The sequence below is a fragment of the Sporosarcina pasteurii genome (genome assembly GCF_041295575.1).
In the GTDB taxonomy this organism is placed as follows: Bacteria; Bacillota; Bacilli; order Bacillales_A; family Planococcaceae; genus Sporosarcina; species Sporosarcina pasteurii.
This window is the reverse complement of record NZ_CP160452.1, coordinates 2,941,247-3,298,318: the sequence shown is the minus strand read 5'-3', so window position 1 is coordinate 3,298,318 and position 357,072 is coordinate 2,941,247. Positions and strand designations below refer to the sequence as shown.

Annotated in this window: 362 protein-coding genes, 12 tRNA genes, 3 rRNA genes, 1 pseudogene, 3 riboswitches and 4 other annotated features (1 of these 385 running past the window's edge); of the genes and pseudogenes, 303 read left to right on the top strand and 75 right to left on the bottom strand. The window is 39.9% G+C overall.

What is annotated here, in order from left to right:
* Positions 1-601: 601 nt before the first annotated feature.
* The 11 genes from rpmH (at position 602) to AB1H92_RS16025 (ending at position 10,987) form a co-directional block, all read left to right on the top strand.
* Positions 602-739 (top strand): 50S ribosomal protein L34, encoded by a 138-nt coding sequence (rpmH, locus tag AB1H92_RS16075; protein WP_115363954.1) that lies wholly within the window; start codon positions 602-604, stop codon positions 737-739.
* Positions 740-998: 259 nt separating this feature from the next.
* Positions 999-1,349 (top strand): ribonuclease P protein component, encoded by a 351-nt coding sequence (rnpA, locus tag AB1H92_RS16070; RefSeq protein ID WP_115363952.1) that lies wholly within the window; start codon positions 999-1,001, stop codon positions 1,347-1,349.
* Positions 1,350-1,429: 80 nt separating this feature from the next.
* The gene (yidC, locus tag AB1H92_RS16065) at positions 1,430-2,209 is read left to right on the top strand and encodes a membrane protein insertase YidC (RefSeq protein ID WP_115363950.1); all 780 of its coding nucleotides are present in this window, start codon (positions 1,430-1,432) and stop codon (positions 2,207-2,209) included.
* The gene (gene jag / locus AB1H92_RS16060; protein ID WP_115363948.1) at positions 2,206-2,934 is read left to right on the top strand and encodes an RNA-binding cell elongation regulator Jag/EloR; all 729 of its coding nucleotides are present in this window, start codon (positions 2,206-2,208) and stop codon (positions 2,932-2,934) included. The genes yidC (AB1H92_RS16065) and jag overlap by 4 nt, the downstream gene beginning before the upstream one ends.
* Before the next feature lie 293 nt (positions 2,935-3,227).
* A complete protein-coding gene (mnmE, locus tag AB1H92_RS16055) occupies positions 3,228-4,613 on the top strand; it encodes a tRNA uridine-5-carboxymethylaminomethyl(34) synthesis GTPase MnmE (protein WP_115363946.1) in 1,386 nt (461 codons plus the stop codon).
* 24 nt (positions 4,614-4,637) lie between these two features.
* Complete coding sequence (gene mnmG, locus AB1H92_RS16050) at positions 4,638-6,530, top strand: tRNA uridine-5-carboxymethylaminomethyl(34) synthesis enzyme MnmG (RefSeq protein WP_115363943.1); 1,893 nt, start codon at positions 4,638-4,640, stop codon at positions 6,528-6,530.
* Positions 6,531-6,686: 156 nt separating this feature from the next.
* On the top strand, positions 6,687-7,403 hold the full coding sequence (gene rsmG / locus AB1H92_RS16045; RefSeq protein WP_115363941.1) for a 16S rRNA (guanine(527)-N(7))-methyltransferase RsmG: 717 nt from the start codon (positions 6,687-6,689) through the stop codon (positions 7,401-7,403).
* A gap of 216 nt (positions 7,404-7,619) precedes the next feature.
* Positions 7,620-8,477, top strand: coding sequence for a nucleoid occlusion protein (gene noc, locus AB1H92_RS16040; protein WP_115363939.1), 858 nt, complete (start codon positions 7,620-7,622; stop codon positions 8,475-8,477).
* 150 nt (positions 8,478-8,627) lie between these two features.
* Positions 8,628-9,389 carry a ParA family protein gene (locus AB1H92_RS16035; RefSeq protein ID WP_115364201.1) on the top strand — a complete coding sequence of 254 codons (762 nt, stop codon included), beginning with the start codon at positions 8,628-8,630 and terminating at the stop codon, positions 9,387-9,389.
* Positions 9,382-10,221, top strand: a complete 840-nt coding sequence (locus tag AB1H92_RS16030; RefSeq protein WP_115363937.1) for a ParB/RepB/Spo0J family partition protein — start codon at positions 9,382-9,384, stop codon at positions 10,219-10,221. The genes AB1H92_RS16035 and AB1H92_RS16030 overlap by 8 nt, the downstream gene beginning before the upstream one ends.
* Before the next feature lie 61 nt (positions 10,222-10,282).
* Entirely contained in the window at positions 10,283-10,987 is a 705-nt protein-coding gene (locus tag AB1H92_RS16025; protein ID WP_115363935.1) for a DUF554 domain-containing protein, read from the top strand.
* Here AB1H92_RS16025 and yyaC read toward each other — a convergent pair.
* Positions 10,931-11,542 carry a spore protease YyaC gene (gene yyaC / locus AB1H92_RS16020; RefSeq protein ID WP_115363933.1) on the bottom strand — a complete coding sequence of 204 codons (612 nt, stop codon included), beginning with the start codon at positions 11,540-11,542 and terminating at the stop codon, positions 10,931-10,933. The genes AB1H92_RS16025 and yyaC overlap by 57 nt on opposite strands.
* 72 nt (positions 11,543-11,614) lie before the next feature.
* Here yyaC and AB1H92_RS16015 point away from each other — a divergent pair, with 72 nt between their 5' ends.
* The 3 genes from AB1H92_RS16015 (at position 11,615) to ychF (ending at position 13,882) form a co-directional block, all read left to right on the top strand.
* Positions 11,615-12,481 carry a mechanosensitive ion channel family protein gene (locus tag AB1H92_RS16015; RefSeq protein ID WP_115363932.1) on the top strand — a complete coding sequence of 289 codons (867 nt, stop codon included), beginning with the start codon at positions 11,615-11,617 and terminating at the stop codon, positions 12,479-12,481.
* 1 nt (position 12,482) lies between these two features.
* Complete coding sequence (locus AB1H92_RS16010; RefSeq protein ID WP_115363930.1) at positions 12,483-12,680, top strand: DUF951 domain-containing protein; 198 nt, start codon at positions 12,483-12,485, stop codon at positions 12,678-12,680.
* Between the two features lie 101 nt (positions 12,681-12,781).
* Entirely contained in the window at positions 12,782-13,882 is a 1,101-nt protein-coding gene (gene ychF, locus AB1H92_RS16005; RefSeq protein WP_115363928.1) for a redox-regulated ATPase YchF, read from the top strand.
* A gap of 41 nt (positions 13,883-13,923) precedes the next feature.
* Here ychF and AB1H92_RS16000 read toward each other — a convergent pair whose 3' ends face one another.
* The gene (locus AB1H92_RS16000; RefSeq protein ID WP_115363926.1) at positions 13,924-14,520 is read right to left on the bottom strand and encodes a DUF3267 domain-containing protein; all 597 of its coding nucleotides are present in this window, start codon (positions 14,518-14,520) and stop codon (positions 13,924-13,926) included.
* Positions 14,521-14,711: 191 nt separating this feature from the next.
* Here AB1H92_RS16000 and rpsF point away from each other — a divergent pair, with 191 nt between their 5' ends.
* From rpsF to rlmH, 16 genes are all read left to right on the top strand, one after another.
* Entirely contained in the window at positions 14,712-14,999 is a 288-nt protein-coding gene (gene rpsF, locus AB1H92_RS15995; RefSeq protein ID WP_075526469.1) for a 30S ribosomal protein S6, read from the top strand.
* 48 nt (positions 15,000-15,047) lie between these two features.
* Positions 15,048-15,581, top strand: coding sequence for a single-stranded DNA-binding protein (gene ssb / locus AB1H92_RS15990; protein WP_115363924.1), 534 nt, complete (start codon positions 15,048-15,050; stop codon positions 15,579-15,581).
* A gap of 33 nt (positions 15,582-15,614) precedes the next feature.
* Positions 15,615-15,854 (top strand): 30S ribosomal protein S18, encoded by a 240-nt coding sequence (gene rpsR / locus AB1H92_RS15985; RefSeq protein WP_172481085.1) that lies wholly within the window; start codon positions 15,615-15,617, stop codon positions 15,852-15,854.
* Positions 15,855-16,225: 371 nt separating this feature from the next.
* On the top strand, positions 16,226-17,164 hold the full coding sequence (locus AB1H92_RS15980; RefSeq protein ID WP_166739565.1) for a YybS family protein: 939 nt from the start codon (positions 16,226-16,228) through the stop codon (positions 17,162-17,164).
* A gap of 13 nt (positions 17,165-17,177) precedes the next feature.
* Positions 17,178-19,148: a DHH family phosphoesterase gene (locus tag AB1H92_RS15975; RefSeq protein ID WP_166739566.1), complete on the top strand. Its 1,971-nt coding sequence runs from the start codon at positions 17,178-17,180 to the stop codon at positions 19,146-19,148.
* Between the two features lie 2 nt (positions 19,149-19,150).
* Positions 19,151-19,597, top strand: a complete 447-nt coding sequence (gene rplI, locus AB1H92_RS15970) for a 50S ribosomal protein L9 (protein WP_115363917.1) — start codon at positions 19,151-19,153, stop codon at positions 19,595-19,597.
* A 15-nt stretch (positions 19,598-19,612) separates the two neighbouring features.
* Positions 19,613-20,965: a replicative DNA helicase gene (gene dnaB / locus AB1H92_RS15965; RefSeq protein WP_115363915.1), complete on the top strand. Its 1,353-nt coding sequence runs from the start codon at positions 19,613-19,615 to the stop codon at positions 20,963-20,965.
* Between the two features lie 413 nt (positions 20,966-21,378).
* Positions 21,379-22,848, top strand: a complete 1,470-nt coding sequence (locus tag AB1H92_RS15960; protein ID WP_115363913.1) for a peptidoglycan DD-metalloendopeptidase family protein — start codon at positions 21,379-21,381, stop codon at positions 22,846-22,848.
* A gap of 294 nt (positions 22,849-23,142) precedes the next feature.
* Positions 23,143-23,853, top strand: coding sequence for a response regulator YycF (yycF, locus tag AB1H92_RS15955; RefSeq protein ID WP_115363911.1), 711 nt, complete (start codon positions 23,143-23,145; stop codon positions 23,851-23,853).
* 5 nt (positions 23,854-23,858) lie between these two features.
* Positions 23,859-25,688, top strand: coding sequence for a cell wall metabolism sensor histidine kinase WalK (walK, locus tag AB1H92_RS15950; RefSeq protein ID WP_115363909.1), 1,830 nt, complete (start codon positions 23,859-23,861; stop codon positions 25,686-25,688).
* Positions 25,685-27,022 carry a YycH family regulatory protein gene (locus AB1H92_RS15945; protein WP_166739567.1) on the top strand — a complete coding sequence of 446 codons (1,338 nt, stop codon included), beginning with the start codon at positions 25,685-25,687 and terminating at the stop codon, positions 27,020-27,022. Before walK ends, AB1H92_RS15945 begins: the two co-directional genes overlap by 4 nt.
* The gene (locus tag AB1H92_RS15940; RefSeq protein WP_115363904.1) at positions 27,009-27,821 is read left to right on the top strand and encodes a two-component system regulatory protein YycI; all 813 of its coding nucleotides are present in this window, start codon (positions 27,009-27,011) and stop codon (positions 27,819-27,821) included. The genes AB1H92_RS15945 and AB1H92_RS15940 overlap by 14 nt, the downstream gene beginning before the upstream one ends.
* A gap of 12 nt (positions 27,822-27,833) precedes the next feature.
* A complete protein-coding gene (locus AB1H92_RS15935; protein ID WP_115363902.1) occupies positions 27,834-28,622 on the top strand; it encodes an MBL fold metallo-hydrolase in 789 nt (262 codons plus the stop codon).
* 202 nt (positions 28,623-28,824) lie between these two features.
* Positions 28,825-30,006, top strand: coding sequence for a S1C family serine protease (locus AB1H92_RS15930; protein ID WP_243835630.1), 1,182 nt, complete (start codon positions 28,825-28,827; stop codon positions 30,004-30,006).
* A gap of 156 nt (positions 30,007-30,162) precedes the next feature.
* Positions 30,163-30,327 (top strand): CxxH/CxxC protein, encoded by a 165-nt coding sequence (locus AB1H92_RS15925; protein ID WP_115363898.1) that lies wholly within the window; start codon positions 30,163-30,165, stop codon positions 30,325-30,327.
* 79 nt (positions 30,328-30,406) lie between these two features.
* On the top strand, positions 30,407-30,886 hold the full coding sequence (rlmH, locus tag AB1H92_RS15920) for a 23S rRNA (pseudouridine(1915)-N(3))-methyltransferase RlmH (RefSeq protein WP_075526483.1): 480 nt from the start codon (positions 30,407-30,409) through the stop codon (positions 30,884-30,886).
* 137 nt (positions 30,887-31,023) lie between these two features.
* On the opposite strand, the gene AB1H92_RS15915 is transcribed toward rlmH, so the two are convergent.
* From AB1H92_RS15915 to AB1H92_RS15905, 3 genes are all read right to left on the bottom strand, one after another.
* Positions 31,024-32,205 (bottom strand): peptidase, encoded by a 1,182-nt coding sequence (locus AB1H92_RS15915; RefSeq protein WP_115363895.1) that lies wholly within the window; start codon positions 32,203-32,205, stop codon positions 31,024-31,026.
* Positions 32,206-32,363: 158 nt separating this feature from the next.
* Complete coding sequence (locus AB1H92_RS15910; protein WP_115363893.1) at positions 32,364-33,518, bottom strand: HD-GYP domain-containing protein; 1,155 nt, start codon at positions 33,516-33,518, stop codon at positions 32,364-32,366.
* A 73-nt stretch (positions 33,519-33,591) separates the two neighbouring features.
* Positions 33,592-34,245: a GGDEF domain-containing protein gene (locus tag AB1H92_RS15905; protein ID WP_115363891.1), complete on the bottom strand. Its 654-nt coding sequence runs from the start codon at positions 34,243-34,245 to the stop codon at positions 33,592-33,594.
* A gap of 293 nt (positions 34,246-34,538) precedes the next feature.
* Between AB1H92_RS15905 and splB the strand changes: the two genes are divergently transcribed.
* From splB to AB1H92_RS15890, 3 genes are all read left to right on the top strand, one after another.
* On the top strand, positions 34,539-35,567 hold the full coding sequence (splB, locus tag AB1H92_RS15900; RefSeq protein ID WP_115363889.1) for a spore photoproduct lyase: 1,029 nt from the start codon (positions 34,539-34,541) through the stop codon (positions 35,565-35,567).
* Positions 35,568-35,670: 103 nt separating this feature from the next.
* Positions 35,671-35,991, top strand: a complete 321-nt coding sequence (locus AB1H92_RS15895) for a DUF378 domain-containing protein (RefSeq protein WP_115363887.1) — start codon at positions 35,671-35,673, stop codon at positions 35,989-35,991.
* Positions 35,992-36,251: 260 nt separating this feature from the next.
* On the top strand, positions 36,252-38,081 hold the full coding sequence (locus AB1H92_RS15890; RefSeq protein WP_115363885.1) for a M6 family metalloprotease domain-containing protein: 1,830 nt from the start codon (positions 36,252-36,254) through the stop codon (positions 38,079-38,081).
* A gap of 167 nt (positions 38,082-38,248) precedes the next feature.
* On the opposite strand, the gene AB1H92_RS15885 is transcribed toward AB1H92_RS15890, so the two are convergent.
* Complete coding sequence (locus tag AB1H92_RS15885) at positions 38,249-38,800, bottom strand: DUF6143 family protein (protein ID WP_243835631.1); 552 nt, start codon at positions 38,798-38,800, stop codon at positions 38,249-38,251.
* 244 nt (positions 38,801-39,044) lie between these two features.
* Between AB1H92_RS15885 and AB1H92_RS15880 the strand changes: the two genes are divergently transcribed.
* A complete protein-coding gene (locus tag AB1H92_RS15880; protein ID WP_243835632.1) occupies positions 39,045-40,811 on the top strand; it encodes a DUF4153 domain-containing protein in 1,767 nt (588 codons plus the stop codon).
* A 537-nt stretch (positions 40,812-41,348) separates the two neighbouring features.
* Positions 41,349-42,593, top strand: coding sequence for an OFA family MFS transporter (locus AB1H92_RS15875; protein WP_115363881.1), 1,245 nt, complete (start codon positions 41,349-41,351; stop codon positions 42,591-42,593).
* A 140-nt stretch (positions 42,594-42,733) separates the two neighbouring features.
* On the opposite strand, the gene AB1H92_RS15870 is transcribed toward AB1H92_RS15875, so the two are convergent.
* Positions 42,734-43,009: an amphi-Trp domain-containing protein gene (locus AB1H92_RS15870; protein WP_208407975.1), complete on the bottom strand. Its 276-nt coding sequence runs from the start codon at positions 43,007-43,009 to the stop codon at positions 42,734-42,736.
* A 180-nt stretch (positions 43,010-43,189) separates the two neighbouring features.
* Here AB1H92_RS15870 and AB1H92_RS15865 point away from each other — a divergent pair, with 180 nt between their 5' ends.
* The 3 genes from AB1H92_RS15865 to AB1H92_RS15855 all read left to right on the top strand — a co-directional run bounded on the left by AB1H92_RS15865 (position 43,190) and on the right by AB1H92_RS15855 (position 45,992).
* Positions 43,190-43,807, top strand: a complete 618-nt coding sequence (locus tag AB1H92_RS15865; protein WP_115363879.1) for a CoA pyrophosphatase — start codon at positions 43,190-43,192, stop codon at positions 43,805-43,807.
* A 395-nt stretch (positions 43,808-44,202) separates the two neighbouring features.
* Positions 44,203-45,171, top strand: coding sequence for an acetyl esterase (aes, locus tag AB1H92_RS15860; protein ID WP_243835633.1), 969 nt, complete (start codon positions 44,203-44,205; stop codon positions 45,169-45,171).
* A 41-nt stretch (positions 45,172-45,212) separates the two neighbouring features.
* Complete coding sequence (locus AB1H92_RS15855) at positions 45,213-45,992, top strand: nucleotidyltransferase domain-containing protein (protein WP_115363875.1); 780 nt, start codon at positions 45,213-45,215, stop codon at positions 45,990-45,992.
* A 76-nt stretch (positions 45,993-46,068) separates the two neighbouring features.
* Here the strand turns inward: AB1H92_RS15855 and AB1H92_RS15850 are convergent, their stop codons facing one another.
* The 3 genes from AB1H92_RS15850 to AB1H92_RS15840 all read right to left on the bottom strand — a co-directional run bounded on the left by AB1H92_RS15850 (position 46,069) and on the right by AB1H92_RS15840 (position 48,710).
* Positions 46,069-46,503, bottom strand: coding sequence for a GNAT family N-acetyltransferase (locus AB1H92_RS15850; protein ID WP_115363873.1), 435 nt, complete (start codon positions 46,501-46,503; stop codon positions 46,069-46,071).
* Positions 46,504-46,559: 56 nt separating this feature from the next.
* Positions 46,560-47,330, bottom strand: a complete 771-nt coding sequence (pgeF, locus tag AB1H92_RS15845; protein WP_115363871.1) for a peptidoglycan editing factor PgeF — start codon at positions 47,328-47,330, stop codon at positions 46,560-46,562.
* Between the two features lie 189 nt (positions 47,331-47,519).
* Positions 47,520-48,710 carry a coenzyme F420-0:L-glutamate ligase gene (locus tag AB1H92_RS15840; RefSeq protein ID WP_115363869.1) on the bottom strand — a complete coding sequence of 397 codons (1,191 nt, stop codon included), beginning with the start codon at positions 48,708-48,710 and terminating at the stop codon, positions 47,520-47,522.
* Positions 48,711-48,832: 122 nt separating this feature from the next.
* Here AB1H92_RS15840 and AB1H92_RS15835 point away from each other — a divergent pair, with 122 nt between their 5' ends.
* The 6 genes from AB1H92_RS15835 (at position 48,833) to AB1H92_RS15810 (ending at position 54,608) form a co-directional block, all read left to right on the top strand.
* Complete coding sequence (locus AB1H92_RS15835; RefSeq protein ID WP_115363867.1) at positions 48,833-49,723, top strand: LysR family transcriptional regulator; 891 nt, start codon at positions 48,833-48,835, stop codon at positions 49,721-49,723.
* 107 nt (positions 49,724-49,830) lie between these two features.
* Positions 49,831-50,100, top strand: a complete 270-nt coding sequence (locus AB1H92_RS15830) for a phospholipase (RefSeq protein WP_115363865.1) — start codon at positions 49,831-49,833, stop codon at positions 50,098-50,100.
* 487 nt (positions 50,101-50,587) lie between these two features.
* Positions 50,588-51,766 (top strand): ParM/StbA family protein, encoded by a 1,179-nt coding sequence (locus AB1H92_RS15825; RefSeq protein WP_115363863.1) that lies wholly within the window; start codon positions 50,588-50,590, stop codon positions 51,764-51,766.
* 11 nt (positions 51,767-51,777) lie between these two features.
* On the top strand, positions 51,778-52,350 hold the full coding sequence (locus tag AB1H92_RS15820) for a hypothetical protein (RefSeq protein WP_115363861.1): 573 nt from the start codon (positions 51,778-51,780) through the stop codon (positions 52,348-52,350).
* A gap of 218 nt (positions 52,351-52,568) precedes the next feature.
* Positions 52,569-53,168 carry a class I SAM-dependent methyltransferase gene (locus AB1H92_RS15815; protein ID WP_115363859.1) on the top strand — a complete coding sequence of 200 codons (600 nt, stop codon included), beginning with the start codon at positions 52,569-52,571 and terminating at the stop codon, positions 53,166-53,168.
* A gap of 216 nt (positions 53,169-53,384) precedes the next feature.
* Positions 53,385-54,608 (top strand): MFS transporter, encoded by a 1,224-nt coding sequence (locus AB1H92_RS15810; RefSeq protein ID WP_115364197.1) that lies wholly within the window; start codon positions 53,385-53,387, stop codon positions 54,606-54,608.
* 103 nt (positions 54,609-54,711) lie between these two features.
* Here AB1H92_RS15810 and AB1H92_RS15805 read toward each other — a convergent pair whose 3' ends face one another.
* Positions 54,712-55,233: a CueP family metal-binding protein gene (locus AB1H92_RS15805; protein ID WP_115363857.1), complete on the bottom strand. Its 522-nt coding sequence runs from the start codon at positions 55,231-55,233 to the stop codon at positions 54,712-54,714.
* Between the two features lie 165 nt (positions 55,234-55,398).
* Between AB1H92_RS15805 and AB1H92_RS15800 the strand changes: the two genes are divergently transcribed.
* Positions 55,399-56,043: a LytTR family DNA-binding domain-containing protein gene (locus tag AB1H92_RS15800; RefSeq protein ID WP_115363855.1), complete on the top strand. Its 645-nt coding sequence runs from the start codon at positions 55,399-55,401 to the stop codon at positions 56,041-56,043.
* 127 nt (positions 56,044-56,170) lie between these two features.
* Positions 56,171-57,685 carry an acetyl-CoA hydrolase/transferase family protein gene (locus tag AB1H92_RS15795; RefSeq protein ID WP_115363853.1) on the top strand — a complete coding sequence of 505 codons (1,515 nt, stop codon included), beginning with the start codon at positions 56,171-56,173 and terminating at the stop codon, positions 57,683-57,685.
* 51 nt (positions 57,686-57,736) lie between these two features.
* Here the strand turns inward: AB1H92_RS15795 and AB1H92_RS15790 are convergent, their stop codons facing one another.
* On the bottom strand, positions 57,737-58,063 hold the full coding sequence (locus AB1H92_RS15790; RefSeq protein ID WP_115363851.1) for a DUF3889 domain-containing protein: 327 nt from the start codon (positions 58,061-58,063) through the stop codon (positions 57,737-57,739).
* Between the two features lie 154 nt (positions 58,064-58,217).
* Positions 58,218-59,603 (bottom strand): magnesium transporter, encoded by a 1,386-nt coding sequence (mgtE, locus tag AB1H92_RS15785; RefSeq protein WP_115363848.1) that lies wholly within the window; start codon positions 59,601-59,603, stop codon positions 58,218-58,220.
* Between the two features lie 45 nt (positions 59,604-59,648).
* Here mgtE and dacB point away from each other — a divergent pair, with 45 nt between their 5' ends.
* Positions 59,649-61,208, top strand: a complete 1,560-nt coding sequence (gene dacB, locus AB1H92_RS15780; RefSeq protein ID WP_115363846.1) for a D-alanyl-D-alanine carboxypeptidase/D-alanyl-D-alanine-endopeptidase — start codon at positions 59,649-59,651, stop codon at positions 61,206-61,208.
* Positions 61,209-61,253: 45 nt separating this feature from the next.
* On the opposite strand, the gene rluF is transcribed toward dacB, so the two are convergent.
* Positions 61,254-61,958 carry a 23S rRNA pseudouridine(2604) synthase RluF gene (gene rluF / locus AB1H92_RS15775; protein ID WP_115363844.1) on the bottom strand — a complete coding sequence of 235 codons (705 nt, stop codon included), beginning with the start codon at positions 61,956-61,958 and terminating at the stop codon, positions 61,254-61,256.
* A gap of 681 nt (positions 61,959-62,639) precedes the next feature.
* Positions 62,640-62,878 (top strand) — a binding site (T-box leader).
* A 69-nt stretch (positions 62,879-62,947) separates the two neighbouring features.
* Between rluF and AB1H92_RS15770 the strand changes: the two genes are divergently transcribed.
* The 19 genes from AB1H92_RS15770 (at position 62,948) to AB1H92_RS15680 (ending at position 84,763) form a co-directional block, all read left to right on the top strand.
* Positions 62,948-64,321: an anthranilate synthase component I family protein gene (locus AB1H92_RS15770; protein WP_115363840.1), complete on the top strand. Its 1,374-nt coding sequence runs from the start codon at positions 62,948-62,950 to the stop codon at positions 64,319-64,321.
* 30 nt (positions 64,322-64,351) lie between these two features.
* Positions 64,352-65,383: an anthranilate phosphoribosyltransferase gene (gene trpD, locus AB1H92_RS15765; RefSeq protein WP_115363838.1), complete on the top strand. Its 1,032-nt coding sequence runs from the start codon at positions 64,352-64,354 to the stop codon at positions 65,381-65,383.
* Entirely contained in the window at positions 65,380-66,168 is a 789-nt protein-coding gene (trpC, locus tag AB1H92_RS15760; RefSeq protein WP_115363837.1) for an indole-3-glycerol phosphate synthase TrpC, read from the top strand. Before trpD ends, trpC begins: the two co-directional genes overlap by 4 nt.
* On the top strand, positions 66,165-66,779 hold the full coding sequence (locus AB1H92_RS15755; RefSeq protein WP_115363835.1) for a phosphoribosylanthranilate isomerase: 615 nt from the start codon (positions 66,165-66,167) through the stop codon (positions 66,777-66,779). Before trpC ends, AB1H92_RS15755 begins: the two co-directional genes overlap by 4 nt.
* Before the next feature lie 3 nt (positions 66,780-66,782).
* Positions 66,783-67,988 carry a tryptophan synthase subunit beta gene (gene trpB, locus AB1H92_RS15750; RefSeq protein ID WP_115363833.1) on the top strand — a complete coding sequence of 402 codons (1,206 nt, stop codon included), beginning with the start codon at positions 66,783-66,785 and terminating at the stop codon, positions 67,986-67,988.
* Positions 67,985-68,776, top strand: coding sequence for a tryptophan synthase subunit alpha (trpA, locus tag AB1H92_RS15745; protein WP_115363831.1), 792 nt, complete (start codon positions 67,985-67,987; stop codon positions 68,774-68,776). Before trpB ends, trpA begins: the two co-directional genes overlap by 4 nt.
* Before the next feature lie 149 nt (positions 68,777-68,925).
* On the top strand, positions 68,926-69,900 hold the full coding sequence (locus tag AB1H92_RS15740; RefSeq protein WP_166739568.1) for a DUF4003 family protein: 975 nt from the start codon (positions 68,926-68,928) through the stop codon (positions 69,898-69,900).
* A 1,098-nt stretch (positions 69,901-70,998) separates the two neighbouring features.
* A complete protein-coding gene (locus tag AB1H92_RS15735; protein ID WP_115363827.1) occupies positions 70,999-72,012 on the top strand; it encodes an ABC transporter ATP-binding protein in 1,014 nt (337 codons plus the stop codon).
* Positions 71,999-72,934, top strand: a complete 936-nt coding sequence (locus AB1H92_RS15730) for an ABC transporter ATP-binding protein (protein ID WP_115363825.1) — start codon at positions 71,999-72,001, stop codon at positions 72,932-72,934. Before AB1H92_RS15735 ends, AB1H92_RS15730 begins: the two co-directional genes overlap by 14 nt.
* Positions 72,935-72,936: 2 nt before the next feature.
* Entirely contained in the window at positions 72,937-73,899 is a 963-nt protein-coding gene (opp4B, locus tag AB1H92_RS15725; RefSeq protein ID WP_115363823.1) for an oligopeptide ABC transporter permease, read from the top strand.
* A 27-nt stretch (positions 73,900-73,926) separates the two neighbouring features.
* Positions 73,927-74,838, top strand: coding sequence for an ABC transporter permease (locus AB1H92_RS15720; protein WP_115363820.1), 912 nt, complete (start codon positions 73,927-73,929; stop codon positions 74,836-74,838).
* 133 nt (positions 74,839-74,971) lie between these two features.
* Complete coding sequence (gene opp4A, locus AB1H92_RS15715; protein ID WP_115363819.1) at positions 74,972-76,801, top strand: oligopeptide ABC transporter substrate-binding protein; 1,830 nt, start codon at positions 74,972-74,974, stop codon at positions 76,799-76,801.
* A gap of 405 nt (positions 76,802-77,206) precedes the next feature.
* Positions 77,207-78,142, top strand: coding sequence for an ABC transporter permease (locus AB1H92_RS15710; protein ID WP_115363817.1), 936 nt, complete (start codon positions 77,207-77,209; stop codon positions 78,140-78,142).
* Entirely contained in the window at positions 78,142-79,092 is a 951-nt protein-coding gene (locus tag AB1H92_RS15705) for an ABC transporter permease (RefSeq protein ID WP_115363815.1), read from the top strand. The genes AB1H92_RS15710 and AB1H92_RS15705 overlap by 1 nt, the downstream gene beginning before the upstream one ends.
* Before the next feature lie 26 nt (positions 79,093-79,118).
* Positions 79,119-80,120 (top strand): ABC transporter ATP-binding protein, encoded by a 1,002-nt coding sequence (locus AB1H92_RS15700; protein WP_115364196.1) that lies wholly within the window; start codon positions 79,119-79,121, stop codon positions 80,118-80,120.
* A 50-nt stretch (positions 80,121-80,170) separates the two neighbouring features.
* The gene (locus AB1H92_RS15695) at positions 80,171-81,823 is read left to right on the top strand and encodes a peptide ABC transporter substrate-binding protein (RefSeq protein ID WP_370475172.1); all 1,653 of its coding nucleotides are present in this window, start codon (positions 80,171-80,173) and stop codon (positions 81,821-81,823) included.
* A 157-nt stretch (positions 81,824-81,980) separates the two neighbouring features.
* Positions 81,981-82,901, top strand: a complete 921-nt coding sequence (locus tag AB1H92_RS15690; RefSeq protein ID WP_115364194.1) for an LD-carboxypeptidase — start codon at positions 81,981-81,983, stop codon at positions 82,899-82,901.
* A 110-nt stretch (positions 82,902-83,011) separates the two neighbouring features.
* Positions 83,012-84,028, top strand: a complete 1,017-nt coding sequence (locus AB1H92_RS15685) for an ABC transporter ATP-binding protein (RefSeq protein WP_115363813.1) — start codon at positions 83,012-83,014, stop codon at positions 84,026-84,028.
* A 255-nt stretch (positions 84,029-84,283) separates the two neighbouring features.
* Positions 84,284-84,763: an acyl-CoA thioesterase gene (locus AB1H92_RS15680; RefSeq protein WP_115363811.1), complete on the top strand. Its 480-nt coding sequence runs from the start codon at positions 84,284-84,286 to the stop codon at positions 84,761-84,763.
* A gap of 306 nt (positions 84,764-85,069) precedes the next feature.
* On the opposite strand, the gene AB1H92_RS15675 is transcribed toward AB1H92_RS15680, so the two are convergent.
* The gene (locus AB1H92_RS15675) at positions 85,070-85,438 is read right to left on the bottom strand and encodes a VOC family protein (RefSeq protein ID WP_115363809.1); all 369 of its coding nucleotides are present in this window, start codon (positions 85,436-85,438) and stop codon (positions 85,070-85,072) included.
* A gap of 161 nt (positions 85,439-85,599) precedes the next feature.
* Here AB1H92_RS15675 and AB1H92_RS15670 point away from each other — a divergent pair, with 161 nt between their 5' ends.
* The 6 genes from AB1H92_RS15670 (at position 85,600) to AB1H92_RS15645 (ending at position 93,152) form a co-directional block, all read left to right on the top strand.
* Positions 85,600-85,728, top strand: coding sequence for a hypothetical protein (locus tag AB1H92_RS15670; RefSeq protein ID WP_256594316.1), 129 nt, complete (start codon positions 85,600-85,602; stop codon positions 85,726-85,728).
* A gap of 1 nt (position 85,729) precedes the next feature.
* Entirely contained in the window at positions 85,730-86,653 is a 924-nt protein-coding gene (locus AB1H92_RS15665; protein WP_115363807.1) for an ABC transporter ATP-binding protein, read from the top strand.
* Entirely contained in the window at positions 86,631-87,566 is a 936-nt protein-coding gene (locus AB1H92_RS15660) for an ABC transporter permease (protein ID WP_115363805.1), read from the top strand. The genes AB1H92_RS15665 and AB1H92_RS15660 overlap by 23 nt, the downstream gene beginning before the upstream one ends.
* A 146-nt stretch (positions 87,567-87,712) precedes the next feature.
* Positions 87,713-89,773: a S9 family peptidase gene (locus AB1H92_RS15655; RefSeq protein WP_115363803.1), complete on the top strand. Its 2,061-nt coding sequence runs from the start codon at positions 87,713-87,715 to the stop codon at positions 89,771-89,773.
* A gap of 640 nt (positions 89,774-90,413) precedes the next feature.
* Entirely contained in the window at positions 90,414-91,802 is a 1,389-nt protein-coding gene (locus AB1H92_RS15650; RefSeq protein ID WP_115363801.1) for a TldD/PmbA family protein, read from the top strand.
* Positions 91,803-93,152: a TldD/PmbA family protein gene (locus tag AB1H92_RS15645; RefSeq protein ID WP_115363799.1), complete on the top strand. Its 1,350-nt coding sequence runs from the start codon at positions 91,803-91,805 to the stop codon at positions 93,150-93,152.
* Between the two features lie 41 nt (positions 93,153-93,193).
* Here AB1H92_RS15645 and mscL read toward each other — a convergent pair whose 3' ends face one another.
* Positions 93,194-93,583 carry a large conductance mechanosensitive channel protein MscL gene (mscL, locus tag AB1H92_RS15640; RefSeq protein WP_115363797.1) on the bottom strand — a complete coding sequence of 130 codons (390 nt, stop codon included), beginning with the start codon at positions 93,581-93,583 and terminating at the stop codon, positions 93,194-93,196.
* Between the two features lie 116 nt (positions 93,584-93,699).
* Entirely contained in the window at positions 93,700-93,999 is a 300-nt protein-coding gene (locus AB1H92_RS15635; RefSeq protein ID WP_115363795.1) for an MGMT family protein, read from the bottom strand.
* 99 nt (positions 94,000-94,098) lie between these two features.
* Between AB1H92_RS15635 and AB1H92_RS15630 the strand changes: the two genes are divergently transcribed.
* Complete coding sequence (locus AB1H92_RS15630) at positions 94,099-94,488, top strand: VOC family protein (protein ID WP_115363793.1); 390 nt, start codon at positions 94,099-94,101, stop codon at positions 94,486-94,488.
* 24 nt (positions 94,489-94,512) lie between these two features.
* Here the strand turns inward: AB1H92_RS15630 and AB1H92_RS15625 are convergent, their stop codons facing one another.
* Positions 94,513-95,175 (bottom strand): phosphatase PAP2 family protein, encoded by a 663-nt coding sequence (locus AB1H92_RS15625; protein ID WP_166739569.1) that lies wholly within the window; start codon positions 95,173-95,175, stop codon positions 94,513-94,515.
* Positions 95,176-95,315: 140 nt separating this feature from the next.
* Here AB1H92_RS15625 and ytxJ point away from each other — a divergent pair, with 140 nt between their 5' ends.
* Complete coding sequence (gene ytxJ, locus AB1H92_RS15620; protein ID WP_115363789.1) at positions 95,316-95,648, top strand: bacillithiol system redox-active protein YtxJ; 333 nt, start codon at positions 95,316-95,318, stop codon at positions 95,646-95,648.
* 36 nt (positions 95,649-95,684) lie between these two features.
* Here the strand turns inward: ytxJ and AB1H92_RS15615 are convergent, their stop codons facing one another.
* Positions 95,685-96,821, bottom strand: a complete 1,137-nt coding sequence (locus AB1H92_RS15615) for an amidohydrolase (protein WP_115363787.1) — start codon at positions 96,819-96,821, stop codon at positions 95,685-95,687.
* A 189-nt stretch (positions 96,822-97,010) separates the two neighbouring features.
* On the opposite strand from AB1H92_RS15615, the gene AB1H92_RS15610 reads away from it, so the two are divergent.
* From AB1H92_RS15610 to AB1H92_RS15565, 10 genes are all read left to right on the top strand, one after another.
* The gene (locus AB1H92_RS15610; RefSeq protein ID WP_115363785.1) at positions 97,011-98,063 is read left to right on the top strand and encodes a fatty acid desaturase; all 1,053 of its coding nucleotides are present in this window, start codon (positions 97,011-97,013) and stop codon (positions 98,061-98,063) included.
* A 234-nt stretch (positions 98,064-98,297) separates the two neighbouring features.
* Complete coding sequence (locus AB1H92_RS15605) at positions 98,298-99,428, top strand: sensor histidine kinase (RefSeq protein WP_115363783.1); 1,131 nt, start codon at positions 98,298-98,300, stop codon at positions 99,426-99,428.
* Between the two features lies 1 nt (position 99,429).
* The gene (locus AB1H92_RS15600) at positions 99,430-100,035 is read left to right on the top strand and encodes a response regulator transcription factor (protein ID WP_115363781.1); all 606 of its coding nucleotides are present in this window, start codon (positions 99,430-99,432) and stop codon (positions 100,033-100,035) included.
* A 48-nt stretch (positions 100,036-100,083) separates the two neighbouring features.
* Complete coding sequence (kynU, locus tag AB1H92_RS15595) at positions 100,084-101,355, top strand: kynureninase (RefSeq protein ID WP_115363779.1); 1,272 nt, start codon at positions 100,084-100,086, stop codon at positions 101,353-101,355.
* Positions 101,352-101,990, top strand: coding sequence for an arylformamidase (kynB, locus tag AB1H92_RS15590; RefSeq protein ID WP_134268514.1), 639 nt, complete (start codon positions 101,352-101,354; stop codon positions 101,988-101,990). The genes kynU and kynB overlap by 4 nt, the downstream gene beginning before the upstream one ends.
* Positions 101,991-102,809, top strand: coding sequence for a tryptophan 2,3-dioxygenase (gene kynA / locus AB1H92_RS15585; protein WP_134268515.1), 819 nt, complete (start codon positions 101,991-101,993; stop codon positions 102,807-102,809). It abuts the gene before it with no gap.
* Between the two features lie 670 nt (positions 102,810-103,479).
* A complete protein-coding gene (locus AB1H92_RS15580) occupies positions 103,480-104,793 on the top strand; it encodes a D-serine ammonia-lyase (RefSeq protein WP_115363777.1) in 1,314 nt (437 codons plus the stop codon).
* Between the two features lie 210 nt (positions 104,794-105,003).
* Complete coding sequence (locus AB1H92_RS15575; RefSeq protein ID WP_115363775.1) at positions 105,004-105,981, top strand: ring-cleaving dioxygenase; 978 nt, start codon at positions 105,004-105,006, stop codon at positions 105,979-105,981.
* Between the two features lie 439 nt (positions 105,982-106,420).
* A complete protein-coding gene (locus AB1H92_RS15570) occupies positions 106,421-108,544 on the top strand; it encodes an ATP-dependent Clp protease ATP-binding subunit (protein WP_115363773.1) in 2,124 nt (707 codons plus the stop codon).
* Between the two features lie 170 nt (positions 108,545-108,714).
* On the top strand, positions 108,715-109,602 hold the full coding sequence (locus AB1H92_RS15565; protein ID WP_166739570.1) for a D-alanyl-D-alanine carboxypeptidase family protein: 888 nt from the start codon (positions 108,715-108,717) through the stop codon (positions 109,600-109,602).
* An 84-nt stretch (positions 109,603-109,686) separates the two neighbouring features.
* On the opposite strand, the gene AB1H92_RS15560 is transcribed toward AB1H92_RS15565, so the two are convergent.
* Positions 109,687-110,676 (bottom strand): DMT family transporter, encoded by a 990-nt coding sequence (locus AB1H92_RS15560; protein WP_115363769.1) that lies wholly within the window; start codon positions 110,674-110,676, stop codon positions 109,687-109,689.
* A gap of 134 nt (positions 110,677-110,810) precedes the next feature.
* Here AB1H92_RS15560 and AB1H92_RS15555 point away from each other — a divergent pair, with 134 nt between their 5' ends.
* Positions 110,811-111,677 (top strand): LysR family transcriptional regulator, encoded by an 867-nt coding sequence (locus AB1H92_RS15555; RefSeq protein ID WP_115363767.1) that lies wholly within the window; start codon positions 110,811-110,813, stop codon positions 111,675-111,677.
* A 64-nt stretch (positions 111,678-111,741) separates the two neighbouring features.
* Here AB1H92_RS15555 and AB1H92_RS15550 read toward each other — a convergent pair whose 3' ends face one another.
* Entirely contained in the window at positions 111,742-112,434 is a 693-nt protein-coding gene (locus AB1H92_RS15550; protein ID WP_115364193.1) for a YqcI/YcgG family protein, read from the bottom strand.
* 205 nt (positions 112,435-112,639) lie between these two features.
* Here AB1H92_RS15550 and AB1H92_RS15545 point away from each other — a divergent pair, with 205 nt between their 5' ends.
* Positions 112,640-113,500: a dimethylarginine dimethylaminohydrolase family protein gene (locus AB1H92_RS15545; RefSeq protein WP_115363765.1), complete on the top strand. Its 861-nt coding sequence runs from the start codon at positions 112,640-112,642 to the stop codon at positions 113,498-113,500.
* A gap of 487 nt (positions 113,501-113,987) precedes the next feature.
* Here the strand turns inward: AB1H92_RS15545 and AB1H92_RS15540 are convergent, their stop codons facing one another.
* The 6 genes from AB1H92_RS15540 to AB1H92_RS15515 form a co-directional block, all read right to left on the bottom strand.
* On the bottom strand, positions 113,988-114,974 hold the full coding sequence (locus tag AB1H92_RS15540) for an asparaginase (RefSeq protein WP_115363763.1): 987 nt from the start codon (positions 114,972-114,974) through the stop codon (positions 113,988-113,990).
* A 66-nt stretch (positions 114,975-115,040) separates the two neighbouring features.
* On the bottom strand, positions 115,041-115,814 hold the full coding sequence (locus AB1H92_RS15535) for a hypothetical protein (protein ID WP_115363761.1): 774 nt from the start codon (positions 115,812-115,814) through the stop codon (positions 115,041-115,043).
* Between the two features lie 11 nt (positions 115,815-115,825).
* The gene (locus tag AB1H92_RS15530; protein WP_115363759.1) at positions 115,826-117,235 is read right to left on the bottom strand and encodes a Sau3AI family type II restriction endonuclease; all 1,410 of its coding nucleotides are present in this window, start codon (positions 117,233-117,235) and stop codon (positions 115,826-115,828) included.
* Between the two features lie 70 nt (positions 117,236-117,305).
* A complete protein-coding gene (gene dcm, locus AB1H92_RS15525; RefSeq protein ID WP_115363757.1) occupies positions 117,306-118,565 on the bottom strand; it encodes a DNA (cytosine-5-)-methyltransferase in 1,260 nt (419 codons plus the stop codon).
* Between the two features lie 322 nt (positions 118,566-118,887).
* Complete coding sequence (locus tag AB1H92_RS15520) at positions 118,888-119,421, bottom strand: ECF transporter S component (RefSeq protein ID WP_115363755.1); 534 nt, start codon at positions 119,419-119,421, stop codon at positions 118,888-118,890.
* Positions 119,422-119,576: 155 nt separating this feature from the next.
* Positions 119,577-120,359 (bottom strand): conserved phage C-terminal domain-containing protein, encoded by a 783-nt coding sequence (locus AB1H92_RS15515; RefSeq protein WP_115363753.1) that lies wholly within the window; start codon positions 120,357-120,359, stop codon positions 119,577-119,579.
* Between the two features lie 181 nt (positions 120,360-120,540).
* Here AB1H92_RS15515 and AB1H92_RS15510 point away from each other — a divergent pair, with 181 nt between their 5' ends.
* The 4 genes from AB1H92_RS15510 to arr all read left to right on the top strand — a co-directional run bounded on the left by AB1H92_RS15510 (position 120,541) and on the right by arr (position 123,065).
* A complete protein-coding gene (locus tag AB1H92_RS15510; protein WP_115363752.1) occupies positions 120,541-121,497 on the top strand; it encodes a macro domain-containing protein in 957 nt (318 codons plus the stop codon).
* Positions 121,498-121,575: 78 nt separating this feature from the next.
* A complete protein-coding gene (locus AB1H92_RS15505) occupies positions 121,576-122,196 on the top strand; it encodes a vWA domain-containing protein (protein WP_115363750.1) in 621 nt (206 codons plus the stop codon).
* A 13-nt stretch (positions 122,197-122,209) separates the two neighbouring features.
* Complete coding sequence (locus AB1H92_RS15500) at positions 122,210-122,407, top strand: DNA-binding protein (protein ID WP_115363748.1); 198 nt, start codon at positions 122,210-122,212, stop codon at positions 122,405-122,407.
* 241 nt (positions 122,408-122,648) lie between these two features.
* Positions 122,649-123,065 (top strand): NAD(+)--rifampin ADP-ribosyltransferase, encoded by a 417-nt coding sequence (gene arr / locus AB1H92_RS15495; protein WP_115363746.1) that lies wholly within the window; start codon positions 122,649-122,651, stop codon positions 123,063-123,065.
* A 280-nt stretch (positions 123,066-123,345) separates the two neighbouring features.
* Here the strand turns inward: arr and AB1H92_RS15490 are convergent, their stop codons facing one another.
* The 3 genes from AB1H92_RS15490 to AB1H92_RS15480 all read right to left on the bottom strand — a co-directional run bounded on the left by AB1H92_RS15490 (position 123,346) and on the right by AB1H92_RS15480 (position 125,588).
* A complete protein-coding gene (locus AB1H92_RS15490; RefSeq protein ID WP_115363744.1) occupies positions 123,346-124,044 on the bottom strand; it encodes a YjjG family noncanonical pyrimidine nucleotidase in 699 nt (232 codons plus the stop codon).
* A gap of 103 nt (positions 124,045-124,147) precedes the next feature.
* Positions 124,148-124,588, bottom strand: a complete 441-nt coding sequence (locus AB1H92_RS15485) for an NUDIX hydrolase (RefSeq protein WP_115363742.1) — start codon at positions 124,586-124,588, stop codon at positions 124,148-124,150.
* Between the two features lie 190 nt (positions 124,589-124,778).
* Positions 124,779-125,588, bottom strand: coding sequence for a YitT family protein (locus AB1H92_RS15480; RefSeq protein ID WP_115363740.1), 810 nt, complete (start codon positions 125,586-125,588; stop codon positions 124,779-124,781).
* Positions 125,589-125,682: 94 nt separating this feature from the next.
* Positions 125,683-125,925: a binding site (T-box leader), on the bottom strand.
* A gap of 239 nt (positions 125,926-126,164) precedes the next feature.
* Here AB1H92_RS15480 and AB1H92_RS15475 point away from each other — a divergent pair.
* Positions 126,165-126,719: a histidine phosphatase family protein gene (locus AB1H92_RS15475; protein ID WP_115363738.1), complete on the top strand. Its 555-nt coding sequence runs from the start codon at positions 126,165-126,167 to the stop codon at positions 126,717-126,719.
* A gap of 53 nt (positions 126,720-126,772) precedes the next feature.
* Here AB1H92_RS15475 and thiW read toward each other — a convergent pair whose 3' ends face one another.
* The gene (gene thiW / locus AB1H92_RS15470) at positions 126,773-127,249 is read right to left on the bottom strand and encodes an energy coupling factor transporter S component ThiW (RefSeq protein ID WP_370475605.1); all 477 of its coding nucleotides are present in this window, start codon (positions 127,247-127,249) and stop codon (positions 126,773-126,775) included.
* A gap of 11 nt (positions 127,250-127,260) precedes the next feature.
* Complete coding sequence (gene thiM / locus AB1H92_RS15465; RefSeq protein ID WP_115363733.1) at positions 127,261-128,028, bottom strand: hydroxyethylthiazole kinase; 768 nt, start codon at positions 128,026-128,028, stop codon at positions 127,261-127,263.
* Positions 128,029-128,111: 83 nt separating this feature from the next.
* A riboswitch (TPP riboswitch) is annotated at positions 128,112-128,219 on the bottom strand.
* A gap of 346 nt (positions 128,220-128,565) precedes the next feature.
* Positions 128,566-128,672: riboswitch (TPP riboswitch) on the top strand.
* A 72-nt stretch (positions 128,673-128,744) separates the two neighbouring features.
* Here thiM and thiD point away from each other — a divergent pair.
* From thiD to wrbA (AB1H92_RS15440), 5 genes are all read left to right on the top strand, one after another.
* Entirely contained in the window at positions 128,745-129,581 is an 837-nt protein-coding gene (gene thiD / locus AB1H92_RS15460; protein ID WP_115363731.1) for a bifunctional hydroxymethylpyrimidine kinase/phosphomethylpyrimidine kinase, read from the top strand.
* Complete coding sequence (gene thiE / locus AB1H92_RS15455) at positions 129,574-130,233, top strand: thiamine phosphate synthase (RefSeq protein WP_115363729.1); 660 nt, start codon at positions 129,574-129,576, stop codon at positions 130,231-130,233. Before thiD ends, thiE begins: the two co-directional genes overlap by 8 nt.
* 61 nt (positions 130,234-130,294) lie before the next feature.
* Entirely contained in the window at positions 130,295-131,500 is a 1,206-nt protein-coding gene (locus AB1H92_RS15450; protein ID WP_115363727.1) for a DUF3238 domain-containing protein, read from the top strand.
* Positions 131,501-131,635: 135 nt separating this feature from the next.
* Positions 131,636-132,247, top strand: coding sequence for an alpha/beta hydrolase (locus AB1H92_RS15445; RefSeq protein ID WP_115363725.1), 612 nt, complete (start codon positions 131,636-131,638; stop codon positions 132,245-132,247).
* 26 nt (positions 132,248-132,273) lie between these two features.
* Positions 132,274-132,939: an NAD(P)H:quinone oxidoreductase gene (gene wrbA / locus AB1H92_RS15440; protein WP_115363723.1), complete on the top strand. Its 666-nt coding sequence runs from the start codon at positions 132,274-132,276 to the stop codon at positions 132,937-132,939.
* A gap of 56 nt (positions 132,940-132,995) precedes the next feature.
* On the opposite strand, the gene AB1H92_RS15435 is transcribed toward wrbA (AB1H92_RS15440), so the two are convergent.
* Complete coding sequence (locus AB1H92_RS15435; protein ID WP_115363721.1) at positions 132,996-133,868, bottom strand: peptidylprolyl isomerase; 873 nt, start codon at positions 133,866-133,868, stop codon at positions 132,996-132,998.
* A gap of 456 nt (positions 133,869-134,324) precedes the next feature.
* On the opposite strand from AB1H92_RS15435, the gene AB1H92_RS15430 reads away from it, so the two are divergent.
* The 5 genes from AB1H92_RS15430 (at position 134,325) to AB1H92_RS15410 (ending at position 140,270) form a co-directional block, all read left to right on the top strand.
* A complete protein-coding gene (locus tag AB1H92_RS15430; protein ID WP_115363719.1) occupies positions 134,325-135,515 on the top strand; it encodes a hypothetical protein in 1,191 nt (396 codons plus the stop codon).
* Between the two features lie 18 nt (positions 135,516-135,533).
* Positions 135,534-136,769 carry a Zn-dependent hydrolase gene (locus tag AB1H92_RS15425; protein WP_115363717.1) on the top strand — a complete coding sequence of 412 codons (1,236 nt, stop codon included), beginning with the start codon at positions 135,534-135,536 and terminating at the stop codon, positions 136,767-136,769.
* Positions 136,769-137,941: an amidohydrolase gene (locus AB1H92_RS15420; RefSeq protein ID WP_243835837.1), complete on the top strand. Its 1,173-nt coding sequence runs from the start codon at positions 136,769-136,771 to the stop codon at positions 137,939-137,941. Before AB1H92_RS15425 ends, AB1H92_RS15420 begins: the two co-directional genes overlap by 1 nt.
* 409 nt (positions 137,942-138,350) lie before the next feature.
* A complete protein-coding gene (gene adh / locus AB1H92_RS15415) occupies positions 138,351-139,892 on the top strand; it encodes an aldehyde dehydrogenase (protein WP_115363713.1) in 1,542 nt (513 codons plus the stop codon).
* A 6-nt stretch (positions 139,893-139,898) separates the two neighbouring features.
* Positions 139,899-140,270 carry a DUF779 domain-containing protein gene (locus AB1H92_RS15410; RefSeq protein ID WP_115363711.1) on the top strand — a complete coding sequence of 124 codons (372 nt, stop codon included), beginning with the start codon at positions 139,899-139,901 and terminating at the stop codon, positions 140,268-140,270.
* 74 nt (positions 140,271-140,344) lie between these two features.
* Here AB1H92_RS15410 and AB1H92_RS15405 read toward each other — a convergent pair whose 3' ends face one another.
* On the bottom strand, positions 140,345-140,737 hold the full coding sequence (locus AB1H92_RS15405; RefSeq protein WP_115363709.1) for a thiol-disulfide oxidoreductase DCC family protein: 393 nt from the start codon (positions 140,735-140,737) through the stop codon (positions 140,345-140,347).
* A 251-nt stretch (positions 140,738-140,988) separates the two neighbouring features.
* Here AB1H92_RS15405 and AB1H92_RS15400 point away from each other — a divergent pair, with 251 nt between their 5' ends.
* The 77 genes from AB1H92_RS15400 (at position 140,989) to AB1H92_RS15020 (ending at position 204,146) form a co-directional block, all read left to right on the top strand.
* On the top strand, positions 140,989-141,171 hold the full coding sequence (locus AB1H92_RS15400; RefSeq protein ID WP_115363707.1) for a hypothetical protein: 183 nt from the start codon (positions 140,989-140,991) through the stop codon (positions 141,169-141,171).
* Positions 141,172-141,300: 129 nt separating this feature from the next.
* A complete protein-coding gene (locus AB1H92_RS15395) occupies positions 141,301-141,924 on the top strand; it encodes a YIP1 family protein (protein ID WP_115363705.1) in 624 nt (207 codons plus the stop codon).
* A 128-nt stretch (positions 141,925-142,052) separates the two neighbouring features.
* Positions 142,053-142,451 (top strand): hypothetical protein, encoded by a 399-nt coding sequence (locus tag AB1H92_RS15390; RefSeq protein ID WP_174904614.1) that lies wholly within the window; start codon positions 142,053-142,055, stop codon positions 142,449-142,451.
* Positions 142,452-142,502: 51 nt separating this feature from the next.
* Positions 142,503-142,685 carry a hypothetical protein gene (locus AB1H92_RS15385; protein WP_075526592.1) on the top strand — a complete coding sequence of 61 codons (183 nt, stop codon included), beginning with the start codon at positions 142,503-142,505 and terminating at the stop codon, positions 142,683-142,685.
* 236 nt (positions 142,686-142,921) lie between these two features.
* Entirely contained in the window at positions 142,922-143,509 is a 588-nt protein-coding gene (locus tag AB1H92_RS15380) for a biotin transporter BioY (RefSeq protein WP_115363701.1), read from the top strand.
* 1 nt (position 143,510) lies between these two features.
* Complete coding sequence (bioB, locus tag AB1H92_RS15375; RefSeq protein WP_115363699.1) at positions 143,511-144,515, top strand: biotin synthase BioB; 1,005 nt, start codon at positions 143,511-143,513, stop codon at positions 144,513-144,515.
* Between the two features lie 163 nt (positions 144,516-144,678).
* Complete coding sequence (locus AB1H92_RS15370; RefSeq protein WP_115363697.1) at positions 144,679-146,367, top strand: hypothetical protein; 1,689 nt, start codon at positions 144,679-144,681, stop codon at positions 146,365-146,367.
* A 208-nt stretch (positions 146,368-146,575) separates the two neighbouring features.
* Positions 146,576-147,043, top strand: a complete 468-nt coding sequence (locus AB1H92_RS15365) for a CtsR family transcriptional regulator (protein ID WP_115363695.1) — start codon at positions 146,576-146,578, stop codon at positions 147,041-147,043.
* Positions 147,044-147,080: 37 nt separating this feature from the next.
* A complete protein-coding gene (locus AB1H92_RS15360; RefSeq protein ID WP_115363693.1) occupies positions 147,081-147,635 on the top strand; it encodes a UvrB/UvrC motif-containing protein in 555 nt (184 codons plus the stop codon).
* Positions 147,625-148,716, top strand: a complete 1,092-nt coding sequence (locus AB1H92_RS15355) for a protein arginine kinase (RefSeq protein ID WP_115363691.1) — start codon at positions 147,625-147,627, stop codon at positions 148,714-148,716. The genes AB1H92_RS15360 and AB1H92_RS15355 overlap by 11 nt, the downstream gene beginning before the upstream one ends.
* 123 nt (positions 148,717-148,839) lie before the next feature.
* Positions 148,840-151,281 carry an ATP-dependent Clp protease ATP-binding subunit gene (locus AB1H92_RS15350; RefSeq protein WP_115363690.1) on the top strand — a complete coding sequence of 814 codons (2,442 nt, stop codon included), beginning with the start codon at positions 148,840-148,842 and terminating at the stop codon, positions 151,279-151,281.
* 77 nt (positions 151,282-151,358) lie between these two features.
* Complete coding sequence (radA, locus tag AB1H92_RS15345) at positions 151,359-152,732, top strand: DNA repair protein RadA (protein WP_115363687.1); 1,374 nt, start codon at positions 151,359-151,361, stop codon at positions 152,730-152,732.
* A gap of 133 nt (positions 152,733-152,865) precedes the next feature.
* Positions 152,866-153,972, top strand: coding sequence for a PIN/TRAM domain-containing protein (locus AB1H92_RS15340; protein WP_115363685.1), 1,107 nt, complete (start codon positions 152,866-152,868; stop codon positions 153,970-153,972).
* Positions 153,973-154,005: 33 nt separating this feature from the next.
* Positions 154,006-154,701, top strand: coding sequence for a 2-C-methyl-D-erythritol 4-phosphate cytidylyltransferase (ispD, locus tag AB1H92_RS15335; RefSeq protein WP_115363683.1), 696 nt, complete (start codon positions 154,006-154,008; stop codon positions 154,699-154,701).
* On the top strand, positions 154,698-155,174 hold the full coding sequence (gene ispF, locus AB1H92_RS15330) for a 2-C-methyl-D-erythritol 2,4-cyclodiphosphate synthase (protein ID WP_115363681.1): 477 nt from the start codon (positions 154,698-154,700) through the stop codon (positions 155,172-155,174). The genes ispD and ispF overlap by 4 nt, the downstream gene beginning before the upstream one ends.
* A 547-nt stretch (positions 155,175-155,721) precedes the next feature.
* A complete protein-coding gene (gene gltX / locus AB1H92_RS15325) occupies positions 155,722-157,182 on the top strand; it encodes a glutamate--tRNA ligase (protein WP_115363679.1) in 1,461 nt (486 codons plus the stop codon).
* Between the two features lie 84 nt (positions 157,183-157,266).
* Positions 157,267-157,499 (top strand) — a binding site (T-box leader).
* A gap of 110 nt (positions 157,500-157,609) precedes the next feature.
* Complete coding sequence (cysE, locus tag AB1H92_RS15320; protein WP_115363677.1) at positions 157,610-158,272, top strand: serine O-acetyltransferase; 663 nt, start codon at positions 157,610-157,612, stop codon at positions 158,270-158,272.
* Positions 158,269-159,669, top strand: a complete 1,401-nt coding sequence (gene cysS, locus AB1H92_RS15315) for a cysteine--tRNA ligase (protein WP_115363675.1) — start codon at positions 158,269-158,271, stop codon at positions 159,667-159,669. The genes cysE and cysS overlap by 4 nt, the downstream gene beginning before the upstream one ends.
* Before the next feature lie 4 nt (positions 159,670-159,673).
* A complete protein-coding gene (locus AB1H92_RS15310; protein WP_115363673.1) occupies positions 159,674-160,093 on the top strand; it encodes a Mini-ribonuclease 3 in 420 nt (139 codons plus the stop codon).
* Entirely contained in the window at positions 160,093-160,851 is a 759-nt protein-coding gene (rlmB, locus tag AB1H92_RS15305) for a 23S rRNA (guanosine(2251)-2'-O)-methyltransferase RlmB (protein ID WP_115363671.1), read from the top strand. Before AB1H92_RS15310 ends, rlmB begins: the two co-directional genes overlap by 1 nt.
* Entirely contained in the window at positions 160,848-161,366 is a 519-nt protein-coding gene (locus AB1H92_RS15300) for an NYN domain-containing protein (protein WP_115363669.1), read from the top strand. The genes rlmB and AB1H92_RS15300 overlap by 4 nt, the downstream gene beginning before the upstream one ends.
* A gap of 89 nt (positions 161,367-161,455) precedes the next feature.
* Entirely contained in the window at positions 161,456-162,088 is a 633-nt protein-coding gene (gene sigH / locus AB1H92_RS15295; RefSeq protein ID WP_115364192.1) for an RNA polymerase sporulation sigma factor SigH, read from the top strand.
* A gap of 150 nt (positions 162,089-162,238) precedes the next feature.
* Entirely contained in the window at positions 162,239-162,388 is a 150-nt protein-coding gene (gene rpmG / locus AB1H92_RS15290) for a 50S ribosomal protein L33 (protein WP_115364191.1), read from the top strand.
* Between the two features lie 148 nt (positions 162,389-162,536).
* Positions 162,537-162,722, top strand: coding sequence for a preprotein translocase subunit SecE (gene secE, locus AB1H92_RS15285; protein WP_115363667.1), 186 nt, complete (start codon positions 162,537-162,539; stop codon positions 162,720-162,722).
* A 230-nt stretch (positions 162,723-162,952) separates the two neighbouring features.
* Positions 162,953-163,486 (top strand): transcription termination/antitermination protein NusG, encoded by a 534-nt coding sequence (nusG, locus tag AB1H92_RS15280; protein WP_115364190.1) that lies wholly within the window; start codon positions 162,953-162,955, stop codon positions 163,484-163,486.
* A 172-nt stretch (positions 163,487-163,658) separates the two neighbouring features.
* Entirely contained in the window at positions 163,659-164,084 is a 426-nt protein-coding gene (gene rplK, locus AB1H92_RS15275; protein ID WP_147287787.1) for a 50S ribosomal protein L11, read from the top strand.
* Positions 164,085-164,198: 114 nt separating this feature from the next.
* A complete protein-coding gene (rplA, locus tag AB1H92_RS15270; RefSeq protein WP_115363662.1) occupies positions 164,199-164,897 on the top strand; it encodes a 50S ribosomal protein L1 in 699 nt (232 codons plus the stop codon).
* A 48-nt stretch (positions 164,898-164,945) separates the two neighbouring features.
* Positions 164,946-165,093, top strand: a sequence feature (ribosomal protein L10 leader region).
* A 33-nt stretch (positions 165,094-165,126) separates the two neighbouring features.
* The gene (gene rplJ, locus AB1H92_RS15265; protein WP_115363661.1) at positions 165,127-165,630 is read left to right on the top strand and encodes a 50S ribosomal protein L10; all 504 of its coding nucleotides are present in this window, start codon (positions 165,127-165,129) and stop codon (positions 165,628-165,630) included.
* A gap of 149 nt (positions 165,631-165,779) precedes the next feature.
* The gene (gene rplL, locus AB1H92_RS15260) at positions 165,780-166,145 is read left to right on the top strand and encodes a 50S ribosomal protein L7/L12 (RefSeq protein WP_115363659.1); all 366 of its coding nucleotides are present in this window, start codon (positions 165,780-165,782) and stop codon (positions 166,143-166,145) included.
* Between the two features lie 194 nt (positions 166,146-166,339).
* Positions 166,340-166,942 carry a class I SAM-dependent methyltransferase gene (locus AB1H92_RS15255; protein WP_115363657.1) on the top strand — a complete coding sequence of 201 codons (603 nt, stop codon included), beginning with the start codon at positions 166,340-166,342 and terminating at the stop codon, positions 166,940-166,942.
* Positions 166,943-167,159: 217 nt separating this feature from the next.
* On the top strand, positions 167,160-170,708 hold the full coding sequence (gene rpoB, locus AB1H92_RS15250) for a DNA-directed RNA polymerase subunit beta (RefSeq protein ID WP_370475152.1): 3,549 nt from the start codon (positions 167,160-167,162) through the stop codon (positions 170,706-170,708).
* Positions 170,709-170,816: 108 nt separating this feature from the next.
* Positions 170,817-174,419 carry a DNA-directed RNA polymerase subunit beta' gene (gene rpoC / locus AB1H92_RS15245; RefSeq protein WP_115363653.1) on the top strand — a complete coding sequence of 1,201 codons (3,603 nt, stop codon included), beginning with the start codon at positions 170,817-170,819 and terminating at the stop codon, positions 174,417-174,419.
* A gap of 131 nt (positions 174,420-174,550) precedes the next feature.
* Positions 174,551-174,799 (top strand): ribosomal L7Ae/L30e/S12e/Gadd45 family protein, encoded by a 249-nt coding sequence (locus tag AB1H92_RS15240; RefSeq protein WP_115363651.1) that lies wholly within the window; start codon positions 174,551-174,553, stop codon positions 174,797-174,799.
* A 101-nt stretch (positions 174,800-174,900) separates the two neighbouring features.
* Positions 174,901-175,320 carry a 30S ribosomal protein S12 gene (gene rpsL, locus AB1H92_RS15235; protein ID WP_075526619.1) on the top strand — a complete coding sequence of 140 codons (420 nt, stop codon included), beginning with the start codon at positions 174,901-174,903 and terminating at the stop codon, positions 175,318-175,320.
* A 106-nt stretch (positions 175,321-175,426) separates the two neighbouring features.
* Positions 175,427-175,897, top strand: coding sequence for a 30S ribosomal protein S7 (gene rpsG / locus AB1H92_RS15230; RefSeq protein WP_075526620.1), 471 nt, complete (start codon positions 175,427-175,429; stop codon positions 175,895-175,897).
* A gap of 48 nt (positions 175,898-175,945) precedes the next feature.
* Positions 175,946-178,024, top strand: coding sequence for an elongation factor G (gene fusA / locus AB1H92_RS15225; RefSeq protein ID WP_115363649.1), 2,079 nt, complete (start codon positions 175,946-175,948; stop codon positions 178,022-178,024).
* Positions 178,025-178,140: 116 nt separating this feature from the next.
* Positions 178,141-179,328 (top strand): elongation factor Tu, encoded by a 1,188-nt coding sequence (gene tuf, locus AB1H92_RS15220; RefSeq protein ID WP_115363647.1) that lies wholly within the window; start codon positions 178,141-178,143, stop codon positions 179,326-179,328.
* A gap of 250 nt (positions 179,329-179,578) precedes the next feature.
* Positions 179,579-180,898: a Na+/H+ antiporter family protein gene (locus AB1H92_RS15215; RefSeq protein ID WP_115363645.1), complete on the top strand. Its 1,320-nt coding sequence runs from the start codon at positions 179,579-179,581 to the stop codon at positions 180,896-180,898.
* Positions 180,899-181,152: 254 nt separating this feature from the next.
* Positions 181,153-181,461 carry a 30S ribosomal protein S10 gene (rpsJ, locus tag AB1H92_RS15210; protein ID WP_075526624.1) on the top strand — a complete coding sequence of 103 codons (309 nt, stop codon included), beginning with the start codon at positions 181,153-181,155 and terminating at the stop codon, positions 181,459-181,461.
* Positions 181,462-181,500: 39 nt separating this feature from the next.
* Positions 181,501-182,133, top strand: coding sequence for a 50S ribosomal protein L3 (gene rplC, locus AB1H92_RS15205; RefSeq protein WP_115363643.1), 633 nt, complete (start codon positions 181,501-181,503; stop codon positions 182,131-182,133).
* Between the two features lie 22 nt (positions 182,134-182,155).
* Complete coding sequence (rplD, locus tag AB1H92_RS15200; RefSeq protein WP_115363641.1) at positions 182,156-182,779, top strand: 50S ribosomal protein L4; 624 nt, start codon at positions 182,156-182,158, stop codon at positions 182,777-182,779.
* Entirely contained in the window at positions 182,779-183,063 is a 285-nt protein-coding gene (rplW, locus tag AB1H92_RS15195; protein ID WP_115363639.1) for a 50S ribosomal protein L23, read from the top strand. The genes rplD and rplW overlap by 1 nt, the downstream gene beginning before the upstream one ends.
* A gap of 46 nt (positions 183,064-183,109) precedes the next feature.
* A complete protein-coding gene (gene rplB / locus AB1H92_RS15190; RefSeq protein WP_115363637.1) occupies positions 183,110-183,940 on the top strand; it encodes a 50S ribosomal protein L2 in 831 nt (276 codons plus the stop codon).
* A gap of 60 nt (positions 183,941-184,000) precedes the next feature.
* Positions 184,001-184,279 (top strand): 30S ribosomal protein S19, encoded by a 279-nt coding sequence (gene rpsS / locus AB1H92_RS15185; RefSeq protein WP_075526629.1) that lies wholly within the window; start codon positions 184,001-184,003, stop codon positions 184,277-184,279.
* A gap of 19 nt (positions 184,280-184,298) precedes the next feature.
* Positions 184,299-184,643, top strand: a complete 345-nt coding sequence (gene rplV / locus AB1H92_RS15180; protein ID WP_075526630.1) for a 50S ribosomal protein L22 — start codon at positions 184,299-184,301, stop codon at positions 184,641-184,643.
* A gap of 3 nt (positions 184,644-184,646) precedes the next feature.
* Positions 184,647-185,303 (top strand): 30S ribosomal protein S3, encoded by a 657-nt coding sequence (gene rpsC, locus AB1H92_RS15175; RefSeq protein ID WP_115363635.1) that lies wholly within the window; start codon positions 184,647-184,649, stop codon positions 185,301-185,303.
* A 1-nt stretch (position 185,304) separates the two neighbouring features.
* Entirely contained in the window at positions 185,305-185,739 is a 435-nt protein-coding gene (rplP, locus tag AB1H92_RS15170) for a 50S ribosomal protein L16 (RefSeq protein ID WP_075526632.1), read from the top strand.
* Positions 185,729-185,929 carry a 50S ribosomal protein L29 gene (rpmC, locus tag AB1H92_RS15165; protein WP_115363633.1) on the top strand — a complete coding sequence of 67 codons (201 nt, stop codon included), beginning with the start codon at positions 185,729-185,731 and terminating at the stop codon, positions 185,927-185,929. The genes rplP and rpmC overlap by 11 nt, the downstream gene beginning before the upstream one ends.
* A gap of 17 nt (positions 185,930-185,946) precedes the next feature.
* Positions 185,947-186,210: a 30S ribosomal protein S17 gene (gene rpsQ / locus AB1H92_RS15160; RefSeq protein ID WP_075526634.1), complete on the top strand. Its 264-nt coding sequence runs from the start codon at positions 185,947-185,949 to the stop codon at positions 186,208-186,210.
* Positions 186,211-186,249: 39 nt separating this feature from the next.
* Positions 186,250-186,618 carry a 50S ribosomal protein L14 gene (gene rplN, locus AB1H92_RS15155; RefSeq protein WP_075526635.1) on the top strand — a complete coding sequence of 123 codons (369 nt, stop codon included), beginning with the start codon at positions 186,250-186,252 and terminating at the stop codon, positions 186,616-186,618.
* 32 nt (positions 186,619-186,650) lie between these two features.
* Positions 186,651-187,031 carry a 50S ribosomal protein L24 gene (rplX, locus tag AB1H92_RS15150; RefSeq protein WP_115363631.1) on the top strand — a complete coding sequence of 127 codons (381 nt, stop codon included), beginning with the start codon at positions 186,651-186,653 and terminating at the stop codon, positions 187,029-187,031.
* Entirely contained in the window at positions 187,028-187,567 is a 540-nt protein-coding gene (gene rplE / locus AB1H92_RS15145) for a 50S ribosomal protein L5 (RefSeq protein ID WP_115363629.1), read from the top strand. Before rplX ends, rplE begins: the two co-directional genes overlap by 4 nt.
* A gap of 19 nt (positions 187,568-187,586) precedes the next feature.
* Entirely contained in the window at positions 187,587-187,772 is a 186-nt protein-coding gene (locus AB1H92_RS15140) for a type Z 30S ribosomal protein S14 (RefSeq protein WP_075526638.1), read from the top strand.
* A gap of 30 nt (positions 187,773-187,802) precedes the next feature.
* Entirely contained in the window at positions 187,803-188,201 is a 399-nt protein-coding gene (gene rpsH, locus AB1H92_RS15135; RefSeq protein ID WP_075526639.1) for a 30S ribosomal protein S8, read from the top strand.
* Between the two features lie 29 nt (positions 188,202-188,230).
* Complete coding sequence (gene rplF / locus AB1H92_RS15130) at positions 188,231-188,770, top strand: 50S ribosomal protein L6 (protein WP_115363627.1); 540 nt, start codon at positions 188,231-188,233, stop codon at positions 188,768-188,770.
* Positions 188,771-188,804: 34 nt separating this feature from the next.
* Positions 188,805-189,167 (top strand): 50S ribosomal protein L18, encoded by a 363-nt coding sequence (rplR, locus tag AB1H92_RS15125; protein ID WP_115363625.1) that lies wholly within the window; start codon positions 188,805-188,807, stop codon positions 189,165-189,167.
* Positions 189,168-189,189: 22 nt separating this feature from the next.
* Complete coding sequence (rpsE, locus tag AB1H92_RS15120; protein WP_115363623.1) at positions 189,190-189,690, top strand: 30S ribosomal protein S5; 501 nt, start codon at positions 189,190-189,192, stop codon at positions 189,688-189,690.
* A gap of 13 nt (positions 189,691-189,703) precedes the next feature.
* Positions 189,704-189,886: a 50S ribosomal protein L30 gene (rpmD, locus tag AB1H92_RS15115; protein WP_115363621.1), complete on the top strand. Its 183-nt coding sequence runs from the start codon at positions 189,704-189,706 to the stop codon at positions 189,884-189,886.
* A gap of 33 nt (positions 189,887-189,919) precedes the next feature.
* Positions 189,920-190,360: a 50S ribosomal protein L15 gene (rplO, locus tag AB1H92_RS15110; protein ID WP_115363619.1), complete on the top strand. Its 441-nt coding sequence runs from the start codon at positions 189,920-189,922 to the stop codon at positions 190,358-190,360.
* Positions 190,360-191,652, top strand: a complete 1,293-nt coding sequence (gene secY / locus AB1H92_RS15105) for a preprotein translocase subunit SecY (protein WP_115363616.1) — start codon at positions 190,360-190,362, stop codon at positions 191,650-191,652. Before rplO ends, secY begins: the two co-directional genes overlap by 1 nt.
* A gap of 37 nt (positions 191,653-191,689) precedes the next feature.
* A complete protein-coding gene (locus tag AB1H92_RS15100; protein ID WP_115363614.1) occupies positions 191,690-192,343 on the top strand; it encodes an adenylate kinase in 654 nt (217 codons plus the stop codon).
* A gap of 421 nt (positions 192,344-192,764) precedes the next feature.
* Positions 192,765-192,983 (top strand): translation initiation factor IF-1, encoded by a 219-nt coding sequence (infA, locus tag AB1H92_RS15095; RefSeq protein ID WP_060203457.1) that lies wholly within the window; start codon positions 192,765-192,767, stop codon positions 192,981-192,983.
* A 37-nt stretch (positions 192,984-193,020) separates the two neighbouring features.
* Positions 193,021-193,134 carry a 50S ribosomal protein L36 gene (gene rpmJ, locus AB1H92_RS15090; RefSeq protein ID WP_075526647.1) on the top strand — a complete coding sequence of 38 codons (114 nt, stop codon included), beginning with the start codon at positions 193,021-193,023 and terminating at the stop codon, positions 193,132-193,134.
* A gap of 24 nt (positions 193,135-193,158) precedes the next feature.
* Entirely contained in the window at positions 193,159-193,515 is a 357-nt protein-coding gene (rpsM, locus tag AB1H92_RS15085; RefSeq protein ID WP_115363612.1) for a 30S ribosomal protein S13, read from the top strand.
* Between the two features lie 29 nt (positions 193,516-193,544).
* A complete protein-coding gene (gene rpsK / locus AB1H92_RS15080) occupies positions 193,545-193,934 on the top strand; it encodes a 30S ribosomal protein S11 (RefSeq protein ID WP_075526649.1) in 390 nt (129 codons plus the stop codon).
* Positions 193,935-194,071: 137 nt separating this feature from the next.
* On the top strand, positions 194,072-195,016 hold the full coding sequence (locus AB1H92_RS15075; protein WP_115363610.1) for a DNA-directed RNA polymerase subunit alpha: 945 nt from the start codon (positions 194,072-194,074) through the stop codon (positions 195,014-195,016).
* Between the two features lie 32 nt (positions 195,017-195,048).
* Positions 195,049-195,429: a 50S ribosomal protein L17 gene (rplQ, locus tag AB1H92_RS15070; protein WP_115363608.1), complete on the top strand. Its 381-nt coding sequence runs from the start codon at positions 195,049-195,051 to the stop codon at positions 195,427-195,429.
* Positions 195,430-195,695: 266 nt separating this feature from the next.
* Positions 195,696-196,544 (top strand): energy-coupling factor ABC transporter ATP-binding protein, encoded by an 849-nt coding sequence (locus tag AB1H92_RS15065; protein ID WP_115363606.1) that lies wholly within the window; start codon positions 195,696-195,698, stop codon positions 196,542-196,544.
* Entirely contained in the window at positions 196,520-197,392 is an 873-nt protein-coding gene (locus AB1H92_RS15060; protein WP_115363604.1) for an energy-coupling factor ABC transporter ATP-binding protein, read from the top strand. The genes AB1H92_RS15065 and AB1H92_RS15060 overlap by 25 nt, the downstream gene beginning before the upstream one ends.
* Positions 197,386-198,183: an energy-coupling factor transporter transmembrane protein EcfT gene (locus AB1H92_RS15055; protein ID WP_115363602.1), complete on the top strand. Its 798-nt coding sequence runs from the start codon at positions 197,386-197,388 to the stop codon at positions 198,181-198,183. Before AB1H92_RS15060 ends, AB1H92_RS15055 begins: the two co-directional genes overlap by 7 nt.
* A gap of 12 nt (positions 198,184-198,195) precedes the next feature.
* The gene (truA, locus tag AB1H92_RS15050) at positions 198,196-198,957 is read left to right on the top strand and encodes a tRNA pseudouridine(38-40) synthase TruA (protein WP_115363599.1); all 762 of its coding nucleotides are present in this window, start codon (positions 198,196-198,198) and stop codon (positions 198,955-198,957) included.
* Between the two features lie 221 nt (positions 198,958-199,178).
* Positions 199,179-199,616, top strand: a complete 438-nt coding sequence (rplM, locus tag AB1H92_RS15045) for a 50S ribosomal protein L13 (protein WP_075526656.1) — start codon at positions 199,179-199,181, stop codon at positions 199,614-199,616.
* An 18-nt stretch (positions 199,617-199,634) separates the two neighbouring features.
* Complete coding sequence (gene rpsI, locus AB1H92_RS15040; RefSeq protein ID WP_115363597.1) at positions 199,635-200,027, top strand: 30S ribosomal protein S9; 393 nt, start codon at positions 199,635-199,637, stop codon at positions 200,025-200,027.
* Between the two features lie 191 nt (positions 200,028-200,218).
* Positions 200,219-201,172 carry a UV DNA damage repair endonuclease UvsE gene (gene uvsE / locus AB1H92_RS15035; protein WP_115363595.1) on the top strand — a complete coding sequence of 318 codons (954 nt, stop codon included), beginning with the start codon at positions 200,219-200,221 and terminating at the stop codon, positions 201,170-201,172.
* Positions 201,173-201,214: 42 nt separating this feature from the next.
* Positions 201,215-202,189, top strand: a complete 975-nt coding sequence (uvsE, locus tag AB1H92_RS15030) for a UV DNA damage repair endonuclease UvsE (RefSeq protein ID WP_115363593.1) — start codon at positions 201,215-201,217, stop codon at positions 202,187-202,189.
* 106 nt (positions 202,190-202,295) lie between these two features.
* Positions 202,296-203,009, top strand: a complete 714-nt coding sequence (locus AB1H92_RS15025; RefSeq protein ID WP_115363592.1) for an N-acetylmuramoyl-L-alanine amidase — start codon at positions 202,296-202,298, stop codon at positions 203,007-203,009.
* Positions 203,010-203,087: 78 nt separating this feature from the next.
* Complete coding sequence (locus AB1H92_RS15020; protein ID WP_115363589.1) at positions 203,088-204,146, top strand: Mrp/NBP35 family ATP-binding protein; 1,059 nt, start codon at positions 203,088-203,090, stop codon at positions 204,144-204,146.
* A gap of 16 nt (positions 204,147-204,162) precedes the next feature.
* Here the strand turns inward: AB1H92_RS15020 and gerD are convergent, their stop codons facing one another.
* Positions 204,163-204,753 carry a spore germination lipoprotein GerD gene (gene gerD / locus AB1H92_RS15015; protein WP_115363587.1) on the bottom strand — a complete coding sequence of 197 codons (591 nt, stop codon included), beginning with the start codon at positions 204,751-204,753 and terminating at the stop codon, positions 204,163-204,165.
* Between the two features lie 146 nt (positions 204,754-204,899).
* Here gerD and AB1H92_RS15010 point away from each other — a divergent pair, with 146 nt between their 5' ends.
* Complete coding sequence (locus AB1H92_RS15010) at positions 204,900-205,580, top strand: KinB-signaling pathway activation protein (protein ID WP_115363585.1); 681 nt, start codon at positions 204,900-204,902, stop codon at positions 205,578-205,580.
* A gap of 98 nt (positions 205,581-205,678) precedes the next feature.
* Here the strand turns inward: AB1H92_RS15010 and AB1H92_RS15005 are convergent, their stop codons facing one another.
* A complete protein-coding gene (locus AB1H92_RS15005; protein ID WP_115363583.1) occupies positions 205,679-206,341 on the bottom strand; it encodes a hypothetical protein in 663 nt (220 codons plus the stop codon).
* Positions 206,342-206,518: 177 nt separating this feature from the next.
* Between AB1H92_RS15005 and AB1H92_RS15000 the strand changes: the two genes are divergently transcribed.
* The 12 genes from AB1H92_RS15000 (at position 206,519) to glmM (ending at position 215,444) form a co-directional block, all read left to right on the top strand.
* Positions 206,519-206,593: transfer RNA gene (locus tag AB1H92_RS15000), tRNA-Asn, on the top strand.
* 3 nt (positions 206,594-206,596) lie between these two features.
* Positions 206,597-206,672: transfer RNA gene (locus AB1H92_RS14995), tRNA-Thr, on the top strand.
* 88 nt (positions 206,673-206,760) lie between these two features.
* Positions 206,761-206,845: transfer RNA gene (locus tag AB1H92_RS14990), tRNA-Tyr, on the top strand.
* 198 nt (positions 206,846-207,043) lie between these two features.
* Positions 207,044-207,115 (top strand) — tRNA-Glu (locus tag AB1H92_RS14985).
* Between the two features lie 118 nt (positions 207,116-207,233).
* Positions 207,234-207,305 (top strand) — tRNA-Gln (locus AB1H92_RS14980).
* A gap of 335 nt (positions 207,306-207,640) precedes the next feature.
* Positions 207,641-209,371 carry a GGDEF domain-containing phosphodiesterase gene (locus AB1H92_RS14975; RefSeq protein WP_115363581.1) on the top strand — a complete coding sequence of 577 codons (1,731 nt, stop codon included), beginning with the start codon at positions 207,641-207,643 and terminating at the stop codon, positions 209,369-209,371.
* 76 nt (positions 209,372-209,447) lie between these two features.
* On the top strand, positions 209,448-210,353 hold the full coding sequence (gene rocF / locus AB1H92_RS14970; RefSeq protein WP_115363579.1) for an arginase: 906 nt from the start codon (positions 209,448-209,450) through the stop codon (positions 210,351-210,353).
* Between the two features lie 240 nt (positions 210,354-210,593).
* The gene (gene sigW, locus AB1H92_RS14965; RefSeq protein ID WP_115363577.1) at positions 210,594-211,157 is read left to right on the top strand and encodes an RNA polymerase sigma factor SigW; all 564 of its coding nucleotides are present in this window, start codon (positions 210,594-210,596) and stop codon (positions 211,155-211,157) included.
* Positions 211,158-211,170: 13 nt separating this feature from the next.
* Entirely contained in the window at positions 211,171-211,791 is a 621-nt protein-coding gene (locus tag AB1H92_RS14960) for an anti-sigma factor (RefSeq protein WP_115363575.1), read from the top strand.
* A gap of 136 nt (positions 211,792-211,927) precedes the next feature.
* Positions 211,928-212,764 (top strand): diadenylate cyclase CdaA, encoded by an 837-nt coding sequence (gene cdaA, locus AB1H92_RS14955; RefSeq protein ID WP_115363573.1) that lies wholly within the window; start codon positions 211,928-211,930, stop codon positions 212,762-212,764.
* The gene (locus AB1H92_RS14950; RefSeq protein WP_115363571.1) at positions 212,757-214,046 is read left to right on the top strand and encodes a YbbR-like domain-containing protein; all 1,290 of its coding nucleotides are present in this window, start codon (positions 212,757-212,759) and stop codon (positions 214,044-214,046) included. The genes cdaA and AB1H92_RS14950 overlap by 8 nt, the downstream gene beginning before the upstream one ends.
* 45 nt (positions 214,047-214,091) lie before the next feature.
* Positions 214,092-215,444, top strand: coding sequence for a phosphoglucosamine mutase (gene glmM / locus AB1H92_RS14945; RefSeq protein ID WP_115363569.1), 1,353 nt, complete (start codon positions 214,092-214,094; stop codon positions 215,442-215,444).
* A 67-nt stretch (positions 215,445-215,511) separates the two neighbouring features.
* Here glmM and AB1H92_RS14940 read toward each other — a convergent pair whose 3' ends face one another.
* Positions 215,512-215,952 (bottom strand): YtoQ family protein, encoded by a 441-nt coding sequence (locus AB1H92_RS14940; protein WP_115363567.1) that lies wholly within the window; start codon positions 215,950-215,952, stop codon positions 215,512-215,514.
* 115 nt (positions 215,953-216,067) lie between these two features.
* Here AB1H92_RS14940 and AB1H92_RS14935 point away from each other — a divergent pair, with 115 nt between their 5' ends.
* The 7 genes from AB1H92_RS14935 (at position 216,068) to AB1H92_RS14900 (ending at position 222,529) form a co-directional block, all read left to right on the top strand.
* Positions 216,068-217,636: an amidohydrolase gene (locus AB1H92_RS14935; protein WP_115363565.1), complete on the top strand. Its 1,569-nt coding sequence runs from the start codon at positions 216,068-216,070 to the stop codon at positions 217,634-217,636.
* 57 nt (positions 217,637-217,693) lie between these two features.
* Positions 217,694-218,299, top strand: a complete 606-nt coding sequence (locus AB1H92_RS14930; protein WP_115363563.1) for a cyclopropane-fatty-acyl-phospholipid synthase family protein — start codon at positions 217,694-217,696, stop codon at positions 218,297-218,299.
* A gap of 2 nt (positions 218,300-218,301) precedes the next feature.
* On the top strand, positions 218,302-218,496 hold the full coding sequence (locus AB1H92_RS14925; RefSeq protein ID WP_115363561.1) for a YwbE family protein: 195 nt from the start codon (positions 218,302-218,304) through the stop codon (positions 218,494-218,496).
* A gap of 37 nt (positions 218,497-218,533) precedes the next feature.
* Positions 218,534-219,535: a nitronate monooxygenase family protein gene (locus AB1H92_RS14920; RefSeq protein ID WP_115363560.1), complete on the top strand. Its 1,002-nt coding sequence runs from the start codon at positions 218,534-218,536 to the stop codon at positions 219,533-219,535.
* Between the two features lie 12 nt (positions 219,536-219,547).
* Positions 219,548-220,423 carry a DMT family transporter gene (locus AB1H92_RS14915; protein ID WP_115363559.1) on the top strand — a complete coding sequence of 292 codons (876 nt, stop codon included), beginning with the start codon at positions 219,548-219,550 and terminating at the stop codon, positions 220,421-220,423.
* An 87-nt stretch (positions 220,424-220,510) separates the two neighbouring features.
* Entirely contained in the window at positions 220,511-221,239 is a 729-nt protein-coding gene (locus tag AB1H92_RS14910) for a MerR family transcriptional regulator (protein WP_115363558.1), read from the top strand.
* A gap of 897 nt (positions 221,240-222,136) precedes the next feature.
* Positions 222,137-222,529 carry a pentapeptide repeat-containing protein gene (locus AB1H92_RS14900; protein WP_115363557.1) on the top strand — a complete coding sequence of 131 codons (393 nt, stop codon included), beginning with the start codon at positions 222,137-222,139 and terminating at the stop codon, positions 222,527-222,529.
* A gap of 733 nt (positions 222,530-223,262) precedes the next feature.
* Here the strand turns inward: AB1H92_RS14900 and AB1H92_RS14895 are convergent.
* Positions 223,263-223,808, bottom strand: a complete 546-nt coding sequence (locus AB1H92_RS14895) for an S-Ena type endospore appendage (protein WP_115363556.1) — start codon at positions 223,806-223,808, stop codon at positions 223,263-223,265.
* Between the two features lie 88 nt (positions 223,809-223,896).
* On the bottom strand, positions 223,897-225,117 hold the full coding sequence (locus AB1H92_RS14890; RefSeq protein WP_115363555.1) for a hypothetical protein: 1,221 nt from the start codon (positions 225,115-225,117) through the stop codon (positions 223,897-223,899).
* Between the two features lie 295 nt (positions 225,118-225,412).
* Here AB1H92_RS14890 and AB1H92_RS14885 point away from each other — a divergent pair, with 295 nt between their 5' ends.
* A complete protein-coding gene (locus AB1H92_RS14885) occupies positions 225,413-226,609 on the top strand; it encodes a class I SAM-dependent rRNA methyltransferase (protein ID WP_115364189.1) in 1,197 nt (398 codons plus the stop codon).
* A 107-nt stretch (positions 226,610-226,716) separates the two neighbouring features.
* Positions 226,717-227,337 (top strand): LysE/ArgO family amino acid transporter, encoded by a 621-nt coding sequence (locus AB1H92_RS14880; protein ID WP_115363553.1) that lies wholly within the window; start codon positions 226,717-226,719, stop codon positions 227,335-227,337.
* 4 nt (positions 227,338-227,341) lie between these two features.
* Here AB1H92_RS14880 and AB1H92_RS14875 read toward each other — a convergent pair whose 3' ends face one another.
* Positions 227,342-227,758: a DUF3021 domain-containing protein gene (locus AB1H92_RS14875; protein WP_115363552.1), complete on the bottom strand. Its 417-nt coding sequence runs from the start codon at positions 227,756-227,758 to the stop codon at positions 227,342-227,344.
* Between the two features lie 5 nt (positions 227,759-227,763).
* A complete protein-coding gene (locus AB1H92_RS14870; RefSeq protein WP_115363550.1) occupies positions 227,764-228,213 on the bottom strand; it encodes a LytTR family DNA-binding domain-containing protein in 450 nt (149 codons plus the stop codon).
* Positions 228,214-228,568: 355 nt separating this feature from the next.
* Here AB1H92_RS14870 and AB1H92_RS14865 point away from each other — a divergent pair, with 355 nt between their 5' ends.
* The 3 genes and pseudogenes from AB1H92_RS14865 (at position 228,569) to AB1H92_RS14855 (ending at position 229,798) form a co-directional block, all read left to right on the top strand.
* Positions 228,569-229,063, top strand: a complete 495-nt coding sequence (locus AB1H92_RS14865) for a GNAT family N-acetyltransferase (protein WP_115363546.1) — start codon at positions 228,569-228,571, stop codon at positions 229,061-229,063.
* A 24-nt stretch (positions 229,064-229,087) separates the two neighbouring features.
* The gene (locus tag AB1H92_RS14860; protein WP_166739573.1) at positions 229,088-229,264 is read left to right on the top strand and encodes a hypothetical protein; all 177 of its coding nucleotides are present in this window, start codon (positions 229,088-229,090) and stop codon (positions 229,262-229,264) included.
* Positions 229,265-229,277: 13 nt separating this feature from the next.
* Positions 229,278-229,798, top strand: a pseudogene (locus AB1H92_RS14855) (GrpB family protein).
* Positions 229,799-229,970: 172 nt separating this feature from the next.
* Here AB1H92_RS14855 and AB1H92_RS14850 read toward each other — a convergent pair.
* Positions 229,971-230,828 (bottom strand): YitT family protein, encoded by an 858-nt coding sequence (locus AB1H92_RS14850; protein ID WP_115363541.1) that lies wholly within the window; start codon positions 230,826-230,828, stop codon positions 229,971-229,973.
* A gap of 357 nt (positions 230,829-231,185) precedes the next feature.
* On the opposite strand from AB1H92_RS14850, the gene AB1H92_RS14845 reads away from it, so the two are divergent.
* Entirely contained in the window at positions 231,186-231,320 is a 135-nt protein-coding gene (locus AB1H92_RS14845) for a DUF1648 domain-containing protein (protein WP_166739575.1), read from the top strand.
* Positions 231,321-231,622: 302 nt separating this feature from the next.
* Here AB1H92_RS14845 and AB1H92_RS14840 read toward each other — a convergent pair whose 3' ends face one another.
* A complete protein-coding gene (locus tag AB1H92_RS14840) occupies positions 231,623-232,738 on the bottom strand; it encodes an RNA-guided endonuclease TnpB family protein (protein ID WP_115363537.1) in 1,116 nt (371 codons plus the stop codon).
* Positions 232,739-233,156: 418 nt separating this feature from the next.
* On the opposite strand from AB1H92_RS14840, the gene AB1H92_RS14835 reads away from it, so the two are divergent.
* Complete coding sequence (locus AB1H92_RS14835; RefSeq protein ID WP_166739576.1) at positions 233,157-233,333, top strand: hypothetical protein; 177 nt, start codon at positions 233,157-233,159, stop codon at positions 233,331-233,333.
* A 47-nt stretch (positions 233,334-233,380) separates the two neighbouring features.
* On the opposite strand, the gene AB1H92_RS14830 is transcribed toward AB1H92_RS14835, so the two are convergent.
* From AB1H92_RS14830 to AB1H92_RS14800, 7 genes are all read right to left on the bottom strand, one after another.
* Positions 233,381-234,397 (bottom strand): ThiF family adenylyltransferase, encoded by a 1,017-nt coding sequence (locus AB1H92_RS14830; protein WP_115363535.1) that lies wholly within the window; start codon positions 234,395-234,397, stop codon positions 233,381-233,383.
* A complete protein-coding gene (locus AB1H92_RS14825; protein ID WP_115363533.1) occupies positions 234,394-235,161 on the bottom strand; it encodes a thiazole synthase in 768 nt (255 codons plus the stop codon). Before AB1H92_RS14825 ends, AB1H92_RS14830 begins: the two co-directional genes overlap by 4 nt.
* A gap of 2 nt (positions 235,162-235,163) precedes the next feature.
* The gene (gene thiS / locus AB1H92_RS14820) at positions 235,164-235,370 is read right to left on the bottom strand and encodes a sulfur carrier protein ThiS (protein WP_115363531.1); all 207 of its coding nucleotides are present in this window, start codon (positions 235,368-235,370) and stop codon (positions 235,164-235,166) included.
* Positions 235,371-235,383: 13 nt separating this feature from the next.
* The gene (locus AB1H92_RS14815; protein WP_115363529.1) at positions 235,384-235,980 is read right to left on the bottom strand and encodes a thiamine phosphate synthase; all 597 of its coding nucleotides are present in this window, start codon (positions 235,978-235,980) and stop codon (positions 235,384-235,386) included.
* 71 nt (positions 235,981-236,051) lie between these two features.
* A riboswitch (TPP riboswitch) is annotated at positions 236,052-236,160 on the bottom strand.
* 147 nt (positions 236,161-236,307) lie between these two features.
* Positions 236,308-237,006: a Crp/Fnr family transcriptional regulator gene (locus tag AB1H92_RS14810; RefSeq protein ID WP_243835636.1), complete on the bottom strand. Its 699-nt coding sequence runs from the start codon at positions 237,004-237,006 to the stop codon at positions 236,308-236,310.
* An 11-nt stretch (positions 237,007-237,017) separates the two neighbouring features.
* A complete protein-coding gene (locus AB1H92_RS14805; RefSeq protein WP_115363525.1) occupies positions 237,018-238,904 on the bottom strand; it encodes a cation-translocating P-type ATPase in 1,887 nt (628 codons plus the stop codon).
* A 91-nt stretch (positions 238,905-238,995) separates the two neighbouring features.
* Entirely contained in the window at positions 238,996-239,217 is a 222-nt protein-coding gene (locus AB1H92_RS14800) for a heavy-metal-associated domain-containing protein (RefSeq protein WP_115363523.1), read from the bottom strand.
* A gap of 356 nt (positions 239,218-239,573) precedes the next feature.
* On the opposite strand from AB1H92_RS14800, the gene AB1H92_RS14795 reads away from it, so the two are divergent.
* From AB1H92_RS14795 to AB1H92_RS14780, 4 genes are all read left to right on the top strand, one after another.
* Positions 239,574-240,614: a GGDEF domain-containing protein gene (locus AB1H92_RS14795; RefSeq protein ID WP_115363521.1), complete on the top strand. Its 1,041-nt coding sequence runs from the start codon at positions 239,574-239,576 to the stop codon at positions 240,612-240,614.
* A gap of 70 nt (positions 240,615-240,684) precedes the next feature.
* A complete protein-coding gene (locus tag AB1H92_RS14790) occupies positions 240,685-241,365 on the top strand; it encodes a phosphoribosylaminoimidazolesuccinocarboxamide synthase (protein WP_115363519.1) in 681 nt (226 codons plus the stop codon).
* Positions 241,366-241,847: 482 nt separating this feature from the next.
* Entirely contained in the window at positions 241,848-242,459 is a 612-nt protein-coding gene (gene wrbA / locus AB1H92_RS14785) for an NAD(P)H:quinone oxidoreductase (RefSeq protein WP_115364188.1), read from the top strand.
* 102 nt (positions 242,460-242,561) lie between these two features.
* Positions 242,562-243,110: a superoxide dismutase family protein gene (locus AB1H92_RS14780; protein WP_243835637.1), complete on the top strand. Its 549-nt coding sequence runs from the start codon at positions 242,562-242,564 to the stop codon at positions 243,108-243,110.
* A 45-nt stretch (positions 243,111-243,155) separates the two neighbouring features.
* Here AB1H92_RS14780 and AB1H92_RS14775 read toward each other — a convergent pair whose 3' ends face one another.
* Complete coding sequence (locus AB1H92_RS14775) at positions 243,156-244,283, bottom strand: CAP-associated domain-containing protein (protein WP_243835638.1); 1,128 nt, start codon at positions 244,281-244,283, stop codon at positions 243,156-243,158.
* Positions 244,284-244,424: 141 nt separating this feature from the next.
* On the opposite strand from AB1H92_RS14775, the gene AB1H92_RS14770 reads away from it, so the two are divergent.
* From AB1H92_RS14770 to AB1H92_RS14755, 4 genes are all read left to right on the top strand, one after another.
* Positions 244,425-245,288, top strand: coding sequence for a putative RNA methyltransferase (locus tag AB1H92_RS14770; RefSeq protein WP_166739577.1), 864 nt, complete (start codon positions 244,425-244,427; stop codon positions 245,286-245,288).
* A gap of 143 nt (positions 245,289-245,431) precedes the next feature.
* Positions 245,432-246,082, top strand: a complete 651-nt coding sequence (locus AB1H92_RS14765; protein WP_166739578.1) for a pentapeptide repeat-containing protein — start codon at positions 245,432-245,434, stop codon at positions 246,080-246,082.
* Between the two features lie 13 nt (positions 246,083-246,095).
* Positions 246,096-246,551 carry a hypothetical protein gene (locus AB1H92_RS14760; protein WP_115364185.1) on the top strand — a complete coding sequence of 152 codons (456 nt, stop codon included), beginning with the start codon at positions 246,096-246,098 and terminating at the stop codon, positions 246,549-246,551.
* A 7-nt stretch (positions 246,552-246,558) separates the two neighbouring features.
* Complete coding sequence (locus tag AB1H92_RS14755) at positions 246,559-246,732, top strand: hypothetical protein (RefSeq protein ID WP_166739579.1); 174 nt, start codon at positions 246,559-246,561, stop codon at positions 246,730-246,732.
* A gap of 102 nt (positions 246,733-246,834) precedes the next feature.
* Here AB1H92_RS14755 and AB1H92_RS14750 read toward each other — a convergent pair whose 3' ends face one another.
* A complete protein-coding gene (locus AB1H92_RS14750; protein WP_115363513.1) occupies positions 246,835-248,982 on the bottom strand; it encodes an MMPL family transporter in 2,148 nt (715 codons plus the stop codon).
* 273 nt (positions 248,983-249,255) lie between these two features.
* Positions 249,256-249,456: a cold-shock protein gene (locus tag AB1H92_RS14745; protein WP_115363511.1), complete on the bottom strand. Its 201-nt coding sequence runs from the start codon at positions 249,454-249,456 to the stop codon at positions 249,256-249,258.
* Between the two features lie 292 nt (positions 249,457-249,748).
* Between AB1H92_RS14745 and AB1H92_RS14740 the strand changes: the two genes are divergently transcribed.
* From AB1H92_RS14740 to AB1H92_RS14715, 6 genes are all read left to right on the top strand, one after another.
* Positions 249,749-250,291: a hypothetical protein gene (locus AB1H92_RS14740; RefSeq protein ID WP_115363509.1), complete on the top strand. Its 543-nt coding sequence runs from the start codon at positions 249,749-249,751 to the stop codon at positions 250,289-250,291.
* A 17-nt stretch (positions 250,292-250,308) separates the two neighbouring features.
* Positions 250,309-251,853, top strand: coding sequence for a flotillin family protein (locus AB1H92_RS14735; RefSeq protein WP_115363507.1), 1,545 nt, complete (start codon positions 250,309-250,311; stop codon positions 251,851-251,853).
* 323 nt (positions 251,854-252,176) lie between these two features.
* Positions 252,177-252,875 carry an ABC transporter ATP-binding protein gene (locus AB1H92_RS14730; protein WP_115363505.1) on the top strand — a complete coding sequence of 233 codons (699 nt, stop codon included), beginning with the start codon at positions 252,177-252,179 and terminating at the stop codon, positions 252,873-252,875.
* Positions 252,865-254,145, top strand: a complete 1,281-nt coding sequence (locus AB1H92_RS14725) for an ABC transporter permease (protein ID WP_115363503.1) — start codon at positions 252,865-252,867, stop codon at positions 254,143-254,145. The genes AB1H92_RS14730 and AB1H92_RS14725 overlap by 11 nt, the downstream gene beginning before the upstream one ends.
* A 199-nt stretch (positions 254,146-254,344) precedes the next feature.
* Positions 254,345-255,730 (top strand): class II fumarate hydratase, encoded by a 1,386-nt coding sequence (gene fumC / locus AB1H92_RS14720; RefSeq protein WP_115363501.1) that lies wholly within the window; start codon positions 254,345-254,347, stop codon positions 255,728-255,730.
* A 70-nt stretch (positions 255,731-255,800) separates the two neighbouring features.
* A complete protein-coding gene (locus AB1H92_RS14715) occupies positions 255,801-256,466 on the top strand; it encodes a diphthine--ammonia ligase (protein WP_172481061.1) in 666 nt (221 codons plus the stop codon).
* Here the strand turns inward: AB1H92_RS14715 and AB1H92_RS14710 are convergent.
* Positions 256,463-256,639 carry a hypothetical protein gene (locus tag AB1H92_RS14710; protein ID WP_166739580.1) on the bottom strand — a complete coding sequence of 59 codons (177 nt, stop codon included), beginning with the start codon at positions 256,637-256,639 and terminating at the stop codon, positions 256,463-256,465. The two genes, AB1H92_RS14715 and AB1H92_RS14710, sit on opposite strands and share 4 nt — an antisense overlap.
* A gap of 106 nt (positions 256,640-256,745) precedes the next feature.
* Here AB1H92_RS14710 and AB1H92_RS14705 point away from each other — a divergent pair, with 106 nt between their 5' ends.
* On the top strand, positions 256,746-258,686 hold the full coding sequence (locus AB1H92_RS14705) for a translation factor GTPase family protein (protein ID WP_115363499.1): 1,941 nt from the start codon (positions 256,746-256,748) through the stop codon (positions 258,684-258,686).
* 78 nt (positions 258,687-258,764) lie between these two features.
* Positions 258,765-259,010, top strand: a complete 246-nt coding sequence (locus tag AB1H92_RS14700) for a response regulator transcription factor (protein ID WP_243835639.1) — start codon at positions 258,765-258,767, stop codon at positions 259,008-259,010.
* Positions 259,011-259,454: 444 nt separating this feature from the next.
* On the opposite strand, the gene sda is transcribed toward AB1H92_RS14700, so the two are convergent.
* From sda to AB1H92_RS14680, 4 genes are all read right to left on the bottom strand, one after another.
* Complete coding sequence (gene sda / locus AB1H92_RS14695; RefSeq protein ID WP_115363497.1) at positions 259,455-259,571, bottom strand: sporulation histidine kinase inhibitor Sda; 117 nt, start codon at positions 259,569-259,571, stop codon at positions 259,455-259,457.
* Between the two features lie 233 nt (positions 259,572-259,804).
* Complete coding sequence (gene aspA / locus AB1H92_RS14690; protein ID WP_115363495.1) at positions 259,805-261,223, bottom strand: aspartate ammonia-lyase; 1,419 nt, start codon at positions 261,221-261,223, stop codon at positions 259,805-259,807.
* Between the two features lie 70 nt (positions 261,224-261,293).
* A complete protein-coding gene (locus AB1H92_RS14685) occupies positions 261,294-262,514 on the bottom strand; it encodes a sodium/glutamate symporter (RefSeq protein WP_115363493.1) in 1,221 nt (406 codons plus the stop codon).
* Between the two features lie 189 nt (positions 262,515-262,703).
* On the bottom strand, positions 262,704-263,585 hold the full coding sequence (locus AB1H92_RS14680; protein WP_115363491.1) for a LysR family transcriptional regulator: 882 nt from the start codon (positions 263,583-263,585) through the stop codon (positions 262,704-262,706).
* Positions 263,586-263,846: 261 nt separating this feature from the next.
* On the opposite strand from AB1H92_RS14680, the gene AB1H92_RS14675 reads away from it, so the two are divergent.
* Positions 263,847-264,788: an agmatinase gene (locus tag AB1H92_RS14675; protein WP_115363489.1), complete on the top strand. Its 942-nt coding sequence runs from the start codon at positions 263,847-263,849 to the stop codon at positions 264,786-264,788.
* Between the two features lie 494 nt (positions 264,789-265,282).
* Here the strand turns inward: AB1H92_RS14675 and AB1H92_RS14670 are convergent, their stop codons facing one another.
* Together AB1H92_RS14670 and nfsA are read right to left on the bottom strand one after the other, a co-directional pair.
* Positions 265,283-266,449: an SAM-dependent methyltransferase gene (locus AB1H92_RS14670; protein WP_115363487.1), complete on the bottom strand. Its 1,167-nt coding sequence runs from the start codon at positions 266,447-266,449 to the stop codon at positions 265,283-265,285.
* Positions 266,450-266,462: 13 nt separating this feature from the next.
* The gene (nfsA, locus tag AB1H92_RS14665) at positions 266,463-267,194 is read right to left on the bottom strand and encodes an oxygen-insensitive NADPH nitroreductase (protein ID WP_115363485.1); all 732 of its coding nucleotides are present in this window, start codon (positions 267,192-267,194) and stop codon (positions 266,463-266,465) included.
* Between the two features lie 215 nt (positions 267,195-267,409).
* Here nfsA and AB1H92_RS14660 point away from each other — a divergent pair, with 215 nt between their 5' ends.
* Positions 267,410-269,044: an AMP-binding protein gene (locus AB1H92_RS14660; protein ID WP_115363483.1), complete on the top strand. Its 1,635-nt coding sequence runs from the start codon at positions 267,410-267,412 to the stop codon at positions 269,042-269,044.
* Between the two features lie 53 nt (positions 269,045-269,097).
* Here AB1H92_RS14660 and AB1H92_RS14655 read toward each other — a convergent pair whose 3' ends face one another.
* Positions 269,098-269,565 carry a nucleoside deaminase gene (locus AB1H92_RS14655; RefSeq protein WP_115363481.1) on the bottom strand — a complete coding sequence of 156 codons (468 nt, stop codon included), beginning with the start codon at positions 269,563-269,565 and terminating at the stop codon, positions 269,098-269,100.
* 172 nt (positions 269,566-269,737) lie between these two features.
* Between AB1H92_RS14655 and putP the strand changes: the two genes are divergently transcribed.
* The 3 genes from putP (at position 269,738) to hflX (ending at position 273,345) form a co-directional block, all read left to right on the top strand.
* Entirely contained in the window at positions 269,738-271,219 is a 1,482-nt protein-coding gene (gene putP, locus AB1H92_RS14650; RefSeq protein ID WP_115364183.1) for a sodium/proline symporter PutP, read from the top strand.
* 64 nt (positions 271,220-271,283) lie between these two features.
* On the top strand, positions 271,284-271,982 hold the full coding sequence (locus tag AB1H92_RS14645; protein WP_115363479.1) for a VOC family protein: 699 nt from the start codon (positions 271,284-271,286) through the stop codon (positions 271,980-271,982).
* A gap of 91 nt (positions 271,983-272,073) precedes the next feature.
* Complete coding sequence (gene hflX, locus AB1H92_RS14640) at positions 272,074-273,345, top strand: GTPase HflX (RefSeq protein WP_115363477.1); 1,272 nt, start codon at positions 272,074-272,076, stop codon at positions 273,343-273,345.
* 128 nt (positions 273,346-273,473) lie between these two features.
* Here the strand turns inward: hflX and AB1H92_RS14635 are convergent, their stop codons facing one another.
* Positions 273,474-275,192 carry an ABC transporter ATP-binding protein gene (locus AB1H92_RS14635; RefSeq protein ID WP_115363475.1) on the bottom strand — a complete coding sequence of 573 codons (1,719 nt, stop codon included), beginning with the start codon at positions 275,190-275,192 and terminating at the stop codon, positions 273,474-273,476.
* Positions 275,193-275,417: 225 nt separating this feature from the next.
* Here AB1H92_RS14635 and AB1H92_RS14630 point away from each other — a divergent pair, with 225 nt between their 5' ends.
* The 10 genes from AB1H92_RS14630 (at position 275,418) to AB1H92_RS14585 (ending at position 285,364) form a co-directional block, all read left to right on the top strand.
* Complete coding sequence (locus tag AB1H92_RS14630) at positions 275,418-276,269, top strand: DUF6612 family protein (RefSeq protein WP_115363473.1); 852 nt, start codon at positions 275,418-275,420, stop codon at positions 276,267-276,269.
* A gap of 226 nt (positions 276,270-276,495) precedes the next feature.
* Positions 276,496-277,446: an ABC transporter permease gene (locus AB1H92_RS14625; RefSeq protein ID WP_115363471.1), complete on the top strand. Its 951-nt coding sequence runs from the start codon at positions 276,496-276,498 to the stop codon at positions 277,444-277,446.
* Positions 277,439-278,389, top strand: coding sequence for an iron chelate uptake ABC transporter family permease subunit (locus tag AB1H92_RS14620; protein ID WP_115363469.1), 951 nt, complete (start codon positions 277,439-277,441; stop codon positions 278,387-278,389). Before AB1H92_RS14625 ends, AB1H92_RS14620 begins: the two co-directional genes overlap by 8 nt.
* On the top strand, positions 278,386-279,147 hold the full coding sequence (locus tag AB1H92_RS14615; protein WP_115363467.1) for an ABC transporter ATP-binding protein: 762 nt from the start codon (positions 278,386-278,388) through the stop codon (positions 279,145-279,147). The genes AB1H92_RS14620 and AB1H92_RS14615 overlap by 4 nt, the downstream gene beginning before the upstream one ends.
* A 25-nt stretch (positions 279,148-279,172) precedes the next feature.
* Entirely contained in the window at positions 279,173-280,129 is a 957-nt protein-coding gene (locus tag AB1H92_RS14610; protein ID WP_115364182.1) for a siderophore ABC transporter substrate-binding protein, read from the top strand.
* Positions 280,130-280,685: 556 nt separating this feature from the next.
* The gene (locus AB1H92_RS14605) at positions 280,686-281,828 is read left to right on the top strand and encodes an MFS transporter (protein WP_115364181.1); all 1,143 of its coding nucleotides are present in this window, start codon (positions 280,686-280,688) and stop codon (positions 281,826-281,828) included.
* 218 nt (positions 281,829-282,046) lie between these two features.
* Positions 282,047-282,694 carry a uracil-DNA glycosylase gene (locus AB1H92_RS14600; protein ID WP_115363465.1) on the top strand — a complete coding sequence of 216 codons (648 nt, stop codon included), beginning with the start codon at positions 282,047-282,049 and terminating at the stop codon, positions 282,692-282,694.
* A gap of 155 nt (positions 282,695-282,849) precedes the next feature.
* Entirely contained in the window at positions 282,850-283,821 is a 972-nt protein-coding gene (locus tag AB1H92_RS14595; RefSeq protein WP_115363463.1) for an ABC transporter ATP-binding protein, read from the top strand.
* Positions 283,818-284,456 (top strand): ABC transporter permease, encoded by a 639-nt coding sequence (locus AB1H92_RS14590; RefSeq protein WP_115363461.1) that lies wholly within the window; start codon positions 283,818-283,820, stop codon positions 284,454-284,456. Before AB1H92_RS14595 ends, AB1H92_RS14590 begins: the two co-directional genes overlap by 4 nt.
* A gap of 29 nt (positions 284,457-284,485) precedes the next feature.
* The gene (locus AB1H92_RS14585; RefSeq protein ID WP_243835839.1) at positions 284,486-285,364 is read left to right on the top strand and encodes a glycine betaine ABC transporter substrate-binding protein; all 879 of its coding nucleotides are present in this window, start codon (positions 284,486-284,488) and stop codon (positions 285,362-285,364) included.
* Positions 285,365-285,421: 57 nt separating this feature from the next.
* Here AB1H92_RS14585 and AB1H92_RS14580 read toward each other — a convergent pair whose 3' ends face one another.
* A complete protein-coding gene (locus AB1H92_RS14580) occupies positions 285,422-285,715 on the bottom strand; it encodes a nucleotide pyrophosphohydrolase (protein ID WP_115363456.1) in 294 nt (97 codons plus the stop codon).
* A 95-nt stretch (positions 285,716-285,810) separates the two neighbouring features.
* Between AB1H92_RS14580 and AB1H92_RS14575 the strand changes: the two genes are divergently transcribed.
* The 6 genes from AB1H92_RS14575 (at position 285,811) to AB1H92_RS14550 (ending at position 292,953) form a co-directional block, all read left to right on the top strand.
* Positions 285,811-286,404 (top strand): DNA-3-methyladenine glycosylase, encoded by a 594-nt coding sequence (locus tag AB1H92_RS14575; RefSeq protein ID WP_115363453.1) that lies wholly within the window; start codon positions 285,811-285,813, stop codon positions 286,402-286,404.
* Between the two features lie 154 nt (positions 286,405-286,558).
* The gene (locus tag AB1H92_RS14570; protein WP_115363451.1) at positions 286,559-288,349 is read left to right on the top strand and encodes a sigma-54-dependent Fis family transcriptional regulator; all 1,791 of its coding nucleotides are present in this window, start codon (positions 286,559-286,561) and stop codon (positions 288,347-288,349) included.
* A 263-nt stretch (positions 288,350-288,612) separates the two neighbouring features.
* Positions 288,613-289,812: an iron-containing alcohol dehydrogenase gene (locus AB1H92_RS14565; RefSeq protein WP_115363449.1), complete on the top strand. Its 1,200-nt coding sequence runs from the start codon at positions 288,613-288,615 to the stop codon at positions 289,810-289,812.
* A gap of 46 nt (positions 289,813-289,858) precedes the next feature.
* Entirely contained in the window at positions 289,859-291,304 is a 1,446-nt protein-coding gene (locus AB1H92_RS14560; protein ID WP_115363447.1) for a CoA-acylating methylmalonate-semialdehyde dehydrogenase, read from the top strand.
* Positions 291,305-291,441: 137 nt separating this feature from the next.
* A complete protein-coding gene (locus AB1H92_RS14555; protein WP_115363445.1) occupies positions 291,442-291,954 on the top strand; it encodes a type 1 glutamine amidotransferase domain-containing protein in 513 nt (170 codons plus the stop codon).
* 198 nt (positions 291,955-292,152) lie between these two features.
* Complete coding sequence (locus AB1H92_RS14550) at positions 292,153-292,953, top strand: alpha/beta fold hydrolase (protein WP_115363443.1); 801 nt, start codon at positions 292,153-292,155, stop codon at positions 292,951-292,953.
* Between the two features lie 15 nt (positions 292,954-292,968).
* On the opposite strand, the gene hmpA is transcribed toward AB1H92_RS14550, so the two are convergent.
* Positions 292,969-294,159 (bottom strand): NO-inducible flavohemoprotein, encoded by a 1,191-nt coding sequence (gene hmpA / locus AB1H92_RS14545; protein WP_115363441.1) that lies wholly within the window; start codon positions 294,157-294,159, stop codon positions 292,969-292,971.
* Positions 294,160-294,322: 163 nt separating this feature from the next.
* Between hmpA and AB1H92_RS14540 the strand changes: the two genes are divergently transcribed.
* Together AB1H92_RS14540 and AB1H92_RS14535 are read left to right on the top strand one after the other, a co-directional pair.
* Positions 294,323-294,766: an Rrf2 family transcriptional regulator gene (locus AB1H92_RS14540; protein ID WP_115363439.1), complete on the top strand. Its 444-nt coding sequence runs from the start codon at positions 294,323-294,325 to the stop codon at positions 294,764-294,766.
* A 41-nt stretch (positions 294,767-294,807) separates the two neighbouring features.
* Positions 294,808-295,737, top strand: coding sequence for a manganese-dependent inorganic pyrophosphatase (locus tag AB1H92_RS14535; protein ID WP_115363437.1), 930 nt, complete (start codon positions 294,808-294,810; stop codon positions 295,735-295,737).
* Between the two features lie 151 nt (positions 295,738-295,888).
* Here the strand turns inward: AB1H92_RS14535 and AB1H92_RS14530 are convergent, their stop codons facing one another.
* Entirely contained in the window at positions 295,889-297,265 is a 1,377-nt protein-coding gene (locus AB1H92_RS14530) for an FAD-dependent oxidoreductase (protein WP_115363435.1), read from the bottom strand.
* Between the two features lie 99 nt (positions 297,266-297,364).
* On the opposite strand from AB1H92_RS14530, the gene AB1H92_RS14525 reads away from it, so the two are divergent.
* Positions 297,365-298,000: a DsbA family protein gene (locus AB1H92_RS14525; RefSeq protein WP_115363433.1), complete on the top strand. Its 636-nt coding sequence runs from the start codon at positions 297,365-297,367 to the stop codon at positions 297,998-298,000.
* A 311-nt stretch (positions 298,001-298,311) separates the two neighbouring features.
* On the opposite strand, the gene AB1H92_RS14520 is transcribed toward AB1H92_RS14525, so the two are convergent.
* Positions 298,312-298,860 (bottom strand): YceI family protein, encoded by a 549-nt coding sequence (locus AB1H92_RS14520; RefSeq protein WP_115363431.1) that lies wholly within the window; start codon positions 298,858-298,860, stop codon positions 298,312-298,314.
* 248 nt (positions 298,861-299,108) lie between these two features.
* On the opposite strand from AB1H92_RS14520, the gene murB reads away from it, so the two are divergent.
* Positions 299,109-300,020, top strand: a complete 912-nt coding sequence (gene murB, locus AB1H92_RS14515; protein ID WP_115363428.1) for a UDP-N-acetylmuramate dehydrogenase — start codon at positions 299,109-299,111, stop codon at positions 300,018-300,020.
* Positions 300,021-300,076: 56 nt separating this feature from the next.
* On the opposite strand, the gene AB1H92_RS14510 is transcribed toward murB, so the two are convergent.
* The gene (locus AB1H92_RS14510) at positions 300,077-300,766 is read right to left on the bottom strand and encodes a universal stress protein (RefSeq protein ID WP_115363426.1); all 690 of its coding nucleotides are present in this window, start codon (positions 300,764-300,766) and stop codon (positions 300,077-300,079) included.
* Positions 300,767-301,180: 414 nt separating this feature from the next.
* Between AB1H92_RS14510 and AB1H92_RS14505 the strand changes: the two genes are divergently transcribed.
* From AB1H92_RS14505 to AB1H92_RS14475, 7 genes are read left to right on the top strand one after another with little or no spacing between them, the layout of a single operon-like run.
* Positions 301,181-303,586: a Na+/H+ antiporter subunit A gene (locus AB1H92_RS14505; protein ID WP_172481059.1), complete on the top strand. Its 2,406-nt coding sequence runs from the start codon at positions 301,181-301,183 to the stop codon at positions 303,584-303,586.
* Positions 303,576-303,998: a Na(+)/H(+) antiporter subunit B gene (locus tag AB1H92_RS14500; RefSeq protein WP_115363424.1), complete on the top strand. Its 423-nt coding sequence runs from the start codon at positions 303,576-303,578 to the stop codon at positions 303,996-303,998. Before AB1H92_RS14505 ends, AB1H92_RS14500 begins: the two co-directional genes overlap by 11 nt.
* Before the next feature lie 2 nt (positions 303,999-304,000).
* On the top strand, positions 304,001-304,339 hold the full coding sequence (locus AB1H92_RS14495; RefSeq protein WP_115363422.1) for a Na(+)/H(+) antiporter subunit C: 339 nt from the start codon (positions 304,001-304,003) through the stop codon (positions 304,337-304,339).
* A complete protein-coding gene (locus AB1H92_RS14490; RefSeq protein WP_115363420.1) occupies positions 304,332-305,813 on the top strand; it encodes a Na+/H+ antiporter subunit D in 1,482 nt (493 codons plus the stop codon). Before AB1H92_RS14495 ends, AB1H92_RS14490 begins: the two co-directional genes overlap by 8 nt.
* A gap of 45 nt (positions 305,814-305,858) precedes the next feature.
* Complete coding sequence (locus AB1H92_RS14485) at positions 305,859-306,341, top strand: Na+/H+ antiporter subunit E (RefSeq protein ID WP_115363419.1); 483 nt, start codon at positions 305,859-305,861, stop codon at positions 306,339-306,341.
* Positions 306,341-306,625 (top strand): Na(+)/H(+) antiporter subunit F1, encoded by a 285-nt coding sequence (locus tag AB1H92_RS14480; RefSeq protein WP_115363417.1) that lies wholly within the window; start codon positions 306,341-306,343, stop codon positions 306,623-306,625. The genes AB1H92_RS14485 and AB1H92_RS14480 overlap by 1 nt, the downstream gene beginning before the upstream one ends.
* The gene (locus AB1H92_RS14475) at positions 306,603-306,968 is read left to right on the top strand and encodes a Na+/H+ antiporter subunit G (protein ID WP_115363415.1); all 366 of its coding nucleotides are present in this window, start codon (positions 306,603-306,605) and stop codon (positions 306,966-306,968) included. The genes AB1H92_RS14480 and AB1H92_RS14475 overlap by 23 nt, the downstream gene beginning before the upstream one ends.
* Before the next feature lie 126 nt (positions 306,969-307,094).
* Here AB1H92_RS14475 and AB1H92_RS14470 read toward each other — a convergent pair whose 3' ends face one another.
* Positions 307,095-308,126, bottom strand: coding sequence for a P1 family peptidase (locus AB1H92_RS14470; protein ID WP_115363413.1), 1,032 nt, complete (start codon positions 308,124-308,126; stop codon positions 307,095-307,097).
* Positions 308,127-308,373: 247 nt separating this feature from the next.
* On the opposite strand from AB1H92_RS14470, the gene AB1H92_RS14465 reads away from it, so the two are divergent.
* From AB1H92_RS14465 to AB1H92_RS14455, 3 genes are read left to right on the top strand one after another with little or no spacing between them, the layout of a single operon-like run.
* Positions 308,374-308,748: a metalloregulator ArsR/SmtB family transcription factor gene (locus AB1H92_RS14465; protein ID WP_243835650.1), complete on the top strand. Its 375-nt coding sequence runs from the start codon at positions 308,374-308,376 to the stop codon at positions 308,746-308,748.
* Positions 308,732-310,840: a heavy metal translocating P-type ATPase gene (locus tag AB1H92_RS14460; RefSeq protein WP_115363409.1), complete on the top strand. Its 2,109-nt coding sequence runs from the start codon at positions 308,732-308,734 to the stop codon at positions 310,838-310,840. The genes AB1H92_RS14465 and AB1H92_RS14460 overlap by 17 nt, the downstream gene beginning before the upstream one ends.
* Positions 310,841-310,851: 11 nt before the next feature.
* Positions 310,852-311,955, top strand: coding sequence for a GNAT family N-acetyltransferase (locus AB1H92_RS14455; RefSeq protein ID WP_115363407.1), 1,104 nt, complete (start codon positions 310,852-310,854; stop codon positions 311,953-311,955).
* Between the two features lie 56 nt (positions 311,956-312,011).
* Here the strand turns inward: AB1H92_RS14455 and AB1H92_RS14450 are convergent, their stop codons facing one another.
* Complete coding sequence (locus tag AB1H92_RS14450; RefSeq protein WP_115363405.1) at positions 312,012-312,167, bottom strand: lmo0937 family membrane protein; 156 nt, start codon at positions 312,165-312,167, stop codon at positions 312,012-312,014.
* 111 nt (positions 312,168-312,278) lie between these two features.
* Between AB1H92_RS14450 and mntR the strand changes: the two genes are divergently transcribed.
* The 6 genes from mntR to AB1H92_RS14420 all read left to right on the top strand — a co-directional run bounded on the left by mntR (position 312,279) and on the right by AB1H92_RS14420 (position 316,956).
* Complete coding sequence (gene mntR, locus AB1H92_RS14445) at positions 312,279-312,689, top strand: transcriptional regulator MntR (protein ID WP_115363404.1); 411 nt, start codon at positions 312,279-312,281, stop codon at positions 312,687-312,689.
* Between the two features lie 14 nt (positions 312,690-312,703).
* Positions 312,704-313,567, top strand: coding sequence for a S1 RNA-binding domain-containing protein (locus AB1H92_RS14440; protein WP_115363402.1), 864 nt, complete (start codon positions 312,704-312,706; stop codon positions 313,565-313,567).
* Between the two features lie 57 nt (positions 313,568-313,624).
* Positions 313,625-314,509: a DUF1002 domain-containing protein gene (locus AB1H92_RS14435; RefSeq protein WP_115363400.1), complete on the top strand. Its 885-nt coding sequence runs from the start codon at positions 313,625-313,627 to the stop codon at positions 314,507-314,509.
* A gap of 534 nt (positions 314,510-315,043) precedes the next feature.
* Positions 315,044-316,009 (top strand): ring-cleaving dioxygenase, encoded by a 966-nt coding sequence (locus AB1H92_RS14430; protein ID WP_115364179.1) that lies wholly within the window; start codon positions 315,044-315,046, stop codon positions 316,007-316,009.
* A 24-nt stretch (positions 316,010-316,033) separates the two neighbouring features.
* A complete protein-coding gene (locus tag AB1H92_RS14425; protein WP_115363398.1) occupies positions 316,034-316,315 on the top strand; it encodes a GNAT family N-acetyltransferase in 282 nt (93 codons plus the stop codon).
* Positions 316,316-316,485: 170 nt separating this feature from the next.
* A complete protein-coding gene (locus AB1H92_RS14420; RefSeq protein WP_172481058.1) occupies positions 316,486-316,956 on the top strand; it encodes a DUF4064 domain-containing protein in 471 nt (156 codons plus the stop codon).
* 57 nt (positions 316,957-317,013) lie between these two features.
* Here AB1H92_RS14420 and AB1H92_RS14415 read toward each other — a convergent pair whose 3' ends face one another.
* Positions 317,014-317,505 (bottom strand): GNAT family N-acetyltransferase, encoded by a 492-nt coding sequence (locus AB1H92_RS14415; RefSeq protein WP_115363393.1) that lies wholly within the window; start codon positions 317,503-317,505, stop codon positions 317,014-317,016.
* Between the two features lie 251 nt (positions 317,506-317,756).
* Between AB1H92_RS14415 and AB1H92_RS14410 the strand changes: the two genes are divergently transcribed.
* The 4 genes from AB1H92_RS14410 (at position 317,757) to AB1H92_RS14395 (ending at position 320,309) form a co-directional block, all read left to right on the top strand.
* Entirely contained in the window at positions 317,757-318,098 is a 342-nt protein-coding gene (locus tag AB1H92_RS14410) for a hypothetical protein (RefSeq protein ID WP_115363391.1), read from the top strand.
* A 104-nt stretch (positions 318,099-318,202) separates the two neighbouring features.
* The gene (locus AB1H92_RS14405; RefSeq protein WP_166739581.1) at positions 318,203-318,997 is read left to right on the top strand and encodes an AraC family transcriptional regulator; all 795 of its coding nucleotides are present in this window, start codon (positions 318,203-318,205) and stop codon (positions 318,995-318,997) included.
* Positions 318,998-319,060: 63 nt separating this feature from the next.
* The gene (gene yidC / locus AB1H92_RS14400; protein WP_115363387.1) at positions 319,061-319,888 is read left to right on the top strand and encodes a membrane protein insertase YidC; all 828 of its coding nucleotides are present in this window, start codon (positions 319,061-319,063) and stop codon (positions 319,886-319,888) included.
* Between the two features lie 172 nt (positions 319,889-320,060).
* Positions 320,061-320,309 carry a hypothetical protein gene (locus tag AB1H92_RS14395; protein ID WP_115363384.1) on the top strand — a complete coding sequence of 83 codons (249 nt, stop codon included), beginning with the start codon at positions 320,061-320,063 and terminating at the stop codon, positions 320,307-320,309.
* 66 nt (positions 320,310-320,375) lie between these two features.
* On the opposite strand, the gene AB1H92_RS14390 is transcribed toward AB1H92_RS14395, so the two are convergent.
* Entirely contained in the window at positions 320,376-321,530 is a 1,155-nt protein-coding gene (locus tag AB1H92_RS14390; RefSeq protein ID WP_115363383.1) for an MFS transporter, read from the bottom strand.
* Between the two features lie 109 nt (positions 321,531-321,639).
* On the opposite strand from AB1H92_RS14390, the gene AB1H92_RS14385 reads away from it, so the two are divergent.
* Positions 321,640-322,518: a D-alanyl-D-alanine carboxypeptidase family protein gene (locus AB1H92_RS14385; protein WP_115363381.1), complete on the top strand. Its 879-nt coding sequence runs from the start codon at positions 321,640-321,642 to the stop codon at positions 322,516-322,518.
* Positions 322,519-322,550: 32 nt separating this feature from the next.
* On the opposite strand, the gene cls is transcribed toward AB1H92_RS14385, so the two are convergent.
* Positions 322,551-324,002 (bottom strand): cardiolipin synthase, encoded by a 1,452-nt coding sequence (cls, locus tag AB1H92_RS14380; protein ID WP_115363379.1) that lies wholly within the window; start codon positions 324,000-324,002, stop codon positions 322,551-322,553.
* A gap of 165 nt (positions 324,003-324,167) precedes the next feature.
* Here cls and AB1H92_RS14375 point away from each other — a divergent pair, with 165 nt between their 5' ends.
* Together AB1H92_RS14375 and AB1H92_RS14370 are read left to right on the top strand one after the other, a co-directional pair.
* The gene (locus tag AB1H92_RS14375; RefSeq protein WP_115363377.1) at positions 324,168-325,556 is read left to right on the top strand and encodes an L-cystine transporter; all 1,389 of its coding nucleotides are present in this window, start codon (positions 324,168-324,170) and stop codon (positions 325,554-325,556) included.
* A 135-nt stretch (positions 325,557-325,691) separates the two neighbouring features.
* Complete coding sequence (locus tag AB1H92_RS14370) at positions 325,692-326,996, top strand: MFS transporter (RefSeq protein WP_115363375.1); 1,305 nt, start codon at positions 325,692-325,694, stop codon at positions 326,994-326,996.
* 59 nt (positions 326,997-327,055) lie between these two features.
* Here AB1H92_RS14370 and AB1H92_RS14365 read toward each other — a convergent pair whose 3' ends face one another.
* Entirely contained in the window at positions 327,056-328,234 is a 1,179-nt protein-coding gene (locus AB1H92_RS14365) for an MFS transporter (RefSeq protein WP_115363373.1), read from the bottom strand.
* 341 nt (positions 328,235-328,575) lie between these two features.
* On the opposite strand from AB1H92_RS14365, the gene AB1H92_RS14360 reads away from it, so the two are divergent.
* Together AB1H92_RS14360 and AB1H92_RS14355 are read left to right on the top strand one after the other, a co-directional pair.
* Positions 328,576-328,716 carry an Lmo0850 family protein gene (locus AB1H92_RS14360; protein ID WP_166739582.1) on the top strand — a complete coding sequence of 47 codons (141 nt, stop codon included), beginning with the start codon at positions 328,576-328,578 and terminating at the stop codon, positions 328,714-328,716.
* Positions 328,717-328,902: 186 nt separating this feature from the next.
* Positions 328,903-329,154, top strand: coding sequence for a hypothetical protein (locus AB1H92_RS14355; protein ID WP_115363371.1), 252 nt, complete (start codon positions 328,903-328,905; stop codon positions 329,152-329,154).
* Between the two features lie 451 nt (positions 329,155-329,605).
* Here AB1H92_RS14355 and AB1H92_RS14350 read toward each other — a convergent pair whose 3' ends face one another.
* Positions 329,606-330,775: an FtsW/RodA/SpoVE family cell cycle protein gene (locus AB1H92_RS14350; protein ID WP_115363370.1), complete on the bottom strand. Its 1,170-nt coding sequence runs from the start codon at positions 330,773-330,775 to the stop codon at positions 329,606-329,608.
* Between the two features lie 312 nt (positions 330,776-331,087).
* Between AB1H92_RS14350 and AB1H92_RS14345 the strand changes: the two genes are divergently transcribed.
* The 6 genes from AB1H92_RS14345 (at position 331,088) to AB1H92_RS14320 (ending at position 338,383) form a co-directional block, all read left to right on the top strand.
* The gene (locus tag AB1H92_RS14345; protein WP_115363368.1) at positions 331,088-332,155 is read left to right on the top strand and encodes a D-alanine--D-alanine ligase; all 1,068 of its coding nucleotides are present in this window, start codon (positions 331,088-331,090) and stop codon (positions 332,153-332,155) included.
* Positions 332,156-332,166: 11 nt separating this feature from the next.
* A complete protein-coding gene (murF, locus tag AB1H92_RS14340) occupies positions 332,167-333,549 on the top strand; it encodes a UDP-N-acetylmuramoyl-tripeptide--D-alanyl-D-alanine ligase (protein ID WP_115363366.1) in 1,383 nt (460 codons plus the stop codon).
* Positions 333,546-334,241: a carboxylesterase gene (locus AB1H92_RS14335; RefSeq protein ID WP_115363364.1), complete on the top strand. Its 696-nt coding sequence runs from the start codon at positions 333,546-333,548 to the stop codon at positions 334,239-334,241. Before murF ends, AB1H92_RS14335 begins: the two co-directional genes overlap by 4 nt.
* 483 nt (positions 334,242-334,724) lie before the next feature.
* Positions 334,725-336,227, top strand: coding sequence for a DEAD/DEAH box helicase (locus AB1H92_RS14330; protein WP_115363362.1), 1,503 nt, complete (start codon positions 334,725-334,727; stop codon positions 336,225-336,227).
* A gap of 172 nt (positions 336,228-336,399) precedes the next feature.
* The gene (locus tag AB1H92_RS14325; protein ID WP_115363360.1) at positions 336,400-336,879 is read left to right on the top strand and encodes a PH domain-containing protein; all 480 of its coding nucleotides are present in this window, start codon (positions 336,400-336,402) and stop codon (positions 336,877-336,879) included.
* Complete coding sequence (locus AB1H92_RS14320) at positions 336,869-338,383, top strand: PH domain-containing protein (protein ID WP_115363358.1); 1,515 nt, start codon at positions 336,869-336,871, stop codon at positions 338,381-338,383. The genes AB1H92_RS14325 and AB1H92_RS14320 overlap by 11 nt, the downstream gene beginning before the upstream one ends.
* 55 nt (positions 338,384-338,438) lie before the next feature.
* On the opposite strand, the gene AB1H92_RS14315 is transcribed toward AB1H92_RS14320, so the two are convergent.
* Positions 338,439-339,050 (bottom strand): rhomboid family intramembrane serine protease, encoded by a 612-nt coding sequence (locus tag AB1H92_RS14315; protein WP_115363356.1) that lies wholly within the window; start codon positions 339,048-339,050, stop codon positions 338,439-338,441.
* Positions 339,051-339,116: 66 nt separating this feature from the next.
* On the opposite strand from AB1H92_RS14315, the gene acpS reads away from it, so the two are divergent.
* The 26 genes from acpS to tsaE form a co-directional block, all read left to right on the top strand.
* A complete protein-coding gene (gene acpS / locus AB1H92_RS14310) occupies positions 339,117-339,470 on the top strand; it encodes a holo-ACP synthase (RefSeq protein WP_115363354.1) in 354 nt (117 codons plus the stop codon).
* A 58-nt stretch (positions 339,471-339,528) separates the two neighbouring features.
* On the top strand, positions 339,529-340,626 hold the full coding sequence (locus AB1H92_RS14305) for an outer membrane lipoprotein carrier protein LolA (protein WP_115363352.1): 1,098 nt from the start codon (positions 339,529-339,531) through the stop codon (positions 340,624-340,626).
* 90 nt (positions 340,627-340,716) lie between these two features.
* Complete coding sequence (alr, locus tag AB1H92_RS14300) at positions 340,717-341,844, top strand: alanine racemase (protein ID WP_115363350.1); 1,128 nt, start codon at positions 340,717-340,719, stop codon at positions 341,842-341,844.
* A gap of 135 nt (positions 341,845-341,979) precedes the next feature.
* Positions 341,980-342,270 carry a transcriptional regulator gene (locus AB1H92_RS14295; protein WP_311157240.1) on the top strand — a complete coding sequence of 97 codons (291 nt, stop codon included), beginning with the start codon at positions 341,980-341,982 and terminating at the stop codon, positions 342,268-342,270.
* 4 nt (positions 342,271-342,274) lie between these two features.
* A complete protein-coding gene (locus AB1H92_RS14290; RefSeq protein ID WP_075526783.1) occupies positions 342,275-342,625 on the top strand; it encodes a type II toxin-antitoxin system PemK/MazF family toxin in 351 nt (116 codons plus the stop codon).
* Positions 342,626-342,773: 148 nt separating this feature from the next.
* Positions 342,774-343,604: an STAS domain-containing protein gene (locus tag AB1H92_RS14285; protein WP_115363348.1), complete on the top strand. Its 831-nt coding sequence runs from the start codon at positions 342,774-342,776 to the stop codon at positions 343,602-343,604.
* Positions 343,601-343,963 carry an STAS domain-containing protein gene (locus AB1H92_RS14280; RefSeq protein WP_115363346.1) on the top strand — a complete coding sequence of 121 codons (363 nt, stop codon included), beginning with the start codon at positions 343,601-343,603 and terminating at the stop codon, positions 343,961-343,963. Before AB1H92_RS14285 ends, AB1H92_RS14280 begins: the two co-directional genes overlap by 4 nt.
* 2 nt (positions 343,964-343,965) lie before the next feature.
* A complete protein-coding gene (locus tag AB1H92_RS14275; RefSeq protein WP_115363344.1) occupies positions 343,966-344,367 on the top strand; it encodes an anti-sigma regulatory factor in 402 nt (133 codons plus the stop codon).
* Between the two features lie 15 nt (positions 344,368-344,382).
* Positions 344,383-345,390 carry a PP2C family protein-serine/threonine phosphatase gene (locus AB1H92_RS14270; RefSeq protein WP_115363342.1) on the top strand — a complete coding sequence of 336 codons (1,008 nt, stop codon included), beginning with the start codon at positions 344,383-344,385 and terminating at the stop codon, positions 345,388-345,390.
* A 160-nt stretch (positions 345,391-345,550) separates the two neighbouring features.
* The gene (locus tag AB1H92_RS14265; RefSeq protein WP_115364177.1) at positions 345,551-345,892 is read left to right on the top strand and encodes an STAS domain-containing protein; all 342 of its coding nucleotides are present in this window, start codon (positions 345,551-345,553) and stop codon (positions 345,890-345,892) included.
* Entirely contained in the window at positions 345,879-346,346 is a 468-nt protein-coding gene (gene rsbW / locus AB1H92_RS14260) for an anti-sigma B factor RsbW (RefSeq protein WP_115363340.1), read from the top strand. The genes AB1H92_RS14265 and rsbW overlap by 14 nt, the downstream gene beginning before the upstream one ends.
* Positions 346,324-347,112, top strand: a complete 789-nt coding sequence (sigB, locus tag AB1H92_RS14255) for an RNA polymerase sigma factor SigB (RefSeq protein ID WP_115363337.1) — start codon at positions 346,324-346,326, stop codon at positions 347,110-347,112. Before rsbW ends, sigB begins: the two co-directional genes overlap by 23 nt.
* On the top strand, positions 347,109-347,705 hold the full coding sequence (locus AB1H92_RS14250; RefSeq protein WP_115363336.1) for a PP2C family serine/threonine-protein phosphatase: 597 nt from the start codon (positions 347,109-347,111) through the stop codon (positions 347,703-347,705). The genes sigB and AB1H92_RS14250 overlap by 4 nt, the downstream gene beginning before the upstream one ends.
* Before the next feature lie 55 nt (positions 347,706-347,760).
* Entirely contained in the window at positions 347,761-349,923 is a 2,163-nt protein-coding gene (locus AB1H92_RS14245; protein ID WP_115363334.1) for a Tex family protein, read from the top strand.
* Between the two features lie 12 nt (positions 349,924-349,935).
* A complete protein-coding gene (locus AB1H92_RS14240; protein WP_115364176.1) occupies positions 349,936-350,400 on the top strand; it encodes a SprT family protein in 465 nt (154 codons plus the stop codon).
* A 375-nt stretch (positions 350,401-350,775) separates the two neighbouring features.
* Positions 350,776-350,847, top strand: a tRNA-Glu gene (locus tag AB1H92_RS14235).
* 148 nt (positions 350,848-350,995) lie between these two features.
* Positions 350,996-351,070, top strand: a tRNA-Gln gene (locus tag AB1H92_RS14230).
* A 71-nt stretch (positions 351,071-351,141) separates the two neighbouring features.
* Positions 351,142-351,217: transfer RNA gene (locus AB1H92_RS14225), tRNA-Lys, on the top strand.
* 79 nt (positions 351,218-351,296) lie between these two features.
* Positions 351,297-351,383, top strand: a tRNA-Leu gene (locus AB1H92_RS14220).
* A 50-nt stretch (positions 351,384-351,433) separates the two neighbouring features.
* Positions 351,434-351,510, top strand: a tRNA-Arg gene (locus AB1H92_RS14215).
* 27 nt (positions 351,511-351,537) lie between these two features.
* Positions 351,538-351,611, top strand: a tRNA-Gly gene (locus tag AB1H92_RS14210).
* 160 nt (positions 351,612-351,771) lie between these two features.
* A 16S ribosomal RNA gene (locus AB1H92_RS14205) occupies positions 351,772-353,325 on the top strand.
* A 190-nt stretch (positions 353,326-353,515) separates the two neighbouring features.
* Positions 353,516-356,467, top strand: a 23S ribosomal RNA gene (locus AB1H92_RS14200).
* A 66-nt stretch (positions 356,468-356,533) separates the two neighbouring features.
* Positions 356,534-356,648, top strand: a 5S ribosomal RNA gene (rrf, locus tag AB1H92_RS14195).
* The 16S, 23S and 5S rRNA genes sit together here with 7 tRNA genes alongside, the layout of an rRNA operon.
* Before the next feature lie 40 nt (positions 356,649-356,688).
* Positions 356,689-356,764 (top strand) — tRNA-Asp (locus AB1H92_RS14190).
* Between the two features lie 145 nt (positions 356,765-356,909).
* Positions 356,910-357,072 carry the beginning of a tRNA (adenosine(37)-N6)-threonylcarbamoyltransferase complex ATPase subunit type 1 TsaE gene (gene tsaE, locus AB1H92_RS14185; protein ID WP_115363332.1) on the top strand. It continues 290 nt past the right edge of the window, so 163 of the gene's 453 nt are visible here — the first part of the coding sequence; its start codon is at positions 356,910-356,912; its stop codon lies beyond the right edge, outside the window.

The window sequence follows — 357,072 nt, the reverse complement described above, 5'->3', positions numbered from 1 at the left end:
TAAGGTGCCTCCTTTACATAAACTTTTTACGTGAAGATATGTATTATACACATAAATTCACTGTGTGGATAACAATTATGCAAAAGTGTGGAAAAAATTATCCACAACATATCAACAATTGTGGATAAGAAATAACGTTATTTTTTTGTGCACAATTAAATCTTTTTTATTGTAACAGGGAATAGTTGTAATTACAAGGCTTTATGTATCTTATCCACAAGACGTTCCACTACTCACAAATCCTTTATCCACAAGTATTTGTATGTGCACTTTTTGTCGATATTTGTTGTGCATAATTTTTTTAAGAAAAATAATGCGCACACATTCATGCCAAGAATATAAAATGTTTTGTGGATAACTAATGTATTAAACAAATGGACGATGGACAAGCATAAATATAGAAGTTGGTTACTCAAAATAATGCACACAAATGGAATTAAACGAACATGTAAATTAGTTATGTATTAGGAGAGGATTTTTGTGATGGAGTAAGCGATCGATTAAAGAAATAATAAATGGATTGACTTTCAGGTGAAAAAAAACTATAATTGTTAGGACTGTCAAGAGTAATGTGACATTCAATGTAGGAGGTGTCTTATAAATGACTAAACGTACATTCCAACCAAATACACGTAAACGTAGTAAAGTTCACGGCTTCCGTGCGAGAATGAGCACGAAAAGCGGGCGCAGAATCATTGCAGCACGTCGACGCAAAGGAAGAAAAGTGCTTTCAGCATAAGGCCACTGACTCTCAGTGGTCTTTTTTTTATCATATTTATAGGGAAACATAAATATAAAGCTTAAAATATATCTAAATATGAATTGTAGAGATTATTCCAAGGATTGATGATCGAGGAAAAGTCTAGTAAGTCACAAGTATGGGTAAAATAATTGCGTTGACACCTTAAAAAAGGGTTGAATGTTTTATCCCAGTGCATTTAAAGAGGTTCAATGAATGCTAAATGCAAAATTATTGATGGAACAGGTGAGTTTGTTAAATGAATAAACGCCAACGAATCAAAAAGAATAGTGAATTCCAGAAAGTATTTAAAGACGGAAAATCGTTTGCGAACCGTCAGTTTATTGTATACCGCTATCATAAAGAAGGTCAGTCTGAATTTAGATTAGGCCTATCTGTTAGTAAGAAAGTTGGAAATGCGGTCACAAGAAATCGAATTAAACGTTACATTAGACAATCTTTTCTTGAACTAAAAGATGAATTAAAAAACGATATAGATTATGTAATTATCGCTAGAAACCAAGCAGCAACAATGGATTTTCATGAAACTAAAAAAAGTTTACAACATGTTCTGCGCATTGCACGTGTATTAAAGAAAAGACAGCAGTAGCGAAGCACATTTTTAAATGATAAACTTTATACAATTAATCGTTATTTTAATTTAAATAGAAAAGATTTGGGGGAGCGAATTTGAAAAAGAGGTTAGGATTAATCCTTATGTTATCAACCTTCGCTTTATTACTGGCAGGTTGTACAGAATTTAACGAACCAATATATGAAGATAGCGAAGGATTCTGGAATAAGTATATCGTTTGGCCATTAGTATCACTCATTACTTTATTTAAAGAGTTACTTGGTACATATGGATATGGAATTGTTGCGGTAACAATTATCATTCGACTGATTTTATTGCCGCTAATGATTAAACAAACAAAAAGCTCAAAAGAAATGCAAGAAATCCAGCCAGAGTTAAACGCATTAAAAGAAAAATACAAATCTAAAGATGCAGTGACACAAGAGAAGTATCGTACTGAAATGCAGAAACTCATGACAGAAAGAAAAATTAATCCAGCGGCAGGTTGTTTACCGGTACTTATTCAAATGCCGATTTTAATCGGTTTTTATCATGCAATTAGCCGAATGAATAGTACACCTGAAATCGAACTAGGAACTTTCCTTTGGTTCCAGTTAGCTGATCGAAGCATTACGCTTGCTTTGATAGCAGGAATTATGCAATTCATTGTTCTCCGTACTGGACCAGCAATGGGGAATCCACAGATGAGAATGATGATGTATATTATGCCGGTTTTCATTATCGTAATCGGTACAATTTTACCAGCCGCATTGTCTCTTTACTGGGTAATCGGTAATATCATTTCTATTATTCAAAACTTTTTCATTTACAAGCCATTCAAAAAAGAAGAAGAGCCTGTAAAACAACCTGCAAAAGTAGGAGGGAAAAGAAAATGACAACGGTGACACAAAATGGTTCCACTGTTGAAGAAGCGATTGAAAAGGCATTGCAACAACTGAACGTTTCACGAGATGAAGTAGAAATTGAAGTATTGTCAGAAGGTAGAAAAGGATTTTTAGGATTTGGCGTTAGACAGGCCGAGGTAAAAATTACGGTGAAAGAGCAACCAGTTCCTGTAGAAGAAGTCGAATTAAGTCAAAAAGACGAAATAGAAACATTTACGGATGTGAAAGAAAATGACGTAGATGTAGAAACTGTAGTTGAGGTGCAAGTAGATCCAATCATGAACACAGAGCAATATCTTACAAATATTGCTAAAAAAATGGGAATTGACGACTTAAAAATTGTTCATGAACTCGATGGGAAGTATGTACATTTTCAGTTAGAAAGTGATAAAGCTGCATTATTAATTGGAAAAAGAGGTCAAACTTTAAATGCCTTACAACAATTAGCGCAACTTATTACGAATCAACATACCGACCAATTTAAAGTTGTGCGGTTAAATGTAGGCGATTATCGTGAACGTCGCGAACAATCATTAGCAAATCTTGCCGATAGAATGGCGGATAGAGCAGTACAAACTGGCAGAAAAGTACAACTAGAACCGATGCCAGCTTATGAAAGAAAAGTGATTCATCATACTTTATCAAACCGACTGGATATTGAAACCTATTCAGAAGGATCTGATCCGCATCGATATCTTGTTATTGAACCAATGTAATAACAACAAATAAACAAAACTTCTATAGCCCTGCAATTGCAACGGGTATAGAAGTTTTTTTATTATCAATTTGTATGTCGTATGTAGGTAAATTCCGCCGTTTAACTATTTCTTTAATTTGTTAAATCTCCTCGCAATCCTTCATAATTTGATAACATCTAATATTTATCCACAGATTTTTTAGTTGTAGGGCTATGACGTTCGTTATATTTGTGTTAATATACTATGTTAGAAAGTCGTGTCCGAAAATACGTTGTCCACATGTGAATAACTACTCCAGGAAGGTGAAAACCATGAATTTTGATACTATAGCTGCCATTTCAACACCAATGGGTGAAGGTGCGATTGCGATTGTTAGACTAAGTGGAGATGAAGCAGTCCAAATCGCAGATCGTGTTTTCCGTTCACCGAGCGGAAAGCGATTAGCAGAAGAACAATCTCATACAATCCATTATGGTCATTTAATTGATCCCGCGAAGAATGAGACAATTGAAGAAGTGATGGTTTCCTTAATGAAAGCGCCAAAAACTTTCACTAGGGAAGATGTCGTCGAAGTAAATTGTCATGGTGGACTCGTGGCAGTGAATCGAGTGCTCGCACTTTTATTAAAAGAGGGAGCGCGTCTAGCAGAACCTGGAGAGTTCACGAAGCGTGCTTTTCTAAATGGGCGTATCGACTTGTCGCAGTCTGAAGCAGTCATGGACCTTATTCGAGCGAAAACAGATCGTGCGATGAACGTTGCACTAGGTCAAATGGAAGGGAAGCTATCCAAGCTTGTAGGAGAACTGAGACAAGCTTTGATAGAGACACTTGCCCAGGTAGAAGTAAACATTGATTATCCAGAGTATGATGACGTAGAGGAAATGACTGTTCCTCTGATGATCAAAAAATGTACATGGGTAAGAGATGAAATTGATAAATTGCTAAAAACTTCTGCGCAAGGAAAAATTCTTAGAGAAGGTTTATCAACAGTGATTATTGGTAGACCGAACGTTGGAAAGTCTTCGCTTCTAAATAGTCTCGTACAGGAAAACAAAGCAATTGTTACCGATATAGCAGGAACAACGCGTGATATAATTGAAGAATACGTCAATGTTCGCGGTGTTCCGTTACGTCTCGTAGACACGGCAGGAATTCGAGAAACGGAAGATATCGTTGAAAGAATTGGCGTTGAACGTTCAAGACAAGTTCTAAAAGAAGCGGATTTAATTCTTCTTGTGTTAAATAACGCAGAAGTACTTTCTGAAGAAGATAAGCGTCTTTTTGAAGCTGTCGAAGGTATGGATACAATTGTTGTCGTGAACAAAACCGATTTACCGGCTAAAATAGATTTATCCGAAGTTACTGAGTTAGCAGGGGATAGTGATATTGTGACGACTTCCTTATTGGAAGAAGAAGGCGTTACTGAACTTGAAGAAGCGATTGCTAACCTTTTCTTTACAGGAACAATTGAATCAGAGGATATGACTTATGTCTCCAATGCAAGGCATATCGCGCTGTTACACAAAGCAAGAAATATTATAGAGGATGCACTTGCGGCAGCAGAAGCAGGTGTTCCAGTAGATATGATTCAAATAGATGTCACTCGGTCATGGGAAGTGCTCGGCGAAATCGTCGGGGACACAGTCCAAGAAGGATTAATTAATCAGTTGTTTTCACAGTTTTGTCTCGGAAAATAATAAATTAGAGAGTAGGAACAGAACATGCCCAACAAATTTGAAGCCGGCACGTTCGATTGTATAGTCATCGGTGCCGGTCATGCTGGCGTAGAAGCTGCACTAGCTTCAGCGCGAATGGGTGCATCGACACTCGTTTTAACTTTAAATATAGATATGATTGCTTTTATGCCATGTAATCCATCTATCGGCGGTCCTGCAAAAGGAATTGTCGTAAGAGAGATTGATGCATTAGGCGGTGCAATGGGGAAAGTAATCGATAAAACGCATATTCAAATGCGTATGTTAAATACACGCAAAGGACCTGCAGTTCGAGCGCTTCGTGCACAATTGGATAAAGTGCTGTATCAGCAAGAAATGAAACGTATTCTGGAAGAAACAGAAAATTTAACATTGCAACAAGCATCGGTTGACGAACTCATTGTAGAAGACGGGGAAGTAAAAGGTGTGATTACACAAGTTGGCGCGGTATATCGTGCTAAAACAGTAATCGTGACAACCGGTACATTTTTACGCGGAGAAATTCTTATTGGAGACTTACGTTATTCAAGCGGTCCGAATAATCAAATGCCATCCATTAAATTGGCAGACAACTTAAGAGAACTTGGCTTTGAAATGGTTCGTTTTAAAACAGGTACACCACCTCGTATTAACAGTCGAACGATTGATTATAGTCAAACAGAAATTCAACCGGGTGATGAAGAACCGCGCGCGTTTAGTTATGAAACGACAGAATTTATTATGGATCAATTGCCATGTTGGCTCACATACACTTCACCGTTAACACATGAAATTATCAATGAAAATCTTCGTCTATCGCCAATGTATTCAGGCGAAGAAGTTGGACCAGGTCCTCGTTACTGTCCATCAATTGAAGATAAGATTGTTCGTTTTAATGATAAATCTCGCCATCAAATTTTCCTTGAGCCAGAAGGTCGTAATACAGAAGAAGTATATGTACAAGGTTTATCGACAAGTTTACCAGAGCATATTCAACACCGCCTCATCGCAAGTGTACCAGGGCTAGAAAAAGCGAAAATGATGCGTGCAGGCTATGCGATTGAGTATGATGCGATTATTCCAACACAACTAAAACCGACGCTCGAAACGAAGAAAATTCGAGGGCTTTACACAGCGGGGCAATTAAATGGTACGTCTGGATATGAAGAAGCTGCTGGACAAGGTCTGTTGGCCGGAGCGAACGCAGCTGCAAGAGCATTAGGAAAAGAAGAGTTTATTTTAGCACGTTCTGATGGTTATATGGGCGTTTTAATTGACGATCTTGTAACGAAAGGTACGAGCGAACCGTATCGTCTACTTACATCACGAGCGGAATATCGTTTACTTCTTCGTCATGATAATGCAGATTTAAGACTCACTGAACTTGGTTATGAAGTAGGGCTTGTAAGTGAAGAGCGTTACCAAAAATATGTTGAGAAAAAACAACAAATTGACGACGAACTGAAACGTTTACGTGATTTAACAGTTAAACCTTCAGAGTTTGTCAATGAAGTTTTAGCTGAAACTGAATCTACGGCATTAAAAGAGCCAATGAAAGCAGCACATATTTTGAAACGTCCTGAAGTTACGTACGATCAAGTTGCAAGAATGATTCAATCCGACGTAGAACTTTCTCCGGAAGTAATTGAACAAGTTGAGATTTTCACGAAATACGAAGGATACATTGAAAAATCAATGCAACAAGTGGAACGTATGAAGAAGATGGAAGACAAGAAAATACCACATGACATCGATTACGATGCGATTACAGGTATTGCAAATGAAGCAAAAGCAGAACTAAACAAGGTTAGACCTTTATCAATTGCACAAGCATCAAGAATGCCAGGAGTAAATCCAGCGGACGTTTCAATTTTGCTTGTTTATATTGAACAAGGAAAGATCGCAAAAGTTTCAAGTTAAATTAACGTATGGTAATTTTTCACCATATACAAAATCAACTTAAACTTTTTTGACTGTATAACTTTCATTCTGTAAACTTAACTGGTATGGATGTATATGCCATACCAGTTTTTTTAAAAGTAATGATTACTTTAAAAAGAAGGGGGATTGGCATATATGAATGAAGAACAATTTGTACAAGCATTAAAAGAACATAATATTGACTTGACGGAAAAGCAAATTGCTCAATTTAGAACTTATTTTGAAGAACTTGTTGAGTGGAATGAAAAAATGAACTTGACTGCAATTACGGACCAGCCTTCGGTTTACTTAAAACATTTTTTCGATTCAATTACTGCAGCATTTTATGTAGACTTAACTGGGGAGAAAACACTTTGTGATGTAGGAGCAGGTGCAGGATTTCCAAGTATTCCATTAAAAATATGCTTTCCTGAATTACAAGTAACGATTGTTGACTCTTTAAATAAAAGAATCGGATTTCTGAATCATTTAGTAGAAAAGCTACAATTAGAAAACATGGAATTTGTTCATGCAAGAGCAGAAGATTTTGGCCAGAACAAAGCCTTTCGTGAAAAGTTTGACATCGTAACTGCACGTGCAGTTGCCAGATTGTCTGTTTTGTCAGAGCTATGTGTACCTCTTGTTAAAAAGGGAGGCCTTTTTGTAGCGATGAAAGGTGCAGCTGCCAAAGAAGAATTAGCGGATGCTAAAAGACCTTTAACAGTACTTGGCGCTAAAATAAAGAAAGACTACTCATTTCTATTACCAGTAGAAGAAAGTGAACGAAATGTTTTTGTTTTTTCAAAAGTGAAAAATACGCCAAATAAATATCCAAGAAAACCTGGAGTTCCAAATAAATCACCGATTAAATAATCTTGTTACACGTGAAACATTACTTTTGGGGAATTTGATGACAAAAATAAATCATTGAATCAATTTCATAAGAGCTTGTTTTAATATATAGGGTATATGTTAAGGGCTGATGATAGCAGTCTGTTGATATAAAAATATTTAAGTTGAAAAGTGATAGAACAAATAGTATCGAACTAATTGGAGCTAGGGAGTAGTTTTGAAAAGGTGGTGCCGGAAATGAAAAGTCCTTTTTCACGTTTTTTTGGGGGTAGTGTGAAAGAAGAGCCTGAAACTAGTGAGGGTAATCATCATGAACATGTCGAGCAAGTTGCTATCGATTTGATAGTGCCCAATAAATATCAACCTCGTACAATATTTTCTGAAGAGAAGATCGAGGAACTTGCTAGAACAATTCATACCCATGGTGTCATTCAGCCTATAGTTATTAGAACGATCGCAGAAAATAAATATGAAATCATTGCTGGTGAACGTAGATATCGAGCGATGAAGTATTTAGGGTGGGAAGAAGTTCCCGCCATTATTCGTGAGCTTGATGACAAAGAAACAGCTTCAATCGCGTTGATAGAAAATCTACAACGTGAAGAATTAACGCCTATTGAAGAAGCGTACGCATACGAACAGTTATTAGATCTCCATGAATTAACACAAGAAGCGTTAGCACAAAGATTGGGAAAAGGGCAGTCAACAATCGCAAACAAGATACGCTTGTTGAAGCTTCCAGAGGAAATTCAAAATGCCATTATGGATAAAAAAATTTCCGAAAGACATGCTCGTGCGTTAATCTCTTTAAAAGATAGTAACTTACAAATCGAGATGTGTAATGTTGTTGTCGAAGAAGGTTTAAATGTAAAGCAACTCGAAACACGTATCGGAGAACTGTTAAACCCGCCAGAAAAAGAAAAGAAAGAAAACCGTCCAAAAAGAAAGTCCGTGAGTCGAGATGTTCGTATTGCATTAAATACGATTAAACAATCATTATCTTTAGTGACGAAAAGCGGCATCGATTTACAAACTGAAGAAGAGGACTCGGAAGACTTTTATAAAATCACCGTAAAAATTCCGAAAAAGAAGTAAAACTCTTGCTCGGTAGCAGCAAGAGTTTTTTCTTTATATATTTGCATGATATTATCTATTTTTATAGTAAGTTTGGTATGATAGATTAGAAGAGTTGATAATTTTAAATATATAATGAAATCAGGAAAAAGTAGGAAAGCAGGTGCAAGCTTGAGCAGGATTATAGCGATTGCTAACCAAAAGGGAGGCGTCGGAAAAACAACAACATCAGTAAATTTAAGCGCTTGCCTTGCCCATATAGGCAAAAAAGTTTTACTCATTGATACGGATCCTCAAGGAAACGCTACGAGTGGGGTAGGTATTAATAAAGGTGACGTTCACAAGTGTATTTATGACATATTAATTGATGATGTTGAGATTAACGACGTAATTTTATCAACGAAAGTTGAAAACTTAGATATTATCCCAGCGACCATTTCATTAGCAGGTGCAGAAATCGAACTTGTTTCAACTATTTCAAGAGAAGTAAGAATGAAACATGCGATTCAAGAAGCAAAAAATGAATACGATTATATTATAATTGATTGCCCACCTTCACTAGGGTTATTAACAATCAACGCATTAACTGCATCTGATGCGCTCATTATCCCTGTACAATGTGAATATTATGCATTGGAAGGGTTAAGCCAGCTATTAAGTACAATCCGGTTGGTACAAAAGCATTTAAATGAAGAATTAATGATAGATGGTGTGTTATTAACAATGTTTGATGCTAGAACTAATTTAGGTATTCAAGTAATTGAAGAAGTGAAGAAGTATTTTCAAGACAAAGTGTACAAAACAATTATTCCGAGAAACGTAAGACTTAGTGAAGCACCGAGCCACGGAGAACCGATTATTGTTTACGATTCCAGATCACGCGGTGCAGAAGTGTATTTAGAGCTTGCAAAGGAAGTGGTGCACAATGGCTAAAGGTCTGGGAAAAGGTATCAATGCTTTATTTCCAGGTGAATCATTAACAACAAACGAAACAGTTGAACAAATACATGTGAAGAGCATTAAACCGAATCCATATCAACCAAGAAAGGTCTTTGATGAAGAGGCAATTGAAGAATTAAGTGATTCTATCAGAGAACATGGAATCCTTCAACCAATCATCGTAAGAAAAATAGGAACCTTTTATGAGATTGTTGCCGGAGAAAGAAGATTCCGTGCAGCTAAACTTGTTGGGTTAGATGAAATCCCGGCGATTGTTCGGAATTTAACTGATGAAGAAACAATGGAACTAGCAATTTTAGAAAATCTTCAGCGGGAAGATCTAACGCCTATAGAAGAAGCTGAAGCATATAATAAATTAATGGATAATTTAAAAATTACGCAAGAACAGCTAGCATTTAGATTAGGGAAAAGTAGGTCACATATTGCGAATCATATCAGACTCTTGTCTCTGCCTGAAAAAGTAAGACAGTTAATTACAGACGGAAAACTTTCGATGGGGCATGGTCGAACACTACTAGGCTTACGTAAAAAAGAACAAATACCTCTTGTCGCCGAACGTGTTTTAAAAGAAGGTTTGAATGTAAGACAGTTAGAAAGGCTTGTTCAACATTTAAATGAAGATGTTCCACGTGAAACGAAAAAGAAAGAGAAAAAAGATTTGTTTCTCCAAGAACACGAATCAAGTTTACGAGATTATTTCGGAACAAACGTCAATATCAAGAAATCTAAAAATAAAGGTAAAATCGAGATCGAGTTTTTCTCTGAAGAAGACTTAGAAAGAATCCTTGAATTACTGAATGATTAACCAAATACCTATTTTGCATTTTGCAAAATAGGTATTATTTTTAGTGAGCGGAAGTGTTTATATGGTGTTATTCGGGACGATTGTAAATGCGCTCTTAATTATTGTAGGAGCAATCCTAGGCAGATTCTTGCATAATATACCTGAACGTATGAAAGAAACGATTATGTACGGTATTGGTTTGGCAGTTGCGGTTATAGGAATCCAAATGACTTTTGAAAGTACCCAAATTCTCATCGTCATCATTAGTATTGTTGTAGGTGCTGTGTTAGGTGAGTGGATGGATTTGGATGAAAAGGTCACTAAACTGGGTCAATGGTTAGAAAAAAAGTTGCCGAGAAAAGATGAAGGAACAAATATTTCTGAAGGATTTGTAACAGCAACACTGATTTTTGTAGTAGGTTCGATGGCGATTATTGGGGCAATTGATAGTGGGCTTAGAAATGATCATAATGTTCTTGTTATGAAAGGAATTATTGATGGGTTCACTTCCATAATATTGAGTTCGACTCTTGGAATTGGCGTAGCTTTTGCAGCGCTTCCCGTCTTTATTTATCAAGGGATCCTTACAGTTTTGTCAAGTCAAATTAGTCAGTATATCCCCCAAGCATTGCTCGATTTTTTCATTTCAGAGATGACTGCAACCGGGGGACTTATGATATTGGCTATCGGGTTAAATTTAATCGGTTTAACAAAGATTAGAGTTGCAAACTTAGTTCCCGGTATCTTGGTAGTAGGTATGATTGTTACCATTGTATATTTTCTTTGATTGGTAACGGCTATACGCAAGCTGTAGGGCACGAGAGAGAATACGACTCATTTCATAAGGTAAATGGAGTCGGGTACTTTGTAATACGCTATGTTCCATGAAGCCAGCTACATTGACAACGCCTTTAATGGATACATCGCCAACAAGAGGAAGCGTTTTACCTACTGCTTGTCCAGGTTTCAGTGGTTCATGCTGAAATAGGAATTGTCCAATGGAAGTACCTTTCCCTAAACATGCATCGATCGCAACAATAAATGCTTCTGGATTGTTATTTTGAAGTTCTTCTATTTGTTGTTCTAAGTTAAGCGCATGTAACGGTGTTTCTAGTGTTCCGATAACGGGAAATGGGAAAGTCTTTAGTTCGGATAAATGTGAACCAGTGAGTGGTCCGAGTGCATCTCCAGTAGAGCGATCTGTTCCAATACAAAGAAAGACTATGTTTTCATATTGGAAAGGGATAGATTGGAGGAATACATTACTTAATTTCCAAACGACACCTGTCTCTTTATAGTGGATACGAAAGTTGGTAGTTGTATTATGAATGATAGCTCGCATATGAAAACTCCATTTCATTTTTATAGTTAGTATATGTAAGTTTTCAGATAGTTATACGCTAGGAGGGGGAGAATGGATTATTCAAAAGCAGCGAATAAGATTGAGGAGATTATATTAAATCAAGACAATTGGATATTGCTTGGGACGCGTATATTGAAAATCATCTTTATTATTTTAATAGCGGTCATCGTCATTAGAGTAGGAAAAGCAATTATTCGAAAGATGTTTACGTTTCAAATAAAGACTAAAATACGTCCATCTGAAAGACGAGAACAAACCTTATTGAAGCTACTTGAAAATTCGTTGACCTACGTTGTTTACTTCTCGGCCATTCTATCAGTTTTGACGGAGTTCAATGTTAACGTAAGTGGTATTCTTGCAAGCGCTGGGGTTCTTGGTTTAGCGGTAGGATTCGGGGCACAAAGTTTAGTGAAAGATATAATATCGGGTTTTTTTATTATTTTCGAAGATCAATTTTCGGTAGGCGACTATGTGCAAATCGGGCAAGCTTTAGGAACGGTAAAAGAAATCGGCCTTCGCACGACCAAAATAGCGGCTTACGGGGGAGAAGTCTATATTATCCCCAATGGTAGTATTACGGAAGTTGTCAACTACTCAATTAATAATGGATTAGCCATTATGGATATTAGGATTGCTTATGAAACGGATATCCAAAAGGCGGAAATGCTAATCCGAGAATTTATAGCGAATTTGTCCGATGAATATGAGGAATTGGTTTCTGAACCTACGCTAATAGGTGTGCAAGATTTGACGGCGTCGGAAATTGTATTCCGGGTAACTGCAGAAACCGTTCCTGTGATGCAATGGGCATTTAGTCGAAAATTTAGGAAGGACTTAAAACTGTTTTTAGATAAAAATGGTATTGAAATTCCTTATCCGAAAATGGTTCACATTAGTGAACAGAAAGGAGCTAATTAAAATGGCAAAAGAGTTTGGTTTAAACGATATCGTTGAAATGAAGAAACCACATCCTTGCGGAACGAACTCTTGGAAAATTATCCGAATGGGGGCAGATATCCGAATAAAATGTGAAGGATGCGCGCATAGTGTGATGCTTCCTCGGAATGAATTTGCAAAAAAGATGAAAAAAGTGACGGTAAAAGCAGATACTGAATAGGGAAATAGACATTTTATCTTGTTATCCTTATAATAGAAGAGTTGAAAGTACTTGAACTTTTATGAAATAGCGATTGATATAGATGAAAGGTAGTGGAATATATGTCCTTAACAGCAGGGATTGTTGGACTTCCGAACGTTGGAAAGTCAACGTTATTTAATGCAATTACAAAGGCGGGCGCGGAGGCGGCGAACTATCCGTTTTGTACGATTGATCCAAACGTAGGTATTGTAGAGGTACCAGACGCAAGACTAGAGAAATTAACTGAACTTGTTACACCGAAAAAAACGGTACCAACTGCTTTTGAATTCACTGATATTGCAGGAATTGTTGAAGGTGCAAGTAAAGGGGAAGGACTTGGGAATAAATTTCTCTCGCATATTCGTGAAGTAGATGCAATTTGTCAAGTCGTTCGTTGTTTTGCCGATGAAAACATTACGCACGTTTCAGGAAACGTAAATCCAATTCATGACATTGAAGTGATTAACTTAGAATTGATTCTTGCAGATATGGAAAGTGTCGATCGTCGTTTAGAGCGTGTCTCTAAAATGGCGAAACAAAAAGATAAAGAGGCAATGGTTGAAGAACCTGTTTTACTAAAACTAAAAGAAGCATTTGAAAATGAACAACCTGCACGTTCTGTAGAGTTGTCTGAAGATGAATATGCACTGATTAAAGGCATGAACTTGCTAACGATTAAACCGATGTTATACGTAGCAAACGTAGATGAAGATAGTATTACAAATACTGATGATAATGAGTACGTGAATGCCGTTCGTGAGTTTGCGAAAACGGATAATGCCGAGGTAATCGTTGTTTGTGCGAAGATTGAAGAAGAAATGGCTGAGTTGGATGACGAGGATAAAGCAATGTTCCTTGAAGAACTTGGGATTCAAGAAGCTGGATTAGATTTACTTATTCGTGCTACTTACTCATTACTCGGCTATGCAACTTACTTTACGGCAGGTGTGCAAGAAGTTCGTGCATGGACATTTAAAAAAGGAATGAAGGCACCGCAATGTGCTGGAATTATTCATACGGATTTTGAGAGAGGATTTATTCGCGCTGAAACAGTTTCATATGATGATTTAGTGGAAGCGGGATCCATGACTGTTGCAAAAGAAGCAGGGAAAGTCCGTCAAGAAGGTAAAGAATACGTTGTTCAAGATGGGGACGTAATCTTATTCCGTTTTAACGTTTAAAATAAAAGGCTATTCAGTAGTTTAACTGGATAGCCTTTTTCTTATTGGTTTGTTTGTAGTTGTTCTATTTTAGGAAGTTCCGCAGGATTGAAGAGGTAAAGTTTCGGCTCTGTTGGATGGTCTTTGATGAGCCAATCATCCGGCAACTTTTTCAACTGTTTATACATACTAAAATCACCAGCCGCACCTCCGATTAATAAAGCAGCTAAAGCGATTAACATAGTACTATCTGTAATGAGTCCGATGACTGCTGGTAAAACGCCCGTCATCCAAAAGGGCAGTAATAGAGATTTTCGAATTTCTTGGTTTGTCATTAACTGGGGTGTTGTGGCATAGGCAATCCCTAACTTTAAGTTAACCCCGACTTTCATATTTCGCCAAGGTACATTTGAAAAGATACGAAATCCGAGCAAATGAAAAAACTCATGTAAGATAATTAAAACAAGATAACTAGCAGAGAATATTATGATATCTAAACTAACAGTAAGCAATGTAAAAGTATAAGAGAACGCCTGATAAATGGCGATTTGTAACACAAACAATATTAAAAAAGAGAATCCGGTTAAATAAAACATTTGCTTAACGATTCTGGACAGGTCTAACTCAACGATATGATTCGGTTTAGGGGATTGTTCCATGGACTCACCTTTCCTTTCTCTTCCTTATTCTACAAGAATGTAGAAAGATTTGCTAAAGGTGAAAATAAGCAAAGTGAATAGGTTGTATCTTAAGGTGTTTTGTGTTAATATAAATTGATGTGAGTAATAGTATTACTTGCTCCTTGCCCGCTGTTATCAGCTGGCCCAAGTCCATAAGGAGGTGACGAAAGATGAGAAAATACGAAATTATGTATGTCGTACAACCAACAATTGAAGAAGAAGCTAGAAAAGCGCTTATCGAGCGTTTTGATGGAATTCTTACAGAAAATGGTGCTGAAATCATCGAATCGAAAGAGTGGGGCAAACGCCGTCTTGCTTACGAAATCAATGACTTCCGCGAAGGTTACTACCAATTAGTAACATTAAACGCTGGAGACCAAGCACTTAATGAATTTAACCGTCTTGCAAATATTAACGAAGACATTATTCGCCACATGGCTATCCGTCTAGACGCGTAAGCCAATAGATAAAACTTTAAAACTAATTGATGAGGGGGTTGAATTCTGATGATTAATCGTGTCGTTTTAGTTGGACGTTTAACTAAGGATCCTGAGCTTAAGTATACACAAGGTGGAATAGCGGTAACACGCTTTACACTTGCTGTTAATAGAACGTTTACGAACCAACAAGGTCAACGTGAAGCAGATTTTGTTAACTGTGTAACTTGGAGAAAACAAGCTGAAAATACAGCGAACTTTTTAAGAAAAGGGAGTCTTGCCGGCATCGAAGGTCGTATTCAGACGAGTAACTTCGAAGGCAAAGACGGTAACCGTGTCTTTATGACGGAAGTTGTAGCAGACAGTGTACAATTCCTTGAACCACGTAACGCAAACGCTGAAAGAGGCGGCGGTGGGTTTGGGGGTTATCAAAACCAAGGTGCCCCATCTCAAGGAGCTCCATCTCAGGGCCCTTACCAACAACAACCTAGTTACCAATCGAATCAACAACCGAATCAGCAAAACTATACAAATATGAACGACGATCCATTTTCAACTAGCGGTGGTCCGATAGAAGTTTCGGATGACGACTTACCGTTTTAAGATGGATAACCATTTAAGTGAAGGGGGTAAAGAATTATGGGACAACGCCGTGGAGGCCGCAGACGCCGTAAAGTTTGTTATTTCAACTCTAACAACATTACACATATCGATTATAAAGATACAGACCTACTTAGAAAGTTCGTTTCTGAGCGTGGAAAAATCTTACCTCGTCGTGTAACTGGTACAAGTGCAAAATATCAGCGTAAGCTAACAGTTGCGATTAAACGTGCACGTATGATGGCACTTCTTCCGTTTAGTTCAGAAGAAAGATAATCAAACACTACAGACGACTTTGATACTGCGAATAGCAGTGATCAGAGTCGTCTTTTTTATATTTAATTTCAATGAGGCAATTAGGGAGTATATTCTCTAATCTAGTCTATACCTGGCATGAAGAAGGATAGTACTCCGTTTTTTGCCATTACCCAAACTTAAAGAATACATGTCCGCCTTTGGTTTCTAAGTAATAATCATGATATAATGAAAGATACAACTTAACTTTATTCAAAGACTGTTTTTCTTATTTAAGCAGCGAACATGTGGAGGTCAAGTACTTATTGTAATTAGTAAGTGCCATGACGAAAACTTCTTTGGTTAATAAGAATATAAATACGTGAATGGAGCGAACTATTGGAGGAAATTTAATGATGCAAGACAATGCAAGGAAAATTACCTATGGAGCAATGATGATAGCCATATTTATTATTATGGTCGCTATCGCAGCTTACGTACCGCTCCTCGGAACAATTATCATGCTTTTTATCCCACTACCAATCATTCTTTATAGATTACGTTACGACCGAGCTGCTTCAATATTTGTAACGATTGCAGGTATCATTCTGTCTCTAATCGGCGGATTATTTTTACTCCCTATCGCTTTCGTGTTTGGTGCGTTGGGGTTCGTGATTGGAGAAACAATTCGCAGCCAAAAGTCAAAACTCTATATATTTATGGCGGCCGGCCTTACATTTTTAATCGCAACGATTATTTTGTATTTAGTATCAGTCATTTTATTTGGCATTAACATGATTGATGAATTAGGTAAAGCTATACAGGAATCTCAAGATCAAGCAATTACCTTTTTACAAGGGATTGGAGATGTACCAGAAGAAATAGTTAAGCAAATGAATGAAACCATTCAATATACATTGATGGCGATTCCTTCAGCTTTCATACTTTCTTCATTTGCTTTTGCACTGATCGTTATTTTGATTAATTTACCAATCGTCAAACGCCTCGGGCATGAGGTACCTAAGTTCCCGCCATTTCGATTAATGAAATTACCCGTTCTAACGGTATGGGTCTATATGATAGTGGTGCTCTTACCAATTTTTATGACAATCGAACAAGGGTCAACATCAGAAATGACTTTTGTAAATGCATCATTTATCTTAAGATTTTTATTTTTAATCCAGGGGATTTCTTTTATTCATCATTTGATGAACGAAAGGAAGTTATCAAAATGGGTGACTGTCCTGTCAACTATTATTGCAATCTTATTTAGTCCACTAACAGTTATTCTCGGAATTCTTGATACCGGAATAAATATACGGGCATGGGTTGGAAAAAACAAATCGAGATAAGGAGATGTCGACCGTGAATACTTTTTTTAGAAAAAGAGCGATTCGTTATCCATTAATAGGATTGTCACTACTCGGCATCATTGCAGCCGTGCTTTTATTCTTAAATAATTTTTGGTTAGGACTTATTTTCTCGACGTTGTTTTTAATAATTGTTGGCGTTACGTGGAAGATCGAAGACGACACATACCATTCCACCGAAAAGCATATAGAAACACTTTCTCACAGGGTTAAAAAAGTTGGTGAAGAAGCGTTACTGGAACTACCTATAGGGATTATTTTGATTAATGACAATCAAGTTGTCGAATGGGCAAATCCTTTTTCAACAAGGACATTCTCGCTAGACTCTCTTATCGGTCAGCACCTGTTTGATATCTCAGAAGAACTACAGACGATTGTTCATAGTGAAAATAGTGAACCGACAATTATAAAGGTCGAAGAAGCGTCTTATGAAGTTTTTTATAATAAAGAAGAAAAATTGATTTACTTGTATAATGTCACTGAAAGAGTGGCAATTGAAAATTTGTATGAAGCAGATAAAACTGTACTAGGAATCATTCTTGTCGATAATTACGATGAATTATCTCAAGCGATGGATGACCAAAAGAGAAGTCAATTGAACTCTCTAGTAACGTCTCTCGTTAGTAAATGGGGAAAAGAAAACGGTATTTATGTAAAAAGAATTGATTCGGATCGATTTTTAGCCGTCTTTAATGAAGTTGCCTTAGCAAGGATAGAAAGTGCAAGGTTTTCAATCCTTGACGATATTCGGGAAGCGACGGCTGAACATAGTACAGGTTTAACATTGAGTATTGGTGTAGGTGCTGGTTCACCTTCTATAATCGACTTAGGCGAGCTGGCACAGTCGAGTCTGGACTTAGTTTTAGGACGCGGTGGAGATCAGGTTGCGATAAAACAACTTGATGGAAAAGTGAAGTTTTACGGTGGGAAAACGAATCCAGCGGAAAAAAGAACGCGCGTCCGTGCACGTGTCATTTCTCATGCGTTACGAGATTTGATAAGGGATAGCGATAAGGTATTTGTCATGGGCCATAAAATGCCTGATATGGATGCGATAGGCGCTTCTATCGGCGTGCGGAAAATGGCACGAATGAATGATATCGATGGGTATGTAATCGTTAATTATAATGAACTTGACGGCAGTGTAACGAAACTAATGGAAGAAATACGAGAAGACGATGAATTGTATGAACAGTTTATTGAACCGGAAGTAGCATTGGGAATGATGACTGAACAATCCTTAGTCATTGTCGTAGATACACATAAACCAAGCTTAGTCATAGATGAAAGAATTGTCGATAAGGCAGAAAAGATTGTTGTCATTGACCATCATCGCCGCGGAGAAGAGTTTATAGATAATACAATGCTTGTTTATATGGAGCCATATGCTTCATCAACGGCAGAACTTGTAACAGAGTTATTAGAATACCAACCTAAAACTGAGAAACTAACAATGCTTGAATCTACAGCATTGCTAGCAGGAATTATTGTTGATACAAAAAGCTTTACACTTAGAACAGGTTCAAGAACTTTTGAAGCAGCGTCTTTTCTGAGGACCAATCGAGCGGATACAGTACTTGTCCAACGTCTCTTAAAAGAAGATATTCATACGTATATTGAACGTGCAAAACTAATTGAAACAGTAGAAGTAATGGAAAATGGCTTTGCGATTGCAAAAGGTAATAATAATATTGCTTATGGTTCAGTTCTAATTGCACAAACGGCTGATATCTTATTGACAATGGAAGGTGTGACAGCCTCTTTTGTTGTGGCACCTCGCGCAGATGGTAAAATAGGAATTAGCGCACGCTCTTTAGGAGAGTTAAATGTACAAGTCATTATGGAAGAACTGGGTGGCGGTGGTCATTTGACGAATGCCGCTTGTCAGTTAGAGATTGACTCTGTAGAGGAAGCTGTTGAACGTTTAAAAGAAGTAGTAAATGAAAACAAAGAAAGGGGAATGTAACAATGAAAGTAATTTTCTTAAAAGATGTAAAAGGCCAAGGTGCAAAAGGAGACGTTAAAACAGTACCAGTAGGCTATGCACAAAACTATTTATTAAAAAATAAATTAGCAATTGAAGCAACACCGGGGAATTTAAGCAAATTAAAAGGTCAACAAAAGAGAGCAGAGAAAGATGCAGCTGCTGAACTGGCAGAAGCAAAAGCATTAAAAGAGAAAGTAGAAAAAATTACTGTAGAAATGAAAGCTAAGTCCGGTGAAGGTGGAAGACTATTTGGTTCTATTACTACAAAACAAATTGCCGACACACTTTCTAAAAATGAAGGAATTAAGGTAGACCGTCGCCGTATGGAATTGCCAGAACCAATTCGTTCACTAGGTTATACAAATATTCCTATAAAACTTCACCCTGACGTGACAGCAACTTTAAAAGTACATGTGATTGAAGAGTAATGGGGAGCGAGTACAATGAATGAGATGATCGATCGCGTCCCACCGCATAATAATGAAGCAGAACAATCGGTCATCGGAGCAGTATTCCTTGAACCACAAGCCTTAATTACTGCTGCAGAAGTTCTAATTCCAGAAGATTTCTATCGCATCGCACACCAGAAAATTTTTGGTACGATGCTTTCTTTAAGTGATAAAGGACAACCGATTGACGTCGTAACGGTGACAGAAGAACTCACGGCCAAAAAGGAATTGGAAGATGTAGGTGGAATTTCTTACTTAACTGAAATTGCAAATTCTGTTCCAACAGCAGCAAATATTATGCACTACGCGAAGATTGTCGAAGAGAAATCTTTGTTACGTCGATTAATACGCGTAGCAACACAAATTGTTGAAGATGGATTTACGAGAGAAGATGAGGTTGAGGCCCTTCTTTCCGAAGCTGAAAAAAATATGATGGAAGTGTCCAACAGAAAAAATGCTGGGGACTTTAAACATATTAAAGACGTTCTCGTCCAAACGTATGACAATATTGAGCAATTGCATAATCAACAAGGTGAGGTAACCGGGATTCCTACTGGCTTTACCGATTTAGATAAGATTACTGCTGGTTTCCAACGAAATGACTTAATCATTGTTGCGGCACGTCCATCAGTAGGTAAGACTGCTTTCGCATTGAACGTTGCACAAAACGTTGCGACAAAAACACCGGAAAATGTTGCGATCTTCAGTTTGGAGATGGGCGCAGACCAATTGGTAAGTCGTATGCTTTGTGCAGAAGGAAATATTGACGCTCAAGTATTACGGACAGGTGCATTACAAGCCGAAGATTGGCGTAAATTGACGATGGCCATGGGGAGTTTATCAAATGCAGGGATTTTCATTGATGATTCTTCTGGCATAAGAGTGAACGAAATTCGTTCAAAATGTCGTCGTCTTCAACAAGAGCATGGCCTTGGCATGGTAATAATAGACTATTTGCAGCTTATCCAGGGAAGCGGTAGAACAGGAGAAAACCGCCAACAGGAAGTTTCTGAAATATCGCGTTCACTGAAGGGATTGGCAAGAGAATTAAAAATTCCTGTAATCGCGCTTTCACAGCTATCTCGTGGCGTTGAGCAACGTCAAGATAAGCGGCCGATGATGTCTGACTTGCGTGAGTCAGGAAGTATTGAGCAAGATGCCGACATCGTTTCGTTTTTATACCGTGAAGACTATTACGACAAGGAAACAGAAAATGAAAATATGATAGAAATTATTATCGCAAAGCAACGTAACGGTCCAACAGGAACAGTCACATTGGCGTTTGCGAAAGAATATAACAAGTTCGTCAACGTAGATTGGAGTCAACATGTAGCTCCTGAATTTTAGTAAAGTGATGAACAGGACATTGTAATCGTTATTGATTAATAGAAAACAACGAGAGAATCCAGAAAAAGTATGTTCAACGATAATCATTTGAACTTACTATTTGATTTGGATCATCTCGTTGTTTTTTTGTTGTTCATGCTAGTAATTAATAATAGTAAAGAAGCTTAACACGTCACATCGCAATAAAAATGGTTTTTTATGTAAATATATTTAAATAATTGGATGTTATTATACAAATTCATTACAAAGGGCCATAATTCTACAATTTTTGTAGAAGATATGTTAACTTGTAGGAGGTGTAAAAATTTGCTTATATAGAGAAATAGAAAATAAGTTATAAAGCTTTCATTGTTTAATTTACTAAAGACTGCTAGTTGCAGGGGATAGTGAAAGAGATAGAAGGGGAATATTAAATGTTGTTAAATAAAAATAAACGAGTAGGAAAAGTTAATCGCTCGTTTAAAATAAAGAGATTTACCCAACTACAAAAGATATTTTTTATCAGTATATTATTGTTCAGTCTTCAATTCGAATCTGTTCTTGTAAAAGCGAAAGAACAAGATGACTTTCAAACCATTTACCATATCTATTCAAATGACGAGTACATTGGTCTATTATCCGATAAGAATAAATTAGAACAATTAAAAGAGAACATCATTGAAGAACGCAATTTGCAATTTGAAGACTTTACACTGATGATAGGAAATAATTTATCTATCATTCCAGAAAGAGTATTTAGTGCGAATATAAATGATGAAAGTATTTTAGAAACATTGGAAAATACGCTAACGGTTGAAACAGAAGCAGTGGGCATACAAGTTGATGATCAGGTAGCGTTCTACGTCAAAGATGAAGCGAGTTATGAGTCGGTTATACGAAAACTTAAATTACAAACTGTCAATGAACAAGAACTAGACGAATACGAGACTTCCAACGAGTCTAATTCATCTTTACCCCCATTAAAAGAAAATGAAACACGTATTGTGGATATTATTTTAAGTAGTGAGTTACAGCCGGTTTCAGAAACAGTCGCGCCGGATGAAGTATTGACAGTCAAAGAGGCTCTTAAACTTTTGAATAAAGGTACTTTAGAAGAAAAGAAGTACACCGTGCAATCTGGTGATGTATTAGGAAAAATTGCGAGTAAGCATGACATGTCAGTACAAAAGCTACTAGAAATAAACGAAGATTTAAGGGAAGACTCCGTCATTCGGGTTGGTGATGAACTTAACGTCACTTATACAGAACCCTACGTGGAAGTTGAAGTACATTATGAAGCGAAAAATAAATTGAAAATACCTTATGATAAAGTAACGAAGAAAGATGACTCCCTTTACAAAGGAGACAATAAAGTAACTCAACAAGGTAAGGATGGAGAAAAAGTCGTTACCGAACTGATTCGTAAGAAAAATGGACAAGTAATTGGGAAGTCAGTAACAGAAGAAGAAATCATCTCAGAACCTGTAGAAGAAGTTATAGTTCGTGGAACAAAAGTAATTCCTTCAAGAGGAACTGGGACTTTCAAATGGCCAGCAGTTGGCGGTTATGTTTCTAGTAAAATGGGTATGCGTTGGGGACGTATGCATAACGGCATCGACATTGCACGACCATCTAATCGATCGATTTTAGCGGCTGACAATGGAGTGGTTGTTTCAACTGGTTTTGACGGTTCGTACGGAAACAAAGTCGTCATCGACCATAAAAATGGTTATCGTACATTATACGCACATCTAGCATCAATCGATGTAAAACCTGGACAAACCGTTACAGCAGGATCTAAGATTGGTGTAATGGGTACAACTGGACGGTCAACAGGTATTCACTTACATTTTGAAGTAACTAAAAATGGAACACGAATTGATCCATTAACTGTATTGAGATAATTATAGAGAAACGAAAGACGGCATCTATCTTGCCGTCTTTTTATTATATAAGCAGTTTAATAGTTGGAACAAATATATTGTGCAGTATTAACAGACCTACATGATTTGGATCAAGTTTATAAAGCAAAATCCATATGTCGAACGTTGTCAGTGTATAGCGCTCGGGAAATATTCCCCAGGAAATATTACAAGTGCTAGCAAAAACTAGAACGTGCCAAACCTCAAAAATAATGATAGAGTAAAAAGAACAGATAGAGTGTTGCCAGTCAGGCAAGAAAGGAACGATAAATAGACATGCAAGACAAAACAATACTTGTTGTAGATGATGAAAAACCAATTGCTGATATATTAGAATTTAATTTAAAAAAAGAAGGATTTACCGTTCACACTGCATATGACGGAGAGGAAGCACTAAAAAAAGTAGAGGAAGTCACACCGGACTTAATGCTTTTAGATATTATGTTACCTAAACGTGATGGGATGGAAGTGTGTCGGGAAGTAAGGAAAAAATATGATTTCCCCATCATCATGTTAACGGCAAAAGACTCTGAAATTGACAAAGTGTTAGGCCTAGAATTAGGTGCCGATGACTACGTCACGAAACCATTTGGTACACGCGAGCTCATTGCACGGGTGAAAGCAAATTTACGAAGACATATGAAAGTTTCAGCGGAAGAAGAAAAAGAAGAATCTAATCATTTACAAGTCGGACAATTGATTATTCAACCCGATGCATACATTGTGCAAAAGCGTGGAGAAACGATTGAACTGACGCATCGTGAATTTGAGTTGATTCATTATCTTGCGAAACATATCGGGCAAGTGATGACGAGAGAGCATTTGCTTCAAACAGTTTGGGGATATGACTATTTTGGAGATGTCCGAACAGTAGACGTAACCATTCGGAGACTTAGAGAAAAGATTGAAGATACGCCAAGTCATCCAACATGGATTGTAACGAGACGTGGTGTAGGCTACTATTTACGTGACCCAGAGCAGGAGTAACTCATATGCAAAAGGTTGGAATCTATCGCTCGATACACGTTAAATTTGTACTGATCTATGTGTTACTAATCTTAATTGCGATGCAAATTATTGGCCTTTATTTCGTCAGGGAACTTGAAAGCACATTAAAAACGAATTTTACAACTTCAGTTGCAGATAGAATGAGCCTCGTTGAATTTAGTGTTCGTGAAGAAATGTTAAAAGAACGGTCCGAGGATGATCCGACTTTGGAAGAAAGCTTACGGAACGTTCTTTCAAGCTTTGATTCACAAGATATTAATGAAATCCGAGTGATTAATTCACATTCGCGTATACTTGCTACAAATGTATTGGATAATAAGTCGATGATTGGTCAACGTTCGTTAGATGATGTCGTAAAACGAACCATTACTTCAGGAATGCCGAGTGAAAATAATATCTACTTCGATAAGAGTACAGGCCACCGAATCATGGTTCGAGTTACACCGATAAAAAACGGTGATGAAGTGATTGGCGCAATTTTTCTCGATGCAAATATTGAGAAAATGTTTAAACAAATGGATGAAATTAATCAAATTCTTGCAGGCGGGACGGCAGTATCCTTAACGATTACTGTTATATTAGGGATTTTTATCGCACAAACAATGACGAGACCAATTTCTGATATGAGACGACAAGCACAGGAAATGGCAAAAGGGAATTTTTCAAGAAAAGTTCGAGTCTATGGTGATGATGAAATTGGTCAACTTGCGGTTGCCTTTAACCATTTAACAGGACGGCTACAGGAATCACAAGAATCTACAGAAGGCGAACGAAGGAAACTTACGTCAGTACTTGAAAATATGACGGATGGCGTAATTTCTACAGATCGAAAAGGGCGTGTTGTGCTTATTAACGAACCCGCTCTCCATATGCTCGGGATTTACAGTGAATCACACGTATTAAATCGTCCAATTTCTTCTGTACTTGGGTTAGAGGAAGAGTATACGTTTGAAGATCTAGCGCAGCAAAAAGAATCATTAGCGTTAGATTTTAGTACACGTGAAAAACCGTATATTTTACGGGCAAGCTTTTCGATTACACAAAGAGAAACTGGCTTTGTGAATGGCCTGATTGTTGTACTACACGATAATACTGAACAAGAAAAGATTGATATGGAACGACGAGAGTTCGTTTCTAACGTTTCGCATGAATTACGAACCCCTTTAACGACAATGCGCAGTTATTTAGAAGCACTTGCGGATGGAGCGTGGAAAAATGAAGAAATTGCACCATCATTTTTGCATGTGACACAAACTGAAACTGAACGCATGATTCGTCTCGTTGAAGATCTATTAAAACTATCGAGAATGGATAGCCAAGATTATGATTTGAATAAAGAGTGGGTTGAGTTTAACCAATTCTTTAATTTTATTATTGATCGTTTTGAATTATCAAAGTCCCAAAACGTAAATTTTAGACGTCTATTACCGCAAACTGATCTTTTTGTTGAAATAGATACAGATAAGATGACACAAGTAATCGATAATATTATTTCGAATGCGTTAAAATACTCTCCTGACGGTGGAGATATTTACTTTGAAATCTCAGTTCTTGAAAAGTATTTTAAAGTGATGATTACAGATGAAGGTATGGGGATATCGCCTAAAAATGTTAAACGTATTTTCGATAGGTTTTACCGCGCGGATCGTGCTCGTTCACGGGCAATGGGCGGGACGGGGTTGGGACTAGCCATATCAAGAGAAATGATTGCAGCACACGGTGGAGAGATATGGGCTGAAAGTGAAGAAGGAAAAGGCACGACAATTTACTTTACTTTACCATTTGAATTACAAGAAGGCGGTGAGTGGGAGTGAGATATATTGAAGCAATTAAAACATTTACACTCATCTTGCTAATCGGTTTAAGTATCGTGTTAACTTTACTAATTTGGAATTCCTCTCCATATGAAACGGTCGTTAAACGAGCAACTGTAGACATCTCGATTGCAGAAGAGCCAGAGAAAAAAGATGTCAGCTCCATTATTAAACCTTATCAAATTGTATTTAATTTTGAAGAGGGACTTAAAGGAACGATAGATTCTGAAGAAATCGATCATATTGTAAATACTTTTAAAAAGTGGCGCATCTCCAATCCACTATTAGAAGATAAAAACTTTGAAGAAGAGAAATTAAGTGATTTCATGAGAGGGAAAAATCGTTTTACGCTATATTTCCCAGATGATGTTCCATTACCTGTATATGACAGTTTGTTAAATGTGGAAAATCCAAACGTACCTGAAATTGGATTCGATCTAATCGTTGTAGAATGGGATTCTACTAATACAACAATTGATATGAATTTTATTAGTAGAAAAAATAAATTACGGTACAAATCGACTGCGAAAGTATTTGAACTGCAAGTATTTCAACGGGAAGTACTAAATTTCGGACGATCATTTGATGAGTATGCCGATGTAAATCCAGAAGGAAAAAAGTTTATCGCTGTACCTGCTAAGCCCGTACAACTTCTTGAAAATACGTATTTTCAAAATGAAAAAGACGAGATTAGCCCAACCCGTTTTAGAAGTGCATTATTTAGTGATCCAAATGCAGTGAGAAGAAAAGAAGTGAGTGCACACCGAGAAGACTTTCAAGACAACCATGCGTTAATGAGTGTCGACACAGAAAAAAAACAATTACAATATGTTCATCCGGTTGTGGAGAGTAGACAACTTGCAATCCCATCTGAACTATTAGAAGACACAATCGACTTTATTAATGAACATGGCGGATGGACCGATGATTACCGGTTTAGCAGTATGAACTTTAGAACACGTTACGTGAAATTTAAACTTTATGTGCGTGGTTTGCCAGTTCTTGGAGGAAACACATTAACAGAAATTGAGCAAGTATGGGGAGACGAAACAATTTATCAATATAAACGTCCCTATTATACACTCGGTGAAACATTGCCTTCAGAAATGGAAACAGTTACTTTACCGTCGGGCATTGACATTGCAGAGCAATTAAGAAGTGCTGAAGATATTAATTTTAATATGATAGACGAAATTGTACCTGCGTATTATATGCATCAAGACGTTGATTTGGATATTTTTGTACTCACACCATCATGGTACTATCTAAGAAATGGCAAATGGATTCGCTTTTCATCTGAACGGCCAGGGGGTGAAAAGATTGGATTGGAATAAAACAAAGACGATGTTTATCGTTGTTTTTGCGATATTAAATGTATTCCTATATTCTCTTTATCTAAATCAGTACAATGAAGCACAAAACGTACGAGTTTTGGGTGAAACGTCTATTGAAGAATCGTTGAATCACGACAATATTTCTTACGGACCATTACCAGAATATCCTGAGGAAATGTCTTATGTTTCGGCAGACACCGCCCCCTTTTCTAAAAGTGAATTAAGTAAATATAAAAATCAAGAATTCGTTATTTCAGAAGAAACAATTTTATATGCAACATTGGAAGAGCCTTATATGATTAAAAATGCACGAGGAGACTACCAATTTACGGATTTTCTAACGAATTATGTTCCATACGGGGAAGAATATCTTTTATGGGAAGTTGTCGAGGAAAATCAATTCGCTCTCTTTTTTCAAAAGGTCGAAGAGTATCCAATCTACTTCAACTATAATGCAATGCTTATTGTTTACTGGGATGAAAAAGGAAATATTACACATTATGAGCAACAACGGTTTGGAGAATTTGATAGTTTTAATAAGAAAAAAGATATTCTTTCACCGCGGGATGTCATTAATACACTATATTCAAGAGACTATTTAAAAAAGGACTCATCCGTAACGAGTATATCTTTAGGGTATTCCACTTTAATTACATTGACGCAAACGCAAGTGTTTGCGCCAACGTGGCGGGTTCGTGTAGAATTAAAGGATGGGGAATTTGAAGATCATTTCGTCAATGCAATTGAAGGAAAGATGGTTGAATTTCAACAAGAACGTAATGAAAACGTAGTAGAATAAGGAGTTTGAGGTATGCGCTTTAGTGTACTCGCAAGTGGCAGTAGCGGAAATGCTATTTTTATAGAAAATGATGAACATCAATTTCTTGTTGACGCTGGTTTAAGTGGTAAGAAATTAGAAAGTCTTTTTTCAAAAATCGATCGTTCCATGGACAACTTAGACGGGATTTTGGTTACACATGAACATAGCGACCATATTAAAGGATTAGGTGTTGTGGCAAGAAGATATAATGTCCCAATATACGCTAATGAAAAGACGTGGAAAGCGATGGACGGTTTAATCGGTAACGTTCCACTTGACCAACGTTTCCAGTTCGATATGGAAACAGTGAAATCATTTGGCGGTTTAGATATTGAATCATTTGCTGTTTCACATGACGCTGCAGATCCGATGTTTTATACATTCCACCAAAATGACCGAAAACTCGCCATTATTACAGATACTGGCTATGTGAGTGATCGGATGAAAGGGATCATTCGTGGTGCCGACGCTTTTGTTTTTGAAAGTAATCATGACGTGGGCATGTTACAAATGGGGCGTTACCCTTGGTCAATCAAACGTAGAATTTTAAGTGATGTTGGACACGTATCCAATGAAGATGCAGCTGTCGCAATGAGTGAGGTTGTTTTTGAAAAAGAGACGAGAATTTATTTATCTCATTTAAGTAAAGATAATAATATGAAAGATCTTGCAAGAATGAGTGTAACGCAAACGTTAGAGACGTGCGGCATTATTGCAGGAGAATATGTCCATTTATATGATACAGATGCGGAGGAACCGACAGAACTTGTTACGGTTTAAAGGTCATAGATTAAGTCGCATTACGTCGATAAGCACACATGAATCGGACAATTGATAGGCAACCGATGCCATAAGAACGTGTGTGTCGAATAAAAAACCTTACTTCGCAAAGCTGTGCCATAGCTAATTCGCAAGTAAGGTTTTTTATTACGTTAATTTAACATAGAACAGGGTAAAATAGAGGGAAGAAAGGATGAAGCAAATGGATGAATTAAAACCAATGCCTCGAAAGCGAAAACCAAATCATACAGGTGCTTTTTTAACCGGAATCATCGGAGTCATAATCGGTGCATTATTGGTCTGGATTTTAACGCCTACAGATAAACTACCGCAAAACAATTCTGTATTAAATAGCGATAAGCAGCCTTCGCAACAAGAACAAGTCAACTTTGATATTCATACGGATATAACAGACATTGTTGACCAGGTTGCGAATACAGTCGTTGGCGTGACGAACTTACAAACTGTAAGAGATATATGGTCATCTGACGAAATGACGAGAGAAACGGGGACTGGTTCAGGCGTCATTTACAAAAAAGAAAATGGAAAAGCTTATATTGTATCCAATCATCACGTCGTAGAGGATGCGGAAATGCTTGAAATTACGTTCGATGACGGAACAAAAACGGAAGGGCGTCTCGTCGGAAGTGATATGTGGACAGATTTAGCTGTAATTGAAATTGATGATGAGTCGGTTGAAAATGTCGCTGCTTTTGGCGATTCGGATTTATTGAAACGTGGTGAAACGGTCATTGCAATTGGAAATCCACTTGGACTTGGATTTTCAGGGTCCGTTACAGTAGGTGTGGTATCTGGGAAAGACCGTTCTATTCCGATTGACTTTAATCATGATGGGCGAGTAGATTGGCACGCGGATGTTCTTCAAACAGATGCCGCTATTAATCCAGGTAACTCGGGAGGTGCATTGATTAATCTTGCGGGCGAATTAATCGGAATAAACTCAATGAAAATCTCTCAAGAAACAGTTGAAGGAATTGGACTTGCGATTCCAATTAACTTAGCCGCACCGATTATTGATAAACTGGAAAGATACGGAGAAGTATTACGGCCAACAATGGGTGTAACGCTTATCGATTTATCCAGCATTCCAGCACAACAACAGATTGTTTTAAACTTACCAAATGACGTAAAAGAAGGCGTAGTTGTCAATGAAATTATGCCAAACTCGCCAGCGGATGTCGCAGGAGTTAAACGTTATGATGTTGTCGTTGAAATGGATGGAGAAAAAATTACGGATATGATAACGTTAAGAAAGCATTTATATAATGAAAAAGAAGTCGGCGATACGATGACAATGAAAGTTTACCGTGAAGGAAAATTAGTCGAAATCAACATGACTTTGGAAGACGGCACAACGTTCTAAAAGTCGACAAAGAAAAACTTATCAACAGATGGGCGGAATAGCAAAAGCTGTAGCTATTCTGCCTATTTTATTGTTTGTTTATTGTGGATTGTGGACAATTATTAGAAAATGTGAATAACTCTGTGTAGCGTAAAATTTATAAAGGAGGATAAAAAAGTGAAATTATATAGCTGTGAAACCCATATAGATCAAGTGCTAGAGGAGATTATCCAAAAAGAGGAAAGGTTTCCTATGATGAAGTATTTAGAAGATGGAGAAAAGTTATCCACAACTTGTTCACAGTGTAAAAAGCAGGCTTTGTATCTTGTGGCGAACGAATAATCGGGCACAACATGTAGATAAGTATTGTGGATATGTGTATAAAATTTGTTTATAATGACGAAAAAAGGGTGGATAAGTTGTGAACATTACAATTGTAACGGTTGGAAAAATTAAAGATAAGTATTTAAAAATGGGACTTGCTGAATTTGAAAAACGCTTGAAACCATATGCAAAAATGAATGTAGTTGAAGTGGCAGATGAAAAAGCACCGGAATCATTAAGTCAAGCTGATATGGAAATCGTGAAAGAAAAAGAAGCTCAGCGTATTTTGGCGAAAATCGGGGCGGATGCACATGTCATCGCACTTGCGATTGAAGGGAAGATGAAAACATCAGAACAACTTGCTGCAGACATAGAATCGTTGATGACGTATGGAAAAAGTAAAATATGTTTTGTCATTGGCGGCTCTCTAGGGTTACATGAATCCGTTTATAAACGGGCCAATGAGCTTTTGTCATTTTCCAAAATGACATTTCCGCATCAGTTGATGAAATTAATATTGATGGAGCAAGTGTATCGCGCTTTTAAAATAATGAAGAATGAACCGTACCATAAATAGAGGTAAATAAAATTAATTTTGATTTCCAAAACATGACGAAAGTGCTCTATAAAGAGGAAGTTCGAAAGGAAAAAAGCTAACAAAAAGTTAAAGAGCATTTTCTTTACTTTTTGTTAGCTTCGTGGCTAAGGGGCGTCTTATTTCACTTTCCGTGTCTTTATTTTAGCGTATAAGAGTAAAATTAGTAAAAGGATTGTTTGTCCAAGAAAAGCTATCGCATCCCAAAAAGCAGATGGGGTTGTAGACCGGAATAAGTTAGAAAAGACTTGTGAATAAGCATAATAAGTCTGTGGGAGAAAGTAAAAAATAATTAAGCTAAACGTTAACAGAATCCCAACGATATAAAATACGCTATACAAACGAACAATCTTTTGCTCTCCATCAAATACTTCAGTGTCACTAGAATCACTTCTTAAAAATGGCAACCATCTGCTTAAATACTGCTTGCCGCTTTCCATTAAGTTATAACAACCTGTTATATTTTCCACGAAATAATAGACATCTGTTTTCATATAAAAACAGCATTGGTACAAGGTTTTTATGAAAATATCTAAAACGATGATTCCCAAGATACCGATTAATATAGTAGTCGCTTCTGGATAGAGAAGTTGTATCGATAATGCGATTAAGACAAAAATTTGTTCAAAAGACATGCCGGCAAAATATAGGATATTTCTTTGTCTTGGTGCCAGCTTCCAAGCTGCAGTTAAGTCGGTTTCAAAAACGACAAAGATTAGCCTGTTTCCAATACCCAATTTAGCAGGTAAATCATAGGATCGGATCGCCAAAATATGACCGAATTCATGAATGATGATCATTACGAGGGAAATAAGCATGTAGGTGATGATATTGAGCATCATCGAATCAAATAAAAATATATCTTGATAATGAGGGAATAGTCCTGGGTTCCATACGATAAGTGAAACACTGATCAAAAATAAAATGAGATAAACCTTATTTGTCATCCCATTGAAAAAGAAACGTCCAACAGAAGAGGGAATCCATGTAAATCCATCTAAAGCTTGCGTTTCTCTTTTTTGAGTCATTTTTTCTCCGTCTACCTCTTTAACAAGACCTAATTCGATGAGCTGTTCCCCAAATTCAATCATGTCTACTGTTTCATCCGGATATTTTTCCTGCAACTCTCTTTCGATGTCACCTAATGTATGTCCTTCATTGATGCTATCTATCGCATCAATACAAATCTTTGGCATTTCAAAAAAATCACCGGAAACTGGTTCTTCTACGATATAATTCTTCTGATCTTTTCGAATGGATAAAGGGTATAAGGTGAATTTTGATTGTAACGTTAAATCCAAATCTAGCACCACCGCTCTTTAAAAATGAAAATAGGATGCTATAATTATAGCATCCTACTTGTAGTGTTACTTAGCCTTTTGGAAATAAGATACACCACCAGCATGTTACTTTAACTTTCTTAAGTTTACGGATATTCATGTTTACTTCCCTCCTTTGCTTAATGATCCTTATAATAATGTTTAGAGATTGTCATCCAATCTGGATACACTTGTTTAAAAGTTTCCACCAATGCAGGGTCGAACTGGGATCCGCTTCCATCGATGATTCGTTTATAAGCTTCTTCAAAAGGAAGCGCTGGTCGATAAGACCTTGTGGAAGTCATCGCATCGAAAGCATCTGCAATTGCTGTAATTCTAGCAACAAGAGGGATTTCTTCTCCTGCAAGCCCATCTGGATAACCCTTGCCATCCCATCTTTCATGGTGATGATAAACGACAGCAATATTATCAGCAATCCCCTCGACATCTTCAATGGCCTTAGCGCCTACAACCGGGTGCATTTTAACAATTTCATATTCTTCATCTACTAGTTTACCAGACTTTGTTAAAATAGTGTCAGGAATATTCACTTTACCGATGTCATGTAATAAACATGCATAATAAAAATGATTTAATTCGGATTCTTTTACTTTACCTGTCGCTTTTGCAAGACTCATTGCATATTCGGCGACTCGTTCACTGTGGCCGCGCGTATAAGGGTCTTTTAATTCTAATGTCGCAATAACCCCTTTTACAATTCCCTCCAATTGCTCATCATATGAGTTTTTTAGCGCCTTCACATAAATTAAGATGCGTTGGAGAAGGATATAGGCGAGTATAGCCAATACGATGTTAAGAATAACAGGAAATAATATGACAGGATCTTGTATGAATAGCCCTACCAATATGTATTTTAAGATTAATCCCCATGTAACGAGATGAAAAAATCGTTTATTAATAAAAATGGGAGAAAACAGTATAAGAACTATCTCCACTAGGTTACCGCTAGTATAGGAATCTGTACTGCCAAAATAATAATAAATATCGGTTACTAGGTTAGTAACTAAAAAAGTAATGACGATAATATATTTTACTTTCTCAGGGTTTCCCTTTTTAAAGAAATAGATTGTAACAGGGATAAGACAGGTGATAATAAAATGTTTAATGAAACTTAGAATATACCATACCGCATCGGGTTCAGTATCTGCTAGCCATGGTACTAAAGGAAACAGATTATAATAAACAATCTCATATAAAAAAAATACAATATAAAATAACCACATGAATAAAATGGTAGCTCTTTTTTCTTCTTGTAATAAAGATGTATTCATCATTTTTCAACCCCACTAAGCGTAAATGGCTTGTCTGGAAGCATCTCAGCTATAAGATGGTGTAGTTGTAACTGTCTCATAATAAACTAACTTCCTTCGTAATAGATTTTACTTTATACATTCTTTTATCGGAGATTGATAATAAATCTGAAATGTTTTGCCCATCATCTGGGTAGATGGAATGGCCGATAGATACTGTGACCTCATGTTTTTTAGATTCTCCGTAATTATTTAAATCAGTTTTAATTGTATCATTAATTTGATAGGTTAGATTTTCAAGAGAAGTATCATCTTTATCAATGACGAATAAAAGAAACTCATCTCCACCCCACCTAACTAGGATGTCCTCTTTCCGAGTGTTTTCTACAATTATCCTGCATAATCCCTTTAAAATAAAATCACCATAACTATGGCCGTATGTATCGTTGATTAATTTAAAATTATCGATATCGATATTTAAAATGCCTATTCTTTCATGTCGGCGGTTAGCTATTTTAAAATACCTCTCCAAATGCATATATGCATATCTGCGATTATACACGCCGGTTAAGGGGTCATGATAGGATAGGTACCTATACTTGTCATACCACCCACCGATAAACCATGAAAAGCTGAATTCAATTAATGTGAAAATAGTAAATGGGATGATTTGTACATTCCCAATCACTAAATATACACACGCACTCACTAATGATATAAATAATAAAATAAATCTTCCCCGATACTTCATAAATTCTCCTTTGCGCGATCAAATCGTTCATATCATATGACATAAACTGGACCGCGTTCCTGATATAGTATACTTTTTTTCGGTCATTTAGGCAATGTGAGGCACGAGATGCGGTGTGGTGAATCTGCTCATAATTCAGCAAATGAACTCTTGCTGTTCTCCAAATTAATAAGTCTCGTCTTAGAGGACCCTAAATTTAGTCTGTTCTCATAATTTCTCACGTCTGAGACAAGCTATATAAAAAGAGAAAGGTGATTGAATGGATAATCATTATAAGTTAGGTAGTTCACGTTATGAATAAACCCTTCATGCCACGTCTAGTTTATTTTGAGCCAAATGCACTTGAATATCCGCTTGGTAAAGAACTGAAGGAAAAGTTCGATAAGTTGGGGATTGAAACGCGATTTACGACTTCACATAATCAAGTTAGAAATTTACCGGGTGATACAGACGCTCAGAAGTATCGAATTGCCAAAACCACCTTAGTCGTAGGTATTCGCAAAACATTAAAATTCGATACGTCCAAGCCTTCAGCCGAATATGCAATTCCTCTTGCAACAGGGTGTATGGGGCATTGTCATTATTGTTATTTACAAACAACGATGGGCAGTAAACCATATGTAAGAACTTACGTAAACGTGGATGAAATTTTAAATGCAGCAGATCAATATATCGAAGAACGTGCACCTGAGATTACCCGTTTTGAAGCTGCTTGTACATCTGATATTGTCGGAATTGACCATTTGACACATTCATTAAAAAGAACAATTGAACATATCGGCCAAACAGAATTAGGTAGGCTGCGATTTGTGACGAAATTCCATTTTGTCGACCATTTACTGGACGCCAAGCATAATGGCAATACCCGTTTCAGATTTAGTGTAAATGCTGATTACGTCATTAAAAATTTTGAACCCGGTACTTCTCCTTTGAATAAAAGAATCGAGGCTGCGGGAAAAGTTGCAAGAGCCGGTTACCCACTAGGCTTTATCGTTGCCCCCATTTATCTTCATGAAGGCTGGGAAGAAGGATACCGACACTTGTTTGAACGTCTTGACGAAGAGTTACCCCAAGATGCAAGAGATGATATTACATTTGAATTCATACAGCATCGATTTACAAAGCCTGCGAAAAGAGTAATTGAAAAGAACTATCCGAAGACAAAATTAGAGTTAGATGAAGAAAAAAGACGCTATAAATGGGGAAAGTACGGAATTGGTAAATATATTTACCAAAAGGACGAAGAGGATGAAATAAAGTCTCATCTATACGGTTATATGGAAAAATATTTTCCAAATGCGAAGTTGGAGTATTTCACTTGATTAAAAATGTATTAAAAAGCAGTTTTGGTAAAAGATATGTAAGAACCAATACAATTTTAAAATATTGATTCGATTACTGACTAACGAAGGAGGAGTGAATGTTATGAGTGGACTTTCACGGTTTGCGCTAGCACTAGTTATCATAGGTGCGCTTAACTGGGGTTTGATTGGCTTTTTCCAGTTTGATTTAGTTGCATCGTTATTTGGCGGTCAAGATGCATTTTTGTCAAGGGTGGTTTATGGACTTGTCGGATTAAGTGCCCTAGTATGTCTAGGATTATTATTTAAACGAGATGAAGAAACTGATACGGTTTCCGAGCGACGACGTGTCGGTAATCCTAATTTAGGTACGGAATTCGGACAGGAGCCGGATTTTGAGAAAAAGCGAGATGCTGAATCAAAAAAGAAAAACCGTCGCATGTAGATTAATTGCAAGCAAAAAAACAGCTGCCTGATTCAGGCGGCTGTTTTTTTGCTTGATGACCACTATGGAGTCTGGCCCTTCGTCTCATGGATCGAAAAACAACATTGGTACAAAATTTTAAAAACGACTTTACAACATTCGATTTTGGAAATTGTAGTTGTATCGCAGCGCGCTTGAAAAATATGTCGAACGAATCACCTTCCTATTAACTTACTATTTCGATATGATAGATTTTAAAGTGTTGAAAAGGAGTGGTGAGGATGTTAAAAGCTCTTTCAAGAACGAGTTTGACGATTGCGCTTGCCGCGGGCGTTGCGTTGGCTGGAATTCAACATACTGAAGCACCTGTAAAGGAAAGTAGTGAACGTCATTTAAGTTTAGCAAGTTATGTAGGAGCTTCACCGGAATTAGTAGAAAAGGCAAAAGAATCAGGGGTAGATGTTGCAAAAGTAGATCCAGCTGAGAAAATTGCCAAGCATGGTGCAAAGTTCCAACAAGCTGGTAATCATCATGTTGCATACAAAGAGGCTTCAGGAGATGTACCGATTCTCGTATTATTGGCGAAGTATAAGGATGGTGATGAGCCTCTAGGAGACATGGAAGGACAAGTACCAGCTAAATATTATGAGGATTTAATTTTTGGGACAGAATATAACCCTTATGAACTGGAACAATTTAAACAATATGACGGACCAGACGTACCGAAAGACCGTACGATGCAAAATGTTTATAAGGAATCTAGTAACGGTAAAATTAATCTTGTTCGTAAAGAAGACACAGAATTCGTATGGGTCGAGATGCCAAAAGGGGCTTCGTATTATTTAGACCAAAAAGGGACCTATGCAGAAAATGGTAACTATGTTTTTGGGAATGTGAACGGAGATGCGCATACGGGTGAATTCGTCCGAGATCTTTTACAAGCTGCAGATGAGCAAATTGATTTCTCGGAGTACGCTGAAAACGGGGAGGTTCCAAACATTTTCATTATCCATGAAGGAACTGGCGCAGAATTTAGTCGGGATCCGGCACAATTTTGGTCTCATAAATGGAATATCTTGAGTGCTTTGTATTACGGTAAATACTATGAAACTGGTATCACTGCAGATGCATATGAGAGATTGACTCAATCGGAATGGGTTAATAAAACTATTGTAGAAGATATGACATATGATGGGGTCATCGTGAATAACTATACGATTCAGCCGGGTATTGGTGGAAACGTTGCGGGATATGACCTTGTAACTGACGGGTATGATGAGTCGTTAAAAGAAGGACCGTTTCCAACTCAAACAGGCGTGTATGCGCATGAGTTTGGACATGCTTTAGGTTTGCCAGACTTCTATGACACTGATTATACATCTGAAGGTACAGGAAACTATTCGATTATGTCAGGTGGTTCTTGGATGCGTTATCCGGATGCTCCAGCATATTCAGGAAACTCACCAACACACTTTGATCCATTTTCTAAAATGTTTTTAGGGTGGGTTGAACCAATCGAGGTGACGCCAGAAGATGGAGTACAGGAGATTACATTACCTTCTATTGATCAAGCAGATGCTGACAACGGTATCGTTAAGATGGAAGTGCCTGGTGCAAACGGCACGGAATACTTCTTATTTGAAAACGTACAACAAAGCGGGTTTAACAAAGGGCTTATCCGTCAAGGCGAGGATGCAAACGGATTAGTAGCGTGGCATGTTGATGAAAATATTATTGAACTATATCAATCTGCAGGCTTCCGCCCTAATAATGTTGAGAACTCGAAAAACAAGCGATTCCAACATGATCAAGCAGTAACAGCAAATGACGGTACTGTTGTAACGCACTATGGGCTATCTGTTCTTCAAGCAGATGGAAAATATGAACTTGAAAAAGGTGTTAACCGTGGAGATGCTGGAGATTTCTTTAAGACAGGCGATGAGCTAACACCTGTTTCAAAGAATGTTCACACTGGTTCATACTATTTCTGGAAAGGCCACGGCTCAACGCCGGCGGATTCAGGCATTCATGTAACAGATATCGTTGAAAATGAAGATGGGTCCATCACAGCTAAGTTTTATTACAGTACGAATCAAGGAAAAAATAAGTGAGAATAGTGACAAACCCTGAGAATCGCTGTTAGAGGCTCAGGGACTTTGTCATTGCTAATAAAACAGCCTGTGATAGTAAACTTTATTGCAGTCCTAGGTTAAATCCTATTCGAAGCCAAAGACCATTTCTATTATTACACCACCGGACGAACGAATGTCTATCCTAATTAAAAATAAACGCGATTACCATGCATTTTTTCAAACCAACCGAATGCAACTTCTGATTTAATAACCTCATTACTAGTTGAAGTTAAAAAAACTACAAATGCCCCACATGACGGGAAAATGAATTTTCCATCTTCATCACTCGCTAAAGTACTTTGTGGCGGAACAATTCTTTTAAATGAATTGACCCCTTTTACAGGAAAACCGTTAATAAGTTCTGCAAATGCAAGATTTACTTTTGGTTTTGGAAGTGGACAAAGGGCTGTGTTTGCAGGTGTCACTTTGTCTGAAAACATTCTTTTTCCTAGTGGGGAAGGATTAAACCAAATTTCAGCTACGATAGGTTGATTAGAATGATTTGTAATGGTAAACGCATTTACAAATAAATCTACATTTGAATGAGAAGGATTAATTAAACCTCCCCAAGCATTTTTGCCATTTCCTAAACGAATCGTTTCTGTTTGTCCCACAAAATATTGTCCTTGTAAAGATTGATACAAAGGGTTAGGTATGTTCACGGATTTATTAATTCGGTCATGATTAAACATTGACATACAATAATCTCACTCCTTTCTAGAGTTTATGTAGATAGGAAGAGTACGTTTAGACAATTATAACTAAATTTCAGTTAAGTAATGATATTAAATCAACCGAGTAATCATATAAGTTAAGTATAACTGCATTCCAAAAAAAGTTCACAGCGATTGAAAATTGATTGTCAATACAGTCTAAAGTAAAATAAATATATAGGAGAATGTAAAAGAAAGCAGGGTGATGGTAATGAAGGGGTTTCAGCGTTTGCGTCATAAGTTAGAAGGACTACTTAAGGCTGTTGATAGGTATCCGGCGACAACTATTTTTCTTTTCGCGACAGTAGTAGCGAATATGTTTTGGATTAATCGTCCATCAGAAGATTATTCAACATTTATGTTTACGTTTATTGTTGGTGCGCTTTTAAGCGCGGTAGGCCAGCAACTTTATGAACGCTTTTTTACAAAAAAGAGCGAGCGGATGCTATTTATGCTTGGCGCAGTCCTATTAGCAGGCTGTTACTACTTCGTCATGCACTCGGCTTCAATATTTAGTATGGAGAATGGCATCAAAACAGCTGTAACGATATTTGCCTTATTCATGGCATTTATATGGGTACCGACGATTAAAAGTAAAATTACTTTTAACGAAAGCTTTTTGTCCGTATTTAAGGCGTTTTTTATAACTGTTCTCTTCACGGTAGTCATTGCTAGTGGTATAAGTGCCATTATTTTTACAATTGATCACCTACTTGTCAAAGTAAGCTATAATGTCGTACCTCATGCTTTAAATTTAGTTTTCACATTGTTTTCTCCAATCTTTTTTCTATCCTTCACGCCGCCTTTTCCAGGTAAAAAGGACGTAAATCTGACAGCAGATGAAAGAGCATCCCAAGAAGAAGCCATAAAGAAGGCGACCAGTTACCCAAAGAATTTAAGTATTTTAATTTCGTATATTATCATACCGTTGACAGCGGTTTACACAATCATTTTGCTATTTTATGTGTTAAGCAATATTAGTGGTGAATTTTGGACCCAAAACCTGTTGGAACCGCTACTAGTTTCCTATGCAATTACAGTCATTTTTGTCTATATACTTGCAAGTATGCTAGAAAATAAATTTACGGTCATGTTTAGAAGGATTTTTCCGAAAGTCTTAGTGCCGATTGTGCTATTTCAAGTGGTGTCCTCAGTGTTAAAAATACAAGAAGTAGGAATTACGCATGGTCGTTATTATGTCATCTTATTTGGTCTATTTGCAGTCATTACAGGGCTAGTTTTTAGCTTTCTTTCGATTAAAAAGAACGGCATAATTGCCGCCGTACTAATTATTTTATCTATCATCTCTATTACACCACCTATTGATGCCTTTACAGTAAGCCGTGTAAATCAAACGAATCTGCTTGAAAAAGTACTTTTAGAAAATAATATGCTTGAAGGAAATTCAATTGTCCCGAATGCAACGGTTTCTAATGAGGATAAGAGAATAATCACACGGACGGTTAATTATTTAAACAGCATTAATGATATAGATAAAGTAGCGTGGCTTCCGGCTAACGTAGTACATTTCGATAACTTTCAAAAGACGTTTGGTTTTGAACAAATGTATGAGCAATCACATGTAGGTGTTTATCAATACGCCCACTTAGATTGGGATCAGAATCCAGTTGTAAATATTGCAGATATGGATCTGATGATTCATCTTTCCACGTACAACGGGAGCCAGTTGATTCCATTAGCAATAGGAGATAGAAATTTTCAACTTAAATTGCAGCAAGATGCAAAACTCTCTACGATTACAATTGTGGATGAAACTGATAGGGAAGTCATTCAATTCAATACAAAGGAACTTGTAGAGCATATATTGGCGGATTACGAGGAAATTGCCGGAAATAAAGGACCGTCTTTAACAGTGGAGCAAGCTACATTTAACATCGAAAATGACGAAGTGTTAGTAAGTGTTTTAGCCAATTCAGTTGATTATTATGACACCCAATATCAGGCCGACTTCTATCTATTCTTGAAAATTAAATAAAGAAAAATCATCCAAGACCGGCTTTTAGCTGGTCTTTTTTTAATTGAGGAAAATGTATGGGGACTCCAGGTCAAAGTGGCTTCTACTAATTGGTGTCCAAGTATATTTGCAATGTTTACGCCTACATTTTGAGCCTCTGAAAAATGATTGACACGATTTACTATTGGCCGTATAGTATTAGGGAAATCATTCACAAGAAACTTATATCTAAAACAAATCTATAAAGTGTAGTCGTTAAGCTATTCGCAACCTAGTAAGTAAAATGCCAAAGTTATTCTTAACACATGTATTTTATATAAATACTATTTTGAAAAAACTCACAATAGTGCTTGCGAAATTAAATTGATACAATAAGTACAGTTTCTTGGAACTCCATGTGAAATACCTCACAAACCAAGGAACGAATGAAGTATCAAATTTAATTAGTGCTGCAAAGGCGGCAGAGTTAGAGCCGGCGATACAGTTCGAGCAAGTAGGTTTGAATGTCTCTTGAAAGACTTGTTTGGCTGGTAGCTACAAGAAGGAAGGATGTATCACATGAATATTAAATTGAATCGCTGGAGAGTTTTAATTGCCTCAACAATTATCAATCTCTGTGTTGGTGCAGTATATGCATTTAGTATATTTGCACTCCCATTAACAGAAGTACTGGATGCTTCTATAAGTGAAATTATGATAGCATTTACAATTAACGCAGCACTGTTTCCAATCCCAATGATTCTTGGTGGAAAATTAGTCGACAAAGGCAAAGCGAAGATTGCCATTATGCTTGGCGGTTCCTTATTTGGGGTTGGTTTTGTTTTATCTGGTTTAGTGACAGCTACGTGGATGCTCTATATTACTTACGGTGTCATAGGCGGTTTAGGCCAGGGGATGGTTTACTCTGCAACCATTGGTAACTCAGTAAAACTATTTCCAGACAAAAAAGGTTTGGCCACAGGTATTGTAACAGCCGGGTATGGTGGTGGTGCAATTTTGATTGCGCCAATTGCCAACGCATTAATTTCAAGTAAGGGTGTTCAACCGACACTAATTGCACTTGGCATTACATTCTTAGTTGTCATTCTAAGTTTTGGTTTATTAGTGAAAGCCTGCCCAGTTGGTTACTTACCACAGGGATGGACGCCGCCGGAAGTCAATAAGGGTGGTAGTATCGACATTCCATGGAAACAAATGGTGAGAAAACCCATCTTTTACGTGATTATTAGTATGTTCTGTATTGGTGCCTTATCCGGAATGATGATTACTTCTAATGCATCTGTCATTGGACAGACGATGTTTGGGTTATCAGCGGCAACAGCAGCATTATATGTCAGCTTGTATTCTCTCAGTAATTGTCTTGGACGTGTTTTTTGGGGAGCAGTATCCGATAAAATTGGACGTACCAAATGCTTAATGGTTATCTATGTCGTCATTGCTGCGATGATGTTGACGATTGCTATGTCGACTTCAGTAGCTGGATTTGTAGTGGCGATCATTGGAATTGGATTATGTTTTGGCGGAACAATGGGCATATTTCCATCTATCGTTAGTGAGAAATTTGGGATGAAGTATTATGGTGTTAATTACGGGATTACCTTTATCGGTTATTCAGGCGCCGCATTTTTCGGACCAAGGATTGCTAATAGCGTTGCAGCACAAAATGACGGCATGTTCACGAATGCTTTCTATATCGCATTGGTCATTTCTTTAGTTGGTTTGCTTTTAACATTTGTTTTTAAAGCATTGGAAAATAAAAAACAAACAGTAAGTTTAAGTGCGACGGAAAGTGTTGTAAATTAGTGCGAACAAGTAAATAACGTCTAAGTGGGTATTGAAAAGTTTTATATTTTCAATACCTATTTTTTAGCTAGCATCGAATGATTCACTTTATACGCATACTGAAAAAGGAAAAACACATCGAAAATGATGTGTTTTCTTTTTCAATCAATTTTCAAAGTCGTATCTTCCGTGCCTTCAGTCCACTCAAGTTCAATTTCAAATTTTTGTTTATCCTGCATTTTTACTACTTTAATTTCCAATTCAACGGTAGAGGATGGCTTAACTTCAATTGTTTGTCCATTATGCGTAAGTGTGAATGAACCTTCTTCACTTAACTTATTCGCAATCGTTTCGAAATACGTGGCAGCATTCGCTAAGGACATTTTTTCTTCAAAATCCACAAGTACTTCTTTTCTTCGATTTTCACCATTTGTCAAAGAACGCACCCCCAGTTTATAATCTACCCTTATTGTAAGTGATATCTTTTGAAAAATCATAATAAATGAACTAGTATCTTCATACTTTTGAAGAATGAGCAATTAGGATTCTCTTATTCTTTAAAGAATAGTTTGGAAGTGATACGATAAAATTACTAATACTGAAGTGAGGAGAAGTCTGTGTTCTTAGACAAACTGAAGGACAGGTTAAATGAAAAGCAATCTCTATTTATAGGAGAGGAGACAGCTTTTCGTTCGGCCGTTTTAATTCCATTAGTTCAGGTGAACGGGGAATGGCAAATTCTTTTTGAAGTACGTGCTTTTACAATGCGTAAACAACCAGGAGATATTAGTTTCCCGGGCGGTAAAATTGATTTGTCTGACCCTACACCTCTAGCGGCGGCTTTACGAGAAACGCATGAGGAGTTAGGGGTCAATCCGGAAACTGTTACAGTTATAGAAGAATTAAGCCCATATATCGCTTCACCTACATTTGTCATTTATCCGTTTGTGGCCGTGATTGATTACAGTGAAATTATTCCTTCTTACAACAAAGAAGAAGTTGATGAAGTATTTACAATCCCGTTAAAATGGTTGTTGAATTACGAGCCTTATATGCATATAGTTTCTGTACAACCAACCCCTGCATCTGATTTTCCTTTTGAAAAAATCATGAATGGTGTGGATTATGAATGGGGGACTCGTGTAATTGAAGAGTGGTTTTATGATTATAAAGACTATACAATTTGGGGTATAACAGCTAGGATATTGAAGCATTTTATTGAGCGTATAAAGTGAGCGATTTATTATCTAAAAAAATGTGCCGGATCACACTTTGATGCAAAATCAGGTGATCGGCACGCTTAGTTGCATCGGAATTATTTTTTTTCCTCTACAGACGAGAGAATTACAACTTCATCGCCGTATTTTTCTCTAATGACTTTTCTAGCGCTAACAGGAGTTCTTGCTCTAACACGCTTATTTTTCTTTTCTCCATTTAGTGCTATTTTTACTAGAAAACATTTTGATCCGCACATCATATTCAATGCCCCATTTCGTTTTAAAGCCTTATCTTCATTGTAGATTACCGTTACTTCCTTGAGAAATTTTCTGCATATCTATACATATAACCTTAAAAGGATATGCTAACTATATAATCTAATTACCGATCATTGTAAGAATGGAGAATTAAGATGAATAAATTGAACGTTTATGAAATGATGACGCCTGAAATGCTTGAAACATTAAAGATACAAAATAAACTTGTTGGTGATGCTTTTTCGACAGATGTTACTTACGAAAAAATGCGTGAGAATTATATGAATGAAAGAAAGTATTGGAACGAGGGCGGCCCCGAACCAAAGCAGACAGTTAATTTACAAATAGAGGGACCGCACGGGGAAATTCCAATTCGCATGCATTATCCGAAAAAACGGATTGGCAAAGGTGCAATCATATACATCCACGGGGGCGGTTTTACTGTAGGGAATCTTGACACGCACAGTAAGATTATGCGCTTACTTATGGCGGAGACTGGGGCAGTTGTCGTTGGAATCGACTATCGATTAGCGCCGGAGTATAAATACCCTACCCAAGTCGAAGAATGCGTCTTCTTAGTTAAATGGTTACGGAGTCACGCGGAGAAGTATGGTATCGATCATGATGATATTGCCCTTGCCGGCGATTCGGCAGGCGCTAATTTATGTTTAGCAACGGCTTTATATATAAGAGATCAACAGGCAGGTACCTCTTTCATACGTTCGTTACTACTTTATTATGGAGCTTATGGGCTGACAGATTCGATGTCAATGCGTTTACTAGGCGGGGACTACGATGGATTAAGTAGAGAAGATTTAAATGCCTATATAAAAATGTATATCGGAGAAGAAAAACAAGAAGTACGTTATTTTGATTGCTTTTCAAATGATTTAACGGAAGGAGTTCCGCCTTGCTATATTGCTTACGGAGATTTAGATCCGCTTCAAGACGATAGTAAATTATTGTATGATATTTTAAATACTCATGGACAAAAAGTAGTTTTGGAAGAATTTAAAGGGGTCATTCACTCATTTTTACATCATTCTAGTATCGTCCCAGAAGCAAAAGAAGCGATACAAAGTGGGGCGAGTTTTTATAAATCTCTAGGAATTACAAATGAATAATTTTTGTTTAGCGCGCACGCTCAAGAAAAAGGTGTTGTGGAATGAATGAATTAATTCTCAAGAAATTAATAGAAATAGAAGAAAGGTTTCAAGTGAAAGTCTTGTATGCGGTCGAATCGGGCAGTCGAGCATGGGGGATTCATTCAAAAGATAGCGACTACGATGTGCGGTTCATATACATTCATCAGCCTAATTGGTATCTTTCCATTGATCCGCAAGGGGTAGGTGCGAAGAGAGATGTGATTGAATTGCCCATTAACGATGTATTGGACATAAGCGGTTGGGAAATCACGAAAGCATTGCGTCTTTTTAGGAAAGGTAATCCAACTTTACTCGAATGGTTGAGAAGCGATAACATCTATTGTCAAAAGCCTTCACTTGTTACTCGATTACGTTCACTGGCGCCGGAAATTTTTAACCCAACTGCGAGTTTACACCACTATTTAAATATGGCAAAAAACAATTATCAACTATATCTTCAAAAATCGGAAATCAAAAACTGCCTTTACGCAATCCGCTCGATATTAGCTTGTAAATGGATTAAGGAGAATAAAACACCACCGCCAATACGGTTTAATGATTTAGTTGGAGCTTTCGTTTCTGAAGGACAATTGAGAAAGAAGATAGAACATTTAGTAGTACGGAAAATGGCAGGATATGAATCGGAAAAGGAAGTAAGCATTTCAATCATGAATGAGTGCTTAGAAAGTGAAATCTCGCGTATTGAAGCTTATGTACAAACTCTGTCTGTCAAAGTTGAAGATTCAACGAAAAAGTTAGACGACTTATTTCGTAATGTATTAAAGGAAATGTATAAGTAAGACTGCTTATAAATTAATGTTTATAAAAATCGGAAGTCAACACAACGTCGACTTCCAATTTTTTATTAGCGAATGCTCATGCAAATACTTTCATCATTAACACATGGGGAATCCCGTCTTCCATAAACACCGGCGATCCAGTTTCATAACCGAGTTTCTGGTAAAAGCCTTCTGCATGGGTTTGTCCGTGTAATTTAACTCGTTTGATTCCGTTCTCTTTTGCAATTTCTTCTAAAGCGCAAATAATCGCTTTCCCAAGTCCCAATGAACGATAGTTTTCCAAGATAGATATTCTCTCTAATTTACCAAATTCATCGACCCACCGAATACGCCCAGTGCCTACGGGCGTATCATTGTGATAAACGAGGACATGTTCACACGGTGCACTTAGTTTATCAAATTCATCGTATTCATCGGCATGTGGAACGCCTTGTTCTTCAACGAAGACAGCTTTACGAATGTTAAAGGCGGTTGTTAACTCATTTTCTGATGTAATTTTATCGATTCTCATTTTCTCATCCCATTTCTTGATTATGATTTAATCATGTAAGATTCAGTTCTGGTGATTCATTTATCCTCATCATAAAACTTAATAAAACTTAAATGTCTACCACATTTTTTATCTTGTCGATATGAAAATCCTTCTTCATTGACGAATGTACATGTACGATCCACGGAGATTTGGTCAGTCGGAATGCCTGCCAATTCACATTGTTTCTTAACAACGAGCTGATTATCAATATGATATTTATTTGTCACGGGTTTAAAGTACATAAATTCATCTGCATAACCAAGGTCTTTAAATTTTGTATAGACATCATCGTCTACTTCAAACTTTTCCTGACTCAAAGCCATCCCAATTTGGACATGAACCTTATCTAGCTGACATTTTTCTTCAGTTTTCAAGTGTTGGAAAAGCTTCAATGTAATTTCTTTTATAGTTCCTTGCCATCCGGAATGAATGACGCCAATTAATCCATTCGTTTCATGGTAAAACATCACCGGTACACAGTCTGCTGTGAAACTACACAGGAGTATATTTGGTTCATATGAGTACAAAGCATCTGTATCCTGAATAGCAGTATCTAAATCTTGAGTGCCGCGCCCTGTATCTTCGTTTGTGACACGATAGAAATTTGCACTATGGGTTTGATTTGCACATACAAAATTCGAGAGGGGCACGTCTAAAACATGTGCTAGTTGCCGACGGTTTTCCAGCACTACATCAGCTTGCTGACAAGTATGGAGCGCCATATTGTTCATTTCTGGTTGATTTTTATCCTTTAACGTAGTCCCAGCAAGCACGTTTGAGTTCATAGAGTATTTTTTGATTTTCAATGTCATCACCTACTTGTAATATACAACAAGAAAATGTGAAATGATACGATTTTTTTGGGAGGACTTACGTAGTTAGTAGCGAAGTATTGAATGATGCAACGTAATGCTCGATCGCAGAACCCCAAAAATAAAAACCCCTAGAATGCTCAAAATGCGCATTCTAGGGGTTAGCAAATATTCTAGATGAGTTTATTTTGTAAAGTTATCAAAATATCCTTGGATAAAGACGATTGGTGTACCTTTGTCGCCGCTTCCAGATGTTAAATCAGCTAATGAACCAATTAAATCTGTTAATTTTCTTGGCGTTGTTCCTTGCGCTTCAAGTGAATCTGCTAGGGAATCTTCATTTGAATCGATGAACTCTGAAATCGCTTGTTTCAATTCATCTCCTCTTAAATCAGAGAAGTTATTATCAGCAAGGTATTTTAGTTTAATTTCATTAGGCGTTCCGTCGAGGCCAGGTGTATACGCTGGTGAAACAACAGGGTCAGCGAGTTCCCAAATTTTCCCGACAGGATCCTTGAATGCACCGTCTCCATATACCATTACTTCAACTGTTTTGCCCGTTTTCTCTTTTAACATTTTTTGAATGTTGTCGACGACAGGTTGGCAGTCGCGTGGGAATAGCTTCATGCCGTCATCTGTTGCAGTATTAGAGCCTAATAGACCGTATTTTTCATTATAACCGCTTCCGTCAATAGACTCCGTTAAAATGTCGTCTAAGCTATATACTTTTTGGCCGCCATGCCTTTTTAAAATTCTTTTCGTTCTTTCTCTTGAATGTACATCACATGCAAGAATGCTTGTTGTATGTTCTAAAATCGTTTCTGGTTTATTCGAGAAAATAATTTCACATTCTGTGTCGAATTCAGCAGCTAACGTTTTGTAGTAGTCAATATAATCAATCCCAGTGAAAGCGTGTTTATTAATACCGAAAAGTTCACGGAACTCTTTTTCAGTAAGCACATCTGTCCATGGATTGATGCCTTTTTCATCGAGCTTATCGAGATCAACTAAGTGATTGCCGACTTCATCGGATGGGTAACTAAGCATGATAACAAGTTTCTTAGCACCTTTCGCAATCCCGCGGAGGCAGTTTCCGAAGCGGTTACGGCTTAAGATAGGGAAAATCACACCTATTGTATCATCGCTAAACTTCGCTTCAATGTCTTTCGCAATATGATCGATTGTCGCATAGTTTCCTTGTGCACGTGCAACGATAGATTCTGTAATTGCGACAATGTCTTTATCATTTACTTGTAAACCTTCTACTTCAGAAGCTTTTAGTACACTATCCACAACGATCTCTTCAATAAAGTCCCCTTCATTAATAATCGGGCAACGAAGACCTCTTGCAACTGTTCCAACTACTCGTTCCACTCTATTCGCTCCTTATACGTACCGAATTTACTTAAAGTATATATCATCTACTTGTAATATACACGATAAAAGTGATATAAGTAAAATTAATAGTTAGTATAACAGGTATAAGGAGGGGTTATGTGGTTAGCAAATTAGACCTTTATAAAATATTTTGCCAAGTTGGCGTAAGTAAAAGTTTTTCACAAGCCGCGAAAGCTTTATATATGACGCAACCAGCTGTAAGCCAAGCCATTATGCAATTGGAAAGAGAGCTGGATATTCGTCTCTTTCATCGCACACCGAAAGGCGCGTTTTTGACACAAGAAGGTGAGTTTTTATTTGAATATGCAAGTTCCGCACTGAACCTTTTACAGGTCGGACAAGATAAAATGAATGAATTTAAAAACTTAACTGCAGGCGAATTAAAAATTGGTGTTGGTGACACCATTTCCAGATACTTTTTGCTGCCTTACTTAGAGTTATTTCATAACCGTTACCCGAATGTGAAAGTTAAAATTGAAAACGGCACTACGTCTGAACTATGCGCTATTTTAAAAGCGGGAGAGGTAGACATCGCTGTTTGTAATTTTCCTCTAGAAGATCCTTCATTGACATTGAAACCTTTTATCGATGTCCACGACATTTTTGTCTGCGGTGATAAGTATCAACATATTTTATCAAATCCAATCAGCTACGAAGAATTAATGAAGTACCCGCTCATTTTTCTTGAACCTAAGTCAAACTCTCGTCAATACGTGGAAAAGTATATTTTATCGAAAGGCCTACAAATAGAGCCGGAATTTGAATTAGGATCACATGATTTACTATTAGAGTTTGCAAAAATCAACTTGGGAATCGCATGTGTTACAAAAGAGTTCTCTCAGGATTACTTGAGTAAAGGACTTGTCTCTGAAGTGAAAATAACCGATGCGATACCGAAAAGGGAAGTTGGCGTTTGTTATTTAAAAAGCGTTCCCTTATCATTAGCCGCAACCCGGTTTGTTGAGATGGTTGAAAACGATAATAGTTGAGCTCTTCTCCCTCCATTTAAAGCCTTCTGAATAGGTAAGTGCATATAAAACCTCTCTATCAGGTGAATAAACTATAAAAGGCCGGCTAAACAGGAGGAGGGAAGGGGATGCGTCACAGAGCACGATTTTGTGTCTTACCAGGCTATAATTGGTGTGGTCCAGGATGTAATGGACCGGGTGAACCAATTAATGAAATCGATGTTGCGTGTAAAGCCCATGATAAATGCTATGCACTCTATGGCGATAAATGTCAGTGTGATGAAGATTTTCTGAATAGATTATATCCCTATATACATGAACGTTCGCAAAGAGGACGACATGCAAGATTGCTTTATCATTACATGCGAATGCAATCTTTCTTTACTTGTCGTTATTAGTCCAACGAGCGTAAAGTTTGAGGATTTGTTAGGAGAGAATAAACGAGGTACATGTTGAATTATGATGAAAATCTGAAGAATAGTTCTAGTTCTGCTTAATCAATAAAGCAAAACTGGAACTTTTTTATTTGTATCAGTTCGCATCCTACTTCTTAAAACCTAAAATTCACTACGGTCACTATTGGGGAAAATGAAAGAAAAAGAAGACTCCACTATAGAATGAAACTTCTGATTTATCTGATTCAACCAATGTATACAACTATAGCATAGTTGTATACATTGAAAGCATGTTTGTAAACATATAAGTAAACATGTTTACGAAGGTGTTTACATTCGGTCGTTACAATGTTTGTCTAGGTATCCTCATGTTTACAAATATGTATACATTATTACAATTATGTAATAGATGGTGATATAGAATTGACCTACCACTGAAAGTCCGTTACTCTTTTAGTAGTAAGAGATGTTAATAGAGAGGATGATTCTTATGACAGAAAGTCGCATTGCAGCAATTGATGTAGGAAATGATTCACTAAAGGCAATATTTGGGAAGTTGGAAGCAGAACTCAATATACCGAATGTAATTGCTCAGGATATTGAGGATCGTCCAATTATTGGAATTGAGGAATTAGATAAGCAAGACCCAACGGATGGCATTCACATTCGTTTACATTCACCTACACTAAGTGATAACAACTCTATTTACCGTGTCGGAAATTTAGCTACGAAAGGTAACAATCCAACGGAGCTAGACCCAGGAAGCAATAAATCGGAGGAAGATCAAACACTTGTTATGTTGTTTGCGGCGTTAGCATTAGATGCAGCGAGTGATGAAAATAAAAAGAATTTCAAGCGTTCTAATAACGTAATCGAAGCTACCTATACACTTGGAACAGGACTTCCTTTAAGAGAAGTTAAAGAAGGAAGAGACGTTGGTTATCGTACTCAATTACTTGGCTCTGTTCACCAAGTAGAGTTTTTGGTTACGCCTAAATATCAAGGATTAAAAGTAAACATTAAGTTTGAAGAAGTGAAAGTTTATCCAGAAGGTTTCGCTGCATTTATTAACCTTGTGATGGATGATGATTTAAAAGTCATCAATAAAGAATTAATTGATAAGAGGATTTTGATTCAAGACATCGGTGGATTATCGACTGACGTCGCAGTGATTAAGGATAGAAAAGTCGACGATGATAAGGCACAAGGATTCAATTTAGGTGTATCAGAGTCGCTAGATGCGATCCGTGAAGAAATCTTTTCCCAGTATGGGGTCGAGTTGGACAGCCGACTAGACGTGGTAGAGATAATTACGAAGAAAAACGACCGAAATCATATTATGGTAAGAGGAAGTCGGACAAGCGTTCATGATATCGTTGATCGTGAACTTTTAGAATTAGCGAAAAAGCAATACCGTCATTTACGAAATGTATGGCAAAGAAACTCGCAGTCGGAAATTTGTTATTTCATTGGTGGAGGATCCCTAATTCTAAAAGACTATCTTAAAACTTTAAATAATAACCTAGATGGGTTTAATATTGATTTCTTTGAAGATGAGAAGGAAAGTGTCTGGATGATGGCAAATGCGTATTACAAGTTAATTTCAGACTTCGCATCCAAAAATCAAAAAGTTAAACAGAGAGATGAAAAGTTGGTCAAAACGAAATAGGGTGATAGTTTGTGAAAGAAACAGGATTGAAGAGGGGGCAGCCCATTACGTTTCGTATCCCGTCAGATACATCTGATCGCATCCTTAAACAGTTGCAACATTTAAAAGACGTGGAGAGAAGAAATTTCTCAAGTAAAATAGCTGAATTCGTTATAGATGGTGTCACTGATTCTTTAGTGAAACATCGAGAAGCAATCACAGTACCGCTTCCGAAAGGTTTGACGAAAGCGCAAAGAGATTGGTTGAAGCATGAACATTCTGAGGCGCTTTTAGGGAGTATCGTTTATCAGTTAATGTCAGATCCAATACGAACCTCTGCCCTTTTCGCATCGTTGAATAGTAATTCGTTAGAAGCAGAGGATACGCTTTATCTTCAAGATGAAACGTCTATTGAAGACTTTGAAACGAAGCAGCAAATAGAAAGCAAAACAGAACAAGTCAATTCTTCCGCGATGACACGCAATATAGATGATGATTTGGATAACTTTGATTGGGAAAGTTTTAAAACATCCAGTGAACCTGCTGAAATAGAGGAAGAAGAATCGAATCCGCTTGGGGACTTCCTTGCACAAATGAATAAGTAATTGCATTTACTGGTGAATTAGATGTAATCGATACAGGCTACCTACTCCTTAATTGGAGAAAGGTAGCCTAATTTTGTTTTGTTGAGAGTAAAGAGTTTAGAAATGCAAATATAGTAGAGTACTTGCGGTTAAAAATTGCTAGAAAAGTAGTCAAGTTGAAGAAAATATGGAAAGGTAGTAAAGTAGTATCGGATTATACTAAAAGTGAGGAATAACAATTGGCGGAAAGAAAGTACGAAGACATGCTTAATATTCGAACGACGGGTTTGAGGGAATGGCGCAACGAGAGTCATTACCATCGTTACGAGGCGACTCCTTATAGGGCATTGGAAGAACTTTTTAAAGTCTATAAATTAGAGAGAGATGACGAAGTTGTTGATTTTGGATGTGGACGAGGACGTGTGTCGTTTTATATCCATAACCGATTCAAAGTACCGGTCACTGGCGTAGAAGTAAATGATTTAACTTTCGATGAAGCGCTTGATAACAAAAGAAGTTACCGGTATAAAGCAAGCCATATCGAAGCACCTATTCGGTTCAATTATGCGCTAGCAGAACAATTTGATGTAGATGAGACAGACACAGTTTTTTACTTTTTTAATCCCTTTTCGGTTGATATATTTAAAAAAGTAGTCCAAAATATTTTAAAATCAGTTCAGGTAAATCATCGTCCGATCGATTTAATTTTATATTATCCAACTGGAAGTTATAAAAATTTTATTGCTAAAAATACACCTTTTAGGCTAATGAATAAGGTTAGAGTGCCAGGTGCTCAAGATAAAAAAGAAAAGTTTTTAGTTTATCGTTTAGCTAACTGAAATGAAAGCTTTCCCTTGTAAAATGGGGAGAGCTTTTTTGTGTTAATGTTACCAAGTGGACAAGTTCAACAAGTTGGAATGCGCTTAAAGTATGGAAAATTATTGCGTTAAAAGTTTTGAATATTCGATATATTATTCGCCGACTTGTTGTACACTAGACTAACAAGGAAGGGGGGGCAATGGGTGAAGAAGTTTACAAAGGTTGAGACGAGTTGGATGATGTATGACTGGGCCAATTCAGCTTACTCTGTCATCATTACAACAGCTGTTTTTCCGATTTTTTATAAGTCAGTTGCTTCAGGTGCTGGGGTCAGTAATGCGGATTCTACTGCTTATTTAGGGTATGCGGTTGCGATTGCAACGTTTATTCTGGCGATGATCGGTCCTATATTAGGATCAATTGCAGATTATGAAGGTCTGAAGAAAAAATTCTTCTTTTTCTTTTTTATTGTCGGATCATTATCAACGTTATCGTTAGCGTTTGTACCAGATGGAAACTGGATATTATTATTAATGGTTTATACAATTACTGCAGTCGGTTTTCATGGGGCCAATATTTTCTACGATGCATTTCTAGTAGATGTCACGTCTGCACACCGAATGGATAATATTTCTGCAAGAGGTTTTGGTTTAGGGTATATCGGTAGTGCCATTCCTTTTATTATCAGTATCGCGATTATTTTACTAGCAGATAGTGGCACTCTTCCGATATCCATGACGTTTGCAACGAAGCTAGCATTTGTCATTACTGCGATTTGGTGGATTACATTTACCCTTCCAATGTTGAAAAATGTCATTCAAATTCATAGTGTTCCACGTGAATCATCGATTATTGTCGGAAGTTTTAAAAGACTTGGTTCGACATTTAAAGATATTCGAAAGTATCGCCATGTGTTTTTATTTTTAATTGCTTATTTCTTTTATATTGACGGGGTTGGGACGATTATTTCGATGTCCACTGCTTATGGGACAGATTTGGGGATTAGTGCGACGACGCTCCTAATTGTTTTACTCATGACACAAATTGTCGCTGCACCATTTGCTGTTATTTACGGACGATTATCGGATAAATTTACAGGGAAGAAAATGTTATATGTTGGGATAGTTGTGTATATCATTGTTTGTATTTATGCATTCTTTATGAAAAATGAACTCGACTTCTGGATTCTTGCCATGCTCGTTGCAACATCGCAGGGCGGCATTCAATCTTTAAGTCGTTCATATTTCGCAAAACTTGTTCCAAAAGAAAAATCCAATGAGTTTTTCGGGTTTTATAATATTTTCGGTAAGTTTGCCTCAGTAATGGGTCCGTTATTGCTCGGTGTGACGACACAACTTACTGGAAGTTCATCCTATGGCGTCTTTAGTTTAGTACTTTTATTTATTGTTGGTGGCGTTATTTTGAAATTTGTACCTGAACAAGATGTGAAAGTGGTTTAAGATTGATCGCTGAAAAGGTAAGTGGAGATATTCTTCACTTACCTTTTTTATACAAAAAAAGAACCGTGAGTATTTCACGATTCTAAGTATCTGTATCTATTTATTACGTAAGTTGCATTGTTGTAATGCAAGTGTTGTCGCCTTCAAATGTAGAAATAGTAGATTCTACCGTTTTATCTTCATGTGTTATTTTTACTTGGTAATGTTTGTCACGTGGTAGCCATAAATCGATAAATCCATTTTCTAGAGATGTGATCGTTTCATCAACGACTACTTTGCCGTCTTCGTCTTTGATCAATACATCAAAGTCTTTTTCAACGAGTTCACCTTGACAACCCGTTAAACTATGAATCGCACAAGGGTGTGTAGTTTCTACAAAGGGTGCAATAGAAACGAAGAATTCATCGCTTGGTAAAGTAAATGAAATTTCTTTCCCTTTCTCATTAACAATTAGTTCATGAGATGTTATAGAAGCTGTCACATCATCTTCGAAGCTTCCGACACTATATTCATGTACCTTTTCTTTTATATCTTTTACTTCACTCTTACCTGATGAATCATTGCTGCAAGCGACTAACGTGATGCTTAGTAATAAAATGAATGTCACTAGTAATCTCTTTTTCATCAGAAATTTCACTCCGATTCTTGATACATATTTTGTTGGTAATGAATTAAATTCAAGTTCATTCTATCATATAACTTGAAGCGTGTCGCAAGCCAGACCAATTTTGGTAGTTTGCCTTTAAGAAAAGAAGTTGCAAATGGTAGAATGGTTTTAGGAGGGTTTTCTATGAATCAATTATCAATGGGATCGTTATTAGATGTAATGGGTGAGTTGTTTTCTGATGAAATCTCTATTGCGGTTTCAAATACGAAGGAATATATATATTATCGACCGAGCAAGCGGGTAGATTTGAAAATAAGAGAAGGCGATTTGGTGAAAGAAGGGACGATTGCCTTCAAGGCGATTGCTCAAAATCAAAAAGTATCTGAGTTTATTAACAGGAGTGTATTCGGGGTTCCTTATCACGGGATGGCAGTTCCTTATTATCATGACGGTCAATTGGCAGGTTGTGTCCTTGCCATCTATCCGGCATTTACAGATGGGAAATCTGTTGTGACAGTGAAAACACAAGATGGATGGTGTCCGATTTCATTTAAAGACGTGACATATGTTGAAGTGAAAAATCGGAAAACGTTTGTTGTGGGGAATGGATTGATCGGCACTCATAAAAATACATTGCAAGAATTTGAATATATTTTGCCGAAGGATTCTTTTGTACGTTGTCACCGCTCCTTTATCGTAAACGTTCATCATATACAAGAAATTTTTCCTGATACACATTCCACATTTTTGTTGGCAATGAAAGATGGTACAAAAATTCCCGTGAGCCAATCGTATTCAAGTTATTTCAGAAAACTATTGGGTTTTTAGCTGATTCTGCTTTAAGTGCGTTATTTCTTGCTTTAGTGACATATTCTCTTGTTCCGTTCGTAAAATCACTTTCATGTATCTCCTTACGGTAGAATTAACTAAAAGTTATGAAAAGGAGAATAAGTTAATGAAAAATCATATGGAACGAATTAGACATGTCCAATTGAAAGATGCAATTGTCTCGGCGGAAGAAGCTGCTTCATGGATTGAAGACGGCATGACACTTGGAATAAGTGGTTTTACGCGTGCGGGAGATGCGAAAGCCGTTCCATTGGCATTGGTGAAGCGTGCGGAAAACGAAAAGTTTAAAGTGAATGTCTTTACAGGTGCTTCATTAGGTTCGGATATTGATCGTTTACTCGCAGAGTCTGGCATTGTCAATAAACGTTTGCCATTCCAAGCAGACCCAGTGATGAGGAATAAAATAAATGCTGGAGAACATTTATTTGTCGACCATCATTTATCACATACTGCTGAACTAATTCGAGCAGAAGTCATCGAGCCAATCGACTACGCAATTGTGGAAGCGGTTTCAATTACGGAGGATGGAATGCTCATTCCTTCAACTTCTGTAGGAAATTCACTTGCATTTGCAAAGCATGCAAAGTCAATCATTATTGAAATTAATACAGCACAAACTCCAGCGTTAGAAGGGGTTCATGATTTGTATGACTTGGAAAAACAAGGCGAAAGAGATCCAATTCAATTAACGAAAGCAGATGACCGAATTGGTACCGTTGGAATTCCAATTGATGTCGATAAAGTAAAAGGCATTGTGTTAACTCATCAATTGGACTCACCTTCTACAATCGTAGATCCTGATGAGGAAACAGAAATCATGGCCGGTCATTTATTGACATTTTTACGCTCAGAAATTGCTGCGGGTAGACTGACTGAAAAACTAGCACCGTTACAATCAGGTATCGGTTCAGTTGCAAATGCGGTCCTTCACGGCATGATTCAATCTGAATTTGAAGACTTAGAGGTTTACTCGGAAGTACTTCAAGATGCAGTATTTGATTTAATTGATGCGGGCAAAGTTCGTTTTGCTTCATGTGCTTCCATTACATTGTCTGAAGAGAAAATGGACCAAGTCTTTAATAATTTCGAAGAATATCGTGATAAGCTAGTAATGCGTCCACAAGAAATGTCCAACCACCCAGAAATCATTCGTCGTCTCGGATTAATTTCAATTAACACAGCATTAGAGTTGGATATTTACGGAAACGTCAACTCAACGCATGTGTCAGGGACTAAAATGATGAACGGAATTGGCGGTTCTGGAGACTTTGCTCGTAATGCTAGACTGGCAATATTCGTAACGAAGTCGATTGCAAAGGGCGGCGACATCTCAAGTATCGTTCCTTTTGTCTCTCACGTTGACCATACTGAACATGATGTTGACGTCATCGTTACAGAACAAGGATATGCAGATTTACGTGGTTTAGCACCAAGAGAACGTGTGGAACTCATCATTGAAAACTGTGCGCACCCAATGTACCGCGAACAGCTTCGTGAGTATTATGAAGAAGCACTTGAAAGAGGCGGTCACACACCTCATGTGTTAGAAAAAGCTTTTTCGTGGCATACTAACTTTGCGAAAAACGGTACGATGCTAGAACATGTAAAGGAATACGCTTAAAAGTTGAGAGGTTGTCTATATAGACAGCCTCTTTTTTTATTAAATCATGTGTTATTGAGTTGTTTCTTGAAATTCAATGTGAACGACTTCCTCTGATTCCGTAGTAAATTCAATTCTCACCAATACACCGAACTCTTTGTCCTCTTCTTTCAACCATAATTTAAATTTTGCAATCGTTGTCTGCTCTTTAAATTCGCTTCCTTCATATAAGTAATCAATGATTTTAGCATTCGGATATTTAAAATGTGTCTCTTTCATCGCAAGCGCTCCCCATTTCGCATAGGCCGGAACTTCAAATTGCGCATACGTATTCATTGGGGTTTGTGTGAATGTTGAACTCATGATCATAAAGACGCTAACAATCAATAGTTTTAGCATAAATGGCCTCATCTCCTTGACTATAGGATGAGTCATTTGGATACGATTATGCCATGATAATGGCGCGCTAAATGAGTAGGATTACAACACATTATTGTGTTTGTGATTTTTATATTTTCAGGAATGATTCTTCTTTCTTTAACGTACACTTTATTTACATGAGATTTGAAATAAACATCGTCGCAATGCCAAAGTAAATTAGTAACGATAAAATATCGTTTATTGTCGTAATGAGTGGACCGGATGCAACGGCTGGGTCTGCTTTTAATTTGTATAGGATTAGCGGAATCACTGTGCCAGCGAGTGTTCCGATGATTAGGGTAGCGAGAAGAGACGCTCCAACTACCAAGCCGAGTGCTAAACTACCACGCCATACATAGGCAATCATTGCGATGAAAATAGCACATGTAATTCCTATAATTATGCCGACTAACAATTCTCGAAATAAAAGCTGACTCGCCTTTTTGAAGTTTAAGTCTTCAGAGACAAGCCCACGGACAACAACAGCAAGTGATTGCGTACCTGTATTCCCTGTCATTCCGGCAATCATGGGCATGAAAAATGCAAGTGCAACGACGGTTTCTAATGTATTTTCAAAACGTTCAATAATTCCGCCTGAGACGAGCCCGATAAATAATAATAAAATTAACCAAGGCATTCTCCTACGAGCGGCAACAAATGGGTTCGTTTGAAAGGTAATTTCCTTACCTGTGGCGAGTAGTTTTTCAATATCTTCATTGGCTTCTTGAACAACGATATCTAAAATGTCATCCACGGTAATGATTCCAACAAGAATATTGTTCTCATCTGTTACGGGTAAAGAAACAAAATCATATCGGCCAATAATTTTTGCAGCTTCTTCCTGTTTTGTTAGACCGTCAATTTTCACAACATTCTTCTCCATAAACATCTCAATGCATTTATTCAAATCAGCGAGTAGCAGGTCGCGGTAAGAAACAACGCCAATTAACTTTTTATCATCGTCAATCACATATAAATAGTTAATATACGCCGCGATATTTCTAAAACTTTTAAGTTTATGAATTGCCTGTTCAACGGTATATGAGTGATGAACCCATATATACCTTGTCGTCATAACTCTCCCTGCTGTTTTCTTAGGATAGCGCATAATACGGCGAAGGATTTCCATCTCTTCTAATTGCATTTTCACAATGAGGTTGTCAATCTCCTTAAGAGAAAGGTCGTCTAACAGGAAAGCCAGGTCATCAACTTCCATTAAATCTAAAATGTCTGTCGCCCGTTTCGGGTCTAATGTTTTCAATACGAGAAGCTGCTCGTCTTTAGATAAATGTCTTAAAAGTCCTGTTACTTCTAATAATGTAAGTAATTCAAGAAACAATGGTTTATGCTTGGTTGGTATATTTTGATAGAGCATTGCTTGATCATATGGTTTTAATTCTTCTATTAATTCACGAAAGATATCCTTTTTACCATCTTTTAATAGTTGTATCGTTCCTCGGGTTAACCCTTCTTTATCATCCTTTTTATTCAATGTATCCACCTCGCTTCTTTTATTCATCCCCCAGTTTAAACGTTTAAAAACATTGATGGAGGAGGTTCTAAATTGAAAAAGAGACGCTTATGGAAATGGATAAGTTTTGTCACTGTACTCGTATTAATTTTAACGATGTATTTTTGGAAGTCGCGTGGAGATGAACATGAAATTGAACCGAGTCCCTCAAAAGAAGCGGTATTTCTTGAATCAACTACACCTGCCGAACAGATAGAACTACATGATGAAGAGCAATTCGATGGGATCAATAAAGTATTACAAGATTCAAGATTGCAAGGTGCAACCACTACAATCAGTATACGTCGCGCATCGGATGGTAAGTTGTTATATGAAAATAACGGTGGTGTTCGGGTTCGACCTGCGTCTGTCATGAAATTATTTACAGCGGCGACCGCATTAGAAAGACTCGGAAGTGATCACGCCTTTAAAACGGCAGTCTATACAGATGGAAAGATTAAAGATGGAATTTTACAAGGAGACATTTATTTAGTTGGACAAGGTGATCCAACTTTAGTGCAAGAAGATTTAACGGCATTCGCAAAAACAGTTAAGGAAAAAGGGATTCATACAATTCATGGGAATTTTTACGGGGATGATACGTGGTATGACACTATTCGTCTGTCTCAAGACTTAAATTGGTCTGATGAACCTTACTACACCGGTGCTCAAATATCTGCGTTAACTTTGTCACCTAATGATGACTATGATGCGGGAACTGTCATTGTTGAAGTATATCCGGGGGCAAAAGCTGGAGAAGAAGCAATGATTGGCTTGTCCCCTAACAATGATTATGTCCATATTAAGAATGAAACGAAAACCGTACAGAAAAAAAGGGACAAGTCTCTTACGGCAGAACGGGTACATGGAACAAATACGATTGTTGTCAAAGGAACGATTCCAGTCGGGGCACAAAAGACAAGAATTTGGGCATCTGTTTGGGAACCCACAACCTATACAGTTCACTTATTTAAAGATACGCTCGAAAAACAAGGCATTCAACTGCCAAAGGTTTACAAAGTGGAGCACAGAGAAAAACCAAAAGGGGCTGTTCAGTTAACTGAAAATAGTTCAATGCCTTTAGAAGAACTGCTCATACCTTTTATGAAACTGAGCAACAACGGGCACGGCGAAGTGTTGGTGAAAGAAATGGGGAAAGTTGTCGGCGGAGAAGGCAGTTGGGACAAGGGACATGTTGTCATGAATGATACCCTCAACAAAATGGGGCTTGAAACAAATACGATGTTATTTCGTGATGGTTCAGGCATGTCACATAAAACACTTGTTACGACAAATGAGGTGACGAAGTTATTGTATGTTGCGCAAGAAAAAAGTTGGTATCCAGCTTTTTTAGAATCCTTGCCGATTGCTGGATATGATGAAAGATTTCAAGGGGGCACACTTCGCTATCGAATGTCAAATACAGTCGCGACTGGAAAAGTACGGGCCAAAACTGGGACGTTAAACGGTGTTACATCATTGGCAGGTTATGTCGAAAAGTCAGATGGAGATGACCTGATTTTCTCTGTTATTATTAATAACCATTTAGACGACTCCACCTATGATGTTATCGATCAAATCGTCGTGATGTTGGCAGGCGATGAGGTCAACTAAAACAATTCCCACCAAATGTGACGATTGGTGGGAATTGTTGATTGTTTATTTATTTGGCTTATAGTTCAGCATGGTAAACATTTCATCAAGTTCTTTTTTCGTCAGGTCACGCCATTGGCCAATTGGTAAATTCCCAAGATGGATGTTGAGAATCCGCGTTCGTTGTAACGTGCGAACTGTATAGCCAAGCGCTGAACACATGCGACGAATTTGTCGGTTTAAGCCCTGCGTCAAGGTAATGTTGAATTTACGAGGGCCTAGTTGGCGAACTTTACAACGTTTTGTCGTTGTGCCAAGAATTTCAACGCCCGACTCCATTTTACGAATAAATTCTTTTGTGATGGGTTTATCGACGGTGACGATGTATTCTTTTTCATGGCCATGTTCTTCACGTAAAATTTCATTGACAATATCTCCGTCATTCGTTAAAAGTAAAAGGCCATTTGAGTCTTTGTCGAGTCTTCCGATATGGAAAATGCGCAGCGGATGATTAACGAAGTCAACGACATTGCCTTCAATATGGCGTTCAGTTGTACTTGTAATGCCAACGGGTTTATTCAATGCGATGTAAACAAGTTCTGTTTCAAGTTGAACTGGTTTTCCGTCTACGCGGACTTCATCGCCTTCATTGACGCGGCTTCCTAACTCGGCGGGTTGCCCGTTAATCGTAATTCGCCCATCTTCAATCCACTTATCAGCCCCGCGTCTTGAAACAATCCCGGCCGAGCTTAAAAATTTATTAATTCGCATCAGTGTCATCCTATCTATTTCCGATATTTTAACATGTGTATAATTTCCTTATTGTTTACATAAGTTTATCTAACCAATTGGTGAAATTCAATTATGGGGTCCTTAACAAACAATGTTGATTTCCGTTCCGGGCGGGTGCTTTTCCAACTTCAGGAGGCAGATGCTCGAGTCATAAGCAAATTAACTGCGTAGCAAAAAACGCTACTCCGTTAATTCGTCTTATGCTTGTCGCATCTAACCGCCTCCTTCAGCTTTCACTATTTCCGTGGGGCCGCGGTAAGCCAATCGCAAAGCGCAGATTGCGATTTGCCGTGTTTCTGCGGTTTTTGCAGAAATTAAGGCATCCTCTAGGATATACCTGCTCCCAAACGCTTCGCTTTTCGGTCGCAAAAGCCGTTCTTCGTTACGGCTTTCGCTAATCCCACCGGAGTCGCCACCCTCCACTCCAGTCAACGAAGATACCATGATACAAGATTATTTAAACATGCTTTTCCCCTAACATTTTTATCACGATTCGAAAGTAATTCAAGTTAGAAAAAAACATTTGTTTTATTTGAATTAACAGAAAGTGTTGACAATTCATTTTTCCTCATTTATGATAAGATCATGAAGTTTTATGAGAGGCAGAAGGTACCGATAGCGGTATCGCCTACGGATAGTTTAGTTGAGATGAGAATAGCTGAGAAATTATTGAATAAGAAGAGTAGCTTAGGGATGCGTTTATAGAGAATCAGTGGGTGGTGAGAACTGATACGCGACCTTTGTGAATGGACTTATGAGAGTCTTTTTGAGTGTATTCAAAAAGAACGTCAATCCTGCGTTAAGGGATGTGTCTTTCGTGTAACTAGTTGTAAAGACACGCAAAGTGGAAGTAGCAATACTTCAACGAGAGGTGGCAACGCGGTCATTCCGTCCTCTGCAATTGGACTAATCTGTCCTTTTGCAGAGGGCTTTTTTTATTTAAAAAAGATGAGATGAGGCGAGTAGAGATGAGTGTAGAGCAGAAGAGTTTACGTACGACAATGAAAAAAATTAATGGGGACTCTTTAACACCCATTTTAATATTTAGAAGGTTGCAAGGTAAGCAGAAGTTTTTATTGGAAAGTAGTGTAAAACATGAGGATTCCGGACGTTATTCATTTATCGGCATGGATCCAATTAAATCTTATTCAGGTAGCGGACGTAAAATAAAAGAGTTCATCTATGCATCAAAAAAGACGTATGTACATGAAGGCGATATTTTTACGCTTTTAAAACGACTCATGCCAAGGATTTCCGATAGTGTTGAGTTTCCTTTTGCTGGTGGAGCTGTCGGGTATGTCAGTTATGGGGCGGGGCGGGATTTAGGAAAAACATTGCACAACGAGTTTGAGGTGCCAGAAGTGTATCTCAATATATTTGAAACGTTGATTGTGTTTGATCATATTTTGAATGAAGTGACGATTGTACGGACGGAAACGGATATTGTGAAAAAGCATGAAAATCTTGAGGAACTTGCAGAGCAAATCCTCTACGGGAAAGAAGTGAAAGATACAGCATTTACGCTAGGTGAGTTTAGTTGTCCACTGTCTCAAAGACAGTTTGAAGACCTCGTGAAAAGAGGGCAACAGTTTATTCGCGCAGGAGAAGTGGAACAAATTGTATTGTCTAGACGATTGGAAGCAGATTTCGAAGGGAATCCTTTTCTGCTGTATCGAAAGTTGCGCAAGCAAAACCCTTCGCCTTATATGTATTACATGGAAATAGGGGATTCCGTGATTGTTGGGGCATCTCCTGAGAGTCTTGTTCGTGTGACAGAAGGAACGATGATGACGAATCCGATTGCCGGGACGAGAAAGCGGACGAAGGATGAGGCCGAAAATCGAAAACTAGAGCGAGAATTAAAGAATGATCCGAAAGAGTTGATGGAACACGATATGCTCGTAGCACTTGGGCGCGAAGAAGCAAAAAAAGTTTGTGAACCGGGAACTGTACAAGTGACGAAGCATAAAGAAGTTGTTCATTATGAGCATGTAATGCATCTCGTATCAGAAGTGGAAGGCCAGTTAGCGCTAGGCTTACATCCGCTCGATGCGTTGACGACTTGTTTGCCGGCGGGCACTGTAACGGGTTCTCCGAAAGAAAGAGCAATGGAATTGATAGATGAGTTAGAAGAAGTGCATCGAGGAATTTACGGTGGTGCAATTGGCTATATCGGTTTTAATGGAAATATAGACTTCGCCCTAACGATTCGAACGATGTTTATTCACCAAGGAAAAGCGTATGTGCAAGCCGGAGCAGGAGTTGTTGAGAAGTCCGAGCCGGCAGCAGAGTTTATGGAAACTGTGAATAAAGCTAAATCCTTATTAGAAGTAGTTGAGTGAAAAGTAGAGTAGAGCAGAGGAGAGATTGAGTTGAGAAAGTTTATTGAAAAGGTTGCTGAAGGGTTCCATTTGTCTTTTGAAGAAATGCAAGAGGCGGCACATGTTTTATTCAATGAACAGACACCAGCAAGCGACATTCGGGATTTTCTAGTTGCTTTGTCCATTAAAGGGGAGACGGCTCAGGAAATCGCAGGACTTGCAACAGTAATGAGGTCTTTTGCAATTCCACTTGGAAGGGCTAAAGGTTCTTTTATGGATAATTGCGGAACAGGTGGAGATGGCGCAAATACGTTTAATATTAGTACAACAGCTTCATTTGTGTTGGCGGGAGCGGGGGCGAAGTTGGCAAAGCATGGGAATCGTAAAGTATCAAGTTCATCTGGAAGTTCAGACGTGCTTGAAGCACTTGGTGTTCGATTGGATTTTACTACGACTGAGTTAAGACATTTATTGGAGACAGAAGGGTTGGCCTTTATTTTTGCCCCTCAAGTGCATCCGAAAATGAAGCGCATCGGCTTAATTCGCGAAGAGATTGGTCAGCGGACAATTTTTAATTTAGTTGGACCCTTAACGAATCCAATGCCACTTGCTTCCCAGTTTACTGGTATAAGTAGGGCCGATTTTGCAATGGAATATGCTTCAGTTCTTGCTATGTTAGGCAGAGAACGGGCCATTGTTGTTTCGGGGGCTGACGGCATGGATGAGGCGTCACTTTCAGGTCAAAACTCTTTTGTTTTATTGGATAAAGGTGACTTGATTCCATTTACAATGACCGCGGATGACGTTGGGTTAAAAGCAGCGCCACTTTCGGCAATTCGCGGTGGGAATGCAAAGGAGAATGCCGAGATTATTCGTTCTGTGCTTAGCGGAGTGCGAGGCCCTCATTTTGATACGGTCGTTTTTAATGCTGGGATCGGATTATTTGCTGACGGTCGTGCTGGAACGATTCAAGAAGGCGTGAAAAAGGCAATCGATAGCATAGTATCTGGTCGGGCATTGAAGAAATTAGAGGCCGTTGTGTCGTTTAGCAGGGAGACGAGAAGAGAGGGCGTGTTGGCATGACAATTTTAGAAAAAATATTGAAGGAAAAGGATAAAGAAGTGGCGCAGTTGCTGGTTGATGTACCGAAAGTAGCGCCAGTGACTGTGAAGCGACCTTCGCTTTTTGAGAAATTGTTAGAAACGGATCGTTTACAAGTGATTGCAGAAATGAAACGTGCTTCTCCTTCAAAAGGAATGATAAAAGAGGGAGCAGACCCGGTCGCGCAAGCTAAGGCGTACGAAAAGTCTGGTGCGGCTTGTATTTCGGTGTTGACTGATACGACCTTTTTTAAAGGTTCCTTTCAAGATTTATCGGATGTTGCGCATGCAGTTGAAACGCCTTTATTGTGCAAAGACTTTGTTGTCCATCCAGTGCAAATTGATCGAGCGAAAGCAGCGGGGGCGTCGGTGGTTTTACTCATTGTCGCTGCCTTAGATGATGAACAATTAGCAGAACTTCATACGTATGCGTTGTCGTTAGGATTGGAAGTGCTCGTCGAAGTGCATGACGTTCATGAATTAACACGTGCATTACAAATCGATGCGACGTTAATCGGCGTGAATAATCGGGACTTAAAAACTTTCGAGGTGGATTTAAAGCGGTCGGAAGAGGTTGCAGCAGCATTTCCATTTCATGATAAACGTGTACTCATTAGTGAGAGTGGGTTGGCAGGAGGTAAAGACGCAGAGCGAGTTGCTGAAGTAGGGGCAAGCGCCGTGTTAGTTGGCGAATCACTTATGCGAAGTGGTTCAGTTGAGGAAGCCATCCAAGCGATGCAAGTTCGATTGCCGGGGAAAGTTAGATGACAAAAGTAAAGATTTGTGGATTAACTGAACAACAGCATATAGAAGCGGCCGTTGAAGCAGGTGTGGATGCAATCGGATTTGTGTTTGCACCAAGTAGTAGACAAATTTCTGTGAATGAAGCGAAGCAACTTAGTGCATTGATTCCAAAAGGCGTTTTAAAAATTGGTGTCTTTGTTAATGCAACGGCAGAAGAACTTCACCACATTTATCAAGAAGTCGGACTGGATTTTATTCAATTACACGGTGAGGAAACGCCAGAATTTATTCGAGAGGTTGGTCTTCCAACGATCAAATCCTTTGCGGTTCGAAAAGCAGAAGATGTGTTGGCAGCAAAGGCGTACGACGTCGATTATTATTTGTTCGATGCACCTGGAACGGTTTATAAAGGCGGAAGCGGCGTTACTTTTGATTGGGCACTTTTGCGAGGTAGTGGTGTTTCTACTGAGAAGCTAATCCTTGCAGGAGGCTTGCGTGCAGAGAATGTACAAGAGGCCATTGAACGTGTGCGGCCGTTTATGGTCGATGTATCAAGCGGAGTAGAGAAAAATAAGAGAAAAGATGGGCTGTTAATGCAAACGTTTATTGAAACAGTTCGAGATGAGGAGAGATGAGCAATGGTAAAAGAAAGAGAAACGATTGAAAAAGCAGGGAGATACGGTAAGTTTGGTGGGCAATACGTACCTGAGACGTTAATGACGGCGTTGAATGAATTGGAAGCGGCATATGATGAGGCGATGGAAGATGCAGCGTTTTTAGCTGAAGTAGATTATTATTTAACGGATTTTGTCGGGAGAGAAACGCCGCTTTATTTCGCGGAGCGTCTTACGAAAGAAGCAGGTGGGGCGAAGATTTATTTGAAACGTGAAGATTTAAATCATACGGGTGCCCATAAAATTAACAATACAATCGGTCAAGCATTGCTTGCGGTACGTATGGGGAAAAAGAAAATTGTCGCTGAGACAGGCGCAGGTCAACACGGAGTTGCGACGGCCACGGTTTGTGCATTATTTGACTTAGAATGTACGATTTTCATGGGGAAGGAAGACATTCGCAGACAAGCACTCAATGTATTTCGGATGGAATTACTTGGCGCCAAAGTTGTATCGGTTGACCAAGGTGCTGGAACGTTAAAAGATGCGGTCAATGAAGCACTTCGTTACTGGGTCACAAATGTGGAAGATACCCATTATATTTTAGGATCTGCACTCGGACCACACCCGTTTCCAAAGATTGTTCGTGATTTCCAACGAGTAATTGGCGTGGAGACGAGACGCCAAATTGTAGAGAAGGAAAATCGGTTGCCTGATGCAGTTGTTGCATGTGTAGGCGGCGGAAGTAATGCAATTGGTATGTTCCATCCTTTTGTGGAAGATGAAGAAGTTGCGTTATACGGCGTAGAAGCGGCAGGCAGCGGGATTTCTACAGGGTTACATTCTGCAGCCATTGCAGATGAAAAAGAAGGTGTCCTGCACGGTGCCTATATGTATGTGTTGCAAGACGAAGACGGATTAATTCAAGAAGCACATTCGATTTCAGCGGGACTCGATTACCCGGCAATTGGGCCAGAACATAGTTATTTACATGATATTGGGAGAGTCAAGTATACTTCCGTAACAGATGAAGGGTCACTTGAGGCGGTTCAATTATTGTCGAAAAAAGAAGGGATTTTGCCGGCACTTGAGAGCGCACATGCGGTTCGCTTTGCAGTACAGCTTGCAGGTGAAATGAAGAAAGATGAAATTGTCGTGATTTGTCTTTCAGGACGTGGGGATAAAGACGTTCAAACAATTAAGGATGCACTTGGAGGGGAAGAGCAATGACAAAACAGTTGTTAACAGATGCGATTGTTCGAAGTGTAGAACTTGGGGGAAAGGCTTTTGTCCCTTATATAATGGCAGGAGATGGAGGGTTAGATAAGCTGAAAAGAGATATTTTATTCCTCCAGGAAAGTGGCGTTACAGCGATTGAGTTAGGCATCCCGTTTTCTGATCCTGTGGCGGACGGTCCTGTGATTCAAGCCGCTGGTGAACGTGCGTTGACACACGGAGTGACGCTACGAAAAGTCCTACAAACCATTCATTCTATTAAAGAAGAAGTGACAGTTCCGCTTGTGTTAATGACGTATTTAAATCCAATCATCCGTTACGGTATTGACCAGTTTGTAGCGGATTGTGTAAGGTCAGGGGTAAGTGGGATTATCGTTCCAGATTTACCGTTGGAGGAAAGTGAATTGTTAAAGCCTGCACTTCAAAAAGGTGAAATTGCGCTGATTCCACTCGTTTCTCTAACTAGCCCGGCTGATAGAATTAAAAAAATCGTTGCTGAAAGTGAAGGTTTTATTTATGCAGTCACCGTAAATGGCATTACAGGTGTAAGAGATGGATTTGGTGATGCACTAGAAACGCATTTGACAAAATTAAAAGACATCAGCCCAGTTCCAGTGCTTGCTGGATTTGGAATATCCACTGTTAAACAAGTGCAAAATATCGGCGCATCCGTTGATGGAGTGATCGTTGGAAGTGCCATTGTTCAAGCGTTATATGAGGAAGAGTATGAGAAAGTAAAATCATTGGTAAATGCCTCTAAACCGATACCTATCGGAAAATAAAAAGTGTTATCAAATAAAGAAGAAGGAAGATCGAGTTTCTTCTATTGAATAGATAAGCTTTCCCCCGCTAGAGAATGTTAGTATGATATTCATGACGAAGTGAAACCTTATCATTTGTCATGCGTACATATATAAAAGGAGTGGGTGGCGTGAATACGGAAATGTTTCGAAAAGAAGTAGAAATGACATATGAAAAAGTGAAATCATTAGCTGGATGGACGGTTGATAAAGATGTTGTATTGACCATTACTTCCTATTACGTCACTTCTGAGCGAGAGTTTAATGCGGAAAGTTTAAATCGGGCAATGGATGCGATTAAAGAAAAAACTGGCTGGTTTTCTCCTTTACGCGGTAACTTACTTCCGATGATTGCTGCATTTATCGATAGACCCGACGTAGTGATTGAAGAAGAGGTGAACCAGTTATTTGATAAACAACGTATGTTACGTTCTGTGGGCTTTCGAAATACGATCCATTCGTATTTAGCGGCACTGCTCATGACGGATGACGAAGACCTGTATGACAATGAAGCGAGACAAGCAAAAGCGTTATTTGTTGAAATGAAAAAACGACATTATTTTTTAACATCTGATGATGATTATGCTTATGCAGTTTTACTTGGCAATAGAGGGTTTAATCCTGTCGAACATGCAAAAGCAATGCGGTTATACTATGATACGCTTCGTAAACAAGGATTTCGCGGTGGCAATGAATTGCAATGGATGTCTCAAGTGTTGACATACATTGAAGCATCTTTTCAAGAGGCAAACGTTTTAAGGGCGCATGAAATTACAAACTTTTTAAAAGAGAAAGCGAAAGTTCGACAAGTTCATTACCCGATGATTGGATTTCTAACAGTATTCGGTATACAAAATACAGAGCTAAAGAAAATTTTAGATTTAACCCAGTCGCTGGAGGAAACCAAAATCCTGAAATGGAAGAGAGATATGGCCCTCTCGATTGCAATCGGCTATGTTTTAAATGAAATCATTGAAAATCAGACAACCCTAAGTGTAAGTCTTGCAACTTCTACGGAGCTGATTATTCAAGCTCAGCAAGCGATTATGGCTGCAACGATTGCCGCAATGGCTTCGTCTGCGGCAACGAACTCCTCAAACTCATAAAAAATAACACCCACAAACGAACAGGTCTCTTAGAAAAGAACTAAGTAGATATGTTATGTGGCAGACATTAGTCCCGTTATCGTATAGATAACGGTTTTTTTTCGTTAATTTACCTATGAACGACAAAAAAGATATAGGAGAAAAATGATTTATTAATTCGAGGTAAATCTTATACCATCAACGTTTGCCGTATTATTAGTAATTTACAAATGATTTAAATAAATATAATTACTATAAAATGGAGTTGTCAATTTCAAATTTCTGTAGTATAGTGCAAGTAGTTTGATATTCTGAAAATTTATTATAGGCAAAACTATATGCTATTTAAGTGATTTTTACCTTAGGAGGAATTTTTCTTAGGAGACATGGTTTAGGAAATCGAGAATCTCCGCACATCGTTTAGCATCACAATAGAATAATAAGTAACAAAGGATGCTGTTTCCTTGGAAATCACACTAGAAAAAGTACTTGTAATCATTGAAGAGTTAGTACTTTAGGATTATGTTGCTGTGCAGGAAATGAAGATAGGTTACAACCATCCAGAAAAACCGATGATGGAATTGTCTATTTCAATGTGACGATTAGTCGCATTTAAATGCACTTTCATAAAACTGATAATTTAAAAACTTCTAGTTTTTATAAGTTTATGGTGCTATATTAATTCAGAACAAGAGAATCGGATTTGGGTTAATAATCATAAAGAATTATTAGTATAGTTCGAAGTATCTTGACGATTTGCGGGGATACTGATTAAATGCAGAAAGTAATGGGTCTATATTCATATCAAGATTAATAATCAGGTTATTCCATCGATTGGATTTCATTTGATGGTTTTATTTTATAAAGAAGATAAATGTATCTACCAGTGTCGTTACGAAAAACAGAAAAATACTTATATAAATAAAATTCTTTTAAAGCAGTTTATTCATAATGAAATCCTCTAAAGCCAAACTGAAACAATTGTTCAGAGGTGATTTTATATGAAGACAGTGATGAAGATTAATATTTTACGATAGTGGTTGATTTAATTGACAATCGTATCGTAACTGACATACATGATTGAATTTGGACTTAATTTTAGTTTGGACGGTGGTTAAAGTGTCGAATCGTATTCTTGAGATTAAAAATTTGACAACATCATTTCGGATTGGCGATGAGTACTATCCGGCGGTCGATGATGTTTCACTTACAGTAAATAAAAATGAAGTATTAGCCATCGTTGGAGAATCGGGATGCGGAAAGAGTGCTTTGGCGTTCTCTATTATGGGGCTCCATCGTCATGCAAAAATCGATGGTGAAATTATGTATAATGGTCAAAATTTAAATGGCATGTCTCCAGAGCAATTAAATAAATTAAGAGGTAGTTCAATGGGAATGATTTTCCAGGATCCTTTAACTGCCTTAAATCCATTAATGATTATTGGCCAACAAATCGATGAAGTTCTTTATTTACATAATCGATCCATGTCACCTGCTAAGCGAAAAGAACAGGTATTGTCTCTGCTGGATAAGGTAGGGATTCTTTATCCCGAAAGAACATATGAACAATTTCCACATGAATTATCGGGTGGTATGAGACAAAGAATTATTATAGCGATTGCAATCGCGAATAATCCAGGCCTTTTAATAGCAGATGAACCGACAACGGCGTTAGACGCAACAATACAATCACAAATTTTAGATTTAATTAATCAATTAAAAGAAAATATGCAAGCTGGGATTGTGTTAATTACACATGACTTAGGTGTCGTAGCTGAAATTGCTGACAGGGTCGCGGTTATGTATGCGGGGCAAATTGTTGAAATTGCAGATGTGCATACTTTGTTTGAAAATCCGTTACATCCTTACACGAAATCATTATTAAACTCAATTCCATCATCAGTTGCACCGAAGTCAGAGTTGCATGTCATTCAAGGAATTGTACCGTCTTTGCAAAACTTGCCTAGAAAGGGTTGCCGTTTTAGTGCAAGAATCCCATGGATAGACGAATCGAAACATGCAGAAGACCCTACTTTAAATGAAGTAGAGCCAGGGCACTTTGTTCGTTGTACATGCTATAAAGATTTTTATTTACCAAGTGAAAGGGAGGATGGACATCATGGCATATCTTGAGGTAAATGATTTAAAGGTCCATTTTCCAATTAAGGGCGGTATTCTAGGAAGAACAGTTGACCATGTTAAAGCGGTAGATGGTGTTTCACTACGTATTGAAAAAGGAATGACCTATGGATTAGTCGGAGAGTCAGGGTCAGGCAAGTCGACGACAGGTCGTGCGATTATGGGCTTAAACCAAATCACAGAAGGTAATATTATTTTAAATGGTAAAGATGTAACAAAGGAAAGAGGAACGAGAGAAGCATTCCGAAAAGAAGTACAAATGATTTTTCAGGATCCTTACTCGTCTTTGAATCCTCGTAAACGCGTTTATGACATATTGGCAGAGCCGCTACGTAATTTTCAGAAATTATCGAAAGAGGAAGAGAATAAAAGAATCCATGAATTATTAAAAACAGTTGGGCTCAGTCCAGAAAGTATACATAAATATCCGCACCAATTTTCTGGTGGGCAAAGACAAAGGATTGGGATTGCACGTGCAGTGGCATTACAACCCAAACTAATCATTGCCGATGAACCAGTCTCTGCACTAGATGTATCTGTACAAGCACAGGTTCTTAACTTTATGCAAGAGATTCAAAAACAGTACGGATTAACCTATATTTTTATCGGACATGATTTAGGTGTCATTAGACATGTTTGTGACCGAATTGGGATTATGTACAAAGGTAGATTTGTGGAAGAAGGAAATACCGATGAAATTTTTAATAATCCGCAACATATATACACAAAGCGATTGGTATCAGCGATTCCTGATATTAATCCTAGAAATCGTCAAAGACAAATTGACCTTCGTGCACAAGTTAAAAAAGAGTATGAAGAATCGTATGATAAATACTTTGATGAAGATGGATCTGTTTATCCATTACAACGAATTTCAGAAACGCATTTAGTCGCGTTACCAAGGCGGGGTGAGTAATTATGTGGAAGTTTATTGTACGGCGTGTACTCATCATGATTCCGCAATTAATTTTATTGAGTATTTTAATCTTTTTTCTAGCAAGTATGATGCCGGGAGATGCGTTATCAGGGCAAATCGACCCTAGTTTAGACTATCAAACAATCGAAAAGAAACGTGAAGAACTCGGATTTAACGACCCGTGGTATCAACAATATGGCCGATGGGTGTCTGGTGTCGTTCAAGGCGATTTTGGCATGTCATTTAGACATAAGGTGGAAGTAACGGAACTACTATCTGAACGGATGACGAATACATTATGGCTATCGCTACTTTCGTTAATTATTACCTATCTCATTGCAATTCCACTTGGGATTATTAGTGGCCGTTATAATGATCGCTTAGCGGATCAATTCATTACTGGCTATACATATATTGGATTTGCAACGCCGTTATTTATTTTTGCATTATTAATGGTTTGGTTTTTTGGTTTCCATTTGGATTGGTTTCCGACAGGCGGAAGTGTAAAACCTGGAACAGAACCAGGATCATTTGCTTACATTATCAGTAAACTACACCATATGTTACTGCCTGCTCTATCGATGGCATTAATTGCAACAGTAGGAACTGTTCAATATTTACGAAGTGAAATTATAGATACGAAACAAAAAGATTTCATTCTCACTGCAAGAGCAAAGGGAGCGTCCGAGTCTAGGATATATAATCGTCATATTTTCAGAAATGCATTACTACCAATTGCAGCCTTTTTCGGTTATGAAATGGCAGGGTTAATTGGCGGTTCGATTTTCGTTGAGACGATTTTTAGTTACCCAGGAATGGGACAACTATTTTTAGACTCTATTAATCTACGAGATTATTCTGTAGTTACAGCGACGGTATTACTCTTCGGCTTAGCTGCAATTCTTGGGTCATTAATTTCAGATATTGTATTAAGTCTGGTAGACCCACGAATTCGGATTAAATAATACATGCTCAAAAAGAGGTGAAATGAAATGAAAACAAATCAATCAAGTGTAAATATAGAGACTGAAGAGCAACTCGAAGAAAGTCCAAGTGGTTTAAGAGTCATCTGGCGTGAATTATTGAAAGATAAATTGGCGTTAACATCGTTAGTGCTTTTAATTTTAATCGCGGCATTTGTTTATGGGATTTCACTCTTTTTAAACCAAGATGAAATTGTAAAGGTAGACTTGTTTGCAATTAATGAAGCACCTTCAAGTGAATATTGGCTTGGAACAGATTACGGTGGACGTGATGTATTTGGACAATTAATTATCGGTACGAAAAACTCATTGTCCATTGGGATTTTAGTCACGTTAATGAGTGGTTTTATCGGTATTGTTGTCGGAATTATTTCAGGTTATTTCGGTGGCACGGTCGATAATATTATGATGCGCGTTGTCGACTTTTTTATGGTATTACCATTTTTAATGATTGTTATCGTTTTTGTTGCGATTGTTCCAAAGTATAGCATAATGTCATTTTCATTAATTATGACGTTGTTTTTATGGATGGGAATCACCCGGCTTATTCGTTCTAGAGCCTTACAAGAAGCGGAGTTAGATTATATTCAAGCGTCTAAAACATTGGGCTCATCACATATTAAGATTATGTTTACGCAACTATTGCCAAACTTAAGTTCTTTAATTATTGTGACGATGACTTTGAATTTAGCAGCGAATATTGGGATTGAATCCGGCCTATCGTTTTTAGGTTTTGGATTTCCTGAATCTACGCCGAGTTTAGGGACATTATTAAGTTATGCGCGAAATCCACAAGTATTGGAACATAGATGGTGGATTTGGTTACCGGCAGCGCTGCTCATTTTGGTTTTAATGTTAGCAGTGCGAAATGTTGGAGAAGCGATGAAACGAGCAACAGATGCTAGACAAAGAAGAGGTTAATCGTGGCATTCAACAAAGGGTCAAAATCACATCACAAATCACTTTGAGGAGGTGGTGCACTAGAGCTTCAACATAGCTGTAGAGCATTGGTAAACGAATCAAGGTAAAAATTATAAGAAGGGGGAGTTCATAAATGAAGAATTTCAGTAAAGCGTTGTTAGCACTCATGTTAGTGTTAGTATTGGCGTTAGCTGCATGTAGTGGCGGCGATGATCAAAAAGACGCGGGCAAAGAGAAGGAAGAAGGTAAAACAGAACAAAAAGAAGGCGCAGGAGAAGATGCTGGCGAAGACGCAGTAGCTGATTCACCAATTTCCGCTTTCGACACGCGTTCGGAAACTGGAGAAGTTGAAGAAGGTGGAACGTTAAACTTTGGTCTAGTATCTGATACACCATTTGAAGGTACGCTTAACTTTAACTTCTATGCTGGTGCACCAGATGCGGAAGTAATCGAGTGGTTTGATGAAAGTTTACTTAGTATTGATGAGGACTTCCAGTATACACAAGACGGAGCAGCAACTTTTGAGCATTCGGACGATTACAAAGTATTTACGTTCAAAATTGGTGATAATGTAAACTGGCATGACGGGGAGCCTGTTAAAGCAGAAGACTGGGCATTTTCATATGAAGTCATTGGACATGCTGACTATGATGGTCCACGTTATGGTTCTGATTTCACAGTGATTGAAGGTATGGAAGCATACAACGCTGGTGAAGCTGAAGAGATTTCGGGTATTAAGGTTGTAGATGAAAAAACACTAGAAATCACGTATACAAATCCAACACCATCATTACTTGCGGGTGGAATCTGGACATATGCAATGCCAAAACATATTTTTAAAGATATCGCAGTAGCAGATATGTCTTCTTCTGATGCAGTTCGTAAAAATCCAATCGGAATGGGACCATTTAAAGTTGAAAGCATTGTACCAGGTGAGTCGGTCGTTTATTCTAAAAACGAAGATTACTGGCAAGGTGCACCAAAGCTAGATGAAGTTGTGTTAAAAGTAGTCGATCCATCAGTCGTTGCAAACGAACTTTCTTCTGGAAAAATCGATGTTGTCGATGCATTCCCAGCAGATCAGTATGAAACGAACAAAGACATGGAAGGTGTAAAATTCCTTGGCGATGTCGATAACGCATATACTTATATCGGATTTAAATTTGGTACATGGGATAAAGAAAATGCCCAAGTTGTTTATAAACCTGAAGAGTCAAAAGTAAGTGATGTAGCGTTACGTAAAGCAATGTGGTATGCGGTAGATAATGATGCAGTAGGAGAAAATTTCTATCAAGGATTGCGTTGGGCGGGTACTACACTGATTGCACCATCTCATGCGAACTTCCACGATGCAACAATTGAAGCACCGAAGTACGATAAAGAAAAAGCAATTGAAATCTTAACTGATGCAGGATATGTCGATACAGACGGAGATGGATTCGTAGAAGATCCAGACGGCAATGAACTGAAATTGAATTTCGCTTCGATGTCGGGTGGAGAAGTTGCGGAGCCAATCGCAAACTACTATATCCAATCATGGAGAGATATCGGACTTGACATTGAGTTATTAGACGGACGTTTACAAGAATTCAACACATTCTATGACCGCGTTGGTAATGGCGGTAATGATGATCCTGAAGTAGACGTGTATATGGGCGCTTGGTCAGTAGGATCAGACGTTGACCCAACAGGATTATACGGACCAAAAGCAATGTTTAACTTCCCACGTTATGTGAACGAGAAAAACACTGAACTACTAGAAAAAGGTGTTTCTGATGAAGCATTTGACGTAGAATTCCGTCAAAACGTGTATAAAGAGTGGCAACAATTAATGGTGGAAGAAATTCCAGTGTTCCCTACATTATACCGTGCTGTACTAGTACCAGTGAACGAAAACCTATTAAATTACACAATCGATCGTGATGACAATTTCTATAGACATGAAATTGGTTTTAAAAAGTAAGTAGTAATTGGTTAAGTCGTAATATGCGAGTTGGCTACATGCTGACTTGTGTGTTACGGCTTTTTTTAGTTACTTGTAATTTTAAAATTCGGCATGCGGGAGAATTACTCTCTCGACCATTTGAATTCCGCCCCGGCCGTTCTGAATCCCTCTCCTGGTCATTTGAACTCCGCTCTTGGTTTTGAATTCCTCTCTCGTCCACATAAATTCCGCCCTCGCCATTCTGAATTCCCCACTCGTTCGTTCAAACTCCCTCTACCAACCAATCTATGCTACTAAATTGCATAAAACTAACTACGTTCACATAGACTATGTCCTATGAGAGATCGATAGGTTGTTCGAGGTTGGCTGTAAGCGTTTGTTATCTAATAGATGCAAAATGCATGAATGAGGAGGGGTCGCTGAATGGTATTATACATACTAAAACGTTTTTTTATGATGATTATTACAATCCTTATCGTTGCCACATTGACATTTTTTTTAATGCATAAGATTCCAGGTTCACCGTTTGATGAGGAGCGAACTTCGAATCCAGCTATCCAGGAAAACTTAGAACGATTTTATAAACTAGATCAGCCAGTCTCTGTGCAATATGTAAATTACTTAAAATCGATTGCAACGTTTGACTTTGGGCCTTCTATTAAAAAACCAAATGAGACGGTGAATAGTTTGCTTGCGCGGGGATTTCCAATTTCATTGGAGCTTGGCCTCGTGACCATTCTCGTTGCAATTATTTCCGGGGTAATACTAGGGACATTTGCTGCACTGCGGCATAATGGCATCATTGATTATTCAGCAATGACCTTTGCTGTCATTGGTATTTCCGTCCCGAACTTTGTACTTGCAACATTGTTAATTCAAAAGGTTGCGGTCGATTGGCAATTGCTTCCCCCAGCTACTTGGAGCAGTCCGTTGCATATGATTTTACCGACTTTTGCACTTGCGACAGGACCGACAGCCATTATCGCACGTTTAACGAGGTCTAGTATGTTGGAAGTGTTAACCCAAGATTATATTAAAATGGCACGTGCAAAAGGGCTTTCACCGTTTCGAATCGTAACTAGACATGCCTTACGAAATGCGTTAATGCCTGTCGTGACAATTATGGGAACGATGCTTGCAGGGATTTTAACAGGAACTTTTGTGATAGAGAAAATCCTTGCAATTCCGGGGATGGGAAAGTATTTCGTAGACAGTATTAATAATCGAGATTATCCAGTGATTATGGGGACAACTGTTTTTTATAGTGCTTTTCTTGTTTTTATGCTATTCCTTGTTGACATTGTCTACGGTTTTCTTGATCCGCGGATTAAATTGCATAAGAAGGAGGGGGATGTGTGATGACTAAAAGTGGACAAGAGTTTGGAACCCGTAAAAGTGTTCAGGACGAATGGTTTAAACCACTTAAAAGGGAGAGGCATCAAGCCGAGTCGGTAGTTCGTCCCTCTATCTCTTATTGGCGCGATGCATGGCAACGACTACGGAAAAATAAACTTGCGATGACGGGATTATTTTTTCTATCCCTTTTGACACTTTTTGCAGTGTTTGGTCCGATTTTATCGCCTCACTCCGTTACAGAAATGAATTTACCGAACCAAAACTTACCTCCATCAGCAACCCATTGGTTTGGGACCGATGAAATGGGCAGAGACGTTTTCACACGAACATGGTACGGAGCTAGGATTTCGTTGTTTGTAGGTGTGATGGCAGCGCTAATCGACTTTTTTATTGGCATTATTTACGGCGGCATTAGCGGATATAAGGGTGGATTGACCGATACGATTATGATGCGGATTATTGAAGTTTTATATGGTCTTCCGCATTTGCTTGTTGTCATATTATTGTTAGTCGTGATGGGGCCAAGCCTAACGACAATTATAATTGCCTTAACGATTACTGGTTGGGTTGGCATGGCACGTATTGTAAGAGGGCAAGTTTTGCAAATTAAAAATTATGAGTTTATCACCGCTACAAAGTCATACGGGGCGTCAACGCCGAGAATTATTCGAAAGCATTTACTCCCTAATACAATGGGGCCAATTATCGTTCAAATGACATTAACTGTCCCGAGTGCTATTTTTGCGGAAGCATTTTTAAGTTTTCTTGGACTAGGGATACAAGCCCCTTTTGCCAGTTGGGGAGTAATGGCCAATGATGCTTTGCCTGTTATTTTATCAGGACATTGGTGGCGTTTATTTTTCCCGGCATTTTTCATCTCAATGACGATGTTTGCGTTTAATGTGCTCGGCGATGGCATGCAAGATGCACTGGATCCGAAATTAAGGAGGTGAGCATGTTGGCTAAACGAATAAATCACATGGATAAGGAAAGTGAGAAGATGCTTTCCGTTCAGAATTTGCACGTTGCATTTACAACATTTGGTGGAGAAGTTCAGGCGGTTCGTGGTGTTACATTTGATTTAGATAAAGGAGAAACCCTTGCAATCGTTGGGGAGTCAGGGTGTGGAAAAAGTGTAACGGCGAACGCAATTATGGGGTTAATTCCTGAACCGGCCGGGAAAATTAAAGCGGGCCAAGTCATTTTTCAAGAACACGATATGACAAAGTTAAATAAAACCCAATTAAGGAAGATTCAAGGGGTAGACATCTCGATGATTTTTCAGGACCCGATGACTGCACTAAATCCGACTTTGAAAATAGGAGAGCAGTTAATCGAAGGGGTGCGCACCCATTATAAACTATCCAAATTGGACGCGAAGAAAAAAGCGATAGATATGTTGGAACTTGTAGGCATTCCAAGTGCTGAAGAAAGGTTAAATCAGTATCCGCATCAGTTTTCAGGGGGGATGCGTCAAAGGATTGTCATAGCCATTGCGTTAATTTGTGAGCCAAAACTGCTCATTGCAGATGAACCGACAACGGCGCTCGATGTGACAATCCAGGCACAAATCTTGGAGCTATTTGAAGAGATTCAAGAAAAGACGGGCGTTTCAATTATATTAATCACGCATGATCTTGGTGTCGTTGCAAAAATTGCTGACCGAATTGCGGTGATGTATGCGGGGAGAATCATTGAGATTGGATTAAAGCGAGAAATTTTTTATCATCCGCAACACCCTTATACAAAGGGCCTATTAAACTCTGTTCCTCGCTTAGATTTAAAAGATGAAGAGCTAGAACCAATAGAAGGGACACCGCCGGATTTATTTTCACCGCCAAGTGGTTGTTCATTCACAGCTAGATGTCCGTTTGCAATGGAAGTGTGTGACTTAGTGTATCCAACAGACACGCATTTGACGAACGACCACATAGTAAACTGTTGGCTACAAGATGAACGAGCCATTCAGATGCAAGGATAATTAGGTATGTCGCATGAAAGTGCTGTTTATAAATAAAGGGGGAGTTTGTGTTGAAAAAATGGTGGATGTTACTCATTGTTGCTTTGATGGCAATTGCACTCATCGCTTGTACGGCGAATGAAGAAGCTGGAAAGGAGCCGCAAAAGGAAGGCGAGGAAACAGAAGAGACGGAAGAGGCAACCGATGAAAAGACGGATAAGAAGGTTCTCTATTTGAATAACGGAGATGAACCGACTTCGTTTGATCCGTCAGTTGGTTTTAATGCCGTTTCGTGGAGTCCATTAAACAATTTAATGGAAGGATTGACGCGCCTTTCAGAGGACCATATAGCAGAAGAAGCAACGGCAGAGAAAATTGATATTTCCGATGACGGATTAACGTATACATTTACGATCCGTGAAGATGCGAAGTGGTCAAATGGCGACCCGGTCGTTGCAGGTGATTTTGTCTACGGTTGGCTTCATATGTTAAATCCTGAAACGGCTTCTCCAGCCGCATTTTTAGCGTATTTTATTGAAGGGGCAGAAGCCTACAATAATGGGGAAGGTGCCGAAGAAGATGTTGCGGTGAAAGCAGTCGATGAACGTACTTTTGAAGTTGTTTTGACAGCACCAACGGAGTCATTTTTAAATATTATTACGAACCCAAGTTTTTTCCCGGTGAATGAAAAAGTGGCAACTGAGAATCCAAAGTGGCATACAGAGGCAGAAACATTTGTCGGAAACGGCCCTTTCAAACTTGTCGAATGGGACCATGATGTGAGTTTTGCTTTTGAGAAAAATGAACATTACTGGGATGCCGACGTTGTGAATCTAGACCGTATTGAATGGGCAATGGTGATTGATTCAACGACGGAATATCAAATGTATGAAGCAGGAGAATTAGACGTATCGGGCGTACCTGCTGAGTTATCTGAACAACTGGCAGATAGCGATGAGCTTCGTATCGATGATCAAGCGGGACTTTATTTCTTCCGATTTAATACATCGATGGAGCCGTTTACGAATAAAAAAATCAGAAGAGCATTTGGGCTTGCGGTTAATCAAGAAGAAATTGTTGAGTACATTACGAAAAATAATGAAAAGCCGGCACATGGTTTTGTGTCCTATGGATTTATCGGGCCAGATGGAAAAGAATTTAGGGATACAGCAGGAAAGCTTGTAGAGTTCTCACCAGACGAAGCGAAAAAATTATTAGCGGAGGGAATGGAAGAAGAGGGGTATGATGAACTTCCAACCGTTACGTTAACATATTCAACAAGTGAATCTCACCAAAATATTGCGGTGGCACTACAAGCGAAGTTTAAAGAAGTGCTAGGTGTCGAAATAGAGCTTCAAAATGTGGAAGGGTCTGTATTTTTAGCAGAACAGAAAGAACATAAATATCAGTTTTCTCGTTCTTCATTTTTACAAGACTATGCGGATCCAGTCAATGCGCTTGAAAGTTTCATCACCGATTCGCCAATGAATCGGACGACTTGGTCAAATGCGGAGTATGATGAATTAATTCATAAAGCGAAAAATGAAGTGGACGAAGAAAAGAGATGGGATTTACTTGTGCAAGCTGATCGATTATTAATGGAAGAAATGCCAGTCTTCCCGCTGTACTACTACAATGCGGTAACGCTTGAAAAGCCAGGTGTTGAAAATATTTTGCGCCACCCAGTTGGGTATATTGATTTGAAGAAGGCAGATAAAAAGTAAGACGGGGATCGTAAACGGGGGCGGCGAATAGCGGCCTCCTTTAAAGCATATCTTTTTACGTTCATTTTCTCTTCATTAAAGAATCATCGCGCCAGATGTCGTAATGATATGGTAGATTGAATGTAGAACAAAAGTTAGGAAGGAAAGTGAATAGTTGATGAGAGTTCGTCCGAAACGTTTACAAAAAGGAGATACAATTGGCATCGTGTCGCCTTCGAGTCCACCAGGAAGAGAAGAACTAGTGAAGTCATTGCTGTTTCTTGAAGAGTTGGGGCTAAAGTGGAAGTTTGGAAAGCATGCTAAAAACATTAATGGTTATTTGGCGGGAACTGACGAAGAGCGTCTTGAAGATTTAGAGACGTTGTTTCAAGATCCTGAAGTGAATGGCATTATTTGTTCAAGTGGCGGGTACGGGGCGGGTCGAATTGTGGATCAAATTGACTTGCAAATTATGAAAGAACACCCAAAAGTGTTTTGGGGATTTAGCGATATTACATTTCTCCATACAGCGATGGGCTTGTATTCAAACTTAGTGACATTCCACGGGCCAATGCTTGGGCCAAATATCGGGAAAGATACATTTGAAGACCTATCGAAAAAAATGTTCCAACAATTATTTGAACCGATGGAATTGCATTATACAGAGGATATTTCTCCGTTAGAAACGATCACTTCAGGCGTTGCGCGTGGAGAGTTAATCGGCGGAAACTTATCTTTACTTGTTCGTACGATTGGGACGAAATTTGAAGTGGATACGGCTGGGAAACTCTTGTTGATCGAAGATATTGGGGAAGAACCTGCACGTGTTGATGGCTTATTGAATCATTTACGTATGGCAGGCAAGTTGAAGGAAGTTGCGGGTGTTGTCGTAGGTGATTTTGCAAGGACTGAAACGGAGAAAAAGTGGACACTGACGTTAGATGAAGTGCTTGACCATTATTTAAAGCCGCTTCAAGTACCTGTGGTAAAAGGTTTCAAAATAGGTCATTGTGAACCACATTTTGCCGTTCCGCTTGGCGTAGAAGCGAAGTTAGATGCGAATGAAAAAACATTGACGATATTACCTGGGGTTGAATAAATAGAAATGTCTTCATGAAAATATCGTATATTGAAGTTTTAGTTCCACTGCTTGAACATCACCAGATTCAACCTTAAGCAATTGAAGCGTTGAAATAAAGGAGACAGAGTATGGAACAATCGGTGTTGCTTTCTGTGCAAAATTTAAAACGTTACTTTGATGTCGGCCGAGGTGTTCAATTAAAAGCGGTTGACGGGATTTCTTTCGATATTTATAAAGGGGAGACATTCGGTCTTGTGGGTGAATCAGGATGTGGAAAATCGACGGCAGGAAGAACCATCTTAGGCTTATATGAAAAAACAGACGGCAACGTTTTATATGAAGATAAAAACATCCATGAGTTGAATGAAAAAGACCGTCAAACGTTTTTACGAAAGATGCAGATGATTTTTCAAGATCCATATGCGTCGTTAAATCCCCGCCTAACAGTTCTGGAGATTATTTCGGAACCTATGATTGTTCATAAGGTGCTGAATTCTAAAAAAGAAATAGAAGAGCGCGTTATTGAGTTGTTGGAAGATGTCGGATTGAACCGAGACCATGCGAATCGCTATCCACATGAGTTTTCGGGCGGCCAGCGCCAACGAATTGGCATTGCCCGTGCGCTGGCGCTAGACCCGGATTTTATTATTGCAGATGAACCGATTTCAGCATTAGATGTATCCGTTCAAGCACAAGTGGTGAAGTTATTGCAACGTTTGCAGCGGGAAAAAGGATTAACCTATCTATTTATCGCGCATGATTTGTCGATGGTCAAGTATATTTCAGATCGTATTGCTGTTATGTATCTCGGGCATATTGTCGAATTAACGACGAGTGAAGCGTTGTATGAGCAACCTTTACATCCTTATACGGAAGCTTTACTCTCCGCAATTCCCATTCCAGACCCTGACGTTGAAGAAACGCGTGAGCGAATTTTGTTAGAAGGCGAATTGCCGAGTCCAACCAATCCGCCGTCTGGTTGTGTATTTAGAACGAGATGTGCTTATGCAATGCCTGTTTGTGCGATGGTAAAACCTAGATGGATTGAAAAAACGAAAGGTCACTCGGTCGCTTGTCATTTATATGATGAGGAAACGATGCAAAAAGAAAATAGAGCACCGGTTAAAAAGCAGTTATTCTTGTAGAATAACTGCTTTTTATGTTGGGAATAATTTATTTATGGAGGGTATGAGTAATTCAGTGTTGCGAGGTTTTGTGAGAGTGTTTCATTGTTTCGTGGAAGCGTTGCATTGTTTGTCTAAAACGTTGCGAAGGTTGGTGAGTGTTGCTAAGATTTCAAGAAGCGTTGCAAACTTTCATGCGTACATTGAAAAAACTTCAGCAGCCAATCAAAATAAGTGTATACTTGTAAATACCGTTAAATTAAAGGAGTAAAATATATGTTGAAAACACGAAAAATGAGCGAATCACGTACAGTTCAAACGAAACTAGTATTGCCGCCGGATACAAATCATTTAGAGATGATTTTTGGTGGAAATGTACTCGCATACATCGATGAAATTGCGGCAATTACAGCAATGAAACATTCTAATCGTGCAGTTGTAACGGCTTCGATTGATAAAGTGGATTTTGTTTCGTCTGCAAAAGTAGGCGATGTTTTGGAATTAGAGGCAGTCATTAGTTCAACTGGACGAACTTCGATGGAAGTATACGTGACCGTTCATTCGATTAATCCGCTTAAAGAAAGCGTTAGAAAATTAACGACGGAATCTTTTTTAACGATGGTGGCGATGGATGAAGATAATCAACCAGTTCCTGTTCCAGCAGTTCAACCTGAAACTAAAGAAGAAAAAGCTTTATTTGAAATGGGTCCAGCACGTTTGGCGCATCGAAAAGAACGTCTTAAAACGAAGCATTGATCAACATAAAAAGTCTGCCACGGCAGACTCTTTTAAATTAAAGTCATCAACAACCAAAAGAATGATATCAAGACTAAATGTGGATAAACCCATTTCGACTAATTTTTCATTTAGATATACACATGTGGATAACCTCGTTTTCTGTCGAATGAACATTTATACACATACTCTTGATCTTCTAGTTATGGACATAATAACCCCTGCTTTATTGCGGAAAATTGAACGATTCGCGTTTATTTTCGTATATAAGCAAAGAGGGGCACTCGGATGAAAAAGATGTTTGTAGAAAATCTTTTTATTGGTTGTTTATTCAAACTCTAAAAACTCAATCCGATTGCCGAATGGGTCGTTTGTGAAAAAGCGAGAACGTCCATCAATTGGGGCTTCTTCATGAATTGCATAGCCTGCTTCTGCCAATCGTAGTTTTAGTTCCTCAAGCGCATGAACGGTAAAGCCGGGATGCGCTTTTTTGGCTGCGACGAAATCTTTTTGAATGCCGATGTGTACTTCTTGAGAACCGCAAATGAACCAACAACCTCCGCGGCCTTGCAAATTTGGGGGCTTTGAGATTTCTTCCATGCTGAGTAATTCTCCGTAAAACTTTCTAGCTGTATCCTCGGAATCTGGTGGGCTAGCGATTTGAATATGGTCGATACCTGTAAGAAATGTGCTCATTTTCAATCACTCCTTATACTTACTATCTTTAGTATAATCATCTACTAATTAATTCACTATTCGTATATTCTAATCTGGTGCGATAAGAAAAAGTTATTGATTTATTAATTTAACATCTATTTCGCTAATAGGAATGGCTTTTCCTAAAAGAAATGGAACCTTTGCTTGATGAAGTCGTAGTACTAAGTGGGGCGCAATTAGTTGCCCGTGAAACGGTAGATGACATTCGAGAGTTGCACGGCGTTGATATGACGACTTGGATGGCGTCTTTATTTAAGGGGGAGAAGTAATATGGTAGAAAAACCAGTAGTAGAACTACGCGGTTTATCGAAAACAATTGGGAAGAAGAAAATTATTGATAACTTAAATTTGTCTTTGTATCCTGGACAAATTACGGGGTTTTTAGGGCCGAATGGGGCGGGGAAAACGACGACGATTCGAATGATGGTTGGGTTAATGAAGCCGACACATGGAGATGTGTACATAGACGGCGTTGCACTTAGCGAAAATTTTGAAGAAGGCCTTTCAAAAGTAGGGGTTATCGTTGAAAATCCTGAGATGTATAAGTATATGTCAGGGTATAAAAATTTGGTGCACTTTGCGAGAATGCATCCGAATGTGACGAAAGCGCGTATTGACGAAGTTGTTCAACAAGTCGGCTTGCAAAACCGGATTCATGAAAAAGTGGCTTCTTATTCGCTTGGGATGCGGCAAAGACTTGGCCTTGCACAAGCGCTGCTTCATCGACCAAAGTTTTTGATATTAGATGAACCGACAAATGGTCTGGATCCGGCAGGAATTCGTGAATTTCGGATGTACTTAAGAAGTATTGCGGAAAAAGAAGGCGTTTCAGTATTTGTATCGAGCCATATGCTTTCAGAAATTGAATTAATGTGTGACCGGATTGCGGTCATTCAAAACGGTAAACTGTTAAACGTTGAGGAGATGTCTGATGCAAGAGAATCACATTATTATATAGAAGCGTCTCCGTTAGAAAAAGTTGAGCAGATTTTGATGGCAGAAGGAAGATTAATGGAGTCATTTAAAGATGGACTGCTTCTTCAAATTGAAAAAGAAGAGGTTCCTATTCTTGTAGGTCAGTTGGCAGCTGAAAATATTCAACTCTATGCGGTCCAACCACATGTGAAAACGCTAGAAGATCAGTTCTTAGAATTGACAGGAGGTGGCCAAATTGCTGAAGCTCATACAAAATGAATGGATGAAATTATGGCAGAAAAAAGGAACTTGGGTAATGATGATTTTGCTGGCGGCAATTATTATTGGATTTACAGGGCTGGCGAAATTATCTGAGCGAATGTACGATAACACGGAGTGGATTGAGTCCATGGAGATGGAATTGGCTGATGTTGAAAAAGAGTTGGCCGCTCCAGAGTTAGATGAAGAAGATAAAGTTCATCTATTGCAGCGCCAGGAAGAACTTCAGGCTAACATCGCGATGAACGTGGAAAGTACGAAGCCGCAAACGCGTGAATCGGTTATTTTGGACACGTTTGGACTCATGTCGATTGTAACGTTAGTTTCAATCATTGTCTCTTCAAGTTTAGTATCAGTTGAGTTTTCACAAGGGACGATTAAAATGTTATTGTCACGGCCAGTGAATCGGTGGAAAATCCTAACGTCTAAATATGTGACGGTCATTTTGTTTAGTTTATTGGCCATGGTCGTGATGTTTGTAGTGAGCGTGATTGGGGCGTTTATTTTCTTCCCTGGAACGACAGAAAGCACGCTATCGTTTTACGAAACAGAGATTGCTACGTCCGCTGTTTGGGGAAAGTCCTTGTATTTAATGTTTTTAGCGTTGATTAATACAATTGTCATGTCAACATTGGCATTTATGATTGGCACGGTTTTCCGCTCTACGTCGCTTGCGATTGGGGTCTCTATTTTCCTTTATTTCACAGGCAATATGATTGTGTTCTTTATGGAAAAATATAAGTTCGCGAAGTTTATTTTATTCGCGAATTCGAATCTCACACAGTATGAAATTGGATATCCGATGTTGAGCAATACAACAATGGCTTTTTCGGCAGTTGTCATTGCTGTTTATGTTGTGATTTTCCTAGTTTTGAGTTTCCTTTCATTTACAAAACGTGATGTAACTGCTTAAAAAGTTGTCTGAGCGATAGGCGTCGGCGAGGCTGGTTCTTCGTCGACTTTTTAATAGCTACAAATAAAATCTATTTTCAAAATTAAAAGAGGATTTAAACAATGGTTTGACGAAGAAAATACCTATATCGAGAGGAGAATAAATTTATGAAATCACCAGTGGCAAAACGAATTCCACATCTCCATAAATTACATGGCGATGTGCGCGAAGATGACTATTATTGGCTGAAGGATAAAGACAATCCGGAGGTTATTCAGTATTTAGAGGAAGAAAATCGATACTATGACGAAATCATGCGCCCACTTGAAGAACGAACTGAACAGATTTATCAAAGCATGATTGACCGCGTTCCTGAATCGGAAGAGGACGTACCGGTGCAATATGGTCCTTATTTCTATTATTCTCGTATGGATAAAAGTAAGCAATATGCGATTTATGCACGAAAGCGAGCGGAAAGTAGGGGTGATTTATCTGAAGCGCAGGAAGAAGTAGTGCTAGATCTAAATGAATTGGCTAAAGAAGATGCGTATTTGAGTGTGACCGAGCAGCGAATTAACACGGATCAAACTCGTCTCGCTTATTTAGAGAACCGGGATGGAACGGATCGGTATACGATTTTTATTAAAGACTTGGAAACAGGAGAACTATTGGCGGACCAGATTCCAGATGTCTTTTTATTTGGGAGTATGGAATGGAGTCGTTGTGGCGAATACATTTTTTACATTACTGTGGATGAACATCAACGCCCGTCCCAGTTATGGCGACATCGTTTAGGAACTGATACGGATCAGGATGAAATGATTTATGAAGAAAAAGATTCGACGTTTACAGTATTTATCGCTAAATCACAAAGTGGAAAATTTATTTTTGTCGAATCATTTTCAAAAACGACGAGTGAGGTTAGTTTACTAGATGCAGATTCTCCGCTGGCCCCCTTACAGCTAATTGATGAGAGACGGGATGGAATCGAATATTCCGTAGAGCATTGGGGCGATGATTTGCTGATTTTAACAAATGAAGGCGCGCAGAATTTCCAGTTGCTTCGCTGTCCACTTGATGACCTGAACTCGAGGGAAAACGTTGTTGCGTACAAGGAGGCCCAATATCTTTTAGCGGTACATCCTTTTCATGATGCGTTGCTTGTCGCAGGCCGGGAAAATGGCTTGACGCAAATTTGGATGGTCCAAGATGGTGCGTTGGAGCGGGTTGATTGGGCGGATCCACTTTATACGGTGTCAGTGCTGTCTAATCAAAGTTACGAGGCGAAAGAAGTGTTAGTTGAGTATGAAACGTTCCTTACGCCAACTACAACGTATGCGCTGAATTTGCAAACGGGTGAACGACAGTGTTTACAAGTTGCGCCTGTTAGCGGGGAATACAACCCTTCGAATTATCGTCAAGAGCATTTGTGGGCGGTTGCCAAAGACGGTGTCAAAATACCGATGACGATGGTTTATCAGAAAAATGCGTTTAATCAAGGCCCTGCACCGTTGATTTTACATGGGTATGGATCGTACGGAGCGAATAGCGATCCACATTTCAGTCCTTACCGTCTTCCGGGATTGGACAAAGGGATTGTGTTTGTTACCGCCCAAGTACGCGGGGGTTCTGAAATGGGTCGGAGTTGGTACGAAGATGGAAAAATGCAGCATAAGCGAAACACGTTTACTGATTTTATTGCCGCAGCAAAACATCTGATTGCACATAAGTACACAACGCCAAGTCAAATGGCCGCTCGCGGAGGAAGTGCGGGTGGGTTGCTTGTTGGGGGCGTCGCGAACATGAGTGGTGAACTGTTCCAAGTAATTGTTCCGGAAGTTCCGTTTGTCGATCTTGTAACGACAATGCTCGACACGACGATTCCGCTTACTACTTTAGAATGGGATGAGTGGGGCGATCCTCGAGAACGGGAAGATTATTTCTATATGAAGTCGTATAGCCCCTATGATAATGTTGAGGCGAAAGACTATCCGCATATGTATATCACAACCGGCCTAAACGATCCGCGAGTCGGCTATTGGGAACCGGCCAAATGGGTCGCGCGGTTAAGGGCTTTAAAAACGGATGACAATACGCTCGTTCTTAAAACGAATATGGGGGCCGGCCATTTCGGTAAATCAGGTCGTTTTAATCACTTAAGAGAAGCAGCGGAATGCTATGCGTTTATTCTGGATAAAATCGGTGTTACGCAGGAATTAAAAATTTAATGACAATGAAAAAACAGGTGGAGAAATGATTCTCCGCCTGTTTTACTTTAGCGTTTTTTTAAATTACTTGTGAATTAATTACTGGTTGCCGTCGCTGCTGAACGTACGAACTAAACCAGCGATTGTACCGATACCAACGAATGCAAATAGCGTAAACATAATGTATAAGAACCACATGAAGCCTTCACTCCCTTTTATCGATCACTCACTTTGCATCTATTATATCACTTTAAGAAATTTCGGGCAATGTCATAACGCGGAAGATTGTGGCAATACAGAGAATGTTATTGTTGAAGAGTTGTTATATATAATTTTGTCGAATTTGGATACCGCTCAGCCTACTCTGAACCCTTAACCGAATTCCTCGCAATAGCTATTGAAGTTCCCGCAATCAACTTTGAACTCCACTCAATTTATTGAATTCCGCGCATTTGCATTTGAAGTCCCCGCAAAGTGCTTCGGATTCCGCTCAATCAATTTTGAACTCCGCCCAATGAATTCATAATCGATCTAAATCAAGGCATATACCAAACAACAAGATGAATAGACTAATTATTGTTTGAAAATATAAAACAGTCTAAGAAGATTCTTTCGTAAACCGAATAGATTGCTATAATAAGTAGAGGGGGAGGTTGTGAAGATGATTAAACAGTCAATCATTGAAAATGTACTTGAAGCCGCGCTTTCAACGGGCGGGGATTTTTCTGAAGTGTTTATTGAAGATCGTTATGCGAATTCAATTGGACTTCAGGATGGAAAGATTGAGCAAAGTATTTCAGGCCGGGATTTTGGGATAGGGATTCGTATCTTCTCGGGACTTCAAAATGTGTATACGTATACGACAGATTTCTCTGAGGAAGGTTTGGTAAAGGCGGCGAAACGAGCAGCGCTTGCTATAAAAAGTGGCGGAAATGGGTCGATTCATCCGCTTCAAAAAGAGATTATCCAGCCGATTCATCATATTGAAAAATGGCCTAGGACCGTTGCACATACGCAAAGAGTGGCGGTTATGAAGCAAGCAAATACCATTGCGAGAAATTATGATGAACGCATTCATCAAGTCGGTATTCGTTATATCGATGAAGAGCAAAATGTACTCATTGCAAACTCGGAAGGTAAGTTTGTCGAAGATACGCGCGTACGAAGTAGATTGGCAATGCAGACGACAGCTTCAGATGGTGCGGAATTGCAAACCGGATTTTACGGGCCGGGTGCTTATGCGGGATTTGAGTTTATTGAGAACTTAAATTTACATCATTATGCAGGAGAAGCGGCGCGAATCGCGGTGACGATGCTGGAGGCAGATGAATGTCCAAGTGGGAAGTTTCCGGTCATCATTGATAATGAATTTGGCGGCGTAATTTTCCATGAAGCTTGTGGACATGGGCTTGAGGCGACATCTGTTGCGAAGAATAACTCAGTTTTTGCGAATCGAATTGGCGAACGAGTGGCCCCGGAGATTGTTACGTATATTGATGACGGTACGATTCCGAATGAGTGGGGTTCCCTGAATATAGACGATGAAGGGGAAAAGACGCGTAAAAATGTATTAATTGAAAATGGAATTTTAAAAGGGTACTTAATTGATAAATTTAACGCACGTCGGATGAATGCTGAGGCAACCGGTTCTTCCCGTCGACAATCGTATCGATACAACCCGACATCTCGGATGACCAATACGTATATTGCACCTGGTCAATCGACGCCGGATGAAATTATTGCAGCTACAGAAAACGGCATTTATGCAAAATATATGGGCGGCGGTTCTGTAAATCCAGCAACCGGTGACTACAACTTTGCGGTTTCGGAAGCGTATCTTGTAAAAGATGGAAAAATTGATAGACCTGTACGTGGTGCAACGCTTATTGGAAACGGTGCCAAAACATTACAAAAAGTGGATATGGTCGGGAATAATTTAGGCCATGGCGCGGGAATGTGTGGATCACTGAGCGGTAGTTTGCCAGTGAATGTCGGTCAGCCGATGATTCGCGTAAGTGAAATAACAGTCGGCGGAACGAAGGGGGAATAAATGTTGAAAAACAATGAATTTCAATCCAAATTATTAGCTGAAGCGAAGAACGCAGGTTTTTCGGAAGCTGAAATCTATTATGAAAAATCTTCTTCTTTTCACTGTACAATTTTTGAAGGCGCGATAGACAGTTATGAAACTGCCGAAGAGGGCGGAATCGGATTTCGTGGTTTGTATAACGGAAAAATGGGTTACGCCTACACTGAAAAAGTTGATGACGATTCCATTGCCTTTTTAATTCATCAAGCAAAAGAAAATGCATCCATTCTTGACGAGGATGACGGAACGACAATTTTCGAAGGAAGCGAGCAGTACAATACGCATTCTTTTTATAATGAAGCCTTAGCGAATGTACCAAACGAAGAAAAGATTGCGCTCATTCAGTCGATTGAAAAGAAAGTGCTGGCGTATGATCCAAGGATTGTCACGCTGAATTACTGTGTGATTCAAGATTTTTCTACAGAACGTGCGATTGCAAATGATAAAGGGTTATCGATAGATGAAAAGAGAAATGGGCTTGTCGTTTTTGTTTCGGCTGTTGCGAAAGATGGAGAAGAGATGAAAACGGGCAGTGCTGTTAAAATGACGCGCGATTTCAATTCGATCGATGCGGATGTATTTACAAAAGAGGTAGCTGAAGAGGCATTGTCACACCTCGGCGAGCAATCGATTCCGACGAAAAAGTATCCGGTCGTTATGCGCCATGATGCTTCAGCGTCCTTACTTTCAACATTTTCACCTATTTATTCAGCAGAAAATACGCAAAAAGACCAATCTTTATTAAAAGGAAAAGTTGGCCAGACGATTGCATCTTCCGCGTATACACTAGTGGACGACCCAAGTCACCCAGATTCCTTACGGGGAACAAACTTTGATGGTGAAGGGGTCGCTACGAAAAAGCAGACGATTGTATCAGAAGGAAAGTTGGAAACACTTTTCCATAATCGTAAAACCGCACAAAAAGACGGCGTTGAAACGACGGGGCATGCCCGTAAATCATCCTATAAAGGAACACTTTCAGTTGCGCCAATTAACTTGTACATTGCACCAGGCTTGAAAAGTAAAGAGGATTTAATTGCCTCGATTCAAGATGGTGTGCTCATTACAGGTTTAGCAGGTTTACATTCGGGCGCCAATACTATTTCTGGGGACTTTTCAGTGGCGGCAACAGGATTCCATATTCAAGACGGCCAAATTACTGCTCCTGTCAAACAGATGACGATTGCAGGGAACTATTTTGATTACTTAAAACAGATAGAAGAGGTTGGGGCAGATTTGGAGTTCTCCCCAGGTGGCTATGGTTCACCTTCTTTATTGGTCAAGGAACTTTCCGTCACAGTTGATCATTAAAAAGAAAACAGGGCATGTTAGATGCCCTGTCTCTTTAAACCTTACTTATTTGCGTTTTGTTCTTTTAATAAATCACGGATTTCTGTCAGTAAAGCTTCTTGTGCATCAATCGTTTCTTCTTCTTCTTCCTCAACGACTTCTTCTTTACGTTTAAACTTCGCGAGTAAACGAATGAATAAAAAGATGACGAATGCAACGATTAAGAAATCGAGGACAGATTGTAAAAATACACCGTATGTAATATCCACGCCTCTTATTTTTTGATTGAGGCCGGTTAAGTCAATACCGCCTGTTAGAGCGCCAACAATCGGCATAATAATATTTTCGACGAGAGAGGAAACAATTTTTCCAAACGCTGCGCCAATCACAACGGCGACCGCTAAGTCCAACACATTTCCTTTAAAAGCAAATTCTTTAAAGTCTTTCCACATATAATTCCACTCCACTTAACTATTTTACTGCTCAAGACATACTTGTTTTTCATACCCGATATTGATAGGAATGAAACCTTTATTATTCTAAAAAACTTTTCACCTTTTGTAAACCATTAGTTTGCGCATCGCCATTGGTATTTACTTAAATCGATTTTTCCGTGGATTGAAAATTCGACGCCTTCCATCTCAAGCATTACCCGTTGTTCACTTGCAGTAAGGGAAATTTCTCCTTTTGAATTAATCACCCGATGCCACGGTAATTGATATTTTTCGCTCGCTGAATGAAGAATCCAGGAGACTTGCCTTGCAGCACGTGCACTTCCTGCTGCTTTCGCAATTTGTCCGTACGTTGCGACTTGACCATATGGAATCGATTGAATCAGTGCAATAACTTTTTTTGTGAATGGTTTCATAGTCGTTCTCCCTATTCTGAAGTATCGTATTGAAAATTGATATCGTTAGTATACTGAACTGTAAAGTGACAGACAACTGTACAGAAGGAGGGATTAGGCGTGTCCAATCAAAAAATTACCCCATTATTAATGTTCAATGGCGAAGCGGAAGAAGCGATGGCACTTTATACATCTGTTTTTGAGGATGCTAAAATCGAGAGTATATTACATCAAGAAAACGGGGAAGTGCAGCATGGAACGTTTTCTATTAACGGACAAGTTTTCATGACGGTGGACAACAGCCATGGCGAATTAGTCGATTTTACGCCTGCAATGTCTCTATTTGTGACTTGTAAGAGGGAAAGCGAAATTGATTACACATTTCAAAAGTTGTCTGAAGACGGAACGATTGTCATTGACTTAGCGGAAACCCCGTTTGCTGTAAAATTTGCTTGGATCATTGACAGGTTTGGCGTTTCCTGGCAATTGCAGCTTGAGAAGAGTGAGTAAGCAGTTCATGAGACAGAACCTTGGCTACGTGGATTCTGTCTCGTTGTTTTTGCGTGGATGTTGACAAGCGCTGTAAATGATTGCGCTAATGGTCACACATATTGTGCTCGCTGCGATTCCACCAACAACATCACTTGGATAATGAACACCGAGGTAAATACGGCTAGTGGCAATCATAAAGGCCATAAACGAAGCAAATGAAAGGAGAGCAACGCGGCCTCCTACCGTTTTAATATTGCGCCATAAAATATAGGTAATCATTCCGTATAAACTAAAGGCCATCATTGTATGACCACTCGGAAAACTATACCCACCGGCATCCATAATTCGATATATTTCAGGGCGTGCTCTTTTAAAATGACCTTTCAGCAATTCATTTAAAGCAATCGTTCCAACAATTGAAAAGGCGAATACAAATGCCTGCTGACGATGTTTATAAACGAAAAATAAAAGAAAGCAAACAATTATTGTGATTGGAACGACGGCTTTGGCTGAACCAATCCAAGTGAATGTTTTAAAAAGGACCGTTAGCCAAGGTGCCTCTAGTCCTTGGACTAATCGAATAATTGGTAAATCAAAGCTTTCAATTTTTCCGCTACCAACGAGGTTGGCCATGGTTATAAATAAACTCCCACTCACAACAATAATTACAAGTACAATTAAAATGTTTTTTGATAATCCTTTCATCGCTAACCTCCATTTTCTACGATTGTATACCATTTTTAGAAAAAGTGTTAAAGATATCCGATGAGCACTACAACTCGTAATTGGAAGTATCTTTGATATAATAAACATAGAAATCAAAAGATAAAAGGGAGCTGATCATCATGAAAGAATTAGTAACTGTTGAAGAGTGGAAAGAAGTGTTAGAAAAATCTAAAGACGAGCCAATCCTACTATTAAAACATAGTACGACGTGCCCGATTAGTACGCATGCTTTTAACCGTTTTGAAGCGTATGAAACGGACATACCGAAATACTGGTTAAAAGTAAGAGAAAGTCGCCCAGTTTCAAATGAAATTGAAAGTGATTTAGGCGTTACTCACCAATCACCACAAGCATTTATTTTAAATAAAGGTGAACAAGTTTGGAATGCATCTCATACAGTCATTATGGAAAGTGAGATTAATAGAGGGCTAGAAGCAGCCGATTTAAAATAATTTTAAAGGCACTCCAACAAAATGGAGTGCCTCTTGTTATTTCTGATAAACTTTATTCCCATCAATATAAGTTGCCTCTACGGTTGAACGAAGATCAAATGGGTCTCCGTTCCAAACGACAAAGTCCGCATCTTTCCCGACTTCAATCGAGCCGACTCGGTCTTCTACGCCGATATGTTTTGCGGCATTCAAAGTAATTGCTTCAAGCGCTTGTTCTTCCGTCAATCCATTTTTAACCGCAAGAATTGCACTCGTCATTAAATGTTCGATTCCAACGACTGGATGGTCCGTTGTAATTGAAACGGGAATCCCTTCATTCGCTAGGGCAACAATTGTATGCCACCCTTTATCCGCTAATTCTATTTTAGAACGCGTCGACATCGTTGGTCCAACCGAAACACGTACATCGTGCTTGGCGATGAAATCCGCAATTTGATGTCCTTCCGTACAATGTTCGATAGTTAGGCGGATATTAAATTCTCTTTGAATGCGCAGAACAGTCGCAATGTCATCCGCTCGATGTGCATGGACGCGTAACGGAATTTCTTTATTGAGTACCTTCGCGATATGCTCTAGTCCAAGATCACGATCACATTCATTCTTTTGACGTTTATTCATGTAATTTTGTGCTTCTATTAATTTCTCGCGAAGCCTTGCTGCCAATCCCATACGTGTCGTCGGCATTTTTCCTTTACTTCCGTAAAACCGTTTCGGATTCTCACCAGTTGCTGCTTTTAAGCCAGACGGATTTTTGACAATCATCTCATCTACAACGTTCCCGACTGTTTTCACCACAAGCATTTCTCCGCCAATTACATTAGCGCTGCCTGGCATAACTTGAACAGTCGTCACCCCGAAACTTCGCGCATCTTCAAATCCCTTTTCTTGCGGATTAATGCCGTCAATTGCACGCACTTGAGGCGTAGATTCTGAGCTTGTTTCATTAAAATCATGTCCTTCTTGTCCAATACCTTCTTCATACACGCCAAGATGTGTATGTACGTCAATGAGTCCCGGTGTAATAATTTTCCCACTAACATCAATACATTGGGCACCTTCTGGAATTATGACGGATGAACCAATTGCCTCGAACTTTCCATCTTTTACAGTAAAATTCCCTTCAACTACATCGCCAGTCCCAGTTAAAATCTTTGCGTTTTTTATGTACAACATCCTTATCCCTCCCTACCTCTCAGTATACTGAAAGTTCTTCGGTATGCGAAATATATAAAACTTTATGACATATATGACACTTGTCATATAAAACTCATGACAAACGTGTCTTCAATGAAATTGATATTCCATTTATCATAAAGATAAGAAATGAATGAATTTACAAAAACTTCGAATAGGGAGGATAACATGAGTAAAGAAAAGACGAGAAGGTTGCATAAAGACGTGGCGCCTTTTGCAAAGTCAGACACAAAGAAAAGTGTGATTCAACTAGTAAATACAATTCCCCCATTTTTTCTACTATGGTACTTAGCCTATGAAAGCTTAAAAATCTCCGTTTGGTTAATGATTCCTTTTGCAATGTTGGCAGCAGGATTTGTTGTCCGGATGTTTATTATTTTCCATGATTGTACACATGGATCGTTTTTGAGAAGCAGAAAAGCAAACGATGTGATTGGTACGATAACAGGTGTCCTCACATTATTTGCCTATGAAAAGTGGAAGCGTGAACATGCAATTCACCATGCATCCAGCTCAAACCTTGATAAGCGAGGCGTTGGTGATATTTGGGTAATGACAATTGACGAGTACCTAGAAGCGTCAAAATGGGAGCGCTTCTGCTATCGACTTTATCGCAACCCTTTAGTCATGTTCGTGCTCGGACCACTATACTTAGTCCTAATCTCAAGTCGTTTTAACCGGAAAGATGCGAGACAGAAAGAAAAAAATAATACGTATTTAACAAATCTAATTCTAGTCGTATTATATACGGGCATGATTTTACTCGTAGGTTGGCAAGCGTTTGTCATTGTTCAAGGAACGACTATGTTTGTCGCAGGTGCACTCGGAATTTGGTTGTTCTACATTCAGCATACATTCGAAGATTCCTATTTCGAAGAGGAGTCCGAGTGGGATTATGTGAAGGCGGCTGTTGAAGGAAGCTCTTATTACAAATTACCGCGTGTGCTTCAGTGGGTGACAGGAAATATCGGTTTCCATCACGTCCACCATTTATCGCCAAGAGTTCCAAATTACAATTTGGAAGAAGCACATAACTCAACACCACCCCTTCATATGGCAACGACAATTACGCTAAAATCGAGCCTTGAATCATTAAAATACAAATTATATGCACCAGAAAAGAAACACTTTGTAACCTTTGGTGAAATCAAACACCTCCTTCAAGAAACAAGTTCAAAAATGGACTTAAAACCGAAAAAGACTAGTTTTGAAGGAGAGTAATTAAAATAGTATGAATTCATGTAGAGGGGTATCTCACACCCTCTACTTTTTCTATTTTCAACGGATGGGAAGTATGAGTATGACTTTGGATGGGTTTATTATATATAATGAATTACCGTTGATTGGAGCGGAAAGCGTCCACCCGGAACGGAAATCAACATTATCCGGGTAACGCATATAATTTTATTTGAAAATTTGGTACAATAAGTACAATTAAGGGCGGTGACACTAGAGGTGCAGCATTGGTATAGTTTATTTCCAAAAAATCCATGGCTAAGTATTTACGCATGGGCCGTTTTTTGTTTATTACCTTTCTTTTTCATATTTCGTTCATCTTCTCCAATCGAAATCGCGATTGGAATTACATTACTGCTGTTGTTTTTCTTGTCATATCGATTTTCATACCGCTCTAAAACAGGCCTTGTGTATATGTGGGTCAGTTTCGAAATGGTCATCAACATTGCGATGACGCTACTATTTGGTTATGTCTATTTGTCTATATTTATCGCTTTCTTTATCGGGAATATTCGACATCCTGTTGGCTTTTTCATTATTTATGGATTACATATTGCGCTGACAATCGGTGCCATTGTGACAGGATTTTTCATTGAGATTGAATTGTTTTTACCACAATTTCACTTCATTTTAATATCGGTCATTGGCACAGTGCTGCTGCCATTTAATTTATATAATCGTAACAAGCGCGAAAAGTTGGAAGGGCAGCTGGAGAACGCACGGGAACGAATTGCAGAACTCATTATCTTGGAAGAGCGTGAACGGATTGCGCGCGATTTACATGATATTCTAGGGCAAAAGTTATCGCTTATTGGCCTGAAAAGTGATCTTGCCGGTCGATTAGTTTCTAAAAATACGGAAGCTGCCGAAAAAGAGTTACAGGATATTCGACAAACTGCTAGTGCAGCGCTCAAAGAAGTTCGCGATCTAGTAGACGATATACGGATGACAAAATTAACAGATGAGCTCATTCGTGTACGACAAGTACTGAAAGCGGCGGAGATGACGTTCACAGTAAAAGGGGACCCGCAGTTTACAAACATTCCGCCATTGGTTGAAAATGTTATGAGTATGTGTTTAAAAGAAGCGGTGACCAACGTTGTCAAGCATAGTTATGCATCGGCTTGTTATATTACATTTGAACAATTGCCTGAGGAATTCAGCATTCGTATACAAGACGATGGCATTGGCATTCCTTCGAAAGGTTGGAATCTCCCCGGTAACGGGTTAAAAGGAATTCGAGAACGGCTTGAGTTTGTCAACGGACAACTAGAAATTAATAGCGATAAGGGAACGGAATTACTAATCCGCGTCCCAGTCATACTTAAACAAAGTAAGGGAGGGGATTAAGGTGATTCGCATCGTCATTGCAGAAGACCAAGGGATGATGTTAGGTGCCTTAGGGTCATTAATTGGAATGGAAGAAGATATGGAAGTCGTTGGGATGGCCAAAAACGGGGAAGAGGCCATCACACTTGTCAAAGAGCAGAATCCTGACGTTTGTATAATGGATATCGAAATGCCAGTTAAGACAGGATTAGATGCTGCAGAGGAATTAAATGATTACCCATGTAAAATCATCATGTTAACGACATTTGCGCGTTCGGGTTATTTTGAACGTGCACGAAGAGCTGGCGTTCGTGGCTATTTATTGAAAGATAGTCCAATTGAGGAATTGGTGACTTCCATTAGATTGATTATGGATGGGAGACGTATATATGCACCAGAACTTGTTGATATCGCTTTTGATGACCATGGGGAAAATCCATTAACGAATCGGGAGAATGAAGTGTTGAGGCTCGTGGCCAAAGGACGAACAACAAAAGAAATTGCGAATGAACTATTTTTAACACCAGGAACAGTACGAAATTACATATCTACAATTTTTGAGAAGTTAGAAGTGAGCAATCGAATTGAAGCCATCTCACGGTATAAGGAAAAAGGATGGTTTAAGTAATCGTAGTGTAGATTTGAAATATCCGTAGAACATAGGGGGGAATGGGCAATGGATAAAAAAACAGTCGAGTATGCGCGACATTTGGATGAAAAAGATGTGTTGGCACATCTCAGGGAAGAGTTTTATCTTCTGGAAGACAAAATCTATATGGATGGGAATTCGCTCGGTTTATTGTCGAAGCGATCTGAAAAGGTCTTATTGGACTTGCTTCATTCTTGGAAAAGTCTCGGAATTGATGGGTGGACAGAAGGAAGACATCCATGGTTTTATTTATCTGAATCTGTCGGGGAGAAAATGGCGCCGCTTGTCGGGGGACAATCAAATGAAGTCATTGCAACCGGATCAACCACGACGAATTTACATCAGCTAGTCGCAACCTTTTATCAACCATCTGGAGAGCGTACTAAAATTCTTGCCGATGAACTTAATTTTCCATCAGATATTTATGCACTTCAAAGTCAATTGAAATTGAAGGGTTATGATCCAGAAGAACATCTGGTTCGTGTGAAAAGTCGGGATGGTCGATTTTTAAAAGAAGCGGATATTGTGGACGCCATGACTGATGAAGTAGCACTGATTGTATTACCTTCTGTGCTTTATCGGAGTGGGCAAGTGCTAGATATGGCTTATTTAACGCAAGAAGCCAAGAAACGAGGCATTCCGATTGGTTTTGATTTGTGCCATTCAATCGGTGCAATTGAGCATCGATTACATGAGCAAGACGTCGATTTCGCTTTTTGGTGCACGTATAAATATTTAAACGGGGGACCCGGTTCCGTTGGCGGTTTATTTGTCCATGAAAAACATCATGGCGTGTTACCAGGAATAACTGGTTGGTTTGGCTCCGATAAAGCGGTCCAGTTCGATATGTCGCATACGATGACACCTGCACAAGATGCAAGTGCTTTTCAAATTGGCACGCCACATGTATTAAGTTTAGCACCTGTTATTGGCGCTTTAGAGCTTTTTGAAGAAGCAACAATACAGCGGATTAGAGAGAAGTCTTTACGTTTAACAGAGTATTTTTTAACGCTCATTGATGTGGAATTAAAAGGGTATGGGTTCACCATTGGCAATCCAATGGATGAGACTCGTGGCGGTCATATTTTATTGGAACATCAAGAGGCGGCACGAATTTGTAAAGCTTTGAAAGCGGAAGGTGTCATTCCAGATTTCCGCGCGCCGAATGGGGTAAGGCTTGCACCCGTTGCCTTGTACAATACGTTTGAAGATGTTTGGAAAACAGTGCAAATCCTAAAACAGATAGTGGATGAAAAACGATATGAACGATTCGAAAATAAAAGGGGCGTAGTCGCATGACCGGTGATTGGATTGATATTTCACAACCGCTACATAATGGGATTGCAGAATGGCCGGGAGATACGCCTTTTTCTTATGAAGTTGCTTTTAAAAAGGCAGATACGGGATCAGTTAATATTGGAAAATTAACGACGAGCACTCATATAGGTACACATATCGATGCCCCTTTTCATTTTGCAGATGACGGTGAAAAAGTGCATGAACTGCCGATTGACACGTATATTGGGCGGGCGCGTGTCATAGATTTATCGGAAGCTGCAAGTATTGGTCGTCAAGAATTGGAGGCAGTTGATTTTGGCAGTGCCGAACGGATATTATTGAAAACGGGTGGTCGTAAAGACTTAACGGTTTTCCCGGAACTCTTCACTTACTTGCGTGCCGATATTGCACCGTTACTTCAAGAACGTGGCGTCCGGCTAATCGGCATTGAGTCACCATCTGTTGACCCGGAGCAAAGTAAGACGCTGGATGCACATCATGCCTTATATGCACACCAAATTATGATTTTAGAAAATATCGTTTTGGATGACGTAGTGCCGGGAGATTATGAGTTGATTGCGTTGCCATTGCCACTCCATGGGGCTGATGGAAGTCCAGTTCGTGCCGTCATTCGGGCAATCAAAGAGGTGGACTAAATGGATGATAAAGGGATTTATACGGATTTTAAAGAGCAGATGACGTACGGAGAATATCTCAATCTTGACCATATCCTTTCAAGTCAAACGCGCTTATCAGGTCATCACGATGAAATGTTGTTTATCGTCATTCATCAAGTGAGTGAATTATGGATGAAACTCATTTTGCATGAAATCACAACAGCTATTACGGCGATACAACGTGATGAATTACCTGAAGCGTTTAAAATGTTGGCACGTGTTTCTCGTATTCAAACGCAAATTATTCAAGCGTGGGATGTTTTATCGACGTTGACTCCCGCAGAATATATGGAATTTCGAGACAGTCTTGGGCGGGCCTCGGGATTCCAATCTTATCAAAATCGTCAAATTGAATTTGCGCTAGGCTATAAACAACCACATATTTTAAAAATTTACGAGAAAGATCCAGCACTTGCTGCTACATTAAAAGAGGCATATGAAGCACCGAGTATTTACGACGTGTCGATCAAAGCATTGGCAAAAGCAGGTTTTCCAATCAATGAATCCTTATTAAAAAGGGACTTCTCAGTGACCTACACAGGCGATGAGTCAGTTGCAGCTGCTTGGCTGAAGGTTTACAAAGACGTTGACACGTATTGGGATCTCTATCAACTTGCCGAAAAACTCGTAGATATTGAAGATAGTCACCAACAATGGCGTTTTCGCCATATGAAAACGGTTGAAAGGATTATTGGACATAAGACAGGAACAGGCGGTTCTTCCGGTGTTTCCTATTTAAAGTCTGTCCTTGACCATCGCTTTTTCCCAGAACTTTGGGATGTACGTACCAAACTATAAACAGAAAAACGCTACCTAAAAATAGGTAGCGTTTTGTATTTTGTTTATTCATTTCATGATAAATTCAAAGTCGGTAGCATGGATTGCTGCTCGACTTATCCCATCACCTTCCTACTCACTCATCTATCCTTTGCCAGTCTAGCTAAGCTGTTGGCGCGTAACAAATCATCGTTATTATCCGATGCCGGCTGAACATCTAGTGCATATACTTATGCACTTCATGCATACACTTTATGCATGAATTGCAAAGAACTTTGCAATCAACCTTGTCGAATTGATTTTCCGTCGCCTGTAGGAACGCCTCCTCGAACCGTTAGGGGTCATTGCAAGTCCTTGAAACAAACAATTCGCGACCTCCTTTCTTAAAAATAGGCCAGCAAATCTCGTTTTCATTGAAGTGAAACATCGTCTTGATGATTTGTTACCTTATTCTATTCGAAGGGATAGCAGACGGTGTGTGCAACTGTATTAGTAAGGATTAATTTATCACTCCTTCTAATTAATCTACTATATGATGGGAGGTGGGGGGATTATGAACTTATTGTAGATTATTCTAAATTAATCAAAAATGATACAAGCGTTAAAAAAAACAAAGATAGATAAGAATAAACTGTAAGAATGTTCTATGTTATACTCTTTAGTAAATACTCAGAAAAGGTGTGGCGTACATATGATGGAGCAACATAGATTAGCGGAATTGAAAGAAAAGCACCCACTTCTCGAGAAAGTGATGCATCGGGAAGAAGTGTACTGGTTAAACCCTTTAATCGAGAGTGCTAATGAAGGGTTTTCTAAATTAACGGTAAGTGAAGCAGAAGTAAAAGAAGCATCTGAACGATTACAACGTTTTGCACCTTATCTAGAACGTGTATTTCCTGAAACGAAACAATCAAAAGGCATTATTGAATCGCCGGTGACTGCGATTCCTTCTATGAAGAAGAAACTAGAACAACGATACTCGATTGCAATTCCAGGCGAGCTGTTGTTAAAAGAAGACAATGCATTGCCGATTTCGGGTTCTATTAAAGCGCGAGGCGGCATTTATGAAGTATTAAAGCACGCTGAAAAGCTAGCCCTAGAACATGGACTGATTACAGAGGGAGAGAATTACAGTAAGTTTGCGGACGATGCCTTTCGCGAGCTATTCTCGAAACATAAAATTGCGGTCGGTTCGACGGGGAATTTAGGACTCAGCATAGGCATTATGAGTGCTCAATTAGGATTTGAAGTAACTGTACATATGTCAGCCGATGCGAAACAGTGGAAAAAGGATATGCTTCGTGAAAAAGGCGTAATCGTAGTTGAATATGAAGACGATTATAGTAAAGCTGTCGAAGAAGGTCGTCGTCAAGCAGAAGCAGATCCACTTTGTCACTTTGTAGATGATGAGAACTCCTTAGATTTGTTTTTCGGCTACGCAGTCGCTGGTGAACGATTGGCTGCACAATTAGCTGAACAAGGCACAATTGTCGATGCAGATCACCCTTTGTTTGTCTATCTACCATGCGGTGTCGGTGGAGGACCGGGCGGTGTTGCCTACGGATTAAAACTAGCATTCGGTGACCATGTGCATTGCTTTTTCGCAGAGCCAACCCATTCACCGTGTATGTTACTCGGCATGATGACAGGTCTACACGATGCAGTTTCCGTCCATGATTTTGGACTAGACAATGAAACTGCAGCAGACGGACTTGCGGTCGGAACGGCTTCCGGTTTCGTAGGAAAAACAATGGAACCATTATTGTCCGGCTGTTACACAATTTCCGATGAAACGATGTTTAAGTTACTTACCCAATTGACAGATTCGGAAGGCATCCGCCTAGAACCATCTGCGTTGGCTGGGATGACTGGCCCTATCCATTCAATTCAAGCATCAATGAAAAATGCTGCTTCAAAAAATGCAACACATCTTGTATGGGCAACGGGCGGAAGTATGGTACCGGAAGATGAAATGAATTTATATTACGAGCAAGGCAGGAAATAATTCGGTTTATTTCCTGGGAAATCGACAGAAACCTCAAGTATCGTTTGAGGCATTCTGTCGATTTTTGTTTTAGAGTTATTTTGAGGGGAAGAATCAATACTAAAAGCAGTGACATTGACATTATAAAATGAATTCTATATAATTACCTTGAATTCGAGATAATGTAGGCAGCGTTTAAATATATCAAATCATTTTACTGGAGGAATAAGCATGAACCATTTAAAAGGTGTACATCACGTTACAGCGATTACGAGTAGTGCAGAAGAAAACTATAAATTTTTTACGTATGTATTAGGCATGCGTCTTGTGAAAAAGACGGTCAACCAAGATGATATCCAAACGTATCATTTGTTTTTTGCAGATGATGTCGGAAGCGCAGGCACAGATATGACATTTTTCGACTTCCCAGGAATTCCAAAAGGCGTTCACGGGACAAACGAAATTCATAGAACAGCATTTAGAGTTCCGTCAGATGAAGCATTGACCTACTGGGAGAAACGTTTCGATCGTTTACAAGTAAAACATGACGGGATTCAGGAACAGTTTGGTGTAAAAGTACTGTCCTTCGTTGATTTCGATGACCAACAATATCAACTCATTTCCGATGCGCATAATAAAGGCGTAGCATCTGGGACACCTTGGCAAAAAGGTCCGATTCCTTTAGAGTATGCCATTACTGGATTAGGGCCCGTGCATATCCGCATCGCGCAATTTGATTATATGAAAGAAGTGTTGGAAAAGGTCCTTTTATTTAAGGAAATTGCGCAAGATGGCGATTTTCATTTATTTGAAGTAGGAGAAGGCGGGAACGGTGCGCAAGTGATTATCGAGAAAAACACGACGTTGCCGGTGGGACAACAAGGTTATGGAACAGTGCACCACGTGGCATTTCGTGTAGACGATCGTGCTGTTTTAGATGAATGGACAGAACGACTTGAACAATTTGGTTTTCAAACGTCAGGACATGTGGATCGTTTCTTCTTTGAATCGCTCTATGCAAGAGTTGCGCCAGGGATTTTATTTGAATTTGCAACTGATGGGCCAGGATTTATGGGCGATGAACCATACGAAACGCTTGGCGAAAAGCTTTCACTCCCACCTTTTTTAGAGCCTAAACGCGAACAAATAGAAAAACTAGTACGTCCAATCGACACAGTTAGAAGCACGATTGACTTTGTCAAAGAATGATAAGGGGCTGTCTAAGTAAGTCTACTGGGAATTAAAATAGAAGATACGATGTTTTTTCATCCCGTTCTAGATTAAGTTCTAGTTGCTTGGAGTGGAAACCGGCGACTCCAGCGGGAACAGCGCGAGCTAGCCGAACAGCGAAGGGTTCGGTTTGTATAATTTTTGTGGTCTTTACAAAAATTATACAGAAAGTTCTTGCCCCGCAGGAACGCAGTGACGAGGAGATTGAAGCCGTGCCCGCGGAAAGCAACGGGGAATAGAATGATTTCTATATAGAAGGAGTTGTCCCAGAAAAAATGATTTTCTGGACGGCTCCTTTATTTTTTAAGCAAAGTGGTTGAAAGTCAAATAAGGTCAATGTATAATAAAGTCAGAAAGTCAAAGATAGTCAAAGTCAAGGTTTGATATATATTTAATTCGCTAAAGGAGGAAACCCAATATGAATTGTCAACATTGTGGTAAAAACAAAGCGGCTGTGAATCTGAGATTACATGTCAATAATCGAAACATACAAATACACATGTGTCGTGCTTGTTTTCAAGAAATACAAGGACAAATGAATGCTGGAAACTTCTCTCCATTTAATAATCAAGAAAATAACTTTTTCCAACAAAATGGTGGACAACAAGCAAGAGCGCAAACGATACAAGCCCAAGACCATCAAAACAATGGTTTATTAGACCAGCTTGGTAAAAACCTTTCAAATGATGCGAGAGAAGGACTGATTGATCCAGTCATTGGACGTGATCAAGAAGTAAAACGCGTCATTGAAACATTAAATAGAAGAAATAAAAACAACCCTGTTCTCATTGGTGAACCAGGTGTCGGTAAAACAGCCATTGCTGAAGGATTGGCAGTTAAAATCCATGAAGGCGATGTACCGGTTAAACTGATGAATAAAGAAGTATATGTGCTCGATGTCGCATCACTCGTCACGAACACGGGCATTCGCGGACAGTTCGAAGAGCGCATGAAAGAACTGATTGAGGAATTACAAGCTCGACCAGACGTGATTTTATTTATCGATGAAATTCACTTACTCGTCGGAGCCGGGTCGACAGAAGGTTCTCAAATGGATGCAGGGAATATTTTAAAACCTGCGCTTGCACGCGGTACGTTACAATTAATTGGGGCAACGACCTTGAAAGAATATCGTCAAATAGAAAAAGATGCTGCCCTTGAGCGTCGTTTTCAACCGATTATTGTCAATGAACCTTCAACGGAAGATACCATTAAAATCTTGAACGGCATTAAAGACCGTTATGAAGCGTTCCACGAAGTTCATTATCCTGAAGAAGCCATTCATGCTTTCGTAACGTTGTCACAACGGTATATTCAAGACCGTTTCTTACCAGACAAAGCAATCGATTTAATGGATGAGGTCGGCGCGCGCTTGAACTTAGCGCATGGAACCATAGACCCAGCCTCACTACAAGTACGTCTAGATGAAGTGATTCAGGAAAAGGAACGTGCAGCTGAAGCGGAAGACTATGAAAAAGCTGCATATAAGCGCACAGAAGAAATCCAGCTTCGTAAGCAGTTAGAAGAAGCAAATCAAAATGAAAATACTGAGCCAACAGAAGTTTCAGTCGCGGATATTGAGTTAATTGTTGAAGAGAAAACAGGTATCCCTGTTACGAAACTGCAAGCGGCAGAGCAAGAGAAAATGAAGGATATGGCGGACAACCTGCGTGCTAAAGTAATTGGTCAAGAGGAAGCAGTCGATAAAGTGGCCAAAGCAATTCGTCGGAGCCGCGCGGGACTAAAATCTAAAACACGTCCAATCGGTTCATTCTTATTTGTCGGCCCAACAGGTGTCGGTAAAACGGAAATTACGAAAGTATTAGCGGAAGAATTATTCGGCTCACGTGATTCGTTAATTCGCCTCGACATGAGTGAATATATGGAGAAACACGCCGTTTCTAAAATTATTGGTTCACCTCCAGGGTATGTCGGTCACGAAGAAGCTGGACAATTAACAGAACAAATTCGTCGCAAACCGTATTCAATTCTCTTACTTGATGAAATTGAAAAAGCGCACCCAGACGTTCAACATATGTTCTTACAAATTATGGAGGACGGTCGATTAACGGATTCTCACGGTCGAACAGTGAGTTTCAAAGATACAGTCATTATTATGACAAGTAACGCAGGAACAGGCGTTAAAGAAGTAAGTGTCGGCTTTAACCGTCCTGAACATGATGCGGTAACGACATTAGAGTCGTTGAGCGATTACTTCAAACCAGAATTTCTCAACCGTTTTGATGCAATCGTTCAATTTAATGAATTAACAGAAGAGAACCTTCTTGAAATCGTGGACTTGATGCTCATTGATTTACAAGAAACAATTGAAGAAAACGATATTGACATTACAATCACAGACGAAGCTAAACAAGCGCTCGTTTCACTTGGCTATGACAAACGTTTCGGCGCAAGACCGCTGAGAAGAGTCATCCAAGATAAAATCGAAGACCCATTAACTGATTTAATTTTGGAAGAAGATGTTGTTGAAAAAGTTCATGTTGATGTAGTGGATGAAGAGATTGTTGTAACAAAAGTATAAGTATTTTTTAAATCCCGCTGAATGATTCGGCGGGATTTTTTAGGTTCCAGTCGCCCAAACAATTTAGTTCGCATTAATAAACTTAAGAAATTCTTCATGAATAAGATAGCTAGTTCTACACTTTTGTTCACTATACTTAATCTATGATTTCCTATAAAGGTGTGGATGATATGAAGAAGCTTTTATTTCTTGTGCTAATTACTGTGCTCGGGGCTACGTTCATAGTAAAGGATAAACCGTTCTTTACAGAAAATGTAACCTTAAACGTGGACGCGAAAGCAATGATTTTAATAGATGCGGAAAGTGGAAAAGTGTTGTACGAAAAAAATAGTAAAGAAGCATTGCCAATTGCGAGTATGTCTAAAATGATGACGCAATATATTGTGCTTAACGCAATTAAAAATGGAACGCTCACTTGGGAAGATACTTATGAGCCGAGCGAATATGTTCAACAAATGACGGCGCAATCAGGCGCGGTTAAATTGGGTATGACGCCTGGAAATTTGTATACAGTGAAAGAACTTTTTACGGCGATGACGGTGAATTCTTCAAATGATGCAGCAGTGGCACTTGCTGAAATGGTGAGTGGATCGGAAGAGGCTTTTGTAACGCTAATGAACCAACAGGCAAAGAGTTTCGGCTTGAAGAAAACAAGCTTTTTTAATGCGAGTGGGCTCGATGGGGACTATATTGGTAAAAGTGCTGATGAAACGAATATTGCTTCAGCATGGGACGTTGCTAGGATTGCTCAAAAGCTAATAGAGAGGCACCCAGAGGTTTTCGATTTTACAAAAATGACGGATTTTAGGACGAGTGCAGGAATCCAATTATGGTCCACAAATTTAATGTTACCTGGAATGCCGCTAGCGATGGCAGGAGTTGATGGGTTGAAAACAGGCTACACGGATTTGGCAGGTTCATGTTTCGCCAGCACAGGCATCTTTGATGGCAAACGTGTAATTAGCGTCGTGATGGGTGTTGATGAAAAGGGCAGTGATACAACGAACCCAAGATTTCAACTGACAGAAGAGTTAATTGAGCACTTTGTATTAGAATAAATGAAAGGGATTGAAGGTTCCAGTCACCCAAAAGATAAATAGGTATTAAAAAAACCCGCTAATCAGCGGGTTTTTGGATAGCTATTAATGTTTTTGCAACAAGGATAAAACTTCGCGCAATCTCTTTCTCAGAACTTGTGGTGTTGTATTGTTCTGTGTTAATCTTACGAAAATATTATTTGAGATTAATGCAAAGATAATAAATGCAGTTCCGATGTAATCATATACCGTAAGTGGACTACCTTGGAAAAATTGGACTGCAAGTGTTGTGATTGGAACAAAGTTAATGAACAATAGCGCGTTTAATGGCGATAGAATTCTTACCCCAACGTTCCACCCAAGCAATGCGATTAACCCAGGGAATATGGCCATAAATGCAATATGTGGGCTGACGATTTTGATTGTTTCCATCGTCGGCAATGTCACGTATCCAGTATATGTAATGATTAGCGTAACGGCCGTTGCAGTAAGGGTTCCCAGTAAACAACTTAGCGTTGAAAATCGAAGTGCAGACCAGCCAGCTTCGCTGAACTTACTGCCGCTCATCGTATAGACAACCCATCCAACAACAGCGATAAAGATAAGTAATGAAGGTACAATATCACTTGTTGCAGTTATAAACGCCCCGAAATCACCTTTTGTGATGACCAGTGTTACGCCGACAAACGCAGTAAATACAAAGAACAACGTGACCCCATGTGGTCGGTTTCTACTAAGTAACCAAACAATCACAATGGAAATCATCGGCATTAAAGCCTCGTTAATCGATGCAATCATAACGCCTGGCTCGCCCAGTAAGTCTTGTCCCCAAAAAATCAGTAAATTATAAACGGTAAAGGCCATTGTCCCGAAGAACCATAACGACAGTCCTTTTCCATCAAAGCGAAAAGCCTCTTTACCTTCTTTCCACAGAAGCATAACGACTAAAATCACAGTTACGGATAGGTAGCGAAAAATCGTAAAATAAAACGGGTCAATATGATTAAATGCGTGATTTGCTACCGGAAACATTGCCCCCCAAGATACACTAGCAATGAAACATAGAAATGCACCCAACAAAATATTATTCTTCAATGATTCCCAGTCTCCCTTATCTCTTTCTCTATATTCCATTCAACACTAAAATAGACATCAAGTAAAACGAACGTTAATGATGATGGGTATCATTTTTCGTGATATCATAAAAGGGAGATGGGGGAGATGACATCATGGAATTTAAAGACTTAGAGATTTTTCAAGTCGTCGCAAAGAAGGGGACAATCTCCGCTGCGGCAAGAGAGTTGAATTATGTACAATCAAACGTCACCGCAAGAATTCAAAAGCTCGAAAAAGAGCTAAATTCACCATTGTTTAATCGGCATAGCCGTGGAATGAATTTAACGCCAGAAGGGAAAAAACTATTAGTCTATAGTGATAAAATACTAGCATTAACAAATGAAATGAAAAAAGTCATTCAAAGCAGGGAAGAACCGGCCGGAAAATTAGAAATTGGTACAGTCGAAACGGTGATTCAACTACCGTATATTCTCTCAGCTTACAATAAAAAATATAAAGAGGTAGACCTAACTTTGGTATCAGGCGTTACCGAAAAATTACAAGAAGATGTTTTAAATCATAAATTGGACGGCGCCTTCGTTACGCAAACAAAACTACATCCAGAACTTGTTGCGCATGATGTTTTCCAAGAGGAACTTGTGTTAATTTCAGACACAAAAGCAACCTCACTTGAACAATTAAAAAATGAACCGTTCTTATGTTTTAGTGAAGGGTGCGGATACCGGGCGAGGCTCGAACGATGGTATAAAGACGAGAACATTAAACCTAAAAAAATCATGGAGTTTGGTACATTAGAAACGATTTTAAGTAGCGTAACAGTGGGGCTTGGCATTACATTTGTTCCAAGGAAAGCAGCTTCCCATTTAGTGAAAAAAGGGTTCGTCCATTGTCATACACTTCCTGAAAAGTACAGTAAGATTAATACAATTTTTATTCGACGTGCTGATTCCTATTTAACTGCCACTATTGAAAAATTTATTGAAACGATTGAGGAGTTTAATAGTGAATTAATATCTTAAACTCAGACCTAGCGCTAACTTTTAGCACTAGGTCTTTTTAGTAATGGTCATAATCAGGCCACCGTTACCTCAATTCTTTATGCACAAATGGACACTTACCTACAATCGGTTCTGCATCATCTCCGATAAAAAACTGTTTCCACTCATTGTGAGTTGGGTCGCCGTAGTGGCTAATATCAGGATGCTTCGGCAACTGATCCCATACCTCAACCCGTTGGCGGACTTTTTCGCGAGACATGATGCCGCCTTTTTCTGTTCCTTTTAATCCTTCAAATATTTTACGAGGTTGAAAGCCGAGCACCATCGCATTTCCTAAGTCACGTGTTTTTCGTTGCTTATAAGCAGGTGCATTCCCGAATACAAAAATGGGTTCACCGTGGAATCGAAAATCCCATAGGTAATGCTCCGGGTCGCGGGGACTGTCGGTCGGCCATTCAATGTCATCCACTTCATGGAGATACTGTAGAATCTCCCAAAATTGTTTTCTGTAATCTTCTAGTGCACCTTCCACCTCAAAAGGTTCCACAAACACAAAAAGTCCATGTCTTTTATGGTTTGGATTATTAAAAAGTGCTAAAAATGATGTTAATGCCTTCGGTAAATTGGACCAGTCGTTTTGCGTGATGTAGGCATACCGAAGTTCACCCCTAAGTTCGCCACCCATGCCAAAATAGCAAGGAAATGTTTTATCCGTCACCGTTTCGTGGAAAGTTTGGTATTCATTTATCAACCAATTAGGTAAGTCATTTCGTTTCATGAAATCTTCTTTCACGAGCAATTCTTTACTTGTTTGCACAAAATCACTCCAATCTAATTCATTTCATCGTAGAAAGTATATGCATCACATATCACTCTTCTTCCCGGTTATGAACAACTAAAACAAATGCACATTGTTAGCGTTTGAAAATGAAGTAATGGGGCATTGATAAGGGTAATCAAATATTGTCAATTGGAGGTAGGCAATGAATTCCCGATTAGAGCAAGACCTTGAAACAGGATGTTGGAGTGAATATGATACATTACACCGCGTTATCGTTTGTGAACCCACATATATGGAAATCCAAGAAGTGATTAACGATGTTCAGAAAGAGTATGAAGATGAGAATATTAATAAACGAATTGCAAAGGAACAACATGAGGAATTTGTAAAGAAACTCGAGGAACATGGGGTAGAAGTGATACGTTTACCTGCTTCCGAACAATTCCCGGAACAAGTTTTCACACGTGATATTGGATTCACGCTTGGTGATGATGTTTTTGTCGCTGAAATGGCCAGGGAAATTCGTGAGGGTGAAGAGGATGCATTAGAACAGTGGTTAAAATCATCTAATATATTATTTCAGAAGCTGCGTGCGAATAAAATCGAAGGCGGCGACGTGATCATCGACCGCAACACCGTCTATGCCGGCGTCAGTAGCCGAACGAGCAAAGAAGCGATTCAAGAATTGGATACTAAGCTTCCATACCATCAAGTGATTCCAATCCCGTTCGATGAAAAATACCTGCATCTAGATTGTGTATTTAATATACTTTCGCCAAAAATCGGCCTAATTTTTCCGCCAGCACTCGATAAAGAGACAGTAGACATGTTAGAAAAGAAATACAAGCTTATTGAAGTATCGGAAGAAGAACAGTTTACATTGGGCACGAATGTCCTTTCTATTGGAAATAAAAAAGTGTTTAGCTTACCGCAAAATACCGAAGTGAATCAACAAATGCGCAATCACGGCTTCAACGTCATCGAAGTCGACTTCTCAGAAATTATCAAATCAGGCGGTTCTTTTAGATGTTGTTCGATGCCGGTAGAAAGAGCTTCAAGTTAATGTCTGGTACCACTATGGCCATAATGATTCAAAAATCCACATGATAATAAAGTAAGATAATGTAAGTAGAATTTTTTGTCTTTTCTTATTTTCTGGCGTATAATAGAAGTAGATACGCATAACATGAAAAGACCGGATGCGGGTACATCCGGCTTTACAACTACTGACCGCAAGAAGAGCGGTTGGCCAAGATTTGTATAGAAATAACCGTCAAACCTTGTCATGGGGGACGGTTATTTCTTTTTTGCAAAGAATACAATCAACGAGATTACAATCGTAAAAGCCGCTAACATAACAGCGCTAAGCTGTAAAAGCAAACTCATCGTTTCGTAAGTCGTCATGGGATCACCTCCCCAAGAGGAAGTGACCAACCGCCCACCCTGCCTATGTAGTTGTCTTTCTAGTTTAACATAGTTAGAATTTTAAACCTATTTAAAATAAAGTCGATCAAACAATCGAGTTTTTGGTATAAATATGGAAGTGTTGATTAGTAAGTATCGAATATCCTTTGTATTTCAGCATCATCCTCATATTTGAGCAGTGCCAACATGAGTAAAATCCGCGCTTTCTGCGGCGATAAATTATCTGTCGTTGGAGCTTCCAAGTACTTGTATTGTTCAATTGGCACAACTCTTCCGCTTCCAACTCTACTGCCCATGACAACTTGAATGCCTTTTTTACGCGCCTTTTGTAATGCAATTTCTTCGGCATCTGAACAACGACCCGCACCAGTTCCTGCCATAACGATACCGTCTACATTCGCATTGATTAAGGCCTCAATCATTGTGCCGGTTGCACCAGCGTAGGAGTAAACAATATCAACACTTGGAAGCGTATCGATTTTAAGTGTGGAGAACTCCGACTTACTTGTATGTTTTCGAATCGGTGCCCGATAAAATTGAACTGTATGATCTGGGTCTATAAATCCCATGTACCCAAGCTCACGAGATTGGAATGTTTCCAACCGATATGTATTTGTTTTTGAAACATCCCGTGCACAGCTAATTTGATCATTTAATACGACAAGAACACCTTTTCCGTACGATACGTCTACACTCGCGACCCTGACTGCATTAAGTAAATTTAAATGGACATCAGAGCTAAGGCCCGAAAACGGTCTTTGTGCGCCTGTTAATACAACCGGCTTTGTTGTGTTTACCGTTAAATGAAGAAAGTAAGCTGTTTCCTCTAATGTATTTGTCCCGTGGGTAATGACAATGCCATCATACCCCTCGTCATTTAGGCTTTTCTCAATATTTTCTTTTAGCGCTAACCAATGCGTCGAATTAATCAAAGTACTACTGACATTCGATAGTTGTTCAATTGTCACATTGGCTACTTCTTGAATTTCAGGGATCGCTTGTACAAGATCCTCCCCCGTATAATGGCCAGATACATAATTTCTCAAATCAGTACGATTATCGTGATGAGCGGAGATTGTTCCGCCCATTGCTATGATTTTTATATTTTTCATAATGCCTCCAAGAATTAAGGTATTCGATTGCTAAATAAATACGATGATACGTGGAAAGGAATTATATTATTTTGGTTTAACGTCTAGTCCTATTAACCAAATAGGAACTTTTAATATACTGCTATATTCATTTATTATATGTTCCATGCTTTGATAATTCACATTACCATCGCTCAAGTAACTGTCTAACTCCCCGGTTCCCGTAATGTAAATCAACAAATCTAAATCAGCTAAATTATCTAGGTGCAGCACTTTAAACATATCGTAATAAGCTAAAGCCCAATTTCCAAACTGCACTTCACCTATAACGGTTGGTACTTTTTTAATGATAGGTAAATCAATGCCTGCATTTTTGGTTAAGTCAGGTAGGTTTAATCTGTCGGCGGCACTTTTCCAATCTACTCTTTTATCTAATTCATTTGTCCACTCGTCGATACCTTGAAATACAGCCTTCTTTCCAAAGCAATAGTTTCTAAAATTAACGATGTTAAAGTCTTCGTCAAATAGGGCGAAGTCAAATCCACCTGTCTTAGGAGAATCAAATAAAACGCCGTCCTTATACTCGACTTCAAACTTAAGGTTACTAATTGCTTTTAGACTATCTTTTATAACTTTGTTTACTGAATCGGCAGTTAATCCTTTATGTTTCCGCTTGTTCTTCTTTCTAATACTGTGGTTAACGCCTTCAAGTTTTTGGGTTAATCTATCCGTAATATCTACTTTTAAATTAGGGTAACTCTTCAGAAAAAGTTCCGCATTCCTGTGGAACATTTCGTTGGCAATATAAAACTCACAATTAGTATTGGTTATCCATTCGGCTTTTATCTCAGGCGTTAACATATTTATTAACACTATCCTTTTATGTTTTTTTCGGGATTGATAGACTCTATTATTTCTGCAATATACTTATTATCCAACCAAAATGCTTGTTTAGTAATCATTCTTCCATCAGGCAGTTCAGTTTTATCACTACCATCTCTTGCTTTTGGTCGAATATGACAAACACCGTTGTATCCGGGTTTTGGAAGGTTATTCCTAACGATTGTTCTCGTTTTTTGTTTTACAGGGGTTAATTCAATACCATCCTGAATCAAAGACTGGGTATGTACCCAAAAGTCTTTTAACTGATTATCTATTTTCTTCTTTGGCATATTCCATAACTTAATTCCCTTGAAATATAGTTTTCCGTCAGGGTTTTCGCCTTCTGTTTCTTTATATTCAAATACCACGAAAAGCAACTTAGTCTCTTCAAAATAATTTTTTAGCCAGCTATCATCCCAACTCTCGTTAGCCCATTCAATAAAATCAATATTTTTAAATGACATATGCTCTTTTGGTATTCCATTTGGTTCCAGTCTTATTGTTTTTAGATGGATATTGGCTTTTGCAAATTCCTCGATTTGGTTAAGCCTTATTCCTCTTATACCTAGTAATCCACTAACAAATTGCTGAAGAAAGTGTTTAGGGTTTGGGTTAATAACTTGCTGGGTAACCTCCGATATTTCTTCTAAACTTTTACCGATGTAAGGCGAGAACTTATCCCAAAGAAGTTGCTCGAGTGATTTCTTTTTAAGTTCACTTGCTGTACTAAATCGAACTAAATCTTCTTGTCGAATGACTTTCCGAACAAGTGCGGTCATATAGCTTTGCTTTAATGAAAAGGCGCGTTGCATCGCCATTTCATCACTAAATGGTTGCGAACGTAAAGAAGACTTGTTTGCCCCTTTTGAGCAAGCTCCCAAATAGTTGGTATCGGCTTCTGATAGCTCATGCGCCCGGCCGTCCTTTATTTTTTGAACGATTAGCTCCCAATCTTTTTTTATTACTTCCAAATCTTCTTCTGGATACTTATGTAGATAAGCTTTGAGTATTCTATAGTCTGCTCTTTTAACCTCTGGAAACCATTTATAAAACATCATCAGGATCTTCTCGTTTTTTAACCAAAAACTTGAAGTATGGAAATCCCGTTGAACTTCCTCGTGAAAGTTGATGATATTTAAAACAAGTCTTTCCTTTGCAGACAAGGTTCCATTTTTATTTCGTCTAACGGGAGTTACTTTTAATTCAACACCTAGATTTTCAAAATCGGCTTCCCGATTTGAATTCACTTCATAGCCGAAATGACTTTCTTCTACTATTTGACCTAAATGTCCTTTTGCACGTTCATTTTGAATACGGCCGCTTTTATCAATGTCGCCAAATGACTTACCTTCTGCCCTCCGTGCCTTATAAATAAGTTCCTCCTCAGTTTTGTAAAGCATGTAGAAAACCCCTCCAACATAATCCTTTCTATTTATTTTAGCACAAATAAAAAGTTGACACATTTTTGTGTCAACTCAATGGAAGTGCTATTTGTACCTCAGATGGGGTATGGATGTCTTCTATCTCAGCAATTCTATTGCCCATTATCTCAATTAACCCTACGACAAGCGCATTGCCCATACAAAAGTACCTCATGCGATCTGTCATTCCTTTAGTCCAGTCATCTGGAAAACCATTCAATCGCTCACATTCAATAGGCGCCAATAATCTTTTTCGCCCGTTTACCTCGACGATATGTGTACTGCGATTAGTAGAACCTTCACTTGTTAACATTGTTCTACCCGGCATATCTAATAAATCAGTCGGAGACATTCCACCTTCAGAAAATACATACTTATGACCGCTAGCAGATGTTCTTTCGATTTTCTTAGGACCTCTTAAGTATTTAAACTTCTCTTCAACCTCAGGTGAAAGGTAGTACTTTTCGTCAACTAACTCTTCATCCAATAAGATATCACCTAAAGGAGTAGGTTTTGTTATGACAGGGTCAGCATGTACCGTATATATTTTTCCGTTTCTCATAATACCAGCCGTGTGAAAGTTGAAAGAAAAATTATCGGATACATCAACAATATCTTTAGGAAGTTTTACTGAATCGACACGATTTTTAAACGGTTCATCTTTAATAGGGAAGGGTTTAGCGAAGAATCCTTCTTTGAAAACAATTTCTTCGTTGTTAAATTCATTTTGGGAATCAGAAAATGAAATCCCGTTTTTATATGCAAAAATAAAAACTCTTCTACGGCGTTGCGCAAAGCCATACTCTGCAGCGTTGATAACACGCCACTCAACTGTATAACCTAAATCTCTAAAAGTAGTTAACATTACAGCAAAGTCTCGTCCTCTTTGAGCAGATGGAGATTTTAATAATCTATCCACATTTTCTAGAAGAACATATTTAGGGTGTGTACTTTCCAATACTCTTTTTATTTCCCAGAAAAGCACACCTTTTTTCCCTTGGATACCTTGTTCTCCTGAAAGTGTTCTTGCTACGGAATAGTCTTGGCAAGGGAAACCTCCAACAACTAAATCTGGGGAATATTGTTCAAAGGTTTCATTTGAAATTGTGGCAATATCTTCGTTGCTATGTACGCCACTTTGAAAGTTTCGAGTATAGCATTCAAAAGCATCTTGAGCTTTTCGGGACGGCTCCCATTGATTGGCCCAAGTAATGTCGAAAAGGAAAGGGTTAGCCTTTTCTAATCCGAGACGGAAGCCACCAACGCCAGCGAATAATTCCATTACGTGTAACGTATTGTCATTTTTCATTATTTTACGAACGTCCTTTCGACAATTTTATATAATTATACCCTATTTTGGTGAAAAGATCAAATAATATACGGAAAAACATATAAAAATGTCGAGAAATAATTTATCTGCAAGTTTATATAAAGTTTTTCTATAAAATTAGCTATTTTATAAACTCAATAAAAAATAAATAAAATATAAGTTTGAGAGTGTAGGGATTTTTGATAATGAATAAAAACAAGCTGACATTGGCCAAAAAGCCTCCGTCAGCTTGTTTTCGTATTAAAATATAAAGCGTGCTACTTGCTCGTCTTCGTAAATATGGTGATCTACTCTTCCATTCTTACTTAAAAAACGGCAGCTTCTTCAGCACGACACACGCTGGAATTGCCACGCCGATTCCGATGACAATCTGAACAACGTCGCCTGGAATGGAGGCGGCTGGGATGAGCCAGCTTTTAAAGATAATGGCTTCTCCGATGTAGTAGCCTGCAATCATGAATGGTGCCGAAATAATTGTGGCTAATAGATTGAAACCTAAACTATTCCCATTGCGGCCATTTGACCAAGCAATTTTTCCAACGATATAGCCTTGAATACCGCGAGCTATAAAAGTGATGGGCGCCCATAAAGTCCAACCGGCGACCAAGTCAAATAATCCCATGCCGACAGCACCAGCGATGGCGCCTTTTCTAGGGCCAAAAAGGATGGAAACGATAAAGAGCATCCCAGTGCCAAGGTGGACCAAGCCGCCATTTGCCGCGATTGGCAGTTTGATATTTAATAACATCGTAGCAACAAATACGAGTGCAATTAACATCGATGTGATGATCAAATTATAAGTGCGTGCGCTTGAATAAGTTGTTGTTTTTTGCATTGCATATCCCTCCAGTGATTTAATATCTTCATTCTAAAAAGATGTTCGTTAGATTGTCTGATAACTTTAACAAAGGATTGGTCTCTTTGTAAGTGCCAACTTTCGATAAAACTTAGGGGTCAGTTTGAATCGTCAAAATGTGACACGCGCCTGATTTAAGACTCCCCCTTGCTCAAATCTAATTCGAATATTTGTGGTAAATTAATTTTCGGTAAACCTTCATTTTCACTCCTGTATGTTTCCAAATAGTTTTCGAAATTTGTTGCATTGAATAACGTTGAAGGTCGTAAATACTTTTGCCAGTGTGCATCAGTTAGCCATTCGTCTACCTTCGTGTCAATGACCCGTCGGAAATCATCCATTTCGTAACCTTCCTGAAAGCGAGCATTCACTAATCGCGTTGTTGCAATCGACGTGGTCTTGAAATTTTTACCGGTTTTCTCATTTAAATAATCAATGACAGACACAACGTCGGGATGCTTCCCGACAATATCTTTTTTAATACTTTTAATCTCTTTGGTTATTGCTAGGGGCATTTTGCCTTCATCACACTGGGCAATTTGACCTTCCTCTTCGTTTGATTTTGCTTCCATGATGGGGGCATTTTGCTCCATCAAGCGTTGAAGGGCCACATACTCAATCCGGTACCATTTCGTCTTGTCCATTTTCATCCGATTATACGATGAGGTCGAAACAATTAACCCTTTACTCTCCAGCCTACGAATCGTTCGTTTAATCGTATCGACAGACCAGAATGGGAATTCTTCGCGTTGCCATTCTTCATATGTTCGATAAACCCACTTATGCAGATCCCGTTCATTTCTCGAGATGAGCAGTCTGTAGTGTAGTTGTTGGATTAAAAGTGCATCGTTTAATCCAAGGATCATAGCCAATGATGGGAGCACTTGCAGTGGTGATTCATTAATTAATAATTTCATTTTAAATCCCCTCCAATTAATAGACCTTGTCATTCTTTATATAGAAGATTTATTTGAAAAAGAATACAAAAGCGTAAAAATATTTTTTGAATGTGTATGCGTGACAAGGAAAGAAGGAATTTGATAGGGGGATAGTGAATAGTAACAATAAGATCTGTTTGATTAAAAGGAGAAGACATCAATGCCATTTAAAATAATTGAAGATGACATTACAAATCTCGACGTCGATGTCATTGTGAATGCCGCGAATAAAGAACTGCAACAAGGCGGGGGTGTTTGTGGTGCGATTTTTAATGCCGCTGGGGCAGCCGAGTTGCAGGCGGCTTGCGATGAAATCGGCGGTTGTCCGGTAGGGGAAGCGGTGATGACGGATGGTTTTCAACTGCCTGCGAAGAAAATTATTCATACGGTTGGACCGATTTGGCAAGGTGGACATGCAAATGAGGCAACGCAATTAAAAAAATGTTATCAAAACGCATTAACACTTGCGCACACAAATGATTTTCAATCCATTGCCTTTCCGCTCATTTCTTCAGGCATTTACGGATATCCGATTGAAGAAGCTTTCCGCATGGCGGTATCTACCATTCGCGAATTTTTGCAAGAACATGAAATGGTTGTATATCTTGTCATATTCGATAAGAAAATACTTCGTGTCGATGAACATTTAATTACGTCTATTTCAAAGTACCTTGATGAACATTTAGAAGAAGAACAGGTTTATTTGCAAAACGAAATGGAAGATATCGTTTTAGAGGAATCTATCGAAAGTAGTTTGGAAAGTGTGCTGGAACGATTAGATGAGTCGTTTTCTGAAAGGTTACTCCGTCTAATTGATGAAAAAGGAATGACGGACGTTAAAACGTATAAGAAAGCGAATATTGACCGTCGATTGTTTTCGAAAATCCGTAATTCGGATACGTATAACCCGCAGAAGAAAACGGTCATTGCGTTTGCAATTGCGCTGGAATTAACGATGGAGGAGACGCTCGACTTATTGGCAAAAGCGGGCTATACGTTATCGCGCAGTAGTAAATTTGATGTGATTATCGAATACTTTATCGCAGAACAAAATTATGATATCCATGAAATTAACGAGGCGTTATTTAATTTTGACCAAATTTTATTAGGCGCATAAATGTCGCTTTCGAAGCGACCAAATCGCAAGGTTGAATTGTTATCCTTAATGTAACAAATAGCAAACGAGGGATAACAAATGAGTGAAAACACAACAGAATTGGTTTTTATTTTGGATAAGAGTGGTTCAATGAGTGGGCTAGAGGCAGATACAATTGGCGGCTATAATGCGATGCTTCAAAAGCAAATGGAAGAAAATGGGGAAGCGACGATTACGACGGTATTATTTAGCGACGAGTATGAATTGTTGCATGATGCGGTCCCAATCAGCGAAGTGGAAATCATAACGGAACGGGATTACCAAGTCGGCGGCATGACTGCTTTGCTGGATGCAATTGGATTTTCCATTCAAAAAACTAGTCGTAAAGAAGCTGAGAACAAGGTGCTTTTCGTGATCACAACGGATGGAATGGAAAATGCGAGTCGGGAATATGAATCTGAAAAGATCAAGGCGATGATTGAAAGTAAAAAGGCTAATTGCGGTTGGGAGTTTATCTTCCTCGGGGCGAATATCGACGCCATTGCTACTGCTGAGAAGTTCGGTATTCACGAGGACTTTGCCGTAAATTATCACGCGGATAGTGAAGGCGTACAAGTGAGTTACAATGCGATCAATGAAGCGGTTGCCTCGTTTCGAATGGATGAAAAAATAGACCATACGTGGAAAAATGCTATTGAAGAAGATTACGAGCAACGATAATTAGGAGGATTCAATGACACACGAACAAACTGACTTACCAAAACTAGCCAAACCGGCACTCCGTGCATTAGCGGGAGCTGGTATATCAAAATTGGATGAATTAGCCAAGTATCGAGAAGAAGAAGTGATGGACCTCCATGGGATGGGCCCGAAAGCGATGGCTGTTCTGCAGCAAGCGATGGAAGAGAATGGTGTTTCGTTTCTTAAGTGATATAAGCATGTACCATTTTTAATTGGCGTAATAAAAGCCTAATTCCTTATTGTAAAAAAGGAATTAGGCTTTTTGATAATCAAAATATTGATTGCTAAATAAACGTAAAAGATAAGTAATGATCGTTCGATGTCTTTCTCTCTACATATATTATACCAATATTTATGACTGATTTTCAGTCTGTTTTTTAAAGAAATTTGCACTATAATGAAATGCAAATCTAGATAAGAGGTGTATCTGTTTGAACAATAAAAAAGACGTCTTAGATAATGGTCCGTTTTTTCATGGTACGAAAGCAGAACTGGAAATTGGAGATTTATTAGAACCACAACACTTATCAAATTATCAAGACAAAAAATCCAATTATATCTACTTTACTGCGACATTAGATGCGGCTAAATGGGGTGCTGAGCTGGCAACATCCAAAGCAAAGGAAAGAATCTATATTGTCGAACCATTGGGTGATTTTGAAAATGACCCGAACTTAACCGACAAAAGATTTCCTGGAAACCCAACACGTTCGTATAGATCAAAATCTCCTTTGAAAATAATAGCCGAATTAGGTTCATGGGAAAGACATTCCGATGATGAAATCAATCATATGCTGACATCATTACAAAAGTTGCGTGAACAAGGAAAAGCTATCATATACGATTAATCCTTAATAGGGGAGGGGGGCGAAAGTGATGGTTGTACTTCAATAGGCAACGGAAGAGAGCGATATTTCGCTTCTTACGTGATTTTGGCATAGGCATGACCATTATCATCGTCTTTCTCACCGGTGATTGCCGAAGTACGTACTTCTTTCCGCTAATGCATTTACTGATAGAATAATAAAAGCCTAATTCCTCTTTTTGACGAGGAAATAGGCTTTTGATTTATAATAATCGCGCTAGAAAATTGAAGACTTATTTACATGACTGACTACTGATACCATTTCAAGTTTTCTTTTCCAACAAAACCCGATAAAGCTCTTCAAGTTTTTGAATCTCATAGGTAGGAACAATCTTTGTGTGATTAGGCTTCATTTCAGGGTTAAACCAACATGTGTCTAGTCCTGCGAGCTGTCCACCTTGAATATCCGCACTTATAGAATCCCCGATGATTAAAGCTTGGTTTACATCAAAATTAGCAATTCTTTCAAATACATAATCAAAATACGCCTTCATTGGCTTCTGAGAGCCTGTGTCCTCTGACACAAAAATATCTTTAAATAATGGATATAATCCTGAAGCGCGTAATCGCTTATGCTGAGTCTTGGAAACACCATTCGTAACAATGTATAAGTCATAGTGATCTTGCAGGTCTGTTATCAATTCAAGCGCCCCGTGAACTAGTTGTTTACCCTCTTCCAAGTAGGTGCGGTAGCTCTTCTCAAGTATCGCACCATCCACTTCTCGATGATATGCCTTAAATAAAATCGAAAAGCGAGTATTCACGACCTCGTCGCGATCTATTTTTCCTTTTTCAAAGGATTTCCAGAGATCTTGATTGATTCTTTTATAGTTTGCTTCGATTTCAGGGTTCAAGGGTATGTTTTGTTCCTTAAATAACAAGCGTAAGGCTTCCCTTTCTGCAGCGCCAAAATCTAATAGTGTATTATCTACATCAAATAATAAAGTTTGATACTTTTTCAAGTTACTTCTCCATTTCCTACTTTTGTTATTGTGCATTATAGTCAGCCTAATTAAGAAAACATAGTGTTTAAGAATAGGCGCAATCCTTATTCTAAAATATTGATCAGCGAATAAATGCCGTTTCCTTTTTTGAAAGAGCATCTTCTAACCATTGAGGGTGCATAGTTAACAAATCTGCTGGTAAGTTGTCCGGATCAAAAAATTTAATTTCAAGCGATTCGTCTGAGTTACATGTAAGTTCGCCACCTGTGATTTCAGCAAGAAAACAAGTCGTAATAAAATGTACTGCCTTCCCATTTGGATACTTGAAAACTTGTGAATCAGGGTCGGAATAAACACCAATCAGTTTTTCGATTCTTACATCTAAATTAGTCTCTTCTTTTACCTCTCTAATGACTGCTTCAGACACTGTTTCACCAATTTCCACATGTCCTGAAGGGATTCCCCACAAGCCCACATCAGCTCTTTTTTGCAATAGAACTTGATTCTCTTTGTTCAAAATAATGACAGCAACGCCAGCTTTTAAATCATCAATTTTTTTCAAGTCAAAACCCCTTTCTACAAGAAAATGACGTTTTTTGAATCAAAAACCTATTCATATAAATTTGGTATAACAAGTATAGCATTGATCATTCAAAGGATGTATTTGATTTTAAGTTGAATGACCCAGCAGACGCGATGGGGATTCCTGTAGAACAAAAAAAGACCGGGCATCACTGCCTGGTCTTCTCAATCTAATTATTGATGGAAAACTTTCCATCGACTTCTATAGTCTCAAACATATTAATAAATGCATTTTCATCATGTTTTCTCACAACATTTTTGACGTGCAACGTTTCGTAACGAGTCAACACCATCATTAAGATATCTTTCTTTTCTTGTGTGTAGCCACCGTAGCCTTCCGTGATTGTAATGCCACGGTAAATCGACTCAAGTAGTTCGTTTCTAATCGCATCGCCTTGCGTCGTAACAATTTGCATCGTTAATTTGAGGTGGTCTGTAAAGACTGTGTCAATCATTTTCCCTGTAATATAAATCGACAAAAGTGTGTACAGGGCAATTTCCCAGTCAAAGACAAATCCTGAAATGAGCACGATGATTCCGTTCATGCCTGTTAGTAGTAAACCAACGCTGAAAGAACTGGCACGCGCGATGATGATGGCGATGATATCCAATCCGCCTGACGTTCCGGCAAATTTTAAAATGAGGCCTACACCAAGCCCGCCAATGCCTCCACCGAAAACGGTAGATAATAGCATATTGTCCGTAATGGCGACAGCTGGGATTAGAAATAAGAATAACGAGAGAGAAGCTACACATACAAGTGTGTTAATCGTAATTGTTCTGCCAAGTTTAAAATAACCTAAGATGAGTAAAGGGACGTTTAATAGAAAGTTATAAATCCCCGTATCGAAGGGTGTAAGTATTCCGAGTAAAATCGCGAGACCGCTAATTCCACTGCTTAAAATTTCGTGAGGAACAAGAAAGCAATTAAAAGCAAATGCAACAATGAGTGAACCTAGAACGACAACTAAATTTTTCATCAGACAAATCTCCTTTTTCACAAAATTTAGAGATAGCAAAGTGGAACAGAGTCTTTGTAGGTATATTTTGGATAAAATAAAAAACCCGCCCATGCTAAGGGACGAGTTTATACTCGCGATACCACCCAAATTCCGCAACAGTCAATATGCGGCGCTCAGTCAACGTACTATCATACGTGCTCTTTGATAACGGTAGAGACACCGGCGTCACTTACAAAATTTCAGTGAGGCATCTTAGAGATGATTTTCGGATTAGCGCTGCCCATCGACTTTCACCAACTGTCGACTCTCTGAAGAACAGGTTGCAAATCGTACTATTTCTCGTCATAGATTTTTGTATTACTAGCTAATTTAGCAGAGAAAAAAGAGGGTGTCAATATGTGTAAGAAATTGCAATTAATTTACATATATCAGAAAAATAAACATTGAATGTATCTGAGGAGAATAGAATTCATACAGTCCTATTTTAGGTTTTCCAATGAATACTTAACGCTTAAACAGCGGTTAAATTTGGCAATTTAAGTTTGTGTTTTCATCTATAGGGAAAAGAAAAGTATTACGCAAGGAGGGAACATGATGGGGAAAACATTGTATGTTGTTCGCCATTGCCGAGCAGAGGGACAATCGCCGCATGCGAAGTTAACGGAAGAAGGCAGACAACAAACGAAAGCACTTGTTGATTTTTTTAGAACGAAGGATTTCGATCAAATTATTTCAAGCCCTTATCTTCGTGCAAAGGAGACCGCATGGCCGATAGCCGAATCGAAAAAACTTCATTTGGAACAGGATAGTCGATTATCAGAACGTGTCCTTAGCGACCGTAATTTTGAAGATTGGTTAGTTAAGTTGGAGGATAGTTTTCTAAATCTTTATCTTAAATATGAAGGTGGTGAGTCATCAATTGAGGCGATGACACGTGTGAAAAATATGGTAGATTCATTGCAAGAAGGCGCTCGAACGGTACTTGTTACACACGGCAATCTAATGACGCTCTTGTTACGGTGTTTTGATGAACGATTTGGTTTTACTGAGTGGCAAACGTTAACGAATCCAGATGTGTATGTCATTCATATAGAGAAAGAAGTGGCTCAAGTTGAAAGGATTTGGGCGGATCATTTTATTCATTTATGACGAAAACGTTCCATAGAATTTGTAGTTTGGAGTACAAATTCTATGGATGTTTGTTAGATTTCTAATTTTGTTCGAATGGCTGACCTGTTCAGGCGAGCGGCTAAAATGACGCCGAGTAACGCACCACTTACGCTTGATACGAGAAATGGGGGCATGAAAAAGAATGCTGTCACCGTTGTCCCCATTAAGATTTTTGCGTAAGGAACTGCAAATAAGGAAGCAATGATGCCAGTCCCAATCACTTCACCGATGGCTGCAAATGCTGGTTTTCCGAATCTTTGGTAGAGGATGCCCGCTAAATAAGCACCGATCATCCCGCCTGGAAAAGCGAGAAGCGAGCCAGTTCCTGTTAGGATTCGAACGAGTCCAGTTAAAAAAGCAATCGTCAATGCAGGAATGGGACCTAACGTAATGGCGGCAATCACATTGACAGCATGTTGAATCGGGTAGGCGCGCGCAATTCCTGCTGGAAAGGAAACAAATACAGAGCCGGCAACTGCTATGGCGACGAACATTGTCATGATGGTCATTTTTCGAAGGTTCAATGTGTAGGTTCCTCCTCGTTTAGTGCGTTTAGAAAGTGAACAGCAAAGTCTCCAGGTCCGACCGCGAGCGCTGCTGCTTTTTCTCCGGCTTTTTTATAGAAAGTTAGGGCTGTTGCCGCTGCTTCGACACTGTTTTCCTCAGCAGCTGCTAAAAATGCGCCTACGACACTACTTAATAAACATCCGGTGCCTGTCACTTTTGTCATGAGTGGATGTCCGCCCTCTATATAAAAGGTTTGATAACCGTCTGTGACGATATCGATTTCTCCAGAAACAGCGAGTAAACAATTATGTTTTTTCGCTACTGCTTTTGCAATACTTTCAATATCTGCATCACCTACGCCAGCATCAACGCCTTTCGCTGTCCAATCCACACCCGCGATGGCTGCAAGTTCGCCTGCATTACAACGAATGAGGGTAACGTCAACTTCTTGTAAGAGTTGTTGGATACTTTGCTTGCGAAAAGTAGTGGCCCCGACACCGACTGGATCGATGACGACAGGGATGTTTCGTTCCGTTGCGCTTTTCCCCGCGTGAATCATAGCTTCTAGCGTAGTTGGATTGAGTGTTCCCATATTAAGAACCGTTGCATCTGCCACGGCTGCAATTTCAGCAACTTCTTCCATGGCATCCGCCATGATCGGTGAGGCGCCTAGTGCAAGTAATCCATTTGCTTGGAAGTTGGCAACAACGATATTGGAAATGCAGTGTATCAGAGGATTCTGTTGTCTTAATGCTGCAAGTAGATGATTGTTTTTCTTCATAAATCATTTGGCTCCTTTTTTAAAATAGAAAAAGCCGCTCCTATATATAGTAGGAAGCGGCCACGATTTCGATATGGTGTAAAAGAAACGCGGATCCACTTCCCTCCGCTGGTCTAAACCAGATCAGGTTCAAAGAGTCCGCATATGTATATGCATCTCAGCCTTTCACAAAGGCACCTCCAGTGGCAATAAACTATTTGAATTTAGATTCACTATAGCATAATTTTGCTAGATGAATCAATTTCACAATTGCTTATTTTTATAATATAGATGAATTTAAGTATCCTTACTTTTTTAAAAGTTCATCTTAATGATGAGGGTGTCTCGTTGATTGTAGTGGAAAGCGTCCGCCCGGAACGGAAATCAACATAGTTCGTACTTTATTGTAATTAGGATAAAGTTTACATTTGATGACAAAAAATGAGTAGATTTCGGCAAAGGTTATTCAGTTAAATTTGTAAAAGTTTCTTAAAGGTTCTGTGAACAAGGCAATATCCTTGTGTAAATGTGCTATAGTGAATAAAAGCTGAATAGTTCTACAACCACTAGGAGTGCCTAACAAAGGCTGAGATGTATATGTTTTGTACAGATCCTTAGAACCTGATCCGGATGATACTGGCGTAGGGAAGTGGCACGTCTTTTTGTATAAAAGGATGACCGCCGCTTTCTAACGTTACCGGAAAGCGGCTTTATTTTAAAAAAGGACGTGAGTTGAAATGGTTCAAATCGCAATGACAATTGCTGGTTCAGATAACAGTGGAGGTGCCGGTATTCAAGCGGATTTAAAGACGTTTCAGGAGCTTGGGGTATTTGGTACGTCCGCATTAACAGCAGTGACGGCACAAAATACGCAAGGAGTTCATGCGATCCAATCGATAGATCTAGAGATCATCGCCGCACAAATTGAAGCCATTTTTACGGATTTTCCCGTGCATGCTGTGAAAACGGGGATGTTGTTTTCATCAGATATTATTAAAGTCGTGGCTGAGCAATTAAAGAAACAGGAAATTCCGCTCGTCATTGATCCTGTGATGATCGCAAAAGGTGGGGCTTCTTTACTTCAGGAGGAAGCAATTGAGGCGTTGAAGAATGAACTTCTTCCTATTGCGACAGTAGTGACACCCAATATTCCAGAAGCTGAAGTTCTGACGGGGTTACGTATCCAAAACAATGCGGACATAGAAAAAGCGGCCAAGCATATATTGGCATTAGGGGCGCAATCCGTCGTCATTAAAGGGGGACATCGGGTAGACGTACCTGATGCGGAAGATTTATTTATGTCTGCCGCAGGGGAGAAGTTTTACGTACGTACGCCTTGGATTGACACAAAAGATACACATGGGACAGGTTGTACGTATGCGGCTGCGTTGACTGCCTTTCTTGCAGAGGGTAAAAATCAAGCAGATGCTGTTGTTTCTGCAAAGAATTTTATTCATGCTGCAATTGAAAATGGGTTAGACATAGGGAGTGGACATGGCCCAACCAATCACTGGGCATATAAGCAGCAAATGAAAGCTGAAAAACATGAAAAGGGAGTTGTGATCGATGGATAAAAGTAAACTACAATTATACTTTATTGCCGGAACAACAAATATTGGAGATCGAAATCTACTTGATGTTTTACAAGCTGCTTTAAAAGGGGGCATTACTACTTTCCAATTGCGTGAAAAAGGGGAGGGCGCGTTACAAGGGGATGATTTAAAAGCATTAGCTGAACAATGTAAACAGCTTTGTAACAAATTTAAAGTTCCCTTTATTGTGAACGATGATGTCGACTTGGCCGTAGAAGTTGGCGCAGACGGTGTTCATATTGGACAAGAAGATGGGGACATTGCTAAGGTCCGTGAAAAGATTGGTTCAGAAAAGATACTAGGCGTTTCCACGCATTCGATTGAAGATGCCATGGCGGCTTCCGATGCGGGTGCGAACTATGTTGGGATTGGGCCTTTATTTGAAACGACATCTAAAGAAAATGCAGGTGCACCGGTCGGGACAGAGCTAGTTCGTCAAGTGGCGAATGTACTTCCGGGTCTTCCGATTGTAGGTATTGGAGGCATTACAGAGCGGAAAGCAGGAAGGGTTATTCGTGAAGGGGCTTCAGGTGTCGCGATGATTTCGGCAATTGCAAATTCCGAAGATGTAGAACAAGTAACGCGCGCAATTAAAGGGAGTGTAACGCTAGCGTCAACTGGTGTTGAAATGTAAAAAAATGAATAATCCTCAATGAAATTCGCCACACTTTCCTAAAAGGAGAGTGTGGTTTTTTATGGTTAATGAAGCGTTGTTTGAAGTGCAAACTGTGACGCATAAGCATGATGTCATTCATTTTACTTGGCGCGATTTGGGTGGGAATTATTATGTATATCGCGACGGTGAACTTTTATACGAGGGGACGGTAGCGGAGTTTAAGGACGGTGATTTTAAGCATGCGAAACTGTATAACTACTCGATTGAACGTGTTGTGAATGAAGAGGTTGTGGATGTTGTGCGCCTTCAAACTTCGGCTTATGCAGAAGAACGCAATGTTAAAAACCCTTTGCAATTTCTTGTCATGACGACCATCGTAGCCAAGTCCCAAATTGCATTGTCTTGGGAAAAAATAAAAGACGTTTCACATTATGAAATTTATCGAAATGATGTATTTATCAAAGAGGTGCAGAAGAACCAATATATTGACCGTGATATTTCAATGGATCAAACCTATACATATCGAATTCAATCGAAAAGGCCCCTTGCGATGTCAGAAGAACGGTTTAGCAAAGGGAAATCAGTGGCAGCTACAGTCCTTGGGATGATGAATAAAAAGACGTCACAGAAACAACCAGCGATTGAAAGGTTTACGGTGACGAAGGAAATTGGAAGGCCGCGTGAATTACTGATTCCAACTTTGCAACGAACAGCTAAAAGCAAAGTGAATGAATGGCAATTTCGCTATACAACCTTTTTGAAAGAAGAAATGATTAAAAACCCCAATTTCTTTTCCAAAAATCATCTATTCAAAGGGGATGCGAGAGATTTTAATCCAGACGGTACGAGTTTTCGCACAAGGGTCGATGTTTCACTCGACTATGGACAGGTAAAGTCGCCAATGGTCTGTACAAGAAATATTGGGATGACAGTGGCGTATGATCATGTAGGCCGAATTAGAAAAGAAGCGCAAGCCACTAGTGACGGGGTTGTTTTGGAAAGAAGCGATCATAAGCCAGGAGAGGCCGGTTTTCTGTTAATGCATGAAGTCCAAAATCCACTTGTTCAAGCACCGAAGATTAATTATGAAGTTCGTGCTGTTCTGCGAAGGGATGGGACATTTGATATGACTGGGTACCATAATCAGGCGCCGCATCATGAAGTCTATCTTGTGCGCGGCGCACAAAATGGATGGATACCCATTCATCTAGCCGAAAGCAATGGACTTATTTGGATGTCTGATGTGATGAGTTGGCATTATTGGCGTTTTTCAAACTTTGAATAAAACGGATAGATTGACAAGGTAAATTCCCTTTGTTAGTATCGTCTTGAATTCGAGATAGTTTAGGAAGCGTGTTCTGGGGAATGAAAAGCGTATAATGAGGATCCTAGTTCACAATCGAAATAGGGGGAATGACATATGATTCATGTTTTTAAAGAAGGTAAAGATGCGGCTAAGCCAGTTCTTTTATTATTACATGGTACAGGCGGCACGGAAGAAGATTTATTGCCACTTGCAGATTTAATTGATCCGGATGCGGCGGTGTTAAGTGTTCGTGGAAATGTTTCTGAAAATGGCATGCCACGATTTTTCCGCAGATTAGCGGAAGGTATATTTGACGAGGAAGATTTAATTTTTAGGACGAAAGAGTTGCACGCGTTTCTTGACGAGGCAGCAGAAAAGTACAAATTTGATCGGGACAATGTGATTGCTGTGGGTTATTCGAATGGTGCAAATATCGCTGGAAGTTTATTATTCCATTATGAGGGAAGTTTAAAAGGAGCGAGCCTTCATCATCCAATGGTGCCGAGAAGAGGCCTTCAGTTACCAAATCTTGAAGGAACGAAAGTGTTCATTGCCGCGGGTAAGAATGACCCGATTTGTCCAATGGTTGAATCGGAAGAATTGGATGAGCTTCTGAGAGGTGCAGGTGCTGAAACTGCGTTACACTGGGAGATGAACGGTCATTCGCTCACGAGGACGGAAGTAGCAGCGGCTGCTGAGTGGTTTGAGACGAATTTCGGTTCGTAACAACAATGCGAAGCGGGGAGTAAGACATGGGTTATTTATATAGAATGTTTGGTAATGTGAGTGCAAAGGGGATGGAAAACATGACCAAAACGGCAATTGTTTATTACAGTGCTGGTGGAACGAATTATCGATTGGCCAAATGGGCAGAAGAAGGGGCGAAAGCGGCGGGGGCTGAAGTAAAAGTATTAAAAATACCTGAAACCGCGCCGCAATCAGCAATCGATGCCAACGAAGGATGGAAAGCACATGCACAAGCGACAAAAAATGTGCCTGAAGTGACGCCTGAAGATTTGGAGTGGGCGGAAGCGATTATTTTTAGTGTGCCGACGCGTTTTGGAAATATTGCGAGCCAAGTGCAAAGTTTTATCGATACAGTCGGTGGTCTATGGGCAGAAGGTAAACTTGCGAATAAAGCAGTGAGCGCAATGTCATCCGCGCAAAACCCACACGGCGGCCAAGAGGCAACGATTTTGTCTCTTTATACGACCATGTATCATTGGGGAGCCATTGTTGCGGCTCCGGGCTATACGGATCCTGTTATATTTAGTGCAGGGGGCAACCCATACGGAACAAGTGTCACGGTCGGACAAGACGGTAAAATGGTGGAAGATGAGGCAGCTATCAAAGCAGCAGTAGCTCACCAAGCGAAACGAACAGTTAGCGTCGCAAACGCATTGAAAAATTTAGAGTAAATGTATACATTTGAATCAAAAAAACCGACACCTGGATGTGTCGGTTTTTTGCTAACTTATTTGTCTAGATTGTTTTTGATGTCGTATTTTTCTCTTGCTTCTTCTAACCAAGTGACGTATTCAGTTTGCATTTTGTCTTCAAATAGCTTTTCGCGAATCTCAACAACATGGTCTTCAAAAACGGCATCTTTTGCTTCTTTTTTATCTAATACTTCAATGATATGGTAACCATATTCACTTTTTACAGGTTCGCTAATTTCGCCGACTTTCAAAGAAAAGGCTTTTTCTTCGAACTCAGGTACCATTCTACCGCGTGTAAAGAAACCTAAGTCTCCGCCCAGTGCGCCTGAACCTTCATCTGTTGAATACTCTTTCGCTAATTCAGCAAAATCTTCACCGTCTTCTAGCTTTTGTACGATTTCATTTGCCGTTTTTTCGTCTTCCACTAAAATATGTCTTGCCTCAACTTGTTCTTCAACATTAAAGGCCTCTTTATTTTCTTCAAAGTACGTTTCAATTTCTTCGTCCGTTACTTCAACACGTGGTTCCATTAATTTACGAATGGATAAGTATTGAATGACATCATCTTTAAAATCTTTTTCTGTCATACCACTTTGTTCTAATGCGTTATTAAATGCTTCTTCGCCACCTGCATTTTCAATGAATTTCGTAATTTCCTCATCAATTTCTTCATCCGAAACTTTGATGTCTTCTTTCTTCACTTCAAGATTTACAATTTTTTCATCGATTAAAGCATCAAGTGCTTGTTGTCCATTAGATTGTACAAGAATTTCATACAGTTCATCTTTTGTAATTTTTTCACCATCAACAGTGGCAACAGACTCCCCATTTGAACAACCAGTGATTACGACTAAACTTAGGGCCGCCAATCCGACCTTTACTTTCGTATTCAACCATTTCTTAACCATTATTTTTCCTCCAATACCATATGTGTGAATCAATTATATTGCGTAAATATGGACGAGATATGAACGAAATAGTAATTGATATTCAGCTTCTGTTGTAAGTATAGCATGAACCTCTTTATTGTTGTTTTAAAGTGATGAAAAACTTTGTATCCTTTTCCTTATTTACTCCTATTCCCCAGTTTCGCCATGTTCCTGAGAAAACATTCCTAACAAATTGACGTCTGCAATTTTTTAAGGTTTCAATTCCATTATTTAAGTGATGGTGTTTTCGGTAGAAGAACAATTTGACAGCGGTTTCAGATTCTTTCTAGGTTATCGGAATTAATCGAATGGTTAAAAAACGCTTATTCATTATATTAAAAAACTATTTGCAGAATAGAAAGAGTTGTGTTATTATTTCACAATCGACATTATAAATTTATGTCTATTTGATATTTTTAGAAAAGAGGGATTGTTATGTCGCAAATGTTAGCTTTAGTACTTGTTGTTGCTATATTATTTATCGGAGATCTTGTTGCCGTTCGCACGAAAGCTTGGATTCCCTCTGTTTTTGTTAGTGCGGTCCTCTTCTTGCTTGGATATTGGACTTTTTTTCCGCAAGATATTGTTGCGCTTGCAGGGGTTCCGCCTACTGTTGCGGTCATGTTAATCTATTTACTGATTACAAATATGGGTACACTATTGTCTGTTCAAGAATTAGCTAAACAATGGAAAACGATATTAATTTCCTTAGCCGGGATTCTAGGTATTATTGTCATACTATTCGGATTTGGAACAATACTATTTGATGTTCAAACAGTACTTGTTGCCATTCCACCGCTCGTTGGCGGCATTGTTTCCGCGTTAATTATGTCGGAAGGTGCAGCAGAAGCCGGGCTTACGATGTTGTCGGTATTCGCGATAGTTATCTACGTGATGCAAGGTTTCGCGGGATATCCGATGACTTCTTTCGTTTTGAAGAAAGAAGGAAAAACGCTTCTTAGCAAGTATCGCAATGGAGAATTAGAAAAGAAGACGGAAGATATAGAGAAAGAGGAAGCGTCAAAAGAACAAGAGCTTAAATTATTTAGTAAAATGCCTAAGAAATACAATACGGATTACTTTAAGTATTTAAGATTAGCGATTGTTGGATATCTTGCCTATTTGACATCTGAATTGCTCGCACCATTTGTAGCTGTTAGCCCGTTTGTCCTTTGCTTAGTATTCGGTGTTATTGCAACAAGCGTTGGGTTTTTAGAGCGTAATTCATTGCAAAGGGCAAATGGATTCGGGTTTGCGATTCTTGGGTTAATGCTCTTCGTCTTTGATGGTTTGAAAGTCGCCACACCCGACATGATGTTAGGTATCTTATATCCACTCGTTGTTTGTATCGGATTTGGTGTGATTGGGATGTACATCTTCTCGTTCATTATGGGGAAAGTGTTAAAAGTCAGTAAGGAAATGGCATTCGCTGTATCATTGACTGCGTTGTATGGTTTCCCGGCAGACTACATCATTACAGTCGAAGTCATTAATGCCTTAACAGAAGATGAAGAGGAAAGAGAAGTTTTGACAAGTCATATGCTTCCGCCAATGCTTGTCGGTGGTTTTATAAGTGTTACGATTGTCTCTGTTATCCTCGCGGGTACTTTTGTTGCATTCCTATAAGTAGAGAGGGTTGAAGTTATGAAAGCAAATCAAAACCGGATTCAACAGCATATCGAGTTATTAAGCCAATTTACGGCAACGCCAGGTCAAGGTGTAACAAGATTGACGTATAGTCAAGAAGATTTACTAGCACGAAACTACATTAAGGAAAGAATGGTCGAATACGGGCTTACCGTTACAGAAGATGGTTTCGGAAATATTTTCGGGAAACTTGAAGGGCAGATGCCGGACAAGCCTTCCGTACTGGTCGGCTCTCACTTTGATTCTGTTCCAAATGGTGGTGCCTATGACGGGACTGCTGGTGTAGTTGTGGGGTTGGAATTGGCTGCACTGTTTAAGGAAAATGCCATTACGCCTCTCTATCCTCTTGAAATTATTGCGTTTGTTGAAGAGGAAGGCTCGCGGTTTGGGGGCGGGCTTATGGGCTCAAGGGGGATGATGGGCGTCCTAACTGAGTCGGACTTTGATCAGTTGGCGGATGCGGAAGGCATATTAGCAAAAGATGCGATGTTGGAGATTGGACTAGATCCTTCGAAAAAGAAAGTGCGCGATCCGAAAACAATTCTTGCTTTTCTTGAACTGCATATCGAGCAAGGTCCGATACTTGAAGAAAAAGGAATCCAAGTTGGGATTGTTGAAGGAATTGTTGGCCTCACCCATTTAGAGGTGACGGTGCAAGGGCGAGCGGGACATGCAGGGACGACGCCGATGGACAGACGTTCGGATGCGCTCGTCACTGCTGCGCGCATAGTTGGCGATTTGCCTGAGATTGCCGCTACGGTCGGTAATGGAACTGTCATCACAACAGGACGATTAAACGTATTCCCAAACGGGTCAAATGTCATTCCTGAAAACGTCACTTTCACAGTTGATATACGTTCAGGTGAAGAGGAGCACGTGCTCGAGGCTGTCAAGCGCACGAAAGAAAGAATTATGACTCAAAAAGATGAAGGTATTCAAATAACTGTTAAAGAACAGATGTCTATTCAACCGAAATTATTAGATGCAAGCATTCGTTCTGTATTGAAAGAATCGAGTGATTTACTGGGTTCTTCGAATTGCTCTATACAAAGCGGAGCGGGTCATGATGCGATGGTTTTATCAGATTTCACCGCTTGTGGAATGATTTTCATCCCGAGTAAAGCTGGACTGAGTCATTGCCCGGAAGAATGGTCGAGTGCAACAGATTTGGCGGTAGGTACAAATATTTTATTCGAAACGATTAATAAATTAATGAAGGAGAAATCATCATGATCAATCAACAAATTAAAGATACAGTTACACGGGATCGTGAAGAGCTAATCGCATTGCGACGAACATTCCATAGTGAACCGGAGTTGCCGTGGGAAGAAGTGAAAACAACCCAGTTCATTTGCGATTATCTCGACAAGCTTGGCATTTCGTACCGAAAAACAGAACCAACAGGAGTCATTGCTGAGATAGAAGGTCAACCAGGCGGTAAGACGGTTGCGCTGCGAGGCGATATGGATGCGCTACCTGTTGAACAGTTAAATACGCATGTCCCATACGCTTCAAAAGTAGCGGGGAAAATGCATGCGTGTGGACATGATGCGCATACTTCCATGCTGCTGATGGCTGCAAAAGCCTTGTCGGAAGTGAAGGACGGGCTTCAAGGAAATATCCGTCTAATATTCCAGCCAGCTGAAGAAATTGCAGAGGGAGCTAAGGCGATGGTTGAACAAGGTGCGATGGAGAGTGTTGATCATGTATTTGGAATCCATATTTGGTCACAAATGCAGACACATCAAGTGTCATGTCCGCCTGGACCATCGTTCGCCGCCGCTGACATTTTCAAGGTTCACTTTGTAGGAAAAGGCGGGCACGGAGCGATTCCTGAAGATTGTATCGACGCGGCAGTTGTCGCTTCTTCATTCGTGATGAACGTTCAAACAGTGATCTCGCGGACAATCGATCCGCAAAATGCCGCCGTTCTTACAATCGGCAGAATGGATGTTGGCACGCGATTTAACGTGATTGCTGAGAATGCACTTATAGAAGGAACAGTGCGTACATTTAATCAGGAGACGCGTGATCATATTGAAAAAAGCATTGCCGATTATGCTCAAAACGTGGCAGCAATGTACGGTGCGACTGCGGAAGTCGAATATATTCGTGGTACACAACCGGTGATTAATAATGAAGCCAGCGCGATGCTTGTACAGCAAGTTGCTACAGAAGCATTTGGTCCGGATGTTCTTTATAATGAAAAACCAACGATGGGCGCGGAAGACTTCTCGTTTTATTTGGATAAAGCCCCAGGTAGCTTCGCGCTTGTAGGAAGTGGGAACACCGAGAAAGATACGGAATGGTCGCATCACCATGGCAGCTTTGATATTGACGAAGATGCACTTGCGACAGGCGCAGAACTCTATGCACAATTTGCATGGGCGTATTTGAACCAGTAAATGAATGGTTTTAATATACTAAAAGGAAATATCGAAAATTAGAATTCATTGGTAGTAATTCTATAATCATTCAGCGATTCAATCTCTATAAGAGATGAATCGCTTTTTTATGATGTTTTATAGGATTGATTGGCATTCACCATGCGTTATTAAAAAATAAATAATTCATGCATATTATCTAGTATCCTCCCATAGAGTAGTAGTGCGTGTAAAAACGTATTGATTCGTCAAGGTTTCGATGATCAGCAGAAGGAGAGCGATATATACGGTAAAAGTAAAACGACAAAAAGTGAAACATTCACGATAAAAAGGAATGACACTACCAATTTGACAGAATAGTTGTGTTATTGTAGTGTTGGTAATGGTACTAAATATTTAAAAAATTCAATGCTAAATTGGAGGAATGTAAATGGTACAAGCTGTTGAAAACAAGGTCTATGCGTTTCCAAACACTGAAGGTGCTGTCGTTAATTTTAAGGAGAAGTATGACAACTATATTGGTGGGAAATGGACGCCGCCAGTAAAAGGGCAATACTTTGATAATGTAACGCCGGTTACTGGAAAAGTTTTCACAAAAGTGGCACGCTCGACGGCAGAAGATATTGAACTTGCATTAGACGCAGCGCATGCCGCAAAAGATGCGTGGGGTAAGACATCTGTCACAGAACGTGCGAACATCCTCTTGAAAATTGCAGATCGTATTGAAGAAAATAAAGAATTGCTGGCAGTTGCGGAGTCTTGGGATAACGGTAAAGCAGTTCGCGAACCGTTAGCTGCAGACATACCGCTTGCGGTTGATCATTTCCGTTATTTTGCAAGCGCAATCCGTGCGCAAGAAGGCGGCGTGAGTCAAATCGATGATGATACGGTTGCTTATCATTTTCACGAGCCGATTGGCGTTGTTGGACAGATTATTCCTTGGAACTTCCCAATCTTAATGGCTGTGTGGAAATTAGCGCCAGCATTAGCAGCAGGAAACTGCGTTGTCTTGAAACCGGCTGAACAAACGCCGGCATCTATTATGGTGTTGCTAGAGTTAATTGAAGATTTACTTCCAGCAGGCGTTGTGAACGTCGTCAACGGTTTCGGTTTGGAAGCAGGTAAACCGCTCGCGTCTAGCCCGCGAATTGGCAAAATTGCATTTACTGGTGAGACGACGACAGGGCGCCTCATTATGCAATATGCATCACAAAATACAATTCCAGTAACATTAGAACTTGGCGGAAAGTCACCGAATATTTTCTTTGAAGATATCGCTGATGCAGACGACGAGTTTTTCGATAAAGCAGTAGAAGGATTTGTTATGTTCGCACTAAACCAAGGTGAAGTATGTACATGTCCTTCCCGTGCGCTCATCCATGAGTCCATTTACGATAAATTTATGGCGCGTGCACTTGAAAAAGTAAAGGCGATTAAAACAGGAAATCCACTAGATCCAACTGTTATGATGGGGGCACAGGCATCATCTGAACAATTGGAGAAAATCTTGTCTTACCTGGATATCGGTAAACAAGAAGGCGCTGAATGCTTAATTGGCGGCGAGAAGAATGAACTGCCAGGCGATTTGAAAGACGGATATTACGTGAAGCCAACTGTCTTTAAAGGCAATAATAAAATGCGCGTTTTCCAAGAAGAAATCTTTGGTCCTGTAGTCTCTGTAACGACTTTCAAAACGAAAGAAGAAGCATTGGAAATCGCAAACGATACTTTATATGGATTAGGTGCTGCAGTATGGACGCGCGATATTAATACTGCGTATCGTTTTGGCCGTAATATCCAAGCAGGTCGCGTCTGGACAAATTGCTACCACGTCTACCCTGCACATGCAGCTTTCGGTGGCTATAAAGCATCTGGTATCGGTAGAGAAAATCACTTGCAAATGCTCTCTCATTACCAGCAAACAAAAAATATGCTCGTAAGCTATGACAAAAATAAAACGGGTCTCTTTTAAGTAGAGATGAATGAAATCGCGCGCGTAATCGCTACCGATGCGACTCTTGAACTTCTAGCCTTATTAAAGTCGAAGTATGGACCGCTCATGTTCCACCAATCGGGTGGTTGCTGTGATGGGTCTTCGCCAATGTGCTATCCAAAAGGCGAGTTAATCATTGGTCAGCAAGATGTGTTGCTCGGTAAAATTGGAGACGTTCCGTTTTACATGCACCAAAACCAATTTGATTATTGGAAGCATACACAACTGATCATTGATGTAGTCGATGGACGGGGCGGCATGTTCTCTCTTGAAGGCGTAGAAGGCAAACGATTCTTGACGAGGTCACGAGCCTTTACAGATGAAGAAAATGAACGATTAGCCAGTATAGAAGGTTAGCAGGGTTCATCATAAAAATCGCAAGTAAGTTGTAAAAACTCGCTTGCGATTTTTTTAGGTTCAGGTGAATGCTCTCAGAGGAATCTTCTCCTAATTTCAGAAGAAGGCAATGTACAAGAATCTTTCTTCTTGGCAAACCAATTATACCGATTTTTCGCGATACACTTATAAACGCCGTCACGAATTGGGCGTGGAATGAGTATAAGTAAGAACAATAGATGCCATAACCCGTCTAGTTTTTTGGCAATATGCAAGGCGGCAGAAGACTCCGTATAGACTTTATTATTTTCAATCAGGACGAGACTGTCTTTCTCTTTTGGAATCGCAAACTTTTGAACAAGTTCTTGGCCTTTGTCACTTTGTAATGAAGAAAAGTAGAAATGTGCATAAGGATCACGATTAATTATAAAATGAACATTTGCATTACAAAAGTTGCACGCTCCATCAAATAAAACAATTCGTTTCATGAGACCGCCTCCTTAATTGATAGTATACACGATATCTCTAGAGGATGACTGTAAAAAAAACTTAAATATCCTGATTGTAAGGTGGAAGTGAATCGCGCTACGTCTATGCCGATTCACGATGTCTAGCATGGAACAGTTTGTTATATACAGAGTACTTGGCATAATAAAGGTGATTAGATGAATAGTATAATTGACAATCTCGGTTCCTATCACATTTAGCCACGGTTAATATGTAGAGGAGGTTGGTCCATATGAATTATATACCTATTGATCCGGAAGAAATGGCCAAAAGACAAGATGAAGATGTCAATGCAGCATTGAATATGATTGGTGAAGGATCGCCAGTCTTTGAGTCGTATCCATACGGGGATTCTGAAGTGTTTGATAGAGGAGAGTCCCATCAAGAAAAGGAATTACCAGAGACCTATCAATAATCATAAACCTCACAATTACGTGAGGTTTTTTATATTGCTATAAATGAACGATGACTCGGATATATGAAGTAGGGTGTTGAAATATCATAATGATACATAGATTAAGATAAAGGGTAAGGGAGGAATGGGATGAATCCTTTTCTATCAATTTGGTCGAAACCGGAACAAACTTTGCAAGATATGATTGAGCAAAGATCACTCGGTTATGGAATTTTAGTTACTGTGATTGTATCCATTGGCACAAGTGTGTTTTCATTTGCAGATACGGGTCTATTATCAGGATTTTCATTGCCGACAATTCTTTTTATTTCTTTATTTATTGCTATTACAATGAGTGTGTTTTTCTATTTTTTTAATGCGGGCGTGTATTTATTTATTGGAAAAATTCTTGGCGGAAAAGGTCAATGGAAGCAAATGTGCTTGGCGGTCGCAAGTGGTTCACTTCCAATGATTGGAATGCTTCCTATCTCAATCATTGCAGTACTGATTTATGGAAAAGATTTATTTAGAGAGCCTGTTGGACCGTTTGCGGTTACAAATATGTCGTTCGGTTTTTATGTATTTTATCTGATTGTCATGATGGGTTTATCAATCTATGGCATCGTTATTCTGTCTAAAGCAATTGGGTATGCACATCAGTTTTCGGCGTTAAGAGGGTTTGGAACAATTATGATATACGCAGGAATTGTCTTCGTCATCGTTATTTGTCTCGTCATTTTAGTGATCAGTGGTTTAGTATTTTTGGGACTCTGAAACTTCTCATGGTGCTCCCTTTAATAACTTAGATGTAGTGATTGTTTCTATCATTTTTTAGCTATCTAGTCTCTTGCCCGTGTACTTGTATTTTTGTTGCATGTACTAGAGGGAGGAGGTGATAGAGCATGATGAATCATGGAAATATGCCTGAACAATGGGGGCACCATCCAACGGGGCACAGTCCAATGGGGCACAATCAAGTTGAACCAATTGTATGTCCGCCTGTCTATCGTTGCCATGATCAGTTTTCTCAGCGCGAGGTACCGGTTATCCATCCAGTTGTCAACGTAAATAGGCACCATGTCGTCGATGTTCCGAGACACTATTACACTGAAACAACACAGGATGTAATGGGCGCTTCGTTTTCGCCTGGCGAGAACGGACCGGGATACGGACCAGGACCAGGATATGGACCAGGAATGGGGCTTGGGCCAGCATTCGAAGGAGGGCACGGACACGGACACGGCCATGGACACGGATGCGGTTGTGGATGTGGCGGTGCAAGACGTTGCCCGTGGATGTAATTCCGAATTATGGTAAACTAAGTTTACTATAATTTATTGAGGGTGAACTGCTTGCGGATTTTTAAATTTGTGATCCCGATCATGCTCATTGTTGCTTGGGCAAGTTGGGCGATATTAAATCGGAATCATACGGATGTTCCTGAAGAGACGCGAATCTATATCACAATAGGTGCAGTCATTGTAAGTGGGATCATTTCGTATTTCCTATTTCCAAAAAACGAAGAAGAAAGATAAGAAGTAGAAATCAAAACCGATGGCGAAATGCTGTCGGTTTTTTAATTTTATTTCTTTTTCCTGACTTATTAAACCTACTCCAAGTTCTGACGCGCCTCACCGAATATATTAGTAATCCCACTCAAAATATGAAATGATGACCTTCTTGTAATAGGTTAACTAAAGTAAATAAGTGGTTGACTCAAATGAATTATTCTTTTATTATGTTAATTATGACAAACATCTAGAGGTGACAAATGACAACAGTAGTAGAACACAGAAAAGGAATGGATGCATTAAGTCTAGTGCATTGTGGCATGTTTGCGGCACTTATGATGATTGGTGCAAACATAACGGCGTTCGTACCGTTTTTAGTAGTTGGTGGGGTTCCTATTACGTTACAAACTTTTTTTGCGATTCTGGCGGGGCTCATTCTCGGTAGTCGTTTAGGTGCTATTTCGATGACGGTTTACATGTTCATTGGACTAGCAGGTGCACCTGTATTTTCAAAGTTCAGTGGTGGCTTTGGGGCAGTTGTGAGCCCGACGTTTGGATTTATTGTTTCCTTTATATTTACGGCCTATATCGCTGGGAAGATTGTTGAAAAGAATGGGAAATTACAAGGGTACATCATCGCTGCGCTAGTTGCGATGACGGTGAATTATTTATTTGGAACGAACTGGATGTATTTTGCTTATAAACTGTGGGCTGCTGCGCCTGATGCATTTACATATAAAGTGGCGTGGCTATGGATGTTACCACCATTACCTAAAGATATTCTTCTCGCGGTATTGGCAGGGATCTTTGGACATCGAATGTTCAAAATATTGAGAGTGAGGCGATAATATGACGACATTTCAAGCATTAGCGAATCAAGTTCTTGACGGACATATTTTGACGGATGCGGAGGCGCTGTCAATTTTGGAAAGTGATGATGAGGATTTACTTCCTCTTCTACATGCTGCTTATAAAATTCGAAAGCATTATTATGGCAATAAAGTGAAGTTAAATATGATCATTAATACGAAGTCCGGATTATGTCCCGAAAACTGCGGGTACTGTGCGCAATCCATCGTGTCGAAAGCACCTATTGAAAAGTATTCAATGATGAAACGGGAAGAAATTATTGCAGGGGCTCAGCGTGCTGCGGACCTAAATGCTGGGACTTATTGCATTGTTGCCAGTGGACGTGGGCCTGCAGACCGAGAACTCGATATTGTCGTTGACTCGGTAAAAGAGATTAAAGCGAAGCATGAGCACATGACAGTTTGTGCATGTCTTGGTCTCTTAAAGCCAGATCAGGCAAGCCGATTAAAAGAAGCGGGCGTAGATCGGTATAATCATAATATCAACACATCCGCAGCACATCATGATCAGATTACGACATCACATACGTTTGACGATCGCGTAAATACAGTGGAATTGGCAAAGGCGTCAGGGATTTCCCCGTGCTCAGGTGTCATTGTCGGAATGCGCGAAACGAAAGAAGATGTCATTGCAATGGCCCGAAGTTTACATGCGATGGACGCAGATTCAATCCCAGTAAACTTTTTACATGCCGTCGATGGCACGCCGCTTGAAGGAACGTCTGAATTAACACCTCGTTATTGCTTAAAGGTTCTTTGCCTATTTAGGTTTATGAATCCGACGAAAGAAATTCGAATTTCCGGTGGACGAGAAGTGAATTTACGTAGCCTACAACCATTTGGACTATATGCTGCAAACTCGATATTCGTCGGCGACTACTTAACAACAGAAGGCCAAGAAAGTAATCGAGACCGAGAAATGCTTGAAGATCTTGGGTTTGAAATTGACCTAGAACCATTAAAGAGAGAAGCTGTTACGCAATAAAACAAGAATTGGACTTTCCGTAAAAGTGGAGAGTCCTTTTTTTATGTGGATAAAAGGTATCTTTTTCCTCAAAGTTTCGTATAAATAAATATGAAACCATTTGCTAGTAAGTCCGTATCATTACTATGAATGAAAATCTTCTAAATAGAAAAGAGTGTTTTATATGATTCATTTAATGATATTCTCAGTCGTTGTCGGCATCATTGCAAGTGCGGTGATTGTTCCAGTTGCGATCAACGATCAAGAGACGGAGAAGACGATTCCATTTAATCGATGGGCGGCATTACTAGCAACTGCAGTCTTTATCACCCTAATTATATTCGGGCTCTACTATGCTACGAATTTAGACCGTAATTGGACATCTCTATGGGTTGTATTGCTCATTGTTACGTTTATCAGTGTCTTAGTCGCGGGTCAAAAAGAGCGAAAGCTAAAAATAGGTTTATTCCTGGCAGCGCTTGCTGTAGGCATTTTTATATTAAGTGCGCCATTATTCAATGCCAATAAAAAGTACAGTATCGTAGAAATGGACCAAGAAATCGAAATTTCAGCTTTTGACGAAACAAAAACGCCAGCAAGTGTCCCACCGAAATTTGCGCGGAATAAAATGAAAAAAGCTTTTGGCCAAGTCCCAAATACGAGTTACTATGAACTAGGAAACTTGCAAATTCAAAAAGTGAACGGCGAATTTGTCTATATTGCGCCTGTTGAGTTTTCAGGTTTATTTAAATGGTTGAACGGGAAAACAACACCAGGGTATTTCACGATGAGTGCAACCAATTCGGCAGATAATCCGAAGTTTATTAAATCAGAAATGACTTATACACCTTCTTCCTATTTCCATAAGGAAGTGAAGCGTCATATTCGTATGAAAATGCCAAACCTTATTTTCTACGGAGATGTTCAGCTTGAAATTGATGATGAAGGGAAACCATTTTATATTCGTTCATATGGAAACTTTATTACTGCACGTGACGGTTTTGATGTGAAAGGAATTATCATGGTTGATTCAAAAACAGGTGATGTAAAAAAATATCCACTTGCTGAGATCCCAGCCTTTATTGATGGGGCAGTTGCGCCTGAAGCGGTTAGTTTACAAAACAGTTATTTTGGAAAGTATATTCACGGTTTCTGGAATTCTGTCTTCGGGAAAAAAGATGTGAAAATTCCATCTGATGAAGGAACAGAAGCAAATGTGAGTCCGATATTCGATGAAAACGGCCATATGTATTACTTTACTGATTTCACAAGTCCAAAAGAGGGTGTCGATTCGATGCTTGGCTATGCCTTGACGGATGGTCGAACAGGAGAAGCAACGTATTACACTGGAAACTTAGAAGAGTCGTATATGGATTCGCAAGGTACTTTACAAATTATTGAGAAGAAATTTATTGAAAAGAAATGGTCTGGCGAAATGCCGGTACTCTACAATTTTTACGGGGAAGCTAGCTGGTTAACGCCGGTCTTGGATTCAAATGGTTTCTTACAAAACTATTTTATTGTTTCCGCGGCCAATCCTGAAGTTTCAGTATACGGCAATACGCCGAACGAAGCGTTAAAACTATATAAAACGGCACTTCAACGTGGCGGCAGCTCCGTGGACGGCAGTTCAAATGCAGAAGAAGGGAAAACAGCGATTACTGTCCAGCGTGTATTCAAAGAGCGCGTAGGCGAATTCACACTCGTATCGATATTAGCGGACGACGGAAGAAGTTTCCTGGTCTCTTCTGAAGTTGCCCCATATTCAATCTATATCCAGGAAGGCGATAAACTTTCCATCACCTACCTAGAAACGGGCGAACTCTTCCTACCAGTGAAGGAACTAAAAAATATAAGCGTGGAAGCTGAATGAGTGTATAAAAATAGAATGGACTTTCTTAATTTAAGTAGGAAAGTCCATTTTTCTATAATTAAATGATTAAATAATGATGGCTTAAGCCGACACTATCATAGTCGAATAAATGAATGCGTATCGATTGCGAACCATGTGATTCGTCTGTACAATTAAGTCAAAGATAGTCAAAGTCAATGAAGACACCTGGCATGAAAGAGGTGAAGAAATGAGAAATATTTCTGACATCATTGAAGGATATTTGAAGGCGATTATAGAAGAAGAACAAGACGGCGTAATCGAAATCAAAAGAAGTGAAGTTGCAGAAAAATTTCAATGTGTCCCTTCACAAATTAATTACGTGATTAATACACGTTTTACAGCTGAACGTGGTTATGCAGTTGAATCGAAAAGAGGCGGCGGCGGGTATATCCGAATTTTTCGCGTTCGAGCAAATACCCGTAAAGACTTAATTGAACATATTTTAGCAGGTCTCCAAAATGGTGTTTCGCATACAATGGCATTCGATATTGTATATCGACTGTTAGAAGAAGAGGTTATTACAGATCGCGAGTCGAAACTTATATTGGCAGCAGTTGATCGGGCGACGATTCGAATTCCGTTACCTGAACGTGATGAACTGAGAGCGCGTGTTTTACATGCCATGCTCGTGACGCTTATTTATGAAGAGTTTTAATGAAAAATCAACTTTACAAATGTGAGGTGGCATGTAGATGATTTGTGAAAAATGTAAGGAACGGCCCGCATCCGTTGTCATTACGAAGGGCTATATGGGCGAGTCGATTGAGCATCATCTATGCGAAAAATGTGCTTTCCAATCAGAAGCGTTTCATTTTAGTCCAAATGAGGAACCTTTATCTATTCAACAATTTTTATCTCATTGGTTTGGCGGTGGCGATACATTCCAAACGCAACCAAAAAGGCGAGGCACGACAGCCCATCAACTGGAATGTCCTGATTGTAAATTAACGTTTGGAAACTTTCTGGACATCGGCAAGTTCGGTTGTGCCACTTGCTATGAAACATTTAAAGAACGACTTCCGCATGTGTTTGGGAAGTTGCACAATGGGCAAACAACCCATACAGGTAAGATACCTGTTTCATTTAATGAATTATATGCGATTAAAAGAAAAATTGAAGAAGTAAGAGTAAAAATGCAAGAAGCGGTAGAAGCGGAACGGTTTGAAGAAGCTGCCGAATTACGCGACGAGGCAAGAATGCTGCAACAACACCTTTCCAATGGAGGTGAAGCATACAATGTCGATTGAGAAGTTTATGCAAAGTGCGATCACAGGCTGGATGACGGGTGAAGGAGAGTATTCTGATATCGTCATGGCAACCCGTGTGAGATTAGCGCGAAACTTAAGGGGGTATCGTTTTCCTATCGCTGCAAGTGAGGATGAAGCATTAGCAGTCGATAAAATGGCTGCCGGCGCATTACTAGATGAAGTTGACGGTAAAGGTTATGCCTATATTAGAATGTCCGATCTCTCAAAATTGGACCGGGAAGTGTTAGTGGAAAAACATTTAATTAGTCCGCAATTAACCAATCCGGAACGTCAAGGTGCTGTAGTTTTATCAGAAGACGAAACAGTCAGCATTATGGTGAATGAGGAAGATCATATTCGCATCCAATGTATTTTCCCGGGATTGCAATTGGAAGAAGCTTATCAACAGGCAGATGCCGTGGATGACTTGTTAGAAAAGCAATTGCCTTATGCTTTTGATGAACAATTTGGTTACTTAACGAGTTGTCCTTCCAATACTGGAACTGGCGTGCGCGCCTCTGTCATGATGCATTTACCAGCATTAACGATAACCAAGCAAATTAAAAGAATCATTCCAGCAATCACAAGGCTCGGCATTGTTGTCCGTGGGAGTTACGGGGAAGGCAGTAAAGCGCTAGGGAATGTTTACCAAGTGTCAAATCAAGTTACACTTGGCAAGACAGAAGCGGAAATTTTAGAGGAGTTAGGAAATGTAACTGCTCGGTTAATCGCACATGAGCGTCAAGCGAGGAAAAATCTTTTAGAGAAATCACGAACGGCACTCGAAGATCGATTGCATCGTTCGCTCGGAACGCTTGTATATGCAAGGCTCCTGCCAACTGGAGAAGCTGCGAAATGTCTATCGGATGTTCGACTCGGTGTCGATCTTGGGCTCATTAAAGACGTAGATGTTTCGATCATGAATGAGCTAATGATTTTTATGCAACCGGGTTTTCTCCAACAATACGCAAACGCAGAGCTAACACAAGAGGAACGCGATATTTTTCGAGCAAAATTATTCCGAGCACGTCTTCTCATTGATGGTGCATTGCCATCAACGAAAAAATCGAAAGAAGATTGAGTTTTCTAGTTTGTATACTTTGGTAAAAATTAGTCAATCCTATGTGTGAAAAAGGATTTTATTAGATTACGTATGAGCGTCCGTGGAATAGATTATATATAGAGAGAAGGAGTGGACATAACTATGATGTTTAACCGATTTACACAACGCGCACAGAAAGTGTTACAACTTGCTCAAGAAGAGGCAATTCGCATGAAGCACGAATCGATTGGCACAGAACATATCTTGCTTGGGCTGATTCGCGAAGGTGGCGGCATTGCTGCCAAAGCGCTTGAAGCGATTGAAGTAAGTTTCACGACAATTGAGGAAGGCGTTGAGAAACTCGTTGGGACCGGCACAAAAGACGTTGGTCCAATTGTTCACTACACACCACGTGCTAAAAAAGTAATTGAGCTTTCAGTAGATGAGTCGCGAAAGTTAGGGCATTCGTATATTGGAACGGAGCATATTTTACTAGCACTCATCCGCGAAGGTGAAGGAATTGCTGCACGTGTGTTAAGTAACGCAGGGGTAAGTTTGAATAGAGCACGTCAACAAGTATTGCAACTTCTAGGGAGCAATGAAAGTTCATCAAGTAATTCCTCTAACAATACGAATTCCGCTGCAACACCGACGTTAGACGGACTTGCGCGTGATTTAACGGAAGTAGCTCGGGAAGGACAGCTTGATCCAGTCATTGGCCGTAGCCAAGAAATTACACGTGTTATTGAAGTGCTTGCACGTCGTACGAAAAACAATCCTGTTTTAATTGGAGAACCTGGTGTAGGTAAAACTGCAATTGCAGAAGGGTTGGCCCAGCAGGTTGTGAATAATGAAGTTCCGGAAATTCTTCGCGACAAGCGCGTCATGACGCTAGATATGGGAACGGTTGTAGCGGGTACGAAATACCGCGGAGAATTTGAAGACAGAATGAAAAAAGTGATGGAAGAAATTCGCCAAGCGGGCAACGTCATTTTATTCATTGATGAGTTGCATACGCTAATTGGCGCTGGTGGCGCAGAGGGTGCGATAGATGCCTCGAACATCTTAAAGCCTTCGCTTGCACGCGGTGAACTACAATGTATCGGTGCAACAACGTTAGATGAATATAGAAAGTATATTGAAAAAGATGCGGCACTTGAGCGTCGTTTCCAACCGATTCAAGTCGACGAGCCGTCCGTAGAAGAGTCTATTCAAATATTAAATGGTTTACGTGATCGTTATGAAGCACACCACCGTGTGAAAATCACGGATGAAGCAATAGAGGCTGCTGCGAAAATGGCAGACCGCTATATTTCTGATAGATTTTTACCGGATAAAGCGATTGACTTAATTGACGAAGCGGGCTCAAAAGTACGTTTGCGTTCTTACACAACACCACCAAATCTAAAGAACCTTGAAACGCAACTAGAAGCGATTCGTTCTGAGAAAAATGCGGCAGTCCAAAGCCAAGAGTTTGAAAAAGCGGCTTCTTTCCGTGATAAAGAACAGAAAATGAAAGAAGAACTTGATACGACAAAAGCGGCTTGGAAGGAGAAGCAAGGGAAAACAGAATCGAAAGTGACTGTAAATGATATTGCAGAGGTTGTTGCGATGTGGACTGGAATTCCAGTTTCAAAAATTGCAGAAACAGAATCGATGAAACTACTAAACATGGAACAAACCTTACATGAGCGTGTCATCGGTCAATCGGAAGCGGTCACTGCGATTTCGCGGGCAATCCGCAGAGCGAGAGCAGGCCTGAAAGATCCGAAGCGACCAATTGGTTCATTTATTTTCCTAGGCCCAACAGGGGTTGGAAAAACAGAACTTGCGCGTGCCTTAGCTGAAACAATGTTCGGCGATGAAAATGCAATGATTCGCGTAGATATGTCTGAGTATATGGAAAAACACTCAACGTCTCGACTTGTTGGTTCACCACCAGGATACGTAGGCCATGAGGAAGGCGGACAATTAACAGAACAAGTTCGTCGTAAACCCTATTCTGTTATCTTGCTTGATGAAATTGAAAAAGCACACCCAGACGTTTTCAATATGCTCCTTCAAGTATTAGATGATGGTAGACTAACTGATTCCAAAGGACGTACGGTAGATTTCCGTAATACGGTTGTCATTATGACTTCAAACGTAGGTGCAACGGCGTTAAAAACGAATCGTTACGTCGGGTTTAATTTACAAGATTCAGACCACGACTATGAAGGTATGAAATCAACAATGCTAGAAGAGTTGAAGAAAACGTTCCGTCCTGAATTCTTAAACCGTGTGGATGAAATGATTGTTTTCCACGCGCTTGAAAAAGAACATTTACGTCAAATTGTTAGCCTCATGTCTAATGAGCTATCCAAGCGTCTCAAAGAGCAAGATATTGAACTCGAATTAACAGAGGAAGCGCAAAACAAAATATCTGACATTGGGTATGACCCGGATTACGGTGCACGTCCTTTACGTAGAGCAATCCAAAAGCATGTGGAAGATAGATTGTCTGAGGAACTGTTAAAAGGCACAGCATTAACTGGCGGAAAAGTGACAGTTGATGTAGAAGACGGAGAGTTTATCGTACGGACAGCAATGCCGGTAGGAAAATAATTTTTTTGAGATTGAGATAGTCCATTCATTAAGAAAATTAGTGAAATGGACTGTCTTTTTCATCTATGGAGGAAAGCATGTCAAAGAGAAAAACAAAATTTATGTGTAAAGATTGTGGGTACGAGTCTCTTCGGTGGATGGGACGTTGCCCGGGTTGCGGGGAATGGAACACGATGAACGAGGAAGTGGAAGTGGTTCGAAAAGGTCCACGTGGTGCGTTCCAACATACCGATGAAGTTCAACAAAAAGCAGTGCCGATTAGTCAAGTTGAGACGATTGAGGAACCGCGTGTTGAAACAGAATTAGGAGAGTTAAACCGAGTGCTAGGCGGTGGCATTGTGCCAGGTTCACTGTTGTTAACTGCAGGAGACCCCGGAATTGGAAAATCTACTTTGCTCCTTCAAGTTTCCTCGCTTCTCGCCAACCAGAATCATCGTGTATTGTATATATCTGGAGAAGAATCCATTCGACAAACAAAGCTTCGCGCGGAAAGGTTGGGGGTTCTTTCGGACGAATTGTTTATTTATGCGGAAACGGATCTAGAAAGAATTCATCACACAATCGATGAAATTAACCCTGCGTTTGTGATTGTAGATTCTATACAAACCATCCATCATCCTGAAGTCAAGTCCGCACCGGGAAGTATTACACAAGTAAGAGAGTGTACGGCGGAATTAATGCGTATCGCGAAAACCAAAAACATTGCCATATTCTTAGTGGGTCACGTAACAAAAGATGGACAGATTGCTGGACCACGTATTTTGGAACATATGGTAGATACAGTTTTATACTTTGAAGGGGAACGTCATCATACATATCGTATTTTACGAAGTGTGAAAAATAGATTTGGTTCAACGAATGAGATCGCTATTTTTGAAATGTTGCAATCGGGTCTAAAGGAAGTTTTAAATCCATCCGAGTTGTTTTTAAGAGAGCGTTCTCAAGGTGGTGCCGGTTCAACCGTCGTCGCATCTATGGAAGGTACGAGGCCGATTCTCGTAGAAATCCAAGCACTTGTGACGCCTTCAAGCTTTAACTATCCAAAGCGGATGGCGACAGGATTGGATCAAAACCGGGTTTCGCTATTAATGGCCGTGCTTGAAAAACGAATGGGCATGCTGTTACAAGCACAAGATGCTTATATTAAAGTTGCTGGTGGTGTGAAATTAGACGAACCTGCTATCGATTTAGCCGTCCTAGTTAGTATCGTCTCTAGTTATCGAGATTCTGCCGCTGGATTATCAGATTGCTTTATCGGAGAGGTTGGTCTAACGGGAGAGGTGCGCCGTGTTTCTAGAATTGAACAACGTGTGCAAGAGGCAGCGAAGCTTGGATTCGAGCGGGCAATTATTCCGTCTTCCAATTTAGGTGGATGGGACTATCCGGAAGGGATTCAAGTGATCGGTGTTGAAACAGTTAGTGATGCGTTAAAAGTTGGGTTCTCGCAATAAAAAAGTTGCAAGGGAGGTATTTACCGACCTTGCACCCCCATTACACTCATTTTAGTTATCGTGGTTAAGTATGTTATTGAAAGCTGTTTTAAGGGAATACATGTATAATTATTACAATAAGGAGGTGAAGTGCATGTTAAGGAAAGTCGTTCAGCTATCCTTTTTGCTGATTGGAGGTACGCTTGGCGTATTATTTTTACCGCAATTATTTGATCTATTTTCATTTTCATCCAATCCGCTGATTAATAATCCATATGTAGCTGCAATTGTGGGTGGATTATTATTTTTTCTCTTGAATCTTTTTCTTACAACACCTGTCGTTAATTTCATTAAATGGATGGAAGAACGATTGCTAGGTGCTCCAATTTTTGATTTACTATTTGGAACGGTCGGTCTTATTATTGGGTTAAGTGTTGCTTTTTTAGTTAGTTTTTGGCTTGGGAGTATTGAAATTCCAGTTATTTCTTCTGTTTTACCTACCGTTTTATTTTTAATTCTTGGGTACCTCGGTTTTCAAGTCGGCTTCAAACAACGCGAAGAAATTATTCATGCAATGCAATCTATACGGACGCATAGTCCGAAGAAAAAAGACGCTGAAGAGCCACAAGTTAGAAAAACCCGTGATACAATGTATAAAATATTAGATACAAGTGTCATTATAGATGGCCGTATTGCGGATATTTCTGCTACGGGATTTCTTGAGGGGATACTTGTTGTACCACAATTTATTTTAACGGAACTTCAACATATCGCAGATTCCTCGGATACATTGAAAAGAACGAAAGGTAGAAGGGGATTAGATGTACTGAAAGCACTGCAAACAGATGGCGGACCAGGTATTTTAATTACCGATGTGGATTTTGCTGACGTCGCTGAAGTGGATTTGAAGCTCGTTCATTTAGCAAAAGATATGGGAGGACTCGTCGTTACGAATGATTTTAATTTAAATAAAGTTGCCGCACTACACGGTGTTGCTGTATTGAACATCAATGATTTGGCGAACGCAGTGAAACCAGTCGTAATTCCAGGTGAAGAAATGCATGTCGTCGTCATTAAGGATGGAAAAGAGCAAAATCAAGGCGTCGCTTATTTAGATGACGGTACAATGATTGTCGTAGAAGATGGGAAAACGCACATTGGCAATGCAATTGACGTAATCGTTACCAGTGTGCTACAAACATCCGCAGGTCGTATGATTTTCGCTAAACCTAAACATGGGAGAGCGGTAAGAGCAAATTAACGTTAGTTTTTGTTTGGTAAAGGAAGATGGTTATTGGAGTATACAGTGATGATACCCGCCGCTGGTAGTGGACAGCGGATGGGGGCAGGGGTTAATAAACTTTTCTTAACACTTGGTGAAAAACCGATTTTTATCCATACATTAGAGGCATTCGAAGCAGATCCTTTATGTGCGGGCATTATTTTAGCTGTTAAAAATGAAGAAAAACAAGAAATTGAGTCTTATCTAAAACAGTTTGCCATTTCAAAAGTTCAAGCAATTGTCGAAGGTGGAACGGAACGCCAATATAGTGTGGCGGCATGTCTTGAGGCGTATTTGGAGGATGGGGTCGTGCTAGTTCATGACGCAGCACGTCCTTTTATCCGCCGCGCAGTCATTCATGCGTTAGTGCAAGAGGCCGCGGCACATGGGGCGGCAATCACGGGCGTAAAGGCAAAAGATACGATGAAACTAGCGCCTACAGGCATTGTTGAAGAGACAGTCAATCGAGACGCGCTCTGGATTGTCCAAACCCCCCAAGCTTTCCGATATGAAATCTTGAAAAAAGCCTCAGACCAAGCGATAGCAGATGACTTTCTCGGAACGGACGAATCGATGCTCGTAGAAAGAACTGGGCATCCTGTTCGTATTGTGGAAGGTACATATGACAACGTGAAAATGACGACGCAAGAAGATTTGGCCATTGGCGAAATACTGTTAAAGAGAGTACAACAGGAGGAGAATAAATGATTCGAGTTGGACAAGGTTTCGACGTACATAAATTCGAGGAAGGACGTCCATTAATTATCGGCGGCGTCACAATCCCGCATGAACGTGGATTAGCTGGCCATTCCGACGCGGACGTATTGCTCCATACAATTACAGACGCAGCGCTCGGCGCAATCGGCGAAGGAGACATCGGCCGCCACTTTCCGGATACAGACGAAGCATTCAAAGACGCAGACTCTGCCATCTTATTAGAAAAAATTTGGCAACTCGTGAATGAGCGCGGCTACCAGTTGGGCAATATTGATTGTACGGTCATTGCAGAAAGACCAAAAATGTCCCCTCACATCGAAGCCATCCAAGCACGTGTTGCGGAATTGCTTCGAGCGGATATTTCCCAGGTGAACGTCAAAGCCACAACATCCGAAAAACTAGGCTTCACAGGACGTGAAGAAGGAATCGCTGCAATGGCAACGATTTTGTTGCAAAAGAAGTAAGGTATTTATGAATTGTTTAGGAAATATGTTGTTTCATTGTTTAACTGGTAAAGGTGCAGTTGATTTAAGGCTACACTTGGAGTTTGGCGGTTTTTATTGCGAATGTTAATTAGTGATTTCAATTTGATCTTCATATTAAAGGTATCTCCATTGATTGGAGTGGAGGGTGGCGACTCCTGCGGGATGTAGCGAAAGCCGTCACGAAGAACGGCTTTTGTGACCGAAAAGCGAAGCGTTTGGGAGCACATCTTTGCCTTAAGTCGTCACGAAGAACGGCTTTTGTGACCGAAAAGCGAAGCGTTTGAGAGCAGGAATAGCATTTGGATGCCTTAATTTCTGCAAAAACCGCAGAAATACGGCAAATCGCAATCTTCGTTTTGCGATTGGCTCACCCGCGCCCCGCGGAAAGCGTCCACCCGGAACGGAAATCAAAGATTGTTTGGAATCTAACATTTATGGAATGGAACCTAACTCATTTATTTCAATCAAAAAACAACATATGATAAGATAGTTCAAGATAAACGGACGAAAATTAGGAGGATTTACTATGACGAAAGAAGTTCGCGTACGCTATGCGCCAAGTCCAACAGGTCACTTACATATTGGAAACGCACGAACAGCGCTATTTAACTATTTATTTGCCCGCAATCAAGGCGGTAAATTTATCATTCGAATTGAAGATACAGATGCTAGCCGAAATATCGAAGGTGGAGAAGAATCTCAACTGAACTATCTAAAATGGCTTGGCCTCGACTGGGATGAAAGTATCGACGTTGGTGGAGAATTTGGACCTTACCGCCAATCAGAACGTAATGATCTATATAAAAAGTTGTACGATGAGCTACTAGAAAAAGGGGTAGCCTATAAATGTTATTGTACGGCAGAAGAACTCGAAGCTGAGCGTGAAGCACAATCAGCAAACAATGAAATGCCACGCTACAGTGGTAAATGCCGTCATCTTACTACGGAAGAGCAAGAAGCTCTTGTAGCGGAAGGCCGTGAACCAAGCGTTCGTTTTGCCGTGCCAAAAGGTAAGGTTTATACATTTAATGACCTTGTGAAAGACAATGTTTCTTTTGAATCTGACGGCATTGGTGATTTCGTCATTGTGAAAAAAGACGGTGTACCGACTTATAACTTCGCAGTTGCGGTAGATGATCACTACATGGAAATTACACACGTACTTCGTGGGGATGACCATATTTCAAACACGCCGAGACAACAAATGATTTATGAAGCATTTGGATGGGAACCGCCGACTTTCGGTCATATGACATTAATTGTAAATGAGAGTCGTCGTAAATTAAGTAAACGTGATGAGTCTATTATTCAGTTTATCGAACAATATGAAGAGCTAGGTTATTTACCAGAAGCCTTATTTAACTTCATCGTATTGCTTGGCTGGTCACCTGAAGGAGAAGAGGAAATCTTCTCGATAGAAGAACTTGTTTCGATTTTCGACGCAGATCGTTTATCAAAATCGCCAGCTGTATTCGATAAAGACAAACTAACATGGATGAATAACCAGTACGTTAAAAAATTATCTACAGAGCAAGTGATTGAGTTGGCATTGCCGCACTTGCAAAAAGCGGGCGCATTACCAACTGAATTAACGGACGAACAACGTCAGTGGGCACATGATTTAATTGCTTTATACCATGAGCAGTTAAGTTACGGTGCAGAAATTGTGGAATTAACAGCCCAGTTCTTCAAAGATACGATTGAATATGATGAAGCAGCGCAAAAAGTACTTGCGGGAGAACAAGTGCCTGAAGTTATGGCGGCTTTGAAAACACAATTTGAAGCGTTAGAAACATTTGATTCAGCTTCAGTTAAATCAGCGATTCAAGCGGTTCAAAAAGAAACAGGACACAAAGGTCGTAACTTATTTATGCCGATTCGTGTCGTCACAACGGGTGAAACGAGCGGTCCGGAATTGCCAGCTGCCATCGCGTTAGTTGGAAAAGAAAACGCCCTTGCTCGCGTAACGGAGTATGCGCAATCTTAAAAGTTACGTACTTGAGATTTGCACGATTTGTGAAGAACGTGTAAGCTTAAGAGTAATTTAACTGATTTAAAAGTGATTTGGATAGAGAAATCGTAGAAAAGGATAAGTACATATTTGCATGCCTTTCAGAGAGGATCACCATCGGGTGGAAGTGATCTAGGTCAATGCAATGTGGAAATGCCCCTTTGAGAGCTAGGCCGAAACAATTTGTTGGAGTAGGTCGGACGCATCGCCAGCGTTATGAGGCGTATTAAGCGGAAAGGCGGCAATATGCCTTTCAAGCGGAGTGGAACCACGTAATTCATTACGTCTCTGTCATTTTGACAGGGGCGTATTTTTATTTTTTAAAGATATAGTTTTTATTAACTCAGTTTTTAGTCGGTATTCCTAATAGTTCTTGGAAATAGGTGTTAAGGGGGGACGTAAAATGTTTCGTAGAATGAAAGAAGATATTAAGTGTATTTTTGACCAAGACCCAGCCGCGCGAAGCACATTTGAAGTGGTGTTAACTTATTCGGGTTTGCATGCAGTTTGGGCGCATCGTGTTGCGCACGCTTTATTTAAAAGGAACTTACTTTTTTTAGCCAGAAGTGTGTCGCAAATTAGTCGTTTTTTCACGGGGATTGAAATTCATCCAGGCGCACAGATTGGTCGGAGGTTATTTATTGACCATGGTATGGGAATCGTAATTGGAGAGACATGTGAAATTGGGGATGATGTTACCATTTACCAAGGTGTCACACTCGGTGGTACTGGAAAAGAGAAAGGCAAGAGACACCCAACAATCCATGATAATGTATTGATTGCAACGGGGGCGAAAGTGCTTGGTTCGATTACAATTGGTGAAGGTAGCAAAGTTGGTGCGGGATCTGTCGTGTTGAAAGATGTACCACCATCGTCAACGGTTGTCGGCATACCAGGGACAGTAGTCATTTCAAATGGAGTGAAAGTAAAAAATAAATTGGACCATCAGGATTTGCCTGACCCGATTGCTGAAAAATGTGAGACATTAGAAGAAAAAATGCTACGGCTTGAAGAGCGAATTAAAGAGCTAGAACAAACGACGATTGAGAAAGGGGATGCCTCATGAGCATTCAATTATACAATACATTAACGAGAAAAAAGGAGCCTTTCATTCCTCAAGAAGAGGGGAAGGTATCAATGTATGTTTGTGGTCCAACGGTCTACAACTATATTCATATCGGGAACGCTCGTCCAGTTATCGTTTTTGACACGGTGCGTAGGTACTTGGAATACAGAGGGTACGACGTGAAATTTGTCTCAAACTTTACGGATATTGATGATAAAATCATTGCAGCTGCGAATGAACTCGGAGAAGATGTGAGTGAATTAACCGAGCGATTTATCAATGCTTATTTTGAAGATGTGACGGCGTTAGGGTGCAATAAGGCGGATGTTCATCCGCGCGTTACGGATCATATTGAAGATATTGTAAACTTTATTCAAGTGTTGATCGATAAAGGGTTTGCGTACGAATCTCAAGGGGATGTGTATTACCGTACGAACAAATTTGACGGCTACGGAAAATTATCTAGCCAGTCGACAGATGAATTAATTGTTGGTGCGCGTATTGAAGCTGGCGAGAAAAAAGAAGACCCGCTTGACTTTGTTTTATGGAAAACTGCGAAAGAAAATGAAGTTTCGTGGGATAGTCCTTGGGGAGCCGGGCGACCAGGATGGCATATCGAATGCTCCGTAATGGCACGTGAACATCTTGGAGACACGATGGACATTCACGCAGGTGGGCAAGACTTGATGTTCCCGCACCACGAAAATGAAATTGCTCAGTCGGAAGCGATGACGGGTAAGCCATTTGCTAAGTATTGGATGCATAATGGTTATATTAATATTGATAATGAAAAAATGTCCAAATCACTTGATAACTTTGTCCTTGTCAATGAAATTCGGAAGCAAGTAGATCCAAAAGTGCTCCGTTTCTTCATTCTTTCTGTGCATTATAGACATCCGGTTAATTTTTCGGAAGAGCTTGTGACACAGGCGGAAGCTGGTTTGGAGAGAATACTAACGGCCTATAAAAATGTGGAATATCGTTTGGGGGCATCTGCAAACCTTGGCGACCAATCCGATATTTGGTTGCATAAAATTGACGCTTGCAAAGATGATTTTGTTACAGCGATGGATGATGATTTTAACACAGCAAATGGAATTGCAGCGATTTTTGAACTTGCTAGGTTAGCGAACGTTTATTTATTAGAGAAGAATACAGCGAAAGACGTTCTAGAGAAGTTTTTAGTAACGTTTGAATCGTTATTGGATGTCTTGGGCATCCCGATGGACGCTGAAGAAGATTTACTCGATGAAGATATTGAAAAACTAATTGAAGAGCGATTAGAAGCGCGCCGCAATCGTGATTTTGCTAGATCTGATGAAATTCGAGATGAGCTAAAAGAAAAAGGCATTCTCCTTGAAGATACAGCGCAAGGAACTCGCTGGAAACGAGGGTAACAACATGTACGTACTAAGAGATGTTGACGTAAAACAATTGAATGCACTCGCCTTAGCATATATGGGTGATGCAGTTTATGAACAGGCGATTCGAGAGCATTTATTACGTTCAGGACGTGTCCGACCTAACGTGTTGCATAGAGAAGCAACACGTTATGTGTCGGCGAAATCACAAGCGGCGATTTTGCAAACAATGCTTACGCAAGACTTTCTAACGGAAGCAGAACAAATGGTGATGAAGCGTGGGCGGAATGCAAAGCCAGGATCGACACCCAAAAATACAGATGTGGGAACATATAAAAATAGCTCTGGTTTCGAAGCGGTACTCGGTTATCTCTATTTGCTAGAGGACGAGAAAAGAGTGGAGCAGTTTATACTTGAAGCGATTCGTATTATTGAAAACCCAAAGGAGGATGAATCTTGATGACTACAAATAACTCAGAATTGCTAGGCGGTAAAAATCCAGTCGTTGAAGCATTACGTTCAGGTCGTGAACTGAATAAAATTTGGGTTGCAGAAGGGATTAATAAGAAAAGTATTGGTGAAATCCTATCGCTTGCCAAGAAGGCAAAGGTTATCGTTCAATACGTCCCCAAACAGAAACTCGACGGCATGCTTGACAGTAATCATCAAGGCGTGATCGCTTCAGTCGCGGCTTATCATTATGCAGAACTGGAAGATATCTTTGAATTAGCTGCAAAACGTCAAGAAGACCCACTTCTGTTAATTTTAGATGAATTAGAAGACCCGCATAATCTTGGTTCAATCTTAAGGACAGCTGATGCAGCTGGTGTGCATGGTGTGGTTATTCCAAGGCGTCGTTCTGTCGGATTAACAGCGGTTGTCGCAAAAGCTTCTACGGGTGCGATTGAATATATTCCTGTTGTGCGTGTGAATAACCTTTCCCAAACGGTTGAGCAATTGAAAGAGCGAGGGGTTTGGATAGCAGGAACCGATGCGTTGGGCTCTGCTGACTATCGAACGATGGATGCAACACTTCCGCTAGCTATCATTATTGGGAGTGAGGGAAAGGGAATGTCACGTATTTTAAAAGAAAAATGTGATTTCCTTTACCACTTACCTATGGTAGGCAAAGTCACTTCTTTAAACGCTTCTGTTGCAGCTTCACTTTTAATGTACGAGGTGCTGCGTAAGCGACAACCTCTCACCGAAAAGAAATGAAAAAGCAAAATGTCCTCATTGTAGATGGCTACAATATAATTGGCGCATGGGCGGAATTGCGCCAATTAAAGGACAGGCAGTTGGAAGAAGCAAGAGATTTGTTAATCGAACGGATGGCTGAGTACAAAGCGTATACAGGGTGGCGGGTTATCGTTGTCTTTGATGCTTATTTAATGCGTGGAATTGAAAGTAAGATTAAGAAACATGATGTTGAAGTATTGTTCACAAGAGAAAATGAAACAGCAGATGAACGAATTGAAAAACTTGTTTTAGAACTATTGCATCGACGTATTCAAATTCATGTCGCGACTTCTGACTTTACGGAGCAGTGGATTATTTTTGCGCAAGGTGCACTCCGGAAGTCGGCGCGCGAACTTGAAATTGAAATGAAAAAAATTCTTACTTCTATTTCTGGTAAAGTAAAAGATTTTGAGAATCAACAACCGACTTCGAAGATACCGCTTTCAAGGGAAGTTAAAGAAATATTTGAAAAATGGAGGCGTGGAATTCGATGATTGGTTGACGTTAAAAAAATTAATACGCTATACTGGAAAGAGGTCTATGACGATTCGGGGGGGTGATCCTGTTGGTGGAAAAAACATGTATGACTAATAGAGTGTTAGATTTCACTACGTTGTCCGACGAAGACATCGTTGCGATTATTCACGAAGGCAATGCAGATGCACTTGATTTTTTAATTACAAAATACCGGTCTTTTGTTTGGTTGAAAGGCCGTTCGTATTTTTTAATTGGCGGCGATCGAGAGGACATCGTGCAGGAAGGAATGATTGGTTTATATAAAGCGATACGTGACTATAAACCAGACAGATTAAGTTCCTTTAAAGGATTTGCTGAATTGTGTATTACACGTCAAATTATTACAGCGATTAAAACAGCAACAAGGCAAAAGCATATTCCGCTGAATTCTTCGGTATCTCTAGATCGACCTGTTTATACCGAGGAGTCTGAGCGTACACTACTGGATATGCTTGCAGGTCCCCCTCTTGAAGATCCGGAAGATTTAATGATTCATAAGGAAGATTTTGACCATATGGAGATAAAGATGCAAAAAGTGTTAAGTGAGCTTGAAAGACAAGTGTTGGCGCTTTATCTAGATGGACAAACTTATCAAGAAATCTCGATTAATTTAAACCGACCAGTCAAGTCTGTGGACAACGCACTTCAACGAATTAAGAGGAAACTAGAACTTTATTTAGAAGTAGACACAGTAAAGTAATCGCATGCATCTCGAGGGAATTGCGTTAAAATTTAGAATAATAAAGTGGGCGTCTAATTGCTTGGAAGTGGATATCCTTAATAGTGTTGACATGCTTCTTGTAAGGTGGTACTCTTTAGCAAGATTATAGGACCTAATAAGGTGATAGAATTGTCTAAAAAGATAACTTTGAGTTGTGAAGATTGCGGAACACGTAACTATTCCGTTCCAGCACAAAAGAATCATTCCACGAAACGCTTAACAATTAAAAAGTTTTGTAAGCATTGCAATGCACATACTATGCATAGGCAAACCGTTTAACTTGATTCAACAATGTTCATCACACCACTTCTAAAGTGGTAGAAGCGGCTTTTTGTTTCTGGGATGAATAAAGTGGATAGGAAAGAATCGCTTATTCATAGATGTTTAGTTAAAGTAATACATCTTATTTCGGAGGGTTACGATAAACATGGGGAAGATAAGTAATTTCTTGAAGCAAGTCGTTTCGGAAATGAGAAAAGTAAGTTGGCCAAAGCGTAAAGAATTGACGCGCTATACGATTGTTGTTCTTGTGACAGTCATTTTCATGGCGGTTTATTTTGGTATCACCGATCTCGGCATTTCAAAATTAATGGATTGGTACGTAAGCTTTTAAAATTTACGTACGTTACGCTATAATATAATAATAAATAAAAATTATGAATCCCTTAGAAATAGCCCGTCTGATTGTATGAACGGGTTTTTTAATTCTTTGGGAAACTATAAAATTTCGAACTATGGGTAAGTACTATGCTAGAGATTCTGCATCTAGTGTCGGGCGTTTTACGCTTTTGAACTACTCGTGGTGAAAGGAGGGACGGACTTAAAGTCCTTATATATATGGAAATAGAAAAAAATTGGTACGTTGTTCATACGTATTCAGGCTATGAAAACAAAGTGAAAGCAAACCTTGAGGCACGCGTTGAAACAATGGGTATGCAAGATAAAATCTTTCGGGTGATTGTTCCGGAAGAGGAAGAGACCGATTTTAAAGACGGCAAAAAGCGTACGGTGATGAAAAAAACATTCCCAGGGTACGTGCTTGTTGAGACAATTATGACGGACGATTCTTGGTATGTTGTTCGTAATACGCCAGGGGTGACAGGATTTATTGGTTCGTCTGGTGGAGGAACTAAGCCGACGCCGTTATTAGAAGAGGAAGTTGACTTTATTCTTAAGCAAATGGGTGTCAAAGATAAGGTTGCTGAACTTGATATTGAAATTGGTGAAGTGGTTCAAGTGCTTGAAGGACCATTTGCTGATTTCCAAGGTAAGGTCGAAGAAATCGATATGGCGAAGCAAAAAGTTAAAGTCGCGGTAGATATGTTTGGCCGTGAAACGAAGATGGAATTAGATTTTGATCAAGTACAAAAAAATTAATTACTCTGCTACTTGCATAAGAGGCGAAAGAATGTTATCATTTCAAAGGTCAGGCTATCAATTGATAGCGTGAGATAAGATGATTGATTCTCCCGATGCGAATCGGCAGACACATATTTGAGTGGGAGGGGAAACCCAATTACCACATCACGGACTTAAGGAGGTGTGTCTCGTGGCTAAAAAAGTTTCTACGGTTGTAAAATTACAAATTCCTGCAGGAAAAGCGAACCCGGCTCCACCAGTTGGACCAGCGCTAGGTCAAGCAGGTGTGAACATCATGGGATTCTGTAAAGAATTCAACGCACGTACAGCAGATCAAGCAGGCTTAATCATTCCTGTTGAAATCACTGTATTTGAAGATCGTTCATTTACATTTATTACTAAAACTCCACCGGCAGCAGTATTGCTGAAGGTTGCTGCAAATCTTCAAAAAGGTTCAGGCGAACCAAACAAAACGAAGGTTGCAACTGTGAAACGCGACAAAGTTCGCGAAATTGCAGAACAAAAGATGCCAGACTTAAACGCAGCATCAGTTGAAGCGGCGATGGCAATGGTTGAAGGTACTGCACGCAGTATGGGAATCACAATCGAAGACTGATTCCTTGAAATAGAGTTACGCTTTGGTTGGGTTGCGGTTGTTCTCCGGGACACGCAGCCTTTATTCGTGGGAGGTTCATTATCCGTTAACACCACAACATAGGAGGAAATTAAAATGGCTAAAAGAGGTAAAAAGTTTACAGAAGCGATGAAGCTTGTCGACAACTCAAAACTGTACGACGTAAAAGAAGCTATCGAACTTGCGAAAAAGACAAGCACAACAAACTTTGACGCAACAGTAGAAGTCGCATTCCGTCTTGGTATTGATGTTAAGAAAAACGATGAGCAAGTACGTGGAGCAGTAGTTCTGCCGAACGGTACTGGTAAAACTCAACGTGTTCTAGTTTTCGCTAAAGGTGAAAAACTTAAAGAAGCGGAAGCGGCGGGTGCAGACTACGTTGGCGATGCGGACTTCATTAACAAAATCCAACAAGGTTGGTTTGAATTTGACGTTATCGTAGCAACACCAGATATGATGGGTGAAGTTGGTAAAATTGGTCGTATCCTTGGACCAAAAGGACTTATGCCAAACCCAAGAACAGGTACTGTAACATTTGATGTTGCAAAAGCTGTTGAAGAAATCAAAGCTGGTAAAGTTGAGTACCGTGCTGACAAAGCGGGTATCGTACATGCGCCAATCGGAAAAGTTTCATTCGAAGATGAAAAGCTAGAAGAAAACTTCTTGGCAGTTTTCGATGCAATTGAAAAAGCTCGCCCAGCAGCTGCGAAGGGAACGTATATGCGTTCTGTACACGTAACTACAACAATGGGTCCTGCTTTGAAAATTGATACTTCAGGCGTAACTGTAAAATAAACTATTGACAATATGCTTGTCCTGTGATAACATGATGAGCGTTGTAAAATATATAAGTATTTTGTACCGTAGACCGCAGGGGTGGCATGCCGCTTAATGATCCTGCCGAGGACAAGACGATCTTTTCGTATTGAAGAAGACGACTTTTTCTGCCCTCGGGTCTCCAATGTAGACCGGGGGCTTTTTATATCGGTATAAGAACTTGAAAAATAATCTAGGAGGTGTCCAGATGAGCAAAGTATTAGAAGCGAAACAAGCGGTTGTAACTGAAATCTCTGAGAAGATGAAATCAGCAGCGACTGTCGTAGTGGTTGACTACCGTGGTTTAAACGTAAGTCAAGTTACAGAGCTTCGTAAAAACCTTCGTGAACAGGGCGTTGATTTTAAGGTTTACAAAAACTCAATGTCACGTCGTGCAGCTGAAGAGGTTGGCTTTGAAGGGCTAAACGAACATTTAGTAGGACCAAACGCAATTGCGTTTTCTGAAGATGATGTTATAGCACCTGCAAAAATCCTTCACGAATTCGCAAAGGAAAATGAAGCGCTCGAAATTAAAGCTGGGGTTATTGAAGGTGAAATTGCAAGCGCAGAAGAGATCAAGGCGTTGGCAACACTTCCATCACGCGAAGGCCTACTATCTATGCTTCTCAGCGTTCTACAAGCACCAGTACGCAACTTCGCACTTGCAACAAAAGCTGTTGCAGAGCAAAAAGAAGAGCAAGAAGGCGCTTAATAGGACAATTACCTGCCTAGTCAGGGGATTTGAACGAGTGCAATTGCCTGCTTAGTCAGGTAATTTGGATGGAAAAATTCAGCAAGGGTACAACTTGCATAATCGGACCTATCAAAGAATAGGCAAAAAACATTTAGGAGGAAATCATAATGACTACAGAACAAATCTTAGAAGCTGTTAAAGAAATGACAGTTCTTGAATTAAACGACTTAGTAAAAGCAATCGAAGAAGAATTCGGCGTAACTGCTGCTGCACCTGTTGCAGTTGCTGGCGGTGCTGCTGGCGGTGAAGCTGCTGCAGAACAAACTGAATTCGACGTAATCCTAGCATCAGCTGGAGACAAGAAAATCCAAGTAATTAAAGCAGTTCGTGAAATTACAGGCCTTGGCTTGAAAGAAGCGAAAGGTCTAGTAGACGACGCTCCAAAACCAGTTAAAGAAGGCGCTGCTAAAGAAGAAGCAGAAGAAATCAAGACAAAACTTGAAGAAGCAGGCGCAACTGTAGAACTTAAGTAATTTCAATGAATAGTGAAGAAAAGCTCGTCGGTTAGACGGGCTTTTCTTCGTTATTTTTACAACGTTAGAGATTATTGTAAGAGAAGGCCTGTATAGATTAAGGTTTACTTTTAAAAATAAAGATAAACTATTTCATTATGTTACGTTTATCTTCATGAAGTTATGGATAACGTTGGAAAGAAGGGACAAGCGCGATGTCAGAGCACTATTATTCAAGAGAACCGAAAGTGAAAAGTCAACGTCAAACCGTTTCAACGGAATTGCGCGGCGAAACTTTACGATTTACAACCGATGCGGGTGTATTTAGTAAGGGAGGCGTAGATTTTGGTTCACGACTCCTAGTTGAGTCATTTGTGATGCCTGAGGTAAGCGGTGATGTTCTTGACGTTGGTTGTGGCTATGGTCCAATCGGCTTAACGATTGCTGTAAGCTATCCAGAACGTCAAATTCAAATGGTAGATGTGAATGAAAGAGCAATTGCGCTAAGCAAGGAAAACGCTGTTGAAAATCTTTTGGAAAACGTCGAAGTTTATTCGAGTGATGCGTTGCTAGCTGTAACAGAATCTGATTTTGCGGCAATATTGACGAACCCACCCATTAGAGCTGGGAAAGAAACGGTCTTTGCTTTTTATGAAAGTTCGTTTTCTAAGCTTAAGGTTGGTGGAGAGTTGTGGGTTGTGATTCAGAAGAAGCAAGGGGCACCGTCATCCGCGAAAAAACTAGAAGAGGTTTTCGGAAATGTTACAGTAGTTGCGAAGCGAAAAGGTTACTTTATTTTAAAAGCCATAAAAAATTGACTGTTGGTTAGTTTTGTGGTAGCGTTAAAAGATGATTAAATAATATCATGCAATCGTATGCCCTTTTGCATGAATTTTGCATCACAAATGGCATTTAGACGATGGTAAAAGGTTGTCGAACCGAAAATGAGCTCTGTTAGAACTCATTTTCTTTTTGCCTTACGTCATCATACATTGTTTTTTATGTTTTGAAAAGGATTATTATTGCTTATGAGGGGTGAAAGAGTTGACAGGTCATTTAGTTCAATACGGTCAACACCGTCAACGCAGAAGCTTTGCGCGAATTAGTGAAGTGCTTGAACTTCCAAATCTAATCGAAATCCAGACGGAATCTTACAAGTGGTTCTTAGAAGAAGGGCTACGGGAAATGTTTCATGATATTTCCCCAATTGAAGATTTTACAGGAAATCTTTCGTTAGAATTTGTCGATTATCATCTTGAGGATCCAAAATATCCTGTTGATGAATCGAAAGAGCGCGACGTAACTTATGCAGCGCCACTTCGAGTTAAAGTTAGACTTCATAATAAGGAAACTGAAGAAGTGAAGGAGCAAGACGTATTCATGGGTGATTTCCCACTCATGACGGATAACGGTACGTTCGTTATTAACGGTGCGGAAAGAGTTATTGTTTCACAGCTTGTTCGTTCCCCAAGTGTTTATTATAACGATAAAATTGACAAAAATGGGAAGCGTGGTTTTGCTGCAACAGTGATTCCAAATCGTGGCGCATGGCTTGAGTATGAAATTGACGCAAGAGATGTTCTTCACGTAAGAATCGACCGTACGCGTAAGTTGCCCATTACAGTTCTTCTTAGAGCGTTAGGCTTCTCGTCGGACGAGGAGATTATTGGTTTAATCGGAGATAACGAGTATTTACGTAACACGCTTGAAAGAGATAATACCGAAACTTCCGAAAAGGCGATGCTTGAAATTTATGAGCGTCTTCGCCCAGGTGAACCGCCGACGCTTGATAGCGCGAAAAGTCTATTGTATTCTCGCTTTTTCGATCCGAAAAGGTACGACTTAGCGGATGTAGGGCGCTATAAATTAAATAAAAAACTTGACGTCAAAAACCGTTTGTTCAATCAAACATTAGCGGAGACGCTTGTGAACCCGGAAACAGGTGAAATTCTTCTTGAGAAAGGCGAACTTATTGATCGTCGTGCACTAGATCGAATAGCACCTTACCTAGAACAAGGAGTAGGGTTCCAGGAGTTTGAACATATCGAAGGCGTTATTGAAGAGCCAACGACAATTCAAACGATTAAAATATATGCACCTAAGCCGAATTCTGAGGAACCGCAAGTGATTAATGTGATCTCAAACGCGAACGTTGAAAATGAAGTGAAAAACGTTACACCTGCAGATATCATTGCATCCGTCAGTTATTTCTTTAACTTATTACACGGTGTAGGACACACAGATGACATTGACCACTTAGGAAACCGTCGTCTACGTTCTGTTGGAGAGCTTCTCCAAAATCAATTCCGCATTGGGTTATCCCGTATGGAACGTGTCGTAAAAGAGCGTATGTCAATTAACGATACATCTTCTATTGTGCCACAACAATTAATTAACATTCGTCCGGTGATTGCTTCCATAAAAGAGTTCTTTGGAAGTTCCCAGTTATCTCAATTCATGGACCAAACAAACCCACTTGCAGAATTAACGCATAAGCGTCGTTTATCTGCACTTGGACCTGGTGGATTAACACGTGAACGTGCTGGAATGGAAGTACGTGACGTTCACTACTCTCACTATGGTCGTATGTGTCCGATTGAAACGCCTGAGGGACCGAACATCGGATTGATTAACTCCCTTTCAACATTTGCTAAAGTAAATAAATTTGGTTTTATCGAGACGCCGTATAGAAAGGTCGACCCTGAAACTGGACGCGTAACAGACCAAATTGATTACTTAACTGCAGACATTGAAGATAATTACATTGTTGCACAGGCAAATGCGGCGTTAGATGATGATGGCTCATTCATTGATGAGGAAGTCGTCGGTCGTTTCCAAGGTGATAACACGGTATTTAAACGTGATCAGATTGACTATATGGACGTTTCGCCTAAGCAAGTTGTTTCTGCTGCGACAGCATGTATCCCGTTCTTAGAGAACGATGACTCCAACCGTGCGCTCATGGGAGCAAACATGCAACGACAAGCTGTTCCACTACTAGAACCTAAATCACCATTGGTAGGAACTGGAATGGAACATGTTGCTGCACGAGATTCTGGAGCTGCGGTACTTGCGTCACATACAGGCATTGTTGAACATGTAGAAGCAAAAGAGATTCGCGTTCGTCGTATAGAAATTGTTGACGGCAAAGAAGTACAAGGTGATTTAACAATTCACCGATTAGAAAACTTTATCCGTTCCAACCACGGAACTTGTTACCACCAGCGACCAATTGTAAGCGTAGGAGATCGCGTAGAGAAAAACGATATCTTAGCTGACGGTCCGTCAATGGAACAAGGTGAACTTGCACTTGGTCGTAACGTATTAACAGCGTTTATGACTTGGGAAGGCTACAACTACGAAGACGCGATTATTATGAGCGAGCGTCTCGTAAAAGACGACGATTATACTTCTGTACACATAGAGGAATATGAGTCTGAAGCGAGAGACACGAAGCTTGGACCTGAAGAAATCACGCGCGACATTCCAAACGTTGGTGAGGAAGCACTTCGTCATTTAGATGACCGCGGAATCATCCGTATCGGTGCAGAAGTTCGCGATGGAGACATCCTTGTTGGAAAGGTAACGCCTAAAGGGGTTACTGAATTAACAGCTGAAGAACGTCTTCTACATGCAATCTTTGGAGAAAAAGCTCGTGAAGTCCGCGATACATCGTTGCGTGTTCCACACGGAGCAGGTGGGATTGTACTTGACGTGAAAGTGTTTAACCGCGAAGATGGCGATGAACTGCCACCAGGTGTAAACCAACTCGTACGTGTCTATATCGTTCAAAAACGTAAAATTTCTGTCGGAGATAAAATGGCAGGAAGACACGGTAACAAAGGTGTTATTTCACGAATCCTTCCAGAAGAAGATATGCCATATCTTCCAGATGGTACGCCAATTGACGTAATGTTGAATCCATTAGGGGTTCCATCGCGAATGAATATCGGACAAGTGCTCGAAATGCACCTTGGTATGGCATCCCGTGCACTCGGCATCCATATGGCATCACCAGTCTTTGATGGCGCAAACGAAGAAGATGTTTGGGAAACAATGGAAGAAGCTGGAATGGACCGAGACGGTAAAACGATTTTATACGACGGACGTTCAGGTGAACCATTTGATAACCGTGTATCTGTCGGCGTGATGTATTTAATTAAACTTGACCATATGGTTGACGATAAACTTCATGCACGTTCAACTGGGCCATATTCACTTGTTACGCAACAACCGCTCGGTGGTAAAGCCCAGTTCGGTGGACAGCGTTTTGGTGAGATGGAGGTTTGGGCGCTTGAAGCTTATGGAGCTGCTTATACTTTACAAGAGATCTTAACTGTTAAGTCGGATGACGTCGTTGGACGTGTGAAAACTTACGAAGCAATTGTTAAAGGTGAAAGTGTTCCACAACCAGGTGTTCCTGAATCCTTTAAAGTTCTAATTAAAGAGCTTCAAAGTTTAGGACTTGATGTCAAAATGTTGACAGAAGACTACGAAGAAATTGAGTTACGTGATTTAGACGAAGATGATGACACGCAACCAACAGATGCTCTAAACCTGATAAAGGCCGAGCAGCAATCTTAAGTTATTTAAGTTGAATCATATTTAAAGTAAGGGGAAAGTGACTGCTTTCTCCTTACTTACTTATAAAAATCCAGTTGCCAGCGATAAGACTAAAGGGAGGTAGGCTCCTTGGTAGATGTAAACAATTTTGAGTATATGAAAATAGGACTTGCTTCATCAGATAAGATCCGTTCATGGTCCTACGGTGAAGTGAAGAAGCCAGAAACAATTAACTATCGTACGCTAAGGCCTGAAAAAGAAGGTCTTTTCTGTGAACGTATTTTCGGACCTACAAAAGATTGGGAATGTCATTGTGGAAAATATAAACGTGTCCGTTACAAAGGTGTTGTTTGTGACCGTTGCGGAGTTGAAGTAACGCGTCAAAAAGTACGTCGTGAGCGTATGGGACATATTGAACTTGCAGCCCAAGTAACACATATTTGGTATTTCAAAGGAATCCCGAGCAGAATGGGCCTTATTCTCGACATGACACCACGTGCTTTAGAGGAGATTATTTACTTTGCTTCTTATGTAGTAGTCGATCCGGCAGATACACCACTTGAAAGAAAGCAACTTCTATCTGAACAAGAGTATCGCGCATACCGTCAGAAATACGGAAAAAAATTCGAAGCGTTGATGGGTGCTGAAGCAATTGAGCGTCTCTTAAAAGCAATTGATTTGGACAAAGAGATGGATGCTCTAAAAGAAGAGTTGAAAACAGTTCAAGGACAACGCCGTACACGTGCAATTAGACGTTTAGATGTTGTTGAATCATTCCGAAATTCAGGCAACCGTCCTGAATGGATGGTCCTAGAAGTGTTACCAGTTATTCCGCCTGAGCTTCGTCCGATGGTACAACTTGATGGAGGACGTTTTGCAACTTCCGACTTAAACGACTTATACCGTAGAGTGATTAACCGTAATAACCGACTAAAACGATTACTAGATTTAGGTGCGCCAGGCATTATCGTTCAAAACGAGAAGCGTATGCTCCAAGAAGCTGTTGACGCACTTGTCGATAATGGTCGTCGCGGTCGTCCGGTTACAGGTCCAGGCAACCGTCCATTAAAATCACTTTCACACATGTTGAAAGGTAAGCAAGGACGTTTCCGTCAAAACTTACTTGGTAAACGTGTAGACTACTCAGGTCGTTCGGTTATCGTTGTTGGTCCGAACTTGAAAATGTACCAGTGTGGCTTACCGAAAGAAATGGCGATCGAATTATTTAAACCATTCGTGATGAAAGAACTCGTAGAAAGAGGTCTAGCACACAATATTAAGAGTGCTAAGCGTAAAATCGAACGTCTACATTCGGAAGTTTGGGATGTTTTAGAAGAAGTGATTAAAGAGCACCCGGTCTTATTAAACCGTGCACCTACACTTCACAGACTAGGGATTCAAGCATTTGAGCCTGTTCTTGTTGAAGGACGCGCAATAACGCTACATCCACTTGTATGTACAGCTTATAACGCTGACTTTGACGGTGACCAAATGGCTGTTCACGTTCCGCTTTCTGCTGAAGCACAGGCTGAAGCACGCCTACTCATGCTAGCAGCTCAAAACATTTTGAACCCGAAAGACGGAAAACCAGTCGTAACACCATCTCAGGATATGGTTTTAGGAAACTATTACTTAACGTTAGAGCGTGAAGGTGCGACGGGTGAAGGTTTTGTATTCCGTGATGCAGATGAAGCGATAATCGCTTATCAGAATGGTTATATACACTTACACACGCGAATTGCGGTACAGGCAGGGTCATTTAATAACCCGACATTCACTGAAGAGCAAAATAGTAAATTACTACTTACAACAGTAGGGAAAATTATCTTTAACGAAATTTTACCGGAATCATTCCCTTATATAAATGAACCAACATTAGCCAACTTGCAAGTTCAAACACCAGAGAAGTATTTTGTTTCAGGAACAGAAGATATCAAGGAACTGTTAAAAGAAACAGAGTTAGTTGGACCGTTTAAAAAGGGCATACTCGGTGATATTATCGCTGAGATTTTCAAACGTTTCCATATTACCGAAACGTCGAAAATGCTTGACCGCATGAAGGATTTAGGATTTACGTACTCAACACGTGCTGGATTGACAGTCGGAATGTCCGACATTATCGTCCTTCCAAACAAGTATGAACTTCTAGACGAAACACAAAGTAAAGTAGATAATGTCTTGAAGCAATTCCGTCGTGGTCTGATTACGGAAGAAGAGCGTTACGATCGCGTAATTGCTTACTGGAGTGCTGTTAGAGATGATATTCAAGAGAAGCTGATGGAATCTCTAGATAACTCAAACCCGATTTATATGATGAGTAACTCCGGAGCACGTGGTAACGTTTCTAACTTTACGCAGCTTGCGGGTATGCGTGGTTTGATGGCCAACCCGGCTGGACGGATTATTGAACTTCCAATTAAATCATCATTCCGTGAAGGGTTAACCGTTCTTGAGTACTTTATTTCAACGCACGGTGCGCGTAAAGGACTTGCGGATACAGCGCTGAAAACTGCTGACTCAGGTTACTTAACACGTCGACTCGTTGATGTTGCTCAAGATGTCATTGTTCGTGAAGACGAGTGTGGTACTGACCGCGGCTTAGAAATCGGTGCGTTAATGGAAGGCACTGAGGTAATCGAGCGACTTGACGAACGTATCATTGGTCGTCATACGAAGAAAACAATCTATCATCCAGAAACGGGCGAGAAGATTCTCGAGAAAAATGCGCTCATTACAGAAGATACGGCACGTATCATCATTGAAGCAGGTATTGAAACAGTAGCAATTCGCTCTGCATTCACATGTGATACAAAGCATGGTGTATGTAAGAAGTGTTACGGTATCAACTTAGCAACTGGCGAAAAAGTCGAAGTTGGAGAAGCAGTTGGAATTATTGCTGCTCAATCCATCGGTGAGCCAGGTACACAGTTAACAATGCGTACATTCCACACAGGTGGGGTTGCTGGGGACGATATTACTCAAGGTCTTCCGCGTATCCAAGAAATTTTCGAAGCGCGTAACCCGAAAGGTAAAGCGATTATTTCTGAAATTAAAGGAACCGTTACTGCGATTGATGAAATCCGTGAAGGTCAACATGAAATTACTGTTGAAGGTAAAGTTGAAACAAGAAAATACCTTGGACCATATAACGCACGCTTCACTGTACAGGTTGGCGATGTAGTTGACCGCGGTGAGCCACTAACGGAAGGTTCGATTGATCCAAAAGAACTTATCGTTGTGAAAGATGTTGCGACAGTTCAAGAGTATCTATTGAAAGAAGTACAAAAAGTTTACCGTATGCAAGGTGTTGAAATCGGTGATAAGCACGTTGAAGTGATGGTTCGTCAAATGCTTCGTAAAGTGCATATTATTGAAGCAGGAAACACTGATTTACTTCCTGGTTCACTCGTTGATATCCACCAGTTTGCAGAGGCGAACAATAAAATGTTTGAAGAAGGTAAAGTGCCAGCAACTTGTAGACCGGTTATTCTTGGTATTACAAAAGCTTCACTTGAAACTGAGTCATTCTTATCTGCAGCATCCTTCCAGGAGACAACGCGTGTCCTGACAGATGCGGCAATAAGAGGTAAGATGGATGAGTTACTTGGCCTGAAAGAGAACGTTATTATTGGTAAGCTGGTACCAGCAGGGACGGGAATGCAACGTTACCGTCAAATCGAAATCGAAAAGAATGATTTAGAAAACGCTGGAGAAACTGCAACTGCGGAATAACTGAAATAATTTACGGGGGGGCCTGTAGAATAAGGCCCTCCGATTTTTTCTTTCGTGTTGACAGGTAGAAAAAAAGATGTTAATATACAAAAGGTTGATAGTTACATGTCTGTACTTTGGAGGATATGAAAATGTCTTATGAAAAAGTGAAGCAGGCAAAAGAGACAATCATCGGTATAAAGCAAACAGTAAAAGCAATTCAAGCAGGCAAGGTAACAGAAGTTATCATTGCTCAGGATATAGAAGAACGGTTTACTCGACAGTTGTTAGAAGTAACCAATGAATATTCAATTCCTGTGACTTATGTTGCTTCAAGAAAACAGCTTGGAGAAGCATCTGGCATTGCGGTCGGTACATCCGTTGTTGCGCTTACTGAATAAACGTTTTTGTGCATTCTCGCACGAAAACTTGTTTTTACCCCTAAAATGAACCACCTGGATGTGTGGTCTTGCAAAACGTAAATGAGAGGAGGACAAAATCAATGCCTACAATTAACCAATTGGTTCGTAAAGGTCGTAGATCAAAAGTTTCTGGTTCTAAATCACCTGCACTTGGAAAAAGCTATAACAGCTTTAAAAAGACGATGACGGATGTTAATTCTCCACAAAAACGTGGCGTTTGTACACGTGTTGGAACGATGACACCGAAGAAGCCGAACTCAGCCCTACGTAAATATGCACGTGTGCGTCTAACAAACCAACTTGAAGTGAACGCTTATATCCCAGGTGAGGGACATAACCTTCAAGAGCACAGTGTTGTACTTATTCGTGGTGGACGTGTTAAAGACTTACCGGGTGTTCGTTATCATGTTGTACGTGGTGCGCTTGATACAGCTGGAGTTACTGGCCGTATGCAAAGTCGTTCTATGTACGGTGCGAAAAAACCAAAAGAAAAGAAATAATGTGAAATACAATCTAAGTGAAGTTGCATAAAAACCCAGCTGGTATTAAATGTGCAAATGACTTGATCCTTAAAATATAAGAAATGTGTGAAAGGAGGACAAAAACATGCCTCGTAAAGGTCCTGTAGCTAAACGTGATGTACTACCAGATCCGATTTATAACTCGAAACTTGTTTCACGTCTTATAAACTCAATGATGGTAGATGGTAAGAAAGGTACTTCTCAAAAAATTCTATACGGTGCGTTTGAACTTGTAAAAGAACGTTCTGGAAAAGATCCATTAGAAGTATTTGAAGCAGCACTTGAAAATGTAATGCCGGTTCTTGAAGTGCGCGCACGCCGTGTTGGTGGAGCGAACTACCAAGTTCCAGTAGAAGTACGTCCTGAGCGTCGTACAACACTAGGCTTACGTTTCTTCGTAAACTATTCTCGTCAACGCGGTGAGAAAACAATGGAAGAGCGTCTAGCTAACGAAATTTTAGATGCTTCAAACAACACTGGTGCTTCCGTTAGAAGACGTGAAGAACTACACAAAATGGCAGAAGCGAACAAAGCTTTCGCTCACTACCGTTGGTAAGTTGAAGTTATATATAACTCTTAACCGAGATGGAAGGAGATTGACAACATGGCTAGAGAGTTCTCCTTAGAGAATACTCGTAACATTGGAATCATGGCTCACATCGATGCCGGTAAAACGACAACGACTGAGCGTATCCTTTATTACACAGGTCGTATTCATAAGCTTGGTGAAACACATGAAGGTGCATCTCAAATGGACTGGATGGAGCAAGAGCAGGAGCGTGGAATTACAATCACTTCTGCAGCGACAACAGCTCAGTGGAAAGGTCACCGTGTTAACATCATTGACACGCCAGGTCACGTGGACTTCACAGTTGAAGTTGAACGTTCCCTACGTGTACTCGATGGTGCGGTAACAGTTCTTGATGCTCAATCAGGTGTTGAGCCACAAACTGAAACAGTATGGCGTCAAGCGACAAACTATTCTGTTCCACGTTTAGTATTTGTTAACAAAATGGACAAGACAGGTGCGGACTTCCACTATGCAGTGGGAACAGTACGCGAACGTCTAGGTGCAAACGCACATCCAATCCAATTACCAATTGGTGCGGAAGATCAGTTCCATGCAATCATTGACCTAATTGAAATGAAAGCTACTTTCTATGGTGATGACTTCGGGAAAGATGTTGAAGTAAGAGACATTCCTGAAGAACATCTTGCTGAAGCTGAAGAGTACCGTGAGAGTCTAATTGAAGCAATTGTTGAATTCGATGAAGACCTTATGGAAAAATACTTAGGTGGCGAAGAGCTAACTGTAGAAGAAATCAAAGCAGCAATCCGTAAAGCAACACTAGATGTTGAATTTTACCCTGTTGTTTGTGGAACAGCTTTCAAAAACAAAGGTGTTCAACTAGTTCTAGATGCAGTAATCGACTACTTACCAGCTCCAACTGATATCCAAGCGATTGCTGGATTTAATCCTGAAAACAACGAAGAGGAAACTCGTCCTGCTGATGACAATGGTCCATTCTCGGCACTTGCGTTTAAAGTTATGACGGATCCTTATGTTGGTAAACTAACATTCTTCCGTGTGTACTCTGGTACACTAAAGTCAGGATCTTACGTACGTAACACGACGAAAGATAAGCGTGAGCGTGTAGGACGTATCCTACAAATGCATGCTGACTCTCGTGAAGAAATCGCAGAAGTTCACTCCGGTGACATTGCTGCTGCGGTTGGTTTAAGAGACACAGGTACTGGTGACACATTATGTGATGAAAAAGCACCTGTTATCTTAGAGTCAATGGAATTCCCTGAGCCGGTTATTTCCGTTGCAATCGAACCAAAAACAAAAGCTGACCAAAGTAAAATGGGTGAAGCTCTTGCGAAACTTCAAGAGGAAGACCCGACGTTCAGAGCACATACAGATGAAGAAACTGGCGAAGTAATTATTGCTGGTATGGGTGAATTACACTTAGACGTTCTAGTTGACCGTCTACGTCGTGAATTTGGCGTTGAAGCTAACGTTGGAGCACCACAAGTATCTTACCGTGAAACATTCCGTCAAGCAGCGGAAGTTGAAGGTAAGTTCGTTCGTCAATCTGGTGGTCGTGGACAATACGGTCATGTATGGGTTGAATTCTCTCCAAACGAAGAAGGAGCAGGTTTCGAATTCATCGATAACATCGTTGGTGGAACAGTTCCACGTGAATATATCGGTTCTGTTGAAGAAGGTATCCGTGATGCGCTGGATAACGGTGTAATTGCAGGATATCCACTAATCGATATTAAAGCACGTCTATATGACGGTTCATACCATGATGTTGACTCTAACGAAATGGCGTTTAAGATTGCTGGTTCTATGGCACTGAAAAACGCTGCTTCAAAAGTTAACCCGGCACTTCTCGAGCCAATGATGAAAGTTGAAATCCAAATCCCTGAGGAATACTTAGGTGATATTATGGGTGACGTTACTGCTCGTCGTGGTCGCGTTGAAGGAATGGAAGCACGTGGTAACTCACAATTAGTTAATGCGATGGTTCCACTTGCTGAAATGTTTGGATACGCAACTTCATTGCGTTCTAACACACAAGGTCGCGGAGTCTTCTCAATGGTATTTGACCACTATGAAGAAGTTCCAAAATCGATCGCTGAAGAAGTTATTAAAAAGAATACTGCTGAATAATTGTAATTCACTCTTGTTTTCAGTATAAATAAGCTATAGAGTATAGGTGACTGGGGATTAATCTCCAGTACCTATAAAAATAAAAAACTTTCATATACTTAAGGAGGCTTTCCATAATGGGTAAAGAAAAATTTGATCGTTCAAAAACACATGCGAACATCGGAACAATTGGTCACGTTGACCATGGTAAAACTACACTTACAGCTGCAATTGCAACAGTTCTAGCGAAAAGACTAGGTGGAGAAGCACAATCTTACGACCAAGTTGACAACGCGCCAGAAGAGAGAGAGCGTGGAATCACAATCAACACGTCTCACATCGAGTACGAAACTGAAAACCGTCACTACGCACACGTTGACTGCCCAGGTCACGCGGACTACGTTAAAAACATGATCACTGGTGCAGCACAAATGGACGGCGGTATCTTAGTTGTATCTGCAGCTGATGGTCCAATGCCACAAACACGTGAGCACATCCTACTTTCTAAAAACGTAGGCGTTCCATACCTAGTTGTATTCATGAACAAATGTGACATGGTTGACGACGAAGAACTACTTGAGTTAGTAGAAATGGAGATCCGTGATCTTCTATCTGAGTATGACTTCCCAGGCGATGACATTCCTGTAATCCAAGGTTCAGCGCTTAAAGCACTTGAAGGTGACGAAGCATACGAAGATAAAATTATTGAACTGATGGCTGCTGTTGACGAGTACATCCCAACACCACCACGTGATACTGAGAAGCCATTCATGATGCCTGTTGAGGACGTATTCTCAATCACAGGTCGTGGTACAGTTGCAACAGGACGTGTTGAGCGTGGAGAAGTAACTGTTGGTGACACTGTAGACATCATCGGTATCGTTGAAGAAGCTAAATCTACAACTGTTACAGGTGTAGAGATGTTCCGTAAACTACTTGACTATGCTCAAGCTGGTGACAACATCGGTGCACTACTTCGTGGTGTAGCACGTGAAGACATCCAACGTGGACAAGTACTTGCTAAGCCAGGTTCAATCGTTCCACACACTAAGTTCAAATCAGAAGTTTATGTTCTTTCAAAAGAAGAGGGTGGCCGTCACACGCCGTTCTTCTCTAACTACCGTCCACAGTTCTACTTCCGTACAACGGACGTAACTGGTGTTATCGAACTTCCAGAAGGCGTAGAAATGGTTATGCCTGGAGATAACATTGAAATGGTAGTAGATTTAATTGCACCAATCGCACTTGAAGAAGGTACACGTTTCTCTATCCGTGAGGGTGGACGTACTGTAGGTTCAGGCGTTGTAACTTCAATCGTAAAATAATTTTAAATATAAAACTCCCGCCGGCGCCGGTGGGAGTTTTTTTAATGCGCAAATATGTTGACTTGACGACTGTATAATTCCTCAAAATCAACCCAAAATACAATACTTCCTCATTACATCTGACTAGATTAGTGTAAAAATATTCAAGGAAACTTGTAATACTTATTGACAGATTTCCTATCCTTTGATAAATTAATAATACACTTTAACACTTTAGCATGATGAAGTTTATTGGGAGGGGAAAATATAGATGAATGCAGTTATATTAGCGGTGCTAGTTATGTTGATTTTAAGTTTAATGAGAGTGAATGTCGTATTGGCACTTGTCATAGGTGCAATAACCGGTGGACTAGCTGGTGGCCTTACTGTTGAAGAGACGATTACATCATTTAGTGGCGGACTAGGAGCGGGGGCAACAATTGCGCTTAGTTATGGGCTATTAGGTGCTTTTGCAGTGGCTATTTCAAAAACAGGCATTCCTCAGTTAATCGTTAATGCAATGTTACGGATTATGAATAAAGATAGCAATGGAGGTCGTAAATCATTAGTGAAAGTGCTTGTGATCCTCGTGTTATTATTAATGGCTGTGTTCTCGCAGAACTTAATCCCAATACACATTGCATTTATTCCGTTATTGGTACCACCAATTTTACAAGTCTTAAACATGTTGAGAATTGATAGAAGACTTATTGCTTGTGTGTTGGCGTTCGGACTTACGACGCCATATATCATATTGCCGTACGGATTCGGTTTTATCTTTCAGGAAATTATTGCAACGCAAATGGCAGCTGCAGGCATGCCGATTGATATGGCAGATATTCCGAAGGCGATGGCACTACCAGTCGCAGGACTTTTAGTAGGATTACTTTTTGCGATATTTATTTCGTATCGCAAGCCACGGGATTATAAAGACGAGTCGATGGGTATTGATTTACAGGACTTCGAGATCAAAAAACGTAATATTATCTTCACTGTTGTTGCGTTGATTGGGACGCTAGCAATTCAAATCCCAACTCAATCTATGATAGCCGGTGCAGTTACAGGGATTGTTATCTTATATATTACAGGGACTTTAAAAAGACAAGAAGCAGATGGTTTAGTAAATGAAGGCATGCAGATGATGGCGTTTATCGGATTTGTGATGATTGCAGCGAATGGATTTGCAGCTGTTCTTCAAGAAACAGGACATATCCTTTCGCTAGTTGAAAATACAAGTCAGATACTTGGTGATAATAGAGCGTTAGCTGCATTTTTAATGTTATTAGTAGGGCTTGTTGTTACGATGGGAATAGGTTCTTCATTTGCAACAATTCCTATCATCGCATCGATATTCGTTCCACTTAGTGTTGCATTTGGTTTTGGACCAATGGCAACAATCGCTTTGATTGGTACGTCAGGTGCACTGGGAGATGCAGGTTCACCAGCATCAGACTCCACGCTTGGCCCAACGGCAGGATTGAACGTAGATGGTCAACATAATCATATATGGGATACATGTGTACCTACCTTTCTTCACTTCAATATTCCGCTGCTCATTTTCGGGTGGTTGACCATCTTGTTTTTCGGTTAAAATAATAGTAATGTTTAGACTACTCGCTTAGGTATTGCATATCGAAGGCAATCCTATTATAATATATAAAGCATTGAAAGGAATTTCGCCAAAAGACTTGCGGAATTCTTTTTCCTTGTGTATAATGTTGAATGTTGCTCTTTGACTGCGATGAAGCGAGAGGTTGCCGACACACCCGGCCGCATTGCCATGGCGGGTATGTGGGAAATTTTCGTGGAGAATGTCTATTAATTAGGCGAGAGGGAGGGAAAGTAATGGCAAAACAAAAGATTCGTATTCGTTTAAAAGCTTATGATCACAGTGTCTTAGATCAATCAGCTGAAAAAATCGTAGAAACTGCAAAACGTTCAGGTGCTAGTGTATCGGGTCCGATTCCACTACCAACTGAAAGGTCAGTTTACACAGTGCTTCGTTCCGTGCACGTAAACAAAGATTCACGTGAGCAGTTCGAAATGCGTACGCATAAACGTTTGATTGATATCGTTAATCCGACACCACAAACTGTCGATGCATTAATGAAACTAGATTTACCATCAGGCGTAGACATTGAAATCAAACTATAATCTATAGAAAATTTATGAATATTACAGGAGGTGTGACGAATGACCAAAGGAATCTTAGGAAGAAAAGTCGGTATGACGCAAATTTTTGCTGAAAACGGCGATCTTATCCCAGTAACAGTAATTGAAGCTACTCCAAATATCGTTTTACAAAAGAAGACGGTTGAAACGGACGGTTACAATTCTGTACAATTAGGATTTGATGACAAACGTGATAAGCTTGCAAACAAGCCAGAAAAAGGACATGTTGCAAAAGCTGAAACTGCACCTAAGCGCTTCATCCGCGAATTCCGTGGAATGGACGTTAACGCACACGAGGTTGGTCAGGAAGTCAAAGTTGATACATTTGCAGAAGGCGATGTAATCGACGTTACAGGAGTTACAAAAGGTAAAGGATTCCAAGGTGTTGTTAAACGCTACGGATTTAAAATTGGTTTTATGAGCCATGGTTCACGTTTCCACCGCGCACCAGGTTCAATCGGTTCTGTTGATGCTCAGCGTGTATTTAAAGGAAAGAAACTTCCAGGACGCATGGGTACAAAAACAGTAACAATCCAAAACCTTGAAATTGTAAAAGTTGACGCAGAGCGTAATTTATTACTAGTTAAAGGTAATGTTCCAGGCGCACGTAAATCACTTGTACAAGTGAACAGCGCAATCAAAGGGAACAAGTAATTAAAGGAAGGAGGAAGTTAGAATGTCTAAAGTATCGGTACTAAGTCAAACAGGTTCTTCAGTTGGCGACATCGAACTAAACGAAGCAATCTTCGGCATCGAGCCAAATGAAGCAGTATTGTTTGAAGCAGTGGTCCAACAACGTGCATCATTACGTCAAGGTAACCACAAAGTGAAAAACCGTTCAGAAGTTTCGGGCGGTGGGCGCAAGCCATGGCGTCAAAAAGGTACAGGTCGTGCTCGTCAAGGTTCGATCCGTTCACCACAATGGCGCGGAGGCGGTGTTGTATTCGGTCCTACACCAAGAAGCTATGCATACAAACTACCTAGAAAAGTTCGTAGACTAGCGCTCTTATCAGGACTATCATCAAAAGTACGTGAAGAGAACTTAATCGTTCTTGATGAACTAAAATTTGATGCACCAAAAACAAAAGAGTTTGTTCAAGTATTAACAGATCTTTCGATTGAAAAGAAAGCATTATTTGTTACTGCTAACCTAGATGAAACAGTAGCATTATCTGCTCGTAACATCCCAGGGGTAACTGTTATCACTGCTGAAGGTATCAACGTGTTAGACCTCGTTGGACACGAAAAACTTGTGATGACAAAAGCAGCTGTAGAAAAAGTAGAGGAGGTGCTTGGTTAATGGAAGCACGTGAAATTTTGAAACGTCCGGTCATAACCGAGCGTTCTTCTGAGCAAATGGACTTAAACAAATACACATTCGAAGTTGACACGCGCGCAAACAAGACTCAAATCAAAGACGCTGTCGAAGAAGTCTTCAATGTTACAGTAGAAAAAGTTAACGTCATGAACTACAAAGGAAAGTTCAAGCGTATGGGAAGACATGCAGGTTACACAAACAAACGCCGTAAAGCGGTTGTTACATTAACTGCTGATTCAAACGATATCGAACTTTTCGAAATCTAAAACGTAACGACTAAGTTACATGAAATATTATAAGGAGGGACAAAAAATGGCGATTAAAAAATACAAGCCTACTTCTAACGGACGTCGTAATATGACTTCATCAGATTTCTCTGCGATTACAACAGATAAGCCAGAAAAATCACTATTGAAGCCAATTACTCGTAAAGGCGGACGTAACAATACAGGTAGAACTACAGTTCGTCATCAAGCGGGCGGACACAAACGCCAATACCGTGTCATCGATTTCCAACGTCGAAAAGATGACATTCCAGGACGCGTTGCTACGATCGAATACGATCCAAACCGTTCAGCAAACATCGCATTAATTAACTATGCAGATGGAGAGAAAAGATACATTCTGGCTCCGAAAGGTCTAGAAGTTGGAATGACACTTATGTCAGGTCCAAACGCAGATGCAAGATTAGGAAACGCATTACCACTTGAAAATGTTCCAATGGGTTCAACAATTCATAACATCGAATTGAAGCCAGGAAAAGGTGGTCAACTCGTTCGTTCAGCTGGTACATCAGCACAAGTTCTTGGACGTGAAGGAAAGTATGTTCTTGTACGTCTCCAATCTGGTGAAGTACGTATGATTTTAGCTACTTGCCGTGCAACAATCGGTCAAGTTGGTAACGAACAACACGAACTTATTAATATTGGTAAAGCAGGCCGTTCACGCTGGTTAGGTAAGCGTCCAGCAGTCCGTGGTTCTGTAATGAACCCGAACGATCACCCACACGGTGGGGGAGAAGGACGTACTGGTATCGGGATGCCTTCACCACTTTCACCATGGGGCAAACCAACACTTGGTTACAAAACGCGTAAGAAATCCAATAAATCCGATAAGTACATCGTTCGTCGTCGTAAGAAGTAAATTATACGCACTGCGGTTCAATGACTGGACCGTAGTACAAACAGGGAGGGAGGTTCTAACATGGGCCGCAGCTTGAAAAAAGGACCTTTTGCAGATGATCATCTAATGAAAAAAGTAGATGCACAAAAAGGATCAGAGAGAAAGCAAGTTATTAAAACTTGGTCAAGACGTTCCACAATCTTCCCATCATTCATCGGTCAAACGATTGCAGTTTATGATGGTCGTAAACATGTACCTGTTTACATCACAGAAGATATGGTTGGTCATAAATTAGGTGAATTCGCACCTACACGTACATTTAGAAATCACGGTGGCGACGACAAGAAGACAGGTCGCTAATTGAGAGGAGGTTATTCTGATGCAACAAGCAAAAGCTACTGCCAGCACAGTCCGTATTGCTCCTCGCAAAGTCCGTTTAGTCGTTGATCTTATCCGAGGGAAGAAAATCGGTGAAGCTGTGGCAATTCTACGCCTGACGCAAAAAGCGGCATCTCCGGTTGTAGAAAAAGTTTTACAATCAGCAATCGCAAACGCTGAGCATAACTATGAAATGGACGTCGAGAACTTAGTTGTTAGCGAAGTATATGTTAACGAAGGTCCGACTATGAAACGTTTCCGCCCACGCGCACAGGGGCGTGCAAGTGCGATCAACAAGCGTACAAGTCACATCACTGTCGTGGTAGCAGAAAAGAAGGAGGGATAATTCGTGGGTCAAAAAATAAATCCTAATGGTTTACGGGTAGGTATCATCCGTGACTGGGAATCGAAATGGTATGCAGAAAAAGATTATGCAACACTATTGCACGAAGACTTGAAAATTCGTGAATTTATTGATAAGCAGTTAATCGATGCATCTGTATCGAAAGTTGAAATCGAACGTGCTGCAAAGCGTGTAAACATTTCAATTCACACTGCGAAACCTGGAATGGTCATTGGTAAAGGTGGGTCTGAAGTAGAGGCTCTCCGTAAAAAGCTAAATGCAATTACAGGCAAACGTGTACACATTAATATTGTTGAAGTTAAACGTGCTGACCTTGATGCGAAATTAGTCGCTGAAAACATTGCACGTCAATTAGAAGGCCGTGTTTCATTCCGTCGTGTTCAAAAGCAAGCAATCCAACGTACGATGCGTGCTGGAGCAAAAGGAATTAAAACACAAGTTTCTGGACGTCTTGGCGGTGCAGACATCGCTCGTGCAGAAGGGTACAATGAAGGATCTGTTCCTCTTCATACTTTACGTGCTGACATTGATTATGCACATGCTGAAGCCGATACAACATTCGGTAAACTTGGCGTTAAAGTATGGATCTATAAAGGAGAAGTCCTTCCGACATTAAAGGACACAAAGGAAGGAGGCAACTGATATGTTAATGCCTAAACGCGTGAAATATCGTAACGTATTCCGTGGAAATTTACGTGGTAAAACAAAAGGTGGCGCGACAGTTGGATTTGGTGAGTACGGTCTCCAAGCTACTGAAGCTGGTTGGATTACAAGCCGCCAAATTGAAGCAGCACGTATCGCAATGACACGTTATATGAAACGTGGCGGTAAAGTGTGGATCAATATTTTCCCACACAAACCTTATACGAAAAAGCCTCTTGAGGTTCGTATGGGTGCCGGTAAAGGTGCTGTAGAAGGCTGGGTAGCGGTTGTTAAACCTGGTCGTGTAATGTTTGAAATCGCAGGTGTTGATGAAGAGGTTGCTCGTGAAGCACTTCGTCTTGCATCTCACAAGCTTCCTGTTAAGAGCAAGTTTGTAAAACGTGAAGAAATTGGTGGTGAATCTAATGAAAGCTAAAGAAATCCGTGAACTCACAACTGCAGAAATCGAGCAAGAAGTAAAGTCACTGAAAGAAGAGCTTTTCAACCTTCGCTTCCAATTGGCGACAGGTCAATTAGAAAACACAGCACGCATCGGTCAAGTTCGTAAATCGATTGCGCGCATGAAAACCGTAATACGTCAAAGAGAAATCAGTGCCAATAACTGATGAAGGAGGTACAATTCATGACTGAGCGTAACCAACGTAAGGTTTATACAGGACGTGTTGTATCAGACAAAAATGATAAAACAATCACTGTTATGATCGAAACGTATAAAAAGCATACTTTATACGGAAAGCGTGTAAAGCATTCTAAGAAATTCCAAGTCCACGATGAATTGAACGAAGCAAAAATGGGCGATACAGTTCGAATTATGGAAACTCGTCCACTTTCTAAGTCAAAACGCTTCCGCCTCGTTGAAATTGTGGAAAAAGCAATCGTTATTTAATAAAGTTCGGATAGCATAATCCGAGAGGAGGTAGCCTAAATGATCCAACAAGAAAGCCGTATGAAAGTCGCTGACAACTCCGGCGCTCGTGAAGTTCTTACAATCAAAGTTCTTGGTGGTACTGGACGTAAAACTGCAAACATTGGTGACATTGTTGTTTGTTCAGTGAAAAAAGCAACACCAGGTGGCGTTGTTAAGAAGGGTGAAGTCGTAAAGGCTGTTATAGTCCGTACGAAAAGTGGAGTTCGTCGTGATGACGGAACATATATTACATTCGATGAGAACGCATGCGTAATCATCCGAGATGATAAGAGCCCAAGAGGAACACGTATTTTTGGACCTGTTGCACGTGAGCTACGTGACAACAATTTCATGAGAATCATTTCTCTTGCTCCAGAAGTACTTTAATTTGACAGTTCCAAACAAGGAGGTGCGATACAATGCATGTTAAAAAAGGCGATAAAGTAAGAGTAATTTCGGGTAAAGATAAAGGCAAAGATGGCGTTATCTTAGCAGGTTTCCCGGGGAAAGATCGCGTGCTTGTTGAAGGTGTTAACATCGTCAAAAAACATACGAAGCCTAACCAGGAAAACCCTCAAGGCGGAATTGTGAGTGTTGAAGCTCCAATTCACGTTTCAAACGTCATGCTGATCGATCCGAAATCAGGTGAACCTACACGCGTAGGATACACATTTGAAGAAAAAGTAATCGACGGTGAAAACTGCCTCGTAAAATATCGTGTTGCGAAAAAATCTGGCGAAATCATTGACCAGGTTAGCAAAAAAGTAATCAAAGCTGAGAAAGGAGGTTCTTCGGATTGAGTCGTTTTAAAGAGAAGTTCGAAAAAGAAATCACACCTGCTTTAATGAGCAAGTTTGAATATACATCTGTAATGCAAGTCCCTAAAGTAGAAAAAATCGTCATCAACATGGGTGTTGGTGATGCTGTCCAAAACTCAAAAGCGCTTGACGCTGCAGTTGAGGATTTAACAACGATTTCTGGTCAAAAGCCAGTAATTACTCGTGCTAAAAGATCAATCGCTGGTTTCCGTCTTCGTGAAGGAATGCCAATCGGAACAAAAGTTACATTACGTGGAGAGCGTATGTATGAGTTCCTTGATAAATTAGTATCAATTGCACTGCCACGTGTTCGTGACTTCCACGGTGTTTCTAAGAGAGCATTTGACGGTCGCGGAAACTATACACTAGGGGTTAAAGAACAACTTATTTTCCCTGAAATCGATTATGATAAAGTTTCTAAAATCCGTGGTATGGATATCAACATCGTTACAACTGCTAACTCGGACGAAGAAGCTCATGAGTTATTAAAGCAGTTCGGTATGCCGTTCCAGAAGTAAAAGAGAGGGAGGCGAAATCATGGCTAAAAAATCAATGGTAGCCAAACAAAAACGTAAGGCGAAATTTAAAGTGCAGGAATACACACGTTGTGAGCGTTGTGGACGTCCGCATTCCGTATATCGCAAATTTATGCTTTGCCGTATTTGTTTCCGCGAATTAGCTTATAAGGGACAAATTCCTGGCGTTAAAAAAGCAAGCTGGTAATCCCCAAAATATGGGAAGGAGGTCAATAGAATGACAATGAGTGATCCGGTAGCAGATATGCTTACACGCATTCGTAACGCGAACATGGTTCGTCACGAAAAGCTGGAAGTACCTGCTTCAAACATGAAAAGAGAAATTGCTGAAATCTTAAAACGTGAAGGTTTTGTCCGTGACGTAGAGTTCGTCAAAGACAACAAGCAAGGAATCATCCGTATTTTCTTGAAATATGGCCAAAACAACGAGCGTGTTATTACAGGTCTAAAACGTATTTCAAAACCAGGTCTTCGTGTTTATGCACAAACAAACGAAGTTCCTAAAGTTTTAAATGGTCTTGGTATCGCCCTCGTTTCAACATCACACGGTCTCCTAACAGATAAGGAAGCACGTGCGAAGCAAGTAGGCGGAGAGATCGTCGCTTACGTTTGGTAATACTGAGCAAATGAATGGAGGTGCAATTAATGTCCCGTATTGGAAAAAAGCCAATTGAGGTACCTGCTGATGTAACAGTTACAATTGAAGAAGGTAACTTTGTCACAGTAAAAGGACCTAAAGGCGAATTATCAAATCAGTTAAGTACTGAAATCAAAATCGAACAAGAAGGCAACGAGATCACATTGGTCCGTCCTTCTGAGTCGAAAGAACATCGCTCCATCCATGGAACGACTCGTTCACTTCTCGACAATATGGTAACAGGTGTTTCAAAAGGGTTTGAACGTTCACTTCAACTTGTTGGGGTAGGTTACCGTGCACAACTTCAAGGTAAGAAACTTGTATTGAACGTAGGTTACTCACATCCGGTTGAGTTCACACCGGAAGAAGGAATTGAAATTGAAGTTCCTGAAAACACGAAAATTACGATTCGCGGTATCGACAAAGAGCGTGTTGGTGCACTTGCATCTAACATTCGTCAAGTTCGTCCACCAGAGCCATACAAAGGCAAAGGGGTTCGTTACCAAGGCGAGCGCGTACGTAGTAAAGAAGGAAAAACTGGTAAATAATGCCGCGTAGGGCATTTTGGAAGGAGTGACCACGATGATTACGAAAAATGATAAAAATGCTGTTCGTAAAAAGCGTCATTCACGCGTACGTACAAAAGTAAGCGGAACAGCAACTCGTCCACGTTTAAACGTATACCGTTCAAACAAGCATATCTATGCACAGTTAATCGATGACGTTAACGGTGTAACGCTTGCGAGCGCTTCGACTATGGACAACGCGTTTGAATCCGATTCTAAAGCGAATGTAGAAGCTGCTGCAAAAGTCGGCGAATTAATCGCGAAACAAGCCGTTGAGAAAGATCTAAAATCGGTTGTATTCGACCGTGGCGGTTACCTATTTCACGGCCGTGTAAAGGCTCTAGCAGATGCTGCACGTGAAAATGGTCTGGAATTTTAATTAAGAAGGAGGGACACATTTAATGCGTCGTAATGATCAGAACAAAAGTGAGTTTGAAGAACGCGTAGTTACGATTAACCGAGTAGCAAAAGTTGTAAAAGGTGGACGTCGTTTCCGTTTTACTGCTCTTGTTGTTGTCGGTGATAAAAATGGCCGAGTTGGTTTCGGAACAGGAAAAGCGCAAGAAGTTCCAGAAGCAATTCGCAAAGCAATCGAAAGTGCTAAGAAGAATCTAATTGAAGTACCAATGGTAAGAGGAACTACACCACATGAAATTCTTGGACGTTTCGGTGCAGGGCAAGTTCTTATTAAACCTGCTGCACCTGGTACAGGAGTTATCGCAGGTGGACCTGTCCGTGCCGTACTCGAACTAGCAGGAATCACAGACATTCTTTCTAAATCTTTAGGATCAAGCACACCAATTAACATGGTACGTGCAACAATCCAAGGACTTGAGAACTTGAAGCGTGCGGAAGATGTAGCGAACTTACGTGGAAAAACTGTAGAAGAACTGCTAGGTTAAGGGGGGAAAGACGATGGCTAAAAAACTTGAAATCACCCTTACGAAAAGCGTGATTGGTTCAAAACCAGCACAACGTAAAACAATCGAAGCTCTAGGACTTAAGAAAATTAATCAAACAGTTGCACACGAAGACAACGTCGCAATTCGTGGCATGATTAATAGAGTGTCTCACTTAGTCACAGTAAACGAACTATAATTCCTATTTTGTATATAAGGAGGTGCCAATGAAATGAAATTACACGAAATGAAACCAGCTGTTGGTGCACGTAAATCCCGTAAACGTATCGGTCGTGGAATCGGATCTGGCTACGGAAAAACTTCCGGTAAAGGTCATAAAGGACAAAACGCCCGTTCAGGCGGTGGTGTACGTCTTGGATTCGAAGGTGGACAAACACCACTTTTCCAACGACTTCCTAAACGTGGCTTTACTAACGTAAATCGTAAAGATTATGCTGTTGTGAACCTTGACAAGCTAAACCTATTCGATGAAGGCACGGAAGTAACACCTGAATTGCTGCTTGAATTAGGAGTTGTAAGTAAAGCGAAATCAGGAATTAAAATTCTTGGTAACGGTAAACTTGAAAAGAAACTTACAGTAAGAGCTCATAAATTCTCTGCTACTGCTAAAGAAGCAATCGAACAAGCAGGCGGGCAAACAGAGGTGATTTAATGTTTCAGACAATCTCTAACTTTATGCGCGTTAAAGATATTAGAAATAAAATCCTCTTTACATTGCTCGTTTTAATTGCTTTTAGACTTGGTGCATTTATACCTGTACCAGGTGTAGATGCAACTGCATTGCAACAAACTGACCATAGTTTAATTGGCTTTTTGAACGTCTTTGGTGGTGGTGCACTTGCGAACTTCTCCATTTTAGCAATGGGAATTATGCCTTATATTACTGCATCCATCATCATGCAATTATTGCAGATGGATGTTGTACCTAAGTTTGCTGAATGGGCAAAACAAGGTGATGTGGGTAGACGTAAACTGGCACAGTTCACGAGATATTTCACGATCATCCTTGCGTTTATTCAAGCAACGGCAATGTCATTTGGTTTTAACCGAATGTATGGTGGTATGCTAATAAAAGACGAAAGTATCGCAACCTATGCTGTTATTGCGATTGTATTAACGGCAGGTACTGCATTCTTGTTATGGCTTGGGGAAAAAATCACTGAAAAGGGTGTTGGAAATGGTATTTCCATCATCATTTTTGCTGGGATTGTTGCAGGAATTCCAACTGCAGTTAACCAATACTATGCAACGCAAATTCAAGATGCAGGAGATGCATTATTCATTAAGTTAGGTATTACAGTATTATTGCTTCTCGTCATTGTTGCAGTGACAGTGGGCGTGATATACGTTCAAGAAGCATTGCGTAAAATACCAGTTCAGTATGCAAAACGCGCTACAGGTCGTGGTCAGATGACTGCAGGCCAGCAGACGCATATGCCTTTAAAACTAAACGCAGCTGGTGTTATCCCTGTAATCTTTGCTGCGGCATTTTTCATCACGCCGCAATCATTGGCAACGTTTTTCGGAGAAAATAAAGTTACAGCGACGATTATTAACGTATTCGATTATACAAACCCGGTGGGTATGGTGATCTATCTCGCATTAATTATCGCATTCACTTATTTCTATGCTTTCATTCAGGTCAACCCTGAGAATGCAGCGGAAAACCTAAAGAAACAAGGTGCCTATATTCCAGGTATTCGTCCTGGGCAAGATACTCAGGATTACTTAACGAGCACTTTGTATAGACTGACCTTCGTTGGGGCAATTTTCCTAGCGCTGGTGGCAGTAATGCCAATATTCTTTATTAACTTGGCGAATCTTCCACAGTCATTACAAATTGGAGGAACGAGCTTGCTCATCGTTGTTGGTGTTGCACTTGAATCGATGAAGCAACTTGAATCACAACTTGTAAAACGACACTACAAAGGTTTTATGAAATAAACTTCTTGATTGAAGCGAAGTGTGGAGGCTAATCCGTATGAATATCATTTTAATGGGTTTGCCTGGAGCTGGTAAAGGTACACAGGCAGACAGTATTGTTGAAAAGTACGATATCCCTCATATTTCCACAGGCGATATGTTTCGTGCTGCTATCTCTGAAGGTACAGAACTCGGTTTAAAAGCAAAATCGTATATGGATCAAGGTGCATTAGTACCTGACGAAGTAACGATTGGTATTGTTCGCGAGCGTTTAAGCAAACCTGACTGTGAAAAAGGATTCCTGTTAGATGGTTTCCCCCGCACAGTCCCGCAGGCAGAAGCGCTTGATGAATTACTAGCAGCTATGAATCGAAAAGTTGAGCATGTTATTAATATCCAAGTGGATCCAGATGAACTTGTTAAACGTTTAACAGGTCGTCGGATTTGTAAAGTATGCGGAACGTCATACCATCTACAATTCAACCCACCGAAAAATGAAGGGGTTTGTGATAAAGATGGTAGCGAACTTTATCAGCGTGAGGATGACAATCCAGAAACTGTAAAGAATCGTTTAGACGTAAATATGACACAAACAGCCCCACTTTTAGATTTCTATGAAACAAAAAGTGTGCTGTCAAATATTAATGGTCAACAAGACATTCAAAACGTTTTCAAAGATCTGGACGTTATCCTTCAAGGGAACGCTCAGTAAACCTTTCCGGGCGCATGCAATCATGGCTAACTGATGAATTCAGGAACCATGAAGCAGCATGTGAATGCTAGACGGAAAGGGCATTTCACACAAAGAGCTGCAAAAGCATATGATGCCCGGCATAAGAACTGCTGGAGTTCTGCGAGACGAATTGGTTCTGAAATTCCTACATTTAGTAGGAGAAAGAACTGTCATAACGTAACTTAGGAGCTCGTTTACGGCACTCTGGACGGGGTCGTGTTCCATTCCGGTGCGATTAAATTCCCGTAACTGGGAATATTGACCTCCGGGAAACAAATATGGCAGACGTCTTTCGAACATCACTCTTGCGTTCCAGACATATGTTGAAAAAAAGCTTTAAAGGCGACTAATGCCGATTGTTGGTGAGAACCTTTAATGATATAGAAGGGAGACAGGAATGATGGCGAAAGACGATGTAATTGAAGTCGAAGGAACTGTAGTAGAAACGTTGCCAAACGCGATGTTTAAAGTAGAGTTAGAAAATGGCCATACGATACTGGCACATGTATCCGGTAAGATTCGTATGCACTTTATTCGCATCCTACCTGGCGACAAAGTAACTATGGAACTTTCGCCCTACGATTTAACACGCGGTCGAATTACGTACCGTTTCAAATAAACTTTTGCACTCCGGAATATGAAGGAGGTTGGGTAAGATGAAAGTTAGAGCATCTGTAAAACCGATCTGTGAAAAATGTAAAGTTATTCGCAGACGTGGGCGAGTAATGGTTATCTGTGAAAATCCAAAACACAAACAAAGACAAGGCTAATATAAAAGGAGGTGCACAATCTTTATGGCACGTATTGCTGGTGTAGACATTCCGCGCGATAAGCGCATTGTTATCTCATTAACGTATGTTTTCGGAATCGGTAAAACGACTGCGAAAAAAGTACTTGAAGCTGCTGGTGTATCTGAAGAAACACGTGTACGTGATTTAACGGATGCAGAGTTAGACAAAATTCGTACAGAAATCGACAGTCTAAGAGTAGAAGGTGACCTTCGTCGTGAAACTTCTCTTAACATCAAACGTTTGATGGAAATCGGAAGCTTCCGTGGTATCCGTCACCGTCGTGGATTACCTGTTCGAGGACAAAACACTAAAAATAACGCACGTACTCGTAAGGGTGCTAAGCGCTCAGTTAGAAAATAATTTATTGGTAAAGGAGGTTTCTTCTTAACATGGCAAAAAGACAAGTCACACGTAAACGTCGCGTGAAAAAGAATATCGAAAACGGTATTGCACATATCCGTTCGACGTTTAACAATACAATTGTTACAATTACAGATATGCAAGGGAATGCACTGTCATGGTCAAGTGCTGGTGCACTAGGCTTCAAAGGCTCCCGTAAATCTACTCCATTTGCAGCACAAATGGCTGCTGAAACAGCTGCTAAAGTTGCAATGGAACATGGACTTAAAAATTTAGAAGTAACTGTTAAAGGACCTGGCGCTGGTCGTGAAGCTGCAATTCGTTCTTTACAAGCTGCTGGTCTTGAAGTAACAGCGATTAGAGACGTAACGCCAGTACCACATAACGGTTGCCGTCCACCAAAACGTCGCCGTGTATAATAATGGCTTTTACTCCATTTGATTGAGAAACACAATTTTTGTCAAAGATAAATTGTATGATAGAAATTCGCTAATGCGAAAATCGATTTCAATATGGAACGGCCAGTATATACGACGTTTCGAAGGAGGGTAAACGAATGATCGAAATTGAGAAACCGAAGATTGAGACAGTAGAAATCAGCGAAGATTCCAAATTCGGAAAGTTTATCATTGAACCGCTAGAACGTGGATACGGGAATACTTTAGGGAATTCCTTACGACGCATTCTTCTTTCCTCATTACCAGGAGCAGCTGTAACATCAATTCAAATTGATGGCGTACTTCACGAGTTTTCAGCCGTTGAAGGTGTCGTTGAAGATGTTTCTTCAATCATTTTGAATGTGAAAAAACTTGCGCTTAAAATCTATTCGGATGAAGAGAAAGTAATTGAGGTAGACGTAAAAGGTGAGGGAGACGTAACTGCAGCAGATATTACGCATGATAGTGACGTTGAAATCCTAAACCCTGAACTAAAACTTGCAACGCTTGGTAAAAATGGCCATTTACGTATGCGTATGTATGCGGTACGTGGTCGTGGATATGCACCTGCGGATATGAACAAACGTGAAGATCTTGCAATTGGCGTAATTCCAGTTGACTCGATTTATACACCAGTTTCACGCGTAAACTTCCAAGTTGAAAACACGCGAGTTGGTCAATTAACGCATTTTGATAAGTTAACACTCGATGTTACGACAGATGGCAGCATTGGACCAAAAGAAGCTGTTTCACTTGGCGCAAAAATCCTTACTGAGCACTTAAATATATTCGTAAACATGACAGATGAAGCACAATCTGCAGAAATTATGGTAGAAAAAGAAGAAGATCAGATTGAAAAAGTACTAGAAATGACGATTGAAGAACTAGATCTTTCTGTACGTTCTTATAACTGCCTAAAGCGCGCAGGCATCAATACTGTCTTAGAGCTTTCGAATAAAACAGAAGAAGAAATGATGAAAGTACGAAATCTTGGCCGTAAATCACTTGAAGAAGTGAAAGCGAAGCTAGATGAACTTAATCTCGAACTACGAACTGAAGATTGAGTGATTTCATAGGTTGAAGGAGGGAAACTTTTATGGCATACAGAAAACTAGGACGTACAAGTTCACAACGTAAAGCGTTGCTTCGCGACCTTACAACTGATCTTATCGTACATGAGCGCATTGAAACGACTGAAGCACGTGCAAAAGAGCTTCGTTCTGTCGTTGAAAAAATGATTACACTTGGTAAACGTGGCGATTTACACGCACGTCGTCAAGCTGCACAATTCATGCGCCGTGAAGTAGTTGCGACTAAGAACGAAGAAGGTAAAGAAGTTAAAACATATGCAATTCAAAAACTTTTTGATGATGTTGCACCACGTTATGCAGAGCGTCAAGGTGGATACACACGCATCATGAAGATGGGTCCTCGTCGTGGAGACGGTGCACCTGTTGTTGTTATCGAACTTGTTTAATGTTTAACTTTAAGAGGGTGTGTCCGGCTAACGTCTGTCCACACCCTTTTTTTAAAATGATTTATACGACAATTTAAAGCTGAGTGTTACGATCGGCAAGATGACTCTTGTTTGGTCTAGCTCTACGTACCTCATCTGCAATAACGGCTTGAGCACCCGGTATTGGTTATAGAGATGTGCGCGTTTCTTCGGATGAGGTACGCGCTTTTTTTTTATTTGTACAAACAAAAGTATTAAGACAGCATAGCTTGATGGGGGTGTTGGCAGTGAAGGAAATCTTATCAGTTGATCATGTCTCATTTGCCTATCCTACCGATGATGAAGAGGTAAAGAGAAATGCGGTAGATGATGTTTCATTTACAATTCATGACGGTGAATGGATTGCAATTGTTGGACATAATGGTTCGGGAAAATCGACACTTGCAAAGCTAATGATTGGACTCTTATTTCCTGACGAAGGAAATATCCATGTATTTTTAGAGCAATTAACTGCTAGAAATATATGGGATGTTCGTTCTAAAATGGGAATCGTTTTTCAAAATCCTGATAATCAGTTTGTTGGATCGACTGTTCAGGATGACGTTGCTTTTGCATTGGAAAACAAAGGTGTTCCTTTTGAAGAAATGGTAACGGTCGTTCGCGAATCATTAACCCTGGTTAAAATGGAAGATTTTCTAGATCATGAGCCGCATCACTTATCCGGGGGGCAAAAGCAACGTGTTGCAATTGCTGGGGCATTGGCATTAAAACCTAATCTCCTCATTATGGATGAAGCGACGTCGATGCTTGATCCACAAGGAAGAGAAGAAGTGATTCAAATCGTATCCGAATTAAAAAGAACAACGGATTTAACAGTCATCTCAATTACACATGACCTTGAAGAAGCGTTACTGGCGGATCGAATTATCGTCATGAATCAAGGGAAAGTACTGGATATTGGAACACCAGAAGAAATATTTTCGGATGGTGATAAACTTGAGTCAATCGGTTTAGATATTCCATTTGCTATGAATATGTCGAATTTAATTCGTCAAAATGGTTTGGACTTAGCTGGTGAACATATGACAGAAGAAGAATTGGTGAATGAATTATGGACATCTCACTACAACAAGTAGGGTATTTATACGGGAAGGATACGCCGTTTGAAAAAAGAGCCTTGCATGGCGTAGAGGCGAGTATTCCAACCGGTTCTTACACGGCAATTATCGGTCACACGGGTTCTGGAAAGTCAACACTCTTGATGCACTTGAACGGGCTGTTAAAGCCATCTGAAGGCATTGTGGATATTGGCGATATTGCAATCCATGCCAAGACAAAAGGGAAAGAGTTAAAAGAAATACGTAGACATGTCGGCATCGTCTTTCAGTTTCCGGAACATCAGTTATTTGAGGAAACCGTTCTGAAAGATATTATGTTTGGACCATTAAATTTTGGCGTGTCAGAAGAAGTAGCAGAAAAACGAGCATACGAACTTATTAAGTTGTTAGGACTGCCGGAAGATGTTGCAACTAAGTCGCCATTCGATTTATCAGGTGGGCAAATGAGAAGAGTTGCCATTGCCGGTGTATTGGCCTTTAAACCTTCTATACTAATATTGGACGAGCCAACTGCAGGATTAGATCCTCGTGGTCGGAAAGAGATTATGGAGTTATTTCATTATCTACATAAAAAAGAGAATCTGACGACGATTCTCGTCACACATAGTATGGATGATGCAGCTCGATATGCGGATCATGTCATTGTCATGCATGATGGAACTTCTGTCATGACAGGTTCTCCAAAAGAGATATTTGGTAATGAGGAAGAACTTCTCGCCAATCGACTTGGGTTACCCAAAACGGTTCAATTTCAAAGAGATTTTGAAAAGCTGATTGGTCGCCCACTTCCGGATACTGCTTTAACGGAAGAACAGCTAGCAAAAATGATTGCGCAAGCAGCACGAGAGGGGGATCATTCATGTTAGAAAAGATGATTTTCGGTCGTTTTATACCGGGACAATCTTTTATACATAAACTTGATCCACGGTCAAAGTTAATCTTTGTATTGCTGTTTGTTTTCGCTGTTTTTCTGGCAAATAATGTTCAAACGTACGCCACTTTATTAGGCTTTACATTGCTTGTCATTTTTGCGTCTCGAATTCGTCTGTACTTTCTTCTGAATGGATTAAAACCGATTTTGATTTTAATTATATTTACATTCATCATGCACCTGTTTTTTACACGGGAAGGTGCATTGTTAGTAGACTGGAAAATGATTAAAATTTACGAAGAAGGCTTACGACAAGGTATTTTTATTTCATTGCGTTTCTTTATACTCGTGTTAATTACTTCTATTTTAACCCTGACGACGTCACCAATATCGATCACAGACGGGATGGAGGATTTACTCAATCCACTCAAACGATTCAAGTTACCCGTCCATGAACTTGCGTTAATGATGTCTATTTCTCTACGTTTTATCCCAACATTAATGGATGAAACGGATAAAATATTAAAAGCCCAGCTTGCACGCGGTTCTGATATCAGCTCAGGTACAATGAAAGAACGTATTCGAGCCGTTATTCCGCTTCTCGTGCCGCTGTTCGTAAGTGCTTTTAAACGTGCAGAAGACTTAGCAGTCGCTATGGAAGTGCGTGGCTATCGAGGGGGAGAAGGACGAACGAGATACCGACAACTCAAATGGGATGCTCGTGATACCACTGCAATGGTAGTTTTAGTTTTGTTAATCGGTTCCCTTTACTTTTGGAGAGGGTAGGAGGTTTAGAAAATGGGGCGTGTTAAAGCAGTCGTTGCCTATGATGGGACAAATTTTTCAGGCTATCAATCACAACCCGGGATGAGAACGGTCCAATCAGAAATTGATAAAGCTTTAGTGAAAATTCATAAGGATAAAAGCGTTCATTCTGTTGCAAGTGGGCGTACGGATGCAGGCGTTCATGCCAATGGACAAGTCATTCATTTTGATACACCGCTGACATTGAAAGAAGAACGGTGGCAAATGGCCTTAAATGTATTGTTGCCAACCGATATTCGTATCGTAAACGTTTGTTACGTGGATGAAAATTTTCATGCAAGATATTCAGCAACTGGGAAGACCTATATCTTTAAATGGTCCTATGCAAGCGTGCATAGCCCATTCGAACGTAATTATTCTGTTCATTTAGGTAAATGGCGTCCTGATGTCGAAAAGATGAAAGAAGCCGCTAAATATTTAATTGGCACATATGATTTCACTAGTTTTTGTTCAGCTAAAACAGCCACATCCAATCGTGTGCGTACCGTGAGATTATTAACGCTAGAAAGGCACGACGATGAGCTCATTATGACTATCGAAGGTGACGGCTTTTTATATAATATGGTGCGGACGATTGCTGGCATGTTATTAGCAGTTGGAAAAGGTTGGCATCAGCCTGAAGAAGTGAAAGAAATACTCGCATTAAAAGACCGTCAAGCAGCAAGTAAAACTGCGCCAGCACACGGTTTGTATTTAGAAAATGTCACTTATGATCATGACAATTTATCTAAATAAATAGCTTCATATTGATTGAAAAATGGCCGCTAAATTGAAGTGAATACTTCATAACAACTTTACCGTGTGTTTTTCAATAAAATGCTTGACTATAAGCAGAAATCGTTATAAGATTAGAAATGGTAATTCTAAAACCCCACAATAAGCCCCGGAAGGTTATTTGTGTTTAGGGATATAGAGATTAAATCGGGAAATTTACAGTTAATTAGGAGGATACAATTATGCGTACAACATTCATGGCGAAAGGCCACGAAGTAGAACGTAAATGGTATGTTGTCGACGCTGAAGGTCAAACGCTTGGTCGTCTAGCTTCTGAAGTTGCAGCACTTTTACGTGGAAAACATAAGCCAACATTTACACCACACGTTGATACAGGTGACCATGTTATCATTATCAATGCTGAAAAAATTCAACTTTCAGGTAACAAATTAAAAGACAAGAAATACTACCGTCACTCAGGTTACACAGGTAGCTTAAAAGAGCGTACTGCACTTGAAATGCGCACAAACTACCCAACTAAAATGCTTGAGCTTGCAGTTAAAGGAATGCTTCCAAAAGGTCCTTTAGGCAGCCAAACATTCAGAAAACTAAACGTATACGCTGGAGCGGAGCATCCGCATGCGGCACAAAAACCTGAAGTTTACGAGCTTCGCGGATAATAAGAGGAGGAAAAAGTTTTGGCACAAGTACAATATCTCGGCACTGGCCGTCGTAAAAGTTCAGTAGCTCGCGTACGTCTCGTACCTGGTGATGGGAAAATTATCATCAACGATCGTGACGTAGAGGACTACGTACCATTCGAAACATTACGAGAAGTTATTAAGCAACCACTTAACATTACAGAAACATTAGGAAGCTACGACGTTTTAGTTAACGTTCACGGTGGAGGATACACTGGACAAGCTGGTGCAATCCGTCACGGCGTTGCACGTGCACTATTAAACGTTGACCCGGATTTCCGCCCAGCACTTAAATCTGCTGGATTCTTAACACGTGACCCACGTATGAAAGAGCGCGAGAAGTACGGTTTCCGTGGAGCACGTCGTCGTCCACAATTCTCAAAACGTTAATATTGTTGTATATCAACGTTTACAGCCCTTTTCCGATTATATCGGAAGAGGGTTTTTTTATGTTGAAAGTTTTATCCTCTCGGAAAAAAATCGTATCTAAAAAGTAATGTAGGGTACGATATAAAGTAGTTGATTATATCACGAAAAAGTTCATTCGCATTGATTTGATTTGGATAGAAGGAGAAAAATTGATGAAAATCCGTTTTGGGTATGTTGCCAATGCATTAGGATTATGGGATGCAAGCCCTTCTAAAACGTTAACCTTTGCTCGCTACAAAAACCTTTCGAAAGATGAACGCTTGGATAAGCTCAAGTCTGTCACAGCACAAAATTTACAGCATACGAAAAGAATTTTGTATTATAATATCGCTCACGAAATAGAACTGTATCGGTTTTCAAGTTCACTTGTGCCATTGGCCACTCACCCTGAAGTCATGTGGGACTTCGTATCGCCATTCAAAAGAGAGTGGGAAGAGTTGGGCCAACTCATTCAACAATTTGAGCTACGGCCAAGCTTTCATCCTAATCAATTTACACTTTTCACAAGTCCGCGAGAAGAAGTGACCAAAAATGCAGTGGTTGATATGGAATACCATTTTAAAATGCTCGAAGTGATGAATGCGTTGGACAGAGGTCTTATTAATATTCACATCGGCGGAGCGTATGGGGATAAAGAAAGTACATTAGAGCGTTTTCATCAAAATCTAAAAACGTTACCTGCCAATATTAAAAACCAAATGACGCTTGAGAATGACGATAAGACCTATGATGTAGAAGAAACATTGAATACTTGTGAAAAAGAAGGAATTCCTATGGTTCTTGATTATCACCACTACATGGCTAACACAGGTGAGGAAGACCTCTCAAATTATTTACCGCGCATATTCAATACATGGACAAGGTTTCCTGAAGTGCCAAAAGTTCATCTTTCCTCACCAAAATCAGATCAAGCCTTCCGTTCACATGCAGATTTTGTTTCTTTTGATTTTATCCTTCCTTTCTTGAAAATGGCGAAAGAACTTAATCAGGATTTTGATATTATGATTGAAGCCAAACAGAAGAACCTTGCGATGTTTAAACTGATTGAAGAAATAGCATCTATTCGAGGAGTCAAACGTATCTCAGGCTCAACATTGGAATGGTAATAATGATTGTTTGAATGACTAATGGCGATTGAGGTGGCAAAAGTGACAATTGTACGTTTAGGTTATGTGGCAATGAGTATGGAATTAAAAAACGCATCTCCCTCACAAACGATGACTTATGCGCAGTTTCAAAAGATTGATGACCGGGAAGCTGCAATTCGCAAATTAGAACGGATTTCAATTTCTAATTTACATCATACACTTAGAATTTTAAGGCATAATGTCGCATCAGAGATTTACTTCTATCGTTTAACTTCCCGGTTAATTCCTTTGGCTAACCATCCTGAGCTCCTTGATTGGAATTATATGAAACCCCTGCAAAAAGAGTTGCGAGAGATTGGAAAATTCGTAAGAGACAACAATATAAGAGTAGATTTTCACCCAGATCATTTTGTGCTCATTAACTCATCGAAGAAAGAAATTCTAAAAAATTCATTACAAACGTTGAAGATGCATTATCTTTTATTAAAAGGCATGGGCATAGACAGAACGCATCGCTGTGTCATGCATGTAGGAGGCAATTATAAAGATACAGGCGCTTCTCTTGAACGTTTTATCGATAATTGGGCAGTGGTTCCGAAATCGTTGCAAAAAATGATTATGCTTGAAAATGATGATACCTCATTTACATTGGAGGATAGCCTCTACTTATGCGAAAAACTGGAGATTCCTCTTGTATTTGATTATCATCATCACCTTGCCCATCATCAAAATTCGGATTGGAAAAGTCATTGGGATCGAGTGGTACAAACGTGGAGGCATTCTCCGCTTCCAATAAAGATGCATATTTCTAGTCCTAAAAGTCAGAACGCATTCCGACATCATGCGGATTACGTTGATGTAGATATGTTTTTTAAGTTCTTAACAGAAATAAAGGGGAGCATTCCACAGATTGATTGTATGATTGAAGCAAAAAGAAAAGACGAGGCCTTGTTTCGGTTGATGGAGGAGATAAAAGTTAGGGATGATGTTGAAATGATTGATGGCTCTTCATTTAAATTAAGATCATATCAGTGAGTCGCGAAGGAGCCAAAGTGGTTCCTTTTTTTGTTCCTTTGATGATTAGTTTGGACATATCTTGTTTCTCTTTTACGTATAGTAAAGGAAAAAGGCGGTGTCTAGAATGAAGCGATGGATGATTATTGGCATTTTATTATTAGGTTCTCTTGGAATTGTTGTGTACAGTACACAGGCATCGGACCGAGGATTTTTTATGCCCGAAGAATTTGCGGGCGTAAAAGTGGTCATTGATCCGGGGCATGGGGGGCCTGACGGAGGGGCTTCTGAGGGGGATGTGATAGAACGTGACATTACACTCAACATTTCAAAAGAATTAGCGAAGCGACTTGAAAAAAAGGGTGCGACAGTTGTAATGACACGTAAGAAAGAAGGAGATGCACTCGCTGAACATACACCTGAAGAAAAGTTTTCGACCCTTCGTTCACGTAAGATTGCTGATTTAAAATTACGTGAATCAATTGCGATTAATGAAAACCCGGATGTTTTTATTAGTGTTCATGTAAATGCGATCCCAGATTCAAAGTGGCGTGGTGCACAAGTGTTTTATCATGAAGGCGGTCATCCGGATGGCGAATTTTTAGCAAAAGCGATTCAATCCTCTTTTCAAAGTAATTTACAAAATACAGATCGTGAAGCATTAGCCATTAGTGGTGTATATTTATTGAAGAAATCGCCTGTGCCTTCAGTATTGGTAGAAACAGGTTTTATTTCGAATCCGGAAGAAAAGGCATTGTTGGTTGATCCAAAATATCAATCGAAGGTAGCGGACGCAATTATGGAGGGAATTTCAGAATTTTTAAATGCCGAGGAAATGTAGAGCTAGTTCCATCGTTTGCACACTATCATTATGCTATACTTGAAGTAGAATTAATTATACCTTCAAGGAGTGTCAGAATTGATTGATGAGCAAACAGTACGCGAATTAGTAGGTCAGTTGAAAGATCCGTTTTTACATAAAACACTTGCAGAAACGGAAGGTATCACAGAGGTATCGATTAATGTTGAAAAGAAACATGTAAGTGTGAAGTTAGCACTAGCAAAAATAAATACTGCAGAGCAATTACCGTTTCAAATGAAAGTCGTTGATATATTGAAAGAAGCAGGGGCAGAAACCGTCGGCATTCGATTTGAAGAACTGTCGCAAGAAGTGCTCAATAAATTCCGTGGAACGGCAACAGGGGCAGAAGCACAGGATATTTTATCACCATTAAATAATGTCGAGTTCATCTCAATTGCATCAGGTAAGGGCGGCGTTGGAAAGTCGACAGTTTCTGTCAATATTGCGGTAGCGCTTGCACGACTTGGAAAGAAAGTCGGCCTTATTGACGCGGATATTTACGGATTTAGTGTTCCGGATATGATGGGTGTTACGAAAATGCCAAAAGTACGTGGTGAACGTATCATCCCTGTTGAAAGACTCGGTGTAAAAGTCATTTCAATGGGCTTTTTTGTAGAAGATAACGCACCAGTTGTATGGCGTGGGCCTATGCTTGGAAAAGCGCTCGATCAATTTTTTAGAGACGTAGAATGGGGAGACTTAGACTACTTGCTCTTAGATTTACCACCAGGTACAGGTGATGTTGCGCTTGACATACACCAAATGTTGCCAACATCAAAAGAGGTTATTGTCACGACACCACATCCAACAGCAGCATTTGTCGCTGCACGTGCGGGGGCGATGGCATTACAAACAGAACATGAAATTCTAGGCGTTATCGAAAATATGTCTTGGTTCGAATCAAAAGCTACGGGTGAAAAGGAGTTTGTATTCGGTAAAGGCGGAGGAACGCGACTAGCGGAAGAGCTTCGTACTGACCTGCTTGGACAAATTCCACTTGGCCAACCAGATTGGGATGAAGAAGACTTTGCGCCGTCTGTTTATGCAGAAGATCATCCAATTGGAAAAATATATACAGAAATTGCACAAGAAATCATTAAAAAGAAAAACGACTAAGATGGAGCGGAGAGGGTTACTGACCCTCTCCGCCTTCTTTAGATTGCCCTTCTTCTTTGCCTTTCTCCTTCTTGCTGTCACCTTTTCCGGCTTCTTGAATTAACTTTTCCCATTTTGTTTGAAGTAATGGACTGTTAATCGTTTCTTCAATTGCTTTTTCGTACTGTTCTTTCATTGTAGAGGATTTCATAATGCTCTCTAATTGTTTTTGCATATCAGGTTGTCCAAAAAATTCCTCTAATTGTTTTTGAAAGGATGCATCGCCCATCAATTGTTTCATGACGTCTTCTTGTTGGTCTTTCATGCTCTTAGCAATTTTCTCGGCAAACTTAGGGTCGTCAAAGGCTTGCTTCCAAAAGTCTTCGCCTTGTTTAGATAATAAAGTTTCTTCTATAGACTTTTTCACCTCTGGCTGCTCTAACACAAGAAGCTCACGAAAATCATCCTCCGTCAATATTTGTCGTAATGCTTTTTTACCCTCCTCTGTTTGAATGGCATCTTTCATCATTTTTTTTATCTCATCAAAGGATGGTGTTGCTTGAGGCGGTTGTGTACAGCCGGCAAGGAGAAAAATAACGATCAATAACTGAATGAATTTCGTTTTCATGGGATTTCAGATCATTCCCTTCATAACTCTTTTCAATTATTGTTCACAAATCGACGAGAAATATGCATATGTCGGCATTTGAAATAGATTTTTGGACAAATCGTTGATACACTTATGAGAACAAGCAAAAACGGAGGCACATTGTCTTGACAATACGAAATTGGATTAAATTTTTCTTTAATGCACTTTGGATTGGTGGGCTTGTCACGGCCATCATTGGGTTAATTGTTCGGTGGGAGTTTTTCTCGAGTTATCTACAGTCTGGAGAAACTTGGCAATTCTTAGGGGCGCTTTTATGGATGGTGTTTCTTGGTTTTACAATGAGTGTCATTGCACAGATGGGTTTTTTCGCGTATTTAACAGTACACCAATTTGGTGTTAATATTTTTAGGTCTCTTACTTTATGGAACTGGGTTCAATTGTTAATCATTGTAATTGTTTTATTTGATTTAGTCTTTTTCCGCTTCCGCTTAACATCGGAAGACACAGGTAGATCGTTATTATACTTAACTTTACTTGCATCGCTTGTCATTGTATCGGGAATAACAGCTTATTTAAAGGCACAGTGGACGAAGAAGCATACACTGATTTCAGCATTGTTTTTTATGATTGTCATTACGACACTCGAATGGCTACCCGCTTTAATGGTGAGGTCAGGCAATATTGACACGTGGGTAACAATTCTTTTATTCCCACTACTAGCTGTGAATTCCTACCAGATCTTAGCTCTACCAAAATATAATACGATGTCCGACGTTGATAAGGCGAAACTTGATGAACGCCGCGCAGCACGAAGGCAAAAAGCAAAAGCAGCTTCTTCAAAATAACACAAGCAGCACAATCGATTGAAATGATTGTGCTGTTTTATGATTTCCATGAATGTTTTAGAAGGAAAATGGACATATTAAAATTGTTGTCAATATGATTATTTGGGAATTTTTTTCATTTTGCCAACAGGACCAAAAAGGACTTCATCCAATGTTTTAAAGTCTCTACTCTCATTGAGTTTTTCCAATTTGGATAAATCGATTCGATCTTTTCGATGATGTGAAACGGAAATAATTTCCCCATCTATTACAGGGGGGATTTTTCCACCTGTCCATGTGAACGTCGAACCGAGTGCATTAATCTCAGCTTTCCACAGAAGTGTCTGCAAATAATGAGGGAATGTCTCGTCAGTTGTTCTAAACCAAAGTGGCTTTTCGCCAAATAACTTCTCGTACTTATTCAATTGGTTTATGAATAACTTCTCATCGATTTCATAAGCTTCACCTTTATGCCCAAGTAAACCGGTAGGAATTTTTTTCTTTTGAATGAGCTTAATTGTTTCTGGAAACCTTTCTGCCCAGTCATTATCGATGATTAATAGAGGATAAGGCTTTTCAAGGGTATCAATCCAATCTTTAACTTCATCATCACCAAAGGATATATTGATGGTTAGTGCAGAACCAGTTGTGCCACGGACAATTGCAGCAGGCTCTTCAGTCACACGGAAGACTGAGACGAGTGAAAGTTTTTCAGGTAATGGTGGGAATATTAAAAAGAAACCGCAACCTACAATAAATAGTATTACTAACTTCTTCCGCATATAGTATCCTCCTTAATGGAATCTATGTACATCCTATGAGTAAGATTTGACAAATATGAATGGACCGTGTTACTATAAAAGAGTCGCTGTCCAAATAAAACGTTTTTTGTATTTAGGGCTTGCAAAGTAAAAAAGTTTTGGTATAATAAATGGTGTCGAGAAAATAATAGTAATTATTCCGCAGTAGCTCAGTGGTAGAGCAATCGGCTGTTAACCGATCGGTCGTAGGTTCGAATCCTACCTGCGGAGCCATATGCTTCCATAGCTCAGTAGGTAGAGTGCTTCCATGGTAAGGAAGAGGTCACCGGTTCGATTCCGGTTGGAAGCTCCAGAGAGACGCGATCATAATCGAATACATAGAACGAACTGAATGAATTTGGCTAACGTAGCCATGCGATGATTATCGTGGTTTTAAATTAGGTGGGGTAGCGAAGTGGCTAAACGCGGCGGACTGTAAATCCGCTCCCTCAGGGTTCGGGGGTTCGAATCCCTCCCCCACCACCATTTTATTTTAAGGATTGCGCAGTTATGCGATATATATCAAATTATCCTTGTATAATCTTCCTATTCTTTATTTAAAATTGGGAGATACGAGCAGAACAAGGAAGCGATTGAGAGAAGGAAGGAGCGTACTTAAGTACGTGACTGACTGAGCGAGTGAAGCTGACGCAGTTATGCGATGTATATCACAATTTTAAACGAGGCCCCTTGGTCAAGCGGTTAAGACACCGCCCTTTCACGGCGGTAACACGGGTTCGAATCCCGTAGGGGTCATTATAATTTAAAAGCAAGAAGTGCTTTTAAATACGCTAATTTAAACATAGCAAACAACATCCTCTGCATAAATCACATAAATGTAGCCATAATACGTATATCAAAATTTTAAAATCGGTGGGGTATAGCCAAGCGGTAAGGCAACGGACTTTGACTCCGTCATTCGTTGGTTCGAATCCAGCTACCCCAGTAATATAAAGCTAATCCTTAGTCATCAAGGCTAATGGATTAGCTTTTTTATGTTTTGAAATTGTATCTTGGAACATTTGAAAAGTGTTTAGGATGACGTACTTCGAGTTGAATTTTAGGTTGCTATGCGGATAATTGAAGGTCATCCAGTGTGCCTAAATGGTAGAATTAATCCGTAATGTTACGTGTGTGTTATGATTTTATGATGAATGGTTTCGTGAAAAATATTTTACAAGAGGTATAATGAGTAGTGAAAAATTACTACTTCCTTTATAATAAATACAAAAACTTACATAAAAAGTGAAAATTGGTACATATAGAAAAAGAGGTGTCAATATGCGAGAAGAAAAAATGTCGACATCGGAAATTTTCGTTCATAATGAGGAACTAACAGCCGATAAAAAACTGCAAGATATCTTATATGCCTTAGATCAATCAGCTATCGTAGCGATAACAGATCCTAACGGAAAAATTACATACGTCAATAAGAAATTTACGGAAATGTCACAGTATACTTCAAATGAACTTTTAGGGAAGAGTCATCGCATGATTAACTCTGGCCATCACTCCAAGGGTTTTTTTAAAGAAATGTGGAAAACGATTGGGAGTGGACGTGTATGGAAAGGCGAGGTTAAAAATCGAAGGAAAGATGGGACATACTATTGGGTAGATACAACGATCGTTCCATTTCTAAATGACAAACGTATTCCTTATCAATATGTTTCGATGCGATATGAGATTACTGTGCGTAAAGAGGCTGAGGAGATGATTCGACATCTCGCATATAATGATCAATTAACAGATTTACCAAATCTACTTTTTTTTCGAAGACAACTGTTGGAAGCGGTATCAAAGGCCAATAAATTCAAAATGAAAGTGGTTGTCGTTAACCTAAATATCGATCGCCTTCGATATGTGAATGATTCTTACGGCTATGAGTGTGGAGATTATGTACTTTCCATAGTCGCTGAAAGGTTAAAATCAACTTTGCCGAAAGATTGCGTGGTTGCACGTATAGGAGGAGACGAGTTTGCGTTTGTTCTCGAAGGAATGAATTGTGCGAATAAAATAGAGGCGATTGTCAGGGCGGTTCAAGAGTCGATTGAAAAGCCGATCATAGTAATGGGCAGTTCCCACACAGTAACTTCCAGCGCTGGGATAGCCATTTATCCTGAGCATGCAACTGAAGCATCGGAATTATTCTCTAAAGCAAGTAGGGCATTATTGGAAATGAAGGAGCGCGGCGGCGACGGGTATAAAATTTACGAGCATGGGACGATAAAAAAATCAATTGAACGCATGGTTCTAGAAAATGAACTAAGTAAAAGTATTGAGCTAGGCTGTTTTCACCTTGATTATCAACCCATATTTAACTTGGCAACTAGTAACTTAACAGGTGTCGAAGCGTTAGTTCGGTGGGACCATCCTGATCTTGGACGGATTCCTCCAGACCAATTCATTGAGATAGCAGAAGAAACGAGATTGATTATTTGCCTAGGAAAATGGGTGTTAAGACAAGCATGCCGTCAAGCGAGAAAATGGGAAGAAAAAGGGTATTACTATACAATGGCTGTCAATGTTTCAGCGGTTCAATTAGCAGACCCTGAATTCCTTATGATTGTTAAAAATGTTTTAGAGGATGAAGGCAATAATCCTAGTTTGCTTGAATTAGAATTAACGGAAAGTGTGTTAGGAAATCAAGCAGAGATACTTGGAGTTGTAGAAGAGATAAGAAAATTGGGTGTTAAAATAGCACTTGATGACTTTGGTACAGGGTATAGTTCCTTCAGTTATATTAATGAACTGCCAATCGATACATTGAAAATCGATCGTTCATTTATTCACAATCTTGATGCAAAAGTACAGAACGGTGCAATTGTAGAGGCGATTTTATCGATTGCTAATACGATAGAATTAAATGTAGTAGCTGAAGGCATTGAACGGCAAGAACAGCTTACAATCCTTAAAAAGCTTGGGTGTCAGGAAGGTCAAGGTTACTTTTATAGCAAACCAATAGAAGCTGAAGAATGCGAAAAGTATATGAAGATAAATCGTCAGAGTGAATAAAAATTCAGTTTTCTGTCCAGTTGAGCCAATGCGCGACACGTTTTATAATGAGTGTATTGGTAAAGGGGGAGAGAGCATGGAGAAATTATCAGTTTCAATGATAGGGGTATCCCTGGATTTAGGGCAAAGTCGTCGAGGTGTAGACATGGGACCTAGTGCGATACGCTATGCAGGCGTGGTCGAACGATTGGAAGCACTTGGACATCAAATCACAGACGAAGGTGACATACATATAAATGCTGGTCTAAAAGCAGAAAAAAGCAATGCTAAATTAAAAAATTTAAAAGAAGTGCTTGAAACAAATCAAAAACTTGCTGAAAAAGTCGAATCTGTTTTAAAAGACGATAGATTTCCGCTTGTTCTGGGAGGAGACCATAGTATTGCGATTGGTACATTGGCGGGCCTTTCAACAAAATACAAAAATATGGGTGTAATTTGGTATGATGCGCATGCGGATATGAATACGGATGAAACCTCACCTTCAGGGAACATTCATGGCATGCCGTTAGCGGTGAGTATTGGTCGCGGAGATGAAAGGCTTGTTAATTTACACCATGATGGTCAAAAAATAAAGCCGCAAAATATTGTCATTATCGGTGCCCGTTCTATTGATCCAGGCGAGCGATTATTAATTAAAGAACTGGGCATCCAAGTGTATACGATGCACGAAATTGATAAATACGGGATGACAACAGTGATGCAAAAAGCAATTCAGCATTTTGAAGATAATCAGGTAGACGGTGTTCATCTGTCCCTCGATCTAGATGCGTTAGATCCGTTGTATACACCTGGCGTTGGTACCCCAGTCCCAGGTGGGGTGAGTTACCGGGAGAGTCATTTGGCGATGGAAATTCTTGAAGAATCAGGCTTAATTACATCGGCGGAACTCGTCGAAGTGAATCCAATATTAGATGAAAGAAATAAAACAGCAGATGTAGCGGTAGCGTTGATGGGATCTTTATTTGGAGAAAAGCTGTTGTAAAATAGTATATTAAGTAAAATATTTTTCGCGATAAAAAGATGAGACTACGATGTTAAGTAGCTGCTCATCTTTTTTTAGTCGTTCGTCCTATATACGTTACCAAATTATCAAGTTTTTGAGTAGCATACACAAATTGTCCTATATCTGATAAAATGGGTTAGATAAATTTAAAATAAATGAAACCTGTTGATGCCTTCAATCGTATAGAAGGGACAGCCGCATAGAGCGGAGGGGAATTGTGTGGATGAGTTGATCAATAAACGGATAAATGAAGTTATAAAAGGAAACCAAGAAGCTTTTGAAGAGATTGTTACACTCTTTCAGCATCGTTTATATCATGTCTGCTACCGAATGTTAAGCAATCGACAAGAAGCAGAAGATATTGCACAAGAAGCTTTTGTTCGTGCGTATATTAACATTCATACGTTTGATCAAAAGCGTAAATTTTCAACTTGGTTATTTCGAATTGCAACAAATTTATGCATCGACCGAATACGCAAGAAAAAGCCAGATTATTATCTTGATGCAGAGGTTCCCGGAACGGAAGGGTTGACGATGTATTCACAACTTGCATCTGATGTAGAGCTTCCTGAAGATGAAGTTGAGAAGATGGAAACACAAGAACGTATTCAGTACGAGATTGGACGACTATCTGATAAATATCGTTCAGTCATTATTTTGCGATATATGGAAGAGTTACCGTTGCAAGAGATTAGTGATATTTTAGAATTACCACTTGGGACCGTAAAAACCCGTGTTCATAGGGGTCGAGCTGCGCTCAGAAAACAAATAGGTGATTTGTAGGAGGTAATTTAGTATGAATACGTGTCCGGAACAAATTGTTCATTATATGCACGCGTATTTAGATGGCGATATTAGTCGTGACGATGAGCGAGTATTAAATGAACATTTAAAACAATGTACATCCTGTCAGGAATTGATGGATGATTTAACTGATGTGGTTCAGTTTATAGAGAAAGCCGATCCTATACAAGCACCTAGTGGCTTTGTGGATGGCGTGATGGCGCGGCTACCAAAAGAGAAGTCGCAAGCAGGTATACAAAGGTGGCTACGCAGACACCCACTCCTTGCAGCCGTTGCCATGTTTTTTATACTCATGAGTGTTTCTGTCTTTTCAAGTTACGGAAACGATCAACAATTTTCCGTTACAAAACAACCGAATTTAATTGTTGAAGGTGAAACTGTAACTGTTCCGGAGGGCGAGGTAGTCAAGGGGGATGTTGTCGTTAAAAATGGAGAACTCCACGTTGAAGGTGAAGTAGATGGTAACGTAACAGTTATTCGGGGTTCTAAGTATATGGCATCTACTGCGATTGTCACAGGAACGAGCCAGGAAATTGACAAAGCATTTGACTGGTTATGGTATAAGATTAAGAAAACTTTCAAAGACGTTTTTCAGCCTTCCGATGATGAATAAATCGTAACGACCGCAATTATACGGGGATGTATGACTGCGGTCGTTTTTAATTTTAATGAAGGGGATTCGGGCAAATTAAGGTGTGGGTATGGTATACTAATGCATATGAAATCGTCAAAAAAGGTAGGCGAAGCACATGCCGTTTTGGGAAAAAATCGTTAACCTAAGTCCAGTTGCAACATTCATTAATATAATGGATGTGCTTCTAGTATGGTTTGTCGTATATCAACTTATAAAAGTGGTTAAAGGGACAAAAGCTGTCCAGTTGTTAAAGGGTATATTTGTGATTATTATTGCGCGAATTGTAACTGAAGTATTTGGGCTTGCTACGTTAGGGTGGATGATGGAGCGAGTTATTGATTGGGGATTTTTGGCGATTATCATTATCTTCCAACCTGAGTTGCGACGGGCACTTGAGCAGCTTGGCCGGGGACGTTTATTTGCACGAACGATGATGGATGAAGAACAAGAGCGGAAGCGACTCATTGAAGCATTATCGAAATCAGTGAATTATATGGCGAAACGTCGAATCGGTGCGCTCATTTCTATTGAAAAAGAAACAGGATTGAATGAATATATTGAAACAGGCACACCGCTAAACTCGGATTTAACTTCCGAACTGCTCATTAATATATTTATCCCGAATGCACCGCTTCATGATGGGGCGGTTGTTGTACAGCGCAATCGAATTGCTGCTGCGGGATGCTATTTACCGTTATCGGAAAGTCCATTTATTTCAAAGGAATTAGGGACCAGGCATCGTGCGGCGGTTGGTTTGAGTGAGGTTTCTGACGCAATCACGATTGTGGTGTCAGAAGAAACGGGCGCCATTAGTATTGCGACAGACGGTGATTTAAATAGAGGTTTAAGTATCGAAGAGTTTGAAATTCGACTGAGGCATCTCTGGTTCGGCGCAACAACGAATCAAGAAAATACCTCCAAATGGAAATGGGGCGTGAAGAGAAATGGATAGACTACTTGATAGCCCATGGTTTCTTCGATTTACTGCCTTGTTTCTTGCAATTTTATTGTTTTATACTGTGAAGGCGGATGAAGGGAAGTTTGAGAATAACTCGAGTAGTGAAGATATGGAAGTTATTCGCGATGTGCCAGTTGAAGTATATTACGATAATGAAAATTTAATTGTAACGGGTGTCCCTGAAACCGTGAATGTAGCGATTGAAGGTCCAGTGAATATCGTTCAAACGACCAAGATGTTAAAAGACTTTACTTTGTATGTTGATTTAACATCATTGCCAATGGGCGAACACCAAGTTCGAATTCAACATGAAAACATTTCGGAAAAAGTGCATGTACGGATAGATCCAGCATCCATTGACATTAACATTGAAGAGAGAATCACAGAAACATTCCGTATCGAACCCGAGTTCAATGAACGGTTACTGGCGGAAGGTTTTAATTTAGTCAGTATGGAAGCACAACCTTCGACAATTGAGGTAACGGGTGCAAAAAGTGTGGTTGAATCAATTAGTTTTGTAAAAGTAACAGTCGCTATAGATGCAGGTGTGCAAGAATCATTTGAACAAGAAGCTAGAGTGCGCGTACTAGATCGGGATTTAAATAAATTGGACGTCGACATTACACCAGAAAATGTTACCATTAAAGTTGACGTTCAAGAAAATACGAAAGAAGTACCTATCGTGATCAATGAAACAGGCACCCCACCTAATGGCGTCACGATAAACTCTATCACACCAGAAGCAGCTAGTATTGTTTTATCAGGCCCTAAACGGATTTTGAATGAGATAGAAGCTTTTCCAATTGATATAGATGTATCAAAAATTGAAAAATCCGGTACAGTTGAAGTGAAACTAAAGAAACCAAATGATCTTTTTAGTCTTTCTAGAACAACCGTGAATGTGAAGATTGATGCGACGATTGAGGGTGCAGTCGAAGAAGAAGAAGAAGAGGAAGTTGCTGAAGAGACTGTAGAGGAAGTAGAAACGACTGTTGAGACGACAGATGTTGAAGATGTACAAGTCGTCATTACAGGATTAGATGAAAAGTTTAAAGGTACATTCGTAGAACCAGTGAATGGTTTAGTGACCATCACTGTAAAAGCTGCCCCAGATGTAATTAGCAAGTTGAAGAAGTCAGACTTTGCGGTTTCAATTAATGCATCTACTGCTTCAGAAGAAGGGGAAGAAGTGTTTCCGATTCATGTGAAAGGTCCGCCAGATGTGGAGTGGACGCTATCGATGGAAGAGGCAACATTAAAAATTGAACTTGCTTAGCTAATCTAGAGGGCATAATGTACAGGATTGAAAGGGAGTATGGAAATGACAAAGTATTTCGGTACGGACGGTGTACGCGGAATTGCAAATGACGAGCTAACACCTGAACTGGCTTTTAAATTAGGACGGATAGGAAGTTACGTATTAACAAAAGAGTCAGAAGGGAAACCAAAAATTCTTGTTGGTCGAGATACTCGTATTTCGGGTTATATGCTCGAGAATGCATTGATTGCTGGTATTCTATCAACAGGTGTGGAAGTGATGACGCTCGGCGTAATTAGTACACCTGGCGTAGCTTATTTAACACGTGTTATGAATGCAAATGGAGGTGTCATGATTTCTGCCTCCCATAACCCTGTTGAAGACAACGGCATTAAATTTTTCGGTGCGGATGGTTATAAATTAACAGAAGAACAAGAAGAAGAAATGGAAAATCTTCTGAATGAGGCGGTAGATACGCTACCGCGTCCAACTGGATCAAATGTCGGTTCAATTACGGAATACTTTGAAGGCGGGCATAAGTATATCCAGTACTTGAAGCAAACGGTAGATGAAGATTTCACGGGCATTCATGTTGCAATTGACTGTGCACATGGTGCAACTTCATCACTCGCTACGCATGTATTTGCAGACTTAGAAGCAGATATCTCTACGATGGGGGCTTCACCAAATGGTTTAAATATAAACGACGGTGTTGGTTCTACACATCCGGAAAAACTTGCGGAGCTTGTGAAAGAAAAAGAAGCTGATATAGGACTAGCATTTGACGGAGACGGTGACAGACTCATTGCCGTGGATGAACATGGCGAAATTGTCGATGGCGATAAAATCATGTTTATCATCGGTCGTTATTTAAAATCAAAAGGTCGCTTAAAATCGGATACAATTGTATCTACGATTATGAGTAACTTAGGATTCTATAAAGCATTGCGTGAGCACGAAATGACAAGCGTTAAAACGGCAGTCGGCGACAAATATGTTGTTGAAGAAATGAGGAAAAATAATTTTACCCTTGGCGGAGAGCAATCAGGACATATTGTCATGCTCGATTATAATACGACGGGGGACGGGCTTCTTACAGGACTTCAATTGGTCAACATTATGAAAGTGACTGGCAAAAAATTGTCTGAACTGGCAAGCGAAATGACGGTTTATCCACAAGAACTAGTTAACGTTCGCGTCACAGATAAACATGCCGTTACTGAAAATGAACGCGTTGCAACGATTATTGCCGATGTAGAAAAAGAAATGGAAGGCAATGGCCGTGTGCTTGTTCGTCCTTCTGGAACAGAGCCACTCGTTCGTGTCATGGTAGAAGCGCCAACGAACGAAGAGTGTAAGCAGTACGTAGATAAAATTGTTGCGGTTGTTCAAGAAGAAATGGGATTGGAAGACTAATAGTAGTTCAAAAGAAAAGCTATCCAGCTGTTCATTGATGAACAGTGGATAGCTTTTTTAAATGGCATTATTCAAATATATATGTTAATGCTTGAATCGCTTGGTCGACCGTTTCAACTGTAGCATGTGCTTTGCGTGAAAGTTCTTTTAACGCATGGTGGTGCACTTCTTGGCGAATTAAAATAAGTGGTTTATCGGATGCAACCGCTGCACTTGCATCCATCGCTGTATTCCATTGTTTATATTGTTCGCCAAATAAAGCGATGACAAGGTCTGCTTTTTTCATTAATATTTCTGTACGTAAATTATTAAAGTTGGAAGCCGCTGCATCTTTGAAAATAGCATTTGGCTGTTCTCCTAGAATTTCTTCACCAATGTTGTCAGAACGATCATGATCTTCCATTGGACCTACAAAATCAATGGGTAATTCTAATGCTGCCGCTTTCTCTTTAATTTCATCTCTCCAGCTCGTATGAATCTCTCCAGCTAAATAGACAGTTAATCTCATTAAAAAATCCCTCCTAGTCATTCTATTCCCATTGTATCACTTTTTGATTAGGGCGTTGCTTGTGATTGTATGAAAGTTTAGAATATAGGTAACGGATTGAAAGGGGTTACGGCAGATGAAGACGGTTTGGCATAACGGGACGATGTATACGATGTGTGCAGAAGGTGATCAAGCAGAAGCTTTATTAACAGAAGATGGACTAATTATTCAAATAGGTACTTACGATGAATTGAAGGGGAAGGCTGAAAAGGAAATCGACCTGCAAGGGGCAGTGCTGTATCCGGGATTCGTCGATAGTCATATGCATATAATTGGGCATGGCGATAAATTAAGAAGTTTAGATTTATCGAAAGTAATGTCAGCAGAAGAAATGTTAGAGAAATTGCATCAGGCAAATGAAGGTCTTGCAGCAGATGAGTGGCTCATTGGTGAAGGGTGGAATGAAAATAATTTTCCGGACAAACGAATTCTTACCGCTCAGGAATTAGATAAAGTGACGACCGCGCCTATTATTTTAAAAAGAACTTGCCGACATGCGGCACTTGCAAATACAAAGGCATTAGCGCTCGCAGGTATTACAACAGAAACACCTAATCCTGTAGACGGTACAATTGTACGAGGAGACAACGGGGAAGCAACTGGTTATTTATTGGAAGGGGCGCAAGATTTAGTGCTCGATTTAATCGGTGAACCGACCGAAGCTTCTTTAACAACGTCCCTTCGTAAGTCTGTGGATGATTTATTGGCGCTTGGATTAACAGGGGCTGTAACAGATGATCTTGGTTATTACGGAGACTATCGCAAGCCTTTACAAGCGTTTAAAAACGTTATCGGGAATGAAAAGAAGTTCCGTGCCCATTTGTTGCGTCGTTCTACTGTTTTTAAACAGTTAATGGAAGACGATGCAACGTATTTGGAACCTTGGATTAGCCGAGGTGAAATGAAGTTCTTTGTAGATGGTGCACTGGGTGGAAAAACAGCGCTTTTAAGTGAGCCTTATGCGGATACACCTGAAACGTCGGGAATGGCGGTTCATACGGATGAAGAGATAGTAGCGCTTGTGAAACTAGCAAGGTCTTATACCGAAGCAGTTGCTGTCCACGTTATCGGAGACGGAGCTGTTGAAAAAATTCTAGATGTTTTAGAAAAATACCCTGCCCCGGAAGGAAAGAGGGACCGGCTAATTCACGTGAATGTATTGCGCGATGACTTAGTAGAAAGAATGCTAAACTTGCCGGTTGTATTGGATTTGCAACCTGTTTTTGTCTCTTCAGATTTCCCATGGGTGATGGACCGGTTAGGAGAAGAACGACTCGATTGGGCTTATGCATGGAAGAGACTAGTAGATAAAGGATTCATTTGCGGCGGCGGTTCGGATGCGCCAATCGAAGAAGCAGACCCTTTGCTTGGCATCTATGCGGCAGTTACGAGACGGAAAATGGGAGAGACACATGAAGGGTATTTGCCCAAAGAAAAATTGAGTCGTTTTGAAGCGATAAGTCTCTTTACATCGGGCAGTGCAGCGACCATTGGGAAAGCACATCGTCGAGGCAAGTTGATAGCCGGGTATGATGCTGATTTTACGATACTAGATAAAGATTTATTCGAAGTAGATGAAGAGAAGATTGTATCAGCACAAGTGAAGATGACAGTCGTTGGGGGAGAAGTGATGTACAAGTCTTGAAGTTCATGTGGTAGGACGGCCTGTGATAGACTGAGATAAAAAGGAATGAGTGTAACAATGGGTAATCAGTGGGATGAAAGATTTTCAACAGATGAATATGTTTATGGGAAAGAACCGAATGCTTTCGTTGTGGAGGCGGCTAAACAGTTGCCGCAAGGTAAAATCCTTTGTATTGCAGAAGGAGAAGGTAGAAATGCAGTATATTTATCGACGCTTGATCAGCATGTAACTGCATGGGATTTTGCGAAGTCTGGGTTAGAAAAAACAAATCGACTAGCGCAAGAAAAAGGTGTGCAGGTCACAACAGAACTTCGAGATTTGTCAGAAGTTGAATGGCAGGCGGAACAATGGGATGCAATTGTGCATATTTTTGGCCATTTACCAAAACCTGTGATGGAACGAACATTTGCAGGCGTGAAGAAAGCGCTGAAACCAGGCGGCTATTATATTAGTGAGCTCTATACGAAAGAACAGCTTCATTATGGGACGGGCGGCCCGAAAAATGAAGACATGCTTACGGACCCGAAGGAAATGCTTGCCCAGTTTGAAGGGTACTTGATTCAACATTTTTTTGTCGGTGAGGTGGACCGTCAAGAAGGCATATTGCATACTGGCAAGGCCCATATAGTGCAATGTTTATTCCAGAAAAGAGAGGAGGCATAATGATGAGTGGGAAAAATCGAAGTGAGATTCATGCAGGATTAGAAGTCGCAATCATTTTAAAGAAAGATCAAAGGACAGGCGTGACAACAAAAGGTATCGTAAAAGATATTTTAACAAACTCTTCCTATCATCCACATGGGATTAAAGTGCGGTTAGTGGATGGACAGGTGGGCCGCGTTGCAGAAATTATAAAATAAACATGTTGTTTATGACTTTAGAAAGGAGCCCGATTAAATGCTAAAGAAACTCGGTATTACGCATCCAATCATTCAAGCACCGATGGCGGGGGTAACAACACCGAAGCTTGTGGCGGCGTCTGCGAATGCCGGAATCTTAGGGGCTATCGGGGCTGGCTACTTAAGTGGAGAAGAGACGCGGCGGTTTATTCGTGAAGTAAAAAAGCTTACGGATAAACCTTTTATGGTAAATCTATTTGTGCCGGAAGAAAATAAAGTTAGTGAAGAAATGATTGGTAAAGCCAATGGTGAATTACGTGGGATCCGTGAGTCCCTGGAGATTTCTGAAACTAAGGTTCAATTTCAGGAACCTAATTTTGACGCACAAATTGAAGTTATATTAGAAGAAAACGTTAGAGTTTGTTCGTTTACATTTGGTCTGCCAGCACGAAAAAACGTAGAAAAATTGAAAGCGCACCATGTGTTTGTAGTTGGCACCGCAACAACAGTCGGAGAGGCTAAGCTTGCGGAAGAAATCGGGATGGATGCAATTATTGCGCAAGGAAGCGAAGCAGGAGGGCATCGAGGGTCATTTCACGGGGAATTAACATTGATGCCACTGGAAAATCTACTTCACGATATTGTAAAGACTGTTCATATTCCAGTTATCGCGGCTGGCGGTATTGCAAATAAAGCAATGGTAGACAACGCATTAGCAGCGGGAGCGATAGCGGTTCAAATTGGGACAGCCTTACTTGCGTCTGAAGAAAGTGGTGCGCATGATGTACATAAGAGCGCAATTTTACAGGCAAAAAAGGATAGCACTGTGCTAACAAATGCTTTTTCCGGAAAGATGGCACGTGGCATACGAAATGAATTTACGGAGCAAATGAGAAATGCTGTTATTGCACCGTATCCTTATCAAAATGATTTAACGAAGGATATTCGAAAAGCAGCGGCTAAGCAAGGCAATTCTAAGTGGATGTCTTTATGGGCAGGTGAAAATGTCCATTTAAGTACAGAGGGAAGATTAAGTGACATCATTGCACGGTTTATTTAGGTGAGGGAAATTATGAGGAAATATATTGGAGAAATTGGACTAACGATAGCGGCCATTATTTGGGGCAGTGGATTTGTCGCAAGTTCGATGGCGCTTGAGCATTATACGCCGTATCAAATTTTGGCGGGCCGATTTTTAATTGGTGTACTGCTTTTAAGCATTGTTTTTTATAAAAAGTTTAAAGGAATTAGGAGAAGCACGGTCACTAAAGGTGTGATTTTAGGTGGTATCTTATACTTGGCTTTTGTGCTACAAACAGTCGGGCTTCAATTTACAACTCCGTCCAAAAATGCTTTTTTAACTGCGGTAAATGTTGTGATTGTACCGTTTATAGCCTTTTTCATTTATAAGCGAAAACTTGACGTTTTTGAATTAACGGGGGCGGTCATTGCTGTTATCGGAATTGCTTTGTTAAGTTTGCAATTTACTGCAGAAGTGAATATTGGCGACGTGTTGACATTGCTTTGTGCATTTGCCTTTGCGTTCCATATTTTTTACACGGCGCAATTTGTTAAAGATGAAGATCCGGTGGCCATTACGATGATTCAAATGATGACGGCAGCAGCGATTGGTATTGTCGTTGTGATTGTAAAAGGCGAAATGGTATTTCCAGTTGAAACGTCAGCTCTATTGCCACTTATTTACCTGGGCGTTTTTTCGACAACCATCGCTTACTTACTGCAAACAACTGCCCAGAAGTATATTACGGAAACCAAAGCTGCGATTATTTTATCGACAGAGGCACTATGGGGAACGCTGTTTTCAGTGATTATATTAAGTGAACTGTTGACTATGAAGATGGGGATTGGCGCAATACTGATTTTAGTTGCAATCCTGATATCTGAAACGAAATTGAATATGATCCCGTTACAAAGGCGATTGGAATAGCATCGGAATTTCTCCGGTGCTATATTTTTTGGTTGACCCTTACGTTACGTCATACCTTATAGTTGAAATTGAAGGGTGGTCAGGATGATGAAAGTAAAAGAAGTTGCAGAACTAACCGGCATCAGTGTGCGCACACTCCATCATTATGATGCCATCGGTTTATTGACGCCAGATGCTGTGACTGAAGCTGGATACCGGCTTTATTCAGATGATAATTTGGCAACACTACAGCAAATATTGTTTTTCCGTGAACTCGGCTTCCCTTTGATGAAAATAAAAGAACTGCTCGATAGTCCAACTTTCGATAGGCAAGAAGCTTTTGAACTGCAACATCAAATGTTGCTTGAAAAGCGGCGAAAATTGGACGAAATGATTGAGACGATCGAGAAAACAATCCAACAAGGAAAAGGAGAGCTTATTATGTCAAATGAAGAGAAATTTAAAGGTTTTGATTTTAATTCGAATCCATATGAACAAGAGGCAAGGGCGCGCTGGGGAGATAAGGCGGTAGACAAGGCGAATCAATTCACAAAAGAACAAGGCGATGCACTCGGCGAAGAAATGAACCGTATTTATTTCATGCTAGCCAAACTCCGCCATGAGTCACCTGAGTCCGAAGAGGCTCAAAAGGCAATTGGCGAATGGTACGACTTCCTTAACAAAATGGGCAACTACTCACCAGAAGCCTTCGCGGGACTGGGCCAAGTGTATGTAGATGATGAACGTTTTACAAAGAATATTGATCAGTTTGGAGAAGGGCTGGCGGTGTTTATGCGGGATGCGATGGCGGTGTATGCGCAAAAGTTAAAAGGGTGAATTGTATTAAAGTCTACTTTAGAAAATTAAAATCAGATCTTTGCAGAAAAAATGTACATTCGGATTTCCGGCGTTTCTCTGATTTTATAGGTCATTTGACAATTTAAACCATGTTTTGAGACGTAGTTTAAAAGTCGTCTGGTATTCGGCAGACGACTCATTCATTAATTTTCAGAATCAATCAGGCTCGCCTGAAAAAAGGTATGTTACAAAATACATTGTGCGAATGAAATTTTCGTACAATCTTGTCCATGAGCTATCGTCCTTTATTAGTGGATTTGAAGCGATTAAAACACTATGCATGCCAATATAGAGCTCTTTTTTTAGGGGGAAATAAAATTAGTGGAACTTATAAGTCGTTTCGCTTTGAAATGTTATCAATACAATACAAATGGCTATCTAATCTAATCATTATTGCGGTGTGGAATGCTTCTTGTGATACAGTACTCCAGGTCAAAGATGACTTCGCCACTACACGTTTCTGTGACTGGTGTTTCTGCTCCATGTTTAAAACATGCTATATCGAGTGATCTTAAACATTCGACAAAAATTGGGACGGATGCTCCAGGACTGACTGTAGCGACTAATGATGTACCGGCTATATCAGTGACCCGGACTTTCATGGAACAACCGCAAGCCGGCTTCCCCGTGTTTTTTACCACAACTAACCCGCTAAAATCAAGGTTCAACCGGCTTGTAAAATGGTTGTAATATCTACAATCGCAGGGTTGTGAAATAGGGTCGCAATGTTTAAAGCATCGTATTTCTTCTTGCTTTCGGCATAAATCAATTCCTTTAACTATATTTGTGTAGATTCTATCATTGCAATGTTCTTTATGCTGGTTGCATGATTCATCTGGTTCTTTTTCAAAACTGCTAGAGTGATCACAAAAATCTTTGCTGTCGCATTTGCAATTGTGTTTTCCGCAATTACCCGACTTGCAATGGTGCTTACCACAATCGTCTGACTTGCAATGGTGCTTACTGCAATCGTCCGACTTGCAATGGTGCTTACTGCAATCGTCCGACTTGCAATGGTGCTTACTGCAATCGTCCGACTTGCAATGGTGCTTACTGCAATCGTCCGACTTGCAATGGTGCTTACTGCAATCGTCCGACTTGCAATGGTGCTTACTGCAATCGTCTGACTTGCAATGGTGCTTACTGCAATCGTCCGACTTGCAACGGTGCTTACTGCAATCGTCCGACTTGCAATGGTGCTTACTGCAATCGTCTGACTTGCAATGGTACTTACCGCAATCATCCGACTTGCAATGGTGCTTTCCGTGACTTTCACAAGGATACTTTTCCTTTTCGCAGTTATCATGTTCAAACACCAATGTCGATTTTCCAATATAGTCATTTTCATTCGTGTATATTTTGGCGTTTCCCTCGTTACTATGGCATTGTTTACATCGTTCAGAGCCTCCCAAGCACCTTCGACATTTATCCGACTCGCAATGGTGCTTTTCGTTCTTTTCACAAGGATACTTTTCCTTTTCGTAGTTATCATGTTCAAACACCGATGTCGATTTTCCAATATAGTTATTTTCATTAATGTATATTATGGTGTTTTCCTCACTATTATGGCATTGTTTACATCGTTTAGAGCCTCCCAAGTCCCTTCGACATTTATTGCAACGTTTGGGAGTCCTCAAGCCCCTACGACATCGATTGCAGTTTTCAAATGCCCTACAACCGCAGGGTTTATTTATATAAAACATATAAATGCTTCCTCCTCATACCCTCAAGATATCATCAATATATGTATTATTAGGTTTCTGGACTCGGGCTAATTAATCAGTAAAGCATCTTTTGTGGGTTTTTATCTTGGATTGAATACCTATAATAACACTTGACAGGTCGTGAGTTATTTTCCGTAACTTTAAGCTAACTAAAAAAGAGAACCTATATCTGAGTGTTTCAAATAGGATTCTCTTTAAATGGTAGAAGGAATTACGCATATACCGGCTGTTGCATGGTTGTTTAGAATATAAATGGCTTAGTTAATATTTAGGACATATTAACAAAGTTTAGATGCGCAATACTCAAGGTCAAAAATTATTTCACCACTGCATATGTCTTCTGCGACCGCTGGTGGGGTCTCAGGAGTATTACATCTAATTTGAAGGTTTATTAACCCTTCAACGAATATTGGGAATGATGCGCCGGGGTTAAGTGTTGCAACTTGCTCAGTACCGGCTCTATCAGTAACAAGAACGTCCATGGTACAGTTGCTTGCTGTCACTGTGTTTGTAACTACGACTAAACCACTAAATTCAAAGTTTGTTCTGCTCCTAAAATAGCTATAGGGTGTTTCATCACACGGCTGTGAAATAGGCTGGCAATGTTTAAAGCATCTTAACTCATTTCTTTTTTTGCACAAATTGAACCCTTTTACTCTATCTGGACAAAAGTCCTTTTCTTCATGCCAATGTTTCTTAGGCATCTCACATTTTTCATGTTTATAATGTTCCATTTTTGGATACTCTCCCATCTTTTTTCTACACATACATTTTTCCTTGTCCTGACAGCTACACTGCTTACCTTCTGAATGATTAATTATCAAGCTTTTTCCTCCTTTGGTTTATGTTTCATAACAATATATGTCCCATTGTCTTTTGCGTACAGGCTAACCAATCAATATAAGTAGCCTGTTAAATCGTACCTAGTATTTGACTGCCTACAGTAAATCCGCTAATAGCACACAATGAGAAGACACAAATCTCGGTTGGATTGGTAATGTCGTTTACAAAATAGGCTAGACAGTCTTTTACTGTTAGTAGATAGAGAGGGAGTGGGGTAGTTTGTCCCTGAAGCAAAACATTTAGGAGTAATCCATAATCTACTGTACACCTTAACTCATCTCCGATACCTGATGCGCAACAAGGACAAACACATGTCTTTTTCTTTTCTTGGCAGGAGCTCTCCTCTAAATTTTCATTAGTCTGTTGGAGTAGAAATTCAAAGACATTTGATACTTCAGGTGTATCATCTGTATCTGTCGCGCATATACCTGCAACATCACACAATTGCACTACTGTATTCGGGACAGGTGTAGCCTGATCGGCAAGTCTAAATCTAAGGGTTGAACAATCTACTAGATTCGTGATAATTTGTCCTTCAGACGGATTCGCCAAACCATTCATCGTGCTGAAGTAAATGTCGATTTCTTGATCGGCAGGATTTACTAAAGTAGTTTGGAAATTCCGAACCCTTCTTAATAAATCTGCTAGGTTTCGGACACAACAATTACAATCTTTTGGACATTTATCTTCTTTATTCTTCTGGCAATTGCATTTTCCCACTTTATCTCCTCCTTGCTTTTTATTATTATTTTTCTCAAAGAAGTCATCTGGAAAAACAATAATAGGCTTACAATCGCCGCACTGTAAATTCACATTGACTCCATCTACTTCCACTGGAGTAGAAATGGTCTGGCTATTTTCCATGGTTTGATCACCATGTCTTTGGGCTTGTAACTGAGGACCTTGTGTTTGGTCTTGGTCTTCTGTTTGGTCTTGTATTTGTGTTTGTTCTTGTATTTCGACTTGACTTTGTGTTTGAGGTCCTTGGGTTTGATTTCCCTGAGTCTGAGGTCCTTGCTCTTGTTCCTGGGTTTGTGGGCCTTGTCTTTGCCCTTCTTGAAGTTGTTCTTGATGTTGAGGTCCTTGTTCTTGCTCGAGTCCGCCTTGTTCTTGTTGTTGTTGTTGTTTCTGTTCTCCAATGGATTGGCATTGCGGATTATGTTCAGAAAATGATTGTTCGCAATGTTCATTTGATTCCTGGTTAACCGTATCTAGGGTGCAAGAGTCTACACAAGTACAAAACCTTTGTTGCTTAAAACACTCCTTACATAATCCATAGTTATCACTCATAATTAACACCACCTTTCAGTAGTATCTTATGAAAATGGGAACTGAAATGAGTGGACAAATAGTCCACGTGCAAAAAAAAGTATCTGATAGTTGAAGTCAGCTTTATTTTAAGGCAGTGAGGCGTGATGTTTTTTAAGATTCGGTCTCTTACTAAAGCGATTCAATCGTATTTTTAAAAAATAAACTTGTTTCACGAATCTTAGCTTAAAAAATTCCATACCAAAAGAAGCTTTTTTATTTTCGCATTTTTAAAACGAACGTGAGATAATAAGAAAAAAGATGAATGGATGAAAACATGACAAAAACAATAGACGTACAGTTAAATGCAAAAGCGGTAGCCGAGTTAAAGAAAGGCTATCCATTGATTTTAAAAGACGCGGTTTTGAATCCTCAAGTGTTAAAAGAAGAAGGCAGCATTATCAAACTTGTCGATAGAAACTGGCGCTTTGTCGCAAAAGGTTATTACGGTGTGCAAAATAAAGGAATTGGTTGGGTGCTGACACGCAAAGAAAATGAAGCCATTGACTTTGATTTTTTCAAGTCACGTATTGCAGCAGCACTTAAAAGACGTGAATCTTTATTCGAAGATGCTGACACGACAGCTTTCCGTGTTTTCAACGGAGAAGGCGATGGTATTGGTGGGTTGACAATCGATTATTACGACGGATATTACGTGGTTAGCTGGTATAGTGAAGGGATTTATTCGCTGAAGCATCATATTTATAATGTGCTAGAAAAAATTGTCGAGTACAAAGCTGTTTATGAAAAGAAACGCTTTGATACGAAAGGTCAGTATATTGAACAAGACGATTTTGTGAAAGGTGAGCCTGGCGATTTCCCGATTATCGTCAAAGAAAATGGGATGAACTTTGCCGTTGATTTAAACGACGGTGCGATGACGGGGATTTTCCTTGATCAACGTGATGTGCGAAAAGCGATTCACGATAAGTATGCTGAAGGGCGAACTGTATTGAATACATTTTCATACACGGGTGCATTTTCAGTTGCGGCATCGCTTGGGGGCGCTGCAAAAACAGTTAGCGTTGATCTTGCAAGTAGAAGTGAATCTAAAACGATTGAACAGTTCAGTGTGAATGGTATTGACTATGAACAGCAAGAAATCCGTGTGATGGATGTTTTCGATTATTTCCGTTATGCGAAACGCCATGAATTGAAATTCGGTCTTGTGATTCTGGATCCGCCAAGTTTTGCACGTTCTAAGAAATATACGTTTAGTACAGCAAGGAATTATCCGGAGTTAGTGAAAGACGCCATTGCGGTGACGGAGAAAAATGGCTTTATCGTAGCTTCCACGAATAATGCTTCATTTGGCATGAAACGCTTCAAGACATTTATTGACAGAGCCTTTAAAGAAACAAATACAAGGTATAAAATTTTAGAAGAATCCTCACTACCGAGAGACTTCCGTTCAAATCGAGATTTTCCTGAGTTTAACTATTTAAAAGTTGTTATCTTACAAAAGCTAAATTAAAAACTGTCCGTATTGGTATAGCGCCAATGCGGATTTTTTTTGTAATTTTAACGCACTTGTTAGATAATTAAAAGACTAAATTGATAGGTAGAATAGGAGAGAGAAAGTTGGTTGAGGCAATTATCCACGGCGTTATTTTAGCATTCGGCTTAATTATTCCACTAGGGGCTCAAAATGTATTTGTGTTCAATCAGGGGGCTTTGCAACCAAAGTTTAGAAAAGCATTGCCTGTCGTGATTACAGCGGGCATCAGCGATACGATTTTAATTGTAGCAGCAGTATCAGGGGTTTCTTTACTAATTTTAACGTTCAGTTGGTTGGAAAATATTATATTCTCGATAGGGATTATTTTTTTATTATATATGGGTGTAGTATTGTGGCGGACAAAAGTTTCCACGAACGATTTAGAGGGCCAATCTTTTTCAATGAAAAGACAAATCCTATTTGCGGCATCCGTTTCACTTTTAAATCCACACGCTTTATTAGATACGATCGGTGTCATTGGGACGAATTCTTTAAGCTACATAGGGGATGCTAAAATTGCTTTTACCCTTACGACCATCTTTGTTTCGTGGATTTGGTTTATTGGGCTTGCCCTGTCGGGACGGTACTTCGGAAAACTGGATAAGAGCGGAAAGCTAATGACCTTGTTAAATAAAGTATCCGCCCTTGTCGTTTTTGGCGTTGCCGTGTATATGGCTTTGAAGCTTTATAGTAATTTGGCTTAATTAACTATCTTTGAAGTTTTGTTAAATCTGCATTCAATTTTTTTGCTTGCTGCCTGAAGTATATATAGAAACACGTCCAAATGACGGCGTAGAAAATGACGAACATCAGAATGGTGATGAAGAAACTAATCCATGTAAAAGGAATCCAGCCGAATCCGAAAGCGAGTAAAAAATATAAGATGAAAAGTGTCACGAAATGCAGTGCGGTTTGCTGTGACAATTTTAAAGATGGAATTTCAAAGTAAAGTGGACTGACCGCAGAGAACCAACCGCATAAGATGGAGCCAATTGAGTTTTTTATAAATAAAGCACCGTCTAACGTTTCGCGTCCTTCAAAAATGACAATGGCGTTTGTAAAGAGGACTGCGAGGAAGGCTCCGAAGAAAATCCCGATTATACTTCTGAATAAAAATGTTTTCATTTCATTTACCTCCTGTTCATTTGTAATGCATTTTTGATGTCTTTTACGTAAGTTCTCGAAACATATTCTTTGGCCCCAGATTTAAAATGGACGCAAAGTGTTCCATTAAAGGAAGCTTCAAATCGACTAAGTTCATATAAATTGGCAATCACAGATTTTGATAATCGAATAAACTGATGAGTTGGGAGAAGTTCCTCCAATTCATACAGTCTTTCCCTTAGTTGGAATGAGCCTTTCTTGGTAACAGCAATGACTTTTTCGTTTTCTGTATGGCAATAGTGAATTTCATTTGGTTTGATAATATGTTGCATGTCACCTTCTTTTCCAATTAAGAACTTTGTTGTCCTTCCTTTAATAAATGTTAAGACTTCCTGGACATCCTCGGTTAACTCGGGACATTCTATGGTAACTAACGTTTCATCAAAACGACTGTCAATGTCTAAAGAAACTTTCAACTTGTTTCGCCCCTTTCATGAAACTTTTTTATACGTTCATAATGTTCGTCTAATGTCCCACCAACTCCTTCCTGTTACTGTACTTCTATCATATCCGGATGGATTGCTATCGTCTGCATCATTTAGGTAACTGGTAGAACTAATCCGGTCACATGTAGAATATCTGCGGTGAAATACATGTACTATCATATGTTGGACAGTACATTAGAACTGAAAAGGAAAATCGAATGGATATGTCGAAGAAGTATCGGAAGAAAAAATGGAATGAATTCAAACAAAGAAGAAGGTTCTTTGTATGAAAAAATAGAGGATGAATGTAAAAGCGCTACTACATACTTGGATTGGGGCGGTCAAAATGTTCATTAGGCTTGCAGAACCTAGCGATGCTGGGAAATTGGTAAGTTTGATAGCAGAAGTAGAGCAGTCAAACTTTATGTTATTTGGTCCTGGTGAAAGGAAAATCACAGTCGAACAACAAGAGAAACACATTGAAGTCATGAAAAGACAAGAAACTTCAGCTATTTTTATTGCAGAAGAAGAAGCGCGGTTATTAGGGTACTTGTTTGCAATTGGCAAAAATCCTGCGCGCACCAAGCATTCGGTCTATGTAGTCATTGGCATCGCTGAACAGGCTAGAGAAAAAGGAGTAGGCACAAAGCTGTTTACAGCGTTGGAAAAGTGGGCAATCGAGCAAGAGATTCATCGGTTGGAATTAACGGTGATGACCCATAATGAAGCTGGCATCGCTCTATATAAGAAAATGGGATTTGAAATTGAAGGTACGAAAAGACATTCTTTATGGATAGATGGAAAATATATTGATGAATATTATATAGCGAAGCTTTTATAGTTTTTCCGAAGAGGGGGGGAAGTAATGAAATCAATTACTGGTTTATTCATCATAATGGCTTTGATTCATCTCATTTGGTTAACAAATATCACTTTATTAAAGAGTGAATATAACGGTATTGCAATGTGGTTAAGTACAGGATTATTTATCGCAGGAACCGCGTTTTATATAGCGAACAGAAGGTCTGAAGAAGATCAATAAAGGGGATGTTCAAGTGATCTTAGGATTAAAAAAGGGAGAAATTAATTTAGTAGAACCGCAAGTGGGTTGGATTGAAGAATTTCATAAAACACAAAAAGAGATCCATAGAGCGGCTCGTATTGCCGTGACTAGAATTGAACATATCGGCAGCACCTCTATTAAAGGAATCAAGGCGAAGCCGATGATTGACTTTGTTGTCGGCGTAGAAGATATACATCATGTTCCGGCATTTTTGAAAAGTTGCGGGATATTGGATTTTACCGGCTACGTGTCGAGCTTGAAGATGAGATTGTGCTCGCGCGATTTACCGATAAAACATTTGATGTTAAAACCCATATTATTCATCTAGTCGATTACCAAGGGAAGAAGTGGAATGATTTCATTGATTTCCGAAATAAACTTAATGCATCCAAACCGTTAAGGGAAGAATATGAGTCGATCAAATTGAGTTTTATCGAGAATAAGTCAGGCGATATGAATGACTATACAAATTATAAAGAGCAATTTGTTTTGGGTGTATTGGCGATGAATTGAATTGATGAAAGTTACATAATAGAATTGGATTACTATTATATCGAGCATTTGGTGTGATAGGGTGGAGGTTTCAGTCTCGGTACTATCTAAATATACAAAGATAAAAAAAGGAACCTCTCGCAGTTGTGAGAGGTTTCTATCCTTTGTATAACTTATTCAAGAACAAGTTCGTTTAAACAACTTCCTCGCCCTCGCGTCTAAAGTATCCAAAAATCCCTACTGTCTGAACGATATTCGTAAAGGCATTCGGATCTACTTCAGCGATAATCTTTTCCAAATCATACAACTCATAGCGTGTAATGACGAGATATAGCATATTATTCTCTTCTTTTGTATAAGCGCCTTTTGCAGGCAGAATCGTGATACCACGGACCATTTTTTCGTGGATGGCACATTGCAATTCGTCTGCTTTTCGCGTAATAATCATCGCTGTCACTTTTTCATGACGTGTATGAATAGCGTCAATGACGGCGGTTGTTACGTAAAGTGCGATGAGTGTATAGAGTGCATTTTCAGGTTCGTATAAAAAACCTGCAAGCACAATAATTACACCATTGAGCACTAAGAAATAGATTCCAATTGGCTTATCTTGTAAGCGTGATAATACCATTGCGACGATATCCATCCCGCCTGTTGAAGCTCCCCATTTTAAGGAAAGACCTATACCAATACCACTGACAACTCCACCTACAACCGTATTTAAAATAATATCATTGGATACAGAGATGATAGGTAATATTTCCAAGAAAAAGGTTGCACAAATAACAGAAACAATACTATAGATTGTAAAGCCTTTCCCAACTTTGTACCAACCTAATATAAAGACTGGAATGTTAAATAGGAATAGGAGAATTCCTGTACTCACATGCATACCTAAGAAATCTTCAAAAACACTGGATGTTAACTGTGCTGCCCCAGCAAACCCGCTTGCGTACACATTCGCATTAATTAAAAAGAAGTTTAGCGAAATGGCAAGTAAAAATGAGCCGAAAATCACGACAGCTATTCTTTTTGCTTCTATAAAAAACATAGGACAACTCCTTTAATTCTATTTTTAAAAACGCACCTTAACTTATTTATTTTATAATGATTGATGTAAAAGGCAAGCGTTTAGGTAGTGTTAATTTTTAAAAATACGATGTATATTTGTTTAGATAGTTTTGTTAACTCTTAGCGGGTTTATGAGTAGTGTGCGCTAATTGTTTAAGCGATTATACAATTGGTAGTTGAATACATATAAAAGTTATTCATTAGGAGAGTAAAGTAACAGGGAAGTTGAAACTTTAGCGGTTCGTATACCGTATGTATCATGAGGTGAATAAATTGTGGATATGTTTGAAAGACCGAAGTTAAAGTTGAAAATTAAATCATAGAATTGGTGCTAAACGTGATCACAATCATTTTATTCGTCGGAAGTCTTGTTTATTTATTCGTAAGTTGGTCGACCTTACCAGATGAAGTACCAGCGCATTATAATGCATTTGGAGAAGTAGACAGGTGGGACGTAAATCGGAAATGGTGATTCTTCCGATCATCGCGGCTATCCTGTGGATAGGTATGACGATTTTAGAGAAATACCCACATGTGTATAACTATGTCAACACACTCCACCTGAACGCAAGTCTTCGACTTTACGCTTTTCAGATGGAGCTTGTGTCGGCAATCCTAGATTACCGCCCGTTTAGCCCCCGCTAAACGAGTTTACACTTATATCTCTCCAGTAGTGCGAACGTACAAAGTACTCCTACCTTAAATTGAGGATATATCTGTATCTTATTTGATATAAGATACACAGGACGGTTGACTTCGCCCTTACGATGTCGGTCATGCCGAAATCGTACCGCCACGCAAGGTTTTCATACCTTTATCGTGGAGATTCATTGCGCCAATACGGTCATCATTTGATGTGTATGTGCAGTTTTTACAACAGAAAGTATGCGTTTTTTTATTGCGATTTGCTTTCCCTTTGTGTTCGCATTTTGGGCATGTTTGAGATGTATAAGCTGGGTTTACTATGATGACTAATTGTCCATTCATCGTTGCTTTATATGTTAACATTTCACGAAATTGATGGAATGCCAAAGACACGTGTACATATCTATTTTTAACGCATACTTTTTCAGTCGACTTACGTACACCTTTCAAATCTTCGAGCACAAAACAAGTCCCTCTTGGGTAGCGTTCAACGAGTGCCTTTGTGATTTGATGATTGACATCCGTCACATAACGGTTTTCTCTTGAACCAATTGCTTTTATTCTTGAACGTGCTGAAGCTGTTTGTTTTTTGGCTAGTTGTTTACGTAGTGCTTTATATTGACCGCGCTTCTGTTTGATTTGTTTGCCGCTAAAGAAGGTTGTTTTACCGTGGCTATCGTAAGAAGTTGCGAGAAAGTTTACACCGAGATCAATGCCGACTATATGATTTACATTGCGCAGTTTTAATTTCGCAAATTTTTTAGTCATGGGGATGTGGAGAAACCATTTGTTAAATTTCTGGACAAGTTTAGCCGTCCCAAATTTCCAAGTGCCATTAAAATAACGTTTCATTGCCTTTTTCTCAAACTTGAATTTTAACCGACAGCTTAAAGTGTTGACTGAAAAAACGTCTTGATTGAGCGAGTAATCGCGATTCCAAACGAGATCATATTCGGGCAGCCGAAAACGTACTTGGGACCACTTATGACCGTTTGATTTGGCGGATTTATATCTAGCAACGACCGTTCTCATAGCCGATTGTGCCATTTGGCTTTTTAATCCGAAGGTTTCCCGAAGGATTTTGTAGTAAAGATTGTTTAGATTGGCTAGATTTAGGACTCTCGTTTGAAAGATTTTTTTACTTAACCAATTACATGCTTGCCGATAAGCACTTGTTGTTGATTCGAGGATTTCAACGTCATGGTCAGGCACGTAAATTTGAATTTTAGCCGTAATTGTCGTCATTGGTGTTCACCCCATTTCAGTATGTTCTATTATAACATCGGCAGAGTATTGCGACAATGGAGAGGTGAACAAGCTAGAAATCTTTCGCTTGTCAGCGACGACAATTCCTCGCCACCTGAATTGTTGGCGCTAAAGCACCGTAACACAAATCAGACGGCATCTCCTTGTCGGAAGGGGATGAATTTAACGAAAGACAATTCTGAAGTGCAATAGTTGAATGGTCGACTTATGGTGAATGTGATAAAAAATATCATCACAATCATTTTTGCATATATAAATTGGAGCAACATTCAAGTGGCTTTGGGACGTCATGAATCACTTGGTGCATGGTTTACGCCTATGTTTTTTATTTGTATTTTTATCCCAATCGGGTATTTTATCTTTCGTTCGATTCGTTTGTCGAGGGAGTAGGGGAAAGGTGAGAAAGCTTTTAAAGTATAGTATGTCGTTTATCTTTGCGGTATTTTTCTTATACTTCATGGATATTTTGGAAGTCCCAACGCATATTTTCGCGCGTTTTATGCAGGTATTATTGTTGTTCAGCGGTGCTTTCATTATCTTGCGTCTTTTTGAAAGACGCAAGAACGGAGAGTGAAAAGCCATTTCTATCCATTTATAAGGAATGAAAATGGCTTATTTCATTTATCCTAACAATTTCGCTGCAATCATTCGGGCTTCGGCAATGTTTTTCGTTCCGTGAATCAGCATTCGTCCATCGCGGAACAAGACGATGCGGTGACTATCGAATTCAAAGGCAGCAAGATGTGGATTGTGGATGAGTTTCTGCACAATAGGTTCGACGGAATTCACGAATGTTTTTAATTCGACACGGCGGTTTGGCGGCCACGATAGTTGAACGGTATCACGTCCGCAGAGCACCGCAAAACGAGTAGATTCACGGGCCGATAAATAGGGGTATACCGATTCAGCAGAGCAGCTTGGGCAATTGTCTTTTTTCAAGCTTTCGACATTCATCGATGACCTTTCACCTGTCCATAAATTTGCAGATTCAAGTTTCGGCATAAATTCATTGCCCGTAATGTATTTAAGTACATCTGCAACTTGGCGGGCAGCAGTTGTGACGACGATTGGACTAATGACACCGACCGTATCGCAAGTTAATGACTGAGGTGGTAATGTTTCAAGTAAACAATGTAAGCACGGTTGCTCTTCTTTTATGCCAATCGGGAAAGTTAATCCGTAACTGCCTACGCAGGCCCCCATGAAAAAGGGGACGCCGCGTTTTAATGCAGCGTCATTCATAAGCAACCGCGTTTCAATATTATCGGTTGCATCCAAAATCACGTCATGTCCTTCAATTAACTCGAGTACATTTTCAGCTGTCACATCAACGACCATTCCTGATACATCCACATCCCCATTAATGCTTTTCAAACGTTTCTCCGCTGCCACTGCTTTCGGCAATTGATCGATAACGTCTTGTTCTGTATACAGTTGTTGACGGTGCAAATTGGTCCAATCAATGATATCTCGGTCAACAATGGTCACACGCTTAACGCCAGCGCGTACCAACATTTCTCCAGAGGAAGAACCAAGTGCGCCAGCCCCGAGAATAAAGATATTTGCTGCGCTAATTCGTTTTTGTCCTTCTATCCCAATCGGTGCGAACAGTTCTTGTCGTGAATAACGGCTATTCAATTTGGCAAGAGTCCTTCCATCGGACTGCTAGCTACTGCGTAGTCACGTTCAGGCATCCGTCCAGCCTCAAAACCAAGTCGTCCCGCTTCAATGGCAAGTTTCATCGCTTCTGCCATTTTCACTGGGTCCTTTGCTTCGGACACGGCCGTGTTTAATAAAACAGCATCCGCGCCGAGTTCCATCGCATAGGCTGCATCTTTTGGAGAACCAATGCCAGCATCAATAATGACAGGGACTTCCGACTGTTCGATAATAAAGGACAAATTCAGTGGGTTTAATATGCCGCGACCTGATCCGATAGGCGCTGCACCCGGCATGATGGCATTGACACCCATTTCACATAATCTGCGGGCAAGTACAACGTCATCAGATGTATAGGGAAGTACGATAAAACCTTCATCCAATAACATTTCTGTGGCACGTAACGTTTCAACTGGGTCTGGCAACAAGGAGTGGTCACAGCCAATAATTTCTACCTTAACCATGTCACATAAACCAGATGCCTTTGCCAGTTTTGCGATACGTACAGCTTCCTCAGCTGTTTTTGCACCAGCGGTATTTGGAAGCAAAGTATATTTTGATAAATCAAGTTGTTCTAAGAAATTTGGTTGTGATGGTTCAAAAACGTTCATTCGACGGACTGCGAATGTTAAAATTTCTGCTTCAGAAACACGAACAGCTTCTTTTTGAGTTTCAAATGATGGGTATTTACCAGTCCCTAACAATAATCTCGATGAAAATGAATGATTTCCTATTTTAAGCATGTTCATCCGCCTCCTACAAAGTGAATAATTTCGATCTGATCACGGTCCATAATCGGTTGATCATAAGCGCTTTTATTGAGAATGTTTTTATTCAATTCCACAATTAAAATTCTTTCCTCGAGATTTAAGTGTTCGAGCAATTGCTGGACACTTTCAACGTCTTTTGGGATTTCTTGTGTGTTCCCATTTAGTTCAATTGTTTTAGTCATTGATAATCCCCCTCTATGTATGAATGGCATCATAATACTCTTTGGCGATGTTTTTCGGATGTTCGCTTTCAAATATAGTAGACATTATCGCCACGCCTGCAATCCCTACTTCTCTTAATCGTTCGATATGACTTGGTCGAATGCCGCCAATCGCGTAGACAGGAATGGTTAGCGATGAAACAATTCGCCGCAAGTCATCGGTTCCGCGTGGTTGCAATCCAGGCTTTGAATTTGTTTTAAACAAATGACCATATAACACAGACTCTGCGCCATCCGCCTCAGCAACTATCGCTTCTTCAAGTGAGTGGACGGATTTTCCGAATAATAGCGCTGGATACTGCCGCATTAAATCAGGAAGTGGTAATCCGCCTGGCAGTTGTACTTTATCAATTTGTTCGGTATTTGCAATAGTAGGTTTTCCGTGGACAATCATTTTCTTTACGTTAAAATTTACTTCCTTAAGCTTTTGAATTAATTTCAAGATCTCTGTATCCGTTTTCGACTTTTCTCTTAAAATAACTGCGTCAATATACGGTTCAATCGCTAGTAATGTTTGAATTAATTCATCTATCGACATACGGTCATTCGTCACTGCAATGAGCTTCATCATATCCTCCTTTACACAAAAAAGACTACTTCCGCAGTAGGAAAGTAGTCGTCAAAGACAGTATTAATACATAAATAATCTGACGGCCACTTCCCTACGCAGGTCCAAACCTGTTCAGGTAATAAGGGTATCAGAGTTGTACTCTTCTCTCAGTCCTTTTCAAGGATTCCCCTAATGGTCAATGTTATGTTGAATTTTCAATCTACTATTAGTGTAGCATAGAGTCTTTTTGAATGAAAGAAAGGAGTAGGAATTACTGGAAAAGCAAGAAAATGGTTAGTTGCTTTCAAAGTATTAAAAAACCACCCTGTATGGATGGCTTTTAAGCGATTAGACGAGTAGTAAACTATCTAAATCTAAAATCTCTATTTTGCTGGGTGTATGTTGTCGAATCCATCCAGCCTCTTCAAAGTCAGCTAGTTTTCGACTGACTGTTTCGGGTGTTGTCCCAAGATGAGAAGCGAGGTCTTTCCGACTCATCGGCAGTGTAATGCGTTTACTTTTCGTTTCCTCTACTACATCCGCAAGGTACATCGCGATTCTTGTTTCGGTGGATTCCAACGCAATGCTTGCCGCCTGCTTTTCGGTTTTTGACAATCTCGTTGAAAACTCAGTGAGGACTTTTAAGGAAATTGCGGGATATTTCAATAAAAACTGTTGGAAATCTTTTCTTCCCATCACACATAATTCTACAGGTTCCATCGCTTCTGCATAGGCATCGTGCACGGATTCAGAGAATAAAGAAAGTTCTCCAGTGAAATCACCTGGTTCTAGAATACGCACAAGTTGTTCTTTGCCAGTGTCTGATAAACGATAGATTTTCACCCGTCCCTTATGAACGATATACAGCCCATCTGACGGTTCATTTGCTCGATAAATTGTATGGCCTCGTGGATGCTTTACAGAATTTGTAGTTTTGACAATCTCACTCATTTCGGCAGTTGTTAAATGGTTAAAAATCGGCACAATAGAGATGCACATTTTCTGCATCTCCACGGCTCTATGTTCGCAATGATTGTTTTCTGTCAACCTTCTCCACCTCATTCAGTTTGCAGTATTGGCGTCGCAGTCTCTTTTTTACCGTTCTTGTTATTATAACGCATTAATCGAACAGCGTTAAGAATAACTAGAAGCACACTTAGTTCGTGAATGAGCATACCTGATGCTAAAAATACTTTTCCGAGTAGGACACCTGCCAGTAAGATGACAACTGTTCCTACCGCAAAGAATGTGTTCTGTCGCATATTACGTACAGTGGCTTTTGCTAAAGAATAGGCGTGTGAAAACTGGTCGAGTCGGTCTGCCATTAAAACAACATCCGCAGTTTCCATTGAAATATCCGTTCCGCCTTCGCCCATTGCAAGCCCGATATCGGCAGTCGCGATGGCTGGTGCATCATTAATACCGTCTCCTGCCATAGCAACACGGTGACCCGCATTTTTTAACTTTTGGACCATGGCTACTTTGTCTTCAGGTAGTAGTTCCGCATATACCGCGTCAAAGTCAAGTTGCTTGCCAACAAGTTCAGCAGTATGTCGATTATCACCTGTTAACATAATGATTTGTTTGATGCCGTTTGCGCGTAACTCTTGTAGTGCGCTTGTGGCTTCGGGACGAATTTGATCTACGATGGAGATGATTCCCGCGATGGTTCCGTCAATAGCTGCAAAAATTGCTGTGTTTCCAGACTTTTCACGTTCTACCGCATAAGCTTCAACTTCGTTGGAAATCGCAATGCCATTGGTGCGCATCAGTTTTCGATTTCCGATTACGAGTGTTTGCCCCTCAATATCTGCGCGAATGCCGTTCCCTTCAATCACTTCTGCATTTTGGGGTTCATTCACAAGAATAAGATTTCGTCTCTTTGCTTCTCTTACAATGGTTTGGCCGAGATGGTGTTCAGAAATCATTTCAGCTTCGGCAACAACACGTAGTAAATCGTTTTCTTTGCGGCTAAATGTATGGATGTCCGTTACTTCAGGACGTCCGCGTGTCAAAGTACCCGTTTTATCAAATACGACTGTGTCGATTTTACCGAGACTTTCCATAATTTCTCCACCTTTAATCAAGGCACCATTACGGGCACCATTACCGATCCCCGCAACAATGGAGACGGGTGCAGAAATAACAAGTGCACCAGGACAAGCGACAACTAAGAAAGTAAGCGTCATTTCAATGTTTCTTGTGAATAAATAAACGAGAATGGACATGACGACAATTGCTGGTGTGTAGATATTTGCAAATCGGTCAAGAAACTTTTGTGTTTTAGACTTTGTTTCCTGTGCATCTTCGATGAGTTCGATAATGCGTGCGAAAGTTGTATCATCCCCAACACGGTCGGCAAGTACTTCGATAAATCCATTTTCTAAAATAGAACTACTAAATACACGGTCATTTTTCGTTTTCGTTACCGGTACAGATTCACCAGTAATTGCAGATTCATTTAAAGTGGCTTTACCGGAAATAATTTCTCCGTCAATCGCTACTTTTTCACCTGAACGGACGATGACGCGATCTCCTTCTTCTACGTCATCGACGGAAATAGTCATCGTTTCTCCGTCACGTAAAACCGTTGCCTCAACAGGCGCCATATCGATCAATGAACGAAGGGAAGAACGTGTTTTTTCTAATGTCCGTACTTCTAAATATGCACCGAATAGGAATAAAAAGGTTACTGCTGCTGATTCAACGTACTCTCCAATAAACAAAGCACCGACAACAGCGATGGTTACGAGCAATTCAATACTAAATGTTTTCATCCGAATTGCTTGAAACGCTTTAATGGCAATTGGCGTACCTGCAATTACCGTCGATATAATAAGTGTCCCTTGCCGCCATTCATGCAAGCCCCCGAGGTGGAGACCAATCGCGATAAGAAGTAAAGCCCCCGTGATGGCGGTAATTTGAGAGGTCCTTCTAGCATTCATCATTTATCCCACCTTTTAATGTTTGTTATGAAAATTGACGATTATGAGCTTGTAAAATTAGTAAGCCCCAGACGCGTCCGGGGCTTTTGTTTTACGAAACTTTTTTTGAAACGACAGGGTACCCAAGCTTAGTAAGTGTGTTTTCAATGTCTTCAGCTTGGACCTTGCTTTCATCAAATTGTGTGCGAACGCGGTTGGAATGGAAAAGAACTTTTATTTCCTCAATTCCCTCCATTTTCTCCAGTGTGTTTTCGATTTTCTTCACACAAGTCGGGCAACCAAGTGGTTCAAGATTAAAAACAGCTTTTTTCATATTGTTCATCCTCCAAAGTTTTATTTTGTATCTAAAGTATAAGGTGAATGTTCATCGCGGACCTTGACGTGCATCAAGTTCTGGAAAATTTATTAGATTATTTGAACACGCAACCTTTTAGTGTTGCTTTTCATCTTTATACATGAAGTATAGGGTGATTACTTAAAGGGTACCTTGACGCATATCAAGATTGATAGGAAAATTTAAGGTTTTGATAAGTTGAGGTTTTTGTTACTATTGTAATGTGTCAAAAGTGCTAAATTCGAGAGTGGATTATCATTTTTTAGTAGCTAGAAGTTGTTCATTCCATATGAAAAGTTATATGATAAATATAAGAAAGGACAAGGGATTGAACAATGTTAGAGAAAGAACAGTCATTTATTGACTTAAGAAGAAATATACTGTTAGTTATTTTACCTATCTTATTTCTTAGTGCTTTAGTTTCGATAGTTGTAAACATAGGTAAACAAGAAGTTCATTTTGATTTTATTATAAAAATGTTTTTGGCTTGTACTTTCATGATTGGCTGGTTTGCAGCTTTAGTCAGATGGAAAATGAAATTATTGGAATTAATTATACTGTTTGGTTTGTATGTCTATCATTGGCTAAAGGTTACAATATTTGTAAGAAGTCATCTAGGGGTTGTAGGAACGGTTCACTTTGATTCATTTGTCGTTTGGCTTCCGCTCATCATAATTTTTACATATGCCATTTGGAGTAAAAGGTTAGCGATAAGGCTCTCTTTACTGTTACTTATCGGTTCAATCATTCCTAGTGTGTATTATATAAATGAATTAAGTGCGGCATTTTTGGAATATTTTGCCCAGCTTATCTTAGCGATGATTGTCTATATTTTGGTACTCATTTTTTCATTTAAAATCATCAGAACGCATGCAGAGGTAGAAATCATGCGCCGTCAATTACGAGTAGATCCACTTACACAAGTTGGGAATCGTTTTCAAATTGATGAGTGGATGCAGTCGTTTTTGGGCAAAGCAAAGGAAGATGAATATTCTATTATTTTCTTTGATATCGATCATTTTAAAGAAATTAATGACCAATTTGGACATAATATTGGTGATGAGGTATTACGTGAATTGGCGCAAGTTGTTCAAAATGAACTAAAGAAAAATGAGCATTTTGGCCGGTGGGGCGGTGAGGAGTTTATGATTATTCTTCGTGGGTCAGAATGTGCTGCATATAGGCTGGCGGAAATTTTACGCCAAGCCATTGAGTCTCATAATTTTACTGGTATCCATCGGTTGACAGCAAGCTTTGGTGTGACTGGATATATTCAAGGAGATACGACAGAATCTATGTTATTAAGAGTGGATCAAAGACTTTACGCATCTAAAAACGTTGGAAGAAATATCGTCACAGGTAGAATAAACGAATAACCCTTTTTCTTCAGTCGATTCTGCATTATACTTAGAGTGAACGTTGATCCGAATAGAAAGGAATAGGCGCATGAAACTTATTTATAGTGGTAAAACGAAAGATGTATTTGAAGCTGAAAATGGTCAAGTATTACTAAAGTTTAAAGATGACGTAACAGGTGAAGACGGTGTTTTTGACCCGGGTGCCAATACAGTCGGTTTGACAATTGAAGGCATGGGCCAATCAGGTTTACGCATGACAACCTATTTTTTTGAAAAACTTGCGGAAATAGGAATTCCAACGCATTTTGTGGAATCTAATCTAGATGAAGCTACGATGCTTGTAAAGTCAGCGAAAATGTTCGGTGCAGGACTTGAAGTGATTTGTAGGTATCGAGCAGTTGGCAGTTTCTTAAAACGGTATGGTGCATACTGTGAAGAAGGAAAACCATTAGATGCGTTCGTTGAAGTCACGTTAAAAGATGATAAGCGAAATGATCCACCTATTAATCAGGATGGACTTGCACAATTAGGGATTTTAACAAAAGATCAATACGAAACACTCGTCACGTTGACGAAAGAAATATCTTCCGTTGTGAAAAATGAGTTGGTCGCCAAAGGCTTAGAACTTTATGATATTAAACTTGAGTTTGGTCTGGATGCAGAAGGAAACATGATGCTCATCGATGAAATTTCTGGCGGTAATATGCGCGTATATAAAGATGGACAATCTGTACAGCCACTTGAATTAGAAAAAATGTTACTCCAGTAAAACATGATGAACACTAAAAAGACGAGACACATTCACATTGTTGGATGTGTCTTTTCTGATGGTATTTGGATAACCTAGCGAGAGATAAACATAGGCCGTTGACAAAAACAATTAATCATCATATAATTAACTTGAATTCAAGGTAAATTAAAAGGTTGTTTTAAGGTTATTCGTTTTTTAACACGCGTATTAGAGTTAATAAAAAACCTGTGGAACAAGATATAATTTTTTTAACCACATACCTTGAATTCGAGATAATTTAATATGAAGCTTGATTAAAGTATTTAGTTAAAGGGCACCGAATAGTACGTCTGATTTTGTTCCATTAGTTCATGATAGAGGACCGGAGTAAAATGTTGGTTACATCGTTCATCTTTTAAGGGGGCGGTTTAATACAGAGTAATATGGAAATAATTTTAGAGAAGGTGGAATAAATGGGTTTCTGGAGTAAATTATTTAAAAAAACAAAGGAGATGGATAATATGTCAAACGTAAAATTAGCAATCGTATTCTATAGTATGGGTGGAACGAATTATCAATTAGCAAAGTGGGCTGCAGAAGGCGCACAAGAAGCTGGTGCAGAAGTTAGAGTGCTAAAAGTACAAGAATTAGCGCCGGAGTCAGTTATTGATGGAAACGAAGGTTGGAAAGCAACTGTTAATGCAACGAAAGACGTTCCAGTCGCTACTTCAGAGGACATTGAATGGGCAGACGCAATTATTTTCAGTACACCAACTCGTTTCGGTGTCATGGCATCCCAAATGAAGCAGTTTATTGATCTTCAAGGTGGATTATGGGCAAGCGGTAAAACGATTAACAAAGTTGTAAGTGCGATGACATCCGCACAAAACCCGAATGGCGGTCAGGAAGCGACATTACATTCATTATATACAGCGATGATGCACTGGGGTGCGATTATTGCGACTCCCGGATACACTGACCCTGTTGTATTTGGTGCAGGCGGAAACCCATATGGAACAAGTGTAACAGTAGACCAAGATGGCAAGATGGTTGATGACGTGGAAGCTGCAGTCAAACATCAAGCAAAACGCACAGTAACTGTTGCGGGATGGGTTAAAAAAGGGAATCAATAAGATAGTTTTTAAAGAGTCAATCAACTTTGATTGGCTCTTTAAGTTTAAATAAACCGATTAGAACCTATCCTATCAATGAAAAAGGATTAGGGAGGAATTTTTTTGAAGCGAAATGTAGTCGGAGTCATTTTGTTAACTGTGTTTGTTATTCTCGCTGGTTGTGGGAAATCCAACACGAAAATCCCGGTGAGTGGGAATAGTACAGACATGATTAAAGCGCCACTTATCAACACGGAAGGGACAGAAATGGGCGAAGTCACGATAACGGAAGATAATAAAGGTGTGACGATTCGGGTAGTGGCAGAAGGTCTTACACCAGGTACACACGGTTTTCATATTCATGAAAAAGGGGAATGTACACCTCCAACGTTCGAGTCTGCTGGTGGTCATTTTAATCCCACAAATAAGGAGCATGGGTTTGAAAATCCAAAGGGCTTTCATTTAGGTGACTTACCAAATATCCAAGTAGAAAAAGACGGTACTATCGATGCTACAGTGACAACAGCGGAAGTGACGCTTCAAAAAGGAAAGGAAAATTCAATTCTGGATGAAGACGGAAGTACCATTATGATCCACGAAAATGCAGATGATTATAAAACGGATCCAGCGGGAAATGCAGGAGATCGAATTGCTTGCGCAGTAATCGAGTAAAAAGTTGAAAATCCCTTTCAAATGCGAAGACGCATCAGAAAGGGATTATTTTAATAGAAAATTTTCAGTGTAATACGGTTGTTCTTGTTCATTAAATGCAACGCCGATGCCTAGATGGCTGTAAATATCTTGTAAAATATTCTCCCGATGACCTTTGGAGTTCATTAATCCTTCATGCGCAAAAATACTGCTAGATTGTCCATACGCGAGATTCTCTCCAGCTGCACGAAACGTAATACCGTCGGATCTCATTCGATCGAATGGCGAAAGGCCTTCCAAATTTTCATGACTAAAATAATTATGTTCGGCCATGTCAATGCTATGGAGGAGCGCAGTTTGTGCCGCATTCTCTTCCCACTTCAACGCTGGAAGCCCATGTCTGACGCGAGCTGCATTTGTTAAATCAAATAGTTGGATTTCAAAACCTTTTCTTAGTGTTTCGTTTCCAGGTGCGTAAATCCCATTTTTAGTATGTTCCAATGAACTGGAAACGAGTTGAATGGCAGTGACCTTGTCATCTTGATGTAAATCATAAAAGAAGTAAGCGTACAGATCACCGACTTTAAATAGGTCAAATCCCTCGCTATCTTGCAGAATATATATGTTCAATCCTTTTCGAATCTCAGTTAACGGTTCTCCGTACCTTTCTCTGACGACAGCTTTAGATGTGCCGTATTGAACCCCAGCGTCCGATGAAATCAAGTCATCATTTGTGTAGATTGCATTGATTTTCCGTTCATTGTCATAAGAAATCATAACGAAATTATGGTAATCTTGATGATATGTAGACCAGTTTGTCCCATATTCATTATGCGAAACTTGTAAGGGTTCACCTAGTGTAGCGGTGACCGTTTCTTCAGCATTCCCAATTTCAAGATTATGAATTGAAATTTGACTCGTTTTAGGCTCTTTCAATGTAGGTTTTTCAACGTTATTCACTTCATGATCTTGGACGTTTGTTTCTGCTAAAAAGAAAAGAATTGCTTTATCTGCTTGATCGCTAATAAAATGTACTGCTGTTTCGAACGGCTCACTCGTTAAAAATGCTTTTAATTTATTATCAACAGGCTCTAAAAAAGATAAATCCATATATTGTGAGACGGGCTTTTCCCATATAGGCTTAGCTAAGTAAATTGTGAATAACAGTAGAATCAATAGAAAAAATCGTTTCAAGGGCAATTCCTCCTTCCTTTCATTGTAACCTGTAAAGGTAGGTTGAATACAGTGTAATTTATATTTTAGATTACATTCATTTCCTATTTAACATCGTGAAAAGGTATACTAGAGTGACGATAAAAGAACGGAGTATAGATGATGGCTATTTCTAAAAAAATGATGAATGCGCAGGCACTTGCGAAAAATGAGCATCTCTTCCGCTGTCCGATTTGTTCATTGACAATGGAATTTAAAGAGGATGCGCGTCTTGTTTGCGAGAAAAATCATTCATTTGATTTATCGCGGCAAGGGTATGTAAATTTGGCGCCGCAAGCACATGTTACAAAATACGATAAAAGGCTTTTTGAAGCTAGAAAAACGATCATAACAAATGGTTTTTTTGACCCATTACTTGAACGTTTAACAGCATTGGTTGATGAGCGTGTACAAAATAAACAAGCCCCAACAATCATTGACGCAGGCAGTGGAGAAGGTTCTCATTTGGCGAGTATTGTATCAAAACTTTCCGATGCGACCACTGGAGTAGGCATTGACCTGGCGAAAGAAGGTGTACTGGCGGCGGCCAAAGATTATCCAGGGCATATTTGGCTCGTTGCAGATTTGGCTAATTGTCCGTTTCAAGATGATACGTTTGATGTCATGTTAAACATCTTATCTCCAGCCAACTACGCTGAATTTACTAGGGTTTTAAAACCGGCAGGGATGTTTGTGAAGGTCGTACCTGAAAACGATTATTTAAAACAATTGCGAACCATTTTTTATGACGACGCAGAACGACAAAATGAAGGAAACCCTGTTGAGAGAACGGGGGAATATTTTAACACCGTGAAAACGGAACGGATCACATATGATTTTCCGTTAAATCAAATGCTATTAGAAAAGTTAATCCAGATGACCCCACTATCATGGGGAGCTAGTGAGGATAAAATTAAGTCTGCATTACAATCCGAGATTCCAGCTGTCACCGTTGATTATACAATTATCATAGGGACCAATGAATAAAAGCTTATTCGAAAGAAGAGGAGGTTAAATATGTTTGCAGTTTTAAGTAGTGTCCCAAGTTGGTTCTATATTATTGCCGTCGCTGTTGTCATTGCATTTATCATTATTGCGGAATGGAAAACTCGTTAAGGGAGAGGTTGTTCGTGCAGAAGGCAAGAGGCAAGCGCCAACGTCCTAAGTTATCCGAGTTTCATGAAAAAATGGCTATTGAAGACATTGGACCAAGTGAACCGTATATTGAAAAAGTCCATTTTAATGGCGGCTATTTCGTTAGTTCTGAAGACGAGCGTTTGTCATTTGATGATGTTATTTTTAAACATGTCCGGTTTACAAACGGCGACATGCACGGTGCGGAGTTTGTTGATGTCGTTTTTGATACTTGCGATTTCTCAAATGTGCAGTTTCAGCATGCTGTGTTCCATAGATGCGAATTTAGAAACTCAAAACTGACGGGAACTGATTTTGCTAATGCTAAAATTGGCCATACTTTATTTATTGAATGTGACGGGAAATATAGTAACTTCAGTTTCTCAGGAATGAAAGAAGTGGACTTTATGTCCAGTCAGTTCATGGATAGTGATTTTTATGAATGTCATCTAAAACAAGTGCGCTTTTCGGAATGCAAGTTGGATCACACAAATTTCTCGGAAACGGATATGGCCGGGATTGATTTATCGACAAACACATACGAGCAAATTGAGGTTACTGTTTCTAAGATTCGTGGATGCATCGTCTCGAAAGAGCAGGCGCTAGGATTTGCACGCGTGTTAGGATTAAAAATAAATGAAGAATGAAAAGAGTGAAGATATGTTAACTTTTGAAGAAAAACAAGCAATCATTGAATCCTTTCCGGAATTAACACGTAAAGAGGTATCGATGAAACGGTTAAATTACCATTTTGAAGAAAGTGCTTATGATAAAAAAATCGTTGTGCAACATTTACATCCAAATGGCAATGGTTTCGTTTATGTTGCGGACATTCCAGGTTATGAGGCAGATGATCGTGGTCTTGTGAATATTCGTGAAGCAACTGAAGAAGAGTTGCGCAAGATTATCGCAGATTCAATTCAAGCGCTTGGACATGAAGAAGTGGAAGTGTCTGTCCAACAAACTTGGGTGAATGGGGACAATACGCTAGAGTTAAAGGAAGAAGAAGGCTACTGGAATGTGTATCACGGCTTAAATTTAGAAGATAGTTTTGGTGATTATGAAGAAGCCGTTACCTATTTAAAGGAAGAGCAGTTTACTTTAAAAGAGGAGTGAACAAAAGATGAAAGGAAGAACGCTTGTTATCGGTATCGTTTTATTCGTCATCATTGTTGTTGGTCTCATTTATTTCATGATGATGTCCACGATTAATCAAATCAAAGAGGAAAAAAACGAAGAAACATCGATGGCGGTCATTCAAGTTGTAGAAGATAGGCAACACGTGACCATTGAGTAGTTTTTTTCAGTCTTCATACATAGCTATTTCTTTTTTCAAAGAAACAGTGAGGAAAATAAAAACGGTTTTGCGACCTTGAGAAGGAGCAAAAACCGTTTTTTATTAATTTCTACGTTCAAATCGACGGTTATCCGAGCGGTAAAGTCCTTTTCCGAACGGCAACCACCAGTTCCATTTTCCGAACAACTTCATCAAACTTGGTACGAGAAGTAGGCGGATAATTGTTGCATCAATTGCGACCGCAATCGCAATTCCGACACCGATTTGTTTCACAGGTAGAACGTCGGTAAACGCGAATGCGCCAGTTAACACAATCATAATAAGTGCGGCTGATGTAATCACCTTGCTTGTCGTGGCTAATCCTTCGACAGTCGCTTTGTCATTGCTAAATGAAGTTGCATATTCCTCCTGCATGCGTGAAATTAAGAATACCTCATAGTCCATACTCAATCCAAACACAAGACTGAACACAAGCACAGGAATAATCAATGCAATCGTGCTTGCGGGAATTCCAAAATGACCATATTGGAAAATATATACAAGAATCCCGAACGTTGCCGCTAATCCAATGACGTTCATTAAAATTGCCTTAATTGGAATTAAAAGTGAACGGAAGGCAATCATTAAAATGAAGAAAGTCGACACGATAATGACTGCGAGCACGAGGCCAATTTTATCCCAAATTTCATCAAAGATTTCCTGGTTGAATTTTGGTTGTCCGCCAATCTTTAAGTTCCAATCTGTCTTTTTATCGCTCCACTCACGAACCCACTCTTGTGCTGTATCAGAAGCACCTTCCGCGGCAAGCGTGACTGGTATCATTAATTTTTCATTTTGAACGAATGTTTCTAGTAAAGGTGCCAAGTTCGCTTCCATTTCAGGCACCATCATCGCCTGATTCCACTGGTCTACAGTTGAAATTTCGCTTGCAGTAAAAATGGTTGTTACTTTATCAACAAGTGAATCGTTCGCGAGTGTTTCCTCTAACTCTTTTATCGCTTGCAACCCGTCTTCGTCTTTCCAACCGTCTTTTCGGTCAGCAATGACATAGACAGTTGAAGTGTCTGTGAGGTTAAAAGTGTCCTCCATTAATTCGAACGCTTCTCGAGAATCGTATGACTCCGGCAATGAATCGATTTGTGGAATGGTTAACTCGATATTTTTCACTGGAATCATAGCGATAGCAAGTAAAACAGTCGCCAAAATCGTAATCACCACAGGACGCTTAATGACTTGATTGGCAAACTTACGCCAACGATTTGCGCCGTTTTCATTCACCTTTATAATGCGCCACTTATCGATGCGATCGCCTAGTGCAATTAATGCGGCAGGCAACAATGTAATCGAACTGAGAACCGCCATCGACACAACAATCATGCCGCCAATGGCAATGTTTTGGAATAAATCAACTTGGATCAACAGCATCGCCCCAAGTCCAATAAATACACAAAATGCTGAGAAAATAACAGAGCGCCCAGCTGTACGAATGGTCATATGAACAGCTTCAAGAATGGACGAGTGGGCACGCTCCTCGCGATAACGACTAATGAACAACAACGCAAAATCAATACTGAGCGCCAGCCCAAGCATCGGAATAATATTTAAAATGAAGATCGACAAATCAATTTGTCCACCTAAAATCGTCAAAATCCCGAAAGACGAAACGACGGTGACGATGCCAATCATTAACGGAACAAGTGAAGCCACAACCGTTCCGAATGCAAAAAGTAAAACAAGTATCGCAATCGGAAGGCCAATCGCCTCCGCGGTAATTAAATCTCGCTGACTCGCCTCGTTAATATCTTTGGAAATCGCAGAAGAACCTGTCAGCGTAATTCCTTTTTCATCACCAATCGCCTCGCGAATATCCGTAACAACTTCCGGCATATTATCTGCATCGCCATCAAAGTGAAGCATCGCATAAGCAACATTCCCGCTTTGTAAAGCATCATCATTTAAAGGGGATTCAATTGAAGATGTGAGTTTAAGTTTTTCAATCTTATCTATCGTTGTTTCTATTTTTTTATCAGTTACGTCATTGAAAACAACAAACATTGTTTCCACAGGCATATCAAATGTATCTGAGACGATATTCATCACATCGGCATGGTCTCCATCCATCCGAAACCCATCGCCTTCGAGCATACTTGGTAAGCGAATCGCAAAAACAGCCATAAAAGCAAAAATAACTAACCAAGCAATGATAATTGCTTTATGGGCACGTGTAATAAAGTTAGCAAGTGTACGCAATGGCCAATCCTTCTTTCTATTGAATAGTTCAATCTATTCTTCTATCGTAACGGATTTGGGAAAGAAAGTCTTTTATCGTAGATTAATATTCATGGAAGGAATGCAACGCTCTAGCGAAAAGTCGCAACGTAATTGGAATAGTACGCAACGTTGGCAGGGGGATGCAACGTTTAACGAGAAATTTCAGCGTATTAGGGGCCAATAAATATGTATTTTATTCAAAATAAAAAAGCCATTCCTTTTAAGAGAATGGCTTTGAATGGTTAGTTCAAATTAGTTTTTTTCAACGTTTGAAGCTTGAAGTCCACGGTCGCCTTGTTCGATTTCGAATGTTACGTCTTGGCCTTCTTCAAGAGTTTTGAAACCTTCACCTTGGATAGCTGAGAAGTGTACGAATACGTCGTCGCCGTCTTCACGCTCGATAAATCCAAATCCTTTTTCTGCGTTAAACCATTTTACTTTACCTTGTTCCATCTTTGTTTCCTCCTTGTGTGCACTTTGCACACATTGTGTTACTATCCTTGCTCAAGTCTTGAAGAGGTCAAGCTTTGCTGTGACCATTCTGCTGTCGAACAAAAATAATTCTTCTTCATCATAACAGGTAATTAAGCTTAATGCAAGTAAATTTTCAAAATTAATTCAAAGATTAACTGGTTTGAACTGTTTGATTGATTAATTTTCAGAAAAAACATTTTGTCTGAAACTTTTAAGGAGGCGTTACGTATAGATAGGTGATGAAGAAATTGAAGGCGAAGGAGGCGATCCTATGGAGTTGTTCGGGCTCCCGGTTGTTCAAGTTTATTTATACGTGCTGATTATTTCTGGTCTTATCACAATTTTATATGTATTCTTCAGTGACGTTGCAGAGGGGATAGGCGAAGTCAGTCCGTTTCTTGACCCGGCTGTAATCTTATCATTCATAACATTCACGTCGGCGGCGGGATATATTTTAGAATTACTTGTGGAATGGCATAGTGGTGTTGTTTTGGCAGTTGCAATTGCAATCGCTATTGTCCTAGATATCCTTCTATATTTCTTTGTCTTACTACCACTTGCTTCTGCGGAAGTTTCGCTCGCTTATACGGATGAGTCACTGATGGGGCAAGTTGGTCGTGTAATTGTACCAATTCCAGTTGATGGGTACGGTGAAATTGTGATTGAAACAATCAATGGTCGAATTTCTAAACGTGCCACTGGGTATGAAAATACCGCAATTGACTATGGAAAAGAAGTGTTAATTATCGAAGTGAAAAATGGTGCATTTATTGTGAAGGAATATGAGCCTTTTCGCTTCGCAAATCATGAGTGAAAAAAGGGGGAAATGGTATGCCAAGTATTTTTGTTGTTGTGGGAATCGTTGTTTTTATTTTACTAGCGGTCATTCTCGTTTATATTACGAAGTATCGTACGGTTGGTCCAGATGAGGCGCTCATTGTAACGGGAAGTTATCTCGGTACAAAAAACGTACATACGGATGATTCCGGAAACCGAATTAAAATTATCCGGGGTGGCGGTACGTTCGTATTTCCGGTATTTCAACAAGCCGAGCCGTTAAGTTTATTATCAAGTAAATTAGAAGTAACCACTCCGGAAGTGTATACGGAGCAAGGTGTTCCGGTCATGGCAGACGGAACAGCGATTATTAAAATCGGTGGGTCTATTACCGAAATCGCTACTGCTGCTGAACAGTTTTTAGGAAAATCAAAAGAAGATCGTGAAAATGAAGCGAAAGAAGTGCTAGAAGGTCATTTGCGTTCAATTTTAGGATCGATGACAGTTGAAGAAATTTATAAAAACCGTGATTTATTCTCACAAGAAGTACAACGTGTCGCATCGGAAGATCTATCTAAAATGGGTCTTGTCATCGTTTCGTTTACGATTAAAGACGTGCGCGATAATAACGGGTATTTAGAGTCGCTCGGTAAACCACGAATCGCACAAGTAAGACGTGATGCGGATATCGCAACGGTTGAAGCCGAAAAAGAAACGCGTATAAAAAATGCGGAAGCATCAAAAGAAGCGCAAAAGGCTGAACTTGAGCGTGCAACTGAGATTGCCGAAGCGGAAAAAGAAAATCAGTTAAAAGTTGCTGAGTATCGCTTAGAGCAAGACCGTGCAAAAGCCCAAGCCGACCAGGCGTATGAATTGCAAGCGGCTCGTTCCAAACAAGAAGTTATGGAACAAGAGATGCAAATTCAAATTATCGAACGTCAAAAGCAAATTGAACTTGAAGAAAAAGAAATTTTACGTCGTGAAAGACAATACGACTCTGAAGTGAAGAAGAAGGCAGATGCGGATCGTTACGCGATTGAACAAAATGCAGCTGCTGAAAAATCTAGACAACTAGCAGAGGCGGATGCAGAGAAGTACCGCATCGAAGCACGAGCTGCGGCGGAAGCTGAAAAGGTTCGTCTTGACGGGCAAGCGAATGCGGACTCTTTACGTGCGCAAGGTGAATCCGAAGCGGATATTATTCGTTTGAAAGGTCTTGCAGAAGCTGAAGCGAAGCGTAAAATTGCGGAAGCATTCGAACACTACGGCCAGGCTGCTATGCTTGATATGGTGATTCGCATGATCCCTGATTACGCGAAAGAGGTTGCAAGCCCACTAGCCAATATCGATAAAATTACTGTGGTCGATACTGGTGGTGGCGAAGGCGGCGGTGCCAATAAAGTCACGTCATACGCAACAGATTTAATGTCAACGCTACAAGAAACGTTAAAAGAAACATCCGGAATTGACGTGAAGGAAATGTTGGAAAACTATGCAGGAAAGCATAATATTCGTCCGAGCATCGACGCGCTAACGCATGAAGTGAAAGCTTCTAAGCAGCCGTCCAATGATGCAGATAGTCAAACAGAAGAAGCATAATCATAAAGAACCTAGCCACTTATTGCGAGTGTGCTAGGTTCTTTTTTATCTAGACTGACATTTTTGTGTTTGGGGGACATTCTATGTAATTGTACGGACATCCCAGTTGATAGGGAGGATATCTTTAATAATAGGGCGGGGTTTCCAATTGAAAGAGCGGACAACTTCATTTCAGCGAATATCCTTCGTGATTGGGGTGAAATCCCGGTAGATTGCCATCAATCACAATAAAATCTTAAGAAATCCTTCATAATTATCCTAGCTCTCCCTTAAGAAGTGAGTTTTATAATTGGTTTAGCAATAAAAACGGAGGGGAACAGAGAATGATTCGAGTAATGAATTTAAGTCATTCTTTTAAAATCGGTAAAAAAGGTAAAGAGAAAAATATCCCGGTATTAAAAGATATAGATTTCGAAGTATATAAAGGAGAAATGGTTTCGATTGTTGGGAAGAGTGGGTCCGGTAAGTCGACCTTTCTTCATATTTTAGCTGGCTTTATGGTGCCAGAAAGAGGAAAGATTCTTGTCAATGGAATCGAAACATCTACATTTAAAGAAGCGGAAAGCGCGGCGTTCAGACTTGAAAACTACGGGTTTATTTTCCAGAACTTTCAATTGATGCCTGGCTTAAATGCCTTTGAAAATATTGAACTGCCTTTAAAGCTGCAAGGAATACATGCAGAAGAACGAAAGAGGAAAGTTGAAAAGCTTATGAACGAAGTTGGGTTATCCCATGTAGCTGACCATTACCCAAACGAATTATCGGGTGGGCAGCAACAGCGGGTGAGTATCGCAAGGGCGCTGATTACAGACCCACCCATCATTTTTGCTGACGAACCGACCGGCAGTTTGGATTCAGAAACGGAGCAAGACGTATTGCTGTTGATTCAATCGCTTAATAAGACGCGCGGCATCACATTTGTCATGATTACGCATGATGAAGAAGTCGCTCAAACCGCGCATCGGGTGTATTCGATGCATGATGGGCAGTTAATGGAAGGGAGTGCTGAACGTGCAATTTAAAGACCAAGTCGATTTTGTTCGGCAACATATTTTGAAAAATAAAATGCGTGTTTTTATGACGGTTCTCGCTGCAACGATGGGTACGGCGTTCTTAATCGTCTTGGCTTCAGTCGGTTTTGGTCTTCATGAAACGCTGCGAGACGAAATGTTATCGAATCGTCTCGTTACTGAGATTCAAGTATACGAAGGAGAAACATCGGGCGCTCCGTCGGATAAAGTGGAGCAGTTTACACAATTAGCTCATGTGAAAACTGTTTTAAATCAACAACGTTTGGGAACGAATCAAATGACAAAGATGGGCTCGTTTGCAGGGTATCATGATCTCGTTGTTTCTGACTTTGCAGAAGAAGCAAAAGTTGGTTTCGAACTACAAGAAGGACGACTTCCAGAAAAGTGGAATGAAGTTGTCGTAGGGAGTCATTTTGGTCAATCTTTATATGAAGATGTTGAAGTAGCGGATGGTGAAGAAATCCTAACATATACTGGAAAGTTAATTGGTGAACAGTTTTCGTATGCCATTGAAAATGCTGACGGTGAATTTGCCGAAGAAGAAATTGAATTTACCATTGTCGGAGTTGGAAAGAATCCGACAAAAGAATGGGAATACGACCGACGTGTGTTTGCGGATGACTCTGTAATTCCAGAGTTGGAGAAAATCTACACTGCAAATACGGAACAAACGAATACAACAGATCTTTTTTATCAAAATGTCTTTGTATACGCAGATAAACTAGAGAACGTGAGTCAAGTGTCGACTTCAATTCGGGATGAAGGCTTTTACGTGTATTCAATTTCAGATGAATTAGATCAAATGGATGTGTTTTTCTTAGCACTAAAAGCCGGACTTATTTTCGTTGGAACGATTGCGATTTTAATTGCCTCGATTGGTATATTCAATACGATGACGATGGCGGTGACAGAACGTACACGTGAAATCGGTGTCATGAAGGCGATCGGGGCAAAGCCAAAGCTTATTCAACGCTTATTCATTATGGAAAGTGCTTGGATTGGTGTTTTGGGAACGGTCATCGCGATCATTCTTTCTTATGGGGTAAGCATGATTGCGAATTATTTATTGCCAATCATCGTCATGTCAGCGCTTGGGGAAGAAGATTTAGAAGGTTTAAATATAACGTTTTCAGTGATTCCTTGGCAATTAATTCTCATCGCTTCTGCCATTAGTATTGGTGTTGCGGTATTGTCAGGTTGGCGTCCTGCTCGTAAGGCGACTAAAATTGACGTCATTCAGGCGCTTAGACAAGAACTTTAATGAAAAAACAACTGCATACATTTTGCAGTTGTTTTTTATTTAGCAGTTTAACCGTTAACTGCAAGAGTGAAATCAATGAAAGTACTTTTCTTCAACCTAGCAACTAGTGAAAGCGTTTCTCTTTCATCTAGCAACAATAGAATTGCATGGTATAATAGAGAAGATATTGAATATTACATAGATGGAAGGCGGAGTAAAGATGGATTATCGTATTGAGCATGATACTTTTGGTGAAATCAAAGTTCCAGCTGACAAACATTGGGGTGCACAAACGCAAAGAAGTAAACAAAACTTTAAAATTGGCACAGAGAAAATGCCATTGGGTGTTGTACGTGCTTTTGCCCATTTGAAAAAATCAGCTGCAATTGCGAGTCATTCTTTTGGCAACATCTCAGAAGCAAAAATGAAAGCGATTTCCGCAGCGGCTGAGGAAGTCATTGAAGGCAAACTTGATGACCACTTCCCACTTGTCGTATGGCAAACTGGAAGCGGTACGCAGTCAAATATGAACATGAACGAAGTCCTTGCACATCGTGGGAATGAACTTTTAGAAGAATGGGGCGAAGAAGAACGTCTACACCCAAATGATGACATTAACAAATCTCAAAGTTCAAACGATACATTCCCGACAGCACTTCACGTAGCAGGTGTACTTGCTGTACAAGATCAATTACTACCGGCCATTGATAAATTAAAAACAACATTTGCGGAAAAATCTGCAGCATTTAACGACATTATTAAAATTGGTCGTACGCATTTGCAAGATGCAACGCCAATCACATTAGGACAAGAAATTAGCGGCTGGCACCGTATGCTTGAAAAGACGGAGAAAATGATCGCGGACAGCGTCGAATCCATGAAAGAACTTGCAATCGGTGGGACGGCTGTTGGGACCGGCTTAAACGCACCAGCAGGATTTGGCGATAAAGTCGCTGCTGAAATTAGTAAAGCGGTAGGAATTGAATTTACTTCAGCGTCAAATAAATTCCATTCATTAACTAGTTATGATGAAGTTGTCTACGTGCACGGTGCAGTTAAAGCACTAGCGGCGGACATTATGAAAATCGCGAATGACGTTCGCTGGTTAGCAAGTGGTCCACGTTCGGGTATTGGTGAAATTACAATCCCAGAAAATGAGCCAGGCAGTTCAATTATGCCAGGAAAAGTAAACCCGACGCAAAGTGAAGCAATTACAATGGTTGTTGCACAAGTGATGGGGAACGATGCAGCGATTGGATTTGCGGCGAGCCAAGGAAACTTCGAGCTAAACGTATTTAAACCGGTTATTATTTATAACTTCTTACAGTCAGTTCAATTACTAAGCGACTCTATCATTAGCTTTAATGATAACTGTGCAATCGGCATTGAGCCGAACCGCGAAACAATCGACGGACTACTGAAAAATTCATTAATGCTTGTGACAGCATTAAATCCACATATCGGTTATGAGAATGCGGCGAAAATCGCAAAAACAGCACATGAAAATGGTACAACATTAAAAGAAGCTGCACTTGCAACAGGATTATTAACAGAAGAGCAGTTTGACGAATACGTTGATCCATCTAAAATGATTGGAAATTCATAAGAAAATCATGAAAAAGGCGTCCCCGTTTACTGAAGGGACGCCTTATTTATAATGACAGGGGGAGTCATCGATGACGTTGATTAATAAACCGTTTGTTGCTTCATGGAGTGGGGGAAAAGATTCGGCGATGGCTTATTATCGCGCGTTTAAGACGGGAGCAGTCCCAAAAAAGCTATGGACAATGTTTGAAGAAGATAAGAAAAGGTCGAAATCACATGCATTGCCAATTGAAGTAGTCCAGGCACAAGCAGAACAACTCGGTGTTCCATTAATGATAAGTGGAGCGGATTGGGCAGGTTATGAAGAACAATTTTTAAGTGCAATGAGATCTTGCGTGGAAGCAGGAATATCTTATGGAGTCTTTGGTGATATCGATCTAGAAGACCATTTAGAATGGGTTCGTAAAAGTTGTGAAAAAGTGGGGATGACGGCGATTCATCCATTGTGGATGGAGCCGCCACGAAAACTATTAGAAGAATTCATAGCTGTGGGGTTTGAAGCTTATGTCATTGTTATCGATGCGAAACGAGTGCCAGCTCAATTCATTGGTAGAAAATTTACGATTGAACTAATGGATGAACTGGAAGCGCTTGGCATCGACTCATGTGGTGAATCCGGTGAGTTCCATACGGTCGTTGTAGATGGACCAATCTTTCAAGAACGTGTACCAATTAAGTTTGATGAAGTGATTGTTCAGAACAACTATCACTTTATGCCGGTTTCATTGGAAGTTTAAAGTTCTTGGTAATCTCTTTGGTGACGTCCGCCGTCTTTAATTTCTGCATGGTAGAGGGCTTTCAGCGCATACTCTCTTTCTAAATCATGTTCTTTCATGATCTTTTTCATGCGACTTTCTAATTTTGGGCTAATTTTCATTAGCTGTTCCATTTTTTGAACTGAATATTTCATAAGTATTACCTCCAAACTTTCAATTCGTTCCAGTATAGCATTTATTTTGCCTAAGCGAACAAATGCTATACTAAAGAAAAACATTTGAAGTAAAATGAGGGATTTAATGTATAAAACAATAGGCGTATTAGCGCATGTAGATGCCGGAAAAACAACTTTTTCTGAGCAGCTACTTTATCATACAAATAGTATTCGGCAAAGAGGCCGTGTTGACCATCAAGATACGTTTTTAGATACACATGATATCGAAAAAAGTCGTGGCATTACTGTATTTGCAGACCAAGCTATGTTTACATACGGCGATTCAATGTATACCCTGATTGACACCCCTGGACACGTCGATTTTTCACCCGAAATGGAACGAGCCATTCAAGTGATGGACTACGCGATTGTAATCATTAGTGCGGTTGACGGTGTGGAAGGACATACCGAAACGGTGTGGCAATTACTACGTAAACATCGTATTCCGACATTTTTCTTTATCAATAAAATAGACAGGGAAGGCGCAAATGTTGAAAATGTCATACAGGATATTCAGGTGAATTTAACGGCGGATGTGTACGATTTCACAAGTGCATTTGAAGAAGGCGTGATGCAAGAGGGGTTAGTTGAATTTATTGCGGAGCGCAATGAAGCACTTCTCGACCACTATTTGGAAGTTGGTTATGATGCAGCATTATGGTTAGAAACGTTAAAAACAATGATTACAGAAAACCAAATTTTCGTTTGCACAAGTGGTTCCGCATTAAAAGATATTAGTATTGTTGAATTTTTAGCTCTGTTAGATACTTTAACAGAAACAACTTACTCTGATGAAGGGGAATTCGCCGCAAAAGTATATAAAATTCGCCATGACGAGAGCGGGAATCGTGTAACCTTTCTTAAATCTTTAAGTGGTATCCTTCGCGTGCGGGATGAAGTGAAGTACGGTGAGCATGCGGATAAAATCACACAAATCCGACTGTATAACGGGAGTAAGTATCAAGCGGTTGATAAGGCTCATGCAGGAACCTTGTTCGCTGTGACAGGCTTAACAAATACGACTATTGGCGATTCGATAGGTGCATTGGAAGCAAACACAACTTTTGAATTAGTGCCGACTTTAACATCCACTGTCGAGTATGATGCTTCGATTCATGTAAAAGAAGTATTGAAATGCTTCCATATGCTAGATGCCGAAGACCCTTCATTACATGTGATTTGGAATGAACATTTCGAGGAAATCCATGTCCACGTGATGGGAGCCATTCAGCTGGAAGTACTGAAACAGGTCGTGCAAGAACGTTTTGGCATGGAAGTTCATTTTGGTACGCCAAAAATCCTTTATAAAGAAACAGTCGAGACAACTGTCATTGGTTATGGACATTTTGAACCGTTACGACATTATGCGGAAGTTCATTTGAAAATAGAGCCTGCAGAACGAAATAGCGGAATCTCTTTTGAAAACAATTGCCATGCCGATCACTTATCTGTAGGTTATCAAAATTTGATCCGTCAACATATATTTGAAAGAGAGCATAATGGTTTATTAACAGGTTCTGGCTTAACAGACGTGAAGATTACATTGCTTACAGGAAGAGCACATAATGAACATACGTCTGGCGGTGATTTCCGAGAAGCAACATATCGTGCGCTTCGACAAGGGTTGGAACAAGCACAGAATATTTTGCTGGAGCCTTATTATGACTTTAAAATAAAAGTTGAACTCGATATGATGGGGCGTATTCTATCTGATATTCAACAAGCACACGGAACTTTTCAGCCGCCAGAAACAATTGGTAACCATACAATGATTACCGGGAAAGTCCCAGTTGCTACATTCATGGACTACAGCCAAACTTTTGCGTCTATTACGAATGGAAAAGGGGCGCTTAGTTTGAAGTATAGCGGTTATGATGTCTGTCACAATGCTGACGAAGTCATTGATATGATTGGCTATGATAAAAATGCTGATCCTGAATATACTTCCACATCGATTTTCTGTGCGAAAGGAAAAGGTTATTCTGTTCCTTGGGATCAAGCGAAAGACGCAATGCATTGTTTATAAAATATAAGAAAACGCTACCCATGCTAAATTCGTGGGTAGCTTTTTTCATTATATAAGTTTTATGTTGGAATTATTGAGGTGACTAGTACTTCATTCGTATTTCAAAAAGGACAGTATGATTTGCTTCTTGTGGATTGGATGCTGCCGGAAATGGATGGAATTGCAATTTGTCGAAATGTGCGGCTCGTAAGTGATATGCCAATCATTATGATTAGTGCGCGAAAGGAAGACGCAGATAAAGTAGAGGGGCTGGATCGGGGAGCAGATGATTATTTGGCGAAAACGTTTAGTCTAGCTGAACTAAAGGCCCGTGTAACTTCATAACTAAGACGTTGGCGACGATATCGAGGCGAAATATAAGCGCCCCTCAAAGTTTCCTATATACATGGGTTAACAGTAGATTGGGATAAGGAAGTTGTCATGCGGAACGAAGAAGAAATACTTTTAACACCGAAAGAATATGAATTACTGAAATTGGTCGCAAGTCATCCGAATCGTACTTTTACAAAATAAGAAGGGCTGCAAAAGTAATTGGGTAAGAAAAGGAACATACACGCGTTTGTGTAACCCGTTCAGTTCAATGGTACAAAAGTTGTAATAACAAGCGAAATAACATCGAATTAGAACAACAATCAGCATCGCAATTAGTGGCGCTTTTTCATCATTAAAAAGGGGTTTTATAGTAAATGTGGTACGATAACAGTAGGATATATATATTCAATGTTCCGCATTCGGAGTCAAGAAAAGAAAAAAACGTCGCGGTTTTTTCTATAAACTGCGACGTTTGATTTCTATTTCAAGCAGTGTAATAAAATCTATATCCAATAATAATTTTCTTGCAAGTTGGTAGGCTTCGATTAATGCAGAATCTGATAAATGACGCATAGTATACCTAATTTCTTTTTTGAAATACGTTCAGCTGGCACCTTGATATCTTTTTTTCAGGGAGGGATCTGTTCCAAGCCATCCACGTTATTATCATTGCTACAGCAGAAATGATTTGACGACTAATTCTGTTGTGAATTTACTGATAGGAACTCGCATTTCCCTTGGAAAAACGGTAATCCTATAGCGCTCACTTTGTATAAAGCAGTTCGCTATTGTCGTTCAAACTTTCTTTATTTAATTAATAATCCTCCGGAAATCCCTGGATTGGTCATATCATAAGGATCTAAAATTAAGTTTAGTTCATCATCGGATAAAATCCCGTATTGTTTACAAAGTTCACGGATCGATTTATTATCTACAATCGCTTCACGTGCTATTTTTGCAGCTACTTCATACCCGATATGTGGATTAATGGCTGTAATAACGCCTACACTATTTTCGACATAGTCTTTCATTTGTGTTTCGTTGGCCTTGATTCCTGAAACACAATAATCCGTAAATACCTGGAACCCATTATTCATAATGTTAATGGATTGTAGTAAGTTGAAAACAAGTACGGGTTCCATGGCATTCAGTTCCAGTTGACCAGCTTCGGATGCGAGACATATCGTATTGTCATTTCCGATTACTTGAAAAGCGATTTGATTAATGACTTCGGCCATTACAGGGTTTACTTTCCCTGGCATCATCGAAGATCCGGGTTGTCTGGATGGTAAATTCAATTCATTTAATCCTGCCCGTGGACCAGATGCCATTAATCTTATATCATTCGCTATTTTCGACATGTTCATCATACATACCTTTAGCGAAGCGGAAACTTCGGTATACACATCCGTATTTTGAGTCGCATCTACTAGATTCTCAGCTGCAAGTAAGGGGAAGCCACTGATTTTCTCTAAGTGTTTAACGACGGATAGGATATATTTCGGCTCAGCATTGAGTCCGGTTCCGACTGCAGTAGCGCCCATATTTACTTCGTACAGATGTTGACGTGATTGGGAAATTCGTTTAATATCTCGTGAAATTACACGACTATACGCTTCAAACTCTTGTCCTAAACGGATTGGTACCGCATCTTGTAGATGAGTACGTCCCATCTTGATGACATGATCAAATTCAATTGATTTTAATTTGAACGCATTATACATGCTTTCCATGGTGACTAGTAACTTTTCTGAAAGGGCTAGTGTAGCAATATGAATAGCGGTAGGGAATGCATCATTTGTTGACTGAGCCATATTGACGTGCGTATTTGGGCTTAAAAAATCATAATCCCCTTTTTGTCTGCCGAGTATCTCTAAGGCGCGATTGGCAATAACTTCATTGGCATTCATATTGATAGAAGTCCCTGCACCTCCTTGTATCGGATCGACGATGAACTCATTATGCCATTGTCCATCTATTATTTCATCAGCGGCCTGCACAATCGCTTTCTCCAAATGAGAAGGAAGACGGTCGACCTCCCGATTGGCGATTGCGGCTGCTTTCTTGACGATAGCCATAGCTACTATCAATTCTTTATCGATACGATAGCCTGTAATAGGGAAATTCTCAATGGCTCTTAGTGTTTGAATCCCGTAGTAACAATCATTCATCACTTCTTTTTCGCCTAGGAAATCTTTTTCTTTTCGTATATTTATAGTTGTCATTGTTATCAGCGCTCCCTTATTTTATCCAAAAGAGTGTTTCTGGTAAATGTAACTAGCCCTATTAAATCCGTCAGTGTGCAAAGAAGTTGGTGAATATCACGATGGCAGGTACTCCTACTATATCGATTAACATCGATCCGGCTACTGGAATAATGAAAAAGGCTTTTTTAGATACAAGCCCGTATTTGCTCGCAACGGCGTCCATAACAGCAAGTCCGTTTGCAGTTGCTCCTAGACCGTGGCCGATGAATCCGCTCGCAAGAAGTGCAACATCGTAGTTTTTACCTGTAAATTTAAAGACAACAAATACTGCGATCAGGATTATTGCAATGGTTTGAGCTACTAGAATGATAATGAGAGGAACGGCTAAGTCGTACAGTTCCCATATTTTTAATTTCATCATAGCCATCGTTAAGAATAATTCAAGAGCAACGATTGAGATGACATCTATTGTTTTTTGGCTAATAGTAAAGTACTTTTTCTTTTCGTTAATTGAACGGAATACCAATCCTACAAATAAGCTGAAAACATGACCTGGAACAGTAAATCCTGTTGCCACCGTTATCCATTTAGCTGCATTGGTTCCGATTGCTAAAATGATAAAGATTGCTGCAACGATTGAAATAATGCTTTTTGCAGTTATTTCGTCTTTAAAGTTGTTTTTCCCGTCTTCATCCAACTTACTCCATCCTGCGTCGGTTTCGATTTTTAAGTTATTTCTCTTAATCAACCAATTACCAACTGGTCCACCGATCAAGCTTCCCGCAACAAGACCGTATGTTGCAGCAGCCATACCAACAGTCATAGCGCTTTCAGCTCCGGCCTCTTGAATGAATGGTGCCATTGCGGCTGCCATACCATGACCTCCTTCCAATGAAGCGGCACCGGCAACAATGCCTAACAAAGGATCAATGCCAAGTACAGTAGCGAGTGCCACACCGAATCCATTTTGAAAGATAGCTAATCCCCAACAAATGAGTACATAAATGAAAAGTATTTTCCCACCTTTTTTAATTAAATCAAAGCTTCCCCCAAGACCGATCGTGACAAAAAATACGAACATGAGTAAATCACCAATTGTATTGTCTAGTGATATGGTAGGTAAATTAGCTTCAAATAATACCCACGTGAGTAATGCGAAACCAAAGCCGCCAATCACCGGGGCTGGAATACAGTACTTTTCAAAAAAACTGATTTTCTTTCTCCCTAACATCCCAAGAATTAATAATAATGCACCGATTGCTGTCGAAGTGATTAAATTTAGTTCAAGGTCTCCATCTTGAAAAATCATTGAAATCTTCCCCCTCTTGACTAAAGTAATATGTAATTCCAAACGCTTCTAGTTAGAACTTTCTGAATAACTAAAAATTAGTTATAAAAACTATAACATGTGAGGGGGGGCGATAATTATCAGACTCTTTTATTAACCGATAGATAAAATTTATGAATGACTTATTGTACATTAAAAAAGTGAATTGTTTTAAAAATGATGAAAAACGAAAGATGAACAAAAATTGATAATATCTGTAACGGGCTTGTCTTTTGAATAGGCTATTGCGATTTCTGTATTGATATTTAAAGGTTTTTTTAATGGAATGTTGACTAACTGATTGTTTTTAACTTCCTCATAAACTGCATGTTGCGGTAAAAAGCAAATACCCATGCCTTTTTTTACTAACCTTTTAGCAGATTCCATATTGTCGAGTTCTATAATTGTATTTAGTTGGAGGTTCATGGTCTTCATTAATCGATTTATATATAGCCATTCAGTTGAATTATGATCATAAAATATTATATCCTCGCTTGAAAGTTCTTCTAAAGAAACGGGAATGTCCTTGTTAGCTAGGTTGTGGTTTGGAGAGGCGAAAAGCCCAACAGGATTGCTTAGTATTGTTTTTGTATGAAATTTGGGATGCGTTATCGTTCGTATAAGCCCAAAATCAATTTCATTGTTTACTAATTTATTCATAATTTCTTCGGAATGATGTGAAACAATTTTAACTCTTAACAGTGGGAACTTTTTTTGGAGTTCGGGCAAAATTTCAGGTATGAGATAACTTGAAATTGAATTTGCACATCCAATTCGTATTTGATCAGGAATGTACATATCTTGCTTCATTTTATATGTCGCTTCTTGATAATAACTAAGCATTTTTTCTGCATAAGGAAAAAGTTTTTTCCCGTTATCCGTCAATATGGATTTTCTTCCTTCGCGGACAAAGAGTTTAGTATTCATTTCATTTTCAAGTGATCGAATGCGAGCTGAAATAGTAGGCTGGGATAAAAAGAGTGCCTCCGCGGCTTTATTGAAGTTATCAAAATAAACAATGTAGACGAATGCTTCTAAGTTCCGGATATTCATAATTTCAACTCCTATTCATATTTTCTATTTATTCTACATTAAATTAATACTGTTTGGGGTAGTTGAAGTTTGAATATATAAATATATTTTATCAATTGATAAAATAGTCTAATAAATCATGTGGGCTCTGGCATGCTATATTTGTTTTAGCCCTAATATACACTTTCACTAGCAAAGGAAGAATTATACCTCACTGGTCAGAAGGCTGAAGTGGAAATAGGAAATATGGAATTCAAAATTTATATAAATGGGGGAATTACTATGGAAAGAGTTAATATGCCGATTACTGGAATCTGTTCTTTTGCGAAGTATCCAATCTGTGAGAACTTGGAAAACCTTGATGCTGACATCGCAGTTTTGGGTGTACCGTACGATACAGGTGTAGGATTTCTGACAGGATGCCGTTTTGGCCCAAGAAGAATTCGTGAAGTATCTACACATTATTCACGCGGAGATGCAGGTTTTTACGATCCAGAAAGAGATGAAGTTTTCTTGGGAGCGCCCGTAAAAATAGTTGACGTTGGCGATGCAGACGTTGTGCACGGAGATATTCCGAAATCATTCGACGCGATTGAGTATGCGGTTAGTAAAATCCGTGAAAAGGGTGCAATTCCAGCAATTATGGGTGGAGATCACTCAATTTCAATTCCGATTGCAAGAGGATTAAAAAACGAAGGAAAAGTAACGGTCATCCAATTAGACGCGCATTTAGATTGGTCTGATGCTCCGGGTGGACAAACACTCGGTAACGGTAGTCCAATGAGAAGAATGTCAGAAATGGATCATATTGATGAAATGGTGCAAATCGGGCTCCGTGGACTGGGGAGTAGCCGTAAAGAGGATTATGACGCAGCGAAAGCATATAATAGCCAATTGATCTCTGCGAAAGAAGCAATCAGGCTTGGCGTTGAAGGAGTGTTAGACCGAATTCCGGTGGCGGATAAGTATTATGTGACAATCGATATTGATTGTTTCGACATTTCACTGGCTACTGGTACTGGATCTCCTTCTCCAGGTGGATTCTCATACGACTTCTTAAACGATATTTTAATTGGTATTGCAGAAAAAGGGAACGTTATCTGCTTCGATCTTGTGGAAGTAGCGCCTCAATATGATCCGACAGGTGCAACTACTCGTGTAGCGGCAATGACGATGTTGAACTTCATGGGACATATTTTGAAAAAACAAGAAAAGAATCAATAATAGCAAATAGAACAGTTGTTATTCTAAAGGTTTATTGTAAACCGAAATTGCATCATTCATAAGGAAAAGGATTAGACATGAACTTAAATGTCTAATCCTTTTTTGTGTGTAATTAATAAAGAGTGCCTGCACTAAAAGTAAAGATGATCTTCTACGTCTATTAGAAAAATGCGTTCATCAAATCCGCAAGTTCTTCATGCATTTTTTAATTAATTTCTACTAAATATTCTTGTTCGTCAAGGGTACGAGTTGTGAATTTTTCACCTGTCTTTGTAATGATTTCTAGGATAAGATCCCGTACGAGTTTATTATAAGTTGGTATATCATTAACTTCTTTAGAAAAAGTATATGTTATTATCGTAGCAAGCCTTTAATTTTAGTAGAGTGCCGATGTAGCAATAAATTCCTATTATGAATTTGGATGAGTTACTGTAAACATAATTGAGTAAAAATAAAAAGCCATTCACACTTCAATCAAATGTGAATGGCTTAACTTATTTATTTAGTAACTCTTTCAGCTCTTTCTCTAAAAACGGTTTCGCTTGTAACATGTCGCGAAATGCTTCGTAGTGTGTGAATTCGTCGGTGGCTGGTTTTCGGTCGGTATGATAAGCACGAATGAGTACGTTTTTCGGCGTGTGCTCCATGTCGATAAATTCTAGTAGTTGTGTTTCATAGCCGACAAGGGATAATAGTTCCGCACGGATCGAATCGGTTGCAAGGGATGAAAATCTTTCTTTAATAAGCCCATGTTGCAACATTACATCGAGTGCAGGTGTGTCTATTTGAGAAGCTAGTTCGTGTTGACAACAAGGAACGCTTAAAATGACTTTAGCACCCCATTTGACAGCACGTCCTAACGCCATATCCGTGGCCACATCACAGGCATGAAGTGTAACGACCATATCCACTGCGGTTTCATCATTATAATCATTAATGTCACCAACGAGAAATTCTAGGTTTTCGTAGTTTAAATCCTTCGCAATCGCGCTACATTCTTCGATCACTTCTTTTTTCAAATCAAGCCCAGTTACTTTAATGTCGAGGCCCTTTTCGATGTGTAAGTAATGATATAACGCAAATGTTAAATAAGACTTTCCTGAACCAAAATCAAGAATCCGTATTGTTTTATCCTTCGGTAGGTAGGCGAGCGAGTCGTCGATAAATTCAACGAAACGGTTAATTTGCCTAAACTTGTCTTGGTGTTGGTTCCGTACTTTTCCATCTGGCGTTTGCACGCCCAATCTTACTAAGAAAGGGTAAGGGGTTTCTTCATCAAGTAAATAGTTCTTCTTTCGATTATGGGAAAGGTCAACTTCTTTCGTTGAAGTGGCTTTCTTTCCTTTCCACATCACTTTGAACTTTTTCGAAATTTGGACATGTACGGTTTCATTCGTGAATTCCGCATGTACTTGGCGAAATCGATTTAATAAGTTGTCGAGTTCACCATAAACGTTTTCAATGGCAATGTTTTCGTGATTTAACACTCGTTCGTACTGGTATTCAAATTGAATATGCAACGCGCCGCGAAGTTCAACTGGCTTTAAACGAACACGTTTTAATTCGTCAGATTTCATGCGTGGTTGGCTAATCGTACCTCCCACAAACGTGCCATTCGTTAGTTGTTCCGTCAGTTTTGTGAGCAATTCTTCAAACTGCATAAATTATCTACTCCTATTTAAAATCGAATCCCTGTTTCTGTAAAAACTCTTTCATGTGAAGGCGTCTCGGCGTACCTAGAAATGCGGTCATCGATTCGGACCAAGAGATGTCCTTTTGATTGGTACCGCGGTTTTGATAATACGTCTTCATTGTTTGGTCATATTCCGGGATAAGCTCATTATATTTTTCTTCATCATAGCTGTTTTCATGTAAAATTGCTTCTATCGGCAATCGCGGTTTCACTTCATTGTCTTCATCTGGTACCCCAATGGTCATCGCATACATCGGCGCAACGCCTGTAGGTAAATTTAGTAGTTCACTAATTTCTTCAGGTGCATTTCGAACACCGCCAATGTAACAAATACCATACCCTTTAGATTCTGCTGCAATCGCTATGTTCTGTGCGAATAAAGCAACGTCTGTCGTCGCGACAAGTAAATTTTCTGCCTGACGGTAATCAATTTCTCTCCCTAATAAGCTTGCTCCTTTTTCGATACGGTAAAAGTCCATACATAGGACAAGGACTGCACCTGCTGTGGAAATTTGCTGTGGATTTTTGGAAAGCGTTGCAAGCTGCTCTCTTTTAGCTGGGTCTGTCACAAGAATGACAGAATAGGCTTGGACAAAATTAGAGCTCGCTGCATGTTGGCCCGCTAATATAATTTCATGTAAGTCTTCTTTCGGTACTTTCACATCTTTATACTTTCGAACAGATGCATGTCTCGTTAATAAGTTGATCGTCATTGGATGTCCTCCTTAAATTTTTCTTCATATTATAAGCGTACCAAAGACTACCGGGTTATGTAGTAATATAACTTGAAATAAGTTCGATTATCCCCAAATGATTCCGATAATCGACTATCTCTTAAAGCATCATTCATAAATGATAAAAGACTATTATCAGTTATGGACAAACCTTCTGAATTATACGATAATGGAAGAATGAGGGAGGGAATGGAATGGCATTACTTCGAAAAACAGTAGGGGAAATTGTAAGGGAACAAGCTCGGACCTATCCGGATGCAGAGGCATATGTGTATCCGGAGCACGGAATCCGTAAAACTTACAAAGAGTTTGACGAGGAAACGGATTTATTAGCAAAAGCGTTTATCGGCATGGGGATTGAAAAAGGGGAACATATCGCAATTTGGTCTGATAATAAACGGCAGTGGCTACTTAGCCAATATGCAACAGGAAAAATGGGAGCAGCTTTAGTTACGGTAAATACGAATTATCAAGCTGCAGAATTAGAATATTTATTACAGCAATCAGAATCTACTACGTTAATATTAGATGAAAGCTTTAAAGGGACAAGTTATATAGACATCATCCGCACGATTTGTCCTGAACTTGTTGAAAGTCGTGGGGATAATATTGTTAGCGAGAACTTACCACGTCTCAAGCGCGTGATTTTAATGACGGAACGTGAAGAAGAGGGGATGTATAAGTGGTCTGATCTCATGGCACACGCGTCCAACGTCTCGGATGAACAGCTGGAAGAACGCTTTCAATCACTTGACCCTGATGATGTGATTAATATTCAATATACGTCGGGAACGACAGGATTTCCTAAAGGCGTCATGTTAACGCATAACAATATTGTAAACAATGGGAAAATCATTGGGGATCGCATGAAATTAACTGAGCAGGATAAGGTTTGTATTCCTGTACCTTTTTTTCACTGTTTTGGCTGTGTGCTAGGAACCTTGGCAGCAGTTACACATGCTTCGTCAATGGTCATTATCGAACAATTTGATGCTGGAAAAGTACTTCAAGCTGTTCAAGATGAAAAATGTACTGCCCTTCATGGTGTGCCGACAATGTTTATTGCCGAACTGAATCATCCAGAGTTTCACGAATACGATACATCTTCACTCCGAACGGGAATTATGGCAGGTTCGACTTGTCCAATCGAAGTGATGCGTCGTGTAATTGATGACATGGGTGCAAGTGAAATTACAATTTGTTACGGGCAAACGGAATCGTCCCCGGTTATTACGCAAACAACGACAGATGATCCGATTGAAAAGCGTGTATCGACTGTAGGAAAACCACATCCACATGTTGAAGTGAAAGTGGTCGATCCTACAACTGGGGAAGAAGTTGCAGTGGGAGAGCCTGGGGAGTTATGGACAAGGGGCTACCATGTGATGAAAGGGTATTATAATAACGAAGAAGCGACGCGAGAAGCAATAGATGAAGATGGATGGCTACGTACTGGAGATATTGCCATTATGGATGAAGATGGATATATCGATGTTACAGGACGTATTCGGGATATGGTCATTCGAGGCGGAGAAAATATTTACCCACGTGAAATAGAAGAATTTTTATATAAACATCCTGGAATAGAAGATGTCCAAATTATTGGCGTGCCTGATCCAAAATACGGAGAAGAGCTAATGGCTTGGATCATTCCTAAAAAGGGTGCAAAGATTGATGAAGCATCTGTAAGAGAATTTTGTAAGGGGAATATTTCTCATTTTAAAATTCCGCGTTATGTCAAATTTACAGATTCGTATCCGATGACTGCGTCAGGGAAAATTATGAAATTTAAGCTGCAAGAAATGTCGAAAGAAATGATTACAGTATAAAGATTAGAAGCGTATTCTCCTGTCTTGAGAATACGCTTTTTGGATTTGTGTGTTCACTCGTTATTTCTCTTATTCCATTCGTGAAATGGTGTGAGTGCGCCGTTTGTAGAGATTTGAATGAACGGTATTTGACGATCTTCTGGTGCTTTTTCTTGGTCTGGAAAATACGCGGCTAATGGGTTTGAAAAGTTGGCATGTTGTAACGCCTCATTTTTGCTACATGCATAATAAATATTTCCAACACTTGCCCAGTACGCAGCGCCTAAGCACATTGGACATGGTTCGCCGCTTGCATATAATATTGCCGAAGAAAGATTGGTAGACCCAAGCTCCGCACATGCTTCGCGAATTGCTAAAAGCTCAGCATGGGCAGATGGATCATTATGTTGATGTACAAGGTTTGTTCCGCTCCCGATTATTTTCCCGTCTTTTACGACAATTGCCGCGAAAGGTCCACCACCATTTTTTACGTTATCAACCGCCATTTGAACGGTTTTATCTAGCCATTTTTTGTGATTCATCGTAAATATCCTCCTTGTCGAAATTTAATTATTTCCTGGGAAATTTGACGTCCAATGTTAGAAAAGAGTATACGTTTCTATTGTACATGATTCATCAACTTATTTTTGGAAGCGTATTCTTTGGTGGGGGAAAGGTGATATAATGAATGAAATGGAAGGAGATGTAAACCTAATGACAAATGATATTTATCAATTAATTGCCATCGTATTCTATATGGCTGCTATGATATTTATAGGGTATTACGCTTACAAAAAAACATCAAACTTAACCGATTATATGTTAGGAGGGCGTTCGCTTGGTCCAGCAGTAACAGCGCTTAGTGCGGGGGCTGCGGATATGTCCGGCTGGTTGCTTATGGGGTTGCCTGGTGCGATCTATTTAAATGGTCTTGTCGAAGCATGGATTGCGATTGGCCTTACGCTGGGTGCGTATTTAAACTATGTGCTAGTAGCACCTAGACTTCGTGCTTATACGCAAGTGTCGGGGGATTCTATTACGATTCCTAGTTTTTTAGAAAGCCGTTTGAAAGACAGTTCTCGTGTACTTCGTATTGCATCTAGTATCATTATTCTAATTTTCTTTACGTTTTATGTGTCTTCTGGAATGGTCGCAGGAGGGAAGTTTTTCAATAGCTCATTTGGACTTGATTATCATGTTGGGTTGTTAATCGTTTCTGCTGTTGTTATTTTTTATACATTATTTGGCGGATTCTTGGCCGTTAGTTATACGGATGTTGTACAAGGCGTTACGATGTTTTTAGCGCTGTTACTCGTTCCAGTTTTTGGATTATTCATGACGGGTGGATTTTCGGAAACGGCATTTTCTATCCGAGAAGTGAATCCAGAGTTGTTAAATTTTGTTTCAGGTGCTTCGTTCCTCGGTATTTTATCTGCCGTTGCGTGGGGGCTCGGTTATTTTGGTCAACCGCATATTATTGTACGATTCATGGCAATCAGTTCTGTTAAAGAAATAAAAAGTGCCCGTCGTATTGGGATTGGTTGGATGTTCCTCAGTTTATTTGGGGCCATCGCAACGGCGCTAATTGGAATTGCTTATTTTCAGCAAAGCGGTGGTTCGATAAAGGATGCGGAAACAGTATTTATTGTGTTAGGTCAGATTATTTTCCATCCATTGATTGCGGGCATTATGTTGGCTGCGATTCTTGCTGCAGTGATGAGTACGATATCTTCACAGTTAATCGTTACATCTTCAGCACTTGTTGAAGATTTGTATAAAGCGGTCATTAAAACAGATGCAACTGATAAGCAATATGTGTTTTTAGGAAGAATGGCGGTTCTTATTGTCTCGATTGTTGCGATTGTACTTGCATGGCCGAACAACGATTCTATTTTAAGTATCGTATCGTTTTCGTGGGCAGGGTTTGGCGCTTCATTCGGACCAGTTATTTTACTATCCTTATATTGGAGAAAGATTACAGGAAAAGGTGCATTATGGGGAATGGTCGCAGGGGCGATTACCGTATTAATTTGGGGGAATGTGGACGCATTGTCGGACACATTATATGAAATCGTTCCGGGCTTCATCATTTGTTGGGTTGTTACATACTTTGTAAGTCAAGCAACCTATCAACAAAATGCTGAAATTGAACATGAATTTAAGGCAGCAATTGATATGCTTGAAAAAGAAAAATAAGAAAAAGCCTGTGGCATTGCTACAGGCTTTTAGCTTATTTATAGTGCTAAGGAGGAATGGGTGAATGAAACTAGATCATGTAGTGTATTTTACAAAAAAATCGCCGGTGGATGTTGTGGAAGAACAACAAAGATTAGGATGGCATGCTGTGATTGGAGGACGTCATGAGAAATGGGGAACGCATAATACGCTTATGTATTTGAGCAATGCGTATATTGAATGGTTGTCTGTCGAACAGGAAACAATTGCCCAAAATTCAAAACAGCCGCTTGTGAAACTATTATTACATGATCTTGCAGACGGGGAAAATTGGGGGACTGTCTGTTTTTCAGTCAATGATATTGCTAAATTCAATGAAGAATTAAATGAAAAAGGCTATGAGACTTCAGGGGTATTAGACGCTGAGCGGAAGACAGTACATGGCGATGTGCGGAAATGGAAAATGTTATTTATTCAAGAAGCGCCTTCAAATACATTGCCATATCCTTTCTTTATTGAATGGCAGGCCGATGAGGAGATAAGGTTTAAAGAATTACGTACGGATGGCACCCTACTGCCAGACAATGAAAAGTTGGAAGTAACGGAATGTCTTTTTAGCGTTGAAAACCCTAATGAAATAACAGAGAACTGGGCATCTTTATTAGGAATAGAATTAAGAGATAACACGATGCTTCGCCTGCCAAATTGCAACTTGAAATTTATCGAGAAGTCAGCAAGGGAAACGAGAGAAAGATTAATTGATGTCGCGATACAACACCGCTAATCGCCAGTTTTCACGAGTTACTTTATTTGGTAGGTGAAAAATCATATGATAAAGTTAAATTAACTAGAGGTGACTGAAAGGAGCTGGCTTATTGGACGTTTTAGTGGAACGTGCATTACTTGTAGGTGTACATGCACAGACAGACGAACATTTTGAGTATTCGCTGGAGGAGCTTGGGAATCTAGCGGAAGCCATTGAAGTTGAAGTAGTTGGTACAATTACGCAAAACTTGGAGAGGCCGAATCCATCTCATTATGTCGGAGCCGGTAAGATTGAAGAGATTCGAAATTTTTACGAAGAATCCGGGGCGAATTTGGTCATTTTTAATGATGAATTGTCGCCTTCTCAAATTCGGAATTTGGAAAATGGACTTGAATGTAAAGTCATCGATCGAACGATGTTAATTCTAGATATATTTGCAAGACGTGCACGGACGCGCGAAGCAAGAATGCAAGTTGATCTTGCGCAATTGCAATATATGTTGCCACGTCTTGTTGGGTTACGTGCTTCGTTAAGTAGACAAGGTGGCGGCACAGGTGGCGGTTTCCAAAACAAAGGTGCAGGGGAAACGAAGTTAGAGTTGGATCGTCGTGTCATTGAAGATCAAATTGCGAAGTTGCGACGTGAGTTAGAAAATGTACAAGGGCAACGAGAGACGCAACGTAAACAACGAAGAAGAAGTGGTTTGCCAGTTGTTTCACTCGTTGGATATACGAATGCAGGCAAATCGACATTGATGAATGGCTTGCTGAAGAAAGTAAATGCTGAATTGGACAGGCAAGTGTTTGAGAAAGATATGTTATTTGCGACGCTTGATACATCGATCAGACATGTGAAATTACCTGATAATAAAGCATTCTTACTTACGGATACAGTTGGTTTTGTCGGCAAACTTCCTCACCATTTGGTTAAGGCGTTTCGTTCTACATTAGAAGAGGCACGGGATGCGGATTTGTTGTTACAAGTCGTTGATGTATCCCATTCAGAACATCCCTTTATGATGGAAGTCACAAGTGAAACATTAACCGATGTAGGTGTGGAAAATGTACCGACGATTAATGTTTTTAATAAGTCCGATCTTGCAGACTTGTCGTACCCTAAAGTGGAAGGAAATAACGTTTGGCTGTCTGCTAAAGACGAGAAAGGCCTAGAAGAACTAGTTGAGTTAATTAAAGACTTTATATTTGATGAGTATGTGACGTGTAAGTTACTCGTTCCTTTCGATAGAGGAGATGTCGTTTCCTACTTAAATGATAAGGCAAATATTAAAGAAACTACTTATGAAGAAGACGGCACGCTCATGATTGTCGAGTTGTTGGCGGATGACCGGAAAAAGTTTGAAGAATTCGTGATAAGTTATTGAAAAACGCACGATCCTGTGGGGGCAGGATCGTGCGTTTTTACTTTTAGCATCAGGCGCCACATGTAGTGGGTGCCTGATGCTTTTATAAAGAAAGGGGGATTACTATATTCTCCCCGTTTTTTTACGTTTTAAACCTTTTGAAATTGAATATTATGGAGACGTGCAAAAATCCCGTCTTGTTCTACGAGTTCTTGGTAAGTCCCGTCTTCCGAAATGCCATCTTCTGTCACGACAATGACACGGTGTGCGTCTCGAATTGTTGCTAGGCGATGCGCAATGACAAGTGTTGTCCGATCTTCTGCCAGTTCATTTAATGATTGTTGAATGATGCGTTCGGTTTCTGTGTCAAGTGCAGAAGTTGCCTCATCTAAGATTAAAATTGGCGGGTTTTTCAAAAACATACGAGCAATGGCCAGACGTTGCTTTTGTCCACCAGAAAGTTTTAATCCACGCTCTCCAATTTGTGTTTCATATCCGTCAGGAAGGTCGCGTATCATATCTTCTAAATGGGCTTTACGTGCTGCTTCGTAAATTTCCTCATCGCTTGCCTCTAAGTTGCCGTATGCAATATTTTCTTTTATCGTCCCTGTAAATAAAAATACATCTTGCTGGACAATCCCGATTTGACTTCTAAGCGATTGCTGTGACATATCACGGATATCAATCCCGTCAATCGTAATGTTTCCTGCGTCTATGTCATAGAACCGTGGAATGAGTGAACAAATTGTCGTTTTTCCAGCACCGGAAGGACCGACAAAAGCAACGGTTTCTCCTGCACGAATATTTAAATTAATTCCTTGGAGGACAGGCTTGGTGCTTTCGTAATTGAAATGCACATCATCGAAAACGATGTCCCCATGTAAATGATTCACATGAATCGCATCCGGCTTATCTACAATTTCAGGTTCTTGTTCGATTAAATCGCGAAACCTTTTAAAGCCGGCCATCCCTTTTGGATACAATTCTAGTAATGCACTAATTTTATCTACTGGTTTAATTAGAATGTTGACGAATAGAATAAATCCGACAAGTTCTCCGTGTGTTAATTTACCATTGAATGTAAACCAGGCACCTACGACTAAGACGACGAGCGTCATAAGTCGCGTCATCATGTACATGCTGGAATGCGTCCATGCCATTACTTTGTATGCAACAAGTTTGGCCAGGCGGAAGTTTCCGTTATCCGTTTTGAAACGTGCAATTTCAAATTTTTCATTTGTGAAAGATTTTACAACACGTGCTCCGGCAACGCTATCTTCCACGCGTGCATTGACGTCAGCAATTTTTCCGTACATATTTGTCCATGCTGCATTCATTTTTTTGTTACAAAAAGTAACAACAGCGACGAGTAATGGGACCATGACAATCGCAATGAGGGCAAGTTCAGGGTTAATGTTATACATAAGGACAAATGCGCCGACGAGCGTCATTACTGCGATAAATAAATCTTCAGGGCCATGATGGGCAAGTTCTCCGATGTCGAATAAGTCATTTGTAATACGACTCATAATATGACCGGTTTTTGTATTGTCGAAAAAACGATATGACTGTCGTTGAACATGATTAAATAGTTGTTGACGCATATCGGTTTCAATATTAATCCCAAGTTTATGCCCTAGGTAACTGACGATGTATTGAAGGAATGTACTTAATAAATAGATGAGTAATAACAGAATACTCACTGTGACAATTTTTCCCCAATCACCGCCCGGCAGTAGTTTATCTATAAACCATTGCACGGCTAGTGGAAAGGCAAGTTCAAGTAATGCCACAAAAACCGCACTAGAAAAGTCGATAATAAATAACCGTTTATGCGGTTTATAATAAGAAAAGAATTTCTTTATCATAATAGAATGATTCCTCCTATTCTCCACGAATAGTATAGCGGATATTCTGATGAAAAACGAATGTTGTTTTTCGGAATCCGAAATGATTCACTTGATTCATTCAACCTAGTTGAGTTGTAAAGTATTAAGTACTTTATACTTATTTAAGGTGTAAGTTGGAACATATTCGGGAAAAGACCGTATACCATAGTGTAGTGTGAATGTTGACATGAAGGGGTGCGAAGTATGAAAAAATGGTTGAAAGGTTTAGTTGTTGGTTTTTTAGCGTTAGCATTAGTTGCATGTAGCGATGTTGCAAATGAACCAGCAAATCCAAAGCCTGGTACGGAAGAAGAAAAGAAAAGTGAATTAACGTTAGAGGAAGTATTCCAAAAAGCACAAGAGGCTTCGGAAAGTGTAAAGAGTATGCACGCAGATATGGATATGACGCAAAACATCTCCTCGCCTGACTCTGATGTAGAAATGGTCAATAAAATTAACATGCAGATCGATATCGTACAAGAACCATTTGCGATGTATCAGGTTATGGAAATGGATGTTGTCGGAGAAGGGTTTATGCAAACTGAAATATATTTAACAGCTGATGGTTTTTACTTAAAAGACCCGACTAATGAAACATGGATGAAGCTACCTAGCGAAGACTTCGAAAATATCGCCTTTACGATGAATACAGGTGAAGATCCAACAGTTGACTTCGCTTCGCTGAAAGAGTTCATTGATGATTTTAAATTTGAACAAACTAACGATCAATATGTATTGAACTTGAAAGCCTCCGGAGATAAGTTCAATAGACTGATTCAACAAGAATTAGAAGCTGCAGGTATTCACAATGAATTGAGTGCGGAGGAAATGGAAGTTTTAGAAGGAATAAAAATCCACGAATTGAACTATGAAATTTTCATCGATAAAGAAACCTTTGATACGACTGCTTTTAATTTGGTAATGGATATGGAAATGATTAATGAGGGAGAAGAAATGCGCATTAAACAGAATATCCAATCGAAGTTTAGCGATATTAATGAAGTTGAAGAGATTAAAATTCCGCAAGAAGTGGTAGATAACGCAATTGAATATTAAAAAGAGGTATATCGTGCGTCATTATGCGCATGATATACCTCTTTTTCTATTTTATAATTAGTTGATAAAATCAGTTGTATTGAGAATGGCAGGTCTAATTGATAATCATTTTCAGTTATGATTGACAACGCTTTTCGCCATGCTATAATTAAGTTTGAAGCTAAATGATAATCGTTTTCATTGAAGATTCTCAATTAGGTTCAAATATTTGATATCGAGGCTGCTCATGAAAAAACGTTATTTGATAATCGCATTGATTGGCTTTTCGCTACTTTCTTTATTCGTAGGGGTGAGCCGAATTACACCGATGGATCTGCTGGATTTCAAATCAGAAGAAACTGAAATATTTTTAATTAGCCGATTGCCTAGATTGATAGCAATTATTCTTGCTGGAGCGGGAATGAGTATTGCTGGATTAATTATGCAACAGCTAAGTAGAAATAAATTCGTTTCGCCGACGACAGCTGGAACGCTCGATGCAACAAGGCTTGGGATATTAGTTTCCATGCTCATGTTTGCAAATGCTTCCACGATTGAGAAGATGATCATCGCATTTGCATTTGCGTTAGCCGGCACGCTGTTATTTATGCAAATTCTAGATAGGATTAAATTTAAAGATGCAATTTTCATTCCGCTCGTCGGGCTCATGTTCGGTAATATTTTATCTTCGGTGACGACATTTTTTGCTTATCGGGCAGATGTCATTCAAAATATGTCAGCGTGGTTACAAGGCGATTTTTCAATGATTATGAAAGGGCGCTTCGAGCTGCTTTATATAAGTATCCCGGTTTTAATTCTTGCTTATGTATACGCAAATAAGTTTACAGTTGCAGGGATGGGCGAAGATTTCTCGAAAAATCTTGGACTTGCTTATAGAAGAGTAGTTAATCTTGGTTTAATACTTGTAGCGTTAATTACGACAACGGTCGTGTTAACAGTCGGATTAATCCCCTTTCTCGGGTTGATTATTCCGAATATTATATCCATATTTCATGGTGATCATTTAAAAAAGACATTGCCGCATACCGCATTATTAGGTGCGATATTCCTACTCATTTGTGATATTTTAGGACGGGTACTCATTTACCCGTATGAAATTTCAATTAGTTTAATGGTAGGAGTTATTGGAAGCGGAATATTCCTCTATTTGTTGTTTAGGAGGAAGGCATATGCGTAATTCTACAAAAATTATTATTTTAAGTACGTTAGCAGTGCTCGTTTGTATCTTGTATTTGTTCCATGGACTAAACGGCAGCTTTGACTATGCTTTGCCGAAACGTGGAATTAAGGTGCTTGCAATGGCCATTACAGGTGTTGCAATTGCTTACTCTACAGTTATTTTCCAAACAATTACGCATAACCGAATTTTAACACCAAGTATTATGGGATTCGATTCACTATACATACTCCTTCAAACGGTAGTCATTTTCTTCTTGGGGTCGAGTCATATTACGATAGTGAATAAACATGTGAACTTTATTTTATCTGTAAGTGCGATGGTCGTATTCGCCTTATTGTTATATCGATTTTTATTTCAGTCGGGAAAGAAACCGATTTACTTTTTACTACTTGTTGGCATTATCGTCGGAACGTTTTTCGGCAGTATTTCAACATTCTTACAAGTGTTAATTGATCCAAATGAGTTTTTACGCGTCCAGGATAAAATGTTTGCCAGTTTTAACAACGTCAGTGGTGAACTTGTCTGGTGGGCAATCGCAATTATTATCCTTGCGCTCGTAATTGGATGGAGGTCCATTCACGATCTGGATGTACTATCGTTAGGAAGGGATACGGCGATTAATTTAGGTGTGAACTATGACCGCGTCGTTCGGAAAGTACTTATCCTTTCATCAGTGTTAATCGCTGTTTCTACTGCACTTGTTGGACCGATTACTTTCTTTGGATTAATTGTCGCGAATTTATCGTATCAGTTTTTTAAGACATATAAACATTCTGTATTAATTGTTGGTGCTTCTATTATGAGTGTATTTGCGCTTGTTGGTGGTCAATGGGTTGTTGAGCGTGTCTTTACGTTTTCGACGACATTGAGTGTAATTATTAACTTTGTCGGTGGGATTTACTTCATTTACTTACTACTAAAGGAGAGTCGAGCTACATGATTCAGGTCCGTGAACTCACAAAGTTTTTTGGTGAAAAAGCAGTCGTTGAAAATGTCAGTGTGAATATTCATAGAGGGAAAATTACTTCTTTCATCGGGCCGAATGGTGCAGGTAAATCGACATTACTCTCGATGGTAAGCCGACTGCTAGATGCAGATACGGGGGAAGTACTTCTTGATAAACAGAACGTAAAAAAGATGAAGTCCAATGATTTTTCAAAACAAGTGTCAATATTAAAGCAGTCCAACTATATGAATGCAAGATTAACGATTCGTGAGCTTGTATCGTTTGGTCGTTACCCACATTCTAAAGGTCGATTAAATGATGAGGATATCCGTTTTGTAGACCAAGCGCTTGATTATATGGGGCTAACGGATATGCAGCATAATTATCTCGATGAATTATCAGGCGGTCAACGTCAACGTGCGTTTATTGCGATGACAATTGCACAAGATACCGAGTATATATTATTAGATGAGCCGCTAAATAACTTAGATATGAAGCATTCCGTGCAGATTATGAAGATTTTAAGAAGGCTTGTCGATGAACTAGGAAAAACAGTTGTTATTGTTTTGCATGATATTAACTTTGCATCTGTATATTCAGACCGCATCGTTGCGCTTAAAGACGGTCGGATTGTGAAAGATGGCCCGACAGACGAGATTATTAACTCCGATTCATTAAGAGAAATTTACGATATGGAAATACCAATCAAACAATTAAGTAATTGCCGCATATGCGTTTACTTTAATTCTTAAAGAAGGAAGGTTAATGAACATGAATATGAAAAAAATATCGATTGCAGTCATGATGTTTGCCGTAATGGTTTTACTTGCCGCATGTGGTGGAGCTAAAGAGGATGAAAATACATCTTCTAGTAACGAGTCAACTGACAAAGCTGATGTTGTAGAAGTGAAACATGAACTTGACAATAATCCTGTCAAAGTGAAAAAAAATCCTGAAACAGTCGTTGTTTTTGACTTTGGAATGTTAGATACATTCGACGATTTAGGAATTGAAGTTGCGGGTCTTCCAAAAGCTAACATTCCTGCGTACCTTTCAAAATATGAAGATGAGCAATATGAAAATCTTGGTTCATTAAAAGAGCCGGAATTTGAAAAGATTCATGCTTTAAAACCGGATGTTATCTTTATTTCATCTCGTCAAGCTGATTTATACGATCAGTTTGCAGAAATTGCACCGACAGTTTATGTTGGCCTTGATTATGCACATTATATGGATTCCTTTAAACATAATATGAACTTAGTCGCTGATATTTTTGGAAAAGAAGATGAAGTGAAAGAAGAGCTTGCTGAAATTGATGAAAGAATCGCTGCAATTAAAGAGCAAACAACGGACTTCGATAAAGAGGCGTTGATCGTTCTTGGGACTGAAGGAAAAGTAAGTGCGTACGGTCCGAATTCACGTTTTGGACTTATCCATGATGTGTTTGGTTTTAAAGCAGCAGATGAGAAAATTGAAGTTTCAACACATGGTCAAAATATTACATTTGAATATATTCTCGAAACAAATCCAGATGTGCTATTTGTGATTGACCGTGATGCAGCAGTTGGTGGACAAGCTAGCGCGAAAGACTCTATTGAAAACGATCTTGTGAAGAAAACGAATGCCTATGAAGACGGCGCAATTTACTATCTAGACCCTAGCTACTGGTACTTATCAGGTGGCGGTCTACTATCAATGAAAGAAATGATTGCTGAAGTTGAAGATGCGCTCTAAGTCAGTCAATTTCATAATAGGGTTTCATTGCTACATCACCACAACATATAGTCGAGTTGGACCGTTCTCGAACTATATGTTGCGTCGATGTAGCAGAATAAGGTTATTATGAAATTGACTCAAGTAGTTTGCATAAAACAATTTTGTTAAGGAAGGCTAACCTTTAAGGAGGTTGGTCTTTTTTTTGATGGTGTTTTAAATTGGGGGAGGACATCTGGTCGGAAAGGGAGGATATCTTTCTGGATTGGTCGTTGATCTTAGTGGAAAGAGCGTACAAAATTGATTCAGCGTATATCTTAGGTGATTGGACTAACATACGGGCAGATAGGGCTGACATATTTCAGGATTGGTGGTAGATCCTTCTCAAAAGAGCTGACAATAAGTGTCGGTGAAACACCCTTCTATTAATTGAAAAAAGTTTTTGTAATCCTATGTCGAATCATGTATAATGACAGGTGTCAAGACAACTACATAGAGAGTAAGGGGTAGACGTATTGTGGCACAAGGCAAAACAATATCGCGCAATAGATTATTAGGTCTTGCTGGAACTGGTTGGATGTTCGATGCAATGGATGTTGGTATTTTATCATTTGTCATAGCAGCAATTTCGCTAGATTGGGGATTGTCTCCAGGTGAAATGGGCTGGATTGGCAGCGTAAACTCAATTGGTATGGCGGTTGGCGCATTCGGTTTCGGGATGCTAGCCGATAGAATTGGGCGTAAGCAAGTTTTTATGATTACATTAGTTTTATTTTCAGTCGCCAGTGGCTTATCTGCATTGACGACGACCCTTTTTGCATTTTTAGTGTTACGTTTTCTTGTTGGTGCGGGGCTCGGTGGTGAGCTACCTGTTGCATCTACACTCGTTTCAGAAAGTGTAAAAGCAGAGGAGCGCGGTAAGGTTGTTGTGTTATTAGAAAGTTTTTGGGCGGTTGGATGGATTCTTGCTGCGCTGATTGCTTATTTTATCATACCTGATTTTGGTTGGAGAGTTGCACTTATTATTACAGCACTGCCAGCGTTTTATGCAATTTATTTAAGAAGACACCTTCCTGACTCGCCAAAGTTTGAGGCAATAGAAACGCCTAAAAAATCAGCAATACAGAAAGTAAAAAAACTATGGTCCAAAGAATATGCAAAACGCACATTAATGCTTTGGATTGTTTGGTTTACGGTTGTATTTTCTTATTACGGGATGTTTTTATGGTTGCCGAGCGTCATGGTGATGAAAGGATTTAGTATGATTCACAGCTTTGGTTATGTTCTTCTAATGACGCTTGCGCAATTACCCGGCTATTTCACGGCGGCCTGGTTAATCGAAAGGATTGGTCGGAAATTTGTTTTATCTACTTATCTTCTAGGCACAGCCCTGAGTGCATTAGCATTCGGAAATGCAGAGTCATTAACAGCACTTCTCCTCTTCGGTGCATTGTTGTCGTTCTTTAATTTAGGAGCATGGGGTGCGCTTTACGCATATTCACCGGAGCAGTATCCGACATCTATTCGGGCGACTGGTTCTGGTGCGGCAGCAGCTGTCGGCCGTATTGGCGGTATATTTGGACCGTTGCTCGTTGGGTCATTACTTGGAGCAGGCTACGGCTTTGGCATCATTTTTGGGATCTTTTGCGGTTCGATTATTATTGGGATTATTGCCGTCATTGTGTTAGGAACGGAAACGAAGCAAATAGAACTTGCCTAGTACCGTTGTAGTTATCGTTTCGAAATTTTTAATAACAAGCTTGATTCTTTCAACGCATGGTCATTGTAGTGATACATGTTTTGGGGGAGACAAGCTTGTTTTTGTTTGATTAAAGTGAATCGAAATCGATTCTTTTGTTTATATTATGCCAGTCGTGGTAGACAATTATGGTATGAAGAATGCGCTTATTTTACAACATAATCGAAAGGGGGGCTACTATGTTTCGTATTCCAGAATCACTTGCAGAACTTGGAAGAGAGCGGATTCAAGGGTTTCCAGTCGAAGGTTTTATTTACGGAGAAGGTCCACAAAAGCCGAGGTTAATGCTCATCGGAGAGGCGCCAGGGGAGTTTGAGTTAGTTGATGGGATTCCCTTTATTGGACGAGCGGGGAAGGAGTTAATGAAATCACTTGCTTCCATTGGATTAACGCGTGATGACGTTTATATCACCAGTGCTGTTCGTAGTCGACCGTATCGCTGGGGAACGAAAAAGGAACGTGACGGGACAACAACAGAGCGGAAGTATAATCGTCCGCCGACCCGGAAGGAAATCATCGCCCATGCACCCGTTTTAGATTATGAAATTGCAAACTTAGAACCGAAGTTTATTATCACCTTGGGGAATGTCGGGTTACAGCGTTTAGTTGGAAAAGAGGCGAAAGTGACGGAGTTGCATGGACAAGTACTAAGGAGGCCTATCCAGTATTTGGAAAATCTTGAGGATACGACCTTTAGCTGGACGGATGAAGAATATACAATTGTCCCTACCTTTCATCCTGCTTCCGTTTTTTATCGGCCATCACATAGACCGTCGCTTGAGGCTGATTGGTTAAAAATTGGAGAATTATTAAAGGGGGTAGAGTGAGCATTTACCCTCTATTTAGTTGTGGTTGAATGATGTTGGTAACTCGATTGTTTGGATTTCACTGGAATATGTCTTACTATGAAATTAATTCATTGAAGTGAAAACTACTTTTTAGAATGAGGGCAAAGTTTAAAAACATAGAAACGGAGATAGTTATGATAACCTTTGAAAATGTAACTAAGCGTTTTCCCGATGGAACAGAAGCACTGAAAGATATTTCAGTGACGATTCCTTCAAATAAACTGACAGCGATTATTGGTCCTAGCGGTTGTGGAAAAACAACACTTATGCGGATGATTAACCGACTCGAATTACCAACAAACGGAAAAATCTTAATTGACGGTGAGCCGATTTCAGAGCGAGATGAAATTGAACTTCGTAGATCAATTGGTTATGTTATTCAGAGAATTGGGCTCATTCCCCACATGACGATTGAAGAAAATATCGCCCTCGTCCCTGAGTTACTAGGGTGGGAGAAGGGCCGAATTTCCGCTCGTGTCAACGAGTTATTAGAGATGGTTGGGTTGGAACCGGAAATTTTTAAACCGCGCTATCCTTTTGAGCTATCAGGCGGTCAACAGCAACGAGTAGGTGTCAGTCGAGCACTGGCAAGCAATCCCAATATTATTTTAATGGATGAACCTTTTTCTGCACTGGACCCAATTAGTCGAGAGCAATTGCAAAAGAAATTGCGCGAGTTACAGACACAGATTCGTAAGACGATTGTATTTGTAACACATGACATGGACGAAGCGTTAGAGATAGCGGATCATATAATCATTATGCGAGGCGGAAAAGTTGAACAAATGGCAACGCCGGAAGCGTTACTTGAACATCAAGAAAATGAGTTTGTGCGTGAATTTATTGGAGAAGACAGGATTATGAGGAAACGTGACTTCGGATCATTCCCACTTACATATTTTACAGATTTTTACGATCAAACATGGGATGGAGAAGTCCGAAGCATTCATAGCGATGCTTCTGTAGAAGAGGCAATTCAGCTATTAAATATGTACCCGAGCTGTCGACTTGCGGTTTTAAAAGATGAAAAAATACTAGGTTATATTGGTCATCATTCTCTTTTGCAGGCGGCTATGGGTATGAAAGAAGGTGTGAATACAGCATGAGTAATTTTTTTCACACTGTCAGCAGCCGTTCTGATTTAATTATAGAGGCTTTTTTACAACATATATTTCTTTCTTTTGTTGCTTTAGCATTAGGGGTTGCCATTGCATTGCCAACAGGCATTCTCATAGCGCGTTATCGCCGATTTGCGGAACCGATTATAGGGGTTACTGCTGTTTTGCAAACGATTCCAAGTCTTGCGCTATTTGGTATTCTCGTTCCGTTAATTGGGATTGGGTCAAAAACAGCTTTAATTGCACTCATTATTTATGCTTTATTACCGATTGTACGCAATACATATACCGGATTAACGAGCGCAGATGAATCGATTATTGAAGCAGGTCGAGGTATGGGGATGACGCCCTTTCAAATATTAAAGAAAATAGAGTTTCCGATTGCGCTTCCTGTTATTATGGCAGGGATTCGCACGGCGACGGTTTTAACTGTAGGGATTGCGACGCTTGCAACATTTGTAGGTGCAGGGGGGTTAGGGGATGTGATTTATCGAGGATTACAATCTTATAATAATTCGCTCGTGTTAGCTGGTGCGCTTCCTGTTGCATGTTTAGCAATACTATTCGATTTTCTATTGAAGTGGATCGAAAAGAAAGTAACTTTGAAAGGTATTCGCCAATAAACTAGGGGGTCATGTTGTTGAGGAGAAGAATAGGAATCATTTTTGTTGCGCTTTTGTTTTTGTTAAGTGCATGTGGAAAAAAAGAGGAGATTGTCATTAGCGGTAAGCCGTGGACTGAGCAGTTTATTTTACCGTACATATTAGGGCATTATATCGAAGGAAAAACAGATTATGATGTGGTTTATAAAGAAGGCCTTGGTGAAGTAGCAATTATGACGCCGGCTCTTGATAAAGGAGACATTGACTTATACGTTGAATATACTGGAACAGGGCTAAAAGACGTCCTAAAGGAAGAGTCCGAAGCGGGAGAAAGTGCAGAAAGTGTTTATGAAAGAGTCAAAAAGGGTTATGAAGAACAATTTGAAGTGACCTGGTTAGAACCACTTGGATTTGAAAATGGCTATACGCTCGCCTATTCAAAAGATAATGCCTACGATGCTCAAACTTATTCAGATATTGCAGCAGTATCACGGGAGAAAAATGTGGTTTTTGGTGCACCTCACGCCTTTTATGAGCGCAAAGGTGACGGTTATGAAGACTTAGCGGAAGTCTATGATTTTTCATTTAGCCAAACGAAAAGTTTGGATCCAAATGTGATGTATGAAGCGGTAAAGAGTGGAGAAGTCGATTTAATCCCAGCGTTTACTACAGATAGCCGTATTCAATTATTTGATTTGGGAACGACGAAAGACGATTTGGCATTTTTCCCTAAGTACGATGCAGTGCCTGTTGTCCGTCAAGAGACTTTGGAGAAATTTCCGGAGCTTGAAAAGACTTTAAATGAATTAGCAGGCCAAATTACCGAAGAAGATATGTTGAAAATGAATGCACGAGTGGATATTGATCAAGAGAGGCCAGAGGACGTAGCAAGAGAATTCTTAATTGAAAAAGGACTAATTGCTAATTAAGCTGCCGGCTTCCCACACTTCTTAAGTGAGGGAAGCCGGTCCATTTTAGAGTGGCGCTTATTTTACTGGAAAGCGTATTGCGATCTTCTCCATTTTCTTTCTCGCTTCGGTTTCTAAATCAATTCCAAGTGCTGCTGCAAACTGTAATAAATAAATATAAACATCTGCCGCCTCTTCAGCAATTTCATCTTTATTTTTAGTGATTGCCTCTTTCGCGTTATTCCATTGGAAATATTCAAGTAGTTCGTTAGCTTCGAGAGATATTGATATCGCAAGGTTGCGTGCATCTTTATTACCTGTCCAACCGCGTTCTTCGGTAAAATTAACAATTTCATTTTGTAAGTCTTTCATGTTTATCACCTCAATCGATTAGATTTTAATCATACTTATAAAGTACTATGAAAGTGGATTAAAGGGAATAGTGGTATGGAAAAGAGGGATGTTTTATGTATGAGCCAGTGGACAAATCATTTTTTGAAGCGCCGGGACTTGAGCTAGCGAAACAGTTAATCGGGCAGTATATTGTGCATGAACAGCCAGCAGGTCGGCTTGTTGCAAGAATTGTTGAAACCGAAGCTTATCAAGGACCAGAAGACCGTGCTGCGCACAGCTTTGGCAATCGACGGACAAAACGAACGGAAATTATGTTTGGGGATGCTGGACTCGTTTATACATACCAAATGCATACGCATACACTGATAAACGTTGTCGCTGGGCCAGTGGGTACACCACATGCGATACTCATTCGTGCGGTCGAACCGGTTGAAGGACATGCGATTATGCGAGAAAATCGCGGTCCAAAACTAAAAGAAGTCGATTGGACAAATGGTCCGGGAAAATTAACAGTGGCACTTGGGATTACGATGGATTATTACGGACATCATTGGTCACATAAACCGCTTTTTATTTCAAAGGGGGAGCAAGTGACTCCTATTGAGGCGGGGCCGAGGGTGGGGATTGGCAACTCTGGTGAAGCGGTTCATTACCCGTGGCGTTTTTATGAAAAAGGTAATCCGTTTGTTTCGAAATATCGTAAATAGGAAATAAAGAACGCTTCTCTTTATTAAAAAGACGGAAGCGTTTTTTATTTTGGCTAAAATGCGTTTCGCCATGTACGATAAAGGAAGGATAATCGGATAATTTGAAATTGGGTTTATTGAGAAAAAGAAGTTCTTCAGAAAGGAAGAAATTGTGATGCTAAACAAGTTAAGCGGTGTTGAGCGGGATACGATGCTACAGGTTGGAAATTGGATGACGCCTTATCCGCACGTCATCACAGTAGGGAAAACATATGAGGAAGCGGCTCGTATGATGCAAGAATATGAGTTGAGTAGTTTACCGATTGTTGACGAAGATGCGTATCCAATCGGCGTGTTAACAACAAAAAAACTCTTAACGATTTTCTTGGAAAATAAAGAAAAACAAGTAATCGTAAATAACGTTCGCACACGTAACTTTTTTACGATTACAAGAGATGCGAATTTAATGGAGTTATTTTCAATACCTTACCAACAATGTTTAGTCCTAGACGAACAACAAAAGCTTATTGGGATTTTGACGCAACAAGATATTTTAGATGGTTTTTCAAAACATATTTATCAACTGGAACAAAAAGAAAATACCGTTGAGGCTTTGGCGATTGTATTGGAAAAAGCCTATGAAGGAATTGCGGTTGTTGATAAAAATGGCGTCCTGTTAGAATTCAATGAAGCGTATAGTCGATTCACTGGGGTTAAAAAGGAAGCTGCGATTGGTCGCCATGTAACAGAAGTGATTGAAAATACAAACCTACATATGACTGTAAAAACAGGAATTCCAGATCGGGGTGTCTTGCAAACCATTCAAGGGCAGCCGATGGTCGTTCATCGGATTCCAATTTGGAAAGATGGAGAAATTGTCGGGGCGATTGGCATGCTAATTTTTGAAGGGGTTTCGGAAGTGTATGCTATGTATGACCGATTGCAAGAGCAACAGGTAAAGAATTTACAGGGGCCGAAGAAGGTAGCTGTTCAAGTGGCAGAAGATAGCCGAATCACGATCGATCAAATTATAGGCATTAGTGAAGAAATTTTAAGCGCAAAACGTTTGGCGCGAAAAGCCGCTAGAACAGTAGCGACGGTATTTATTTCCGGAGAAAGTGGGACGGGGAAAGAGGTATTTGCAAAAAGTATTCATCATTTAAGTCCTATGTATAATGGTCCGTTTATTAGTGTAAATTGTGGTGCGATTCCTGAAAACTTATTTGAATCGGAGTTGTTCGGTTATGAGGCGGGTGCATTTACGGGTGCGCATCAGGAAGGGAAGCCAGGTAAAATCGAACTTGCTCATAACGGCACGTTATTTTTAGATGAAATTGGAGAGCTTCCACTTTTATTACAAACGAAGTTATTGCGTGTTCTACAAGAAAGAGAAGTAGAGCGAGTTGGGGGCGTTAAAAAGTGTGACGTGAATGTAAGGGTTATTGCTGCTACCAATCGTAATATTGAAAAGATGGTAGAGGAAGGCACTTTTAGAGAGGATTTGTATTATCGTCTAAATATTATTCGCCTTCACTTACCCTCTTTAAGAGAAAGGAAAGAAGATATTCCTATTTTGTTGGCTCATTTCATGAAAGAGGTTTGCCAAAGGTATAGCTTATCAGAAAAGCATTTTAGTGCAGATGCTGTCGCATTTTTAATGAATTATCGATGGAACGGAAATATTCGAGAGTTAATCAATACGGTTGAGCATGCTGTCATTATGACGGAAGCCAACGTTATTGGCGTAGATGATTTGCCTAAGATGGTCAGGAGGGAAACATCAACGGATGATGGAAGTGTGACGCCTTTACTTGAAAGATTAAAAGTAACGGAGGAAGAAACTGAAAAACAGTTGATTCTCCAAGCATTACAAGAAGCTGGCGGCAATAAATCAAAAGCGGCTAATATACTTGGGATTCATCGAACGACTTTATACCGAAAATTGAAACGCTATGATGTAGAATAATATGTTGCAATGATGCGACACTGTTGCAACATTTGTTGCACCCCTCCTACACTTCTGGGAAAGAAGATTTGTAGGAGGGGTGTTTTTTAATTTAAGGCAAAATAATTAAAAAACGTGTGGGTGTTGTTAGGCCAATGTTTATGATGCGTTCTAAAAAGAATACGCCTTTCTATATTCATTTTCGGACAAAGTTGGCACGTAAGTTGCATTAATAAGTGTTGTATAGGAAATTTATGCGGAAAAGATCAAGGGAGGGAAAGTAGATGGAACAATATGTTGTGTTTTTATCACCACAGGCGACGATTTATGGACGTGATGCATTTAGCCGTGTTGGCGTTGAAGCTACTGAAAGAGGAAAGAAAGCATTAATCGTCAGTGATGAGATTATGAAGAATCTTGGTTATTTGGAAAAATGTCATCAGTTTTTATTAGATGCAGGTGTAGAAAGTGTTTCGTATACGGGCGTTTCCTCAGAGCCGACTGACGCATATGTTGCCGAAGCGCTTGAATTATTTAAAAAGAAGAATTGCGATCTAATCATATCGCTCGGCGGCGGAAGCTGTATTGATACGGCAAAAGCTGTAGCTGTTCTAGTCACAAATGGTGGGTACATAGGGGATTACATGGGCGGTGCGAAACTGATCACGCATGCACCAACGCCACATATTGCAATCCCAACAACCGCTGGAACAGGTTCTGAAGTAACCGATGTAACCGTCATTACAAATACTTCGAACGACGAAAAGATGATGATTAAGCAACCTAAGCTCATGCCATCTGTTGCGATTGTCGATCCGATGTTAACGATGTCTTCGCCGAAAAAAGTGACAGCGGCAACTGGCGTGGATGCGTTAAGTCATGCGGTGGAAGCGTATTTATCGAAACGTGCGCAACCCATGACGGATACGCTTGCATTAACTGCGATTCAACTGATTACCTCCAATCTAAAAATAGCTTACGAGAATCCGAAAGATTATAAGGCGAGAGAAGCGATGTCTATCGGGTCGATGTATGCAGGGATGGCATTTTCTAATGCATCGGTCTGTCTTGTGCACGGGATGTCTCGACCGATTGGTGCGCTGTTCCATGTTCCGCACGGTGAATCAAATGCGATGTTACTGCCGGCCGTTCTTGAATTTAGTAAATCACATTGTACGGCGCGCTTAGCGACAATCGGACGCGTTTTTTCGGAAAGGGCCAAAGGGGTATCCGATCAGGATGCCGCTGAAATTGCGGTGAAACAGATTAAAAATCTTTGTCTAGAATTAAATATCCCAAACTTAAAAAGTTGGGGGATTGACGAAAAGAGCTTTGAAGAAGCCGTTCCAAAAATGGCGACAGATGCCCTCAGAAGCGGAAGTCCAAATAACAACCCACGTGTTCCAAGTAAAGAGGAAATTGAAGAATTGTATCAGATTTGTTATGACTATCAGTTTTCCGATAAAGAGGTTATTTCTTCATAGGAAAGATTCTGGCAGTATTGGATTAAATATTTAAGGAGGCATTATTATGACTACAAAACTAAAAAACTTTATTAACGGTGAATGGGTAGAAGCAAAAACGGAACAGTATGAAGTTGTTCCAAATCCGGCAACGGGTGAAACGTTGGCAGAAGTACCAATTTCAACGCAAGCGGATGTAGATGATGCGGTGAAAGTTGCGAAGGAAGCTTTTAAAACATGGAGTAAAATCGCTGTGCCTAGAAGAGCGCGTATTTTATTCAAATATCAACAATTATTAGTTGATCATTGGGATGAACTGGCAACGTTAATTACAAAAGAGAATGGGAAGAGCTTTAAAGAGGCACAAGGTGAAGTTCAACGTGGGATTGAATGTGTTGAGTTTGCGGCGGGTGCGCCTTCTTTAATGATGGGTAAGCAATTACCAGACATTGCAACGAGCATTGAGTCGGGCATGTATCGCTATCCGGTAGGGGTTGTAGGTGGCATTACGCCGTTTAACTTCCCGATGATGGTTCCATGCTGGATGTTCCCGCTTGCATTGGCAGTTGGAAATACGTTCATCTTAAAACCATCTGAAAGAACACCACTTCTCGCAAATCGTTTAGCCGAACTATTGAAAGAAGCCGGACTTCCTGACGGTGTATTCAACATCGTTCACGGTGCGCATGATGTGGTGAATGGCATTTTAGAGCATGAGGATGTCCCGGCAATTTCATTTGTTGGTTCAGAGCCGGTTGCAGAGTATGTTTATAAAAAAGGTGCGAGCCACGGCAAGCGTGTTCAAGCTTTAGCGGGTGCTAAAAACCATTCTATCGTAATGCCAGACGCGGATTTAGAATTAACTGTAAAAGAAATTATCGGGGCAGCATACGGTTCGGCGGGTGAAAGATGTATGGCGTGTGCAGTTGTTGTTGCTGTAGGCGATGTTGCAGAGCCGCTCATCGAGAGACTTCAGCAAGCAGCTGATGAAATTGTGATTGGAAACGGATTGGATGAAGATGTCTTCCTTGGCCCTGTTATTCGAGAAGACCATAAAGCGAAAACAGCGAACTATATTAAAGTAGGTCAGGAAGAAGGTGCTGTTCTCCTTCGTGATGGGAGAGAAGACGCTTGTATGACGGAAAAAGGGTATTTCATTGGGCCAACGATTTTTGATAATGTGACGCCAGACATGACCATTTGGAAAGAAGAGATTTTTGCACCGGTCTTATCGATTGTACGCGTAGACACATTAGAGGAAGCCATTGAGCTGACAAACAAGTCAGATTTTGGGAATGGAGCTTGTCTATTTACAGAGAGTGGACATAGTGTACGTTATTTCCGTGAAAATATTGAAGTAGGGATGCTTGGTGTTAACCTAGGGGTACCAGCGCCAATGGCATTCTTCCCATTCTCAGGATGGAAAAACTCATTCTATGGTGACTTGCATGCGAACGGTTCAGACGGTGTAGAGTTCTATACGAGAAGAAAAATGCTGACAGCTCGTTGGTAAGATTGTGGTAGTTCAAGAGTTCTCTTGGACTACCTTTTTTCTATTCGGAAAGTAGACAGGATGGGGATTTATTGTTTTATCGCAAAGAAGTGTGGTATACATAGTAGTAGAATGATTTCAAGGAGGATTTCAATTACATGGCAAAAATCGCAACAGTGATTACAAATTTATTTGAAGACTCGGAGTATACGGTACCGGCAAAAGCGTTTGAAGATGCTGGACATGAAGTCATCACAATTGAAAAAGAAGCAGGCGCAGAAATTAAAGGGAAAAAAGGTGAAACGTTAACAGTTGATAAAGGAATCGACGATGTGAAGCCTGAAGATTTTGATGCGCTGTTAATTCCGGGAGGATTTTCTCCAGACATCCTACGTGCGGATGATCGTTTCGTAGAATTTACTAAAGCATTTATGGATGCTAAGAAGCCAGTCTTTGCCATTTGTCACGGACCACAGTTATTAATTACAGCAAAATCGCTTGAAGGGCGAGATGCGACAGGTTATAAATCTGTACAAGTTGACATGGAGTATGCAGGTGCTAACTTTTCAGATGAAGAAGTTGTCGTCTGTCAAAACCAATTGGTGACAAGCCGTACCCCGGCAGATATGCCAGCGTTTAATCGTGAAGCATTGAAGCTATTAGATAAATAATATCGAAAGGACCCATTTAGGTGGGTCTTTTTTTTATGCTGAAAAAAATTGCAAATCGACAGGTTTGGCACATGTTGCGTAAAATAAGTGATTGAAAAATGTCTGAAATCGTGATAAATTGTAAGGGGAACCAAAAGCAGATTTACATGCTTTAATAGTGAGAGTAGGTCAACTCGACTATTGGGAAGGATGAAAAGGTTGCTTCATTACAAAACATATGAAATAGGTCCTGAAGCGCCGTGGGTTACTTTTGTACATGGTGCGGGTGGAAGTTCTTCAACTTGGTTTAAACAGATTCGTGAATTTAGAAAAAAGCACAATGTTCTTCTTGTAGACCTCCGTGGACATGGAAAATCTGAACGTGGCCGTTGGAAAAAAGGAGATACATTTTTAGATGTTGCAAAAGATGTTGTGGATGTATTAGATAAATTAAAAATAGAACAGACACATGTAATCGGAATGTCGCTAGGGACAATCGTTGCACAGACAATTGCAGATAATTATCCTGAACGCGTAAGTTCGTTAATTCTCGGCGGTGCGATTATTCGGTTCGATATACGTACGAAGTTTTTAATTGCGGTAGGGAATGCGACGAAGTTATTTATTCCTTACATGCTCCTATATAAAATTTTTGCTTATATTATTATGCCGCGCAAGCAGCATGAAGAATCACGTCTTGCTTTTGTCAATCAAGCAAAGAAAATGTGTCAAAAAGAGTTTATAAAATGGTTTTCATTGACGAGGCTCATTAATCCTTATTTGGATAGATTGCAAGCGTCTACAACGGATATTCCTACATTGTTTATCATGGGGGATGAAGATTATTTATTCATTCCGCCGATTGAGGAAGTTGTACGACAAAATGAAGGTTTTGAGTTTATTAAAATTAAAAATAGTGGACATGTTTGTAATATCGATCAGCCAGAAAAGTTTAATCAGTTGTCCATTAATTATATTTCGAAAATTGAACATAGAAAAGCCGCTATCCAAATTGGATAAGCGGCTTTTCTATATTCATGATGCTGTAACAAGTTCAAGTTCTGCTTTTGGACCGAAGAATTCGTAGTGAACTTTTTCTTCTGGGTGGCCCAATTCGTATAAGTAGTTAATGACGGCTTGCATGAATGGTGTTGGACCACATACGTAAATGTCGCTTCCTTCCAGTACTTTTTCTTGTAGGAAATCTTTCGTAATAAATCCATCGCCTTCTTCAGAGTACAGCACTGCAACAGATGAATTTTCTAACGATGCATCTAGTTCTGTAATACGCTCGTTAAATGCTTGGTGTGCGCGCGTACGTGCGGAATGTAAGAATGCAACTGGACGCTCGGGTGAAATGCGTGCAATTGTTTCGTACATGCTCATCATTGGCGTAATCCCAACCCCACCGCTAATTAATGTAACCGGTGTTGTACTTTCTGGGTCTAGATAGAAATCTCCAGCCGGAACACTGACCTCAATTTCATCCCCAACATTGACGTTACGATGTAGATACGTTGATACTTTTCCGTTTGGCTCACATTCATCTTCACGCTTCACAGAAATGCGATAAACATCTTCTTCTAGTGCTTGGGATAAGCTATATTGGCGGTTCAATGTATATTCTTCACCTGGGATGTTTACACGCACCGTAATGTATTGTCCGGGTAAGTAACTAGGTAATTGATTGCCATCTACAGGTTTTAAATAAAATGACGTAATGACATCACTTTCGACGACTTTATCGGCTACTGTAAATGCTTTAAATGTTCGCCATCCGCCTTCCATTGCTTCGGCTTGTTCATACATTTCTTTTTCGACGCTAATGAAAACATCTGCAATAACGCCGTACGCTTCGCCCCATGCTGAAATGATTTCAGGTGTCGCTGCGTCCCCGAGTACTTCTTTAATTGCGCCGAGTAAATGATAGCCTACAATCGGATATTGATCTTCTGTAATTCCTAATGATTTATGCTTATGAGCGATTTGGATAACCGCTGGTAAAATTGCTTCTAAGTTGTCGATATTTGCTGCCGCTGCATATACCGTATTTGCTAAAGCTGTTTGTTGGCGACCTTGTGATTGGTTTGCGTGGTTGAATACGTTTAGCAGTTCAGGGTGCGCCTCAAACATATTTTTGTAAAAAACCGTTGTAATCGTTTTCCCGTGTTCCTCTAACACCGGTACAGTTGATTTAATAATGTCGATCGTTTCTTGTGAAAGCATGTTTAGCACTACCTTTCATTTTGTGTTTAATTTTAGAATACAACAAATATAAAGATAAAGCTATATAAAATATATAACTTTAAAAAGGTTTTCTTTTTTAGACACATTTCTTTCACGTAACCGCCACAATGGGTATAATAGTAATGGAAAGTGCGGTGAAATTATGCGTTTAACGATGTACACAGATTTTTCTTTACGTGTGCTTTTGTACCTTGGAATTAAAGGAAAAGAAGAGTTATCTACTGTTCAAGAAATTTCTGATGTCTATAATATATCTAAAAACCATTTAACAAAAGTGACCCATGAGCTTGGTAAAATGGGGTTGGTCGAAACGATTCGTGGACGTGGTGGGGGCATTCGTTTGAACGTTCATCCGAGTGAAATTAATATTGGAGAAACTGTTCGAAAGACAGAAGATGATTTTCACCTAGTAGAGTGTTTTAATTGCGAAATCAATCAATGCATCATTACGCCCGTATGTCGATTAAAAAATGTTTTGCACGAGGCATTAGATGCTTACTTTAAAGTTTTAGATAGCTATACATTGGCTGATTTTGTTGAAAATAACGATGGACTTGCCTCAATATTATTAGGCAAGCCGTTATGATAAAATAAATAATGATAAATAATCGCAGGAGGACTTAGTGAATGAGTAAAGTATTAGTTTTTGGACATAAGAATCCGGATACAGATTCAATTACGGCGGCAATTAGTTATGCCTATTTAAAGCGTCAATTAGGAATGGATGCAGAAGCTGTTCGACTTGGTGTAGTGTCGAATGAAACAGCTTATGCACTTGAGCATTTCGGTTTTGAAGCACCAAGATTTATTGAAAAGGCAGCACCTGAAGCAAGTCAAGTAATCTTAGTAGACCACAATGAAAAACAACAAAGTGTTGATGATCTGGATGAGGTTCAAATTATCGAAGTGATTGACCATCATCGTATTGCGAATTTCGAAACAAATGACCCGCTTTACTATCGAGCAGAACCGGTGGGTTGTACAGCGACAATTTTAAATAAGCTTTATAAAGAAAATGGTGTGGAAGTACCAAAAGATATTGCAGGTCTTATGCTTTCTGCGATCATTTCGGACTCACTGTTATTTAAATCGCCAACATTTACGGAAGAAGACCGTGTTGCAGCAGAAGAACTTGCGGAAATTGCAGGTGTCAATGCAGAAGAATACGGACTGGAAATGTTAAAAGCAGGGGCAGATTTAAGCGATAAAACAATTGAAGAACTAATTGCACTTGATGCAAAAGAGTTTACGTTTGAAAATGGATTGAAAATCGAAATTGCACAAGTGAATGCGGTAGATGTTGATGAAGTGATGGAGCAACAACCTGAGTTTGAAGCAGCGATTGATAAAGTTATCGCGGAAAAAGGACTTGGCTTATTTTTATTCGTTGTGACAGACATCATTAACAACGATTCAATCGTGTTGGCACTTGGTGAACAAGCAGAGCGCGCTGCAGCAGCCTTCGATGTATCATTATCGAATCGTACAGCGACATTAACAGGCGTCGTATCACGTAAAAAGCAAATCGTTCCAGTTTTAACAGAAGCTTTGAAATAAAATAATGAAGGCTAAGCGGAGATTTCCTGCTTAGCCTTTTTTGATGGTTTAAAATGAAGCACTTAGTATGCAACGTTTCGAGAAGAATGCAACAATTTCAAGAACTACACGAGTTTTCTTAGGTTAATCAAAATAAATCTCTGCGTTTTTATTACGATAAATCTAACGGCTTCGTTGCAGGACCTTCTAATACAGAACCGTCTTTTCTAAAACGTGAACCGTGGCATGGGCAATCCCAAGTCTCTTCGGCGTTATTCCATCGCGTTCGACAACCCATATGGGTGCATATAGGTGCATCCGTCCGTGCGATATGTCCAGTCGTAAATTCTTTCACAACGAGTCCAGTTAACTTTAGCGCCTGGAGCAGTTTATCTCCAAAACCTGTGCGATTCGGAGCATATAGGGCAGTCGCCGGATTTTCTCTCCCTACAATTTGGTCGGAAATAATCTTAGCGCCCGCCAACGAATTTGAAAGACCCCATTTTCGATTGCCTGTACTTATATAAACGTGCGGCAAAGAAGTCGTAATTTTTCCGGCATAAGGAATTAAATCTGGCGTTTCAGGATCTTGGGCAGACCATCCGGTGATGAAAGAGGTAAGGCGAAATGTATCTTTCAAGTCAGCATATAGTCGTTCATAATGTCCAGTTGTATTCCCTTCAACTCCGGCTGTGTGACTTGATCCTGACAATAAAAAATAGGTTTTCCCATCAATTTTCGCCGTTCTGATAGATCTTTTTGGCGAATCAACAGAGATATACTGCCCAGTCAATGCAATGTCAGCCCTTGCGGAAACAATATAAGAGCGATCGACAGCTAACTTTAGCACTTGAATGCCTTTTAGGGCTTCAATTGGATAATGTGTGCTCAGTATCAGGTTTTTAAAATGTACTTTTGCGGCAGATTTTAACGTTAAAAAGCGATCGTTAAAATCCATTGTTTGCACGTCAGATTGTTCGTAAAAGCGTGCCCCAGCTTCGATAGCGAGCTTGGCAAGTGTGTGGCCGAAGCGGACAGGGTGGATTTGGGCTTCATCTTCCATCATAAGTGTAGAAAGGATGGGTATTGGCAATTCTGAATTTCTGCCGAGCTCGCCGGGAATACTAAGTTCCGTGTAGGCATGCGCTTCCTGTCTCAAGAGCTCCTCGCCGGCTTTAGTTTGAGCGTAAAGAATGGAATTTGCCGATAATAATTCATCACCTTTTGCAATCGATCTTCCAAATTCAACAGCATCTTTGTTGACATCATAATATAACCTTGCATGCTCACGGCCGAATTTATTAATTAAATTTGCGTAAACAAAATCGTGCTGGGTTGTTAATTTACCAGTAGAATTACCAGTTGCACCAGCAAGAAGTGAATCTTTTTCAAGAAGTACGACGTCTTTTCCTTGTTTTGCGAGATAATAAGCATTGGCAATTCCACTTAAGCCACCCCCAACGATACAAACGTCACAATGTATATCCTCTTGGAGAGGTGGGAAGGGCTCGTGTTCATATGCGCTTTGAAGCCATAATGAATTAGGCATAATAAGGACCTCCATTTTTTTCTATAATTCTCAGGCATATACATTGTTACCTTATTTCGATAAATTTATGATACTGATAAAGGGAGAGTGAAAAAAAGAATGAAAATAGAGGTATGGTCTGATTATGTTTGTCCATTTTGTTATATAGGAAAAAGAAGGTTAGAGGAAGCGATAAAAGCATCTGGCTTGGAAGAAGTTGAAGTTGTTTACAAAGCTTATGAACTTGAACCTAATGCAATTGCAACCTCAGATGAGTCGATGATCGAGGTTTTAGCTGGAAAATATAAGATTTCTATTGAAGAGGCAAAGGCGATGACAGATAACGTTGCGCTCCAGGCACAATCTGTTGGATTAAATTATGATTTTGAAAAGATGCGTCCAGCGAATACGTTTCATGCTCATCGACTCGCGAAGTTTGCGGAGCAAGAAGGTCTAGGGGAGCAAATGACAGAGCAACTGTTACATGCTTATTTTATAGAAGGCGAAAAAATAGGTACGTTTGAAACATTGGTTGAACTATCGAAAAAACTCGGCCTATCGGAAGAACGAACGAAAGAAATGCTGCATTCAGAGGAATTTGCAGATGATGTGAAGGAAGATATTAAAGAGGCGGGGCAGATTGGTGTACAAGGCGTTCCGTTTTTCGTTATTAATAGAAAATATGCGATTTCCGGGGCACAACCGACAGAAACATTTGTCAATGCGCTTCGGAAAGCAGCGGGTGAAACAGTATAAAAACCAGGCATGTGAGTCAATTTCATAATTACTTAAAACCGCTAAGTTGATACAATATATAGTTTAGAACGGTTTAACTCAACAGAGGCAATTTTGTAATTGCCCAAACTATATATTGTATCGGCGCAGCGAAAAGATTGGATTATGAAATTGACTTATGTAATTTGTGAAATTACATGCCTGGTTTTTTTGATGTCCTCCGAATCGGTTTTGATGTCCGAGGAAAACAGCAAGATTTCCGCTCAAAGACTGATGATGTCCTCCCAATTTGGTGGCAAGAAGATTGTATATCTAGTTTAGAACGTTAACCTTTACTGCGCTGGATTCAGTTGAACGTCCATTGTCAACGCGATGTCATCGCCGACGAGTACGCCACCTGCTTCAAGTACTTGGTTCCATGTTAGGTCAAATTCAGATCTTGAGATTTTGCCTGTTACTTCAAAAGCTGCAACATCGACGCCCCATGGATTTTTCCCCGTACCTTCATATTCTGCTGTGAATGTCACGCTTTTCGTAACGCCTTTCATCGTCACATCACCTGTTACGTCATACAATGTATCACTTGTTTTTACAATGTTTGTCGAAACAAATGATAGGTGTGAATGATTGTCAACATCGAAGAAATCTGCAGAACGAAGGTGATTATCTCGATCTTCGTTATTTGTATGAATCGTTGAAACATCAATGTTAAAGTCAATTTTCGCGTTTGTTAAATCTTCAGGGTTTCCAACTAGTTTCCCCTCGACGCCCGTAAAGCTTCCTCTAACTTTTGAAAACATCATGTGCTTCACTGTGAAACCGACAGATGTGTGTGCCGCATCGACTACCCAATGATTTGTTGTTTGAACTTCATTTCCCATTCTTAAAACTCCCTTTCAACTTTTAGTGTTAATGAAAGTATAGACGGCGATTATCTCGAAGTCAAGATAAATTATCTAGAATTCGAGATTGTTTTGTGCTGTATAGTAAAGAAGGGCGAATTTATGGAAGTTGATGATTAATCCTTGTCAAAATTGGGATTACAAAGCATACTATTAAAGGTAAGGATATATTATTACTTTATTTATCCTAACGATGGATTTGATTTCACTGAAAGGACTGGATATTGATGTCAAAACATCAATGGTTTACTGATTTACAGGCAATGATTACAGAGGGAATAATAAAATTAAATGAACCACTATGTAAATACACAGCAACAAAACTTGGGGGAGCGGCAGATCTTTTTGTGATGCCAGGGAACATCGAAGAAACAATTACGACTGTAAAATACGCGCATGCTAATCAAATTCCACTTTTATTACTTGGAAATGGTTCAAATATGGTTGTGCGAGATGGCGGGGTTCGAGGCATTGTTCTTCATTTAGCAAAGTTAAATAAAATTAAAGTCGAAGGTACCTTGATTCATGCAGAAGGTGGGGCCAATATTTTCGATGCGTCCAAAGTTGCGGCAAGTCATTCTTTAACTGGATTTGAGTTTGCATGTGGCATTCCTGGTTCTATCGGCGGAGCGATGGCGATGAATGCAGGGGCTTATGGCGGTGAAGTGAAGGATATTATTGTGCAAGCGACTGTCCTTACTGAGGCTGGTGAAGTACTCGTCCTTTCTAAAGAGGAATTGGAACTTGGTTACCGTCAAAGTATTATCGCGAAGAAAGGTTATTATGTATTGTCAGCAGATTTCCGTCTGGAAGAAGGCGACCAAGAGGAAATAAACGCTAAAGTGGCGGACTTAACGTATCAGCGTGAATCTAAACAACCGCTAGAGTTTCCTTCAGCTGGAAGTGTTTTTAAACGTCCACCTGGATACTTCGCCGGAAAACTGATTCAAGATTGCGGCATGCAAGGGAAAGGCCATGGGGGAGCGGAAGTGTCTACGAAACATGCCGGCTTTATTGTGAATAAAAACGAAGCGACTGCAACGGATTATATTCAAACGATTGAGATGGTAAAAGCCGAAGTGAAGAAGACGTTTGGTGTTGAATTAGAACTTGAAGTGAAAATTGTAGGGGAAGAGTAATATTAACTACAATAAAAAAAGCAGACTACCTTGTTTAAAAAAGGTAGTCTGCTTTTTTATGCGCCTTCAATTTTAGTTTGCTTTTTATCTTTTAAGAATGAAGGGTCAGCAACGATATCATCCGCAATATGCACTTGACACATTTTATGATTGCACATGAATTTGAATATGCCGTTGTTAAAATCTGTGCCAATTTCTTTAAAGAAGATGCCCTCATACTGGGCCTCTTTACATAATGTGAATTTCACGCGATACGTGTCATTTTCTTTGACTAAGTATGCACGAACGCCTTTTTCAAACATATCGTCATCTTCGTCTTTCATGGCCCGATCGACTGACACAACGTGGAAATCGACAAAGGACATTTCACGTAAAAGCACATTCATAAAAGAACCCTTTGTAATTTCTTCCCATCTGCTTTGTGCGGTTTGCCCAATAATAATTTGCGTAATATTATGTTCGTGGGCAACCTCTTTAATTACTTTAGCAGAAGGGCGTTTTTCATTGTCGCGAATGATAAATTTAGTTACACCAAATTCTTCAGCCAGCTCTTGCCATCGCTCTACATATTCTGATTTCTCCGCGTCGAATTCATCGAATGGAAGAGGATCGACCGTTAAAATATATAGTGGACAGTTCATGATTGTTGCCATTTTATGTCCCCGTCTAATGAGACGTTCACCATTTGGACCGTAGTAAACACAAACGAGAATGCTCTCGTCCATACGACTTTTTGCCGTGCCCATTGTGGTAGTCACCTCTGAATGTTTTATAATTTTTCATGCTTGAAATTTATCTATAGATGAAAACTAGGTTATTATATATGATATTCAAATTGAAAACAAGTTAGTGATTATATTCGTCTTGGGCAATTCATCATTTCATAAAAAAAAAAACTTCGGAAAATAATTGTGAAATGTTCTGAAGTGCGATTATAACCATTTTCGTGTATAATTTCCATTGTAACTGACGATTGTCCTCTATACTGACTCTATTTCCAAAGCTCGTATCAATAAAATCCTCTATGGCATCTTATTATGCCGTTTGTCACTGTACGAGTCAAGTTTTCTTCTAACGATAGTTGAAAGTGTTGATCATCTACATACAATAAAACCATAAAATATAGGGCATTCACTTTGATTTTGATGGGAGGTTAGCATTTGTTAACAATTACGATGGCGATTTTTATCCCCTTTTTAGCAGCGATTCTCGTACCATTTATTTATAAATGGAAACCACGCATGATTGGTTGGTTCGTACTGATTGTTCCTCTAGTTTTATTTGCTGGGCTTGCCCGGTTTATTCCAACAGTTGCATCGGGAATGACAATGGTAAACGCCATTCAATGGATTCCTTCGGCAAATATTCATTTTACTACGTATCTTGATGGGCTAAGTATCATTTTTGGACTCCTTATTACAGGGGTAGGTAGTTTAGTGATTCTATACTCAATTTACTACTTATCTAGCCGTGAATCATTAAGCCATTTTTATGTTTATTTGCTCATGTTTATGGGAGCGATGCTCGGGGTCGTTTTTTCAGACAATATGATGGTGTTATATGTGTTTTGGGAATTAACGAGTATTTCCTCATTTCTACTGATCGCATTTTGGTATCACCGTAAACAGTCCAGATATGGGGCGCAAAAATCTATGTTAATTACGGTTTCCGGCGGCGTTGCGATGTTGGCCGGATTTATCATGCTATATGCTATGACAGGATCTTTCAGTATACGAGAAAATATTGCCATGATGGGTGAAATTACGGGTCATTCCTTATTTATACCCGCAATGGTGCTCGTCTTACTTGGTGCGTTTACAAAATCTGCACAATTCCCTTTCCATATATGGTTGCCAGATGCTATGGAAGCACCTACACCAGTGAGTGCTTACTTGCACTCTGCAACGATGGTAAAGGCGGGCATTTATTTAGTTGCCCGGTTTACGGGTGTGTTTGGCGGGGATGCTGTTTGGTTTTATACAGTGAGTATTGTCGGGATCTTTACGTTATTTTGGGGTTCGTTTAATGCGGTGAGGCAGACTGACTTAAAGGCGCTTCTTGCTTATTCAACAATTAGTCAGCTTGGTCTTGTCATGAGTTTATTTGGTTTAGGGTCTGCAGCACTTAATTCGGGGTATAGCGAGAATTCTGTTTTATATGCTCAGGCGACGTTCGCCGCTTTATTTCATCTTGTGAACCATTCGACTTTCAAAGGCGCACTTTTCATGGTCGTTGGGATTGTCGACTTAAATGCAGGAACACGGGATGTTCGACGACTTGGCGGGCTGATGTCGTTAATGCCTGTGACGTTTACAATTGCTATAATCGGTAGTTTTTCAATGGCGGGTTTACCGCCGTTTAACGGTTTTTTAAGTAAAGAAATGTTTTTTGAGGCCATGGTAGCGGTACGCCATTTAGAGTTCTTTTCAATCGGCAGTTGGGGGACGCTGTTTCCAGTTCTTGCTTGGCTAGGCAGTGTTTTCACTTTTATCTACAGCATGATTATCGTTTTCCAAACATTCTTCGGGGAACATCAACCGGATCGTTTGGATCGAGAAGCACACGAAGCACCTGTTGGGATGCTAATTGCACCTTCGATTTTAGGATTGCTCGTTGTCGCTATATTCTTTTTCCCGAATGTCATTGGAGATTATTTATTGCGCCCAGCGATGGCGGCAGTATATCCTTCTTTGCCACAAATTGGACAGGCGATGGATCCGATTAAAATTTGGCATGGACCGAACATGGCGTTATGGATGACGGTTGGTGTAATTATCATTGGATTCTTATTGTACATTTCGCTTAATTATTGGCGTTCGTTATACAAAATTGGTCCATTACGTTGGAATTTGGATAGCGTTTATAATGGCGCTTTGACGATGGTGGAACGAGGCTCTACGTTATTAACGAATACTTATATGACGGGCTATTTACGTCATTATTTTGTGTATATTTTCGGCTTTTTCTTACTGACTGTTGCCGGAACGATATTTTTCGTTGGTGGATTCACCTTTGACTTTTCGAATGATGCACCCATCACAGTAAATGAGTATATTCTCGTCTTTGTTATGATGGTAGCGGGAATTTTAATGATTTTTGTGAGTTCGCGTGTTACGGCGATTTTACTAAATGGTGTATTAGGGTATTCGATTGCGTTATTTTTTGTTGTTTTCCGTGCACCTGATTTAGCACTGACCCAAATCGTTGTGGAAACTGTTACGACTGCTTTATTTTTACTCTGTTTTTATTTCCTACCTAAAATGAAAAAAGAGAAGGTTGTTCGTGCGTCAAAAGTGACAAATGGCATTATTGCGATATCAGCTGGAACGCTTGTAACGGTAATTGCGCTGGCAGTTCAGGGCAATAAAATGTTTGATTCTATTTCATCGTATTTTGAAAATGCGTATGAATTAACAGGTGGTAAAAACATTGTCAACACGATTTTAGGTGATTTCCGTGCTTTTGATACGATGCTTGAAGTTGTCGTTCTTTTCATCGCAGGAATCGGTGTTTATACATTAATTAAATTAAAAGCGAGGAAGGGGGGGCGAGACGTTGAAGATTAATGATGTAATTTTGCATACGATAACAAAGCTTGTTGTCTTTATCATTTTGACATTTGGCGTCGAGCTGTTTCTCTCAGGGCATAATAATCCTGGTGGCGGATTTATTGGTGGCCTCGTCCTCTCCTCTGCACTTGTTTTGTTATTTCTCGTATACGATATTGAAACTGTTGAAAAAGGAATCCCACTCGATTTTAAAAAAGTGGCAGCGCTTGGCGTACTTTTTGCGGTTGGAACGGGATTTGGCGCAGTACTGTTCGGCGCGGAGTTTTTAACACAGGCGTTCAGTACATTTAATTTGCCAGTTTTTGGTGAAACGGAATTAGCGACGGTGACATTATTCGAAGTGGGTGTTGCGTTAACTGTCGTTGGAACCGTAGTAACAATTATTTTAAGTATTAGTGAGGATGTGTAGCGATGGAAACGTTAATTACGATACTTGTAGGTGTACTTGTAACGGTTGCCGTTTATTTGCTACTGTCCCGTAGTGTTGTTCGAATTATTTTAGGGTCCGCTGTTTTATCTCATGCGGTGCATCTCTTATTAATGGTCATGGGCGGTTTGAAAAAAGGTGGCGTTCCGCTTTTGGGTGAAGAGTCAGAAAGTTATACGGATGCTTTACCTCAGGCGTTAATTTTAACGGCGATTGTGATTAGTTTTGCGGTGACGGCATTTCTATTAGTGCTCGCTTACCGTGCATATCAAGAGACAGGTTCGGATGACCTTCAAGAATTGCGAGGGTTTACAGATGAATAATATTGTTGCAATGCCTATGATGATTCCTTTACTGACGGGAATTATCCTCGTCTTTTTACGTCCTTTTGTCAAAGTGCAACGCGTAGTAAGTTTTCTAGCGTTGGTAGCGACGGCAATTGTCAGTTTGATTTTATTAAATCGTATCCAAACGAATGGGATTTTACGTCTAGATTTCGGTGGTTGGAAGCCGCCTTATGGAATTTTGTTCGTTGCAGATTCGTTTTCTGTGTTGCTTGTCTTAACGACGGCTATTGTCTCTGCAATCGTGTTATTGTATGCCTTTTCTTCGATTGGCGCGAGGCGTGAGAATATGTTCTTTTATCCATTTGCCTTGTTGTTAATTGCAGGGGTGAACGGTTCGTTCTTAACAGGCGATTTATTTAACTTGTTTGTCTGTTTTGAAGTGATGCTTCTTGCTTCTTATGTATTAATTACAATGGGTGGAAAGAAAATTCAACTCGTTGAATCTATCAAATATGTGGCGATAAATGTACTGTCTTCCTGGTTTTTCTTATTAGGCATTGCCTATTTATATGGAACTGTTGGAACGCTTAATATGGCACATTTATCAGCACGTATTGCAGAAGTAGGGCAAGGTCCGTTACTCACGATTATCAGTATCATCTTTTTAATTGTCTTCAGTTTGAAGTCGGGATTGTTGCTTTACTTTTGGTTGCCAGGTTCATATAGCGCGCCTCCAACAGCAATTGCTGCTTTGTTCGGTGCGTTATTGACAAAGGTAGGAATTTACGCGATGTTCCGTACGTTTACACTGATTTTCTATCACGAACCTTCAATTACGCATACGATGATTGGCGTAATGGCTGCACTAACATTGATTGGCGGAAGTATTGGTGCGCTTGCTTATCAAGATATTCGTCAAATTGTTTCGTATAACGTGGTCATCACGGTAGGATTTATTCTAGTAGGACTTGCGGTTTCTACAGAGATTGCATTTCAAGGGGCGATTTTTTATCTCGTGCATGACATGCTTATTAAAGCACTGTTGTTTATGCTTGCGGGAACGATGATTTATTTAACAGGAAAATCAAGAATTGAAGAGATGAGTGGACTCATTCAAAATTATCCGCTGCTTGGCTGGCTCTTTTTCCTAACGACTTTATCACTAGCTGGTATACCGCCATTAAGTGGTTTTTTAGGAAAGTTATATGTTGGACAAGGCATGGTAGAGGCAGGGTCCTATGTTTTACTCGGTCTTGCTTTTCTTTCAGGAATGTTCGTGCTCTATTCGCTTCTTCGTATTTTCATGAACACATTTTGGGGAGAAACGATTATTAGTGAAGATGAGGAAGTTCCACTCAAGAAACGCTTATTAATTCCTTGTGTATTGCTCGGAATCGCGACGATTGCGCTTGGAGTAGGAGCGGAAAGTATTCTTGTGTATGTGGAAGATGCTGCCTATACACTCATGAACCCTGAAGTTTATGTGGATGCGGTATTAAATAAGGAGTGAGTAGAAATGTTCCGAGTTTCTACGGAAAGTTGAGGTGAACGATTCGTGCGGGCTCAATTATTGCTGAATGTGATGATTGCATTTTTATGGATGTTACTGATGGATGAGGATGAAGTGCGGGTGACAACGTTTTTCGCTGGATTTCTCGTCGGGATGGGGATTATTTTCCTGATGCATCGATTTTTTGGCACTCAATTTTATTTGAGGCGATTAATTGCATGTATAAAGTTATTGTTTATCTTTATCTCAGAGCTAGTACAATCAAGCATCCTCGTGTTAAAACAAATTTTAAGTCCTAAATTAAAAATCCAACCAGGTATTTTCAGATATGAGACTGTACTGGAAAGTGATATAGAAATTACGATGATTTCCTTGTTGTTAACGTTAACGCCGGGTTCGGTCGTTATGGAAGTAGCGCCGGAGGGAAGCGTTTTATTCGTTCATGCAATGGATGTTGAAGAAGAGCGCGGCGCGATTATCAGTCAATTAAAAAACTATGAGAAAGCAATTATGGAGGTGACCCGTTAATGATCAATACGATGCTGACAATTTCACTTGTGTTACTTTCCATCACAATCGTGATTTCTGTGCTGCGCATCATTCTCGGGCCATCACTACCTGACCGTGTTTTGGCGCTTGACGTGATTGGTGTAAATTTAATTGCTTCGATTGCCGTCATTTCTGTATTAATGAATACGAAAGCTTTTTTAGAGGTCATTTTGATTTTAGGAATTTTGTCCTTTATCGGAACAATTGCTTATTCGAAGTATATTTTGAGGGGGATTGTCGTTGAACGTAAACGCGATCGGTGAATTTGTTGGTGCATTCTTAATTTTAATAGGAAGTATTATGAGTGTTGTCAGCGCATTTGGGTTAATACGGTTGCCGGATGTGTATACAAGATCACACGCCGCGACGAAAAGTTCGACGCTCGCCGTCCTATTAACATTATTGGGTGCATTCGTGTATTTTTGGACGACCGCGCATTTTATTAGTGTTCGGTTATTGTTGGGAATCGTGTTCGTGTTTCTAACGGCTCCGGTTGCGGGGCATTTATTGGTCCGGTCTGCTTATCGTTCGAAAGTGAAGTTGGCGGACATTTCGGGGACAGATGATCTACAAGATGTGTTGCATCAGGAAGAGAAAAATAGTTAAAAAAAAGCGGTTCAATCTTGGAGCATTTCAAGATGAACTGCTTTTTTGGGAAATAGGTGTGGTATTGAAATTAATTGCAACAAAAAACAAGAGAGTAGTAAGGGATATTGAAATCCCTGCTACTCTCTATTTTTTCTCCAAGATACATTTTTCAATTACTCTTCCATCTCGTCCAGTGGTCGTTTCTGCATGGAGCAATGATTGGTAAACTGCTTCCTCTGTTGCTTCCACAACTGCTTTGAATAGATCATTCATGATTGGGTGTTCATCGCGTAATAAAGCAGGAGAGATTGTCATGTCATCGGCGGAATGAGGAATCGTATAGCCATTTGAAAATGCGATAATAATATCGCCGCTTCCATTATGGACGGAAGTACCTGTACGTCCTAGACCAATCGCTGATCGCTTTGCAAATCGTTTAAGTTGTCGTTCGTTGACTGGGGCGTCTGTTGCGACAATAATTATGACTGAGCCATCTGGTTTTTCGACTTCTTCTTTCGTTGGAAAAGTCGCTTCATATTGGTCGAACCCATTCGATTGTAGCCAGTCGTTTATTTTACATTCGGAGGATTTTCCGAAGTTCGTCAGCGTTAATACGCCTACTGTATAGGTTGTGGATTCGTGTGCGACGAGCCGTGAAGAAGAACCGATGCCGCCTTTCACTTCGTAACAAATCATTCCTTTTCCAGCGCCAATCGCACCTTGTTCGACAGGGCCTGTTGCAGCCAGTTGAATGGCTTCAATGGCATGGTGTGCTTGGACTTTCATTTCCCGCATCGAATTTAAATAACTATCATTGCATTCGCCAACGACGATATTTAATGAACTGGTCGTGTCGGCAATCGTTTTATTTTGCGCCAGCATATAGTCTAGCGTTCCTTGTAACACTTGGGCCACGCTAAATGTATTTGTTAGCATAATCGGTGATTCAAGTACCCCGAGCTCGTCCACTTGAATAAGTCCAACCGTTTTGCCAAAGCCATTTAATATAAAGCTAGCGGCTGGCACTTTTTGTTCAAATAAATTCCCTGCGTGCGGCAAAATCGCCGTAACGCCTGTACGAATCGCTCCCTCGTTTGGAAGTTCCTCGTCAAGTGTCACATGTCCGACTTTTACATTCGGCACATCTGTGATTGCATTCCATTTCCCTTTCTTCATACGAAAACTTCCTTTCATTAGGGGTGAGAAGTATTTACTTTTAGTATACATCATTTTAATTGTTGATTACTTTTAAATTGAGTTTTAGTGCTGGAGAAAGTATGCAACGCTCCTTGAACGTAGCTAGATTTACGCAAAAATCTTTGCGCTAATTAACATTCAAACAATCATTTGATAATCCTTGTCTCCTCAATAAAATTCGCATATACTAAATTTATAATCAAACAATCATTTGAATGAGGTGAGCATGATGCAGTCGAAAGAAGTGTGTGAAGTGACGGTGGTTCATGAAGATGTTGTACATAGGGTTCGACATCAATTGCCAGAAGTCAGTCAAGCTGTTCAAATATTTAAAGCGCTTGCGGATGAAACGAGATTGAGAATTGCTTATGCACTAACATTGGAAGAAAAAATGTGTGTGTGCGACGTTGCAGCTGTTATCGATTCGTCGGTAGCGACTGCTTCACATCATTTGAGATATTTACGCGACCATTCACTCGCTAAGTCTACACGTAAAGGGAGAATGGTTTATTACGCGCTTGCTGATGCACATGTTCATCAACTTGTGACGATTGCACAAGCTCATGCGATAGAAGGTGAAAACGATGACGACAACGAATAAATCGGAATATCGTTTAGAAAATTTGACGTGTGCGAGTTGTGCGGCGAAGTTTGAAAAAAATATTAAAGAACTTCCAGCTGTTGAAGAGGCACAGGTGAACTTCGGTGCGTCGAAGCTAGCGGTTGTTGGTCAGATTACTGTTGAAGAAATTGAAGCTGCAGGTGCTTTTGATGGAATCACAGTAGTGCCTGAAGATAAGCAAGAAAGATTAGAGCCGCCGATCCCGTTTTATAAACGGAAAGAAAATATTGTTACTGTATTGTCGCTCCTATTTTTAATAATCGGTGCAACTCTATCATTTATTCATGATGAAATGTATCCGCCGGCGATTATTTTCTTTGCAATTTCAATTGCGGTGGGCGGGGCCAGTATGTTTAAAACGGGAATTCAAAATTTACTCCGTTTAGATTTCGATATGAAAACGTTAATGACGATTGCGATTATTGGCGCAGTCATTATCGGTGAGTGGCGTGAAGGTGCGGTCATTGTATTTTTATTTGCCGTCAGTGAAGCGCTTGAAGCTTACTCTATGAATAAAGCAAGACAGTCGATTCGATTACTGATGGACATTGCACCATCTTCGGCCACGGTTAAGCGGAATGGGAAGTTTACGACAATCCCAACGAAAGACATTGTTCGGGGAGATATCCTCATCGTAAAGCCGGGTGAAAAGATTGCGATGGACGGCATTGTTGCGACTGGCTCATCGACAATTAATCAAGCTGCAATCACAGGCGAGTCTGTTCCTGTGTTTAAACAACAAGGTGACGAAGTGTTTGCTGGAACGATCAACGAGGAAGGGGCACTTGAAATCAAAGTGACGAAACTCGTTGGAGATACAGCTTTGGCGAAAATTATTCACCTCGTTGAAGAGGCGCAAGCTGAAAAAGCGCCATCTCAAAAATTCGTCGATCGTTTTGCGAAGTATTACACACCTGTGATTATGGTCATCGCGCTACTTATTGCGGTGATTCCTCCGCTGTTAGGGGCTGACTGGAATACATGGGTGTATCAAGGATTGGCGGTGCTCGTAGTTGGGTGTCCTTGTGCGCTAGTTGTTTCTACACCTGTGGCCATTGTGACGGCCATTGGTAATGCGGCAAGACATGGGGTGCTCATTAAAGGTGGCATTCATTTAGAAGAAACAGGACAGTTACATGCGGTTGCTTTTGATAAAACCGGGACACTAACAAAGGGGTATCCAGAAGTAAGTGATTTTGTCGTTACAGAAGTTGATAAAGAAGGCCTTCTTAGTGCAATTGCGGCAGTAGAATCAATGTCACAACATCCATTGGCGAAAGCGATTGTTCATTATGCTGAGAAAAATAACGTTGAAATGAAAGAGGTAACAAATTTTCAATCGGTGACCGGAAAAGGCGCTTATGGCACGGTTGCGTATAAAAAAATTATGATTGGTAGTATAAGTTGGATTGAAGAATTCACAATCATTCCAGAAGATGCTGTGGCCCTGGCATCATCGCTCCAACGCGAAGGGAAATCGGTTATGGCGATTATGACTGAAAATGTCTATGCAGGTTTGGTGGCTGTTGCAGATCCAATCCGTGAAGAAAGTAAGGCGTTATTACAACGATTAAAAGATATTGGCATTCGTCACACGGTCATGTTAACGGGTGACCACGAGCAAACTGGGCAAGCAATCGGAAAAGCGTTGAATATGAGTGATGTGCGTGCCGGGCTTATGCCTGAAGATAAATTAAAAGTCGTACAACAACTACAAGAACAATATGGTCGGGTGGCGATGGTTGGTGACGGTATTAATGACGCACCTGCGCTGGCTGAAGCGACAGTAGGGATTGCGATGGGTGGTGCTGGGACTGATGCCGCACTAGAAACAGCCGATATCGCCTTAATGGCAGATGATCTTACTAAACTTCCTTATACAATTAAATTAAGTAGAAAAACATTGCGTATTATTAAAGAAAACATTATGTTTGCATTAGGATTAAAAATCATTGCGCTTCTATTAATTATCCCAGGATGGTTAACATTGTGGATTGCGATTTTTGCAGATATGGGCGCAACAATACTTGTCGTACTGAATTCATTGCGGCTGATTCGCATTGAAAAATAGGGGGAATCTTCATGCGGTTACAAGAATGGACGATGGAAGAGCAAGAGCAACTTATCCACTTTCTAACAACAAATACATGGCCATATCATGGAAACACACATCCTGCGCGTCATCTTATCGAAAAGACGATTGAAGAAGGCGGCTATCAATCTGATGAAGTGAAAACATTTTGGGTGGAAAATGATAAGCAAGAAAAAGTCGGTATTGTTAAATTATATGATTTACGTGATGAAATCCCGATGTTCGACTTGCGGATTGCAGATTTATATAGAGGATATGGTTATGGACCAGCGGCGCTTCAACTCGTAGTAGATTATGTATTTGAACTGCCTGCAAAGAAAATTCGTTTGGAAGGCCATACGAGACAAGATAATTTAGCGATGCGTAAAACGTTTGAACGGGCGGGTTTTGTGAAAGAAGCACATTTGCGAAATGCATGGTTTTCTCCGAAAGAAAATTCCTATTACGATGCTGTAACCTATGGAATTACACGGGAGGACTATCAAGGTGGTGTTACGACGCCGGTCGTTTGGGAGGATGAAAAGAAGGTGGAACCCGGAATTCAAATCCCGAAGTTTCCAGAGCGCTTTGAATCAGAACGGCTGATTATTCGGGCACCACAAGTAGAAGATGCACTGGATGCTTGGACGGCTGTCCGTAACTCGCAAGCGGCCCTTTCCGAGTGGATGCCATGGGCGAAGGAGACACCACAGTTGGAAACGACCGAGGAAAGTCTACGGCAGGCAGTTGCTGATTTTATTACCCGAAAAGATTTGCGTTTACATTTATTTCTAAAAGAAAATGGTGCATTTATCGGTTCATCTGGACTCCATCGAATTGATTGGTCTATCCCAAAGTTTGAAATTGGTTATTGGTTAGATACTAGATTCGAAGGGCATGGCTATATGACTGAAGCAGTACAGGCGATTACCGAATTTGCATTTCAAGAACTTGGGGCACGTCGGGTAGAAATTCGATGTGATGAAGAAAACGTAAAAAGTCGAGCAGTCGCGGAACGTGTAGGCTTTGAGCTTGAGGGAACCTTAAAGCAAGACAGCGTCTCAATAGATGGAAAAAGTTTACGTAATACATGTATCTATGCGAAAATTAAATAAGAAGCAAGCATAAGGAAAGGGATGCCAGACTTCGTAAAAAGTCGACATCCCTTTCCTTAACGGGAACGTCTTCCGGTGAGAAGTTGGAAAATGAAGATGATCCCGGCAATCACTAAAATAATGTGGATAAGTCCACCGCCTATTTTAAATAGAAGACCTAATAGCCAAAATACAAATAGGGCTACAATTACAAACCAAAGAAATTGACCCATAACATTCACTCCTTAACTAGTTTGTATGAATGTACCCCACAAGAGAAGGGCTTAAACAATTTTGGGCAATACAGTATTTGATAAACAAATGATATTGGAGGCGAACGGACGATGGCTACGCCAGGGATGGAAGATTATTTAGAACAAATTTATTTACATATTGAAAGAAATGGAGTTGCACGCGCATCCGATATTGCTGACTCACTAGACGTTCTCCCTTCATCTGTTACAAAAATGGTGCAACGACTAGATCGTGAAGGATATGTTTATTATGAAAGGTATAAAGGGATAGAATTAACGGAGAAAGGTTTGGCGTTTGGGAGGAAACTTGTGAAGCGACATGATATCCTTGAGGAGTTTCTTCGAATTATTGGTGTAAAAGAAGAAAAGATTTATGATGATGTAGAAGGAATTGAACATCATTTAAGTTGGAACGCGATTGATCGAATTGCAGACCTTGTAGAGACCTTGGAGCAGAATCCGGAATTCAAGGAGAAATTAAAGGCTGAAAGAAAAAAGTAAAAGGATGAGCGTATATGACACAATTACAATCAGGTAGTGTAGTGGAACTAGAAATAATTGACCAGGAAGGTTCAAGATGGGTATTAAAAGGCAATGAAGAAAATATTATGATGAACGTTTCAGATGCAGATGAAGACGTTCAAGTTGGCGATATCGTAAGCGTATTTCTATACATGAATCGCCGTAAAGAATTAACAGCCACAATGAGAATGCCAAATATGACGATCGGTACGTTTGGTTGGGCAAAAGTGATTCGTTCCGAAGCAAATGAAGGGGTATACGTTGATATCGGTTCTTCATTTGAAGTGCTCGTGAATGGTGCTGACTTGCCGCAAATTAAAAAACTTTGGCCTCAACCTGGAGACGAGTTGTATATGACGTTACGTACAGATTTAGGTGGCGGTATATTTGGGAGACTTGCAACTGAGGAACGTGTACTAGAAAGAATCGCAACTGCTGAACCATCCCTGTTTAATGCGAATGTAACAGCAAGGGCTTATCGTTTATTGCCGGTAGGATCGTTTATGTTAACGATTCCTGAAAATTACCGCGTCTTTGTGCATGAATCAGAGCAGAAAGCGGAGCCTAGACTAGGTGAAGAGGTCACTGTTCGAATCATCGATGTACACAGTGATGGCACATTAAATGGCTCAATGTTGCCGAGGGTAGAAGAGCGTTTATCAGGCGATGCAGAAGTGATCTTCACTTATTTAACGGATGTTGGCGGGAAAATGCCATTCACGGATAAGTCTTCTCCTGAAGAAATTCGAGAGATGTTTAATATGAGTAAAGGATCATTCAAACGAGCACTTGGACGACTGATGAGAGAGCGTAAAGTGATCCAGGAAGACGGTTGGACAAAAGTAACGGGTGAATAACATAGGAAACCTAATTGGATATGAAACGTACTAATGAGTAGATAAGGAGGTTTCGAGATGAAAAGGATTGGTTTATTACTCACATCATTCGCATTATTAGTAGCGGTTTTACTGCCTGGTCTAAAAGCGGAAGCGGTGGTTGATGAGAAACTTGGCGTGCCAATTGTCGTATATGGTGCTAATCTATCCGAGGCTGAAAAAGCTAGCGTAAAGAAAAGTCTCGGTGTAGAAAATGACACTGAAGTGGAAGAAATATATGTTGATGGCAGTGATTTAGTTAACTATATCCCCGACGGCAATCGACATGCAAGAATGTATTCATCTGCAAAAATTACAAGACAAGAGGCTGGTAAAGGGCTTGTCATTAAAATTGTAACCGAGGAAAATATAACGCAAGTTTCTGCTGATATGTATGGTACTGCGATGTTAACGGCAGGCGTTGAGGATGCGATTGTTGAAGTAGCTGCCCCTAAAAAAGTAACAGGTCATTCCGCTTTAGTTGGAATTTATAAGGCCTATGAAGTCTCCGGCGAAAAATTAGATACGGATCGTACGGATGTCGCGAATGATGAATTGAATTTAGCAACAAAGTTTGCTGAGGACGCGGGCATCGATAAAGATAAAGTTGCAGAACTACTGACAGAAATTAAAAAGGAAATTGCTGATAAAAATCCTGCGACTAGAGAAGATGTTGAGCAAATTGTTTCAGATCAATTAAAGAAACTTAATATCGAGCTAAGCGAAACAGATCGACAACTGTTAATTGATTTAATGGATAAAATTCGTAATCTCAATATTGATTTTGGAAAGTTATCAGATCAACTTTCGGATTTTGGCGATAAGTTAAAAGAAAAAATCGGTGAAATTGATCCAGGATTTTGGGAGAAAGTGAAAGAGTTTTTCGCGAGTATCTTTGAATCGGTCAAATCATGGTTTAATTAATAAAGAAAGCAAACTTCTTCGTGAGGTTTGCTTTTTTTAATAATGATTGGATTACTGAATTGCGGCTTATTCTAGTGATTTGTTATTATAACCTTCGTGCTTTATTTAAAGCTATTATTGTTGATTGGAGTGGAAGGCGGCGACTCCAGCGGGAACAGCACGAGCTGAAGACCCTGGACAGAGCGAAGCGAAAGCCGTAACGAAGAACGGCTTTTGCGACCAAAAAGCGAAGCGTTTGAGAGCACGGATATAATACACTGTATAATTTTTCAAAGAAAAAAATTATACAAATCGCACTCTTCGTTGTGCGATTGGCTGAAGCCGTGCCCGCGGAAAGCGTCCGCCTGGAACGGAAATCAACGTTGTTCGAAGTTTGCTGTAGTAAGGTTATTTATGAAGTTGATTCAATAGGTAAAGTTTTTTGCTAGCATCACAACCCCTAATAAAATTAATTCTTTGCTAGATGAGCAGTACGATGATAAAATGAATATATCTAGAATTCAAGGTAATTTTATTTAAAGGAGATTATAAATGATGAAATTGGCTGGTATCCACCATGTATCTGCCATTACGGCAGACATAGAGAAAAATCATGACTTTTTCACACGTGTGCTTGGGATGAGGCTTGTGAAGAAAACGGTGAATCAAGATTCAACATCTTCGTATCATTTGTTTTATGCAGATGCAGAGGGGACACCTGGGACGGATATGACTTATTTTGATATTCCGATGGCTGGAAGAACCTATCCAGGCGTATCAAGTATTAGTAATACGGCGTTTCGTGTGATGTCAGATGATGCGCTCACTTTTTGGAAGCAGCGATTTGAAAAATTAGGTGTCATGCATGAGGAAATCATGGAACGTTTCGGGCGTAAAACGATGAAATTTCAAGATGATGAAGGTTCACGTCTTATGTTAGTTGTGGACGACGGCAAGGGCGTTCCTTACGGGGTTCCTTGGAAAAAGGAGGATATTCCAATTGATTATGCCATCGTTGGATTAGGGCCTGTAACCTTAACAGTTCGTAAGCCTGAGTCTACTGCTAAAGTACTTGTGGATGTTTTACGTTTTGAAGAAGTTGGTTCCTATCCTTCAACGATAGAGGGGATGCCTGAAATTCGTGTGTTTTCTACTGGTGAAGGCGGTCCAGCGGCGGAAGTTCATGTCGAAACCAGAACAGATTTACCTTTTGAAAGACCAGGACGAGGCAGTGTTCATCACATAGCCTTTCGTGTGAAGACGATGGAAGAATATAAGAAATGGGAAGAACATTTAAGAAACAATGGCTTTAAAACGAGTGGATTAATCGATCGTTATTACTTTAAGGCGATCTATTTTAGAGAGCCGAATGGGATTCTTTATGAGCTTTCAACTGATGAGCCGGGCTTTACGAATGACGAACCACTTGATAAACTAGGAGAATCACTAGCATTACCACCTTTTTTAGAACCAAAAAGAGATTCAATTGAAGCGTCATTAAGACCGATTCACACTAATTAAAGGGACGAAAGGGGTTTTTAACGCATGGAATTTGAATTTACCAAATTGGAAGATGAAGAATTTGCATTCCGAAATATGAAAGATGATGAAGTATTGGCAGAGATTTCATGGACAATGCTAGGTGATGTGATGGCAGTTGAACACACATTTGTTTCCCCGACATTACGGGGACAAGGGGTTGCAAAGAAATTGCTCGATCGTGCAGCAGACTACGCTCGCGAACATGACTACAAAATGGAGCCGATTTGCTCTTATGTTGTCACTGCATTTGAACGATATGATGAATATAAGGATATTAAAGCTTAATTTTAGGAAGCAATTCGGTTATTCGAATTGCTTTTTATTATGGGGAAAAACTTATTGTCACGTCTTCATCGCTATGGTATAAGTAAACTAGGTTTAGAAGAAATGTAGAAAGTATGAAACTTATTTTCTTCGTAATCGTATACATAGGATAGAGAATAGGAGGATGGATGATGAAGCGTACTGCAGAAAAAGTTTTATCGGTGATTAGTTTAGTTTTTACAGTATTATCGGTTATAGGCAGTTTCATATTTGTCGCAATTATGAAGACATTTACAGAAGGTACACTTCGGACTGAGATAGAAATGGAGCTTTATGCAGATCCAGAGCTCACAGTCGAAGATGTTGATATGATTTTATCGGTCCTTGAATATTTTGAAGGGTTTAGTTGGTTTATCGTTGTCGTATTGGTAATCAGCTTAATTGCTACAATTATCGGTATGATTTTCATGTGGAATGAAAAAAATCCGAAGCTAGCGGGAATTATGTTTATTGTTGCTGGATTATTTGCTTTCATTTTATCACCGACTTCAATTATGTTATACATTGCAGCGATTCTTTGCTTCACGAGAAAGCCGCCGCTTGCCGCTGAAGACCAATCATTTATAGATAATCAGTATGATGACTCAATGAGGCCATTATAAGGAAAACCGCTTTCCTTTAAAATAGGAAAGCGGTTTTTATCAATTCAGATGGCGTGATTAAGCAATAGGAACTGGTATTTTATATACATATTCAGCGGTTTCAACGGGATGGCCGTTGAAAGATTCAGAAAATGTGGCAAGTAATTGAAAACCTTGTTTTTCATAAAAGTTCTTGCCAATGATGTTTTGATTGTCAACGTAGACGAATAATTGTTTTGCTTCCGCTAAGCTAGCTATAGCGGCTTGGAAAAGCTTTTGTCCATAACCGTTTTGTTGATGGGTTGGCAAAATGTACATCGCTGTTAATTCGGCATCGCCGTCCTCGTCAGTAGAAGTTACATTTGCGAAACCGATTGGAACACCATCACATTCAGCAATGAGCATCAGTGTTTTCTCCATTCTTTTTAACAGCATGATCTCTGAATAAGACTGATTTAGGAAACGAAGTTGTACATCTACTGGGATAATGTTTTCATAGGTTGCTCGCCATGTTTCTACTGCAATGTGTTGCACGTATAAGATATCTTTAGATGTCATCGGTCTAATCATTTCACAGTCACCTCAGTCATTCTTTTGGCTAGCATAACAAAAATCATAAATGAATACCACAATCGTTTGAAGTTGTAATGAAAGTGTAATGATAGGTTGTTAATTTTTTATAGAGGACTAGTTATGAAGTAAGATAAGAAACTCGTATTCTCGTAAGGTAGCACATTGATGCTAAGAAAGGTTTCTAAAACTATAAAATGGGTATACTCATGATATACGTGTAGGATAATTATTGAAAGGAATGATTTTTGATGGGAAGAAAAAAGAAAAATACATTGTTACTAGCTTCTTTAGCAGCTGGTGCATACGCTTATTTTAGTAAGAAAGAAAACCGTGACAAAGCTCAAGTTGCCTTTAACAATATGAAAACTAAAGTTGAATCTTTTATAGAGTCCCAAAAAGTACAGAATGAGCCGGAAACAAAAGCGGGGAATCCGGATCCTTACGACATTCAAGATAATGAAATGGTGAGTGAAGGTGCGCAGACGAGTGTTCATTACTATAATCAGGAAGTACAAGATGAACAGCGGAATGCTGAAGATACAGATGGACTTTACACTAAGAAAAACGAAGATACTTCGGAAACAAAGTAATAATGGCTCGGACAAGGGTGCTTCAGTGAGTGGCGCCCTTTTAAGTCGAATTTAGGGAATATTCAATCGCTCAATCATGCGAAGGGGTGTGGATGATGATTTATATGACAACAGAAAAGCAAGCAAAGGGTACAGGTGACGACCGTATAGAAATTGGAAGCGTCGAAGAGACGATAGCAATAGAGAAATTTGCTGAAGCAGAAGATCAATTTCTACGGGATTTATTTCATTTAGAAAAGGAAAAAGCGAAGCAAACGATACGTAGTTTAATTGACGATGTGATGGGTTTTTCTTCTGATGCGTCTAGACAACAAGGTTTAAAGTACTACTTCATCACGCTTGCTGGTATTATTGCTAGGCAGATGAAACAGTTACATATTCCAGTGGAAAAAGCATTTTATTTTAATTCAACATGTATTAAATTAATCGAAGACAAGTTGAATGAGCATAATGCTGCAGATGTTGCAGATGAATTAATAGAGTTCTTCATTTATTCGGTTGAAGAGAGAAATTCCCCTACACTGCTTCATCAAACGGTGAACGGGGTTATTCAATATATAGATGAACACATACAGTCACCAATGTCAGTGGAAGGGCTTGCAGCGAAGTTCGATGTTAGTACAAGTCATTTGTCGCGTATTTTTCATGAACATTCGGGGATTACGCTTGTTGAATATATTAATATTAAAAAAGTAGAAGAATCTCAGTATTACTTGAGTTTTTCAAATCAGAAAATATCCGATATCTCGGACGATTTTAATTTCTGCAATCAAAGTTATTACACAAGAATCTTTAAAAAATATACGGGTTATACCCCTCGTAAATTCAGAGAGAATATTACGAGAAGTTATTTTAAGTTCACCCTTCCAGAAGAAAAGCAAGTAGAAGACAAAGAATAATTGTAAAACTACTTCAACTTGTTGTATACTTTTTAGTAGCTTGAATTAGTGAAGGTGAATCTATTGAAGAAGAGAATCGGTCTGTTATCGATACTCGCAACGACAGTCTTCTTATTGAGTGGTTGTGCGGGCGTCGAAAATAAAGAAGGTAAATTTTATAGTTTTTTTGTTAAGCCGATGGAAGGGCTACTAGACTTTTTTAGTGGTCAATTTAATGGTAGTTATGGTTTAGCGATTATTGTAATCACAGTATTAATTCGTCTCGTTTTAATGCCTTTTATGCTTCGAAATTACAAGACGCAACAAGAGATGAAAATCAAGATGGATGCACTTCGTCCTGAGATGGAAGACATTCAGAAACGTTTGAAGGAAGCTAAAGAAGCTGGTGATAAAGAAGAGCAAATGAAGCTTCAACAAGAAATGATGGGGCTGTATCAAAAGCACGGCGTAAACCCATTAAACATGGGATGTCTGCCACTCATTATCCAAATGCCAATTATTATGGGGCTCTATTTTGCGATTCTTTATTCCCCAGAAGTTAAAACGCATAAATTTTTATGGTTCAATCTTGGGGAACCAGATATGATTATGATGTTAATCGCAGGTGCTGTTTATTTTGTTCAAGCACGTGTATCTCTATGGACGATGCCTGAACAACAAAAGCAACAGATGAAAATGTTCATTTATCTGTCACCAATTATGATTATGTTCATTTCATTAAAGGCTGTTGCCGCTTTACCGCTTTACTGGGCTGTTGGTGGTTTACTACTCATTATTCAAACGTACATTGGACGTAAGCTTTATTTTAAAGAGGTTGAACCGCAACCTGAAGCACCTGCAACATCCGCAAAGGACGCTCCGAAAAAAGATTCAAAGTCAAAGAAGAAATAATTCAAAGCCGAAGATATTCAATTCTTCGGCTTTTTTTCTAGTTTCAGGCGCTAGATGCTCGGGTCACAAGCTAGGCTGATTCTGTGGCAAAACTCGTCACGCCATCATCCTATCTTGTGCCTGTCGCATCTGACCAGCGCCTTCAGCATTTCATTATAAGGAGGTATTGTTGTTGAATGTTAAATGGTTAATCGGAATCGGCATAGTGATTGGGGTTGCTGGGGCTGGGTTTTCGGTGTATCACATGAATATGAATATGGCGCTGCTATCAATTATTGGTGTATTTACTTTAACGAATGCGATGCGTGGACAGGCATTTAGAGATCGTGGATTGGTGCGTGAAGCGAAATGGATGAACCGGGTCTCATTGAGTTTTGCGGTATTATTTACGATTGTATTCGTTGTAACAGTGGTTCTGTGAATTAATTTTCAGTGTAAAAACACGTCCTAGAAACATATGCTAGGACGTGAAATGGGTGGCTTTATTTTAATAGGCAAAGCGTTTTTTAGTCATTAGGATAATGAAGATAGAAGGGATTGTAACGGATAGCATGCCGAGAAATGCTAAGTTTGGCGCGATATCGTACAAACTTCCCCCTACAAATGTCAAAATGGCAACACTCAAGCTCATGGCGAATGAGGCATATAAGCCTTGTGCAGTTGGGATTAAATGGTTTGGTAACTTTTCAGAGATATACCTAATAAAAGCAAAGTGGGCAATTCCAAATGAAATCGCATGAAACGCTTGTGTGAAGATAAAGACAAGTGGCGATGGAAATAGAAAAATAAGAATCCATCTCACTGAAGAACCAATCGCAGCAATTTGGAACATTGTTGAGATTTTCATGTTGGCGAAAAACTTATCTGCTTGCGTAAAGAAAATAATTTCAAACAGAACGGCAACGTTTAAAATAATACCAATGTAAAAGCTATTAACGCCTAAGTCATCTAAGAAAATATAGCCGTAATTATAATAGGAAGCATGGGCACCTTGCAGAAGGACTGCTAAAAGTAGAACTGTTACAAATGGTTTCGATGCGAAGAGTTCTTTGAATTCCGTCCCGCGTACTTTATTGTTTCCTTGATCAGGAATTATTTGTAATACGGCAGGTGTAGGTTGCAAAGTGAAAAGACAAATCGCGGCTAATCCAATAATCATTACATAAAGGATCGCTTGTTCACTCCAAACAGCGGTAATTGCTCCAACAATGAGAAGGGCAACTGTAAATCCAATCGAACCAAAAGATCGACTCTTTCCATAATGGATTTTTTCTGTTTGCATTAAAATGGATGCACTACTTTCAATCGCAGGCATAATAATAGGATAGGCAATACTCAGTAAAACGGTAATCACAAGAAGTGTTGAAAAAGTTGAACTCGGAATATACAGCAAAGCTAAGCCGAGAGATAGAAAAGCTAAACCAGTCATAATCCGATTGAGTGGTAATCTTTTCGTTAACACTGGAAATAGTAAAAAAGTTGAGAAGGAACGTGCAATCATACCAGCTCCCATCACAATACTAGCAGCTGTTACGGAAAGTCCTTTTTCTATTGTAAGCCAGCCTGTCCAGTAGGGTAAAAATATCCCCCATGTAAAGAAAAAAGCGAGAAAGCTAATGGAAAGCCATCGCTGATTATTCATAAATATCCACCTCAAATTGGCATTTTGTAAGTATAAATAATAGCATATAGCGACCGAAAAGAAAAATCATGATAAACTAGTGAGAAGTCGTGAAAAGGAAGTTAAAGAAATGAGAAAAAGAAAACAGTATATGTTTCGGACTGAAAAGCAGAAAAGTAAAAAGAAGACAGTGCTTACAATTACACTTATCACTGCAAGCGTCTTAATTGCAGTGGTAGTTGGGTGGATAGGGTTTAATGACTGGGACATTGAAAAAAGCACGCAGCGTGCAGGGGCAGCGCTAGGGCTAACCAAACAGACAGCGCCCAATAAGAAAGATACTGAAGAACAACCAGATGCAGGTGAAAATTCAGGGGTAACCGAAAAAGAACCAGAACTAGAAGAACCACAGGAACCAGAAGGTGAACCAGTGGAAGAGGTTCCAGCGGATGAAGCCATCCAATACATTGAAGGGCAGGAGTTACCGGAAGAACCTACGTATATAGATGGTGTGCTCATTGCCAATAAAAAATATCCCCTACCAAGTACATACGCTCCCGGGGAAAGTAAAGAGGCGCGCGAAGCATTTGAAGAAATGGCAGCAGCTGCTTTATTAGTAGACTACCGTCTCGTGGCCTTTAGTACTTATCGTTCATTTGAATACCAAACAGAACTTTACAAGAGATATGTAGATCGAGATGGAGTTGAGGAGGCTGACCGGTATAGTGCACGTCCAGGTTACTCTGAACACCAGACAGGTCTCGCCTTTGATATTGGGGAAGTGAATAAAGAACAAGACTGGGCCTCATCACGTTTTGGTGAAACAGATGCAGGGAAATGGTTAGCTGAAAATGCGCATCTGTACGGATTCATCATGCGCTATCCTGAAGGTAAAGAGTTTATTACGGGGTATATGTATGAGTCTTGGCATTTCCGATATGTAGGTGTAGAAATTGCGAAAGATATTTATGAGAATGAAATTACATTGGAAGAATATTTAGGGATATAAAAGGACGTCTCCTTTACGGGGAGGCGTCCTTTTTATAATATCGGTGAAATTAAATTCGCCATGGATTCTTTAAGTCTGATGGTTATAGAGCGTTCATTGTACATATCGAGTGTTAATTCTCTAGATAGCAATAAGTCCCGTTCAAACAGTTCAGCGAGTTCGTGAGATTTTTCTTTGTCATAAATAAATGCATTGACTTCGAAATTTAATTTGAAGCTACGCACGTCGATATTGGCTGTTCCTACAGTAGAAACTTCGTCGTCGATTACAATTTGTTTTGCATGAAGGAAACCGTTATCGTAAATATAGATTTTAGCTCCAGCTTTTAGTAAGTAGCCGACGTTTGAATAGGTAGCCCAATAGACGAATATGTGGTCCGGTTTATTGGGGATCATAATGCGGACGTCGACCCCCGATAAGCAGGCGATGCGAAGGGCATCTAAAAAACTAACGTCTGGGATAAAGTAAGGCGTTTGAATATAAATATACTTTTTAGCGCGGGAGATCATCTTTAAATAGCCGTCTTTAATTTGTTCCCATTCGGAGTCGGGGCCGCTTGAAACGATTTGCATGCTGACGTCTCCTTTGAGGGGGATAACTGGAAAATACCTGTCCGAATACTCGATGTCTTTTTCGGCAGAGGCTTGGTTCCAATCGAGAATAAATCTTGTCTGAATCGGGTGTAAGGCGCTTCCTTCAATACGTAAATGTGTGTCTCGCCAATAACCGAACTTTTTATTTATCCCAAGGTACTCATCGCCAACGTTAAAGCCTCCGAGATAGCCAATCCTTCCATCAATCACAACAATTTTACGGTGATTACGATAGTTTAGTCGTGTATTGATGAGTGGCAAAATAGACGGGAAAAATGCTTCTACTTTTCCGCCGTAACGAATAAGCTTTTGGAAATGCCTTTTGTAGACTCCCCTTGAGCCCATATCATCAAATAGTACGCGCACTTCTAAGCCTTGTTTAGCTTTTTCCGTGAGGACATCAATAATTCTTTTACCAAGGCTATCAATTCGAAAAATATAATATTGTAAATGAATATGGTCCTTCGCTTCTTCTAAGTCTTTAATTAACGCTTCGAATTTTGCACGTCCATCATTAAAAACTTGCATATCATTGTCTTGTGTTAAAACTGCATCATTATTTCGCAGATGTAAATAAATCATATCTTTGTGCTTTTCAGTTTCGCTTTGACGAAATTCTAGTGTGTTATCTTCAATTGACGCGATTTGGTAGTCGATAAGTTTGTCGATTCCAATTTTATGACGGTCTTCCCATCGGAAAAGATGCTTTTCCCTCAGTCTTCTACCAAGCATTAAATAAATAAAGAATCCAAAGAACGGAATGAAGAATAAAACCATCAACCATGCCCACGTAGAAGTAGCATCGCGGCGTTCTAAGAAAATAAGTGCAATTGCGAGAAATATATTAAGTATTAGCATACCGGTTACAATAAAACTAAAAATCGTTGTCATAAAGTACCTCCTTAATGAATTCCGCTCTCTATAGTATAGCGGATTACGAACAGGATAATATAGGAAAAGCCTATTTGGCTTTTTAACTTAGTATAATCCCTACTTGACTGATAGGTTTTAATAGTATAGAGTATTTATAAAACAATTAGAAATAGGTGAAGTCGGTTGAACACGTTTTTACTTTTGGTAAATATTATCGGTTTGCTAGTACTTATCGGTGTATTATATGTCATGCATAGAAAGAAAGTTTCATTCTCAAAAAGGGTATTTACTGGGTTAGGCCTAGGGATTGGTTTTGGCTTAATTTTACAGTTTGCGTATGGTCCTCATTCAGAAGTGTTACTCGCTTCTGTTCCTTGGTTTAATTTAGTCGGTGTTGGCTATGTGAAATTATTACAGATGATTGTTATGCCACTCGTGTTTATTTCTATTTTGGCTGCATTTACGAAAGTAACAATAGGTAAAAATTTCGGTAAAATGGCCGGATCGATACTGGGGATTCTGATTGGAACAACAGCAATAGCAGCTGTGATAGGGATTTCTATCACACTTCTCTTCGGACTCGATGCTTCTGAGATTGTACAAGGAGAAGCGGAATTGGCTAGAGGAGCTTCTATTGAAGAAAGATCAGAGGGCGTAGTGGACAGAGCATTACCAGAACAAATTTTAGATTTATTACCAGCGAATCCATTTTTAGACTTTACAGGTGCGCGTTCCACTTCAACGATTGGTGTTGTTATTTTTGCGGCTTTCCTCGGATTTGCCTATTTAACAGTCAACCGTAAAGAGCCTGAAAGTGCGGCGATTGTTAAAAAAGGGATTGATGCAGTTTATGCGCTCATCATGGGAGTTGTGCGGATTGTCCTTCGCCTCACACCATATGGTGTTTTAGCGATTATTGCACGCACAGTGGCGACGTCAGATTTTGGTGCGATATATAGTTTAGGGAAATTTGTGCTAGCTTCATACGTTGCATTAGGAATTATGTTTGTAGTTCATTTAATCATCATTACGATTTCAGGTTTAAATCCGCTTACTTATGTGAAAAAAGCGGGTGCTGCTTTATTATTTGCATTTACCTCTCGTTCGAGTGCAGGTACTTTACCGCTTAATATTAATACGCAAACAAATCGTTTAGGCGTTCCTGATGGCATTGCGAACTTTGCGGGGTCATTTGGCTTGTCAATTGGGCAAAATGGCTGTGCGGGGATATACCCTGCGATGCTAGCGGTCATGATTGCACCGACTGTCGGGCAACCGATTGACGCGCAGTTTATTATCACGCTTATTGTAATTGTTGCGATTAGTTCATTCGGCGTTGCAGGTGTCGGCGGAGGTGCAACATTTGCCGCGATACTTGTTCTATCGGCATTGAACTTACCAATTGCGCTTGCAGGTCTTCTCATCTCGGTTGAGCCGCTTATTGATATGGGGCGTACTGCGGTGAACGTTAGCGGTTCTATGACAGCTGGGGTGACGACTGCCAAAGCTTCAGGAGAGCTAGATACAGAGATTTATAATGGTGCAGTTGAAGAACAAACGGTAGAAGCATAAAATAATAGGATTCAATACGTAAAATCCGTAACAACCTTTACTGGTTGTTACGGATTTTCATTGGATTGCACTGGTTAATTATTGTCATCGTGATATGATTTGTTTGACTAAAGTAAACATTTGGGGGTGTTTAGTTTGGAAGAGGCTTTAAAATTGAGAAGGGCTACTTATCATTTGTGGACTTTTACAATCAGTAAGCTCATTTCATCATTCGGATCACAAGTGTATGCGTTTGCGATAAGTTTTTATATTTTACAGTTAACAGGATCTGCCACGAGTTTTGCTGCGAATTTAATTTGTAATATTCTGCCAAGAACGATGGTGGCGCCATTTGCAGGTTATGTTGCTGATAATTATTCGAGAAAGAAGATTGTTATTTTTGCCCAGATTGCTACAACATTGGCGATAGGGGGACTTTTATTTATCAGTTTGACGTCGGGCTTATCTCTTGTCGTGATTTATACGACAACGGCTGTTTTGTCATTAACAACGCAGTTTTCAGGTGTTGCATTTACTTCTTCAATCACAGGTCTTGTTGATGAAAACAGAATACAAAGGGCAATGTCCTTAAACCAAATGTCGATTTCCTTTGCGGCAATCGGAAGTCCAGCAGTAGGCGGGCTTTTGTACGGAACAGTTTCGATGCCGGTTTTTCTAATGATGTACATGATTGCTTCTGTAGTAGCGGTGATTCTCGAATCCACTATGAATTTTACGTTGTTTGCCAAGCGTAAGGAAGCTGTTGAAGGGGAACCAAAAGAAACAATGCTCGAAAACATGAAAGCGGGTCTTTCATATTTGAGATTACAGCCAGCTCTTACGGCAATTATTTGGCTATTATTGTCGATCAACTTTCTATTCGGAGCATTTATGGTTGGATATGCGTTTATTCTGATAGAAAAAATGAAGATGCCATCGGAACATTTTGGGTTGACAGAGGGGGCCTTTGCAGTTGGAATGTTACTCATGTCGGTTTATTTATCGGCGAGGAAGGATTTGAAATATCCTTTACTCGTGGGGAAACGTGGAATTATTGTGATGGGAATTTTAATGGCTGGAATTGGATTACCGTTAATTATTTCTATCCCATACAATTGGATGTTCGCATTTTATGCAACCATTATGTTTAGTTTTGGTGTCACGCAAATTATTGTCAATACGCCGCTTATGGTTTGGATGCAAAAGTCTATCGATGATGATTTCAAAGGCCGTGTATTTTCGATTATAGAAACGATGGCGATGGCACTTATGCCGCTTGGAATGGTGATATATGGATTTTTGTATGATGTATTGCCAGCGCAATGGATTTTAATCGCTTCAAGCTTAGTATTGGTTGGTGTTGTGCTAATTCTTGCACGACCTTCGATTATACGAAAAGCTCACCCTGAAATAGAAGGTGAAGCAGTAGAAATAAAAGTCGCGGGGGAGAGTGGAGTTTGAAAAGAAGTTAATTTAACATTAAAACGCCGTCACAAGTTGTGAAGGCGTTTTAAATATGTTTATTTTGTAGCTAGGGCTTGTTCATTTTTTATGTAACGATTGGAAAATCTAAATAAGAAAACCAGGCCAATCGATAATATGGCAATCGTTGCTGAAACGAAATAGAGACTGCCTGCTGTCTGTGTTAATAGCCATGTGAATAATAAAGGCCCAATAATGCGTCCCATATTATCCATGGAGTAGGTCATGCCTGCCGCGGTCCCATACTTGCCCCCAGACTCTTTTGTCGTCAAGGATACTAAAACTGTACGTGCCAGCGCATTGCCAGCGGTAAATATGCTAAGCGCTACACCCGCCCAAAGTAAGTTTGTGGAGAATGGAATTAAGACAACACCAATTGCGGTGATGATTTGCGCGCCGATAATCCACTTCGTTTCCGTCCCGTTCTTAACTCTTCTGACGACACCGCCTTGAATCGCTGCATCTACTAATCCACTAGCCATAAATAGGTAACCTAGCTGAAGTGGGGTAATTGCAATTTGATCGATTTGGAATAATTGAAATGTCGCTTCAATCCCTGCAAGAATCAGTGTGATTGTAAAGGAAAGTAAAAATAAATATCGAACACGGTAACGCCATAAGGTTATGCCGCCTTTCGGTAGCCAAGTACGCTTATTCGCGTTCCCGCGTCGTTCAGGCTCTTTTAAGATGATGCTTGCATAAATCAATAAGAGTGCGGTTAAAAGGCCCGATGCGATGTAGGGGACTTGTAAACCAAAGTTTCCCAGAATGCCGCCGATTGCTGGACCAAAGATAAACCCAAGTCCAATAGACATCCCCATTAAGCCCATATATTTATTACGGTTTTCTTCATCAGTTAAATCCGCAACGAATCCTGTGACCGCAGTATAGAGCGCACCAGAGAAAACACCGCCAATAATTCTTGAAATATATAAAAGTGTTATATGATTAATGAATAAAGCGAAGAGAAAAAAGCTAAGACTAAAACCAATTAACCCAGTTAAAATTAACTTCTTTCGGCCAGTATGATCAGATAATGAGCCCCAAAGAGGTGCTGTGAAAAAGGAAGCAAGTGCATAAACGGTGATTAAACCGCCAACGTGAATATCTGACAAGTTTTGTTGCACAATGACTTCTGGGAGAATTGGAATGATAATACCAAATCCTAAATAAACGAAAAATTGAACGGACATTAGCAAAAGAATTGATTTTTTCATAATAAAACCCGCTTTCTTTTAACTCATTGTCTACATTTTACGCATCCCTTCCAATTCTTACAATAAATAAGGCTATGATTACATTCACGAGGAACCTTTATTAGCGGCTAATGACATTTGGCAGAATACTATGGAATTAAAAATATATTGTTTTGAGCGTATAAAAACTTTACAAATTGGTTAATTTGTAACATAATTGAAAGATTTAAAATGTCTGTTTCGTGGTATACTAAAAGTATCGAAAATGTATCATGAATTTTATAAGTTTTGGAAGTTTAACCACGCACATTTTATATTTCAATTCATACAGAAGTTTATATAGAAAGGTCGAGGTGGAAAAGATGGCTCAAGAAACGGAATTGAAAAAAATCATCTCCAACTTGGCGAAGTTAGGTGTTTCAGCGACTAAGACTAAATCTCGTCTTGAAATGCTGAAAGCCCTCATGCCGCCTGTACAAGACCCACAAATTCAGTCACAGTAATTTATCAATATTCATTGGCAAAGCTTATTGTTTGGAAAATAATTAAAAGATTGAAGTCATAACAAAAAACTGTTATGGCTTCGATCTTTTTTATTTAAAACAGCAGAAGTAGCCGAATGCCTAGAATCTGCATAGATTAATTATGAAGAGTGGATTTTGTCTCAAAAATGTCTAGGAGCGATACCTTTGGGACCTTTTAACGAACATGATGAAAATAAACAATTAAGTTTTAGTGAAGGGATAGGATTGTTAGGTGCAATATTGTCGACGCTTGGGGATGCGTTGTCGGTGGTGTCGGCCGTGGCCGCCATTGATGAAGACCGGCAGAGCAATCAAGAACAAACGCAGCAAATTGAAAATCTACAAAAACAAATCGATGAATTGAAAAATGAAATTAGCAAAGGTCAGGGCGAGCCTGCCGCTAGAGAAAGTGAATAAAAAATATGGTTGTCACGATGTTTGTTGGGTGTTTGGCTATCACATTAACCGATTAAAAAAGCTCTAACAGATGATGCGTATCTGCCAGAGCTTTTCTTGTTTTTGATTATTTGATTGTTGCATCTAACCAGCGCCTTCAGCATTTCAGTGTCCAGCTTCAGCGCCTAGCCCCTCGGAGGCCCACAGGATGTGGGTCACACAGTCATTGCCGCAGGACGCGGCGAACTTAGACTGTGTTCCCTGAAAGTCATTTTGCTGTGGTGGCTGAGGAACTGCCTCCTCGCAAACTGTCTTGTGCCTGTCGGGGCTGACCAGGCGCTTCAGCTTTTCCAGGTCCAGCTTCAGGAGGCAGATGCTCGAGTCATAAGCTGTATCGACTGCGTGGCAAAAGCGCCACTCCGTCGATACAGCTTATGCTTGTCGCATCTAACCGCCTCCTTCAGCATTTTATTTATTCATCTTCGTCTGCTTCGAACATGTAGGTTCTGTGGTGGAATTTCATGCTGAAGATGAGGCCGATTGCGAGCATGTTACTCATGAGTGAACTTCCGCCGTAACTTATGAATGGTAACGGTATTCCTGTGATGGGCATTAATTGAATAGTCATACCGATATTTTCAAATACGTGGAATGTAATCATTGCGATAATTCCTGTACATACATATGTACTAAAAGGGTCTTTTAATTCTAGTGCAATTTTAGTCATATGATAAATTAAAAAGAAAAACAGACCTATGGCTACACATGCCCCAATAAAGCCGTATTCTTCTCCAATTACGCTAAAGATAAAGTCTGTATGGTTTTCCGGAACGTATACTTCACGTCCGCTAAAACCTTTACCTGACATCCCGCCGGAACCGATTGCTGTTAATGACGAAATTAGGTGCATCCCTTCACCAGATGGATAGGAGTATGGATCGAGCCAAGAATAGATTCTTTCAAACTGATACGGGTCAAAGCCGAGCTCAATCATGAAATCTTGGGCATAGATGGCTGCCCATAATAGTGCGGTACCAGCTGTTGCTCCTGTCACGAATACAGGAAGTATTATTTTCCATGAAATACCTGCGACGAGAATCACCGCAGCGGTAATGGCGATGAGGACGATTGAAGTTCCTAAATCGGGTTGTTGAGCAATAAATCCAAGAGGAACGACGAGAACTAATAACATTTTTCCTAAAAGAATAAAGTCTGTTTTAAGTGTTTTATTTTCAAATTGTTCATGATGCTTGGCTACTAAACGTGCCATACCTAGGATGAAAAATGTTTTAATAAATTCAGCAGGTTGAACTCTTCCAATCGGTTCTGGGAAATGCAACCATCTTTTTACATTGGCGTGTGTCTGTCCGATTTGACCTTCTCCGCTTGGGGCAAAGTAAAGGAACACGAGTAGGAAAACTCCGAAACCATATAAGTACCAAGCAACTTTTTTATATTGTTCCGGCTCAAAATACATGGCCCCGCCAATAATAAAGATACTGAGTCCATACCACATGAGCTGTATTGGAACATGATTTGGACTTGCAGATCCTATCGCAAATAAGCTCACAATACAAAACAGCAGTAATATAAAAGCGAGCGTCCAGTCGAAGCGCTCAGTTGGTTTGTTTGATAAATTCATTATATTTTAATCACCTTTTTACACTTTATTCACTAGTAACATTGCTATAAGTTTATAGTGTTGGTTGTTTGGCAAATTAAAGAGGAAACTAAGCGTTCTTATGCAAGTCACGCAGATAGTTTATCTAATGACTGTCGTGTCTCCTAACGCCTTCCGCTTTTCGTTATGATTATACAGTAAAGTAGACGGCTATGACTACCAAGAAGTTGCTATGTTACAAGTAGATGATATTTTTAAACAAATATTCATGTATAGGTCTTGTCATGGTAAACTTAAAGTATAAATTAAAAAAAGAACGGTGAGTGATTCAATATGAAAAAAAGATTAGGATTAATTTACGGCGGTAAATCAGCAGAACATGAAGTTTCTTTATCAACCGCCCGCGCTGTAATGCAAGCGGTAGACTTTGATAAATACGAAGTGATTCCAGTTTATATTACGTATGATGGCGAATGGAGAAAAGGTCAATCGTTGGCAAAGCCTGTTGAGACGATTGAAGAATTGAGATTAAAAGGGAATGGAGAACCTCAAAAAGATAGCATCCATCAATTTATCAACGGAGCGGGTTTACCGGATATCGTCTTTCCTTTATTACACGGAACGAACGGTGAGGATGGAACGGTTCAAGGATTATTTGAAGTATTAAACATTCCATACGTTGGAAATGGTGTGCTTGCCTCATCTGCAGGGATGGATAAAATTACAATGAAACAATTATTTGCACAAGTCGGATTAAAACAAGTGCCGTACGTGTATTTTAATCGCAGCAATTGGAAGGAAAGTCGTGATGCATTCATTGCAGAAGTTGAAGAAGCGTTACAATGGCCAGTTTTTGTTAAGCCAGCTAATTTAGGTTCGAGTGTGGGAATTAGTAAGGCGGCAGACCGTGAGGAGTTTATTGAAGCGGTAGATCTTGCGTTGAAATTTGACCGTAGAGTCATTGTTGAAGAAGGGGTCGACGCAAGAGAAGTTGAGGTTAGTGTAAAAGGGAATGATGATCCTGTTTGTTCAGTTTCTGGGGAAATTAAACCTGTTACAGATTTCTATGACTATGATGCAAAATATAAAGATGGCAATACAGAATTAATTATTCCAGCAGCTGTTACTAAATCCGTGCAAGAAGAGATGGAAGAGATGGCAATTCGTGCGTTTAAAGTATTGGATTGTGCAGGGTTAGTACGTGCAGACTTTTTTGTCACGGCAGATGATGAAGTGCTCATTAACGAAGTGAACACAATGCCTGGGTTTACGCCGACAAGTATGTTCCCGCTTCTTTGGAAAAATTCAGGGGTTCCATATTCAACATTAATCGATGAGTTAATTGAACTCGCATTAGAACGACATGCAGAAAAAGCAAAAATACAATATACGATGGATTGAGGTAGTGCACAGTGAAGGAAAGGTTAAGAACGGTTGCCGATTGGTTACAAGTTGATGGGCAACATGTAGGAGAAATAATGGTACATGGCGTCTCCATTGATTCGCGCACAGTAAAGGAAGGGGATTTGTTTATTCCTTTTCGTGGTGAGCAAGTGAATGGGCATCGTTATGTTCGAAATGCGATTGAACAAGGGGCAGTGGCTTCTTTCTGGTTAAATGATGAGCCGAATCCTCCTGAAGATATTCCGCTCCTATTTGTTGAGGATGCAGAACTCGCATTACAGGAGATGGCAAGGGCTTATCGGCGCGAATTAACTTGTAAAGTCATTGGCATTACCGGTTCTAACGGCAAGACGTCGACAAAAGATTTGGTCGCAAGCGTATTGTCTCCTTACGCGAACGTGAAGAAAACAGAAGGAAACTTTAATAATGAACTAGGATTACCGTTAACGATTTTATCTTTAGAAAAAGATACTGATTTTGCAGTGCTTGAAATGGGCATGAGCGGTTTCGGTGAAATATCATTTCTATCCACATTGGCCAAACCGGATTATGTCGTCATTACAAATATCGGAGAAGCGCATATGCAAGATCTTGGTTCCCGAGAAGGCATCGCAAAAGCGAAGTTTGAAATCGTTGACGGGCTTTCTAAAAATGGAAAATTATTATTCGATGGGGATGAACCGTTGTTAAAGCCTTTCGTGAAAGAAGCTTCAGAAGTGACTGCTTATGCGTTTGGTTATGGCGAAAATAATGACTTGCCGCTTCAATCCGTCCAATCAACAGACGCAGGAAGTGAGTTTACAGTAAAAGGGCTTTTAGATGGGACATTCACGATTCCTGTATTTGGTGCACACCAAGTGAAAAACACCCTTGCGGCGATTTTAATCGCGAAAGAAGTAGGGATTTCAGTTGAGCAAACGCAACAAGCACTCAAATCTGCGAGTTTAACAGCAATGCGCATGCAACCAATTGTCGGAAAGAACGATGCACTATTTATTAATGATGCTTATAATGCTGCACCGACTTCAATGCAAGCGGCGCTTTCCTTCCTAAAAGAAACGGAGTTAAGGAATGAGAAATGGGTTGTATTAGGCGATATGCTTGAACTAGGGGAAAATGAAAAGACTTATCACGAAGCGTTGAGTGAAGAGTTATTACAAATGGATCTGGCTGGCATTTTATTGTATGGACCGCGTATGAAGTGGCTTTACGATGTGTTGGAAAATAAGGTAGACAATCAACAACTCTTGTGGTCTGAACGTGAATACGATCCGATCGAACAGGTACTTGAAAAACATACAGGTTCCGGGTCAGTCGTGTTATTGAAAGGGTCTAGAGGTATGGCGTTAGAGCGAGTGCTCGAAGCTTTTCTAGAACAGGATAGTCAGTGAAAACAGGCGTTTTATTTATTCACGGTTTTACGGGCGGGACATATGAAGTGCAACCGCTCGTTACATATGTAAAGAAACATACGGATTGGTGCGTTGAAGTGCCCACTTTACCTGGGCATGGAGTGACGCTCGATTTGGGGAATGTGTCCGCCCAAAATTGGTTAATGGAAGCGGAACTTGCGATGCGAAAACTAAGGAAAAGGGTGGACCGTGTTATTGTTGTAGGTTTTTCGATGGGTGGTTTAATCTCCATGTATCTTGCATTACGCTATCCAGTTGATAAACTCATCCTTTTAAGCGCGGCTGCAAAATATATTAGCCCTCTCGTTCTTCTGGATGACGTTCGTATTATGTTGACGGAATCGATTACGAAGAAGTACACGCCCAATACGTTTTATCATTTGTATAACTACAAATTAACGAACACACCACTTAGAGCAACGTTTGAGTTTCTAAAGATTGTCAAAACAGTTAAGCCTTATTATGAGCAGATTACATGTCCAGTATGTATCGTTCAAGGTGAAAAAGACGGGATTGTACCGCTTCATGCGGCAACGCATTTGTACAAAGAGCTTGGATCAAGTAGAAAGTTACTCGTCACATCCCCAACTGGTAAACATCATATATGCTATAGTGCAGATAACCAACAATGGTTTTCAGAAGTACTCCAATTTATGAGAATCGGCATCTAACCTTGAAGTTCTGAGGTTAGATGTTTTTTAAATTGGGGTAAGTTCAATTTATATTGTTAAGTAAATAATAAGTGAAAAAACGTCAATACTATGATTGTTGCCGAGGAGTCGGTGGATGTTTTTATAATTGTCTAAATATGGTATTGTTATGCAATTTTATTGCAGGTGAAGATTTCGCGTGGTACACTCTAATGAGCATTGGATACATTTCACGGAACTCTTCATTTAAGGGAAGAGTACTTTTTTTGAATTAACCGGTTTGTTCATCGATAATTAACCATTGTTCGTTGGTCGAACCGCTCGGCAAAGACCGGGCTTTCCCATTCAACTATACACTCTAAGTGAACTTCTTAAAAAGTTTTATCTACAGAGGATGTAAATATCGGAAACGTTCCCTTTATAAATAGACTGGCTCGAGTTTGCCGCGCTTTCATTTGCAAATGTAACCAATTGTCAAATGAAGAAAAAGGAGATTGAAAAGTTTTGACTAAATTTTCAGAGCTAAATATTAGCGAATCAACACAACGCTCTTTAGCCCGCATGGGGTTTGAAGAAGCAACACCTATCCAAGAAGGTACAATTAAACTTGGGTTAGAAGGACGAGACATTATCGGTCAAGCACAAACAGGGACGGGGAAGACGACTGCATTTGGTGTTCCAATTATCGAGAACATTGATACAAGTAACCGTTCAATTCAAGCACTTGTAATTGCGCCAACACGTGAGTTAGCAATTCAAGTTTCAGAAGAACTATACCGAATCGGAAACGATAAACGTGCGAAAGTTTTATCTGTTTACGGTGGGCAAGATATCAGTCGACAAATTCGTGCGCTGCGCAACAACCCACAAATTATTGTCGGGACGCCAGGACGTTTACTTGACCATATTAAACGTAAAACAATTAAATTAGACAATGTTCAAACATTAGTATTAGACGAAGCAGATGAAATGCTAAATATGGGCTTCATCGAAGACATTAATGCGATTATGGCAGCTGTTCCGGAAGAACGTCAAACATTATTGTTCTCAGCAACAATGCCTGCACCTATTCGTAAAATTGCAGAAACGTTTATGAAAGAACCAGAAGTCGTTAAAATTAAATCAAAAGCAATGACCGTAGAAAATATTGAACAGTTCTTTGTAAAAGCACAAGAACGCGAAAAGTTTGATATTCTTTCACGCGTATTAAACGTTCATCAGCCTGAATTGGCAATTGTTTTCGGACGTACGAAACGTCGTGTCGATGAACTTTCCCATGCACTTACAATCCGCGGTTATCTAGCGGAAGGAATCCATGGTGATTTAACACAAGCGAAAAGAATGTCAGTTCTTCGTCAGTTTAAAGAAGGAAAAATTGATATCTTAGTGGCAACAGACGTTGCGGCACGTGGATTAGATATTTCAGGTGTCACACATGTTTATAACTTTGATATTCCACAAGATCCTGAAAGTTACGTTCACCGTATCGGGCGTACGGGGCGTGCTGGGAAAAATGGTGTAGCTGTTACATTCGTAACGCCACGTGAAATGGGTTACTTACGAATCGTTGAAGAAACGACGAAAAAGCGTATGACGCCATTAGTTCCGCCGACTTCAGACGAGGCGTTATTAGGTCAACAGCGTCTTGCGGTTGAACAATTAACTGAAATTATTCAGAAAAACGAACTTCATGATTATAAGCAACTTGCATCAAACTTATTGAAAGATCATGACGCATTAGAAGTTGTGGCAGCAGCGCTGAAAAACATGACGCGCGAGCCAGATGACACACCTGTTAAAATTACAGAAGAACGTCCACTTCCATCCAGAAATAACCGACGTGGTGACCGCGGAGGTTATAAAGGAAATCGTGGCGGCGGTCGTCGTCCAGCACGTGGTGGCGGTAGTCGTAGTCGTGACGGACGTGGTGGCGGTGGCGGATCACGTCGCGGTCGCGAAGGTGGAAATCGCGGCAGAGGTCGTTCAAGACGTCCATCTGAATCATAAACAATATCCCCAAACCGAAATTGCTCTCGCGGCAATTTCGGTTTTTTAGTTTCATGACATAGTTTAATTTGAAATCTCTATTGATGGGGAAAGCTGAATAAATTAAAACATGAAACATTTTGTCTGATTTTTCGTATAGAATAGAAGAAGTGAAAGAAAAGGAGTGCTTATTTTGAGGAGACAGCCAATTAATCGGATTTCAGAAAAAGGTCTGCGTGTTTGGAGATTATATGGAATCATACAAACTTTCTTTGTGTTATTAGTAGCAATCGGCGCAGGCGTTTTAGCATACATATTTGAGTGGTCGTGGTACATATATGGTATTGCTGGGATCATCGTTATTGCTTATGCATATTTGTTTGTTTATTTATTCCCGAAAATTAAATGGTTGCGGTGGCGGTATGAGGTACGGGAATCTGAAATTGAATTACAACATGGGTTGTTTATTGTGAAAAGAACGCTCATTCCGATGGTTCGGGTTCAGCATGTCGATACTTCGCAAGGGCCCATATTAAGGAAATATAACTTGGCGGGGATTACAATTTCAACAGCGGCGACGAATCATGAAATTCCAGCGCTCATTGTTGAAGAGGCGGATGAACTAAGAAGCCGTATTTCAACACTTGCAAGGGTGGCGGATGATGATGTCTAAGACGCGTTACCAGCTACACTGGATTACGGCGGTCATGTCTGTTTTGAGAACTTTGAGAGAGATGATTGTTCCAATTCTTATCCTCGTTTTTGCGAATGGGATTAATGACACTGGAAAATGGTATCTCGATTATTTAACGTTTATTATTTTTGGATTCTCCATTATCGTGTTTTTCGTGACTGGCATTATTAAATGGAAGCGTTACGTCTATTGGTTTGAAGATGATGAATTGCGGATAGAGTACGGATTATTTGTGAAAAAGAAACGATATATTCCTTTTGACAGGATTCAAAGTCTTGATTATACGGAAGGGATTTTGCATCGTCCGTTTAATTTAGTGAAAGTAAGTGTGGAGACGGCAGGGGGATCTGCGTCATTAAAAGCTGAGGCAGAATTAACGGCGATTACGAAAGACGCTGCAAATGTCATTGAAAAAGAGATGGCTGAGGCGAAGAAGAGGAAAGTTCAAAGTGTAACGATCGATGATGAATTTGAAGAAGAATTTGAGGTTGCAAGTGAACCGCCGACGAAGAAGATTTTTACGATGTCTGGAAAAGATTTGCTCGTTTTGGCCACGACGTCTGGCGGTGTTGGGTTAATTATTTCCGGTGCGGTAATCTTTCTATCGCAATTTGCGGATGTGCTTCCAATTGAGTGGGCATACAGAGAGGTTTCGGGGTTTATCAAGTCGGGTTTATTAATAGTTGCCATAGCTGTCTTTTTAGTTTTACTCATCATTTGGGGAATTTCTGTGGCGATGACATTTTTTGCGTATTATGGATTTACTGTTCAAATTGATTATGAAGATATCGTGATTACACGTGGGTTGTTAGAGAAAAAAAGGATAACAGTACCGTTAAATCGTGTGCAAAGTGTACGCATTGTAGAAAATCCGTTCCGAAAGTTATTCGGTTATGCGAATGTGGTCATTGATAATGCTGGGGGCGGCATTACAGGTGAGGGTGCAAAGATTAATTTATTGCCAATCGTAAAGAGGAAAGCAATCAATACACCGTTACAGGAGTTATTTCCTGAGCTTATTTTAGATGAACCTACAAATCAGTTACCAGCACGAAGCAAGCGTTTTTATTATCGGATTGAGTTTGTATGGATGGTTCCAGTCATCGCGGCATTGTCATATTTTTTCTTTCCATTTGGATTATTTTCTTTCCTTATCATCCCTGCTGTTATTTCCTGGGGGTTGTGGCACCATCGCTCGGCAGCTTATGAAATTAAGGGAAATCAGTTAACGATGCGCTTTAGAATGTTTAGTTTACAGACAGTGTATATGATGAAAAAACGGATTCAATCGATGGAAATGAAACAAAATTATTTTCATCGAAAAAGAAAAGTCGCAACCGTTTCTGCGGCTGTAAAATCAGGGATGGGTGCTTTTTATGCACAAGTGAAACATATGGAAGAAGAGGAAGCGGAACAAATTCTTGCGTGGTATGAACCTGCACGTGAAGCGGTTGTTGAGGGAGTATTAGAAGTGGAGCAATAAAAACAAGCGAAGGAATCGGTCATCGTCATCCTTCGCTTGTTTTTCATCTGATACATTATCGATTTGGTTTTCGCCAACTTACAATTCGTTTAGGGTTAAAGTAACTAAGCCCGATTATAAAGCCGACAATCAATCCAGTGATATGAGCGGTAACATTTACATTCGGCTGTAGAAATGTCATCACGACACTAATTGCGATAATTGGTAAAATGACTTGACGTAATTGAGGCAATGCATGTTTTGTATAATAAACGAGCGCACCGTATGCGCCAAATAGGCCGAAAATGGCACCACTTGCGCCGACATGATTATAATCATAATCGTGGATAAAAAACGTTGCTACGTTTGCGAATAGGCCTGACAACAAATATAGGGTAATAAAGCGCATTTTCCCGATGATTTTTTCTAGTTCAGGACCAAATACAAACAAACAGAACATATTAAATAAAATATGCATAAATCCTAAGTGTAAAAACATCGGTGTGAAAAATCGCCACCATTCACCTGTTGCGATTGCAGCATTAGAACCCATTCCGCCGTAATAAACAAGGCCTCCAATACCTGGGAGCCAAGTTAAGATAAAAATACCAATATTTAGCGCAAGTAAAATTGATATAACTGGATAAAATCGAATGTATTCGGAAAAGCTTTCTCTACGGGTAAACATTTTTTCACCTCAATCTGTTATTCCATTATACATATTTTTATTACATAAAGGAAAGGAGTCGGTTTCGTGATTACAGGAATCGGATTGGACGTCGTTGAACTTGATCGTATCGCAAGTTTAGATGCGAAATCGCCCAAGTTTAGAGCCCGAATTTTAACGGAAAAGGAGTTGGAAATTTACGAGTCTTATCACGGTCATCGCCAAGTTGAATTTCTTGCTGGACGTTTTGCGGGAAAAGAGGCGTTTGCAAAAGCGCTAGGCACCGGAATCGGTGAAAAATGTAATTTTATTCATATTGAAATTCTCCCTAATCCAGAGGGGAAACCTGAACTAGCATTTAAAGGGACTGTCGCGAATGGTTTTATTTCAATTACACATACAAAAAATATTGCGGCTGCCCAAGTCATCTTGCAAGCATAAATGATAAACCTTCCTCATAAGATGCATTATCCGATTGAAATGAGAAAGGATGAACAATTTGCGTAGCCGAATATTAGCTCTAATGTTAGTTGTAGTTGCAGTTGTCCTCGCAGCGTGTGGAACACCATCAAAAGAAGATGTCACGAAGAAACTTAGTGGCAAATGGAATGACACTAAGGGGTATGAGCTTCAAGCAACGATGGAAATTAAGACGGGTGCCGAACCGCGGGTGTATGATGTTGAAGTTTGGCACACGAAACCTGATTTTTATCGGGTCAATGTAACACAAGACGGTAGTGGAGATTCTCAAATGATTGTGCGAAATGAAGATGGCGTTTTCGTCGTCGCACCTTCACTTGGCAAGACGTACAAGTTTCAAAGTGACTGGCCTGAGCAAAATAGTCAAGCTTACTTAATCGGCTCATTGTCTGAAGATATTATAGCGGATGCGAATGCGACGATGACAGAGGAAGACAAGACGTATATTTTTGAGACGGTCACAAGAAACAATCATAAGAAAGTGTTGCCGACACAAGAAATTCATATCGATAAGAAAACGTTATTGCCAAAACATGTCTCAATCTTGGATGAAAACAAAGAGGAACAAATTAAGATTACGTTTAAAAAGATTACACTCGGCACTGACAGACAAACAGAAGATTATGCTGTAGAACAAAGTGCTGATGAAGAAAAACCGCAGAAAGATCCGAAAGCAGATGCAGAAGCTGAAGGTGCAGAAGCTGAAGGTGTAGAATCTGAAGATGAAGAGGCGAACACAGAAGACGAGGGTACGGAAGCAGATAGTAGCGATGAGCAAACGAGCTTTAATACGTACTATCCAACTGTTGAATGGGAAGGCGTTACATTAATCGATGAAGAAGCAGTTAAAACCGAGAGTGGTACGCGCATTTTTATGACATTTGGAGATGCGAAAAAGTATACGATTGTTCAAGAGCGTGCCATGCCATCTGATAATTCACTGCCCGTTTCTATGGATGGTGACCCGGTTGACCTAGGTTTTACAGTCGCAGCTATTACGGACAAATCTATCCGATGGGAAAGTGACGGCATTTCGTTTTTCATTGCATCTGACATGCTGACGAGAGATGAAATGATTGAAGTTGCGCTGTCTATGTCTGCCGGTGAAATGAAGTAACTTTTTTAAGATAAATAAAGATATAGTTGACGAGGTTGGGTCAATAATCAGATAATAGAATGTACTACACCATAAAACGAGGGATTTGACATGGCGAGTACGCACTATTATCGACCGACGAAGGCAATCATCGATGTCGGGGCAATCAAAGAGAATATAAAGGCTTTAAGGAATTATTTAAGAGAAGAAACTGCGATTATAGCAGTTGTAAAAGCAGATGGATATGGTCACGGCATTGTAGAAATTGCTCGAGCAGCGCTTCAGTCTGGGGCGGCAATGGTTTCGGTTGCTACCCCGGATGAGGCGGTTTACCTAAGAGAAAATGGCATCACAAGCGAGATTCTTGTTATGGCTCCGTCCCCTGTTTCATTTGCCAAGAAAGCAGCTGAATTAGGGGTAGCCGTGACAGTTACAGATGAAGCTTGGTTAAGAGAAATACAGCATGAGCAAAAAAGTTTTAATGAAAAACTTAAAATTCATGTCAAAATTGACTGTGGAATGGGTAGGATAGGTGTAAGGGATGAACAAGAACTTCAAACGATCATGCAGTTAATTGAGAAAATGACTCATTGTGAATTAGATGGGGTATTTACGCATTTTCCTTGTGCGGACGAAGAATGCAGCATAACCACAAAAGAACAAAGTGAGCGATTTGTAAGATTCGTCAACTTGTTTCCTAAAAAACCGCGTATTGTCCATGCTTCGAATAGTGCAGCTACTTTGCTTTATCCGGAGTACGGATTTGATGCGGTTCGGTTTGGGATTAGTATGTACGGCATTGCTCCGTCCGACTATGTACAGGAGAATTTACCTTTTCAACTAAAAAAATCTTTGTCAATCGAAAGTGAACTGTCGTTTGTAAAAAAGTTAGCAAAGGATTATCACATTGGTTACGGTGCCACTTATAAAACTTCTTCAGAGGAATGGATTGGGACCATTCCCATGGGATATGCAGATGGTTTGAAACGTGGATTACGTGGTCAAGAAGTTCTTATTAACGGCAAGAGAATGCCGATTGTCGGAACGATTTGTATGGACCAATGTATGGTAAAACTGCCAGAGGAAATGCCTGTCGGTGAAAAAGTTGTGTTTATTGGTAAACAAGGCGATGAAGAGATCACGATAGAAGAATGGGCTGATCGTATTGGCACAATACCTTATGAAATTGCAGTGTCATTTACAAGTCGGGTTCCAAGGGTTTATCAGGAAGAGGATTAGAAATGTGGGCACTTTCGACAATGAATCACTCGTTATGTAGTTAATTGTCAAACAAACTCTAAATATGCCTTCTCAACTCTATCAATTAATGCTATGATTGAGGAGAAGATAGTAGAGTGAACGGGTTTGTTGGAGGTGCTGACGTTGCGTGCAAAGAAAAGCATGAGAGAGGTTATTGTTAAAATTCCGAAACGAATGTTGAATGAAAATGAACATACGGTCGTCCACCAAGGGCAGGAGCGAGGGGATTTTGTATATATTTCGACAAAACGCTATGAGACCAATCATGAACCTGAGGCAATTCGAGAGGCCATGATGAAAGGGTATGTTGAAATGTCGCAAATTAACTTAAAAATTGCCACGGAATGTTTACATGTGGAATTTGAAGCTCAGCACACAGTGGAACGTCTCGTTAGCGGAGGATGAAAATTTGGCAATAAAACGAGGAGACGTCTTTTTTGCAGACCTGTCGCCGGTCGTTGGTTCTGAGCAAGGGGGTACCAGACCGGTCCTTGTCATACAAAATGACATTGGGAACCGGTTTAGTCCAACTGTAATTATCGCAGCCATTACTGCACAGATTCAGAAAGCAAAGTTGCCGACACATGTAGAAATCGATGCGGAAAAGTATCAATTCGAGCGGGACTCTGTAATCCTGCTCGAACAAGTCCGCACGATTGATAAGTCGAGGTTAACTGATAAAATTACGCATCTTGATGAAATGTTGATGGAAAAAGTCGACGAAGCATTAGAAGTAAGTTTTGGGCTCGTAAAATTTTGATATACATAAAAAGAAACATCACGGATTTTTATCTGTGATGTTTTTTCAATTGTTTGAATAAAATACGTGTATTCCACAATAGAATTCGATACAATAAAAATATAAATAAATTAATAAATTGGGGATAGGGAGGTCAATTAAAACAATCATGAATAAGAAACTAGCAGTCAATATAAATAATCATATGGATGAAATTTTGCGGAAATGGCAACAGAGAATGACAGAGGTTAAAGGAGAGCGTTTTTTCCAGTATATGCCTGAAGAAGTAGTGGATAAAACGAGTAGAGAATTTGCGGAACTCATGACGTCTAATTTATCAACTACTGAAGATGCAAACCATGAGAAGTTATCTGAGTTCGCCGAAAAAGTTGTTCGTTTTGGTTGGTCTATGAAGTTTGTCAATAAATCGATCGAAAACTTCTCAGATGTAACATTTGAAATCTTGGAGGAAGAAGGCATTATTAATAACACCAATTTGAGAAGATATATGAAAATCTTTTCCTATTGGATTAATCCTTTACGAGATAGCATCATTGATGCGTATTCTGTTGAGTGGGAGCGTACGGTAAGTTTACAAAAAATTGCTTTACAAGAATTATCGGCTTCCCTGATTCCGGTTTTCGATAAAATATCAGTCATGCCATTAGTTGGGACAATCGACACGGACCGTGCTAAGTTAATTATGGAAAACTTATTGGAAGGTGTCGTTAAGCAACGTGCCGACGTTGTGTTGCTAGATATTACGGGTGTCCCGGTGGTCGATACTATGGTGGCCCATCATATTATTCAAGCGGCGGATGCAGTTCGACTAGTCGGAGCAAAATGTATGTTAGTCGGAATTCGCCCTGAAATTGCTCAAACGATAGTTGCGTTAGGAATCGAGCTGAATGACTTTACAACAACGAGTACTCTAAGAAAAGGGATGCAAGAGGCGCTTAAACTGACAAATCGCAAAGTTGTGGAGGTAGAATCCGAATGAATATGCGAATCCCAATCTTAAAACTAAATGACACATTAATCGTTTCAATCCAGTGGGAGCTCGATGATCAGACGGCAATTCAATTTCAAGAAGATTTACTGAAAAAGATACATGATACAAATGCAAGCGGTGTTGTCATCGATTTAACGCCGATTGACTTCATCGATTCATTTATTGCGAAAGTGCTAGGCGACGTGATTCAGATGTCTGGATTGATGGGTGCGAAGGTAGTTATTACGGGCATTCAACCTGGCGTAGCCATTACCTTAATAGAGCTCGGTATCCGTTTGCAAAACGTGATGACAGCACTAGATCTAGAGAATGGGCTGGAGAAGCTTCATAAAGAATTGGAGGAGTAATTATGGAGTACCGGTCGTCTGTTGACATTTATACGGAATGGGACATTGTTGCTGCTCGTCAACTTGGCCGCAATGAAGCAAAAAAGCTAGGGTTCGGGACTGTCGACCAAGCACGCATTACGACGGCAATTAGTGAGTTGGCGCGTAATATTTATTTATATGCCGGGAAGGGAAAAATTGAAATTACGTGTATTCATAAAGATGATACAACTGGTATCTCAATCATCGCCTCTGACGAAGGGCCAGGCATTCCGGATGTCAGAAAAGTGATGGATGATGGTTTTACCACTTCGGGTGGGCTAGGTGCTGGCATGCCTGGTGTACGGAGATTAATGGATGAATTTAATATCGTGACGAAGCGAGGAGTTGGAACAACTATCACTGCGATTAAGTGGATCAGGTAGATGGGGTGACAGAGAATGCCACAAGAAATAGAAAAGCATTATAAAGAAATTTTGAAGCAGTATATTCAAGATCAAAATGAAAAAGATCTTTATTCCGGCCAAAAATTTAGTCGACAATTTATCGAGAAAGAAATATCACCTGAGGAAGTCATCGGCATTCATAAAGCATCACTAAAAGAATTGTTTCCGGAAGCTTCAGATAAGCTATGGCATTCTTTTGACTTTCTAATTGAAATGATGATTCATTATGGTCTCGCTTTGCAAGAACATCAGAGTTTAATTCGAAAGCAAGAAGAAATGGAAATGGAAATGAAAATCGCCGCACAAGTTCAAAATACATTGCTGAAAACGAAGGTACCTAACTTTCCGTGTCTAGATATAGGTTTTTTAACAATCCCTGCTAAGCAAATGAGCGGCGATTATATCTATTTTTTAAATGATGATCCTAATAACGCTAGTGTAGCTGTAGCGGATGTAATTGGAAAAGGGATTCCTGCAGCGCTATGTATGTCGATGATTAAGTATGGCATGGATAGCATGCAGTATGAAAGTGCAAGCCCAGGAATTGTTTTGGAGATTGTGAACAGAATCGTAGAAGATAGTATCGATGATTCCATGTTTATTTCCATGTTTTATGGGATGTACAATGCGGAAAACTCGGCTTTTTCATATGCATCTGCGGGGCATGAGCCTGCCTTGTTATATCGGGCGGCTGAAGGTGAGTTTGTAGAATTGGATGCGGATGGTTTACTGCTCGGTATAGATCGAGCCGTTCATTATGAAGAACGTTCTGTTCAACTTGAAAAGGGAGATTTCGTTGCAATTATGACAGATGGCGTAACAGAAACGAGAACGGAATCAGGATTTATCGATGAAGGGTTAATTCGTGATCTTTTGGAAAGTGTGAAGGATAAGCCGGCACAGGAAATGGCTGATACAGTTTATCAACATCTCGGTGAATTACAAAACTTTCAACTACATGATGATTTTACGATTGTTATTTTTAAGAAGGAAGATAAATAGGTTTAAATTATTTTAATAGGGGTATTGATTTATTCAAGTGATTTTATGAATTTTGCTAAGTGGTTGTACCAATTTTATTTGCATGTCCAAATATTTTATAGTTGAAGCAATTTCATCCATCATATAAGACTTAGATAATAGAAAGGTTCGTGGTGTGGAGATGAATTTACAAGTAGAATTGTCCAAAGAGGATCTTGTTCATTATTTTAAGGTGATTGGAGAAGTAGACGCATTCACAGCACCTGTTTTAAAAGAAAAACTAATTTCTGTACAAGATACCCCTGGTTTACAGGCAGAAATTGATTTGTCAGAAGTAGATTATATAGATAGTACAGGTCTTGGGATTTTTATTGGCTTTTATAAGGTCTTAAAAGAAAAAGAGGGTTATGTGAAAATGACAGGCGTGAATGCACGACTCAAACGTCTTTTTGAAATAACGGGTATTGATAAGATTATTGATATTGAGATGGAAGAAGGTGGAAATCTCGATGCAACCGTATGATTATATTGAAATGAAGGTTCCTGCAAAAGCACAATATGTCGGAGTTACTAGACTGGCAATTTCTGGCCTCGCAAGCCGGGTAGGATTTACATTTGATGAAATTGAAGACTTGAAAATCGCTTCCGGTGAAGCGGTTACAAATGCCGTCCAGCATGCTTATAAAGGTGAAGAGGGAGAAGTGGTTGTCGGCTGTGCCCTCTTTGAAGATAAGATTGAAATTATGATTGCAGATAATGGCAGTAGTTTTGATTTTGAAGAAACGAAAAAAAATGTTGGACCCTATAATGATGAAGAAGAGGTACAGTTTCTTAGGGAAGGTGGTTTAGGACTATACCTCATGGAGTCGCTCATGGATGAAGTGAAAGTCCATCATGAGGAGGGGGTAACCATTCTCATGACGAAATATCTTGGCGGAGAGCAGGTGGATAAGGATGTCAGAACAATCACCTACTAAGTCCGGTTCGAAGGATGAAGTGCTTCTCTGGATTCAGCGATATCAAGAGACGCAAGATGAAGAGGCACAAACAAATTTAGTGTTAAATTATGAACGTCTAGTCCACTCGCTCGCACGAAAATATTCAAAAGGAAAACCTTATCACGAAGATTTAGTGCAAGTGGGCATGCTTGGTCTACTGGGAGCCATTAGAAGATATGATGCTTCGTATGGCCGAAGTTTTGAGGCGTTTGCTGTCCCAACCATTATTGGAGAAATTAAACGCTTTATGAGAGATAAAACGTGGGCGATTCACGTTCCTAGAAGAATTAAAGAGCTAGGCCCTAAAATAAAGGCTACAGTAGAAACGTTAACGGTAGAGTTGCAACGTTCCCCACTGATTCATGAGATTGCGGAGTATCTTGAGGTTGATGAAGAAGCCGTATTAGAAGCGATGGAGATAGGAAGAAGTTATCAGGCGCTTTCCATGGACCATGCGTTGGATGCGGATTCTGAAGGAGGTACTGTCACGCTATTTGATTTAGTAGGGACACCAGATGATGGGTATGAAGCAACTGATCAACGCTTGCTTGTTGCAGATGCTCTTGTCGTTCTCACGGACCGGGAACGACAAATCATCCAATATACGTATATTGACCAAATGAGTCAAAAAGAGGCTGGTGAACTTCTGGGCATTTCCCAAATGCATGTGTCTAGACTTCAACGTCAGGCTATACGGAAATTACAAGAAAAGATTTTAGAGACTTCTGGTGGTGTATCTGGGTGATAGAGATACTCACGGAATATGTAGAAGCTTTGGTTTATCATAAGCCTAAGTCTGGCAACCAGGAATCGGGTGATGCGTACTTTATTCACACGGGAGAAGACTATTTCCTTTTTGCAATTGCAGATGGTTTAGGGAGTGGACCTATCGCGCGCCAGTCGGCAGAAATTATCCCGGATGTGTTAGCCGAATACCATCATGAGTCACTTGATGAACTATTAAATCGATGCAATGAATATATGATTCAAAAACGTGGGGCGGCTGTTGCCATTGTGAAAGTAGATGTTAAAGATAAAACAATACACTATAGTTGTGTGGGTAACGTTCGATTTTACATATGGCAAAATGAGGAGAAAATGATTTATCCGCTCCCTGTAATGGGGTATTTATCGGGAAGGCCATTGAAGTTGAATACCCAAAAATATACTTACTATCCAGGAGATCGATTTATCCTTCACTCTGACGGAATTGCACTACGAAGTCCTACATCATTATTGAAAAATGCGTGTTGTACATTCGAAGTGTATGAAAATGTTGTTAGCAAAACAAACGCTGACGATGATGCTACGTTTATTACAGGAGACCTGCTTCGTTAAATGCGGAGCAGGTTTTTGTGTTAATATAGATTCAACATAGAAAGGTGGTTAGCGCATGGATCATATTTTAAAACTTACTGCGGAACGAGCAGAAGTTCCTGTAAATCAGACGAAAAAAGTAATCGCGCTTCTTGAAGAAGGAAATACGGTACCATTTATTGCAAGATATCGAAAAGAGGCTACTGGTTCTCTTGATGAAGTGCAAATTAAAAATATTGAGGATGCTTATCAATATATAACCGGGCTCGAACAACGAAAAGAAGAAGTTCTTCGGATTATTGAGGAGCAGGGAAAACTTGACGATGAGTTGAGGAAGAAGATTGTTGCGGCAACTGTACTTCAAAGGGTTGAAGATTTATATAGACCTTTTATGCAGAAAAGACGAACGCGCGCAACAATTGCAAAGGAAAAAGGATTAGAGCCGTTGGCGGCAACATTGCTCGAATTTCCATCGACTTCACTCGAGGCGTTAGCCCAGCCGTTTGTGAATGAAGAAAAAGAAGTGCTTACGATTGAAGATGCGCTTGCTGGGGCACGTGACATTATTGCAGAAAATATAGCAGATGATGCAGCAATTCGTGAAACGATTCGAAAATTTGCTTGGTCCGACGGTAAAATCACTTCAATCATTAGGAAAAATGCAGAGGACGACAAAAAGGTTTTCGGAAATTATTACGAATACGAAGAACCAGTTAAAAGAATCGTCCCTCATCGTACGTTAGCGTTAAATCGCGGTGAGAAGGAAAATGTGTTGCGGATTGGCGTAGCGTTTCCTGAAGATCGAATTATTGGCAATATGGAAAGAACGGTTATTCGTAAAGGGCATGTCCCGGCAGCTGGGGAAGTAAAAGAAGCAATAACGGATGCGTTTAAAAGGCTCATTGCGCCGTCAATTGAACGAGAAATTCGTTCGGCCCTTACAGAAAAAGCTGAAGAACAAGCGATTCATGTGTTCTCGGAAAACTTGAAGAGCTTGTTGCTTCAACCGCCATTGAAGGGCAATGTTGTGCTCGGCGTAGACCCTGCATTTCGTTCAGGTTGTAAGTTAGCGGTTGTGGATGAAACTGGTAAACTTCATGAGGTATCGGTGATTTATCCGCATCCACCAAAACCAAATAAAGAAAAGTCCAGGCAAATGGTGTTGGACCTGCTAAAAAAGTATCCGATTTCCATTATTGCAATTGGGAATGGAACAGCTTCTCGTGAAACGGAAAAGTTTATCGCAGATTGCTTAAAGGAAGCACAGTCAGAAGTTGCTTATGTCATCGTAAATGAGGCGGGAGCGAGTGTCTACTCAGCATCTGATTTAGCAAGACAAGAATTTCCAGAGTTACAAGTCGAAGAAAGAAGTGCGGTTTCAATTGCGCGTCGATTACAAGACCCTTTATCCGAACTCGTGAAAATCGATCCAGGTTCAGTCGGTGTCGGTCAATATCAACATGACGTTGCGAAGCGTAAATTATCCGATTCGCTCACTTTCGTTGTGGAAACAGCGGTCAATAGAGTTGGAGTTAACGTGAACACAGCTTCCTCCTCTCTTTTACAATATGTATCAGGGCTATCGAAAACAGTAGCTGAAAACATTGTTAAATTGCGTGAGGAAAATGGACTCTATGCGAAACGAAGCGACTTGAAAAAAGTCCCGAGACTTGGCGCTAAAACATATGAGCAAGCTATTGGGTTCTTACGTGTACCAAATGCAAAAGATCCATTTGATGCAACAGGAATCCACCCGGAAAGTTATAAAGTTGCAGAGGAAATTTTAAAGAAGATAAACATTAAAAGAGAATCGCTTGGCACAGATGAGGCAGTACAAGCACTTTCCCAATTAAATGTAAATGAGTTGGCAAAAGAACTTGAAGTTGGTGCTGTGACTATTAAAGATATAATTGAAACATTACAAAGGCCGAATCGAGATCCGCGAGATGATTATCCGCAACCTTTATTAAAGGCAGATGTTTTGGATATGAAAGACTTGCATGAAGGGTTAGAAATGCAAGGAACAGTTCGGAACGTCGTTGATTTTGGTGCGTTTGTAGACATTGGCGTTTCAGAAGATGGACTTGTTCATATATCTAAACTGAAAAAAGGTTTTGTAAAGCACCCATTAGATGTAGTTGCTTCTGGAGATATTGTTACCGTATGGGTTGAGGCAGTAGATAAAGAAAAAGGTAGGATCTCATTGACGATGTTGTCTCCAAAGAAAGTTGAGAAGTAATTGACTGTTGAAATGCTAGATAAAGACTTACAAAAGCTTGTTGAAACGATATCAAATGAAGTGTTTAAGAAGCCGTTTGTTCATCAGGCGATGCATAATCATCGATTACGCACAACAGGTGGGCGATATATGTTGGGAGATCATTCGATTCAAATTAACCCACTTGTGCTTCAGTTACATGGGATGGAAGAGTTAATCGGCGTGATTAAACATGAATTATGTCACTATCATCTTCATTTGGAAGGGAAAGGCTATCAACATCGTGATCAAGACTTTAAAGAGTTATTAGCAAAGACATCTTCTCCAAGGTATTGTAAACCTCTGGCGCAAAGAAACAAACGAACGACAACCTTTCATATATATGAATGCAAGTTGTGTAAACTACAATACAAAAGAAGAAGACGCATGGATATTGCAAAATATCGTTGTGGGAAATGTTCCGGGGAAATCATTCAAATAAAATCGATATCGACATAACGTTGGAATACATCTTATTCCAACGTTTTTTTGGGGGGTATTGATAGATGTTAGTTCGCAAAGGCGGAAGATTTAGGTGAGGCGTCTGAAGGGAATGATACAATTGTAAAACATAAACGAGCTTGTTTTTCTGAAACAAATAGAAGAGATTCAATAGTAATTAGAGAAATTAAGATGCCTATATTTACATATATAATAGAAGAAACTTTTCAGTTGCCGAGGCACCAAAAGATTGAATAAAAAGAATTCGTTAAAACTGTTGACGAAAACAAGAAACCTGTCTATAATCGTAAGAGTCGGTTCAAGAAACGACATAATTCGCTAAAAAAAGACTTGCAAGAAGTAAAGTCTTCGTGTTACACTAATAACATCAACGGCCCCTTGGTCAAGCGGTTAAGACACCGCCCTTTCACGGCGGTAACACGGGTTCGAATCCCGTAGGGGTCATAGGTATTTTAAGAGAAACTCATAAAAGAGTGTATAAAAACTTGTCGGTTGTTTACAATAAGGCAAGCAAGTAGTTCAAGAATGAAGTTCTCTGGAATGTCGAATGGAAATGTTGGGTGCTGTAATATGCATCGCGATTTCAAAGTAATGGGGTATAGCCAAGCGGTAAGGCAACGGACTTTGACTCCGTCATTCGTTGGTTCGAATCCAGCTACCCCAGCCAATTCTTATAAAACATCGATTATAAGCGTCACGCGAAAATGAATTTAATTCGATTTCGTATTCGGTTTAATTGAGCCATTAGCTCAGTTGGTAGAGCATCTGACTTTTAATCAGAGGGTCACAGGTTCGAATCCTGTATGGCTCACCAGTTATTTTTAAAAAAGATCTACAAAAACTATTGACAAGTTCATAGGATGATGTATAATAGAACTTGTCGCTAAAACAACGCGGTAGTGGCGGAACGGCAGACGCGCTAGGTTGAGGGCCTAGTAGGGGTTAACCCTGTGGAGGTTCAAATCCTCTTTACCGCACCATACTACTTTGTTGCACGATAAAGATTTAAGTGGATAACGCTTTTTATAAAGCGCCCGTAGCTCAATTGGATAGAGCGTCTGACTACGGATCAGAAGGTTGTGGATTCGAATTCTTCCGGGCGCGCCAATAACGTACAATATATACTTACGCCGTGCGGGTGTAGTTTAATGGCAAAACCTCAGCCTTCCAAGCTGATGATGAGGGTTCGATTCCCTTCACCCGCTCCATTTTATTGATTTGATATATGAACCTTGAAAACTGAACAGCAAAACGTCAAGATATAACAACTACAAATCAACTTGTTGTTTTGTAGGAAACGAATCTTTGGATTCAAAATTGGACATCTTAATGATGCCAGCAAAGAAATCGAGCTAATCGAATTTCTCTATTATGGAGAGTTTGATCCTGGCTCAGGACGAACGCTGGCGGCGTGCCTAATACATGCAAGTCGAGCGAACAAGGAAGAAACTTGTTTCTTCCTTTGTTAGCGGCGGATGGGTGAGTAACACGTGGGCAACCTGCCCTGCAGTTGGGGATAACTCCGGGAAACCGGGGCTAATACCGAATAATCAGTTCCTTCGCATGAAGGAACTCTGAAAGACGGCTATGCTGTCACTGCAGGATGGGCCCGCGGCGCATTAGCTAGTTGGTGAGGTAACGGCTTACCAAGGCGACGATGCGTAGCCGACCTGAGAGGGTGATCGGCCACACTGGGACTGAGACACGGCCCAGACTCCTACGGGAGGCAGCAGTAGGGAATCTTCCACAATGGACGAAAGTCTGATGGAGCAACGCCGCGTGAGCGAAGAAGGTTTTCGGATCGTAAAGCTCTGTTGTGAGGGAAGAACAAGTACAGGAGTAACTGCCTGTACCTTGACGGTACCTCATTAGAAAGCCACGGCTAACTACGTGCCAGCAGCCGCGGTAATACGTAGGTGGCAAGCGTTGTCCGGAATTATTGGGCGTAAAGCGCGCGCAGGCGGCCTTTTAAGTCTGATGTGAAAGCCCACGGCTTAACCGTGGAAGGTCATTGGAAACTGGAAGGCTTGAGTACAGAAGAGGAAAGCGGAATTCCACGTGTAGCGGTGAAATGCGTAGAGATGTGGAGGAACACCAGTGGCGAAGGCGGCTTTCTGGTCTGTAACTGACGCTGAGGCGCGAAAGCATGGGGAGCAAACAGGATTAGATACCCTGGTAGTCCATGCCGTAAACGATGAGTGCTAAGTGTTAGGGGGTTTCCGCCCCTTAGTGCTGGAGCAAACGCATTAAGCACTCCGCCTGGGGAGTACGGCCGCAAGGCTGAAACTCAAAGGAATTGACGGGGACCCGCACAAGCGGTGGAGCATGTGGTTTAATTCGAAGCTACGCGAAGAACCTTACCAGGTCTTGACATCCCGCTGACCGGTATAGAGATATACCTTTCCCTTCGGGGACAGCGGTGACAGGTGGTGCATGGTTGTCGTCAGCTCGTGTCGTGAGATGTTGGGTTAAGTCCCGTAACGAGCGCAACCCTTGACCTTAGTTGCCAGCATTCAGTTGGGCACTCTAAGGTGACTGCCGGTGACAAACCGGAGGAAGGTGGGGATGACGTCAAATCATCATGCCCCTTATGACCTGGGCTACACACGTGCTACAATGGACGGTACAGAGGGTTGCCAACCCGCGAGGGGGAGCTAATCCCATAAAACCGTTCCCAGTTCGGATTGCAGGCTGCAACTCGCCTGCATGAAGCAGGAATCGCTAGTAATCGTGGATCAGCATGCCACGGTGAATACGTTCCCGGGTCTTGTACACACCGCCCGTCACACCACGAGAGTTTGTAACACCCGAAGTCGGTGGGGTAACCCTTTTGGGAGCCAGCCGCCGAAGGTGGGACAGATGATTGGGGTGAAGTCGTAACAAGGTAGCCGTATCGGAAGGTGCGGCTGGATCACCTCCTTTCTAAGGATATTTAACGGAATGAAGAGAAAGTTCTCTTCAACTTGACGTTTTGCGTTCAGTTTTGAGGGTTCATTCATTTGAACTTTCATTACTTGTTCTTTGAAAACTGGATAAAACGACATTGAAATAAACACAAATGTAGTAATGTATAAATCAATTGTTGTATATCGCTATACAACGTTGGTTTTAAGGTTAAGTTAGAAAGGGCGCACGGCGGATGCCTTGGCACTAGGAGCCTATGAAGGACGGCACTAACACCGATATGCTCTGGGGAGCTGTAAGTAAGCTTTGATCCAGAGATTTCCGAATGGGGAAACCCACTGTTCGTAATGGAACAGTACATATACGTGAATACATAGCGTATATGAGGCACACCCGGAGAACTGAAACATCTAAGTACCCGGAGGAAGAGAAAGAAAATCGATTCCCTGAGTAGCGGCGAGCGAAACGGGAACAGCCCAAACCAGGAAGCTTGCTTCCTGGGGTTGTAGGACACTCTATACGGAGTTACAAAGGAATGCATTAGATGAAGCGACCTGGAAAGGTCTGCCATAGTGGGTAATAGCCCCGTAATCAAAAGTGTATTCTCTCCAGAGTGGATCCTGAGTACGACGGAACACGTGAAATTCCGTTGGAATCCGGGAGGACCATCTCCCAAGGCTAAATACTTCCTAGTGACCGATAGTGAACCAGTACCGTGAGGGAAAGGTGAAAAGCACCCCGGAAGGGGAGTGAAATAGATCCTGAAACCGTGTGCCTACAAGTAGTCAGAGCTCGATGCTGTTTCTTCGGAAACAAGCTGAGTGATGGCGTGCCTTTTGTAGAATGAACCGGCGAGTTACTGATTACATGCAAGGTTAAGCAGAGAATGCGGAGCCGCAGCGAAAGCGAGTCTGAATAGGGCGTTTTAGTATGTAGTCGTAGACCCGAAACCAGGTGATCTACCCATGTCCAGGGTGAAGGTAAGGTAACACTTACTGGAGGCCCGAACCCACGTATGTTGAAAAATGCGGGGATGAGGTGTGGGTAGCGGTGAAATTCCAATCGAACCTGGAGATAGCTGGTTCTCTCCGAAATAGCTTTAGGGCTAGCCTCAAACGTTAGAATCTCGGAGGTAGAGCACTGTTTGGACTAGGGGCCCATCCCGGGTTACCGAATTCAGACAAACTCCGAATGCCGATGATTTTTGTTTGGGAGTCAGACTGCGGGTGATAAGATTCGTAGTCGAGAGGGAAACAACCCAGACCACCAGTTAAGGTCCCCAAGTATTCGTTAAGTGGAAAAGGATGTGGCGTTGCCCAGACAACCAGGATGTTGGCTTAGAAGCAGCCACCATTTAAAGAGTGCGTAATAGCTCACTGGTCGAGTGGCGCTGCGCCGAAAATGTACCGGGGCTAAACGAATCACCGAAACTGTGGATTGACACCTTTGGTGTCAGTGGTAGGAGAGCGTTCTAGGGGCGTCGAAGCTAGACTGTAAGGACTAGTGGAGCGCCTAGAAGTGAGAATGCCGGTATGAGTAGCGAAAGAAGGGTGAGAATCCCTTCCACCGAATGCCTAAGGTTTCCTGAGGAAGGCTCGTCCGCTCAGGGTTAGTCGGGACCTAAGTCGAGGCCGAAAGGCGTAGACGATGGACAACAGGTTGATATTCCTGTACCACCTCCCCGCCGTTTGAGTAATGGGGGGACGCAGTAGGATAGGGTGAGCGCACGGTTGGTAATGTGCGTCTAAGCAGTAAGGTGTGAAACGAGGCAAATCCCGTTTCTATAACATTGAGCTGTGATAGCAAGGGGAATTTTCCCCGGAGTCCCTGATTTCACGCTGCCAAGAAAAGCCTCTAACGAGGCGGGAGGTGCCCGTACCGCAAACCGACACAGGTAGGCGAGGAGAGAATCCTAAGGTGATCGAGAGAACTCTCGTTAAGGAACTCGGCAAAATGACCCCGTAACTTCGGGAGAAGGGGTGCTCTGATAGGGTGTTAAAGCCCGAGAGAGCCGCAGTGAATAGGCCCAGGCGACTGTTTAGCAAAAACACAGGTCTCTGCAAAACCGTAAGGTGACGTATAGGGGCTGACGCCTGCCCGGTGCTGGAAGGTTAAGGGGAGAGGTTAGCGCAAGCGAAGCTTTGAACCGAAGCCCCAGTAAACGGCGGCCGTAACTATAACGGTCCTAAGGTAGCGAAATTCCTTGTCGGGTAAGTTCCGACCCGCACGAAAGGCGTAACGATCTGGGCACTGTCTCAACGAGAGACTCGGTGAAATTATAGTACCTGTGAAGATGCAGGTTACCCGCGACAGGACGGAAAGACCCCGTGGAGCTTTACTGCAACCTGATATTGAATTCTGATGCAGTCTGTACAGGATAGGTAGGAGCCTTTGAAACCGGAGCGCCAGCTTCGGTGGAGGCATCGGTGGGATACTACCCTGACTGTATTGGAATTCTAACCCATGCCCCTTAGCGGGGTAGGAGACAGTGTCAGGCGGGCAGTTTGACTGGGGCGGTCGCCTCCTAAAGAGTAACGGAGGCGCCCAAAGGTTCCCTCAGAATGGTTGGACATCATTCGTAGAGTGCAAAGGCATAAGGGAGCTTGACTGCGAGACCTACAAGTCGAGCAGGGTCGAAAGACGGGCTTAGTGATCCGGTGGTTCCGCATGGAAGGGCCATCGCTCAACGGATAAAAGCTACCCCGGGGATAACAGGCTTATCTCTCCCAAGAGTTCACATCGACGGGGAGGTTTGGCACCTCGATGTCGGCTCATCGCATCCTGGGGCTGTAGTCGGTCCCAAGGGTTGGGCTGTTCGCCCATTAAAGCGGTACGCGAGCTGGGTTCAGAACGTCGTGAGACAGTTCGGTCCCTATCCGTCGCGGGCGCAGGAAATTTGAGAGGAGCTGTCCTTAGTACGAGAGGACCGGGATGGACATACCGCTGGTGTACCAGTTGTCTTGCCAAAGGCATAGCTGGGTAGCTACGTATGGACGGGATAAATGCTGAAAGCATCTAAGCATGAAGCCCCCCTCAAGATGAGATTTCCCATTACGCAAGTAAGTAAAATCCCTCAAAGATGATGAGGTTGATAGGTCCGAGGTGGAAGCATGGCGACATGTGCAGCTGACGGATACTAATCGATTGAGGACTTATCCTTAAATACATTGCAGTTTGTTGTATTCAATGTTTTGTTTATCCAGTTTTGAGCGAACAAGCTCAATAGTTTGGTGGCGATAGCGAAGAGGTCACACCCGTTCCCATACCGAACACGGAAGTTAAGCTCTTCAGCGCCGATGGTAGTTGGGGTTAGCCCCTGCAAGAGTAGGACGTTGCCAAACTTTTTATTAACTTTGAAATATAAGTTGTTCTACATAATTAGGTCCCGTGGTGTAGCGGTTAACATGCCTGCCTGTCACGCAGGAGATCGCGGGTTCGATTCCCGTCGGGACCGCCATTATATTAAAAATTTACAACCGATTTCGGGATTTATTCCGGAATCGGTTTTTTGTGTATATAAAAAGAAAAAATCAATAATAAGTAGCTATACTTTCGAATCACTAACGTTTTCGATACACTAAAGAAAAGTGGAGGAAATTATAATGAAGAAAGAAATTAAAGTTCATAGCCTAGCTGAGACAAAAATGTTTGCAAGCAAGTTAGCGCCTCTTTTGACTCCTCCAGATGTCATCACACTTGAAGGTGACTTAGGGGCTGGGAAAACGGCGTTTACACAAGCTCTAGCGAAAGCGCTAGGCATTCAAA

What these genes read in the sequence shown, in the direction of transcription:
- AB1H92_RS14490 (WP_115363420.1), top strand. Translation starts at nt 304,332, where the DNA reads ATGAATAATATTGTTGCAATGCCTATGATGATTCCTTTACTGACGGGA.
- AB1H92_RS14625 (WP_115363471.1), top strand. Translation starts at nt 276,496, where the DNA reads ATGAAAAAACGTTATTTGATAATCGCATTGATTGGCTTTTCGCTACTT.
- AB1H92_RS14815 (WP_115363529.1), bottom strand. Translation starts at nt 235,980, where the DNA reads ATGATGAAGCTCATTGCAGTGACGAATGACCGTATGTCGATAGATGAA.
- AB1H92_RS14385 (WP_115363381.1), top strand. Translation starts at nt 321,640, where the DNA reads ATGAGAAAAAGAAAACAGTATATGTTTCGGACTGAAAAGCAGAAAAGT.
- noc (WP_115363939.1), top strand. Translation starts at nt 7,620, where the DNA reads ATGAAAAGTCCTTTTTCACGTTTTTTTGGGGGTAGTGTGAAAGAAGAG.
- AB1H92_RS14420 (WP_172481058.1), top strand. Translation starts at nt 316,486, where the DNA reads ATGAAGCGTACTGCAGAAAAAGTTTTATCGGTGATTAGTTTAGTTTTT.
- AB1H92_RS15350 (WP_115363690.1), top strand. Translation starts at nt 148,840, where the DNA reads ATGATGTTTAACCGATTTACACAACGCGCACAGAAAGTGTTACAACTT.
- AB1H92_RS15215 (WP_115363645.1), top strand. Translation starts at nt 179,579, where the DNA reads ATGAATGCAGTTATATTAGCGGTGCTAGTTATGTTGATTTTAAGTTTA.
- secY (WP_115363616.1), top strand. Translation starts at nt 190,360, where the DNA reads ATGTTTCAGACAATCTCTAACTTTATGCGCGTTAAAGATATTAGAAAT.
- AB1H92_RS15685 (WP_115363813.1), top strand. Translation starts at nt 83,012, where the DNA reads ATGGAACAATCGGTGTTGCTTTCTGTGCAAAATTTAAAACGTTACTTT.
- sigB (WP_115363337.1), top strand. Translation starts at nt 346,324, where the DNA reads ATGTCAGAACAATCACCTACTAAGTCCGGTTCGAAGGATGAAGTGCTT.
- AB1H92_RS14450 (WP_115363405.1), bottom strand. Translation starts at nt 312,167, where the DNA reads ATGGGTCAATTTCTTTGGTTTGTAATTGTAGCCCTATTTGTATTTTGG.
- AB1H92_RS14345 (WP_115363368.1), top strand. Translation starts at nt 331,088, where the DNA reads ATGAAAAAAAGATTAGGATTAATTTACGGCGGTAAATCAGCAGAACAT.
- AB1H92_RS14560 (WP_115363447.1), top strand. Translation starts at nt 289,859, where the DNA reads ATGACTACAAAACTAAAAAACTTTATTAACGGTGAATGGGTAGAAGCA.
- gltX (WP_115363679.1), top strand. Translation starts at nt 155,722, where the DNA reads ATGACGAAAGAAGTTCGCGTACGCTATGCGCCAAGTCCAACAGGTCAC.
- AB1H92_RS15895 (WP_115363887.1), top strand. Translation starts at nt 35,671, where the DNA reads ATGAGTGGACTTTCACGGTTTGCGCTAGCACTAGTTATCATAGGTGCG.
- AB1H92_RS14265 (WP_115364177.1), top strand. Translation starts at nt 345,551, where the DNA reads ATGAATTTACAAGTAGAATTGTCCAAAGAGGATCTTGTTCATTATTTT.
- sda (WP_115363497.1), bottom strand. Translation starts at nt 259,571, where the DNA reads ATGCGTCATTTATCAGATTCTGCATTAATCGAAGCCTACCAACTTGCA.
- thiE (WP_115363729.1), top strand. Translation starts at nt 129,574, where the DNA reads ATGGATAAAAGTAAACTACAATTATACTTTATTGCCGGAACAACAAAT.
- AB1H92_RS14285 (WP_115363348.1), top strand. Translation starts at nt 342,774, where the DNA reads ATGAATAAGAAACTAGCAGTCAATATAAATAATCATATGGATGAAATT.
- AB1H92_RS14740 (WP_115363509.1), top strand. Translation starts at nt 249,749, where the DNA reads ATGGAGTTGTTCGGGCTCCCGGTTGTTCAAGTTTATTTATACGTGCTG.
- fumC (WP_115363501.1), top strand. Translation starts at nt 254,345, where the DNA reads ATGGATTATCGTATTGAGCATGATACTTTTGGTGAAATCAAAGTTCCA.
- trpB (WP_115363833.1), top strand. Translation starts at nt 66,783, where the DNA reads ATGGTAAAAGAAAGAGAAACGATTGAAAAAGCAGGGAGATACGGTAAG.
- AB1H92_RS15905 (WP_115363891.1), bottom strand. Translation starts at nt 34,245, where the DNA reads ATGAAGTATCGGGGAAGATTTATTTTATTATTTATATCATTAGTGAGT.
- AB1H92_RS15810 (WP_115364197.1), top strand. Translation starts at nt 53,385, where the DNA reads ATGATGTATGACTGGGCCAATTCAGCTTACTCTGTCATCATTACAACA.
- rpmC (WP_115363633.1), top strand. Translation starts at nt 185,729, where the DNA reads ATGAAAGCTAAAGAAATCCGTGAACTCACAACTGCAGAAATCGAGCAA.
- AB1H92_RS14510 (WP_115363426.1), bottom strand. Translation starts at nt 300,766, where the DNA reads ATGGGCACGGCAAAAAGTCGTATGGACGAGAGCATTCTCGTTTGTGTT.
- rplN (WP_075526635.1), top strand. Translation starts at nt 186,250, where the DNA reads ATGATCCAACAAGAAAGCCGTATGAAAGTCGCTGACAACTCCGGCGCT.
- opp4B (WP_115363823.1), top strand. Translation starts at nt 72,937, where the DNA reads ATGTGGAAGTTTATTGTACGGCGTGTACTCATCATGATTCCGCAATTA.
- AB1H92_RS15890 (WP_115363885.1), top strand. Translation starts at nt 36,252, where the DNA reads ATGTTAAAAGCTCTTTCAAGAACGAGTTTGACGATTGCGCTTGCCGCG.
- cls (WP_115363379.1), bottom strand. Translation starts at nt 324,002, where the DNA reads ATGACAACGATTTTTAGTTTTATTGTAACCGGTATGCTAATACTTAAT.
- AB1H92_RS14440 (WP_115363402.1), top strand. Translation starts at nt 312,704, where the DNA reads ATGACACAATTACAATCAGGTAGTGTAGTGGAACTAGAAATAATTGAC.
- mnmE (WP_115363946.1), top strand. Translation starts at nt 3,228, where the DNA reads ATGAATTTTGATACTATAGCTGCCATTTCAACACCAATGGGTGAAGGT.
- AB1H92_RS14800 (WP_115363523.1), bottom strand. Translation starts at nt 239,217, where the DNA reads ATGAAAAAAGCTGTTTTTAATCTTGAACCACTTGGTTGCCCGACTTGT.
- wrbA (WP_115364188.1), top strand. Translation starts at nt 241,848, where the DNA reads ATGTCAAACGTAAAATTAGCAATCGTATTCTATAGTATGGGTGGAACG.
- wrbA (WP_115363723.1), top strand. Translation starts at nt 132,274, where the DNA reads ATGGGTTATTTATATAGAATGTTTGGTAATGTGAGTGCAAAGGGGATG.
- AB1H92_RS14600 (WP_115363465.1), top strand. Translation starts at nt 282,047, where the DNA reads ATGTTTCGTATTCCAGAATCACTTGCAGAACTTGGAAGAGAGCGGATT.
- AB1H92_RS14390 (WP_115363383.1), bottom strand. Translation starts at nt 321,530, where the DNA reads ATGAATAATCAGCGATGGCTTTCCATTAGCTTTCTCGCTTTTTTCTTT.
- jag (WP_115363948.1), top strand. Translation starts at nt 2,206, where the DNA reads ATGACAACGGTGACACAAAATGGTTCCACTGTTGAAGAAGCGATTGAA.
- AB1H92_RS15730 (WP_115363825.1), top strand. Translation starts at nt 71,999, where the DNA reads ATGGCATATCTTGAGGTAAATGATTTAAAGGTCCATTTTCCAATTAAG.
- adh (WP_115363713.1), top strand. Translation starts at nt 138,351, where the DNA reads ATGGTACAAGCTGTTGAAAACAAGGTCTATGCGTTTCCAAACACTGAA.
- AB1H92_RS14425 (WP_115363398.1), top strand. Translation starts at nt 316,034, where the DNA reads ATGGAATTTGAATTTACCAAATTGGAAGATGAAGAATTTGCATTCCGA.
- AB1H92_RS15625 (WP_166739569.1), bottom strand. Translation starts at nt 95,175, where the DNA reads ATGAAAGGATTATCAAAAAACATTTTAATTGTACTTGTAATTATTGTT.
- tuf (WP_115363647.1), top strand. Translation starts at nt 178,141, where the DNA reads ATGGGTAAAGAAAAATTTGATCGTTCAAAAACACATGCGAACATCGGA.
- rpsG (WP_075526620.1), top strand. Translation starts at nt 175,427, where the DNA reads ATGCCTCGTAAAGGTCCTGTAGCTAAACGTGATGTACTACCAGATCCG.
- AB1H92_RS14865 (WP_115363546.1), top strand. Translation starts at nt 228,569, where the DNA reads ATGTTCATTAGGCTTGCAGAACCTAGCGATGCTGGGAAATTGGTAAGT.
- bioB (WP_115363699.1), top strand. Translation starts at nt 143,511, where the DNA reads ATGACGACATTTCAAGCATTAGCGAATCAAGTTCTTGACGGACATATT.
- rpmH (WP_115363954.1), top strand. Translation starts at nt 602, where the DNA reads ATGACTAAACGTACATTCCAACCAAATACACGTAAACGTAGTAAAGTT.
- AB1H92_RS15830 (WP_115363865.1), top strand. Translation starts at nt 49,831, where the DNA reads ATGCGTCACAGAGCACGATTTTGTGTCTTACCAGGCTATAATTGGTGT.
- AB1H92_RS15795 (WP_115363853.1), top strand. Translation starts at nt 56,171, where the DNA reads ATGAAAAATCATATGGAACGAATTAGACATGTCCAATTGAAAGATGCA.
- mntR (WP_115363404.1), top strand. Translation starts at nt 312,279, where the DNA reads ATGGCTACGCCAGGGATGGAAGATTATTTAGAACAAATTTATTTACAT.
- AB1H92_RS15770 (WP_115363840.1), top strand. Translation starts at nt 62,948, where the DNA reads ATGAGTGTAGAGCAGAAGAGTTTACGTACGACAATGAAAAAAATTAAT.
- AB1H92_RS15665 (WP_115363807.1), top strand. Translation starts at nt 85,730, where the DNA reads ATGGTAGAAAAACCAGTAGTAGAACTACGCGGTTTATCGAAAACAATT.
- rpsJ (WP_075526624.1), top strand. Translation starts at nt 181,153, where the DNA reads ATGGCAAAACAAAAGATTCGTATTCGTTTAAAAGCTTATGATCACAGT.
- opp4A (WP_115363819.1), top strand. Translation starts at nt 74,972, where the DNA reads ATGAAGAATTTCAGTAAAGCGTTGTTAGCACTCATGTTAGTGTTAGTA.
- AB1H92_RS14715 (WP_172481061.1), top strand. Translation starts at nt 255,801, where the DNA reads ATGACGTTGATTAATAAACCGTTTGTTGCTTCATGGAGTGGGGGAAAA.
- AB1H92_RS14280 (WP_115363346.1), top strand. Translation starts at nt 343,601, where the DNA reads ATGAATATGCGAATCCCAATCTTAAAACTAAATGACACATTAATCGTT.
- AB1H92_RS15425 (WP_115363717.1), top strand. Translation starts at nt 135,534, where the DNA reads ATGAAAGCAAATCAAAACCGGATTCAACAGCATATCGAGTTATTAAGC.
- rpsF (WP_075526469.1), top strand. Translation starts at nt 14,712, where the DNA reads ATGAGAAAATACGAAATTATGTATGTCGTACAACCAACAATTGAAGAA.
- rlmB (WP_115363671.1), top strand. Translation starts at nt 160,093, where the DNA reads ATGACTACAAATAACTCAGAATTGCTAGGCGGTAAAAATCCAGTCGTT.
- rocF (WP_115363579.1), top strand. Translation starts at nt 209,448, where the DNA reads ATGGAGAAATTATCAGTTTCAATGATAGGGGTATCCCTGGATTTAGGG.
- AB1H92_RS14655 (WP_115363481.1), bottom strand. Translation starts at nt 269,565, where the DNA reads ATGAATCACAAAAAATGGCTAGATAAAACCGTTCAAATGGCGGTTGAT.
- uvsE (WP_115363595.1), top strand. Translation starts at nt 200,219, where the DNA reads ATGAAAATCCGTTTTGGGTATGTTGCCAATGCATTAGGATTATGGGAT.
- rplV (WP_075526630.1), top strand. Translation starts at nt 184,299, where the DNA reads ATGCAACAAGCAAAAGCTACTGCCAGCACAGTCCGTATTGCTCCTCGC.
- AB1H92_RS15885 (WP_243835631.1), bottom strand. Translation starts at nt 38,800, where the DNA reads ATGTCAATGTTTAATCATGACCGAATTAATAAATCCGTGAACATACCT.
- AB1H92_RS15500 (WP_115363748.1), top strand. Translation starts at nt 122,210, where the DNA reads ATGACACACGAACAAACTGACTTACCAAAACTAGCCAAACCGGCACTC.
- rpsM (WP_115363612.1), top strand. Translation starts at nt 193,159, where the DNA reads ATGGCACGTATTGCTGGTGTAGACATTCCGCGCGATAAGCGCATTGTT.
- mgtE (WP_115363848.1), bottom strand. Translation starts at nt 59,603, where the DNA reads ATGAATAAAAGAAGCGAGGTGGATACATTGAATAAAAAGGATGATAAA.
- AB1H92_RS15720 (WP_115363820.1), top strand. Translation starts at nt 73,927, where the DNA reads ATGAAAACAAATCAATCAAGTGTAAATATAGAGACTGAAGAGCAACTC.
- nfsA (WP_115363485.1), bottom strand. Translation starts at nt 267,194, where the DNA reads ATGACGATCAACTTATTAACGAGACATGCATCTGTTCGAAAGTATAAA.
- AB1H92_RS15300 (WP_115363669.1), top strand. Translation starts at nt 160,848, where the DNA reads ATGAAAAAGCAAAATGTCCTCATTGTAGATGGCTACAATATAATTGGC.
- AB1H92_RS14535 (WP_115363437.1), top strand. Translation starts at nt 294,808, where the DNA reads ATGAGTAAAGTATTAGTTTTTGGACATAAGAATCCGGATACAGATTCA.
- AB1H92_RS15405 (WP_115363709.1), bottom strand. Translation starts at nt 140,737, where the DNA reads ATGAAACGAATTGTTTTATTTGATGGAGCGTGCAACTTTTGTAATGCA.
- AB1H92_RS14760 (WP_115364185.1), top strand. Translation starts at nt 246,096, where the DNA reads ATGTTAACTTTTGAAGAAAAACAAGCAATCATTGAATCCTTTCCGGAA.
- AB1H92_RS15435 (WP_115363721.1), bottom strand. Translation starts at nt 133,868, where the DNA reads ATGGTTAAGAAATGGTTGAATACGAAAGTAAAGGTCGGATTGGCGGCC.
- AB1H92_RS14480 (WP_115363417.1), top strand. Translation starts at nt 306,341, where the DNA reads ATGATCAATACGATGCTGACAATTTCACTTGTGTTACTTTCCATCACA.
- AB1H92_RS14410 (WP_115363391.1), top strand. Translation starts at nt 317,757, where the DNA reads ATGGGAAGAAAAAAGAAAAATACATTGTTACTAGCTTCTTTAGCAGCT.
- aes (WP_243835633.1), top strand. Translation starts at nt 44,203, where the DNA reads ATGAATAAATTGAACGTTTATGAAATGATGACGCCTGAAATGCTTGAA.
- mnmG (WP_115363943.1), top strand. Translation starts at nt 4,638, where the DNA reads ATGCCCAACAAATTTGAAGCCGGCACGTTCGATTGTATAGTCATCGGT.
- AB1H92_RS14605 (WP_115364181.1), top strand. Translation starts at nt 280,686, where the DNA reads ATGTTCGATGCAATGGATGTTGGTATTTTATCATTTGTCATAGCAGCA.
- rplO (WP_115363619.1), top strand. Translation starts at nt 189,920, where the DNA reads ATGAAATTACACGAAATGAAACCAGCTGTTGGTGCACGTAAATCCCGT.
- AB1H92_RS16025 (WP_115363935.1), top strand. Translation starts at nt 10,283, where the DNA reads ATGGTGTTATTCGGGACGATTGTAAATGCGCTCTTAATTATTGTAGGA.
- AB1H92_RS16030 (WP_115363937.1), top strand. Translation starts at nt 9,382, where the DNA reads ATGGCTAAAGGTCTGGGAAAAGGTATCAATGCTTTATTTCCAGGTGAA.
- ychF (WP_115363928.1), top strand. Translation starts at nt 12,782, where the DNA reads ATGTCCTTAACAGCAGGGATTGTTGGACTTCCGAACGTTGGAAAGTCA.
- thiS (WP_115363531.1), bottom strand. Translation starts at nt 235,370, where the DNA reads ATGACTAAAACAATTGAACTAAATGGGAACACACAAGAAATCCCAAAA.
- AB1H92_RS14430 (WP_115364179.1), top strand. Translation starts at nt 315,044, where the DNA reads ATGAAATTGGCTGGTATCCACCATGTATCTGCCATTACGGCAGACATA.
- murB (WP_115363428.1), top strand. Translation starts at nt 299,109, where the DNA reads ATGTCAAAACATCAATGGTTTACTGATTTACAGGCAATGATTACAGAG.
- AB1H92_RS15850 (WP_115363873.1), bottom strand. Translation starts at nt 46,503, where the DNA reads ATGAGAATCGATAAAATTACATCAGAAAATGAGTTAACAACCGCCTTT.
- AB1H92_RS14405 (WP_166739581.1), top strand. Translation starts at nt 318,203, where the DNA reads ATGACAACAGAAAAGCAAGCAAAGGGTACAGGTGACGACCGTATAGAA.
- AB1H92_RS14795 (WP_115363521.1), top strand. Translation starts at nt 239,574, where the DNA reads ATGTTAGAGAAAGAACAGTCATTTATTGACTTAAGAAGAAATATACTG.
- rsbW (WP_115363340.1), top strand. Translation starts at nt 345,879, where the DNA reads ATGCAACCGTATGATTATATTGAAATGAAGGTTCCTGCAAAAGCACAA.
- rsmG (WP_115363941.1), top strand. Translation starts at nt 6,687, where the DNA reads ATGAATGAAGAACAATTTGTACAAGCATTAAAAGAACATAATATTGAC.
- AB1H92_RS14565 (WP_115363449.1), top strand. Translation starts at nt 288,613, where the DNA reads ATGGAACAATATGTTGTGTTTTTATCACCACAGGCGACGATTTATGGA.
- AB1H92_RS15930 (WP_243835630.1), top strand. Translation starts at nt 28,825, where the DNA reads ATGGATGAATTAAAACCAATGCCTCGAAAGCGAAAACCAAATCATACA.
- rplX (WP_115363631.1), top strand. Translation starts at nt 186,651, where the DNA reads ATGCATGTTAAAAAAGGCGATAAAGTAAGAGTAATTTCGGGTAAAGAT.
- AB1H92_RS15800 (WP_115363855.1), top strand. Translation starts at nt 55,399, where the DNA reads ATGAATCAATTATCAATGGGATCGTTATTAGATGTAATGGGTGAGTTG.
- AB1H92_RS14705 (WP_115363499.1), top strand. Translation starts at nt 256,746, where the DNA reads ATGTATAAAACAATAGGCGTATTAGCGCATGTAGATGCCGGAAAAACA.
- AB1H92_RS14460 (WP_115363409.1), top strand. Translation starts at nt 308,732, where the DNA reads ATGACGACAACGAATAAATCGGAATATCGTTTAGAAAATTTGACGTGT.
- rpsH (WP_075526639.1), top strand. Translation starts at nt 187,803, where the DNA reads ATGACAATGAGTGATCCGGTAGCAGATATGCTTACACGCATTCGTAAC.
- AB1H92_RS14580 (WP_115363456.1), bottom strand. Translation starts at nt 285,715, where the DNA reads ATGAAAGACTTACAAAATGAAATTGTTAATTTTACCGAAGAACGCGGT.
- AB1H92_RS14680 (WP_115363491.1), bottom strand. Translation starts at nt 263,585, where the DNA reads ATGAATATCCGGAACTTAGAAGCATTCGTCTACATTGTTTATTTTGAT.
- AB1H92_RS14360 (WP_166739582.1), top strand. Translation starts at nt 328,576, where the DNA reads ATGGCTCAAGAAACGGAATTGAAAAAAATCATCTCCAACTTGGCGAAG.
- AB1H92_RS15370 (WP_115363697.1), top strand. Translation starts at nt 144,679, where the DNA reads ATGATTCATTTAATGATATTCTCAGTCGTTGTCGGCATCATTGCAAGT.
- AB1H92_RS15355 (WP_115363691.1), top strand. Translation starts at nt 147,625, where the DNA reads ATGTCGATTGAGAAGTTTATGCAAAGTGCGATCACAGGCTGGATGACG.
- AB1H92_RS14495 (WP_115363422.1), top strand. Translation starts at nt 304,001, where the DNA reads ATGGAAACGTTAATTACGATACTTGTAGGTGTACTTGTAACGGTTGCC.
- rplR (WP_115363625.1), top strand. Translation starts at nt 188,805, where the DNA reads ATGATTACGAAAAATGATAAAAATGCTGTTCGTAAAAAGCGTCATTCA.
- AB1H92_RS14805 (WP_115363525.1), bottom strand. Translation starts at nt 238,904, where the DNA reads ATGAATGCTAGAAGGACCTCTCAAATTACCGCCATCACGGGGGCTTTA.
- AB1H92_RS14435 (WP_115363400.1), top strand. Translation starts at nt 313,625, where the DNA reads ATGAAAAGGATTGGTTTATTACTCACATCATTCGCATTATTAGTAGCG.
- AB1H92_RS15380 (WP_115363701.1), top strand. Translation starts at nt 142,922, where the DNA reads ATGACAACAGTAGTAGAACACAGAAAAGGAATGGATGCATTAAGTCTA.
- AB1H92_RS15705 (WP_115363815.1), top strand. Translation starts at nt 78,142, where the DNA reads ATGACTAAAAGTGGACAAGAGTTTGGAACCCGTAAAAGTGTTCAGGAC.
- splB (WP_115363889.1), top strand. Translation starts at nt 34,539, where the DNA reads ATGAATAAACCCTTCATGCCACGTCTAGTTTATTTTGAGCCAAATGCA.
- AB1H92_RS15555 (WP_115363767.1), top strand. Translation starts at nt 110,811, where the DNA reads ATGGAATTTAAAGACTTAGAGATTTTTCAAGTCGTCGCAAAGAAGGGG.
- mscL (WP_115363797.1), bottom strand. Translation starts at nt 93,583, where the DNA reads ATGTGGAAAGACTTTAAAGAATTTGCTTTTAAAGGAAATGTGTTGGAC.
- rpmJ (WP_075526647.1), top strand. Translation starts at nt 193,021, where the DNA reads ATGAAAGTTAGAGCATCTGTAAAACCGATCTGTGAAAAATGTAAAGTT.
- AB1H92_RS14840 (WP_115363537.1), bottom strand. Translation starts at nt 232,738, where the DNA reads ATGACGACAATTACGGCTAAAATTCAAATTTACGTGCCTGACCATGAC.
- AB1H92_RS14540 (WP_115363439.1), top strand. Translation starts at nt 294,323, where the DNA reads ATGCGTTTAACGATGTACACAGATTTTTCTTTACGTGTGCTTTTGTAC.
- AB1H92_RS14850 (WP_115363541.1), bottom strand. Translation starts at nt 230,828, where the DNA reads ATGTTTTTTATAGAAGCAAAAAGAATAGCTGTCGTGATTTTCGGCTCA.
- AB1H92_RS14770 (WP_166739577.1), top strand. Translation starts at nt 244,425, where the DNA reads ATGGCTATTTCTAAAAAAATGATGAATGCGCAGGCACTTGCGAAAAAT.
- AB1H92_RS15615 (WP_115363787.1), bottom strand. Translation starts at nt 96,821, where the DNA reads ATGTTGTACATAAAAAACGCAAAGATTTTAACTGGGACTGGCGATGTA.
- AB1H92_RS15540 (WP_115363763.1), bottom strand. Translation starts at nt 114,974, where the DNA reads ATGAAAAATATAAAAATCATAGCAATGGGCGGAACAATCTCCGCTCAT.
- AB1H92_RS15565 (WP_166739570.1), top strand. Translation starts at nt 108,715, where the DNA reads ATGAAGAAGCTTTTATTTCTTGTGCTAATTACTGTGCTCGGGGCTACG.
- AB1H92_RS14570 (WP_115363451.1), top strand. Translation starts at nt 286,559, where the DNA reads ATGCTAAACAAGTTAAGCGGTGTTGAGCGGGATACGATGCTACAGGTT.
- AB1H92_RS14940 (WP_115363567.1), bottom strand. Translation starts at nt 215,952, where the DNA reads ATGAGATTAACTGTCTATTTAGCTGGAGAGATTCATACGAGCTGGAGA.
- AB1H92_RS16000 (WP_115363926.1), bottom strand. Translation starts at nt 14,520, where the DNA reads ATGGAACAATCCCCTAAACCGAATCATATCGTTGAGTTAGACCTGTCC.
- dcm (WP_115363757.1), bottom strand. Translation starts at nt 118,565, where the DNA reads ATGAAAAATGACAATACGTTACACGTAATGGAATTATTCGCTGGCGTT.
- AB1H92_RS15395 (WP_115363705.1), top strand. Translation starts at nt 141,301, where the DNA reads ATGAATCCTTTTCTATCAATTTGGTCGAAACCGGAACAAACTTTGCAA.
- AB1H92_RS14350 (WP_115363370.1), bottom strand. Translation starts at nt 330,775, where the DNA reads ATGAATTTATCAAACAAACCAACTGAGCGCTTCGACTGGACGCTCGCT.
- AB1H92_RS15430 (WP_115363719.1), top strand. Translation starts at nt 134,325, where the DNA reads ATGTCGCAAATGTTAGCTTTAGTACTTGTTGTTGCTATATTATTTATC.
- rluF (WP_115363844.1), bottom strand. Translation starts at nt 61,958, where the DNA reads ATGCGAATTAATAAATTTTTAAGCTCGGCCGGGATTGTTTCAAGACGC.
- AB1H92_RS15255 (WP_115363657.1), top strand. Translation starts at nt 166,340, where the DNA reads ATGTCAGAGCACTATTATTCAAGAGAACCGAAAGTGAAAAGTCAACGT.
- rnpA (WP_115363952.1), top strand. Translation starts at nt 999, where the DNA reads ATGAATAAACGCCAACGAATCAAAAAGAATAGTGAATTCCAGAAAGTA.
- putP (WP_115364183.1), top strand. Translation starts at nt 269,738, where the DNA reads ATGACAAATGATATTTATCAATTAATTGCCATCGTATTCTATATGGCT.
- AB1H92_RS15025 (WP_115363592.1), top strand. Translation starts at nt 202,296, where the DNA reads ATGAAGCGATGGATGATTATTGGCATTTTATTATTAGGTTCTCTTGGA.
- AB1H92_RS15650 (WP_115363801.1), top strand. Translation starts at nt 90,414, where the DNA reads ATGATTAAACAGTCAATCATTGAAAATGTACTTGAAGCCGCGCTTTCA.
- AB1H92_RS15550 (WP_115364193.1), bottom strand. Translation starts at nt 112,434, where the DNA reads ATGAAACGAAATGACTTACCTAATTGGTTGATAAATGAATACCAAACT.
- AB1H92_RS14525 (WP_115363433.1), top strand. Translation starts at nt 297,365, where the DNA reads ATGAAAATAGAGGTATGGTCTGATTATGTTTGTCCATTTTGTTATATA.
- AB1H92_RS15610 (WP_115363785.1), top strand. Translation starts at nt 97,011, where the DNA reads ATGAGTAAAGAAAAGACGAGAAGGTTGCATAAAGACGTGGCGCCTTTT.
- rpsK (WP_075526649.1), top strand. Translation starts at nt 193,545, where the DNA reads ATGGCAAAAAGACAAGTCACACGTAAACGTCGCGTGAAAAAGAATATC.
- AB1H92_RS15005 (WP_115363583.1), bottom strand. Translation starts at nt 206,341, where the DNA reads ATGCGGAAGAAGTTAGTAATACTATTTATTGTAGGTTGCGGTTTCTTT.
- truA (WP_115363599.1), top strand. Translation starts at nt 198,196, where the DNA reads ATGGGGCGTGTTAAAGCAGTCGTTGCCTATGATGGGACAAATTTTTCA.
- AB1H92_RS14530 (WP_115363435.1), bottom strand. Translation starts at nt 297,265, where the DNA reads ATGCCTAATTCATTATGGCTTCAAAGCGCATATGAACACGAGCCCTTC.
- AB1H92_RS14745 (WP_115363511.1), bottom strand. Translation starts at nt 249,456, where the DNA reads ATGGAACAAGGTAAAGTAAAATGGTTTAACGCAGAAAAAGGATTTGGA.
- cdaA (WP_115363573.1), top strand. Translation starts at nt 211,928, where the DNA reads ATGCCGTTTTGGGAAAAAATCGTTAACCTAAGTCCAGTTGCAACATTC.
- AB1H92_RS15690 (WP_115364194.1), top strand. Translation starts at nt 81,981, where the DNA reads ATGAGAGTTCGTCCGAAACGTTTACAAAAAGGAGATACAATTGGCATC.
- cysE (WP_115363677.1), top strand. Translation starts at nt 157,610, where the DNA reads ATGTTTCGTAGAATGAAAGAAGATATTAAGTGTATTTTTGACCAAGAC.
- AB1H92_RS14825 (WP_115363533.1), bottom strand. Translation starts at nt 235,161, where the DNA reads ATGCTTAAAATAGGAAATCATTCATTTTCATCGAGATTATTGTTAGGG.
- AB1H92_RS14930 (WP_115363563.1), top strand. Translation starts at nt 217,694, where the DNA reads ATGGGTAATCAGTGGGATGAAAGATTTTCAACAGATGAATATGTTTAT.
- AB1H92_RS14575 (WP_115363453.1), top strand. Translation starts at nt 285,811, where the DNA reads ATGTATGAGCCAGTGGACAAATCATTTTTTGAAGCGCCGGGACTTGAG.
- AB1H92_RS15410 (WP_115363711.1), top strand. Translation starts at nt 139,899, where the DNA reads ATGAATGAAATCGCGCGCGTAATCGCTACCGATGCGACTCTTGAACTT.
- AB1H92_RS14465 (WP_243835650.1), top strand. Translation starts at nt 308,374, where the DNA reads ATGATGCAGTCGAAAGAAGTGTGTGAAGTGACGGTGGTTCATGAAGAT.
- AB1H92_RS16010 (WP_115363930.1), top strand. Translation starts at nt 12,483, where the DNA reads ATGGCAAAAGAGTTTGGTTTAAACGATATCGTTGAAATGAAGAAACCA.
- rplD (WP_115363641.1), top strand. Translation starts at nt 182,156, where the DNA reads ATGTCTAAAGTATCGGTACTAAGTCAAACAGGTTCTTCAGTTGGCGAC.
- glmM (WP_115363569.1), top strand. Translation starts at nt 214,092, where the DNA reads ATGACAAAGTATTTCGGTACGGACGGTGTACGCGGAATTGCAAATGAC.
- AB1H92_RS14755 (WP_166739579.1), top strand. Translation starts at nt 246,559, where the DNA reads ATGAAAGGAAGAACGCTTGTTATCGGTATCGTTTTATTCGTCATCATT.
- rpsQ (WP_075526634.1), top strand. Translation starts at nt 185,947, where the DNA reads ATGACTGAGCGTAACCAACGTAAGGTTTATACAGGACGTGTTGTATCA.
- AB1H92_RS15055 (WP_115363602.1), top strand. Translation starts at nt 197,386, where the DNA reads ATGTTAGAAAAGATGATTTTCGGTCGTTTTATACCGGGACAATCTTTT.
- AB1H92_RS15825 (WP_115363863.1), top strand. Translation starts at nt 50,588, where the DNA reads ATGACAGAAAGTCGCATTGCAGCAATTGATGTAGGAAATGATTCACTA.
- AB1H92_RS14245 (WP_115363334.1), top strand. Translation starts at nt 347,761, where the DNA reads ATGGATCATATTTTAAAACTTACTGCGGAACGAGCAGAAGTTCCTGTA.
- AB1H92_RS14860 (WP_166739573.1), top strand. Translation starts at nt 229,088, where the DNA reads ATGAAATCAATTACTGGTTTATTCATCATAATGGCTTTGATTCATCTC.
- AB1H92_RS15790 (WP_115363851.1), bottom strand. Translation starts at nt 58,063, where the DNA reads ATGCTAAAACTATTGATTGTTAGCGTCTTTATGATCATGAGTTCAACA.
- AB1H92_RS15575 (WP_115363775.1), top strand. Translation starts at nt 105,004, where the DNA reads ATGAACCATTTAAAAGGTGTACATCACGTTACAGCGATTACGAGTAGT.
- AB1H92_RS15935 (WP_115363902.1), top strand. Translation starts at nt 27,834, where the DNA reads ATGCGCTTTAGTGTACTCGCAAGTGGCAGTAGCGGAAATGCTATTTTT.
- AB1H92_RS15910 (WP_115363893.1), bottom strand. Translation starts at nt 33,518, where the DNA reads ATGATGAATACATCTTTATTACAAGAAGAAAAAAGAGCTACCATTTTA.
- AB1H92_RS15475 (WP_115363738.1), top strand. Translation starts at nt 126,165, where the DNA reads ATGGGGAAAACATTGTATGTTGTTCGCCATTGCCGAGCAGAGGGACAA.
- rplF (WP_115363627.1), top strand. Translation starts at nt 188,231, where the DNA reads ATGTCCCGTATTGGAAAAAAGCCAATTGAGGTACCTGCTGATGTAACA.
- AB1H92_RS14915 (WP_115363559.1), top strand. Translation starts at nt 219,548, where the DNA reads ATGAGGAAATATATTGGAGAAATTGGACTAACGATAGCGGCCATTATT.
- AB1H92_RS14365 (WP_115363373.1), bottom strand. Translation starts at nt 328,234, where the DNA reads ATGAAAAAATCAATTCTTTTGCTAATGTCCGTTCAATTTTTCGTTTAT.
- AB1H92_RS14555 (WP_115363445.1), top strand. Translation starts at nt 291,442, where the DNA reads ATGGCAAAAATCGCAACAGTGATTACAAATTTATTTGAAGACTCGGAG.
- yyaC (WP_115363933.1), bottom strand. Translation starts at nt 11,542, where the DNA reads ATGCGAGCTATCATTCATAATACAACTACCAACTTTCGTATCCACTAT.
- rplP (WP_075526632.1), top strand. Translation starts at nt 185,305, where the DNA reads ATGTTAATGCCTAAACGCGTGAAATATCGTAACGTATTCCGTGGAAAT.
- AB1H92_RS14920 (WP_115363560.1), top strand. Translation starts at nt 218,534, where the DNA reads ATGCTAAAGAAACTCGGTATTACGCATCCAATCATTCAAGCACCGATG.
- AB1H92_RS15450 (WP_115363727.1), top strand. Translation starts at nt 130,295, where the DNA reads ATGGTTAATGAAGCGTTGTTTGAAGTGCAAACTGTGACGCATAAGCAT.
- sigH (WP_115364192.1), top strand. Translation starts at nt 161,456, where the DNA reads ATGACTAATAGAGTGTTAGATTTCACTACGTTGTCCGACGAAGACATC.
- AB1H92_RS14630 (WP_115363473.1), top strand. Translation starts at nt 275,418, where the DNA reads ATGAAAAAATGGTTGAAAGGTTTAGTTGTTGGTTTTTTAGCGTTAGCA.
- AB1H92_RS15960 (WP_115363913.1), top strand. Translation starts at nt 21,379, where the DNA reads ATGTTGTTAAATAAAAATAAACGAGTAGGAAAAGTTAATCGCTCGTTT.
- AB1H92_RS15680 (WP_115363811.1), top strand. Translation starts at nt 84,284, where the DNA reads ATGTTGAAAACACGAAAAATGAGCGAATCACGTACAGTTCAAACGAAA.
- AB1H92_RS15520 (WP_115363755.1), bottom strand. Translation starts at nt 119,421, where the DNA reads ATGCAAAAAACAACAACTTATTCAAGCGCACGCACTTATAATTTGATC.
- hmpA (WP_115363441.1), bottom strand. Translation starts at nt 294,159, where the DNA reads ATGCTTTCACAAGAAACGATCGACATTATTAAATCAACTGTACCGGTG.
- AB1H92_RS15310 (WP_115363673.1), top strand. Translation starts at nt 159,674, where the DNA reads ATGTACGTACTAAGAGATGTTGACGTAAAACAATTGAATGCACTCGCC.
- AB1H92_RS14315 (WP_115363356.1), bottom strand. Translation starts at nt 339,050, where the DNA reads ATGTTTACCCGTAGAGAAAGCTTTTCCGAATACATTCGATTTTATCCA.
- AB1H92_RS15510 (WP_115363752.1), top strand. Translation starts at nt 120,541, where the DNA reads ATGCCATTTAAAATAATTGAAGATGACATTACAAATCTCGACGTCGAT.
- AB1H92_RS15140 (WP_075526638.1), top strand. Translation starts at nt 187,587, where the DNA reads ATGGCTAAAAAATCAATGGTAGCCAAACAAAAACGTAAGGCGAAATTT.
- AB1H92_RS15855 (WP_115363875.1), top strand. Translation starts at nt 45,213, where the DNA reads ATGAATGAATTAATTCTCAAGAAATTAATAGAAATAGAAGAAAGGTTT.
- rplJ (WP_115363661.1), top strand. Translation starts at nt 165,127, where the DNA reads ATGAGCAAAGTATTAGAAGCGAAACAAGCGGTTGTAACTGAAATCTCT.
- rpsE (WP_115363623.1), top strand. Translation starts at nt 189,190, where the DNA reads ATGCGTCGTAATGATCAGAACAAAAGTGAGTTTGAAGAACGCGTAGTT.
- AB1H92_RS15570 (WP_115363773.1), top strand. Translation starts at nt 106,421, where the DNA reads ATGAATTGTCAACATTGTGGTAAAAACAAAGCGGCTGTGAATCTGAGA.
- AB1H92_RS14790 (WP_115363519.1), top strand. Translation starts at nt 240,685, where the DNA reads ATGAAACTTATTTATAGTGGTAAAACGAAAGATGTATTTGAAGCTGAA.
- AB1H92_RS14935 (WP_115363565.1), top strand. Translation starts at nt 216,068, where the DNA reads ATGAAGACGGTTTGGCATAACGGGACGATGTATACGATGTGTGCAGAA.
- AB1H92_RS15700 (WP_115364196.1), top strand. Translation starts at nt 79,119, where the DNA reads ATGGATAAGGAAAGTGAGAAGATGCTTTCCGTTCAGAATTTGCACGTT.
- AB1H92_RS15655 (WP_115363803.1), top strand. Translation starts at nt 87,713, where the DNA reads ATGAAATCACCAGTGGCAAAACGAATTCCACATCTCCATAAATTACAT.
- AB1H92_RS15100 (WP_115363614.1), top strand. Translation starts at nt 191,690, where the DNA reads ATGAATATCATTTTAATGGGTTTGCCTGGAGCTGGTAAAGGTACACAG.
- AB1H92_RS14960 (WP_115363575.1), top strand. Translation starts at nt 211,171, where the DNA reads ATGAATACGTGTCCGGAACAAATTGTTCATTATATGCACGCGTATTTA.
- ytxJ (WP_115363789.1), top strand. Translation starts at nt 95,316, where the DNA reads ATGAAAGAATTAGTAACTGTTGAAGAGTGGAAAGAAGTGTTAGAAAAA.
- rplM (WP_075526656.1), top strand. Translation starts at nt 199,179, where the DNA reads ATGCGTACAACATTCATGGCGAAAGGCCACGAAGTAGAACGTAAATGG.
- AB1H92_RS16015 (WP_115363932.1), top strand. Translation starts at nt 11,615, where the DNA reads ATGGATTATTCAAAAGCAGCGAATAAGATTGAGGAGATTATATTAAAT.
- AB1H92_RS14885 (WP_115364189.1), top strand. Translation starts at nt 225,413, where the DNA reads ATGACAAAAACAATAGACGTACAGTTAAATGCAAAAGCGGTAGCCGAG.
- thiM (WP_115363733.1), bottom strand. Translation starts at nt 128,028, where the DNA reads ATGAAGAAAAACAATCATCTACTTGCAGCATTAAGACAACAGAATCCT.
- AB1H92_RS15755 (WP_115363835.1), top strand. Translation starts at nt 66,165, where the DNA reads ATGACAAAAGTAAAGATTTGTGGATTAACTGAACAACAGCATATAGAA.
- fusA (WP_115363649.1), top strand. Translation starts at nt 175,946, where the DNA reads ATGGCTAGAGAGTTCTCCTTAGAGAATACTCGTAACATTGGAATCATG.
- AB1H92_RS14455 (WP_115363407.1), top strand. Translation starts at nt 310,852, where the DNA reads ATGCGGTTACAAGAATGGACGATGGAAGAGCAAGAGCAACTTATCCAC.
- AB1H92_RS15805 (WP_115363857.1), bottom strand. Translation starts at nt 55,233, where the DNA reads ATGAAAAAGAGATTACTAGTGACATTCATTTTATTACTAAGCATCACG.
- AB1H92_RS14240 (WP_115364176.1), top strand. Translation starts at nt 349,936, where the DNA reads ATGCTAGATAAAGACTTACAAAAGCTTGTTGAAACGATATCAAATGAA.
- rpsS (WP_075526629.1), top strand. Translation starts at nt 184,001, where the DNA reads ATGGGCCGCAGCTTGAAAAAAGGACCTTTTGCAGATGATCATCTAATG.
- AB1H92_RS14735 (WP_115363507.1), top strand. Translation starts at nt 250,309, where the DNA reads ATGCCAAGTATTTTTGTTGTTGTGGGAATCGTTGTTTTTATTTTACTA.
- AB1H92_RS14595 (WP_115363463.1), top strand. Translation starts at nt 282,850, where the DNA reads ATGATAACCTTTGAAAATGTAACTAAGCGTTTTCCCGATGGAACAGAA.
- AB1H92_RS15515 (WP_115363753.1), bottom strand. Translation starts at nt 120,359, where the DNA reads ATGAAATTATTAATTAATGAATCACCACTGCAAGTGCTCCCATCATTG.
- trpA (WP_115363831.1), top strand. Translation starts at nt 67,985, where the DNA reads ATGACAAAACAGTTGTTAACAGATGCGATTGTTCGAAGTGTAGAACTT.
- AB1H92_RS14890 (WP_115363555.1), bottom strand. Translation starts at nt 225,117, where the DNA reads ATGAGTGATAACTATGGATTATGTAAGGAGTGTTTTAAGCAACAAAGG.
- AB1H92_RS14415 (WP_115363393.1), bottom strand. Translation starts at nt 317,505, where the DNA reads ATGATTAGACCGATGACATCTAAAGATATCTTATACGTGCAACACATT.
- AB1H92_RS15530 (WP_115363759.1), bottom strand. Translation starts at nt 117,235, where the DNA reads ATGCTTTACAAAACTGAGGAGGAACTTATTTATAAGGCACGGAGGGCA.
- rpmD (WP_115363621.1), top strand. Translation starts at nt 189,704, where the DNA reads ATGGCTAAAAAACTTGAAATCACCCTTACGAAAAGCGTGATTGGTTCA.
- AB1H92_RS15480 (WP_115363740.1), bottom strand. Translation starts at nt 125,588, where the DNA reads ATGAAAAATTTAGTTGTCGTTCTAGGTTCACTCATTGTTGCATTTGCT.
- rplW (WP_115363639.1), top strand. Translation starts at nt 182,779, where the DNA reads ATGGAAGCACGTGAAATTTTGAAACGTCCGGTCATAACCGAGCGTTCT.
- trpC (WP_115363837.1), top strand. Translation starts at nt 65,380, where the DNA reads ATGACAATTTTAGAAAAAATATTGAAGGAAAAGGATAAAGAAGTGGCG.
- AB1H92_RS14730 (WP_115363505.1), top strand. Translation starts at nt 252,177, where the DNA reads ATGATTCGAGTAATGAATTTAAGTCATTCTTTTAAAATCGGTAAAAAA.
- radA (WP_115363687.1), top strand. Translation starts at nt 151,359, where the DNA reads ATGTCAAAGAGAAAAACAAAATTTATGTGTAAAGATTGTGGGTACGAG.
- AB1H92_RS14645 (WP_115363479.1), top strand. Translation starts at nt 271,284, where the DNA reads ATGAAACTAGATCATGTAGTGTATTTTACAAAAAAATCGCCGGTGGAT.
- secE (WP_115363667.1), top strand. Translation starts at nt 162,537, where the DNA reads ATGGGGAAGATAAGTAATTTCTTGAAGCAAGTCGTTTCGGAAATGAGA.
- kynU (WP_115363779.1), top strand. Translation starts at nt 100,084, where the DNA reads ATGGATAAAAAAACAGTCGAGTATGCGCGACATTTGGATGAAAAAGAT.
- AB1H92_RS15645 (WP_115363799.1), top strand. Translation starts at nt 91,803, where the DNA reads ATGTTGAAAAACAATGAATTTCAATCCAAATTATTAGCTGAAGCGAAG.
- rplI (WP_115363917.1), top strand. Translation starts at nt 19,151, where the DNA reads ATGAAAGTAATTTTCTTAAAAGATGTAAAAGGCCAAGGTGCAAAAGGA.
- rpsL (WP_075526619.1), top strand. Translation starts at nt 174,901, where the DNA reads ATGCCTACAATTAACCAATTGGTTCGTAAAGGTCGTAGATCAAAAGTT.
- AB1H92_RS14610 (WP_115364182.1), top strand. Translation starts at nt 279,173, where the DNA reads ATGAAAAAAATATCGATTGCAGTCATGATGTTTGCCGTAATGGTTTTA.
- AB1H92_RS15240 (WP_115363651.1), top strand. Translation starts at nt 174,551, where the DNA reads ATGTCTTATGAAAAAGTGAAGCAGGCAAAAGAGACAATCATCGGTATA.
- AB1H92_RS15710 (WP_115363817.1), top strand. Translation starts at nt 77,207, where the DNA reads ATGGTATTATACATACTAAAACGTTTTTTTATGATGATTATTACAATC.
- AB1H92_RS14320 (WP_115363358.1), top strand. Translation starts at nt 336,869, where the DNA reads ATGATGTCTAAGACGCGTTACCAGCTACACTGGATTACGGCGGTCATG.
- AB1H92_RS14275 (WP_115363344.1), top strand. Translation starts at nt 343,966, where the DNA reads ATGGAGTACCGGTCGTCTGTTGACATTTATACGGAATGGGACATTGTT.
- AB1H92_RS14950 (WP_115363571.1), top strand. Translation starts at nt 212,757, where the DNA reads ATGGATAGACTACTTGATAGCCCATGGTTTCTTCGATTTACTGCCTTG.
- thiD (WP_115363731.1), top strand. Translation starts at nt 128,745, where the DNA reads ATGGTTCAAATCGCAATGACAATTGCTGGTTCAGATAACAGTGGAGGT.
- aspA (WP_115363495.1), bottom strand. Translation starts at nt 261,223, where the DNA reads ATGACAACTATAAATATACGAAAAGAAAAAGATTTCCTAGGCGAAAAA.
- dnaB (WP_115363915.1), top strand. Translation starts at nt 19,613, where the DNA reads ATGAATGAGATGATCGATCGCGTCCCACCGCATAATAATGAAGCAGAA.
- AB1H92_RS14590 (WP_115363461.1), top strand. Translation starts at nt 283,818, where the DNA reads ATGAGTAATTTTTTTCACACTGTCAGCAGCCGTTCTGATTTAATTATA.
- thiW (WP_370475605.1), bottom strand. Translation starts at nt 127,249, where the DNA reads ATGACCATCATGACAATGTTCGTCGCCATAGCAGTTGCCGGCTCTGTA.
- cysS (WP_115363675.1), top strand. Translation starts at nt 158,269, where the DNA reads ATGAGCATTCAATTATACAATACATTAACGAGAAAAAAGGAGCCTTTC.
- AB1H92_RS14710 (WP_166739580.1), bottom strand. Translation starts at nt 256,639, where the DNA reads ATGAAATATTCAGTTCAAAAAATGGAACAGCTAATGAAAATTAGCCCA.
- AB1H92_RS14675 (WP_115363489.1), top strand. Translation starts at nt 263,847, where the DNA reads ATGGAAAGAGTTAATATGCCGATTACTGGAATCTGTTCTTTTGCGAAG.
- AB1H92_RS14925 (WP_115363561.1), top strand. Translation starts at nt 218,302, where the DNA reads ATGAGTGGGAAAAATCGAAGTGAGATTCATGCAGGATTAGAAGTCGCA.
- AB1H92_RS15390 (WP_174904614.1), top strand. Translation starts at nt 142,053, where the DNA reads ATGATGAATCATGGAAATATGCCTGAACAATGGGGGCACCATCCAACG.
- AB1H92_RS15535 (WP_115363761.1), bottom strand. Translation starts at nt 115,814, where the DNA reads ATGTTAACGCCTGAGATAAAAGCCGAATGGATAACCAATACTAATTGT.
- alr (WP_115363350.1), top strand. Translation starts at nt 340,717, where the DNA reads ATGGCGAGTACGCACTATTATCGACCGACGAAGGCAATCATCGATGTC.
- kynA (WP_134268515.1), top strand. Translation starts at nt 101,991, where the DNA reads ATGGATGATAAAGGGATTTATACGGATTTTAAAGAGCAGATGACGTAC.
- AB1H92_RS14270 (WP_115363342.1), top strand. Translation starts at nt 344,383, where the DNA reads ATGCCACAAGAAATAGAAAAGCATTATAAAGAAATTTTGAAGCAGTAT.
- rplB (WP_115363637.1), top strand. Translation starts at nt 183,110, where the DNA reads ATGGCGATTAAAAAATACAAGCCTACTTCTAACGGACGTCGTAATATG.
- AB1H92_RS15675 (WP_115363809.1), bottom strand. Translation starts at nt 85,438, where the DNA reads ATGAGCACATTTCTTACAGGTATCGACCATATTCAAATCGCTAGCCCA.
- ssb (WP_115363924.1), top strand. Translation starts at nt 15,048, where the DNA reads ATGATTAATCGTGTCGTTTTAGTTGGACGTTTAACTAAGGATCCTGAG.
- AB1H92_RS14520 (WP_115363431.1), bottom strand. Translation starts at nt 298,860, where the DNA reads ATGGGAAATGAAGTTCAAACAACAAATCATTGGGTAGTCGATGCGGCA.
- AB1H92_RS14975 (WP_115363581.1), top strand. Translation starts at nt 207,641, where the DNA reads ATGCGAGAAGAAAAAATGTCGACATCGGAAATTTTCGTTCATAATGAG.
- AB1H92_RS14875 (WP_115363552.1), bottom strand. Translation starts at nt 227,758, where the DNA reads ATGAAAACATTTTTATTCAGAAGTATAATCGGGATTTTCTTCGGAGCC.
- rplQ (WP_115363608.1), top strand. Translation starts at nt 195,049, where the DNA reads ATGGCATACAGAAAACTAGGACGTACAAGTTCACAACGTAAAGCGTTG.
- ispF (WP_115363681.1), top strand. Translation starts at nt 154,698, where the DNA reads ATGATTCGAGTTGGACAAGGTTTCGACGTACATAAATTCGAGGAAGGA.
- AB1H92_RS15340 (WP_115363685.1), top strand. Translation starts at nt 152,866, where the DNA reads ATGTTAAGGAAAGTCGTTCAGCTATCCTTTTTGCTGATTGGAGGTACG.
- AB1H92_RS15360 (WP_115363693.1), top strand. Translation starts at nt 147,081, where the DNA reads ATGATTTGTGAAAAATGTAAGGAACGGCCCGCATCCGTTGTCATTACG.
- gerD (WP_115363587.1), bottom strand. Translation starts at nt 204,753, where the DNA reads ATGAAAACGAAATTCATTCAGTTATTGATCGTTATTTTTCTCCTTGCC.
- AB1H92_RS15505 (WP_115363750.1), top strand. Translation starts at nt 121,576, where the DNA reads ATGAGTGAAAACACAACAGAATTGGTTTTTATTTTGGATAAGAGTGGT.
- AB1H92_RS15875 (WP_115363881.1), top strand. Translation starts at nt 41,349, where the DNA reads ATGAATATTAAATTGAATCGCTGGAGAGTTTTAATTGCCTCAACAATT.
- yycF (WP_115363911.1), top strand. Translation starts at nt 23,143, where the DNA reads ATGCAAGACAAAACAATACTTGTTGTAGATGATGAAAAACCAATTGCT.
- AB1H92_RS14910 (WP_115363558.1), top strand. Translation starts at nt 220,511, where the DNA reads ATGAAAGTAAAAGAAGTTGCAGAACTAACCGGCATCAGTGTGCGCACA.
- AB1H92_RS14620 (WP_115363469.1), top strand. Translation starts at nt 277,439, where the DNA reads ATGCGTAATTCTACAAAAATTATTATTTTAAGTACGTTAGCAGTGCTC.
- AB1H92_RS15545 (WP_115363765.1), top strand. Translation starts at nt 112,640, where the DNA reads ATGAATTCCCGATTAGAGCAAGACCTTGAAACAGGATGTTGGAGTGAA.
- infA (WP_060203457.1), top strand. Translation starts at nt 192,765, where the DNA reads ATGGCGAAAGACGATGTAATTGAAGTCGAAGGAACTGTAGTAGAAACG.
- rplC (WP_115363643.1), top strand. Translation starts at nt 181,501, where the DNA reads ATGACCAAAGGAATCTTAGGAAGAAAAGTCGGTATGACGCAAATTTTT.
- kynB (WP_134268514.1), top strand. Translation starts at nt 101,352, where the DNA reads ATGACCGGTGATTGGATTGATATTTCACAACCGCTACATAATGGGATT.
- rplA (WP_115363662.1), top strand. Translation starts at nt 164,199, where the DNA reads ATGGCTAAAAGAGGTAAAAAGTTTACAGAAGCGATGAAGCTTGTCGAC.
- AB1H92_RS14615 (WP_115363467.1), top strand. Translation starts at nt 278,386, where the DNA reads ATGATTCAGGTCCGTGAACTCACAAAGTTTTTTGGTGAAAAAGCAGTC.
- rplL (WP_115363659.1), top strand. Translation starts at nt 165,780, where the DNA reads ATGACTACAGAACAAATCTTAGAAGCTGTTAAAGAAATGACAGTTCTT.
- AB1H92_RS14635 (WP_115363475.1), bottom strand. Translation starts at nt 275,192, where the DNA reads ATGATAAAGAAATTCTTTTCTTATTATAAACCGCATAAACGGTTATTT.
- AB1H92_RS14685 (WP_115363493.1), bottom strand. Translation starts at nt 262,514, where the DNA reads ATGATTTTTCAAGATGGAGACCTTGAACTAAATTTAATCACTTCGACA.
- AB1H92_RS14470 (WP_115363413.1), bottom strand. Translation starts at nt 308,126, where the DNA reads ATGAAGAAAGGGAAATGGAATGCAATCACAGATGTGCCGAATGTAAAA.
- AB1H92_RS15365 (WP_115363695.1), top strand. Translation starts at nt 146,576, where the DNA reads ATGAGAAATATTTCTGACATCATTGAAGGATATTTGAAGGCGATTATA.
- AB1H92_RS15980 (WP_166739565.1), top strand. Translation starts at nt 16,226, where the DNA reads ATGATGCAAGACAATGCAAGGAAAATTACCTATGGAGCAATGATGATA.
- AB1H92_RS15580 (WP_115363777.1), top strand. Translation starts at nt 103,480, where the DNA reads ATGATGGAGCAACATAGATTAGCGGAATTGAAAGAAAAGCACCCACTT.
- AB1H92_RS15445 (WP_115363725.1), top strand. Translation starts at nt 131,636, where the DNA reads ATGATTCATGTTTTTAAAGAAGGTAAAGATGCGGCTAAGCCAGTTCTT.
- AB1H92_RS14660 (WP_115363483.1), top strand. Translation starts at nt 267,410, where the DNA reads ATGGCATTACTTCGAAAAACAGTAGGGGAAATTGTAAGGGAACAAGCT.
- walK (WP_115363909.1), top strand. Translation starts at nt 23,859, where the DNA reads ATGCAAAAGGTTGGAATCTATCGCTCGATACACGTTAAATTTGTACTG.
- AB1H92_RS15060 (WP_115363604.1), top strand. Translation starts at nt 196,520, where the DNA reads ATGGACATCTCACTACAACAAGTAGGGTATTTATACGGGAAGGATACG.
- AB1H92_RS15635 (WP_115363795.1), bottom strand. Translation starts at nt 93,999, where the DNA reads ATGAAACCATTCACAAAAAAAGTTATTGCACTGATTCAATCGATTCCA.
- AB1H92_RS15400 (WP_115363707.1), top strand. Translation starts at nt 140,989, where the DNA reads ATGAATTATATACCTATTGATCCGGAAGAAATGGCCAAAAGACAAGAT.
- AB1H92_RS14670 (WP_115363487.1), bottom strand. Translation starts at nt 266,449, where the DNA reads ATGCAGTTTGAAGAATTGCTCACAAAACTGACGGAACAACTAACGAAT.
- AB1H92_RS15075 (WP_115363610.1), top strand. Translation starts at nt 194,072, where the DNA reads ATGATCGAAATTGAGAAACCGAAGATTGAGACAGTAGAAATCAGCGAA.